Origin of the sequence: Spirillospora sp. NPDC048823, assembly GCF_043198445.1 — a bacterium.
Taxonomy (GTDB): Bacteria; Actinomycetota; Actinomycetes; order Streptosporangiales; family Streptosporangiaceae; genus Spirillospora.
The window spans coordinates 1-447292 of record NZ_JBICUT010000003.1; the positions used below are offsets into that span (position 1 = coordinate 1).

The following is a 447292-nucleotide window of genomic DNA, read 5'->3' on the forward strand; positions in this document are numbered from 1 at the left end:
CCGACACCTCGACCGTCTCACCCACCACCGCCTTGGCCGGCCACCGGCCGCACCCCACCACCGGCGCCACGTCCAGAATCGGAATGCGGCCGAGCCTCGGAATGCCGGTCGTGCTGGACGTTCCGAACTCGACGTGCATGAGCCATCCCCTACCCCTGCGAGACTTCCGAAACGTCCCATGCCCGCGATCCGGCGGCTACCGTCCGGTAGTTTCCGATAACTTTGCGCGCCGTCCCGGCGACGGTGGGTGAGTGCAGCTCATCGATCCGAATCGCGGGCGCGTGCGCCGCGGAAAACCCTGTGACCTGGCGAATCGCGGAGTTCAAGGGCGCCCCTCGGAACGGTCGGGGCCGCGCCGCTCCCCGCCCCGGCTGTCGCACCATCGGCGAACAGCGCATAGCGTGACGTTGTGTGAAGGCAATCCGACGTTTCACGGTACGCACCGTCCTTCCCGGGCCGCTCCGGCAGCTTGAGGAGCTCGTCCTCAACCTGCGCTGGTCCTGGCACCACGAGACGCTCGACCTGTTCCGCGCCGTGGACCCCGCCCTGTGGCAGGCCGTCCACCACGACCCGGTCAGGCTGCTCGGCGAGGTCGCACCGGAGCGGCTGGAGCGGCTGGCGGAGGACCGGCCCTTCCTGCGCCGCCTGCAGGACACCGCCGAGGACCTGCGCGAGTACCTGACGGCGCCGCGCTGGTACCAGTCGCGCTCGGACGCCGACACCCCCGACTGCATCGCCTACTTCTCACCCGAGTACGGGATCACCGCCGCGCTGCCGCAGTACTCCGGCGGCCTCGGCATCCTGGCCGGCGACCACCTGAAGACCGCGAGCGACCTCGGCGTCCCGATCCTCGGGGTCGGGCTGCTGTACCGGCACGGCTACTTCTCCCAGTCGCTGTCGCCGGACGGCTGGCAGCTGGAGCACTACCCGGCGATCGACCCCAACGGCCTGCCGCTGACGCTGCTCCGCGAGCGGGACGGGACGCCGGTCCGCGTCGCCATCGGGCTCCCCGCGGGGGCGGCGGGGCGCGGCCACGGGGGTGAGACACAGTCCCGGGGACTGCAGGCACAGGTGTGGATCGCGCAGGTCGGACGCGTCCCGCAGCTGCTCCTCGACTCCGACGTCGAAGAGAACGACCAGTCCGCGCGGGACGTCACCGACCGGCTGTACGGGGGCGGCGGCGATCACCGGCTGCTGCAGGAGATGCTGCTCGGCATCGGCGGCGTCCGGGCGATCCGCGCGTACTGCCGCATCACCGGGCATCCGGCGCCCGAGGTTTTCCACACCAACGAGGGGCACGCGGGCTTCCTCGGCCTGGAACGCATCCGCGAGCTGGTGTCGGAGGCCGGCCTGACGTTCGACGAGGCGCTGGAGGCGACCCGGGCGGGCACGGTGTTCACCACGCACACGCCCGTCCCGGCCGGCATCGACCGGTTCCCCCGCGAGCTGATCAGCCGGTACTTCGGCGGCGTGAACGAGACGCAGCAGGTCCCCGCCGACCGGGTCCTGGCGCTCGGCGCGGAGGACTATCCCGGCGGCGACCGCACCGTGTTCAACATGGCCGTGATGGGGATGCGGCTGGCGCAGCGCGTCAACGGCGTCAGCGAGCTGCACGGGCAGGTCAGCCGCGAGATGTTCGGCGGGCTGTGGGGCGGGTTCGACACCGCCGAGGTCCCCGTCGGGTCGATCACCAACGGCGTGCACGCGGGCACCTGGGTGGCCCGCGAGGTGCTGGAGCTGGCCGCCCGTGAGCTGCCTTCGCTGATGGAGTCCGGGCGCGGCTGGGAGGGCGTGCGCGGTGTCTCCGAGGCCGAGATCTGGCGGATGCGGAGCCTGCTGCGGCGGCGGCTCGTCCTGGACGCGCGGCGCAGGCTCCGCGAGTCGTGGCGGCAGCGCGGGGCGAGCGAGGCCGAGATCTCCTGGATCGACGACGCCCTCGACCCGGACGTCCTGACGATCGGGTTCGCGCGGCGCGTCCCGTCCTACAAGCGGCTGACGCTGATGATGAGCGACCCGGACAGGCTCCGCTCGATCCTCCTGGACCCGGACCGTCCCGTGCAGATCGTCATCGCGGGGAAGGCGCATCCGGCCGACGAGGGCGGCAAGCGGCTGATCCAGGACATCGTGCGGTTCACCGGGGAGGAGGACGTCCGGCACCGGATCGTGTTCCTGCCCGACTACGACATGGCGCTCGGGCAGCTCATGGTGCAGGGCTGCGACGTGTGGATGAACAACCCGCTGCGTCCGCTGGAGGCGTGCGGCACGTCCGGGATGAAGGCGGCGCTGAACGGCGCGCTGAACCTGTCGATCCGCGACGGCTGGTGGGACGAGTGGTACGACGGCCAGAACGGCTGGGCGGTCCCGTCCGCCGACGGCCTCGCCGCGCCCGACCGGCGCGACGAGCTGGAGGCCGCCGCGCTGTACGAGCTGATCGAGGACCACGTCTCGGTCACCTTCTACGACCGGGACTCGGCCGGGCTGCCGCGCCGCTGGCTGGAGATGGTGAAGCACACCATCGTCACCCTCGGCCCGAAGGTCCTCGCCTCCCGGATGCTGCGCGACTACGTCGAGGAGCTCTACGTCCCCGCCGCCGTGTCCGAACGCTTCATGGTCGCCGACAAGTTCGCGGGGGCGCGGACGCTGGCGGCGTGGAAGAGGCGGGTCCGGGACGCGTGGCCGCGCGTCGCCGTCGAGCACGTCGAGTCCAACGGGGAGGAGAGCCCGCAGGTCGGCGCGCGGCTGTCGGTGCGGGTCGTCGTCGACCTCGGCGGCCTCGACCCCGGCGACGTCGCCGTCGAGGCCGTCTACGGCCGGGTGGACGACTCCGACGCGCTGATCGACCCGTCCCATCTGGAACTGGACCGGAGCGGCCCGGCGGAGGACGGACGGCTCCGGTACGCCGGGGAGGTCCCGCTGGGACGCAGCGGCGCGTTCGGGTACAGCGTCCGGGTGGTGCCGAGGCATCCGCTGCTGTCGGGACGGGCGGAGATGGGCCTGGTGGCGCTGCCGCCCGCCCCGCAGGGCATGACGAACGGCGACCTGCGCTAAGCCGTCTCGCCTTCCTCGCCGGCGTCCTCCTCACCGGTGTCCTCTTCGTCTTCGTCGTCGTCGGGCGGCGGGTCGGGCTGCCGCCACCCGGCGACGAGCACCGGCATCAGCAGGTGCGTGAGGAACAGCGAGATGATCCCCGTGACGATCGCCGCCATCGGGATGAACGTGCCGCGGTCGCCGGGGACGCTGAAGACCACCGCGACGACCACGACCAGCAGCACCAGCATGACCTGGTGCGCGACCGTGTAGGCGCGGAGCCGCTCGGCCACCTGGCGCTCGTCGAGCTGCCGCTCCGACAGCGACACCGTCCCCCGGGTGGCGATGTTCAGCACGCTGATCACCGGCACCGCGATCAGCACCGCCAGGATGAGCAGGCCGATCGTCCAGTACATCGCGGTGTCGCTCGGGGCGAGGTTCCACGAGACGACCGTCCCGGCCCACACCATGGCGGTGGCCGCCGCGCCCGCTCCGACGAGCACGCGCCGGCGGCGCCGCGTCGCGTGCCAGGAGGGCAGCGGGTCCCTCTCGATGGCGTCCTTCTGGGCACGCGTCCAGGGCGTTCTCATCGGCGCGCCTCCCGTTTTGGCTTCCTCATCATGTGCTCCCCAGCCGGGGGAACGGCGTCAGCGAGAACACGACCTCGACCGGCACCTCGAAGAACCCGGCGATGCGCAGCGCGAGATGCAGGCTCGGGCTGTACTCGCCGCGTTCCAGGTACCCGATCGTCTGGTAGTGGACACCCAGCGCCGTCGCCAGCTCGCGGCGCGAGACGCCGCGCTCGGCCCTCAGCACCGCGATCCGGTTGTGGACGTTCTCCTTGTCGGCCCTGCCGTCCGACTTGCCGTCCGCCCTGCGTTCCGCCGCCACCGGCCCAGTCTCCCGCAGCCGGCGGTCAGAACGCGCCCTGGGCGGCCCGGCGCTCCTGGCGTTCGGCCAGCCGCGCGCCGGACTCGCGCCGGGTCGCCCGCAGCAGCAGCCACGGCGCGGTCAGTACCCCCGCCACGGCCCAGGCGCCGAGCACGGCGGCGGTCTCCGGCAGGCGCCAGCTCCCGCCGATCTCGGCGACCGCCATCGAGTCGGGCAGGAACACCGACCGGAGGCCGAGGCCCTGCCAGTACAGCGGGAACACCTGCGCGACCCACTGGACGCCCTCCGGCAGCCGCGTCACCGGGTACATCACGCCGGAGATGAGCATGAGCGCCATCAGCGGCAGCGACAGGATGCTCGCGGCGTTGCGCGGCCCGGGCAGCAGGGCCCCGATCGCCGCGCCGATCGGGACGACCGACAGCGTGCCGAGCGCCAGCACCCAGCCCAGGGTCAGCCAGTCGCCGGGCGAGGACGGCAGGCCGAGCCCGGCGAACGCCGCGCCCGCGACCAGCATGAGCAGCACGTGAACGGCGATCTGCAGCAGCACCGAGACCGCGCGCCCGGCCAGGTAGGCGGAGGGACCGCCGGGCACCGTCCGCAGCCGCAGCAGCGTGCCCTCCTCCCGGTCCGCCGAGATCCCCATCGGCAAATTCATCAGCGCCGCCGAGAACAAGGAGAACGCGACGAATCCGGCCGTCATCAGGACCGCCTGGGACTGCCCCGTGCCCTCCACGGGCGTGTCGCCCTGCCAGCGGACCAGCAGCACGTAGATCCCCACGGTGCCGATCAGTCCGGAGACCAGCTCTTTGCGGCTGCGCAGGAAGTGCACGTGCTCCGCCCATCCCCTGCGGATTCCGATCTTCAACGTGTGCGTGTTCATGCCGCCCCCCTGTCCTCGAAGTCCTGGGCGGAATCGGTGATCGGCCCGGTCGCGCCCGCGACCAGGTCGAGGTAGCTCTGCTCCAGCGACGGCCGCCGGACCTCCAGGCCCGGGACCGGCCCGCCGAACCGCCGGTGCAGCTCGAAGGCCAACCGGGACGGGTCGGACGTGCGCTCGGTACGCGGCGCGCCGCCCTCGACCCAGCTCACCTCCGACGCGGCCCGCACGACCGATGCCAGCCCGGACGGGGTCCCGCAGACGGTCACGGCGCCGCCCACCAGGATCGCGATGCGGTCGGCCAGCCGTTCGGCCTCGGCCAGGTCGTGCGTCGTCAGCAGCACCGTCATGCCCTCGTCCCGCGCCAGGCGTTCGACCAGCTCGTGGAACTCCCGGCGGGCCTGCGGGTCGAAGCCGCTGGTCGGCTCGTCCAGGAACAGCAGCTCGGGGCGGCCCACGATGCCGAGCGCGACGTCCAGCCTGCGGCGCTGGCCGCCCGACAGCCGCGACACCGCCTGCCCGGCCTGCCCGGTGAGCCCCATGACCTCCAGCAGGTCGTCCGGGTCGCGCGGCCGGCCGTAGAAGCCGGCGATGTGGGTGAGCAACTGCCGGACGCCCCAGCGCGGATGGTCCTGCCAGTTCTGCAGGACGATGCCGAGACGGGCCCGCCAGGCGTCGCCGCCCTTGCCGGGGTCGGTGCCGAACACCGTGACCTCCCCGGCGGAGCGGCGCCGGAATCCTTCGAGGATCTCGATCGTGGTCGTCTTGCCCGCGCCGTTCGGGCCGAGCAGCGCCACTACCTCGCCCGCCCCGACGTCGAGATCGACGCCGCGCAGCGCCTCGGCGCGGCCGTAGCGCATCCGCAGATCCCGCGTCCGGATCACCGTCTCACCCATGCGTACACCCCCTGCTACCTCCGATATGGAGACTTGGCTCACCTGCCATACCTCTACATCTATTGATAGCAGTAGTACTACATTTCATCGCAGACTCGCAAGCCGGCCGGCGCCGCGCCTGACCCCGTCCCCGCCCTGGCAGGATGGACGGGTGCCAACACCGGGTCTGCGGGACGGCGGTGTCGCGCGGGCCCTCCGGTGGCCGCCGCGCGGCCGCTACGCCGACGTGCTCATGGTCCTGGGGTGCATGCTCCTGTCGACCCTCAGCGTCCTGGCGGAGGAGAAGGACGACCGCGCCCTCATGCCCGCGGCGGGCTGGGCGATGCTGGTCATCGCGTGCTCGGCGCTGTACTTCCGCCGCCGCCACCCCGTCGCCGTGGCGGCCGTCACGCTCGTCGCGACCGGCCTCTACTACCCGCTGACCGAGCCCGACGGCCTGCTCATCGTCACGTTCGCCATCGCCCTGTACACGGCGGCGGCGGAAGGGCACCTGGTGGCGGCCTCCGTCCTGGCGGGCCTCGCGCTGGCGGCGACCGCGTACGGCAACCGCGGCGACGCCAGCCACATCGAGGACGCGGCCGGTTTCCTGCTCGTCGGGTGGTTCGTCGCGGTCATCGCGATCGGCGGCGTCGTCCGCAACCGGCGCGCCTACCTGCGGGAGGCCGAGGAACGCGCCCGCGTCGCCGAACGCGGCCGCGACCTGGAGGCGCGGCGCCGCGCCATCGAGGAGCGGCTCCGCATCGCCCGCGAACTGCACGACGTCCTCGGCCACAACATCTCGCTGATCAACGTGCAGGCCACGGCGGCGCTGCACGGCCTGCGCCGCGAGCCGGAACGCGCCGAGGACGCCCTCACCGCCATCAAGCAGGCCAGCAAGGACACCCTCCGCGAGATGCGCGCCACCCTCGGCGTCCTGCGGCAGGTCGACGAGGCCGCCCCCGTCACGCCGCCACCCGGCCTGGCCCGGCTGGACGAGCTGACCGACGGCATCGCCGCCGCCGGCCTCACCGTCCGGACGGAGATCGAGGGCGAGCCGCGCCCCCTGCCCGCCGAGACCGACCTCGCCGCGTACCGCATCGTCCAAGAGGCCCTCACCAACGTGACCCGCCACTCCAACGCGTCCGCCGCCGTGGTCCGCATCGGCTACGCCGGCGCCCACGTGACGGTCGGCGTGGAGGATGACGGAAAGCCGAGGCCGGGCACACTGTCCGAGGACGGCAGCGGCATCCGCGGAATGCGCGACCGCGCCCGATCCCTCGGCGGCACCCTGGAGGCCGGCCCCGGCCCGGACGGCGGCTTCACCGTCCACGCCCGCCTCCCGCTCTGATCCCGCCCGGCCACCGCTCGGAAACGAAACGCGGGGACCGATGACTTCTCGACGCGAACGTGGTCGACATCACCATGAAGACTGCGCAGACGCTCCAGACGCCCGATGCCGACATCGCCTACGACGTGGACGGCCCGCTGCCGACCGCAGCCGGGCGCCCGCCACTGGTCATGATCGGCCAGCCCATGGACGCCACCGGCTTCCGCACGCTGGCGTCGCACTTTCCCGACCGCACCGTGATCACCTACGACCCGCGCGGCCTCGGCCGCAGCACCCGCAAGGACGGCCGTGACGACCACGCACCCGGCCCCCAGGCCGCCGACGTGCACGCCGTCATCGAGGCGCTCGGCGCGGGCCCGGTCGAGATGTTCGCGAGCAGCGGCGGCGCGGTGACCGCGCTCGCCCTCGTGGCGGCGTACCCCGGCGACGTCACCACCCTGGTGGCGCACGAGCCCCCGCTCATTCCGGTGCTCCCCGACGCCGAGGCCGCCGAGCGCGCCCGGGCCGGTGTCCGGGACGTGTACGAGAAGAAGGGCTGGGGCGCCGGCATGGCGGCGTTCATCGCGATGACGTCGTGGCAGGGCGAGTTCACCGACGACTACTTCGCCCAGCCCGCACCGGACCCTGCCACGTTCGGGATGCCGGCCGAGGACGACGGCTCCCGCGACGACCCGCTGCTCTCCGACCGGTCCTGGGCGGTCAGCAGTCTCCGGCCCGACACCGACGCGCTCACCGCGGCGCCCACGCGGATCGTGATCGCAGTGGGCGAGGAGTCCCAGGGCACGTTCACCGCCCGCACCGCGGCGGCAACGGCCGAACTGCTCGGCCAGCGGGCGACGGTGTTCCCGAGCCACCACGGCGGCTTCCTGGGAGGCGAGTTCGGCCAGGCCGGACAGCCCGCCGCCTTCGCCCGCAAACTACGCGAAGTCCTTGACGGCGCCGCCTGACCGCCGGCCGGCTCAGCCCACCTTTCCGGCCTCAAGCCACCGACTCGGGCGAACAGCGGCCATCAGTCCGGGCGGTCGCCGGTGTCGCGCGCGCTGAGGGCGTCGCGGGCCGGGGCCAGACGAAGCGGCGGCGGATTCCGATCGGTGGGTGGGCCGGTCACCTGATGCCGTCGCCGGCCTGCCGCTCATACTGTTCCCACAGCCCAAGCGATTCCATCAGGAGATCTTCCAACTGGGCCGCCGCCGTCCAGTATGCCTGGGCCCGCCCGGCGCACACCCCCGAGTCCCAGATGTGCCCTTCCCGGGACCGGACCCGTGCCCGCGCCTCCTCCATCCGCGCCAGCGTCCGCCACACCCGCGCCTCCTCCGGCAGCGTCTCCAACGCCTGCCGTGCCTCCGGCCCCAGGGCCGCGAACAGGAACACGACCTCCGGGACGGCCCCTTCCCCGGCCGTACGCGCCCCACCAGGCCCCAGCCTCCGCAACACCGCCAGAACCACGCCCCGCCGCCCCGCCGCCCAAGCGCGCCGCCTCTTCACCGGGTCGCCTCGAACCAGACCGTGAACCGGCCGTCCGGCCCCGGCAGCGTGCCCCACCGCTCCGCCAGCCCGTTCACCACCATCAGGCCCCGACCCGACTCGCTCCAGCCTGCGCCCTGCGCCGGGATCACCGGCCGCCCACCCGAGCCTCCGTCGTCCTGGACCTCCACCCGAAGCCGTCCCGCGAGACGAGAACGGTCACCCACACCCCGCCGCCCGGCCTGCCGCTGCCGCTGTGCCGGATCGCGTTGGTGACGATCTCGCAGACCATCAGGTCGACGTCTTCCAGGTCGAACCCGTCCAGGTCCCCGGCCAATGCGCCCACCAGCGTCCGCCGCACCCGCGCCCGGACCTCCCGCACGTCCAGCACCCCGCGCGAGGTCATCCGCTCGGTGTGCACCTCGCCCCAGACGATCATCGCGCGACCCCCGCGATCTGGCGCGCCGCGACGAGCACCGAACCGACCGGCATCGTGTGGGCCGCGTCCCATAGGTAGGACCACCCGCCGCCCCGCTCCTGGACGACGAGCACCGCCATCGCCCGCCGCCGCGCCACCACCGGAACCGACAACACCGGCTCGGCTTTCGCGTCCATGTACAGCACCGAGCCGCGCCCCATCTCATGCAAGGCCCACATCAGCTGAACGAGCAGCCGGAGCCGCTCCCGCGTCACGTCCCGTCCCGCCAGGCGGCGGGGGCTTCGGTAGATTGCCCACAGGTCCGACTCCTTCCAGCCGGGCTCAGGCCCCGGGCTCGGTGATTGCAGCACCGCCCGATCTCTACGGCGTGGACGATCTCCGACAGGTGAACCGCCTGCTCGACATCGCTCGCAGGGCGAGGGAACGAGGGTGGTGGGAGTCCTACGGCCCCACTCTGCCCACCGAGACGCGGACCATGATCGGCATCGAAACCGAAGCCTCGCTGATCCAGACCTACCATCAGGCGCTCGTTCCCGGACTGCTGCAGACGCCGGACTACGCACGCGCGGTGATTCGCGCCGCACGTCCGAGCGACTCCCAAGAGATCATCGACCAGCGCGTGGAGGTACGGCTTGCTCGCCAGGCGCTCTTTGAGGAGAAGGACTCCCCGCAACTCTGGGTCGTGATCAACGAAGGAGCGGTCCGGCAGGTGGTCGGCAGTTCGGCGATCATGGCGGCCCAGTTGCGGCATCTGACCGAGGAACGGGACAGACTCAATGTGGTCGTCCAGGTCCTTCCCTTCTCTGCAGGAGAACACCCGGCCATGGTCGGCTCGTTTTCGCTCTACAGCTTACGTCGCCCCTGGTCGCCGACTCGTGACCACCGCCATCCGGGATTCCAAGGATCCGGAAGGCCTGGCACTGTCCTTTCGTCTGGACGAGTGGGCGGCTTTCGCGCTGAAGGTCAAGGCGGGGGTATACGACCTCCAGGCCCACTGATCACAACAAGGAGGTGCGGGGTGCACAGCTTGGTCGTGACTCTCACCACGTGGCGCAAGAGTTTGCGAAGTGGCCAAAACGGTAACTGCGTGGAGATCGCCCGGGTCGCCGACAGCGTGGAGTGGCGGAAGAGCAGCCACAGCAAAGTGCGGGCGGTGCCTGCGTCGAGGTCGCCGACCTAGTGACGAACATCAGGGTGCGCGACAGCAAGGCCCCGGACGCCGGTCACCTCGCGTTCAGCCCACAGGCATGGGCCACCTTCGTGGCCCAGGTACGCGCCGGACGGCACGACGGGTAGTCGGCCACCGCAATGAGAACAAAACCGACCACGCTGAACACGCAGGCGACCCCGGGCCTCGTGTTCATTACCCGTCCTCTCCGCCGTCGAGCCAGAGTTGCTGGCCATCGGGTGCCACGGTGATGCCCCAGCGGTCGGCGGCGGGTTGGCCGAGACCATCCCACCAGTGGTAGGCGGCGGCCTCCACCTCGTCCCACAGGCTCCGGCCCCCCGTGCTGGCGGATCTCGAACGCCTCGGCGTCCGGCTCGTGCGCGAGGCTGCCGGCCCATGAACCTGACCACGGGTCGATCAGCCAGACCGTGTAGGCACCCTCCTCCTGGTGGTGCTTGACGACGAGCTTGCACCGGGGAACCTTGAGCCCGACCGCCAGCGAAGCGTCGTACTCGCCGATCACCTCGTGTCATCCGAAACGCGCCGCCGCCGACGATCCTCGTCGTTCACTCCTGCCTGGGCCTCCGCTGGTGTCTTGATTCCCGGTACGCGTCCACCGCTTTGCGGGAACTGCGCCATATCCCATCGGATCCCTGAAACGCCTCCAACCGCCCGCGCTGTGCCGCCTGCCGGAGGGCAGGGAGCGAGAACTCCTCATCGACGAGCGCTGCAAGGGGAACCATTCGGGCCGGTCCTGCCACGTTCGGCACGATGAACCGGTTCAAGTTGTCATGCATCGCCCGTGCGATCAGCTCACCCAACGACCCAGGGTCACCGGCGTCCGCCCGCTGCATGGCCATCAGGTAGGCATCTCGCTGCTTCTTAAAGATGATCACGGGCGGGTATCCCAGGCGTACCAAGATCAGGTTGAGGACCAGTCGGCCGGTTCGGCCGTTGCCGTCAATGAACGGGTGCACCTGCTCGAAGGTGTTGTGCAACCGTGCGAGGAACTCCGGAAGCGGCTGGCCATCGCCGTCTTCACCGGCACCCTTGCCCAGCAGGCAGACTTGCCCGATCCACTCCTCCAAGCGAGCCGGGACGAGAGGCCAAGCCGGCGGCACCATTCCGGCGGAGAACGGCTGTATGTCGTGCTCTCGAAAGTTCCCTGGCGACTCACGCTGGGTGGCATCTGGATGCGGTGCGACGTCCCAAACGGGCGTCATGGCCATGTGATGGATCTGACGCACTTCCCCGACCGTCAGGAGCCGTCCGTCGTGCCAGTCTCCGGGTTCGAGCGCCTGCCGGTAGACCCACCGTGCGGCATCGGCATATCCACGAACCTCGTTGTACTCCTTCAAAGATTTTGCGCCGACGGCCCGGCCTTGATCCAACAGTAGTTGGACCTCGCGCAGCACCAGCGTGTTCCCTTCCAGGGCGGTCGAGTGGTGTGCCTCCAGATGCCAGATGTCATCCCAGATCGCCCGTGCCTCGCGGGGATCGGGCAGACCGCCGTATCTCTGGTTCAGCTCGGCCAGAGCCTTGTCCAGCCGCTGATACACGACTGCCCTGCTCGGTCGTCCCCGGCTCACGGGACACCTCCGCATCTCAATGGACGTCCACCGGACAGGGACGGCCTTGACAAGTTGATAACCCGCCCAAGAAGCTAATTGAACTTATCAAGTAGCTGGCCCGGCCAGCAGGTTTACGACGCATCTTGCTCTGCACTCCGCCTACCTTGCCGCGCAGGCCGTCAGCCGGATGGGTCGTTAGTGTCCTGGGTGCTGAGGGCCTCGTAGGCGGGGGTCAGCACGTCGGTGAGGGGGCGGCGGCGGATCTTGATGGGTGGGGGAGTGGCCATCTGGAGGACGAAGCCGGGTGGGACGGGGGGTGTGGACGGGCGGTCGCGGAGATGGGCCATGCCCGAGGGGGGCGTCCAGAACCCGGAGGCCGTCAGCGGCTCATCCTCCATGGCCAGGGGGTCGGGCTCGGTCTCGGTGCCGCGCCGCAGGGCCGCCAGGAGTTGGTCTTTGCCGCGTCCGTTCCACTGGAGGATGAGGAACGGGTCGTCGTCGAACGCTTCGGCCAGCAGGTACAGGACGGCCGCGGCGTGCTTGCACGGGTCGCCCCAGTCGGGGCAGTCGCACATCAGGTGGAGGTCGGACGCCGACGCCGGGAACAGCGACAAGCCCAGCTCGGCGAACACCCACTCGATCTCCGGCGGCATCTCACCGGCGAGCAGGCGGGCGCGGAACACCGCGCGGGACGCCAGCTCCTTCTCCACCGCCCGCCAGTCGCCCACGTCGATCGCGTCGATGCCGAGCGCCACCTCGTACGGGTCCGGTGCCGAACCGTGCACTTTCGCGGTCACCTCGTGCGGCGCGACCTTCAGGTCGAACACCATGCCCTTGCGCGCGTACGTGCGGCCGCGTGACAGGCGGCCCTTGTCGGCGAACGATTCGAGGAGGTCGATGAAGCGGCGCGACCACCACTGGGCGCCGATCGAACCTCGTTTGGTGCGGGCCTTGATGCCGTCGCTCATCAGTCGCTCACCGCCTCGGGGGACAGGCGCAGGACGTCGCGCAGTTCGGCGACCGACAGCTCGGTGAGCCAGTCTTCGCCGGTGCCGACGATCGACTCGGCGAGGGCCTTCTTGCGCTCGATCATCTCGTCGACGCGCTCCTCCATCGTCCCGACGCAGATGAACTTGCGGACCTGGACGTTGCGGGTCTGCCCGATGCGGAACGCGCGGTCGGTGGCCTGGTCCTCGACGGCCGGGTTCCACCAGCGGTCGACGTGCACGACGTGGTTGGCGGCGGTCAGCGTCAGTCCCGTCCCGGCCGCCTTGAGGGACAGCAGGAAGATCGCGGGCTCGTCGTCCTCCTGGAACCGCTGGACGAGGTCGTCCCGGCCCTGCTTGGACGTCCCGCCGTGCAGCCACAGCACGGGCCGCTCCAGGCGTGCGGCCAGGTAGGGCTGGAGCATGGAGCCGAACGCGGCGTACTGGGTGAAGACGAGGGCCTTCTCACCCTGTTCCAGGACTTCGGCGCAGATCTCTTCGAGGCGTTCGAGCTTGCCGGAGCGGCCGGGGAGCCGGGAGCCGTCCTTGAGCAGCTGCGCCGGATGGTTGCAGACCTGCTTCAGCTTGGCCATCGTCGCCAGGACGAGCCCGCGCCGCTTCGCCTCCTCCGCCTCGGCGATCTGCTGGAGCATGTCGTCCACGGTCGCCTGGTAGAGCGACGCCTGCTCGGTGGTGAGGTTGCAGTAGACCTTGATCTCCTGCTTCTCCGGCAGATCCGAGATGATCGACTTGTCGGTCTTGAGGCGGCGGAGGATGAACGGCTGCGTCGCCCGCTTCAACGCGATGGCCGCCTGCTCGTCGCCCTCGCGCTCGATCGGGATGGCAAAGCGCTGCCGGAACGCGCTGCGCGGCCCGAGCAGGCCCGGGTTGGCGAACTCCATGATCGACCAAAGTTCGGTGAGGTGGTTCTCCACCGGGGTGCCGGTGAGCGCGATCCGGGTCCGCGCCGGGATGCTCCGCACCGCCCTGGCCTGCCGCGTCCCGCTGTTCTTGAGCGCCTGCGCCTCGTCGCAGACGATCCGTCCCCACTCGAACTCCGTGAGCGTCTCCGCGTCCCGTGCCGCCGTCCCGTAGGTCGTCAGCACCAGATCGGCGCCCGCGACCGCCTGGGCGAGGTCGTCGCCGCGGTGCCGTCCCGTCCCATGATGGACGTAGACGCGCAGCTTGGGGGTGAACCGCGCCGCCTCCCGCTGCCAGTTCCCCACCAGCGACATCGGCAGGATCGCCAGCGTCGGGTCAGGGTGGGGGCCTTTCTCTCTTTCATGGACAAGTAGGGACAAAACGGAGATCGTTTTCCCCAATCCCATATCGTCCGCAAGTAGGGCACCTAGCCCCAAATCGTTCATGAAGGTCAGCCAGGCGAGGCCGCGTTCCTGGTAGGGCCGCAGTTCGGCGTCCAGTTCGTCGGGCGTGTGCATCGGGGTGAGGCGGCGGTCGGCCTCGCCGGAGAGGAGGTCGCCGAGGGCGCCGCCCGCGTCCACCCCGGTGAGGGGAAGGGCGTCCTCGTCGGCGTGGATGACCGCGCGGATCGCCTCTGCGGCGCTCATCCGGCCGCGGCGGGGGTGGCGGAGGAAGTCGAGGGCCGCTTCGAGCTGCCGTTCGTCCAGCTCGACCCACTGGCCGCGCAGCCGGACGAGCGGCGTCTTCAGGCGGGCCAGCTCCTCCAGCTCGGCCTCGTCGATGCTGTCGTCGCCGATGGCGAGGTCCCAGCGGAAGTCGACCATGGCCTTCATGTCGAAGCCCGAGGCCATGGCCGAACCGGACGACGCCTCGGGGTCTTCGCTGCGGGTCGTCAGCTTCATGCCGAGCTTGGCCTTGCCCGCCCACTGGGGGAGCAGGACGCCGAAGCCCGCGGCGGCCAGCATCGGGGCCGCCTGGCGGAGGAAACGGAACGCACCGGCGGTGTCGAGGATCAGCTCGCCGGGTGCCGGGCCGTCCAGGGCCGGCGCGATGTCGGGGAACAGGCGCAGCGCGCGGCCGAGGCCGGCGAGGAGCGTCTCCTCGGCGTCCGGGATCGACGTCGCCTCACCCGCCCACACCATCGCGGCGGGCACGTAGAGGCTCGGGTCGTCGGTGCCCTGGAGGGCGAACTCGACCCGCCAGGAGTCGTCGTTTTCGGGTTCCCCGGCGAGTTCCTCGTCCTCCACGTCCCACTGCTCCGCGCCCGGCTCGGCGAGGCGGAAGCAGACGCGCAGCGGGCCGGACGGGCGGCGCGCGGCGGCGGCCCACGCGTCCAGCTCGGCGATCAGGTCGGCGGGGTCGTCGCGCGGCTCGCGGGCGACCTGCGGCGACGGCCCCGTCAGCGCCGCCACCCAGCGTTCGGCCAGCGGCAGCCGGTCCGGGACCTTGCGGCGGGACACCAGCAGCGGATGCGGCACCACGCCGCGGACGGCGGTGTCGACCAGGCCGGACAGCGCCTCGCGCAGCACCGCGCCGGCGGGACGCCCGCCATCGGCGGCCCGGCACGCGGCGGGCATGGCGCGGGCCAGCGCGCGGAACCGGGCCGGGTCGTCGATCACCGGACGCCAGCGGGCCACGAGCTCGCCGTCCTCGCGCAGCAGGGCGGGCAGCACCTGGCCGCGCCCGGTGAGATGGACGGCCTCGTCGGCGATCACGCACAGGAAGCGCAGGTCGGTGCCGGGGATCACGTCGGCGCTGTGCTCGGCGGCCTGGAGCAGCGCCATCGCGGGGAACGGCTCCAGGACGAGCGCCGGGACCCGCCACGGACGCAGTTCGGGCTCGTCCCGCACCGGCTCGGGGCCCAGTTCCGCCGACGGCAGCGGATGGTCGCCGAGCGTCGGCAGCGACAGCGCCAGCTCGACGCGGAACGCGGTGCGGACGAGCGGCTCGTAGGACGTGCCGGTGAAGTCGCAGGTCGCGAAGGGGTGGACGTCCGGTGAAGGCTCGTGCGGGCCGGTGCGTTCGGCCCAGAGGCAGAGCGCACCGCCATGCCAGGTGGCGTGGGCGACGAGCATGGTCAACGAAGCTACCAGCCGCCTCCGACGTCCCGGCGTATGACAGCCGTGACTCGGGACGCCGCCCGTCACACCGGCCCGGCCCCTGGCTAGGCTCGAAACGTTCCGCCGCCGAGTTTCATGGAGGGTCGCCGTGGGCGAGTTCGTACGGGTCGAGGTCGAGGACGGGATCGCGACGATCAGGCTGGACCGTCCGAAGATGAACGCCCTGAACGCCCAGATGCAGCGGGAGCTGATCGACGCGGCCCGGGAGGTCACGCAGGACGAGGCGGTCGGCGCCGTCGTCCTGTACGGCGGGGAGAAGGTGTTCGCGGCCGGCGCGGACATCAAGGAGATGGCCCCGATGTCGTACGCGCAGATGTCGGCGGGCCACTCGCGGCTGCTGCAGGACTTCGCGAAGGCGCTCGCCGGGATCCCGAAGCCGGTCATCGCCGCGATCACCGGGTACGCCCTCGGCGGCGGCCTCGAAGTGGCGCTGACCGCCGACTTCCGGGTCGCGGGCGAGGGCGCGAAGGTGGGGCAGCCGGAGATCCAGCTCGGCATCATCCCCGGCGCGGGCGGCACGCAGCGGCTGTCGCGGCTGGTCGGCCCGTCCAAGGCCAAGGACCTGATCTTCTCCGGACGGCACGTCGCGGCCGCCGAGGCCCTCGCCCTGGGGCTCGTCGACCGGGTCGTCCCGGACGCCGACGTCTACACGGCCGCGAGGGAATGGGCGGCGAGCTTCGTCGGCGGCCCCGCGATCGCGCTGCGCGCCGCCAAGCAGGCCATCAACGCGGGCCTGGAGGTCGACCTCGACACGGGCCTGGAGATCGAGCGCACCCAGTTCGCCGCGCTGTTCGCCACCGAGGACCAGGCCGCCGGCATGAAGAGCTTCATGGAGGAAGGCCCCGGCAAGGCGAAGTTCACGGGCCGCTGACGGCCCGCTCCCGCGCGTCACGGGATGACGTCCGCGGGATGCCGGAAACTTGGGGGCTGAAACGTTACGTGTGTTTTTGGGTGTGCTGCCCGGGGTTGTGGGGATCGGCCGATAGCATCTCCCGCCATGCGACACGCGTACCGAACCGCGCTCGTGACGGGCGCGTCCAGCGGCATCGGCGAGAGCTTCGCCCGCCTCCTGGCCGGCCGCGGCACCGATCTGGTGATCGTGGCGCGCCGGGCCGAGCTGCTGGACGGGCTGGCCCGCGAGCTCGTCGAGCGGTACCGGGTCGCCGTGGAGGTGGTGGCGGCCGACCTCACCGACCCGGGGCAGCGCGCCGAGGTCGAGGGGCGGCTGCGCGCCGACCCGGTCGAGTTGCTGGTCAACAACGCCGGGTACGGCGCTTTCGGAGCGTTCGCCGAACTGCCGCTGGACGACCATCTCGCGCAGATCGAGCTCAATGTGACCGCGCTCGTGCGGCTGACCCACGCCGCCGTGCCGGGGATGGTCGAACGCGGCCGGGGCGGGGTGCTGAACGTCGCGTCGATGGCGGGCTTCGCCCCCTCGCCCGGCAGCGCGACGTACGGGGCGACCAAGGCGTACGTGGCGGCGTTCTCCGAGAGCCTGCACGCGGAGGTCGCCGGCAAGGGCGTCCACGTGACGGCGTTGTGCCCCGGGTTCACCCGCACCGACGAGCAGTCCGGCGCGCACGGCCCGTCCAACCTGCTGTGGCTGCGGCGCGACGACGTGGCGGGCGCCGGGCTGGACGCGGTGTCGGCCGGACGTGCGCTGTGCATCCCCGGGATGCAGTACAAGGCGGCGTTCCCCGCGTTGAAGCTGGTCCCGAGACCGCTGCTCAGGGCCGCCGTCAACCGCATGTGGCAGCAGGCCGCCGACACACGGTGACGCCGGCACCGGGTGAGCGTTGTCACGCTGCTTTTGCTCGGGATCTACAAAACTCGCCGCGGGTTGATTGTCACGGCGCTGACTTGACGCACCTCGTGCCGAGTGGCGACGATCGAACCTACGCTTGAGTAGGTTGTGTACGGCCTGCTGGGCGGCCCTCTGATCGCCGCGGGCGCGGCGGCACCGTCCGGCAAGACCACTCGTCCAGCGAAGGAACCACATGTCCGTGACCCCCGAAGAAAAGTTCCAGACCGGCATGCTGATCGACCTCGAGCCGGTGGTCGAGACGGAGCTCAACCGGCACCTGTCGATGGCCAAGGAATGGTTCCCGCACCAGTACGTCCCCTGGAGCGAGGGCCGCGACTTCGACGGCCCGCTGGACGGCGAGCCGTGGTCGCTGGAGCAGTCGAAGCTGAGCGTGGAGGCGCGCGAGTCGCTCATCGTCAACCTGCTCACCGAGGACAACCTGCCCGGCTACCACCGCGCCATCGCCACCGTGTACGGCCGCGAGGGCGCCTGGGGCACCTGGGTCAACCGGTGGACGGCCGAGGAGAACCGGCACGGCATCGCCCTGCGCGACTACCTCACCGTGACTCGCGCGGTCGACCCGGTCGCGCTGGAGCGCGCCCGCATGCACCACATGGAGGCCGGCTACGAGGCCGACCACGGCGACTCGTTCCTGCACGGGACGGCGTACGTGTCGTTCCAGGAGCTCGCGACCCGCGTCTCGCACCGCAACACCGGCAAGGCGTCCGGCGACCCCGTCTGCGAGCAGATGATGACCCGCATCGCCGCCGACGAGAATCTCCACATGATCTTCTACCGGAACCTGATGGGCGCCGCGATGGAGGCCGCCCCGAACGAGACGATGCGGGCGATCACCGACGTCGTGACGACGTTCCACATGCCCGGGCACAGCATCGACGGCTTCCTCCGCAAGTCCGTCGTCATCGCCAACGCCGGCATCTACGACATGCGGCTCCACCACGACGACGTGCTCATCCCGGTGCTGCGCAAGTGGAACGTGTTCGACCGCACCGACCTGTCCGGCGACGGGGAGAAGGCCCGCGAGGAGCTCGGCGAGTTCCTGGAGCAGCTCGACGCGTCCGCCACCAAGTTCGAGACCCGCCGCGAGGAGCGCCGCGCCCGCCAGGCCGCCCGCAACGGCTGACTCCCGGGAACGGGAGCCCGTTTCCTGGCGTCAAAGGAGATATGGGGACATATCGGCGACTGGGCGGGTATCGGTTGCTGGACGAGATCGGCCGGGGCAGCACCGCGGTGGTGTACCTGGCGATGGATCACCGCGGCCGGGAGGTCGCGGTGAAGGAGCTGAGCCCGGAGCTGGTGGGGGAGCCGGAGGCGGTCAGCCGGCTGGCACGGGAGATGTCGGCGCAGGCGCGGGTCCGCAGCGCGTACGTGGCGCGGCTCCTCGGCGGCCAGGTCGCGGCGGAACGGCCGCACGTGGCCATGGAGTACGTGCCCGGCTGCCCGCTGGGCGATCTGGTCGGGGCGTACGGGCCGCTGCGGCACGACCGGCTCGTCCGGTTCGCGCGGCGGCTGGCGCTCGCGCTGGGGGACGTCCACGACGCGGGCGTGCTGCATCGCGACGTCGCGCCCGGCAACGTGATCGTGATGGGCGACCGGCCGACGCTGATCGACTTCGGGATCGCGCACGAGTCCGGCGCCGAGCAGATCACCAAGCGCGGGATGGTCGTGGGGACGCCCGCCTACCTGGCGCCGGAGCTGATCGAGGGGGAGCGCGCCACCGCGGCGTCGGACGTGTTCTCGTGGGCGGCGACGGTCGCGTACGCGGCGACGGGCCGGCCGCCGTTCGGGCGGGGCTCGCTGCACGGCGTGTGCTTCCGGATCCTGCGCGGCCAGGCCGACCTCGACGGCGCCCCGGAGCGGCTGGCCGGGCTGCTGCGGGCGGCGTTCCGGCGCGACCCGTCAAGGCGCCCGCCCGCGCGCTGGTTCGCCGGGGCGCTCGCGGACGGCGGCGCGGCCGTCAAGGGCGACGGCGTGGTGGCCGCCTGATGCGCGATTGGATCTTCCCGGCCGGATCGGCGAGGGTAGGGTTTCGGAAACGATGAAGGGAGCCGTCACGTCCGGGGACCGAATCGGCCACTACAGCGTGCTTCAGACCCTCGGCGAAGGGGGTATGGGCGTCGTCTACCTCGGCGCCGACTCCGAAGGGCGCAACGTCGCCATCAAGGTGCTGCGGCCCGCGGTCGCGGGGGACGCCACCGCGCGTCGCCGGCTGGCCCGCGAGGTCGACTCGATGCGCCGGGTGCACAGCCCGCACGTCGCCGAGATCCTCGACGCCGACGTGACGGCCGAGCAGCCCTACATCGTGACCCAGTACGTGCCCGGCCAGACACTGGAAGAGATCGTCGAGGAGTCCGGGCCGATCTACGGGCCCGCTCTGCAGCGGCTCGGGGTGGGGCTGGCGTCGGCGCTGTCGGCGATCCACGGCGCCGGGATCGTGCACCGGGACATGAAGCCCGGCAACGTGATGCTCGTGGACAGCGAGCCCGTCGTGATCGACTTCGGTATCGCGCAGGGCGCGGACGCGACGCGGCTGACCGCGACCGGCATGGTGATCGGTACCCCCGGCTATCTGGCCCCGGAGATCATCGAGGGTGAGGACGCGGGCCCGCCGTCGGACGTGCACGCCTGGGCCGGCACGGTCGCCTACGCCGCGACGGGACGCCCGCCGTTCGGCTCCGGCACCTTCGAGTCGATCTTCTACAAGATCATGCAGGGCACGCCTGACCTGGGCGGCGTGCCCGACGCGATGCTGCCCGTGCTGCGGTCGGCGATGGCGCGGAACCCGGCCGAGCGTCCCACCGCGGTCAATCTGGTGCAGCTCACCCGGCGCATCCACATCGAAGCCACCATCACCGACCAGACCCGGGTCGACCAGCACTACTCGCCCGGCATGTCGCAGCCGGTGGAGGAGCCCGCGCCCGACCACTCCCGGATGTTCTCCATGCCGGTGGCCGCACCGCCGCCCCAGGACACCCCGGCGCTTCCCACCACCCCGGGCGGGAGCGCGATCCCGGCGCCGACGCCCGCCCCGGCCCCGGCGCAGCCCAGCGACTTCGTGGGGCAGCTGCCGCCGGCGGCGCCCCCGCCCGTCCCGCCGCCGGGCCCCGCGCCCTACAAGGCGGGGGAGCAGTTCCAAGGACGCGGCTACGCGCCGCCGGCCCCCTACGCCCAGGGCGGATACCCGCCGCAGTACGGGCCGCCGCCGAACCAGCCGCCGCCGAACCAGGGGGCGCTTCAGCGCGGGCCGGGGCCGGCCCAGCCCGGGCCGTACGACCAGCGGGCACAGGACGCGCAGCGGCGCGCGGACGCGGCGCGCGGACCGGAGACACGCGGGGACAAGGACCGCCGCAAGCCCTACGGCTGGTACCGGGTGCTCAGCTTCATCGTCCTGGTGGCGCTGCTCGGGTTCGCCAACATCGTGCCGCTGCTCGCGCTCTTCGTCACCATCGGCGGCGTGCTCGTCCTGCGGATGGCGGACAAGGCCGCCAAGGGCATGGAGGGACGCCAGACGCGGCGGGGCCCACGCACGGGCGACGCGGTCGCGGCGGCGTTCCGGACGCCACTGCACCTGCCGGGCGCGGTGATGTCCACGGTCCTGTGGACGTCGCTCAGCGTCATGGCGGGGATGATCCTGCTCGGCGTGCTGATCTTCGCCAAGTCCGACATGACCGCATCGAAGGCCATCGCCTACTCCGCCATGGCGGTGATCGGGCTGCTGTGCCTCGCGCCGGGCAGCGGCGCGCCGCGGCGGCAGCTGGCCCGGATCTGGGGCGCGCTGCTGCCGCGCGCCGAGGCCGCGCTCGCCGGTGCCCTCATCCTGGGCGTCTTCGCGGCGGTGCTGGTCGTGATGTCCCAGGAGGGGCCGCCCGACACCACCCCGCTGGACGGGATGAGCCAGGACCTGGAGGGCCTGCGCGCCGACGTCCGCGAACTCGTCTCCGGCATTCCCGGCATGTAGCGACCCCTTCGTCCGGATCGGCCCGGCGGGACATCCCCGGTCGGTAGGGTGGCGACCCATTATGAGCGGCGAAACGAGCCACCAAGAGCACATCGGCCCCTACCGGCTGCTGTCCCGGCTGGGCGCCGGGGACGGCGCCGTCCATCGTGCCGCCGGGCCCGACGGGCGCGACGTGGCGATCAGGCTTCTCCCGCCGGGCGCGGCGCCCGACATCGCGCGGATGCGCGAGGTGCTCTGCCCCTACGTGGTGGACGTCCTGGACGGGGACGCCGCCGCGCCCACCCCGTACGTCGTGTCCCGGTTCGTTCCGGGGCGGCCGCTCGAGGAGACGGTCGCCGAGCGGGGCCCGATGCCGGGTGACGCGCTGCGCAGGCTGGCGTTCGGGCTGGCCAAGGCCCTCGCCGCCATCCATGGGGCCGGTCTCGTGCACGGTGAACTCGGCCCCGGGACGATCCTGGTCGTGGACGACGCGCCCGTCGTCATCGACTTCGGGCTGACGGCCGGTCCCACGGCGGCGGACGACGTCCGGGCGTGGGCCGCGGCCGTGGCCTTCGCCGCCGCCGGCGCGGCCGCCCGGGCCGCACCCGGCCCGCCGCCCCTGGACGCGCTGCCCGCGGACCTGCGCCCGCTGGCGGAGGCGGCCGCGGACCTCGATGCCGGTGTACGCCCGGATGCGGCTGAGCTGGTGGAGGCGACGTCCCGGCTGGAGTTGCCGTCCGCGCCGTCCACCCGTTCCGGCCCCGCTCTTTCCGCGGCGGCCACGCCCGCGCCCGCACCCGCGGCGACGCCCGTAGCCGCGTCACCGGATGCGGCCGGGGCCCCGGAGACGGCCGGCGGGGCGCAGCGGCTGGCCGTGGCGCGGGGCTGGGCGCGGCTGCTGGCGGCGATGGTCGTGGTGATCGCGGTCGCCCTGGTGGTCATCGCGCCGGTCGCGGGGCTCGTGCTGTCGCTGGGCGCCGTGACGCTGCTGCGGGTGGCGGGAACGACGGCGGGGGGCTGGGCGTGGGCGTGCGGGCGGACGCTGCTGACCGTCCCGTACGCGGCGGCGTTCACGGTCGCCGTTCCGCTCGGGCTCGTCGCGGTGTCGGCGGTGGGCGGGGAGATCGACTCGCTCAGCGCCGCCGCGTTCGGCGCCGGGGCGGGCGCGGCGGTGCTGTGGACGGCGCCGGGCGTCAACGGCCCGCGGCGTCAGCTGGAGAGGATGTTCGTGTCGGCCGCGCGGCGGCCGCGGCACATCGCGGCGGCGGGCGCCGTTCTCGGCGTCCTGGCCCTGCTCGCGGTGGTCGGGGCCCTGACGCTGACGCCGAGCTTCTCGCCGATGTACGGGCTGCAGAGTTCGGTGGAGGGCACCATGGACCGCCTGCAGACCGCCGTCAACCGGTTCTGAGACGTGAAGTGCGTCACGCCGGGTTCGGGACGCGGTGGTCGCCGCGAATCCGGCGGCCACGTGGGTAAGGTCTCACGAACTGGGATTTGCCGATAGGCTACTCGCAAGTAACATCTGTGGTGCACGGCCCTATCAGGGACCCGGCTCCGAAGCACGTTCGGGTGTTTGGCAGGCTGTGACTTCGAAAAGCATGTCCGCGTCGACCCGCCATGGGCGGCGCCCCTCCGCCGCTCAACTCGGCGGCCAACTGAGTGCAGGGAGGTCGGCCACCGGCCATGAACATCGTCGTCCTGGTGAAGCAGGTTCCCGATACGGAGAGCCCGCGCAAGCTGAAGTCCGATGACAGCACGCTCGACCGCGCTGCGGCGGACGGTGTCATCAACGAACTCGATGAGTACGCGATCGAAGAGGCGCTGCGCATCAAGGAGGCCCACGGCGGCGAGGTGACCGTCCTGACCATGGGTCCCGACAAGGCCACCGACTCGATCCGCAAGTCCCTGGCCATGGGCGCCGACAAGGCCGTCCACCTCGTCGACGACGGTCTCGCGGGCTCCGACGCGCTGCAGACCTCGTACGCCATCCAGCAGGCCCTCGGCCGCACCGGGTTCGACCTGGTGGTGCTCGGCTCGGAGTCCACCGACGCGCGCACCGGCGTCCTCGCCGCGATGCTCGCCGAGCGGCTGGGCGCCGCGCAGGTGTCGCTCGCCAACAAGGTCGAGATCGACGGGACGTCCATCAAGGCACAGCGCCAGACCGACTACGGTTTCGACCGGGTCGAGGCGAGCCTGCCCGCGGTCGTCAGCGTCGTCGAGAAGATCAACGAGCCGCGCTACCCCTCGTTCAAGGGGATCATGGCGGCCAAGAAGAAGCCGGTCGAGACGCTCGGCCTGGGCGACGCCGGCATCGACGCGTCCCAGGTGGGCCTGGCGAACGCCGCCACCGAAGTGGTCGACTTCGCCGAGGCGCCGCCGCGCGCCAAGGGTGAGATCGTCACCGACGAGGGCGACGGCGGCGCGAAGATCGCCGAGTTCCTCGCGTCGAAGAAGTTCGTCTGACCGGGGAAGGGGATTAGCGAAAAATGGCAGAGATTCTCGTCCTCGTCGACCACGTCGACGGTGAGGTCAAGAAGGTCACGCTCGAACTGCTGACGCTGGCGAACCGGCTCGGCGAGGCCGCCGCGGTATGGGTCGGCCCGGGCTATGAGAACGCCAAGGACAAGCTCGGCGAGTACGGCGCCGGCAAGGTCTACGTGGCCGCCGACGAGGAGCTGACCTCCTACGTCGTCGCCCCGAAGGCCGCGCTGCTCGCCCAGCTCGTCGGCGCCGGGTCCCCGGCCGCGGTGCTGGTCGCCGCGACCGCCGAGGGCAAGGAGATCGCGGGCCGCCTCGCGGTCAAGACCGGCTCCGGTGTGCTCACCGACGTCGTGGACGTCACCGACGGCTTCGTCGCAGAGCACTCCATCTTCGGCGGCGGGATCATCGCGCACGCCAAGGTGAAGACCGGCACGCCGATCATCGCCGTCCGGCCGAACTCGGTCGCCCCCGAGGCGTCCCCCGCCACTCCGGCGGAGGAGCAGGTTTCGGTCACGCTGTCGGACGCCGACAAGGGCGCCAAGATCGTCGAGAAGGTCGTCCAGGAGAAGGGCGAGCGCCCGGACCTGACCGAGGCCGCGATCGTCGTGTCCGGCGGCCGCGGCGTCGGCGGCGCCGAGAACTTCTCGATCATCGAGGGCCTGGCCGACTCGCTCGGCGCGGCCGTCGGCGCGTCCCGCGCCGCGACCGACGCGGGCTGGTACCCGCACTCGTTCCAGGTCGGCCAGACCGGCAAGACCGTGTCGCCGCAGCTGTACATCGCGGTCGGCATCTCCGGTGCCATCCAGCACCGGGCCGGAATGCAGACCTCGAAGACCATCATCGCCATCAACAAGGACCCCGAGGCGCCGATCTTCGAGCTCGTCGACTACGGGATCGTGGGCGACCTCTTCCAGGTCGCGCCGCAGCTCACCGAGGAGATCACCAAGCGCAAGTGACCTCGCGCGAAAGCCCCGGCGACGACCACCGGACCCCAAGGCCGTCGCCGGGGCCTTCCGCGTTTCACGAGCGCTTCGGGGACGGGTACGGGACGGCCGCCTGCAGCGCCGGCTTGAGCATCCCGCCGATGTCGGCGTAGGGGACGACCGTGTCCTGCAGCCCGCACGCCGACTCGTATCCGAGCAACTGGCCGTAGAAGGCCACCCGTACGCCCGTCGGCGTGAGGGCCATGGTGACGTCGCCGGACCTGATGAACGCGGACGGGTTGTCGGTGCCCCTGGGAAGCACGGTTCCGGGCGCCGCGGTGCGCGGTCCGCAGTAGACGCCACCGGGCAGGTTCGCCTTGATCTTCTCGTCCACCGGCGCGAGGCCCCGCTCGGCCGAATCGCGGAACAGGTCGAGCGGCCGGTAGGACGCGCCGGTCCGCAGATCCACGGTCACGGCCTGCGGCTGGTCCCAGCCCGACCCGCGGTCACCGCGCAGCGAGACGCTGTACCAGACCGACAGCAGCCTGTCGTTGCGCAGGAGTATCGCCGGCTTCACGACATCGGTGTAGGCGCCCCTGCCGGTGCGCCCCAGGCCGGTCCGCGTCTTGTCCCAGCGCTGTTCGAGTGGTGCCCGCAGCGCCTGGTTGATCTTACGGTTGAGCGCGGCGCCGCCGCCGGTGACGCGCACGATCCGGCCCTGCGCCCGGAACGTCGCCCCGTTGCCGATGTCCCGCTGCGGCTCGCTGAGCGCGGCCAGCCGGGCCACGACCGGCTTCGGCCCGGGCGCCTCGTCCGCGACGGCCACGTAGACCGCCGCGCCGCCGCCCACGGTCACCGCCGCCGCCCCGCCCGCGACGGCGGCCGTGCCCTTCGCGCCGAGCGTCCCCAGGACGCCCTTGCCCGCCGCTCCCGCCGCCCCGGCACCCCCCGTCCCGGCGGCTCCGCCCGCGCCCGCCGCCCCGCCGGCGGCTCCCGCGGCGCCCGCAGACGCACCGCCCGCGCCGAGGCCGAGCGCGGTGAGCGGGAACAGCATCGCCAGCGCGGCGGCGGCCCCCGCGAGGGTGCGGATGCCGCGTCCCTCCCAGTCGGGCCCGTACGCGGCGGAGGCGGCCGACTCCAGTTCCGAGACGAACGCGGCGGCGCCCGGCGGACGGTCCCACGGGTTCTTGGCCAGGCCGCGCACGATCAGCGGCCGGAGCGGCTCGGGGACGTCCCCGGCCGGGATCGGCGCGGTCAGATGCCGGCCCATCAGCCCGGCCTGGTCCTCGGCGGAGTAGGGGCGGCGGCCCGTCACGCACTCGAAGAACACGCACGCCGCCGCGTACACGTCGGTCGCGGGCGACGCGGGTTCGTCCCGCCACTGCTCCGGCGCCATGTAGACGGGGGTCCCCGCCCGTCCCGTCGCGCCCGCGTCGACGGCGATTCCGAAGTCGATGAGCTTGCTCAGCCCGTCGCCGCGCACGATCACGTTCGCGGGCTTGTAGTCGCGGTGCACGATGCCGAGGCCGTGAGCGGCGGCGAGGCCCCGCAGCGACCCCTTGAGCAACGCCAGGGCCGCCTCGGGCGCCAGCGGCCCGGACTCGGCCAGGACGGCCTTGAGGGACGCGCCGTCCACGGCCTCCATGACGATGGCGGCGCCGTCCGGCGTCTCGACCAGCCCGTAAAGGCCGGCGATGTACGGGTTGCGCAGCCGGCTCAGCAGGCCGGCCTCGGCGCGGAACCGGCCGCGGAACTCCTCGTCTCCGGCCAGGGAGCCCGCGAGGTACTTGATCGCGGCGGGGCGGCCGGTGGCGTCGTGCCGCGCCAGCACCACGCGTCCCTGCGCGCCCTCACCGAGAGGCCGCAGCTCGCTGTACCCGGCAACCCGCCACTCGCCCATCCATCAGCCCCCATCGCCAGGAATGGTCCTGATGGGTTATACCGGATCGGGTGGCGGGTCGGCCGTTCAGGCCGCGATGGGTTCGGGCCGGGTGTCGTTCGGATCGTCCGCCCGCGCGGGCACCGCGGCGGTGACGGCCGGTGCGGCGGCGTCCGTGCCGGTGCGGAGCGGGACGAAACGGGCACCGGCGGCGATGAGCAGGGCCAGCACGACGACCGTGCCCACCCCCACCCGCAGGGACGTGGCCTCCGACAGGAAACCGACCACGACCGGGCCGAGGAGGAGACCTCCGTAGCCCATCGCGCCGACCTGGGCGACGGCCGCGGCGGGCCGGTCCGGGGCGGCGGTCCCGGCCAGCGAGATCGTCGTCGGGACGACCGTGCACACCACCAGCCCGGTCACGAAGAACCCGGCGATCGCGACGCCCGGTCCGGGAGCCAGCACGACGACGCTCATGCCGAGCGCGGTGCCGAGCCCGGCGCCGGTCAGCAGCCGCCGGGTGCCGACGCGCATCCGGACCCGGTCGCCGACGAGCCGGCCGAGCAGCATCGCCAGCTCGAACACGGGGTAGCCGGCCGCCGCCACCGCCTCGGTGGCGCCCATCTCGTCGTGCAGGAGCAGGCCGCTCCAGTCGGCGATCGAGCCCTCCGTCATGAACGCGATGAACGCGAGGACGCCGATCAGGTACACGGCGGGCGGGAGGCGGCGCGCCCTGCGTCCCGTCCCGGACGCGGCGCCGGCCTCCGGGCGGGCGGGGTCGGGCAGGTAGGTGCGGCCGAGCGCGAGGCCGGCGGGCATCGACAGCAGCGCGGCGGTCAGCACGGTCGTGGTGAACCCGAACCCGGCCGCGGCCGTGACGACGCCGAACACGCCGCCGCTCATCGCGCCGACGCACCAGCCGGCGTGCATGCCGCTCATGACGGGCCGGCGGTACGCCCGCTCGACGACGCTGCCCTGCGCGTTCATCGCGATGTCGGTGATCCCGAACGTCATCCCGAACAGCACGACGGCGGCGAGCAGCACGCCGTAGGAAGGGGCGAGCGCGATCGCCGCGAAGGACAGCGAGGTCAGCGGCAGCGCGGCCCGCAGGACGGCCCGGCTGCCGGCGCGGGACATCACGCCGCGCAGCGCCTGCATCGCCACGATCGCGCCGAGCCCCCAGACGAGGACGACGATGCCGATCTCGCCCTCGGTCGTCCCGAATCTGGCGGCGAGCGCGGGCATTCGCGCCACCCACACTCCGGTCAGCAGACCTGCCAGTGCGAAGGTCAGGAACGTCCCCGAACGGGCGCGCAGCAACATGGTTCACCTCTTTCTCGGCTCGGCGGGGCGCGGTGTGCGGCCCGTGGTGGCAAACGTCGTGGCGGCGGCCGTCATGTGGCGGACGCCGTGGTGGGGACGTCGTGGTGGGGACGTCATGGAACGCTCCAGACCCTCGGGCCCGGATCGCTCAGGTTGTTCGGCGGGGCGCGGGGCGCCCGGGGGTCATCGCTCCAGCAGGTCCAGGAGCCGCTGCCTCAGCGCTTCGAGCTGGTCCGCGTCGTACAGCCCGGGATCATGGCTCACCACTTCCCAGAGGCCCTCGGCCGCCAGCCGGACGACCGTCGCGGTGCCGGGGTCGGGGTCGTCCGCGGGGGCGCGGCCGTGCCAGCGCCGCATCGCCTCGTTCAGCGGCTCGGCCTGCTCCGGGTCCGCCGCGGCGGCCGTGATGGCCGACCATCGCCGGTAGGCGCGGGCCTCGCCGGTCAGGATCTCGAACGTGGCCTCGACGTAGGCCCGGGTGTAGGAGCCCGGCGCGCCGTCGTCGTAGGAGGCGATCAGGTCGTCGAACTCCTCGATGACCCGCGCCACCATCGCCCTGACGAGCACGTCCTTGGTGGGGAAGTGGTAGAGCAGCCCTCCCTTGCTGACGCCGGCGCGGTCCGCGACCGCGGTGAGCGTCAGCGCCTGGGTCCCCTGCTCGGAGAGGACGGCTTCGGCGGCGTTCAAGAGGGCTTCCTTCGTCATGATGATTTTACTGTACCGGCTGGACGGTATAGATCGTAACCGGAGGTCCGCCCCCGCCATTCCCGCAACCGCACGGGCACCGGAGGGGAACAGGGGCGGCGTGGATACTGTTGACCCCGTGGTGACCTACCTCGACCATGCAGCGACGACCCCGATGCTGCCCGAGGCCATCGAGGCGATGACGGCGGAGCTGCGCGAACTCGGGAACCCGTCCTCGCTGCACGCGGTGGGGCGGCGCTCCCGCCGGGTCGTCGAGGAGTCCCGCGAGATCATCGCCGAGGCGTTCGACGCCCGGCCGAGCGAGGTCGTGTTCACCTCCGGCGGCACCGAGGCCGACAACCTCGCCGTCAAGGGCCTGTACTGGGCACGCCGCGCCGCCGACCCCGCCCGCACCCGCGTCCTGGCCGGCGCCGTCGAGCACCACGCCGTCATGGACGCCGTGCAGTGGCTCGCCGACCACGAGGGTGCCCGCGTCGACTGGATCCCCGTGGACGAGCGCGGCCGCGTCCGCCCGGAGACGCTGCGCGAGGCGCTCGGCTCCGGTGACGATGTCGCGCTGGCGACCGTGATGTGGGCCAACAACGAGGTCGGCACCGTCCAGCCCGTCGCGGAACTCGCCGCCGCGGCCCGCGAAAAAGGCGTCCCGCTGCACACCGACGCCGTCCAGGCCGCCGCGACGCTGCCCGTGGCGTTCGGTGCGAGCGGCGCGCAGGCGCTCACCCTCACCGGCCACAAGCTCGGCGGCCCTCTCGGCGTGGGCGCGCTGCTGCTCGCCAAGCCCAAAGAGCCCGTCTTCCTCGACCCGGTCCCGCTGCTGCACGGCGGCGGCCAGGAACGCGACGTCCGGTCGGGGACGCTCGACACGCCCGCCATCGCCGGGTTCGCCGCCGCCGTCCGCGCCACCGTCGCGCACCGCGACGCCGAGGCGCGGCGCCTCACCGAACTGCGCGACCGGCTGATCGACGCCGTCCGCGCCGCCGTGCCCGACGCGATCCTCAACGGCGATCCGGACGACCGCCTCCCCGGCAACGCGCACTTCACCTTCCCCGGTTGTGAGGGCGACGCCCTGCTCATGCTGCTGGACGCGCGCGGCATCGCCTGCTCCACCGGTTCGGCGTGCTCCGCCGGCGTCTCCCAGCCCAGCCACGTCCTGCTGGCGATGGGCACCGGCGCGGAACGCGCCCGCGGCTCCCTGCGCTTCACCCTCGGCCACACCTCCACCGAGGCCGACGTGAAGGCCCTCGCCGACGCCATCGGCCCCATCGTGGAACGCGCCCGCCGCGCCGGCCTCAGCTGACCGGAGTTTGAACGTCCCTTGAACGGGGACAGCATTGCCGTTCCCAAGGAAGGCGGTGCGATGACGACGGGCGGCGCGGTGAAACAGGCGGGCCGGAGAGCCGCGGGACACCCGTGGTTCCACCACATGTCGCGCGTCGGCCTGGTCGCCCGCGGCCTCATCTACCTGCTGGTCGGCTGGCTCGCGCTCCAGATCGGGTTCGGTGGCGGCGGCCAGGAGGCCGAGCGGAAGGGCGCCCTCCAGATCGTCGCGGACAACCCCGGCGGCACCGTCGTCCTGTGGCTGATGGCGGCCGGTTTCGCCGCGCTCGCCGCCTGGCAGTTCGGAGAAGCCCTGTACGGACGCCCCGTGCCGGACGGTGACAAGCCCACCGAGCGGCTGGGGTCGGCCGCCCGCAGCCTCGTCTACGCGAGCGGCACCGCGGCGACCCTGGGGTTCCTGCTCGGACACCAGGGCACGTCGAGCGACCAGCAGTCCAAGGCCTTCACCGCGCGGGCCATGGCCGAGCCCGGCGGACGCTGGCTCATCCTGGCCGTCGCGGCGGGCTTCCTGGTGTGGGGCGCGGTGACGGTCGTCAACGCCGTCCGCCGGGAGTTCATGGAAGAACTGGACACCGGCCGGATGGGCCGGGCGGCGCGCCGCTTCGTCCAGCCCTTCGGGATCGCCGGCAACGCCGCCCGCGGCCTCATCGGCACCGGAGCCGGTGCGTTCCTCGCCTACGCCGCCATCACCTTCCAGCCGGAGAAGGCCAAGGGGCTGGACGGCACCCTCCGCGAGTTCGCCGGCACCCCCGCCGGAGCCTGGGGCCTCGTCGCCGTCGCCGCGGGCGTCGTGACCTTCGGCCTCTACTCCTTCTGCGAGGCGCGGTGGCGCAAGGTCGACGCGTCCCGTCCGGGCCTGTAGGGCGTCAGGGCCCGCAGGAAGGACGTCAGGGCACGCAGGACGTCAGGGCTGGTAGGGCGCCAGGGCCCGCCAGCCGGGGTCGTTGGTGGAGGCGACCTTGGCCTTGCCCTCCGGCCAGCCGGCGGCGAGCTGGTCGAGTTCGGAGATGACCCCGGAGTCGGGGTCGGCGTACAGGTGGAAGACGCGGAGGCCGTCACCGGTCTCGCGGACGGCGAGGACGGCGCGGTCGCCGAGCTTGGTGAGCTTCTTCTCGAAGGCGCGCAGCGCGCCCGACGACGGTTCGACGGGGAGGCGGTCGGGGTTGCTGTTGGCGTACGGGACGGTGATCGCCACGTGCAGGTCGCAGAGGGGGTAGTCCTGCCGGTGCAGCGGGAACCTGGCGCCGAGGCGGGCGGGGTGGCCGCGGGGAGTCCGGCCCTCGCCGGTCAGCCAGGCGGGCTCGGAGAACGGCTCGGCGATCTGCTCGACGACCGCGGACAGCATCGACGGCGGCAGCGAGTCGATCGGCGCCTCCGTGGCGATGGTGACCTCGCCGATCCAGCGGGCGACGTCGTCCTCGCCGAGGGCCCAGTGCAGGACGTTCAGCGCCACCTGGAGCTGCTGCTCCTCGGCGACGAACAGGAAGTCGGGGTGGTAGGCGGCGATGTGCACCCGGGCCCGGTCGGCGTCGGCGCGCATGCCGAGCCGGACGTACTCCAGATCGAACTCGTGGTCGCCGAGGATGAGATCCTGCGCGAGCATCTCCGGGTCGGGCTGGCGCGCGGGATGAAAGCTCCATCCGCCGGCCGCCGACCGGGACGGCGCGGAACGCGCCCAGCGTTCGGTCAGCCCCCGCAGCTCGGGGTCGCCGCCGCCGGACACGGTGAGGGACGGGGAGCGGTCGTCGGCGCCGCCGATCTCCCACTGGAGCCCCGCGTGGATCTTGTGGACGCGGCGGGACAGCTCCTCGATCGCCTCGGCCGACAGGCCCTCGCCGGGTGCGTCGGGCTCGGGCTGCTCGGGCCCGGCGGCCAGCGAGGCCTCGATCGTCGGGCGGGCCTGCGCCCACCACTCCCAGAACTCGCTGATCGCGGGAGGCGTCACCGGTGACGCGTCGCGCGGACGACGGAAGATTCCCATCGGGCAGATACAAGAGGAACGCCATCGGCGATCAGCGGGTGCGGCGCGTCCCCTTGCTTCTCCTCTCATGCTGTCGGTGGCGGTCGGTAGCGTCTCATGACGAAGGGCGACCGGTGCGGGAGGTGGAATGCGCAGGTCGTTCAAGTTCCTGTCGCGTCCTACCGTACGGCAGGCACGCCCCGCGGCAGGCACGAAGCCCGGCGGCCCGGCGTCGTCCGCGGAAATGACGATGGCGGACCGGGCCACGCCGCGTACCCTCGAGGGACTATGACTTTGCGCGTACTCGCCGCCATGTCCGGCGGCGTCGACTCCGCCGTGGCCGCCGCCCGCGCCGCAGAGGCCGGGCACGACGTCACCGGCGTCCACATGGCCCTGTCCAGCAACCCCCGGTCGTACCGGACGGGGGCACGCGGCTGCTGCACCCTGGAGGACTCCAGGGACGCCCGCCGCGCCGCCGATGTGATCGGCATCCCGTTCTACGTGTGGGATCTCGCCGAACGCTTCCACAAGGACGTCGTGGAGGACTTCGTCAGCGAGTACGCGGCCGGGCGCACCCCGAACCCGTGCCTGCGCTGCAACGAGAAGATCAAGTTCGCGGCGCTGCTGGACCGGGCGATGGCGCTCGGCTTCGACGCCGTCTGCACCGGCCACTACGCGCGGCTCGACGGCGGCGTCCTGCGGCGAGGCGTCGACGAGGGCAAGGACCAGTCGTACGTGCTGGCCGTGTGCACGCCCGAGCAGCTCGCGCACGCCCTGTTCCCGCTGGGCGACACGTCCAAGGCCGACATCCGGCGGGAGGCGGAGCGGCGCGGCCTCCAGGTGGCCGACAAGCCCGACAGCCACGACATCTGCTTCATCGCGGACGGCGACACGCGGGGCTTCCTGGCCGAGCGGCTCGGCTCGGCGCCCGGCCCGATCGTCGACGCCGACGGCAACGAGGTCGGCGAGCACGAGGGCGCCTACGCCTACACGATCGGGCAGCGCAAGGGCCTGCGCATCGGCACGCCGGCGCCCGACGGGCGTCCCCGCTACGTCCTGGACATCTCCCCGGTGACGAACACGGTGACGGTGGGGCCGCGCGAGTCGCTGGACGTCCACGAGATCACCGGCGAGCGTCCGGTGTGGCTGAGCGAGCCCCGCAGCGGCCCGTTCGACTGCCAGGTGCAGCTCCGCGCGCACGGTGAGGTGTACGGCTGCACGGTCGAGCAGGACGGCGGCGAACTGCGCATCCGCCTGGCCGGCCCCGCACGCGGTGTGGCACCGGGCCAGGCCGCCGTCCTGTACGACGGCGACCGCGTGCTCGCCTCCTCCACGATCTCCGACACCTCCCGCGTTCCCGCCTGACGCACAGGCCCGGGGAATCAGGCTGAGCTTGGGTGGCTTATGGTCACGTAGGCGATGCTTTGGAGGCGTGCTGTGGAGTTCGGTGTTTCGACGTTCGTGACCGATGACGGGATCGCTCCTGCGGCGCTGGGGCGGGCGCTGGAGGAGCGCGGCTTCGCGTCGCTGTTCCTGGCCGAGCACACGCACATCCCGGTGAAGCGGGAGACGCCGTGGCCGGGCGGGGCCGAGCTGCCCCGTTGGTACTACCGGACGCTCGACCCGCTCGTCGCGCTGACCGCCGCGGCGACCGCGACCGAGCGGCTGCGCGTCGGCACGGGCATCGCGCTGGTCATCCAGCGGGACCCGATCGTCCTGGCCAAGGAGGTCGCCTCGCTCGACCTGATCTCCGGCGGGCGGGCCGTGTTCGGCGTCGGCGCGGGCTGGAACCGCGAGGAGATGCGCAACCACGGCACCGATCCGAAGACCCGGGTGCGGCTGCTGCGCGAGCGGGTGCTGGCCGTCAAGGAGCTGTGGACGAAGGACGAGGCGGAGTTCCACGGCGAGTTCGTCGACTTCGACCCGGTGTTCTCCTACCCGAAGCCCGTCCAGGACCCGCATCCGCCCATCATGATCGGCGGCTCCGGCCCGACCACGTTCGACCGGGTCGTGGAGTTCGGCGACGGCTGGATGCCGATCTACGGGCGCGGCACCGACGAGCTCGCGGCGCAGATCGCCGAACTGCGTGAGCGGGCCGGACGCCGCCTCCCCGTGGTGGTGTTCGGGGTGCCGCGCAGCGCCGAGGCGGTGGCCGGGCTGGAGGCCGCCGGCGTGGACGAGGTCCTGTTCAACCTGAAGACCCTGCCCGAGGACGACACGCTCCGGTACCTGGACCGGCTCGCGGAACTCCTGTGATCAACGCGCCGATAGGGTTCCGGGTGTGACGACGAGCTATCCCTGGCAGGCCGGGACGGCGACCGGGGTCGGGTCGTATCCGGGGGGCGACCCGGCGGAGGCGCTGCGGATCGTCCTCGGTGAGCTGCCCGAGCTGCCGCATCTGCCCGAGCTGCCCGCGCGCGGTCCCGGCGCCGACATGATCGGCCGGACCGCCGGGCTGCTGGTCGAGATGCCGGTGCACGTGGAGCCGTCCGGCTGGCGGTTCTCCGACCGTCCGGGACGCGACACCCTCCGCTCCCGCGACCACCTGGCCCGCGACCTGGACGTGCTGGAGGAGGTCGCGGGCGGTCACGACGGCCCGTTCAAGATCCAGGTGTGCGGGCCGTGGACGCTGGCCGCCACGATCGAGCTGCGGCACGGCGACCGGGCGCTCAAGGACCCGGGCGCCGTCCGCGACCTGGCCGCCTCGCTCGCCGAGGGCGTCGCCGCGCACGTCGCGGACGTCCGGCGGCGCCTGCCCGCCGCGGAGATCCTGCTTCAGCTGGACGAGCCGGCCCTGCCCGGTGCGCTCGCCGGGACGGTCCCGACCGCCAGCGGGTTCTCGCGGCTGCGGGCCGTCGAGGAGCCCGTCGCCGAGGACACGCTCAGGAAGGTGATCGAAACCGCCTGCGCGGGGGACGCGGCCTACCCCGTCGTCCACTGCTGCGCCCGCAACGTCCCCTATGCCCTGCTCCGAGGGGCGGGCGCGAAGGCGATCTCGGTCGATCTGAACCTCATGCCGAAACGCGACGACGACGCGGTCGGCGAGACGATCGACGCCGGGACGGGGCTGTTCCTCGGCGCGGTGCCCGCCACCGACACCGTCCTCCCCGCCCTCCGGGCGACCGCCGGGCCGGTGCGGGACCTGTGGCGGCGCCTCGGATTCCCGCCCGCGCGACTGGCGGAGCAGGTCGTGATCACTCCGGCGTGCGGGCTGGCAGGCGCGTCCCCGCGGCACGTCCGCGCGGCCCTCCAGCGCTGCCGGGCAACGGCCCGCATGCTGTACGAGGCGGCGGACTGACCCCGGGCGCGGCGGGGCTCGTATTGTCGGACCTGATGGCGACAATGGGGGCATGACCATGAGCGACGGCGTTCCCGGCGAGGCGCGGCAGCGGCATCTGGAGCTGAGCCGGGAGATCGACGAAGCCAACTACCGCTACTACGTCCTCGACCAGCCGACCCTCACCGACGCCGGGTACGACGCGCGGATGCGGGAGCTGCACGAGCTGGAGGAGCGGCATCCGGAGCTGGTCACGCCCGATTCGCCGACGCAGCGGGTCGGTGCGCCGATCGTCACCGATTTCGCGACCGTCGAGCATCTGGAGCGGATGCAGAGCCTCGACAACGCGATGAGCGCCGACGAACTGGTGGCGTGGGACGAGCGCGTCGTCAAGGAGGCCGGCAAGATCGCCGGATACCTGTGCGAACTGAAGATCGACGGGCTGGCCATCGCGCTGACCTACGAGGACGGGCGGCTCGTGCGCGGGGTCACCCGCGGCGACGGGCGCACCGGCGAGGACGTCACCAACAACGTCCGCACCATCGCCGACATCCCGCACCGGCTGGAGGGCGAGGGCTGGCCGGAGCTGCTGGAGGTCCGCGGCGAGGTCTTCCTCCCCGTCGAGGGTTTCGAGCAGGTCAACGCCGCCCAGGTGGAGGCCGGCAAGGACCCGTTCGCCAACCCGCGCAACGCGGCGGCCGGGTCGCTGCGGCAGAAGGACCCGCGGGTCACGGCGCAGCGCCCGCTCGGCATGCTCGTCCACGGGTACGGCGCGTGGCGCGGCGGGACGCAGCCGGAGAGCCAGTCCGGGGCCTACGAGCTGATGCGCGGCTGGGGGCTGCCGGTCAGCGACCGCTACAAGGTCCTCGGCGGGATGGACGCCGTCCGCGCGTACATCGCCGAGTACGGCGAGGACCGGCACGGCACCGCGTACGAGATCGACGGGGTGGTCGTCAAGGTCGACCAGTTCTCGCTGCAGCGGCGGCTCGGGTCCACGAGCCGGGCGCCTCGCTGGGCCATCGCGTGGAAGTACCCGCCGGAGGAGGTCAACACCCGGCTCCTCGACATCAAGGTCGGCGTGGGCCGGACGGGGCGCGTCACCCCCTACGGCGTGATGGAGCCGGTCAAGGTCGCCGGGTCGACGGTCGAGCGGGCCACGCTGCACAACGCGGGCGAGGTGAAGCGCAAGGGCGTGCTGATCGGCGACACGGTCGTCCTGCGCAAGGCCGGCGACGTGATCCCCGAGATCGTCGCGCCGGTCACCGCCCTGCGGGACGGGTCGGAGCGCGAGTTCCAGATGCCCGCGCACTGCCCCGAGTGCGGCACCGAACTGGCGTACGAGAAGGAGGGCGACGCCGACATCCGGTGTCCCAACGCGCGGTACTGCCCCGGTCAGCTGCGCGAGCGGCTGTACTTCGTGGCGAGCCGCAACGCGCTCGACATCGAGGCGCTCGGCTACGTGGGGGCGACGGCGCTCACCCAGCCGCTGGAGCCGTCCGAGCCGCCGGTGAAGAACGAGGGCGACCTGTTCCACCTGACCGTCGACCGGCTCCTTCCGATCCGGAGCCTCGTGCTCGACCAGCGGACGGGCACGTCCAAGACGGATCCGAAGACCGGTGAGCCCAAGGTCGTGTCGTTCTTCGCCAACAAGGAGGGCGAGCCGAAGAAGACCGTCGAGATCCTCTTCGACGAGCTGGAGAAGGCCAAGAAGCAGCCGCTGTGGCGGGTCCTGGTGGCGCTGTCGATCCGGCATGTGGGACCGTCGGCGGCCCGCGACCTGGCCCGCGAGATGCGCTCGATGGACGCGATCGCGAACGCCTCTGAGGAGGACCTGGCGGCCGTCGACGGCGTCGGCCCGACGATCGCGGTGTCGATCAGGAAGTGGTTCGAGATCGATTGGCACCGCGAGATCGTCGAGAAGTGGCGTGCCGCGGGCGTCCGGATGGAGGACGAGGGCGCGGCGGGCCCGCGTCCGCTGGAGGGGGTCACCGTGGTGATCACCGGGTCGCTGGAGGGGTTCAGCCGCGACTCGGCGACCGAGGCGGTGCAGCGGCTCGGCGGCAAGGTGTCCGGCTCGGTGTCGAAGAAGACGGGCTTCGTGGTCGCGGGCGACAGTCCGGGGTCCAAGTACGACAAAGCCGTCAAGCTGGGCGTACCGGTCTTGCAGGAGGAAGGATTCCGCGTCCTGCTGGCCGAAGGGCCGGATGCGGCCACGAACGTGACGGTGAGCGCCGAAGAATAACCCGGTGTATTCGCGGGGCTCTCACCAGGTTTGCGTTACTCAGGGGTACACTTCAACTACCCAACGGTGAGTGGCCGGGTGCGATACGGGCATAACGCAACGTACGCGATCGGTTTCGCGAAGTTGAGCGAAGGCCGTACCCTCCCTCTCATCACGACCTACACCTGAATCTCCGGACGTAACACCCGGGGGGCGTCCCCCGAGGTCGGGGACGTCCGGTGCCGGGGGACGGCCCCCCGAACCCCCCCGAGGATGTGATGAAGGACCCGAACAACACGCGGAACACGGCACCGCGCCGTGGGTCCCCGTTGTGGATCTACTTCGTCGTCGTGATCCTGCTCGGCGTCACCGCCTGCGTCACCGCGTTCTCCGGTCTGAGCGGCGCCGACCTGGACGCGCTCGCCGGCGCGCCGGTGTTCTGGATCCTCGGCTGCTTCATCATCTTCGGTGAACTGCGGCCGATCATCACCCCCGGCTCCACCGAGAACAACGGCGCCACCACCTCCACCACGTTCGCGTTCGCCGCCCTGCTGTACGCCGGCCTCCCGATCGCCGCCGCCCTCCAGGCCATCGCCGTCATCACCTGCGGGATCTTCCGCGGCCGAAGCCCCCACCGCATCGCCTTCAACGCCGCGCAGTACACCCTCAGCCTCGCCGCCGCCCAGCTCGTCCTCGCCATGTTCGGCGACCTCGCCACCCCCACCGACCTGTGGGTCCCCGACGGAGGCGACCTGCCCGCGATAGCGCTCGCCGGCACCGTCTACTTCATCTGCAACGACACGCTCGTCGGGGCGGCCGTCGCCCTCCACGAACGGGTCTCGCTCGTCAAGGCGCTCCGCTTCGACCTCGGCTACCAGATCCTCGTCCACCTGGCGCTGCTCGGCCTCGCCCCGCTGATGGTCGTCGCGATGGACAGGTCCGCGGTGTTCGTGCCCCTCATCGTCCTGCCGTTCATCGCCGTGTACCTGAACGCCTCCGTCTCCGTCCGGCGCGAACACCAGGCCCTCCACGACGGGCTCACCGGCCTCCCCAACCGCAAACTCCTCATCGTCCGGACCGAAGAGGCCCTCACCGAAGCCCGCGGCGCCGGCAAGCGCGGTGCCCGCGCCCCCGGGATCGGCGGCAGGTCCCGCCGCCGCAGAAACGACCCGCCGAGCCACCGCGCCGGGCTGTTCCTGCTCGACCTCGACCGCTTCAAGGAGGTCAACGACACCCTCGGGCACCCCACCGGCGACCGCCTCCTCCAGCTCGTCGCGCACCGCCTCACGCACAGCGTCCGCCCCGGCGACCTCGTCGCGCGGCTCGGCGGCGACGAGTTCGCGGTGCTGCTGCCGTCCGTCCGCGACGAGGCCGCCGCCCGCGAGGTCGCCGCCCGGCTCCGCGCCGCCCTCAGCGAACCCGTCCGCCTCGACGGCATGTCCTTCGACCTTGAGGGCAGCGTCGGCATCGCCCTGTTCCCCGACCACGCGCCCGACTTCGAACTGCTCCTCCAGCGCGCCGACGTCGCCATGTACAACGCCAAGGAGGCCCGCACCGGCGTCGAGATCTACTCGCCCGCCAAGGACCGCAACTCACCGGCACGCCTCAGCATGCTCGGCGAGCTGCGCCGCGCCATCGACCGCTCCGAACTGGAGCTGTTCTACCAGCCGAAGGTCTCCCTGCGGGACGGCCAGCTCGTCGGCATGGAGGCCCTCCTGCGCTGGCGCCATCCCGACAAGGGCATCCTCGAACCCGACGCGTTCCTGTCGATCGCCGAGCAGACCTACCTCATGCGCTCCATCACCCACCACGTCGTCGACGCCGCGCTCACGCAGGCCGCCGCCTGGTGGCGCGAAGACCTCACCGTCCAGGTCGCCGTCAACGCCTCCGGACGCGACCTCCTCGACACGGGCCTCACCGAGACGATCGAGGAGGGGCTGCTCGCCCGCGGCCTGCCCGCCGCCGCGCTCCAGCTCGAGATCACCGAGCGGATCCTGATGAACGAGCCCGCCTACGCCTCCGACACCGTCAGCGCCCTCGCCGACCTCGGGATCCCGCTCAGCCTCGACGACTTCGGCACCGGCTACTCCTCCCTCGTCCGCCTCAAACGCCTCCCGGTCGAAGAGATCAAGATCGACGCCTCGTTCGTGGGGCGCCTCTCCGAGTCCACCGACGACGCCGTCATCGTCCGCTCCATCGTCGACCTCGTCCGCACCCTCGGCCTGCGCTCGGTCGCCGAAGGCGTCGAGGACCCCGCCACCGCCCAGACACTTCGCGAAATGGGCTGCGACGCCGCCCAAGGCTGGCACTTCGGCCGCCCCATGGACGCCGAAGCCGCCACCGACTGGCTCCGGAGTGCCTTCCTGGCGGTTCCTTCGACCTCCGGGCCTTGAGACTCGAAGGAGGTCGTCCCGCCGCTGCGGCACGTTCCTGCCGCGGCAGTACGGGCAGCGGCCGCGGCAGGAGATGAGGGCGCTCAGTACGGGCGGCGGTGGTCGTCCTCGTAGTAGTGCTCTTCGCGAACCGCGGGCGGGGGCCGGCGCTCGACGCTGCGGCGGGCCGAGACGATCCGGACGATGCCGATGACCAGGCCGATCAGGCCGCCGATCATCAGGATCACGCCGACCAGCCGGATGTCGATGCCGCTGAACTCATAACTGACCGCGTAGGCCAGGATCGCACCGATGATGATCAGCGCGATGCTGCCGCCGATGGTCACGGCGGTCTCCTCTCGTCGTCCCTGAGTGGACGACGAGAGCGTTCCCCTTCAGGCGAAACTAAACAATCTATGCATATTTCAGGAAGTTTCACTCTGCAGATTGGTGATCCACTGCTCCCCGTCCCGCCCCCTTCGCTACGGTTCCGCCATGAGCAACGGTTCCCGTACCGCGATCGCCATCCTGTCGATGGCGGGTGCGATCGGCCTCTTCATCCTCGCCATGGTGTCCGTCACCGCCGACAGCAACCGGCAGAACGCGATCCAGGTGGCCATCCTCGGAGGGTTCGGCGTGCTCGCGCTCGCAAACTTCGCGGGGAGCCTGCTGAGTGGGGCCGCGCCGTCCCAGCCTCTGCCGTACCGGCCGCAGCCGCTTCCCCCGGGGGCCCCGGGCTACGCGCCGTACGCGGGTCAGCCGCAGCCCGGCTACCAGCCCCAGCCGGGCCAGGCGCACCCCGGGCAGCAATAGCGGCTTGCCGTAGTGGCGATGGGGTCGGGCGGTCGGGGTGCGGCCCATAGGATGGGCGGCGAATCCCATCGATCCGCAGGAACGGTTTCTCACATGTCCGCCATCACCCGTGACGAGGTTTCGCATCTCGCCCGGCTGTCCCGGCTGGCGCTCGGCGATGACGAGCTCGACCATCTCGCCGCCCAGCTCGACCAGATCATCTCCGCGGTCGCGCGGGTGCAGGAGGTCGCCGCGGAGGACATCCCGCCCACCTCGCACGCGCTGCCGCTGACCAACGTCTACCGGGCCGACGAGGTACGCCCGTGCCTCACGCCCGAACAGGCCCTGGCCGGCGCGCCGGCCGCCGAGGAACAGCGCTTCCGCGTCCCCCGGATCCTGGACGAGGAGGCGTGATGGAGCTGGTCGGGAAGGGGGCGGCGGAGCTCGGGGAGCTGCTCGCCGCCGGTGAGGCCTCCGCGGTCGAGGTCGCCGAGGCGCACCTGGACCGCATCGCCGCCGTGGACGGTCAGGTGAAGGCGTTCCTGCACGTCGACCGTGAGGCGACGCTGGCACAGGCCCGGAAGGTGGACGAGCGGCGTGCGGCGGGGGAGGGGCTCGGCCCGCTGGCCGGTGTCCCCGTCGCGCACAAGGACGTGTTCACCACGCGGGACATGCCCACCACGGCCGGGTCCAAGATCCTTGAAGGGTGGCGGCCGCCGTACGACGCGACGGTGACGGCGCGGCTGCGTGAGGCCGGGCTGGTGATCCTCGGCAAGACGAACATGGACGAGTTCGCGATGGGCTCGTCCACGGAGAACAGCGCCTACTTCACCTCGCGCAACCCGTGGGATCTGGAGCGGATCCCCGGCGGTTCGTCGGGTGGTTCGTCCGCGGCGGTGGCCGCGTACGAGGCGCCGCTCTCGACGGGGACCGACACGGGCGGGTCGATCAGGCAGCCCGCGGCCGTCACCGGCATCGTCGGCATGAAGCCCACGTACGGGGGTTCCTCCCGGTACGGCGTGATCGCGTTCGCGTCGTCGCTGGACACGCCGGGGCCGTTCGCCCGCAACGTGCTGGACGCGGCGCTGCTGCACGAGGCGTTCAGCGGCCACGACCCGATGGACTCGACGTCGGTGTCCGAGGCCGTCCCGCCGGTCGTGGAGGCCGCACGCCGCGCCGACGTCAACGGGCTGCGCGTCGGCGTCGTCAAGGAGTTCGCGGGGGAGGGCTACCAGCCGGGCGTCTCGGCGCGCTTCAACGAGACGGTCGAGCTGCTGGAGTCGCTCGGCGCGAAGGTCGTCGAGGTCTCCTGCCCGCACTTCACCTACGCGCTGCCCGCCTACTACCTGATCGCGCCGTCGGAGTGCTCGTCCAACCTGGCCCGCTTCGACGCGATGCGGTACGGGCTCCGGGTCGGCGACGACGGCAGCCGCAGCGCCGAGGAGGTCATGGCGCTGACCCGCGCCGAGGGCTTCGGCCCGGAGGTCAAGCGGCGCATCATGCTCGGCACCTACGCGCTGTCGTCGGGTTACTACGACGCCTACTACGGCAAGGCGCAGCAGGTCCGCACGCTGATCAAGCGCGACTTCGAGGCCGCGTTCGAGCAGGTGGACGTGCTGGTGTCGCCGACCACCCCGACGACCGCGTTCCCGATCGGCGAGCGCGCCGACGACCCGGTCGCGATGTACCTGGCCGACCTGTGCACGATCCCGGCCAACCTCACCGGCAACGCTGCGATCTCGGTGCCGTGCGGGCTGGCGGACGGCCTGCCGGTCGGCCTGCAGATCATGGCCCCCGTCCTCGGCGACGACCGCGTCTACCGCGTCGGCGCCGCCGTCGAGCGGGCCCTCGAAGACCGCTGGGGCGGCCCCCTCCTGGCCCAGGCCCCGGAACTGGTGGAGGCGAAGTGACCACTGCGACGCTGATGGACTACGACGAGGCGCTCGCCAGGTTCGAGCCGGTGCTCGGCATCGAGACCCACATCGAGCTGGGCACCGCGTCCAAGATGTTCTGCGGCTGCCCGACCGGGTTCGGCGCCGAGCCGAACACGCAGGTGTGCCCGGTGTGCCTGGGGCTGCCCGGTTCGCTGCCGGTCACCAACCGCGCCGCGATCGAGGGCATCATCAAGATCGGGCTGGCGCTGAACTGCGACATCGTCGAATGGTGCCGGTTCGCCCGGAAGAACTACTTCTATCCGGACATGCCGAAGAACTTCCAGATCTCCCAGTACGACGAGCCGCTGTGCGTCGACGGGTACCTGGACGTCGAGGTCGAGGGCGAGACGTACCGGGTCGAGATCGAGCGCGTCCACATGGAGGAGGACACAGGCAAGTCGCTGCACGTCGGCGGCACGACCGGCCGGATCCACGGCGCCGAGTTCTCACTGGTCGACTACAACCGGGCCGGGATCCCGCTGGTCGAGATCGTCACCAGGCCGATCGTCGCGACCGGCGACAAGGCGCCGCTCGTGGCCCGCGCGTACGCGACGGAGCTGCGCGAGCTGGTCCGGTCGCTGGACGTGTCGGACGTGCGCATGGAGCAGGGGTCGATGCGCTGCGACGTCAACGTCTCGCTCATGCCGCGCGGTGCGGCCGAGTGGGGCACCCGCTCGGAGACCAAGAACGTCAACTCGCTGCGTTCGGTGGAGCGGGCCGTCCGGTCGGAGATCGAGCGGCAGGCGGGCGTGCTGGCCGGCGGCGGGCGCGTCGTCCAGGAGACCCGCCACTTCCACGAGGACACGGGCCGCACCACCAGCGGCCGCAGCAAGGAAGAGGCCCAGGACTACCGGTACTTCCCCGAGCCCGACCTGGTGCCGATGGCGCCGTCCCGCGAATGGGTCGAGGAGGTGCGCGCGTCGCTGCCCGAGCTTCCGGCCGCGCGGCGCCGCCGCATCCAGCGGGAGTGGAGCCTGTCCGACCTGGAGCTGCGGGACGTCGTCAACGCCGGCGCCGTCGACCTCATCGAGGCCACGATCGCGCACGGCTCCGACGCCGCGGCCGCCCGCAAGTGGTGGATGAACGAGCTGTCCCGGCGCGCCACCGAGCAGGGCGTCGAGCTGGCCGACCTGCCCATCACGCCCGAGCAGGTCGCCCGCGTCCAGGCGATGATCTCGGCGGGGGAGCTGAACGACAAGCTGGCCCGCAAGGTGTTCGAGGGCGTCGTCGCCGGCGAGGGCACCCCGGACGAGGTCGTCGCCGCCCGGGGCCTCAAGGTCGTCAGCGACGAGGGCGAGCTGTCCTCCGTGATCGACCAGGTCATCGCCGACAACGCCGACGTGGCCGACAAGATCCGCGCAGGGAAGGTCGCCGCCGCCGGCGCCCTCGTCGGCGCCGTCATGAAGGCCACCCGGGGCCAGGCCGACGCGGGCCGCGCCCGCGAACTCATCCTGGAGAAGCTCGCCGCCTCCTGACATCCGCCCGCCGTCCCGTGGCTCACCCACGGTACGGCGGCGACAGCGGCCGCCCTCACGACTCCGCGCCCCGATGGGCGGAGTCGGAGTGCCGATCCTCAGCGGAGGGGGACGTTGAGGATCCGGTCGTCGTCGGGGGCGGGGTCGCCCCGGCCGTCCTCGTTGCTGGTGGCGAGCCAGAGGGAGCCGCCGGGTGCCTGGACGACGGCGCGGAGACGGCCGTAGCCGGAGTCGAAGTGGGCCGTGGGCCGTCCCGCCTCGCCGTCGTCGAGGGGGACCTGCCAGAGGCGCTCGCCGCGCAGGGCGGCGGCCCACAGGGAGCCGTTCGCGTAGGCGAGGCCGGACGGGGACGCCTCTTCGGTCGTCCAGGTGAGGAGGGGGTCGGTGAAGCCTTCGCGGCCGCCCGTGCCCTCGACCTCGGGCCAGCCGTAGTTCTTGCCCTTCTCGATGCGGTTGATCTCGTCGAAGCGGTTCTGCCCGAACTCGGTGGCGTAGAGGCGGCCCTCGTCGTCCCAGGCGAGTCCCTGGACGTTGCGGTGGCCGTACGTCCAGACGCGGTTGCCGAACGGGTTTCCCGGGGCGGCCTTCCCGTCGGCGGTGACGCGGAGGATCTTGCCGCCGAGGGAGTCCTTGTCCTGGGACAGGCCGGTGTCGCCGGTCTCGCCGGTGGTGACGTAGAGCATCTTGTCGGGGCCGAACTCGATGCGGCCCCCGTTGTGATTGCCGCCCTTCGGGATCCCGGTGACGATGGGTTCCGTGGCGCCGAGACGGCCGTCGAAGGTGGCGCGGACGACGCGGTTGTCGGACGCGGCCGTGTAGTACAGGTAGATGGCCTTGTCGCTGGAGTAGTCCGGGGAGACCGCGACGCCCAGCAGGCCGCCCTCCCCGCCGGGCTCCACGCCGGGCACCTTGCCGACCTGCTCCCACTGACCGGACGACGTGACGCGCACCAGGTCGGCGGTGTCGCGTTCGGTCACGAGTGCGTCCCCGCCGGGAAGGAACGCCACCGCCCAGGGGACCTGCAGGCCCGTGGCCACGGCGCGTGGTTCGCCTGGGGATCCGCCGCCCGTCTCGGACGGGCCGCTAGCCGTCAGCGGCGGCGGCGTGTGCGCGCCGCCGTCCCCGTCCCCGCCGGAGGGCGAGGACGAGCAGGCCGCCAAGAGCACCGCGGCCGAGGCCAGGACGATCGTGTGCCTTCGCATGAGCGCCTCCCGTAGGTAGTACGGATCCGAGTGGCCCGCCGTTCCAGCCGGGGCGGGATCATTCCCGTCACGGGGCGATACCTGCGCCCGAACGCGGTCACTCAACGTGTTCCCGGGCATGCCACCGCATCGGGGACGATCGGCTTTCGGACGTCCCAAACCGTTCTTCGACGAGGTCGTTTGTCGCCGGGAGGACGCTCAGCCTCAATCGCTCCGTGACCTACCGAACGTACATTGAGCGACACGGTGATCCCGTAGTGCAGCGACGTCGCTGATCTCCGGCAGGCGAGCCGGCGTGTTCGCCACCGGCCCGCGCCGACCCCTGCGCGGGGCACGATTCAGGACCTTGTGACCGTTATCCGTGCGGTGAAGGTCGTGAACCCGAATTCTCCCCCTGGCGCGGTGCGGCGTCGGCAGGGACCGAACGCTCCACCGGGGCAGGAAGGGACACGGCGCGATGAGCGGCGAATACGCCAGGCGGGTTCCGCCGCGTGCGCTGCCGATCGCCATGGCCGCGGTCGCCGGGGTCCTGTACGCCATCGGCTCGCTGCTCGGCTGGGGCGGGAACGCCTTCATCGCCTGGGCCGAGGCGGGCGCCGCGGGCGCCGCCGCGATCTCCCTGCTGCTGCTGGCCCGGCGGCCGGACGGCGTGCCGGCGGACACGGCCCCGGGCGGGATCTGGCGCGCGTCCTGGCGGTGGTACGGGATCGCCGCCGCGTCCTGGTTCCTCGGCGCCCTGGGCGGCGCCCTGTCCGACGGGCGGGGCCGCAGCGCCCTGTCGCTGTCGGTACCGGATCTCTTCTATCTCTTCGCCCTGGTCGCGCTGGTGGTGGGGCTGGTCGCGCCGATCAGGCTGCCCCGCGACGCGGGGACGTGGCTGCGGTACGCGGCCGACACCTATGTCTGCGCCAGCGCGCTGTTCGTGCTCGGCTGGGTCGCGCTGTTCGGCACGCTCTACCACAGGTCGGGGGAGTCGCCGCCGGAGTTCCTGCTGGAGCTGCTGTACCCGCTGATCGACGTCGTGTTCGTCTGCGGCGCGCTGCCGTTCGTCCTCGGCGCCGCGCGCGGGCACCGCCGCCTCGCCCTGATGGGGTACGGCGCGCTGACGGCCATCGCGGTCGCCGACATCGTGACGACGTTCGTCCGGCTGGACGGCGGCGGCCCGTCCGACGACCCGTCCGACATCCTGCGCCTCGCCGGGCTGCTGCTCCTGCTGCTGGTTCCGTGGACGGGCCCCGCGGCCGAGCCGGAACCGCCCGTCGACGACATACCCGAGGACGTGGACGAGCCGGACGGGACCGGCCGGTCCGGCGAGGAGTGCGGCCGGATGATCGGGCCGGGCATCGCGCCCGCCGCGGTCGCCGCCGCGGCCGCCCTGTTCATCGCGGGTCACTCGCTCACCGGGCGCAACGGCCTCGAACCCGGCATCTCGATCGCGGCGGGCTCGGCGGCGCTGGTGCTGATCGCGCGCCTGGCGGGCCTGCTGCGGGAGAACGACGAGCTGCGCCGGGCCGTGGACACCGGCGAGGAGCACTTCCGGGCCCTGTCGGAGAGCATCAACGACGCGGTCCTCATCTGCGACCTGGACGCCACCGTCCAGTACGCCAGCGCCGGGGCCCTGCGGACGTACCACTACGAGCCCGAGGAACTGCTCGGGCGCCCGCTGCACGAGATCGTCCACCCGGAGGACCTGCCGCGTGTCCAGGGGGTGTTCCTCGAGGTCCTGGACGACGGGGCGGTCGACGAGGCGCTGCGCGTGTCGTGCCGGATCCGGGCGGCGGACGGGACGTGGCTGCCGACCGAGTCGACGATCTCGCGCTACAGCGGCTCCGACGGCGCCCCCGCGCGGCTGCTGGTCACGACGCGGGACCTCAGCGAGCAGGCGGCGCTGCAGCGGCAGGTCGCGCACCTGACGTTCCACGACGGCCTGACGGGCCTGCCCAACCGGTCCTACTTCGAGGAGCGGACCCGGGAGGTCCTGTCGCGGCAGCCGTCCGGCGGCGAGGTCGCGGTCGTGTTCGTCGACCTGGACGGTTTCACCGCGGTGAACGACTCCGACGGGCACGCGGCCGGCGACCAGGTGCTGGCGCAGGCCGCCCGGAGACTGCGCGCCAACGTCCAGTCGGACGACACGGTGGCCCGCTGGGGAGGCGACGAGTTCGCCGTCCTGGTCCAGCTTCCGCCGGACGACGGTGAGACGCGCGCCACAGTCGAGCTCGCCGGACGGCTCCTGCGGGCTCTTTCGGCGGACCCTTATCAGGTCGGCAACAAGCACATCGTGCTGACGGCGAGTGTCGGCATAGCGTTCGCCGGGGACGAGGAGCAGCCCGCGGCCCCCGCCGGCAACGGCTCCGAGGCGGGACGCCGGCTCCGCCGCACCGCCGCGGACCTGCTGCGCAACGGCGACCTGGCGATGGCCCGCGCGAAGGAGCTCGGCGGCGGGCGCGTCGAGGTGTACGCGCCGCACATGCACGCCGACGTCGTCCGGCGGCTGGAACTGGCCAGCGATCTCCAGCAGGCGCTGGCCGAGGAGGAGTTCGCGATCGAATTCCAGCCGGTGGTGGACCTCGCGACGTCCCGGGTGACCGGCGTGGAGGCGTTGCTGCGCTGGTGGCGGGGCAGCGAGGCGGTGCCGCCGGAGGAGTTCATCGGCACGGCGGAGGAGTCGGGCCTGATGGTCCCGCTCGGCGACTGGGTGCTGCGGGAGGCGTGCCGCGAGGTCGCCCGGTGGCGCGGGGACTCGTGGGACGTGGGCCTGTCGGTGAACTTCACCGCCCGGCAGATCGCCGCGCCCCGGTTCGTGGAGTCGGTCGCGGCCGCGCTGGCGGAGACCGGGCTGCCGCCGCAGGCCCTCACGCTGGAGGTGCGCGAGGAGGTCCTCGTCGAGGACGCGGGCCAGAACGTGGAACGACTGTCGGAGCTGCGCGACCTCGGGGTGCGGCTCGCGATCGACGACTTCGGCACCGGGTACGCCTCGCTCGCCTACCTCGGGCAGCTCCCGGTCGACATCATCAAGATCGATCCGTCGTTCGTGGCGGGGCTCGGGTCGGACGAGACGCTGACGCTGCTCACCCGGACGATCGTGCGGCTCGGCAGCGACCTGGGGCTGACCGTGGTGGCGGAGGGCATCGAGCGGCCCGAGCAGCTGGAGCTGCTGCGCGAGATGGGCTGCCCGCGCGGCCAGGGGTTCCTGGTGGCGCGTCCGATGGCGGCCGGGCGGGTCGAGTCGCTGGTGCGGACGAACCTGGAGGCGCACGCCCAGTCCGGGGATGTCCCGCTGCCCCTCCCGGGCTGAACCGCCCCGCCCGGGCCGCGCGGCGCGGGCACGCACCTACGACACGGCGGTCTCGACATTTGAGACAAAGCGTCCACGGATTTGACCGGGGGCCGGACATCGGCGAAAGTGGGCCTGTGCAGAGCACCATCACCATCCTCGTAGTACTTGGTCGGCGCGCAGGCTGACCAAGCCTCTCGTCCTGCGCGCCTCCCCTCGATCGCCTCACGGCGGCGGGGGTTTTTTGTTGCCCGGAGACCCTTCACCCCACTCCCCAAGGAAACGCAGATCATGACGACCGAACAGATGACGGGAGCCCAGGCGCTGGTCCGCGCCTTGGAGAACGTCGGCGTTGACACGGTGTTCGGCATCCCGGGCGGCGCGATCCTCCCGGCCTACGACCCGCTCTTCGACTCCGCGAAGCTGCGCCACATCCTCGTCCGGCACGAGCAGGGCGCCGGCCACGCGGCCCAGGGCTACGCGATGGTGACCGGCAAGGTGGGCGTGTGCATGGCCACCAGCGGGCCGGGCGCGACCAACCTCGTCACCGCGATCTCCGACGCCTACATGGACTCGGTGCCGATCGTGGCCATCACCGGCCAGGTCGCGTCCTCCCTCATCGGGACGGACGGCTTCCAGGAGGCCGACATCGCCGGCATCACGATGCCGATCACCAAGCACAACTTCCTGGTGACCAAGGCCGCCGACATCGGCCGGACGATCGCCGAGGCGTTCCACATCGCCGGCACCGGCCGTCCTGGACCGGTCCTCGTCGACATCGCCAAGGACGCCCTGCAGGCCACCGTCGACTTCGAGTGGCCCGTCGCGCTGCAGCTGCCCGGCTACCGGCCCGTCACCCGGCCGCACTCCAAGCAGGTCCGCGAGGCGGCACGGCTGATCGTCCAGGCCAAGCGCCCGGTGCTGTACGTCGGCGGCGGCGTCCTCAAGGCGAACGCGTCCGCCGAGCTGAAGGTGCTCGCCGAACTGACCGGCGCGCCCGTCGTCGCCACGCTGATGGCCAAGGGCGCGCTGCCCGACAGCCACCCGCTGCACATGGGCATGCCGGGCATGCACGGCGGCGTCGGCGCCGTCGGCGCACTGCAGCGGTCCGACCTGCTGATCACCCTCGGCGCCCGGTTCGACGACCGCGTCACCGGGAAGCTGGACGGATTCGCGCCGGACGCCAAGATCGTGCACGCCGACATCGACCCGGCGGAGATCTCCAAGAACCGGCACGCCGACGTCCCGATCGTCGGGGACGCCCGCGAGGTCATCGCCGACCTCATCGTCGCGGTGCAGAACGAGCACGAGGCGGGGCACAAGGGCGACTACACCGACTGGTGGCGGCAGCTCGACGCGTGGCGCGACACGTACCCGCTGGGCTACGACGTCCCGGACGACGGGTCGCTGTCCCCGCAGTACGTCATCGAGCGTATCGGGAAGCTCGCCGGGCCGGAGGCGTACTACGTCGCGGGCGTCGGCCAGCACCAGATGTGGACCGCGCAGTTCATCAAGTACGAGCGGCCCGGCGCGTTCCTGAACTCCGGCGGAGCCGGGACGATGGGCTACGCCGTCCCGGCGGCGATGGGCGCCAAGGTCGGCGCGCCCGACACGGCGGTCTGGGCGATCGACGGTGACGGCTGCTTCCAGATGACCAACCAGGAGCTCGCGACCTGCGCGATCGAGGGCATCCCCGTCAAGATCGCCGTGATCAACAACGGGAACCTCGGCATGGTCCGGCAGTGGCAGACCCTGTTCTACAACGAGCGGTACTCCAACACGAATCTGCACGCGGCCAAGCGCATCCCCGACTTCGTCAAGCTCGCCGAGGCGTACGGTTGTGTCGGCCTGCGCTGCGAGACGGCCGAGGACGTCGACGACGTCATCGCCAAGGCCATGGAGATCAACGACGCCCCCGTCGTGATCGACTTCATCGTGCACAAGGACGCCATGGTCTGGCCGATGGTCGCGGCCGGCACCACCAACGACGACATCAAGATCGCGCGGGACATGGCTCCCGAGTGGGAGAACGGAGACTGACCCCGATGAGCCTGCACACCCTGTCGGTGCTGGTGGAGAACAAGCCCGGCATCCTGGCCCGGGTCGCGGCGCTGTTCTCCCGGCGCGGCTTCAACATCGAATCCCTCGCGGTCGGCGTCACCGAGCACCCGGAGATCTCCCGGATGACGATCGTGGTCAACGTCGCCGACCTGCCCCTCGAACAGGTCACCAAGCAGCTCAACAAGCTGATCAACGTCCTGAAGATCGTCGAGCTGGACTCCTCGGCGTCCGTCCAGCGTGAACTCGTGCTGGTCAAGGTGCGCGCCGACGCCGAGACGCGCTCGCAGGTCCTGGAGACCGTCCAGCTGTTCCGTGCCAAGGTGGTGGACGTCGCGCCGGACGCCGTCACCATCGAGGCCACCGGGAACCGCGACAAGCTGGACGCGTTCATCAAGGTCCTGGAGCCCTTCGGCATCAAGGAACTGGTGCAGTCGGGCATGGTGGCCATCGGCCGCGGCGCCCGCTCCATCACCGACCGCTCGCTGCGGGCGATCGAGCGCAGCGCCTGACCCGCGTGCGGCACCTGAAGCACACGCCAGAGCACGTGACACAACCACATCAACGAAAGGCAATAGCACTGTGGCTGAGATGTTCTACGACGACGCCGCCGACCTGGGCGTGATCCAGGGCCGGCACGTCGCGATCATCGGTTACGGCAGCCAGGGGCATGCGCACGCGCTCTCCCTGCGCGACTCCGGCGTCGACGTGCGGGTCGGGCTCCGCGAGGGGTCGGCCAGCCGGAAGAAGGCGGAGGCCGAGGGCCTGCGCGTCGTCACCCCGGCGGAGGCGGCCGAGGAGGCCGACCTCATCATGCTGCTGGCCCCCGACCACCACCACCGGGAGATCTTCGAGAAGGACATCAAGCCCGCGCTCGTCGAAGGCGACGCGCTGTTCTTCGGGCACGGCTTCAGCATCCGCTACGACCTCGTCCAGCCGCCGGAGGGCGTGGACGTGGCGATGGTCGCGCCGAAGGGCCCGGGCCACCTGGTCCGCCGCCAGTTCGTCGCCGGCCGCGGCGTCCCGGTGATCGTGGCGGTGGAGAAGGACCCGACCGGCAACGCCTGGCCGCTGGTCCTGTCCTACGCCAAGGCGATCGGCGGCCTGCGCGCGGGCGGCATCAAGACCACGTTCACCGAGGAGACCGAGACCGACCTGTTCGGCGAGCAGACGGTGCTGTGCGGCGGCGTCTCCGAGCTGATCAAGACCGGGTTCGAGGTGCTGACCGAGGCCGGCTACCAGCCGGAGGTCGCCTACTTCGAGGTCCTGCACGAGCTGAAGCTGATCATCGACCTGATCTACGAGGGCGGCATCTCGAAGATGTACTGGTCGGTGTCCGACAACGCCGAGTACGGCGGCTACAGCCGCGGCCCGCGCGTGATCACGCCGGAGACCAAGGCCGCGATGAAGAAGATCCTCGGCGAGATCCAGTCCGGCCAGTACGCCAAGGAGCTGGTGGACGAGTTCGAGGGCGGCCAGAAGCAGTTCGGCCGGTACCGCGAGGAGCTCGCCGAGCACCCCGTGGAGAAGACGGGCGCGGAACTGCGCCCGATGATGAGCTGGCTCAACGACTAGCCGCGACCGGCCGCTCGGCCGGACTGCGGGCGTGTCGCCCTCGGGGAAACTTGAGGGCGGCACGCCCGCAGGTCAGCGTCTGAGGCGGTGGCGGAGCCTGGTGCGCCATGAGGTCTCCACCGGGTCGTCGGTCACGGTCAGCGCCAGGTGGCCGCCCCTGGTGAAGTAGACCGTGGCGTTCCTCGTGCCCGTCGAGGGCCCTTGGGCGGCGCGGCCTTGGGTTGTGCGGCCCTGGGGGGCGGTCTTCAGCCCCTCGGCGCGCACGGAGCCGAAGCGGGCCTCGCGTGTCACCCCGAGCGCCGTCGCCGCGACGTGCACGTCCCAGCGTCCCGGTTCCACGACGGCCGGGTCGGCGACGGCCTCGAACCCGCCGGGCCGGTCCGGCCGGGGCTCGGCGGGGAAACCGTGCTCCTTGCCGGACGTTCGCTCCCGCAGGATCACGTCCACGACCGTCCTGTTCGTCTCGACGCGCTGGAGCGCCGCGACGCCGCGGATCCGGATCCTCTTGCCCTGCCAGGCGACCGCGTCCAGCCGGTGGTCGACGCCGACCTCGGTGGTGATGTCGGCGTCCTGTCGGGGGACGCCGCGCAGGTAGGGGTACATGGCGTAGATCCGGCCGCCGACGACGACGGCGCCCGCCGGGGCGCCCTCGATCTCGTCGCGGATCAGCCGCTCCAGTTCCTCGCTCAGGCCGTGCTGGATGCAGAACGCCCTGAGCCGGACCGAGGCGGGCATGGCGGCGCGCGCCGCCTCGCTCAGCCCCTCCTTGCCTATGACGTGGCGGGTGCCGTCCACGAGCCGCTCGCGCTGGAGCCGGTCGAGGCTCAGATAGCGGTGGTCGTACACGCGCAGGACATCGCGCAGGACGCTGATGGTGCAGTCCGAGGTCACGTTCTCTCCTGATCGGCCGGGGACATCGGTCACGTTAAGGCTCAGAGTCGTCGCCCACAGTGAAATTCAGATGGCGTGTCTCCTCCGGCGCCTGCTCGGTGTGGCCGTCCGGCTACGGCGACCTGCCTCCCTCACGATGCGGGGCTCTGCGCGCCGGGGGCGGCTGGTAGCGTCCGGCGAGTGGCTGAGGCGGTTGCGGTCGAGGGCCCCGTCGACGAGGTCCCGGCAGGCCGCCGGGGATCGTCCGCACGCCGGCGGGCGGCGCTCGCGGCGATGGTCACGGCGAGTGCGGTGCTGTACGCGGCGTACTCGCTGATGCGGCTGCGGGCGTTCCGGACGGGCAGCTACGACCTCGTCATCTTCGACCAGGCGATCCGCTCGTACAGCCGGTTCGAGTTGCCCGTCGCCATGGTGAAGGGCGTCCACAACGGCTTCGGGCCGGACTTCTCCGTCCTCGGCGACCACTTCTCGCCGATCCTCGTCCTGCTGGCGCCGCTCTACTGGATCCACGACGGGCCGCTGACCCTGCTGATCGCGCAGGCCGTCCTGCTCGCGCTCGGCATCCTGCCGATCTGGCGGTTCACCGAGCGGCGGTTCGGCGCCGGCGCCGCGTACTGCGCCGGGGGCGCCTACGCGCTGTCGTGGCCGATCGCCGAGGCGCTCGCGTTCGACTTCCACGAGGTCGCGTTCGTGCCGCTGCTGTCGGCGCTGATGATCGAGCGGCACGACGCGGGACGGCGAGGGCAGGCGGCGGTCGCGGCGTTCGTCCTGCTGCTGGTCAAGGAGGACATGGGTCTCCTGGTCGCGGGATTCGGCCTGTTCCTGCTCACCCGCCGCGCCGAGCACGGTGACCGCCGGGCGGGGCTCGCCCACATCGTGGTCGGGCTGGTCGCGACGTGGATCTCCTCCCAGGTCGTCATCGCGGCGTTCGGCGGGGACAACGACTACTACTGGGCGTACGGGTCGCTCGGCCCCGATCTGCCGCACGCGGCCGTGCACGCGCTGACCCATCCGTGGGACGTCGTGGCCGTTCTCGGCACCCCGCCGCAGAAGGTCGCGACGATGGCGCTGCTCGTCCTGCCGCTGCTTCTGCTGCCGCTGGCGTCGCCGCTGACGCTGATCGCGCTGCCGATGCTGGCCGAACGGATGCTCAACAGCCGTTTCGCCAACTGGTGGGAACCCGACTACCACTACAACGCCTTCATCATCGCCGTGCTCGTCCTGGCGGCGGTGGACGGCGCGGCGCGGCTGCGCGGCAGGATCCGGGCGGCGGAACGGCTCCCGCCCGTCCTGCCGATGGCGGCGGTCCTGGCCGCCGTGCTCGTCTGCGTGCCGTTCTTCGCGTACCGGCATCTGGCCGATCCCGCGCTGTGGCGGCAGAACGACCGGGCCCGCGCGGCGGCCGCGGCGGCCGCGAAGATCCCCGACGGGGCGCTCGTCGAGGCGGCCAACGGCGTCGGCCCCGCACTGACGACCCGCGCCCGCGTCCTGCTGTGGGACGAGCGGTCGCGCGGCGCGCCCTGGGTCATCGCGTACGTCGGGCGGCTGGAGTTCCCGTTCCCGGACGTGGCGGGCCAGAAGCGGCGGGTGGCGGAACTGGAGGCCGAGGGGTACCGCGCGGTCTTCCGGCGAGAGGGGTACATCGTGCTGCACCGGGACGTCCCGCCCAAGGTGAAGGATAATCACGATCCTTTGGACAAGAGTCCAAAGAGACCGGCGGCCATGGCACACGTCAGAATGACGGTGAAGGTCCCGTTCGGATAAATTACCCTATCCTTTCGGCGCACTTTGACTGATACTTGAGGAAAGCCGTGACGGCCGCGGCCGGCGCGGGGGAACCTGCGCGAACGCTCATGTGACCGCCGCCGGAGTGGTGTTGGGGCGGAGTGCATGAGTGGTGTGATGCTGTTCAAGAACGACCGAAGCCCACGGGCCGGAGCGCAGGCGGAATTCATCTCCCGCGTGTCAATGCCGCCGGCAGGTAATTCCCGGATCCGCGTCGCCCGTCATGGAGCGAATTATGGCGGGGAGTCGTGACATGCCGGCGGGAGAGGACAAGGACGTCCGGCGCTGGGAGACCTGCGGACAGGCGTGGATCGGCGTCCTGCGGCACGTCTGGACCGCCGGCGAGGCCGGCATGGAGGACACCGGGCCCATCATCGAGGGCCCGCCGGTGCTGTTCGAGGTCGCCTCGCTGAGCTGGGAGGACCCGATCCTCCTCGAACACGGCGACCGGGCCCGCCTGGTGCGGCGCGCGCAGGAGCGCACGCGCCGCAACGTCCGCGGGCGGTACTGGCCGAGGCTGCACGACCTTCAGGGAAACGACCAGATCCGCTGGGTGGTGGACCTCCTGCGGGCCAGGCCGTGGACGACCAGCGCGTGGATCTCGCTGACGATCCCGGGCGAGCCGGCGGAGGGGCTGCCGTGCCTGACGGCGCTGTCGTTCCGCATCCGCGGCTACCGGCTGATCATGACGGGGATGTTCCGGTCGCAGAACGTCCACCGCGGCTACCTCACCTACATCCCGCTCCGCGAGGTGCAGGTGCAGGTCGCCGACGAGCTGGGGCTGCCGGCGGGGCCGCTGCGGGTGTTCGTGGACGTCCCGCACGTCCACGTCGCCGACGCCGAGCGGGTCGCGTCCGTCCTGGCCGCGATGCCCGAACCCAACGCGGCCTGACCGCACACGGACGGGACGGACGCGGGCAGGACGGGACGGACGCGGGCAGGGCGGGGTCCGGGCGGAGCGGGGTTACCGGTGGGTGTCCGCCTGCCGCCGATCGCGCTCGCCGGCGAGGGATACACTCGCGTGGGGGCGAGGGCACGACGAGGTGACTCGCGACTTCACCTGCACACACCACACGAACATCCACTTTCGAAGGACTGTTTCCTTGAGCAAGCCCGTCGTCCTCGTCGCAGAAGAACTCTCCCCGGCCGGGATCGCCGTGCTGGAGGCCGACTACGAGGTCCGTCACGTCGACGGCAGCGACAAAGAACAGCTGCTGCCCGCCGTCGCCGACGTCGACGCACTGATCGTGCGGAGCGCCACCAAGGTCACCGCCGAGGTGTTCCAGCACGCCAAGGCGCTGCGCGTCGTCGCCCGCGCCGGCGTCGGCCTCGACAACGTCGACGTCGAGGCCGCCACCAAGGCCGGCGTCATGGTCGTCAACGCGCCGACGTCCAACATCGTCACCGCCGCCGAGCACGCCATCGCGCTGCTGCTCGCGACCGCGCGGAACGTTCCGCAGGGCCACACCGCGCTCAAGCAGGGCGAGTGGAAGCGGTCCAAGTACACCGGCGTGGAGCTGCAGGGCAAGACCGTCGGCGTGCTCGGCCTCGGCCGCATCGGCGTGCTGGTCGCCCAGCGCCTCGCCGCCTTCGACATGAACGTGATCGCGTTCGACCCGTACGTGCAGGCCGCTCGCGCCGCCCAGCTCGGCGTGAAACTCGTCACGCTGGACGAGCTGCTGCGCGAGAGCGACTTCATCACCGTCCACCTGCCGAAGACGCCCGAGACCCTCGGCGTCATCGGCGACCGCGAGCTGCACCAGGTCAAGCCGACCGTGCGGATCGTCAACGCCGCCCGCGGCGGGATCGTGGACGAGGCCGCCCTGGAGCTCGCCCTCAAGGACGGCCGGGTCGCCGGCGCCGGCATCGACGTGTTCAGCACCGAGCCGTGCACCGAGAGCCCGCTGTTCCACCACGACAGCGTCGTGGTCACACCGCACCTCGGCGCCAGCACCCACGAGGCGCAGGAGAAGGCGGGCACGCAGGTCGCCCGCTCGGTGAAGCTGGCGCTGTCCGGCGAGTTCGTGCCGGACGCGGTGAACGTGCAGGGCGGCGCGGTCGCCGAGGACGTCAAGCCCGGCCTGCCGCTCGCCGAGAAGCTCGGCCGCATCTTCACCGCCCTCGCCGGCGGCGTCCCGGTCCGGCTGGACGTGGTGGTCCGCGGCGAGATCGCCGAGCACGACGTCAAGGTGCTGGAGCTCGCCGCGCTCAAGGGCGTGTTCGTCGACGTGATCGAGGAGACGGTGACGTTCGTCAACGCGCCGCTGCTGGCCCGCGACCGCGGCGTCGAGGTCACCCTCACCACCAGCGAGGACAGCCCGGACTGGCGCAACGTCGTGCAGGTGCGCGGCACCATGGCCGACGGCTCGGTCGTGTCGGTGTCCGGCACGCTCACCGGCCCGAAGCACGCCGAGCGGATCATCGAGATCAACGGCTACAACATGGAGCTGGTGCCGACCGAGCACATGGCGTTCTTCTCGTACGTCGACCGTCCCGGCATCGTCGGCCGGGTCGGCAAGCTCCTCGGCGACGAGGAGGTCAACATCGCCGGCATGCAGGTCGGCCGGGATGCGAAGGGCGGCAGGGCGCTGATCGCGCTGACCGTCGACTCCGCGGTCGGGCCGCAGCTCGTCGACGCCATCACCCGCGAGGTCGGCGCCGACATGGGCCGCCGCGTCGATCTGGAGAACTGAGACTCCTCCGTCCACCACGGGCGGGGGGGGGGGGGGGGCCCCGCCCCCCCCCCCCCGGGGGCGCCCCCCCCCCCCCCCGCGCCGGCACATAGTGTTTGAGGCCCCGGGGGGGGGGCAAGCCCAGGCGCCCGGGGGGGGGGCCCTCTCCTCGCCCCCCCAACCCCCCGGGGGGGCCGCGCGTCCTGGGGCGGCGGCTTTTTTTTGCTAATTTCCCCCCCCCCCCCCCCCCGGGGGGGGGGGGCGGCCCGCGCGCCGCCCCCCCGCCCGTGGTGATTCTCACACCCGTCCCCGTCTCAGCAATTGAGATTCTCCGCCACGGGTCGGGACACTCCACCTGACGCGGGGTAATCTCGCAGGTAGTCATGCGGCGTTACGTGGTAATCCTTCGCTGCCGCAGCGGGGCCTGATCATCGGCAGGCCGGCACCCGCTGCGGAGGCTCTGCCTGGCCGTGAGTCCGATTCCACGCCCGGACCGTGCGAACCACGGATTCCCGGCGGCCCCTCTGGCCACCAGTTCAGCGATCGGAGTGAACCCATGAACGACACCTGGAACAACGCGCCCGCCGACGACGACGCCCAGGAAGAGGCGGCCCGCGCCCTGCAGACCGCCTTGGACAGGAGAGCGGACTAGCCCGGCGCGCATGCGGTGACCGCGGTCAGACGGCCCGTGCACACTGGGCACCATGGCTTCTGAGGCCCACCCGGTCGAGGTTGTGAAGGTTCTTGAAGACGTCGCCCTGCTCGGGCCCTACTTCGAGATCGTCACCGGGGCGGGTGAGGTGGCCGGCGCGGCGTGGCGGCCCTTTCCCGAGCCGGATGGCCGGCTTCCCGCCATGGCGGAGGAGTACGGCGAGCGGCTGGGGACGGGTGAGCGGCGGGTGGCCGCCTCCATCCTGTTCCAGGGCCTCGCTTCGCGGTTGTGGTCGCCGGTCGTGGCGGCGGCGGGGCGCGGGATCGTGCCCGACCTGTCGGGGTTGCGGTGGCGGTGGGCGCCGGGCGAGGCCATCGCGCTGGGGCTCGGGGAGCCGCGCGGGTGGCGTGTCGAGGACGCCGTGGAGGCCGCCGACCTCGTCCATCCCATGGTCGTGGACGGGCGGCTCAGGCCGTTGAGCGAGGCGATGCCGACCTTCGTCGGCCTCGCGGACGGGTTGCTGTGGGGGAATGCGGCCTCCGCCCTCGCCGGGAGCCTGAACGTCGGGCCGCCCGGCGGCGTGCGCGCCGCCATCGTCCGGGAGCTGCTCGCGCGTGAGCCGCTGGCTGGCGCGGGCTCTTTCGGGCGGGACGGGTTCGTCCGGCACAATTGCTGCCTGTACTACCGCGTCCCAGGCGGCGGTATGTGCGGTGATTGCGGCCTCCGAGACACTCGTCCCGATATTTGAGATGAAAGCCCAAGCAGTGAGACGTTTGCAGTAGAGTGCGCGCATGGCTTCCCGCAGCATTCGTCTGGCCGTCATCCCGGGTGACGGGATCGGCCCCGAGGTGGTCGCCGAGGGACTGAAGGTCCTTGAGGCGGTCGCCCCGTCCGGAGACCTCGCGTTCGAGCGGACCTCCTACGACCTGGGCGCCGCCCGCTGGCACCGGACGGGGGAGACGCTGCCCGACACGGTGCTGGACGAGCTGCGCGAGCAGGAGGTCATCCTGCTCGGCGCCGTCGGCGACCCGGGTGTGCCGAGCGGCGTCCTGGAGCGCGGGCTGCTGCTGCGGGCGCGGTTCGAGCTGGACCACTACGTCAACCTGCGCCCGGTGAAGCTGTTCCCGGGTGTCGAGACTCCGCTGGCGGGCGTGGCGGCGGACGACATCGACATGGTCGTCGTCCGGGAGGGCACCGAAGGCCCCTACACCGGCGTCGGGGGCGTGCTGCGCAAGGGCACCCCGCACGAGGTCGCGACACAGGAGAGCGTCAACACCGCCTTCGGGGTCGAGCGGGTCATCCGGTATGCCTTCGAGGTGGCCGCGTCCCGGCCCCGCAGGAAGCTCACGCTCGTCCACAAGGACAACGTGCTCACCTTCGCGGGCGACCTCTACCAGCGCGTCCTCAAGCGGGTCGCCGAGGAGTACCCGCAGGTCACCACCGACTACTGCCATGTCGACGCGGCGACGATGTTCTTCGTGAACCAGCCGCAGCGGTTCGACGTGGTCGTCACCGACAACCTGTTCGGCGACATCATCACCGACATCGGCGCCGCGATCGCCGGCGGCATCGGGCTCGCCGCGTCCGGCAACGTCAACCCCGACCGGACCGCGCCGTCGATGTTCGAGCCGGTGCACGGCAGCGCCCCCGACATCGCCGGGCAGGGCAAGGCCGACCCGACCGCCACGATCCTGTCCGTCGCCATGCTGCTCGACCACGTCGGCGCGGGCGCCGCCGCCCGCCGCGTCGAGCAGGCCGTGTCCGACGATCTGGCCGAGCGCGCCGCCCTCGGCGCCCGGTCCACCGTCCAGATCGGCGACGCGATCGCCAAGCGAGTATCCGGCTAGGGGCACGCCTCTCTGGCCAGGACAGGGAACTCCGGGCGTGCCCTCGCGGCGCGCCCGGTTTTCCGTATGCGCCGCGTGCGAACATTCTTCCTCCGGCCGTGTCCCGAGCGCGGGAGCGTCCGGGCCTGCCGAGGAGGAAAGTGTTCGGTGGGGAGTGGGTCTAGACGAAGTACGACAATGGGGACTAAGGAAGCCGAAGCGGCGATGGGGCCGCCCCGGCGATCCGCGAGAGGACGAACCGCGATGAGCACCACCCTGGATTTCGAGATCACGCGCACCGAGCGGCCCGCGACCGCCGCCGAACGCGAGCGCGTCCTGGCCGATCCCGGCTTCGGGCGCCACTTCACCGACCACATGGTCACGATCCGCTACTCGGCGGACCGGGGCTGGCACGACGCGCGGCTCGAACCGTACGGGCCGATCCCGATGGACCCGGCCAGCCAGGTGTTCCACTACGCGCAGGAGCTCTTCGAGGGCCTCAAGGCCTACCGGCAGCCGGACGGGTCGATCGTCACCTTCCGGCCGTACATGAACGCGGCCCGGATGAACCGCTCCGCCCACCGGATGGCGATGCCGGAGATCCCCGAGCAGCTGTTCGTCGACGCGCTCGAACTGCTCGTCCGCACCGACAAGGACTGGGTCCCCGACACCGAGGGGCACAGCCTCTACCTGCGTCCCTTCATGTTCGCCACCACCCGCGCGCTCGGCGTCAACAGCCCGGCGAACGAGTTCCTGTTCATGGTCATCGCGTCCCCGTCCGGCCTGTACTACCCGCGGGGCATCAAGCCCGTCTCGGTGTGGCTGTCGCAGGACTACACCCGCGCGGCCCCCGGCGGCACCGGCGAGGCCAAGTTCGGCGGCAACTACGCGGCCTCGTTCGCCGGCCAGGCCGAGGCCGTCGCGCAGGGCTGCGACCAGGTCGTCTGGCTCGACGCCGTGGAGCACCGCTGGGTCGAGGAGGTCGGCTCGATGAACCTCATGTTCGTCTACGGCTCCGGTACGCGGGCCCGGCTCCTCACCCCGGCGCTCACCGGGACGCTCCTCGCCGGCGTCACCCGCGACTCGATGCTCAAGCTGGCACCCGACCTCGGCATCCCCACGGAAGAAGGCAAGATCAGCATCGACGAGTGGCAGTCGGGCTGCGAGTCCGGCGAGATCACCGAGGTGTTCGGCTGCGGCACCGCCGCGATCATCAGCCCGGTCGGCCGGGTCAAGGGCGCCGACCGCGAGTGGACGATCGGGAACGGCGAGCCCGGCGAGCTGTCGATGCGGCTGCGCCAAGAGCTGGTGGGCATCCAGTACGGGACCCGTCCCGACCCCTACGGCTGGGTCCACGGAATCGTCTGATCCGGGCGTTCGCGCAGCCCCGGCGCCATCCGCGCCGGGGCATTGGCGTCTCAGCATCCGAGACGGACGGTACGAGCATGCGAACCGTGTGGCAAACTGGTTGACATCATGCGCCACAGCCTCGTGATTATCGGCTGGCGCGCCGGCAGCAGCTGACGGGACGACGCCGGCGCGCAGACCTCTCACGTCCGTGAGGGGTCTTTTTTGTGCCCTGGCGCTGATGACCCATCCCTTGGGGGTTTCCAATGCAAGGCGACGCATTCCACGTCTACGACACGACCCTGCGCGACGGCTCGCAGCAGGAGGGGCTCAACCTCTCCGTGCCCGACAAGCTCGCCATCGCACGGCACCTCGATGACCTGGGCGTCGGTTTCATCGAGGGCGGCTGGCCCGGCGCCAACCCCAAGGACACCGAGTTCTTCAGGCGCGCTCGAACAGAGCTCGACCTGAGGCACGCGCAGCTCACCGCGTTCGGCGCGACCCGCCGGGCCGGTGTGAAGGCCGCCGACGACCCGCAGGTGGCCGCGCTGCGCGAATCCGGCGCGTCCGTCGTGACCCTTGTCGCCAAGAGCCACGACAGGCACGTCGAGCTGGCCCTCCGCACCACCCTGGAGGAGAACCTCGCGATGATCCGCGACACGGTCTCCCATCTGAGTGCGGAGGGCCAACGAGTCTTCCTGGACGCCGAGCACTTCTTTGACGGCTACAAGGCCAATCGCGCCTACGCGCTGGAGGCCGTCCGCACCGCAGTCGAGGCCGGCGCGGACGTCGTCGCGCTCTGCGACACCAACGGCGGCATGCTGCCGGACGAGCTCGCCGACATCGTTCACGAGGTCGTCTCCGCCGGCGTGCGGGTCGGCATCCACTGCCACGACGACTCGGGCTGCGCGGTGGCCAACTCCCTCGCCGCCGTCAAGGCCGGCGCCACCCACGTCCAGGGCTGCGCGAACGGCTACGGCGAGCGCAGCGGCAACGCCAACCTGTTCACCGTCGTCGGCAACCTCCAGCTCAAGCGGGGCATGAACCTGGTCAGCGACGCCCAGCTCGGCGAGATGACCCGCATCGCGCACGCCGTCTCCGAGGTCACCAACGTTGCGCCCGGCTCGCAGCAGCCGTACGTGGGCCTGTCGGCGTTCGCCCACAAGGCGGGCCTGCACGCCTCCGCCATCAAGGTCGACCCGGATCTGTACCAGCACATCGATCCGTCCGCCGTCGGCAACGACATGCGGATGCTGGTCTCCAGCATGGCCGGGCGCGCTTCCGTCGAGCTGAAGGGCCGCGAGCTGGGCTACGACCTGTCCGGCGAGAAGTCCAAGGCCGTCGTGGGCAAGGTCAAGGAACTGGAGAACACCGGCTACACCTTCGAGGCCGCCGACGCCTCATTCGAGCTGCTGCTGCGCGAGGAGCTGACCGGCGTCCGGCAGCGGCACTTCGAGGTCGAGTCGTGGCGGTCGATCGTGGAGCGCCGTCCCGACGGATCCATGGTCAGCGAGGCGACCGTCAAGCTGCACGCCAAGGGCGAGCGGATCATCGCGACCGGCGAGGGCAACGGCCCCGTCAACGCCCTCGACAACGCGCTGCGCGTCGCGCTCGGCCGCCTCTACCCGGAGCTGGCGCGGCTGGAACTCGTCGACTACAAGGTCCGCATCCTGGAGGGCGCCCACGGCACCGACGCCCGGACGCGGGTGCTCATCGAGTCCAGCGACGGCGAACGCGAATGGGGCACGGTCGGCGTCGAGGACAACGTCATCGCCGCGTCCTGGCAGGCGCTGGAGGAGGCCGTCACCTACTGCCTGCTCCGCGCCGGGTACGACCCGGGCTGATCGGGAATGCGCGGCGCCCGCCGGGCATTATCGAGGGCATGAGCACTGAGATCACCGACAACGCCGAGCAGAGCCGCTACGAGATCAGGCTGGACGGCGAACTCGCCGGGTTCGTCGCGTACGAGCCGGGCGACGGCACGGTCGCTCTCGTCCACACCGAGGTCGATCCGGCGTTCGGCGGCAGGGGAGTGGGCGGTTCGCTCGCGCGCGGCGTCCTGGACGACCTCCGGGCCAGGAACCTGTCCGCGGTCCCGGTGTGCCCGTTCATCCAGAAGTGGATCGAGAAGCACCCCGACTACCAGGATGTGGTGGCCGCCTGACCCGCCCTCAGACGGCCCTGAGCTGCGACTCTCCGCCTTCGAGCGTGAGCCACGCCGACAGCGACGTCTCCTTCAGCCGGACCCGGACCCGCGCGTAGCGGCCGGGGTCGACGAACCCGGGCGCGGACGTGATCACCGTGTCGAAGACGAAGTCGGAGGCGACGAACGCCAGGTCGGCGCCGGTCTCGGCGACGCGCTTCTTCACCGCGGGCGCGTCCACCATCCGCCGCGCCGTGATGATCGAGATGCCGGACACGCCTTTCGGGCCGCGCTGCACGGGCCCCACGTGCAGCGCGGCCCGCAGCAGCATGCGGGTGGCCTCGGCGGCGCGCCGGTTGTGGCGCCGCAGCGCCACGGCCAGGTGCGCGAGCATCGGGTCGATGACGGCCTCGGTCGGCGTGGTCGGCGGGACGACGATGAGGGCGCCGTCGCCGCGGTCCTCCTGGTAGAAGTCGGACAGGGCCAGGCCGGACGCGGCGAACGACTCGTCCAGCAGCCGGTACATGGCGTCCAGTACGTACCGGCGGTCGGCGTCGGTGCGCGACGGTGAGCTGAATCCGGTGATGTCGGTGATCAGCACCGTGCAGTTGCCCCCGGACCAGTCGGGCAGGACACCCGGCGCGGCCTTCTCGATCTGCCGGCGGTAGACCTGCTGTTCCAGGACGGCCCGTACGCGCGGGTTGGCGTCGAGGAACATCGCGAAGTCGCCGGCGTCGACCCGCAGGGCCTGGACGTCGCCCTCGGCGGTGACGGTGGCGGACCGGTCCTTGACCATCAGCGCCGCCCGTTCGCCGACCAGCTCGCCCGCCCCCCGGAACGCGATGATCCTCTGCTCGGGGCCGTCCTCGACCCACACCCGGGTCCATCCGGACATGATCACGATGACCTCGGCGGCGGGCCCGCCCTCACGGCACAGCACGTCCTCTTTGCGGAACATGTGCGGCCGTGCCCGCGCGAGAAGCGCTTGCCGCTCGTCCGGTGTCAGCGTGCCCCAGAACGTCGACCCCTCGTACCGGACGTCCGGCACGCGCGCGGCCGGCCCGACCTCCTGCGCCGGGATGGCCGGCGGGGGCGGAGGCCCGGACGATTCCTGGAGCGTCCCGGCCCTCATGAACTGGACGAACGCGTTCGTCATCGTCACCGCGGGAAACGACAGGAACGTCAGGCCGCCGGTGATCACGGCGCCCGGCGAGCCGTCCAGTGCGTACCCGAGCAGCACGGCGAGGAGTGTCACGGGGGTCGTCACCTTCGCGTTCAGCAGGCCGGTGCCGCCGTGCGAGGCCGCGTGCCTCCACAGCCGCGCCGCGGAACGGTCAGTGCTCACGGAGTCTTCCTTCCCCCGGGAAGGTGCGGCGAAGTTTACGCCGTTCTCCCCGGCGGTCGTCGTGTCCCCAGTTCTCCCAACCCTGAGAGTACGCAGTAGCGCATATGATGGCCATATGTTTGCTGTATAAAATCTGGCGACTGTTAGCTAACCTGATGGCAAGCGACAAGCGAACCCGATCGGCCGGAGGTTTCAGCCCACCATCCGAGGGAACCTCACACATACACCCTGGACGTGGGGGGCAGGGGTTGGCTGCCGGAAGGCTGTATCATCGCCTGACCGGCGGTGAACCCACCCCTGGCGCCTATCGGCTGGTGGGCCGGGTTCCGCGCCCCGAATTGGAGAACGCGCTCATGACGAACTCTCGAGCAGCCGCCGACACCTCGGGCGGGAGCATGGACGCCGACGATCCCGCCCCCCGCGCCGACGCGGTCCCGCAGAGCGAGCGCGTGACGATCAACCTGACCGGCAAGGCGGTGCAGGCCCTCCAGCGCCTCCAGGAGCTGACCGGCTACAACAAGACCGACTGCATCAACCGCGCGCTGATCATCGCCTCCGAGGTCGAGAGCATGTCCCGCGAACCCGGCGCCGTCTACTGGCGCGAAACCCCGGACAGCGACCTCATGCTCGTCCGCTTCGTCTGACCAGGCCCGCTGCGCTGCTGATCCGCAACCGGCCGACCAGAACGCTTTTCCGTCGGAGGAGCGGGCCGTCCGAACCGTTTCGCTTTGCCTTGCTACGGCGGCCTGGGCTGTCGGTGCCGGGGGAGACCGGGATCTGTGGGTCAGTAGCGGCGCAGCGCGTCGAACAGCCCGTCGCGCGCGTCCGGCTTGCGCGTGATCAGTGGCCGTACCGAGCCGTTCTCGACCAGATCGGCGAGTTCCGGCGGCGGCAGTAGAAGGCCTCCGCCGAGTCGGTAAGCATCACCGAGCAGGGTGCGCTCGCCTTGGCGGCCGGACACGTACGTGCCGACCCTCCAGCCGGTCCATTCGTCCCACACGAGCGCGTTCTGACCGGTGATGATGGTCGCGTCGATGGGGTCCTTGGGGTCGAGCCAGGCGTCGCGCACCTGGATACCCCGGGCTGTGAGCCGTCGCGTCACGTCCGTGATGTAGCCGCGCGAGGCATCGACTTCCGGGTCCGGGTGGCGTGCCAGGAAGGCAGGATTGGACATCTTTGGCCCCTTGTGGGGATGGTGTCGCTGAAGGATGGCGATGGGTCAGGAACCGCGTTTCCAGACCTCGTTGGGCACCTCTCCGGCGATGAAACGGATCTTGTTGGTGCCTGGCTTGTAGACGGTGACGGTGAGGCGGAACGGCTCGCCGTTCTGATCGTAGGCAGTGCGCCTGTGCTCGATCACGGCGAGACTGTCCTTGGAGAGGCCGAAGAACTTCAGTTCGTCATCCGTCGGCGGGCGCGCGTCGAACTCGTCCTCGTAGCCGGTCTGCACGTGGCCGTGGCGTTGCAGGTACGCGACGGTGCCCTCTTTGATGTCCACCGACTTCAGCAGGGCCTGCGCCTTGATCGCCAGCTCCAGCCTGAAGTACGAATGCTGGAGTGAGTTCGGCTTGTCGTCTACGAATCGCTGCTGGGACCGGCGGACGACTTGTGGTTGCGACTGGTCCGGTGAGATGCCCAGCGCCTTGATCTGCGGCTCCTTCGCGTCCTCGACCTCCACCTTCGGCACAGAGGAGTGCGCCCGGTGCCGCTGACGGTCCGCTTCCTTCATGAAGGCCCTGCCTTCGCCACCGCCGAATCCCCGTCCGGGCACGTCCTCCTCTCCCCGGTCGGTGTGGTTCAGCGTGATGACGAACGGCTGAGCCTGCTCGGTGACGAAGCTCCCTTTTTGCGGGATCGTCTCCACGCGACCGCGCTTGCGCAGCTCGTTGACGGCCTTCTTGATCGTGTTGGCGGAGACTTTCCACTGGTCCGCCAGTTCCGTCTCTGTCGGCAGCTGATCACCCGGGGCGAGGGTTCCCTCCTCGATCTGAGCGTGGAGGTCCTGTGCGATCTCTTGGTACCTCGGGATCTTGTCTGCCACGGGGGTCTCATCCTCGGCGTGCCGTCGGGTGGCCGGATGTCATGCAAGCCGGCCGTCTTCGGTGATGCGTTGTGGCGATGCGGTCCAAGCAGGGGCCAGGGGGCGCTCGAACAGGGCGCCTGACGGGGTTCTGTCGCTGGTGGTGCGGATGGCGACGTCCTTGAACCCTTGCCGGCGATAGTAGGCGTGGAGTTCGGTGTTGTCGGTCCAGACGTCGATTCTGATCAGCTCGGCCTTCTGCTGCTGCGACGCTCCCTTGCGTCCGGCCCAGTCGATCAGCTCGGCCCCCAGGCCGTCACCGGCGTAATCTCGGTGGATGACGAGGCGATGGAGGTAGACGGCCTCGGTCTCGCGTTCCTGCGCCGTCCAGAGTTCCTCGTGGCCGATCAGCCTGATGCTGACGGTGCCGATCATGTGCTCCCCGTCGAACAGGAGCCATGTCTCCCGGTTCAGCAGGGCCTCGTAGACGCGCTTGCGGCGGTCGTCCGGGCTGGGCCAAGGCCGGGCCCACTGTGTCGTGTTCTTCTCGGCCCGCAGCCATGCGGCCGCGTGATCGATGAGCCCGAGGACGTCGTCGAGTTCGTCCGGCCGGGCGATGCGGATGCGGTAGCTGGTGCGGGGGGCCCGGCTGCGTCGGCGGGCCCTGGTCTCTGTGTCCACGTGCTCCTGAACTCCGGGAAAAGCCGAGCCCCCGCCTCCTGGCCGTGATGGGAGTGCCTCGGGCTCCCAACGGTCGGGAAGGGGGGCGTGTGTTGGATAGGTGCGAGACAGCCGCCGTGGTCGGACGGCGGCGATCTATCCGCTTCCGGCGCCTTCGGCCGGCGGGGATTCGCGCGGAGTGTCCTCAGGAGGTCCCACGCCCGGCGTCCTGAGGACGTCGTCGGGGACCTGCCCGTCGTTGTAGTGCAGCCGTGTGCGGTCGGCGGGCCAGACCGTCACGGTGAGCCGGAATGCCTTGCCGTCGGGGGAGTAGGCGGTCCGGACGGTTTCGAACACGACGTCGGCGGCGGAGTCGCCCAGGCTGAAGAACCGCTTCTCGTTCTCGTCCGGGACGCGGGCCTTGATCTCGTCGTGGTAGCCGACCTCGCTGTAGCCGAGTGTCTCGCCCAGGTAGGCGACCGCGCCCTCGGGGATGTCGCGGGGGTAGAGCAGGCGGGACGCGCCGCCGGTGGCGAATTCGAGCGGGTAGAACGAGGTCTGCAGGGCCCAGGGCCGGTCGTCGAGAAAGAGCTCCTGGTGGCGGGAGATGAACTCCGAGCCCGGGTTGGTCTGCAGATAGCGGGCGATGACCTTGGTGCCCTCCTGGACCTCCACCTTGACCGCCGACGGCGTCACTTCACGGTTCGCGGGGATGAAGGCGTCGCGGTTGTACCACTCGCCGGAACCCCTGCCCGGCGCGAGACCCAACTCGACCGCGGACAGCGTGACGTGGACGATGTTCGGGCGGTGGACGACGAACGTGCCCTTGCCCTGTTCGGAGACGACGAATCCCTGCTGCCCCAGCCAGGACAGGGCGTCCCGGACGGTGTTGCGGGAGGCGCGGTAGTGGGCCTCCAGCTCCTTCTCGGGGGGCAGACGCCGCCGGCCGGACGCGCCGTCCCCGGGGGACAGGTCGCCGGACTCGATGCGGTTGAGCAGGTCAGTGGCGATATCGCGCCAGCGGAGAGGCGTCGTGCGAGCCATCGGAATCCGCTCCTTCCCGGCCTGTCCCGCCCGTGGTGCACCTCGCCGGACGAGGGACGTGCACTGAACCGGACTTCATGATCTGAACAAGTCGTTCCCGCCCAACGTGTTTGCAATCTCTAAAAAGGGTAACACCTTGAGTGAGAGACTTGTAGGTACAAGTGAATCAGCGAAGAACTCGGACAACGTTAGCAGCGGGAACTTCTGGATGTAAGAGATATCGCGAACCAGTCGGAGGAGGGTTCAATCATGACGGTCGCCCTGTGGGTCTTCGGACCCGCGACGCTGTTCCTGGTCCTTTCGCTCTACGTCGCCTTGATCGGCCGCCGCATGGGCGGCACCGATCTCCACGGCACTAGGGCTGCCTCGGTGGGCGCACCCAATCGCCTGGGGATGCTGGTCAACGTGTTCACACCCGGTCAGCCGCCCTCGGGTGGCCCCGGCGCATGATCTCTGGTCGCCGCGGGGCGGGCCGCTGACCTAAGGAGAGTTCGAGGTGGAAGACAGTCGGACAGACCCGGTGCCGGGTGCGCCGTACCCGGTGGCCGGCATCGAACGCCGGGCCGCGTGGGAGCACGCCGCGTGGAACGACGAGCGGACCGCGTGGGAGCGGGCCGGATGGGAGCAGCCCAGCGAGCGGGCCCATCCGCTGCTGGTGCTGACGCCGGTGCCCGAGGTCGGCGTCACGCGGGAGCCCTGGCCCGGAGCCGTGCACGTGGTCACCGGGATCGCGATCCTGGTCGCCGCGGCCGGTCTGGGACGCCGGGTGGGAGTGCCGGCGCCGCTGACGGCGGTCTGCTCGGCGGCGGGTTTCGCCGTGGTGGTCGTCCCCCGGCTGGTCTCCTCGGCGCCTCGTCCTCGGCCGCGGTTCCGCCCGGACGTCGCCTTCCTCGCGGCGCACTGACGGTCCCCGCGGGCGGCAGGGGCCCCCACCCGCCGGCGGCGCCGTCCGATCTCAAGAACAGCCGGGGACAAAGGGAGGGGAGGGAGGAACGGGGCGAACGGGGTTGTTTGTGCTGCCTTCAGTCGGATTTCTCCTTCCAGAAACGGGACATAACGGATCTTTTCCCTCATACTTCTAGGAGACGGAAGAGAGAGGGATGATCCAGTGACCGGCCGCATTCGCCCCCTGCCTCACCCGGACCCCTTCGTCGAAGCCACCCGCGGATACATCACCCGTGTCGGCGACGCGCTTCAGGCGCGCGGGGTGGCGCTCTCGAAGATCTGGCTCGATCCGTCCTGCCCCCGGGACGCGACCTTCGTCCTCGGGCTTGAGGCCCTCGTGTGGAACGAGTCCGATGGATTCGTCCGCGGTGAGTTCGTCTCCGGCGAACCCGGAGTCCGGACGGTCCTGCGCGACCCGGTCCGGCTCGGGGAAGGCGTGCTGCCCGACCCGCGCGCCGTCCCCGCCCTGCTGGAAAGGGCCGCCGCCGACGGGCCGCCGGCCCGGCCGCGCCCCTTCACCGCCGGGCACGACGGCTTCGAGGACGGGCTCGCTCGCTACCGGATCGGCTGAACCGGTCGTTCATCGGAACGAGTGTCTTTCCGTCGGTATCCGTGTGGCTACGCAGAAATTTCGCCGAACATGGCGAAAGCGGTGGCGGATTTCGGGTGAAGCGTCCACCATGGGTTCGGCACGGCACGCGTGAGCCTTCCGCGTGCCGTCTCTCAGTGAACCGAACCTACCGGAGTGATCGCATGCCTGTCCGACCCTGGAGCCCCGAGGACCTTGGGCGTCCGACGGACGGAACGTGGGCGGACGTGGCCTTCGGCCTGGGTGAGATGTACGAACGTGAAGGCGACCTGGAGCAGGCCGCGGACTGGTACCGGCGGGCCGCCGAGTCCGGCCGCGCCGACGCGGCGCTGCGCCTCGGCGCCGTGCTGGGGCTGATGGCGGACGCCGATTCCGCCGCAGACTCGGCCGAGGACCTGCTGGCCGAGGCCACCCGCTGGCTCAGCGGCGCCCAGGACGCCACCACCCCGGACGCCATCGAGCTCATCACCGACATGCTCAACCGGCAGCTGCGGCAGGCGGCCCGCCGCGGACTGGAGCCGGCCCCCGCCGGCTGACCGCTTTGCGGCACCCGGCGGTTCGGTGTGAACCGAATCGGCCCGCCCGTCGTCGGACTCCATGAGATCGACGAAGTGGAAGGTGACGAGTTGAGCGGCGAGGAGCCCGGGTACGTTCCCCCGGACCACAAGACGACCGCCGAGTTCCGCGTCCCGGGCAAGGCCGCGGAGCCGGAAGCCGGCGTGCCGGCGCCCGAGGCGACCCTCGTCGACGACCCCGTGGGCGGACACTTCGACTCCGGCGCGACGCTCCAGGACGTCCCGGAGGACGACCCGGACGTGACGTTCCGCGGCGTCCCGGTCGACGACCCTGAGGACGATCTGCCGCAGGACGACCCCGAAGACGATCTGGACGTGACCTTCCAGGACGTGCCGCTCCGTGAGGCGGACGTGACCTTCCAGGAGCCGCCGGCCGGCGGCCTCGGCGATGAGGCTCCCGTGACCGTCGCCGAGCCCCCGGTCACCCTTACCGACGGGTCGGCCGGCATCTCGGAGGCGCCGGTCACCGCCGCCGACGTCCCCGTTCCGCGCACGCCTTCCGCCCCGCCGGAGGCGGCCGTGTTCGAGATGCCCGCACTGGTGTACGGGCAGGCGCCCGTCCCCGAGCAGGCCACGGCGCCCGAGAACGCTCCGGCGCCGGAGCAGGCGGCGCCGCCGGAGCAGGCGGCACTGCAGGAACAGGCGGTGCCGCGGGAACAGGCGCCGGCCGCCGACCAGCACGTCCCCGCACCCGTGCCCACGCCCGATCCCGTGCCCGAGGAGGGGCCGTGGACGGAGCAGTTCGCCTCCGGGGGCGAATCGACGAACCCCGGCGGAGCGGGCCCGGCGTTCGCCTACGCGATGCCCGGGGCGCCGCCGCAGGGGACGGTGCCGCCCCCGCACGAGATGCCGCCACCGCACGAGATGCCGACGCCGGCGATGCCGGCCGCCGCCTCACCGTCCGGGGGACTGCCGCCGGTCGCGCCGGTCATGCCGTCCAGCTCGTCCGGATCGTCGCGTAAGGGGGGTCCGCTCCTGCTGATCGCGCTGGTCGCCGTGGTGGTGCTCCTCGCCGCCGCCGGCGTCGTGACGCTGCTGTTCCTCGGCGGCGACAAGCGGGGGACGGCCGCGAAGAGCCCGTCTCCGACGGCGTCCGCCCCGGCGACCGAAGGTGGAGAGCCGGCGCCGACGGCGAGTGGGGCGCCGGCGGCCCCGCCATCCGGCGGCCCGTCGGGTCAGCCGCCCACGCAGCAGCCGGGTCAGCCGCCCGCGGCGGCGCCCACCGCGCCGATCGGGCCGGTGATGCAGGGCAAGGGCATCACCTACCAGCTCGTCCAGCAGGACGAGGGGTACTTCGAAGGCCGCATGATCATAACCAACCGCACCGACAAGCCCATGAAGACGTGGCGGCTGACGTTCGGCACCCCCGGCGCGGACGTGAAGAACATCTGGGGAGCGCGGCTCGTCAAGGGCGGCGAGAAGGTCGAGCTCGAGAATCTGAAGGGCGCGCCCGCCATCCCGCCGGGAGGCACGTGGGACGTCCAGTTCGGTGCGTCGGGCATCACGACGACTCCGAAGGGCTGCAAGCTCAACGGCGTGGCGTGCGGCTTCTGAACGGCGTACTAGGCTCTCGCCCATGCGTATCGCCAGGTTCTCCACCGACGACGGCATGTCCTTCGGTGTGGTGGAGGAGAACACCGTCGCCGCCATCGCGGCTCACCCGTTCGGTGATCTGACTTTCACCGGACAGCGTTTCCCGCTCGCCGACGTCCGGCTGCTCGCGCCGATCCTGCCCAGCAAGGTCATCGCGATCGGCAAGAACTACGCCGCCCACGCGCAGGAGATGGGCGGCGAGGCCCCGGCCGAGCCGATGCTGTTCTCCAAGCCGTCCACCGCCGTGATCGGCCCCGGGGAGGCGATCACGTACCCGCAGAAGCTGTCGGAGCGGGTGGACTTCGAAGGCGAGCTCGCCGTCGTCATCGGCCGGATGTGCCGCGAGGTCCCGGCGTCCCGCGCCGCCGACGTCATCCTCGGCTACACCTGCGCCAACGACGTCACGGCCCGCGACCTGCAGGCCAAGGACGGGCAGTGGACGCGCGCCAAGGGCTTCGACACGTTCTGCCCGATCGGCCCGTGGATCGAGACCGAGGCCGACCCCGCCGACCTGGCGATCTCCACCACCGTCAACGGGGAGGTCCGGCAGGACGCCCGCACCTCCCTGCTGCTGCACGACGTCCCGGCCCTCGTCGAGTACGTCAGCCAGGTCATGACGCTGCTGCCCGGCGACGTCATCCTCACCGGCACCCCCGCCGGCGTCGGCCCGCTGGAGATCGGGGACGAGGTGACCGTCACCATCGACGGCGTCGGCAGCCTGACCAACCGGGTCATCGCCCGCGACTGAGGGGAAGCCATGGCGTTCGGCGGCTTCACCGGCGAGGCGTTCGAGTTCTACGAGGGCTTGCAGGCCGACAACAGCAAGTCGTACTGGACGGCCCACAAGGAGACGTACGAACGCCATGTGCGCGAACCGATGAGCGAGTTGTGCGCCGAACTCGAGGAGGAGTTCGGCGCGGTCAAGCTCTTTCGCCCATTCCGCGACCTCCGGTTCAGCAAAGACAAGTCGCCCTACAAAACACATCAGGGCGGCCACACGAGTGAGGGCTTCTACGTCCAGATCGACGCGGACGGCCTGATGGCGGCGGGCGGAATGTACGCTCCGACACCCGAGCAGCTCCGTCGCTACCGCGCCGCCGTCGGCTCCGACACGTCCGGCAAGGAACTCCAGGCCATCGTGGACGATCTGCGATCCGCCGGGATGGAGATCGCCGGAGAGCGGCTCAAGACCCGTCCCCGGGGCACGCCACCGGACCACCCCCGCCTGGAACTCCTGCGGCACCGTTCGCTCTACGCCCACGAAGGCTGGCCGCCCGACCCGTGGATGCTGACCACCGAGGTGGTGAGCCGGGTGCGTGCGTCATGGCGGCGCCTGCGTCCCCTCGTCGACTGGGGCCGGCGTCACATCGGGCCTCCCGCCTGACCTCCCGCGTCAATCGTTTTGGTCGAAGTCCCAAGGTCCTGTATTCTCATCGAGGCGCGAGCGACCAGCCGGAAACGGCACGGAAGCCCGTACCTCACTGGGGTATGGTGTAATCGGCAGCACGAGTGATTCTGGTTCACTTAGTCTAGGTTCGAGTCCTGGTACCCCAGCTGCGTCCACTCTCCGTGGACCACGCCCCCGTCGTCTAGTGGCCTAGGACGCCGCCCTCTCAAGGCGGTAACGGCGGTTCGAATCCGCTCGGGGGTACGCAGCCGGACTGCTCGTCGAGTTGCTCTCGCCTTTGCCTCCAGTGATGTCTTTCCTGGGGCGACCCCTGAAACCCCGATGTTCGGGGTTCGTCCTCACATGGGCCGGCGCGTACGCGCAGGAACGTTCTCTGCACCGTCGCACCTTCCAAGAACCGCACCGGATCCGGCCTGGCCCAGTGCCCGCACATGGGATCGCCAGAGGTTGGCCCCTCCGTCCCATCGGCTGCCGCGCGAGACATTTCATCTGCGACGTCCGAGAAGCTGCATTGGCTAGGCGACCGGTGCGGGCCGGCATGCGGGGCAGCGTCGGCCAGGCCGAAAACGGGTCGAGGCGGGGGGTGGCGTCCGGTAGGGTGGACCAGGTCCGAGCGGGAGATCGCTCGGGTGTCCGGCCCCCGTCGTCTAGTGGCCTAGGACGCCGCCCTCTCAAGGCGGTAACGGCGGTTCGAATCCGCTCGGGGGTACATCGGCCGCAGATCGGATGATCTGCGGTTTTTTCATGCTCTCAGGGTTTGCGGCCCACGGCGCCGAAGGCGTCGACGGGGGTGCCGGCGCCGAGCGCGGTCGACTCGGGGCGCCACAGCGGGCAGGAGACCAGGCCGGGTTCGACCAGTTCGAGGCCGTCGAAGAAGCGGCCGATCTCCTCCGGGGAACGCAGCCGGTACGGGATGGAGCCACCCTCGTTGTAGTCGTTCTGGGCCTCCTCGACCGCCTCGCCGGCGACGACGCTCGTGCCGTCGTTGAGGGAGAGGTGGCTGCCGGACGGCAGCGGGTCCAGCAGCGCCCGGACGATCGAGCGGGCCTCGTCACCGTCCGGAACATGGCCCATGATCCCGCTCAGGATGAGCCCGACGGGACGCGTGAAGTCCAGGACCTTGGCGGCGACGTCCGAGATGTGGCCCGGGTCGTGGAGGTCGGCCTCGATGTAGTCGGTGTGACCCTCCGGCGTGCTGGTCAGCAGAGCCCGCGCGTGGACGAGCACCAGCGGGTCGTTGTCGACGTATACGACGCGGACGTCCGGTGCGACGCGCTGGGCGACCTCGTGCGTGTTGTCGACCGTCGGCAGGCCCGTCCCCACGTCGAGGAACTGGCGGACGCCCGCCTCGGCGGCCAGGTACCGGACCGACCGGGTGAGGAACAGCCGGGACGCGCGGGCGACGTCGACCACGCCCGGGAACGTCTCCCGGTACCGGTCACCGGCGGCACGATCGACCGGGTAGTTGTCCTTGCCGCCGAGCCAGTAGTTCCAGATTCGCGCCGAATGCGGCACGCTCGTGTCGATTCTGTCCATCGCCGCGTCTTCACCCATGGGGACTCCCTGAAAGAGCGGGCCGGGCCATCCATCTTGGGGGACGGGAACCTCCCTGCGGAAGTGCCACGTCCCGAAGAGGCCACGGACGGGGTGTGGACGTGATCACGCGCTGAGCGCGATCCGCTCTCGCCGGACCGGTGGCCCCTCGTGGCAGTGGGCACAGGTGGTTCGCCGCCGGTAGTAGTACGCCAGGGCGGCACCGGCGAGCAGCGGCCCCCAGAGGCCGAGTGGCACGAACACCACCGTGCCCAGCAGGTCGGCGTCGCCACTGGCGGTCTCCATGGCGACGAAGACGGTGAGGAGGGCGAGCATCACCGAAGCCGTGAGCGCTGCGAAGGTCGGCACGGCGACCGGGATGGAGCGGCCGTGGAGCGCGGGAACCCATCTCGGCCACACCTCGCCCCAGGGGCGGATGAGGCCACGGGTCATGAGCGCGCCGCCCTCCGAGGCGAAGCCGAGCAGGATCCCGGTGATCCAGACACCCCACCCCGCGTCCTCGGGGAACGCGACCGGCCAGGGCGTCAACCAGGTCAGGCGGATGAGCCCGTAAGGCAGGGGCATGAGCGCGGCGGCGATCGTGAGCTTGCGTCCCCAGCGGGCGGCGGACTCCGGGAGAGTCCAGGCGGCGCCGCACCGGCCGCAGATGGCGCAGCGGCCCCTGCTCACCCGGTATGACGTCACCGCAAAGGCGGCCCAGATGAGGCAGCCCGCCACGGCGAACAGGGCCCATGTCCCAGCCCGGCCGTCACCGCCGACCAGCTCATGGCCAACAGGGTGGTCCACCGATGTGCGTTCATGGTTCCTCTCCGATCGCGGGTGCATTTCATCCTCAGAGGGGACGGGATGCGGCACATCACCCGCGAGACCGAGCGAGGTCGGCCGGGTGGGGGAGTTCGGCTGGGACCCGACGGCGCGCCAGCTGATGCCGCGCGCCGTTCTCACGCCCTGACCTGTGTTAGCGCTATCGGTTTGTCCCGTCAATGCCCGCCCGGCTGCGAATCTTCAGGACGGGTGATTCGGGTTGATTCCCTGCTCTGTCGATGATCTGACGCGTGATTCGGGTGTCGGGGTATTGACAGCTGAACGCGTTATCGCAAACATTCCTGCAAGCGTGTTCGGCACCTGGAGGCCACGATGGGCGAGTCGACGGGCCGGCGTCCGGCCGATCGGGGCCCGGCCGAGGGGCGCCGCGTCCTCATGGAGGACGTGGCCGCGCTCGCCGGCGTCTCGGCCATGACCGTCTCCCGCGTCCTCAACTCGCCCGGGAAGGTGCGCGCGTCCACCCGCGCCCGGGTGCTCGCCGCGGTCCGCGCGCTGGACTACCGGCCGAATGTGGCCGCGCGGGTTCTGGTGACGGGGCGGTCGGGCGTGCTGGGCGTCGTCAGCTTCGACACGACGCTCTACGGCCCGGCCTCCACGGTGTACGGCATCGAGCGGGCGGCGCGCGAGAACGACTACCTGATCAGCATCGTCAGCCTGAGCGCGCTGAGCCGCCGGTCGATCGGCGAGGCCGTGGACAGGCTGCGCGGTCAGGCGGTCGACGGCATCATCATCGTGGCGCCGCACGTGTCGGCGGCCGAGGGGCTGCGCGACCTTCCCCCGGACCTGCCGATCGTGGTGGTCGGCGCGGCGGAGGAACTGCCCTTCCCGCTGGCGGCGGTCGACCAGCATGTCGGGGCGGTGCGGGCCACGCGGCATCTCCTCGACATGGGGCACGAGACGGTGTGGCATCTGTCCGGTCCGGCCGACTGGGTCGACGCCGGCGGCCGGGTGGCCGGCTGGCGTGCGGCCCTGGCGGCCGGGCGGTGCCGGGAACCCGACTCCCTGGTGGGGGACTGGTCCGCCCGGTCCGGCTATGACCTGGGCAGGATGATCGCTCATGACCCGTCCGTCACCGCGGTGTTCGCCGCGAACGACGCCATGGCCCTCGGCCTGCTGCGCGCGCTGCGCGAGGCGGGCCGCCGGATCCCCCAGGACGTCAGCGTGGTCGGCTTCGACAACGTCCCCGAGTCCCCGTACTTCTCTCCGCCCCTGACCACCGTCCGGCAGAACTTCGGCGAGGTCGGGCGGCACGCGTTCACCCTGCTGATGGACCGTATCGGCCGTCCCGACGCGGGCGGCGCCCACGGCCGGCGTGTCGTCGGCCCCGAACTCATCGTCCGCGAAAGCACCGCGGCCCGCCGCGCCTGATCCCCTGTCGTCCCCTCTCGTCCCGTACCGTCCCTGTCCGGAGATGTTAGCGCTAACATCACCGCTGTCCCTCGAAGGAGAAACCCCCGATGTTGCGAAGAATCCTCGCCGCGGCCGCGAGCACGGCGCTCGCCCTGACGGCACTGACCGCCTGCGGCGACTCAGGTTCCGGTTCCGGTTCCGGCTCGATCACCCTGGGCTTCTCCCAGGTCGGCGCCGAGAGCGGCTGGCGGACGGCGAACACCAAGTCGATCAAGGAGGAGGCCAAGGCCGCCGGGATCGACCTCAAGTTCGCCGACGCCCAGCAGAAGCAGGAGAACCAGATCGCGGCGATCCGCTCCTTCATCAAGCAGAAGGTCGACGTCATCGCGTTCTCGCCCGTCGTCGTCACCGGCTGGGACGCAGTCCTCAAGGAGGCCAAGGCGGCCGGTATCCCGGTCGTGCTCACCGACCGCGCGGTCGACTCCGACGCGTCCATGTACGTGACGTTCCTCGGCTCGGACTTCGTCGAAGAGGGCAAGAAGGCCGGCCAGTGGCTGGTGGAGGAGGTCAAGGACACCAAGGAGCCGGTGAACATCGTCCAACTGGAGGGGACGGTCGGCGCGGCGCCGGCGATCGACCGCAAGAAGGGCTTCGAGGAGGTCATCAAGGCCAACCCGAACCTGAAGGTGATCGCCTCCCAGTCCGGCGAGTTCACCCGCGCCAAGGGCAAGGAGGTCATGCAGGCCCTGCTGAAGGCCCACAAGGACATCGACGTCCTGTACGCGCACAACGACGACATGGGGCTCGGCGCGATCCAGGCGATCGAGGAGGCCGGGCTCAAGCCGGGCGAGGACATCAAGATCATCACGGTGGACGCGGTCAAGGACGGGATGAAGGCCCTCGCCGAAGGCAAGATCAACTTCATCGTGGAGTGCAACCCGCTCCTCGGCGGACAGCTCATGGACATCGTCAAGAAGGTGAACGCCGACGAGCCCGTCGAGCGGCGCATCATCACCAAGGAGACGGTCTTCGACCAGGCGGCCGCCGAGAAGGCCCTCCCGACCCGGAAGTACTGACCCCCGTGGCCCCCGCCGCGTCCGCCCGTCTGCCGCGGACGCGGCGGGAGCCGTCAGGGACGAAGCCAGGAAGCCGACGAAGCCAGGAAGAGAAGGAGGGCATCGTGGCTGAGCCCGTCCTGGAGGTCACCGGAATCTCCAAGCAGTTCCCGGGGGTGCGTGCGCTCGACGACGTGGCCTTCCGGTTGTTCCCGGGCGAGATCCATGCCCTCATGGGCGAGAACGGCGCCGGGAAATCCACGCTGATCAAGGTCCTCACCGGCGTCCACCAGGCGGACGCGGGCCGCATGACACTGGACGGTGAGGAGAGGCGGGTCCACGACCCGACGCACGCCCAGCGGCTGGGCATCAGCACCGTCTACCAGGAGGTCAACCTCTGCCCCAACCTGTCGGTGGCGGAGAACATCTTCATCGGCCGCGAGCCCCGCAGGTTCGGCCGGATCGACTGGCCGCGGATCCGGGGCAGGTCCGCCGAGCTGCTGGCCCGGCTCGACCTGGACGTCGATGTGGCCGCGCCGCTCGGCACGCAGTCCCTCGCCGTCCAGCAGCTCGTCGCGATCGTGCGGGCGGTCGACCTGGACGCCAAGGTCCTGATCCTGGACGAGCCGACGTCCAGCCTCGACCGCGGCGAGGTGGAGCGGCTGTTCGCGGTGATGCGGCGGCTCCGCGGGGACGGCGTCGCGATCCTGTTCGTCTCGCACTTCCTCGACCAGATCTACGAGATCTGCGACCGGGTCACGGTCCTGCGCAACGGCGGGCTGGTCGGGGAGTACCCGATCGGCGACCTCGGCCGGTTCGACCTGGTGTCCCGGATGACCGGCCAGGAACTGCACGACCTGGAGGAACTCGAAGAGGCCGCGCCCGCCATCACGCGCGGGAAGCGGCTGCTCTCCCTGGAGCGCGCCGGGCGGACCGGCGCGATCACTCCGGTCGATCTGGAGATCCACGAGGGCGAGGTCGTCGGCCTGGCCGGGCTGCTCGGGTCGGGACGTTCCGAACTGGCGCGGCTCGTGTTCGGCGCGGAGGCCGCCGACACCGGGCACGTCCGGGTGGGGGAGGAGACCGTCGCGCTGCGGACGCCGCGCGCCGCGATCGACCGCGGCATCGCGTTCTGCCCCGAGGACCGCAAGGGCGACGGCCTGGTCATGGACCTGACCGTCGCGGAGAACATCGTCCTCGCCCTCCAGGCGGCCCGCGGCTGGACGAGGCCGCTGCCGCCGAAGCGCCGGGACGAGTTGGTCGCCGAGTACATCAGGACGCTGCGGATCCAGCCGCCGTCCCCCGGTACGCCGGTCCGCAACCTCAGCGGCGGCAACCAGCAGAAGGTGCTGCTCGCGCGCTGGCTCATCACCCGGCCCCGGCTGCTGATCCTGGACGAGCCGACCCGCGGCATCGACGTCGGCGCCAAGACCGAGATCCAGAAGCTGGTCGTGTCCCTCGCCGACGACGGCATGGGCGTGCTGTTCATCTCCGCCGAACTGGAGGAGGTCCTGCGCCTCTCGCACAAGGTGGAGGTGCTGCGGGACCGCACGCTCGTCGCCGAACTCGCCAACGACGGGTCGCTCACCCCGGAGCGCCTCCTCGAGACGATCGCGAACGGAGCGTCATGAGCGTCATGAACCGCGCGAACCTGGCGCACCTGACGAGGCACCGGCTGTTCTGGCCGGTCGCGGTTCTCGTCCTGCTGCTGCTGGTCAACGCGGCCTTCACACCGGACTTCCTCACCATCAAGGTCCGGCAGGGGCACCTGTACGGCAGCCTGATCGACATCCTGCGGTTCGGCGCCCCGCTGATCATGGTGTCGCTCGGCATGACCATGGTCATCGCCACCGGCGGCATCGACCTGTCGGTGGGCTCGGTGGTGGCGATCAGCGGAGCGATGGCCTGCTACCTGATCAGCGAGGGGCACGGGCTGACCGTCGCGCTCGCGGTGAGCCTCGCGCTGTGCCTGGCGCTCGGGCTCTGGAACGGGCTCCTGGTCACCCGGCTGACGATCCAGCCGATCATCGCGACGCTCATCCTCATGGTCGGCGGACGCGGCATCGCCCAGCTGATCACCGGCGGGCAGATCATCACGATCGACCAGGACTCGGGCTTCTCCACGATCGGCGGCGGCCATCTGCTGGGGGTGCCCGTCGCGGTGCTCATCGTGGCGGCCGCCGTGGCCGCCGCGGCCGTGCTCGCCCGCAGGACCGCGCTCGGGATGCTGCTGGAGTCGGTCGGCGGCAACGCCGAGGCGTCCCGGCTCGTCGGCATCCGCGCGTCGGGGCTGATCGTGCTCGGGTATGTGTTCTGCGGGATGTGCGCCGGGGTCGCCGGGTGGATGATCGCCTCGGACGTGTCCGCGGCCGACGGCAACAACGCCGGCCTGTGGATCGAGCTGGACGCGATCCTGGCCGTGGTGCTCGGCGGTACGGCCCTCACCGGGGGACGGTTCTCCATCGCGGGCACCGTCGTCGGCGCGCTCATCATCCAGACGCTGGACACGACGATCTACACCGCGGGGATCCCGCCGCGCACCACGCTGGTGTTCGAGGCCGTCGTCGTCACCATCGTGTGCCTGCTCCAGTCCCCGGCGTTCCGCGCCAAGGTCGCCCGCCGCCGTCCCGGCCGTCCCGTTCCACCGCCCACGGACCCGCCCCCCGCGGACAAGAAAGTGGAGATCCCCGCATGACCACCGCGTTCGCCCTGCCCGCGGTACACCGCCGGCACGTCCCGGTCCTCGTCACGCTCGGCCTGTTCGTCCTGGCGTTCGTCACCGGGGCACTGCGGTACGAGAACTTCGGCACCGCCCAGGTCTTCGCCGACCTGTTCATCGACAACGCGTTCCTGCTCGTCGTCGCCATCGGCATGACGTTCGTCATCCTGAGCGGCGGCATCGACCTGTCGGTCGGGTCGGTCGTCGCCCTGTCGGGCATGCTGTGCGCGGTCGGAACGTCGAGGCTCGGCGTGCCCGGACCGCTGGTGATCGTGGTCGTGCTGCTCGTCGGGACGGTGTTCGGCGCCGCCATGGGCTACGTCATCCACGCCTTCGAGATCCAGCCGTTCATCGCCACGCTCGCGGGGATGTTCCTGGCCCGCGGCCTGTGCTTCACCATCAGCGAGAAACAGATCTCCATCGAGAACGGCTTCTTCGACGGCGTCGCGCTCAACCGGATCACCGTGCCCGGCGACGTCCGCGTCTCCGCGGGGGCGGTCATCGCCCTGGTCGTCTTCGCGGTCGCCGTGTACGTCCTGCACTGGACGCGGACCGGCCGCAACGTCTACGCGATCGGCGGAGGAGAGCAGTCCTCGCTGCTGATGGGGCTGCCCGTCGCCCGCACGAAGATCCAGGTGTACGCCATCAGCGGGTTCTGCTCGGCCCTCGGCGGCGTCCTGTTCGCCTTCTACACCCTGTCCGGCGACGGCCTGCACGCCGTCGGCATGGAACTCGACGCCATCGCAGCCGTCGTCATCGGCGGCACCGTCCTGACCGGCGGCTCCGGGTACGTGTTCGGCACCCTGCTCGGCGTCCTGGTCCTGGCCGTCATCAAGACCATGCTGACCTTCGAGGGCACGCTCAGCTCATGGTGGACGCGCATCGCGATCAGCGTCCTCCTGTTCGCCTTCATCGCCTTGCAGCGCCTGGTCGGCACCCGCAGACGAGCCCGCTCCGCCTCCACACACGAGCCGGTGACCGCCGAACACAAGCCGGCGGTCTGAACGCGTCGTGCGGCTGCCGCCGGGACAGCCGCACGACGCGGTTTGCCGTGGCCGTCGGTCCGGTGAATGATGTCCAACGCATCGGACGAAGGCGGCCAGATGGACATCACGATCAGATACGAACCCTCTACGGATGAGGTGGCTCGGGCGCTGCGTCTGGGCCTCAAGCGGCAGCTCAGGGTGGTCTACCTGGTGGTACTACCGACGGTCCTGGTCGCGGCGGGACTGGTCTGCTTCCTGATCGGCGACGTCTTCATCGGCGTCGGCATGCTCGTCGCGGCGGCCGCGGCCCCGATCGCGGCGATCGCGGCGACCCGGGCGATTCGCCGGCTCGCCGCGCGGCAGCTCACCTACCTCTGCGTGCCCACGACGCTGCACGTCACCGATGACGGGTACGAGACCCGCACCGACCAGTACACCGTCAAGATGACGTGGTCCATGTTCAGCCGGGTCGAGACGACACCGGAGTTCTGGCTGTTCTTCATCAACAGGCAGATCGCGGCGTTCCTCCCCAAGAACGCCTTCGACGGCGAGCAGCAGGCCGAACTCGGCGGGTTCTTCGCCGCGTGGGAGAACGCGAAGGCCGCCTGAGCCCGGCCCCGGCGCCGCTGGACCGCCGGCGGGTCACTTCACGGCCGGTCACTTCACGGGCCGGTCACTTCACGAAGAGCGGCAGGGACCTGCGGGGTTCGAACCGGAACGCGGCGCCCTTGCTGATCTTCGTAACCGCGACCTCTCCGGACTCCGGAGCGGCGGTGCCCGTCAGGACGACCCGCGCCGTCCAGTCGGTGGCGGTGCCGGTCATCTCGACGTCCAGGTAGGGGTTGACCGCACGGACGATCGACCGCAGGGCATCGGGTTCGCCGGGCGTGCAGAGGGGCAGCCAGCCGCCGTCCCGGTGCGCCGGCGACGACGACACCGTGATCGACTCTCCGTCCCGGCTGAGGCCGACGTACGGTGCCGGGTTCATCAGCGGGTGCAGTTCGATGACCTGGGCCGCGTCCTGCGGGGTGTCCGACAGGCCGAGCGCCCGGTGCAGGCGCTCGGCGGCCACCCCGGCGTGCCCGATGAGCTGGCGCAGCGCGACCCGGTGGAACACCTGCTCGTCTTCTGCAGCACGCTGCCGTACGGCCAGCTGGAACGAGAGATTCAGCAGATGCTGCTGCAGGACCACCTCGTCGGCCATGCGGACCAGCGCCGAATGGGAGAAGGCCCCGAAATCGAGGTCGTCCACCAGGGGGCCGCTGTAGTCGCTCAGACCGTCCTGGGCGGGATCGATGTCATCGAGGACGAGTGAGGCGGCGTGCGAACGCTCGTTGACCGCCAGAGCCGGGATCGCCTCGACGCCGGGTGAGTCCGGGTTGATCTCCACTGTCCAGGCGCAGTGCGGGTGCTTGTCGGCCGGTTCGCGCGGCGGGCGGTGGATCGGCCGCATCTGGGCCTTCGGGTTGGTGGCCACGGCGGTGGCGTCGAACGTGGGGTCCTCGATGTCGTGGCACATGTTCTTGACCATGCCGGGGCCCATCGGCTCGACGTCCAGCAGCGCTCCGCAGTGGTCCAGGTGGAACGCCCCGTGCCACGGGTCGGTCACGCTGTAGCGGAAGTCCATGAACTGCGGCGGCGCACCGATGTCCAGCTGCATTCCCTTGAAGATCGTGGGCACGTCGTCGCCCTCGAACCGGAGGGCCCTCTGCATCCGCCGCGTGTAGATGGGACTGGCGCCGGCCCATTCCTCGATGGCGATCTGCGTCATCTGGTCCTGGCCCCATGCCTCCAGGCAGAACGGCATCCCCGCCCGGTCGATGAGGTGACCGATGAGCAACAGCTCCGGGACCAGCGTGGTGAGCTGGTCGCGGCTCAGGCGTGCGTAGCGGCTGGGCATCAGGTCCCCTCCAAAGGTGTACCGCCCGCAATATAGACAGTAGATCAGACAACTGTCCAGGTCTCCCGGAGTAGAGACGGTCGCCGGTGAACGGCTTCAAGTACGCTTGACGTCACCATGGCGGACGAGCGGTTGACGATCGGGGAGCTGGCGAGCCGTACCGGTGTCGCCACTTCCGCCCTGCGCTACTGGGAGGAGCTCGGCCTGCTGCCGGCGCCGGTCCGTGTCTCGGGCAGGCGGCGTTATGCGCCGGCGGCGGTCGGGCAGGTCGGCGTGATCCTGCTGTTGCGCGATGCCGGTTTCACGCTGCGCGATCTCAAAGCGCTCCTCGACCCCGGTTCATCGGCCGGCGGTTGGCGGGAGCTGGCCCAACGCAAGATCACCGAGCTTGATCGACGGATAGCCGAGGCCCAGGCGGCGCGGATCGCCATCACCCATTCCTTGGACTGCCCGCACGAGGACGTCTTCGACTGCCCCCACTTCGCCGGCAAGGTCGCGGCCCGCCTGGCCGGTACATCCCTCGAAGAGGCTCACCGCCACTGACCTCGACATGCCGCGCCGCAGTTCGGCCCCTGGGCGACGCGGCGCGGCCGCGCGCGGATTCATGGACCGAGCCGGACGGCCCGCGGTCTCCTCGAGAGCCCCCTCTACGCTGTCGGGGGAACCGACGATTGGAGCAATCCATGGGCAAGCATGAGAACCCCGATACCGATCATCTGGCCGAGTTCCGCTCGCTCGACACCGACGGCTCCGGCTACCTCGGCCGGGACGAGCTCATCGCCGCGTTCGCCGCGTCCGGCGACCCTCGTTCCGTCGAGGAGATCGACGCCTACATCGCCACCGCCGACAAGAACGCCGACGGCGAAATCTCCTACAGGGAGTTCCTCGCCGACTGATCACGGTGAAACGCCCAGGGCCTTGACGTGCCTGGGCTGGTGCGGTGCATGCGCTGGACGCAGCCTGCATAGCCCACGCCCATGCTCTGCCGAAGGCGGCGCCCGACCGCCCGGTGCGTGCCGTGGGCGTGGGACGGCTCATGAACGCTCTGATTCCGGCGGGGGAGCGAGGACGGGGAGCAGCATGTCCTCCAGGAGCCGGTCGAGGTCGGTCGGGGGCGGTGCGATGGTGAGCATCACGAAGACCCGCAGAATCCAGTGCGCGAGCGCGTCGGGGTCCTGGCGGCGGATGCTGCCGGCGTCCATCAGGGCCTGGTAGAGCGGGGCCAGCATCCGCGCACCCTGGTCGAGCATGGCGTTGGCGTGGGAGGTGAACGCACGGCCGACGAAGTCGGGTTCGTCCTGCAGGAGCTTGCTCAGTATCGGGTTCGACCATGCCTGGCGCACCAGCGCGGCGAGCGGCCGGAGGATCACTTCGGGGCCGTGGGCGCCGGCGAACAACTCCGGAAGCGTGTCGTAGAAGGCGTGCAGGTCTCGCGACGCCAGAAGCCAGGCGGCGTTCTCGACCGAACCGAGCTGCCGGTACACGGTGCTGCGCGACACGCCCATCTCGCGGGCGATGTCGGCCATCGAGCAACGGGACAGGCCGTACCGGGTCAGGCAGGTGGCGGCGGCTTCCAGGAACGGCCGGACCTTCTCGTCCGGTGGCGGAGGCAGACGTTCGACGAGGCCAGGTGGGGTCGGGACGCTCACGGCGGTCATTATGCCGTCACCTGGGTCTGGACGCTTGCAACATTCTTGTGTCATTGTTGCGACCCAGAAAGGGGAGGAGGTCTCGGATGACGACACCTGAAGCCTTCACCGGTCTGCCGGGTGCCCCATCGGCCGGCGACGCGCCTCTGGGGCCCGAGTCGCTGCTCTGGCGAATCGCCGGCGACCTGCGCGCCGCCGTGCCGGGCGGCGCCACCGGACTGCTGCAGCTCATGTATCCGCCGCTGGGGACGGCCGTCGCCGAGGAGTCGGGCTTCTTCGACGACCCGTTCGGCCGGATCTGGCGGTCCGTTCCGCAGATCTGGGCCACCATCTTCGAGCCGGACGGGGCGGACCGCGCGCGCCGGATCCGCGATCTGCATCTGGACATCAAGGGTGTGGACTCGGCGGGCCGCAGATTCCACGCCCTCGATCCCGAAACCTTCTGGTGGGCGCATGCCACCTTCACCTGGCACATGTTCCGTACCGCGGAGCTGTTCCTCCCGGCCGGCATGCTGGCTCCGGCCGACCATGAGCGGCTCTACCGCGAAACCGTCACCTGGTACGAACGCTACGGCGTGACGACGCGTCCGGTTCCACCCGACTACGGCTCGTTCCAGGACGCGTTCACGGCCTTCTGCGCCGAACGTCTGGAGCTGACGCCCCCCGCCGCGCGATGCATCCAGATCGCCCGCACCGAGGGCGTCGGCGCGGTGCCGTTCGTGCCGAGGTTCGTCATCCGCATGCACCGGCCGATCCTGCGGCCGTTCGGCACGCTCGTCGCGATCGGCTGCCTTCCCGAGCCGGTCAGGGACCGTCTCGGCATCGAATGGTCCGCCCGCGAGCAGCGCCGGTTCGACCGGATGGCGACGATGATCCGCGTGACGCTCCGTCCGCTGCCACGCCGCGTCAACCGGTGGACCCTGCTGACGGCGATGAGGATCATCGGAGCCAAGACGCGCCGCGAACGCTACCGCCCGCACCCGAGGGAGTGACGGTCGCCCACGAGCCGAACCACCCGGCCGGGGCCGCTTCCGCACCGACGAAGCCGGGTCACGAACCAGACCGACTACGGGCAGGGCGTCATGAGCCGTACGCTGCTGATCGCAGACCAGGGCAAGACCGCCATCCGGATAGCGCAGGCCGCCGCCGATCTGGGGTGGCATCCGTTCGCACTGCGAGAGCTCCTCGAAGAACATCCGCAGGACCCGCGCCGCGTCGAGTCGGACGAAGCCGGATCGCGAAACCGCCGGCATGCCGCCGCCGAACGAATCCTGTGGGCGGCCGCGCGGGCGGACGCCGGCCTTGTCCACCCGGGACGAGGGGCGCTCAGCCGGGACGCGGGGTTCGCCCGCCGCTGCGCCCGCCATGGGCTGACGGTGGTCGGGCCGCCCGCGGGCGTTCTGAAGATCGTCAATGATCGCGGTCTCGTCCGGTGCCTGGCCGACGCGGTGGGCGTACCGGTCGCGCCCGGGCCGCCGGGCCCCGTCTCCTGGGATGACGCCGAAGAGTTCTTGGCCGCCCTGCAGGGGCGGGCGGCCCTGATTCGTCCGGTGTCCAGCCGCGGCCCACAGGGCGGACACGTGGTCACCGGCCGCGCCGACCTGGACCGGGTCCATGCCCGGCTGGCCGGAACGGGCTCGCCTCCGGAGAGTACGGAGGTGTACATCGAGGAGTTCCTGGAACAGGCCGGCCGCGTGGAGGTTCAGATCGCGGGTGACGGACGGCAGGTCGCGCACCTGTGGGAGCGGCAGCCGCTCCCACGCCGCACGCACCGAACCGGATGGCTGGCACCGGCCGGCGGACTCGCCGCCTCCACACGCTTCCTGCTGCTCGACGCTGCACTGCGCTTAGCCGACGCGGTCGCCTACCGCGGCGTGGGCACGATGACGTTCCTGCTGACGCCCAGCAGGCGCTTCTACTTGACCGGCGTCGATCCGCGCCTGCACAGCGGCCATTTCGTCACCGAACGGCTGGCCGGACTGGATCTGTTCGCCGCACAGTTGCGGTTGGCGCGCGGGGACACGGTCGGTGACCTCGGCCTGGAGGAGAACCTGCGCGCATCGCTTCCCCTGCCCGAACAGACCGACCGCGACCGTGGCGGACAGTGTCGACCCCGCGGCCTCGGCCGCAGCCGCGGCAATCCTTCGAACTGGGGGAGGACCGGTGGCCGGGCCTTGGGCTGACGCGGCGTTTCCTGCCGGGCGCCTCATCCGGTGTCCGGCAACCGCGGATTCGAGGACCGGCGGCGGGCGACCGGGACGTGGCCCTCGGGCCCGCCTGCTTCAGCGTCCGTTCCCGAGGCCCCTCCACAGCAGGCGCATCGCTCCCTCGACGATTATCTCCCTGGGCATGTCGGGCTGGTCCTCCCACCAGTGCGCGACGCCGTCGAGGCCGCTGATGATCAGCTCGACCATCGCGTCGGCGATCGGGTCGCCCGGTGTCACGCCCATCGCACGGATGTCCTCGGCCAGCAAGGCCGTCACCGCGTGTGTGCGCGATTCGCGCATGCCCTCTCGGACGATGCGGATCTCCGGATCGTTCTCGTCGGTCCGGTCGAACAGCAGGCGCCGGGCATCCGGGCGGCTCTGGGCGAAGCTGAAATAGGCGTCGATCGTGGAGCGCATCCGATCCTCGGCGGACCCGGAGCCGGTGATGCGGGACCCCACGTGCTCGACCAGTGCCGCGTTCTCTTCCTGCATGACCGCCAGAAGCAGCACCCGCTTGGACGGAAAGTGGTCGTACATCACCGTCCGCGCCACCCCGGCGGCCGCGGCGATCTCACCCAGCGAAACACCGTGATAGCCCTTCGCGGCGAAGGCCCTCAACGCCGCCGCCATGATCAGAGCTCTCCGTGCCGGTGCCCGCAGCCGCGGCTTGGGACTGGCGTCAGCCACCCTCGCGGCTCCTTTCGTCAGCTCGGCGCAGGAACGTGCCGCTGTCGCCGGCTTCGCCGTTCCCGCGTCAAGATGCCCAGAGTACCGACACGGCCCCAGCGGTGGCGAGTCCGGTGATCTCGACGATGAAACCGGGTGACAGCGGCCCGGGCCAAGAACGACCTGGCGCGGTTGCGGCCGGATCTGTGAAGAGGGCGGCGCGCCGGACCCAGCGGCCGAGCTCGTCGATGCGAGATCGGCAAGCGGGGACTGCCTGTTGTTCGTGAAGTCCACGGTCCTGATGCCCACTGTGCTCTCGGGAGCCTGTCGGGCTGGAGGGATCAGTCGAGGAGCTCGTCGGCGGTGTCGACGACGGCGGCGCGCTGGACCCAGCGTTCGAGCTGGTCGGTGTCGGTGCAGCTCGTGATGCGCTCGCGGATGTCGTCGGGGACGTCGATGCCGCGTGCTTGCAGGAACAGGAGCACCGACTTCGCTTCGCCTCTGGCTTCCCCTTCGGCTTGGTGGGTTTTGGCGAAGTCCGACTGCCACTCGTAGTCGGCGATGTTCATCGTTCCCTCCAGGACCTTGCGGGCGGGCTCAGAGAGCTGTGTCATCAGGTAGTCATAGTACAAGCGGCCGTTGTCGCCGCCGTGTTCGTGGATTTCATCGAGGGCGGCCTTCACGCTGGTCAGGACCGCTTTGGTGTGGGGTCCGCCAGTGGCCGCGTGGGCGGGGGCGCTGAGGATGGCGAGTTCGGGAAGCCGGCGGGCTTGGGCGGGATCGGTGACGGGCGGGAGCATGCCGGGGTGGACGGTCAGGGGCTTGAGAACCCAGCCTGGGTGTCCCATGTCGATCGGGGCGCCGCAGCTGCGTGCGCCGGCCTGGTCACGGCAGAACACCAGGAGCGTCACCGGGCACTTGCGGCGGTTTCGCAGTAGCGCCAGGTAGGCGGGCCAGCTATAGAGCTTGTCCGCTTTGAAGCGGAGCTGCGATTCCACGACGACGCCGTGGGTGGGCCTCTCTGGGTCGTCCAGGAGCACCGTGGCGTCGCAGCGCAGCTCGGCGGGGTTCAGGCCCGCGTAGGACTCGGAGGTCAGCGTGGCCAGCCCTTCGTCGGGCATGTCCAGGCCGAAGACGGTCCGCATGATCGTCGGGACGAGCCGCGGTCGGTTGCGGACCATCTCCAGCGGCAGCTCGTGTTCACTCGTCGGCATGGCGAGCAAACTACCAGTAATCAATTGGTCGCGTGCTGTTAATGCCCGGCTTGGGTTGCGGGAGGCGGAGGGCGGCTTGAAAGGCGCTGCGGCCTGGGGTGCGTTCGGGCGGTGTGGTGGGAGCGGACGACGGCAGGCCGGAGTCGGGTCTCGGCTGTCTGGTGCGGGCGCGCCGGTCGCCGGTCGTCCGGTGGACGGTGATCAGCCCCCTGGCCCTCGGTCGTGAGGGGCAGAGGGCCGGGGGATCGGTCGGCGGGGCCTCGGACGTTCGCGGAGGCCGCCGCCTGGACGAGGGTCGTCGTGGATGGTCTAGCGGGTCGCGGGGGCGGCCGCTTGGACGGCCGCGCGAAGCGCCGCGCCGGTCACCAGCAGGACGGGCCCATCCGGGTCTTTGCTGTCCCGCACGGCCACAGCGTCCGGGAGCCCCGCCAGTTCGACGCAGTCACCGCCGTTGGAACCGCTTCGGCTGCTCTTGTGCCACTTGGCGTTCTTCAGGTCCATTTCTCTTGGACCACCTTTCTGATGAACTCGCGCGACATCTGTTCCGTGAGTGCCTGCGAGCGAAGGACGACAAGGGTCTTCGCCAGGACGGACAGGTCTGCGGGGTCGTCTGTCGTGATCGGGCGTACGGCCGTCTCGATATACGCGACCTCGCTTCGATCGTCCATCGTCGCGACCACGAATGCGCCCATGTTGCCATCGTGCTCGCCACTTCCCAAGACTACTTGAACCGTGACATTGGGCAACATGCTCATCTCGATGAGGTGTTCGAGTTGTTCCCTCATGGTCTCGGGAGTGCCGACCGGGTTGTGGAGCGCGTATTCGTTGATCAGGATCACGTACGTGGGCACGGATGCCTCGTCGTCCCCGGGGGCCTTGGTGAGGATGGCCTGCCGGGCGATCCTCGCGTCCGCAGCGGCCTGGTTGTTGTGCAGGATCGCGAGTGCGTAGGCGGGAGTCTGGACCAGGCCGGGGATCACGGAATGCTGCCAGGTGATCAGCATCGCTGCGTCAGCTTCCATTTCCGGCCAATCAAACCAAATCGGCACTGGTCGGCCGTCCTTGTTCAGGTCCTCCCACAGGTTGAGGAGTGAGCCACCTGCCTCCAGGTGATCGTCCACGATCTGCACGAAGGATCGTGAGGCACGCCTCTTACCGGTCTCGATACGGCTCACCTGTGCACCGCTCATCTTCGTGAGATGGGCGATGGTCTCCTGCTTGACCTCCTTGGCCTCTCGCATTCGGCGCATCTGGCGTCCGAAGGCGACGAGGGCGGGGGCTTCTCGGGGGCGTTGGCGCCTTGGGGGCATGGCTCCTACCTCTCGGGGGTAATTACCAGGCTTCGCCAGCGGCTTCCCAGTCACCACCAGTTGCGCCCGGTAAGCACACCGTAACCCGGATTCTGGCTCACTGTGTGTTGTACGACACACACAGTGAGGAGAAGCTGGTGGGCGAGGCGGTGCACGGCGAGATGACGGTCAAACGGGACCTCAAGGCCGTGGCGGAGGTGCGCAGGTTCATCCGGCTCGTGATGGGCGGCTGGGACGTGGACGACTTCGTCCCGTGCCTGATCGCGAGCGAGCTGGTCACCAACGCGATCCGGTACGCGACGACCGCCGACGACGAGGTGATCTTCCGCATCGGACGCACCGGCGACGGTGCGGTGTGGGTGGAGGTTCAGGACTCCACGTGCGGCATGCCGCGCATCGAGAGCGCGGACATCAACGGTGAGTCGGGCCGTGGCCTGTTCGTCGTGGAGCAGTTCACCCGATGCTGGGGTGCCCGGCCGCTGGCCGGCGACGTCGGCAAGGTCGTCTTCGCGGTCCTCAATCCGTGAAGAAAGGCGGAGGGACGGCCCCCCGACCGTCCCTCCGCGCCCCGGCCGAAATCCTCTCAGCCGTGACGCGCCCCATGCCCTGGCGCGGGGGTGATGTTGGTTGCTGGCTCCTTCTGGGTGAGGCGTTGGATGATGGGCTGCACCTGGTCGGCGGACAACCTGAAGGCGTGCACCTGGCCGGATTCCCGTTTCGCCTGCGCGGCGAACAATGCCCTTTCGAAGACGGCGGCGGTGCCGTCCTTGACGGCGTAGTCTGCGCCGTCCTCGCCCGACCACCAGCGAAGGGGGAGCGGCGGCTCGTTTTCTCGCTCGCGTCCTTCATCAGGCGCAGGGTTCCCGCCAGGACGTTCGGTGCGTTCTGGCCGTCCGGCCTTTCCTTTGTCAGTGATGTGCTACTTCCCTGGGCCGTTTCTGGGGTGGGGCCTTGGTGTGGTGGGCGGGCCACCAGAAGCGGGGGCCGGTGTCCAGGGCCAGGGCGGGGACGATGACGGAGCGGACGAAGAAGGTGTCGATGAGGACGCCGACGGACACCAGGACGCCGATCTGCACCATCATCGTGACCGGCATGATGCCGAGGGTGCCGAAGGTGGCGGCCAGGACCAGGCCGGCACTGGAGATGACGCCCCCGGTCACGCCCAGGCCGCGCAGGACGCCGGTGCGGTGGTCGCTGCGTCCCACTTCTTCGCGGACGCGGGAGACGAGGAACAGGTTGTAGTCCACGCCCAGCGCCACCATGAACAGGAAGCCCATCAGGGCGACCTGGGTGTCGACGGCAGGGAAGCCGAAGGCGTACCGGAACAGCAGCCAGGACGCGCCGAGGGCGGCGAAGTAGGACGCGACGACCGTGGCGATCACCAGGAGCGGGGCGACGAGGGCGCGGAGGAGTGCCATCAGGATGAGGAGGACGACGCCGAGGACGAGCGGGATCACGACGCGGCGGTCGTGGGACTGTGCGTCGGCCAGGTCGATCTCCATGGCGGTGCTCGCGCCGAAGATGGCGTCCGGGATGGTCTCGCGGAGGCCGCGGACGGTGTCCTCGGCCGCATCGCTGTCGGGTGGGTCGGTGAGGACGACGCCGAGGTTCGTGAGGCGGCCGTCGGTGGAGGGCAGGGGGTCGCCGACGCGGGCCACTCCGGGTGAGTTCTGGAGCGCGGTGGTCACGGAGGCCGTGTCCTGCTGTTCGGTGATGACCTGGAGGGGGCGTCCCTGTCCGCCGGGGTAGTGCTCGGCCAGGGCACGTTCGCCGATGACGGAACTCGGTGTGGTGGTGAGGAAGTCGGCTCGGTCCAGCCCGGTGTTGATGCCCAGGGCGGCGGTCGAGAGGGCGCCGAGGACGGCGAGGCCGCCGATCCAGATCAGGCGGGGGCGGGCGGCGATGCGGTGGCCGATGCGGTCCCAGGCGCCGCGGGCGGGCGGGCCGTCGCCGTAGCGGGGGATGCGGGGCCAGAAGATCCAGCGTCCGAAGACGACGAGGAGGGCGGGCAGCAGGGACATGACGACGACCAGGCCGCCCAGCACGCCGATGGCGCCGATCGGGCCGAGCGCGTAGTTGAAGCCCATGTCGGCGGCGAGCAGGCACAGCAGGCCGAGGGACACCGTCGCGGCGGACGCGGCGATGGGGGCGGCGGCGCGGCGGAGCGCGATCGCCATCGCGCGGTGGCGGTCGGGGTGGCGCCGCAGTTCCTCGCGGTAGCGGGCGAGGAGGAGCAGCGCGTAGTCGGTCGAGATGCCGAAGACCAGGGCGTTCAGGATGGCGGACATCCCGTCCGCCACGTAGAGGCCGGCGTGCTCGCCGAGGAGGTAGACGACGGCGCCCGCGACCTGCAGGCCGATCGCCGCGTTCACGATCGGCAGCAGCCACAGGACGGGGCTGCGGTAAGTGAGCAGCAGGACGGCCGTGACGACGAGGATCGTGATGATGAGGACCGGCTTCTCTAGGTTCTCGAAGGCGTCGCCGACGTCGAGCGCCGAGCCGGCCGGGCCCGTCAGGTGGACTTCCAGGCCGGGTGGTGCGCCCGCCCGGGAGGTCTCGCGGAGTTTCCCGGCCTTGTCGCTGAGGGTGTCGTCGTCAGTGAGAGGCACGTTCAGCATGAGCGCCTTGCCGTCGCGGGACGGCTGCGGCGGGTCGATCGTCGCGGCGGCGATGGGGGTGAGGGCGCGGCGGTCGGCCTCGGCCTTCGCGCGGTCGCCGGGTGTGATGCCCGAGGGGCGGACGTAGGCGATGATGCCGGGTGCCAGTTCGCCGCCGGGGAAACGGGACGTCAGTTCCTCCACCCGGGTCGCCTGGGCGCCGCGGGGGAGTTCGGCCGATGAGTTCGCCTCGACGACGTCCGGGAGGCGGCTCGCGGCCGGGACGGCCAGGATCGTGATCACGACCCAGGCGAGAAGGACCGCCCATTTGAGCAGGCGGGGCGATCGTTTGCGCGAGAGCAGCATGAGGTGCTCTCCTTTCCGGTGGGGGTTTCGTGTCGCGTGCGAACACACCTTTCCGGCGTGGTGATGCGGGGCTTCCACCCGTCCGGGCCGCCGAGCGGCAACTCGGCGGTCCGGGCTCTAGACCTCCGGGAACGCCAGGAACCTGGCGTGGAGGGTGCGCGCGTCCGGCGGCGGGTCGTCGTCGGAGTGTTTGAAGCGGTAGAGGAGCGCGATGTACTCCTCGAAGAAGGGCCGCACTTGCTCCGGCGTCAGCGTGATGGTGGAGAACGAGAAGAGCAGGGCGTCCGCCCATGGGCCCATCTCGTCACGTCCCTCCTGGAAGCGCGTGAGCGCGTCGAGTTCGTTCGCGAGCTCCAGGCGGGTCAGGTCCTCCACGGCCTCGCGCATCTGCGGCGACTGCTCGCTGTACGGGGGGAGCCGCCGATCGGCGGGCACCGCCCGCCACCAGCGCTCCCGGCCGCGCGCCAGCTCCGGCGCCTCCTCGACGAACCCGTGCTTGGCGAGCTGCCGCAGGTGGTAGCTCGTCGAGCCGGTGCTCTGCCCCAGCTCGCGGGCGAGGGTCGTGGACGAGACGGGACCGCGCCGCATGATCTCGGCGATCCGCCGCCGCAACGGGTGCGCGAGCAGCCGCACCTGCTGCGGATCGGTGATCGCCCTGGGCGCCGGCTGATCCTTCATGCTCACGACGCTAGAAGTTACAAAGGACCTTTGCAACGGTTCTTGGCAAAGTTCACCGTGGAGGAGGAGTAAGGGGAGGAGGGGCCAAGACCTGAGAAGGAGGAGGCGTCTAGTCCCGGCGGCTCTTTTCCGTCGTTGCCCGATTCGCCCGGACGGGCGCGGTCGTGTGGCAGGGCACGAATCGCAGGCCCCGCGGCTTTCGGAGGGCGCGTGTGTCGTTGGCGGACGAGCCCGGCCGTGGTCAACTAAAGTCACTGAGGTCGGTGGGAGGGGAACGATGCGCGATCGCATGCTCGAGGTGTCGCCGGGGGCGACGCTGGCCGAGAAGGTCGAATGGCTGATCCGGAACCTGTGGCCGGCCGATGCCGGGCCGCCGCGCAACAACGTGGAGACGGCCGCCGCCATCGCGCGCGCCACCGGCGGGGACATCTCGTCCACCACCGTGTGGAAACTGCGCACCGGACGCCAGGAGAATCCGCAGCTCAAGACCCTCACGGCGCTCGCCACGTTCTTCGGCGTGCCGATCGGGTTCTTCGGCTTCGCCAGTGAGTCCGGCCCCATCGGCGACGACCTCACGCTCAAGGCGCTGGGCAGGGACGTGGAGCACGGCGTCATCCGGCCCGAGGTGCTGCGCGCCCTCGTCGACCTGTCCCCGGAGGCCCGCTGGGTCGTCGACGAGATGATCCTCGGCGCCGCCGCCGCCGACCGGCAGCGGAACGGCGGCGCGGCGCACGAAGGACCCGGCCGGGAACGCGCCTAGTGCCGCTGTTCGGACGGCCGGACGGCCGGACGGCCCGCCGGACCGCCGACCGCCCTGGACGCGGCGCCTCGGTGGTCGCCGTCGCGGCCGCGGCCTTCTCCGTGGTGCTGGGCAGCGGCATCGCGCTCGCCGCGTCCTGACGTCCGCGCTCAGGCGGACGGCTTCCCGATGAGCGTGATCATGCTTGCTCCCCGTCCCGGGACACGGCTGGAATGTCACTCGGACATGATCGGCAGGGTGATCCAGGAGGGGCGGGCGGCGTCGTGGAAGACCGTCTGCTCGGCGCGGGTCATCGCCGGGTGCCGGTCGAACCGCGGGAAGTCGGACGAGGCGATCTGCACCCTGATCCGGTGCCCGGCCTTGAAGGTCTGGCTGGTGGCGGCCAGATCGATCTCGTGCCGGGCCCGGTCGCCGGGGGAGCGGACGATGCCGTCCAGCACGTTCATCGCGCGGCCGTCGGGCCACACGTCAACGAGCTTGGCCGTCCAGTCGGCGCCGGTCGCGGAGGTCGCCGCGTGCAGGACGGCCGTGACCGGGCCGGTGACCTCCACGTCCCGGTCGAGGACGGGCGAGGTGAAGCAGAGCACGTCGGGCCGTTCTTCGATGGCCCGCTGGTCGCGGGGGCCGACGTTGACGGGGTCGTGCAGCAGCAGCGGCCCGCCGTGGGTGGGGACGGGGTCGGCGGGGTCGTGCACGAACCGGGAGGGCGCCTCGTCCCCGGCGGGCGCGTCACGGGACAGGGAACCGTCGGAGTGCAGGTAGTAGCGGGTGTCGGCCGCGCCGGGCGGCGGCCATGATCCGGCCTCCCGCCAGACGTCGGCGCCCATCGTGAAGTACCTGACCTTCGGCCCTTCGGTGTTCCCCTTGAGGAACTCCAGCTGTGAACGCTCCAGCAGTGCGGACTGCGCGGAGGCGGCATGACCGAAATGGAGTTCGCCGACGCCCGCCATCTGCGACATGTGCGTCCACGGTCCGATGATGAGACGTCCACCGGGGATGCGGCTGTAGTTCTCCAGGGTTCCGCGCAGGAAGACGTCGAACCATCCCGCAGTGTGCAGGACGGGAACGTCGATCCGGTCGTGGCGCAGGGTCTCGGCCGCGTCCGTCCAGTAGGAGTCGCGTTCCGGGTGGTCCACCCAGTCGCGCCAGTGGGGGAACGCGTCCGCGACACCGGGCGCGTCCCGCAGCGGCACGGTGGACATGGCCGCGCCCGGATCGGCCAGTGCCCGCGTCAGCGCGCCCAGGCGGGCCCCGGCGTCCTCGCCGGCCGCCATGTCGTGCAGTGCGCCGAGGAGACCTTGGGTGGTGGCCCAGAAGAACGCCGAACCGAGCGCGAACGCACCGCCCTGATAGTTCAGCCCGTCGTAGAAGTCGTGCGGGGTCATCGCGGCGGCCACGGCCTTGAGCGCTCCGGGCCGCTCCGCCGCGAGCTGGAGCGCGCATCCGGCCAGGTAGGAGTTGCCGACCGCGACGACCTCGCCGTCCGACCAGGGCTGCGCGGTGATCCAGTCGACCGTGTCGGCGCCGTCGCGTCCCTCGTCGGCCCACGGGGCGAACTCCCCGTCGCTGGCGCCCCGGCCCCGGCAGTGCTGAAGGACGACCGCCATCCCCGCCCGCAGGTACGGCGTCACCGGCACCGAGCGGAACACCGGCTCACCGTAGGGGTTGCGGACCAGGACGGTCCGGTGCCGCCCGTCACCCGCCGGCCGGTGCACGTCCGCGCGCAGGACGGTCCCGTCGCGCATCTCGATCGGCTGGTCCAGGACGGTGACGGACGGCAGGGCGGGACGGTCGAGCTTCGTCACGTTGGCCTCGCTCTTCAGGCGGGTGCGTCCGGCGGGTGCGGCCGACGTTAGGCAGCCTCGCTCCGACAGTCAATCAACTGACGATCTTTGATGCGGGCGCGTCCTGGAAGCGGGGTGCCCGCATGTTCACCAGGCTGTCCAGTTTGTGGATCCGCTCGTCGTGCCCGATCTGGCGCAGCAGGTCGGCGACCGAGTCGTACTCCCCGTACTCGGCGGCGTACGTCGTGGGCGCGGGCGCGTGCTCCAGCTCCGGATGCCCGGCCACGTACGACATGTACTCGTGCTCGGCGTGGTCCTCGAAGTCGGCGTTGAGCCGGTAGCTCAGCTCGGGCCGCACCAGGAACAGCAGCCACGACACGTGGTAGTAGAAGAACGCCACGAGCCACGGCGCCAGCCGGTGCAGCACGAAGGACTGCTTCAGCCCGTCGCGCTGGACGAGGTCCTGGAGGATGAGCAGGTGCCACTGCTCGTTGTCCTGCTCCTCGCGGGTCTCCACGATCCGCTCGTAGACGCGCTTGGCGAGGGCGGAACGGCGGCGGTGCCGCGACAGCGAGAAGTAGCCCATCCGCTCCCACGCCTGGTAGGGGACGCGGGCGATGAACTCCAGCATCGCGAACTTCACGAGCGTGCCCTCGCGGCCGTAGACGAGGTCCATCTGCTTGAACAGCATCCGGGCCAGTAGCCCGTACTTCAGGCGCGGGCTTTCGAGGGTCTCGATCTGAGCGGCGCGCAGCTGCGTCGGGGAAAGCTTCGGCGGGCCGGCGTGGACGGGGGACTCGGGGCGGGTGAGGGTCTGCGTCGTGTTCGTCATGCCGATGATGCTGCGTGTACGGCGTGGGCCCGGGCATCGGCCGCTGAGAGACACCCGATCTACGGCGCGCCGCCCACCGCTCCCCGCTCCCGCTACCGCCCCGGGCGTAGGGGACGACCCTGAGACCGCCTAAGGGGCGTACCGCCGGCCGGTGGCGTCAATCTTCATCGCGGTCATGCCGGTGTCCGGTGTAGTGCATGCTCGCCACGCCGGCGCCCATGATGACGCCGCCGGTGATGATCACGGGCGGTCCGGTACCTCGGAAGCAGGTCTCGGTCTCCTACGGGCGGCGAAGTGTGACGGCCTGCGCGCCCGCGAGCCCGAGCGCCTCGGTGGCCGACCCCTGGTTGACCGCCAGGCCGAGCCCGCCGGACGAGTCGACCCAGAGAAGGGGATCGCCGGGGGCGACGCCGCCGAAGGTCTCCTCGAACGTGACCCGTGCGGAACCGGGGGCCGGAACGGTCCAAGCGACGTCCAGGGGCGTCCCGTACGGGACCGAGCCGAACGCGGCCGTCAGGTCCTCCGGCCCGCCGCCCAGGATCAGGCTCCCGAAACGGTCGGTGTAGAGCACCGGCACCGCCAGCTCCCCGTCGCGCACCACCGGGGACGGGACGTCCAGCGGCACCGGCTCGACCGGAGACCCGAGATCGGCGACGTCGGCGCCGCAGGACAGGTGCCCGGCGGCGGGGGAGAAGATGTCCCGCCCGTGGAACGAGGCCGACACGGCGGGCAGCCGGTACGCCGGGTTCTCCAGGGCATGCGCCCGGACGACCCCGCCGAGTTCCGCGGCGGCGGGGACCAGCAGGCCGTTGTCCGGGCCGACCAGCACGTCCCCGCGCCCCGTCTCGATCGCGACCGGGCGGCGCGGTGTGCCGACACCCGGGTCGACGATCCCCACATGGACGCCGGCCGGAAGGTACGGGAGCGCCTGGCGGAGCAGCATCGCGCCCTCACGGACGCCGAACGGGGTGATCTCGTCGCTGAGCACGAGCACGTTCGCCGCCGGCGCGATCGTGTAGACGACCCCCGCGCAGATCGCGGTGTAGGCGGCGCCGAAGTCGGTCGCCAGGCTGACGAACGGGCGGCTCTCCGGCATGCGGCGAGCCTACCGGGCGGCCCTCGTATGCTTCGGTCGTGCGCGCCGAAGCCCTCGACCCCCTCCTGCTGCGGACCTTCGTCGCCGTCGCCGACCTCGGCTCGTTCACCGCCGCCGCGGCCGCCGGGGGCTACACCCAGTCGGCGGTGTCCCGGCAGATCGCGGCGCTGGAGGACGTCTGCGGAGTGGAACTGTTCGCGCGCGGCGCCCGGGGCGTCCGCCCGACCCCGGCCGGGGAGTACCTGCTGCCGCACGCGCGCGGTCTCCTCGACCGGCTCGCCGACACCGCCCGCGCGCTCGACGGCCTGCGCCGCCTCGACACCGGGACGCTGCGGCTCGGCGCGTTCCCCACCGCGAACGCCGCTCTCGTGCCCCGCGCGCTCGCCCGGTTCCGGGCCCGCCATCCGGGCGTCCGGCCGGTGCTGCGCGAGGGGACGACCGAACGGCTGCTGCCGATGCTGGAGGCCGGCGACCTCGACATCGCCGTGGTCAGCACGCACAAGCTCCCGTCGATCCCCGCCGGGTCCGGCCGGACGGGCGAAGCCCGCCCTCCGTCGGCGGCGGGTGGGGGCGAGTGGACGATGCTGGCCGACGACGCCCTGCTCGTCGCGCTGCCGAGCGGCCACCGGCTCGCCGCCCGCCGCCGCATCGCACTCGGCGACCTCGCCGACGAACCGTGGATCGTGGCCGACGACCCCGATGCCATCGCCGCCCTGCGCGTCCGCTGCGAGGCCGCCGGGTTCGTCCCGCAGACGCCGCTGCGGGTCGCCGAGTGGATCTCCAAGCTCGGCCTGGTCGCGGAGGGGTTCGGCGTGACGCTCGTCCCCGCCCTGGCCGCGATGGCGGCGTCGCGGGACGGCGTCGTCCTGCGCGCGGTGGCGTCCGGCCGCCCGCGCCGGTCGGTCTACGCGGCGGTCGGACGCCACGCACGCAGATCCCCGCCCGTCACCGCGTTCCTGGCGGACCTCCGCGACGTGGCCGGAGAGCTAACGGGGGACGGCGGCGACGATCTCCACCTCTAGGAGGGCGTCGGGGTGGAACAGGCGGGAGACCTCGACGGTCGTGCTCGTCGGAGGGGCCCCCGTGAAGTACCGCGCGCGGACGGCCCCGTACTCCCTGCGGAGGTCGAGGTCGGTGAGGAACGACCGGATGTTGACGACGTCCGGGAAGCCCGCGCCGTGGGCGGCGAGGATCCGCTCCAGCAGCGAGAAGACCACCTCCGACTGGCGGGTCATGTCGCCCGGCGCGTCCACCTTGCCGTTCTCGTCGAGGGCGATCTGCCCCGACACGTACAGCATCGGGCCCTGGGTCACATGGGCGGTGTGGGAGTAGGCCGGGTTCGGCGGCGGGGGAACCGTCGCGGGATTGCCGAGCGTGACGCGCATGGAGGACCTCCTGGTGCGGTCTGCGGGTGTGATCACGTGGGCGTGCTCGACGCTAGGCGCCCGGCGGCCATGTCACCAGCGAAGGTTCGGCAGAGTGGCCATGCGCAGCAGGCATGGCTCGTCCTGCCGGAGTCAGTTCCGGTCGAAGCGGCGGGACGAGGCGTCCTCCTGGGCCAGCCGGTGCAGGGCCGCCAGGACCTGTTCGTACAGGACGGTCGAGACCAGCAGCGAATGGACCGTCCGGGCGCGCGACGTCCCCTCGGGGACCCTGCCGATCTCGTGGTCGGCGACCTCGGTCGCGGCCTTCACGTACGGCCGCAGGTCCTTCAGCGTGATCGGGAAGCCGAGGCGGCGCAGCGCCACGAACGTGTGTGCGAGAAGATCACGGGCGGGGGCGCGCTCGCCGACGTTCCAGCCGAGTTCGCGCACGAGGGCGTTCACGTCCTCGCGTGCGGCGCGCCAGTGCGGGTCGTGCGGCGCCGCCACGTGCGGGCCGATGGCGTACTGCGTGGTGCCGAACAGCTCGTGCAGGCTGACGCGCTCGTCCTCGATCGCCGCGATGATCTGCTGGATCGCCGAGACCGGCAGGTCGCCGACCTCCCGCAGCGCGTTGATCAGCCGCAGCCGCTCCAGGTGGCGCGCGCCGTACTCCGACCGGGTCGTGCTCACCGCCGCGCCCTTCGGGAGCAGGCCCTCCCGGATGTAGAACTTGATCGTCTGGACCGTCAGGCCACTGCGATCACTGAGCTCGGAGATCTGCACCGCCGCACCCCCTCGACCGGACGTTCAACGCTATCCGGGTGGCCCGATCAGATACCGGCACTATCCAATGTCTGTCCGAGTTGCGGTGATTTCCAGGACGCCGGCCGCCGTGCGCAGACGCTCGTCCAGCCGGATGCGGACCGTCACCGCCTCACCAGGTGCGGCCTCGGCGACGGCGAAGCCCGCCCACGCGCCCGCCTTCACCGCCTCCTCGAACGGGCGCAGGTACAGCTCGTCGAGCGCCTCGCCGCCGATGCGCGCGTCGTAGGACATCCGGGCGGTCTCGGAGTCGTTGCCCACGAAGTGCTTCACCGTCGCCGCGACCCCCGCCGACTGGACGCCCCTCACGAACGCGGCGCCGATGCGGGCGGTGAGCAGCGGGTCTTCGGAGTAGTTCTCGAAATGACGCCCGCCGAACGGCGTCCGGTGCAGGTTGATCGTGGGGGCGAGCTGGACGTGCACGCCCTTGTCGCGCGCCTGGGCGCCGTTCAGCCGCCCGATCCGCTCGGCGAGCGCGGGGTCCCAGGTCGCGGCGAGGGCGGTGGCGCTCGGGAACAGCAGGCTCGTGTCGCGCTCGTCCCATGTGGTGCCGCGGACGCCGCTCGGCCCGTCCGACATGACGATCCGCCTCAGCCCGATCTCGGGGATGGGACGCAGCGTCCAGAACCCGTCCCCGGTGAGCAGGTGGACCTTCTCCTCAAGCGTGAGCCGCCCGAGTCTCCCGCGCAGTCCGGCTTCGTCGATGGTCATCGGGCGCCTCCTCGAGGTGGGGTCAGGACGCGGTGCGGCGCATTCCCTCGGAGATCTTCTCGGCCGCCGCGGCGACCGGGGGAGCGTGCAGCCGGCCGGGGGAGCGGCTGAGGCGTTCGAGCGGACCGGACACCGACACGGCGGCGATCACCCGGCCGCCCGCGCCGCGGATCGGGGCGGACACCGAGCCGACGCCCTGCTCGCGCTCCCCGACGCTCTGCGCCCAGCCCCGGCGGCGGACGGACGCCAGCGTGGCGGCCTCGAACTTGGCGTTGCGCAGCCCCCGGTGCAGCCGGTCGGGCTCCTCCCAGGCGAGCAGGATCTGTGCGGCAGAACCCGCCGTCATCGGGAGCGCGGCGCCGACCGGGATGGTGTCGCGCAGGCCGCTGGTGCGCTCGGCGGCGGCCACGCAGACCCGGACGTCGCCCTGGCGGCGGAACAGCGAGGCGCTCTCGCCGGTGAGGTCGCGCAGGTGGGCGAGAATGGGTTGGGCGATCGCGAGGAGGCGGTCCTCGCCCGCCGCGACCGCGAGCTCGGCGAGCCTCGGCCCGAGGATGAAACGTCCCTGCGTGTCACGGTGGACGAGACGGTGGTGCTCCAGTGCGACGGCCAGGCGGTGCGCCGTGGGGCGGGCCAGCCCGGTCGTCTGGACGAGTTGCGCGAGCGAGGCCGGGCCCGCCTCCAGCGCGTTCAGAACAAGAACGGCTTTGTCAAGTACGCCGACTCCGCTAGAGTTGTCCATGTCTTGATATTGACGTCTCGGAATTTGAGATGCAAGTCAAGGTGACCGGGACCACGAGGTGACCGGGACCACGGCGCCCCTGCGATCGGCACCGGCGCCGACGATCATTACAGGTGAGGTGGGAGTGATGGGCCGAACACTGGCCGAAAAGGTCTACGACGCGCACGTCGTACGGCGCGCCGAGGGTGAGCCGGACCTGCTCTACATCGACCTGCACCTCGTCCACGAGGTCACCAGCCCGCAGGCGTTCGACGGGCTGCGGATGGCCGGCCGCCCCGTCCGGCGCCCCGACCTGACGATCGCCACCGAGGACCACAACGTCCCGACGACGGACCTGCTGAAGCCCATCGCCGACCCGGTGTCGCGCACCCAGGTCGAGACGCTGCGCAAGAACTGCTCCGACTTCGGGATCCGGCTGCATCCGATGGGCGACGACGGGCAGGGCATCGTCCACGTCATCGGCCCGCAGCTCGGCCTGACCCAGCCCGGCATGACCGTCGTGTGCGGCGACTCGCACACCTCCACGCACGGCGCGTTCGGCGCCCTCGCCTTCGGCATCGGCACCAGCGAGGTCGAACACGTCCTCGCCACCCAGACGCTGCCGCAGATCAAGCCGAAGACGATGGCCGTGACCGTCGAAGGCGCGCTGCCCGAGGGCGTCACCGCTAAGGACCTCATCCTCGCGATCATCGCGCGGATCGGCACCGGCGGCGGCCAGGGCCACATCATCGAGTACCGCGGCGAGGCCGTCCGGTCGCTGTCGATGGAAGGCCGCATGACGGTCTGCAACATGTCCATCGAGGCCGGCGCCCGCGCCGGGATGATCGCGCCCGACGCGACCACGTTCGAATACCTCAAGGGCCGTCCCCACGCCCCCTCCAACGCTGTTGCCGGGGGGTCTGGGGGGTCGTCCCCCCAGAACGGAAGCGGCGACGACTGGGACAAGGCCGTCGAGTACTGGACGTCGCTGCGCACCGACGACGACGCGGTCTTCGACAAGGAGGTCGTGATCGACGCCTCCGAGCTGACCCCGTTCGTCACCTGGGGCACCAACCCGGGCCAGGGCCTCCCGCTCGGCGACTCCGTGCCCGACCCCGCGTCCTACGACGACCCGGCCCGGCGCCAGTCCGCCGAGCGCGCCCTGGAGTACATGGGCCTGACCGCCGGGACGCCGCTGCGCGACATCGAGGTCGACACCGTCTTCGTCGGCTCCTGCACCAACGGCCGCATCGAGGACCTGCGCGCCGTCGCGGGCGTCCTCAAGGGCCGCAAGGTCGCCGGCGGCGTCCGCATGCTGGTCGTCCCCGGCTCCATGAAGGTCAAGAAGCAGGCCGAGGAGGAGGGCCTGGACGAGGTCATCTCCGCGTCCGGCGCCGAATGGCGCGAGGCCGGCTGCTCGATGTGCCTGGCGATGAACCCCGACAAGCTCACGCCCGGCGAGCGCAGCGCCTCCACGTCCAACCGCAACTTCGAGGGCCGGCAGGGCCCCGGCGGCCGCACCCACCTGGTGTCGCCCGCCGTCGCCGCCGCCACCGCCGTCACCGGCCGCCTCACCGCCCCCAATGACCTCGGCGAAGCCGCCGGGGGGCCTGGGGGGTCGTCCCCCCAGAACGACGCCGACCTGTAAGGAACCACGATGGAAGCGTTCACCACCTACACCGGCCGCGCGGTCCCGCTGCGCCGCAGCAACGTCGACACCGACCAGATCATCCCGGCCGTCTGGCTGAAGCAGGTCAGCCGCACCGGCTTCGAGAAGGGCCTGTTCTCCGGCTGGCGCGAGGACCCGGAGTTCGTCCTGAACCAGCCGCGGTACGACGGCGCGGGCATCCTGGTCGCCGGGCCCGACTTCGGCACCGGCTCGTCCCGCGAGCACGCCGTCTGGGCGCTGCAGCAGTACGGCTTCCGCGTCGTCATCGCGCCGCGCTTCGGCGACATTTTCCGCAACAACTCCACCAAGATGGGGCTGCTGCCCGTCATCCTCACCGGCGAGCAGGTCGAGGACCTCCAGGGCCGCATCGAGAAGGACCCGACCCTGGAGATCACCGTCGACCTGGAGAACCGCGAAGTCCGCTGGGACGGCCGGACCGCCTCGTTCGAGATCGACGACTACACCCGCTGGCGGCTCATGGAGGGCCTGGACGACATCGGCCTCACCCTCCGCCACGCCGACGCCATCAACGACTTCGAGTCGGACCGCACCCCCTGGCTGCCGGTGACGCTGTAGCGCGTCTCGAGGCCCGGCTCGCCGTCCGCGGACGGCGAGCCGGGCCTTTTGTGCCCCCGGGTGGACGGTCGTGGGTGGCGGCGGGGGAGAATTCCCTTGGTGCGCATACCCGTCCGACCTTTGGGGGCATGAAATTGAGCGCGGTCCCGTGGAGTGGACCCGAGTGGGACGACCCTGCGTTGACCCTGCTCGCGCGGCAGTTGCGTGACGCTCACCGGGCCGTCGCGCCGCTGCCCCCCGAGGACCGGCAGCGGCTCATCCGGCACCTGCTGGCGATCACCGATCTGGCGAAACGGGACGCCGGACTGGCCGCCCGCAGGCTGGAGACGTTCCTCGCCGATTTCCAAGAGACGCCCGACGTCGGTTAGCGTGCGCAGTGGCCGGATCCGGTCCGGTCACCCGGCGAGACAGGGGCGAGTGCGACAAAAACGCCAGCGACACGCCAACTCGTGCGTGCAGGTGATTGTGTCCATGCTGAGGGTCCCTTAGTTTCGTTCGGGCAAGGGGGGAACTAGAGGAGTAACCCATGAACAAGCGTGAGCTGGTCGACGCGATCTCTGACCGGCTGGGCAGCAAGAAGGCCGCAGCCGAGGCCGTCGACGCCATCCTGGAGGCGATCCAGACCGCGGTCGCCAAGGGCGACAAGGTCGCGATCACCGGGTTCGGTTCGTTCGAGAAGGCCGACCGGCCTGCCCGTACGGCCCGGAACCCGGCAACGGGCAAGACCATCGAGGTTCCCGCGACGTCCGTTCCGAAATTCAAGGCCGGCGCGGACTTCAAGAACCTGGTGGCCGGAAAGAAGTAGCCGCATCGCACCAGCGCCCGGGACCGTGCCAAGACGGTCCCGGGCGCTGGTGTGCGCGAGGCCTCAGGGCGACGGCAGCGGAAACGTCGACAGGGTCACCACGGTGATCCGGTCGCCGTCCATCGCGAGGTTGACCCGCTGCCCGAGCCGCAGCAGCCGCAGCCCGCCCGCCGTGAACGCCTCCCCGTCGAACGGCAGTTCCGTCCCGTCATCGAGCAGCACGCTCCCGGACCGGGTCGAAGCGTCGAAATCCTTCACCGTCCCCTGCATATCCGAACTCTAGCCTCGGCGGACGGCTCAGCCCCGCATCAACGGGGACCATCGCGATCGCGTGCGAAGCCAGGTTCGAGCTTGCGAGAACCTGATCGCGCAGCGAGCCGCTAGGCGAGTCGAAGCGATGCTAGCGATCGCAGGCGTTGGCCTCGGCATCCGGCGCCCCCAGGCGACGGATGCCGAGGGCGGCGCCAATGGACGCAGTGCGAGGGCCGGTGCCCAGGGCGAGGGCGGCGCGGAGGTCGTCGGGGGTGTCGACGTCGCGGCGGACGCTGTCGGTGCCGGGCAGGAGGAGCTCGCGGGCGCCGCGGGCGCGGTGGGCGGCGCGGGAGTCGGCGCCGAAGGCGGGCGAGAACGGGACGCCGGGGCGGGCGGTGTACAGGGTGGTGCCGATGCCGGCGGCGTCCGGGACGAACGCCTCGGGCGCCCGGCCGGCGGCGTCGAGGACGCGCGCAAGTTCAAGAGGTCGCAAAGCGGGCAAATCGGCTGACAGTGCGCCAATGCCGCTGCCGGGGGCGAGTGCGCGGCCGCGGCCCGCGCCGTGGACGAGAGCCGGGTTCAGCCCGGCGTCCGGCACGTCGGGCACCACCAGGGCGCCGAGGGCGGCCAGATCGGCGGCCGGGAGAGGATCGTCGGTGACAACGATCACAGTGCGAACCCGGTCGCAGCGCAGCGCCGCGGCGACCGTGTCGGTCGCCACCGCGAGCGCGAGCGACTCGCGATGCCGGCCCGCCGCCGCGGACATGCGGGTCTTGGCCCGCGCCAGCACCTTCACCGGTACGACGAGCGACCACTGGGAGAACTCTGCGGTAGACATGGCGACTCGACACTATGCGCACGCACCCGCGACACTTGGGCACACCCCGCGTTCGTTCGGGGATGGGACACCCCGCGTTCGCCTGGGGGACGGAGTGAGGAGGAGGCGGGCATGAGCCACGGGTATTCGCCCGGGTGGCGGAAGCTCACGATCGTCATCCTGCGCCCGCTGCTTTGCGGGCTGGTCAAGCGTGACTGGCGCGGCCGGGGCAACGTGCCGGGGGAGGGCGGCGTCATCATCGCCGCGAACCACATCTCCGAGGCCGATCCCCTCGCCCTCGCCCACTTCGTGTACGAGTCGGGCCGCTATCCCGTGTACCTGGCGAAGTCGACGCTCTTCGACGTGCGCTTCGTCCGCAACGTGCTGCGCGGCACCGGCCAGATCCCGGTGTACCGCGACAGCGCCGACGCGGCCGAGGTCCTGAAGGACGCCGAGAAGGCTCTGGTGGACGGCGAGTGCCTGATGTTCTATCCGGAGGGCAGCTGCACCCGCGACCCCGAGCTGTGGCCGATGACCGGGCAGACCGGGGTGGCGCGGATGGCGCTGAAGACGGGCGCCGAGGTCGTCCCGGTGGCGACCTGGGGGGCGCACGAGCTGATGCCGTACAAGAAGGGCGAGCAGAAGGGGCTCGCGGGGAGCCTGAAGCGGGGCCTGCACCCGCTCCCGCGCAAGACGATGAGGGTGGTCGCGGGGCCGCCCGTCGACCTGTCGGAGTACGCGGGGCTGCCGCTCACCAAGGAGACGCTGCGGGCCGCCACCGACGACATCATGGCGGCGATCAGCGGGCTGCTCGGCGAACTGCGCGGCCAGGAGCCGCCCAAGGAACGCTACGACCACCACAAGGTGCTGGAGGAGCGGCGAAGGGCGGCCGCCGAGGCGTTCAGGCCCCCGCTGCCCGAGACGGCGCGGCCGGGCACCGGCGACCCGAAGGCGGCCGGCTCGTGACATTGCGCACCGCGGTGATGGGGGCCGGGTCCTGGGGGACGACGTTCACCAAGCTGCTGAACGACGCGGGCGGCGAGGTCGTCCTGTGGGGGCGGCGCCCCGAGGTCGTCGAGGCGGTCAACGAGAGGCACGAGAACCCCGACTACCTGCCCGGCGTCACGCTGCCCGAGGGGGTCCGCGCGACCCTCGACCCGGCGGAGGCCCTGGCGGGCGCGGACTTCGTGGCGCTGGCCGTCCCGGCGCAGACCCTCCGGCAGAACCTCGGCGCCTGGGTGCCGCTCCTGCCGCCGGACGCGGTCCTCGTCAGCCTGATGAAGGGCGTCGAGATCGGCACGTCGCGGCGGATGTCGGAGGTCATCGGCGAGGTCGCGAACGTCCCCGCGGAGCGGGTCGGGGTGTTCTGCGGCCCGAACCTGGCCCGCGAGGTCGCGGGCGGGGAACCCGGTGCGGCGGTCGCGGCCTGCGCGGACGAGGGCGCCGCGCTGCGCCTCCAGGCCGCCACGATGACGCCGTACTTCCGGGTCTACACCTCCACCGACGTCGTCGGCTGCGAGCTGGGCGGCGCGGTGAAGAACATCGTCGCGCTGTGCGTGGGCATGGCCGTCGGGCTGGGGTTCGGCGCCAGCACGCAGGCGCTGCTGATGACCCGCGGCCTCGCCGAGATCGCCCGGCTGGGCGCGGCGCTGGGCGCGGACGAGCACACCTTCGCCGGGCTCGCCGGGATGGGCGACCTCGTCGGGACGTGCATGTCGCCGCTGTCGCGCAACCGGACGTTCGGCGAGAACCTCGGCCGCGGCATGACGCTGGAGCAGGTCATCGCCGTCACCAAGCAGACCGCCGAGGGCGTCAAGTCGTCGGAGGCGGTGATGGAGCTGGCCGGCAAGCACAACGTGGAGATGCCGATCACGGAGGCGGTCACCGCCGTCCTGCACCACGGCATGCCGATCAAGGAGGCGGCCATCTCGCTGATCTCCCGTTCCCCCAAGCCCGAGCGGTACGGGCTGTGACGGCCGCGCCGGCGGGATCGCCGCGCCCGGATCGCTCGTGGCCGACCCGGGCTGATCACCGATAGGGTCGGACGTCATGTCCCAGGTTTCAAAGATCCGCGTGGCCGTCGTCTTCGGCGGACGCAGCTCCGAGCACGCGATCTCCTGCGTCACCGCGGGGGCCGTGATGGCCGCGATCGACCGGGACCGGTACGACGTGGTGCCGATCGGCATCGCCCGCGACGGGCGCTGGGTGCTGGCGCCCGGAGACCTGCGGCTCTCGATCGAGGACGGCCGGCTGCCGGAGGTGACCGGGAGCGGCGGCGTCCTCGCGCTGCCGTTCGACCCCGACGGCCGCGGCCTGATGGTCGTCCGGCCGGGGCAGATCCCGGAGACGCTCGGCGACGTCGACGTGGTGCTTCCGCTGCTGCACGGCCCCTTCGGGGAGGACGGCACCATCCAGGGGCTGCTGGACCTCGCCGGCATCCGCTATGTCGGCGCTGGGGTGCTGGCCAGCGCCGTCGGCATGGACAAGGGGTTCATGAAGCTCGTCTGGCAGGCGCGCGGCCTGCCCGTCGGCCCGTACGTCCTGGTCGGCGACCGGGAGTGGCGGCGCGAACGCAAAGGCAAGATCGACGAGATCAAGGAGCTGGGCCTCGCGGACGGCACACCGGTCTTCGTCAAGCCGGCCCGGGCCGGGTCGAGCATGGGCATCACCCGCGTCACCGACGAGGCCGGCCTGGAGGCCGCGGTCGAGGCGGCCCGCGAGCACGACCCGAAGGTCATCGTGGAGGCCGCGGTCGAGGGCCGCGAGATCGAGTGCGGCGTCCTGCAGGGCATGGACGACGGCCCGGCCGAGGCGAGCCTGCCCGCCGAGGTGCTGATGGCGGGCGAGCACGACTTCTACGACTTCGAGACCAAGTACCTCGACGGGGCCACCAGCATGGCGATCCCGCCGGGGCTGCCGGCCGCGCAGATCGAGGAGGTCCGCCGCATCGCCGTGCAGGCGTTCGACGCCCTCGACTGCGAGGGCCTCGCCCGCGTCGACTTCTTCCACACGCCGGACGGCCGCTGGATCCTCAACGAGATCAACACCATGCCGGGCTTCACCCCGGCATCGGCGTTCCCGCAGATGTGGGCGGCGACCGGGCTGGACTACCCGGCGCTGGTCGACCGGCTCATCCAGACCGCCGTCAAGCGTTCCACCGACCTGCGTTGACCCTCCCGCTGCGCTGACCGCCTGCAGGACTAGCCGAACGGCAGCCAGGCGGTGTTCTTCAGCGTGGCCGCGTCGGTGGCGCGGGCGCCTCGGCCGGAGAACGTCCAGAGGGTGCCGCCGACGATGAGCGAACGGCGGATGCCGGTGCCGCGGTACCCGCCGGGATGCCGGACGGTTCCCGCCTTGGTGATGGACGAGCCGGTCACCTTGAGGGCCAAGGCCCCGTTGCCTTCGTCGCTCCGGCCGTTCACCGGGATGACGGTGAGGCCGGAATCCGGCCAGTACAGGAAGGCGTGCGGTTCGAACTCCGACTGCGACCTCGCCCCGGGGAGCTTGTAGTCGCTGATCCGGCGGGGTTCGCCGGAGACGTCGAACAGGGAGACCTGGAGGCCGTTCGTGCGCCCGGTGAGGTCGGCGTCCTGCCCGACGCCGAGGAGTTTCCCGTCCCTGGTGGGATGCAGGTAGGCGGAATAGCCGGTGATCTTGAGTTCGCCGGTGAGGCGGGGGCGGCGCGGGTCCTTCAGGTCGAGCACGTACAGCGGGTCGGTCTGCCGGAACGTCACGACGTAGCCGGTCGTGCCGATGAACCGGACGGAGTGGATCCGCTCGCCCTTGCCGAGGCCGTCGATGCGTCCGACCTGGTCGAGGCTTGAGCCGTCCTGTGCGAGGACGTACACCGAACTCTGCGACGGCTTCTCCGCACGGGCGAACCGGCCGGTGGTCGTGGCCAGGCGCAGTCTTCCGTCGTGTTCCGACATGGAGTACTGGTTCAGCAGGGAGCCCGTGACCGAACCCGACGCCGCATAGCGGGGACGTCCTGTTCCGCTGACGTCGAACTTGTACACGTCGGTGCGCACCTCGGCGGGGCGCCTCTCGCGCGGCTTCGGCATGAACGGCCTCGGGGGAGTGCCGGTCACGTACAGGCTCTTCCCGTTGCCGTAGACGGTCGTGCCACCGGCGGTGACGCCGATCGCCTGCGGGTCGCCGAGGCCCTTGGACAGATCGAACGTCAGCACGCTCACCATGCTCGAACCCGCGTACGAGGACGGCCGGCTGACCTGGTCGCAGGGCGTCCGGTACCTCTTCGCCGGGCCGCCGTCGCCGTCGTCCACCTGGAAGGCGGGGAGCCAGGCGTCGAGCGGCGCCTTGTTCACGGCACGGCGGTTGGCGTCGGTGGCCGCCTTCCCGCCGTCGCCGCCCGGGAAGCGGATGTCGGGCTCGGACTTCAACACGACCCGGACCGTCGAGCCGCTCTGCCGGGCGTCCAGGTAGTCCGCGTCGGTCGTCATGGTCCCGACGACCTTCGGGGCGCCGGAGACGTCGACGAGCGTCAGGCGCGTCGTCGGCCTCGGCGGCGCCGGTGGCCTGGGTGAGGCGGCTCCTCCGCCGGGGATCGCCCGGCGCTCGAACGGGATCATCGGTGTCTGCTCGTCCAGGACGAGGACGCGGTCGCCGCTGAGCAGCAACCGCCCGTCGCCGCGGCCGCCGGAGCCGGGCAGATCCAGGGTGTGCGTGATCTCGCGGGCCGCGGGGTCGATGACGGTGAGTTCGCCGCCGGCGAGCGTCACGATCCTGCGGCCGTCGGTCTTGACGAGGTCGGGTTCGTCCGCGGCCCGCTCATGGGCGTTCGTGGTGGAATGCCGCGGCGGCCGCCCCGGGGCCGCCTCGGCCGCCTGCGGGCCCTTCCGCAGCGCCATGCCGTCCTCTGGCAGACCCCGCAGCGCGGGCGCGTCGCTCAGCCCGAACGGGCCGACCCGGTCCGCCGTCGCCTGACGCAGCTCTTTGTGCAGGGCCGCACACCCGTCGTAGGCGACGAGCCGAACCGGCGGTGCCTGCCCCGGCCGGTCGGAGCCTCCGGAGGAACCGGAGCATCCCGCCGACCCGGCCAGGATCAGCACCGTCGCAGCCGACGTTGTGACACGACCCAGCATTGACCTTGGACGCTCGCACCGGACCCGGGGTTCCCGGTACTCGGGCCTAGTCCGACTTCTCCCTGCGCGCGCGCTTCTCGTGCTTGGCGATGAGGCCGTCGATCTGGACGCTCAGCCTGGACCCGAGCGGCCAGCCGACGTAGTGCGTCAGGAAGATGCCGATCTCGCGCAGCTCGTCCGGCGACAGCTCGCCGTTGGCCAGTGCCGCCGGGATCTGGATGTCGAGGACGTCGTTGAGCCCCTGACCGGCCAGGACGCCGATGAGGAGCATCCGCCGGTCGCGCATGCTCAGCCCGGGACGCGTCCAGATGTCGCCGAAGAGATGGTCGACGGTGATTCCGAAGAAGTCACCGGGCGCGTCCCCGATCTCCCACCCGTAGACCTGGCGCATCATTTCCAGGCCGCGCTCGCGCCGCCCGTCCGCGTTCGTGGCGGGGGGCCGGCCCCCGGCGTCCTCCGGTTCGTTTCCATCAGTCATCGGTTCCTCCCGCCGGGTCTTCCGTCAGGCCCAGGCCCGTGCCGAAGCGTTCGAGGGCGAGGCGGGCGAACGGGGTGTCCACGTCCAGCTCGCCGGCCAGTTCCAGGGCGAGGGTCAGGTCCTTCTCGCCGAGGTCCCGGGTGTGGCACAGGATGTCGTAGAGGTCGTCGTCCGGTTTCATCGGCGCGGTCGTCGGCCGCAGCATGATCGAGCCGGCGCCGCCGGTGATCGCGTCGGTGTGCCGGACGACCCGCCCCAGCTTCCGCAGCGACACCCCCGACGCCTCCGCGAGCCGCTGCGCCTCCGCCGCCGCGGTGAACGACACGAAGTGCAGCAGGTTGCGGGCCAGCTTCGTGCGCGTGCCCGCGCCGACCGGGCCCATGTGCAGGACGAGGTCGGCCCACGCGCCGAACGGCTCCCTGCAGCGCTCGAACGCCTCGTCCGTCCCGCCGACCATGACGGCGAGGCTGCCCGCGCTCGCCCCCATGAAGCCGCCGCTGACCGGCGCGTCCACGACATCGATCTCGTACCGGCGCGCCTTCTCGGCCAGGTCCTCCGCCGTCCCGGCGCGGATCGTCGAGTGGATCGCGAGGACGGTCCCGGGACGGGCGCTGGCGATGACCTCCTCGCCCACCTCCATCACCTGCGCGTCGTCCCGGACCATGATCGATACCAGCTCGGCGTGCGCGGCCACCTCGGCGACGCTCTTCGCCGCCCGCGCACCCGCCTTCACCAGCGGGGCGACGGCCTCCGCGCGGGTGTCGAAGACGATCAGGCCCCGGCCGGTGAGATGCCGCGCCATCGGCGCGCCCATCTGCCCGAGCCCGACGAACCCGGCGCTCAGCGCTTCGCTCATGCCCGGAACACCTCGCCGCCGTCGACGTTGATGATCTGCCCGGTGACCCAGGCCGCCTCGTCCGACAGCAGGAACAGGCACATCCCGACGAGGTCCTCGGGCGTGCCCATCCGCTTCAGCGCCATCTTGTCCCTGACGATCTTCTGGGACATGTTGCCCGGGACGACCGTGCGGTTGGCCTCGGTGTCGATCGGGCCGGGCGCGATGGCGTTCACCCTGATGTTCATGCTGCCCAGCTCATGCGCGAGCTGCTGGGTGAGCCCGTTGACCCCGACCTTGGCGAGCCCGTAGAAGCCGGAGTACTGCCAAGCGGCCGTCGACGACTGATTGACGATCGAGCCGCCGCCGCGTGCCTGCATGTGGGGATAGCAGGCGCGCGCGCACAGCAACGCGCCGTCCATGTTCACGGACATGAACTTCTTGTAGTAGTCCCAGTCGACGGTGAAGAGGAAGTCCAGCTTCATCGACCCGAAGATGGCGGCGTTGTTGACGAGATGGTCGATGCCGCCGAACCGCTCCACGGCCGTCGCCGCCATCGCCTCGGCCGATGCCGGGTCGGACACGTCCGTCCGCACGAACACGCCCTTGATGTCGTCGGCGACGGCCTGCCCGCGCTCGTCCACGTCGGCGACGACCACGGACGCGCCCTCGGAGGCCAGCGCCCGCGCGTAAGCCTCCCCGATGCCCTGCGCGGCCCCGGTGACCACCGCGACCCTGCCCTCGAACCTCATGTCGTGCCCTCCGCGATCGCCTTGGTCTCCAGGTACTCCTCGAACCCGGCCACGCCCATCTCGCGGCCGATCCCGGACTGCTTGTAGCCGCCGAACGGGACGTCCGCGCTGTACCAGACGCCGCCGTTCACGCTGACCGTCCCGGTGCGCAGCCGCGCCGCGACCGCCCGCGCCCGCTCGGCGTCGCCGCCGTGCACCGCGCCCGACAGCCCGTACGGCGAGTCGTTGGCGATGCGGACCGCGTCGTCGTCGCCGTCGTGCGGCATGATCACCAGCACGGGGCCGAAGATCTCCTCACGTGCCGTGCGGGAGTCGTTCGCGAGCCCGGTGATGAGGGTCGGCTCGATCCAGAAGCCCTTGTCCCGGCCCGCCGGGCGGCCACCGCCGCAGGCGAACGATCCGCCCTCCTTCACGGCCAGATCCAGGTACCCCTCGATGCGGTCGCGCTGCTTCGCCGAGATCACGGGACCGCAGATCGTCCGGTCGTCGCCGGGGTCGCCGGCGCCGAGCTTCGCCAGCGTCCGGGCCGTGATCCGCACGGCCTCGTCGTAGTCCTTGCGGGGCACGAGGATCCTGGTCGTGATCGCGCAGCCCTGCCCGGCGTGGGCGATCCCGGAGAACGCCGCGTACGAGCAGGCGGCCTTGAGGTCGGCGTCGTCCAGAACGATGAACGCCGACTTGCCGCCGAGCTCCAGGAAGACGCGCTTGAGCGTGCCGGCCGCGCTCGCCATGACGTTCCGCCCGGTCTCCGTCGACCCGGTGAACGTCACCAGGTCGACGCGCGGGTCCCGGACGAGCTGGGCGCCCAGCCCGTGGTCGGACGAGGTGACCACGTTGACGACGCCGGCGGGGATGTCGGTCTCCGCCGCGATGATCTCGCCGAGGACCGCGGCGCACCACGGCGTGTCCGGAGCCGGCTTCAGCACCACCGTGTTCCCCGCCGCCAGCGCCGGGCCCAGCTTCGCCAGGTTGATCTGGTGCGGGAAGTTCCACGGGGTGATCGCCCCGACGACGCCCGCGGCCTCCCGGCGGATCCGCCGGTTGCTGGGCATCCCCATCGGCTCGGCCCGGCCGAGGTCGCGTTCCCACTCGTAGGACTCGGCGAGCCCGGCGAACCAGCCCAGATCGTCCACGGGCGTGTCGAGCTGGCCCCCGAACGTCAGGAACCTCGGCGCGCCCACCTCCTTGATCGTCAGTTCGCGCAGCTCGTCGGAGCGCCGCTGCATCGCCTCGCGGAGCTGGCGCAGGCAGCGGACGCGGAACGCGGCGTCCGCCGCCCACGATGTCTCGTCGAACGCGCGGCGGGCGGCCCCGATCGCGCGGTCCATGTCGGCCTGGGTGCCGTCGGCGGCGGTGCCGAGCACCTCCTCGGTGGCGGGATCAATGGTCTCGAAGGCGCCGCCTCCTGCGCTCGGGGTCAGCCGCCCGTCCAGCAGAAGCAAGCGATCGGTTGTTCTGGACACGTGTCCAGACTACCGTTCAGGGCGGGGCCGGACGCAAGACCGAACCGGTGAATTCGGCCGGAGATCAGGAATCGGCGCGATTCGCCAGGAAGATCTCCAGAGTCCGGTCGGACGGCTCGCCGCCGGGCGGATCCTCGTCCGGGGACGGGACGAGATAGCCGCCGACCCACGCGCGGAGCATCAGCAGCGCACGGAGGCGGGCGTCGCCGGGGGCGAAGCCCAGCTCGTCCAGGCATCCGGTGATGTGACCGAGCAGGGCCCGGTCGGCGAGCCGGACCGCCTCGTCCGCCTCGGGGGAGTGCTGGGCCCACAACCGCATCGCCCGGTCGATCGGCGCGACCTCGCGGCCGAGCGCATGAATGCGCCGGAGCCGTTCGAGCGGATCGGGGGTGCTGCCGAGGGCGCGGGCCAGCATCTCGTCGGTGCGCTCATGCGCCCAGCGGTCCAGCAGCGCGCGCATCAGCGCGGCCCGGTCCTTGAAATGCCAGTAGAAGCTGCCCTTGGTGACGCCCAGCCGCGCGGCGAGCGCGTTGATCCCGACGCCGCGCTCGCCGGACCGCGCGAGATCCCGGTAGGCGGCCTCGATCCAGTCCCGCCGGGTGACCGTCGCGCGGCTCCCGGTGTCCTCACGGGTCGCCACGTCACACCAGGGTCATCGGATCGGGGTCCATCCCCAGCACGGTCCTGCCGTACAGGGCGTACGTCGCGTCGGCGTCGAAGACCACATGCGACGAGATCGTGTTCACGTCCCGCTGCGCGCGCTGGAACGGCGAGTCGGTGAACTGGACGCTGGCGCCGCCGAACGCGCACAGCTCGTTCACGACCGTCCGGGCGACGCCGGCCACATGCGCGGCCACCAGCCGGGACCGGGCGCGCTCGGCCATCCCGAAGCGGCCGCCCGACTCGTAGGTCTCCATCACCCGGCGCACCGCGTCCTCCAGCAGGAGCCGGGCGGCGGCGAGGTCCGCGGTGGCCTTGGCCAGCCGGATCTGGCCGCTCATCAGATCGCGCTGCTTCACGCCGGTGTACGCCATCACGCGCCCCTGCATCCGCTCGGCGTACCGGGCGAGGACGCCCTCGGCGACGCCCAGCACGGGCGCGGCCCCGGTGAGCGCGAACACCGGGACGAGCGGAATGCGGTAGATCGCCCCGTCGTGGATCCGCGACCCGGGCGCCCTGCCCTCCACGAGGTCGGCCAGCGGCGCCGACCGGTGCGCCGGGACGAACCGGTCCTTGATCTCGATGTCGTTGCTGCCGGTGCCGCGCATCCCGCTCGTGTGCCACACGTCGTGGACCTCCGCGTCCTCGCGCGGCAGCAGGAACAGCCTCGGCTCGATCGACTCGTCCACGGTGACCAGCGCCATGACCATCACGTGGTCGGCGTGCATCACCCCGCTGCCCCACGACCAGCGCCCGGTGACGCGGTGGCCGCCGTCGACGGCCTCGGCGGTCCCGTTCGGCGCCAGCGTGCACGGCACCAGCGCGTACGGGCGGTCCGCCCAGACCTCTCGCTGCGCCTCCTCCGGAAGCAGGGCGATCATCCAGTTGTGCAGCGTGTAGATGACGCTCAGCCAGCCGGTCGAGGCGTCGCCCGCCCCGATCTCGCGGCAGGCCGCGACCATCGCCTCGAACCCGAGTTCGCCGCCGCCGAATCGCTTCGGCACCAGCATCTCGAACAGGCCGGTCCCGGCCAGGTCGGCGATGCTCTCGTCGGGCAGCCGCCGCGCCTCCTCCGCCGCGCGGGCCCGCTCGTTCAGCACCGGTGCAAGCTCCCGCGCACGGCGGACGATGTCAGCTCCATACTCCATGGTACGGAGACCATACTCGTAAGTATGTGCTGACGGAAGGCCCTGGGCGATCACGATGGCCGGACTGATCAGATGGGCCGGACCGTTCAGATGTGCCGGACCGACCAGATGGCGGGACCGACCAGGTGGCCGGACCGACCAGAATGGCCGGACCGGTCAGAAATCGAGAAGCGCCGGTCACCGAGCCGTCCCTAGCCTGACCTAGCCTGATTGCCCTGCACGACAGATGGAGACACGATGAGCACGGACACGGGGAGCATGGACACGGGGAGCACGGACACCGGGACGGGCGGCCGGCCGCCTGAGCCGCACGCTGCCGACAGCCACGATCTGATCCGCGTGCACGGCGCGCGGGAGAACAACCTCAAGGACGTCAGCATCGAGATCCCGAAACGCCGGCTGACGGTGTTCACCGGAGTGTCGGGTTCGGGGAAGAGTTCGCTGGTGTTCAGCACGATCGCCGCGGAGTCGCAGCGGATGATCAATGAGACCTACAGCACGTTCGTGCAGGGGTTCATGCCGACGCTCGCGCGGCCCGACGTCGATGTCCTGGACGGTCTGACGACGGCGATCATCGTCGATCAGCAGCGGATGGGGGCCGATCCCCGCTCCACGGTCGGGACCGCCACCGACGCCAACGCGATGCTGCGGATCCTGTTCAGCCGCCTGGGGCGGCCGCATATCGGCTCGCCCAAGGCGTTCTCGTTCAACGTCGCGTCGATCAGCGGAGCGGGTGCGGTCACGTTCGACCGCGGCGGCAAGAAGACGAAGGAGCGGCGCGAGTTCAGCATCACCGGTGGCATGTGCCCGCGCTGCGAGGGCCGGGGCCAGGTCACCGACATCGACCTCACCCAGCTCTACGACGACACCAAGTCGATCTCCGAGGGCGCGTTCACCATCCCCGGCTGGAAGTCGGACAGCTTCTGGACGGTGCGGGTCTATGCCGAGTCCGGCTTCGTCGACCCGGACAAGCCGATCAGCAAGTTCACCAAGAAGGAGCTCGACGACTTCCTGTACAAGGAGCCGGTCAAGGTCAAGGTGGAGGGCGTCAACCTCACCTACGAGGGGCTGATCCCCAAGATCCAGAAGTCGATCCTGTCCAAGGACCGGGAGGCGATGCAGCCGCATATCCGGGCGTTCGTGGACCGGGCGGTGACCTTCACCGGCTGCCCCGAGTGCGGCGGCACCCGGCTCACCGAGGCGGCCCGCTCCTCGAAGATCGGCGGGGTGAGCATCGCCGACGCGTGCGCGATGCAGATCAGCGATCTGGCCGAGTGGGTGCGGGGGCTGGACGAGCCGTCGGTGGCGCCGCTGCTGACGATGCTGCTGCGCACGCTGGAGTCGTTCGTGGAGATCGGGCTGGGCTACCTGTCTCTGGAGCGGCCGGCGGGCACGCTGTCGGGCGGTGAGGCGCAGCGCGTCAAGATGATCCGCCACCTGGGGTCGTCGCTCACCGACGTCACCTACGTGTTCGACGAGCCCACCATCGGCCTGCACCCCCACGACATCCAGCGGATGAACAAGCTGCTGCTGCGGTTGCGGGACAAGGGCAACACGGTGCTGGTGGTGGAGCACAAGCCGGAGACGATCCAGATCGCCGACCACGTCGTGGACCTGGGCCCCGGCGCCGGCACCGCCGGCGGCACCGTGTGCTTCGAGGGAACCGTGGACGGGCTGCGGGACGGCGGCACCGTCACCGGCCGGCACCTGGGCGACCGCGCCGCACTCAAGGACACCGTCCGCAAGTCTTCCGGGACGCTGGAGATCCGGGGTGCGGACGCCAACAACCTGCGCGACGTCGACGTGGACGTCCCGCTGGGGGTGCTGTGCGTCGTCACCGGCGTGGCCGGGTCGGGCAAGAGCTCCCTGATCCACGGGTCGATCCCCGCGGGGGCGGGTGTCGTGTCGATCGATCAGGGCGCGATCCGCGGGTCGCGGCGCAGCAACCCGGCCACCTACACCGGGCTGCTGGACCCGATCCGCAAGGCGTTCGCCAAGGCCAACGGGGTCAAGCCGGGCCTGTTCTCGGCCAATTCCGAGGGTGCGTGCCCGGCGTGCAACGGCGCGGGGGTGATCTACACCGATCTGGCGATGATGGCCGGGGTGGCCACCACCTGCGAGGAGTGCGAGGGCAAGCGGTTCCAGGCGGCGGTGCTGGAGTACCGCTTCGGCGGCCGGGACATCAGTGAGGTCCTGGCGATGTCGGTGGCCCAGGCCGAAGAGTTCTTCGGCTCCGGGGAGGCGCGCACGCCGGCCGCGCACAAGATCCTGGACCGGCTCGCCGATGTGGGGCTGGGGTATCTGAGCCTGGGGCAGCCGCTGACGACGTTGTCGGGCGGCGAGCGGCAGCGGCTCAAGCTGGCGACGCACATGGGCGACAAGGGCGGGGTGTACGTGCTGGACGAGCCGACCACCGGGCTGCACCTGGCCGATGTCGAGCAGCTGCTCGGGCTGCTGGACCGGCTGGTGGACTCGGGCAAGTCGGTCATCGTCATCGAGCATCACCAGGCGGTGATGGCGCACGCCGACTGGATCATCGACCTGGGCCCCGGAGCCGGCCACGACGGCGGCCGGATCGTCTTCCAGGGCCCCCCGGCCGACCTGGTCGCCGCCCGCTCCACCCTCACCGGCCGGCACCTCGCGGACTACATCGCCACCTGATTCACCGCCGCCAGGGCCTGGGCCGTCTCGTTCCGCAGAGCCGTGGCCTCCTCCAGGGAGGACTGATCGAGGAGTGAGGTCCGGGCGGCGAGGAGCGGTGCCGCCGGGAGGGCCGCGATGCGCTCGGCCAGGGCGACGGCGGCGGTCAGGGCTTCGCCGGGTCCGGTGAGCGTCGTGACGATTCCCCAGTCCAGCGCCTCCCCGGCCGGCACCCGGCGGGCCGTGAGGAGGACGTCGAGGGCGCGGGACCGGCCGATGAGGCGGGGGAGGCGCACCGTGGCGCCGTCCATCGAGGGGAGGCCGCGCTCGAAGTTGAGCAGGCCGAACTCGGCGGTCTCGGACGCGACGCGGATGTCGCACCAGAGGGCCAGTTCGAAGCCGCCGCCGAAGCAGTAGCCCTCGATCGCCGCGATCACCGGCTTGGACGAGCGGGTGTGCGTCACCGCCATCGGCGGCGGGCCGCCCGCGGTGGGTGCGGGGAAGTCGCCGGCGGCCATCGCCTTCAGGTCGTTGCCCGCGCAGAACGTGCCGGCGGCCCCGGTGACGACCGCGACGCGTGCCCCGTCGTCCCGCTCGAACTCGGTGAAGGCGCCGGCGAGGGCGGCGGCGGTCGGGCCGTCGACGGCGTTGCGGCGGTCCGGGCGGTCGAGCGTGATGATCCGGACCTGGTCCCGGTCTTCGGTTCTGACGGTCATGGACGGCTCCCATCTAGATCGATCGTCATATTAGATAGATCGATCTAGTGATGCAACGGGCTAGGGTGACGGCATGACGCGGGATACTCGAACCCGGCTGCTTGAGGCCAGCGCGCAGCTCTTCCGCGAGCAGGGGTACGCGGGGACCGGGCTGAAGCAGATCACGGCGGCCGGAGGGGCGCCGTGGGGATCGCTGTACCACTTCTTCCCCGGCGGGAAGGAGCAGCTGGGCGCCGAGGCCGTCACGCATTCAGGCAACCGGTACCTGAAGCTGTTCGACCTCGTGTTCGCGGGAGCCGACGGGGATCTGGTGGATTCGGTGCGCGACTTCTTTCGGCTGAGCGCGGACGCGCTTCGCAAGTCGGACTGGGCCGACGGCTGCCCGATCGCGACGGTGGCCCTGGAGGTCGCCAGCACGAGCGAGCCGCTGCGGCACGCCTGCGCGGAGGTGTTCGCGTCCTGGGAGGCGGCCGCCGCCCGGCGGCTGGCCGGGGCCGGTATCCCGGAGGCGCGCGCCGCCGAGCTGGCGACGTACGTTCTCAGCGCCTTCGAGGGCGCGCTCGTGCTCAGCCGGACGGCGCACGACGTCCGTCCGCTCAACGTCACCGCGGACGTGGTGGCCGGGACGCTTCGCGCCGAACTGCCCTGAGATGCGGCTTCGGCGCATCACGGTCGCGCCGGTCGCGCTCGCGGTCCTGCTGTCCCTCGGCGGGCCCGGCTGATCACAATCGCGCGGTCATGGGCCGGGCGGCGTCCGGATGTGCCAGGCTTGTGGGGCCTGGCCCCGCCCTGAGGAGAACATCCCGTGTCACAGCCCGACCTGCCGGAACGCATCGGCCGGTACCGGATCGTGGATCGCCTCGGCGAGGGCGGGATGGGCACGGTGTACGCGGGGCTGGACGGCGCCGGACGCAAGGTCGCCATCAAGGTGATCAGGCGCGAGTACGCCGCCGACCGGCAGTACCGGGCGCGGTTCCAGGCCGAGGTGGCGGCGGCGCAGCGGGTCCGGCCGTTCTGCACCGCGCCGGTCCTGGACGCCGACCCCGCCGCCGAGCCGCCCTACCTGGTGACCGAGTTCGTCAACGGGCCGAGCCTCGACGCCGCCGTGGCCAAGGACGGCCCGCTCCGGGGCGCCGACCTGGAGGCCGTCGCGGTCGGCATCGCGACCGCGCTGACCGCCATCCACGACGCCGGCGTCGTCCACCGCGACCTGAAGCCCGCCAACGTGCTGCTGTCGACGTTCGGGCCGCGCGTCATCGACTTCGGCATCGCCCGCTCCCTGGACGGGACGAGGCTCACCGCGACCGGCGGCATCGTCGGGACGCCCGCGTTCATGGCGCCCGAGCAGCTGTACGGACGGGGCGCGACCGCGGCGTCCGACGTGTTCGCCTGGGGCGCGACCGTTGCGTTCGCGGCGCGCGGCGGGCCGTGCTTCGGCGGCGACTCGATTCCGGCGATCATCCACCAGATCGTCAGCGGCGAGCCGGATCTCGGCGGACTCGGCGGCTCGCTCCTCGGCGCCGTCCGCGCGGCACTCGCCAAGGACCCGGAGCGGCGTCCGTCCGCCCAGGCCCTGCTGGACGGGCTCATCTCCAGCGGCGTGCGGCCGGAGCGCGCGCAGGCGCCGTCCAGGCCACCCGCGCAGCAGACCCAGGCGCCCGCCCCGCAGCGGACCCAGGCGCCCGCCGCGCAGCACACCCCGGCCCCGGCGCTCGCCGCGGGGGAGGCGGAGGCGCTGGTCGAGCGGCAGTACCGGCAGGCGGCCCAGGCCGGAGACCCGGCCGCCATGCGCAACCTCGCGGTGCTCCTCAACGGGCAGGGCCGCACCGCCGAAGCGGAGACCTGGAACCGGTACGCCGACGCGATCGCCGCACGTCCCGCCGCGTACCGGCAGCCCACGGGCTACAACTCCTACGACAACGCCTACAGCGCCCCCACGGCGCCGCCGCACGGGTATCCGCACGCCAAGCCGCCCATGAACAGCCTCGCGATCTACGCGATCTCGATGGGCGCGGTCGGTCTGATCACCTGCGGCCTTCCGTCCATCCCGGCGATCGTCGCCGGGCATATGGCCTGGGCGCGGGTCCGCCGCTCGGGCGAACGCGGGATGGGTCTCGCCGTCACCGGGATCGCGCTCGGCTGGATCATGGTCGCGTTCTGGGCCCTGATCGCCTTCGGCGCGGCACTGCCGGAAGAGCAGTGACCGGCGCGGAAAACACGTTGTGCCGGCTCTCCGGATGATGGCACCGTAGACGACGTCAGCCCGTCCAAGACGGTGACACGAGACCTTGGGAGGAGGACCGGCCATGGCTCTGGAGCAGTATCGACCACGACTTCCCTCGGCGTCACACGCCCGCCCCGGCCGGTATCCCGTCTCCCGGTAGACCCCTCCCGGCCCCGGAGCAGCCGCGAGTGACGCCACCTCGCGAAGATCCTCGCGGCTCTACTCCAACAGGCAGAGAGGCCACTCTCAGGAAGTGGACGTTCCGGGTTCGAATCCCGGGAGCCGCACGCATGCCTCCGTAGTCCAACGGCAGAGACGGCAGCATGAGGTGCTGTGCGATGGGGGTTCGAATCCCTCCGGAGGTACGACGCGGGCCCGTCCTCGAACGGTGCCCGCGCAGGGGGCGGCGCCGACGTCCGGAGAGTCGGGCCTGGCTGTAACCCAGGTGCCTCGCGCTGAGTGGGTTCGAATCCCACCCGCCCCACCGTTGCGATCGGCTCGTTGCTGAACTAATGTCTGGACACGTGTCCGGTAATGAGCAGCTGACGACCGAGCCCACCCGCCGCCGCCTCACCGAGCGGCAGGCCGACACGGTGCGGCGGCTGACCGACGCCGCCGTGGTGGAGGTCGGCGAGACCGGCTACGAGGGGCTGACCGTCCGCAACGTGGCCAAGCGCGCCGGGGTCGCGCCCGCGACCGCCTACACCTACTTCGCGTCCAAGAACCACCTGATCACCGAGGTGTTCTGGCGCAGGCTCAGCGCGCTGCCGCCGGTGGAGGCCGACGGCACGCTGCACGAGCGCGTGGAGGAGGTGCTGCGCGAGATCGCACTGCTGGTCTCGGACGAGCCGGAACTGGCCGCGGCGTGCACCACCGCCCTGCTCGGCACCGACCCCGACGTCCGGGAACTGCGGATGCGGATCGGCGTCGCCATCCGCGAGCGCCTCCAGGCCGCGCTGCGCGACCACGACGACCCCAAGATCCTCGGCGCGCTGGAGCTGGCCTACACCGGCGCGCTCGTGTACGCGGGCATGGGCTACACGTCCTATGCCCGCATGGCCGACCGGCTCGCCGAGATGGCGGAGCTCATCCTGCCCGACCCCCCCGAGTGAGGTGACGGCCGTGGACCCTGCCGCGCAGGTCTTCTACAGCCCCTTCGACTACGCCGTCCACGAGGACCCGTACCCCTTCTACACGCGGCTCCGCGACGAGGCGCCGCTCTACCGCAACGACGAGCTCGGCTTCTGGGCGCTGTCGCGGCACGCCGACGTCTCCGCGGCGTTCCGCGACCACGCGACGTACTCCAACGCCAACGGCGTCTCGCTGGAACCGAGCGCATGGGGGCCGCAGGCGCACCGGACGATGTCGTTCCTGGCCCTCGACCCGCCGCGCCACACCCGGATGCGGGCGCTGGTGTCCAAGGGCTTCACGCCCAGGCGGGTGAAGGAGATGGAGGACGACATCCGGGCGCTGGCCCGGCGCCACCTGGAACCCGCCCTGGACAAGCGCGAGTTCGACTTCGTGTCCGACTTCGCCGGGCTGCTGCCCATGGACGTCATCTCCGAGATGATGGGCGTCCCCGAGGCCGACCGGGTCGAGGTGCGGCGGCTCGCCGACCTCGTCGTCCACCGGGAGGAGGGCCTCAACGACGTCCCGCAGGCCGGGATGGAGGCGGCGCTCACGCTCGTCGGCTACTACCAGGACATGGTCGCCGAGCGCAGGCGCAGCCCGTCGGACGACCTGACGTCGGCGCTGCTGGACGCCGAGATCGACGGGGACCGGCTGGACGACAGAGAGATCATCGCGTTCCTGTTCCTGATGGTGGTCGCCGGCAACGAGACCACGACCAAGCTGCTCGCCAACGCGCTGTACTGGGGGGCGCTGAATCCCGGGCAGGCCGCCAAGCCCCTGGGCGACCCGGCCCGGGTGGACGACTGGGTGGAGGAGACGCTCCGCTACGACACGTCCAGCCAGATGCTCGCGAGGACGGTCACCCGGGACGTCGAGCTGCACGGGCGGCGGGTCCCCGAGGGCGACCGGCTGCTCCTGCTGGTGGGGTCGGCCAACCGCGACCCGAGGGTCTTCGAGGAGGCCGACGCCTACGACCTCGATCGCGACACCTCGCAGCTCGTCAGCTTCGGCGGCGGCCGGCACTTCTGCCTGGGCGCCAACCTGGCCCGGCTGGAGGCGCGGATCGCGCTGGGCGAACTGGTGCGGCACGTCTCGTCCTACGAGGTCGACCATGCGGGTGCCGAGCGGGTGCACTCGGTGAACGTGCGCGGCTTCGCGGCCCTGCCGGTGCGGGTGGAGGTGCGGTAGAGATGCCCCGGTTCGATCCACATCCCGAGCGGCGTCCGGTCGTGGTGGCGGGCGCGTCCTCCGGGATCGGCGCGGCCACCGCGGCGGCGCTGGCGATGGCCGGGCATCCGGTCGCGCTCGGCGCGCGGCGCGCCGACAAGTGCGAGGAGCTGGCCGCCACCATCCGGGCCGGCGGGGGAGAGGCGCTCGCGCATCCCCTCGACGTCGGCGACTCCGACTCCGTCAAGGCGTTCGCGGCGGCGGCCGCCGACGCGCTCGGCCCGGTCGAGGTCGTCGTCTCCGGCGCCGGCGACCTGGCCGCCGGACGCCTCCACGAGCTCGACACCGCCGAGTTCCTCGCGCAGGTGCAGGTCCACCTCGTCGGCGCGCACCGTCTCGTGTCGCACTTCGTCCCGCAGATGGTGGCGCGGCGGCGCGGCGACATCGTGTTCATCTCCTCGGACACCGTGCCCGCTCCGCGCTCCTGGACCGGCGCCTACGTCGCGGCGAAGAACGGCGTGGAGGGCATGGCCCGCACCATGCAGATGGAGCTGGAGGGGACGGGTGTGCGGGCGTCCGTCGTCCGCCCCGGACCCACCGCGACCGGCATGGGCATGACCTGGGACGCCGACACGACCGGCGCCGTGCTGGAGGACTGGGTGAAGTGGGGCCACGCCCGCCATCCGTACTTCCTGCGCCCGTCCGACGTCGCCGCTGTCGTCGCCGCCGTCGTCGCGACCCCGCGCGGCGCCCATCTCCGCCTCGTCGAAGTACAACCCGAAGCCCCCCTGGAGGATTCATGACCGCTTTGGTGGAGCCGCGCGTGGTGTCGGGTGGGCCCGACCACCTGGAGGAGCTCCGCTCCGACCCGATCGGGCTGATGCAGCGCGTCCGGGACGAGTGCGGCGACGTCGGCGAGTTCCGGCTCGCGGGGCGGCGCGTGGTGCTGCTGTCCGGCGCCGAGGCCAACGAGTTCTTCTTCCGCGCCCCCGACGAGGAACTGGACCAGGCCGAGGCGTACCCGTTCATGACCCCGATCTTCGGGGAGGGCGTGGTGTTCGACGCCACCCCCGAACAGCGCCGCGAGGCCCTGCACAACCAGGCGCTCAAGGGCTCGTTCATGAAGGGACACGCCGCCACGATCTCCGCCGAGGTCGACCGGATGGTCGCCGGCTGGGGCGACGAGGGCGAGATCGACCTGCTCGACTTCTTCGCCGAGCTGACGATCTACACCTCGTCCGCGTGCCTGATCGGGCGCAAGTTCCGCGAGCAGCTCGACCGGCGGTTCGCCGACCTCTACCACGACCTCGAACGCGGCACCGACGCGCTCGCCTACGTCGACCCCTACGCCGACATCGAGAGCTTCCGGCGTCGCGACACCGCGCGGGCGGCGCTCGTCGCACTCGTCCAGGGGATCATGGACGGACGGCCGCCGAAGCCGCCCAAGGAGGACCGCGACCTGCTCGACGTCCTCATGTCCATCAAGGACGAGGACGGCACGCTCAAGTTCGACGCCGACCAGGTCACCGGCATGTTCATCTCCATGATGTTCGCCGGGCACCACACCACGTCCGGCACCGCCGCGTGGACGCTGATCGAGATGCTGCGCAACCCGGGCGTGCTGGACGGCGTCGTCCGCGAGCTGGACGAGCTGTACGAGGACGGCCGCGAGGTGTCGTTCCAGGCGCTGCGCGCCATCCCGTACCTGGAGTCGACGATCAAGGAGGCGCTGCGGCTGCACCCGCCGCTGATCCTGCTGCTGCGCGTCGCGCAGTCCGACCAGGAGGTGTGCGGCCACAGCATCCCGGCGGGCACGATGGTCGGCTGCAGCCTCGCCGTCTCCAACCGGATCGAGACCGACTTCCCCGACCCCGGCGCGTTCCAGCCCGAACGCTACGTCGCGCCCCGCGAGGAGGACCTCCTCAACCGGTGGACGTGGGTCCCGTTCGGCGCGGGCCGGCACCGCTGCGTCGGGGCGAACTTCGCGATGATGCAGCTCAAGGCGATCTTCTCGGTGCTGCTGCGGGACTGGGAGTTCGAACCCGCCCAGCCGCCCGAGACCTACCGCAACGACCACTCGAAGATGGTCGTCCAGCTCGCCCAGCCGTGCGCCGTCCGCTACCGCAGGAGGCGCCGGTGAGGGTCGAAGCCGACCTGGACCTGTGCCAGGGGCACGCCATGTGCGAGATGGAGGCCCCGGACGTCTTCGAGGTCCCGCCCAAAGGCAAGGTCCGGATCCTGGACGCCGAACCGCCCGAGGACATGCGCGCCGAAGTGAAGGCCGCCGTCCGCTACTGCCCCACTCAGGCCCTCAGACTGCTGGAGACGTGATGCCCTCGTTCCCCCGTGAAGAACTCGACGCGATGGTGGAGTACTGGCTGGAGGCCAACCTGCGCTGCGAGGAGGCCGGCGACTGGCGCCCCCTCGCCGACCTCTACACCGAGGACGCCACCTACGGCTGGAACATCGGCCCGAGGCAGGACTTCATGGCCGTCGGCCGCGACGAGATCCGCAATCTGGCACTGGGCTCGGAGATGGGCGGCCTGGACGGCTGGACGTACCCGTACCAGAGCATCCTGGTCGACGAGGTCAAGGGCGAGGTCGTCGGCTTCTGGAAGCAGGTCGCCGACGCCAGGCGCCCGGACGGGTCGCCGTACGAGGTGCTCGGCATCGGCGGGTCCTGGTTCCGGTATGCCGGGAACCGGCAGTGGTCGTGGCAGCGCGACTGGTTCGACCTCGGCAACGTCACGTCGGTGTTCGTCGAGATGATGAAGGCGGACGTGCTGTCGGACGGGATGAAGCGGCGCCTCGACCGGGCCGCGGCCGGCGAGCCGATCCCCGGCTACTACGCGCGGGGGGAGAGCCCCGTCCCGATCTGGTGACCGACGCTCAGATCTGCCCCTCGGGCTTCTCCGGGATCGTCGCCTTGATCGACGGGCCGAGTTCGATGAGCACGTCCCCGGCGGGGTTGTACTTCGGCGGGACGGTGACCTCGACGTAGGCCTGCCGTGCGACCGCGGTGAAGGTCACCGGCCGGTCGACGGGGTATCCGAACCAGTCGATCCCGTTGATCGTCACCAGCGCCGACGCCGGCTGCAGCGCGGCGGGCCGCGGCACGCCGCAGCGCAGTGCGATCGCGGGTGAACCCCAGGCGGCGGTCAGCGAGGACTTCGGCGAGGTGTCGCGGCGCTGCTGCCCGTGCACCTTCTCGGGAAGCCGCAGCCCCTCGCACAGGCGCTGCGTGGCCGCGTCCGGCTGCGGCGCCGGGACCTGCACGGCCCCGTCGCCGCAGGCGGCGGCCACCAGCGCCACCCCCGCGAGCAGAGCGGTGCGGAGAAGCCGTCCACTTCTGGGGGGACGCCCCGCCAGGCCCCCCGGCAACCGCCGTCCACTTCTGGGGGGACGCCCCGCCAGGCCCCCCGGCAACCGCCGTCCACTTCTGGGGGGACGACCCCCCAGGCCCCCCGGCAACCGCCGTCCACTTCTGGGGGGACGACCCCCCAGGCCCCCCGGCAACCGCCGTTTAGATGTGAACAATCGGGCACGTGAGGGTGCGGGTGATTCCGTCCACCGCCTGGATCTGCGCGACGACGAGCTTGCCCAGCTCGTCGACATTGCGCGCCTCCGCTCGGACGATCACGTCGTACGGCCCCGTGACGTCCTCGGCCAGAGTGACGCCCGAAATACCGGAGATATGACCTGCCACGTCGGCCGCTTTGCCGACTTCGGTCTGGATGAGGATGTAGGCCTGCACCATCACGTCCTCCCCGGGCGGAGAATGAGCCGTCGGAGGGTTCACCGTATCGTGTTACGCGCCGCGGCGGGCGGCCGGGGGGAGGGCGTGCCGCGATCACGCCGTCCGGATGCAGAGGACACGGGAACGGCGCGCATGGGCACCATCGGTGAAGCGGGGGAGTTCGGGCTGATCGCCCGGCTGACGCGGCGGCTGCCGCAGGGCCCGGCCGTGCTGCTCGGCCCCGGCGACGACGCGGCGGTGGTCGCCGCGCCGGACGGGCGCGTCGTGGCCACCACCGACCTTCTCGTCGAAGGCCGTCATTTCCGCCGCGACTGGTCCGGCCCGTACGACATCGGACGCAAGGCCGCCGCGCAGAACCTCGCCGACGTCGTCGCCATGGGCGCCCGCCCCACCGCGCTGCTGGTCGGGTTCGCCGCCCCGCCCGCCACCGCCGCCGGCTGGGCCGAGCGGCTCTACGACGGGCTCGCCGACGAATGCCGCGAGGCCGGCGCCGCCGTCGCCGGCGGCGACGTCGTCGGCGCCCCGGAGATCACGCTCGCCGTCACCGCGCTCGGCGACCTGGGCGGCGGCGCGCCGCTCACCCGGTCCGGGGCGCGTCCGGGCGACATCGTGGCCGTCCGGGGGCGGCTCGGCCACGCCGCCGCCGGGCTGGCGCTCCTCGGCGCCGGACGCGACGGGCCCGCCGAGCTGATCGCGGCCCACCGCCGTCCGAGGCCCCCGTACGAGGCGGGACGGGAGGCGAGGTCCCACGGCGCCACCGCCCTGCTGGACGTGAGCGACGGGCTCGTCCAGGACCTCGGGCACATCGCCGCCGCGAGCGGCGTCCGGATCGACGTCGACTCCGCGGCCGTACCCGTCCCGGAGATCCTCGGGCCGGACGGGCTGCGCCATGCCCTCACGGGTGGCGAAGACCACGCATTCGCCGGAACCTTCCCCGCGAATGCCGTTCTGCCCTCATCCTGGAGAAGGATCGGAATCGTCACCGAAGGGGCGGGGGTGCGCGTGGACGGCAGCGAGCCACAGGACGGTGGATGGGACCATTTCCGGCCGTGAACGCGGGGTTCACGGAACGCGTACGGAACCATGCGTTGACGGATCCTGTAGGCATGTTTGGTATTGGTTTGGTATACATCCTGTGATCGAAGAGGGATGGGATGGGACGACACAGCAGGGTTGAGCAACCGGACGACGACCCCGTACCGGGTACCGGTGCGTCCCGGGGGCCGTTCTACGGCGCTCCACCCGGCCGGCCCTACGACGCCTTCTCCGGACCGACCGACGACCAGGTCTACGTGTCGCCGCACGACCGCATCTCGACCGGCCCGCCGCCGGACGCGGAACGCGAGAACGGACCCCCGCCCCGCCGCCTGTTCGAACCGCTCCCGGGCGACTATCCCGGTGACTTTCCAGGTGCTCCCGGTCCCTATCCCGCGGCCGCCGAACGGCCCCCCGCGCGGCTCCCCGACCTGCCGGACCTCCGGCCCCGCCCGGCCGCGTCAGGCGGGCGGCGATGGCTCAAGTCCCTCTCGGTGCTCCCCGTCCCCCTCATGCCGATCCTCGCGCTCGTCATCGCCGTCGGGATCGTCTCCTACGCGCTGAGCACCCAGCAGATCTCCCTCAATTTCGCCGGCGGCGCACCCCAGAACACCCAGACCGACCAGCGTGACAGCCAGGTCTCCCAGCGCGGGCCGGGCGAACGCGCCAGCCGCGGCGCCGGCCGCTCCGACGGCCTCGTCATCGCGTTCCGTGTCGCGTCCAAGGCCCCCGGCGGTTTCAAGGCGACCGCCACGATCGCCAACAAGGGCCCGCGGCCCGTCGGCAAGTGGGCGCTCGCCTTCAAGATCCCGACCGCCTCGGTCACCGCCGTCAGCGGCGCCACCGTCGTCCGGACGGGCGAGGTCCCGTTCGTCCGCGGCCGCGCAGGGATCGCGCCCGGCGAGACCGTGCGGATCGTCTTCGCCGCGCGGGGCACCGCCGCCACGCCGACTTCGTGCGTCCTGAACGGCAAGCCCTGCGCCATCGTCTGAGCCGTCCCGGCGGCCGCGGCCGCCCAGTCCCTCAGACCGCCATAAAGTGGACGGCATGTCGCACACTCCGCCCGCGCCCCAGGCCCCGCCCCTCGTGCTCACCGTCGCGGGCTCCGACTCCGGAGGCGGCGCCGGCATCCAGGCGGACCTGAAGACGATGCTCGCCCTCGGCGTCCACGGGATGAGCGTCATCGCCGCCGTCACCGCGCAGAACTCCGTCGGCGTCCAGGGCTACTGGGAACTGCCGCCCGAGGCGGTGCGGGCCCAGCTCGACTCCGTCCTGTCCGACATCGGCGTCCACGCGATCAAGACGGGGATGCTCGCGTCCACGGTCCTGGTCGAGACCGTCGCCGAGGCCCTCGCCGCCACTGACGCGCCGGCCGTCGTCGACCCCGTGGGCGTCTCCAAGCACGGCGACGCGCTCCTCGCACCCGACGCCGTCCACGCCGTCCGCTCGGCGCTGCTGCCGGCCGCGACCGTCGTCACTCCCAACCTGTACGAGGTGGAGCAGCTCACCGGCGTCAAGGTCGTCGACGAGGCGGGTCTGCGCGAGGCCGCCGAGGCCGTCAAGGCGCTCGGCCCGCGATGGGTCCTGATCAAGGGCGGGCATCTGCCGGGCGAGCCCGCCGACCTGCTGTTCGACGGAGAGCACGAGCACCGCTTCACCGCGCCGCGGCACGACAACCGGCACACCCACGGCACCGGCTGCACGCTCGCGTCCGCGATCGCGTCCCACCTGGCGCTGGGCGACGACGTCCCCACGGCGGTCGGGAAGGCGAAGGAGTACGTGACGGGCGCGATCGCCGCGGGCTTCCCGCTCGGCACCGGCATCGGCCCCGTCGACCACGCCTGGCGCCATCGCGTCTGAGAAACACGAAAGCCGGCTCACCGGACCGAACCGATGAGCCGGCCGAAGCCGAGGATTTATGTCGAACCGCCGTCGAGCGGCGCCTGCGCTCGGCCGGCGCTCCGCCCCTGGACGGTGCTCAGACCGTGGGCTTGACGACCTTGCCGGCCTTGATGCAGGACGTGCAGGCGTTGATCCGCTTGGTGCTGCCGTTCACGACGGCGCGCACACGCTGGATGTTGGGGTTCCAGCGGCGCGGGGTGCGGCGGTGCGAGTGGGAGACGCGCATGCCGAAACCGGGTCCCTTGCCGCAGACGTCGCAGACGGAAGCCACGGGAAACTCCAAGTGGGTGTCGATGCTCTGAACCGGAGCGCCGTCCGATGCCGCCGGCAGCCGGCCGGGGATCACGGGTGCTCACTGATAGGCGCCTCGGACGAGGCGCACGGATCAGACTAGCCGACGCCCCGCCGGGTACGCGAATCGCCTCGCGCACCGCCGGTTTCCCCGGACGGCGCGTGCACGATACAGAAGAGGTGCGAGACGGCGAGAGGGGCGGGTCCGTGGGTGAGGTCCTCGATGGGGCGGCGGTACGGCGGTGGTGCAGGTCCGCGGCCGAGGCGCTGGGACGCACGCGCGCGGAGATCGACGCGCTCAACGTCTTCCCCGTCCCGGACGGCGACACCGGCACGAACCTGCACCTGACCGTGATCGCCGCGGCGGACGCGCTGGACGAGCTCCCCGAGACCGCGGACACCGCGCGGATCTGGCGGGCACTGGCGCAGGGCGCGCTGCTGGGCGCGCGGGGCAACTCCGGCGTGATCCTCAGCCAGGTGTTTCGCGGGCTCGCCGACGTCCTCGGCCCGCTGGAGGCACCGCCGGACGGCGCGGCGTTCGCGGGGGCCCTCGACCACGCGTCCGGCCTGGCCCGCGGTGCCGTGGAGCACCCCGTCGAGGGGACGATCCTGACCGTCCTCGCCGAAGCCGCCTCGGCCTGCACATCGGGGACGTCCGGAACCGGACTCGCCGAGGCGACGCGGACCGCGGCCGGCGGGGCCCGGAGGGCGCTCGGCCGCACGACCGCCCAGCTGGACGTGCTGGCCCGCAGCGGCGTCGTGGACGCGGGCGCCGCCGGGCTCTGCGTGGTGCTCGACGTCCTCGCCGCCGTGATCACCGAGGAGTACCCCGAGCGGTACGAGGTCCCCGCCCGCGCCGCCGGGCCGCCGGCGCCCGCCGCGGAGCGCCCGCGGCCGCACGGACCCGGCTACGAGGTCATGTACCTGCTGGACGCCCCGGACGACGCCGTCCACGCCCTCCGGGAGAAGCTGGACGGCCTCGGGGACTCCCTCGTCGTGGTGGGCGGCGACGGCCTGTGGAACGTCCACGTCCATGTGGACGACGCCGGATCCGCGATCGAGGCGGGCATGACCGCGGGACGCCCGCACCGGATCCGCGTCACCTACCTGCACGCCGGCGCCGGCGAGCATCCGCAGGCACCGCACACCGGACGCGCGGTGATCGCCGTCACCGCCGCCGGCGGGCTGGCCGCACTGTTCGAGCAGTGCGGCGCGCGCGTCGTCCGGCGCGAACCCGGCACGGTGCCGCCGCTGGCGGTGCTGGCCGACGCGATCCTCACGGCGGGCGACGAGGTGACCGTCCTGCCGAACGAGCCCGAGGTCCTCGCACTCGCCGAAGCCGCCGCAGAGCGCGCGCGGGACGGCGGCGCCCGGATCGCGGTGGTGCCGACGAAGGCGTCCGTCCAGGGGCTGGCGGCCCTGGCGGTGCACGACCCGCTGCGCCGCTTCGGCGAGGACGTCATCGAGATGACCCGCGCCGCCGGCGCCACCCGCTTCGGGCACCTGGAGGTCGCCGGGCAGGAGGCCGTGACGAGCGTCGGACTCTGCCAGCCCGGTGACGTCCTCGGCCTCATCGAGGGCGATGTCGTCACGATCGGCGCGGACGTCACCGAGGTCGCCCGGAACCTGCTCGACCGCATGCTGTCCGGTGGCGGCGAGCTCGTGACGCTGATCGCCGGCACCCACGCGCCCCCCGCGCTCGCCGAGATCCTTGAAGGGCACCTGTGCGGCGACCACCCCGACGTCGAGGTCGGCGTTTACGACGGCGGCCAGGAACGGTACCCGCTGCTCATCGGCGTTGAGTGATTCTCGTCGCCGTCATGGGCTAGAAAAGACTGCGTGGCGAATCTCGACGAGCCGTTGCGCAAGGTCCTCGGCGACAAGACGGCCAAGGCGCTGGAGAAGGGCCTCGACCTGCACACGGTCGGCGACCTCCTGCACCACTACCCGCGCCGCTACGCCCACCGCGGCGAGCTGACCCGGCTCAGCGGCCTGCAGGACGGCGAGCACGTCACAGTCATGGCGGAGGTCGAGAAGGTGCAGGGCCGCAGCCTCACCCGCAGCCCCGGCTACGTCCTGGAGATCACCGTCACGGACGGCACCGGGCTGCTGAAGCTGAGCTTCTTCGGCCGCAAAGGCTCCTACCGGCCGGAGAAGGACCTGTCGCCCGGCACCCGCGGCCTGTTCGCCGGGAAGATCAGCACCTACCGGCCCCGCAGCGGCAAGGAGGTGCGGCAGCTCACCCACCCGCAGTACAAGGTCGTCGCGGAGAAGGGCGCGGAAGAGGCCGCGCAGGAGTGGGCCGACGAGATCATCCCGATCTACCCGTCCACCAAGGCGCTGCCCATCGAGACGATCGGCACGTCCGTCGGAACCGTCCTCGACCAGCTCAGCCTCCCCGCCGACCCGATGCCCGGCGCCCTCCTGAAACGACGCCGCCTGATCGGCCTGCGCGACGCGTACGAGGGCATCCACCGCCCGCGCACCTGGGACGAACTGGGCCGCGCCCGCGCCCGCCTCAAGTGGGACGAGGCGTTCGTCGTCCAGGTGGCCCTGGCCCAGCGCCGCCTCGCCGCCGCCGCGCTCCCCGCGACGCCCCGTCCCCCCGCCTTCGGCGGCCTCCAGTCGGAGTTCGACGCCCGCCTGCCCTTCGAACTCACCAAGGGCCAGCGTGAGGTGGGCGAAGAGCTGGCGGCGGACCTGGCACTGGAACACCCCATGCACCGCCTCCTCCAGGGAGATGTCGGAGCGGGGAAGACGGTGGTCGCGCTGCGGGCGATGCTTCAGGTCGTGGACAACGGCGGGCAGGCGGCGCTGCTCGCGCCCACCGAGGTCCTCGCCCAGCAGCACTACCGGTCGATCACCGGCATGCTCGGCGACCTGGCCCAGGCGGGCCAGATCGGCGGCGCCGACAACGCCACCCGGGTCGCGTTGCTCACCGGCTCGCAAGGCGCGAAGGCGCGCAAGGCGGCACTGCTGGACGCGGCGTCCGGCGCCGCCGGAATCGTCGTCGGAACCCACGCGCTCCTGCAGGAGAGCGTCCAGTTCGCCGACCTGGGGCTCGTCGTCGTGGACGAGCAGCACCGTTTCGGCGTCGAGCAGCGCGACGCCCTGCGTGAGAAGACCGGAGGCGGCCGCCCGCACGTCCTGGTCATGACGGCGACACCGATCCCGCGCACGGTCGCGATGACCGTCTTCGGGGACCTGGAGACCTCCGTCCTCGGGCAGCTTCCGGCGGGCCGGTCGGAGATCCAGACCCACGTGGTGCCGCCGGAGAAACCCGCGTTCTTCGCCCGCACCTGGGAGCGCATCCGGGAGGAGGCGGGCAAGGGACGCCAGATCTACATCGTCTGCCCGCGCATCGGCGAGAAGGAGGGCGACGAGGGCGACGCCATGGACGCCGGCGACGAGTCCTCCCGCCGGTCCCCCATCGGGATCATGGAGGTGCTGCCCAAACTGGAGGAGCTGCTCGCCGGCGTGCGCATCGGCGTCCTGCACGGCAAGCTGCACCCTGACGAGAAGGACGCGGTGATGCGCCGCTTCACCGACCGGGACCTGGACGTCCTGCTCGCCACCACGGTCATCGAGGTCGGCGTCGACGTCCCCAACGCCACCGTCATGGTGATCATGGATGCGGACCGGTTCGGCGTCTCGCAGCTCCACCAGCTCCGCGGCCGCGTCGGCCGCGGCACGCTGCACGGCCTGTGCCTCCTCGTCACCGACGCCGAACCCGGAAGCAAGGCCCGCGAACGGCTCGACGCGGTCGCGTCCACCACCGACGGTTTCCGGCTGTCCCGCCTCGACCTGGAGCAGCGCCGCGAGGGCGACGTCCTCGGCGCCGCGCAGGCCGGCCGCACGTCCAGCCTCCGGCTGCTCACCCTCCACCGCGACGAGGACGTCATCCGCGACGCCCGCGAGGAGGCCACGGCCTTGGTCGAATCCGACCCCGACCTGTCCGCCCACCCGGGCCTGGCCACCGTCCTCACCTCCCTCCTCGACGAAGACCGCGCCGACTTCCTCGAAAAGGCCTGAACCCGGGGGCCGCCGCCCGATGACTCAGAACGCACGGCCGGTCACGGACGTCTAACGTGTCGTCAGTGGTTGGTGGCCATCCAGGCCCGGGCGGGTACGGCTTCCGTGGCGGGTTCGTGTGCGACGGAGGAGCTCCCATGACGGCCGTTGGTCCCCTGCTGCCGGACGACCCGGTGCGGCTTGGACGGTATGAGCTGGTCGGGCGGCTGGGGGAGGGCGGTCAGAGCATCGTCTACCTGGGGCGTCGCGAGGACGGCGTGGAGGCGGCGGTGAAGCTGCTGCGCGACCGGCTCAGCCGTGATCCGGAGTGGCGGGCGCGGTTCGAGCGGGAACTGGGGATGATCGGGCGGGTCGCCGGGTTCTGTACCGCGCAGGTCGTGGACGCCGACGTCTCCGGTGATCTGCCGTACGTCGTCAGCGAGTACGTGCCGGGGCCGTCGCTGAGCGGGCTCGTGAACGAGCAGGGGCCGCGGACGGGGACCGATCTCGACCGGCTGGCGATCGGCACGGTGACGGCGCTGGCGGCGATCCACCGGGCGGGGATCCTGCACCGCGACTTCAAGCCGTCCAACGTGCTGATGGGGCCGGACGGGCCGCGCGTCATCGACTTCGGCATCGCGCGGGTCATCGGCTCGTCGGCGGCCAAGGGCAGCGGTGTCCTGGGGACGCCGTCGTACATGGCGCCCGAGCAGGTCACCGACGCGGAACTGGGCACGGGTGTGGACCTGTTCACGTGGGCGGCGACGATGCTGTTCGCGGCGACCGGGCGGCATCCGTTCGGCAACGACACGATCTCCGCGGTCTTCCACCGGATCCTGCACTACGAGCCCGACATGTCGGCGCTGCCGGAGTCGCTGCGCGGGGCCGTCGCGTCCTGTCTGGCGAAGGACCCGGCGATGCGTCCGGAGGCGCAGCAGGTCCTGCTGAACCTGCTCGGCGGTGAGGCCCCGGCGGGCCCGGCGGACGAGGGGACGCTCAGCACCGGCGCCGACTTCGCGAGGGCGCCGCTCGCGCCGCCGACCGTGGGGCGGCCGGGTCATCTGGCCGGCCCGGACTCGGGCGGGACGGCCCCGGCGCCGCAGCCGCAGACGGTCCCGCCGGTGCGCCGGCGGCGGACGCTGGGCATCGTCGCCGCCGTCGCGGCGCCGCTGCTCGCGCTGGCCGCGGGCGGGGCGGCGTGGGCGCTGCTGTCGGGCGGCTCGGGGAAGGACCCCGCGAAGGCGGACACCGGTCCCGCCGCGCCGCCCGCCGCGGCGGTGGAGGCGGTCGGGCCGGCCTCGCGGGCGATCGAGACGGTGCTGACCTTCGACCACGCGTCGCTCGACGAGAACATGGCGGCGGCGCACCGGCTGTCCACGGCCCGGTACGGCGCCGACTACGACCGGCAGCTCGCGACCCGCGACTACCGCGAGGAGTTGAAGGACAAGAAGGGCTCGGTCACCGCCGACGTCGTCGACGCCGCCGTGGTGACCGCCTCGCCGGGCAAGGTGACGGTCCTGTCGTATGTGCGGCGGACGGTGCGCGCGGAGAACGCCGACCCGGGCAGGCTCCAGGACCCGATGCGGGCGACCATGGTCGAACGGGGCGGCGGCTGGCTGCTCGACAGCCTCTACTCGCTGAAGGCGGGCTCCACCCGGGCCGACACGGCGGGCGCGGCCTGGCCCGGCCCGCAGGCCCGGGGGGCGCTGGACGCCGTGTCCCGGGACCCGTCCGTGGCGTCCGGGACGCCGGTGGAGATCGGCCTGCGTCCGGCCGGGCAGCAGGACCGGCTCCTGGCACTGGTGATGCTCGGAGAGTGCGAGGGCGGCTGCACCGACCGGGATCCGGTCTCGTTCCGGAGGCTGTTGCTCCAGCGTTCGGGCGACGGCTGGAAGGTCGCGGGCTCCGAGCGTCTCTGACACGGAAAAGGCGCCCCCCTGAGGGAGACGCCCTTCCGGCGGGGTGCTCAGGACTCGCGGGCTGTCCGCCTGCGGGTCGCGGCCACCGCGGCGCCGCCCGCGGCGATGGCGGTGAGGCCGAGCGCCACCAGCGGCAGAGCGTCGGCTCCGGTGACGGGCAGCGCCTTCGGCGGCGTGAACTCGCCGGCGGCCGTGGCGCCGGGCCCCACCGCCATGCCGGACGGGAGTTCCGGCAGCAGCGGCGACGACGGCAGCGCGGGAGGTGCCGGCGACGGGCCCGGCGGCGCCGGGGTCTCCGGGGGGACCGGCGGCGTCGGGGGGATCGGGGGCGTGGGCGGGGTCGGCGGCGTCGGCGCGTCGCAGCCGGAGCCGGCGCACGCGTTGGCCGACACGTTCGCCGACAGCGGTGTGCCGCTCGCCGGGGCCACCGAGGCGCCGACGCCGGCTCCGGCGCTGACGACCCGCTTGCCGCCCGACACCTCGGCGCCGGCCTCGACCGTCACCCCGGCGCTTCCGGCGGACGACTTCGCCTCGGCCTCCACCTCGGCGCCCGCCTTGACGGTCGCGCCGGGCAGGGACGCGCTCGCGCCGGTCTTGACCCGGATGCCCGCGCCGCCGCCGGAGGTGTTGACGCCCGCGCCGAGGCCGAGGCCCGCGGAGGCGGTCTTGGTGGCCTCGTCGTATTTCAGGCCGGCGCCCAGGCGAAGGTCGAGCACGGGCTCCTTGGTGTGCTTGACGGGGGGCTGGGAGGTTTCGGCGTGTGAGACGCCGCTCATGGCGGCGATGCCCAGAACCGTCGCTCCGGCAGTCACCGCCAGTCTCCTACCGTGATGCACAGAGTTCTCCTGAGGGGATCGGTTGCACAACCTGCGAGCACGTTTACACGTCCAGTAGCGCTGTGAACAGCGTTCGCTTCATTTAGGTGTGGTTTCACAAGAGAGCACCGTGCGCGTTGTGTAGTTTTCCGGGAGCCGGCCGTGGCCGGGACCGTCGGCAGGTTCGCCGTGCATGCCGGGCCGCCGCGATACTGGGGAGATGACCAGGGTCATCGCGGGGAGCGCCGGAGGGCGGCGGCTGGCCGTCCCGGCGGGACGGGACACCAGGCCGACCAGCGACCGCGCCAGGGAGGGCCTCTTCTCCACGGTGCTGGCCCTCCTCGGCCCGCTGGACGGGCTTCGCGTCGCCGACCTGTACGCGGGGTCGGGGGCCGTCGGCCTGGAGGCGCTCTCCAGGGGTGCCGCCCACGCGCTGCTCGTCGAGTCGCATCCGCGTGCGATGAAGGTGATCCGGCAGAACGCCGAGGTCCTCGGGTTCCCGGGCGCCGTCCCGTGCCCGGACAAGGTGGAGCGGGTCGTCCGCAGACCGCCGGACGAGCCGTACGACCTGATCTTCGCGGACCCGCCGTACACGCTTGCGGACGCGTCCGTCACCGTCCTGCTGGAGAACCTGCGCGACCACGGGTGGGCCGCACCGGACGCGCTGGTCGTCGTGGAACGCGCCGCGCGAGGGCCGGCGCTGCGGTGGCCGGACGGGTACGAGGCCGAGCGGGACCGGCGCTACGGCGAGGCGACTTTCTGGTACGGGCGCGCCGCGTGGCCCTTGACATGAACGGATTCGGGTAGGGGCACGCGCATGGGACCCGGGATCGACCGCGCGCTGGCACGTACCTGGGTCGTCACCCTGGTGCTGATCATCGCGCTGATGGCGAACGTCACCTATGTGCAGGGATTCGAGGCGCAGGAGCTGCGGGACTCCGCTCTCAACGCCCGCCGGCTCGACGACCGCTTCAAGGTCGACCGCGGGCCCATCGTGGCGGACGGCGAGCGCCTCGCCTGGTCGGAGAAGATCGACGACGAGCGCTACCGGCGCCGGTACGAGGACGGCCCGGTCTTCGCGCCCGTCACCGGCTACTTCTCCGTGTTCTCCCAGACCGGCCTGGAGGAGGCCGCGAACCATTTCCTGGACGGGACCGACGACCGGCTCGCCACGTCCAACCTCATCGACAAGATCCTCGGAGAGCACGTTCCGGGCGGGACGGTCGAGGCCACCGTCGACGTCGAGGCGCAGCGCGTCGCCTACGAGGCGCTCAAGGGCGCGGGAGTGCGGCGTGCGGCGGCCGTCGTCCTCGACGCCGACACGGGCGCGATCCTGGTGATGGCCTCCACGCCGGCCTACGACCCGAACGAGGTCTCCACCCTCGACGGGGAGAAGGCGGAGGCGGCGTTCCAGCGCCTGAACGCCCAGAAGCTCAAGCCGTTGCTCAACAAGGCCACCAGGGAGCTGTTCCCGCCCGGGTCCACGTTCAAGACCGTGGTCGCCGCGGCCGCGCTGGAGGCCGGGGCGAGCAGGGACACCGGGGTCAGGGCCGGACGCAGCTACAAACCGCCGGGCGCCGGGCAGGCGATCAACAACGACGCCGGCGACATCGGCGGGGCGTGCGATCTGAAGCGGATCCCGCTCATCGAGGCGTACGCGCAGTCGTGCAACACCACGTTCGCCTACATGGGCGCGGAGGAACCCGGCAACGACGCCGTCCACGAGAAGGCCGCCGACTTCGGATTCGGTGACCGGATCGAGTACGCGGACGGCCTGCTCAGCGCCGCCTCCTCCTTCCCGCAGACCGACCAGCCGGCGCTCAGCGCGCTCGGCTCCATCGGGCAGGGCAGCACGGTCGCCACGCCGCTGCAGATGGCCATGGTCGCCGCCGCGGTCCTCAACGGCGGGGTGGTCATGCGGCCGCACCTCATCGACAGGCTGCGCGCCCCCGGCGGCCGGACGGTGGACGACATCTCGCCCGGCCGGATGTCCCGTGCCCTGACGTCCGAGCAGGCCGGGCAGATGCGGGACATGATGGAGGCCGTCGTCGAGAGGGGCACGGGCAAGTCCCTGAAGGGCACGTCCATCCTCGGCGGCAAGACGGGGACCGCCGACGTCGCCGGCGCCCCCTACAACGACCGCTGGTTCATCGGCTTCGGCCCGCGCGACGACCCGGAGTACGCGGTCGCGGTGATGACCGAGGCGCCCGGCTACGGCATCGAGTCCGGCCCGATCGCCGCCAGGATCGTCGATGCGCTGGTCCGCTGACACGTGCCGGAGCCGGACCCGGGCGAGCCCGGGTGAAAGCGGGCCGAATACGATTTGGTACGTTCGCGCCGCAGGTCAGAAACCGGGACCGAGGGGGTTCACGCCGTGCGCCGTGTCGTCTGTCCGGGATCGTTCGACCCCGTCACCAACGGGCATCTCGACATCATCAGCCGCGCCTCCCGTCTCTATGACGAGGTGGTCGTCGCCGTGCTGATCAACAAGAACAAGAAGAGCCTGTTCACCGTCGACGAACGCGCCGGCATGATCTCCGAGGTCACCAAGGAGTACGGCAACGTCAAGGTGGACACGTTCTACGGGCTCACCGTCGACTACTGCAGAGAGCAGGACATCCCGGTGATCGTCCGCGGGCTCCGGGCCGTCAGCGACTACGAGTACGAGCTGCAGATGGCCCAGATGAACCACCGGATCGCCGGAGTGGAGACGCTCTTCATGGCGACGAACCCCGAGTACGCGTTCCTTTCGTCAAGCCTGATGAAAGAGGTCGTGAAATTCGGCGGTGACATCTCCGGGCTCGTCCCCGACATCGTGCACGACCGCCTGGTCGATCGGCTCCGGCAGGACGAGTGACGGCCCCGCCCTGGTGAGGGCGCCGCGAGTTGGGGCAATGGCCGGGTCTTCGGTACCCTGTGGCATCGGCCATCACCCGCGGCCGTCATTCTCATGCCTCACGAAAGCAGGAAGCCGCTGACACGCCTCGACCCCAACGCCCCACTCGTGCTCGACACCCGAGCGTTGAGCAGGCAGCCCGGGTCGTCGCGGGAGGAGCACCTGTCCGTGCCGGCACCGGAGAATTTCGGCATCGAGATGGTGGGCGTCCCCGAAGGCGCCGCGATCGACCTGGACATCCGGCTCGAAGCGGTACTCGAAGGGGTGCTCGTCACCGGCACGGCGACGGTCCCCCTCCAGGGGGAGTGCTCCCGCTGCCTCGACCCGATCGCCTCGACCTTCGAGGCGGACTTCCAGGAACTCTTCGTCTACGACGACACCCGCTCCGGCGGGAACGCCGACGACGACGAGCTCCGCCTCGAGGGCGATCTGATCGACCTCGAACCCGTCCTGCGGGACGCGGTGGTGCTCGCGCTGCCGCTGTCCCCGCTGTGCCGGGAGGACTGCCCGGGCCTGTGCCCGGACTGCGGTGTACGGCTGGCGGACGCCGAACCCGGCCACCGCCACGACGTCGCCGACCCCCGATGGGCGGCGCTGCAGGACATGGCCGGCGACCTGGCGCCGGCTCCCCCCGGCCGGGGGGGCGGGAGCTCAGGCCCCCGTGGTTCATCCGACCGACGAGAAGGAAAGCAGGAGGGCTGACGTGGCCGTCCCCAAGCGGAAGAAGTCGCGCAGCAACACGCGGCACCGGCGTGCGCAGTGGAAGACCGCGGCGCCGAACCTGGTCGAGTGCCCGACGTGCCGCGACCACAAACTGCCCCACACCGCCTGCGCGACGTGCGGCACCTACGACCGGCGGCAGGTCATCACCCCGTCGTCCTGAGTGAACACTTCTCATCCTCGGCCGCCGGCACCCGGTGCCGGCGGCGGACCGGATGAGAGTCTCGGTCTTCTCGCATCCTGGGGGGCGGATCCGCGCGTACGGCGCGGCCCGCCCCCCGCGATGCGGCAGGACAGGCACCCGACCACCCGGCGCGTGACGTCGGCGTGGTGACCGGCGCGGACACTGCGCCCGGAGCCGTGGTGCACGCCGGGATCACCGACCGGCGCGCACCTCGTCTTCGCGGACCCTCCACGCCGAGCGTCCTCGCCGTCCCGGCCGTTCCGGCCGCGCGCCACAGACGCGACCGCGCCCTGCGCGGTGCACGGCCTGCGAGGAGGGCCCTGTGAGCGGCAAGAAAAGCGACCCCGCGCCGGATCGCGCGGAACTCAGCGGCGCGCTCGGCGTCGTCATCGACGGCGACCTGCTCGAACGCGCACTCACCCACCGTTCCTACGCCTACGAGAACGGCGGGCTGCCCACCAACGAGCGGCTGGAGTTCCTCGGCGACTCGGTGCTCGGCCTCGTCGTCACCGACACCCTGTTCCGGGGCCACCCCGACCTGCCCGAGGGGCAGCTGGCCAAGCTGCGCGCCGCCGTGGTCAACATGCGGGCCCTCGCGGGCGTCGCGCGGGGCCTCGGCGTCGGCGCCCACATCCGGCTCGGCCGCGGCGAGGAGGGCACCGGCGGCCGCGACAAGGCGTCGATACTGGCCGACACGCTGGAGGCGCTGATCGGCGCGGTCTACCTCGACCGCGGCCTGGACGAGGCGTCCGCCCTGGTGCACCGCCTCTTCGACGGGCTGATCACCCGTTCGGCGGGCCTCGGCGCCGGCCTGGACTGGAAGACCTCGCTGCAGGAGCTCACCGCGGTCGAGGAGCTCGGCGTCCCCGAGTACCACGTCGCCGAGAGCGGCCCCGACCACCAGAAGACGTTCCGTGCCACGGTACGGGTCGGCGGGACGGCCTACGGGGCCGGTGAGGGCCGCAGCAAGAAGGAGGCCGAGCAGCACGCCGCCGAGGCCGCCTGGAACGAGATCCGCCGGATCGTCGTGGAGCGTGAGGTCGCCGAGCAGGCAGATCAGACCGAGCAGGCAGACCAGGCAGATCAGGCCGAGGAGGCGCGGGAGGCCGGTCAGCGGCAGGCCGGTCAGGCGGCCCAGGCCGGTGCCTGAGCTTCCCGAGGTCGAGGTCGTCCGGCGCGGCCTGGAACGCTGGACGACCGGCCGCACCATCGAGTCCGCCGAGGTCCTGCACCCGCGGTCGGTGCGCCGCCACGAGCCCGGCCCGGCCGACTTCGCCGGACGCCTCGCCGGCCGCACCGCCCTGACACCCCGCCGCCGCGGCAAGTACCTGTGGGTGCCGCTGGGCGCGGACGGCGGCGGTGCGCCGGGGGAGGCGATGCTGGCCCACCTCGGGATGAGCGGCCAGCTGCTCGTCGGCGAGCCGGACCGGGAACGCGAAAGGCATCTGCGGGTCCGCATCGGCTTCGACGACGGCGGCCGCGACCTGCGCTTCGTCGACCAGCGCACGTTCGGGCATCTCATGGTCGCCGACCTGGTGCCCGACGTGATCGGCGGGCCGGGAGGCCCCGGGCTCGTCCCGGAGCCGATCGTGCACATCGCCGCCGATCCGCTGGAGGACGCCTTCGACGCCGAGGCGTTCTTCCGCGCCCTCCGCCGCCGCAGGACCGGGATCAAGCGGGCTCTGCTCGACCAGTCCCTGATCAGCGGCGTCGGCAACATCTACGCCGACGAGGCGCTGTGGCGGGCCAGGCTGCACTGGGCGCGGCCCACCGAGACGATGACGCGAGCGGAGGCCGCGCGCGTCCTGGAGGCCGCACAGGACGTCATGGGGGCCGCCCTGGCCGTCGGCGGGACGTCGTTCGACAGCCTGTACGTCAACGTGAACGGTGAGAGCGGTTACTTCGAACGGTCCCTGGACGCCTACGGGCGGCGCGACGAACCGTGCCGCCGCTGCGGCGCGCCGATCCGCCGCGACGAGTTCATGAACCGCTCGTCCTACACCTGCCCCGTGTGCCAGCCGCGTCCCCGCAGGGCACGGTATTAGGCGACCGGAGTCACGATCGAGATGGGGGGACGCGATGGACGGCGGTGACGAGGACATCGTCCGGCTCACGGCCTGGGTGCGCGGCCACGTCCAGGGAGTCGGTTTCCGCTGGTGGGTGCGGGCACGGGCGCTCGAGCTCGGCCTCGACGGCACCGCCGCCAACCTCGCCGACGGGCGCGTCGAGGTCGTCGCCGAAGGACCCCGCCGGAAATGCCGGCGGCTCCTGGAGCTGCTGGACGGCGACGCGCCCGCGGGCCTGCCCGGACGCCCCGGCAAGGTGACGGGCGTGACCTGCCGCTGGAGCGAGCCGCGCGGAGAGGGCTCCGGTTTCCATGAGCGCTGACCGGGTAGGGGGTTCCGGTTTATACCTGCTAAACTAGTAGAGGAAGGTTGTTACCGGCCTGTGATGTGCGTCTTGACCAGGACACCGGCCGGTGCGACTCTAGACGATACGCGCACCGACTTGATTCGATTCTCGTGCGTGATCCCTGCTGGTTACTCAGCGTGGAGGACCCTTAGTCATGGCGAAGGCTCTACTCGGCCACGTCGGCGGTCCCGACCCCCGGATGGTCGCGGAGATGCGGCGTCTTCAGCAGCGCGTACGTGATCTGGAAGCCGAGCTCGTACGGCTTCAGGCAGAGAACGACGCGCTCGCGACGGCGCCGGACGACGATGTGATGTCCCTTGCGGTCAAGGACCGTGAACCCGCGCTGACCTGATCAGCGCCTTTCTCAAGAGTGGACAGGGACGCCACGACCTGGCGTCCCTTGTTTATTGCAGCGCCCCTGGCGGTCGTGTAGCCGGCCTCCGGCCTTGGCGGCCCTTCCTTCTTCGGCGGGCACCGCGGTGCGATCGCATGGTGGCCGCGATGGCCGGTTCGGGTGCCCGGTCCTGTTCCCTTCGGGCCTGGCGGTGCGGGTGTACCCTCGGGCTGATGTACGGGGAACGGTCAGGATCCGGTCAAACCTTGGTACGCATTCTGCCTGTCCGAATCTGATGGCAGCTGTAGCGATCGGCGGAATTCGGGGCATCCGGTGGTGCATGACCGCCGTGACCCGAATCCAGTGCGGCGACCGCGCGTCCCGTGCCCGAGCCGACCTCGGCCGTTGTATAACGAACACGGCCGGCCGGCCATCGCCCAGTCACCTCAGGAGGACGGCGGACGCGTGTACCTGAAGAATTTGACGCTGCGCGGCTTCAAGTCCTTCGCGTCCTCCACCACGCTGAAGTTCGAGCCGGGCATCACCGCCGTCGTCGGGCCGAACGGGTCGGGCAAGTCCAACGTCGTCGACGCACTGGCCTGGGTCATGGGGGAGCAGGGCGCCAAGTCGCTGCGCGGCGGCAAGATGGAGGACGTCATCTTCGCCGGCACCGCCAGCCGGGCGCCGCTCGGCCGGGCCGAGGTCGTGCTGACGATCGACAACTCCGACGGCGCGCTGCCGATCGACTACACCGAGGTCACGATCAGCCGGCTGATGTTCCGGTCCGGCAGCAGCGAGTACGCGATCAACGGGGACTCGTGCCGGCTCCTCGACATCCAGGAGCTGCTGTCCGACTCCGGCATCGGCCGCGAGATGCACGTCATCATCGGGCAGGGCCAGCTCGACCGCGTCCTGCACTCGGGCCCCGAAGGGCGCCGCGCGGTGATCGAAGAGGCCGCGGGTGTCCTGAAGCACCGCAAGCGCAAGGAGAAGGCGCTCCGCAAGCTGGACGCGATGCAGGGGAACCTGACCCGCGTCCAGGACCTCACCGGTGAGCTGCGGCGGCAGCTGAAGCCGCTGGGGAGGCAGGCGGAGATCGCGCGCAAGGCCGCCGTCATCCAGGCCGACCTGCGTGACGCCCGGTTGCGGCTGCTGGCCGACGACCTGGTCACCTTGCGGACGAGGCTTGAGCAGGAGGCGGCCGACGAGGCCGCCGTCCGGGAGCGCCGCACCGAGACGGAGCGGGCGCTGGCCGAGGCGCAGGAACGCGAGGCCGTGCTGGAGGCCGAGGAGGCCGAGCAGGCGCCCAGGCTCGCGCTCGTGCAGGACACGTGGTTCCGGCTGTCGGCGCTGAAGGAGCGGTTGCGGGGCGTCGCCGATCTCGCGGCCGAGCGGCATCGCAATGCCGCCGAAGCGCGCGATGAGGAACGGCGCGGCCGCGATCCCGAGGAGATGGAGCGCGAGGCCGCCGAGGTCCGCGAGCAGGAGGACATGCTCCGGGAGGCGCTGGAGGCGGCGCAGGACGGGCTTTCCGCGGCCGTCGAGGAGCGGTCGGGAGCAGAGGAGGCCCTGGCCGCCGAGGAACGGCGGCTGCAGGCCGCCGCGCGTGCCGCGGCCGACCGGCGGGAGGAGCTGGCCCGGCTGCGGGGACGGGTCGAGGCGCTGCGCAGCAAGGCCGCGGCCGGACGCTCGGAGATCGGCCGGCTCGCCGAGGCGCGGGAGGAGGCCGGGCAGCGCGCCGAGTCCGCGCAGGCCGAGTTCGAGGCGTTCGAGGCCGAGGTCGTGGAGGACCCGGAGTTGGCCGCCGAGCACGAGGTGGCCCAGGAGGCGCTCGCCACCGCCAAGGACGCCGCCGAGGCGGCGCGGGCGGCGGTGGAGGGTCCCCGGCGGGCCCTGAAGGAGGCCCGGTCGGCCGTGGGTTCCGCGCGGTCGGCGGACCAGGCGGCGCAGAAGAAGGTCACGGCGTTGCAGGCCCGGATCGAGGCCCTCGATCTGACGCTGGCCAGCGCCGCCGACGGCGGGGAGGCCCTCCTGGCCGCGGGGGCGGACGGTTCGCTGGAAGGCGTCCTCGGGACGGTGGCGTCGCTGCTGAACGTCCGTCCCGGCTATGAGACCGCGATCGCGGCCGCGCTCGGCAACGCGGCCGAGGCCATCGCCGTCGGCTCGCTGGATACGGCCGAAGCCGCGCTGACGCTGCTGCGTTCCCGCGATGCCGGACGTGCCGGGCTGCTCGTCGGCGGGGGAGCGGCAGTGGCGGGCGGGCGGCTCCCCGGGGTCGACTATGCGGTCGACGCCGTGACGGTGCCGGATGCGGTGCGTCCTGCGGTCGAGCACCTTCTGCGTGACATCGCCGTTGTGGACGATGTCCCGTCCGCTGCCGGGCTGGTGCGCAGGGAGCCTTCTCTGCGGGCCGTCACCCGCGATGGGGAGCTTGTCGGCGCCCACTGGGCTCAGGGCGGCGCAGCGGGTGGAGGGCAGAGCCTCCTGCAGATGCGCGCGACGCTCGATGAGGCCACCGAGGACCTGGCGGCCGCCGAGACGGCGGCGGGTGTCGCGGCCGACGACCTCACGGCGTCCATGGAGCGGGAGCAGGCGGCGCAGACGGCGGTGGAAGCCGCCGAAGCGACCGCTAACGAGACCCAGTCAGGGGTCAACCGGGCGCAGGCGGAGCTTGACCGCGTCCGCGCGCGCTTGCGTGAGTTCGACGCGCAGGCCGCTCAGGAGGCCAAGCGCGCCGCCCGCCTGGAGGCCGACGTCCGCGCCGCCAGGGGCGAGGCGGAGCGGCTGACCAAGGCGCTCGACGCGGCGAACGAATCTCTGGAGCGCGACACCGAGGCGGCAGAGGAACTGGCGATGCGGCTCGCCGAGGCGGAGGAGGCCGCGGAGGTCGCCGACGAGGCCGGGCATGACACGCAGGCCCGCGACGAGCTGAACGCCCGCTGCCAGGAACTGCGCAGCGTCGAGATGGAGTCGAGGCTGACGGTCCGCACCGCCGAGGAACGCGTCCAGGCCATCGCCGGCCGCGCCGACGCGCTCGAACGCGGTGCCCGCCGCGAGCGCGAGGAACGCGCCCGCGCCGCCCAGCGCCGCGCCCGACGCGAGGAGCAGGCGAGGGTCGCCAAGGCCGTCCACCGGGGCGCCAGGACCGCCCTGGACCGCATCGAGCACTCCCTGGACGCGGCCGTACGGCGGCGGGAGGCCGCCGAACAGGCCAAGGCCGCCCGCGAGGCGGAGCTGAAGGTCGTGCGGACCCAGGTCCGCGAGCTGTCCGGGACGCTCGAACGCCTGGTCAACGTCGTGCACGGCAACGAGGTCGCCCGCGCCGAGCAGCGGCTCCGGCTGGAGCAGTACGAGCAGCGGGCCCTGGACGAGTTCGGCCTGGAGGTCGAGTCCCTGGTGTCGGAGTACGGGCCGGACCAGCTCGTCCCGCCCGATCCCGACAAGGGGGAGGACGCGCGGCCCGTCCCGTACGAACGGGCCGTCCAGGAGAAGCGCGCCAAGACCGCCGAGCGGCAGCTCAACCAGCTCGGCAAGGTGAACCCGCTCGCGCTGGAGGAGTTCTCCGCGCTGGAGGAGCGGCACGCGTTCCTCACCTCGCAGCTGGAGGACCTGAAGAAGACCCAGCGGGAGCTGCTCGGCCTCGTCAAGGAGGTGGACGACCGCGTCCAGCAGGTGTTCGGCACCGCCTACGACGACACCGCTCGCGAGTTCGAGCGGATCTTCGCGCGGCTGTTCCCCGGCGGGGAGGGCAGCCTGTCGCTCACCGAGCCGGACGACATGCTCGCCACCGGCGTCGAGGTCGCGGCCCGCCCGCCCGGCAAGAAGGTCAAGCGGCTGTCGCTGCTGTCTGGCGGCGAGCGGTCCCTGGTGGCGATCGCGTTCCTCGTCGCGGTCTTCAAGGCCCGCCCGTCGCCGTTCTACGTCCTGGACGAGGTCGAGGCCGCACTGGACGACACCAACACGCAGCGGCTGCTCACCGTCTTCGAGGAGCTGCGCGAGGCGTCCCAGCTGATCGTGATCACTCACCAGAAGCGGACGATGGAGGGAGCCGACGCCCTCTACGGCGTCAGCATGCGCGGGGACGGCGTCACCCAGGTGGTCAGCCAGCGGCTGCGCGACTGAGTTCGTGCACGAATTTTCACATGACAGAAATATCGGTCACCCTTTCATTGGAACGTTACATCGCCCAGCGTTCCGCATTTCGGACGGGTCCCGAGATGTGGTCTGTATTATTTTCGGGCTCCAATAACTACTTGGTCACGACGCATTCCTGCCGGTGACAGGGAAGTGGCGCGACCGTCGTACACCGACCGTGACGCCGTGACGACGCTGGCGGACTTGTGCGGGTCGAAGTCCATCCACTACCCATATGCACCGTTGGTTCTCCGGCTTCCCTCACCGGACAAACCCCGCCCGGTACGGAGAACCGCTCGGAAGGTGACGCCCGTGGACCCGCAGAAACTCAAAGACAATTTCGCCCTCGTCGGCACGAACGGCGTCGACGTGGCAGAATATTTCTACGCAGACCTATTCGCCCGGGAACCGCAGCTCAGGTCGATGTTCCCGGCGGCGATGGCCAAGCAGCACGAGGTCCTTCTCGCCGCGCTGTCCCAGATCGTCTCGACCGTCGACGACACCGACGCGCTCGTCCCGTTCCTGCAGGACCTCGGCCGGCGGCACCACGGTTTCGGGGTCCTCGGCGACCACTACGCCCCCGTCGGAGCCAGCCTCCTGGCGACCCTCGCCTACTTCAGCGGCCCCGAATGGAACGCGGACCTCGAACGCGACTGGACGGCCGCCTACGGGCTCGTCGCCCAGGTCATGACAGAGGCCGCGGCCGAGCCCGTCTCCTGATCCGGCCCGCATCCTGATCTGACATGGACGCCCAGCGCCTCAAGGACAGCTTCGACCACGTCGCCGGACAGGGCGACCAGGTCGCGCTGTTCTTCTACTCCGACCTCTTCGTCCGCAACCCCCACCTGCGCGACATGTTCCCGATCGGGATGAGCGGCCAGCGCGACAAGCTGCTGCGCGCCCTCGGGCACATCGTCTCCCGGGTCGATGACCTGCCCGCCCTCGTCCCGTTCCTCCAGCAGCTCGGCCGCGACCACCGCAGGTTCGGGATCGTCGCCGAGCATTACCCGCACGTCGGCGCCAGCCTCCTCGCCACCGTGCGGCACTTCTGCGGGCCGTCCTGGAGCGACGACGTCGAGGGCGACTGGAACGCCGCCTACAGCCTGGTCGCCAAGGTCATGCTGGAGGCCGCCGACGAGAACGCCCTCACAAGCCCCGCCTGGTGGAACGGCCAGGTCCTCGGTGTCGAACGGCGACGGTTCGACATCAGCGTCCTGCGCGTCCAGCCGGACCGGCCGCTGCCCTACCGGCCCGGCCAGTCGGTCGCGCTGGAGGTGCCGGCCCGGCTGCGGCACTGGCGCTACTACTCGATGGCGAACGCCCCCCGTCCCGACCACACCGTGGACTTCCACATCCGGCTCGTCGACGGCGGCCCGGTGAGCCCCGTCCTGGTGCGCGGAACCGAGACCGGTGACCGGGTCCGGATGGGCGCCCCCGTCGGCACGCTCACGCTGGACGAGGCGTCCGGGCGGGATGTCCTCCTGGTGGCGGGCAGCACCGGCCTGGCCCCGCTCAAGGCGATCCTGGAGCAGATCTCGCAGCGCGCCGCCCCTCCGCGCGTGCACCTGTTCTTCGGCGCCCGCACCAGGGACGGCCTGTACGACCTGGAAGACCTGACCAAACTGGCCGGCGAGTTCCGCTGGCTCACCGTCGTGCCCACCGTGTCGGACGAGTCCGGCGGCCACGGCTTCTCCGCCCTGCTCCAGTCAGGGCTCCAATCGGGGCTCCAGCCGGGACCCCAAGCGGGCGACGACGACGTCGAGCACGGAAATCTGTCGGACGTCGTGGCCAGGCACGGCCCCTGGGACGGCCACGACGCCTACGTGTGCGGGCCGTCCGCGATGGTCGGGCACACGGTCGAGCAGCTCACGCGGCTCGGCGTCGCCCGCGACCGCATCCGGCTGGAAACCTTCGCAGACGCACAGAGGTGAGCGCGTTGAACTCCCCGAACCTTCCCGTCGTCTCCGCGGGCACGCGGCTGACCCCGGGCGAACTGCAGTCGGTGGTCTTCGCCCGGGCCGCCCTCGGCCGCCGCGGATACGACGAGGAGCAGGTCCGCAACTTCCTGGCGTACGTCGAGCGGGAACTCGTCCAGATCTTCGGCGACAAGGCGGCCCTCGCCGACGAGGTCGACCGGCTGCGCGCCCAGGCGGCCAAGGGCACACCCGGCGTGATGGCGCCCGAGGACGCCCACTTCCAGGCCGTCCGCATCCTCTCGCAGGCCCAGCAGACCGCCGACCTGTACGTCGCGGACGCCGAGCGCTACACGCGCGAGCTGGCCCACGAGGCCAGGCTGCACCGGGAGGCGATCCTGTCCGACGCCAAGGGACGCGCCGAGCACATGCTGGAGGACGCCCACCGCAAGGCCGCCGCGGTTGCCGACGCGGCCGTCCGCAACGCCGAACAGACCGCGCCGCCGCCCGTCATCCGCCAGGAGGCCCCGCCGGCCGACGAGCGACGCGCCATGGAACGGGAGATCGCCTACCTGCGCACCTACAGCGACGTCTACCGCACCCACCTCCGCTCCTACCTGGAGGCCCTTCTGCGAAACGTTGACGAGTGGGAGAACTCCGAGCGCGCGTCACTGCCCGCCCCCGGGCCCGCACAGTGATCACGGCCTGCGTCGGAAGGGGGGTTCCAGGGGGCCGCCCCCCGGGGTAGACACCTTCTGGAAAACTGGGGGCGCTATGGAATATCTGATCGTCATCGCCGCGCTGGCCGCGGTCGCACTGATCGTCGGCGGCGTCATGCTGCTGCGGCCCCGTCGCGGGCGGCCGCGGCCGCCCGCCGAGCGGCCCACGGAACGGGCGGGAGGAGCGACCGCCGCCGACGAGGCGGAGGGCGGCGCCCCCACCATCGAGAGGGCGCCGCCGACGGAGGTACCGCCGCCGCGGCCCACGGTCGAGATCGAGAGGCCGCCGCCCGGTGCGGGCAGGCTGGTCCGGCTGCGCGCCCGCCTCGCCCGCTCCCAGAACACCTTCGGCAAGACCCTCCTCGTCCTGCTGTCGCGCGAAACGCTCGACGACGACGCCTGGGAGGAGATCGAGGACACCCTGATCACGGCCGACATGGGCGCGGCCGTGGCCCGCCAGGTCACCGACGACCTGCGGACCCGGGTCCAGGTCCTCGGCACCCGCGAGGTGGGCGAGGTCCGCGAGCTGCTCAAGCAGGAGCTCGTCAAGCAGATCGGCCCGGATCTGGACCGCTCCCTCCGGACCGAGGCGCCGGGGGACCGTCCCGCCGTGATGATGGTCGTCGGCGTCAACGGCACGGGCAAGACCACCACCTGCGGCAAGCTCGGCCGGGTCCTCGTCGGCGACGGCAAGACCGTCCTGCTCGGCGCCGCCGACACCTTCCGCGCCGCCGCCGCCGACCAGCTGGAGACGTGGGGCAACCGGGTCGGGGCGCAGGTCGTCCGCAAGGAGGAGGGCTCCGACCCCGCCAGCGTCGCGTTCGACGCCGTCAAGCAGGGCATCGACACCAAGGTCAACGTGGTGATCGTCGACACCGCCGGCCGGCTGCACACCAAGACCGGGCTGATGGACGAGCTGGGCAAGGTCAAGCGCGTCGTGGAGAAGCAGGCCACGGTCGACGAGGTGCTGCTCGTCCTGGACGCCACCACCGGGCAGAACGGCATGCAGCAGGCCCGCGTCTTCGCGGAGGTCGTCAACATCACGGGTATCGCGCTGACCAAGCTGGACGGCACCGCGAAGGGCGGCATCGTCGTCCAGGTGCAGCGGGAACTGGGCGTCCCGGTCAAGCTGGTCGGGCTGGGGGAGGGCCCGGACGATCTGGCCCCCTTCGAACCCGAGGCCTTTGTGGACGCGATCCTGGGAGACTGAAAAAAGGTCCAATGTCGCCTAAATAAGGCATGTGAGGTTTCGGAAACACCGGCGAAACACGCCGGGGTCGGTTTTCACACCGAGGAAACGTAAGAGCCCCTCAGGTGAAACGGCCGCGCCAGAGTCTCTGAGCAGTCACGTTCCCTGGCGAGGAGGGACTCTCTCAGAGATGAAGATCGATAGCGGTAACACCGCGTGGATACTGACGAGCGCGGCGCTCGTGCTGCTGATGACACCGGGGCTGGCCTTCTTCTACGGAGGCATGAGCCGGGCCAAGAGCGTGCTCAACATGATGATGATGAGCTTCGTCAGCATCGCCGTCGTCGGCATGGCGTGGGTCGTCTACGGCTGGTCCCTGGCGTTCACCTCCGGCGGCGGGCTCAGCTCGTTCATCGGCGGGTTCGGCGAATGGGGACTGGTCGGCCTGGAGACCGCCGCCACCGCCGACGACGGCACCGGCATCCCGAAGCTGGTGTTCGTGGCCTTCCAGGCGACGTTCGCCATCATCACCGTCGCGCTCATCAGCGGCGCGGTCGCGGACCGTGCCAAATTCGGGGCCTGGGTCGTGTTCACCCTGGCCTGGGTGACGCTCGTGTACTTCCCGATCGCCCACTGGGTCTGGTGGTCGGACGGCGAAGAGGGCGGCCAGGCCGGCTGGATCTTCGAACTCGGCGCACTCGACTTCGCGGGCGGCACCGTCGTCCACATCAACGCGGGAGTCGCGGCGCTCGCCCTGGTACTCGTCCTCGGCAAGCGCAGGGGCTGGCCGAAGGAGCCGATGCGCCCGCACAACCTGCCGTTCGTCCTGCTCGGCGCCGGGCTGCTGTGGTTCGGCTGGTTCGGCTTCAACGCCGGCTCGGCCGGCGCCGCCAACGAGGTCGCGGGCGTCGCGTTCATCAACACGCTCGTCGCGACCTGCGCCGCCGCGTTCGCCTGGATCGTCGTCGAAAAGCTGCGGGACGGCTCGTCCACCACGCTCGGCCTCGCGTCCGGTGTCGTCGCCGGACTCGTCGCCATCACCCCGGCCTGCGCGTTCGTCACCCCGCTCGGCGCCATCGCCGTCGGACTCGTCGCCGGCGCGGTCTGCGCCTTCGCGGTCAGCCTCAAGTACAAACTCGGCTACGACGACGCGCTCGACGTGGTCGGCGTCCACATGGTCGGCGGCATCGTCGGCGCCCTGCTGATCGGCCTCCTGGCCACCACCGCGGTCAACGACGGCGGCGCCGACGGGCTGTTCGCCGGTGGCGGGCTGTCGCTGCTCGGCAAGCAGGCGGTGGCGGTTCTGGCCACCCTCGCCTACTCGTTCGTCGTCACCTACCTGATCGCCAAGCTCATCGACCTGGTGATGGGCTTCCGCATCAGCGAGGACGACGAGGCCGCCGGAATCGACAGCACCGCGCACGCGGAGACCGCCTACGACTTCGGCACCATCCGGACGGGCGGCGGTTCCGGTGCGACCCTGGCCGCGGCGGCCGCGCCCGCCCCCGCCGCGGACGCGGAGAAGCCCGAGGACGCGGCCAAGAAGGTGGAGGCGTAGGCGATGAAGCTCATCACGGCGGTCATCAAGCCGTTCAAGCTCGACGAGGTCAAGAAGGCCCTGGAGACCTTCGGGGTCAAGGGCCTGACCGTCAGCGAGGCCAGCGGCTACGGCCGGCAGAAGGGGCACACCGAGGTCTACCGCGGCGCCGAGTACCAGGTCGACCTGGTGCCCAAGCTGCGCGTCGAGGTCCTCGTCGAGTCCGAGGACGCCGACGACATCATCGACGTGATCGTCAAGGCGGCCCGCACCGACAAGATCGGCGACGGCAAGGTGTGGGCCGTCCCGGTCGACACCGTCGTCCGGGTCCGCACCGGCGAGACCGGCCCGGAAGCCCTCTGAGGCACCCGGTGACCCTCGCCGCCCCGCCGCCCGGAGACCGCGGCCCGGGCCGTCCCGGCGCCGGCGGCTCCGGGACGGCCGGGGACGTGGCCGACGCGGCCCGTGCCGCCCTCGCGGCGGCGCGGGCCGCGCGCGCCGCGGACCTGGACCGCTGGCTGGGCTCACTCCTCGCGGACCGCCACGTCCCCGGCGACGTGGCGCTCGCCGCGGTCGGCAGCCACGCCCGCCGCGAGCTGACACCCGGCGGTGACCTCGACCTCGTCCTCCTGCACCGCGGCCGCGCGGACGTCGCCGGCGTCGCCGACCGCGTCTGGTATCCGGTCTGGGACTCGGGGCTCCGCCTCGACCACTCCGTCCGCACCGTCCACGAGGCCCGCACCGTGGCGCGCGGCGACATGAAGGCCGCACTCGGGCTCCTGTCGGCCCGCCGGATCGCGGGCGACCACACGCTCGTCGACGAACTGCGCACCGCCGTCCTCACCGACTGGCGCGCCGACGCCCCCCTCCGGCTGGCCGAACTGGCGGCGATGTGCCGCGAACGCTGGGACGACCAAGGCGAACTGGCGTTCCTCCAGGAACCCGATCTGAAGGAGGCGCGCGGCGGGCTGCGCGACGTCCACGTCATGCACGCCGTCGCCGCGGCCTGGGTGGCGTCCGCCCCCGGCGCCCGGGTCCGGGCGGCCCACGACCTCCTGCTGGACGTACGGCACGTCCTGCACGAGGTCACCGGCCGGTCCACCGACCGCCTCGTCCTGCAGGAACACGAATCCGTCGCCCGGGCCCTCGGCCTCCCGGACGCGAACGTCCTGCAGCGATCGATCGCGGAGGCCGCCCGCACGATCACCTACGCGGCCACCCACCTGTGGCGCCGCGTGGACCGCTACACCAAGGCCCGGCCCCACCCATCGTCCGGCCCGGCCCCGCGGGGGGTGGAGCGGCGCGGTGTCGAGCGGCGGCCCGTCGGGGACGGCGCCGTCGAACACGAAGGCGAGGTCGTCCTGGCGCGGAACGCCGACCTGAACGACCCCGCGCTCGTGCTCCGCGTCGCCGCGGCCGCCGCCCAGGCGGGCCTGCCGATCGCACCCGCCACGGTCGCCCGGCTCGCCGAGCGCGCCGTCCTGCCGCGGACGCCCTGGCCCGCCGCCGCCCGCGACGCCCTCGTGTCCCTGCTCGGCGCCGGGCCCGCCGCCATCGGCGTCTGGGAGGCCCTCGACCAGGCCGGGCTGATCGTCCGGCTGCTGCCCGACTGGGAGCACGTCCGCAACCGCCCGCAGCGCAACCCGGTGCACCGCTTCACCGTTGACCGCCACCTGGTGGAGGCCGCCGCGGGAGCCGCCGCCCTCACCCGCGAGGTCGCCCGGCCCGACCTCCTCCTCGTCGGTGCCCTCCTGCACGACATCGGCAAGGGCCGGCCCGGCGACCACTCCGCCACCGGCGCCGTCATCGCCCGCGACATCGGCGCCCGCCTCGGCTTCCCCGACGACGACGTCCGGGTCCTGGAGACCCTCGTCCGCCACCACCTGCTCCTGCCCGAGACCGCCACCCGCCGCGACCTCGACGACCCGGTGACCGTCCAGACCGTCACCGCCGCCGTCTCCCGGGTGCCCGGCCGCGAACGCGAGATCATCGACCTCCTCGCCGCCCTCGCCATCGCCGACGGCAACGCCACCGGACCCGCCGCCTGGGGTGCCTGGAAGGCGGGCCTGGTCGCCGAACTGGCCCGCCGCGCCGCCGCCGCGCTGTCCGGCGGAACACCGCCGCCCGCCCCCGCGCTCGGATCCGATCAACTGGCCCTGGCCCGCCACGACGGCGCCGCCGTCCGCGTCACCGGATCGCGCATCACCATCGCAGCCCCGGACCGTCCCGGCCTTCTGTGGCGCGCCGCCGGCGTCCTGGCCCTCCACCGCCTGGCGGTGAAGACGGCCCGCACCATCTCCTCCCCGGAAGGCTCCGGCGGGACGGCCGTGCTGGACTTCACGGCCGTGCCCGAGTACGGGACGCCGCCGGATCCGGCCAGCCTGGAGGCGGATCTGCGGCGCATGCTCGCGGACCGGCTCGATGTGGCCGACCGCCTCGAACGCCGCGCCCGGTCGGCGCGGGTGCGTCCGGGCGTGACGGTTCCCCCGCCCCGGGTGATGATCTTGGACGACGCGTCCCGCACCGCCACCGTCGTCGAGGTGCGCGCACACGACCGCCCGGGGCTGCTCTGGCGGATCGGGCAGGCGCTGGGCGCGAGCGGCCTGCAGGTCCGCGCGGCGCAGGTCGACACCCTCGGCGCCGAGGCCGTGGACGTCTTCTACGTGGTGGACGAACATGGCCGCCCCCTGGACGACCCCGCCGCCCTCGAGACCGCCCGCGTCGAGGTTCTGGCGGCCCTGCACTAGCTTCGCAGCCCTGCACCGACTTCACCCGCTCGTAGAACACGCACCCGTCTCCGCCGGGCCGCCCGGGAACAGGATCGTGCTCGGGGCCGGAGGAGTGATCCAGCCCGGGAACGATGCGATATGAGCGCCTTCCCGGAACGGGCTCGGCGAGAGGGGTGGGGCTCGGCCGGTGACCCGATACGCTGATAGGCGATCCCAGACGCTTTCCAAGGACGGTCCAGACACGTGTTCGAGACGCTCTCCGACCGGTTGACGACGGTCTTCTCGTCGCTGCGCAGCAAGGGCCGGCTCTCCGAGGCCGACATCGACGCCACGGCCCGCGAGATCCGGATCGCGCTACTTGAGGCCGACGTCGCGCTGCCCGTGGTCAAGGACTTCATCGCGGAGGTCAAGGAGCGGGCGCGAGGCTCGGAGGTCTCGCAGGCGCTGAACCCGGCACAGCAGGTCGTCAAGATCGTCAACGAGGAGCTCATCAACATCCTCGGTGGCGAGACCCGCCGGATCAGGCTGGCCAAGACCCCGCCCACCGTGATCATGCTCGCGGGCCTTCAGGGGGCGGGCAAGACGACCCTCGCGGGCAAACTGGCCCGGTGGCTGAAGCAGGAGGGCCACGCGCCGATGCTCGTGGCCGCCGACCTGCAGCGTCCCAACGCCGTCCAGCAGTTGGAGATCGTCGGCCAACGGGCCGGGGTGCCGGTGTTCGCGCCCGAGCCGGGCAGCGGCGTCGGCGACCCGGTGGACGTGGCGCGCCGGTCGATCGACCAGGCGCGGCAGGCCCAGCACGACGTCGTCGTCATCGACACCGCGGGACGTCTCGGCGTCGACACCGAGATGATGCAGCAGGCCATCGACATCCGGGACGCCGTCGACCCCGACGACGTGCTGTTCGTCGTCGACGCCATGGTCGGCCAGGACGCGGTCAACACCGCCCAGGCGTTCATGGACGGCGTCGGCTTCGACGGCGTCGTCCTCACCAAGCTCGACGGCGACGCCCGCGGCGGCGCGGCGCTCTCGGTCCGGCACGTCACCGGCCGGCCGATCATGTTCGCCTCGACGGGCGAGAAGCTCGAGGAGTTCAGCGTCTTCCACCCGGACCGCATGGCGGGCCGGATCCTCGACATGGGCGACATCCTCACCCTGATCGAGCAGGCCGAGCAGGCGTTCGACGCCGAGCAGGCCGAGAAGATGTCCAGCAAGTTCGCCTCGGGCGAGGACTTCACGCTCGAGGACTTCCTCGAGCAGATGATGATGATCCGCAAGCTCGGCCCGATCGGCAACCTGCTCGGCATGATGCCGGGCATGGGGCAGGTCCGCGATCAGATCAGCCAGATCGACGACAAGGACCTGGACCGCATCGCCGCGATCATCCGCTCGATGACTCCCCAGGAACGCTCCCAGCCCAAGATCATCAACGGTTCGCGGCGGGCCCGCATCGCGAGCGGTTCGGGCGTCGCCGTCGGCGAGGTCAACAGCCTGGTCACCCGGTTCTTCGACGCGCAGAAGATGATGCGCCAGATGGCCGGCGGGATGGGCATCCCCGGCATGCCCGGCGGACGGAAGAAGGCGACCAAGGCGGCGAAGGCGTCCAAGAACAAGAAGGGCAGGCAGCGCAGCGGCGACCCGCGCAAGCGTGCCGGCAAGGACCGGCAGGACGACCGGCAGCCCGCGGCCGACGGCATGCCCCAGGGGCTGCCCCCCGGTCTCGGCGGTGGTCCGGGCGGCCTTCCTCCCGGTCTCGGCGGCCAGCTCCCGCCCGGCCTGCAGATGCCCGACCTGAGCAAGCTCCAAGGCCGCAAGAAGAAGTGACCGCGCTCGTCCGGGGCTCGGGGGCCGGGTGATGGCGGCCGAGCCCGCCGGTCCCGGACACGGCATCGCGCGATTGCGCTTTTACCGCCATCGTCTGGCAGAATGATTGGCTGGAAACCCGGAATCGTGAGGCGCCCTCTCTCGTCCTGCGCGGCCGGAGTCCATCGGGCGGCCGTAGGCCGGTGTTCCCCACCTGGCACGGGCCCGCCCATCCTGTAATGAAGTCTGGAGTACACCACACCCGTGGCAGTCAAGATCAAGCTCAAGCGTCTGGGGAAGATCCGGAACCCGCAGTACCGGATCATCGTCGCCGACGCCCGCACCAAGCGTGACGGGCGCGCCATCGAGGAGATCGGGCTCTACCAGCCCAAGCAGGAGCCGTCGCTCATCAAGATCGACTCTGAGCGGGCCCAGTACTGGCTCGGCGTCGGCGCGCAGCCGACCGAGCCCGTCCGCAACCTGCTGAAGATCACCGGCGACTGGCAGAAGTTCAAGGGCGAGCCGGGTGCCGAGGGCACCCTCAAGGTCGCCGAGCCGAAGGCCGACAAGAAGGCCGCGTTCGAGGCCGCCGTCAAGGAGTCGATGGGCGACGTCGAGGCCGCGGCCCCCGCGACCAAGGGCAAGAAGAAGGCCGAGCCGAAGAAGGCCGAGCCGAAGAAGTCCGAGGCGAAGGCCGCCGAGAAGTCCGCCGACAAGTCCGAGGCGAAGGCCGCCGAGACCACCGAAGCTAAGAGCGAGGGCTGACAGTGCTCGAAGAAGCGCTCGAGCACCTGGTCCGCGGGATCGTGGACAACCCGGACGACGTCCGGGTCCGCGCCCGCCGGATCCGGGGCGGCCGGGTCCTCGAGGTGCGCGTGCACCCCGAGGACCTCGGGAAGGTCATCGGCCGCAGCGGTCGCACCGCCAAGGCCCTGCGCACGGTGATCAGCGCCCTTTCCGGTGGTCGCTATGTGCGCGTTGACCTGCTCGACGTCAACGAGGTCCGCTGAGTGGCGTTCCGATGAGCGAACCGCTCGTGGTGGGACGGATCGGACGGCCGCACGGCGTCCGCGGTGAGGTCGCCGTCGATGTCCGTACGGACGAACCGGAATCCCGGTTCGCCGAGGGCACGCAGATCGTCACCGACCCGCCGGCCACCGGCCCCCTCACCATCGAGCGTGTCCGCTGGCATTCGGGACGCCTGCTCGTGCGCTTCGCCGGGATCGGCGACCGCGGTGCCGCGGAGGAACTGCGCGGCACCTGGCTCGTCGTCGACCCCGGTGACATCCCCCCGTCCGCCGACCCGGACGACTTCCACGACCAGGAACTGATCGGCCTCACCGTCGTCACCGCGGACGGCACCGACGTCGGCGAGGTCGCCGACGTCCTGCACCACGGCCAGGACCTCCTGGTCGTGCGCGGCGACGCCGGCGAGAAACTGGTCCCGTTCGTGGCGGCGCTCGTCCCCGAGGTGGACGTCCCCGGGGGGCGGCTCGTGATCGACCCGCCCCCCGGACTGCTCGACCCATCATGAGACTCGACATCGTCACGATCTTTCCCGAGTACTTCGCCGCCCTGGACATCTCGCTCATCGGCAAGGCCCGCCGGGGCGGCCTGCTGGACGTGCACGTCCACGACCTGCGCGACTGGACCCACGACCGGCACCGCACCGTCGACGACACCCCGTACGGCGGCGGCCCCGGCATGGTCATGAAACCTGAGCCCTGGGGCGAAGCCCTCGACACCATCGCCCCGCCCGCACCGGGCCCGCACGCCTCCGGCGCCGGACCGGTGTCCTCACCACCGCGGCCCTCGGGCGAACCCCCGACACCCCCACCACCGCCCGACCCGCTGCCGCGGCTGATCATTCCGACGCCGAGCGGGCGGCCGTTCACCCAGGCCGACGCGGCCCGTTACGCCGCCGAACCCTGGCTGCTCTTCGCCTGCGGCCGCTACGAAGGCATCGACACCCGGGTCGCGGCGGAAGCCCGCACCCGGATGCCCGTGGACGAGGTCAGCCTCGGCGACTTCGTGCTCGCCGGCGGAGAGGTCGCCGTCCTGGTCATGGTCGAGGCGATCGGGCGTCTCCTGCCCGGAGTGCTCGGCAACGCCGACTCGGTCGCCGACGACTCCTTCGCGCCGGGCGCCATGGAGTCGCTGCTGGAGGGCCCCGTCTACACGAAACCACCCGTCTGGCGTGAGCGTCCCGTCCCGGACGTCCTCCTGTCCGGACACCACGGCGCGATCGCCCGCTGGCGGCGCGACGAGGCGCTCCGCCGCACCGCGCGGCACCGGCCCGAACTGCTCGCCCGACTCGCACCGGAGGACCTCGACACGCGGGATCGCGCCGTGCTGCGCGAGGCCGGTTTTCCGGTTGACGGCGAAGGTATGGCAGACTGAAGCGTTCGTGCGTCCAGTTCGCACGGCACCCCACGACCACTTTCCGCGGCGCGACGCCCCCACCGAAGACCCACTGGGGCCTCTCGACGCCCGCGTTCGACCATGAGGAACCGCAGCGATGCACACCCTGATCCAGGAGATCGAGAAGGCCGCGATGCGCGCCGACGTGCCGGACTTCCGTCCGGGCGACACGCTGAAGGTGCATGTGCGTGTCACCGAGGGCAACCGGAGCCGAATCCAGGTCTTCCAGGGCGTGGTGATCCGGCGGCAGGGCGGCGGCGCCCGTGAGACCTTCACCGTCCGCAAGGTCAGCTACAGCGTCGGCGTCGAGCGGACGTTCCCGATCAACAGCCCCTCCATCGACAAGATCGAGGTCGTCACCCGCGGCGACGTCCGCCGCGCCAAGCTCTACTACCTGCGCAACCTGCGCGGCAAGGCCGCGCGGATCAAGGAGAAGCGCGACCACTGAGCCCCTCTTCCTCCGCCGCCGAGACCGCGATCCGTGTGCCCGCCGAGGATGAGAAGGACTCGTTGAGCGGATGAACCACGACGCCCCGGGAACCCGTAACGGTGACCGGGGCGTCGGGCGTTCCGGAGGGAGCCGGCCGGCCCGGCCGCCGGCGACACGCCCACTGGAGGCGTCCCGTGGGCCCCGCGCCGCTAGGCTTTCGCTCTGATGACTGACGAGGACGATCGGAGAGACGTGCGATCCGAAGCCGAGGGCGCGGTGCCCGAAGAGAAGGAGCCCGTGGACTCGGCCGAGGAGACGGGCGAAGACTCCGAGGACGACGGCGAAAAGAAGAAGAAGCAGGGTTCGTTCTGGAAAGAACTCCCCGTCCTCATCGTGGTCGCCGTCGTACTGGCCCTCGTCATCAAGGCATTCGCGGTTCAGGCGTTCTACATTCCGTCCGGTTCCATGGAGAACACCCTCCAGGTCGGTGACCGCGTCCTCGTCAACAAGATCGTTTACCATACCCGGGACATCGCGCGCGGCGACGTCATCGTCTTCAACGGCCTCGACTCCTGGGACCCGGAGGTCCAGGTCGAGGAGCCCGGCAACCCGGTGTCCAAGGTGCTACGCGCCATCGGCACCGCCTTCGGCGTCGCGCCGAACGAGAAGGACTACATCAAGCGCGTCATCGGCATCCCCGGCGACCGCGTCAAATGCTGCGACGCCAAGGGCCGGGTCACCGTCAACGGCGTTCCTCTGGACGAGAGTTCCTACCTCTACACCGACCCGATCACGCACGAGCGGAACAAACCGTCCAACGACCCGTTCGACGTCACCGTGAAGCCGGGCCAGCTGTGGGTCATGGGCGACCATCGCGAACTCTCCTACGACTCCCGCTCCCACCGGAGCGACCCCGGCGGCGGCACCATCCCGGTCGACCGGGTCATCGGCCGCGCCTTCGTCATCGTCTGGCCTCTGGACCGCATCGGCACCCTTCCGATCCCCGATACCTTCGAACAAGGCGGCCTGCAGAAAACCGCTTCCGCTGCCCTGCCCGTCACCCCCTACGCGCTGGGTGTCATGTGCACCCTGCCCCTAGCCCTCTTCATGCGCCACCGCCGCCTGCAGACCTGACCCGCACTAACCCGGCCACCCGCATCGGCTTCACGGGTCCTCCGGAAGTCGGGGACATGTCGGAACGGGGCGTTCGGGGCGCGGCGGGAGGTTGCGGGGACGTACGCTGCGGGCATGAAGGGTCGTCCGCTTCGCTTCACGCCGCGCCGCGACGCGGGGATGCACGCGTATGAGCGTGTCCTGGATCATGCCGGGTTCAGCCCCGTCGCCGGCGTCGATGAGGCGGGGCGGGGCGCGTGCGCGGGGCCGCTGGTCGTCGCGGCGGTGATCCTTCAGGGGGGTCGGCGCAGGATCGACGGCCTCACCGACTCCAAGCTGCTCACTCCCGCGCGCCGCGAGGAGCTGTACGCGGAGATCACCGAGCGCGCGTACGCGTGGAGCGCCGTGGTCATCCCCTGCCACGACATCGACCGGATCGGCCTTCACCACTGCAACGTCACCGGAATGCGGCGGGCTCTGGCCGCCCTGGACAAGCGGCCCGCGTACGTGCTCAGCGACGGGTTCCCCGTGCCGGGCCTGGATGTTCCCGGGCTTGCGATGATCAAGGGGGATCAGGTCGCGGCCTGCGTGGCGGCGGCCTCGATCATCGCGAAGGTCACCCGGGACCGGATCATGGTGGCTCTCCATGAGCGGTATCCGGACTACGGGTTCGACCTCCACAAGGGGTATGTGACCCGTGCGCACGGCAGGGCGCTCGCCGCGCACGGACCTTGTCCGGAGCATCGTTTCTCCTACGTCAACGTCGGGCGTGCCTTGCGTAACAATGGAGAAGTGGACGTGGAGTTGGAGGAGACCGAAGGGGAGGTCCCCGGCGAGGACCGCACGGAAGGGGCACGGGCGTGAGCGCGGAGGATCTCGAGAAGTACGAGACCGAGATGGAGTTGCAGCTCTATCGCGAGTACCGCGACGTCCTCGGGCTCTTCGGTTATGTCGTCGAGACCGAGCGGAGGTTCTATCTCACCAACTCGGTCGACCTCCAGGTGCGCAGCGCCGACAACGGCGAGATCTTCTTCGAGGTCACGATGCAGGACGCCTGGGTCTGGGACATGTACCGTCCTGCCCGCTTCGTCAAGAACGTGCGTGTCGTCACGTTCAAGGACGTCAACGTCGAAGAACTCGCCAAGAGCGACTTCGAGCTTCCCTCGGATCAGTGATGGGGCGGCGCCCGCTTCGACTGTCGTGAGTGCTTCATTCCGTGTACCCGGACGGCTTCTCGCGGGGGGCCTTCGCGGACTTGGTGAGGCGCCAGCCGGCGGGCGCGCGTTCGACGAAGCCGGCGGCGGCCAGCAGCCCCAGCTTGGCGTTGACCGCCGTCAGGTCGACGCCCGCCTTCACGGCGAGCTGGGCGGGGCCGGTCGCCCCGCGGGAGGGGAACGCCTCCAGCACGGACCGGGTGACCGGTTCGAGACGGTCGCGAGGCAGCACGGGTGTGTGCGGGGGCGGGGCGAGGTCGGCGCCGATGCGCCCCACGGCCTCGATGATCTCCTCGGTGCGGGTGATGAGGGTGGTGCCCTCCTCGCGGAGCAGCCGGTGGCTGCCGACCGATGACCGGCTGGTGATGGGGCCGGGCACGGCCATGACGACGCGGCCGAGCCTGGCCGCCCAGCCGGCGGTGTTGAGGGCGCCGCTGCGGGCCTCCGCCTCGACGATGAGCGTCCCCCGGGACAGGGCGGCGATGACACGGTTGCGGACGAGGAACCGGAGGCGGTGCGGGTGGGTGCCCGGTGGGGACTCGCTGACCAGGAGGGAACGGTGGGCCATCTCGGCGAAGAGGCCCTCATTGGACGCCGGGTAGGGGACGTCGACGCCGTTGGCGAGGACCGCGACGGTGGATCCGTCCGCGGCCAGGGCGCCGCGGTGGGCGGCCGCGTCGATCCCGAGGGCGCCGCCGGAGAGCACCGTCCAGCCTTCGTCGGCCAGGTCCGAGGCGAAGCCGGCGGCGGCGCGCAGGCCGTACGGGGACGCGGCGCGGGAACCGACGATGGCGACCGAACGCAGGCATCCGTAGCGCAGGTCCCCGGGGCCGCGCAGCCACAGGGCGTAGGGGCGTCCGCCGCCGAGGTCGTCCAGGGTCGTCGGCCATTCGGGGTCTCCCGGGCAGATGAGGCGCCCGTTGAACCGGGCGCAGACGGCCATGTCCTGATCGGGCTCCGCGGCGATCAGCCGGATCCGCCAGTGGCCGAGCCGCCGGATCTCCTTGGCGTCGGCGGACAGGCCGCCGGGGAGCCCGCCGGTGCGGATCGATTCGAGCGCCCGCTCCGGGCCGGAGTGGTCGATGATCCGGTTGAGGAAGGTGTCGCCCGGCTCCGCCACGGCGGTGAGGGTGGCGCGGGCGGTTCGCTCATCGCTCATTGGCGCCCCGCCGACCACAGGGTGAGCGCGCCGCCGACGTCGTCCGGGCCGGGTTCGTCGTGGCCGGACAGGTCGGCGATCGTCCAGGCGACCCGCAGGATGCGGTCGAGGCCGCGCGCGCTGAGCGTTCCTCTCTGCAGGGCTTCGTCGGCGCCGTCCATCGCCTCCGAAGGGGGCGTGAAGCGGCGCCGCAGCTCCGGCCCGGGGATCTCGGAGTTGGAGCGCCACGGGGTGCCGGCCAGGCGCCTGAGCGTCCGTTCCCTGGCGAGCAGGACGCGTTCGGCCACGACCTTGCTGGATTCGGCGAACTCCAGGTCGTAGCGGAGTTCGGCACGGCTCGCCGGCGCCAGTTCGAGTTTGAGGTCGATGCGGTCGAGCAGCGGCCCGGACAGGCGGGAGGCGTATCTGCGGCGGATGCCGGGCGCGCAGGAGCAGTCGACCTGCTTGGCCGCGGCGCACGGGCACGGGTTCGCCGCCAGGACGAGCGTGAACCGCGCCGGGAAGCGGGCCATGCCCTCGATCCGGTTGATCCGCACCTCGCCCTCTTCGAGAGGCTGGCGGAGGGCGTCGAGCGTTCCCGCGAAGAACTCCGGGGCCTCGTCCAGGAAGAGGATCCCCCGGTGGGCGAGGGACACGGCGCCCGGCTGCAGGGCGCGGCCCGAGCCGCCGCCGACCATCGAGGCGCGTGACGCGGTGTGGTGCGGCGCGTAGAACGGAGGCTGGGTGATCAGTGGCTGGCCGGGCCGGAGGCTCCCCGAGAGGGAGTGGATCGCGGTGACCTCCAGCGCGATGTCGGGCTCCAGGGGCGGCATCAGCGTCGGCAGCCGTTCCGCCAGCATCGTCTTGCCGCAGCCCGGCGGGCCGGCGAAGAAGAGATGGTGCCCTCCCGCGGCGCTGATCTCCAGCGCCCTGCGCGCTTCGGCCTGCCCCCGGACGTCGGCCAGGTCGAGATCGGGCGGGATGTTCAGCCGCCGTAGGGCGAACCCGTCCGTGGGAGGGGGAGGGTCGCGATCCTCGTCCTCCTCCAGGGGAGGAGGCTCGTCGCGCAGGATGCACAGAAGGCCCCGCAGCGTGCTCGCCGACACCACTTTCATGCCCGGGACGAGTTCCGCCTCGGCGGCGTTCGCGCGCGGGACGACGACCGTGTGGCAGCCTTGATTGGCCGCCGCCAGGACGGCGGGCAGGATGCCCTGGATGGGACGCAGGCGGCCGTCGAGGCCGAGCTCGCCGATCAGCACGAGGCCGGCGCACGCCCGGGCGGGGACGGCCTCCGCGGCCGCGAGCAGGGCGACCGCGATACTGAGATCGAAGGTAGATCCCTTCTTCGGCATGCTCGCCGGGCACAGCGACACAGTGACGTGCCTGTTGGGCCAGTCCTCGCCGGAGTTGAAGATCGCGGCGCGGACCCGGTCGCGGGCCTCGCTGAGCGCCGTGTCCGGGAGGCCGACCAGGTGCAGGCCCGGGACACCGCTGGTGATGGCGGCCTCCACGTCCACCAACAAGCCGTCCACCCCGACGAGGGACACCGAGCGGGTCTTCGCGAGGGTCATCTAGCACACCTCCCTCAGGTGATCGATCGAGAAGCCGTCGCCGTCGGTGACGAGGCCGAGGACGTCCACCCGCACGGGCGCGCCGGTGACGCCGTGGGCGGCGGCCCATCGCCAGGCCAGCCGCCTCAGCCGGGCCGCCTTGTCCTTGGTGATCGCTTCGAGGGGGTCGCCGAAGCGGGCCGAGCCGCGGGTCTTCACCTCGCAGACGACGTGGCCGCGTCCGTCATGGGCGACGATGTCGAGTTCGCCCTCGCGGCACCGCCAGTTGCGCTCGATGATCGTCCAGCCGAGTTCGAGCAGGTAGCCGGCGGCGGCGTCCTCACCGCGCCGGCCGAGAGTGATGTGGGCGTTCATGGGCCTCACCTCCGGAGTCCGACGGTGCCGGAGCGTCACGATCCGTATCTGGAGAACGACCTCCTGTGGATAACTTCGGCGAACATCTGCGGCGATTCGCTCGAAACGGTCTGCGGTGCTTGCTTCGGCCTGCAGGCTGGCGGAGCGTGACGCTGTGACCAATGCGCTTCAGGACGCCGTCTCCGACTTCGAGCGGCATCTGCGCGCCGAGCGCGGCGTTTCGCCGCATACGCTGCGGGGCTATCTCGGTGATCTGAGCGACCTGACCAGGTACGCCGCCGACGTCGGCGTGACGGAACCCGCAGGCTTGGACGTGCCGCTGCTGCGTGCCTGGCTCGCCCGCCAGCACGCTCTCGGACGATCCCGCGCCACCCTGGCCCGCCGGACGGCCGCCGCACGCGCATTCACCCGGTATCTGCACCGGCGTGGCCTGCTCCAGGACGATCCAGGCCTACTGCTCGGCACCCCCAAACGCCACCGTGACCTGCCTGGCGTGCTCACCCAGGACGATGCCGCACGTCTGCTCGACACCGTGGACGCCCAGGGCCCCGTGGGGCTCCGCGATCTGGCCGTCCTGGAGACGCTTTATGGGACCGGCGTCCGGGTCAGCGAACTCTGCGGCCTCGACATCGACGACCTGGACACCGGCCGCGGGACGGTACGCGTCCTCGGCAAAGGCGGACGGGAACGCACCGTCCCCATGGGCGAACCCGCCGTCCGCTCCGTCCAGGACTGGTTGCGGGCGGGACGGCCCGCACTGGTGACCGCGGACAGCGGCCCCGCCCTCTTCCTGGGGGTTCGCGGGGCGCGCCTCCACCCGACCAGTGCGCGCCGCATCGTCCACGAACGGATCTCCCAGGTCGGCGAAATGCCCGACCTGAGCCCGCACGGGCTGCGCCACACTGCGGCCACCCATCTGCTTGAAGGCGGAGCCGACCTGCGGAGCGTCCAGGAGATCCTCGGCCATGCCTCCCTGCAGACAACGCAGATCTACACCCACGTCTCTGCGGAGCGGCTCAAACAGGTCCACCGGCAGGCACATCCTCGCGGCGCACTGGCCGGCGAGGCCGGAACCTGAGCGCTCGCCCGGCACACGACCGCCCGCAACAGCCTCCTCGCACCGTGCCGAGCCGCCGCCCGACCCACATCGCCTTGGTGTGGGCGGGGGACGGGGTCACGGGGTGCGACGCAGGCGGCGTTCACGGGACAGGTCGACGACGCCGGGGGGCGGACGGCGCCGGCCGCGCAGACGGTAGCGGGCGCGGGTGCGGCGCCATGCGAAGGCCACCGCGAAGGCCAGGACCATGCCGGTCAGTCCGCCGCCGGTCGCGGTGGTGGCGTCGCGCAGGGTCATCCTCGGCTCGGGCGCAGGTGCGGGAGTGCGGTGGGTCGCCGACGGTGAGGGGCTCGACCAGAGGGGGAGCAGGCGGACCTGGCGCTGGACGAGACCGAGCGGGTCCAGGTAGAGGGAGCCGCGGCGCAGCCCCCAGTGCAGGCACGACGCCGGGCAATGGACCGGGCCGCCCTCCAGGACGCCGATCCGGGTGCCGGACACGACCCGGCGGCCCGCGCGGACACTGGGACGGACAGGCATGTAGGTTGTGCGCAGCGCTCCGTGATCGATCGCGATGACGCCGCGTCCCGCCAGCCGGTCGGCATAGGAGACGCGCCCTGGGGCGGCGGCGTAGACCGGCTGCCCCGGATGGGCCGCGAGGTCCACGCCACGGTGGCCCGGACCCCACGCGGACGCCGGCGGAGAGAAGGCCCGGACGACCGTGGGGACGGGTGGTCCCAAAGGCCACCGCCAGGCGTCCAGGCCCGGCGCCCCGGTGGCGATCACGCAGGTGAGGAGCATCGTCAGCAGCGTCATGAACCGAACCCTGCCGGTCCGGCGCCCGGTTCGCGGCCGAGCCCGCGAACTGTGGATAACTCCCGCGACCGTTGATTCCCGGACGCCTCCGCGCCCTGATAATCTGTAAGGGTGCCCGAGAGGACACCGGCCAGGCCAGGCCGTCCTTGATCCGTCCCCAGGGCGGAGAGATGAGAAGCCGCTCCCGGTGAGCGGAGGAGTCACAGACTCGGGAACGGGTCACAGCCGCCTGGGGTTCCCCGGCGGCTGATTTCACGCGTCCGCATGCCACCGCAGACATGGTGGGGCGCCGTCCCTCGGTCCGTCGCAACGGCGACGGTGGGACGACACCCGGGCGTAGGCAGATAACCAAATGCGGCCCAGCAGGGCCAGAGAAGGAGAGCACGGGCAATGGCACCCGTCGTAACCATGAGGCAGCTCCTTGAGAGCGGCGTCCACTTCGGCCACCAGACACGCAGGTGGAACCCGAAGATGAAGCGCTTCATCCTCACCGAGCGCAACGGCATCTACATCATCGACCTGCAGCAGTCGCTGTCCTACATCGACCGCGCGTTCGAGTTCGTCAAGGCCACGGTCGCCCACGGTGGGACGATCCTGTTCGTCGGCACGAAGAAGCAGGCCCAGGAGTCCATCGCCGAGCAGGCCACCCGGGTCGGCATGCCCTACGTCAACCAGCGCTGGCTGGGCGGCATGCTCACCAACTTCTCCACCGTCCACAAGCGGCTCACCCGGCTCAAGGAGCTGGAGGAGATCAACTACGACGACGTGGCCGGCTCCGGCATGACCAAGAAGGAGCTTCTCGGGCTGCGGCGCGAGAAGGACAAGCTGGAGCGCACCCTCGGCGGTATCCGCGACATGGCGAAGGTTCCGAGCGCCATCTGGATCGTGGACACCAAGAAGGAGCACATCGCGGTCAACGAGGCCAAGAAGCTCGGCATCCCGGTCGTGGCGATCCTCGACACGAACTGCGACCCGGACGAGGTCGACTACCCGGTCCCGGGCAACGACGACGCCATCCGCAGCGTCAGCCTGCTGACCCGCGTCGTCGCCGACTCCGTCGCCGACGGCCTGATCGCCCGTGCGGGCGCCGCCCCCGGTGGCGACGAGAAGCCGGCCGAGGGCGCCGCGGCCGCCGGCGCAGCCGAGCCGCTGGCCGAGTGGGAGCGCAACCTGCTGGAGAACAAGCCGGCTGAGGATGCTGCGGAAGCTCCGGCGGAGGCTCCCGCGGAGGCCGCGGCAGAGGCCCCGGCGGAGCCTGCGGCGGAGGCCGCCGCAGAGGCTCCCGCCGAGCCCGCCGCGAGCTCCGAGGCGCCGGCGCAGGAGGCCCCGAAGCCCGCCGAGGCCGAGCAGGCTTGATCCCGTGGTCCGGCGGCCCCCGCCCGGGCGCCGCCGGACCGTCGCGGGTCCAACGACCAACGACGAGAGAAGCGAAGAGAGCGATGGCTAACTTCACCGCCGCTGACGTCAAGCGGCTGCGCGACCTGACCGGCTCCGGCATGATGGCCGTGAAGAACGCCCTCACCGAGGCGGACGGCGACTTCGAGAAGGCCACTGAGCTGCTGCGCCTCAAGGGCGCCAAGGACGTCGGCAAGCGCGCCGAGCGCACCGCCGCCAACGGACTGGTCGCCGAGCACTTTGCGAGCTCCGGTGACGGGGCGCTCCTCGAACTCAACTGCGAGACCGACTTCGTCGCCAAGAACGAGCAGTTCATCGAGCTGGCGAATCGCCTGGTCGAGTTCGCCGCGGGCAGCGGCGCCGCCGACGCCGCGGCCCTGCTGGCCGTCGAGATCGAGTCCGGCAAGACCGTCCAGGCGCTGATCGAGGAGAACAGCGCCACGATCGGCGAGAAGGTCGAGCTGCGCCGCTTCGCCCACTTCCAGGGCGCGTACGTGGCGAGCTACCTGCACAAGTCCGACCCGTCCCTGCCGCCGACCACCGGCGTGCTGGTCGAGCTGGACGCCGAGAACGCCGAGGTCGCCAAGGACGTCGCCCAGCAGATCGCGGCGATGGCCCCCAAGTACCTCACCCGCGACGAGATCCCCGCCGAGGTGGTCGAGAAGGAGCGGGCGCTCGCCGAGCAGCTCACCCGCGACGAGGGCAAGCCCGAGCAGGCCATCCCCAAGATCGTCGAGGGCCGTGTGAACGCCTACTTCCGCGACTTCGTGCTGCCGGAGCAGGCGTTCGTGAAGGACAGCAAGAAGACCATCGCGAAGGTCCTCGACGAGGCCGGCGTGAAGGTCGTGCGCTTCGCCCGGTTCAAGGTCGGGCAGGCGTAGGGGCACTCTGGAGACGGGTACCCGACAGATACCGCGAAGCAACGAGGAGGCCGCCGACGTGCCGGACAAGACGACCACAAGCGCGACGGCGGCCTCGTCGTCCGATCGGGGCGTCGCCGAACAGGGCGCGTCCGACCGGAACGGGTCCGGCGGCACCTCGTCCGGTCCGCGTGAGACCGGTGGGCGCGAGACCGGCCGGCAGGCATCCGTCCAGCATGCGCCGCGCGCGGGCTGGAAACGGGTGCTGCTGAAGCTCTCGGGGGAGGCCTTCGCCGGACGAGACCCGCTCGGCATCGATCCCGAGGTCGTCCAGCATGTGGCGGAGGCCATCGCCGAGGCCGTACGTGACGGTGTGCAGGTGGCGGTCGTCTGCGGCGGAGGCAACATGTTCCGCGGTGCCGTCATGGCCGAGCGCGGCATGGACCGCGGCCGTGCCGACTACATGGGGATGATCGGCACCGTCATCAATTGCCTGGCCCTGCAGGACTTCCTGGAGAAACTGGGCCTCGACACCCGCGTGCAGACCGCCATCACCATGAGCCAGGTGGCCGAGCCGTACATTCCGCGGCGTGCCATCCGGCACTTGGAGAAGGGCCGCGTCGTCATCTTCGGGGCAGGCCTCGGACAGCCGTTCTTCTCCACCGACACCACCGCCGCCCAGCGCGCGCTGGAGATCGGTGCAGAGGCCGTCCTGAAGGCCACTCAGGTGGACGGTGTCTACGATGCAGATCCAAGAAAGAATCCAGACGCGGTCAAGTTCGACCGTTTGGATTACGGTGAAGTTCTACAGCGGGGTCTGAAGGTCATGGACGCCACGGCCATCAGTCTCTGCATGGACAACGTGCTCCCCATCGTGGTCTTCGACCTCATGGGGCAAGGCAACATCGTCCGGGCCGTCCGGGGTGAGAAGATCGGCACGCTGGTCAGCCCGGCGGAGGGCTGACCACAGCCCTCGAACCGCAATGCGTGACGCGGCACGGAACGCAATGTGGAACGGTAGGACCAGGGCCGACCAGATGACATGGGAGTCACAGTGATCGACGAGACCCTCCTCGAAGCCGAGGAGAAGATGGAGAAGGCGGTCGCGGTCGCCAAGGAGGACTTCCAGGCCATCCGCACCGGCCGAATCACCCCTGTGATGTTCAACAAGATCACCGTCGAGTACTACGGGACGCCGACCCCGATCAACCAGCTCGCGTCGTTCACGCTGCCGGAGCCGCGGATGGTCATCGTCCAGGTCTTCGACAAGTCGTCCATGCAGGCGGTGGAGAAGGCGATCCGCGACAGCGACCTGGGCGTGAACCCCACCAACGACGGCAACGTCATCCGGGTGGTCTTCCCCGAGCTGTCGGAGGAGCGCCGGCGGGAGTACGTCAAGGTCGCGGGCGGCAAGGCCGAGGACAGCAAGATCGCGATCCGCAACGTCCGCCGGCGTGCCAAGGACACGCTCGACAAGCTCGCCAAGGACGGCGACGCCGGCGAGGACGAGGTCCACCGTGCCGAGAAGGAGCTCGACGACGTCACGCACCGCTACGTGGCGCAGATCGACGAACTGCTCGAGCACAAGAAGGCCGAACTGCTCGAAGTCTGATGAAAAACGATGACGCCGGGGAGCCCTCGGGTTCCCCGGACGAGCCGGCGGCCGAAGGCAAGCGCGAGAGCAAGACGGGCCGCAACCTCCCGCTCGCCATCGTCGTGGGCGCCGCTCTCGGCGCACTGACGCTGCTCTCTCTCTACACGGTCAAGGAGATCTTCCTTGCCGTGATGATCGTGTTCCTCTTCCTCGGGATACGTGAGCTGACCGACGCATTCAAGAGCCGCGACATCGGCGCCCCGTTCATCCCCGTCGCGACGGGCATGGTCGGCACACCGGTCGTGTCCTACGTGTGGGGGCCCACCGCCACGGTCGCGGCGGTCTCCCTCACGGTCCTCGCGTTGCTGATGACGCGGATGATGGAGGGCGCCGACGGGTACGTGCGGGACGTCGCCGCCGGGGCGCTCCTGACCGGCTATCTGGTGCTGATGGGCGGGATCGTCGCGCTTCTCATGCGTCCGGACGACGGCGACCACCGCACCGTCATCTTCGTCGCCATCACCGTCGCCAGCGACATCGGCGGCTACTTCGCGGGGTCGTTCCTCGGCAAGCACAAGATGGCGCCCACGATCAGCCCGAAGAAGACCTGGGAGGGCGTCACCGGCTCGGCGGTCATGTGCATGATCGTCGGCGGCTGGCTGGTGTGGTGGCTCCTGGAAGGCGGACAGGTCTGGCAGGGGGTGCTGGTCGGCCTCGCCGCCGTGGTCACCGCGACCGCGGGCGATCTCGTCGAGTCGATGGTCAAGCGGGACCTCGGGATCAAGGACATGGGAACGCTCCTCCCCGGGCACGGCGGAGTGATGGACCGCCTGGACTCCCTGGTCGCGACGGCCCCCGTCGTCTGGCTTCTCCTGGAACTGTTCGTTCCGAGCTAGGAGATCACCCAGGAACGGTCCTGCTGGGCGAGACGCCGGATGAGCGCGTCCGAACCTTCGTTCTTGGCGTAGCGGTGCTCTTCTCCGGTGATGGGGACCAGCCACAGCCACCGGACGGGTTCGTCGTTGACGGTCAGGCCGGTCAGCCCGGGGGCCGCAGGGCCCGCCATGCGGCTCGGATCGTCCAGAAGGAGCACGCCCTCCCACTTCACCTCGTCGTTGCCGAGAGGGAACGTGCGGGCCTCGTGGTACCACTTGACGACGTCTCCGGGGGCGAACCACGTCACGGAGCGCCACGGGTACTGGGCCAGCCAGGGGAAGATGCTGCCCGCGCGCTGGCTGGGCAGAGTGCTCGCAACGGCCAGTTCGATCCGTCCGTATGGGGCGACGTCGTCCTCGTACAGTTCGACGGTGGGCATCCGTTGGCGGCACATTCCGATCGTGCTCAGCACGGTGAACTCGCGGTCGCCGCGTGCAGGACGTTCGGACACACCCACGGTCGGGGCCACGCTCGTACGTCCGCTGCCCAGGTGCCGGCCGACATCGTGCCAGTAGTGGCCACCGGGCCCGAGCCGCTGCAGCAGGTGACCGAGCACCGACTGCTGGAACTCCGCCCAGGAGCCGTCGGCGCGGCACAACTTCCAGTGCTCGCGCGCCCGGTCGATGCGAGGCCCGAAGTCCTCGATCTCCTCGTCCAGGGGGAAGGCGAACGGGCTCTGCCGCGTGGCGTCGCGGGCGTAGCCGGGAATGCCGCGTCCCATGTCGGACCAGCCGGGGATCACGAAAAGCGGGTCACCGGCCTCAAGGACGGCCACGCCGTCGCCCTCCTCGAACCAGACGACCTCCAGGCTCTCGGCGTCCAGGGCCTGCCGTCCGGCCGGGTGGCGGACATGGGATTCGGGCAGGAGCGGGGCACGGCCCGCGTCCAGGCGTGACTGGTCCAGTTCCGGTGGGGCCTTGCGGTGGTTCCCGACCCAGGCCGCCCCGACCACCGAGTCTCGCGCGTCCTTCAGGTAGGCGGCCGTGACGTCACCGTCGGTCTCGATGGTGAGCCGCCGACTGCCGTACGGGCTGGCCGCGGCGTGGACGACCGTGGCCGCGGATCCCCGGGACGAGGCGGAACCCCTACGCAAAACCGACATGATCGAGACCTTAGTCGCAGACAAGGTCATGTGCAGGAATGTCGTAGTACGGGTAAAGATGCGTAGCCCTGGACGGACGAGGCACGGGCCGGTGTTTGCGACACTGGAGGGACCATGTCTACGACCCAGCCCGCCGCCACCGGCTCCGCGCCCGAGAAGACGCCGGCGAAGCTCGTCTTCGCCGCCCCGAGGCGCGGCAAGCCGCCGAGGCACCTCGCCGACCTCACCTCCGCGGAACGCCGTGCGGCGGTCGCCGAGCTGGGGGAGAAGCCGTTCCGCGCCGACCAGCTGTCGCGGCACTACTTCGCCCGTCTGGTCGACGACCCGGCGAAGATGACGGACTTGCCCGCCGCCGTCCGCGAGCGTCTCGTGTCCGAGCTGCTGCCGCCGCTGCTGACCCCGGTGCGTGAGATGGACTGCGACGGCGGCACGACGCTGAAGACCGTCTGGAAGGCGTTCGACGGCGTGCTCTTCGAATCGGTCCTGATGCGCTACCCGGACCGCGCCACGATGTGCGTCTCGTCCCAGGCCGGATGCGGCATGAACTGCCCGTTCTGCGCGACCGGCCAGGCAGGGCTCACCCGCAACCTTTCCACGGCCGAGATAGTCGAGCAGGTCGCCGCCGGCGCGCGCGCACTGGCCCGCGGCCGCATCCCAGGCGGTCCCGGCCGTGTCTCCAACATCGTCTTCATGGGGATGGGGGAGCCGCTGGCCAACTACAAGGCCGTCATCGGCGCAGTGCGCCGCATCACCGATCCGGCACCTGCCGGCCTGGGCATCTCCCAGCGCTCGGTGACCGTTTCCACGGTCGGGCTGGTGCCGGCGATCGAGAAGCTCGCCGCCGAGGACATGTCCGTGCGGCTGGCGGTGTCCCTGCACGCACCCGACGACGAGCTCCGCGACGACCTCGTACCCGTCAACAACCGCTGGAAGGTCGCCGAGGTCCTGGACGCCGCCTGGGCCTACGCAGGCCGCAGCGGCCGCCGCGTGTCGGTCGAGTACGCCCTCATCAAGGACGTCAACGACCAGGCGTGGCGGGCCGATCTTCTCGGCAGGCTCTTGCGCGGGAATCTCGTACACGTCAATCTGATCCCGTTGAACCCAACGCCGGGTTCCAAGTGGACCGCTTCGCGGCCCGAGGACGAGCGCGAGTTCGTCCGGCGCCTCGAGGCCCACGGGATCCCGGTCACGGTGCGCGACACTCGGGGCAGGGAGATCGACGGGGCCTGCGGCCAGTTGGCCGCGGCGACCAACGACTGAGCGCGCCGCGGGCGTGTCCCCTGGCGCCCCCGCGGCCGCGAGGATGCGGGCTGAGGAGCACGGTGCCGGTGAAGACGGGTGCGCGGCTGCCGGTGGTCTTGCGAGGCTACGACCGTGACCAGGTGGACGCGCTGCTGCGAAGGATCTCGCAGGCGCTGAACGGCGGACCGCGGATGTCCGCGGACGAAGTGCGGGAGACCCGCTTCGACGTCGTCCTGCGCGGCTACGAGCCCCGCGCCGTCGACGAACTCGTGCGCGAGTGCATCCGGGAACTGCAGGCCTTGGCGCCGATCGGCGAGCGTCCCGGCCGTCCCCGCGCGCAACCGGCCTGGTTGATCAACTGGATCCAGAACGCCCGCTTCCCGGGTGCGGGCCTGCGGTCCGGCTACGACGTCCGGGACGTGGACGCGTTCCTGGACCGCATCGTCGCCGGCCTGCGCGGCATAGCGCCCCCGGTGACCGCCCGCGACGTGCGGGAGAGCGCGTTCCGCGTCGTCCGGCTCGGGCCCGGCTACGACGAGCAGGAGGTCGACCGCTTCCTGCTGCAGCTCGCGAGCGCCCTCGAACGCCGCTGACGAAGTTATCCACAATTCCGCCGGACGCGGCGGGCCGCCATCCCGCCGCGTAACGCTACGTGCATGGAACATTTCGCGGCGGCCCACCGCCGGCTCCGGTCCCTCTTCGCCGCCTTCCTGGCCCCCGAGATCATCGCCGCCCTGCTGCCCCTGACCAGGCCGGCGCTGAGGCTCGGTCCCGAGGGCGACGTGCCCGTCCACCTCGGCGGCACCCCGATGCTGCCGCCCGGCAACCCCTGGCCGCAGTGGGACGGCCGCCCCCTCGACTTCCTCGGTGCGATCGACTTCGCCGCCCTCGTCCGCTTCGGCGAGATCGCCGGCGTCCCCCCGTCCGGCCAGGCCGCGTTCTATTACGCCAGCGAAACCCCCCGCCCCTGGGGCGACGCGGCCGCGCAGCGGGACGGCTGGCGCGTCTTCACCGGCGAGCTCCAGGGAGCCGCCCCGCCACCGGGCGCCTTGACGTATCCCCAGACGCGCCTGTTCGCCACCCCGTTCCTCTCCCTGCCCTCACCCCAGGAGCCCGCCGTGCGCCGCCTGGAGGACGTCTACACGGGCGTCGTGTCCGTCTACGAGCAGCTGCACGCCGCCTGGTCGCAGCACAGTTGGCCCGACGACATGCCCGCCCACCAGCTGGGCGGCTGGCCGTCGCTCGTTCAGCGCCCGATCGGCCCCGACTGCCTGTACGCCTCGACGGGCCGCCCCCTGGACTCCCTCACGCCCCCGCCACTGTCCCCGGATGAGCAGAGCGCCGTGGAGGAGTGGCGCCTCCTGCTCCAGCTCGACTCCGACCACCGTCTCGGCTGGTACTGGGGGGATCCCGGCCGCGTCTACTTCTGCGCCCGCCCGAACGACCCTCTGGAACGAACGTGGCTGACCCTGCAAGCCAGCTGAGGACGGTATGCGCTCTGCCCGAACCCCGCGACCACCGCGCGGGGGGGGCGGGCGTGATGCTTCGCAGAGACGGGGTTCAGGGGCGGTGGCGGGCGGCTGCGATGTAGGCGGCGCCGGCGATCGCGGACCAGAGTGCCAAGTGGAGGGCGATGGCGGGGAAGTCCGAGGTGAACTCGCTGGGGCCGCCATGCGCTGCGCGGAGCCACTCGATCATCGGGACGGAGAGCCAGGCGAACCGTCCGATACCGAGGAGCAACAGGGCCGTGACAGCACCCAGAAGCGTCAGCAGGGAGACAACGGGATCGCGGATCAGCGCCCGGCTCGTCCACGCGCCCACCAGTGTGGCCGGGACGGCGACGAGGAGGTTGAGCGCACAACCCACCCAGATCGCCTGCCCTGGCGAACCCACCTGAAGCGCCTGCAGGAGAGGAACCGCCAATGCGACGACGCCCAGGCACATGTTCACGCCGTAGGCCGCGAGCAGCCCCGCCCACGTGGGCCTGGAAGGGCGGCGTGCGGCGGTGGCGGTCAGCGCCCGCTGTTCGTCCGGCTGCTTGTCGAGGAGGGCGCGCGCCGCCCAGGCCCAGATGGGGAACATGAACGCCGCCACGTCCCCGAGCGTCCCGACGGCGAGGCCGGCGGCGTCCGGGCCGCCCGGTCCCTGGATGAGGACCAGCACCACGGCCAGTGCCACGACGATCAAGGGCTGCAGGACGCGCAGCGAACGGACGTAACCCGCGACCTGGAACCGGACGAGCGCGATCACCGCTCGGGCCTCCGCACCCGGTAGCCGTCCGCGCGCAGCTTGCTCTCCAAGGTCTCGGCCTCCTCCTCGGGGACCTCGACCTCCAGCAGGGTCCATGAGGTGCCCGTCGAGGTAAGGCCGGTCACCGTTCCGTCGGCCACGTGCAACCGGTCGACGCCGGGGAGGCCTTCGATGCTGCGCTGGTGGTCGCTGACGACCACGGTGGTGCCTCCGGCCGCGAGTTCGGAGATCAACGCGGGCAGCGCGTCCCTGGTCGCCGCGTCCAGCCCGGCGAACGGTTCGTCCAGGACGAGGAGATCCGGGGACCCCATGAGGGCCTGCGTGAGGCCGACCTTCTGCGCGCTGCCCTTCGAAAGGTCAGGAAGCCGCACATCGAGGAGGTGGTCGCACCCGAGCCGCCGCACCCATGCGCCGACGGCGTCCCCGGGGACGCGGCGTATGGCGGCCATGTGGCCGAGGTAGGTGCGGACGGTGAACGGCTGGTCCACCGGGAAGCGCTCGGGCGCGTATCCCACCCGGCCCGGCCTGTCTTCGACGACGCCCCTGCCCGGCCTGCGCAGGCCGGCGATAACGCGGAGCAGAGTGGACTTCCCTGCGCCGTTGCGCCCGGTCACCTCGGTGACGCCGCCGGGAGGAAGTGACAACGTGACGTCCCTGAGCACCCAGGGGCTTCTCCGGCGATAACGAAAGGCCACACCTTCCAACCGCATGAGACCCGCAGGGTAGTGCCCCGCACGTAAGAACCCCGTTAACCACCGGGCCTCGCCCGCCGCCCGACGACTGCCCGCCGCCCGACGACTCGCCCGCCGCCCGACGACTCGCCCGCCGCCCGACGACCCGTGCCCCTGGGGGCGGGGGAGAATGGTTGGTATGGGTGGTGCTGCGGGTTGTGTGTTCTGTGAGATCACTGAGGGGAAGAGGTCGGCGCATGTGGTGATGGACGCGCCGGACGCCCTGGCGTTTCTGGATACGCGGCCCCTGTTCAAGGGGCACACGCTGCTGATACCGCGCATGCACCTCGAGACGCTCACCGATCTGCCCGCCGATTCGCTCGGCGCGTTCTTCGAGCATGCGCAGCGGCTCGCGGCCGCGATGGAGTCGGTGCTCGGTGCCGCCGGGTCGTTCGTGGCGATGAACAACCGGATCAGTCAGAGCGTCCCGCACCTGCATGTCCATGTCGTCCCGCGCAACCGCAAGGACGGGCTCCGCGGATTCTTCTGGCCGCGTCAGAAGTACGACTCGGATGCCGAGGCCGCCGAGTATGCCGCGCGTCTGTCCGGCGCCGCCGCCGGCCGAGAATGATCGCACGCCGGAGCGCGGGGTGTGAGCGGCGCCTTGTGCGGGCGGGTCAGGTCAGGGCCAGTAACAGGGCCACGTAGGGGTCGGCCGGGTCCGGGTCGGCGGGGGCGGGGGCCGCGGCATCCAGGGCGGCGGCGTGTTCGTACAGGTCGCGTTCGGCCCGGTCCAGGGCAGTGGACAGGACGTAGTCGGTGACCGTCCACCCGATGAGCTCGGCGGCCTTGCGGATCACGAGGATCTGTTCCGCGGACATCCGGAGGGCGATGTGCTCGTCGGCATGGGTGGCGGGAAGGTCCTGGCGAACCGACTCAGACATGGCCGGTCTCCTTCCTTGCGGCATCTAAAAGTACGCCGGGAGATGTTGTCAGAACATCCCCTCTGAGAAGGAGAATCGCCGGGCGTCGTCAGCGGGCGCCGGCTCCGCACCCCGGACCGCCTGGGTTTCGGCCTCCGCCCCCGATCAGTGGCCGGTACGGCTAGTCGGGGGACTCGTCGATGGTGCCGAAGATGACCGACGAGACCTCCAGGTAGAGCTGCTCCGGGTACGGCATGAAAGGGACGCTGCGGATCGGCTGCTTCTGGCCCGCGGACTCCGTGAGGAACTCGCCGTACCCGAGCATCCGCCCGGCCATGGAGCGGTTGAGCGTGATGTCGGTGACCTTGGACAGCGGCATCATCGCGACGCTGCGGTTGAGCACCCCCTTGATCAGCATCACCCGGTGCTCGGTGACCAGGAAGAACTCCAGCGACCAGGCGATGATCTTCCACAGCAGGTAGCCGATAGTGAGCAGCCAGAGCCACCAGATCCACATCAGGCCGACGACCGCGCCGACGGCGCCGCACACGACGAGCCCGGCGACGACGACCGCGACCGGCGGGATGAGGACCGCCGGGTGGCGGCGGACGGCGATGACGCGTCCCTCGTGGGACATCAGGTACTTGTCGACGGTGCGCGACGAGTTGTCGTGTTGCACCATCATGTCCTGCAGATTCACGGCGGCGTCCTCGTCATGATCCGGTTGGTTCAAAGGTAGCCGACGTGGTCCCGCCGCCGCAGGGGCCGCGCGGTAAGGGGTTCGGGGCCTTGTCGAAGGGGGATCGGCGGCTGATGATGATCGGCATGGACGGCGTCAGGGACCCCGCGGCGGGGCCGTACGGCCAGGGGGACGCGGGCGGGGCGCGAGGGCCGCGGGGCGAGTTCGCGGCGGACGTGACGGGGCGTCCCATCTGGCGGCTGCTGCTGCGGGGCCTCGGCGTGTACCTGCCCGGCTGGGAGATGCCGCCGGGCGCGCTGCGGGTCCGGGACGGCGCGGCTGACGGGTTCGGGCCGCCCGCGTACCTGAACGGCGACGCCGGGTTCGGCGTGCAGGTCCCCGACCGGCGCAGAGGGCTGGAGCCCGACCGGGAGATCTACGTCCGCGGCCGGGAGAACCCGAGCTTCGGCATCGTCGTCGCGGGGCCCGCGGCGGCGATCGGCAGCCGCGTCGTGGACGCCGGGGTGCTGATGCGGTTCGCGCGGCGGCTGACGTTCGAGGAACTCTTCGACACCGGCGACGCCGACTCCGTCCCGTACGCGGTTCGCGGGGCGCGGGCGGTGGAGAACGCGGTGTTCCTCGACCGCGCGGCCGGGATCGGGCTCTGTGCGGAGGTCGACCCGGTGACGCGCGACCTCACCTGCCCGCTGTACGTGCGGCTCGGCGGCCCGGCGGAGCGGACCGTGCGGGTCTACGGGGCGCCACGCCTTACGGGGCGGCCCAGCCGGTGAGGTCCCACAGCTGATGGGACGGCAGGCGCCGCAGCCGGACGGTCGCGGCGGCCGGATCCCAGAACACCTCGTCGCTCTCCAGTTCCAGTGACTGGGCGGCGGTCAGCACGGCGCACAGCAGCTCTTCACGCGTCCGGACGGCCATGAGCGGGCCGATCTGCGCGACGGCGCCCGAACACTCCGACAGCGTCCGCAGCAGGGCTTTGAGGGCCGCCTCGTCCTCGGGTGGACGGGCGGGTTCGACGCCCGGCGGGACGCCCGGTTCGACCCGCGCCAGCCCGCGCCTGGACCCGCCGCCCGGCGCGCCGTCCGGCGGGCCGTTGCGCAGCCCGTTGCGCGGCAGGTCCGCGCCGGTCGAGATGAGCAGCGCGCTGAACGACCCCGCGAGGTCCTCGGCGGCCTGGCCGCCGAGGAAGTACCGGCGGCGTTCGGGGGAGCCGGGCGCGGGGCCGTCGGCCCCCTCGGCCGTGCGGAAGCGGACGCTCAGCCGGCTCGCCCGCACGCACCGCTCGTACATCTCGCCGAGGATGTCGTCGAGCTGGTCGTCGCGCGTCCAGAGCCGCCCGGTGGCGGTGACGGCATCGCCGTGGGCGCGGGGACGGCCGGTGAGCGCCGCCGTGACGGTGTCGTCCAGCTCGCCCTCGGTGAACTGCAGCAGCTCGGCGACGACGTCCTCGACGTCCTCCAGCGTCCGGGTGAGGGTGCGCTGCAGCGCCAGGATCTCCTCGCCGCCGCGTTCCAGGTCGGCCAGCCGGCCGAGGGCGGTGTCGACCTTGCCCTCCACCTCGCCGCTGCCCGTCCGGGTGACGGCGCGGACCGACGTCTCCACTTCGCCGAGTTTGCGGCGCAGCGCGGCGAGCGTGATCCGCTGCTGTTCCAGGTCGCGCAGCCGGCCGGACTGGGTTCGCAGGAAGTCGTCGGCCTGGTGGACGAGGCCCGCCAGTTCCTCCACCTGCCCGGTGTTCTGCCGGAGCCGGGTGTCGAGCGCGGGCAGCACGTCCTGCTTGACCCGCGACAGTTCGGCCGTGAGCTGCTCGCCCACCGTGACCAGGACGTTGTTCTGCTTGGTGACCTGCTCGTTCAGCTCGTCGATCCGGCGGGAGAAGGCGTTCGACTGATCCCGGCTCTGCTTGCCCGCGTACAGTTCGAGCGCCCCCACCACGACGCACATCACCACCAGGATGACCGTCGTCATTGCACTCCTCGGGCGTGACGGTGATTACCGGACCGGGTTTTGATCGCGACCATAACTTACGATCACGCGGGCCGACCGGAACTTACGTAACCGACTGATCTCAGTGACCGGCCGGTCTCACGGCCCTTCTCGCGCCATTCCGTGAGCAATTCCGTGCCGTCGGTGACGGCCGGTTCAGATGCAGCCTTCGAATTGCGGGACGGTGGTGGTGAGTTCAAGCCCGGTGGGGCCGAACCATCTGTTCAGCTGCAGCCGGACCGTGTCGTCCTGGTACATCTTCGTGATCGCCTCGTTCACGGCTTCGCAGCCGTCCACGTCGTCCTTGTCGAGGCCGACGCCGTACCGCTCGTCCGAGAACGGCTCGTTCACGAGTTTCATGTAGTCGCCCGTCTTGGCCGCCATGGACGCGAGGCCGGCGAGGATCAGGTCGTCGGTGGACACGGCGTCGAGTTCGCCCGCGACCAGTTTGTTCAGGCAGTCGGTGTACCCCTTGGCCTGGACGGGCACGGCGGGGACGCTCTGCTCGGTGCGCACGCGGTGGAACGACTGCGACCCCGCGACCGTGCAGAGCCGCTTTCCGCCGAGATCGTGCAGGTTACGGATCGAGGCGGGGTTCGCCTTGCGGACGAGGATGTCCTGGTGGGCGACGTAGTACGGCCCTGCGAACCCCACCTCGGTCTTGCGTTCGGGCGTGATCGAGTAGCTGCCGATGACGAGGTCGACCTCACCGGACAGGATCGCCTCCTCGCGCTTCTCCGAAGACACCGCCGAGAACGACACCTTCTTGGCGGGGAACCCCAGATTCCTGGCGAGCTCCTTGGCGATCGTGACGTCGAAGCCGTCGAAGCCGTCGTAGGAGCCGTAGCGCCTGGACTCGGTTCCGGGGATCTGGCGGCCCAGGCCCGGCTGGTCCGTCTGGACGCCGATGGTGAGGAACTCCTCGCCGACGAGGGAGCCCGCGGCAGCGTCCGCCGTGCCGCAGGCCGCCGCGGCGGCGACCGACGCCGCGGCCAGCACCGCCGCCGTGGCCCGCTTCACCGAGCCAGTGGGACGTGCGGCCGGTCTCGTCACCTCGACCACCGGTACTCCGCGAGCCGGGGGCGCACTCCGATCAGCACGAGCAGGGCGATGATGACCCCGGCGGCCGGGAGGACGGCGTACCAGCCGCTCGTCCCGTCGTCGCCGTCCTTCACGGCCTCGTCGAACGCCTTCTGGTGGATGCCGATCAGTTCCTGCAGGGACCGGTCGTACTCGGCGAAGTCCGCCGCGGCCGTACTGCGCGCGGCCACGGCCTGGGCGTCCTGCCCGTTGTGGACGAGGTCTCTCATCCGGCGGTCGTTCGCCTGCACCTTCTGGTAGTCGCGCAGCACCTTGTTCAGGCCGGCCACCAGTTCGGCCCGCTGCTCTCCCGCTTCCGTGGGCCTGTTGGCCTCGGTGCCGAGGAAACCGAGGAACGGCGCACGTCCGGGCTCCCAGGACAGCTTGTTCTGCACGGCCTGGTTGTACTGGGTCAGATTGCCGGCCTTCAGGTACAGGACGGTCTGGGACTTGCTCAGATAGATCTGCTCGTAGGCGTCGGCCCGTTCCGGGTCGAGGAGGAAGCGGGTCTCGTCGGCGCTGGCGCTGTTGCTGATGGCGCGTGCCCGCGCGAGCGCCAGGATCGAGTCGAAGCCGTCCTCCTTGGCCTCGCGGAGATGGTCCGCCTGGCCGGACAGCATGGTGGCGCCGGTCACGACCAGGACGAGCGAGCCGAGCGTGGCCAGCGCCAGCGGAATGTTCAGGAACCGGCGGAAACGCCTGGCCAGGTACAGCTGGAAGCCGGCCAGGGTGGTGAGGAGCGCCAGCCCGATGACGATGATCCAGGTGCGCCCGGACAGGACCGCCGACCGCTTGTCCTCGTACGTGTGCCGGACGAGGGTGCCGTTGTCGAGCGTGAGGTTGTACGCCTTGGGCAGCAGGTCCAGTTTCATCAGGTCGGTCGCCTGCCGGTAGAGGTCGATGACCTCCTTCGACGGCGCGCCGGACGCGCGGTCGGACTGCCGGTCCAGCAGCAGGGCCTGCCCGGCGAGACGTTCGTAGCGGCCCAGCGCGTCGAGCACGTCGCGGGCCGTGTTCTCCTCTGTCCTCTCGTCGGCGAGCTTGGCCGCCTTGAGCAGCGCGTCGCCCGCCTTCAGCCGGTTGTCGTTGTAGCGGGCCAGCGCCTTCTCGCGGCCGTCGCCCGCCGCGCCGCCGATCAGCAGCGCGTTGGCGAGCTGGGAGTCCATGTCGGTGAGCTGGAAGTAGAGGTCGCCGGTCGCGACGACCTGCGGGCCCGCGTCGTGCCCGATCACCCGCACGCCCTCGCGCGCGTTCGCGATCGCCGCCCAGGTGACGGCCAGCAGCGCCACCAGCAGGACGACCGTCAGCACCGTCAGCGTCCGGACGTGGGCCGCGACCGTGCGGGGGAGCATCCGGGCGGTACGGGACGGCGGCGCGTCGGGGGCCCGCCCGAGCGGCCCCGGCGGACGCCGCCGGTCGGGCGGGCCCGGCTGCGGGGCGGGGACGGGCGGCCGCCCCGTCGGGGGAGCCGGCTGAACGGGCGTCATGTCGCCTCGCCTCTGGTGAGGGTGATGGTGGTCCAGGCCCCCACGTGGATGCGGTCGCCGTCGGAGAGCGGGACCTCCACGTTGTAGGGGATGGGTTCGCTGGACCCGTTCATGCAGGTCCGGTTGGTGGAGCCTGGGTCGACCAGTGTCCAGGTGCCGTCCGGCTTGGCCAGCAGGACCGCGTGGACGTGGGAGACGCCGGGGTCCTCGGGCGGCTCGCGAAGGTCGATCTCGGGCGGGGACGGCTGGGAGGAGCCGTGCCGCCCGATGCGGATCTGCCGTCCGACGAGTGGAATGCTCCTCGGGGGCGCGTACGGCGGGAACGTGAGCGACGCCGAGTCGGGGCCCTCCTCGGCGAGGACCCTGTCGTAGTAGTCGCGGTCGGCCGTCACGACCGCCGTCCAGACCGCCCCGGGGACGGGAGGTGCGGGGACGGGAGGTGCGGGCACCGGAGGCGCGGGCACGGGTGGTGCCGGCACGGGTGGTGCCGGCACGGGTGGTGCCGGTACCGGCGGGGCCGGGACGGGAGGTGCGGGCAGCGGAGGACCGGGTGCCCGCGCGGGCCCGGCCGGCTGGGACGGGTTCGCCGGCGCCGTCTTCGGCGTGGGCTTGCCGCCGCCCGTGGCGAAGTCGTAACCGCACGCCTCACAGAAACGGTCGGTACCGGGCGTCCCGCAGTCCGGGCAGGCCGTCGCTCCGCCGCCGCCTCGACCGGACGGACCACCGGGTGGGCCACCGGGCGGGGCAGGCGGGACATGCGGCGCCGGCGGGGCGGACGAGGCGCCGGAGCCGGGCGAGGCGGCGCCGACGGGCTCGCCGCAGACGTCGCAGTAGTCCGGCGACTGCGAGGTGTGTCCGTTGGGACAGTTCGCCATGGTCAGTGCTTGCCCGGGCGTGGGGTGGTCAGGGTCTCGTCCTTACGTGTGCGGACGGTCTTGCTGGAGCGGGTGTCGAGCTCCATCTCGTCGGCCTTGTCGATGTCGCGCTTCAGCCGGACGGTGCCGGTCGCGGGATCGACGACGTCCACGACCTTGCGCAGCATCGCGGTGATCGCGTCGTTGCCGGCCTCGCCGGCCAGCACCACCGCCCGGCCGAGCCGCGCGGTCGCGGTGTCGAGGTCGCCGTCCTTGCGGGCCTGCAGTCCCTCCTGGATGACGGAGGCGAGCTCGGCCTGCCCGGTGTAGTGCGCCACCCGCGGGTTGATCCTGGTGGACTGCACCTCGTCGTCCGTCCACTGGGCGAGGACGTTCCCGCTCGCCAGGACCTGCGCCTCCTCGCCGGCCGCCCCCGGCACGACCAGCTTGACCCACGCGGCGCGCAGCTCCTTGCCGATCTCGCCGGGCGGGATCTCCACGCAGATGTGGTAGTCGCGGCTCTCGGCGCCCCACGCGCCGAGCGGGTAGTCGCCGGCCTGCGGGGCCGACTCGACGCGCCTGCCGGTCAGGTCCTCGACCGACGGCATGACCTGCTTGACGAACCGCAGGCTCGCCGTCTGCGGCGTCCACACCCGGAGCGCGACGTCGGCGACGGCCTTGCCCATCGCCGCCTCCGTCATCGCCTGGAAGTCGGCGACGAGGCCCGCCGGGTCGGCGACGATGTCGACGCTCCCGAGCAGCGCGGACGCGACCTTGCGCAGCTCGGCGACCTCCCAGTCGGTGCCGACGCCGCGGCAGTCGCACACGAACCGGCCGGCGCAGCGGAACAGGACCGCGTCGAGCTCCTCGGGCGTCTCATGCTGGTTCTTGCCGTCGGTCAGCAGGATCGCGTGCCGGATGCCGCCCTGGTCGTCGTCGAAGAGCTCGTCGGCCAGCCGCAGCCACGACCCGATCGCGGTGCCGCCGGACGCCCTCAGGCCGTTCAGCGCCCGCTTGGCCTGCTCCCTGGTCTGCGCGTCGGCGGCGACGAGGCCGTTGTGCCGCGGGTAGACCATCGAGGCGATGTTGGAACCGGCGATGACCGCGAACTCCACGCCGTCGCGGAGGGTGTCGACCGCGACCTGTGCCGCCGCGACCGCCGCCCGCAGCTTGGTGTCGGGGTAGGACATCGAGCCCGAGGTGTCGATGATGATGACCTCGGACGCCTTCGCGGTGGACGCGGCCGCCGCGACGCCGCCCTCGGCGGTCGCCTCCACGGACACGATGGCGTGCACCTCGCGGCCGCCCTCGGGCAGGAACTTGTTCTGGTCGATCTTGACGGTGAACTGTGGCTGCTCGCTCATCGGGGCTGCTCCGTGCTCTCCGGGGTGCTCTCATGGATGCGGCTCTGCGGGGAGGTGGGGGACGGCAGCGGGATCACCGCGACCGTGATGTTGTCGCGGCCGCCCGCGTCCAGGGCGTGGCGGACCAGCGCCCGCGCGACGCCGAGCGGGTCGGCCGCCGGGTCGTGCCCCGGATCCGGTGCGGGACCGCCCGTCCCGTTCACGGCGCCGGGACCGGCGGCCAGCAGCGCCGCGATGTCGCGGGCCGCCGGGAAGTAGTTCCACAGGCCGTCGCTGCAGACCAGGAGCGTGCCGGGGCCCGCCGGGCGGAACGTCGCCACGTGCGGGCTGACCTGTCCGGCGTCGGCGCCCAGCCACGCCGTGATGACGTGCGCGTTGGGGTGCTGCTCCGCCTCCGCCTCGGTCAGCGAGCCCTGGGCGACCATGAACGCGGCCCACGAGTCGTCCTCGGTGAGCCTGCGGGACGGGCCGAGCTCCGCCATGTCGCCGGTGCTCACCTCCGCGGCGTCCGCGCCCGACTCGTCCGGGGCCGGCTCCTGCGCGCCGTCTTCGCCGTCCCCGCCGGGGTCGCCCGGGTCGACCGCGCCGTCCGCGGACAGCCAGTAGACGCGGCTGTCGCCGATCCAGCCGACGGTGACCACCGGGCCGCGCGTCACCGCCGACACGTACGTGCACGACGGCGCGTCGGACGGCGACGTGGCCAGCGCGGCGACCGCCGCAGCCGCGCTGAGCGCCGCGCCGCGGGTGGCGTCCTCGGGATCCTCGCCGGAGTCGAGGAGCGCCACCAGTTCGGCCGCGCCGGTGTCGGCGGCAGCGCGGGAGGCGTCCTCGGGACGCTGCGAGGAGCCGACGCCGTCGGCCACCACGGCCGCGACCCCGGCGGAGTGGGCGGCGATGGCGAGCGCGTCCTCGTTGCGGGGGTAGCGCCGGCCGCGGTCGCTCGCACCCGCCGCGATCACCGGCCGGGACCCGTTCCCGGCTCCCGCCGCCGGAAGCTCGATCTCGACATGGTCGCGTTCCGCGGGCTGGCGCAGCCCGCAGGTCTCGCAGTAGCCGTCCGCGTCGATCGCCGTACCGCCGCAGCCCGGGCACGGCCGCGCGGCCGCCCGGCGGTCCGCGGACGGCGAGGACGAGATCTGCCTGATCGTGGCGTCCGGGCGTCCGTCCGCCGGGCCCGTGCCGGCCGGTTCGGCGGGCGCCGCGTCGGCGAGCCTGTGGCCGCACTCCTCGCAGAAGATCTCTCCCGGATACACCATCGCGCCGCAGGCCGGGCACGACGGCTCCGCCGCCTTGGCCGCGGCCCGGTCCGCCTCGTTCTGATCGTCTGTCACAGCAGCGTCCTCGGGCGTACGGCGTTGGCGAAGTCGACGAACCGGCGGCATTCGTCGCGGTCCCGGGTGCGCCGGGCCAGCTCCCGGTACGTCTGCTCCAGCAGCCGGCGCAGCGGCGTCTCGGCGAGCGGGGAGCCGAACAGGGAGCCGCCCTGTGCCCCGCCCGCCGTGCCGGGGCCGCCGTGCCGGAGCCAGTCGAGCGCGGCTCCCAGGACCTCGGCGGCGAGCCGGTCGCGGCGTTCGGCGTCCAGGTCGAGCGCGGTGAGACGGCCGCCCGCGGCGACCAGCTCGGCCGCCGTCAGCTCCGGAGCGGGACGGCCCCGCACCGCCGTCGCGACCGCCGCCACCTGCGCGGGCACGTACCGGATGGAGATCTTCGGCACCGAGTCGAGCGCGGCGACCGCCGCGCGCCGGTCGCCCGCCGCCAGATGGACGCGGGCGAGACCGAACGCCGCGTTGATGTGGCTCCGGTCGGTCCGCCACACCATCTCGTACAGGCGGACCGCCTCGCCCGGCGCCTTCGCTTCGCGGCAGTAGGCGAGGGCCAGCTTGGGCGCCGCCTCGCCGGGCAGCAGCCCGTACAGCCGGTCGAAATGCGGCTCGGCCGCGTCCACATGTCCGTGGGACAGGAGCGCGACCGCGCGGTACCAGTCGATCCGCCAATCCCCGGGGCGGTCGGCGGCGACCTCGTCCAGCAGCTCGGCCGCCTCGCCGGGGCGGCCGAGCTCGATCTGGACGCGGGCGAGCGCCAGCTTGACCTCGGGGGTGCGGGACGGGGCGTTCGCCGCGGCCTCGGCGGCCTGCTCGGGCTCCAGCGCCGACAGCCCCGAGACGAACGCGGCGGCGGGGTCGGCGCCGTCGACCAGCGGCACCGGCAGCGCCGCCGCGGCCACGGCCGGCGGGACGGGCGGCAGCGCGGACTTGCCCGACTCGCCGCCCGCCATCCGCGTCGCGAACCGCTCCGGCCCGAACAGCCCGGACGGGGCCGGAGGCGGCGCACCGCCCTGCGCGGCCAGGACCTCCCGCAGCACACCGGTGAGCTGCTCGGCCATCTCCGCCGCGTCCTGGAACCGCTCCGCCGGATCCCTGTGCGTCGCTCGGCGCAGGAAACGGTCGAACGACTCGAACCGCTGGAGCAGCGGGACCTCCGAGCGAGGCGGAAGCGAGTCGACGAACGTCCTGGTGTAGCCACGGAACGGGAAGCTCAGCACGGCCAGCGCCCGGCCGACCGTGTAGAGGTCGGACGAGATGGACGGACCGTCGGCGGCGATCTCCGGGGCCTGGTAGCCGACCGTGCCGTAGATGGCGCCGTCCGGGTCGTCCAGCCGCCGCACGCCGCCGAGGTCGATCAGCCGGAGCTCCTCCGCGGACTGGATCACGTTGTCCGGCTTGAAGTCGCAGTAGACGAGGCCCTGGGCGTGCAGGTACTCGAACGCCCGCAGCACCTCCAGCCCGTACGCGATGGCCTGCGGAAGGGGGAGGTGCTTCTCGCCGGGCGCCTGCGGCTGCTGGAGCAGGATGTCCTTGAGGGACTGCCCGCCCACGTACTCCATGACGATATAGCCGTCGCCGTCGTGCTGGACGAAGTTGTAGATCTTGACGATGTTGGGGTGCTCGACCTCGGCGAGGTAGGCGCGCTCGGCCGCCGCGGCGGCCATCGCGTCGGCGTCGCCGCTGTCCAGCAGGCCCTTGAGCACGACCCACCGGTCGCTGACGTTCTTGTCCTTGGCCAGGTAGATCCAGCCGAGGCCGCCGTGGGCGAGGCAACCCAGCACCCCGTACTGCCCGCCGACGAGGTCGCCCGGGTTGAGCTTCGGGGTGAAGGAGAACCGGGTGCCGCACTTGGCGCAGAACCCCTCCGTGCGCCCCGGCTGGTCGCCGCGTCCCCGGCCGACCTGCTCGCCGCAGCTGCTGCAGAAACGCTTGCCCTCCGCGACCTGCGGGTCGCGCATAACCGCGGCGGACGGGTCGCGGTACGGGACGCGCGGCACCTCGACGAGCCCGGCACCGAGCATCCCGCGGCGTCCGGACGAGCGCGCCGACCCGGTGCGGGTGCTGCCCGTCCGCGTGCCGCCCGTGGCGGAACCGCCCGCCGTGCCCGTGCCGTCGGCCCGTGCCGTCAGGGTCGTGTGGGCGGGCGGCGAGCCGCACACGTCGCAGTAGCCGTCCATGATCGTTCCGGTGCAGCCGGGCTGGCGGCACCCGTCGTCGGGCAGGGCGACCGGAGGACGGGGGGCGGGCACGCCCGGGGCGCTCGCCGGTGGATTGCCGCAGACGTCGCAGTACCCGTCCGAGACGGTCCCGGTGCACCCGGGCTGCGTGCACCCGTTCGGCGGGGAAGGCGGGGGAGGGGCGGACGGCGGGCTGGTGGAGGCGGCCACGCCGCATAGGACGCAGTAACCGCCGTCGACGGTTCCGCCGCAGCCCGGCTCGGTGCACTGGCTCATCGGTTCGTTCCCTTCGCCCGTGCGTTGATGGCCTGCTGGTATTCCGACAGCGTCACGGTCGCCTTCCGGAGATCGCAGGGGGAGGTCCACAGCATCGCGCGGGCCCGGTCGTAGATCCGGGCCAGCTCGGCGTCCTCGGCATGACCGAGCCTCGCGGCCTTCACCCGGTAGGCGTCCAGCCGGCCGCGCAGCTCCTCGCGCCGCTCCAGCAGGCCCCGGATCACGCCGGCGGTCTCACGGGCCCGCTCCAGCGCGCCGTTCGCCGCCTTCTCCAGATCGGCGACCCGCGCCGCCAGATCGGTCCAGCCGCCGCGCGGCGCGGCGCCCTGTCCCGGGCGGCCGACGGCGGCGAGCCGGTCGGCGAGGGAGGCGGACATGTCGGGCAGGTCCGGCAGCACCGGTGAGGCGATCTTGGCGAGCACCTCGTCCCGGACGCGGCGGGTCTCCGCCTCCGTCCGCCGCAGCAGGTCCAGGACGCCGGCGACACCGCGGAGCCGGTCGGCGAACCCGTCGCGCACCCGCTCCGCCTCCTCCAGGCGGCGGCGCACCTCGGCCAGGCCGGTGCGGATCGTGTCCAGCCGCCCGGTGTCGGCGCGGTCGCCGCGCGCCAGCGCCATCGGGTCGCCGCGCACGAGGGCGGCGACGGCGTCGAGGTCGGCGCGGAGCCGGTCGAGCTCGGGCTCCGCCTCGCCGAGCGAGTCCAGCAGCACCTCCGCCGCCCGGCGTTCGGCCTCCACCTCGGCGAGCCGCGACAGCAGGACCGACCAGACCGTGTCGAGCGCCGCGACCGCCTGCGCGACCTCCTCGTACAGCGGGGTCATCCGCTCGACCGCGGCCCGCAGGGTCAGCTTCTCCCCGGACGGGACGGACAGCAGCGTCCGCCGTTCGAGCGGCACCTCCGTGACGGGCAGCTCGACCGACGGCCCGGCGAGCAGCCGGGTGAGTTCGGTGAGCTGCGCCTGCCCCGGCTTGGGATGCCGGGCGCGGAGGTCCTCGGCGGCGCCGAGCGCACGCCCGTAGAGGTCGAACAGGCCCCACAGCGACGCCATGCCCGCACGCACCTCTGACTGCACGCGCCGCGTCCCGCCGTCCAGTGCGGCCCCCTCCAGCAACTGGTAGCCGTGGTGGGCCTCCAGTTCGAGCAGTGCCGTGCTGATGCGCTCCTTCTCGTCCCGGAGCCGGGCCAGCGTGCGGTCCACCTCGTCGCGGCTCATCGGGGGGCGGCCCATGCGCGCGTCACTCAAAGCCGGTCCGCCGATGGCCCATGTCCGCCCCGATTCCCCCAAGTTAGGCACGTTTCGGTGTCCAAGTTTTCACCATGCGCGGTCGCGTTCTCAACCATGTGGCCGATCATCGCCTCCCGCGCTCCCGTACTGCGTCACGCGACCCGATCCGGCCGCGCCGGAACACTGCAAAATGTCAGTGTTCGAACGTATGATCGAACCATGGCGAACGTTGCGACGCACCCCCAGACCGCGCCCACCGCGCCCACCCCGCTCACCGCGGCGGAGATCGCCGCCCTCGCGCTCTCCCTCGCGCACCTCGGCGCCGGCCCGCAGGCCGCGACCGCGCGCCGGGCCCTGCACGCCCTCCTCGACGCCGCGCCCGCCGACGACGTGGTCACCACCACGCTCGGCACCCTCACCACGCCCCTGGACGCCTCCACCTCCGACCGCGCCCGCGTGATCGCCGCCGCCATCACCGAGCACCGCGTCGTCCGGCTCTGCTACGGCGACGCCGGCGCCAACGTCACGATCCGCGAGGTCGAGCCCGTCACCTGCCTCGTCCACCGCGACCACTGGTACCTCGTCGGCTGGTGCCGCATGCGGCGCGGCGTCCGCGCCTTCCGCTTCGACCGGATCCTCGCCGTCGAGTCCACCGGCCTCCTCGCCCGCCCCCGCCGCGCCGACCGCTACCTGCCTTTTCAAGGCGGTTCCCTCGGCGTCAGGCGCTAGAGCGCCTTCCTTCGGCGGGAACCGCGGTGCGATCGCTGCATCGCTCCGGCTCGCCTTGCGGCTCGCTGCGCGATCAGGTTTCTCGCAGGCTCGGAACCTGCCTTCGGACGCGATCGCGACGGTCTTGATCGTCGCGTGGTGCGGCGGTGGCTGAGGGCGGCGCGCTGTTTGTTCGCAGCGCGCCGCCCTCCTGCGGGCACGGCGCCGACGCGTAGCATTGCGCCCGTGAGTGTGCAGGACGTCCTTGACCATCTGCAGCGGCTTGGCATGTCCGGGTATGAGGCCAAGGCGTATGTGGCGCTGGTCGGGGCGGGGCGGCCGGTCAACGGGTACGAGGTCGCCAAGCGCTCCGGGGTGCCGCGCAGCACCGTGTACGAGACGCTCGGCAAGCTCGTGGCGCGCGGGGCGGCGTACGAGGTGCGCGGGTCGTCCGATGCCAACGAGTACCTTCCGCTGCCGCCGGAGTCCCTGCTGGACCGGATGCGGCGCGAGTTCGACGGGTCGGTGTCCGCGCTGCGGTCGGCGCTGCCGGCGGTCGCCGCCGCGCCCCAGGGACACCTGATCCACAACCTCAAGGACGCCGACGCGATGCTCGACCGGGCGGGCGACGTGGTGGCGGGTACGCGCCGGGACCTGTTCGTGTCGATCTGGCCGGAGGAGATGCGGGTGCTGCGCGGCCCGCTGCTGGCGGCCGCCGCCCGGGACGTCGAGGTGTCGGTCGTGTCGTTCGGGAAGGAACCGTTCGACGGGCCCGGGAACGTCCATGAGCACCGCTACTCGGCGCCCGAGGCCGTTCTGGAAGATCTCGGGTACCGGCTCATCGTGGTCGTCGGCGACCGGCGCGAGGCCGTCGTGGGCGGCTTCGGGGACGGCGTGGCGTGGGGCATCTACACCGCCGACCCGGCCGTCGCCCTGATGGCCGCCGAGTACGTCCGGCAGGACATCGTCCTGCAGATCCTCGCCGACCGGGTCGGCGCCGCCGAGCTGGACCGCCTGTTCGCCACGGATCCGGGCCTGCTCCGGCTGCTCGGAAGGCGCTGACTACACGGCCACGGTGCGGTCGGCGGCGGCCGTGACGACGGCCGTGAGGTCGCGGGTCCGGGCGTGGACGGCCCGCTGGACCTGCGCGCCGTTGCCGCGTTCCAGCAGGTCCTGGAGCATCGAGGTGACGGACTTCAGGTCGCCGGACCGGTCGAGGGCGGGAGCCAGGTGGTCGAGCAGCGCGTCGACGACCTCGCGGGCGGGCGCGGCGCGCCGGGTGGACGGGTGGACGAGGTCGCCGTGCAGCCCCGACCGCCCGGCCCGCCACATCGCCAGCCGCATCAGGTCGGCCCGCACCGGGTCCGGCGGCTCGCCGCGGTGCCAGGCGGCGGCGGCGGTGTCGACCAGGGCCCGGACGAGCGCGGCCATCAGCACGGCGTCGCCGGCGTACAGGCACACGTCCGGCACGCGGATCTCCACGGTCGGGTAGTGCCGCGACAGCCGGGCATCGAAGTAGATCATGCCCTCGTCGACCAGGGCGCCGGTCGCGAGCAGCGCGTCCACCGTCGCCCGGTACGCCTGCGCCGAGCCGAACAGCTCGGTCGGGCCGCTGGACGGCCAGCGTCCCCACACCTGGTGCCGCCAGCTGTCGTAGCCGGTGTCGGCGCCCTGCCAGAACGGGGAGTTCGCGCTGAGGGCCAGCAGCGGCGGCAGCCACGGCCGGATCCGGTCAAGGACGGCGACGCCCTCGTCGGGGGACTCGATGCCGACGTGCACGTGGCAGCCGCAGGTGAGCTGCTCTTCGGCGGAGCACCCGTAGACGTCGGCCATCCGGAGGTAGCGGTCCGACGGGGTCAATGACGGGCGGACGACGACCGGGGACGTCGCGAGCGCCGCCACCGCGACGCCGACACCGGCCGCCGACTGGGCCGCCGCCAGCCGCGCGGACCTGATGTGGTCGGACAGCTCGCCCAGCGAGGTGCACACTGGGGTGGCCGTTTCCAGCTGCTCGCGCTGCAGTTCGGCCTCCAGCGGCTTCGACCGCCGCCCGCCGGTGAGGAACAGCTCGTCGTGCCGCTGCGCGTACCGGATGACGGAACCGGAGATCGACTGGGGCGCGCCCGTCCGGGGATCGACGAGGAGCAGCTCCTCCTCGACCCCGAACGTGCGCGGGTCCATACGAACGGTCACTCGGTGTTCCTGCCCGTCAGCGCGCCGATGTACAACCCTGGACGGCATCCGTCCCGGCCGGGTCGCCGGCTACGGGGCACCAGGTCGCGGGCGCCTCGCGCCGGAGATCACCGGGCGCCTTCGCCCAGCCACGTGGCCAGCAGCGCCCCGGTCTCCTCCTGCCGGTCGGTGTAGAGCATGTGCCCGGCGTCGATCTCGGTGATGACGAGGCCCGGCCCGAGCGCCGAGCGGCAGTCGACGACGAACTCCGGCCGCACCAGGTCGGCCCGCGTCGCGATGACCAGGTGCGTGGGCATGTCGGGGGGCGGGGTCAGGTGCGGGCGGGCCATCTCCGAGTACGCGGTCACGACGGCGGCCGGCTCGTACCGCCAGCGCAGCCGGCCGTCCGGGTCGTGTTCGAGGTGGTCGGCGACCTCGTCGTCCACGGCCTCGCCGGGAGCCTCGGGCCACCGCGCCGCGCGGGCGGCGCGGGCCTCGGCGACGTCGGCGAACGACACCGGCGTCATGTGGCCGCGTGCCTCCCTGGCCGCCTCCGCGGGGTCCAGCCCGATCCCCGGGTCCAGCAGGACCAGGCGCCGTACCCGCCGCGGCGCCGTCCGCGCCAGATGCAGCGCGATCATCCCGCCGTAGGAGTGCCCGACGAGGTCGGCCCGCTCGATGCCCTCCGCGTCCAGGACGGCGAGGACGTCCGCGACGTGCCGCTCGACCGTCCACGGCGGCTCGTGCGGTGATCGTCCGTGCCCGCGCAGATCGGGGGCCAGGACCAGCCGGTCCGGCAGGTACCGCTCGGCGGTCCGCCGCCAGCGCGCCCCGTGCCCGGTGACTCCGTGCAGCACGACGACCGGGGAACCCGCCGGATCCCCGTACCGATGAACATGCAACGCAGCGTCGGTCATGGAGTGAAGCGTATGCGCGGAGGGCCCGTCCTGGACGGCCTTCACCGGCCAATCCGGATCAGGGGCGTTCCCAGCGGACGGAGCTGAGGGCCAGCAGGGCGACGTGGAGGGAGACGCAGGAATCCACGTCGTCGAGGTCGGCGTCCAGGACGCGTTCGATGCGGCGCAGGCGCTCGTAGAAGGCGGGACGGGACAGGTGCGCCTGCTGGGCGGCGACGGCCTTGTTCCGCCCGGATTCGAGGTACAGCTCCAGGATGCGGGTGAGGTCGCCGCCGCGCTCGGCGTCGTACTCCAGGAGGGGCCCGAGTTCGCGTTCCACGAACGTCTGGACGCGGACGTCGTCGCGGAGGAGATGCAGCAGGCCGCGCAGGCGCAGTTCGGGGAGCCGGTAGAAGAGGCGGGCGCCGGAGCCGCGCGCGGCGACGTCGGCGACCTGCTCGGCCTCCAGGAAGGACCGGCGGACGTCGCGGATCGTCTCGACGATGGAGCCGGCCGCCATCACGGTCTCGCCGGACCGCCTGCGGATGCGGGTGGCGACGTCGGTGAGCGCCGTCTCCGCGTCGGTGCGGGCGGGCAGGGAGGCCAGGACGCCGACGCGGGCGTGCGGGCCGCCCTCGTCCAGGACGCCGACGAGGGCCGCGAGCCGGGCGTCCTTGCAGGCGGCGGCGGCCGTCTCGGCGAGGGCGGACAGTTCCCCGGCCGGAGGGGCGGGCGTGCCGGGGCCGCGGTGCCGGAGCACCACGCCGAGCAGCCGCCGGCCGGACAGCGGGACCCCGAGCGCGCGGGCGCGGGCGGCGGCCTCCTGCGGGTCGGAGTAGGCGTGCGCGAGGATGCGGGCGATGATCGTCCCGTGCGCCTGGCGTTCGACGCTCTCGGCGTGCCGGTCGAGGAGGCGGCCGAGGGCGAGGGTGGTGGCGGCCCGCTCGATCAGGACGGTCTCGCGGGGCGACGGCGGTGCGCCGAGGTCGATGATGAGGCGGCCCCAGTCCTCGCCGCGCGCCCCGACCATGGTCACCAGCCAGCCGGACGCCGCGTCGTAGCCGGTGCGGCGGCCGGGCCGGACGGCGCGGGAGCGGGTCTCCCACGCCGACAGCAGCTCGGACGGGTCGGCGCCGCCCGCGTCGGCGGCGAGGACCTGGTGGGCGAGGTTCTCCAGCACCACCGGGTGCCCGCCGAGCGCGGCGACCTGCCGGACGACCTCGTCGGTGGAGGCGCCCTCGACCGACAGCTGGGTGAAGATCTCGTGGAGCTGCTCGGAGGCGCGCAGCTCCGCGAACTGGTCCTGGACGATCCGGGCGTGCACGGACTCGGTGATGTCCACGAACGCGGGCTCGTGGGCGAGGACGATCACCGGGAGGCGGTGGTCCTCGGCGGCGGCGATCAGCGCGGGCGGCAGCACGGTGGCGTAGCGGCGGCCCAGCTCGATCATGAGGCCGCTCACCCCGACGTCGGCGAGTTCGCCGATGTAGGCGCGCAGCCGCTCGGGCTCGTCCGGCAGCGCGATCCCGGTGGTGAGGACGAGTTCGCCGCCGTGCAGCAGATGCGCGATGTCGGTGACCTCGGCGACGTGCACCCAGCGGACCCGGTTGCCGATGCGGTCGCCGCCCGCGACGACGCGCGGCTGTCCGCGGCGGACCGCCTCGAGCTGGAGCACGTCCTCGACAGTGGGCAGCATCGACGACGAGGATATCCCTACAGGGTGTCAAGGACGAGGCATCCGCCATTACAGGATGTCAGCCCGTCGGCAGAGCGTTAAGCGCGGGCGCAGGGTCCTGACACTCTGCGGGTGGCCCCGGCGGCCTGCGGGAACGAGACTTGAGGCATGTCGGACCATGCGAATCTGCTCCGGCGCCACAAGGCGGTCCTGCCGTCGTGGATGGCGCTCAACTACACCGAACCCATCGAGATCGTCGGCGGCAAGGGCAGCCGCGTGACCGACGCCGAGGGGAACGGCTACCTCGACTTCTTCACCGGCATCCTCACGAACATGCTCGGTTACGACGTCCCCGAAGTGCGGGAGGCGGTGGAGCGGCAGCTCGCCACCGGCGTCGTGCACACCTCCACCGCGTACCTGCTGCGCGGCCAGGTCGAGCTGGCCGAGAAGATCGCCCGCCTGTCGGGCATCCCGGACGCGAAGGTGTTCTTCGCCAACTCCGGGACGGAGGCCAACGAGACGGCGCTGCTGCTGGCCGCGTACGCGCGGCGCAGCGACCAGGTCCTGGCGATGCGGCAGAGCTACCACGGCCGGTCGTTCGGGACGACGGGCGTCACCGGCAACCGGGCTTGGACGAACGTGTCCTACTCGCCGCTGAACGTGCATTTCCTGCACGGCGCCGACCGGCACCTCCCGCAGTTCGCCGGAATGCCGGACGAGGCGTACATCGACGCGTGCGTGCAGGATCTGCGGCACGTCCTCGCGACCGCGACCGGCGGGGACGTCGCCGCGCTCATCGCCGAGCCGGTCCAGGGCGTCGGCGGGTTCACGATGCCGCCGGACGGCCTGTTCGCCGCGTACAAGACCGTCCTGGACGAGTCCGGGATCCTGTTCGTCTCCGACGAGGTCCAGACGGGCTGGGGGCGGACGGGCCAGAGCTTCTGGGGCATCCAGAACCACGGCGTGACCCCGGACATGATGACGTTCGCCAAGGGCCTCGGGAACGGGTTCACCATCGGCGGCGTCGTCGCGCGGGGCGAGCTGATGGACTCCCTGCACGCCCTCGGCGTCTCCACGTTCGGCGGCAACCCGGTCTCGACGGCCGCCGCGAACGCGACCCTCGACTACGTCCTGGACCACGATCTGCAGGCCAACGCGGCGAAACAGGGCGCCACGATCGTGGGCGGGCTGCGGTCGGCGGCCGGCCGGTTCCCCTTCGTCAAGGAGGTGCGCGGCAAGGGCCTGATGTTCGCGATCGAGCTGGCCGACCCGGTGACCGGAGAGGCGAGCCCGCCGATCGCCGCGGCGGTGATGGAGGCGGCCCGCGAGCGCGGGCTGCTGATCGGCAAGGGCGGCCTGTACGGCAACGTGCTGCGCATGGCGCCGCCGATGAACCTGACCGACGCCGAGGCCGCCGAGGGCCTCGCGATCCTGATCGCATCCCTGGACGCGGTGACCGGGGAGGCCGTCTCATGACCGAGAGCAAGCACGTCACGCACTGGATCGGCGGGAAGCCGCACGCGGGGCGGGCCGAGCGGCGCGGCGACGTCTACGAGCCCGCGTCGGGACGCCTCGCCGGGACCGTGGACTTCGCCGCGCGACCCGAGGTCGACGCGGCGGTCGCCGCCGCCAAGGCCGCGTTCCCCGGCTGGCGGGACGCCTCGCTCTCGCAGCGGACGGCGGTGCTGTTCAGGTTCCGCGAGCTGGTGAGCGGGCACCGGGACGAGCTGGCCCGGCTGATCTCGTCCGAGCACGGCAAGGTGGTCTCGGACGCGGCGGGCGAGGTGGCCCGCGGCCTGGAGGTCGTGGAGTTCGCCTGCGGCATCCCGCACCTGCTCAAGGGCGGGTTCTCGGAGAACGTCTCGACCCGCGTGGACGCCTACTCGATACTGCAGCCGCTCGGCGTGGCCGCCGGGATCACCCCGTTCAACTTCCCGGCGATGGTGCCGATGTGGATGTTCCCCGTGGCGATCGCGTGCGGGAACACGTTCGTCCTCAAGCCGTCGGAGAAGGACCCGTCGGCGTCGGTCCGGATCGCGGAGCTGTGGGCCGAGGCGGGGCTGCCGGACGGGGTGTTCAACGTGCTCCACGGGGACGAGGCCGCGGTGGACGGGCTGCTGCACCATCCGGACGTCAAGGCGGTCAGCTTCGTCGGCTCCACCCCGATCGCCCGCCGCATCTACGCGACGGCGGCGGCGAACGGCAAGCGGGTGCAGGCGCTCGGCGGAGCGAAGAACCACATGCTCGTGCTGCCGGACGCCGATCTCGATCTCGCCGCGGACGCCGCCGTGTCGGCCGGGTTCGGCTCGGCGGGGGAGCGGTGCATGGCGATCTCCGTGGTCGTCGCCGTCGACCCGGCCGGGGACGAGCTGATGGCCGGGATCCGCGAACGGGTGGCGAAGCTGAGGGTCGGGCCGGGCGACGACCCCGAGTCGGACATGGGGCCGCTCGTCACGCGGGCGCACCGCGACAAGGTCGCGTCCTACCTGGACGGCGGGGTCGCGCAGGGCGCCACCCTCGCCGTCGACGGCCGCGCCCCGGACGTCCTCGGCGGCGCGGGGGACGGGTTCTGGCTCGGTCCCACCGTCCTCGACCACGTCACCCCGGAGATGGACGCCTACAAGGACGAGATCTTCGGGCCGGTGCTGTCGGTCGTGCGGGCCGGCTCCTACGAGGAGGCCATGGAGCTGATCTCGGGCAACCCGTACGGCAACGGCACCGCGATCTTCACCAACGACGGCGGGGCCGCGCGCCGCTTCCAGAACGAGGTGGAGGTCGGGATGGTCGGCGTCAACGTGCCGATCCCGGTTCCGATGGCTTACTACTCCTTCGGCGGCTGGAAGGACTCACTGTTCGGTGACAGCCACGCTCACGGGATGGAGGGCGTCCACTTCTACACGCGGACGAAGGCCGTCACCGCCCGATGGCCGGACCCGAGTCACGGCGGGGTGAACCTGGGCTTCCCGACCAGCGGCTGAACCGGTCCCTTCCTGCGGATCGGCCCGGCGTGCGGCCGGTCCCCCTGACCGGCCGCACGCTCGTCGGCACGTTCGTCCGGCGAAAACGGCGAATCGCTCAAAAAGTGGCAAAAGTCATCAAAGTGAGCGCGCCGGGATCGCATGGCGTGAGAACCGTTCGCCCAGCGTGAGAACGCGCAGGCAGGAACCGTACGGGATTTTCCCACGACCGTCGCTTTTCGTCGTCAATTTTCGTCCGGCGGCGGAGGACGAATAATGCCAACACCCATTGACGGGCTCTGTGGCGGGCGACACAATCTGACTGTCTGCATTAAATGAGGCGAAATTAAAAGTCAGAGTCCGCAGTCAGAAACATGAGGTCCGGAGCCGCCCGGGTCCGGTGGGGCCGATGTGCAGGAGCGCCGCGCTATGACCGCAGCCGACCACGCAGCAGAGGTGGACGCGCTCGCAAGGCGATTTCCGGGCTGGACCATTTGGTTCGGCCCGTTCACCGGCCACTGGTGGGCACTGCCGCCGAAGGACCGCGACGTCGGCGACTTCCTGGAAGCCGACACCCCGCAACGGCTCATCGCACGGATCGAGGTGGTCAAGCACGCCGCAACGAGCCGCCCCCTGATCGACCACGATCTTCCGCAGAATCCCCGCGACACCCGGCCTGACGTGCGACGTCCCTCGAATCTCCTCCGTCTCGAGGGCGTCACACCGTCGCCGTTCGGCCGGGTACCGGCGATCGCGTGGCCAGGCAGCACTGCAAGGTGATCCGCTGTTCCCCAACCTCGCCACGCCCGCCGGTGCCGCCGCGGCCCCGGGACGGACGGCAGCCCGCGCCATATCCCTCTCCAGCAACCTCCGTGTATGGCGCGGACGTCGGCACCCACCGTCCTCCGGGGTCGTGGCGGTTTCTCGATTAACAACCCGTCCGAAAACGCCGATAGGGCAATCGGCCACGGAAACTCGGACGGGAATCGCCGGTCAATGGACACACCGGCCTTACCTTTGAGAAACACAACGGGAAACACCGGAGTCGTGATCTTCGGTAATCGCCCGCGCTTCGCCGCGAGTCGGAGGAGAAGTCGAAGAAAACCGGCGATCGGCTCGTCCGCGCTCGCCGGGACGCGCCGGAATGGCGGCCGGGCGCGGAGCGGACCGCCGTCCGGGACGGGTACGGGTCCGCCTCCCCGCGGCGGAGACGCTACGCTCGCCGACGGGCCCGTTCACGAGGGGGAGGGCCCCGGGCACGGATCGGGAGCGACATGCGGCTGAAGGCCACGGCGCGGGTCAGGGTGTGGTCGGCCCTGGCGGCGGCCACCGCGCTCGCCGCCGCGGGCCTCGCCGCCTGCAGCGGCGGAGACGACGAGCCGGTCGGTGTCGCCAAGGTGGCGAGCACGCTCGGGCCGGGCGAGGGGATGCTCAACCTCGTCACCCTCCCCGGATCGATCGAGAGCGGCACCAGCGACCCGCGGGTCGACTGGGTCACCCCGTTCCAGGAGCGCACCGGCTGCAAGATCGGGCTGAAGGTCGTCAAGACGGCCGAGGAGATGGCCGACCTGATGCGCGACGAGGACCGCCGCTACGACGGCGTCGCGGCGCCGCCCGAGGTCGCCGGGCGGCTGATCACCGAGAACCAGGTCGCCCCCGTCAACACCGACCTCGTCGACGGCTACAAGAAGCTGGAGCCGAAGCTGCGCGGCCTGCTCAAGCGGGACGGCAAGCAGTACGGCATCCCGTACGTGTGGGGCTCGAACCTGATCATGTACGACACCGGGGCCGTCCCGCCGCCGGCGAGCTGGGCCGCGCTGTTCGATCCCGGGCGGGCCCGCCGGTACTCCGGGAAGCTGGTCATGCGTGACAGCCCGCTGGCCATCGCCGAGGCCGCGCTCTACCTCAAGGGCGACAAGCCCGAGCTGGAGATCGACGACCCGTACTCGCTGACCCCCGAGCAGCTCGAAGCCGCCGGGCGCGTGCTGGCCGAGCAGCGCCCGCACGTCGGGGACTACTGGGAGCGGCCCGCCGACGCCGTCAGCGCGTTCGCGGGCGGGCGGGCCGTGCTGGGGCAGGCGTGGCCCTACCACGTGGACGTCCTGAACCGCGCCTCCCGGCCCGTCCGCGGCGTCGTCCCGTCCGAGGGCGTGACCGGCTGGACGGACGCGTGGATGATCGGCGCACGCGCGGAGCACCCCAACTGCATGTACCAGTGGCTGCAGTGGACCGCCTCGCCGGACGTCCAGCAGCAGGTGGCGGAGTGGACCGGGGTGGCGCCCGCCAACCCGCAGGCGTGCTCCGGCGACCGCCTCAAGCCCGGCTTCTGCGCCGCCTTCCATGTCGGCGACCGCGACTACCTCGACCGGATCACCTTCGCGCACGCGCCGGCGAAGGAATGTGAAGGCGAGTCCGACAAGAACGACTGCACGGACTACGCCCAGTGGAAGAAGACGTGGATCGAGGCCACGAAGCTGTAGCGCGCTGAGGCCGGGCCGGCGTGCACCGGCCCCCCTGATCGCCCTTGATCGGATCGCCTCGATCGCCCTTGCGGGACCGCTGGAAGGGCGCTATGCCGCGACTCAACGGTCCCCGGGCGTCAGGAGGAGTCTCTCCGGCGCGCCCGGCCGCCCCCAGCCGGGCGCGCCTGTCGGGTGGTCCCGGACTTCCCCCCGAATGCCCGGGTCACCCTTCTCCTTGGAGAGACCTCCATGACGACGGCGTCCAGCGCCGCCGTCCGCTCGGGCGGCCGCTCCCCGGCCGGCCGTCCGGCATCCGTGACAGGCTCCCGGGATCCCCGCCGTGCGCGGGGTACCGGCGAGGCGGGTGCGCAGTCATCGCACGCGAACACCCCGGTCGAATCCGGCAGGCGGCCGACGCGTACGCGCGGCCGGGGCCACTTCTTGCGGCAGACGACGCAGGCGTCCCCCAGGCGCTGGGCTGTGCTCAGCCCGCCCGGGTCCACGGTCGGCTCGCCTGTCTGGCCCATGTCCCTCCCCCCGACGGGAGTCGACGTCACGTGCCTCCTTTATAGGCGGGAAAGTGTGTGGTCACCGCTACCGAAAGTGAAAAGGGCGGCAAAGCCTTACGTGTCGCCCGTCCGCCCGAGGTCGTCTGGGCTATGCCGCCGCGCCCCCCTCGTCCTCCGCCTTCCCGCACCGGGTTCCGCCGAGTCGCGGCCGGAACGGGACCGGAGCGCGGGCATGCCCGACAATGGAGCGGTGATGTCTCCTTCAAGCCCCGGCGCGCGCGCCCGCGAGCTCGTCGTGCTCGGCTCCACCGGTTCGATCGGCACCCAGGCGCTGGACGTGGTCCGCCGCAACCCCGGCAGGTTCCGGGTGACCGGCCTGGCGGCCGGCGGCGGACGCGTCGATCTGCTGGCCGAGCAGGCGCTGGAGTTCCGGCCCGAGGTCGTCGCCGTCGCCAGGGCGTCCGTCGCGCAGGACCTGCAGCTGGCCTTCTACGCCGAGGCCAAGCGGCACGGCTACGCCTCCGGCGACTTCTCCATCCCCAAGATCGTCGCGGGCCCGGACGCCGTCGCCGAGGTCGCGGCATGGCCGTGCGACGTCGTACTGAACGGGGTGACCGGCGCGCTCGGCCTCGCCTCCACGCTGGCCGCGCTGGACGCCGGACGGACGCTCGCGCTGGCCAACAAGGAGTCGCTCATCATCGGCGGTCCCCTCGTCAAGGAGCGGGCCAGGCCGGGGCAGATCGTCCCGGTCGACTCCGAGCATTCGGCGCTCGCCCAGTGCCTGCGCGGCGGACGCGCCGAGGAGGTCCGGCGGCTGGTGCTGACCGCGAGCGGCGGCCCGTTCCGCGGCCGCGGCCGCGGCGAGCTGACCGGCGTCACGCCCGAGCAGGCGCTGAACCACCCGACTTGGGACATGGGCCCCGTCGTCACGATCAACTCCGCGACCCTGGTCAACAAGGGGCTGGAGGTCATCGAGGCGCACCTGCTGTTCGACGTGCCGATGGACCGGATCGAGGTCATGGTGCACCCGCAGTCGGTGATCCACTCGATGGTCGAGTTCACCGACGGCTCCACGCTGGCGCAGGCGAGCCCGCCCGACATGCGGCTGCCGATCGCGCTCGGCATCGACTGGCCGGACCGCGTCCCGGACGCCGCTCCCGGCGTCGACTGGACCAGGGCGCACACCTGGGAACTGTTCCCGCTCGACGACGAGGCGTTCCCCGCGGTCGCGCTGGCGCGGCGCGCCGGTGAGCTGGGCGGGACGTTCCCGGCCGTTTACAACGCCGCGAACGAGGAATGTGTGGACGCGTTCCGCGCCGGACGTCTGCCGTTCCTCGGGATAGTCGACACGATCGCGCGGGTAGTGGACGAGCACGGCGAGCAGGGTCCGGGCACGGCCGGGGAAACGACGCTGGACGGCGTCCTCGCGGCGGACGGCTGGGCACGGACCAGGACCAGGGAACTGACCGCGACCGACTGACCCCCGGGGTCCGCCCCCGGACGAACCCCAAGGGGACCGGGATGGCCTTCTTCCTCGGCGCGGGGGCGTTCGTCGTCGCGCTGCTGGCGTCGGTGATGCTTCACGAGGCCGGGCATCTGCTCACCGCCAAGCGGTTCGGGATGAAGGCGACGCAGTACTTCGTGGGTTTCGGTCCGACCCTGTGGTCGACGCGCCGGGGCGAGACCGAGTACGGCGTCAAGGCGATCCCGCTGGGCGGCTTCGTCAAGATCGTGGGATACACGCCGCTGGAGGAGATCGACGAGGCGGACCGTCCCCGCGCGTTCTACCGGCAGCCCGCGCCGCGCCGCGCGGTCGTCATCGGGGCGGGCATCGCCGCCAACTTCCTGTTCGCGTTCCTGCTGCTCATGGTGATGGCCATGACGATCGGCGTGCGCGAACCCGGCACCGTGACCAGCACGGTCGACGAGGTCACGCCCTGCGTGCCCGCGGGGGGACGGGCCGGCTGCGGCGAGGGCCGGCCGCCGTCGCCCGCCGAGCAGGCGGGGCTGCGCGCCGGGGACCGCGTCATCGCGTTCGGCGGCACGCCCGTCGCCGACTGGGAGGAACTCACCCGGGCGATCGACCGGGCCGAACCCGGGCAGACGGTGCGGCTCGTGGTGCGGCGGCCCGGCGTGCAGGAGCCGCTGACGCTGCCGGTCACGCTCGCGAACGTGGACGGGGAACCGTTCGTCGGCATGTCCGCGAAGGTCGTCGGCGCCGGGTACGAGCGGACGGGACCGCTGAACGCGGCGGTGTTCGCCGCCGGCGGCATCGGACGGACCCTCGCCGCGGTCGGCGAGGTCGCGGTGGACGTGCCGTCGGCGATCCCGAGGCTGTTCTCGCCCGAGCGCGAGAGCACGCCCGGCGGGCAGGTCGGCAGCGTGGTGGGCGCGACCGACGTGTCCGGCCAGATCTTCGCCTCCGACACCACCGCCCGGGATAAGATCGCCTTGTTCCTGTCGCTGGTCGTGTCGCTGAACATCTTCCTCGGGGCGCTCAACGTCCTGCCTCTGCTGCCGCTGGACGGGGGGCACCTCGCGGTGGTCGGCTACGAGCGGGCCCGCGCGGGTCTCAACCGGATCCGCGGCCGTCCGGATCCGGGCACCGTCGACATGACGAAGCTCCTGCCCTTGACGTACCTCGTCGTGCTGTTGCTGGTGGGGTTCGGCGTGCTGCTGATCCTGGCCGACCTGTTCAATCCGCTCCAGCTACCGGAGTGACCGGAAATGTTGGCGGACGGTGTCCGGAGGGTCACATCGCCGAGTGCCGGGGCGCCGTCATCTCAGCGGCCTGGGGCGCTTAGGCTTTGTACCGGGGCCGGCAAGCAAGGGGAGAGGGATGAGCGTTTCACTGGGAATTCCGAGCGTCCGCGGCGAGGGTGACGGTCAGGAGGCGCGGGGTCCCATCGCGGCACGCCGCACGTCCCGGCAGATCATGGTCGGGAGCGTGCCGGTGGGCGGCGACGCCCCCGTGTCCGTGCAGTCCATGACCACGACTCTCACCGCCGATGTGAACTCCACGCTGCAGCAGATCGCGGAGCTGGCCACGTCGGGCTGCCAGATTGTGCGGGTGGCGGTGCCGTCGCAGGACGACGCCGACGCGCTGCCGGCGATCGCGAGCAAGTCGCCGATCCCGGTCATCGCCGACATCCACTTCCAGCCGAAGTACGTGTTCGCGGCGATCGACGCGGGCTGCGCGGCCGTCCGGGTCAACCCCGGCAACATCAAGAAGTTCGACGACCGGATCGGCGAGATCGCCAAGGCGGCCTCGGCCGCGGGCGTGCCGATCCGCATCGGGGTGAACGCCGGCTCGCTGGACAAGCGGCTGCTGGAGAAGTACGGCAAGGCCACCCCCGAGGCGCTGGTGGAGTCGGCGCTGTGGGAGTGCTCGCTGTTCGAGGAGCACGACTTCCGCGACATCAAGATCTCGGTCAAGCACAACGACCCGGTCGTGATGATCGAGGCGTACCGGCAGCTGGCCGCCGCCTGCGACTACCCGCTGCATCTCGGCGTCACCGAGGCCGGCCCGGCGTTCCAGGGGACGATCAAGTCGGCGGTGGCGTTCGGCGCCCTGCTCGCCGAGGGGATCGGCGACACGATCAGGGTGTCGCTCTCGGCGCCTCCGGTCGAGGAGGTCAAGGTCGGCACGGCGATCCTGGAGTCGCTGGGGCTGCGCGAGCGCGGCCTGGAGATCGTCTCCTGCCCGTCGTGCGGGCGGGCGCAGGTGGACGTGTACACGCTCGCCGAGCAGGTCACCGCCGGGCTGAAGGACTTCCCCGTCCCGCTGCGGGTCGCCGTGATGGGCTGCGTGGTGAACGGCCCCGGCGAGGCCCGCGAGGCCGACCTCGGCGTCGCGTCCGGCAACGGCAAGGGCCAGATCTTCGTCAAGGGACAGGTCGTCAAGACCGTCCCCGAGGCGCAGATCGTGGAGACCCTGATCGAGGAGGCCATGCGCATCGCCGACGAGATGGGCATCGAGATCGGCGAGGACGGCTCGGTGACCGGCCCCGGCGCGGACGTCGTCGTGGGCTGATGCGGTAACGAACGCGGCCGGGGCGCGGCCCGGCCGGGTGGGGCCGCGGCGGCGGAACGTTCCGGCTGATCACGAAGTTCCGTTGATCTTGTCACGATTGCGCATCCACTCGTGATGGGCCCTGTCCGGGCTCGGCCGAGCAACGCCACAATCTTCACTCATTTACCCGTATGTCTGACTCAAGCGAGTCGGCACGTTAGGGGGATTTGTGAAGAAAATCGTTGTCGTGGCCTCGGTGGCCGTGCTCGGTCTCACCGGAGTGGGCGCCACAAGCGCACAGGCCGCGAGCCCTTCGGCCGGACCGGCCGGAGCCTTCAACCCCGCCCCGCTGAACTGGCACACCTGCCCCGCGGACTTCGTCAAGACGGTGCACGACTACTACGACGCCCTGTACCCGGTCTCCGAGATCGTGCAGTGCGCCGAGATGTCGGTGCCGCTCGACCACGCCGAGCCGCACGGAAAGAAGATCACCCTCCAGCTCACCAAGACGCCGCACACGGGCGACGGTGAGGCCAAGGGCGACATCGTCGTCAACCCGGGCGGTCCGGGCGGCGGCGGCGCGCTCTTCGGGCCGCGCGTGTTCGCGCAGAACTCCCCGGAGATGCGCAAGGCGTACAACGTCATCGGGTTCGACCCGCGCGGCGTCGGGATGAGCGTCCCGGCGATGAGCTGCGACCGGAACTACACCAACGCCCCGCGTCCCGACTACGGCCACGGCGAACGGCGGGCCGTCGCCACCTGGCTGAAGCTCGCGAAGGGCTACGCGGAGGACTGCGAGAAGGCCGACGAGATCGGGCTGCTGGACCACGTCAAGACCATCGACTCCGTGCACGACATGGAGTCGATCCGGAAGGCGCTGGGCAACGACAAGCTCGACTACTACGGCGCCTCGTACGGCACCTACCTCGGCTCGGCCTACGCCACCGTCTACCCGGACCGCGTCGACAAGATGGCGCTGGACGGCAACGTCGGCCCGTCCGGCGTCTGGTACGACCTCAACCTCTCGCAGGACATCGCGTTCGACGAGAACGTCGAGTACTACTTCGGCTGGATCGCCGAGTACGACTCCGTGTACGACCTGGGCGACAGGCAGCGCCGGGTGCGCGACTTCGTCTACGACCTGCGCCGCGAGCTGGCGAAGAAGCCGCTCTACTACACCGACCCCGACAGCGGGCAGACGCTCGCCGTCGGACCGGACGAGCTGACCGACACGCTCCTGAACGCCGGCTACCGTCGCAGCCAGGCCGTCTGGCACACCTACGCCGCCGGGCTCGCCGCCTACAAGGCCGGTGACACCGCCACGTTCGCGGGGACGTTCGGCGCGCCGACCACCGGCGGCTCCGACGACAACGGCTACGCGATGTACCTCGCCACCGAGTGCTCCGACGTCCAGTGGCCGCAGAGTTGGCGCAAGTGGTACCGCGACAACTCCCGGATCGACCGCAGGCACCCGTTCATGACCTGGAGCAACGCCTGGTTCAACGCGCCGTGCCTGTTCTGGCCCGCCAAGGCCGGCAAGCCGGTGAACATCGGCCACACCCGGAACCTGCCGGACAACATCCTGCTGTTCCAGTCGACCCACGACGCGGCCACCCCGTACAAGGGTGCGCTGGACATGCAGCGCCGGCTCCGGGGCTCGCGCATGATCGTCCAGGACGGTGACCGCACGCACTGCATCGTCCACCGCGGGTCCGCGGAGGTGGACGCTTACTTCGACGCCTACTTCCTGCGCGGAGAGCGTCCGGAGAAGCGGACCGTGCACGTCCCGCAGCTCGGTGACCCGGTCCCGCCGTCGCAGTCGTCCGCGAGGACGCTGACCGGCACGGTCTCGCCGAAGGCCGCACGGCTGAAGGCCGACGTCATCCGCTGACGGGCGCCGCCGCCTTGCACGAGGGCCCTGGGGAGCGATCCCCGGGGCCTTCCGCATGTCCCGGGCGCTGGAGGCGGAGCGAACGTCGCGCAACATCACGAAGTTCCGTTGATCTTGTCACGATTCCGCAACCAGTCACCGTGGGATCTGCCGTCATAAGCGGCCAAAACGCAACAATCTCCACGCAATTCCTCATCCGCTATGTATCGGCGTCGCTCCCCCTCCGGTCCCACCCGGGGCGTCCGGAGCCGCCGATCTGAGGGGGTTCAGTGAGAAGGATCGTTCTCGTCGCGGCCGCGGCGGTCGTGACGGCCGGCGGCACCGGCGCCGTCGTACCCGCGAACGCGGACGCCGGCCCGTCCGGCGCCGCCGCTATCGCGGCCCAGGGCATCGACTGGGGTGAATGCGAGGTCAGCGGCCCGGGCGACCCGATGAACAACGCCCAGTGCGCGCAGGTGGAGGTGCCCCTCGACTACAGCGACCCCGGCGGCCGCAAGATCTCCATCGCGGTGTCGCGCTTCAGGCACACCGACGAGGAGAACTACCAGGGCGTCCTGTTCGTGAACCCGGGCGGGCCAGGCGGCTCCGGCCTGGCGTACGCCCCCGCCCTCGCCCGCTGGATCGGCGGCACCGGCCACGCGGACGTCGCCGCCAAGTACGACATCATCGGCTTCGACCCCCGCGGGGTCGGCTCCAGCAAGCCCGCGATCACCTGCGACCCGCACATCAACGACCCGGTCCGCCCCGCCTACGTGCCGGACTCCCGGAAGGAGGAGCTGGCCTGGATCGCCAAGTCGAAGAAGTACGCGCAGGACTGCCAGGAGAAGTTCGGCTGGATGCTGCCGCACATGCGCACCACCGACGCCGCGCGTGACGTCGACGTGATCCGCGCCGCCCTCGGCCAGGAGAAGATCAGCTGGTACGGCTTCTCCTACGGCACCTACTTCGGCGCCACCTACGCCACGCTCTTCCCCAAGCGTGTGAAGCGGATGGTGATGGACGGCATCGTCAACCCGAGGAACGTCTGGTACAAGGGGCAGCTCGAACAGGACAAGGCGTTCGAGCGCAACATCCGGGCCTGGTTCGCCTGGGTCGCCGAGTACGACTCGGTCTACCACCTCGGCACGTCCGAGAAGGCCGTCCGCGCCAAGTACTACGAGGTCCTCGACGCGTCGGAGAAGTCGCCGATCGGCGGCAGGATCGGCCCGGCCGAGCTGACCGACACCATCCTGAGCGCCGGGTACAACACCGGTTACTACATCCCGTTCGCGCAGGCACTGTCGGCCTGGGTCAACGACGAGGACCCGTCCGGCCTCCTCGGCTGGCTCAACCCCGGCGGCGAGGACAACGGCTTCGCGGTCTACCTCGCCGTCCAGGCGGCGGACGCGCGGTGGCCCCGCAACTGGGCCAAGTGGCACCACGACGCGGCGAAGCTCCACCGGCAGGGCTACACGTTCGAGACGTGGGGCAACGTCTGGTTCAACGCGCCGATCGCCTTCTGGCCCTTCAACGGAGGGCCCGCGCTCAGGCTGAAGGGCAGCGAGAGCCTGCCCGGCATGCTGCTCGTCCAGTCCACGAAGGACGCGGCGACGCCCGTCGAGGGCGGCCTGGAGATGCACAAGATCTTCCGGTCCTCGCGCCTGGTGTTCGAGGTCGGCGGAAAGACACACTCCAACACGCTCAACGGCAACGCGTGCCTGGACGACAAGGTCGCGGCGTACCTCGACACCGGTGCGCTGCCGGAGAGCCGCCGCGGCCCGGACGCCTACTGCAAGGCGGTCCCGGCGCTGAACGACCCGGACCCGACGGCCGTGCGGCTGAAGGCGGCCGGTTCCGGCGCGGGCAAGGACCTCCCGGTCGGACGCCCGTAGCACGCTGAACCGTGGCGTGCCCGTCCAGCTCCGCACCTCGGGGCGGGCGGGCACGCCACGCGTCGCTTCGCGGCGCCGTTAGGGCAGGACGGGTCCGCATTCGGGCGGGAATCGCGCGATCCGGGGTGCGCGGGTTCACGGCCTCCCTCCGGTAGAAATCCTCCGTGCTGAACGACACTGGAAAGAGGGCCGCCGCAGGGACGGCCGCCGCCGCGGTCACCCTCGCGACGGCCGGAGCCGCCGTGCTGGCGGCGCCCGCCGCCGCGGCGGGACGTCCCGGATCCGAGCCCGCCCCGAGGCCCGCCGGTCTCGCCTGGAAGCCCTGCCCTGACCAGGACCCGGTGGCGGGCACCCGCCTCCGGGGCCTTCAGTGCGCGTCCATCCGGGTCCCGCTCGACCACTCCCGCCCGGACGGCAGGCAGGTCACGCTCGCACTGTCCCGTGCCCGGCACACCGCGCCCGAGTCGCAGGGCGTGGTGCTGCTGAACCGGGGCGGGCCCGGCGCGCACGGACGCGACCTCCCCGGCGTCTTCAAGGACGCGCTGCCCGAGAAGGTCGCCGCGTCCTACGACTGGATCGGTTTCGACCCGCGTGGCGTCGGCGCAAGCGAACCCGCGCTGATCTGCGACCCGAGCTACCAGAACCCAGGCCGCGCACGCCCGGACACCATTCCCTCGAACGCCGGGCAAGAGCGTGCCTGGAAGGCCAAGGCCAAGGCGTACGCCGACGACTGCGCCGAGAAGTACCGTGCGATCCTTCCGCACATGGGCACGGCCGACTGGGCCCGCGACATGGACGAGATCCGCAAGGCCCTCGGCCAGAAGAAGCTCAGCTACTTCGGCTACTCGTACGGCAGCTACCTCGGCGCGGTGTACGCGACGATGTTCCCCGGGCGGGTGCGGCGGATGGTGCTCGACAGCGTCGTCCGCCCGAGCGGCGTCTGGTACGAGAACAACCTCGACCAGAACGTCGCGTTCGAGAAGCGCATCCGCGTGTACTTCGCGTGGATCGCCCGCCACCACGAGAGCTACGGGCTCGGGACGACCGAGCGGGAGGTCGCCGGCTCCTACGCCAAGGCGCGGGCCGCGCTCAAGGCCGAGCCCATCGACGGGAAGATCGGCCCGGCCGAACTGGACGACGTCTTCCTCGCCGACGGCTACGCGAGCCAGAGCTGGGCCGCGCACGCGAAGGCGCTGTCCGCCTACGTCGCCCGGCACGACCCCGGCCCGCTGCGCAAGGCGTGGCGGCCGCCCGGGCGGCCCGAGCAGAACAACTACGCCGTCTACACCGCCGTGCAGTGCCGGGACGCGGCCTGGCCGCGCGACTGGGGCCGCTGGCACGCCGACAGCGAGCGCCTCTACCGGCAGGGCTACCGCTTCGAGACCTGGGGCAACACCTGGTACAACGCCCCTTGCGCGTTCTGGGCGGTGCCCGGCGGGCCGCGTCCCGAGGTGAAGGGCACGTCCGCGCTCCCGCCGATCCTCCTCGTCCAGGCCACCGAGGACGCCGCCACCCCCTACGCGGGCGCGCTGGAGACGCACCGCAGGTTCCCCACGTCCCGGCTGCTCGTGCAGGCCGGCGGCGGTGATCACGGCGTCTCGCTGTCCGGGGACAAGTGCGTCGACGCCGCCGTGGCCGCCTACCTCGGCGGCGGCGAACTGCCGGCGCGCCGGCCGGGCCCGGACGCGAGCTGCAAGGCCGGATCCGCGCCCGAGCCCGCCGCGGCCGGGGGGCCCGCCGGCCCGGAGCGCGCGACCCGGCACCGCTGAAACCGCCCCGGACCCGGCGAATCACCGAGCCCGCGGAGGTGGGGGGACCCTGGACGACATAGGCTTGTCCATGTGGTGCAGTCAATGGTGAGGGCCGAACGGGGGCCGTTCCCGTCCCGGGACCGGTAACCGTGCGCATGCTCGGCTCGATGCCGGTGCGCGTGCTGGACGACCGGCACCGGGCGGAGGCCCTCGCGATCCTGGACGCCGATCCGGTGTCCAACGTGTTCGTCAGTTCCCGCGTGCACGCCGCGGGGCTCGACCCGCGCCGTCTCGGTGCCCAGATGTGGGGCTATCTGCGCGACGGCCGGCTCACCTCGCTGTGCTACTCCGGCGCCAACCTCATCCCGGTCGCGGCGGATGCGGAGGCCGTCCGCGCGTTCGCCGAACGGGCCAGGGCCCAGGGGCGGCGCTGCTCGTCCATCGTCGGGCCCGTCGGCGCCGTCGGCGAACTGTGGGAGATCCTCGCGCCGTACTGGGGGCCGCCCCGGGCCGTCCGCCCGGAACAGCCGGTGATGGCCACCTCCGCCGTCCCGGACGTGCCCGCCGACCCCGGTGTGCGGCGGGTCCGGATGGAGGAATTCGACATCGTGTACCCCGCCTGTGTGGCGATGTTCACCGAGGAGGTCGGGGTCTCACCCAACAGCGGCGACGGGGGAGTGCTCTACCGTGCCCGCGTCGCCGAGTTGATCCGCGACGGCCGCGCGTTCGCCCGCATCGAGGACGGCCGCGTCATGTTCAAGGCCGAGATCGGCGCCGTGACCCCGCGTGCCTGCCAGGTGCAGGGCGTGTGGGTGCCGCCCGATCTGCGGGGTGAGGGCCGGTCGGTGGCCGGGATGTCCGCGGTGGTGCGGGAGGCGGTGCACGGCATCGCGCCGACGGTGTCGCTGTACGTCAACGACTACAACACGCGGGCGCGCGCCGCGTACCGGCGTGTCGGTTTCACCGAGCGCGGATCCTTCATGTCGATCCTGTTCTGAGGCCGTCCATCGGTTACGCGCGGCTTGTCCATGCGCGACTGGTACTTCCCGATACATGAATTGATCTTCCCGGACGGGTACCATCCGGCCGTGGAGTTCGCCGGGGCACTACGGCAGGCCATCCAGGCCAGCGGGCTGACCCTGGAACGGATCCGGCACCGCCTCGGCCGGCGCGGCCTGACCGTCAGCGTGGCGACCCTCAGCTACTGGCAGCGCGGACGCAGCCGCCCGCGCTCGCGGAGCGTGGTCGTCGCGCTGGAGGAGGTCCTCCGGGTGCCGCCGGGGACCCTCACCGAACTGCTGGACGACTCCGCGCCCACGGCGCCCGCCGTCCGCGGCGGCCTGGGGGCCGGCCCGTCCGGCGCCGACGGACGCGGCCGCCCGGTGCGGGAGCTGTGGCCCGACCCGGACCGCTATGCGGGCCTCGTCGGGCAGCTCGACCGGTCCGGGGACCACCGGCTCGAACGGCTCAGCATCCACGACGTCTACCGGCTGGACGAGGCGCGCCGCTCCTGGACTCTGTCGGTCCGCACCGTCCTGCGTGCGGCGGGCGACGACATCGATCGGGTCGTGTGCGTCCACCAGACAGGCGGCGTCCAGGCCGGCGGCGTCCGGCAGCCCGGCAACGGCGGCACCGTTCCGCCGGACGCCGTCTCCGGAATCGTCGCCGACGTCCCGGACGGCGACGGCAAGGCCGATCTCGCGCGGGTGCGGTACTGCCGACCCGGGCGGATCCGCGCCGAGGGCGGGCTGATGGCCTTCGAGCTCGTCTTCGACCGCGTCCTGTCGGCGGGCGACACCGCGGTCGTCGAGTACGAGCTCGGACCCGTCGGGAAACCCCTGTACGACAGCTACGACCGGCGCTTCTCCCACCCCGTCCACGACTATGTCGCGATCATCCAGTTCGCGGGCGACCGGCTCCCCGCGCGCTGCTACGGCTACACCGCCGAGAGCTCCCTGGCGCCGCGGCAGCGCCTCGGTGAGCTGTGGATCGGCACGTCCGGGAGCGCGAACATCGCGGTCGGGGCCGTGCGGCGCGGCATCGTCGGCATCGAGTGGGAGTGGCACTGACGGGGGCGGCCGGGGCGGCACCGCCGCCGGGTCCTGTGGTTGTGGGAATTTGCCGGTTGGAATCGGGCCCCCGGGGCCTTACAGTGAGCGCTGAAGTCGCAAGCGCAGTAGTCAAGGCCGTCATGCGGGGGCCGGCCGGAGCAGATCCGGAGGCCAGCGGTGCAGAGTGTCGCAGAAGACGATCTCCTACAGGTGCTGCAGTACGGTCCCTTCAACGTCGCCCTGCACGCGGCCATCCAGGCCCGCGGCCTCAGCCTCGATTCGCTGCGGCGCCGCCTGGAGGAGCAGGGCATCGCCGTCAGCCTGTCCACGCTGAGCTACTGGCAGCGCGGCCGGACACGGCCCGAACGCGCCGATTCGATGCGCGCCGTCCGCGGCCTCGAGGTCATCCTCGAACTGCCGCGCCATTCGCTGCTGACGCTGCTGAAGCCGACCACCGAACGCTCCGCGGGGCCGTGGCTGCCGGTGGAGGAGCTGTGCCCCGAGCCGGGCGTCCGCGACCTGCTCGACGAGATCGGCGACCGCGGTGAGCGGCAGCTCACCGGCCTCAGCCTGCACGACCAGCACACCATCGGGCGGCGCCGGGAACTGCGGGAGGTCCGGTCCCGGGCGGTGTTCCAGGCGCAGCAGCGCGGCGTCGACCGCTGGATCGCCGTCTACCACCATCCGCAGGGCGTCCTGCCGTCGTCGCGCACCGCGCGCGGCTGCCGGTTCGGGCGCGTCCGGATGGACGAGGCGAGCGGCCTCATCGCCGCCGAGCTGCTGTTCGACCGCGCGCTCGGCCGCGGCGAGACGTACCTGCTGGAGTACGGCTTCGGGTTCGACGAGACGGGCCCGCCGGTGACCGAGGAGGGACGCGGGTTCCGGACCCCGCAGCACGAGTTCCTCATCGAGGTCCGGTTCCACCCGGCCACCCTGCCCGCCCGCTGCTACCGGACCTGGCGGCCCGACGGCCACACCGCCCTCAAGGACTCCGCCGACCTGCGGATGTCCAGCTACCACAGCGTCCACTTCATCGAGTTCGGCATGGCCGCCGGCTACCACGGCATCCGCTGGGAGTGGGATTAGCGGACCAGGAGCTCCAGGAGCCGGTCGAGTTCGGCGGCGGGGTCGCCGGTGAGGCCGGCGTGCACCGGGCCGGACTGGACGATCGTGCTGCGCGGCGCGGTCAGCCACCGGAACCGCGTGCCCGGGGTCTCCCGCGCCGCCTGCCCGGCGCGCTCGCCGCCGCAGCAGACGGCGTCCACGCCCTTGAGCGCCGCCCGCACGCCCTCCAGGTCGAGTGACGGGTCCAGGGCCAGGAGGCGCCGCTCGTCCAGATGCGTGCGGCATCCGAGGTAGTCGAGCGCCCGGCAGTACACCACCACGCCCACGTTCATGACCTCGCCCCTCTCGACGCGGGGGACGACGCGCAGCGCCGCGTACTCGAACACCGCGGGCTCCGCCGCCGTCCTGATGTTCGTCATGGGGCGCCGCCGAGCCAGTCGGGACGGTTCGCGCCGCGCTTGGACGCCGTGTCGGGCCGGCGGCCGCCGACGGAGGTGTCGGGCAGCCATTCCCGCGGCTTGCCGGCGCGCGGCAGCAGGATGTCGACGTAGGCGTCCCGCAGGGCCTGCGGGCCGTCGAACCCGGGCTCGCCCTCCAGCCAGCGGTCGGGCACGAGGCCGGCCACCTCGCGCAGCAGGTCCTCGGTGATCTTCGGGGCGAGTTCCGCCTCGGCGTCGTCCAGCATCGTGGCGTACGGCGTCAGCACATGGTCGTCCACGTCGTACGGCCCGGAGAACAGCCTCGCCGCGTTCGTCCACGCGTGGTGGAAGATGAGGCTCGCGCCGTGGTCGATGAGCCACAGGTCGCCGTGCCAGACCAGCATGTTCGGGTTGCGCCAGCTCCGGTCGACGTTGCCGATGAACGCGTCGAACCACAGCACGCGGGACGCGAACCCCGGGTCGGGGCTCCAGCCCAGCGGGTCGAACCCGAGCGACCCGGGCAGGAAGTCGACGCCGAGGTTCGAGCCGGGGCTGGCCTTCAGCAGGTCCTGCACGTCGGGGTCGGGCTCGTGCCGTCCGATGGCAGGGTCGAGGTCGATGAGCACCTGCTCGGGGACCCGGAAGCCGAGGCGGCGCCCGAGCTCACCCGCGATCACCTCGGCGATCAGCGCTTTGCGTCCCTGCCCGGCGCCATGGAACTTCATGACATAGGTTCCGAGATCGTCGGCCTCGACGATGCCCGGCAGCGACCCGCCCTCACGCAGCGGCGTCACGTATCGGATGGCTGTCACATGTGGCAACACGTCGCAACGCTACCGGGTGCGGGTACACCCGGGATAATCAATGTGCCGAGCGGAGCTCGTCGTTCGAATGGTGGCGGGTGGGGGCTGGAGGATGGTGCCATGGGTGTTGAGCTGCTCGACCTGTCGGTGCCGATCGTCACGGGCATGCCCGTCTACCCGGGCGATCCGGAGGTGGAGGCCGTCCCCGCGCTGACGGTCGCCGAAGCCGGTGTGAACGTCCTCCGCCTGCACATGGGCTCGCAGTCGGGTACGCACGTGGACGCGCCGTTCCACATCGACGACGCCCTGCCGCGCCTCGACGAGCTTCCCCTGACCCGGTTCACCGGCCCGGCCGTCGTCATGGACGCCCGCGGCCTGCCGCCCCGGACGTCCATCGGCCCGGATCTCCTGCCGGCCGGTCTCGGGCCCGGCGTCGTCCTGCTCGTCGCCACCGGCTGGTCCCGGCACTGGGGGACCGGCACCTATCCGGCCCATCCGTACATCGCTCCCGGGACCGCGGAGGCGGTCGTCGCCGCCGGCGTCCGGACGGTGGCCATCGACGCCCTCAGCGTCGACCGCACCCCGCCTCCGGGCTCGGACGAGTTCTCCCTCGCGGTCCACCGTGTCCTCTGCGAGGCCGGTGCGGTGATCGCGGAGAACCTCACCGGGCTCGTCCGCGTCGTCGAGGCGCAGCGGGCGGGCTGCGCGATCGACGTGTCGCTCTTCCCCATCGCGCTGTCCGGCGCGGACGGCGCCCCCGTCCGCGCCGTCGCCCGCGTGGACGACCGGGCCGTCCTCGTATGAGCGGCACGGGCATGCGGCTGGGCATCACGATGTTCGCGACCGACCTGACGATGGAACCGCACGAGCTGGCGAGGGAGGCCGAGGACCGCGGATTCTCGTCCCTTTACGTCCCCGAGCACACCCACATACCGGTGTCGCGCGAGACGGCGCCCCCGACGGGTGACGCGGCGCTTCCCGCCGAGTACGCGCGCACGCTCGACCCGCTCGTCTCCCTGGCCGCGGCCGCCGCGGTGACCGAGCGGATCACGCTCGGGACCGGCATCCTGCTGCCCGCGCAGCGCGACCCGATCGTCACCGCCAAGGCCGTCGCGACGCTGGACCGGCTCGCGCGGGGACGGTTCGCGCTCGGCATCGGCTACGGCTGGAACGCGGAGGAGGGCGCCGCCCACGGCGTGCCCTGGAAACGGAGGCGCGCGATGGTCCGCGAGCACGTCCTGGCCATGCGGGCCCTGTGGACGGAGGAGCAGGCGTCCTTCAACGGCGAGTTCGTCGGTTTCGACGCGAGCTGGTCGTGGCCCAAGCCGTCCGGGCGGGTGCCCGTGCTGCTCGGCGGCGCGCCCGGTCCCACGCTGTTCGCGCACATCGCCGAGTACGGCGACGGGTGGCTGCCGATCGGCGGCGCGGGCATCCGCGAGGCGCAGCCCGGGCTGCGGCGCGCCTGCGAGGAGGCGGGACGGCCCATGGTGCCCATCGTGCCGTTCGGGACGCTGCCCACCCCCGGGAAACTCGCCTTCTACGCCTCACTCGGCATCGAGGAGGTCGTGCTGCGCGTGCCCGCAGGCGGCCGCGACGCCGTCCTGCCGCTCCTGGACGAGTACGAGCGCTCCTACCTGTGAGTCACTTGATCATCCGGAAGCAGAAGAAGGTCGGGAAACGGTAGTACTGCCCCTTGCCCGACTTCACCGCGCCCAGGATGAGGAACACCCACCCGCCGATCAGGAGCTCCAGATACGGGACGATGAGCCCGATGAGGAAGACCGGCGTGTCGAAGATGATGGCCGGCGGAACGCAGACGGCCAGCACCGCGAGGAAATGGATCAGCAGGGTGAGCGAGTTGTTCATCGACTGCGCCGCGTGGAACCGGGTGAACGGCGAGGTGTTCTTCTTCACGAGGTAGATGATCAGCGCGGGCAGGAAGCCGATCAGGAGGTTCCCGACGTAGGCGAAGACGGCCCAGGTGGTCTCCTCGCCCGGGTGATTCTGCGGCCCGTATCCCCAGCGCGGATCGTAGGGGCCTCCGGGAGGCGGACCATAGGGCGGCTGGCCGTAAGGCGGCTCACCGTAAGGCGGCTGACCGTAGGGACCCTGACCATAGGGACCCTGACCATAGGCGCCTTGCCCGTAGGGACCCTGACCATGGGGGCCTTGCCCGTAGGGGCCGGAGTACGGCGGCGGCTGATCGTGCGGCGGTGGTGGGGGCTGGTCCGTCAATGGCCTTTCCTTCGGTCTGCTAAAGGTTCTGCAGGAATCTATCCGACTGCCGGCCGCCGCCGCAGGTGCGCTACCGTCACCGGCCATGAAGGGTGACAGGGCTCCCGGCGACGCGGACGGCGACGACAGAAGACCGCGGAACCCGTATCCCCTGCCGGGGCAGAAGTGGGTCCCGCCCGGCGACGACCCGCCGTCCGCTCCGCCTCCGGCGCCCCCGATCCCCGGCGTCCCGCCGTCCAAGGGCGGCCCGCCCGCGTTTCCGGTCGGCGGCCGCTCGGTGCGGTCGGGGCAGCGTCAGCTCTGGCTGGTCTTCCTCGGCCCGTTCGTCGTCGCGATGCTCGTCATCTCCACCTGGGCGGGATTCCAGGTCTCCAGCCTCGGCCAGGACACCGGCGAGGACCCGGGCGTGTCGGCCCTCCCGTCCGACTCGCCGGAGCCGGAACCCGTCAGCACCGTCCCCCCGAAGGTGAAGGGCTGGAAGGCCGTCAGCAGCGCCAAGTACGGGATGACCTATGACGTCCCGTCCTCATGGCGCATCCTGCCCTCGACGACCCTCATCGGGTGGGAAGGGGTCAGGGAGGGCGAGCGGTCGATGATGAGCTCCGCCGCGGTGTTCCGCGAGGACTCGTGCAAGGACGGCGAGGACGAGTACACCCGCGCGCACACGGGCTTCAACCAGTACATCGAGGGCGGGCTCACCGAGGTCGCCGAGCACGCCGCGAACAAGTGGGCGACGAACGCCTACACCGTCGAGGGCGACCCGGCGCCGTCGATCACCGTGAGCGCGCCGAAGACCGTGAAGGCCGGCCGGGAGAAGGCCGTGCACGTCCGCGCCGACATCGTCGTCCGGAGCACCGGGCGGTGCGATGCGCCGACGGCGGTCGTGCACACGGTCGCCGTCCCGGGCGTCGGGCCCGGGAAGACGACGGTCTTCGTCCTGATGTCCGACCAGGGGATCCCGGACGCGGCGCCGAAGGCGGAGATCAAGAAGATCCTCGGCAGTCTCCGGCACGGCTGACGCGGGGGCGGACGGCGGCGGACGGCGGCGGCGCGGACCCTGCCGTCCGCCCCGCGCGGGCCCGCATCCTAGAATCGCGTTCGAGTTTGCACACGGGAGGGCCGCATGAGCGCGATGCCGATGGAACGGCAGGAACTGGGGGACGACGAGGTGACGGCGCGGGCCGCCCTCGCCGCCCGGGTTCGTGAGCTGGCCGAGGCGGCCGTGCTCACCGGAGCCGGCGCAGCGGAGGCCGCCGCGGTGGCCGACGAGATCGAGGCGCTGACCGCCCGGCTCGCGGTGGGGCGCAGGGGCGCGCCGCCGTACGTCACGTCCAGCGAAGGCATCATGGAGCGGCACACGGCCAACCCCGTCAACGGGACCCTCAACCCCTTCGCGCCACCGGTCGACCTGAAGGTCACCCCGGACGGCACCGTCCGCGCCGAGTTCACCCTCAGCCCCCTGTACGAGGGGCCGCCGTCGTACGTGCACGGCGGCGTCTCCGCGATGGTGCTCGACCAGGCACTCGGCATGGCCGCGGCCGCCTCCGGAACGCCCGGCATGACCGCGACGCTGGAGCTGCGCTACCGGCGCCCCACCCCGCTCGGCGTCCCGCTCGTCGTCGAGGCGCGGTTCAGCCGTGTGGAGGGACGGAAGGTCCACGCGTCCGGGAGCATCACGGGACCGGACGGCCGCGTCACGGTGGAGGCCACCGCGATGTTCATCATGCCCACGCGCTTCGTCACGTCGCAGCACTGACCTCGGCCCGGCCGCGTAACACCCGCCGGCGGCGGGGCCGCGGCGCGCGTCAGTACTCGTAGACCTTGACCGCCGGGTCGGTGTCGTGCCAGGTGGCGATGACCGACGAGGTGTGCTTGTCGTTGAGGAAGTCGACGCGGAGCCATCCGTCGGCCTGCGTCACGCGCGTCTCGTAGCCCGGGTTGGGCGTCGCCGACACCAGCCGCACGCGGTGCTTCTCGACGGACATGGCGGCGCGTCCGCCGCGCGTGGCGTAGCTGCGGACGTTGTCGGGCGGCTTCGGGGCGGGGTCGTCCTCCTCGTGGCCGCCCGGCGGCGCCTTCGGGGACTTGGACGGCTTCGGCACCCTGTCCTCGGCGGCCGGCTGGCCGGGCCGCGAGGTCGGCGGGCCGATGGTCGTCGGGACCGGCGGGCTGGAGTGGATGATCGGGCCCGCGATCGGCGGCGGCGCCGACCTCTCCGACACCGCGCCGCGGACGACGCCGCGTACTCCCAGCCAGGAGAGCGCCACCGCGAGCGCGGTCACCCCGGCCCACGGGGCAACATACGACATCGCGCGACGCATGGGCACATGGTGGCATACGGTTCCGCCATGGCGAGTGTTCTGGTGGTCGAGGATGATGCGAATGTCCGGACCGCCTTGATCAGGGAACTGAGTGCCCGGTCACATGTGGTACGTAGCGTCGGGACCGCGATGGACGCGCTGCGCGAGGTCACACAGGCGCCTCCCGACGTCGTCGTCCTCGACCTCGGGCTGCCCGACCTCGACGGCGCCGAGGTGCTGAAGATGCTCCGCGGCATCTCCGACGTCCCCGTCATCATCGCGACGGCACGCGACGACGAGCCCGAGATCGTCCGGCTGCTGAACGCCGGCGCCGACGACTACCTCATCAAACCGTTCTCCATCGAACACCTCAGCGCCAGGCTGGCGGCGGTGCTGCGCAGGTCCGCGCGGTCCGGGCCGACCGCCGAGCTCAGCGTCGGCGGCCTGCACATCGACCTGGACCGGCGGGAGGCCCTGCTGGACGGCGAGAACCTCGAACTGACCCGCCGCGAATTCGACCTGCTGGCGTACCTGGCCGCCCGCCCCGGACGGGTCGTGGCGCGGCGCGAACTGCTCGCCGAGGTGTGGCGGCAGGCCTACGGCGACGACCAGACCATCGACGTCCATCTGTCCTGGCTCCGCCGGAAGCTCGGCGAGACCGCCGCCGCCCCCCGCTACCTGCACACGGTGCGCGGTGTCGGGGTCCGGCTGGCCGAGCCCGATCCGCGGTCATGAGGAAGACGCTCGTCCTGGTGTCCCTCGCGGTCACCTCGATGGTCGCGCTGGCGTTCCTGATCCCGCTCGCGCTGACCGTCCGGGAGATCGCCCGGGACCGCGCCCTCACCACCGCCGAACGGCAGGCCAGCGCCCTCGGCCCCGTCCTCGTCGTCACCGAGGACCCCGCCGCCCTCGAACGCGCCGTCGCCAGCACGCAGGCCGGCGCCGCGGGCCGGATGACCGTGCACATGCCCGACGGCGGGCTGGTCCCGAGGAACGGGCACGGCGAGTTCAGCGCCCGCCCCGAGCAGCTCACCGAGGCCGGGCGGCGCGGACGCGCCTACACCGCCCGCGTGAACGGCGGATACGCGCTGCTGCAGCCGGTGTCGCTGGACGCGGGCCGCACCGCCGTCGTCGAGGTCTTCCTGCCCGACGAGGACCTGTCGCGCGGCGTGTGGCAGGCGTGGCTCGTCATGACGACCGTCGCCGCCGCGCTCGTCGCCGGGTCCGTCGCCGTCGCCGACCGGCTCGGCAACCGCATGATCCGCTCCACCCGCCGGCTCGCCGAGGCCGCCGGCGCGTTCGGCGAGGGGCAGATGTCGATCCGCATCGAGCCGGACGGCCCGCCCGAGCTGATCGAGGCCGGGCTGGCGTTCAACGCGATGGCCGACCACGTCGTCCAGCTCCTGTCCGCCGAGCGGGAGATGGCCGCCGACCTGTCGCACCGGCTGCGCACGCCGCTCGCCGCGCTCCGCCTCAACGCCGAGGCCCTCGGGGACGGGCCCGTCGCCGACCAGACCCGCGAGGCCGTCGACCGCATCGAGCGCGAGGTCGACCAGATCATCCGCACCGTCCGGCGGCCCACCGGCCGGGGCAGCTGCGACGCCGGCAAGGTGCTGCGCGACCGGGTCTCGTTCTGGTCCGTCCTCGCCGAGGACGAGGGGCGCTCCTGCGAGCTGATCGGCGCCGACGGGCCCGCGCCCCTGCCGCTGCCCGGAACCGAACTCGCCGCCGCCGTCGACGCGCTGCTCGGCAACATCTTCCGGCACACGTCCGAGGGCACCGGCTTCGCCGTCACCCTCCACCAGGGCCAGGGCGTCACCGGCATCCTCGTCGCCGACGGGGGCCCCGGCATCGCCGACCCGGACGCCGCGCTGGAGCGGGGCAGCAGCAGCGGCGGATCCACCGGCCTCGGCCTCGACATCGCCCGCCGCGCCGCCGAGTCCACGGGCGGCTACCTGCGCATCCACCGCAGCGTCCTCGGCGGCGCCCAGGTGCAGATGTGGTTCCGGACCAAGTGGCTGCCGCCCGCCCGGCGCTCCCGCCGCCTCGTCCGCCGCCGCCACTCCCGCACCTAGCGGCCGCGCCACTCCCGCGGCTTCGCCGCGGCCCGCCCGGCCCGCCGCAGTCGCGTCTCCGGCTTCTTCGCGCCGATGGCATAGCCGGAACTTAAATCCGCCTTAACGGCGGAGAAGACGTCCCGGCGCGCTCCTAGCCTGACGGGCATGAAGAGCCCCCGCTCCCCGTACGAGCCCCGCCGCTCCCAGTACGTGGCCGCCGGCCTCATCGGCGTCGTCGGCCTCGTCGTCGCCGCCCTCATCGCCGTCTTCGCCATCCGCGCGAGCGGCAACGTCCCGACGGCGCCCAGCTCGTACATCATCGGCGTCCGGGGCGCGTGAGGCGGCGGAGGGCGGCGTCGTGACCGCCTCGTCGACCCGGACGATTCCGGCCGGATGAACGGCGGGACCGGTGCCCATCACGTCGATGGACACCGGTCCCTGGCCCAGGCGTCAGCAGTCGAAGTACTTCACGTACCACTTGCCGTTGCCGTGACCGATCTTGTAGTCGGCGATCCAGCGGTGAGGCTTCATCCTCACCCACAGATATCCGTCCCGGCGCTCAATGGTGTCCCAGTCGGTCCTGACCCGGGTCCCGTACTCCAGGGCGGTTACCTTGTGGTACCCGAGGCCCGGCCCCGTCCGGACGTTCAGTCCGTTCTCGGGGAGGACCTTCCCGTGGCACCAGCGGCTGCGCGCCCGGTCCTGGCCGAGCCGCTCCATCGCCTCGGCGGCGCCCTTGGGCCCCACCATGATCGCGCCCGGCCCGCGCCCCTCCTCCTGCGGAGCTTGGACGTTCTCCGGGTTCGGCGGCGGCTGTTCGGCGGCGGCCAACGCACCCCCGCTCAGCGTGCCTCCCGCGAGGACGGCGGCGGCCAGGCCGGCGCCGAGCTTTACCCCTACATGCATCTGCTTCCTCCAGGTCGGTCCGACGTGCATCCTCTGACTACCCAGAGTCAGATAATGTTGACGCAACGTAACGAAGACTCTTTTTGGTCTTCCGGACACCCGGCCCCGGCTTGGGCCACTGGGACACCACCCGTCTACCGACCAAGCCTTGCGCCCCTCCCCGAACGCCCCTGACCGCCCCCGAATAAGGCTTGCTCAGCGGTTCCCTAAGTGAGGCTTAAAGGCGTTCTCTTGGGGGGCGGGGCGGCTTAGCGTTACGGGTGTCAGATCGAAGAGACGGCGGAGGTGCACAGGCGGAGAGCAGAGCGAACGTCGGCTGAGGTTCCGACTGAGGTTCCTGATTGAGACAGGTTTCTGGCCCGCACGGCCCCGTAACCCCGCTCTGGGGCCGTGCGGGCCAGAAGCCTTTTCAGGACCGGGGGAGGGCGCCCAGGAGAAGGAGGCGGAAGGCTTCGGCGGTGCCGGTGGCGGCGGTGTCGCCGGTGGCGAGGCGGCGGACGGCCAGGCCGTAGAGCATGGCGACGATCGCGGGGGCGTGGCCTTCGGCGTCGGGGATGCCGAGGGCGGTGAGGATGGCGGTGGCCAGGCGGTCGTAGGCCTCCACGGAACGCGCCGAGGTCTCGCGGAGGGCGGGGTCGCGGGCGGCGTGCAGGTGGAGTTCCAGGTTCGCTATCTGCTCGGGGCCGTACGCGAAGCCGACGACGGCCTTTTCGACCTCGTCCGCCGCGTCCACGGGGGCCATTCCGGATTCGGTGAGAGTGGTCACGTAGGCGGTTATGCGGGCTATCTCGTCGTCCACGAATGTGTGCAGCGCCTCGCGGAGCAGGTCCTCCTGGCTGGGGAAATGGTAGGTGAGGGAGCCGAGGGAGACGCCGGCCGCGCGGGCGACGGCCCGGTTGGTCACGGCGCCGATGCCCTGCTCGCCGATGAGGCGCAGGGTGGCTCGGAGGATCTGGTCGCGGGCGCTCATTGATGGACAGTCTTCCCTGAAATCGGCGCGGTCTGTATCGTTCGTTCGAACGAACGATACCTGGGGAGGCGGCGTGGTGCTGGGGCTGGCCGGGCAGGCGGAAGCACTGGCGAGGGGCGAGGTGTCCTCGAGCGAACTGGTCGGAGAGAGTCTGGAGAGCATCAGGCGGCACGAGTCGCTCGGGGCGTTCCGGGTGGTGCGGGACGAGGCGGCGAGGCAGGAGGCCCTGGACGCCGACAAGCGTCTCCGGGACGGGGAGCGGCTGCCGCTGCTCGGGGTGCCCGTCGCGATCAAGGACGACACGGATCTGGCGGGCGAGACCACGCCGTTCGCCGTGGAAGGCGATCACCGGCCCGCGGCGCGGGACGGGGAGGTCGTGCGCAAGCTGCGGGCCGCCGGTGCCGTCATCGTGGGGAAGACCACGACCTGTGAGGTGGGGCTGTGGCCCTTCAGCGAGTCGCCCGGGTTCGGGGTCGCCCGGAACCCGTGGAATCCCGCCTACACGCCGGGCGGGTCGTCGGGTGGTTCGGCGGCGGCCGTGGCGGCGGGGATGGTCGCCGGGGCGGTGGGGTCCGACGGGGCCGGGTCGATCCGCATCCCGGCGGCGTGGACGGGACTGGTCGGCATCAAGCCGCAGCGGGGCCGCGTTTCCGGGTATCCGCACACCGATCCGTTCAACGGGATCACCGTGTGGGGGCCGCTCGCCCGGAGCGTCCATGATGCCGCCCTCCTGCTCGATGTGCTGAGCGGAAGCCACCCCGAGGACGTGTACCAGATCGATCCGCCGGTGACGCCGTTCGCGGAGTTCGCGAAGAGGGAGCCGAGGAGGCTGCGCATCGCCGTCTCCTTCAGGACGGCGTTCGGGGTCAGCGGGAAACTCGACCCGGAGATCCGCGGGGCCGTCGAGCGGCTCGCGAGGCGGCTGACGGATCTGGGGCACAAGGTCTTTCCCGCCGATCCCGACTACGGGCTCGTGGGGCTCGGGCTCATCCCGCGGGGGACGGCGGGGGTGGCCGACATGCTCGACGCCATGCCGAACCCGCGGCCGGAGCACCGGACGGAGGTCGAGGCGCGGATCGGGCGGCTGGCCGGGAAGCGGCTCCTTCCGCTGGCCAAGAGGATGGACCCCTACCTGCGCAGGAAGGTCGGGCGGATCTTCCAGGCGGCGGATGTGGTGCTCACCCCGACCACCGCTCAGCCGCCGCTGAAGGTGGGCGCCTTCGATGGGGTCGGCTATCAGAAGACGCAGTCCGGTGTGGCCGCGGTGTGCCCCTACGCCTGGACGTGGAATGTGCTGGGGTGGCCCGGCGTGAACGTGCCCGCGGGGTTCACGAAGGCAGGGCTCCCGGTCGGGGCGCAGCTTCTCGGGCACGACTCCGACGAGGCGACGCTCATCTCGCTCGCCGCCCAGCTGGAGGCGGTCGAGGGGTGGGTCGAAAGGCGTCCCTGACAGCGCGGCGGGCCGCCGGTGCGGCGGGCTGAGCCCGTACCGGCGGCCCGCCGTGTTCGGCGATCCGCGTCAGTAGCCCGCGCCGGTGAGCATGCCGCCGTCGACCAGGACCTCGCTGCCCGTGCAGTAGGACGAGTCGTCCGAGGCCAGGTAGACGACCAGGCCGGACACCTCCTTGGACTTGCCCATGCGGCCGAGGGGGAGGGCCTTCAGGAACGCGTCGGCGCTGTCGGCGGTGGCGGAGACGACGTCGTCCTGGAGGGAGAGGGGCGTCAGGACGCCGCCGGGGTGGATCGAGTTCACCCGGATGCCGTACTTGCCGAGTTCCCGGGCGGCCGCCTTGGTGAGGCCGCGGATGCCGAACTTGCTGGCGCTGTAGGCGGCCAGCCCGGACGCGCCGATGAAGCCCTCGGTGGACGACACGTTGACGATGGAGCCGCCGCCCGCCTCGCGCATCGCGGCGGTCACGGACTTCACGCCGAGCCACTGGCCGATCAGGTTCACGTCCAGGATCTGGCGGAACTCGTCGACGGACATCTCCTCGATGGTCTTGTGCCTGATGATGCCGGCGTTGTTGACCAGGATGTGCAGTGCGCCGAAGGCCGACGTCGCGGTCTCCACCGCGTTGTGCCAGTCGTCCTCCTTCGACACGTCCATCCGGACGAACCGGGCGTCGTCTCCGAGGTCGGCGGCCAGTTTCGCGCCCTCGTCCTCCAGGACGTCGCCGAACACGACCCTGGCGCCCTCGTCCAGGAACCGGCGGACGTGGGATTTGCCCATGCCGCGCGCACCGCCGGTGATCAGCGCCACCTTGCCGTCAAGCTGCCCCATCAACGCTCCTCGTCGCCGGTGACCATCGCCAGCAAACCTAGCGAACGCTTGGTTGATGGAACAAGGTGGGGCTACCTCGTGCGCAGGCCGTCGAAGAGCAGCGCGAGCATCCGGTCGGCGTACGCGCCGGGATCGGAGGTGCGCTCCGACGCGACGCCGATCGCATTGGTGATCCGCAGCAGGTCGCGCGGGTCGATCTCGGCGCGGATCGCGCCCGCCCGCTGGGCTCTGCCCAGCAGCCGCCCCAGGGCGTCGCAGATCGAGGCGGCCGCGGCGCCCAGCCCGGTGCCGGCCCACTCCGCCGACATGGCCTGGATGATCACGGTTGAGGTACCGCGCGGCGTCGCCGCGCCCGCCAGGTAGGTGCGCAGCCAGCGGCCCAGCGCCGCCTCCGCGTCGAGCGCCTCGGTCGCCGCGTCCTGCGCCGGCTCGGCCAGCAGCTCGTCGGCGTGGGCGAGCAGCCCGTCGATCCGGTCGTGCAGGACGGCGTGCAGCAGGGCGTCGCGGGTGGGGAAATGGCGGTACAGCGTCCCGGAGCCGACGCCCGCCCGCTTGGCGATGTCGTCGAGCGACGCGCCCGTGCCGTGTTCCATGAAGGCGGCGCGGGCCGTCGCGATCAGTCGCTCGTAGTTGCGGCGGGCGTCGGCCCGCATCGGCCGGGTGTCCATGGGCACCGTCCAGCGGTGTCGCGGGTGACCTGGGGTGTCTCCGTCTGCTTCGTGACGAGACTGCCATCTTCGCGGGGGACGCGCTACCCGGCGAGGGCGTCGCGCGACAGCCGGTCAGCCCGGCGCGTGGTCTCCGGCAGGCGGTATTCGGGTGTGAGGGCGAGGACGTTCCGGCACGCCGTATCAAGGTCGATGCGATGGCCGACGGACACGAACACCGGTTTCACGCCGTCGCGCGTCCGCAGCACCCGCCCCACGGTCTCGCCGCCGTCGACCAGAGGGCTCGCGTCGCCGCGCCGCCGCCCCGGCTCCTCGTGGGCGCCGACGAACGCGGTCTTGCCGACGCCGATCGCCGGCAGGCCCGTCAGGACGCCCAGGTGGCAGGCCAGCCCGAACCGGCGCGGGTGCGCGACGCCGAAGCCGTCGCAGACGAGCAGGTCCGGGACGGTCTGCAGATCGCGCAGCGCGTTCAGCAGCGTGGGCAGCTCCCGGAACGCGAACAGGCCGGGGACATAGGGGAACGCGGCCGTGCCGACGGCGACCGACTCTTCGAGCACCTCCAGGCTCGTCCCGTCCAGGACGACCACGGCGGCGGCCAGGCGTGTCCCGGCGCCGCCGCCGTCCCCCGCGTACGAGACGTCCAGCCCCGCGACCGTGCGGGGCCGCGCCGGGCCGGGAACGTCCAGTTCGAGCAGCGGACGCAGCCGGTCCTGGATCGCCTCGGCCTCCTCGGGACCGGACGGCCAGGCATGCAGCTCGCGCACTTCCATGACCGTATTGTCCGCGATCGGCGCACCCGCTCAGGACACGGACGCGTACACGGCCTCCGTCAGCCGGTAGGCGCGCAGGTCCCCGGACACCATGTCGCCCATCAGGTTCGGCAGGTAGGCGAGCGCGAGCCCGGCCTCGGCGTCGCCGAGCCCGATCGAGCCGCCCGCGCCGGTGTGCCCGAACGCGGACTCCCGTCCGGCCGCCGGGGTGAAGAACGACTGCGCGGGACGCATGAAGCCGAGGCCGAACGCGCTGTCGATGAGCAGCGTCCGGTCCGGGCCGGCGACCCTCGGGCGGATCGCGTCCCGCAGCGTCTCCGGGCGCAGGATCCGGCCCGCGACGAGGTCGCGGTAGAACGCGGCGAACGCGGGCGCGGTGGCGAGCATCCCGGCGGACGGCCAGCCGGCGCGCAGCACGACCGGGTTGTTGTAGCCGCCCTTGCCCGGGTGCGGGTTGTTGAGCGAGCGGTTCATGGTGCTCTGGGGGTCGGTGTACGCAGCCGCCAGCCGGGTCAGGAGGTCGTTGTCCGCCTTCTTGGGGGAGCCGGCCCCGCCCCGCCGGGCCTCGCCTTGTTGAGCGCCGTCCTGCCGGCCGCCGCCCTGCCCGGGGCGCGCCGCCGTCATCTTCGCGGCACGCTCGATCGCCTCGTCGGGGGCGCCGATCCACAGGTCCAGGTCGCGGGCGAACTCGTCTGCGGCGAACGCGCCGACCGTCCTGCCCGAGTGGCGCCGGACGATCTCGCCGGCCAGCCAGCCGTAGGTCAGCGCGTGGTAGCCGTGCGCCTCACCGGGCGTCCACTCCGGCTTCTGCGCGGCCAGCTCGCCCGCGAGGGCCGCGGGGTCCGCCGCCTCCTCCGCAGGCACGGGACGGGCGAACGCGGGCAGGCCGGCCTGGTGCGTCAGCAGATGCGCGGCCGTCGTGCCCTCCTTGCCCTCGGCGCCGAACTCCGGCCACCAGTCCGTCACCGGGCCGTCCACCTCGTAGGCGCCGCGCTCGGCGAGCAGCAGCGCCGCGGCGGCCGTCACCGCCTTGGTGCAGGAGAACCCGAAGCAGGGGGTGTCGGCCAGCCACTCCCGCCCGCTGCGGCGGTCGGCGACACCGCCCCACAGGTCCACGACCTTGCGGCCGCCCGCGTAGACGGCGACGGCTGCGCCGAGTTCGCGGCCCGCGGCGAAGTTCTCCTCGAACACCTCGCGGACGCCGGCGAACGCCGGATCGCAGTGACCCTGCACAGTGCTCATGCGTCGACCCTTCAACGGAGACCTCTATAGAATCACGTTCTAGGACTCCGCGTGGGGCGGCGGCCTCACGCGTTGCGGTCGCGTGCGAAGGCGGTACCGAGCTCGGAACCGCGAGCCGTCGGCGCCGCGGCGAGCGACGCCCGTCCGAACTCCAGGGTCACGAGGGCGGCGGCCAGCCACACGACGTCGAACCAGGAGCGGAAGACGACGTTGCGCGGCTTGTAGGACGGCCTGAACTTCCGGTCGAAGAGGTAGAGCGACTCGGCCGCGATCCACCGGTCGAGCAGATGCACGGCGCGGTGGCCGGCCTGTTCCAGCGGGGTGCGCTCAGCGGCGTCCAGCAGCCGGCGGAACGCGGCGAAGTTCAGGGAGACGACGCCGTGGCCGCGGCGCGACGCGTACTCGATCATTTCGACGATGAGCCGCTCGTGGACGCCGTTCGGGCCGCCGGGGACGCGGCGCATCGCGTCCAGGCTCACGCCCTCGCCGGCGGTGACGTACCTCTGGAAGGCGATGGGTTCCTTGTCCCCGTCGTAGGCGACCGCGACGATCGCTCCGGGATGGTGGCCGGTGAGCAGCTCGTCCAGGTTCATCGCGAAGCCGCGCTCGGCCGCGCCGCCGAGCGAGCGGGACGCGACGTCCAGCAACCGCTCGCGCAGGCCGGGGGTGAGGTCGCGCTCCGGGACGATCTGCGACGTGACGCCCGCGTTGACGGTGCGCTGGACCGCCTGCCGGACGTTGCGCATCCGGCGTCCGGACAGGGTGAACTCCTCGGGGCGGACGATGACCTCGTCGCCGTAGCCGATCGAGCGGAGGCGCCCCCAGACGGGGAGGAGGCCGTCGCTCGCGCCGAGGACGGCGGGCCGCCAGCCGGCCGTCCGGCACCGCGCGAGGAACGACCTGACCGCGCAGGCGTGCGAGGCGGGGTCGCCGACCGGGTCGCCGCCCGCCACCGCGATCCCGAACAGCACCCGGTAGCCGATCGCGGCCCGCCCGTCCGCGCTGAACACGTACGCCTTGTCGCGGCGCAGGGCGAACGGCGCCAGGGTGTCCGAGCCGGGGTGGGCGACCAGGTCGGCGACGCGCAGGCGGTCCGCCTCGCCGCCGGATGGGGGAGCGGGGGCGGGCGCGAGAAGCGTGATGACCATGACGAGGAGCCCGGCCGCGCCCGCCAGGCCGAGGGTGCCCGGCAGCCAGGACGCGCCGTCGATGGGCGTGCCGGTGGCGCCGAGCCCGCCCGCGACCTGGCCGACCGACCGGACGGACACGCCGCCGAACAGCAGCGAGCAGCCGACGGACGCGACGGCGAGGAGCGCGCCGGTCTTCGCCGCCGCGCGGACCCGTTCGGGGTGGGGGCGGACGGGGAACCGGTCGCGCGCCTGCCACAGCCCGCCCAGGGCGGCGGCGAGCAGCGGCGCCCGCCACGGCACGCCCGCGAGGGCGAGGACGCCGTCATCGGCGACCGCACCGTCCTCGGCGAGCGAGGCGAGCAGGCCGAGCAGGACCAGGACGACAAGGGCGTACCAGGCGGCGCGGCGGCGCAGCAGGACACCGCGAGCGACCAGCGCGAGGGCGAGTCCGAGGGCCACGGCGTGGACGGGGGCGACCGGGCCGCCCGTCACGAGACCGGCCGGCCGGCCGAGCCACTTCGGGGAGTCCGTCAGTGCCGGTGCCGCGATCAGCCCGGCGACGAGCATCGTGGCGAGCGCGAGCGGCCACACCGGCCGGTCCGGCCCACCGGGCGCCACCGCGCGGGGACGTGGGAGGTCGTCTCCCCAGGGTGAATCCGTCTTCGCCCGGGGGGCCGGGGGGTCGTCTCCCCAGGGTGAATCGCCTGCTCGCACGAAGGACACCTCCGCTGGCCCGCACCACCAAGATCCTTTGAACGGCCATACCCGGCCCGGCCGTTTCGAAGCCGGGAGGCGCCACCGGCCGTGCCGCCTCGGCCACGGTTAGTCTCGTGGAGATGAAGAGGCTGCTGATCGTTCACCACACGCCGTCGCCGTCCGTCCAGGCGATGTTCGAAGCGGTGCGGGCCGGGGCGTCCACCGATGAGGTCGAGGGTGTGGAGGTCGTGTCCCGCCCGGCGCTGACGGCGTCCCCCGTGGACGTGCTGGAGGCGGACGGCTGCCTCTTGGGTTCGCCGGTCAACCTCGGCTATCTCTCCGGGGCGGTCAAGCACTTCTTCGACCAGATCTACTACCCGTGCCTGGAGGAGACGGTCCGCCGCCCGTACGGGGCGTTCCTGCACGGCAACAACGACGCGACCGGTGCGCTGCGCGCTCTTGAGTCCATTACCACGGGATTGAAGTGGAAGGCCGTCCAGCCGCCGGTGGTCGTGATCGGGGAGCCGGGCAAGGCGGATCTGGAGGCGTGCTGGGAGCTCGGCGCGATCACGGCGGCCGAACTCGGCGGCGTCTGAGCGGGGGAGCGTCCGATCCGGTGGCGCCGCCGATAGCGTGCCGACATGAGTGGTTTCCGGCACGTGGTGCTGTTCAGGTGGGCCGAGGGGACGACGACCGGCCAGCAGGACGAGGTCGCGGAGAAGCTGGGCGAGCTGCCCGGCGTCATCGAGGAGATCCGGGGGTTCAGCCTCGGCGTCGACGCGGGCGTCAACCCCGGTGCCCACGACTTCGCCGTCGTCGCGGACTTCGCCTCGCGCGACGGCTATCTGGCCTACCGCGACCACCCGTCCCACCGCGCGGTGGTCGAGCAGTACATCACGCCGATCATGGCGGAGCGCGCGTCCGTCCAGTACGAGACGTAGGCGGGGTGTGACGGGGAGACACAAACCGAGCAAGCGCTTGTGCGTAGAACGGGTTTCGGGTTAGTTTCCCAAGACGCCCTCCGGGGACGGATCGCGCCCCGTTCCCGGCGGGCGGCATCGTGGGCGGCGCGTGAGCGGCGCCGGGCGGAAGACCGGAACGGTCCCAGGTGTGCGGCGTGAACGTCAGCCGCGGCTCCGGACGCTCATGATCTCGTCGCGGAGCTGCTGCGGGGACGGCGCCTCCAGCAGTCGCGGACCGTGGCGCAGCGGCACCATGGCCCACCAGGACCCGGTGGCCTCGCCGTACCAGACGCGCACCCCAGGGAACTGCTCCTGCAGGCCGCGCGCCGTGGCGGCGCGCATGGCCGCGGGCGTGGGCTCGCCGCGACCGGCGGCGCCCCGTTGAGCCGTCATGTCGCCCTCCCCCCGTAGATCTCGTCAGTAACAGCGTCCCCACGGGCCAAAGCGTCACCCCTACTCGGCAAATAGTGACTAAGCACACTATGGCGGTAAGGGGACGTGCACAGTGGGATACCGCGCCGGATGTGCTCCAATAGATGTATTCGGCGGGCCGAATCCCGGCGTCCGCCGGACGACCGCGCTCCCCGGCCACGGGCGCACGACTCAGGGCCCGTCCGGACGCAGCCCGTCCCGCACCGCCGCGAAGGCGCGCGCCGGTCGGCGGCTAGTGGAGGTTGATGCCGTCGAACATCACTTTGAGGTAGTGCTCGGCGAGGCCCTGGGCGTCCAGCTTGCCGCCCGGCTTGAACCAGCGCACGGCGACCCAGATCGTGTCGCGGACCATCCGGTAGGTGAGCTTCGGGTCGACGTCGTCGCGGAACAGCCCGTCCTTCTGACCCGCGCTCAGGGTGTCCACCCACATCTTCTCGACCTCGTCCTCGGACTTGGTCAGGTAGGAGAAGCGGTCCATCCCCTTGAGGTAGTTCCAGTCGTTCTGCATCACGGTGATCGCGGCCCGGTGCGGCTCCAGGGAGCCGAACGCGGCGCGGACGAGGCCCGCGATGGTGTCGCGCGGATTCCCGCGCTCGTCGAGCACCGCCTGGTACGCCGACATGATCTCGTTGAAGAAGCTGGCGAGAATCTCGTCGACGATCGACTCCTTGGAGTCGAAGTGGTGGTAAAGACTGCCGGAAAGAATGCCGGCCTCATCGGCGATGTTGCGGACGGTGGTGGCCTGGAAGCCCTTCTCGGCGAACAGCTCCGCGGCCAGCTTGACCAGGTGCTCGCGCCGCTGCGACGCCAGGGCTGCGGAGCCTTTGCCCCGGCGGCGGGCACCGCCCTCGCCGCCGGCGCGAGTCCTGGGTCGTCCGGAATTGGCGCTCGTGGTCGTCACCCTCTCATTATGCCGTGTCGCCCAACCGCTTGCTCGTTCGACCGCCCCAAGAGTACGTCGCGCACCAAGCGCTTGCTACGGGTAGCGGGCCCGTATCCGCATAGGCTCGGCACATGCCCGATGTGATCGTTTTCGACCTGTACGGAGTCATCGCCCGCACCCAGGCCCCCGAGGCGGTCCGGCGGATCGAGGAGATCGCCGGCGTCGCCGGGCCCTCGTTCTGGGACGCCTACTGGTCCTGCCGGCCCGCCTACGACGCCGGCCAGGAGAGCCCCGCCTACTGGGCGGACGTCGCCGGCCTCCTCGGCACGGCGTTCCCCGACGTCCCCGCGCTCGTCGAGGCCGACCTGGACAGCTGGACGGAGGTGGACGACACCATGGTCGACCTCGTCCACGAACTCGCCGACGAGGGACGCACGCTCGGGCTCCTGTCCAACATCATCAGCGACCTCGTGCCCCGGTTCGAGGCCCGCCACGGCACCTGGCTCGCCCGGTTCGACGCGCTCACCTACTCCTGCCGCATCGGCGTCGCCAAGCCCGACCCGCGCGCCTATGAGATCTGTGCCGAGCGCCTCGGCGTCAAGCCCGCCGACGTCCTCTTCTTCGACGACAGCGAACGCAACGTCCTCGCCGCCCGCGAAACCGGCATGCGCGCCGAACTCTTCGCCTCCCGCGACCAGGTCCGCACCCTCGCCGGCTGAACCCGGCGTTCGGGTCGATCGCCGCGCCGCCCCGCAAGGTCATGTCGTGGCCGAACGTGGAGTCGTCGGCCCCGTCGGTGTTGACCTTCCAGCGCGTCTAGGACGGCGGGGGGAGTTCGCCGCCGGCCTCCGCCGCCTTCGCCAGCCGCTCGCGCAGGGTCCGCAGGAGCTCGTCGCCCTGCCCGGTCAGCCGCTCGATCGCGGGCAGAGCCAGGTCGTCGCGGACGGTGTCGGCGATCAGCTCGTCGTACTCGTGCGCCTTCTCCGCGATGGCCTCCAGGTGACGCTGGGCGCGCAGCACCTCGTCCGCCGATCTGGCCCGTTCCGCGTAGCGTTCGAGCGCCTCCACGCGGCGCGTCACGGCCTCGACGGAGATGTCGAGCTTGTCGCGCAGCGGACGCAGCGCCGCCTCGACCTCGGGAAGCGCGGTGCCGTCCGCCGGATCCGCGTGCTCGGGCGTTCGAGCGGAGCTCGTCGATTGGATGGTGGTGGGTGGGGGCTGGAATTTGGGCGTTCGAGCGGAGCTCGTCGATTGGATGGTGGTGGGTGGGGGCTGGAGGAAGGTGCGCAGCCTCGACTGCTTCGCCAGGACCTGCGCGATCTCCCACTCCTGCCGCGGCAGCGTGACCGCGTTGTCGACCGCGTCCAGCAGGCCCTCCCGGTTGACCTCGGAGTCGCGGACGGCGTCGACCGCCGCCTGGACGCGCGCCAGCATCGCGCGGCCGTCGTCGTCGAGGTCCTGGGGGGTGAGGTAGCGGTCGCGGCGGCGTTCGAGCTCGCGGGCGCGCCGCAGGTCCAGCGAGACCGACGGGGTGCCGAGCGCGACCAGGACCGCGAGCATGCCGAGGCCGACCAGCCACAGCGAGCCGAGCAGCGGGGAGCCGAGCAGGCCGAGGCCGAGGACCGTCAGGGGCGCCAGCCACAGCAGCGGCCGGCGGCGCGCGACGATCGTGTCGAGTTCGGCGCGCAGCGAGGGGTCGGCGACCGGCCGCGGCTCGGCGGGCGAGCCGTCCCCGGGGGCGCGGGGCGGCGCGATCCGCCGCCAGGAGGTGGACACGTGCGTCTCGAACGCGAAGTCGGTCTGCGCGATCTCGATCTCGGTGGGGCCGGCGGGCAGCGGCCAGGAGCCCACGGGGTCGCCGCCGCCGGGCCCGGTGAAGCGCACCCACCAGCCGCCCTTGCCGTCGTCGCATCGGTAACGGCCCGGGGCTACGTCGATGCCGACGAAAAACGTTCCGATTCCCGGTATGGAATCGCTCCACGCGCCACTGGTCACCGGTGACCTCCGACCCGACTCCTCCGCCGTGCCCCCTCGCCCCGTGCGGCGAGGACCGTCCAGCCCGTAACAGGAATGACGTCCGGGAGACGACAAGAGTTGCAGTACCCACATCCGTTGCCGGAAAGCCGGAACGGGTTTGGAATACTCCATGCGTGCGACCTGACCATGACCCCCTCGACGATCCGCCATGGGCGATGCAGCTGGTGGTACGCGCCGAGAAGGCCGATCCGCCCAATCACGGCGCGGTCTGCGAGGCGGCGGCCACCGCGGTCGCCGTGCTGCTCACGGACCCGCGGGCGGCCGAGCCCGGCGGCGAGTGGCGGGATGCCGTCCGCGAGTGGGAGGCGCGCCGCATCCGGAAGGTGACACGGCGGGCGCGGGGCGTCCGCTGGCCGGCCGCGGAGGCGCTCGACGGCGTCACCGTCGAGCACGCGGGCGCTCAGGTGCGGGCGTTCCCGCCCGGCCCCGTGGCGGACGTCCCGCCGGAGCTGGCCAGGCTCCAGGTCGCCGGACTGGACCTGGCGGACGAGGAGGAGCCGGGGCCGCCGCCCGAACCGCCGTACGCCGCGATCGCCCTCAACCCGGACGTGACGATCACGACCGGCAAGGCCGCCGCCCAGTGCGGGCACGCCGCGCAACTCCTGCTGCGGCAGGGCCGCGGCGGGGACGTGGCGGCGTGGGTCGCGGGCGGCGCCCGCGTCCACCTGGTCAGGGACGTGCCGTGGCGCCGCTGCGTGAAGCAGGCGACGGTCGCGGTCCGCGACGGCGGCTTCACCGAGATCCCGCCGGGCACGATGACGGCCGTCGCCTGGCTCGTCCGCCGTTGATCTGCGGCGTGTCGCCCTCATGGCGGCCGGCGGTGTCAGGGTGACACGCCGCAGATCGAACGAATCGGTCAGGGGAGGGTGACGGCGACCGGGGTGATCCCGGCCTTCTCGATGAGGGCCGGCAGCCGCCGCGCGAACGGGTGGTGGTCCGCGGGCAGGCCGCGCGGGTTGTCGACCACGTAGTGGACGACGCCGCCGCTGCGGCTCTCGGCCCACCTCGCGCCGACCGACCGCAGGACCGACGCCGCCTCGGCCGCGTCGCCCGCCTGCACCGAGACGCGGATCGGCGACTCGTGCGACGGCAGCGCCGCCGCCCGCTCCGCCGCCTCTGCGGTGGCGCCCGCCCGCGGTGCCGCCTCCTTCTCCGGGTCCGGGCCGAGGATCGCGTTGTAGAGCAGCTTGGCCGTCCCGTCCGTCAGCGCACGGAAGTTGGGTTCGGCCGCGAACAGCACGGACCGTCCCTCGCCGACGGGCTGGTCCACGACCGCGGCGGTGCCGCCCAGCTCGGCCGCGCCGCGCTCGAAGCCGGAGACGAACCAGTCGGGTGAATCCGCGTCCGGGTACGCCGCGGCGACGCCGCTGGACGCCTTCATGACCAGGTCGTAGGCCGTGAAGTTCCAGACCGTCCCGCCGACCTCCTCGGCGAGCGGGCCGTCCTCGTCCACCTTGACGCGGAACAGCGAGCCGGGAATGTCGGACGTCGGTTCCGACAGCGTCGCGGTCGTCAGGCCGAGCCGCGCCGCGAGCTGCGTGCCGCCCTGCCAGCCGATGTAGCGGCCGCCGCCGCGCGTCCACTCCTGGAGCGCGGTCCGCCCGGCGTCGCCGAGCGCGTCGTAGGCGGACGACACCGGGCCGTCCGGCGTCACCAGGACCTCGACGCCCGCCAGCTCGCCCGCCGCCACGTCCGCCGGGGTCAGCAGCGTGAACGGCAGCTTCCAGTCGCGGTCGAAGCGGTGCCGCAGCCAGCCGGCCGACTCCCGCGCCGACGACGACGTTGCCGAGAGCTGGAGGATGCCGATCTTCGGCGCTTCGCCCTCATGTCCGGGGCGCGGCGCGGGCAGCGTCCGCACCGGGACGGCCCGCTGGCGCAGGACGGCGCCCGACGACCCGCCGGTCACGTTCGCCAGCAGCGGCAGGCTCCACGCCGTCACGTCGTAGAAGTACGGGAACGGCGTGTAGGAGTCCTCGTTCAGCATGGCCTGGATCCAGTGCTTCCGGCCTTGAGCCATCGAGACCCAGTACGTGCCCGCGGGGAGCGTCGTCCCGGCCTCGGAACGTCCGTACGGCTTGAAGTCCGGGACGGTCAGCGGCCGGACGAGCTTCTCTACGCGCACGCCCATCCGCTGGAGCCTCCGCACGACGGTGCGGACCTCCTCGCGCTTGGCCGGGTCGTCCGCCCGCAGGAAGTAGTGCCGCACCTTGCGGTCCGGCACCTGCCGGACGACCTCGTTCGGCGGGTTGTAGATCTGGTTGGGCTCCAGCTCGCCCGCCTTGCCCTGGTCGTGGGCGTCCACGGTCATCTGGCGCCACTCGGTGAGGACGCGGTGCCGGTTGCGCGCCGCCGCCGACAGCGTCACCCACTGGGTGAGGTACTGCTCCGTCACCTTCTCCGGGTACGGGCTGTCGTTGCCCTTCTCGAACGTCATCCCGGCGGCGTGGAACCCGCTCGTCGGGACCGAGTCCCCGTACCCCTGGTAGAAGAGGTCGTAGACGTCGCGGTTGAAGTAGTCGATGCCCCGCCGCGTGAACTCGGCGGCCATCGACGCGCCGTACAGGCCGTTGATCCAGCCGATCGCCTGCTCGGGCGTCTCGTGGTAGATCGGGTCGGCGTTGGGCGGGAAGAAGTACGACGTCCCGCCCATCTCGTGCGCGTCGATGTAGAGCGCCGGCGGGTACTCGTTCAGCATCGCCAGCTTGCCGTCGGTCTCCGGCTGGGTGCGCGCGAACCAGTCGCGGTTCATGTCGAAGCCGTAGGCGTTCTGGCGGGTCCCGGCCTCGCGGCCGTCCGGGTTCTGCATCGGCAGGACGACCACGAGCGCGTTGTCGAGGATCGCCCTGGCGGCGCAGTCCTCGCGGTCGCCGAGGCCGCGCAGCACCTTGAGCGCCGCGTCCGTGCCGCTCGGCTCGTTGCCGTGGACGTTGCCGCTGACCCACAGGATCGGCACGCCGCGCTTGGTGATCCACTCGGCCAGCGCATCGGGTGTGCGCGGGTCGCGCAGCAGGCCGGCCTCCCGCCGCACCTTGGCGAGCCCCGCCTTGGACATCAGCGCGGGACGTCCCGCGATCGCGTACTTCAGCGGACGCCCCTGCGCGGAGGTGGCGAGCGTCCCGGACACGACGCGCTCGCTCTTCGCGGCGACCGTCTCCAGGTACTCGTCGGACTCGGCGGCGCTGACCGGCCGCTCGCCGAGCTCGAAGCCGAGGACCTGCTCAGGGGAGGGGACCTTGCCCTGGTAGACCGGTTCGGTCCGCGTTGGGTCGCAGCCGGCCGCGGGCGCGGCGGGGGGCTGCGCGGCGGCCGGCGCGGCGAGCGACGCGGGCAACACGAGGGACGCGGCCAACGCCAGTGGCCACACCAGTTTTCGGGCTCTCATGAGCCACAACGTGACACCGGGCGGGGGACCCACCAAGGGCAACATCTGCCAAGATCAGTGCGGACCTCCGGGGCGCGGCCGCGGACCGGTCAGGGCCGCGGCCCGGTTGATCGCCTGGAGGGCGAACTCCTGGGTCCGGGTGAGGCGCGGCCCGCCGCCGGACGAGCCGTCCCCGTCGTCCTTCGGCGCGCCGGCGAGCTGGGCCTTCGCGCTCAGCCCATAGGACAGGAACAGCAGGATGACGAACGCCGCCATGTAGAGCAGGTGCTCGATCAGCCCGCCCCACCTGGCCGTGAAGACGTCCAGGACGGCGAACATGGCGAATCCGGCCATCCAGCCGGCCAGCGGCGGCACGAACAGCATGTCCCGGCGGAGCGCCACCCCCACGGCGGCGGAGAGTACGAGCGCCAGCTCGATCACCTTGACCGCGATCAGGACGGCCGCCGTGGGTGCGGACCCGAAGTAGCCCTCGATCTCGTCCTGCCGGTCGCCCCACAGCAGCACGGCGCTGGCCAGGCCCGTCACGCCGTAGGCGATGAGGAACACGCCGACCGCGTAGTGGAACCGGTGCCACGTCGCCACGCCCGATGCCGGCCGGGTGCCCGCCCCGCTCCCGGGCCCGCCGCCCGGACCCTGGCCGGTTCCCGGTCCGCCGGGTGGCTCCACACCGGTGACCGGCGTGGCCCCCTGGTCCGCGCCCGCACCAACCGTCATCGTCGCCCCCATACTCCGGCTCGTGTGCTATGCGCAAGATATCCCGGATAGGGTGCCGTGGACCTCCGAAACGCGGGCCGCCTGCCACCGCCGTACCGGTCGCGGCCCCTCGGCCGTGAACCGCCGCCACCCGGCTGACCGGCTCGACGTGCATGTGCTTGCACACGGGCGGGTGAAGCGGGAGGCTGAGTTCTCGTCGGGCCGCGCGGAGTCCGTGAGGAACTGAGGATGACGCCTGACGAAACGGGAACCGCCGCGCCTTCGAGGACGCGGATCGAATATCTGGAAGAACTCGGCGACGAGCTGGTCAAACGCGGCTTCCGGGTGCGTCTCACCCTGCCCCGCGGCCAGTCTCCGAGCCTGCACGTGCTGAATCCGGACGCGTCCGCCCTCACGGAGAACATCCTGGCGGAGCAGGGCGCGGACGGCTGGTGGTACTGGTGGTCGTGGGCGGAGCGGATCGCCGCCGCCGACGACGTCACCACCGCGGCCGACCGGGTCGCGCTGGTCCTCGCCGCCGGCTGAAGAGGCCGGGGTGGTCGCGTCATGCCGCCCCGGCGCGCCTCCGGGCCCCGCCCTCGCATGATCGCAGAACCTTGCCCGCGCGGCTGACCGCCGGGTCGAGGTGAATGTTGAGCCGCCGAACATACTGCGCCGTGCCCACCGGCACGGCGCCGCCCGCCGCGTCTCCTGCCCACGGCCATGCCGTTCGCCGCCTTCCCCTTGTTGATCTCGCGTTATGTGATTGTTACGCCCCACAACAAATTGCCGCGCGAGAGGTCTGGCGCGACGGAGATGAGCGACATAAGTTGCGGGGCACAACATTCACGCCGGTGGACGTGTGATCTCGCTCACCGGCTTGGCGACCCCCCGGCCGCGCCAATGGCGGCCCACCCCAGAAAGGACCCGGGCAATGCGCAAGGGGATCCTCAGCCTGATGGCCGTCATGACGGCCGGGGCGCTCAGTCTCACCGCATGCGGGGACGACGGCTCCGAGAAGTCCGGTGGTTCCGGCGACGTCAAGGGCAAGGTCGGCGTGATCCTGCCCGACACGGCCTCGTCGGACCGCTGGGAGAGCTTCGACCGGCCCTACCTCCAGCAGGCGTTCAAGGCCGCCGGCGTCGAGAGCGACATCCAGAACGCGGAAGGCTCGGCCCAGCGGTTCCAGACGATCGCCGACCAGATGCTCACCAGCGGCGTCACGGTCCTGCTGGTGACCGGCCTCGACTCCAGCTCCGCGGCCGCCGTGCAGCGCAAGGCGCAGGCGCAGGGCGTCAAGACCATCGACTACGACCGGCTCACGCTCGGCGGCGTCGCCGACTACTACGTGTCGTTCGACAACGTGAAGGTCGGCGAGGAGATGGGCAAGGGGCTGCAGAAGTGCCTCGGTGACGAGAAGGCCAACATCGTCTACCTGAACGGCGCGCCGACCGACAACAACGCGACCCTGTTCTCGCAGGGGTCGCACAACATCCTCGACAAGAACGCCAACTACACGAAGGTCGCCGAGCAGGCGGTGCCGGAGTGGAGCGCCGAGAAGGGCGCCACGATCTTCGAGCAGATGTGGACCGAGCAGCAGGGCAAGATCGACGGCGTGCTCGCCGCCAACGACAACCTCGGCAACGCGGTCGTCTCGATCCTCAAGAAGAACAAGCAGGCCGGCAAGGTCCCCGTCACCGGTCAGGACGCGACCGTGCAGGGCCTGCAGAACATCCTCGACGGCACGCAGTGCATGACGGTCTACAAGCCGGTCAAGAAGGAGGCCGAGGCCGCCGCCAAGCTCGCCGTGTCCCTGATCAAGGGTGAGAAGGGCGAGACCAACGGCACCACGAACGACCCCGAGGGCAAGCGCGACGTGCCGTCGGTGCTGCTGACCCCGATCGGCGTCGACGAAGAGAACATGAAGCAGGTCGTGGACGACGGGTTCGTCAAGGTCGAGGACCTCTGCAAGGGGGCCTACGCCGCCAAGTGCAAGGACGCGGGCATCCAGTAGCAGCCCCCCGCTGACCTCGTGGCGGGCCCCGAACCGCTGAGGCGTCCCGGGTACCCGGAAACCCGGGACGCCCGGGGGCCCGCCACGGGCACGACCTGAACCCTGGAAGGAAACACGTGGCAGACAACGGAGACCCCGTCCTCCGCCTGACCGGGCTCAACAAGAGCTTCGGTGCCGTCCATGTGCTGCACAACGTGGACTTCACGGTGCGGCTGGGCGAAGTGATGGCTCTCGTCGGCGACAACGGCGCCGGGAAGTCCACCCTGATCAAGTGCATCGCCGGCATCCACCCCATCGACTCGGGGCAGATCGAGTTCGACGGCCGCCCGGTGACCATCGACGGGCCGCGCGCCGCATCCGAACTCGGCATCGAGGTCGTCTACCAGGACCTCGCCCTGGCCGACAACCTCGACATCGTGCAGAACATGTTCCTCGGCCGCGAGCGGCGCAAGGGCATCGTCCTGGACGAGCCGTCGATGGAGGAGGCCGCGCGGGAGACGCTCGCCCGGCTGTCGGTCCGCACCGTCAAGTCCGTCCGCCAGCAGGTCTCGAGCCTGTCCGGCGGGCAGCGGCAGACCGTCGCGATCGCCAAGGCCGCGCTGTGGGAGTCCAAGGTCGTGATCCTGGACGAGCCCACCGCCGCGCTGGGCGTCGCGCAGACCCGCCAGGTGCTCGACCTCGTCCGGCGGCTCGCCGACACCGGGCACGCCGTCGTGCTCATCTCGCACAACATGAACGACGTGTTCGAGGTGGCCGACCGCATCACCGCGCTCTACCTCGGCCGGGTCGCGGCGGACGTCGCCCGCACCGAGGTCAACCACGGCCAGGTCGTGGAGCTCATCACCGCCGGCCGTTCCGGTGATCTCGGCCTCGCGCCGCAGACCGCCGCCGAGAGCATCTGAAGGGGGACCAGGTGTCCACCGACATCCCCGAAGGCAAGGAGGCCGCCGTGAAGCTGGCGGACTCGGATTTCGCGACCGACCGTCGTGAGCACGACATGAAGTCCGCGATGCTGGACTACTGGAACAAGCTCAAGGCCGGTGAACTCGGGGCGCTTCCCGCCATCCTGGGCCTGGCCTCGCTGTTCGCGCTGTTCACCATCCTGAAGCCCGACACGTTCCTCAGCACGGGCAACATCGCGAACCTGTCCACGCAGGCGCTGCCCATCACCATCCTCGCGATGGGCCTGGTGTTCGTGCTGCTGGTGGGCGAGATCGACCTGTCCGCGGGTGTGGCGAGCGGCCTCAGCGCGGCCGTGATGGCCAAGCTCCTCGTCGAGGCAGGGCAGCCCTGGTACGTCGCGGTGATCAGCGCCGTGGCGGCCGGCATCATCATCGGCGCCGCGATCGGCTGGCTGGTCGCGATACTGCGGATCCCCTCGTTCGTCGTCTCGCTGGCGTTCTTCCTCGGGCTGCAGGGCATCACGCTGTGGCTGATCGGCGAGGGCGGCACCGTGCCCGTCCGCGACGACGTCATCGTGGCGCTGGCCACCCGGAACATGCCGATCTGGCTCGGCTGGGCGCTCGCCGCCGCCTGCTCGGCCGGCTACGCCGCCACGCAGCTGCTGCGCTGGCGCCGCCAGCACGCCCGCAACCTGCACTCCAAGCCGATCGAGTTCGTGATCGCGCAGTCCGCCATCGTCGCGGCGGTGCTGCTGGGCGCCACCTATGTGCTCAGCCTGGACCGCGCGGCCAGCCCGCTGATCAAGCTGGCCGGCATCCCGTGGGGCGTGCCGCTGGTCGGCACCCTGCTGATCGCATGCACGTTCATCCTCGGCCGCACCTCCTTCGGCCGGCACATCTACGCGGTCGGCGGCAACGCCGAGGCCGCCCGCCGGGCCGGTATCAACGTCGTCCGCATCCGGATCTCCGTCTTCATGATCGGCTCCGGGCTGGCCGCGATCAGCGGCATCGTGGCCGCGTCCCGGCTCAACTCGGTCGCCACCGACGCGGGCGCCGGGAACACGCTGCTGTACGCGGTCGGCGCCGCCGTCATCGGCGGGACGAGCCTGTTCGGCGGACGCGGCAAGGCCCGCGACGCGGTGTTCGGCGGGCTCGTGATCGCCACCATCGAGAACGGGCTCGGCCTGCTCGGCACCAAGGCGTACCTCCAGTTCCTCATCACCGGGGTGGTGCTGCTGCTCGCCGCCAGCATGGACGCGCTGGCCAGACGCCGGCGATCCAACGCCGGGCGGTGACCCCGTGGGAGCGGTGATCCCGTGAACACGGCCGGGGACGCCTGGGAGCCGGTGGCCCGCGCCATCGGCTCCCCGGCCCTGCCCGACGGTCCGCGCGGGCCGTCCGGCGGTTTCGGGGCGAAGAACGCTGCTGATACTCTCGCTGACCACGACCGCCTGCCGCGCGGCGGTGCGGCACGGTGGGAGCCCCTCGGCATGTCAGTGACGCCAGCGCTGGATCTGCGCGGTATCGAAAAGAGCTTCGGTTCCGTGAAGGTCCTCCACGACGTAGCGTTCTCCGCCTACCCCGGCGAGGTCACCGCGCTCGTCGGCGACAACGGCGCCGGCAAGACGACCCTGGTCAAGTGCATCGGCGGCATCCACCCGTTCGACGCGGGGGAGTACCGCTTCGAGGGCCGGCCGGTGCGGATCGGCAACCCCCGCGAGGCCACCCGCCTCGGGATCGAGATCGTCCACCAGGACCTCGCGCTCTGCGAGAACCTCGACATCGTCCAGAACCTCTTCCTCGGCCGGGAACGGCGCCGCGGCCTCACCCTCGACGAGACCGCGATGGAGGAGATGGCGCGCACGACGCTGTCCGGGCTCGCCGTCCGCACGATGGGCTCGGTCCGGCGGCGGGTCGCGACGCTGTCGGGCGGGCAGCGGCAGACCGTCGCGATCGCCCGCGCCGTCCTTTGGGACAGCAAGGTCGTGATCCTGGACGAGCCCGCCGCCGCGCTCGGCATCGCGCAGACCCAGCAGGTGCTGGAGGTCGTCCGCCGGCTCGCCGACAAGGGCCTGGCCGTCGTGCTGATCTCGCACAACATGAACGACGTCTTCGCCGTCTCCGACCGGATCGCCGCCCTGTACCTCGGCCGGACGGTCGCGCAGGTCAGGACCGCCGACATCACCCACCGGCAGGTCGTCGAGCTGATCACCTCGGGCGTCAGCGGAGACCTGGGGCTGCGCCGATGATGAAGGGCGGCCCGTCACAAGAGGACATCCGGCGCCACAACCTCGGGACACTCCTGCGCTTCGTGCACCTGCGCGGCCCGGCGTCCCGCGCCACGCTCGCCGAGTCCCTCGGCCTCAACCGCAGCACGATCATGGCGCTGACCGCCGACCTCACCGGCGCCGGCCTGGTCCGCGAGGAACTGCCGCGCGGCCCCGGGCGCCGCGCCGGACGCCCGTCCCTCGTCGTCCGGCCCGAGTCCACCCGGGTGTACGTGCTGGCGTTCGACGTCGGCGTCGACCGGCTCGTCGTCGCGCGCGTCGGGCTCGGCGGCGTCATCCTGGACCGCCGCGAAGGCGTGCGGAACCGCGACTCCGACTCCGCCGAGCTGCTCAGCGTGCTGGCCGCGGGGGCGCGCTCCCTCGTCCGCAAGGCCGAACGCGACGCCGTGTGCGTCGGCGCCGCACTCGGCTTCCCCGGCACCGTCCGCCGCGCCGACGACACCATCATGTTCGGCCCCAACCTCGACGTCGGCGAACTGCGGCTCGGCGACGCCCTGTCACGCCGCCTCGGCCTCGGCATCCCCGTCTCGGTCTGCAACGACGCCAACCTCGGCGCCCTCGCCGAGCACGAACGGGGCGCCGGGGTCGGCCGCGACAACCTCATCTACCTGCACGGCGATGTCGGCGTCGGCGGCGGCATCATCGCGCACGGCCGGCTGCTCGGCGGCGACGAGGGCTTCGGCGGCGAGATCGGCCACATGATCGTCAACCCGGGCGGGCGGCGCTGCGCCTGCGGGTCGAAGGGCTGCCTGGAGGCCGAGGTCGGGGAGCGGACGCTGCTCGCCCACGCCGGCCGCGAGGAGGTCCCCGGCCAGGCGGGCCGCGACGCGGTCCGCGACGTCGTCGCCGCCGCCGACGCCGGCGACATCGCCGCGCGGGAGGCGCTGCACCGGGTCGGCACCTGGCTCGGCCTCGGCGTCGCCAACCTCGTCAACGTCTTCAACCCCGGCCTGGTCATCTTCGGCGGAACCCTCCGCGACATCTACCTCGGCGCCGCGGCGCAGATCCGCAGCGTCCTCGCGACCGGCGCCCTCGCCGCCCCCCGCGAGAAGGTCAAGCTCCGCACCGCCGCCCTCGGCGACGACGCGACCCTCGTCGGCGCCGCCGAGTTCGCGTTCGCCGAGGTCCTCGCCGACCCGGTGCAGGTCCTGACCCGCCTGCGAGCCCCCGAGGACACCCCCGTCTAGCCGCCGCGGGCGCCCACGGCTACGGGCGGCGCGCCTCGGCGGCCGGTCCGGGCAGCGGGACGGCGGTGTACGGCGTGGCGAGGGCGAGCGCCGTCATGCCGTCCAGGACCAGGCGTCCGGCCCCGGTGAGGCGTGCCCTGACGTGGGCGGGGACACGGGGGCCTTCGTGCAGGGAGGCCCACGCGACCCAGCCGGCGGTGACCACGGCCCAGTAGGACACGAGCCTGTAGAGGCCCACGGCCGCGGCGGCGGGCGACAGCGTCGCACCGAAGGCGACCAGCGAGGCGGCCATGCTGCTCTCGATCGCGCCGAGACCGCCGGGCAGCAGCGGCAGGAGGCTGCCCGCCGCCTGCGCGGCGAAGTAGGCGATGGCGGCGCTGTTCGGGCTGACACCGATGCCGACCGCGTGCGCCGCCGACAGCAGCGCCAGGATGTCGAACACCCAGTTCATCAGGGCGAGCGTGGCGAGGGCGGCCCAGTCGCGGCGGGTCGGGCGGAGGATCTCCGGGATCTCGGCCAGCCGCCGGGCGTGCGGGGCGACCTTGGGGTGGGCCAGGGCGGCGCGGTGGGCGCGGCGCAGCGGTGCCGTGGCCAGGGCGCGCATCCGCGGCCGGCGCAGGGCGGGGACGAGCAGGGCCGCCAGGACCAGCGGCACGGCCAGCGCGATCAGCACCGGCCCCCGGGCGCGCGGATCGGCCAGCAGCGCCAGAAGGCCCACCAGGGAGTAGGCCGTCGTCGTGATCACGCCGCCCGCCAGGATCACCGCCGTGGCCAGGCGCGGCGACGCGCCGCCGCGGCGGAACTGCCGGAACGTGTAGACGACGCTCACCGCGGGCCCGGCCGGCAGCGTCGTGGACAGCGCGTTGCCCGCGTAGGTGATCGCGAACGCGCGGCGCTGCGACATCCGCAGGCCGCCGACGCGCAGCAGCCGGCGCTGCAGCCGGGCGAACGCGCCCATCGAACCTGCCACGGCGAGGACGACGGCGGTCAGCCAGCCGGGGTCGGCGTGCTTGGCCGACGACCAGACGGCCCCGAGGTCGGGAAGCGCGTCACGGTAGAGCGGAAACGCCGCGAGGGCCGCCAGGACCAGGGCCACCTGGGCGAGCGGACCCGCCCGGCGCCGCCACCATGGACGCGGCGCCGCGGCCGGGCTCGCATGGCCGGTCGAATCGTCGCCGCCCGGCTCGAACGGCAGGGACGGGGCGGCGGCGAGGGAGCGCCGCGGTGCCGTGACTGGCTCGTCCATGTCCCGGTCACCTCGCAAGCTCGCCCGCTTTGCGCAAACCTATGGCCCGGCTATGACATTCCCCGCGGCATGAGAACGAACCGCCAAGCGACCCGCGCCCCACCCGTCACAAGGCCCCGCGCGGCACCCGCTCCCGGGTCCGGTGCGGGCGCCGCTGTGACTTCAGGGCCTGCGGGTGGGATTCACCGCATCGGACTCGGCGGGCGTGTCCGGGCGGGGCCGCTCCTCGTCGTCCTCCCCGGCGGTCTGCCGCTCGTGCTCGGTGATGCCCAGCCCGTCCCGGCTCTGGGCCGGCTCCTCGATCGTCAGGTCCTCGGGCGGGTCGTTCACGTACTCCTCGGTCAGGGCGATCTCCTCGTCCTGATCGTTGTCTCCCATGTCGTCGATGTCCTCGCGGAAGTCGCGGGCCTCACCGGGCTTGCGTGCCCTCATGCCTCCTCCACGGTCCGGCTCGGTTTCGCTGATCGGACCGGTATCCCCGCTGACCGGCGGCCTACTCCCGGTCGCGGACGGCGGCCTACTCCCGGTCGCGGACCGCGGCTACTCCCGGTCGCGGACCGCGACGAGCCCGCCGATCACGCCCACGTACGCGGTCCCGTCCGGGCCGATGGTGATGGGAGCCCAGTTGTTGTCGAACCACTTGCCGGTGCCCGTCAGCACCTTGTAGACGGTGCGTCCCGTGTGGACGTCCACCGCCGTCAGGTACCAGGCGTCGACGAAGTCGTCACGCGGTTCCTTCGTGTAGAGGTAGAGCAGCCCGGCGGGGACGGAGACCTTGGGGACGGTGGACGGCGACCGCTCCCTGTTCGTCCAGACGGTCTCGCAGCCGTTCCCGCCCGGCTTCACGTCCACGCGGCTCACCCCGCCCACCGTCGACCCTCCGGGCGGCAGTGCGAAGAAGTTGCGGTAGCCGTAGTTGTTCTCGACGAACAGGCTGTCGCCGTACCCGACGAGCGTGTTGTCCGTCGCGCTCGCGCCGCTGCCGAACACCGGGATCCGGCATACCAGCCGCCCGTCGTCCCGGCGGCGGACGACGATGTGCATGCGGTCGTCGGCGTTGTCGGTGATGGCCACGTGACCGTCACCGAAGAACGTGGGAGTCGTCCCCGAACCCTGGTCGATCTGGCCGGGCTTGCGTCCGCTGCCCCGGTCGTACGGCTGACGCCAGATGACCTCGGGCGTGCCGTTCTCGTCCGCCCGCATCTGGTAGAGCGCGTGGTCGGACACGATCGAAACACCGTCTTCCGCCGTCGCGAACGAGTTCTGGATGCCCTCGCCCGGGAGCCGCGTCGTCCGGACGGCGCCGGAATCGGGTTCGACGGTGCCGATCCGCCCGTTCCGCGTGATCCACCAGATGAGACCGTCCCAGTCGGGCCCGACAGCGGTGATGGGGTCGCATTCGCCCTTCGGCCACGGATTCGTCCACGTGGCGCAGTCGTGCGGGAGGTACCCGCTCAAATCCCAGTCGTCGGTCACCTTGAAGCGCCACCTGCCGTCCGGGCCCTTCTCGTGCGCGAACCGCCGCAGGTGGAACGCCGAGTCCGCGAGGACGGCGCGGTCCTGCGGGTCCAGGTAGTAGTACGCGCCGCCGGAGGTGTCGGTGAACACCTTGTCCAGGCTCAGCGAGAACACCGCCTCCACCGTGGACGGCCGCGGCGGCAGGTCGTACGTGGCGAGGTCCTTCAGCGTCTCCGGATCGATGAGCCGCAGCACGAAGTTCTGCCCCCGCGTGCACTGGGCCACGATCAGGCCCGTGCTGCGGGCGAACGTCACCGTCGAGCACAACCCGGGCAGGCCGCCGCCCTTCGCCTCGTTGAGCACCTCGGGGTCGCGCCCCAGCGGCCCCGTGAACGGGTACGTGTCGGACGCGTAACTGTCGGCGTGCATGGACGAGAGCCCCACCGGCCCCTGGTGCGGATTGGCCGGAACGGGCCGTCCTTCCAGCGGTTCCGGTGTGGCGGGCCCGCCGATGTAGGCCGGGACGAGGCCCCGGCCGGGACCGTCCGGAATCGTGTCCGCCGCCGCCGGGACGGCGGCGCCCGCCATGCCCGCGGACAGGGCGACGGAGAAGAGGGCGGCGAGCAGGGGTCTGCGCATGAGGGCTCCTAGACGGGCGTAGGTGGCCCCGGTCGCGCCCTCCGGGACGATCCACCGCGTAAAGAGGTGATCGTTCCCGGCGTCCGTATGGTTACGATCCGGGCATGGGCGTACAAGCTGTGATCTTCGACTGGGGCGGCACGCTGACCCCGTGGCACGACCTCGAACTGGCCGACATGTGGCGCGCGATCTGCTCCGCCCACCTTCCCCCGGACGACGTCGAGAAGGCCGCCGCCGCGCTCGCCGACGCGGAACTGGAACTCTGGCGCCGCGGCACCGACGAGCACCGCAGTGCCACGCTTGCCGAGGCGTTCGAGCTGGCCGGCGTCGAGCCCACCGAGGCGCTCCTCGACACCCACTTCGAGACGTGGACGCCGCACACCCACACCGATCCCGCCGTTCCCGGCCTGTTCCACGCCCTCCGCGGCCACGGCATCAAGGTCGGCGTCCTGTCCAACACCATCTGGACGCGCGAGTGGCACGAACGCGTCTTCGCCCGCGACGACGTCCTCGGCCTGCTCGACGGCGCCGTCTACTCCAGCGAGATCCCCTGGACCAAGCCGCACGCCAACGCGTTCCGCGCCGCCATGGACGCCGTCGGCGCCACCGACCCCGCCTCCTGCGTCTTCGTCGGCGACCGCCCCTACGACGACATCCACGGCGCCAAATCCGCAGGGCTCCGCGCCGTCCAGATCTGGCACCAGACCACCCACGCCTTCGACCGCCCCGGCCTCACCCCGCCCGACGCCCTGATCCACGACCTCGGAGAACTGCTCCCGCACGTGGAACGCTGGATCTAACCGGCTGGATCTAACCGGGGGGCCTCTGCGCCGTGATCAGGTCTCTTGAGATGGCCTGGTCCACACGGTGGCGGAACCCCTGGTGGGCGCCGGAGTCGTGGACCTGGAGGCCGTTGGACGCGAGGATGTCCGCCAAATCCTCGCGGCGTCCCACGAAGGTGTTCCAGGAGATGCCGATGGCGCCGCCGGGGCGGAGGAGGCGGGCCCATTCGGGGACGGCCCCCGCCAGCAGTTCGACCGGGCTGCGGGACAGTTGCGGCTTGCCCTTGCGGCCCGGCTGCCCGCCCTGGGGGCGGCTGCCGTGCTGGACGCCGTACGGGGCGTCGGTCACGATCAGGTCGAAGGAGGCGGGGCGGAAGAACCGGCCCGCTTCCAGGGAATCGGCGTTGACGACAGTGATCTCCATCGTCTCGCCGCCCTTGTAGAGCTCCTTGGAGGCGCCCAGCGTCACGTGGAGGCGGCGTCCGAGCACGGCCTTCTCGCGGCGGACGGTGGTGATCTCGGCCCGGTGCTTGACGCGGTTGTTCTTCAGCCAGGTCTTGATGAAGGCGGCGTAGGCGTCGAAGTCCTTGCCGTCGATGTCGATTCCGGCCGCGTCCAGCCCGTACATCATGGCCTGGTTGAGGGTGGTGCCGCGGCCGCACATGGGGTCGAGGACGCGGGGGCGGCCGGTGACCAGGTCCATGGGGGAGTCGGTCGCCATCGCGGTGACGTTCAGCAGGAGCTTGGTGAAGTACTCGTTGGTCTTGCCGGAGTACTTCTGGATGGTGAGCAGGTCACTGCCGAACAGGTCGAGGGGCTGGAGCACGACCGGCCGGAGGAGTTCGCCCTCGATCTGGAACAGCGCGTAGAGCGACGACAGGTTCGACAGAAGCCGGATGTCCTGTTCCGTCAGGTCGTCGGCGGAGAACGTGACGTAGGGGACGCCGCCGATCGCCGTCTCCCGGATGTCGCGGACGCGCCCGTCGAGGGCCCGTTCGCTGAACACCGCCAGTTCCGCCTTCACCAGCTCGGCGGCGGCCTGTGCATAGACCCGGTTGTGCGAGGGGGAGACGAGAAGGCCGTACGCGGTCATTTGCGCGACCCTAACAGCCGCGGCCCTGGCAAACGCGGCCCGAACAGCGGAGCCCGCCGGGATCGGCCGTCCCGGCGGGCTCCAGGCCGTACGTTCCCGGTCAGGCCGCCCGGGCGGACCGTGTTCCGCCGCCGGGGTTGTCCGAGGCGGCGGGCAGGGCCCGCTGGGCGGCGGGGAGCTCCGGAGCGGCCGGGGCCTCCGGCGCCGGCAGGTCGGGAAGGTGCCGGGCGGCGGCGGTCAGCAGGTCCTGGACGCTGCTTCTGAGGCTGGCGAGGTCGGCCCGCGCCACATCGGCCTGGGCCTGCGCCCTGCGCGCCTGCCTGCGCGCCGCGTCGCGCTCCGCGGCGAGCCGGGTCAGCTGTTCGTGGTAGGCGGCCCGGAGCTCGTCGAGAGCGCCTCCCTGCGGAGTGGTGGTCATGGACTCCTCCCCCGAGTAATCCCGTCTAATAACGACTAACACGATCAATCGGGCGCTTCGTTCCCCGCGTGCGGAAGATCACTCACCCGGTTCGGGACGGGGCGACAGCGCCGAAGGAGGCAGCCCGGGGAACGCGTCCGACGGCGGCCCGGCGCCGGCCTTGGAGCGCCAGGCGGCCGACCGCGCCGCGGCCCGCTGCGCGCTGTCGGCGGCGAAGGCGCGCAGGTCGGGGGAGGAGACGCCGGCCAGGCCGACGTACGCCGGGACCAGATCGTCCTCCAGGGCGGCCGCGAGCCGGGCGGCGCCGCGCGCCGAGGTGACCTTGACGGGCAGCTCGTAGACGGCGGCGGCGGCGACCGGCTCGCCGGTCAGGATCGAGATCAGCTCGGCGCGCTGGGCACGATGGGCATCCCACACGGACTTCGCGGTCTGCCGGAGCGACCCGCGCAGCTGGGCGCCGAGGACCCCGTACCCGTACACGGCCGCGTGCTCGGCCGCCAGCGCCGTCCGGACCGCCTCGGCGCCGGACTTCGACCGGACGGCCGGAGCCTTGCCCGAGACGCTCATGGAGTGGCCGGCCTCGCAGGCGCCGATGCTGGCCAGCAGCTGGGCCAGCCCCGGATCCGCCTTGGCCGCGTCGTCCCTGCGCGCCTTCGCCGCCCGGTCCTCCGCCGCGCGCAGGGCCGCGAGAGCCTCGCTCCCGGCCGGGACCGGGGTGGCGCTCGGGGGAGGGATGGCGCCGCCCTCGCCGGCCCGGTCGCCCGAGCCGGGCACGTAGTGGCGCTTCAGGACGGCGAGATGCTCGCGATGATGGGCGAGGACGGGGTCGAGGCGCCCGGCCAGTGAGGCGTTCGCGGCCCGCGCCGCCTCGTAGGAGGCGATCAGGTTCTGCTCGGACGCGATCGCGCCGACCAGCGTCGGCACGTCCTTGTGCGGGACGGTCTCGGCGGCACAGCCCGCCGCCCACGGCAGGACGAGCGCGGAGCCGGCCAGCACGGCGCCCCGGCCCAGCAGCGCGCGGCGCGACACGGCGTCCGGCAGGCGCGGGACGGCCTCTGGCAAGGGAGTCTCCTCACCCGATGGTGTGGTGGCGGTGGCCCGCTGTGGTCCCGGTCCCCGGACATGTCCATCAGGCCAGCTCAAGCATTCCATATCCGCCGCGCCGGTGAGCCGTCCGAAAGACCGTTGCGGTCCCCGGCTGTCGATAGTCTTGAGGTGTCAACGGACGAGCGGCGACGCCGCGACCGCAGGCGGAACAACAGAGGGAGGGGCCCATGAGCGTCGAGTCCCACGGCGGCCGCGCTCAAGGGAGGCGCGATCAGAACAGGCGCCCCCAGGGCCGGAGCGACCAGGGCGGGCGCGATCACGCCTCGGCGCGCCCGGGGCGTGACGCCGCCATGGCCGAGCTGAGCCGGCTGCTCACGCCGGCGGTGAACGAGGCGGGCTTCGACCTGGAGGAGGTCGACGTGCGGCCCGCGGGCCGCCGCCGCCTCGTCAGGATCGTGGTGGACGGTGACGGCGGGGTCGGCCTCGACGACATCACCCGGCTGAGCGAGACGGCCTCCGGGCTGCTCGACGGGTCCGACGTCATGGGGGCCTCGCCATACGTGCTGGAGGTGACCTCACCCGGCGTCGACCGTCCCCTCACCGAGCCGCGGCACTGGCGCCGTGCCGTCGGCCGGCTGGTCGTCGCCCCGTTGACGGAGGGAGGCCAGATCGAGGGCCGCGTGGTGGCGGCCGATGACGAGGCCGTCGAGATCGACGTCGTCCAGAAGCGCCGGAGCAAGGGAGCCGGGCCCAAGGGCGGCGGCAAGTCCGCTGGGCCGAAAACCGCCGGGTCGAAGGGCGCCGGGTCGAAGGCCGCCGGGCCGGAGACGGTGCGGCGCCGGTTCGGCCTCGGCGAGCTGGGGCGCGGCCGTGTGCAGGTGGAGTTCAAACCCGCCGCGCCGGCCGAGGGAACGCGTTCTCCGGCTGAGCCGGACTAGAGGGGGGAACCTCGTGGACATCGACATGACCGCCCTTCGGGGCCTGGAGAGCGAGAAGGACATCTCGCTGGAGGTGGCCGTCAAGGCCATCGAGGACGCCTTGCTGATCGCCTACCACCGGACGGAGGGCGCGGCCCCCAAGGCGCGCGTCGAGCTGGACCGGCAGAGCGGGCACGTCACGGTCTGGGCCGCCGAGACCGACGAGGAGGGCAACGCACTCAGGGAGTATGACGACACCCCGACCGGTTTCGGGCGCATCGCGGCGACCACCGCCAAGCAGGTCATCCTGCAGCGCCTGCGGGACGCCGAGGACGAGCTCACCTTCGGCGAGTACGCCGGACGTGAGGGCGACATCGTCAGCGGCATCATCCAGCAGGGCAAGGACCCGCGGAACGTGCTGGTCGACCTCGGCAAGATCGAGGCCGTCCTGCCGCCGCAGGAGCAGGTGCCCGGTGAGCACTACGACCACGGTGAGCGGCTGCGCGCCTACGTGGTGCAGGTCCGCAAGGGCCACCGCGGGCCGTCGATCCAGCTGTCGCGGACGCATCCGAACCTCGTCCGCAAGCTGTTCGCGCTGGAGGTCCCGGAGATCGCCGACGGGACGGTGGAGATCGCGGCGATCGCCCGCGAGGCCGGCCACCGCACCAAGATCGCGGTGCGCTCGCGCAAGGCCGGGGTGAACGCCAAGGGCGCGTGCATCGGCCCGCTCGGCAGCCGGGTCCGCAACGTGATGGCCGAGCTGCACGGCGAGAAGATCGATATCGTGGACTGGTCCGAGGATCCCGCGGAGTTCGTCGGGAATGCCCTGTCGCCCGCGCGGGTTTCCTCTGTCGAGGTGGTCGACGCGGACGCCCGGGTCGCCCGGGTGATCGTGCCCGACTACCAGCTGTCGCTCGCGATCGGCAAGGAAGGCCAGAACGCCCGGCTCGCCGCGCGGCTGACCGGCTGGCGGATCGACATCCGGTCCGACACCGAGCCGGAGCAGACGGCCGCGAAGGCCGCCGAGACGGGCGAAACGGGATCTTCTTCCCCGGAGGCGCATGCGACCGGCCCCGCCGACGCGTCGGCGCGGTAGACTCATGAAACGTGGCCGGGCGGCTCCTATGCGCATGTGTGTGGGCTGCCGGGTTCGCACGGCCAAGTCCGACTTGCTGCGCCTGGTGGTGGTCGAGGGCGTCATCGTCCCCGACCCCCGTGGGCGGCTGCCGGGACGGGGTGCGCATCTGCACCCCGATCCGGCGTGCCTCGAGCTCGCAGAACGGCGTCGGGCGTTCCCGAGGGCGTTCCGCGTCCCGGGGCCGCTCGACGCCGGTGCGCTGCGAGCGAGGCTTGCGGCCCGCGCCGCGCGGCAGCAGGATGGCCAACTGGTAAGCGACGTCTAGTCGGAAGCAGGTCGAGATTGCTATGAGCGCTCGATGAGCACGCCGCGATGAGTACGGCAAGTTAGCGACGGTCCGGAGGCCGCACCCCCGGACCGAGTAGGGAGTGCAGTGGCCAAGGTCCGGGTTTATGAACTCGCCAAGGAGTTCGGTGTAGAGAGCAAGGTCGTCATGGCCAAGCTCCAGGAAATGGGCGAGTTCGTACGGTCGGCGTCCTCCACGATTGAGGCGCCGGTCGTTCGTAGGCTGACAGAAGCCTTCTCCAATTCTTCTTCCCCCAAGCAGGGGGACAAGCGCGCGGCGCCGAAGCGATCTTCGGCTCCGCGCCCCGCCGCGCCACGCCCGGGTCCGCCCGGCGGCGGCGCAGCCGATTCCCAGGGTGGACGCCCGCAGGCCCCGAGGCCCGCGGCGCCGCGCCCGTCCACGCCCAAGCCCAGCCCGGCCGCGCCGGGCGGCCAGGGCGGGCCGGGCGGCGCCCCGAAGCCGGGCCCGCGCACGCCGGTCCCGCCGGCGCCGGGCACCCCGGTGGACGCGCCCGCGGCGCAGGGCCCGAGCGCCCCGCCCGCGGCCGGTCCCGCCGGTCCCGGCGGTGTCGCCGAAGGTACCGGCAGCCGCGCGCCGGGCGGCCCGAAGCCGGGTCCCCGCGCGCCCAAGCCGGGCCCGCGTCCCGCCCCCCGCCAGGGCGGCGGAGGCGGCGGCCGTGGCCCCGGCGGCCCGCGTCCGGGCAACAACCCGTTCAGCTCGACCAACACCGGCATGGGCCAGTCGCCCAAGCCGGGCCCGCGTCCCGGCCCGCGTCCGGGTGCCGAGCGTCCCGACCGCGGTGACCGTCCCGGCGGCGACCGCGCCGGCGGGCCGCGTCCCGGCGGCGGCCGTCCCGGTCCCGGCCCCGGTCCCGGCGGCCCCCGTCCGAGCCCCGGCGGCAGCATGCCGCCCCGGCCGGGCGGTCCGCGTCCGAGCCCGATGAACATGCCGTCCTCGCGGCCCGCGGCGCCTGGGCGCGGCGGTCCCGGTGGCGGCGGCGGTGGCCGTGGTCCCGGCGGCGGCGGGCGTGGTCCCGGTGGCGGCGGCCGCGGTCCGGGCGGCGGCGGCCGTCCCGGTGGCGGCGGCGGCTTCGGCGGCCCCCGCGCGGGTGCCGGCGGACGGCCGGGCGGCGGCTTCGGTCCCCGTCCCGGTGGCGGCGGCCGCGGCCGCGGCGGCACGCAGGGCGCGTTCGGCCGGCCCGGCGGACGTCCCGCGCGCGGCCGCAAGTCGAAGCGGGCGCGTCGTCAAGAGTTCGAGAACATGCAGGCGCCCGCCGTCGGCGGTGTCTCGGCTCCGCGCGGCCACGGCAAGACCATCCGGCTGCCGCAGGGCGCGTCCCTGACCGACTTCGCCGAGAAGATCGGCGCCAACCCGGCGTCGCTCGTGGCGATCATGATGCACCTCGGCAAGATGGTCACCGCGACCCAGTCCGTCGACCCCGACGACCTGCAGGCGCTCGGGCTGGAGCTGGACTTCGACGTCCAGGTCGTCAGCCCCGAGGACGAGGACCGCGAGCTCCTCGAGTCGTTCGACATCGAGTACGGCGAGGACGAGGGCGGCGAGGAGTACCTCCAGTCCCGTCCGCCGGTGGTCACCGTCATGGGCCACGTCGACCACGGCAAGACCAAGCTGCTGGACGCCGTCCGGCACGCCAACGTGCAGGCGGGCGAGGCCGGCGGCATCACCCAGCACATCGGCGCCTACCAGGTCGAGACCGTGGTCGACGGCGAGGACCGCAAGATCACCTTCATCGACACCCCGGGTCACGAGGCGTTCAGCGCCATGCGGGCCCGCGGTGCCGACACCACCGACCTGGTGGTGCTGGTGGTCGCCGCGGACGACGGCGTCAAGCCGCAGACCACGGAGGCGATCGACCACGCCACCGCGGCCGGGGTCCCGATCGTCGTCGCGGTCAACAAGATCGACGTCGAGGGCGCTGACCCGAACCGCGTCCGGGCCCAGCTGACCGAGTACGGCCTCGTGGCCGAGGAGTTCGGCGGCTCGACCCAGTTCGTGGACGTGTCGGCCAAGCAGCGCGACAACATCGACGGGCTGCTGGAGGCGATCGTCCTGACCGCCGACGCCGAGCTCGACCTGAAGGCCAACCCCGAGATGCCCGCCCAGGGCTCGGCCATCGAGGCCCACCTGGACAAGGGCCGGGGCGCCGTGGCGACCGTGCTGGTGCAGCGCGGCACGCTGCGGGTCGGCGACTCGATCGTCTGCGGTGTGGCCAACGGCCGCGTCCGGGCGATGCTCGACGAGAACGGGAACAACGTCGAGGAGGCGGGCCCGTCCCGTCCGGTGATGGTGCTCGGCCTCGCGGCCGTGCCCGGCGCGGGCGACAACTTCCTGGTCGTCGACGACGACCGGGTCGCCCGGCAGATCGCCGACAAGCGGGTGGCGCGCAAGCGCAACGCCGAACTGCTCAAGAGCCGCAAGAGCAGCTCCCTCGAAGAGCTGTTCAAGGACCTCGAGCGCGGAGAGCGCGACGAGCTGCTGCTCATCCTCAAGGGTGACGTGTCCGGTTCGGTCGAGGCGCTGGAGGACTCGCTGCTCAAGATCGACGTGGGCGACGAGGTCAACCTGCGGATCATCCGCCGCGGCGTCGGCGCGATCACGCAGAACGACGTCAACCTCTCGGTGGCGTCCGAGGGTGCGGTCATCATCGGCTTCAACGTGCGGCCCGAGCGCAACGCGCAGGAACTGGCCGACCGCGAAGGCGTGGACATCCGGTACTACTCGGTCATCTACCAGGCGATCGACGAGATCGAGGCGGCCCTCAAGGGCATGCTCAAGCCGGAGTTCGAGGAGGCCCAGCTCGGCACCGCGGAGATCCGCGAGATCTTCAAGGTGCCGCGGATCGGCAGCGTCGCCGGCTCGATGGTCACCTCGGGGATCATCCAGCGCAACGCCAAGGCCCGCATCGTCCGCGACGGCGTCGTGGTCGCCGACAACCTCACGGTGTCGTCGCTGCGCCGCTTCAAGGACGACGCGACCGAGGTCCGCGAGGGCTTCGAGTGCGGTATCGGCGTCGGGTACAACGACATCAAGCTCGGCGACGTCATCGAGTGCTTCGAGATGCGGGAGAAGCCCCGCATCTGAGGCACGTGCTCGAGCGGCGTGCACGTCCGCGCGGTCCCGGTTCCGCCGGGGCCGCGCGGACGGCCGGCTCGACGCCGTCCGGGCTCGCCCGGGCCGCCGAGCCGGCGATGTGATCGTTTAATCAGGTGACATGACGCCAGGCGGATCTTCTAGCCTGGCGTCTGTCATGTCCGGCCCCGTCCGCGACGCCCGGTCCGTCCGGCCGTGCGCGGCGGTCGCGGACCGGGAACACGGCGGGTGACCACCGTCGTTTCATCTTCTGAGGATCCCGAGGTGATCGACCAGGTGTACGTGGGTGCGCTGAAGCTGGACCTGCTGCTGGGGGACGTCCGCTCGCTGAAACAGAAGCGGTCGATCCTGCGGCCCATCATCGCCGAGGTGCAGAAGCACTTCCCGGCGGTGGCCGTCGCCGAGACCGGCGACAACGACCTGCATCGCAGGGCGGAGATCGGGGTGGCGGTGGTGTCGGGCACCGCGGCCAACTGCACCCAGGTGCTCGACCGGTGCGAACGGCTGGTTGCCGGGCGCCCGGAGATCGAGCTGCTGTCCGCGCGGCAGCGGCTTTTCCATGATGAGGACTGAGGGCGCGGTCTTCCCCGCACAATGAGAAGTGCGGGGTCAGTCCTCACGTAGACCATAGAAAGGGAGTGCGATCATGGTGGACGCAGCTCGGGCGCGTAAGCTCGCCGACCGCATCCAGCAGATCGTGGCCGAGATGCTGGAGAGGCGGATCAAGGATCCGCGGCTCGGCTTCGTGACCGTGACGGACACCCGCATCACCAACGATCTGCGCGACGCGACCGTCTACTACACGGTGTACGGGTCGGACGGCGAGCGCGCCGAGACGGCCGCCGCGCTGGAGAGCGCCAAGGGCGTCATCAGGTCGGAGGTGGGCAAGCAGACCGGTGTCCGGCACACGCCCAGCATCACCTTCGTCATGGACTCCCTGATGGAGAACGTCGCGCACATCGACGACCTGCTCGCCAAGGCCCGCGCCAGGGACGCCGAGGTCGCGAGGGCGGCCCAGGGCGCGTCCCCGGCGGGTGACGCCAACCCCTACCGCGAGGCCGAGGCCGAGGCCGGCGACGACGACGTCGCTGGCGAGGACGTGGACGGCGCGGACTTCGGCGGGCACGACGCCGCGGGGGACGGTGAGGACGGCCGTTCCGGACGCCCGTCATCGTGAGCGGGCCGGAGAGGCGTGCGGAGGCGCCCGGCGCCGGGCGGCCGGAGGAGTGCCTGCTGCATGACGTGGACGGGCATTCCGCGAGCGGCCACGACATCGTGCCGCGCGGCGGGGGTGCCGTGCGCGGCGGTGGACCGGCCGCCCCCGCCCCGCCGGACGGCTCGGCGGGCGGGCTGGAGTGGGACCGGGCGGTCGAGCTGATCCAGGAGGCCGGGGAGGTCTGCCTCGCCTGCCACATCGCCCCGGACGGAGACGCGCTCGGCTCCATGCTGGCGCTGGCGCAGGCACTGCGCACACTCGGCAAGCGCTGCCTGGCGTCGTTCGGTGAGCCGTTCACGGTGCCGGAGATCCTGCGGTTCCTGCCGGGCCAGGAGATGCTGGTCGAGCCCGCCCGGATGCCCGCGGCCCCCGACCTGATGATCTCGCTGGACGCGGCCGGGCAGGCGCGGCTCGGCTCCCTCGCCGAACCCGCCGGACGGGCCGGTGCGCTGATCGTGGTCGACCACCACGCGTCCAACACCGGGTTCGGCGGGGTGCGGCTGGTCGACCCGGACGCCGCCGCCACGGCGGTGCTGGTCGAGGAGCTGATCCGCAGGCTCGGCGTCGAACTGGACCGCGACATCGCCCAGGGCCTGTACGCGGGTCTCGCCAGCGACACCGGCTCGTTCAAGTACCCGTGCACGACCGCCGAGGTCCATGACCTGGCGGGACGGCTGCTGACGGCGGGCGTCCGGCCGGAGGCGGTGAGCCGGGAGCTGTGGGACCGGGCGCCGTTCGGGTACCTGCAGGTCCTCGCGGGCGCGCTGGCGCGGGCCCGGCTGGAACGCGACGCCGCCGGCGGCCGCGGCCTGGTCTGGACGACGATCGCGCGCTCGGACCGCGATGCCCGCGACGTCCACTACGACCAGCTCGAAGGCGTCATCGACCAGCTCAGGCGCACCGACGAGGCCGAGGTCGCGGTCGTGTGCAAGGAGAACGACGGCGGCGAGTGGTACGTCTCCACCCGCTCGAAGGGCTCGGTCGACGTCGGCCGTGCCTGCGTCGAGCTCGGCGGGGGCGGGCACCGCACCGCCGCCGCGTTCACCATGGGCGGGGAGCCCGCCTGCATCATCGACCGGTTGCGCGCCGCGCTGCGCGTCCCCGGCGAACACGACGACTGATCTTTCGGAGCGAGCGTGGACAACTCGGACAACTCGGGGCTCGTCATCGTGGACAAGCCGGCCGGCTGGACGTCGCACGACGTGGTCGGCCGGATGCGGCGGCTGGCGGGGACACGGCGCGTCGGGCACGCGGGCACGCTGGACCCGATGGCGACCGGCGTCCTGGTCCTCGGGGTCGGCAAGGCCACCCGCCTGCTCGGGCATCTGGCGCTGACCGAGAAGGGCTACGACGCCACGATCCGGCTGGGCGAGTCGACCAACACCGACGACGCCGAGGGCGAGATCACCGCGTCGGCGTCCGCCGCGGGGGTCGCCGACGAGGCGCTGCGCGCGGGGATCGCGGCGCTGACCGGGCCGATCCGGCAGGTTCCGCCGCAGGTGAGCGCGATCAAGGTGAACGGGGAGCGGGCGTACAAGATGGCCCGCAAGGGCGAGGAGGTCGCACTCGCCGACCGCCCGGTGACCGTGCACGCCTTCACCGTCAGCGGCGTCCGGCGGCACGGTGAGGTGATCGATGTGGACGCGTCGATCTCCTGCTCGTCCGGTACCTACATCCGTGCGCTGGCGCGGGATCTCGGCGCGTCCCTCGGCTGCGGGGGCCATCTGACGGCGCTGCGCCGCACCCGTGTCGGGCCTTACGATCTCGCCATGGCGCGGACACTGGACCGGCTCGCCGAGAAGCTGGAGATCCTGCCGATGGGCGAGGCCGTCGCGGCCGTGTTCCCGCGGCGGGACGTGTCGGACGACGACGCCCGCAAGGTCGCGCATGGCGGGCGCCTCCCGGCGGCGGGATTGGGGCCGGGCCCGGTGGGCGTTTTCGGGCCCGACGGGTCGCTGCTGGCGCTGGTCGAGGAGAAAGGGCAGGTCGCCAAGCCCATCGCCGTTTTCGTGTCCTGACTTCCGATGGCCTGGACTGGACACGACGGGCGTCCGTGGCGAGCATCACCAGTTGTAGGCGGTGCGGCCGAACCTACGGACGCGTAACCTACGTAGCCGTAGGTTCCTTGGGTAGGAGGTGTCCGTGACCACTGTGAACGATCATCCCCCGGTGTCGTCCCCCACCCGTCCGCGGCTGCGCGGCTGGCTGCACGTCGGCGCGTTCCCCGCGGTGCTGGTCGCCGGGCTCGTGCTCGTCGCGCTCGGCCCGACCGTGCAGGCGCGGCTCGCGTCGGCGGTATACGTGGCGACATCGGCGATGCTGTTCGGGATCTCGGGGACCTACCACCGGCAGACCTCGCACCGGCTGATCGAGATCCTCCGCCGCTTCGACCACGCCAACATCTATCTGATCATCGCCGGGACGTACACGCCGTTCGCCGTGCTCGCGCTTGACGGCGGCGTGCGCGTCGCCGTCCTGGTCACCGTGTGGACGGGTGCCCTCGCCGGCGTCCTCTTCCGCACCATGTGGATCGGCGCGCCACGCGCGCTCTACGTGACCCTCTACATCGTTCTCGGCTGGGTGGCGGTGTTCTTCCTGCCGCAGTTCCTGTCCGGTGCCGGCCTGGCCGCCTGCCTCATGGTCGCGGTCGGCGGAATCTGCTACAGCGCCGGGGGAGTGGTGTACGGACTGCGCCGCCCCAACCCCTCCCCGCGCTGGTTCGGCTTCCACGAGGTCTTCCACGCCTGTACCCTCGCCGCCTACATCCTGCAGTACATCGCGGTGTCGTTCGTCGTCTACCAGTCCGGCTGACGGGTGCGGTGCCGGTCAACCCCCCTGGGTGCGACGCCCCCCGCACCCGCATGGCACTCTTAGGACGACAGCAACCGGGCAGGCACGTCCTACGCAGGGAGAGAATGGTGCGGCGCTGGAATGGCCTCGACGAGGTTCCCGCAGACTGGGGCCGTTCAGTGATCACGATCGGTGTCTTCGACGGTGTGCACCGCGGCCACCAGCGGATCGTCGGCGCCGCGGCCCAGGAGGCCCGCCGCCGCGGCCTGCGCTCGGTCGTCATCACCTTCGACCCGCACCCGGACGAGGTCGTCCGGCCCGGCACCCATCCGCCGCTGCTCGCCGGCACCAAGCGCCGCATCGAGCTGCTGGAGGGCCTCGGGACCGACGCGGTCGTGGTCGTGCCGTTCACGCTGGAGCTGTCGAAGGTGGCGCCGGACGAGTTCGTCCAGTCCGTCCTGGTGGACCGGCTCCACGCGGCCCACGTCATCGTCGGCGAGGACTTCCGGTTCGGGCACAAGGCCAAGGGCGACGTCGCGCTGCTGCGCGAGCTCGGCGAGAAGTACGACTTCACCGCCGAGGGCGTGCCGCTGGTGGCCGACGGCGGGACGATCTCGTCCACCCACATCCGCGGGCGGCTCGACGCGGGCGAGGTCGACGCGGCGGCGCGGGCGCTCGGCCGGCCGCACCGCGTCGAGGGCATCGTCGTGCGCGGTCACCAGCGAGGCCGCGCGCTCGGCTTCCCCACCGCGAATCTGGAGACGCTGCCGCACACCGCGATCCCCGCCGACGGCGTCTACGGCGGCCGGCTGGTCTGCGACTCCGAGCGCTACCCGGGCTTCAGCTGGCCGGCCGCGATCTCCATCGGCACCAACCCGACGTTCGAGGGCGCGGGGGAGCGGACGGTCGAGGCCTACGCGCTGGACCGTGACGATCTGGAACTCTACGGCGAGCACATGGCCGTCGACTTCACCGCCCGCGTCCGTGACACGCTGAAGTTCGACTCCGTCGAGGCCCTGGTCGACCGGATGCACCGGGACGTGGACAAGATCCGCGAGATCACGTCCTAGCCCAGGGAAACCTCAGCCGTCACGCGGGCGCGCCACCTGACCGGTGGGGCGAAGCCGAAGGCGAGCCCCACCGGGAAGATCGCGAAGCGCTTCGCGCCCGCACGAGACCGGTCAGGGTGCGAGCCGCCAGGCGAGCACCCTGGGCCGGGCTTGCAGCCAACATGGTACGGTGAATAGTCGCCGGGAAGGGCCCCGGCGCGGCTGGCTGCACCCTCATGCGGCCCGCCAATCTCTAGAGCACGCACCATGCGGACCCGTGCGCCCTCCGGGCCCCGGATCTGCGGGTGTCGATTCCATCGAAGGAGCCACGTGTCGCTCGACACCGCCACGAAGAACCAGATCATCGCCGAGTACGCGACCACTGAGGGTGACACCGGATCCCCGGAGGTCCAGGTCGCGCTGCTGACGCGCCGCATCAACGATCTGACGGAGCACCTCAAGGAGCACAAGCACGACCACCACAGCCGCCGCGGCCTCCTGCTGCTGGTCGGCCGTCGTCGCCGGCTCCTGAAGTACCTGAGCAACAAGGACATCAACCGCTACCGGCAGCTGATCGAGCGACTCGGCCTGCGCCGCTAGGACGGTGAGGGAGTGGCCCGCCGGGCCACTCCCTTCGTTTATGACCGGCGGGCCCGCCACGGGCCGCCGGCCATGCCGGGGCCCGGCCGGACGGGCCGGCCGCCGGCACCAGGCCGCCCCGGCCCCGAGGCCGCGGGCGGGCCACAACTGCAGACAAGCCTCGCGGACACCGCTGGTGCGGGCCGGTCCTCGGTAGTGGCTTCCGGATCCGTTCCGCCGCATCGGCGAGATCTCGATCCGGGTGCTTCGATCGAAGACCGGCAGCGTGCAAGACCACGGGAAACGGCCGCGAGGACCGACATTGGAACCCTGAGGAGGTTTCCCGTGACAGAAGCCGTGCGCATCGATGGTGCGCAGAGCACCGAGGCCGTGATCGACAACGGCACGTTCGGTACCCGCACCATCCGCTTCGAGACGGGCCGGCTGGCCCGCCAGGCCGGCGGCTCGGCCGTCGCCTACCTCGACGACGACACGATGGTGCTGTCGGCGACGACCGCGTCCAAGAAGCCCAAGGAGAACCTGGACTTCTTCCCGCTGACCGTCGACGTCGAGGAGCGGATGTACGCGGCCGGGCGCATCCCCGGCTCGTTCTTCCGCCGGGAGGGGCGTCCGTCCGAGGACGCGATCCTGACCTGCCGGCTGATCGACCGGCCGCTGCGCCCGTCGTTCACCAAGGGCCTGCGCAACGAGATCCAGGTCGTCGAGACGATCATGGCCCTGCACCCCGACCACCTGTACGACGTGGTGGCGATCAACGCCGCCTCGCTGTCCACGCAGCTGGCCGGCCTGCCGTTCTCCGGCCCGATCGGCGGCGTCCGCGTGGCGCTGATCGAGGGACAGTGGGTCGGCTTCCCGACCCACCCCGAGCTGGAGCGCGCCACCTTCGACATGGTGGTCGCCGGGCGGGTCCTCGAGGACGGCGACGTCGCGATCATGATGGTCGAGGCGGAGTCCACCCGCGACACCCTGAAGCTCGTCGGTGAGGGCGCGACCGCGCCGACCGAGGAGACCGTCGCGGAGGGCCTGGAGGCGGCCAAGCCGTTCATCAAGGTCCTGTGCAAGGCGCAGAGCGACCTCGCCGCCGTCGCCGCCAAGGAGACGGCCGAGTACCCGATCTTCCTGGACTACCAGGACGACGTGCTCGCCGCCGTCACCGACGCCGTCAGCGGCGACCTGGCGCAGGCGCTGACGATCGCCGGCAAGCAGGAGCGCGAGACCCGGCTGGACGAGATCAAGGCCGCCGCCGCGGACAAGCTGGCCGAGACGTTCGAGGGACGCGAGAAGGAGATCTCGGCCGCGTACCGCGCCGTCACCAAGAAGCTGATCCGCGAGCGGGTCGTCCGCGACGGGCTCCGCATCGACGGCCGCGGGCTGAAGGACATCCGCCAGCTGACCGCCGAGGCGCACGTCGTCCCGCGCGTGCACGGCTCGGCGCTGTTCGAGCGCGGCGAGACCCAGATCCTCGGCGTGACGACGCTGAACATGCTCCGCATGGAGCAGATGATCGACACGCTGAACCCCGAGCGCACCAAGCGCTACATGCACAACTACAACTTCCCGCCGTACTCCACCGGTGAGACCGGCCGGGTCGGCTCGCCCAAGCGCCGCGAGATCGGGCACGGCGCGCTCGCCGAGCGCGCCATCCTCCCGGTGCTGCCGACCCGCGAGGAGTTCCCGTACGCGATCCGGCAGGTGTCGGAGGCAGTCGGGTCCAACGGGTCCACCTCGATGGGCTCGGTCTGCGCGTCCACCATGTCGCTGCTGGACGCGGGCGTCCCGCTCAAGCAGATGGTGGCGGGCATCGCGATGGGCCTGATCAACGAGGGCGACGAGTACGTCACCCTCACCGACATCCTCGGCGCCGAGGACGCGTTCGGCGACATGGACTTCAAGGTCGCCGGCACCCGTGACCTCATCACCGCGCTGCAGCTGGACACCAAGCTCGACGGCATCCCCGCCTCGGTGCTGGCGGCCGCGCTGAAGCAGGCCAAGGGCGCCCGGCTGGCGATCCTGGACGTGATGCAGGAGGCCATCGAGGCGCCCGCCGAGATGAGCCCGAACGCGCCGCGGATCATCACCATCAAGGTCCCGGTCGACAAGATCGGCGAGGTCATCGGCCCCAAGGGCAAGATGATCAACTCGATCCAGGACGACACCGGCGCCGACATCACCATCGAGGACGACGGCACCATCTACGTCGGCGCCACCGACGGCCCGTCCGCCGAGGCCGCGCGGCAGGCGATCAACTCGATCGCCAACCCGCACATGCCGGAGGTCGGCGAGCGGTTCCTCGGCACCGTCGTCAAGACGACCACGTTCGGCGCGTTCGTGTCGCTGCTGCCCGGCAAGGACGGCCTGCTGCACGTCTCGCAGATCCGCAAGCTGCACGGCGGCGCGCGGATCGAGAACGTCGAGGACGTGATGGGCGTCGGCGAGAAGATCCAGGTGGAGGTCACCGAGATCGACCAGCGCGGCAAGCTGTCGCTGGTGCCGGTCGAGGTGGTCGAGCGCGAGGCCGACAACAGCGGTCCGGGCGACGGCGGCGCCGCGCCGGACGCGTCCGCCGAGTCCTCGGACGGCGACGACGGTGAGCGCCGGGAGCGGCGCGACGACGGTGAGCGCCGCCCGCGCCGCCGCCGCACCCGCCGCGGCGACGACTCCGGTCAGCGCAACTCCTGACCTCGGCTATGACCGGCCGGCCCGCCCGCGGAGGGCGGGCCGGCCGGCCGCTCTCCAACCACGGAATGTGAGCGACACGTGACCCTGCCGGCGAGGGCGCAGGAGCCCGGCACCACCACCACGATCCACACCGAGGGCGCCGGAGCGGTACGCCGCACCGTCCTGCCCGGGGGGCTGCGCATCATCACGGAGGCGCTGCCGACCGTGCGGTCCGCCGCGTTCGGCATCTGGTCGGCGGTCGGCTCCCGCGACGAGGCGCGCGCCGACGCCGGCGCGAGCCACTACCTGGAGCACGTGCTGTTCAAGGGCACGCGGCGGCGGTCGGCGCTGGAGATCTCCGCGGCGGTCGACGCGGTCGGCGGCGACCTCAACGCGTTCACCGCCAAGGAGTACACCTGCTACTACGCGCGGGTCCTGGACTCCGACCTCCCCCTCGCCGTCGACGTGGTGTCCGACATGGTCGCGGCGTCGGTGAACCGCCCCGAGGACGTCGAGGCCGAGCGCGGCGTGATCCTCGAAGAGATCCACATGCGCGACGACGACCCCGGCGACCTGATCCACGACGAGTTCGCCACCGCGCTGTACGGCGACACCCCGCTCGGACGTCCCATCCTCGGCACCGAGGACTCGATCAACACGCTGTCCCGGGACCGGATCCACGGCTACTACCGGGAGCACTACGTCCCGTCCAACCTGGTGGTTTCGGTGGCGGGCAACATCGACCACGACGAGGTCGTCCGGCTGGTGTCCCGCGCGTTCGAGGGGTATCTGACCGGCGACGCCGCGCCCGCCGCGCCGCGCCTGGACGGTGCGCCCGCGCCCATGGACCCGCGCAGCGTCGTGATCGACAAGGACACCGAGCAGGCCCACATCATCCTCGGCGGCGCCGGCGTGTCCCGTACCGACGACCGCCGATTCGCGCTCGGCGTGCTGAACGCGGCGCTCGGCGGCGGCATGTCGTCCCGGCTGTTCCAGGAGATCCGCGAGAAGCGCGGCCTGGCGTACTCGGTGTACAGCTACACCGCCCAGTACGCCGACTCGGGCATCTTCGGCGTCTACGCGGGCTGCCAGCCCGCCAAGGCCGAGGAGGTCCTGTCGATCTGCCGCGACGAGGTCGGCAAGGCCGCGGCCGAGTGCCTCACCGAAGAGGAGCTGGAGCGCGGCAAGGGGCAGCTGCGCGGCGCGATGGTCCTCGGCCTGGAGGACACAGGTTCCCGCATGAGCCGCATCGGCAAGAGCGAGCTGGTCTACGAGTCGCTGCTGGCGGTGGACGAGGTACTGGCCCGCATCGAGGCCGTCACGCTGGACGACGTCCGCGAGGTCGCCCGCGAAGTCCTCGCCGGCCCGCAGGCGCTCACCGTGATCGGCCCGGTGGGGGACCGCGACTTCACCGCCTGAGCCGTTCCGCCGCCCGAATCGTTACGCCGCATCGATCGCCAAACCGCCGCACTTCAGGTAGACCTTCGCAGGTGAAGATCCTTATCAGGCTTGTCATCTGCGCGATCGCCCTGTGGGTGGCCGAGGCCGTCCTGGACGGCATCGAGCTGACCGCCGGCGGCACGGCTGAGCGGGTGCTGACGCTACTCGCGGTCGCGGCCATCTTCGGCGTCGTCAACGCCGTCCTCAAGCCGCTCATCAAGGTACTGGGCTGCGCGTTCTACGTCCTGACCCTCGGCCTGTTCGCGCTGGTGGTGAACGCGGGCCTGCTCATGCTGACGAGCTGGGTGGCGGGGGAACTGGACCTGCCGTTCCACGTCGACTGGTTCTGGCCGGCGTTCTGGGGCGCGATCATCGTCGGCGTCGTCAGCTGGCTGCTCAACCTGTTCGTCTCGGACGACGACTGAGACCCGGTCTTGTCGAGCGGACTGAGGTCCGTTAATCTCCGGAGAAGTAACCGGACTCTAGTCCGCATGCTTCTCCGAGAGGACCCCCATGTCACGCCTGCTGCACATCTCCGCGTCCCCCCGAGGCGCCGCCTCCGAGTCACTGGCGATCGCGGAAACGTTCGCGGACGCCTACCGCGAGACCTACGGCGACGTCATCGACCACTACGACCTCTGGGACGGCACCCTCCCCGCGTTCGGCCCGGCGGGAGCCGGCGCGAAGATGACGGTGTTCGCGGGCGACGACCCGGCGGGGGAGCAGGCCGCCGCCTGGGAGGCCGCGCGGGCCGTCTTCGAGCGCTTCGACTCCTACGACCGCTACCTGTTCAGCGTCCCCATGTGGAATGCCGGCGTCCCCTACATCCTCAAGCAGTTCATCGACGTGGTCTCCCAGCCCGGGTGGGTCTTCTCCTTCGACCCGGACGGCGGCTACACCGGCCTCCTGCGCGGCAAGAAGGCCGCCGTCGTCTACACCAGCGCCGTCTACGGCGAGGGCCGCCCGCCCGCGTTCGGTACCGACCACCAGGCGCCTTTCCTGGACGGCTGGCTCCGCTGGGCCGGGGTCACCGACCTCAGCACCGTCACGTTCCGCCCCAACCTCGCCACCGCCGACGCGGAGACGGACCGCCGGACCGCGCACGCCGACGCACGCGAGCTGGGCAAGCGCTTCTGACGATAGGCTCGGGCGGGACGCCAACCGGGAGGAACACGTGATCAAGGTCGGGGTGCTGGGGTCGCGGGGCCGCATGGGCGCCGAGGTGTGCCGCGCGGTGCAGGGGGCCGGCGACACGGAACTCGTCGCCGCCGTCGACCAGGGCGACGCGCTCGACGCGCTGGCCGCCGCCGAGGTCGTCGTCGACTTCACCCACCCCGGCGTCGTCATGGACAACCTCAAATGGTGCGTCGAGCACGGCCTGCACGCCGTCGTCGGCACCACCGGCTTCGACCCGTCCCGCCTCGACACCGTGCGTTCCTGGCTGACCGACGACTCGGCCGGGAACGTCGTCATCGCCCCGAACTTCGGCATCGGCGCCGTCCTGATGATGCACTTCGCGCAGAAGGCCGCCCCGTTCTTCGAGTCCGTAGAGATCGTCGAGACCCACCACCCGAACAAGGCCGACGCCCCGTCCGGCACCGCCTACCGCACCGCCGAGCTGGTGTCCGCCGCCCGCGCCGAGGCCGGCGTCACCGGATCCCCGGACGCCACGACCTCCGAGGTCGACGGCGCCCGCGGCGCCGACGTGGACGGCGTCCGCGTGCACGCCGTCCGTCTCTCCGGCGCCATCGCCCACCAGGAGGTCGTCCTCGGCGGCCACGGCGAGATCTTCACGATCCGGCACGACTCGATGGACCGCGAGTCGTTCATGCCGGGCGTCCTGCTCGCCGTCCGCAAGGTCCCGGAACTCGACCGCCTCACGCTCGGCATCGAGACCCTCCTCGGCCTCTGATGGACTTCGCCGGCGACCCCTGGGACTACCTCGCCGCCTCCGAGGCGATCGACATCGAGCACCCGCTCGTCCAGTCGATCGCCGCGGAACTGCGCACCGGCGACGACATCGCCTACGCCCACGCGGCCTTCGATCACGTCCGCGACGAGGTCGCCCACTCCATGGACGCCGGTGACACCCGCGTCCCCTGGCGCGCCTCCGACGTCCTCGATCAGCGCACCGGCCTCTGCTACGCCAAGTCGCACGCCTACGTCGCCCTCCTGCGCGCGGGCGGCGTCCAGGCGGGCCTGTGCTACCAGCAGTCGTCCGGCATTCTGCACGGCCTCACCGCCGCGTTGGTCGACGACCGCTGGGTCTACCTCGACCCCCGAGGCAACAAGCCGGGCGTGGACGTCCGGTTCTCCCCCTCGGAGGACCGCCTCGCCTACCCCGGCGACCCGATCCACCCCACCGTCTACGCGGCCCCGCCCGAAGCCGTCCTGGAGGGCCTCAAGGCCATGCCGCGCCCCTCAGCGCTGCCCGCCACCCTCGAATGACCCTCCGCCCCGCACCACGCGCCCACCACGACCGTGTCGTCGTCGTTGGCGACTGGTGGGGCCGCGAAGTCCACCGTTCCCCGGGGATCAGCCGAGGAGGGTGAGGTCCAGGGCGGCGAGGCGGGCCGGGTCGGCGAGGATGTCGATTTCGGCGACTCTGCCGTCCACGATCGTGAAGGACAGGACGGACCTCGGACGGCCGTCGGCGACGCTGACGATCCCGGCGGTGCCGTTGACCAGCGCCGGGTACGTCTCGCCCGCCGTCTGGCGGAACATGAGCGCCTGCCCCGCCACCGCCGCCGCGCCGTGGATCTCCCTCCAGCCGTCCGCGCCCTGGTCGGCGCGCAGGACCACGTCGGGGGCGAGGACGGCGACGAGTGCCTCGAAGTCGCCGTCCTGCGCGGCGGCCCTGAACGCGTCGACGACCTCGCGCTGGCGTGCCGGGTCGCGTTCGGGGTCCGGCGCCGTTCCGCGCACCCGGCGGCGGGCGCGGCTGGCCAGTTGCCGTGCGGCCGCCGGGGACCGTCCCACGATCGGGGCGATGTCGTCGAACGGCACCCCGAACGTGTCGTGCAGCACGAACGCGAGCCGCTCGGCGGGGGTGAGGGACTGCAGGACCACCAGGAGGGCCAGCCCGACCGAGTCGGCCATCAGCGCCTCGTACTCCGGATCGGCGCCGCCGGCGGGACCGATGATCGGGTCCGGGAGGCGTTCCTCCAGGGGGTCCTCGCGGCGTGAGGTGCGCGAGCGCAGCATGTCCAGGCAGACCCGGCCGACGACCGTGGTCAGCCAGCCGCCCAGGTTCTCGATGTCGCCGGCGTCCGAGCGGCTGAGCCGCAGCCATGCCTCCTGGACGGCGTCATCGGCCTCGGCGAGCGAGCCGAGCATCCGGTAGGCTACCGCCTTCAGGTGGGTGCGGTGCCCCTCGAACCGCTCGGCCAGAAAGTCGCGCTCGTCCATCGTGTCCCCTCGGTCAGGTAGGTCATACCACTGACGGATCGGACTCCCGGGATGTGACGGGGCTTGTGCGCGCATGCGGGCGGGCTTAGCGTTCGGCGGATGGATGCCAAGCTCGCGCGGGACATGTGGAAGGCCATCGAACCGCTGCACGCGGTGACGTACTTCGCGGAGGAGTGCCGGACGGCCAACAAGGAGGCCGGGCTCAAGGGCTACTGGATGGGGTACTTCGGCAGCCGGGGCGCGCCGCTCGGAGCCGCGTCGGCCGGGACGATCGAGGCGACGTTCTTCGGGTTCCATCCGGCGCGGGTGCGGCGGGCCGTCCCGGACGCGTGGGATTTCGCTTCGCCGGAGACCATCCTGCGCGTAAGGAGTGAGGCCGCGGCGCGGGCCATGCGCAGGGCCTTCCCCGGGATCGAGGACGTGGCGGTGACCGCGGGGCCGCGGTTGCGGCAGGTCGTGCTGGCGGCGGACGCGGCGGGGCGTCCGCTGTTCGCGGCCAACCGGGACCTGCCCGTCCCCGAGGACCCCGTGGAGGCGCTCTGGCAGGCGACCACCGCGCTGCGGGAACACCGCGGGGACGGACACGTCGCCCTGCTCACCGGGGAAGGACTGAACGGGCTGGAGGCGAACGTCCTGGCGTCGGCCGTCGGGACCGTCCAGGCGGAGTGGCTGCGGGAGAGCCGCGGCTGGTCGCAGGAGGAGTGGGACGTGGCGGCCGGTGCGCTCACCGAGCGGGGGCTCTTGGAGCGAGGAGAGGCCACCGAGGAGGGACGTGCCTTCAGGGCGCGCATCGAACGGCGCACCGACGAACTCGCCGCGCCCCCGTACCGCGTCCTGGAGGAACCCGAGGCGATCTACGAGTCGCTCGTGCCCGCAGCGAAGGCGCTGGCGGACGAGATGCCGTTCCCCAACCCGATCGGCCTTCCCCGCGTCGGGTGATGCCCGCCCCAGCGGTGCGGGCGGGGTGACGAAGCCGCGGCCACGCGCCCTCGACGGCGTCATCGGGTGTCGGCGAGCGGCCGATCATTCCGGCGGACCGCTCGCCTTCACGCGGGTGCAGGTGCGCCTAGACCCCCTGCCAGGGCTCCCAGTCGCCGGTGGGGATCTCCAGGCCGAACGGCTCGGGCAGCTTGACCGGCTCCCCGAAGTCCCAGGTCACGGCCTCCCGGTACTCGCCGGTGGCGGTGTCCGGATCGGTGAACAGCGTCGTCCGCGCCGCCTGGGGATCACGATCGACCAGCAGGTAATGGGGGATCCCCACACGGGCGTAGCCGTTCCACTTGGTCGATCTGAACCGCTTTTTCCCGGGCAGCCGATCATCTGACACGGTGCTGGGCGAGGTCACCTCTAGCACGAGCTGGAGGTGCTCCGGGAGGGCCTTCTTGAGCTGCGCCCGGCGTGTCCGGGCGGCGACCTCCTTGTCGAGGATGCACAGATCCGGTATGTAGCCGTCGTGGATCTCGCTGAGGTTGACGTCCTGGGTCGCGATGCAGCGCCACCGGAACGACGCATCCCCGATGCGCGCCGCGGCGACGGCATCGGAGATGTCCTGGACGATGAAGTTGTGAGCCATGTCCGGCCCTGGTGACACGATGATCTCCCCACCGACGATCTCGACTCGGGTGCCGTCGTGGGGGAGATCCAGTACGTCGGCGAGCTCGTCCCGCGTCCAGAGGTTGTAGGGGGTGTCGGGGAGCTCGCGGTGGTGATGAACAGTGGCAAGTGTGCTCACTTTTGGTGATTCCTCCATCACGCTCGGCTCCCGTCACCATAGAGGACCGTGAGTAGTCAGCGTACCCGGATTCAGTGACCCCGTTGGGGAGTGGCGAAACCGTGCTTGTGGAACAGCTTCTGCGCGGCCGGGGTGACCAGCCACGACACGAACGCGTTCGCGGCCTCCTCGTGGTCGCCGTCCCGGACGGCCGCGGCGGGGAAGGCCGCGGTGACGTTCAGGTCCGCCGGGATCGGGACGCTGCTTGCGGCGACCCCCGCCGAACGCAGGTCGGTGATGTAGACGATCCCCGCGTCCGCCTCGCCGGCGCGCACCAGGTCCAGGACGGCCCGCGCGCTGATCACCTCGGAGTTCCAGTGGACGGTCAGGCCCGCCTTGGCGAGGACCTGGCGGGTGTAGCGGCCGACCGGGACGGTCCCGCCGCCGACCACCACCCGCAGCCCCGGCCGCGCCAGGTCGTGCAGCCCGCGGATGCGGTGGGGATTGCCGGGGCCGACGGCGATCGTGAGCGAGTTGTGCGCGACGGTCCGGCGGCGTTCCGCCAGGTCATCGCCGGCTTCGTCCAAGCTCGCCCGGTCCGCCGTCACCAGGACGTCGCCGGGGTCGTGGCCGGACAGCCGGTCGGCCATCTCGGGCGTGGCGCCGAACTCGAACCGCAGCCTGACGCCGGGGTGCGTCTGGGTGTAGGCCGTCCCCATCTCGCCGAACACCTCCTTCAGCGACGAGGTCGCCAGGACGGTGAGCGTGATCGGCTCGGGCGAGCCGCCGCAGCCCGCACCGAGGCCGGGCAGGACGAGTGCGGCGAGGAGCGCGGACGCGCGGAGCCGCCGCCGACGGGGGGAATCGGGCATATGGCCTCATCCTAGGGTCGGGGTGCTTTCGCTCCCGTGATTCGACCTGGCGTGTCAGTGGGCCGCACTAGTGTTTGCGGCAACTGGAGATCACGTCCCGGAGGCCCGACGATGTCCCTCGACCTGATGGAAATGCTGCCCGGTGACTGGCGGGAGCGGCTCGACCCGCTGCTCGACCCGCCGGCCACCGCCGCGCTGGGCGCGTTCGTCGCGGGGGAGTACGAGACGCAGACCGTCTACCCGCCGCGCGAGGACCTGTTCAGCGCGTTCCGGCACTGCCCGTTCGGTGGCGCCCGCGTCCTGATCCTCGGGCAGGACCCCTACCACGGCCCGGGCCAGGCGCACGGGCTCAGCTTCAGCGTGCGCGACGGGGTGCGGCTGCCGCCGTCGCTGCGCAACATCTACAAGGAACTGGCCACCGACCTCGACGTTCCGGTCACGGCGTCCGGCGACCTCACCCGGTGGGCCGACCAGGGCGTCCTGCTGCTGAACGCGGTGCTGACCGTCCGCGGCGGCGAGGCGGGCTCGCACGGCGGCAAGGGCTGGGAGGACTTCACCGACGCCGCGATCCGCGCGCTCAACGACAAGACCGACCGCGTGGTGTTCGTGCTGTGGGGCGCCTACGCCCGCAAGAAGGCACGTCTCATCACGGGGGCGCAGCACACCGTGATCGAGTCCGCGCACCCGAGCCCGCTCAGCGCGAAGAAGTTCTTCGGGACGCGCCCGTTCAGCGCCGTGAACAAGGCCCTCGTCGATGCGGGCCTCCCCGAGATCGACTGGGGACCGGAGGCCCGCGCGAACTGAGAGCGAAAGGCCCGGCGCCGGGCCCGTCGGTGTGGTTCCCCCGTGCGGGGGAGGCGTGGCGGGGTTTTCGTCCTGCGGCGGGAAGCGGTGCGCGGGCGGCGCCCGGCATCGTCGGGTCCATGACCGTTACAGCTCAGCCGTTCACGGGGCGGACGCGGATCGCGCGCGGTGGTCCCGGCCGTCTCCGACTGGTCGTCTGCGCGGCGACCATCGCCGCGTGCGTCCCCTACCTGACCATCAAGATCGCGTGGCTGTCCGGCAGCACGGTCGGGTGGAACGACACGGACGCGGCCAAGGAGTCCGCGCTCTACGTGGGCAACGCGATCACGATGGGCATGGACGCGATGGCCGTCGCCGTCGCGCTGGCGTTCACGTTCCGCTGGGGCATGCGCATCCCGGCGTGGCTGGTGCTGATGCCGATCTGGGTCGCCGCCGGGCTCCTCGCGCCGATCGTCCTCGCCGTGCCGCTGGGCAGCGTCCTCCAGGTGCTCTTCTCCTCGGAGCCGTTGAGCGCGTCCGGCGGCGCGCTCCAGGGCTGGGTGTACGGGGTCGTCTACACGGGCTTCACGGTGCAGGGTCTCGGACTGCTCGCCGCCTTCGTCCTGTACGCGCGGCACCGGTGGGCCGATGTCTTCACCGTCCGTACCAGGGACGTCCCCAAGGGCGCGACCCATCGGGTGCAGGCGCTCCTAGCCCGTGCGGCGGGTGTTCTCGCCGTTCTTTTCGCCGTCGTCCACCTCTTCTGGGCGTTCGGTGGGACGGCGGGTCTCACCGCCGAACAGGTCGATCACCGGAACGTTGTCCAGCACCTGGTCGACGGGACGGCGGCCCTGCTGGCGCTCGCCGGCGCGACGGCCCTCCTGGTGATCGTCCAGCGGGCCGGCCGTCCGGGGCGGTTCGTGGTCCCGCTGGCGGCGGCGTGGGTCGGGGCCGCCGCCACGTTCGCCTGGTCCCTGTACGGGCTCCTGGTGACGCTGAGCCACCCGGGGTTCCTGGACGGGGAGTCCACGGCGGCGCTCGACCTGACGGCGCTCTGCGGCGTGCTCGCGGGCGTCCTCATGGGCGTGACCGGCGCCTTCCTGCTCGCCGAGAGGGACGCTCAGAGCGCCAGGCCGATCGCCAGCAGCACCCCGTAGGCGATCTGGAGGCGGCCGGTCTCGCCCAGCACCGGGATCAGGTCGGGGCCGGTCGCGCCGTCCAGCACCTTCCGCGTGGGCGGCAGCGACAGCGGCGCCGCGAGCAGTGCGATCAGCACCCACGGGTGCGGGGCGGCCAGCGCCAGGACGAACATGAACGGCAGCGCGGTGCACGCCGCGTACAGGATCCGGGTCCAGGGGCCGCCGAGCAGCACGGCAAGGGTTCGTTTGCCCGCCTCGCGGTCGGTGGGGATGTCGCGCAGGTTGTTGGCGACGAGCAGCCCGCAGGCCAGCAGCCCGATCGGTACCGCCGCCGCCCACGCCTCCCACGGCAGCCCTTCGACCTGCACGTACACCGTGCCGACGACGGCGACGAGGCCGAAGAAGACGAAGACGGACACCTCGCCGAGCGCCCGGTAGCCGTACGGCGTCTTGCCGCCCGTGTAGAACCAGGCCGCGAGGATCGCCACCGCGCCGACCAGCAGCAGCCACCAGGTCGTCACGGCGGCGAGGACCAGCCCGGCCACGGCTGCGGCGAGGAAGCTGCCGAGTGCGGCGGCGAGCACCTGCCCGGGCGGCGCGGCCCTGGAACCGACGAGGCGGAGCGGGCCGACGCGGTCCTCGTCGGTGCCGCGGACGCCGTCGCTGTAGTCGTTGGAGTAGTTCACCCCGATCTGCAGGACGAGGGCGACGAACGCGGCCAGCGCGGCGCGCCACCAGACGGCGTGGCCCTCACCCGCGGCGACGCCGGTGCCGACGACGACGGGAACGAGGGACGCGGGCAGGGTGCGGGGCCGGGATCCGGCGACCCATTGGGAGAGCGTGGCCACAGTCACCGCTTGTTTCGTTGGACGACAGGGGGGCTAGTGCTTCGATTCTTCCCCATGGTCACCGCCGGGGCGGAGGCGCATCGACATCGCGAGTCCGAGCGCGAGGATCACCGCGGTGGTGAGCGAGGCGTGCCTGGTGGCGACGGCGAGGCTCTCGTCCGCGGCGCGGGCCGTGTCGGCCGTCCGGGGATCGGCGTGCAGGTCGCGACCGAACGTACCGGCGCTCTCCCGCAGTTCGCGGGCGACGGCGGCCTGCTTGTCGGGCGGGAGCGAGGAGCCCGACAGCCGGTCGGTCATCGTGTGCCCGAGGCTGGTCGCGAACACCGTCCCGATGGCGGCGATGCCGAGCGCCGCGCCGATCTGCCGGGCCGTGGACTGAGTCCCGGACGCCTGCCCCGACTGCTCCGGCGGGACGTCCGCCAGCGACACGTTCGTCAACTGCGCCGAGGTCAGGCCGAGGCCCACCCCGTACAGCAGCATCCACGGCGCGAGCCCGAGCCCGCCGGTGGTCGCCGACACCGTGAGGCCCAGCGCGACGACCGCGGCGACCTCCAGGACCATGCCGATCTGCACGACCCGGTGCGCGCCGCGCCGGTTCGCGAGCCTGCCCGCGTATCCGCCGGCCAGGAACGCGCCGGCGGCGAGGGGGAGGATCGCCAGGCTGATCTGCAGCGGGCTCGTGCCGTGCACGCCCAGCAGGAACAGCGGCAGGACGAACAGCAGCCCCAGTTCGCCGACGTTGATCAGGGCCGACGCCAGGTTCCCGCGGCGGAAGTTCGGGATCCGGAACAGATCCAGGTCGAGCATCACCGCGCGCCCGGCGGCCGCCCGGGACCGCTCCACGACGATCAGCGCCGCGATCAGCACGGCGGCGAGGGCGAGGACGACGGGGACCGGCGACGGCCCGGACTCCGGCCAGTCGAACCCGGCCATCGTGAACGGGCGTGTAGGGGTCCACCAGCCGTACGTCTGACCCTCGATGATCCCGCACACCAGTGCGCCGAGACCGAGCGCGGACAGCAGCCCGCCGGGCCAGTCGATCTCGCGCCGAACGCTCCCGGACCGGAACAGGAAGGCCAAGCGCGGCCTGTCCTTGGAGAGGGCGGCCGGGTGGGGGCTGCGGGACCGTGTCTCGGGCATGAGTGCGAGTGCGGCGGCGGCCAGGGCGATGCCGAGCGGCAGGTTGACGCCGAACGCCCAGCGCCAGTCGCCCGCGGTGGCCAGCGCCCCGCCCGCCAGCGGCCCGAGAGCGGCCATGCCGCTGATCACCGACCCCCAGATCCCGAACGCGACGGCGCGCTCCCGCCCGGTGAAGACGGCGTTCACCGTCGACAGCGCGGCCGGCAGGATCATCGAGGCGCCGACGCCCTGCAGGGCACGCGCGCCGATCAGCGCCGAGCCGTCGCCCGCCAGCGCGGCGGCGACGCTCGCCGCCGTGAACACCGCCATGCCGGCAACGAACATCCGGCGCCGCCCGAACAGGTCGCCCGCCCGGCCGAACGGGATCAGCAGCGCGGCGAACACCAGCGCGTACACCGAGGTGACCCACTCGGCGTCCGTGGTCGTCAGGCCCAGATCGGTGATGATCAGGGGCAGCAGCACGCCCACGATCGTGGCGTCCACGACGATCAGGGAGACGCCCAGGCTCATGACGACCATGCCCAGCCGGCGGCGGCGGCCGGCGGCGGGCGCCGCCGCGGAGGCGCGCGGCGGCGTCAGAGAGGTGGATTCGGGCACGACTTCAAAGATATGGCCGCGACCCCCGTGCCCTTCACCGACCCCGGGCGAACGCCCTAGTCGATGCTGATGTCGGTGTGCAGCCGGATCTGCCGGACGGGCTCGCCCATGTCGAGGGTGCGGGCCGTCCCGTCGGGGGCCCATCCGGCGGAGGCGAGGAACGTCCGGGTGACCTCGTCGTCCTCGAAGGCCCAGGTGATCAGGGTGCCGAACCCGTCCTCGCGGAGGAGGTCGGCGGTGGCGGCGAGCAGCCTGCTGCCGTGCCCGGCGCGGGCGTGCATCGGGTCGACCAGCAGCGTGATCAGTTCGGCCGAGCCGCCGGAGTCCAGGTCGGGGTCCTCGGCGGGGCCGTGCGCGGCGAATCCGACGACGAGGTCGGACGCGACCGCGACGAGCAGCCGGTGCCGGGGGCTCGGCGGCGCCGCCGCGGCCTCCGCCCACCGGTCGCGCCACGCCTCCGCGGCGTCCGGCCCGGTCACCCGTTCGAGGACGCCCGCCGGCAGCAGGTCGCGGTAGCCCTGCCGCCACGCCCGCACCTGGATGTCGGCGACGGCGGCGGCGTCCGCCCGCCGTGCGGGCCGCACTCCGACATCGGCCATTGCGTCGCACGTCCTCTCGTCCGGAATCACCGCCCACCCTAGCGAGCGGTGCGGATCACGCCGTCGGCGGACGGCGGCGCGCCCGGTAGGCGCGGGTCTTGGTGCGGTTTCCGCAGGTGCTCATGGAGCACCAGGCGCGGGACCGGTTCTTGGACGTGTCCAGGAACGCCCAGCGGCAGGTGTCCTCCTGGCAGACCTTGAGCCGTGGCCAGGTCCCGGCGGCGACGGAGCCGGTGATCGCGGCGGCGATGCGGGCGAGGCCGGCGGCGGCCGTCGCGGGCGGGTCGAGAGGGACGAGCGCGGGACGCGGTCCGGTGAACGTGAGCCGCAGGGGCAGTGCGGCGAGGGCGTCGTCCAGGTCGTCGGGGAGTTCGGCGCCGCGGGGGCCGTGGTTGGCGGCCATGGCCTCGCGGAGCCCTTCGCGCAGCGCGACCGCGGTGGCCAGGTCGGCGCCGGTGGCCTCGGTGTCCGCGGGGACGAGCCGGCGGCCGGCCAGCCACGCGGTGAGCCGGGCGGGCGTCGGGATCTCGTCCACGGCGGGCTCGACGTCGTAGGTGTTGACGAAGTCCCTCAGCAGCAGCGCGGGGTCCTCGTGAGCGTCGGTCATCACCCCTCCTGGCTGTCCGGTGAGCAGTCTACCAAGATGCAACACCGGCATTCGGTTTTGACTGGTTGCACTTCTTCGACACCAGCGTTACGGTTTAGATGGTGTCAACGAACGGGAGGGCGACATGAAGGAGCTGCCGTACCTGGCGGCGCTGGCCGTGCGGCACGAATGGGCCGGGCATGAGTACGCGCGGCTGCACGCCGACATCGTCGAGGCGCGGCTCATCGCCCGCGCGCGGTCCATCGAGCGCGCCGCCCGATGGCGGGCGTCGCTCCGTGACCGGCTCGGCGGACTGCGCCCGCCGCGCCGCCGCCGGCCCGCGCCCTACTGCGCGCGCGCCGCCGCACGCTCGGCGAACGCCGTCCGGATGGCGGGTGGTGTGCGATGACCGGCGTCAGCCCGAAGGTGAGCCACATCGTCATCGACTGCACCGACCTGGACGCCATGGCGGCGTTCTGGGGAGGGCTGCTCGGCATGAGGACGACGGACGCGACCGACGACTGGATCGACCTGGAGCCGATCGGCGGAACCGGGCCCGTCCTGTCGTTCCAGCTGGTCCCGGAAGGGAAGACGATCAAGAACCGGATTCATCTGGACCTCGACGTCCCCGACATCCGGCCCGCCGGCGAGCGCGCGGCGAGCCTCGGCGCGACCCCGGCCACCGGCCCGATGGGCAATCCCGCGTCCCCCTTCCGGGTCTGGCGCGACCCGGAGGGCAACGAGTTCTGCTTCTGCACGCAGCCGTGACGGGCGCCGCCTCATGAACGGAGCACGGCGGTGAGGCGGCGGACGCCCTCCGCCAGCTCCCGCTCCGAGGCCGCCGTCCCGTAGCTGATCCGCAGGTACGGGGCGGGGGGCTCGGCGGGGAAGAAGGGCCGCCCCGCGCTGACCAGGACCCCCGCGCGCAGGGCGGCCTCGGCCAGCTCCGTGTCGTCCACGCCGTCCGGCAGCCGCGCCCACAGGTGAAGACCGCCGGCCGGATGGTTCACGCGCAACTCCGGCAGGTCCCGGGCGAACGCGGTGCGGACCGCGTCCCGGCGCGACCGCAGCGCCGCGCGGACGGCCCGCAGGTGCCGCGCCCAGCCGGGGGAGCTGACCAGCTCCAGCAGCGTCTCCTGCATGGGCCTGGCCGGGAAGAACTCCTCGACGAGCTGCGTCGCGCGGATCCGCTCGGCGACCGGGCCGCGGGCGATGACCGCCGCGATCCGCAGGCTGGGTGCGGTGGCCTTGGTCAGGGACGCGATGTGCACGACGCGGCCCTCGGCGTCCTGCGCGATCAGCGGCGGCGGGGGCGCGGCGATGCCGAGGTGCCGCGCGAAGTCGTCCTCGATCACGAACGCGCCCGCCGCGCGCGCCACGTCCAGGACCTTCGCGCGCCGCTCCGCGCTCAGCACGGCGCCGGTCGGGTTGTGGAAGGACGGCTGGCAGTAGAACGCCCGCGCCCCGCTCATCGCGAACGCCTCGGCGAGCAGGCCGGGGCGGACGCCGTCCGCGTCCACCGGGACCGGGACCGGGTGCAGCCCGCTCGCCCGGGCGACGGCGAGGACGCCGAGGTAGGTCGGCGACTCGACCAGCACGGGCGCGCCCGGCCGCAGCATCGCCCGCAGCACGGTCGTCATCGACTGCTGCCCGCCGCTGGTGATCAGCACGTCGGCGGGGGTGACGGCGCCGCCGACCGTCCGGGCGAACCAGGCGCGCAGCCCGGTCATCCCGCCGAGCGGCGGCATCTCCCAGGCGTCCGGGCGCCGGGCCGCCCGCGCCGCCGCCGTGGCGAGCGCGCGGACCGGCTGGAGCGCGGGGTGCAGGTAGCCGCCGCTGAGCGCCACCACGCCGTCCGGGGCCGGGGTGAGCAGCCCCGCCACGCCGGCCGGGTCCACCGACCGGTCGCCCAGCGCCACGGCCTGCCAGCCGAGGTCGGCCGGTTCGCCGCCGGCCGGGGGGCGCTCGGCGGCGAACGCGCCGCTGCCGGGCCGGGTCACCACCAGGCCCTCGGCGGCGAGCAGCCCCAGCGCACGCGACACCGTCACCGGGCTGACCCTGTGCCGCTCGACGAGCGCCCGGCTCGACGGCAGCCGCTCGCCCGGGTTCAGCCGGCGGACGTCGGCGCGCAGCGCGTCGGCGAGCACCGCCACACTGCTATCGTCTTTCATGAGGACCAAAGATAGCGCTACTGTCTCCCGGCCGATAGCGGGCACCGTCTTCGGGCGGGGTCTCGGGCTCGCCTCGCTCGGCGTCCTGATCTTCTCCCTCACCCTCCCCAGCACGGTTCTCGCGCTGGACGGACTCGACCCCTACCTCGTCGGCGTCGGCCGTGCGGCCGCCGCCGCCGTCCTCGCCGCCCTCGCACTGCTATCGGTGCGAGCCCGCCCACCGCGGCGCGGCCAGTGGGCGGGCCTCGCGGCCGTCGCCGCCGGCGTCATCTTCGGGTTCCCGGTGCTCAGCACGCTCGCGCTCGACCACGGCGCCTCGTCCTCGCACTCGGCCGTCGTGGTCGGGCTGCTGCCCGCCACCACCGCCGTGTTCGGCGTCCTGCGGGCGGGGGAGCGGCCGTCCCGCGCGTTCTGGTTCGCCGGCGCGGCCGGGGCGGCCTGCGTCACCGGCTTCGCCCTGATCCGCGGCGCCGGCCACGTCACGGCCGCCGACCTGCTGCTGTTCGGCGCCCTGGTCGCCGCCGCGGCCGGCTACGCCGAGGGCGGGCGGCTGGCCCGCGACATGCCCGGCTGGCGCGTCATCTCCTGGGCGCTCGTGCTGGCCGCGCCCATCACCGTCCCTGCGACCGCGTGGCTGCTGGCCACGACCGATCCCGCCTGGACCGGACGCGCCGCGCTCGGTTTCGGGTACGTCGCCGCGTTCTCCGCCTACCTCGGCTTCTTCGCCTGGTACGAGGGCCTCGCGCGGGCGGGAATCGCCCGCGCCAGCCAGGTCCAGCTGGCCCAGCCGGTGATGACCCTGCTGTGGTCGGGGCTCTTGCTCGCCGAGCGGATCGACGCGACGACCGCGCTGGCCGCGGTGGCGGTCCTGGTCTGCGTGGCCCTGACCCAGCGCACCCGCGTGAACCGACGTTCGCCTGCGGTGCGCCGCCCTTGTGAGAGCGCTGTAAAGCGCGACACGCCGCAGGTCAACGAATCGGCTAGTCCTTGACGATGTGGGCGAGGAGGGTGATCACCCCTACGCCCACGCCTATGGGGATGGCGACCCTGGGGGCGGCGGCGGTGAGGACGGCCGCGCCGATCGCCACGAGAATGATCACGAGGGCCCGCGTGCTGATCAGCGGCCGCGGTTCGCCTTGCTCGGGTGGTACTCGCATGCCGGTTCGACCTCCATCCGGATGGACGGTAAGGACCGGGCGGTTCCCCATCGCGGCATGGGCCGACACCACTGAACCGCTCGTCACCATAGGGTTCCCCCGATGTCAACGCCCGCCGCGCGCGGCGCGCGATCACGACCCGATCATGATCGTTTCATGGGCGGGCCGTGGTCGGTGCAGGGCGGACCCGGGCGCATTGCGGCCGATCCGCCCGTTCGATCCGGGATCATTGCCGGATGGTCAGAATCGGGCGGGTCGGTGGTGCGCTGGGCAGGGCGCTGCGGTGGGCGGGGTGGGCGGCGGCCCTCATGCTCGGCCTCGCCGCCCTCGTGTTCGCCGGGGCCTGGGTGTGGTGGCAGCAGGATCCCGAGGCGCGCGGCACCGAGGCCAACGCGCTGTGGGCGCGGCACCAGTGGGTGGGGGAGCCGCACACCGACGCGGAGTACCGCGCGCTCGGCGCATTGCTGAAGCAGAACCGCATCACCGACGTGTTCTTCCACACGGGCCCGTTCGAGTCGGACGGGACGGTCCCCGCCGCCAAGTACCGCCATGCCCCGCAGCTCATCGAGGCCATGCGCGAATACGCGCCCGGAGTCCGAGCCCAGGCGTACCTGGGGCAGATAAGGGTGGTGGAAGGCGAGGGCGTCATCGACCTGGACGATCCGGCCGTGCGCGAACAGGTCCTGAAGACCGACGCGGCATTCCTCGATCTCGGATTCGACGGCATCCATTACGACTTCGAGCCCATCTATCCCGACGACGACGCATTCATGACGCTGATGGACCGCACCCGCGAGCTGACCCGGTCGAGGGGACGGCTGCTGTCGGTGGCGCTGGAGCAGCCGACGCTCTTGGACGCCGCCCAGCCGGTGTACAAGGCGCTCATTCCGCGCAAGGGCCCGATCCACTACCCGCCTCGTCCGACCGCGGACTTCCTGCGCGCCGTCGCCGACCGCGCCGACCAGGTCGCGATCATGACCTATGACGTGTCGCTGCCGACCGAGGCCCTGGCCGGGTGGCACTTCGCCCGGCACACCCGCACGACGCTGGAGCTCATCGGCGACCGCACGACCGTCTTCATGGGCGTGCCCACGTACCGTCCGCTGATGGACTGGGCGGAGGACCTGCCGGTCGCGCTGCGCGGCGTCCGGCGGGGGATCGATGACCTGAAGCGGCCACCGACGCGTCCGTACGGCGTCGGGGTGTATGCGGGCTGGACCACTCAGCCCGGCGATTGGGCACGTTATCGCGCTATTTGGCTGCCCGCGGCGACGGCGGGTCCCGGCGGCTGAGAAACCCGGCCGGCGACGTTCGGAAAGGGTCGGGTAACCGTACGGCCGCGGGGGTACTGCTCGGTGCGGAAGTCAGGATTCGACCAGCGGACGGCAAAGAAAGGGGCGAGGCGATGGGCCCTCAGCAGACCGCGTGGCGTGACGCCGACCGGCTCAGCGAGCTGTCGGCCGAGTTCACCGGCTGGCGGCTCGGACGAGGCGGATCAGGCCATTGGTGGGCCGTCCGCGGCAACGATCTCGTGCGCACTCCCGACGTCGAGGAACTGCGCGTCCGGCTACACGAGATGACCGCTGGGTCACGTTATCCAACCGAGTCCGGGAAGTGGCCGGACTGACCCCGTAACGCGGCATTTGCGTGCCACGATGTGGATGTGGGAGCCGCCGCCACGCGTACCCCCGAGCGTGTGGCGGCGGCTTCTTCCACGCCGTTTCCGTCCCGCTTTCGCACCCGGACTCCCGCTCGGCGCCGATGCCCGCCCGATGCCCGTCCCAGGTCACCTTGGACCTGCGGGTCCACCTGCCGCGCCCGGAACGGTACCGTTCGATGCATGGCACCCAGCACATCACCTGACGCTCCGTTCGGACGGATGTTGACCGCCTTGGTCACTCCGTTCCTGCCGGACGGCGGCGTCGACTACGACGGCGCCGCGCGCCTCGCGACCCACCTGGTCGACGAGCGGCGCCACGACGGCCTGGTCGTCAACGGGACGACGGGCGAGTCGCCGACGACGAGCGACGACGAGAAGCGCAGGCTTCTGCACGCGGTCATCGATGCGGTCGGCGACCGCGCCGTGATCGTCGCCGGTGCCGGAACCAACCACACGGAGCACACCCTCCAGCTCGCGCGGCAGGCCGAGGCCGCCGGCGCGCACGCTCTGCTCGTGGTGACGCCGTACTACAACAAGCCCCCGCAGGAAGGCCTCGTCCGCCATTTCACGGCCGTGGCCGACGCGACGGGGCTGCCGTGCATGCTCTACGACATCCCCGGGCGCGCGGGGGTGCCGATCGAGAACGACACGCTGGTGAAGCTCGCCGAGCACCCGCGGATCGTCGCCGTCAAGGACGCCAAGGGCGACCTGTTCGGCGCGTCCAGGGTGATGGCCCAGACCGATCTCGTCTGGTACTCCGGCGACGACAACCTCAACCTGCCCTGGCTTTCGGTCGGCGCGGCGGGGTTCGTCAGCGTGGTCGGACATGTCGTGGGCGCCGAACTCCATGAGATGATCGACGCTTACCGCGCCGGTGACCCCGGGCGGGCGCTGGAGATCCACCGGCGGCTGCTGCCCGTGGTCACCGCCATCATGACCCGTACGCAGGGCGCCATCGCCGTCAAGGCAGCGCTGAACCTGCTCGGCCTCCCCGGAGGCGGCCCGCTGCGCGCGCCGCTCGTGGAGGCTTCGCCGGAGTTCGCGGCGCGACTGCGTGAAGACCTCACGATAGGGGGAGTCAAAGTGCCGGAGGTAGCCATCCCGGAGGTCGCCCGGTGAGTCATCCTCACCCGGAGCTCTCGGACCCGCCCGCGCCGCCCGAGGGCGGTCTGCGCATCGTCGCGCTCGGCGGGCTCGGGGAGATCGGCCGCAACATGACCGTGTTCGAACACGGCGGCCGGTTGCTCGTCGTCGACTGCGGCGTGCTGTTCCCCGAGACCGAGCAGCCCGGAATCGATCTGATCCTGCCCGATTTCGAATACATCAGGGAGCGCCTGGACGACATCGAGGCCGTCATCCTCACGCACGGCCACGAGGACCACCTCGGCGCCGTCCCGTACCTGCTGCGCGAGCGCCGCGACATCCCGATCATCGGCTCGAGGCTGACGCTGGCGCTGCTGGAGGCCAAGCTCACCGAGCACCGCATCAAACCGGTCACCGACGTGGTCGTGGAGGGCGAGCGGCGCACCCTCGGGCCGTTCGACTGCGAGTTCCTCGCCGTCAACCACTCGATCCCGGACGCGCTCGCCGTCGCCATCCGCACCTCCGCCGGTCTCGTCCTGCACACCGGCGACTTCAAGATGGACCAGCTGCCGCTGGACGGCCGGCTCACCGACCTGCCCGGGTTCGCCCGGCTCGGCGGCGAAGGCATCGACCTGCTGATGTCGGACTCGACCAACGCCGAGGTCCCCGGCTTCGTCACCAGCGAGCGCAACATCGGCCCGGTCGTCGACGAGGTGTTCCGCACCGCGCAGGAACGGCTCATCGTCGCCTGCTTCGCCTCGCACATCCACCGCGTCCAGCAGGTGCTCGACGCCGCCGTCGCCAACGGCCGCAAGGTCTGCTTCGTCGGGCGGTCGATGGTCCGCAACATGGGCGTCGCCCGCGAACTCGGGTACCTCAGCGTCCCCGAGGGCATCATGGTCGACCAGAAGGAGCTGGACGACATCCCCGGCGACCGGCTGGTGCTGGTGTGCACGGGCTCGCAGGGCGAGCCGATGTCGGCGCTGTCGCGGATGGCCAACCGCGACCACTCGATCCGCATCACCGACCGCGACACCGTGATGCTGGCGTCCTCGCTGATCCCGGGCAACGAGAACGCGGTCAACCGCGTCATCAACGGCCTCACCCGGTGGGGCGCCCGCATCGTGCACAAGGGCAACGCGCTCGTGCACGTGTCCGGGCACGCGTCGGCGGGCGAACTGCTGTACGTGCTCAACGTGACCAGGCCGGCCAACTTCATGCCGATCCACGGCGAGTGGCGGCACCTGCGTGCGCACGCCAAGCTCGCCGCGCTCACCGGGGTGTCCGACGATGGCATCGTCATCGCCGAGGACGGCGTCGTCGTCGACCTCGTGGACGGGCGCGCCCGCATCGTCGGCGCCGTCCCCGCCGGATACGTGTACGTGGACGGCCTGTCGGTCGGCGAGGTCACCGAGACGTCGCTGAAGGACCGGCGCATCCTCGGCGAGGAGGGCTTCGTCTCCATCGTCGTCGGCATCGACTCGACGTCCGGCAAGCTCGTCGCGGGCCCCGAGGTGCACGCCCGCGGCGCAGGCATCGTCAACGAGGACTTCGACGAGATCATCGCGCGGATCGAGGCCGTGCTGACGGACGCCGCCGGCGACGGGGTGAACGACCTGCACCAGCTGGGCCAGGTCATCCGCCGCACGGTCGGCAAGTGGGTGAGCGACAACTACCGGCGCCGCCCGATGATCGTCCCGGTCGTCGTCGAGGTGTGACACGGCCGTGCCGGCCGCGGGGCCACGTGTCCCGCGGCCGGCGCACGGCCGGAACGCCCGCTCCCGGAACGCCCGCTCCCGGAACGTCCGGTTCCAACACGCCCGTCCGTCATCCCGGGAACCCCCGGGGTCCTTGGTTACTCTCATAACCATGGCCACACGTGCGTCCGGGGGCGCGAAAAGCTCCTCGCGTGCGGGGGGCAGTGCGGCTCGCAAGCCCGCAAGGTCGGCCCCCCGGAAGCGACCGAGCGGCGGTACCGGAAGAGGCGGGAACCGCGGCTCGGGCCGCGGTCGTCCCCCGCAGAAGCCCGATCCGATCTCCCAGGCGGTCCTCGGGTTCTTCAGGCTCCTGTTCAAGCTGTACCTGCTCGCCGCCGTCGCGGTGGGCTCGGTCTTCCGCGCCTACGGGCACGGCGCCCGCAACCTCGACGCCGAGCACCGCCGCGACGGGCTCGGGCTGGCGCTGCTCGGCTCGTCCATCGTGCTGGCCTCGGTCACCTGGTTCCGTCCCGACGGCGTCGTCACGATCGCGCTGGAGAAGGTCGTGCGCGGCGGCCTGGGCGTCATCGCGATGGCGCTGCCCGTCCTGCTGGCCCTGCTGGCGTGGCGGACGCTGCGCCACCCCGAGCACCACGAGGACACCGGCCGCATCGTCATCGGCATGACCGCGCTCGGCGTCGGCGTGCTCGGCATCCTGCACATCGCGGCCGGTGTCCCGTCGCCCGCGAAGGACATGGACGGGGTGCGCGAGTCGGGCGGCGTGATCGGCTGGCTGGTGTCGGCCCCGCTGGACGCGGCCCTCAGCGGGTGGGTGGCCGTACCGCTGCTGCTGCTCCTGTCCGGCTTCGGGTTGCTGGTCGTCACCGCGACCCCCATCAACCGGGTCCCCGAACGCGTCGCGGACCTGTGGGCGGTGGCGACGCTGCAGGGGCGTCCGCAACGCGCCTCCGCCGCCGGCGAGGGTGAAGGCGACGGCGAGGCCGAGGCGCCGAAGAAGCGCCGCCGCAAGAAGAAGACCGGCGACGGGGAGCCGGACGAACTGGAGGTCGGCGAGCACTCCAGGCCCTACGACACGCCGCTGCTGGAGGACGACCCGAAGAAGGCCGACCGCCCGCGGCGCGACCTCGCCGACGAGCTGTTCGAGCCGGACCCGTTCCGGGCGGACGTCCCGCCGCCCGCGCCTCCGGCCGACGACGAGCCGCCGGCGGACGTGCACGTGGCGGGCGGCGACGCGCCGCAGTCGCAGGTCCCCGACCCGACGCCGGCGCCGCGCCGGTCCGAGCAGCTGCCGCTGTCGTCGTCCGGCGAGATCTACATGCTGCCCGACCCGTCGGCGCTGCGGCCGGGCAGCGTGCTCAAGCCGCGGACGAAGGCCAACGACACGGTGGTGAACGCGCTGACGGGGGTGTTGGAGCAGTTCGACATCGATGCGCAGGTGACCGGGTTCACGCGGGGTCCGACGATCACGCGGTACGAGATCGAGCTGGGTCCGGCGGTGAAGGTGGAGAAGGTCACCGCGCTGACCAAGAACATCGCGCTGTCGGTCAAGAGCGCGGATGTGCGGATCATCTCTCCGATTCCCGGGAAGTCGGCGATCGGGGTGGAGATCCCCAACACCGACAAGGACATCGTCAGCCTCGGTGATGTGCTGCGTTCCCCGGCCGCGACCAATGAGCACCATCCGATGATCGTCGGGCTCGGCAAGGACGTCGAGGGCCGCACGGTGGTGGCGAACCTGGCGAAGATGCCGCACATCCTGATCGCGGGGGCGACCGGTGCGGGTAAGTCGACGTGCATCAACGGGTTGATCACTTCGATTCTGATGCGCGCCACGCCGGACGAGGTGCGGATGATCCTGGTCGATCCCAAGCGGGTCGAGCTGACGATGTACCAGGGCATCCCGCATCTGATCACGCCTATCATCACCAGTCCGAAGAAGGCGGCCGAGGCGCTCGACTGGGTCGTGGGGGAGATGGACCGCCGCTACGACGATCTGGCGGCGTCGGGTTACCGGCACATCGATGACTTCAACAAGGCGGTGAAGGCGGGCAAGCTCAAGCCGCCGCCCGGCAGCGAGCGGGTGTACACGCCGTACCCGTACATGCTGGTCATCGTGGATGAGCTGGCCGACCTGATGATGGTCGCGCCACGCGACGTGGAGGACTCGGTCGTGCGCATCACCCAGCTGGCCCGTGCCGCCGGGATCCATCTGGTGCTGGCGACGCAGCGGCCGTCGGTGGACGTCGTCACCGGCCTGATCAAGGCGAACGTGCCGTCCCGGCTGGCGTTCGCGACGTCCTCGCTGTCCGACAGCCGCGTCATCCTCGACCAGCCGGGCGCGGAGAAGCTCGTCGGGCAGGGCGACGCGCTGTTCCTGCCGATGGGCGCGAGCAAGCCGATGCGCCTCCAGAACGCCTACGTGGCGGAGAAGGAGATCAGCGGGATCGTCGACCACTGCAAGGCGCAGATGGAGGCGAACTACCGGGAGGACGTCGCCGCGGCGGGCGCGCCGAAGAAGGAGATCGACGAGGAGATCGGCGACGACATGGACCTGCTCGTCCAGGCCATCGAGCTGGTCGTGTCCACCCAGTTCGGGTCGACGTCGATGCTGCAGCGCAAGCTCCGGGTCGGGTTCGCCAAGGCGGGACGCCTGATGGACCTGATGGAGAGCCGCGACATCGTCGGGCCGAGCGAGGGCTCCAAGGCGCGCGACGTGCTGGCCAAGCCGGACGATCTCCCCGGGGTGCTCGCGGAACTGCGCGGCGGCGGGTGAGCCCGGAACGGGTGCGCCTGCCGGGGCATGGCGGAATGATGCGAAATCTTGCCCTGTTTCGAACGTGTCGGCTGTCGCCCAGCGGGCATGGCCGTTCCTAGACTGATGTCGCAAGAGATCGGCGACGAGTGCCCTCAGGAGGCCCGGCGTGAGCATCGGCGAGACCTTGGCTCAGGAACGTCAGCGGGCGGGTCTCTCGGTGACACAGGTGAGTCTTCAGACGCGGATCCGGGAGACCGTGATCCGCGGCATCGAGGCCGACGACTTCTCCTACTGCGGCGGCAACTTCTACGCCCGCGGGCACATCCGCAGCATCTCCCGGGTCATCGGCATCGATCCGGAGCCGCTCGTCGCGGAGTTCGACTCGGCGCACGGCGGCGCGCCGCAGCCCGTCTCGGCCGTGTCGGCGTTCGAGCCGGAGCAGCCCGTCGCGTTCCGTGAGCGCAGGGCGCCGAACTGGAGCGCCGCGATGGCGCTCGCCCTCGCCGTCGTGGTGATCTACGGCGTCTTCCAGGTGGTCGGCAGCGGCGGCGGCGGGGAGCGGCGCACCGCGCAGCAGGTCGCCGGGACGCCCGCGCCCTCGACGCCGGCGCCCGCCACGTCCGCGCCGCCGAAGCAGAGCGACCCGGTCGCGGCGTCGCCGCGCACCAAGGTGGAGGTCCGGGTCGAGGCCGAGCGTACGACGTGGCTGAACGCCCGTGACGAGAAGGGCAGAACGCTGTTCAGCGGCATGCTCCGCAAGGGCGACACGGAGGACTGGACGGCCAAGAAGGAGATCCGGCTGGTGATCGGGGTGGGCGGCAGCGTCAGCCTGACCGTCAACGGCAAGGACCTCGGCTCCCCGGGCGAGGGCGACGGCGTGCAGCGGCTGAGTTTCGACCGCGGCGACCCGGGATCCGCCTGACCGGAGACCCGTCCCGCAGCGACACGGCCCGAACCGAGGCCGCTGGTCGGATCGGGCGGGTGCGCCCATTACCGTAGGGTCATGTCGACTCGCCGCAAGGTCTCACTCATCACGCTCGGCTGCGCCCGCAACGAGGTCGATTCCGAGGAGCTCGCCGCGCGCATGGAGGACGCGGGCTGGGATCTGGCCGACGGCGCGGACGGCGCCGACGTGGTGGTCGTCAACACCTGCGGGTTCATCGAGGCGGCGAAGAAGGACTCGATCGACACGCTGCTGGCCGCGCACGACTCGGGGGCCAAGGTGGTCGCGGCGGGCTGCATGGCCGAGCGGTACGGCAAGGAACTGGCCGAGGCCCTGCCGGAGGCCGACGCGGTGATCGGCTTCGACGACTACGCCGGTATCGGCGAGCGGCTCGACGACGTGCTGGCGGGACGCAGGCATGACGCGCACACACCGCGTGACCGGCGGACCCTTCTGCCGATCAGCCCGGTGGAGCGTTCGTCCTCGCACGCGGCGATCCCCGGGCACGGGGCACCGGACGAGCTACCGGACGGTGTGGCGCCGGCGTCCGGGCCGCGGGTGCTGCGGCGGCGGCTCGGCGGCGGGCCGGTGGCGCCGCTGAAGCTGGCGTCCGGCTGCGACCGGCGCTGCACGTTCTGCGCGATTCCCGCGTTCCGCGGCGCGTACGTGTCGCGGCCGCCCGCGGAGGTGCTGGAGGAGGCCCGCTGGCTCGCCGGGCACGGCGTCCGCGAACTGGTGCTGGTCAGCGAGAACTCCACGTCGTACGGCAAGGACCTCGGCGACCTCCGGGCGCTGGAGAGGCTCCTCCCGGACCTCGCCGCGGTGGACGGCATCGAACGCGTCCGGGTCAGCTACCTGCAGCCCGCCGAGACGCGGCCGGGGCTCATCGAGGCGATCTGCGGCACGCCCGGCGTCGCCCCGTACTTCGACATGTCGTTCCAGCACGCGAGCGGTCCGGTGCTGCGTTCGATGCGGCGGTTCGGCGACCGGGAGCGGTTTCTGGGGCTGCTCGACCAGATCCGCGGCCTCGCCCCGGAGGCGGGGGTGCGCTCGAACTTCATCGTCGGGTTCCCCGGCGAGTCCGAGGACGACTTCGAGGAGCTGGCGGAGTTCCTGTCGGCGGCGCGGCTGGACGCGATCGGCGTGTTCGGCTACTCCGACGAGGACGGCACCGAGGCCGCGGACCTGGACGGCAAACTCGACCCGGTGGAGGTCGCCCGCCGGGTGGAGGAACTGTCGACCCTCGCCGAGGAACTGACGGCGCAGCGCGCCGAGGACCGCATCGGCTCGGAGGTGCACGTGCTGCTGGAGGACAAGACCGAGGACGGCGACATCGAGGGCCGCGCCGCGCACCAGGCGCCGGAGGTGGACGGGACGGTCGTGGTCCGCGGCGGGGGCCTGGCCCTCGGTGAGGTCGTCGCGGCCCGCGTCACCGGCAGCGACGGCGTGGACCTGATCGCGGACGTGGCATGATCGCCGGCACCCCGGATCCGGTCGCGGGCTCGCACGACCCGCCGCCGGCCGGTGTCTGGAACATCGCCAACGCGCTGACGCTCGTCCGGATCGCGCTGGTCCCCGTGTTCGTGTGGCTGCTGTTCCTGGACGGCACCGGCTGGCGCCTGGCCGCGTTCGGCGTCTTCGCCGTCGCGTCCATCACCGACAAGATCGACGGTGACATCGCGCGGGCGCGGGGCATCGTCACCGACTTCGGCAAGATCGCGGACCCGATCGCCGACAAGGCGCTCACCGGGGCGGCGCTGGTCAGCCTGTCGATCATGGGGGAGCTGTGGTGGTGGGTGACCGCCGCCATCATGATCCGCGAGGTCGGCATCACGGTGATGCGGTTCGTGCTGATCCGCCGGAGCGTGATACCGGCGAGCAAGGGCGGCAAGCTCAAGACGATGCTGCAGGTCATCGCCATCGGCTTCTACATCCTGCCCGGCCCGCTGGACTACCTGCGCTGGATCACGATGGGCGCGGCCCTGGTCGTCACGGTCGTCACCGGCGTGGACTACGTCGTCCAGGCGTGGAAGATGCGCCGCGCGTCCGAGGCGTCCTGAGGGGGCCGCTCACAGCCCGAGAAGCTCCGGCGTCTCGGCGAGCGCCCGCCACCGGCGTGCAGGCATGCCCACCGGGCGTGGTCGCCGTACTATCCGGCCGGCCATTCGTGCGACCTCTAGGTGACCGCCACCTCGTCGTCCACGCGGAGGACGCCCGGCGTGCGGGGGATGCCGAGGCGGCCGAACATGATCTCGCGGACGCCGTTGAACCGCTCGGTGCGATATCCGGCGAGGGCGCGCAGGGGCGCCGGGGCTCGGCGGGCGGTGTCCTGGTCGGTGTTGATGATCACGCAGCGGCCGCACGGCTTGACGAACTCGATTTCGGCGCCGCCGCGCAGCCGGGTGACGGCGTCCTCCCCGTAAGGCCCGAGGCCCCGCAGGACGATGTTGGGGCGGAACCGGGTCATCGGGAGACCGGCGCCCATCCGCCGGTTCAGGTCGTCCAGCGACTCGGCGGACAGCACCGAGATCGGGTAACCGTCGGCGAACGCCAGCGTCCCCCCGCCGAGGACCGAGGGACGCGTCCCGGTGAAACGGACCAGGCGGCAGGTGAGCCCGAGGGCGTCGGAGAACCAGCCGGCCGCCTCGTCGCCCTGGTCGATGCCCCGGCAGGGACGCCGGTGCACGGTCACGTCGCGCGCGGGGCCGTCCACCGCCTCCCAGACCAGCGGCGTGCCGGCGAGCGGCGTGTGGACGGTGACCTTCACGCCGTCGTAGGAGGGACGGAGCAGGGCGAGCTCCGGGACCTCCCGCTGCGACAGGTGCCGTCCGTCCGGGCGGACGAGCATGAACTCCCGGTCGTGGCGCAGCCCGTTCGGCGTCACCTCGGCCTCGGCGAGCGCGACACCGCCCGCGCTCTTGATCGGGAAGACGTTCAGCTCTGCGACAACGGCGTTCATGCGACGGACGCTACGGACCCGCCGCGCGGCTGACCAGGGAAACCGGCGATACTTGACGCCGATTCGTCAGTTTGCAGCCGAGAACGGTCATCACCGCACAGGATTCACGAATCCGAGCGCGGGAGCGGTCACGGCGACGGCAGGGCCGGTACGGCCGTTCGGGGGGCCGGCGTTCCTGCGCCCGGCGGCGGTGCCACGGCGGCCGGCGGGCGGGGCCGACGTGCCAGGAGGTGGGCTGCGGGACCACGCCCACCCCGGTCGTGGTCCCGCAGCCCCGTTCGCGGGCGCCGCGCTCGGCAATTATCCCCCGCGAATGCGCGGACCGGCGAATCGGGCGAATGAGTTTTGACTCACAACGTGACCTGCACTTCCGTGAATTGGTGGACCGGGCGTCGGTAACGCCTGGTGACGATGCGCGCCCGGGTGGCGTTCCAAGGCGCGCGCAGTGGCGGGGGACGGCCCCATCACAGGACACAAAGTGCGGCCGTCGCCTCCCGGGCGAGTGAACGGGGAATACCCGGCGAAGTCGGTTTGGACCGGTTCGATCGGGCGACATAGCGTCCGTCCTCATTCGGACGTTTTTCCCGTCAACCGGCGGGCGTCCGGGTCCGTCGCCGGGCGCGGGGCGCCGGGACGCCGCCGGTAGATTCGGAGGGCCGAACCCGGGCCGTGCTCCCCGGGGGGCATGCGGTGCGAACAGCCGGGATGGGGACGCGATGCGGGTCGAACTGCTCACCGTCGGGGACGAACTGCTCCTCGGCGACACGGTCAACGGGAACGCGGCATGGCTGGGGCGCAGGCTCGCCGACCACGGTGTCGACGTCACCCGCAGCGTCGTCGTGGGCGACGACCTCGACGTGATCATCGAGGCGGTGCGGTCCGCGCTCGGCCGGGCCGGCGCGGTCATCACCACCGGCGGCCTCGGCCCCACCTCCGACGACCTCACGAGGGACGCGCTCGCCAAGGCGGCGGGCGTCGCGCTCGTCCGGGACCCGGCGCTCGAACGGCGGCTGCGCGAGCGGGTCGCCAGGGCGGGCCGCGAACTGCAGCCCATGGCGCTGCGCATGGCGGACGTCCCCGAGGGCGCGCGGACGCTCGTCAACTCAGCGGGCTCGGCGCCCGGCCTGCGCGTCGAGCTGCCGGGCGGGATGGTCTACGCCCTGCCCGGCGTCCCGTTCGAGATGCGCACGATCATGGACGAGGTCGTGCTGCCGGAACTGACCGGGCTCGCCGGGCTGCCCGCCGTCGCGCGCCGCACCCTGCGCACCGCCCGCATCTGGGAGTCGGTCGTCGCCACCCGGCTCGCCGAGGTCGAGGCGATGGACGGGGTCAGGCTCGCCTACCTGCCCGACCCGGCCGAGGTGAAGATCCGGATCACCGTGGCCGGACCGGACGCCGCGGGGCGGCTGGAGGGCGTCGAGGCGCACGTGCGGAGTCTGCTGGGCCCGGCCGTGTACGGCGTCGAGGAGGACACGCTCGACCGTGTCGTCCACCGGCTGCTCGCCGGGCGTTCGGAGACCGTCGCGACGGCGGAGTCGCTGACCGGCGGGCTCATCGGCGCGGAGCTCACCGCCATGCCGGGATCGTCCGCCACGTTCGCGGGCGGCATGGTGACGTACGCGACCGACGTGAAGCGGCAGGTGCTGGGCGTCCCGGCGGAGCTGCTGGCCGAGCACGGGGCCGTCCACCCGGACGTGGCCGCCGCGATGGCCGCCGGCGTGCGGGACGCGCTCGGTGCGACGTACGGGCTCGCCGTGACGGGTGTGGCCGGTCCCGACTCCCAGGACGGCCGGCCGGTGGGAACGGTCTATATCGGTGTGGCCGGACCCGGAAATATGCGCACTGTGGTCAGTCCGAAACTCCCCGTACCGGGGGCCGGGCCGGAGATCCGTGCGGTGATCCGGCGGATGACCGTCGTGCACGCCCTTGACCTGCTGAGACGTCTTTTGCTGGGGCTTGACGTCGAGGGCGGGAGCGAGGAGGCTCGGGCAGATCGGGAAGATCGAGGCTGATTACAGCGTTACGTTCCCAGCGAACACGAAATCAACGGTCTGCCATGCTCACCGTCAAGCCGGGTACGGTGGAACCGGCAGATGGTCCGAACTGAGGGAGGGAGCGAGACGATGGTCCTGCTTCGCCAGCTGCTCGGTGACGTACTGCGGCAGCTGCGGCTGCGCCAGGGACGCACCCTCCGTGAGGTGTCCGCGGCGGCGCGGGTGTCACTCGGCTATTTGTCCGAGGTCGAACGGGGGCAGAAAGAGGCGTCTTCGGAGCTGCTGTCCTCGATCTGCAAAGCCCTGGGCGTTCCGCTGTCGCACGTCCTCAGGGAAGTAGCGGATCAGCTGGCCCTCGCCGAGCTGCAGCACGAGCCCGTCATGGCGGGTGCACCCGAGCACGAGCGCATTTCCACCGAGAGCATTCCGGAGACTCCGGAAGAGATCACCGGCGAACTCCGCGCCGACATGGTCGCGGCCTGAACCGTTCTTGGTGTGTTCATGCCCGAGCGGGGCCGCGGGTGTGCGCGGCCTCACGCATGAACGCGGCATTTGCGGGGAGGCTCCCGGGTTGTAACGGACAACCGTAACGACGCGGAAGGAGCCCGGACATGGCGGCGGTCAAGAGCCCGCTTTCGGATTCGGCCCTGAAGGTCGCGGGGGACGCCCTCCAGGGTTCCCTCATCGACCTCATCGATCTTTCTCTGGTCGCCAAGCAGGCGCACTGGAACCTTCACGGACGCAACTTCAAGGTCGTCCACGAGCACCTGGACGAGGTCGTCGCCCTCGCGCGCAGCGGGCAGGACGACGTCGCCGAGCGTGCCGTGGCGGTCGGCTACAACCCCGACGGCCGTGTCCGCACGGTGGCCGACCGGACCACGATCCCGCAGCTGGAGGCCGGTTACCTCGACGACGACAAGGTCGTCGCCGCGGTCACCGACATCCTGGCGCAGATCATCGCGCGGTTCCGCGAGCGCATCGCGGCGACCGACGAGCCGGATCAGGTCACGCAGGACCTGCTCATCGGCATCACCGCCGAGCTGGAGAAACAGCACTGGATGTTCCAGGCGCAGCGTTAACCGCGGCGCCCTCGGCGTCGCGCCCCGGAAGGCCCTCCTTCGGCGGGCACTGCGTGCGATCGCCGCATCGCTCCGGCTCGCCTTGCGGCTCGCTGCGCGCCCGCGACCGTTGAGGTCGTCGGGCGGTTGCGGCGGTTGGCTGGTGTCCTGCCCGGAATGCTGTGATCATGGGGTATGGACGTTCTGCCGAAGGGGGCCTTGCCGTTCGGCGCCGCTCTGCTCGCCCTGGCCGCCTGCGGCTCCGGCGGCCTCGGTGCGGGACGGCCGTGCACGGCGATCGGCTCGCCGGCCGGCCTGAGCGTTTCCGTCAAGGCCCCCGACGCCTCGCGCGTGACGTCCGCGTCCGTGCGCGTGTGCTGGGACGGGACCTGCCGGGAGCCCCGGATCGAACTCCGGCCGTCCTCGACGACCGTCCCGATGGGCTGCGACGGCGACGAGCCCGACGGCACCTGCGGAGCCTCCGCGTCGCCCGACGGAGGCAGCACGGGGTTCGCCCGGGTGGAGGGCCTGCCGAAGAGTCCCGTCCAGGTCACGCTCACGCTCCGCGACGCCCGGGACCGGACGCTCGTCGACCGCCGCGTCGACGTCACCCCGAAGGCGACGTTCCCGAACGGCGAGCACTGCGGTGAGGGCGGCCCCCAAGCCGCGCTGACCGTCGCGGGCGGCACGGTGACCGTCCGCTGATCACGAATCGGCGGCGGGCTGGCAGCGGGGGCACCAGAACGTGACGCGCTCGCCGGCCTGGGACCGCTGGCCGGCGCGCTCGATCCGGGTCCCGCAACGCCGGCAGGGACGCCCGGCCCGTCCGTACACCCAGTGCTCGCGGCCGCGCCCCAGGTCGCCCGTGGTGATGTGGCCGTGCCGTTCCTTGTTGGCGTCCAGGAGCCGGTGAGCGAGTTCCACCAGGGCCCGCAGGCCGGCGACGTCCCGGACCGGGGTCCACGGGCTGACGCCCCTCAGGAAGAGGATCTCGGCCTTGTAGACGTTGCCGATCCCGGCGAGACGCGTCTGGTCGAGCAGAGCCTCGCCGATCGCCCGTTCAGGCCGCTCGCCCAGCCGCTCGGCGGCCTCGGCGGCCATTCCGGCGTCCCACGACGCGTCGAGCAGATCCGGTCCGAGATGACCGACGGCCTTGTCCTCCTCCGCGGTGCGCAGCAGCTCGACGAGGCCGAGGGAGTAGCCGACCGCCTGGCACTGCGCGTTCGCCAGCACGAGCCGCACCCGGTGGTCGCGCGGGGCCGGCCCGGCGCGGCGGATCTGCCAGCGCCCCTCCATCAGCAGGTGCGTGTGGACGGTCAGCCCGCCTTCGACGCGGATGAGGAGATGCTTGCCCCGCGACACCGCGTCCAGGACCGTCCGCCCCCGGAGATCGGCGGTCGCGAGCCGGGGGACGCGGAAGTCCGAGCGCGTCACCGTCCGCCCGGCGAGCGCCTCGCGCAGGCGCCGGGCCGTCAGCCACACGACATCGCCCTCGGGCATGGCTCAGATCAGGGAGGGGCTTTCCCAGGCCGACGGGTCCTCGGTCAGCTTGCGGACGGGCTCGGGCAGCTCCCCGGCGGCGATGTGCGCGAGCTTGACCTTCTCCAGGATGGCGCGCTCGCTGGCGCGCAGCGCGATCCACACCTCCTGCAGGGAACGCGCGGGCCCCTCGTAGCCGACGTGTTCGGGACGCTCGCCCCGGACGCCGAGCAGCGGACCGTCGATGGCGCGGATGATGTCGGCGAGGGAGATCTGATCGGCCGGCCGCGCCAGCCAGTAGCCGCCCTCGGGCCCGCGCTGGCTCCGGATGATGCCGGACCGGCGCAGCTGGCCGAGGATGTTCTCAAGGAATTTGGGTGGTATGCCCTGCGCCTCGGCGAGTTGGACCGCGGTCACCGGGTGGCTCCCGGCGACCGCCAGCTCGGCGGAGGCGCGCAACGCGTAGTCGACCCGGGCGGACAATCGCATGCGAGCATTATCCCTTGCCGATAGGACCGGTCGGGTTTCCGGGGAACGCGGCGTGCCTGCCGGGACCGGGCTCCTTGCCCGGCGGCACGCCGCGAGCTCGTGCTAGCAGAGCCCCAGGAGTTCGGCGGCGGCCTGGGCGTTGGCGGCGGCGGCGCCGTAGGTGGCCAGGTAGACGGCCGATCCGGGGCGCCACACGGGCAGGCCCATCTCCACGACGACGGTGTCGGGGCGGGCCGTCAGCAGAGCGGTGGTGAGGGCCCGCTGGCCCGCGTGCCGGTGCGCGTCTCGGAGGACGATGACCAGGCCGCGGCCCGCTGCGCGCTTCAGGACGCGGTCCGCCGTTCCGTCCGCTCCGTCGGCCTGGACGGCGTCGGGTGCCCAGGGGCCGAGGCCCCACGGGGTCGGCCCGACCGCGATGTTCCCGGTCGCCTCCGTCTCGACGATCAGCGGCGCTCCGTCCCAGCCGGGCAGCGAGCCCGACACGCGGACGGCGCGGCGGGCGGCCTCCAGCCCGGCGGCCCGGTCGACGACGGCGGGGGAGTACCCGGCGAGCCACTCCTTGAGGCGGGCGGTCCGTTCGGCGGCGTCCCGCAGCCGGTCCGGCGACAGCCGGCCGGTGCGCACGGCCGCGCCGATGGCGGCCAGGGTCGCCCGGACGGTCTCGGCGTGCTCGTTGGGGCCGAGGCACAGCAGGTCGGCGCCCGCGATGAGCGCCCGCACGGACGCCTCGGGGATGCCGATCGCGCCGCTCGCGCCCTCCATGTCGAGGGCGTCGGTGACGATCACGCCCTGGTAGCCGAGCCGTTCCCGCAGCAGCCCGGTGATCGCGTCGGGGGACAGTGTGGCGGGTGTCCCGCGGGTGATCGAGGGCAGGTTCAGATGCCCGGTCATCACCGCGCGGGTGCCGGCCTCGATCGCCGCCCGGAACGGCACCAGCTCGCGGCGTTCCAGCAGGTCCAGGTCGGCGTCGACGAGCGGGACGGACAGGTGGGAGTCGTCCACGGTCGCGCCGTGGCCGGGGAAGTGCTTCGCGCAGGCCGCGACGCCCGCCTCCTGCGTGCCGGCGACGGACGCGGCCGCGTGCCGGGCGACCAGGGCCGGGTCCGAGCCGAAGGAGCGGGTGCCGATCACCGGGTTGTCGTCGGCGGTGTTCACGTCGACCGACGGCGCGAAGTTGAAGTTGACGCCGACCCCGGCGAGCTCCGCGCCCATCGACCGGTAGATCCGCCGGGTCAGCTCGGGGTCGTCCACGGCGCCGAGCGCGGCGTTGCCCGGGTAGGGGCTGCCGGCCCGGTGGCCGCCGAGGCGGGTGACGTCGCCGCCCTCCTCGTCGATCGTCACGAACGGGTCGCCCGCCTTGCGCAGCCGCGCGGTGAGCGCGGCGAGGGACTCCGGGCTCGGCACGTTGCCGATGAGGGCGAACAGCGTGACGCCGGCGAGGCCGGCCTCCAGCTCGTCCAGCAGCCAGCGCGGGGCGGTCGCACCCGGGAACGACGGGAGCAGCGTGCCGCGTGCCAGGCGGGCGATCTCCGCCGTGGTCGCGATGTCGTCGGCCGTCACCCCTTCACCGCCCCGGCGGTGAGGCCGGACACCATGCGGCGCTGGACGAGCAGGAAGAAGGCGATGACGGGAATGGTGAGCAGCGTGGACGCTGCCATGATGGGCCCCCAGGCGTTGCCGCTGCGGCCGAAGAAGAACTGCAGCATGATCGGCAGGGTGTACTTGTCCTGGTCTTCCAGGAACGTGTAGGCGAAGATGAACTCGTTCCATGCGGTGATGAAGGAGAAGATGCTGGTCGCGACCAGTCCGGGCGCGACGAGCGGGAGCATGACCGTGAAGAACGTCCGGATCGGCCCGGCCCCGTCGATGGCGGCGGCCTCCTCCAGTTCGCGCGGCACCGCGGCGACGAACCCGCGCAGCATCCAGATCGCGAACGGCACGGCGAACCCGATGTAGACGAGCGTGAGGCCGAACAGGCTGTTGAGCAGGTCGAGCGTCTTCAGGTCCAGGAACAGCGGGATGACCAGCGCCTCCAGCGGCACCATCTGCACCACCAGCAGCATGATCAGGAAGGTGGTGCGGAACCGGAAGCGGAACCGCGCCACGGCGGTCGCGGCCAGCAGCGCGAGCAGCCCCGACGCCACGACCGTCGCGATGGCCAGGAACGCGCTGTTGCGGAAGTACTCCCAGAAGGAGACCTCGGCGATGCCGCCGTTCAGCACCAGGTCGAAGTGGTCCAGCGTCGGGTGGACGGGCAGCGGCTTCGGCGTGGTGCTGAAGATCTCGGTGTTGGGCTTGAACGCGGTCGAGATCATCCAGAAGACGGGGAAGACCGCGAGGAGGAAGACGAGCAGCCCGGTCCCGTTCAGCAGGGCCTTGCGAGCGGTGCGTTTCATTGTGGGGGGACGACCCCCCACACCCCCCGGTCGCTTCGCGAATGCGGGTCTCACTTCGTCTCCCCCTGACGGACCATGACCCGCACGTACAGGGCGGTGACGACGAGCAGGATCATCGTGAGCACCAGCGCGACCGCCGAGCCCATGCCGAGCTTCGGATTCAGCGAGCCGAACGCCTCGGAGTAGCCGTACAGCGACAGGTTGAACGCGTCGCGGTTGGCCATTCCGGCCATGATGAACAGCTGCGTGAAGACCTTGAAGTCCCAGATGATCGACATGACGATCAGCACGAGGAAGATCGGCTTGAGCATCGGGTAGGTGATGCTCCAGAACGTCCGCCACGGGCCGGACCCGTCCACCCGGGCCGCCTCGTACAACTCGCCCGGGACGCTCTTCAGCCCGGCCAGGACCGACACGGCCACGAACGGGCACGCCTGCCAGACGACGCACACGGTGAGGACGGTGTAGGTGGACAGCGGCCTGGCGAACCAGTTGTAGTCGGTCCAGCCGCTTCCGACGAGGGCGTCGGGCAGCAGGTCCAGGGTCCAGTTGACCAGGCCGCCGGTCGAGCCGAACAGCCAGGTGAAGATGATCGCGGCGGTGACGGGCGGGGTCGCCCAGGCGATCATCACGCCGCCGGCGACGAAGGCCGACATCCGCTTGCCGAGCCTGTTGAGCAGCAGCCCCACCAGCGTCCCGATGACCAGGGTCAGCGTCACCGCGACGACGGCGAACAGCACGGTCTGCCTGAGGGTCTGCCAGAAGAACGGGTCGCTGAAGATCTTTTCGAAGTTCCCGGTCCCCACCGACTCGGCCGGCTCGCCGCGCAGCTGGCGGTTGCCGACCTTCTGGAACGACATGATCCCGATCTGGATCATCGGCCAGAACATCAGGACGGCGATCACGACCACGGTGGGCGCGATGAGCAGGTAGGGCCCGAGGCGGGGCCTGCGGCGGGGGCGCGCCCGGCCGGAGGGTCTCCGGCCGGGCGTCCCGCGCACCGCGGGAGCGGTGTCGAGCATGGACGTTCCGATCAGCTGATGTGGCGAGGTGGGCGGGCTACGGGTTGAGCAGGGTATTGGCCTGCTCGTTCGCCTTCTTCATCTCACCGGCGGCGGGCTCGCCCTGCATGATCGACTTGACCGCGTTCGGCAGCACCTTCTTGGCCTGCTCGAACTCGCCCCAGCCGGCGGTGAGCGGCGGGAACTTGGTGTTGGCGGCGATGTCGGTGAAGACCGCCAGCTTCGGGTCGGAGAACTTCACGTCCGAGCGCATGGACGAGAAGCCGCTGTAGTCGGCCCACGCCTTGGCGTTCTTGGCGTTGTTCAGGGTCGTGATGTAGTCGAAGGCCGCGGCCTTGGCCTCGCTGTCGGCCCAGACGCCGAGGTCGGAGCCGCCCGCCATGACGGGGGCGTTGCCGCCGTCCTTGGCCGGGATCGGGAAGACGCCCCACTTGTCCGCGTTCTTGTCGGAGATCTTCTTCATCTCCTTGAGCGCCCAGCTGCCGTCGAAGTACATGCCGAGCTTGCCGAGCGCGAAGTCGCGCTGCGGGCCCTCCAGCTCGTTCTTGCCGATGTACTTCTCGGGGGCGACCTTCTCCTTGGAGACGAGACCGGCGTAGTAGTTCACGGCCTCGACGGCCTGCGGCTGGTCGAGCGTGCCCTTCCACTTGCCGCCGTCCTGGACGGCCACGGAGCCGCCGCCGCCCCAGATGAAGCTGAGCAGCGCGTTGGTCTGGTCGCTCGGCACGCCGATGCCGGGGACGTCCTTGGCGTCCTGGATCTTCTTCGCCGCGGCGGTCAGCTCGGCCCAGTTCTTCGGCTGCTGGATGTTCAGCTCCTGGAACCAGTCGGTGCGGTACCAGACGCCCCGCACGCCGCCGTACCACGGCACCGCGTAGGTCTTGCCGTCCGCCTGGTCGTTGCCGAGCGCCGTCTTGTTGAGCGTCTTGCCGTCGGCCCAGCCGTTGAACTCGCCGGTGATGTCGGCCAGGTTGCCCTGCTCGATGTGGGACTGGACGTCGGTGTTGCCGATCTCGGTCACGTCGGGGCCCTCGCCGCCGGCGGCCGCCTTCTGGAACGTGGTGGCGACCTGCGGCCACGGCACGTACTTGATCTGGACGTCGGTGTTCGGGTGCTCGGCCTTGAAGTCGGCCTCGACGGCGTCGAGGAACTTGGTCTGCTCCGGGGTTCCTTCGCCCATCATCCAGACCTTGAGCTGCGCCGGGTCCTTGCCCGTACCGGCATCGCCGCCGTCCTCGCCGCCGCAGCCCGCGGCGGCCAGGGCGATCGCGGCCGCCGCGGCCGCAACCTTGATGTACTTCATTGGGGATCCTTTCCGGCTTCGCCTCGCGCGGCCTTGTGGCCTGCGGTGCGAGTGGACACGGCCCGGACCCTTTAGGGTCCCAGCCATGCCCCTCTCGCGTTCGCATCGCACGCGGGCGCCCTGCTCGCCAGTCGGCGCTCTGCGAGCGCCCCCAGCCCGGGGTATGGACCGGTCGGCGCCTGGGCGTAAACTAACAAGAAACTTTCCTAAACAAAACTGCTCGTTAGCGGATTGAGACATCGAGGGGTATCAGCATGGCCGCCAACCGTCCGGGAACGCCGAGGCTGCTGCGCGAGCTCAACGACCGCGCGGCGCTGGACCTGCTCGTCGACCAGGGCCCGCTGACCCGCGCGCAGATCGGCGAGCACACCGGGCTGTCCAAGGTCACCGCCTCCCAGTTGCTGTCCAGGCTTGAGGACCGGGGGCTCGTCGCCGTCGTCGGATCGCAGGCCGGGGGACGCGGGCCGAACGCCGCCCTGTACGCCGTCGTCCCGTCCAGCGCCTATGTCGCGGGCCTCGAAGTGGGGCCGGACGGCGTCACCGCCGGCGTCGCCGACATCACCGGCCACATCGCCGCCCAGGTCACCGTGGACCCGAACGGCGCCGACGAGCCGGTGAAGATGGTGCACAGCGCCGTCGCCAAGGCCTGCCGCTCGGCGAAGGTCGCGCTGTCGAAGCTGAGCGCCTTCGTCATCGGCACCCCCGGCGTGGTCGACCCGAAATCCGGCGACGTGCAGTTCTCCTTCGACCTCCCGGCCTGGCACGAGGGCGTCCTCGCCGCGCTGAAGACCGACCTGCGCCGCCCCGTCACGATCGAGAACGACGTCAACCTCGCCGCCATCGCCGAACGGGCCTACGGCGCCGCGCACACCGCCGACGACTTCGCCCTCATGTGGCTCGACCGAGGCATGGGCCTGTCGGTCATGCTGGGCGGCCGGCTGCACCGCGGCCGCTCCGGCGGCGCCGGCGAGATCGGGTACCTGCCGGTCCCCGGCGCGCCGCTGCCCCTCGGCGCGGCCCGGCGCGGCCCCGCCGACGAGGGCGTGACCGAGTCGACGACCTGGGGGATCCCGACGCTCGCCGGCGGCTACGGCGCCCTGGTCGGCGCGGACGGCGTCCGCGCCCTCGCCCACGAGCACGGCATCGCCGAGCCGACCGCGGTGGACTGCGTCCGCGCGGCCGCCGCCGACGAGGCCCGCGGCGGCGCCTTCCTGGACGCTCTCGCCGGCCGCATCTCCTACGGTGTGACCTCGGTCAACATCGTCCTGGACCCCGGGCTCGTCGTGCTGTCGGGAAGCCTCGGCCGGGCGGGCGGGCGTCCCCTCGCCACCCGCATCCAAGAGATCGTCGGGCGGATCAGCCCGACCCGTCCCGCCGTCGCGGTGACCGAGGTGGAGGGCAACCCCGTCCTGCGCGGCGCCCTGTACGCGGCGCTCGAACAGGCCCGCGACGACGTCTTCTCGGCCGCGGGCGCGTCCTGAACGGCGGCGCGTCCCGGACGGCGGCGCGGCTGAACGGCATGAGCGCCCCCGCCGATCCGGCGGGGGCGCTCACTGGAGCGTTCCTTGTCCCGTTCCAGCGGTCTCCTACTTGGCCGCAGCCGTGGCGACGACCTGCTCCTGATGGCGCCGCGGGTCGTTGAGCGCGCGGTCGATGACCGTCCGGCTGATGATCTGCCGCTTGCGCCGGAGCGCGGCGGCCTTGCGTGCCGTAGGCGTCATGGTGAACCCCGTTCCGCGATGGCGTTTTCCCCTCGCCACCGCAACCCCGTAATGCGTCCATGCTCTCGCGCGCGAGCGGCCGGGGGATCCCCCCGAGGAATGAAATCGAGCTCAGACCAAGTGCGGAGAACACCCCGGGACGACGTGGGGCTCCGCCCTGGGATCATGATGGGGAACGCACTCCAGTACGGCCCCGTTGGGGAAACCGTGAGCGATGAACGGAGGCTGCGCCATGGCGCTGCGTGACCGGCTGCGGCGGCTCGTCCAGAAGCCGGGCAGCGTCGACCTCGCGCCCTTCCGCGTCCTGGTGGACGAGGCGGGCGAGCGCGAGTCCCGCGTCCGGAAGCTGTCCGACGAGGAGCTGACCGCCGCCGCTTCCGGCCTCCGCGAGAAGGAGGACCTGGCCGGGCTGTGCGCCCTCGGCCGGGAGGCCGCCCGCCGGACCCTGGGGGAGCGGCCGTTCGACGTGCAGCTCATCGGCACGCTCGCCCTGCTGTCCGGGCACGTCGCGGAGATGGCCACCGGCGAGGGGAAGACCCTGTCGGGAGCACTCGCCGCCGCCGGTTACGCGCTGCGCGGCCGGCGGGTCCACGTGATGTCGGTCAACGACTACCTCGCGCGCCGCGACGCCGAGTGGATGGGCCCGCTGTACGAGCGGCTGGGCGTCACGGTCGGCTGGGTCGGGCAGTCGTCCACGCCTGACGAGCGGCGCGAGGCCTACCGCGCCGACGTGACGTACGCGCCGGTCAGCGAGGTCGGCTTCGACCTGCTGCGGGACCGGCTCGTCACCGGCGCCGGCGACGCCGTGCAGCCCGAGCCGGCCGTCGCGCTGGTCGACGAGGCCGACTCGGTGCTGGTCGACGAGGCGATGGTGCCGCTCGTCCTCGCGGGCGCCGCCGACCTCGACGCCGCCGACCCCCGGTACGCCGACCTCGTCCGCCGGCTCCGGCCCGGCCTGCACTACTCCACCGACGAGGAGGCCCGCAACGTCCAGCTCACCACGGCGGGCGCCCACGAGGTCGAACGCGTCCTGGGCCTCGACCTCTACGCGCCCGGGCAGCTGCGCACCCTCACCGCCGTGAACGTGGCCCTGCACGCCGAGGTCCTCCTGCACCGCGACGTGGACTACATCGTCCGCGACGGTGCGGTGAAGCTGATCAGCGAGTCGCGGGGCCGGGTCGCGCTGCTGCAGCGCTGGCCGGACGGGCTGCAGGCCGCGGTCGAGGCGAAGGAGGCCCTGGAGGCGTCCCCGAGCGGCGAGATCCTCGACTCGATCACCGTCCAGGAGCTGATCGGGCGCTACCCCGTCCGGTGCGGAATGACCGGCACGGCGATGGCCGTCGCGGCGCAGCTCACCGAGTTCTACTCGCTGCAGATCGCGGTCGTCCCGCCGAACACGCCGTGTGTCCGCGACGACGAGCCCGACCGCCTCTACGCGACCGCCGCCGACAAGGAGGTCGCGATCGTCGAGGAGATCGCCGCCGCGCACGCCGCCGGGCGCCCGGTGCTGATCGGCACCGGCGACGTCGCCGAGTCCGAGCGGCTCGCGCGCCGCCTGTCCCGCGCCGGCCTCGACCGGGTCGTCCTCAACGCCAAGAACGACGCCGAGGAGGCCGCGATCATCGCGGAGGCCGGGGCGTACGGCGCGATCACCGTCTCCACCCAGATGGCCGGCCGCGGCACCGACATCCGGCTCGGCGGCAGCCCCGCGCCGGGCGCCCCCGGCGACCCGTCCGCGCCCGGTACCGCCTCCGCCGAGGCCGCGGGCGGCGACCACGACCGCGTCGCGGACGCGGGCGGCCTCCTGGTCATCGGGACCGGCCGCTACCACAGCAGCCGCCTGGACGACCAGCTCCGCGGCCGCGCCGGGCGCCAGGGCGACCCCGGCGGCTCGGTGTTCTTCACCAGCCTCCAGGACGAGCTCGTCACCCGCTACGCGCCCGACGAGAAGTCGAAGGCGCCCTCCGACGACGACGGGCTCATCACCGACAAAGGCGCCCACTGGATCGTCGGGCACGCCCAGCGCGTCGCCGAGGGCGTCGACCTGGAACTGCACCGCAACACGTGGCGCTACAACCATCTGATCGGCCTGCAGCGCCGCGAGCTCCTCGCCGAGCGTGACGCCGTCCTGCACGGCGACGCCGCCGACCGGGCCATGGCCGCGGACGCCTCCGGACGGCATGCCGAACTCACCAAGATCGCGGGTGCGGACGCGGTGGCCGCCGCCGCGCGCCAGATCGTCCTGTACCAGCTCGACCGCTGCTGGGCCGAGCACCTCGCCTACCTCGCCGATCTGCGCGAAGGCATTCACCTGCGGTCCCTCGGCCGCGGCCTCGACCCGCTGGTCGAGTTCAACCGGGAGGCCGTCCCGGCGGGCAAGCGCCTCCTCGCCGACGCCAGGAAGCGCTCGATCGCCGCGTTCGAGGCGCTCACCGCGTCCGAGGACGGCATCGACCTCGACTCCGCCGGCCTCAAGCGTCCCTCGGCGACGTGGACGTACCTCGTCCACGACAACCCGTTCGGCTCCCTGGACGAGCGCGCCCTGCGCGGCCTGATCAACATGTTCAAGGGCCGCCGCCGCTGAACCACGTTCGCGTACGGGGTGCCGCCCTTATGGCGGCCCTCTGAAGGGCGCCATGCCGCAGGTCAACGAGGGGCGGGGAGGATCGTGTCGGCGATGGCGCGGGCCTTCGCGGCGGCGTCGCGGACGCCGCCGACGCTGAACGCGACCACCGCGCCCTCGTGGACGATGAGGAGCTGATCGGCCAGGACGCCGCTCGCGCCCCCGGTCAGGTCAGCGTAGAGGTTCCTCACCCATGCCTTCTGCTCGGCGGCGACCGCCCGCGCCGGCCTCAGGCGCCCCGGTCGAATGCACTCGCGCATGAACCCGGCGGCGTCTCGCTTCGCTCGCGGCGGACGTGCGCCGGGGCGCGCGGGTCAGGCGCGCAGGCGGACCGGCGCTCCCGCAGGCGGACTGGTCACGCCCGCAGGCGCAGGCCGCGGGGCGTCGGGTGGAAGCCCGCCGACTCCAGTGCCGCGGCCAGCGGGGAACCGGCGATCGCCGCACCGTCGGCGCGTTCGACGGTCAGCTTCCCGAGGGCGCCCTCCCGGACGGCGAGGGCGAGCGCGTCCACGGCCGGTTGCAGGACCTCGGGGTCGTCGTCCCAGGTCAGCAGAGTCCGGCCGCCGCGTTCGACGTAGAGGACGAGGCGGCCCTCGGTCAGCACCACCAGCGCCCCCGCCTTGCGGCCCGGCTTGTGGCCGCTTGCGACATCGTCGTCGCGGCCAGGCCAGGGCAGGGCCGCGCCGTACGGGTTGGCGGGATCGGCCGCCGCCAGCACGAGGGCGCGGTCGGCGGATGTGCGGGGCGTCTCCCAGAGCGCGGATAGGTCGTCCGGTGCGGGTGCCGCCGCCGGGCGCAGCGCGCGGAGCCGGTCGACGGCGCCCGGCAGCGCGAACTGGGCGGCCCCCAGGCCCTCGACGAAATAGCCGCGCCGGCACCGGCCCGTCTCCTCGAACGCGCGCAGAACCGGGTAGACGGCGGCGAACCCGCCAGGTGTCCGTTCGGCCGCGACCGCGCCGCGAATGACGATGCCGTACCGCTCCAGCAGTACCTCGGCGAGCGCGTGCGAACGCAGGGTCGCGGTGGCCTCCCGTCCGGGGAGCGGCCACCAGCGTCCGCCGACCGTGGGAGGGCCGGTGCGGGACGGCAGCACGGGACGGCCGCGGCGCGTCGTCCGGGAACGGTGCGTGGGACGGCCGGACCCGAGCGCGGCCCGCAGCGGAGCCATCGTGTCGTTGGTGAGATGCCCGGCCCAGACGAGATCCCAGACGGCGGTGACGAGATCGGCGTCGTCGGCGGTGACGTGCCGGTTCACCCGGTCGGACAGCGTCCGGAAGAACAGCGCGCCGCCGTCGCCGAGGGCGTCCAGGACGGCCTGGTGCGCCGGCGTGAGCGTGATCTCCGCGGGCTCCGGCATCAGGAGCGGCGCGGTGTCGGCCAGATAGAGCGCCACCCAGCCGTCTCCGCCCGGCAGCCCGCCATGGCCCGTCCACACGACCTCGCCCGCGGACGTCAGCTCGTCCAGCATGGCCGGGGAGTAGCCGGGCACCCGCGACGGCAGGATCAGCGACTCCAGCGCCGACGCGGGCACCGCCGCTCCCTGGAGCTGCTCGACCGCCTGGACGAGCGCGTCGACGCCCCGCAACCGGGACCCGCCCGAGATGCCGTGCCAGACGGGCAGGAAACGCCCGAGCGATTCCGGCGGGGACGGCTCGACCTCGGCGCGGAGCCGGGCGAGGGACCGGCGGCGCAGCGTCCGCAGCACGCCCGTGTCGCACCATTCGCTCGTCAGCGGGCCGGAGACGGACCCGACGGGCAGGAACTCGCCCTCGGCGACCCGTCCCGCGCCCGCGAGCCGCCGCAGCGTCTCGACGACGACCGCGACGCCCAGCCCGAAGCGGGCGGCCGGGTCGCCCGCCCGGAACGGCCCGTGCGTGCGCGCGTACCGGGAGATCAGGTCGCCGAGCGGGTCGCCGACCGGTTCGAGGAACGCCTCGGGGAGGCCCACGGGCAGCGGCGCGCCGAGGGCGTCGCGGAGGCGTCCCGCGTCCTCGACGGCGGCCCAGCGTTCCTCGCCCGCGACCCTGACGCGGATCGCCCGCCGTGTCGCCTCCAGCTCCGCCAGCCACCGCGACGCCTGGACGAGCAGGTCGCCGCCGGCGGCGGGCTTCGCGTCGTCATCCGATGCGGGTTCGGTGTCCGCACCTGCGGGGAGGGTGCGTTCCGCCGCCTCCGCCGTGGTGAGGGGGCCGAGAGTGCGGAGCAGGTCGGCGACGCCCTCCAGGTCGCGGGCGCGGCGGTCGGCGGCCAGGCGCTGGAGTTCGCGCTCGGTGTCGGCGACGGCCTCCGGATCGAGGAGTTCGCGGAGATCGGCCTGCCCGAGCAGTTCCGAGAGGAGCGCCGAGTCGAGGGCGAGCGCCTGGGCGCGGCGTTCGGCGAGGGGCGAATCGCCCTCGTACATGAACGCGCCGACGTAGTGGAAGAGCAGCGAGCGGGCGTAGGGGGACGGCTCGGGCGTCTCGACCTCGACCATGCGGACCTTGCGTCCCGACAGGTCGCGCATCAGCTGCACCAGGCCCGGAACGTCGAACACGTCCTGCAGGCACTCCCGCATCGTCTCCAGCACGATCGGGAACGACGGGTACTTGCTCGCGACGGCCAGCAGCTGCGCGGCGCGCTGGCGCTGCTGCCACAGCGGCATCCGCTTGCCGGGACGGCGGCGGGGCAGCAGCAGCGAACGCGCGGCGCACTCGCGGAACCGTGCGGCGAACAGCGCCGAGCCGCCGAGCTCGTCCACGACGATGCGTTCGATGTCGTCTGCGTCGAAGACGGCCAGGTCGAGGCTGGGCGGCTCGTCCATGTCGGGGATGCGGATGACGATGCCGTCGTCGGCGTGCATGGCCTGCGCGTCGATGCCGTACCGTTCGCGCAGGCGGCCCGCCATGGCCAGTGCCCACGGCGCGTGCACACGCGCGCCGAGCGGCGAGTGGACGACCATCCGCCAGTCGCCGAGTTCGTCGCGGAACCGCTCGACGACCATCGTGCGGTCGTCGGGGATGTGCCCGGTCGCCTCCCGCTGCTCGCTCACGTACGACACGAGGTTGGCGGACGCCCACTCGTCCAGCCCGGCGGCGGAGACGCGCTCGCGGGCGTCGTCGCCGGGGAGTTCGGCCAGCTCGCGGGTGAACGCGCCGAGCGCGCGGCCCAGCTCGGCGGGACGCCCGAGCGTGTCGCCGTGCCAGAACGGCAGCTTGCCGGGCTGGCCGGGAGCGGGCGAGACCAGGACGCGGTCCGGGGTGATGTCCTCGATGCGCCACGAGCTGGCCCCGAGGACGAACACGTCGCCGACGCGCGACTCGTACACCATCTCCTCGTCGAGTTCCCCGACGCGGGACGCCTTCTCGCCGACGAGGAAGACGCCGAAGAGGCCGCGGTCGGGGATCGTCCCGCCGCTGGTCACCGCGAGGCGCTGCGCCCCGGGGCGGTCGCGCAGGACTCCGGTGACCCGGTCCCAGACCAGGCGTGGACGCAGTTCGCCGAACTCGTCGCCGGGGTAGCGCCCGGCGAGCATGTCCAGCGTCGCTTCGAGTGCGGAGCGGGGGAGGGCGGCGTAGGGGGCGGCGCCTTTGACGAGCGACTCCAGGTCGTCGACGGTCCATTCGTCCATGGAGACCATCGCGACGATCTGCTGGGCGAGGACGTCCAGAGGGTTGCGCGGATAGCGCATCTCCTCGATCTCGCCGCCGCGCATGCGTTCGGCCACCACGGCCGTCTGCACCAGGTCGCCCCGGTACTTGGGGAAGATCACGCCCTTGGACACGGCGCCGACCTGGTGGCCGGCGCGCCCGACGCGCTGGAGCCCGTTGGCCACCGACGGCGGCGACTCCACCTGCACGACCAGATCGACGGCGCCCATGTCGATGCCCAGTTCCAGGCTGGACGTCGCCACGACGGCCGGGAGGCGGCCCTCCTTCAGAGCGTTCTCGATGCCCGCCCGTTCTTCCTTGGAGACCGAACCGTGGTGCGCACGGGCGATCTCCAGGGGCGCCCCTCTGGCCGCGCCCGCCTGGGCCATCGTGGCCGCTGGGGAGTGGTCCTCGGGCAGGGGATCGCCGGTCGCGCGTTCGTAGGCGAGTTCGTTCAGCCTTCCGCAGAGCCGTTCGGCCAGCCGCCGCGAGTTGGCGAACACGAGCGTCGAACGATGCGCCTGGATGAGGTCGAGCAGCCGGTCCTCCACATGGGGCCAGATGCTGCGCTGGCGTGGATCGGCCGCCCCGGAGTCGTCGACGAACCGGCCCACCTCGCCCATGTCCTCCACGGGGACGACGATGTCGAGATCGAAGACCTTGTCGGAAAGCGGCTGGACGACTGCCGCGGGCCTCGTCCCGCCCAGGAACGCCGCCACCTCGTCCGCGGGACGGACGGTCGCCGACAGGCCGACCCGCTGGGCGGGCCGTTCGAGGAGGGCGTCGAGGCGTTCCAGTGACAGCGCCAGATGTGCGCCGCGCTTGGTGCCCGCCACCGCGTGCACCTCGTCCACGATGACGGTCTCGACCCCGCGCAGGGACTCGCGTGCCCGGGAGGTGAGGATCAGGAACAGCGACTCCGGCGTCGTGATCAGGATGTCCGGCGGCTTGACGGCCAGCCTCCGGCGCTCGTCGGCCGGGGTGTCGCCCGACCGCATCCCGACGCGGATGGCGGGCTCGGGCAGGCCGAGCCGGCGCGCCGCGTGGCGGATGCCGGTCAGCGGGGCGCGCAGGTTGCGCTCGACGTCCACGGCGAGGGCCTTCAGCGGCGAGATGTACAGCACCCGGCAGCGCCGCAGGGCATCCTCGGGCACGGGGTCGCCGGCGAGCCGGTCGAGTGACCACAGGAACGCCGCCAGGGTCTTGCCGGAGCCGGTCGGCGCCACGACGAGCGTGCTGTCGCCGCTCGAAATCGACTCCCACGCCCCGGCCTGGGCCGGGGTGGGCGCGGCGAACGCGCCGGTGAACCAGGCACGGGTCGCCGGAGAGAATCGTTCGAGCACGTCACCGCCCATGGCGCCATAGTGCCTCGCGGGTCCGACAGAACGCGGCGGAGTGGCGCGCGTCACATTGTAAGCAAGCACTTGTACGGGCAAGGTCTACGGGTAGGACATCCGCCGCCAAGGGGGTCTCGATGCCCTACCTTCTTCTCGCCCTCGGGATCCTGTTCGCGCTTGCCGCGGCGAACGCGCACGTTCCCCCGCGCAACGCCGTCCTGCTCGCCCCGGGCTTCTTCTGCGCGTGGCTGACGATCGAGATGGCACCGCATGTGCTCGTCACCTGGGCCGCGGCGACCGCGCTGGTGGCGGTGTCCGGCGGACTGGGCGGCTGGGCAGGCTGGGCCGGGCTCGTCCTGGCGATCCTCGCCATGGCGGGCGTCGCGGCCACCCTCGTCGCGGCACGCCGTACGGTCGTCACCCTGCGCGACAGCGGTGCGCCCCTCGACCTCGACCCGGAAGGCGCGCCCCGCTATCCGCTGGCGCACCTGATCGTCCCTCAGCTGTGCCTGATCCCGCGCAGGGGCGTCCAGGTCGAACGCAACATCGTCTTCCATGAGGGCGGGGCTCTTCCCGGCGAGGACGGGCTGCGCCTCAAGCTGGACGTCTTCCGCTCCGCCGGTGAGCGCTCCGGCGGCGAACCGAGCCCCGGGCTCATGCAGATCCACGGCGGCGCATGGGTGATCGGGGACAAGCGTGAGCAGGGCCTGCCGCTTCTCAACCACATGGCTCTCCAGGGCTGGGTGGGCTTCAACGTCAACTACCGGCTCAGCCCCCGCGCCACCTGGCCCGAGCATCTGATCGACCTGAAGCGCTTCGTGGCCTGGTACAAGGAGCACGCCGCCGAGTACGGCGCCGACCCCGATTTCCTCTGCGTAACGGGTGGCTCGGCCGGTGGGCACCTCACGGCGATGGTCGCGTTGACCGCGAACGTGCCGGAGTTCCAGCCGGGTTTCGAGGACGCCGACACCACCGTGCAGGGCGCCGTGCCCTTCTACGGCGTCTACAACTTCTTCGAAGCGGGACCGTGGCCGCGTCCGATGGGCGACACCCGCCTCCTTGAGAAAATGGTCATCAAGAAGCCTTTCGCGGAGAACCGGGAGGCGTACGCCAAGGCGTCCCCCGTCACCTACATCAACAAGGACGCGCCGCCCTTCTTCGTCATCCACGGAAGCCGCGACTCGCTCATCCCCGCGGCGGAGGCACGCCGGTTCGTCGAACGGCTCCGGGACGTCTCCGACGCCCCCGTCATCTACGCGGAGATGAAGGGCGCCCAGCACGCGTTCGACGTCTTCCCCTCCTACCGGACGGCCCGCGTCATCGAAGGCGTCGAGCGGTACCTGACCGGGTTGCACCGGCAGTACCTCCAGGGCTCCGCCCCGGCCGTCCCCGCCGAGGTCATGGGGGACGGCACCGTCGGATAGCGTGGACGGGTGCGGCTCACAGTCTTCTGGGATCGGATGAACCAGCAGTTCGGCGAAAGCTACGCCCAGAGCGTGGCCAAGGACTACGTCTTGGCCGAACTCAGCGGCCGCACCATCGAGCAGGCCTTCGCCGACGGCGAACCCGCCAAGAAGGTCTGGAAGGCCGTCGTCGCCACCTTCGACGTCCCGTCGAGGCTTCAGTAGGTCATCCGCCGGATCTCGGCGTGCGTCCGCCACCGAACTCGATCCGGCCGGCCCGTCAGTCCGGAACGGGCAGATGCGCGTAGAGGTCCATCGCGTCCACGGACGACGGAAGATCGCTGACCTGGCCGTCGCCGACCTCCACCACGCGCCACGCGCCGTCCGTGCGGCGCGCCAGATCGGTCGTGATGAACCTGCAGCCCAACGCGCGCACCGCCGGAGCCACCGCGTCCAGATCGGGATCGGGATCCACACCCGGGCTGTCAGGGTGCGGCCCCACCAGCGCCGGCTCGCCGTCCACCCACCACACGCGCGCCTCGCCGTCGCCGTCGTACTGCTCGAACTCGCGCACGACGAGACCGCCCGCCAGATGGTCGTCGCGCAGCGCGACCATCTTCGAGGCGACGTCATGAAGCCGCGAGAGGTTCTTCACGTCGGGGACGAAGCACGCCTCCTCCCACTCGTGCTTGCACGACTTCACATAGTCCTTCACCACGCCCGGCCCGCCGCGCAGCGGCCGGACCAGCTCCCCCAGCTCGCTGAGGTCACCGGGATCCTGTCCCGCGCCCAGGGGCCGCCACACACTGTGCGGAGTCAACCCGGCGAACGTGTCGTGCCAGCCCGGCAGTTCATGCGCGCGCCTGTAGTCGTCCGGATGCGTGAGCAGCACCGTGCCCCGCCCCTTCAGGACGGCGGAGACCGCGGCGTACTCGTCCCCGGTGAGCATCCAGCCGCGATACCAGACCGGACCCAGATCGGAGGGCACCGCCCGGACCGCGTCGTCCACGTCGCCGCGCTGCAACGCGTCATGGTCGATCAAGGCGATCTCGCCGTAGTGGTCCCGCACCGCCGCGGCCTCACGGAAGAAGTGCGGGTCAACGCGCCGAGGGTGGAGCGGATCGACGCAGAAGAGAACGGTCAGCGTCATGATTGGAACCCTCCGTGGACGGCGCCAGCGTACGGGGTCGAGACCATGGCGCGCACGGAGATTCCCACCCGAATCACCGAACCGGACGATGATCGAACTAATGTTCGGTACGCTTGTGCGGGACACGGCGTCGTCCACAATCGCGCCCGGGTCTCGCAAAGTGTCGGAGGCCCGCCGTAACGTCGCCCTCGACATCGCAGGCAGCGGCCGAGAGCCGACAGTCACGACGAGAAGGACATCTCACATGGCAGCGAACGACCGGGAGAAGGCTCTCGACACCGCACTCGCCCAGATCGAGCGGCAGTTCGGCAAGGGGTCGGTCATGCGGATGGGCGAGGAGGCCCGCGCGCCCGTCGAGGTGATCCCCACCGGCGCGATCTCCCTCGACATCGCGCTCGGCATCGGCGGCCTGCCCCGCGGCCGCGTCGTCGAGGTGTACGGCCCCGAGGGCTCCGGCAAGACCTCCATCGCGCTGCACGCGGTGGCCAGCGTCCAGAAGAAGGGCGGCATCGCCGCGTTCGTCGACGCCGAGCACGCCCTCGACCCCGAGTACGCCGGCAAGCTCGGCGTCGACATCGACGCCCTGCTGGTCTCCCAGCCCGACACCGGCGAGCAGGCGCTGGAGATCACCGACATGCTGATCCGCTCCGGCGCGATCGACATCGTCGTCATCGACTCCGTCGCCGCGCTCGTCCCGCGCGCCGAGATCGAGGGCGAGATGGGCGACAGCCACGTCGGCCTCCAGGCCCGCCTCATGTCCCAGGCGCTGCGCAAGCTCACCGGCGCGATCAACCAGACCAAGACCACGGTCATCTTCATCAACCAGCTCCGCGAGAAGGTCGGCGTCATGTTCGGCTCGCCGGAGACCACCACCGGCGGGAAGGCGCTGAAGTTCTACGCCTCCGTCCGCCTGGACGTCCGCCGCATCGAGACCCTCAAGGACGGCACCGAGGCCGTCGGCAACCGCGTCCGCGTCAAGGTCGTCAAGAACAAGATGGCCCCGCCGTTCCGCGTCGCCGACTTCGACCTCCTCTACGGCCTGGGCATCAGCCGCGAGGGCGGCCTGATCGACCTCGGCGTGGAGCACGGCTTCGTCCGCAAGTCCGGTGCCTGGTACACCTGCGAGGGCGACCAGCTCGGCCAGGGCAAGGAGAACGCCCGCAACTTCCTCAAGGCCAACCCCGACATGGCCGACGGCATCGAGAAGAAGATCAAGGAGAAGCTCGGCATCGGCCCGAAGGTCGACCAGGAGGCCGAGCCCGCCGCCGCCCCGGACGCCGCGCCCGCCCCCCTGGAGGCGGCCCCCAAGCCCCCCGGGAGGAAGGCGGCCAAGGCCAAGGCGGGTGAATCCTGACGGAGAATCCCCAGATAAGGGTGACTCTTGACGGAGACTGAGCGATGATCTCGTATGCAGGGCGGCGGCGCCCTACCCCGCACCGCATGATCGGTGCGCGGACCTTCCCCGATGGCGCCGCCGCTCCCACGGCCGATGCCGCCGGCTGAGCGCGGCGACGGCCCTCTCCGAGAACCCGGAGATGCGGACACGCGGGGCGGGCGAGGATCGAATCCCGAGGGGGCCGCACGCGAGGTCTGCCTGCGCATGCTGGCCGCGTCACCACGGACCCGGGCACAGCTCGCGGACGCCCTGCGGCGCAAGAACATCCCCGATGACGTGGCCGAACGGGTCCTCGGCCGTTTCACCGACGTGGGCCTCATCGACGACGAGGCGTTCGCGCAGGCATGGGTCCAGTCCCGCCACGCCGGCCGCGGCCTCGCCAAACGCGCCCTCGCCCAGGAACTCCGCCGCCGCGGCGTCGCGAACGAGACCGTCAACGACGCCGTCGAGTCGCTGGACCCCGCCCAGGAAGAGGAAACCGCGCGCGCCCTCGTCGCCCGCAGACTCCCGTCCACCAGAGGCGCCGACCCCGCAAAACGCATGCGCCGCCTCGTGGGCATGCTCGCCCGCAAGGGCTACCCGCCCGGCCTCGCCTACCGAGTGGTCAAGGAGGCCCTGGCCGAAGAAGGCACCGACCCGGGAGACCTTCCCGAAACCCCCGCCCCCATCGACTGACGCCCGCCCGGCGCCAAGGCACTGCAATGAACCCTTCAAGTGAACACTCCTTGCTCATTACCTCCGCGCCGCTTACCGTTACGGCAGTGAGGAGTTACTCCGCGTCTCGCGGATTGCCATACGACCGAGCACGTTCCAGCAGCTGAGAGGCATACAGGACACGTTCGTCGACCGGATTCGGGCGAGTGGTCGGGTGCGCGCGGTGCGCTGCCCGGCGATGTTGTGCATCCGGCCGTCCGATGGGCGCGAGTAAATCCTCGCTAGGCAGGGTCCCGATTCCAGGCGGGCCCGCGGCGAGGAAGGATCTACCTCATGGAGAGCGTCCTGCTGGGTGCAGCGCTGCTGGTGACCCTGGTCGCTCTCGTCATCGTCGTCGTGTGGCGTCCAGGCACGCCCGGCAAGGCGGCGGCGGAGATCTCCCGGGCGCGAGGTGAGGCCGACGAGATCCGGTCGAAGGCGAAACGGGACGCCGGGGAGGTCCTGGAGACGGCCGAGCGGGAGGCGCAGCGGATCGCGGCTGCGGCGCGTGTGGAGGTCGAGGACGAGGGCCGGGCGCTCCGCGACGAGCTGCGGACCGTGCGGGAGGATCTGGAGCGCCGGGAGGCGCGCCTCGCGGAACGGGAGCAGCGGCTGGACGGTGAGCTGCGGCGACTGGCGGAGTGGCAGGGGCGGCTCGCCGAGACAGAGAAGGCTCTCGACGCCCGCAAGGAGGAGCTCGACGGCGTCGCCGAGGAGCGCCGGAAGGTGCTGGAGCAGGCGGCCGCGCTCACGGCGGAGCAGGCCAAGGGCGAGCTGGTCGCGGCGATCGAGAACCAGGCCAAGCGGGAGGCCATTCCGATCACGCGGGAGATCGAGAACGCGGCGCGGGCGGAGGGCGACAAGCGGGCCCGCAAGATCGTGACGCTGGCGATCCAGCGGGTCGCGAGCGAGCAGACGGCGGAGTCGGTCGTGTCGGTGCTGCATCTGCCGAGCGACGAGATGAAGGGCCGCATCATCGGGCGTGAGGGCCGCAACATCCGGGCGTTCGAGACGACGACGGGCGTCAACCTGATCATCGACGACACGCCGGAGGCGGTGCTGCTGAGCTGCTTCGACCCGGTGCGCCGGGAGGTGGGGCGGCTGACGCTGGAGAAGCTGGTCCTGGACGGGCGGATCCACCCGCAGCGGATCGAGGAGATCTACGAGCGCAGCAAGAGCGACGTGGAGCAGCTGTGCGTCCGGGCCGGTGAGGACGCCCTGGTGGACGTCGGTATCGCCGACATGCATCCGGAGCTCATCGCGCTGCTCGGGCAGTTGCGGTACCGCACGTCGTACGGGCAGAACGTGCTGAAGCATCTGATCGAGTCGGCGCACATCGCCGGGATCATGGCGAGTGAACTGCGGCTGCCGGTGGAGGTCGCGAAGCGGTGCACGCTGCTGCACGACATCGGCAAGGCGCTGACCCACGAGGTGGAAGGCAGCCATGCCCTGATCGGCGCGGAGATCGCACGCCGGTACGGCGAGCACGACGATGTCGTGCACGCGATCGAGGCGCATCACAACGAGGTCGAGGTCCGGACGGTCGAGGCGGTGCTGACGCAGGCGGCCGACGCCGTCAGCGGCAGCCGGCCGGGGGCGCGCCGGGAGTCGCTGGAGGCGTACGTCAAGCGGCTGGAGCGGCTTGAGGAGATCGCCCGCGACAAGCACGAGGGTGTGGAGAAGGTCTTCGCGATGCAGGCCGGGCGGGAGATCCGGGTGATGGTCAAGCCCGACTCCGTCGACGACATCCAGGCGCAGGTCATCGCACGGGACATCGCCAAGCAGGTCGAGGACGAGCTGACGTATCCGGGGCAGATCCGCGTCACCGTCGTCAGGGAGTCGCGGGCGATCGAGTTCGCCCGCTGAGCGGCCCGTCCGCCGGCGCGGACGGACGGGCGGGTCCTCAGCCGACCGTGAGGTTGATGGGTTCGACGCCGCGGGGCTCGAAGCCGAGCGTCTGGCCGTAGAACGCCAGCTCGGCCTCCAGGCAGCGGATGACGGTGTCGGCCCGCCGGAAGCCGTGCGACTCGCCCTCGAACGTGAGGTAGGCGTGCGGAATCTTCTTTCCGGCGAGCGCCAGCGCGAAGCGCTCGGACTGGTCGGGCGGCACGACCGGGTCGTTCAGGCCCTGCAGCAGCAGGACGGGGCACGCGGTCTTGTCGGCGCTGCCGAGCGGGGAGCGCTCCTCGTAGGCGCGTTCGAATCCGGGCAGGGGGCCGATCAGCCCGAACAGGTAGTGGGATTCGAAGTCGTGGGTGGCTTCGGCGAAACTCTGCAGGTCGCTGATCCCGTAGTAGGACGTCGCGGCCTTGAACACGTCGGTCCGGGTGATCGCGGCGAGCGTCGTCCAGCCGCCCGCGGAGCCGCCGCGGATCGCGAGCCGGGCCGGGTCGGCGATCCCGCCGTCGACGAGGGCCTGCGCGGCGGCGACGGCGTCCTCGACGTCCACGACGCCCCACTGGCGGCGCAGCCGTTCACGGTAGGCACGGCCGTGGCCGGTCGATCCGCCGTAGTTGACGTCGATGACGCCGATGCCGCGGCTGGTGAAGAACGCCCGTTCCAGGTCGAGGACCGTGGAGGCGCGCCCGGTCGGTCCGCCGTGCACGAACACGACGTACGGCGGGAGTTCGCCCTCCGGCCCGGCGGCCTCGGGGTTGGCGGGCGGGAAGACGTAGGTGTGGACGGGACGTCCGAACGGCCCTTCCAGGCGTTCGGCGCGCGGCTTCGACAGGAAGGCGACGTCGGGAAGTTCGGCCAGTTCGCGGCGCAGCCCCTCGACGCGGCCGGTGACGGTGTCGACCCGCACGACCGATGTCGGCAGGTCGGGGCCGCCGGCGATGCCGACGATCGTCGTGCCGTCCGTGGACAGCTGCGGCTGCCAGTGCCCGTAGGGGACCTCCAGGTCGACGAGGTCGAGCGTCTCGGGGTCGTAGACGCCGAGGCGCATGTCGCCCTCGCCGTGCAGGACGGCGAGGCGCCCGTCGCCGAGCAGCGCGTACGGCATGCCGCCGAGCTGCCACAGCGGACCGGCGAACTCCTCCTCGGCCGGGTACAGCGCCTGCGGCGACTCGCCGTGCAGCCCGACCTGGTAGATGTTCCACCAGCCCGGCCAGTCGGAGACGACGTACAGGGATTCGTCGTCGCGCCACACCGGTGCCAGCGCCGACTCGGTGAGCCCGCCCTTGACGGTGCGGGGCGCGACGGTGACGCCCTCCTCGATCACCGCCACGCGGATCTCGGTGCCGTCCCAGGGCATGCGGGGGTGGTTCCACTGGACCCACGCCAGGTGCCCGCCGCCGGGGGACGGGGCAGGGGAGGCGTAGAAGTCGGCGCCGGTGACGAGTTCGCGGATCGCGCCGGCGTCGTCGGCGGCGCTGCCGTCGAGGGGGACGGCGACGATGGCGCGCCTGATGCCGGCGGCGGCCGGGTCGTCCGCCGCGGGCGCGGGGGCCTGCGCGTCGCCGGTGGCCTCGGGTTCGGGCTGGGGCGCGGCGATGTGGCCCTCGCACACACACCAGATCTCGGTCCCGTCGGGGGACAGGACGTAGTCGGCGTAGCGCAGCCCGGCGGGGACGGCCGGCTCGGGGGTCAGCGGGTACGGCTTCGGGTCGCCCTCGTCGAGCCGGTGGAGCCGCTGGTCGTCGTAGTTGGAGAAGACGATCGACCGGCCGGCGGTGGTGCGGACCGGCAGGTAGGACCGCCCGCCGTACTCGTGGACGCGGGTGCGGGCGTCCCACGGCGCCTGCAGCAGTTCCGTGCGGTGACCGCCCTGGAGATGGATGACCGTGGTCCGCCCGCCCTCCTCGGGCCGCGTCTCCTGCCACCACACGTCGTTGCCCGCGACGGTGGGGAAGCTGAGGCGCAGCCGGGCGCGGGCGACGTCGGCCGCGGAGATGGGGGAGGGCCATGAGCCAAAGGGAAGGGTCGCACGAGCGGTCATACCAGGAATCGTCCCGCATACGGGGACGTGTTGGGGTCATGACTGGCCGTTTGAACTCGGAAAGATACAAGCGGCCACCAGGCAACTCGCGGGTAACACCGGTGATCAGCGGCCCGCGCCCCCCGAACCGGACCCGGGGCCCGTACGTCGCGGAGGGCGCCGCCGGAACCGGCGGCGCCCTCCGCGTGCGGGCGGGGCGGACTCAGGCCGCTCCGGCCTCGCCGGTGGCCCGGCTTGACATTCCCGGGGCCGGGGGAGGCCCGCCGGTGCCCATGGTCTTGCCCGTGGTCCTGCGGCTGCGGCGGCTGCGCTTCTCCAGCCAGGTCGCGACCCGGCTCAGCGACATGTTGATCGCGATGTAGATGATCGCGACCACGATCCCCGCCTGGAGGACGTTGTTGTGGTAGTTGGCGGGGACCTGCTTGAAGCCCGCCTGCAGGAACTCTCCGTAGGCGATGATGAACCCGAGCGCGGTGTCCTTGAGCAGGACGACGATCTGGCTGACGATCGCCGGCATCATCACGGTGACGGCCTGCGGCAGCAGGACGAGCCGCATGACGCCGTTCTTGCGCAGCCCGATGGAGTAGGCGGCCTCCGACTGCCCCTTCGGGATCGACAGGACGCCCGCCCGCACGATCTCGGCGAGCACCGAGCCGTTGTACATCACCAGGCCGAACACGACCGCGGCGTAGGCGGGCACGGTGACCACGCCGGCGTTGCTCTCCACCCCGAAGATGAAGAAGAAGTAGTCCACCGACATCCGCTGGAGCTGGCCGAACGGGGACTCGGCGATCTCCGGGCTGATCTTGTTGGGAACGAAGAACGCCAGGAAGATCAAGATCAGCAGGGGGATGCCGCGGAAGAACTCGACGACGGCCCCGGCGGGGACCCGGATCCACCAGTGGTTCGACAGCCTGGCGAGGCCGAACACGGCGCCGAACAGCAGGGCCAGGACGGTCGCCATCGCGGCGGCCTTCAGCGTGTTCAGCAGGCCGGGCAGGAGCAGGTGCCGCCAGACCGTCCACTCCGTGAACGGGGTCCACAGCTTCGCCTGGAACTGGTCCTTGTCGTAGAGCCTCCAGATCAGCCCGGCCAGGATCGCCAGGAGCACGACCGAGACGATGACGGTCAGCAGCCTGTTGCGCGTCTGCGCCCGCGGCCCGGGGATGTCGAAGAGTACGCTCGCTTCCTTGCTCACCGCGCCACCGCCATTCGCTTGGCCAGCCAGCCGAAGAAGTATCCGGTCGGCAGCGTGAGGATCAGGAAGCCGATGGCCACGCCGAGGAACAGCGGGATCACCCCGTCCGAGAACGTCGGCTTGTCGACGATCGTCTTGGTCACCAGCGCGACCTCGCCGTAGCTCGCCGCCGCGGCCACCGTCGTGTTCTTGATCATCGCGATGAGGACGCTGCCCATCGGCGCGATGATCGAGCGGAACGCCTGCGGCAGGATGATGATCCGGAGCGACTGGTTGAACGTCAGCCCGATCGAACGGGCCGCCTCGGCCTGCCCCAGCGGGATGGTGTTGATCCCCGAACGCAGGGTCTCGCAGACGAACGCGCCCGTGTAGGCGGACAGTCCGACGACCGCCCACCAGTAGTAGCTCGTCGAGTAGTTGCTGGAGAACTTCAGGGCGAGGATGTCATTGAGTCCCAGGCTGCACATCAGCAGGACCAGCGTGAGCGGCGTGTTGCGCACGATGTTGACGTAGCCCGTGCCGAAGGCGCGCATGACGGGGACGGGGGCGACGCGGAAGCTCGCCATGAGCGTGCCGATGATCAGGGAGAGCACCGCGGCGGCGCCCGCGAGGCGCAGGGTCGCCCAGAATCCTTCGAGGAGTTCCCCGAAGTTGTCGAAGAACGGGCTGAAGTCAAACATTGCTCAACAGTTCCATGGCGTTCCAGCGGTGTCGGGCCATGCCGGTGCGCCCCCGGAAGGACACGTCCTCGCGGGGACGCACAGGCATGACGGGTCGGGCCGGCCTGTGATCAGGCGCAGCCCTCCATCTGCGGGACGGTCTTGACGAGCTTCAGCCCGGTGCCGGCGAAGTGCTTGTCCAGCAGCTGGCCCGCGGTGCCGTCGGAGTACATCTGGTTGATGGCCTTGTTGACGGCCTCACAGGTCTCGGTGTCGCCCTTCTTGATGCCGACGCCGTACTTCTCGTCGGTGAAGGGGTCGTTGATGACCTTGAAGGAGCCCTTCTGCTGGTTGGCGAACCCGGCGAGGATCAGGTCGTCGGTGCTGACCGCGTCCAGCGCGCCCGACTTCAGCTTGCTCACGCACTCGGAGTAGCTCTGGGCGTCCACCAGCTTGACGCCGGAGATGTCGAGCTTGCCGTCCGGCGGCGGCTCGGTGATGCGGCGGAAGGAGTTGGACCCGGCCGCCTTGCACAGCCGCTTGCCCTTGAGGTCCTTGGTCACCTTGATGTCGTTGTTGTCGGCGTTGACCATCGTGTCCTGGTGGGCAACGTAGTACGGGCCGCCGTACGTCACCTGCTGCTTGCGCGCCTCGGTGATGGAGTAGGTGGCGACCACGAGGTCGACCTGCCCGCCGCCGATGAACGACTCGCGGTTGGCGGAGGTCGTCTCCTTGAACGTGATGCCGCTCTCCGGGACGCCGAGCTGCTTGGCGATGTACTTGGCGACGTCGACGTCGAAGCCGTCGAAGGTGCCGTCGGGCTTCTTCAGGCCCAGTGCGGGCTGGTCGAACTTGATGCCGATGGTCAGCTTCTTGTCGGCCTTGGCCTTCTCGACGACCGTCTTGGCCTCGGTCTTCTCCGTGTCGCTGCCACAGGCGGAAAGCGCCAGTGACAACGCCATCCCCGCCCCGATGAGGGCGCCGAAACGACGTACTCGCATTTCTCGTCCTACCTCTGCTCTCTGCCGGAGCCCCGCGGCTTGGTGGACCATTCTCATCCTCTGCGGACCGAACGGTTCAAGTTCTTGCTGACAAAACCGGAGGCGAGTGATTCAGTGCGTGAGGATCTTGGAAAGGAAGTCCTTCGCGCGGGCGGTGCGCGCGTTGGTGAAGAACTCGTCGGGCGTGTTCTCCTCCACGATCTGGCCGTCCGCCATGAACACGACCTTCTGCGCCGCCCTGCGCGCGAAGCCCATCTCGTGGGTGACGACGATCATCGTCATACCCTCGCGGGCCAGTCCCGTCATGACGTCGAGGACCTCGTTGACCATCTCCGGGTCCAGCGCCGAGGTCGGCTCGTCGAAGAGCATCACCTTGGGCTTCATCGCGAGGGAGCGCGCGATCGCGGCCCGCTGCTGCTGGCCGCCGGACAGCTGGGCGGGGTACTTGGACGCCTGATCGCCGATGCCGACCCGGTCCAGCAGCTCCATCGCGTGCTTCTCGGCTTCCTGTTTGCCCTGCTTGCGAACCTTGACCGGTCCGAGCGTGACGTTCTCCAGGATCGTCATGTGGGCGAACAGGTTGAACGACTGGAACACCATGCCGACGTCGGCGCGGAGCTTCGCCAGGTCCTTGCCCTCCTTGGGCAGTTCCTTGCCGTCCACGAGGATCGTTCCGTCGTCGATGGGCTCCAGCCGGTTGATCGACCGGCACAGGGTCGACTTCCCGCCGCCGGACGGGCCGATGACGACGACCACCTCGCCGGAGTCGACGGTGAGGTTGATGTCCCTGAGAACGTGCAGCTCGCCGAAGTGCTTGTTGACGTGCTCGACCACGACGAGGGGCCGCCCGCCCTCGGGGGCCCGCTCCGGGCCGGGATCTTCCGGCCCGTCCTTGGTGAGGTCGGGCCCGCCTTCGCTGTCCGTCATGCGCTCGGACTTTACGTCATCGGTGACTCCGCTGAAGTTGCCGCGCGGTACCGATACGATCACGAATCCCCATGTCGGGCGGGGTCCGCCGTGGCGGAGAGTGATCATCGCGGCTCGTGTGCGTGGCGGGCCGTCCGTTCGGCGATGTCGCGCCGGGCCCGTACCCTTGGTAACCGTCATGAATGCGCCTATGAATACGGCTGCCCGTACGTACGAGATCCGCACTTACGGGTGCCAGATGAACGTTCACGACTCCGAGCGGCTGTCCGGGCTCCTGGAGGCGGCCGGCTATGTCCGCGCCGGGGATGCCGAACCCGACGTGGTGGTCTTCAACACCTGCGCGGTCCGGGAGAACGCCGACAACCGGCTCTACGGCAACCTCGGCCATCTGCGGCCGGTCAAGGACGGCCATCCCGGCATGCAGATCGCCGTCGGCGGCTGCCTCGCGCAGAAGGACCGCGACACCATCGTCAAGCGCGCCCCCTGGGTGGACGTGGTGTTCGGCACCCACAACATCGGGTCGCTGCCCGCGCTGCTGGAGCGTGCGCGCGTCCAGAGCGAGGCGCAGGTCGAGATCGAAGAGTCGCTCGTGACCTTCCCCTCGACGCTGCCGACGCGCCGCGAGTCGCCGTACGCCGCGTGGGTCTCGATCTCCGTCGGCTGCAACAACACGTGCACGTTCTGCATCGTCCCGTCGCTGCGCGGCAAGGAGAGGGACCGCCGCCCGGGGGAGATCCTCGCGGAGATCGAGGCGCTCGTCGCGGAGGGCGCCCTGGAGGTCACTCTCCTCGGCCAGAACGTCAACGCCTACGGCTCCGGGTTCGGCGCCCTCGCCGCCGCGCCCGACGAGGTCCGCGCGATGACGGCGGGCGGGCAGTCCGCGTTCGCGGGGCTGCTGCGGGCGTGCGGGGACGTCGAGGGGTTGGAGCGGGTCCGGTTCACCTCGCCGCACCCCAAGGACTTCACCGACGACGTCATCGCCGCCATGGCCGAGACGCCGAACGTGACGCCGTCGCTGCACATGCCGCTGCAGGCCGGGTCGGACGCGGTGCTCCGCGCGATGCGCCGCTCCTACCGGCAGGAGCGCTACCTCGGCATCATCGAGAAGGTCCGGGCCGCGATCCCGGACGCGGCGATCACCACCGACATCATCGTGGGCTTCCCCGGCGAGACCGAGGCCGACTTCGAGGAGACCCTGCACGTGGTGCGGGAGGCCCGGTTCTCGTCGGCGTTCACGTTCCAGTACTCCAAGCGTCCGGGCACCCCGGCGGCGACCATGGACGGGCAGGTGCCGAAGGACGTCGTCCAGGAGCGGTACGAGCGGCTGGTCGCCCTTCAGGAGGAGATCTCCTGGGAGGAGAACAAGAAGCAGCTCGGCCGCACCCTGGAGGTCCTCGTGGCCGAGGGGGAGGGCCGCAAGGACGAGGCGACCCGCCGGCTGTCGGGCCGCGCGCGCGACAACCGCCTGGTCCACTTCGGAGTGCCGGAGGAGCCGGTCCGTCCGGGCGACATGGTCACGGTCGAGGTCAGCTACGCCGCGCCGCACCACCTGGTCGCCGACAAGCCGGTACAGGGTGTCCGGCGGACGCGCGCGGGCGACGCGTGGGAAGCCCGCCAGGGCCGGGAGGCGGGCCGGAGGGGCGTCTCGCTCGGAATGCCGTCGATCGGGCGCCCGGCCCAGGCCGACGCGCCCGCGCCCGGCTGCTCCACCGCCTCCTGAACTCCGTCATGATCGGGTTCGTCCATGTGAGGGGCCCGGCGGCAGGGAGGCAGTGTGCTCGTATCGGCGGCGGTGTGCCCGCATCCGCCCATCCTCGTGCCCGCGATGGCGGGGGAGGCGGCGCCGGAACTCGACGCGCTGCGCACCGCGTGCGATGAGGCGGTCCGCCTCCTGACCGGCCTCCCGGCGGGTCCTGGAGGTCGTCCCACGGGGGCGCCGGGTCGGCCGGGGGATGCGCTGGTCGTCGTGGGCGGTGCCGGGGCGACCCGCTCCTACGGGCCGGGCGCCTACGCGACACTCCGGCCGTACGGCCTCGACTGGACGATCCCCGACGAGCCCGAGGACGGCGCGGAGGCGCTGCCGCTCTCCCTCACCATCGGGCGGTGGCTCCTCCGGCGGCATGACGCCGATCTCGACGCCGGCTACGAGGCGGTCGCCTTCGACGCCTCACCGGAGGAATGCCTCTCACTCGGGCGGCGCCTGGCCGAGTCCGCCGACCGGGTCGCGCTCCTGGTGATGGGCGACGGGTCGGCATGCCGTTCGGAGAAGGCTCCCGGGTACCTCGACGGGCGCGCGCGCCCCTTCGACGAGGCCGTGGCGCGTGCGCTCGCCGGCGCCGACGCCGCCGCCCTGGCAGCGCTGGATCCGGGGCGGGCCGTGGAACTCCAGGCGGCCGGGCGTGCGGCGTGGCAGGTGCTCGCCGGCGCCGCCACGGCCGGCGGGGAGGGCGGCCTGACGGCCGCTCTCCTCGCAGACGAGGCACCGTACGGAGTCGGCTACTTCGTCTCGGCCTGGTCGCGGACGGGTTATGGCTGCTGACCGCCGCCCTGGCCGCCGCCCTGTTCGCCGCTCTGGCCGCTCTGGCCGCCTTCGCGGTCGATGTAGTCGCCGGCCTTCTGCTGGGCCTTGTCGACCTTGTCGGCGTGCTTGCCGCCGGTGCGCTGGTCGAACATGTCCCCCGCCCGATCGACGCCCTGGCGGGCCTTGTCGGGGTTCTGCCCGAGCATCTGCTTGACCTTGTCGACGATGGACACTGAAAATCCCCCCGGATCCCTCGTCTCGTCGGTGGTGCCGCGCGTTCGCGCACAACACCCGTACATCCCGCCTATACCCGTTCTCTTGCCACAATCGATCCTGTGACCTCAGCGAATGGACCCGATGTGATCGCGGTCGTCGGCGCGACCGCCGCCGGCAAGTCCGATCTCGCCGTCGAACTGGCCCTCCGGCTGGACGGGGAGGCGGTCAACGCCGACTCGATGCAGCTGTACCGCGGCATGGACATCGGCACGGCGAAGCTCACCGCGGACGAGATGCGCGGCGTCCCCCACCACCTGCTGGACGTCTGGGACGTGACCGAGACTGCGAGCGTCGCCGAGTACCAGCGGCTCAGCGCCGACGCGATCGCGCGGATCCGGGGACGGCACCGGGTGCCGGTCCTGGTCGGCGGCTCCGGCCTGTACGTGCGGGCGGCGCTCGACCACCTGGAGTTCCCCGGGACGGACCCGGCCGTCCGGGCACGGCTGGAGGAGGAGCTGGCGCACGCCGGTCCGGGCCCGCTGCACGATCGGCTGCGCGGTCTCGACCCGGCCGCGGCGGAGGCGATCCTGCCGAGCAACGGCCGCCGGATCGTCCGGGCGCTGGAGGTCATCGAGATCACCGGCCGGCCCTTCACCGCGACCCTGCCCGAGCACCGCTACCGCTACGGCTCGGTCGTGCAGGTGGGGCTGAGCGTCCCCCGCGGCGAGCTGGACGACCGCATCGCCCTGCGGGTGGCGCGGATGTGGGACGCGGGGCTGGTCGGCGAGGTCCGCGAGCTGGAGAGGCGGGGTCTGCGGGACGGCCTGACCGCCGGGCGCGCCCTCGGCTACGCGCAGGTCCTCCGGTTCCTGTCGGGGGAGTTGACGCAGGAGCAGGCCATGGAGGACACCGTCCGGACGACCCGGCGGTTCGCCCGCCGGCAGGAGTCGTGGTTCCGCCGGGATCCCCGCGTCCGATGGCTTCCCTACGACGCCCCGGACCTGGCCGGCCGCGCTCTCGCCCTGGTCGGCTGAGGCGTCCGGAGACGCAATATGATCGGGGGATGCGGTTTGTCAAGGGGCACGGTACCGAGAACGATTTCGTGATCCTGCCCGACCCGGACGGCGTCCTGGACCTCACCCCGGAGGCCGTGGCCCGGTTGTGCGACCGGCGGGCCGGGATCGGGGCCGACGGCGTCCTGCGGGCCGTCCGGACGAAGGCCGCGGGAGCCGGGGCGGACGCGGAGGGCGGCGCGGGCGCCGAGTGGTTCATGGACTACCGCAACGCCGACGGCGGCATCGCCGAGATGTGCGGCAACGGGATGCGCGTCTTCGCCCGCTACCTCGTCGACGCCGGCCTCGCCGCCCCCGGGGAGTGGGACGTGGCGACCCGCGCGGGGCTGCGGCGCGTGACGCTCGGCACGTCCGGCGACGTGTGCGTCGACATGGGCCCGGCCGACGTCCTCGGCTCAGGTGAGGCGTCCATGGCGGGCGCCCTGTTCCAGGGCGAACGCGTCTCCGTGGGCAACCCGCACCTGGCGTGCCGGGTGGACGGGCCGGTCGCGGCGCTGGACCTGTCACGGGCACCCGCATTCGATCCCGGCGTCTTCCCCGACGGGGTGAACGTCGAGTTCTTCCGCGCGGTCGGGGAGCGGCACCTGGAGATGCGGGTGTACGAGCGGGGCTCCGGCGAGACCCGCTCGTGCGGTACCGGCACGGTGGCGGTCGCCGCGGCGGCGGCCCTGGGCGCCTCCGGCCCGTCCGAGTGGACGGTGGACGTCCCCGGCGGGCGGGTGACCGTGGCCCTCGACGCGGAGACCAGCCGCCTGACGGGTCCGGCGGTGCTGGTCGCCGAGGGCGAGACCCGTCCCGGCCTGATCTAGCGGAGACCCGGTCCAACCAGGGTCGGAGCCGCGTTCCGGCTCGTCCCGGCTCGAACGGGACAGGTGTCCCTCACCAACGGGACCATCAGCCGCATAACTTCGTTCATGCACACCCTCTGGTGAATGGCCCGTATGGATCGGGATGGGAGCCCCGTTCCGTACGGAGCCTGAGGGCCGGTGGCGACCTTCTTGGCGGGGGGCGGTCACCGGCCCTCCCACCCGGGTGAGGGCCGAAGGGGCCGGACGGCCTGGCCCGGCCCGGATGATGCGGGCGGGCGTCAGGAACGGACGCCGTTGACGGGGAGCCTGGCGCGGACGAGCGTCCCCCCTTTGGGCCCGGGGCTCACGGTGCAGGAGCCGCCCAGCTCGGCCGCACGTTCCCGCATGGAGGACATGCCGATGCCGGATCGCACCTGTGAGGGCAGGCCGACGCCGTCGTCGTCGACGGTGACGTGCAGGTCGCCGTTCAGGTGCAGCCGGACGAGCGCGGACCCGGCCTTGGCGTGCCGGTGCACGTTGGTGAGCGCCTCCTGCACGATCCGGTACGCGGCGACCTCGGCGGCCGCCGGCAGACCTTTGAGATCGCCCTCCACCTGGACGTCCACTCTGGGACCGTCGCCCGTGGCGACGACCCCGCCGAGCGCCTGGATCGCGCCCTCCAGCCCCAGATCGTCCAGCGCGGGCGGCCGGAGCCCGTACACGAGCTCCCGGATGTCGCCGATGGTGCTCCCCATCGTCGCGCGGAGCTCCTCCAGCAGCGCGTCCACCGCATGGGGGTCGGTCTTCAGCGTGATGCGCGCGGCGTCGACCGTCATCGCGAGGCTCGCCAGCGTCGGGCCGAGCCCGTCGTGCAGGTCGCGCCGCAGCCGCCGGCGCTCCTCCTCCCGGGTGCGCAGGATGTGCTCCCGGGACCGCTGGACGTCCGCGGCGAGCCGTACCGCGTTGGACAGTTCGGCGAGGTTGCGGGCCAGGATGCCCGAGAGCCGCGCGTCCGGCGACCGGGTGACGCCGAACAGCAGCCGGCCCACCGGCTCCCCGTGCCAGACCAGCGGGATGAGCTGCGGCCGGTCGCCGAGCACACCGTCCTCGGCCGAGATCGTCCGGCCGTCGCGGTCCAGGACCTCGATCACGACGCCGGTGGCGTGCAGGGCGGACCGCGCCACCTCGGCGGCCACGGCGAGCGCCGCGGCCGGGTCGGCGGCGGTCTGCAGCCGGCGGTTGAGGCGGTCGGCGATCCGGTACGGGTCGCGCTCGCCGTGGATGAACCCGTCCACCGTGCGCTGCAGCCGCCGCCGGACGGGCTCGAACACCGCGCCCGCGACGATCGCCCCGGCCAGCCCGGAGAGGGTTCCCTGGCCGTGGGCGAGCAGGCTCGCCGCGCCGACCAGCGCGAAGTACACGCCGGTGATGACGGCGACGAGCCCCGCGTACACCAGCGTCCGGCTGACCACGAGATCGATGTCGTAGAGCCGGTAGCGGGTGATCGCGATGGCGATGCAGACGGGGACGGCGACGATGGTGACGTTGCGCAACGGATCCCCGATCATGCTGTTCTCGCCGACGTAGATGACCGCCTGGGCGACGATGCCGGGATAGACGACCCAGGCGATCTGCCGCCGGACGTCCGGGGGCGACCGGACGAACCGCACGGCCACCGAGAGCAGCCCGGCGGCCAGGGTGCCGAGGATGGCCACGGTGATGGCCACCGGGATCCCGCCGAACGGATACGTCGACACCCCGTTGTGCCAGCGGCGCACGTCGGGGTCGATCGTCAGGTGGACGCAGACGATCACCGGGATGAGGCAGGCCAGCACGAGCACCGGCCGGAACCAGCGCGACACGAGCCGCCCGTCCGGGAAGATCAGCGGCAGGACGAGCGTAAGGGCGTAGGTGTCAATGGCCCACAGCCAGATGCTGAGCCAGGTGAGGAAGGCGGTCCCGGTCCAGTGGCGGAGCTCGAACCACGGGGCCATGTTGAGCGAGAGGACGTAAACGGCGGCGCTGAAGCCGGATCCGAGCATGAGCCAGCCGACCGTCAGCCTCGGCCGGTGCCGCAGCAGGACGGCGGCCACGGGCGTCCAGGCGATCGCGACGAGGATCTCCGGATGCCACCAGACCATCCGCAGGTCAGAGGGCAGCCGGGTACCGATCACGAACGATGCGGCGACGAGCAGGACGGCGCCGAGCGCCACCGGGACAGCGACGCGTGCCGCCCCGGGGTCCTGTTCTGCCGTCTCGACCATGCCCACCCCAGACCAAAAGTAATGGAATGTTAAAGCGTCTTGCCCCTGTCCTGCAGACGTCAGGGCGTCCGCCTCAGGACACCGGGACCCCCTTCCGAGGACACTGACCCCGTCGCGGCGCGGTGGCGCGTGCCGTGATGGTAACCGCGGAAACCGGCGGATAGAACCGTAGGCGCAGGTCACGGTCGCCCGGTGGGAGCCACCGGGCGATGTCTCCGCGCCGCCTGCCGGTGCCCGGCAACGCGGTGCGGGCGGCGGCTCTGAGCCCTTCACAGGGGCGGGTTCGGATCGCCGCCGGTGCCGGAACGGCCGGAATGGGCCGCGGACGCGGCGACGCACAGCCGGATGGAGGCCGCGTCAGGTCGGCAGAGTCAACATGCTTTCGCGAGTGAGCGCCCGCACTCCGCGCCGCAGTTCTTCCGGGGAGAAGTCCCCGAGGACGAGCCGCTGCACGAGAAAACCGGGCACGACGGCGAACAGCGTCTTGCCGACGGCCACGACGTCGGTGTCGGCGGGAAGGAACCCGGCCTCGACCAGCCGGCGCATGTAGGACGTCCACGTCTCCCGGAGACCGGTGACGTTGGCGGCGGCGTAGGTGGCGATCTCCGGGTCGTGCAGGGCGAGGGCCCACGCCTCCGGCGCGAGCCGGAGCGGGCCGTCATCGCCGGACAGGTCGACGACCTTGGCCGCGAGCTGCTCGATCACCTCGTCCAGCGGCAGGAGGGGGTCGCCGCGCGAGAGTTCGTCGAAGAACGCCTGCATGTCGCCGACGACCGTCGAGATGTTGGCCTCGATGATCTCGTTCTTGCTTTTGAAGTAGCGGTAGACGGCGCCGGCCGAGAGCCCGGCCTCGGCGAAGATGTCCTGCATGGACGTCGCGTGGACGCCCTTGCGGATGAAGCAGGCGCGGGCCGCGTCCACGATCTGACGGCGCCGCCGCTCGAGATGCTCTTCGCTGACCCTCGGCATGGCCCCAAGATAAAACGAACGTTCGTTTCTTGACAAGTTCGGTCCCCGGCTGTGACGCTGCAAAAGAGAACGGACATTCGCTTTATTTGGGAGGCCGAGCATGCGATCGTCCCTCGCCCGGCGCACCGCCGGCGTCGTCGCGGCCGCCGCGCTGCTGCAACTCGTCATGATCATCGCCTTCGCCTGGCCCGCCGCGCGGGTGGCGCCGCGCGACGTCCCGATCGTCGTGACCGGCCCTCAGGCCGCCACCGTCGCGGAACGGCTGGACCGGGAACGGCCGGGGGCGTTCGACGTCCTGACCAGGCCGGACGAGGCCGGTGCGCGGGCGGCGATCGCCGACCGGAAGGCGTACGGCGCCATCGTCGCGACGCCGTCCGGCCCCAAGGTGCTCACCGCCTCGGCGGCCTCGCCGGTCATCGCCCAGCAACTCGGCGCGCTGGCCCAGAGGCCCGCCCCGGAGGGGACTGTGCCCGTCTCGCCCGTCCCGCCCGTCCAGGACGTCGTCGCCGCCGACTCCGACGACCCGCGCGGGGCCGGATTCGGCGCCCTCGCGCTACCGCTGGTCATGTCCGGGCTCGCCGCCTCCGTGCTGCTGGCGTTCGCGATCCCCGCGGCCGCGTGGCGCGCCGCCGGTGTGGTGCTGTTCGCCGGGCTCGGAGGCCTCGGCGTGGCGGGGATCGCGCAGGGCTGGCTGTCGCTGCTGCCCGGCCCGTACCTCGCGCTCGCCGGGGCCATGGCCCTGGCGATCCTCGCCGTGACCGGCACCCTCGTCGGCCTCGCCACGGCCCTCGGGCGCGCCGGGCTCGGCATCGGCTCGCTCACGCTGCTGCTCCTCGGCAATCCGCTGTCGGCCGCCGCCTCCGGGCCGGAGATGCTGCCCCAGCCGTGGGGCGATCTCGGCCAGATGCTCCCGCCGGGCGCGGCGGTGTCGCTGCTGCGGTCGACGGCCTTCTTCGACGGCGCGGGCGCCGCGGGACCGCTGGCCGTCCTGGTCGCCTGGGCCGCCGCCGGGTTCGCGCTCCTGGCCGTCGGCGGGCTGCGGGGACGTACCGGTGAGGAGGCCGCGCGCGGCCGCGAACCCGCCCTCGCCTGACATCGAACGCCTTCTCCGGGCTTTTCCCAACGCTGTACGTAATCGGCCAGTAGCATTCTGTGCTTCTGCCGGACGGCCCGGAGGGGGGACATGGGGGCGTTCCTGCTGCGCCGGGCGGCGCGCCACCTGGTGCTGGCCGTCCTGGCCACGAGCCTCGCCTACCTGCTCGCCGCGGTCGCGCTCGATCCGCGCGCCGGCTACGAGGGCCGGGCGCCCCGGCCGCCCGAGGCGGTCATCGACGCCCGGCTCAGCGCCCTCAACCTCAACGACCGGACGCCGCTGGCCGACCGGTACCGCACGTGGGCCGCGGGCGTCCTGCGCGGCGACCTCGGCCGTACATGGGACGGGGAGCCGGTCGGCGCCGAGTTATGGCGGCGGCTCGGTGTGAGCCTGCGGCTGGTGCTCCCGGGGGCCGTCCTCGGGTGCGTGCTCGGCGTCCTCCTCGGCGCTCACGCGGCCGTGCGGCGCGGGCGGGCGGCCGACCGGCTCATCACCCTCGGATCATGCCTGCTGCTGGCCGTCCCCGTGTTCGTGCTGGCGGTGCTGCTGCAGCTCGCCGCGACCAAGGCCAACCAGGTCATGGGCGTGCGGGTCTTCGTGTGGGTCGGTGAGTCCACGCCCGGCGCGTCCTCCGGGCCGGCCGGCCGGGCGCGGCACCTGGTGCTGCCGACGGCCACGATCGCGCTCGCGCAACTCGCCGTCTACTGCCGGTACCAGCGCGGCATGATGCTGGACGTCCTGCACGCCGACTTCGTGCGCACCGCGCGCGCCAAGGGGCTGCGGCGGCGGAGCGCCCTGCTGCGGCACGGGCTGCGCATCGCGCTGATACCGATGACGACCTACATCGCCTATGCGTCCGGATCCCTGGTTCTCGGCGGCGTGTTCGCGGAGAAGGTCTTCGGCCGGCACGGGCTGGGGGAGTGGCTGGTCGACTCCGTCTCGCGCGGGGACGTCAACGCGGTCGCGGCGATCGAGTGCGTCGCCGTGTGCGGGGTCCTGCTCGCCGGGCTGGTCTCGGACGTGCTGCACGGCGTCCTCGACCCGCGCGTCAGGGACGCGACGTGACCGCCCGGCGCGGGGCGCGGAGCCGGCGGGCCACCGCGGGGCTGGCTCTGCTCGGGCTGGTGATCTCGCTGGTGTTCGCCGGGCCGCTCGTCTCGCCCTGGGGCTGGGACGTTACGGACTTCACGGCCTTCGATCAGGGGCCGTCCGCGCGGCACTGGCTCGGCACGACGCAGAGCGGCCGCGACGTCTTCGCCCTCACCCTGCGGGGCGCGCGGATGTCGCTGCTCATCGGCGTGTTCGCCGCCGTGATCTCGACCGGGCTCGCCGCCGTCGTCGGCACCGCGGCCGGCTACGCGGGCGGCCGGGCCGACCGGATCCTGATGCGCGGCGCCGACCTGCTGCTGGTCCTTCCTCCCCTCCTGATCGTCGTGGTGCCGGCGCCGCGGATCTCCGGGGGCGTGCCGGTGCTCGCGGCACTGCTGGCCGCGTTCATGTGGATGTTCACGGCCCGGATGGTGCGGGCCATGACGGTCTCGCTGCGCGAGCGTGAGTACGTGCTGGCCGCCCGGTTCCTCGGGGTGGGCGCGCCACGCGTGATCGTCCGGCACGTCCTGCCCCAGCTCGCGTCACTGCTGGCCGTCGACGTGAGCCTGAACGTCGGCGTCGCGATCATCGCGGAGAGCGGCCTGTCCTACCTCGGTCTCGGTGTGCGGCCGCCGGACGTGTCGCTCGGCACGCTGATCGCCGACGGCCATGGCGCCGCGGCCGCCCGTCCATGGCCGTTCGGCTTCGCCGCCGGGCTGCTCGTTCTCGTCGTCGTCGCGGTGAACCTCCTGGGTGACGGGCTGCGCGACGTCCTCGATCCTGTCCGGGACGGGAGTTGACCGTGCTGCGGGTCACGGATCTGACGGTTCGTTACACACCCGATGTGCATGCCGTCCGGGGTGCGGGGTTCACGGTCGGGGCGGGCGAGGTGCTCGGGATCGTCGGTGAATCGGGCTCCGGCAAGACCGCGCTCGCACTCGCCGTGATGGGGCTTCTGCCCGAGAGCGCCCGTGTCGCGGGCTCGGTGCGGTTGCGCGGTGAGGAGTTGCTCGGGCGGTCGGACACCGAACTGTCGCGGGTGCGCGGCAAGGAACTGTCCATGGTGTTCCAGGATCCGCTGTCCGCGCTTACGCCCGTCCACACGGTGGGTGACCAGATCGCGGAGACGGTCCGGATCCACTCTGGAGCTTCGCGCGCGGTGGCGCGTGCACGGGCCGTCGAACTGCTCGATCTGGTCGGGATTCCAGGGGCGGCGCGGCGCGTCCGTGCCTACCCGCATGAGTTCTCAGGCGGTATGCGGCAGCGCGTGATGATCGCCATGGCGATCGCCAACGCCCCGGCCGCGATCGTCGCGGACGAGCCGACGACCGCCCTGGACGTGACCGTTCAGGCGCAGGTGCTGGACGTCCTGCGGGTCGCCAAGGAGGCCACCGGCGCCGCGATCGTCCTCATCACTCACGACCTCGGGGTCGTCGCCGGATTCGCCGACCGCGTCATGGTGATGCGCGCCGGGCGAGCCGTGGAGTCCGGGCCGGTGGAGCAGGTCTACCGGCGCCCGGCGACGCCGTACACGAGCAGGCTGCTGCGGTCGATTCCTCGTATCGGTGAGCGGCCGGTGCCTCCGTCCCGGCCGGATCGTCCCGTCGTGCTCGAAGTCGACGGTCTCGTCCGGCACCACCCGCTGTACAAGGGGACGCTGCTGCGGCGCCGGGCCGGGACGGTGCGCGCGGTGGACGGCATCGGGTTCGACGTCCGGGAGGGCGAGACTCTGGCGCTGGTCGGGGAGTCGGGGTGCGGCAAGACCACGGCCCTGATGGAGATACTCCGGCTGTCGCGTCCGCAGGGCGGGCGCGTCGCCGTCTTCGGACAGGACACGGCGGCCCTGCGCGCCGCCGACCGGAAGGCGCTGCGGCGCGATGTCCAGGTGGTGTTCCAGAACCCGTTCTCGTCTCTGAACCCGCGGATGCGTGTGGAGAACATCCTCGCCGAACCGCTGACCACGCACGGTGTACCCGCGATGCGGGCGAGGAGCCGGGCCAGGGAACTGATGGAGCTGGTGGGTCTGGAGCCCGATCACGCCAGGCGCTACCCCCATGGTCTCTCCGGTGGGCAGAGGCAATGTGTCGGCATCGCCAGAGCGCTGGCCTTGGAACCACGGCTGCTGCTCCTGGACGAACCTGTCGCGGCCCTGGACGTGTCCGTTCAGGCCGACGTCATGGCGCTTCTGGAGCGTCTGCGCAAGCGGCTCGGTATGGCGTACCTGCTCGTCGCCCACGACCTGGCCGTCGTCCATGGCCTGGCCGATCGCGTCGCCGTCATGTACTCGGGGCGCATCGTCGAGATCGGGCCGGTGGCCGGCGTGTACGGCGCGTCCACCCATCCGTACACGCGCACGCTGCTGGACGCCGTCCCGCCGGCGGATCCGCACCTGGAACGGCGTCGCCGCCGCGCCCTCCTGCGGGGAGACCCACCCGACCCCGCTTCTTCACCGGGCGGGTGCCGTTTCCGGTCCCGTTGCCCGCGCTACGCCACGCTCACCGCCGTCGAGGGAGCCCTGTGCAAGGAACACGATCCCGAATCTCGTCCCGTGCGATCTGGGGGAGGCGTCGACCACTTCGTGGCGTGTCACCATCCCCTCGCCGAAGTCGGGGACGGGCGGTGAAACGGACGTTCGGCGCCGTCCTCCTCGGCGCCGCGACGCTGAGCGGCTGCGGCGGCCCCGGGCCGGAGGGCTCCACTTCCCACGCGTCCGGGCGGCTGCCCGCGTCCGACGTCAACCCGACCCCGCGCGAACGTGTCGCGGACGGCGGGACGCTGCGCTGGCCGCTGCCGGAGTCCCCGTCCCAGTGGAACTTCCACCACGTCACGGGCACCACGGGGGCGGTCGAGCGCGTCATCCGCGGCGTCCTGCCCTACCTGATGCGGGCCGATGAGAAGGCCGTCCCGCGACCCGTCCCCGAATACCTGCGGTCGGCATCGCTGAAGCGCACCGGGCAGGGCCAGACCATCACGTACCGCCTCAACCCACGGGCCAGGTGGTCGGACGGCCGCCCCATCGGCTACGCCGATTTCGTGGCGCAGGCACGCGCGCTCTCAGGACGCGACCCGCGATACGAGGTCTCCGCCGTCACCGGTTACCGCCGCATCAAGCGCATCGAACGAGGCCCCGGCGAACACGTGGTCGAGGTGACCTTCGACGGGACGTACGCGGACTGGCGAAGCCTGTTCAGCCCGCTCTACCCCGCCACCGTGTACTCCGACCCACGCGCGTTCAACACGGGTTGGACGAACCGCCTGCCCGTCACGGCCGGCCCGTTCAAAGTCCGGGAGATCGACCGGACCGCCAAGACGGTGACGATGGTCCGCGACCCCGCCTGGTGGGGTCCGCGCGCGAAACTCGACCGCATCCTCTACCGCGCGATGGACCCCAGCGCGACGCCCGGCGCGTTCGCCAACCGCGAGATCGACCTCATGGACATCGGCCTCGACGCGGGCGCTCTGCGGCGCGTCCAAGGAGTGAGCGGCGCCACCGTCCGCCGGGCGGGCGGCCCCGACTGGCGGCATTTCACGCTGAACGCCGCCTCACCGGTCCTGTCCGACGTGCGGGTGCGGCGGGCCGTCATGCTCGGCATCGACCGGCGCGCCATCGCCCGGTCCGACCTGTCCGGCCTCGGGGTGCCGGTGCGGACGCTCGGCAACCACTTCTACGTCAACACCCAGGACGGCTACCGGGACAACTCCGGGGAGTTCGGCGTGTACGACCCGGAACGCGCCAGGCGGCTCCTGGACGAGGCGGGCTGGAAGCCCCGCGGGAAGTACCGCGCCCGGGACGGACGCACGCTGGCGCTGCGTTTCGTCGTCCCGGCCGGCGTTCCGATCAGCAAGCGTGAAGGGGAACTGACGCGGGCGCTGCTCGAACGCGTCGGCGTCCGTGTGGACATCGAACCGGTTCCCGCCGACGACGCGTTCGGCCAGTACGTCACCCCCGGGAACTTCGACATCGTCCCGTTCTCCTGGCTGGGCACGTCCTTCCCGGTGTCGCCGATGAGATCGGTGTTCGCGCAACCGCACGGCGACCGGATCCAGCAGAACTACTCCCGTATCGGCAGCGAGGCCATCGACGCCTCGATGGAGCGCGCCATCGCGGAGGTCGACCAGGCGAGAATTCACGTCCTTGTGAACAGGGCCGACCGGCTCATCTGGCGCCAGGCGTCGGTCTTGCCGCTGTACCAGCGTCCCCAGCTCGTCGCCACGCGCGGGGACCTGGCCAATCTGGGCGCCTGCGGCTTCTTCCAGCCCGCCTACCAGGACATCGGGTTCACGAAGCCGTCTCAGCCCCGGTCGTAGAGGGTCAGGGGAACACGAGCCGGATGCCCTTGAGGTCGCTGGTGTACCGGGCGTTCCACACGAACAGCCGCAGGTCGCCGGCGGAGATCTCTTCGTTGACCGGGAGGTCGGAGGCGATCCGCACCACGTAGGAGGCACCCGCCGGGATCATCATGCTGCCGTTCTCGTCGGTGGGCGGCTTCGCCCCGTCGACCCGGGCGGTGATCTCGGAGTGATTGGGGAGCGTGCACATCTCGTCGGGGATGCCCGCCTGCGGCATGCACCGCTCCTGCGCGGACGCCGGAACCTGCGCCTTCGGCATGAACAGGTCGGCTGGATAGTCCAGCAGCACGGGCCGCCGCTGGCTGTTGGTGAGGACGTAGTCCGCGTAGGCGTACGTCGTCCCCGACGGCGGGGGCTCGGTGGCGCCGAGGGGCTGCGGGGTCGTTCCGGCCTTCACGGCGGCGAGGCTGTAGCCGTATCCCTCCGGGGTGGTGAACCCGATCGGGGGTCCGGTCTTCGGGGCGGGCACCGACGGACCCTCCGGCGCGACGCTTCCCTGACCTGCCAATGTCGGCCGAGCGGCCTCTCCGCCCGGGTCGTCGCCCGGCCGGATGATCACGATCGCCGCGGCCACCGCGGCGATGCCGAGGGCGCCGGTGAGGGCCCCGGCGAGCCCGAGCCTCCCCGCGTTGCGCTTCTTCCTCCGGTGGTTCATGCGGTACGGCTGGTAGTTGTTGGACATGGTCTGCGTGCTCCCTTGGGCCACTCCAAGATCGGTAAGCGCGTCCTGTCTCAAGGAGCCAGACACGATACAGGACGCCCGGATTCGGCGGCGTTCCTGGTCACGGGGCTACGAATCGGCTGCGATGAGGGCGTCGCGACCCAATCCCCGTAGGGAGGCGTCCAGCACCTGCGCGGTGTGCGCGACCGCGATGCCGGCGCCGCGCCGGTGCAGCGCGGTGGCGATCTGCATGGAGCAGCCGGGGTTGGCCGCGACGAGTAGTTCGGCTTCCGTGGCGTCCACGTTCACCGCCTTTCGGTCGCCGAGTTCTCCGGCGGCCTCCGGCTGGAACAGGTTATAGGTCCCGGCGGATCCGCAGCAGATGTCGGGTTCGGCGATCTCCCGGACGGTCAGCTCCGGAATCGCGGCCAGCAACGCCCGGGGCTGGCTGCGGATGCCCTGCGCATGGGCCAGATGGCACGCGTCGTGGTAGGCGACCGTGACCGGTAGTGGCCTCCGCTTCGCGCGGGGCCCGAGTTCCACGAGGTACTCCGCGAGGTCGCGGGTCTTGGCCGACAGCGCCTCCGCCCGCCGCGCCCAGGCGGGATCGCCGGCCAGCAGCGCCCGGTACTCCTTCATCGCGGACCCGCAGCCCGCGGAGTTCACCACGATGACGTCGACGGACTCGAACGTCTCGACCGTCCGGCGGGCGAACGCGCGGGCCTCCTCCTCGCGGCCGGAGTGCAGGGACAGCGCCCCGCAGCAGCCCTGATCCCGGGGGATGACCACGTCGCAGCCTTCGAGGGCCAGGACACGGGCGGTGGCCGCGTTGACGCCGGGGAAGAACTCGCTCTGCACGCAGCCGGTCAGCATCCCGACCGTGGCGCGGTGTTCACCGCGCGCGGCGACGCGTTCCGGCAGCCTCGGCGCCCTGCCCAGAGGCGGCGCGAGCCGTTCCATGGCGGCCACCGACGGCGAGATGCGTTCCAGTACGCCGCTACGCCGGACGAGCCGTTCCAGACCCGACTTCTGGTACGCGCGCAGTGGGCCGCGCAGAGCACGGAGTCTCCGCTTGTACGGGAACAGATTGAAGACCATCTCCCGTATGGCCCGCTCCTTGAGCGAACGTGGGTGCTCGCGTTCGACGTCGGCCCGGGTCATCTCGATGAGCCGGTCGTACTGCACGCCGGACGGGCAGGACGTCACGCACGCCATGCATCCCAGGCAGGCGTCGAAATGCTGGACCATCGCGCCGCTGAGCGGCTCTCCGTCCGCGTGCTGCTGCATGAGGTGGATGCGGCCTCTGGGCGAGTCCATCTCCTCGCCCCACAGCACGTACGTCGGGCACGTCGGCAGGCAGAAACCGCAGTGCACGCAGTCGCTGAGCAGGTTCGGCAGGTCGTCTTCGGCGCTCATCAGATACCTCCAACGAAACGGCCGGGGGACAGCCGGTGATCCGGGTCGAACTGGTCCTTCACGCGCCGCATCAGCGTGAGGGCCGGGACCGGGCCCCACACGTCGACGCCGGCGCGCACCTCTTCCGGCGCGTAGCGGACGACGGCGCCGCCGCGGTGCCGGGCCAGCACGTCCCGCAGGCGGCCCAGGACGTCGGCGACGTCGTCCGGCGACGATCCGGCGGGGAGCCCCACATGGCCGTGCCCGTCGCCGCTCCACGTGACGGCGGCGTCCGGGCCGGGCACGGCGAGGACGTCGCGGAGGGCGGACGGCGAGGCGGTGATGTCGATGAGGGTGGTGCCGTCCGGGTACCGTGCCCAGCCGTCCGGTGCGGTCTCTGAGATTTCGGCGTTCTCGCCGAGGAGATCCGCGGTCTGCCGAGCGCGCGCGGCGACGCCCTCCTGGACGCCCTCTAGGGCGACCACAACCGTCCCTGGGCTGATGTACTCGACGGCGCTGGGCGCCGCAGGGGAGTGCAGAACGGTCTGGACGGCGTCGTGCGCATCCTCAGGCCCGTTCACGGCGCACGTCACATAGGCGGTCGCCGCAGGGACGGGATGCAGGCGGAACGTGGCGTCCACGATGAGGCCGAGGGTTCCGTACGAGCCGCAGAAGAGCCGCCCCAGGTCGTACCCGGCGACGTTCTTGACGACCTTGCCGCCGGAACGCGCGACCTGACCGTCCGCCCGGACGATCGTGAGCCCGATGACCAGGTTGCGGGGCGTCCCGTACAGCGAGCGGAGCGGGCCGGCCGCGCCGGTGGCGATCGTCCCGCCGACGGTGGAACCCGGCAGGGGGAGGTCGAGGGCGAGCCTCTGGCCGCGTTCCGCGAGTCGCTCGCCGAGCCGCTCCATCGGCAGGCCCGCCTCCACCTTCGCGACCAGGTCTCCCGCGGCGTGCTCTACGAGGCCGTCCAGCCGGTGGGTGTCGACGAGCAGATCGCACCGCTCCGGGGGCGTTCCCCAGTCCAGGCGGGTCTCGGCGCCGCGCGGGACGACGGCCAGTCCCTTCTCGGCGGCGACGCGCATGACGTCGGCGGCCTCGGCCAGGTTCTCCGGCGCGGCGACGAGAGCGGGCTCGACACCGAGCACGCCCTCCGCCGGCTCACCGGGCCGTACATCGCCGCAGACCTTCGCCAAGGCGTCCAGGGGCCGCATCAGAAGAGGTCCGCCTTTCCTTCGTACGGGTGGGGGCCCTTGCGCACGCCCGGCACCTCGCCGCACAGGCGCGGCGTGGGGAACACCTTGCCCGGGTTGCACAGCCCCGCGGGATCGAATCCGCAGCGGACCATCTGCATGGTGTCCAGATCGGTTTCGGTGAACATGCGCGGCATGTAGCGGGACTTGTCCACGCCGACGCCGTGCTCACCCGTGATGGAGCCGCCGTGCTCGATGCACAGGTCGAGGATCGCGCCCGACACCGCCTCGGCGCGTTCCTCCGCGCCCTCATCCGCGTCGTCGAACAGCACCAGCGGATGCAGGTTGCCGTCGCCCGCGTGGAAAACGTTCGCGACCCGCACCCCCGACTCGGCCGACAGCGCGTCGATGCTCGCCAGGACCCGCGGCAGCGCCGTCCGCGGGATGACTCCGTCCTGGACGAGGTAGGCGGGGCTGATCCGGCCGACCGCGGCGAACGCGGACTTGCGTCCCTTCCAGATCAGCGCCCTCTCCTCGTCGTCGGCGGCGATGCGGATCTCGAACGCGCCCGCGTCCCGGCACAGCCGCTCGACGTCGGCGAACTGCGCCGCGACCTCCGGCTGCGGGCCGTCCAGCTCCACGATCAGCACCGCACCGGCGCCCGGCGGATACTCGCAGCGCACCGCGGCCTCCGCCGCCTCGATCGACAGCGCGTCCATCATCTCGATCGCCGCCGGGACGACGCCAGCGCCGATGATCGCCGACACCGCGGCGCCGCCGGCCTCGATCGAGTCGAACGCCGCCAGCAGCGTCTGCACGGTCTCCGGAACCCGGGTGAGCCGCACCGTGATCTTGGTGGTGATGCCGAGCGTGCCCTCCGCCCCGACGAACACGCCCAGCAGGTCGTAGCCCGGCGCGTCCGCCGACAGCTCGACCAGCTCGCCGTCGGGCGTGACGACCTCGCAGGCCAGGACGTGGTGCGCGGTGAACCCGTACTTCAGGCAGTGCGCGCCGCCGGAGTTCTCCGCCACGTTCCCGCCGACCGAGCAGATCTGCTGGCTGGACGGGTCGGGCGCGAAGTAGTACCCGTACGGGCGGACGGCGCGCGTCACGTCCAGGTTGATCACGCCGGGCTCCACCACGGCCCGCTGCCCCGGAATGTCGATCTCCAGGATCCGGCGCATCCGGGACGTGACGATCAGGACGCCGTCCGTGCGGGGCAGCGCCCCGCCCGACAGGCCCGTCCCCGACCCGCGCGCCACGTACGGCACCCCGGCCGCCGCGCATTCCCGCACGATGGCGGCGACCTGCTCGGCGGTGCCGGGCAGCACGACGACACCGGGCGTCGCGCGGTGGTTGGTCAGCCCGTCGCATTCGTACGTGCGCAGCCGCACCGGGTCGGTGACGACCCGATCGGCCCCGACGAGCGCTTCCAGCCGCAGACCGAGCGCTGTGAGTAGTGGTTCCATCCCCTCCACCATCCTCCCGGCCGCGGACCCACCGCAATATCGGGGCCGGACGACCCGCGGCCGCCCGGCCCGTGCTCCGGCACCCGGGTTCTACGGGAACTGCTGGTAGGCGGGGGTGGTGAGGAACTCGGAGTACTCGTCGGCGAGGGTGACCTCCTTGAAGAGGGTCACGGCCTGGTCGTAGCGGGGTTCGTTGTAGGCGTCGCCCAGTTCGGCCTTGATCTTGCCGAGTTCCTCGTCCAGGAGCCGCTCGACGAGTTCCTTGGTGACCTTCGGGCCGTCCTTGAGCTCGACGCCGTTGTAGATCCACTGCCACACCTGGGAGCGGGAGATCTCGGCGGTCGCGGCGTCCTCCATCAGGTTGTGGATCGCGACCGCGCCGGCGCCGTCCAGCCAGGTGGCGAGGTAGCGCAGCGCCACGTCGATGTTGTTGCGCAGGCCGGTCTCGGTGATGTCGCCGGGGGTGGCCTTGATGTTGAGCAGGTCGGCGGCCGAGACCTCGACGTCCTCGCGGAGCCGGTCGCGCTGGTTCGGCTTGTCGCCGAGGACGCCGTCGAAGACCTCCCGGCAGATCGGGACGAGGTCGGGGTGGGCGACCCAGGAGCCGTCGAAGCCGTCGCCGGACTCGCGGGTCTTGTCGGCCCGGACCTTCTCCAGGGCGACCTTGTTGACCTCCTCGTCGCGGCGGGACGGGATGAACGCCGCCATGCCGCCGATCGCGTGTGCGCCGCGCTTGTGGCACGTCCGGACGAGCAGTTCGGTGTAGGCCCGCATGAAGGGTGCGGTCATCGTGATCGCGTTCCGCTCGGGGAGGACGAAGTCGGCGCCCCGGTCCCGGAACTTCTTGATCACCGAGAAGAGGTAGTCCCAGCGGCCGGCGTTCAGGCCGGCGGAGTGGTCGCGCAGCTCGTAGAGGATCTCCTCCATCTCGAACGCGGCCGGGATCGTCTCGATCAGCACGGTCGCGCGGATGGTGCCGCGGGGGACGTCCAGGCGGTCCTGGGCGAGGTTGAACGCGTCGTTCCAGAGCCGCGCCTCAAGGTGGCTCTCCATCTTCGGCAGGTAGAAGTAGGGGCCCTTGCCCTTGTCGAGCTGCCGGCGGGCCGAGTGGAAGAAGTACAGCCCGAAGTCGAACAGGGAGCCGGACATGGGCTCGCCGTCGACGAGGAGGTGCTTCTCCTCCATGTGCCAGCCGCGCGGCCGGACGACGATGGTCGCCAGTTCCCCGTCGGCCTTGAGGGCGTAGGACTTGCCGCTCTTGGCGTCGGTGAAGTCGATGGTGCGGTCCAGGGCGTCGCGCAGGTTGAGCTGCCCCTCGATCATGTTGTCCCACAGGGGGGTGTTGGCGTCCTCGAAGTCGGCCAGCCACACCTTGGCGCCCGAGTTGAGCGCGTTGATGGTCATCTTCCGGTCCGTCGGGCCGGTGATCTCGACGCGGCGGTCCTCCAGGCCGGGCGCGGGGTCTGCGACCCGCCAGGAGTCGTCTCCGCGGACGCCGGCGGTCTCGGGCAGGAAGTCCAGCGTGCCGCCCGCGGAGAGCTTGCGCTGGCGCTCGGCCCGCGCCTCCAGCAGCTCCTTGCGCCGGGCGCCGAACTCGCGCTGCAGGGCGGCGAGCAGGCCGAGCGCCTCGGGGGTCAGGATCTCCTCGTACCGCTCGCCGAGGGGTCCGGTGACCTCGATGCCTTCCAGTCCAGCCATCAGCCTGCCCTTTCGTATAGCGAAATTTCACTTCTGTTATGTGGAGAACGGTACTCGGCGGTGCCGAGCCCGGTCAAAGCGGGTCCGCTGCCTCCACATCTCCCCGCGCGCGCGTGCGTGAACCCACGCCGATAAGCACGTGACCACCGTGGACGGTGCGTGAGACGATCGCGGGAAGATACGGCCGCGACGCGGCGTTCTACTGAGGACATATGACTGAACCTTTCTCTTCAGACCAGACCCGGAATGCGGACGAGTTCGAGAGCCGGGAAGCCGGCGAGTTCGAGCCCATGACGGGCGAACTCGACCTTGAGGACCGGCGGGCGCTGCGGCGCGTCGCGGGCCTGTCCACTGAGCTGACCGACGTCACCGAGGTCGAGTACCGCGCCCTCCGGCTGGAGCGGGTCGTCCTCGTGGGCGTCTGGACCGAGGGAACGGCCGAGATGGCCGAGAACTCCCTGCACGAGCTGGCGCTCCTCGCCGAGACGGCCGGCTCGGAGGTCCTCGAGGGCCTCGTCCAGCGCCGCTCCCGTCCCGACCCGGCCACCTACATCGGCTCCGGCAAGGCCGCGGAGCTGCGCGACATCGTGATCTCCACCGGCGCCGACACCGTCATCTGCGACGGCGAGCTGGCCCCGAGCCAGCTGCGGCACCTGGAGGAGACCGTCCAGGTCAAGGTGATCGACCGGACCGCGCTGATCCTGGACATCTTCGCCCAGCACGCCAAGAGCCGCGAAGGCAAGGCGCAGGTCGAGCTCGCGCAGCTCAACTACCTGCTGCCGCGGCTGCGGGGCTGGGGCGGGAACCTGTCCCGGCAGGTCGGCGGCCGCGCCGCCGGCGGCATCGGCATCGGCGGACGCGGACCGGGCGAGACCAAGATCGAGCTGGACCGGCGGCGGATCCGCACCCGGATGGCCAAGCTGCGCCGGCAGATCGAGGGCATGTCCAAGGCCCGCGACACCAAGCGCGGCGAACGCCGCCGCCACGCGGTGCCCGCCGTCGCCATCGCCGGCTACACCAACGCGGGCAAGTCGTCCCTGCTCAACCGGCTCACCGGCGCCGGGGTACTGGTGGAGAACGCGCTGTTCGCCACCCTCGACCCCACCGTCCGGCGCGCCGAGACGCCCGGCGGCCGCGCCTACACCCTGGCCGACACCGTCGGGTTCGTCCGGCACCTGCCGCACCAGCTCATCGAGGCGTTCCGCTCGACGCTGGAGGAGGTCACCGACGCCGGGCTGATCCTGCACGTCGTGGACGGCTCCGACGCCGACCCCGAGGCGCAGATCGACGCCGTCCGCGAGGTGCTGCGCGAGATCGACGCCGACGAGATCCCCGAGATCATCGTCATCAACAAGGCCGACGCCGCCGACGACCTCGCGATCGCCCGCCTCCAGCGCCGGGAACCGCACAGCGTCGTCGTGTCCGCCCGCACCGGGTTCGGTATCGAGGACCTTCGCGCGGCCGTCGAGGCCGACCTGCCCGGGCTGGAGAGCGAACTGCACGCCCTGGTGCCCTACGAGCGCGGCGACCTCGTCGCGCAGGTGCACGAGCGCGGTGAAATCCTCAAGCAGGACCATCTGGCCGAGGGCACCATGCTCCACGCCAGGGTCCCGGCCGACCTCGCCGGGGAGCTTTCCCGGTACGAGGCCGTGACCCCGAGCGTCTGACGATCCCGCCGGGTCCAGCCGCCCGGCGGGGTTTCGGCTCGGTTCAGGACGGAGTTCGGACGCGTCTGGAAGCCGTCTCCGGGCCCGTCCTCATTCCCGAACGGTGACAGCTTGCCCAATCGGCTTGACGGTGCGGTTGAATTCCGTACGGTCGTAGAGCCAGGGGCGAGGTGATGGCTGTCGATGCGCTGCGATCAGAGGTTGTCGGGCGGGCCTTCAGTGCACTACCGTGACGAAACCGATATCTCCGGTCTCGTGCCAGTGGTGGTCGCCCGATCACCCGACCCACCGACGGTGAGTCGCCGGCACCCAGTCGGCGTTTCGGATCGAGAGCAGGTGGCCCACTCCATGAAAGATCCAAGCGCCGGAACGAGAACTGGTGGCCCGCCTCGGCTCCACGGCAGGGCCTCGCACCGGAGCGAGAGCGGCCGGCCCGCAGTAACGCCCCACGGCGCCCGGAACCGCGCTGACGCGCGCATGGCCCCGTCCGGGCCGGTGACGCCATGACCGTACGGCTGTTGACGAACATCGGCAGGCTCTGGACGGGCACCGACGTCTGCAGCAACGCCGCGGTGCTCATCCACGACGACCGGATCGTCTGGGCCGGGCCCGCCTCCGACCTCCCGCAGAGCGTCCCCGGCATCATCGACGACATCGTCGACGTCGACCACGTGGAGAACCTGGGCGGCGGCCTGGTCACACCGGGGCTCATCGACGCCCACTCCCACCCCGTCTACGCGGGCAACCGGTGGGCCGAGCTCGCGATGCGCACCAGCGGCTCGTCCCACTCCGCCATCACCGCCGCGGGCGGCGGCGTCAACTCCACCGTGACCGTCACCCGGGGCACCGACCCCTGGACGCTCTGCAACGGCGTCCGTGAACGGCTCCGCCAGTGGATCCTCGCCGGGACGACCACCGTCGAGGCCAAGACCGGATACCACCTCACCCGAGACGGTGAACTCGCCGACATCCGGATGCTGCGTTCGCTCGAAGGCGAACCGTCCATGCCGCGCATCCACGCCACGTTCCTGGCCGCGCACATCCTGCCGCCGGAGTTCTTCGGCCGCCGCCGCGACTACATCGAGGCCGTCCGGCTGTGGGCCGGCGACGCCGCCGTGGCCGGTGCCGACTCGATCGACGTCTACTGCGACGAGGGCCACTTCACCGCCGAAGAGGCACGCGCCCTCCTGCTCACCGGAAAGCGGGCCGGGCTGAAGGCCCGCATGCACGCCTGCGCCAACGAGCGCATCGGCGCGGCCCAGGTCGCCGCCGAGGTCGGCTGCGCCTCCGCCGACCTGCTCACCCAGGCCAACGACGACGACATCAAGGCGCTCGCGCACGCCGGCGTCACCGCCACCGTCTGCCCCGGCAGCGCCCTCAACAGCAGCCGCGCCCCCGCCCCCGTCCGGCAGATGCTCGAACGCGGCGTCACCGTCGCCCTCGGCACCGACCACAACCCCGGCCAGTGCGGCATCACGTCCATGCCCCTCGTCATCGGGCTGTCCGTGGCCATGTTCGGCCTCAGCGTCACCGAGGCCCTGCGCGCCGCGACCCTCGGCGGCGCGGCCGCCCTCCGCGTCGGCGACCGCGGCTCCCTCGCCCCCGGCATGCTCGCCGACATCGTCCTGTGGGACGCCGACCACGAGGGCGCGTTCGCTTGGGCGTTCGGCCTCCGCGCGCTGCGCATCTGGCGCGGCGGAGTCCCCGTCCAGCCCTGACGCACCGGCCCGGCGGCGGGTAGTGTCCGTGCCATGGGCAGCGCGGTCGCGGTCGTCACCGATTCAACCGCCTCCCTTCCGGCGGGGCTCGCCGAACGGCATGGGCTGACCATCGTCCCCCTGCAGATCGCCGTCGGCGGCACCACGCGGGACGAGGGCGACATCAGCACCGCCGAGGCCGCCCAGGCGCTGAAGGAATGGCACCCCATCACCACGTCCCGCCCGGCCCCCGAGCGTTTCGCCGAAACCTACCGGGCCGCCGCGGACTCCGGCGCCCGCGAGATCGTCTCCGTCCACCTCTCGGCCGCCATGTCCGGGACGGTGGACGCAGCCCGGCTCGCCGCCGCCGCCGCGCCGGTGCCGGTACGGGTCATCGACAGCGGAACCCTCGGGATGGGCCTGGGGTTCGCCGCCCTCTCCGCCGCGGCCACCGCGATGTCCGGCGGAAGCGCCGACCAGGTCGCGGACGCCGCCACCCGCCGCGCCGCGCTCACCCGGTCCCTCGTCTGCGTCGACACCCTCGAACACCTGCGCCGGGGCGGCCGCATCGGCGCCGCGGCCAACCTTCTCGGCTCCGCGCTGATGGTGAAGCCCCTCCTGGACATCCGGGACGGGCGGATCGCGCCGCTGGAGAAGGTCCGCACGTCGTCCCGCGCACTGGCCCGGCTGGAGGAACTCGCCGTCGCCGAGGCCGGAGACCGCCGCGTCGACCTGGGTGTCCAGCACCTGGCCGCCACGGCCCGCGCCGAGTCCCTAGCCGCCCGTCTCCGCGAACGCATCCCGCACGCCGTGGACGTCTACGTCGGCGAGGTAGGCCCCGTCATCGGCGCCCACGTCGGCCCCGGCATGCTGGGCGTCGTCGTGGCCCCCCACCTGTGATCGCACACGAGGGCCCCATTCGGTCCGGGTGAGCGGCGGCCGCCGGCTCGCCACCACCCGGGATCACATCGCCTCCCGATGACGATCACCGGCCGCCGCGCACGTGTCTCGGCGGCCGCCGTGATCCGCTGACCCGGAAGTTATCCACAGTCGGCGAAGCGCTCACGGCCGGATACGCGGCCCGCCTAGCGTCGGTCGGCATGAAGCCCGACCCCCAGGACCGCCTGCAGGCGCTGATGGGCCGCCTGCGACCTCCCGATACGCCGCCGGCCGCTCGCTTACGCGCCACACCCGAACGCTCGAACGTCCGAATCCTCGTCCTGGTCGGCGTGGTCGCCGCCCTGGTCGCCGCCGGCTACCTGTGGCTGTCCCGGCCGCGTCCGCATGAGCCCGCGGCCCCCGCCGCGGACGCCACACTCACCGGCCCGCGGCCCGCCATGTCCGCGAGCCCGGTGACGGCCTCACCCTCGGTGGTGGTACACGTCCTCGGCAAGGTCGAGCATCCCGGCGTGATCACCCTGCCGTCCGGTTCCCGCGTCGCCGAGGCGATCAAGGCGGCGGGCGGGGTCCGCGAAGGCGCGAAGACCGGCCCCCTCAACCTCGCCCGCAAGGTGGTGGACGGCGAGCAGATCCCGGTGGGCGTCCCGCGTCCCACACCGGCGCCCGGAGCCCCGCCCCAGCCCGGCGCGTCCGGTGCGTCCGCCGCACCCGGCGGCCCGCTGAACCTCAACACCGCCACCCCCGACCAGCTGGACGATCTCCCCGGTGTCGGGCCCGTCCTCGCCGGACGCATCGTCGACTACCGCACCCGGCAGGGCGGCTTCCGCTCGATCGAGCAGCTCCGGGACGTCAGCGGCATCGGCGCCCGCCGCTATGCCGACCTGAAGCCCCTGGTATGCGTATGACCCACGACCTGCGCCTGCTGGCTCCGGCCCTCGCCACCTGGATCACCGCCGCCGCGACCATCGGCCTCCCTCCGGCCGTCTCCTGCACCGTGGCCGCCGCCACCGCCCTGACAGCCCTTTACCTCCTGGCCCCCCGCCGCCCATCGCGCTCCCCGGGACCTCGCCCGCGCCGTGGCGCCGCGAGCGGCACCGCCGGCCGTCCACGGGGTCCCGCGACCCGGGCGGAGGCGTCGCGGCGGAGGTTGGCCGGGGTCGTCCTCGTGTGCGCCGCCGCGTCGGCGGCCGGCGTGGCGCTGCGCGCCACGGCCGTCGGCACCGGGCCGGTGCGGGACCTCGCCGGCCAGGGGCGTTCCGCGACGGCGGAGGCGGTCGTCACCGGCGACCCCCGGGCGAAACCGGGCAGCGGGCGACAGGTGATCATTCTCAGGGCCCGGGTGGAGGAGGTCCCGCGGGCCGAGGTCCGCGTCCCGGTGCTGCTGATCGCGAGTGATCCCCGCTGGCTCGGCCTGGTGCCCAGTCAGCGGGTGCGCCTTCACGGCAGGTTCGTGACGCCAAAGGGCGCCGGCCTGCTCGCCGCGGTCGTGATCGTGCGCGGTCCGCCCGCCGTGCTCGGGCCTCCGTCCACGATCCAGCGCGCAGCCGAGCACGTGCGGGCGCGGCTGCGGGCCGCGGTGGCGCGCCTCCCGCCCGACCAGCGCGGCGTCCTGCCCGCCATGGTCGTCGGCGACACCTCCCGCCTCGACCCGGCGCTCGCGGAGGACTTCCGCGCCGCCGGGCTCACCCACCTGCTGGTCGTGTCCGGCGCGAACCTCGCGATCGTCATCGGCGCCGTCCTCGGACTCTGCCGCCTGCTCGGCCTCGGACGGCGGCGCGCCCCACCCGTCGCCGTCATCGCGGTGCTCGCGTTCGTCGTGGTCGCCCGCCCGGAGCCGAGCGTCCTGCGGGCGACCGTCATGGGTCTCATCGGCCTGCTCGCGCTGGTCACCGGACGTCAGCGCCAGGGCCTGCCGGCCCTCGCGGCCGCCGTCCTCCTCCTCGTCCTGATCGATCCCGGACTCGCGCGCTCGTACGGGTTCGCGCTGTCGGTCCTGGCGACCGCCGGGCTGCTCGTCCTGGCGCCGCCGTGGCGGGAGCGGCTCGCCCGCCGGCTGCCCGGCCCCCTCGCCGACGCCGTCGCCGTCGCGGCGGCCGCCCAGGTCGCGGTCGCTCCCGTCCTGGTCATGCTCTCCGGCGAGATAGGCGTCGTCGCGGTGTTCGCGAACCTGCTGGCCGCTCCCGCCGTCGCCCCCGCCACCCTCCTGGGCGCGCTCGGCGCCGTGGTCGCGCTCCTTTCACCGCCGCTGGCCCAGGTGATCGTCTGGCCCGGCGGACTGGCCGTCGGCTGGATCGTCCGCGTCGCCCGCACCGCCGCCGCGCTGCCCTATGCCACGGTCCCGTGGACGAGCGGCGGCCGGGGCGCGATGGCGCTCCTCCTGGCCGCGGGGATCGCCGTCCTGATCCTGCGCAGCCGCCGCCTGCGCCTGCTCATGGCCGCCGCCTTGGCCGGAATCCTGATCGCCGTCGTCGCCATGCGCGTCACGGCCCCGGGCTGGCCGCCGCCCGGCTGGCAGATGGTCGCCTGCGACGTGGGCCAAGGCGACGCACTCGTGCTGTCCACCGGCCCCGGCCGGGCGGTCGTCGTCGACACCGGCCCCGACCCGGCACTGATCGACCGATGCCTGCGACGCCTGCACGTCGAGGACGTCCCGCTGCTCGTCCTGACCCACCCGCACGCCGACCACATCAACGGCACGTCCGGCGTCCGGAACGGCCGCCGCGTCCGCCAGGTCCTGACGACGTCCCGCACGTCCGGCCGTGAGGCACGCCTCGCCCCCGGCCTTCCCACCCGGCCCGCCGAGGCGGGCCGGCAGTGGCGGATCGGCGACCTGGCACTCTCGGTCCTCGCCCCGCGAGCCGCCGGCCCCGCCCTCTCACCCGGGGACGACGGCACCACGATCAACAATGCGAGCGTCGTCCTCGTCGCCAGCAGGCCCGGCTTCAGCGCCCTGCTGGCAGGCGACATCGAAGAGGAGGCACAACGTGCCCTGACAGGGACCGTCCCCCGCGTCCAGGTGCTCAAGGTTCCGCACCACGGTGCCCGCGGCCAGGACGCGGGATTCCTGGCCGCCGCCCACGCCTCCGTCTCCCTGATCTCGGTCGGCGAGGACAACGACTACGGCCACCCGTCTCCGGCGACCCTCAGACTCCTGCAACGCCTGGGCACCCAGATCCACCGCACCGACCAGACAGGAGACATAGCCATCATCCGCACCGCGACCGGTATAGCGGCCGTCCCCCGCCACTGACCGCCCACCGCGACGGGGCGTTCGCCGGTGGCATGCGCCGGCCGGCGGGAGCGGCGGTCCGATCGAGGTTCGCGGTGCCGGGCCGATCGTCCCTCGGGCGAGGCGGGCCGGGGCCGGGCATGACATGCTTCTGGGGTGTCGGTTGAGCCCATCATCCTGGTCGTCGGTGACGAAGAGCTGCTCGTGGATCGGGCGGTCGGTGAGGTCGTCGCCTCCGTGCGGGCGAGCGACCCGGAGGCCGAGGTGATCGACCTCGGACCGGGCGGGCTGGAGCCCGGGCGGATCGCCGAGCTGACGTCGCCGTCGCTGTTCGGGGGCGGGAAGGTGCTCGTGCTGCGGGCGGCGCAGGATCTCGGGAAGGACCTGACGGCCGAGGTGCTCGCCTACGCCAGGACGCCCGCGGACGAAGTGGTGCTCATCGCCGTCCACCACGGCGGGGCCAAGGGGAAGGCGCTGGTGGACGGGCTGGCCAAGCTCAAGGCGCGCAAGATCTCGTGCCCGAAGGTCACCAAGGTGGGGGAGCGGGTCGACTTCGTCCGGGCCGAGATACGCCGGGCCGGCGGGAAGATCTCGCCGGACGGGGCCCGGGGTCTGGTCGACGCGGTCGGGAACGACCTGCGTGAGCTGGCGGCGGCCTGCAGCCAGCTCGTCGCCGACACCGGAGGCAAGGTCGACGATGCCGCGGTGGCGCGGTACTACCGGGGCCGCGCCGAGGTGAGCGGGTTCACCGTGGCGGACAAGGCCGTCGAGGGGCAGCTCGCCGAGGCGCTGGAGCAGCTCAGGTGGGCCCTCGCGACGGGCGTGCCGCCCGTGCTGATCGTCAGCGCGCTCGCCCAGGGCGTCCGGGGGCTGGCGAAGGTCGGCGGCGCGCCCCGGGGTGCGCGCGGTGCGGCCCTGGCGAAGGAACTCGGCATGGCGCCGTGGAAGATCGAGCGGGTGCAGAGGCAGCTGCGCGCCTGGTCGGGGGACGGAGTCGCGCGGGCCATCGCGGCGGTCGCCGAGGCCGACGAACAGGTCAAGGGCGGCGCCGCCGACCCCGCGTACGCACTCGAGAAGACCGTCGCCGAGATCGTCGCCGCCCGCGGCTGACCGGCCGGCCGCCCGCGGCTGGCCGCCGCCCGATCGGGTGGACCGAGTCAGTGCTCTTCGGCTTTGGCCTTCAGGCCGTCGGCCTCCATGGTCACGTAGCGGCGGACCAGGCGGCCCGTGAGGAGCGAGAAGACGGGGGCCAAGGGGCCTTTCTGGTCGAGGGTCAGGCGGACGGTCACCGTGCCGTCGGGCTGGGGGACGATCTCGTGGGCGGCGACGGTGGTGACGCCGGGGGAGCGGGACTCCCAGGTGAAGGTCTTGTTCTCCTCGAACCCGGTGACCGTCCAGATGGCGGCGGGGAGTCTGGGCTGGTGGACGCGGGCCCGGCCGGAGAGTGTGAGGGGTTCGTCGAGGAGTTCGACGCGGTCGATGGAGGCCGTCATGCCGGGCCAGCGTTCGACGTCCTTCAGGAGGCTCCAGACGGTTTCGGGTGTGGCGTCGATGTCGACGGCGGTTTCGAAGTGCATGGTTCTCTCCTCAGCGCGGCGCGGACCGCGGACAGCAGGCCGGTGACGAGGGGGTCATCGGCGCGGGCGGGGAGGTGGAGGGCGTAGTAGGGGACGGCGGGCAGGTCGATGATCTCGCGTGTGACCAGCCCGGGCGGTGGAACGACACAGCCGTTCACGACCGCGAGGCCCACGCGGAGCGACACGAAGTGCAGGAGCAGCGGCCAGCCTTCGGCCTCGACCGCGAGTGACCACGGGACATCGGCGGCGCGCAGGGCGCGTTCGAGGGTGATGCGGTGGGGGCCCGTGGGCGGGGGGACGACCAGGGCGGCGCCCGCGAGGTCGGCGAGGGTGAGGTTCGCCTTGCCGGCCAGGGGGTGGTCGTCCGGCATGACCAGGACCTGCGGGTAGGTGGCGACGAGGACGGCCTCCACGTCGGTGGGCAGGACGTCCAGGACCGCGACGCCGAGGTCGGCGCGGCCGGTGCGGACGGCGGTGAGGGTGCGGGCCCGGTCGCCGTTGATCAGCCGCATCCCGGGGTCGACGACGTCGCCGAGCAGGTAGAGGTAGGCGCCCTCGCCGGCGGCGAGGGCCGGGACGCGGGCGGGTGCGGTGCCGTGGACGTCGGCGAGGAACGCGGTCACGCGGGCGTCGAGGTCGCGGGCGAAGCGGGCGACCCGCTCGCCGGCGGGGGTGAGCGTGAGGCTGCGCCCGTGTCTGGTGTAGAGGGGGTGGCCGAGGGTTTCGGTGAGTTTGCGCACCTTGACGTGGAGGGCGGGCTGGGAGATGTGGAGGTCTTCGGCGGCCCGGGTGAAGTTGAGGTGGTCGGCGAAGACGGCGAACGAGGCGAGCGCGTCCGTGGAGAGGCGGCTCAGATTCATAATCAGTGACTATAACTGGATGGGCTATTAATAGTTCTGCTTTAAGTGCTGGGGTTCGAAGGTTGGTGCATGAACATCGAACCTCGGCTCGGCGTCGATTTCGGCCGGGTCATACACGGGGGGCCGCTGGCCCCCGGCGGCTCCGACACCGTGTTCCTCGGCGGGAGTTTCGAGGAAGCACTCGCCTCACCCGCGAACGAGGGCGTGTACGAGGTGCTGCCGGGCCTGATCGAAGAATTCGGCGGACAGGCCTGGATCATCTCCAAGTGCGGCGACCGGGTGCGCAAGCGCACGCTGGCGTGGCTCGACCACCACGACTTCTACGCGCGGACGGGCCTGCCCAGGGAGAACGTCCGGTTCTGCCGGAAGCGGGCGGAGAAGGCGGGGCACTGCGCCGGCCTCGGGATCACTCACATGATCGATGACCGGCTGGACGTGCACCGGGCCATCCGGGAGATCGTCCCCTACCGGTATCTGTTCGGGCCGCAGGAGGGGCCCGAGTGGGTGCGGCACATCCCGGACTGGGCCGCGGCCGAGGTCATTCGCGCAGATATTCCGGCGGGACGAGGCCGACCAGCCACACGCCGTTCGCGCTGACGCGGAAATCGTGCCCGTCGGCGGCCATCCGCCCGGCCTGGACGACCAGGACGACGGGTTCGCCGCGGCGGGTACCGACGCGCCGGGCCGTCTCACGGTCGGGGGACAGGTGGACGGCGTGCCGCCCCATGGGCAGGAGTCCGTCGCGCAGGATCGATTCCACGGAGCGTTTCACGGTGCCGTGGTAGAGCAGGTCCGGCGGGGACGCCGGAGGCAGGTCCAGGTCGACCTGGACCGAGTGTCCCTGGGCGGCCCGGATCCGGTTCCCGTCGAGGACGTAGCGCTTCTTGTCGTTGACCGCGACGACGTGTTCGAGTTCGGCGCGGGTCAGCGGGAAACCGTGGCGGGCGGCGGCGGCCAGCAGTTCGGTGACGTCGGCCCAGCCTCCGGGATCGAGGGTGAGGCCGATCCGCTCCGGGCGGTGCCGCAGATGCCTGGCGAGATACTTGGAGATCTTCACCGCGCGCCGCTCGTCCATGGACATGCGTCGGGGCCGGCGCGCCATGGCCGGCCCCGGTGCGTGCGGGCGTTACTTCGCCTGCAGCGCGGCGGCGCGCTTGGCGATCGCCGACTTGCGGTTGGCGGCCTGGTTCTTGTGGATGACGCCCTTGCTGACGGCCTTGTCCAGCTTGCGCGCGGCGTGCTGCTGCGCGGCGACGGCGACCTCGAGGTCGCCGGCGTCGGCGGCCTCGCGGAACTTGCGGATCGCCGTCTTCAGCTCGGACTTGACGGCCTTGTTGCGCAGCCGGGCCTTCTCGTTCTGCTTGTTGCGCTTGATCTGGGACTTGATGTTAGCCACGTCGGTAGTGCCTCAGCTTGGTCGCGATCCTCGCCTGCGCGGGTCGGCAGGCTCTGACGAAAGGTCTGAACGGGGGCGGACGGTACCCCCCGGGGCACGACGCTACGCCACACGCAGTCGCACAGCCTACCAATCACCGGGGCCCGCCCCAAACCGGGCCGTGCACTGAGCATCGCGGAGGACATGGGACCATGGGAGGCACACATGTCCTTGCCCATCAGCTGAGTTTTTGTGAACGGACCCCGGTGGCAGCGCCTGATCCTGACAAGACCGACCCCGCGATCATCCGCAACTTCTGCATCATCGCGCACATCGACCATGGCAAGTCGACTCTCGCGGACAGGATGCTGCAGCTGACCGGCGTGGTCGAGGGGCGCCAGATGCGCGCGCAGTACCTCGACCGCATGGACATCGAGCGCGAGCGCGGCATCACGATCAAGAGCCAGGCCGTCCGGCTGCCCTGGACGTCCGGCGGCGTCGACCACGTGCTCAACCTGATCGACACCCCGGGGCACGTCGACTTCTCCTACGAGGTGTCGCGGTCGCTCGCGGCGTGCGAGGGCGCGGTCCTGCTGGTGGACGCCGCGCAGGGCATCGAGGCGCAGACGCTGGCCAACCTGTATCTGGCGCTCGAGGCGGACCTGCACCTGATCCCGGTCCTCAACAAGATCGACCTGCCGGCGGCGCAGCCGGACAAGTACGCCGAGGAACTGGCCGGGATCATCGGCTGCGAGCCGTCGGACGTGCTGCGCGTGTCGGGCAAGACCGGCGAGGGCGTCCGCGAACTGCTCGACAAGATCGTCGACGAGGTGCCGGCGCCGGTCGGCGACCCCGACGGCCCGGCCCGCGCGCTGATCTTCGACTCGGTGTACGACACCTACCGCGGTGTGGTGACCTACATCCGGATCATCGACGGGCGGCTGTCGCGGCGCGAGAAGAGCCTGATGATGTCGACCGGGGCCGCGCACGAGACCCTGGAGGTCGGCGTGATCGCGCCGGAGCCGAAGCCGGTGCAGGGCCTCGGCGTCGGCGAGGTCGGCTACCTGATCACCGGGGTGAAGGACGTCCGGCAGGCGCGCGTGGGCGACACCGTGACCGGTGCGTCGCGGCAGGCGCCCGAGGCGCTCGGCGGCTACCGGGACCCGAAGCCGATGGTGTTCTCCGGCCTGTACCCGCTGGACGGCGACCAGTATCCGGAGCTCCGCGACGCGCTCGACAAGCTGCGGCTGAACGACGCCGCGCTGGTCTACGAGCCGGAGACGTCGGCGGCGCTCGGGTTCGGGTTCCGCTGCGGGTTCCTGGGGCTGCTGCACATGGAGATCGTCCGGGAGCGGCTGGAGCGCGAGTTCGGCCTGTCGCTGATCTCGACCGCGCCGAACGTCGTGTACCGCGTGATCATGGAGGACGGGACTGAGCACACCGTCACCAACCCCAGCGAGTTCCCCGAGGGCAAGATCGGCACGGTGTACGAGCCGGTGGTGCGGGCGACGCTGCTGTCCCCGTCCGAGCACATCGGCGCGATCATGGAGTTGTGCCAGGGCCGCCGCGGGGTGCTGCTCGGCATGGACTACCTGTCGGAGGACCGCGTCGAGATCCGCTACACGCTGCCGCTCGCCGAGATCATCTTCGACTTCTTCGACCAGTTGAAGTCGCGGACCCGCGGGTACGCCTCGCTGGACTACGAGCCCAGCGGTGAGCAGGAGTCCGACCTGGTGAAGGTCGACATCCTGCTGCAGGGCGAGTCGGTGGACGCGTTCAGCCAGATCGTCCACAAGGACAAGTCGCGCGAGTACGGGCTGATGATGACGTCCAAGCTCAAGGAGCTCATCCCGCGGCAGCAGTACGAGGTGCCCATCCAGGCGGCGGTCGGCGCCCGGATCATCGCCCGTGAGAACATCCGCGCCATCCGCAAGGACGTCCTCGCCAAGTGCTACGGCGGCGACATCTCCCGCAAGCGGAAGCTGCTGGAGAGGCAGAAGGAGGGCAAGAAGCGGATGAAGACCATCGGGCGGGTGGACGTCCCGCAGGAGGCCTTCGTCGCCGCCCTGTCCACCGGCGGCGGCGAGCCCGCGGACAAGGGCCGCAAGTAGCCCCGCTTCAGGCTTGTGAGCAGCCCGGCTTCATGCCGGGCCACTCGGCACGGGCCCTATTTCTTCAGGAGGGGCCAGGCGACCACGGGCGGCACCCGCCGGAACTCGCCGCGGTTGGCGGCCCTTCCCGCGTAGACGAGGAAGAACATCACGGCGGCCGTGAAACCCATCGGCAGCCAGATGAGCAGGTCGACGGCCAGTGACAGCAGCCCGCCGACGATCCACACGGCGATGGCCGCGAGACCCATGTTGAGGCCCTGCGCGGCGTGCCGGCGGACGAACGGCGAGCGCGCCTTGCCGACGTAGACGATGGCCGGTGCGATGGCGCCGATGAGGAACTGGCCCACGTACGCCATCAGCGACCACGTCCTCTCGTCGTCGGAGACGGGGCCGAAGTGACCGGGCATCTGGGCGGTGCCCCCGCCCTGCGGAGGCTGCTGCTGCCAGGCCTGACCGGCCTGCGGAGGCGGTGGCTGCTGCTGGGGCTGCTGCTGCCAGACGTTTCCGGGCTGCTGCCACGGGGCCTGCTGCTGCGGCTGCCCCTGGCCGGGCGACGGGGGAGGCCCGTAGGCCATGGCGGAAGTCCTCTCCTAAGTTCGCTCTGCGCGTTCGCTATGCGACCTATTGGCGAAGTGTATGACTCTTAGGACGCGCCAGGAGTTCGCGCGGGTTCCCGCTTTCCCCCGGCCCGTGGCCGTTTCGCGCCACCGGGCCGGAGTCAGGCGAGTCCGGGACGCCAGAGGACGGCCGACGGCTTCTCCGGGGTGAGGGTCACCGACCCGCGCCACTCGATGGACGACGGCCGCGGGAGATACGACTCGTCCAGGAAGAAGCCCCGGTTGATCGACGTGACCGTGGCCGGTGCGCTGTTGTCGCCGAACCCCGTCGGACGGCGGAGCGCCTCGATGACCGCGATGTCGGACACCGTCGTCCCCTCCGGCAGTTCGACGGTGGTGGCGACGGCGCCGTCCCGGTCGACCGACCAGGTGGGCTGATCGTGGTCGGAGCGGTAGAGCGCCGACGGATCCGACTTGAGCCGGACGCCGAGCGCCACACCCGGCACCGAACCCCACGCGGTCGCCGCCCCGGTCGACTTGGCGAACTCGGCGAACAGGTACGCGCGCTGGTCGCCGACCTCCCGCGTCGCCGGATCGGACGGGTTCTCGATCTTCCCCTCGCGCACCATCTCCTGGGCGGCGACACGGTACGTCCACGGCTCGCGGTCCATGACGGCCTCGCGGGCGCGCCCCTCCGGACGGGTTCTGGAGGCGTCGAGCAGGAAGCGCAGCGGCGGGTCAGGCGAGACGACGTCGCACATGTTGTTGTTCTGCGTGCACGTCTGCAGCACCGGATGATCGCCCTCGAAGCGACCGGTGAACTGGAACGTCAGATGCAGCGGCGCCTGGTAGACCGCGGTGCCGTCCACGCGCCGCCCGGACGCGTCCACCTCGACCCGGTACACCCACTCGATGTCGGTCGTGCGGCCCCAGCGGGCCATCAGCGCGGGCGTGTCGGTGCCGCCGTCCTCGTTGCTCCACACCATCGAGTACTCGATGACCCGGTGCCCGGGAGTGCCGGCGGGCCGCGTCTCATGCCAGGCGGTCAGCGGGGTGTCGGTGGTGGCGTTCTGGTACGGGTCGCCGAACGGCCATCCGGTCCGCCCGACGACGATCGGCGCGTGGCGCAGGACCGCCGCGTCCTTGGCGGGCGTCCGGACGCGGGTGCCCCCGAGGGTCACGCGGCGGGCGGCCGGGGCGCTGCCCTCGGCGAACCGCAGCGTCACCTCATGCGCACCTTCCCGGACGTGCCCGAGACCGAAGCTCCGGGCCACCGGTTCGGACGACGGGACGACGGCGTCGGTCACATGGCGTCCGTCCACCGCGATCGACACGACGGCGGACTCGGCGCCCTCGCGGGCCCAGGAGACACCCGGCGCGGACGCGGCGAAGGAGATCACGGCCTCCCCGTCCCGGTCCGCGGTGAACGTCACCGACCGGGCGGGACCACCGCGCTCGACCGTGATCGTGCCCGGCTGTGCGGCGGCGGCGGGGGAGACGGCGGCGGTGAGGGGAGCGCCGGCGAGGGCGGCGCCGGTCAAGGCGAGCACGGCATGACGCGCACGGCTTCTCATGATCGGCGAATCTAGACCGGGCGGGTCGCGATCCGGTGACGCCCCGGTCGCCCGTGGATGTCGGGTTCGTTTGCGTCAGGCCCGCGTCCGCAGGGGCCTCCCCAGCGGCGCGAGCGCCGCCGGGGGCCGCAGGGACACGCCGGTGAACCGCTCCGCGGCGGTCCCAGGCGCATCGGGCTCGTAGAGAGTGAGACCCGACGCGGCCAGCCGGGCCGTCCGGCCGCGCCGCACGACCTCGTGCCCGAGCTCGCCCAGCAGCGCGACCACGTCCTCGGCGGGCTCGTCGAACAGGTCGACGCCGTCGAACCGCAGACGCATCTCCGGGTTGCCGCTCCAGCCGGACGGCCGCGTCGCGCAGATCTCCGCGAGCCGCTCCACGCCGTCCTCGTCCCGGCCGGTGGACAGCGCCAGCATCCCGCGCCCGACCCGTACGCTGCGATGTCCCGCCCACCCGCACAGGAACGACGACTTCGGCGGACGGGTGCCGCAGCGCTCGGCGACCGCGGCGAGGGTCGTCCAGGCGTCCGGGGCCTGTGTGGAGAACAGCAGGCTCGCGTCCGGCAGCAGCGCACCGCGCCCCGGCTCCAGCGTGATCATGAAGGGTGCCACCTGGCCGGGGAAGCGCGCCGGATCCGCCTCCCGCAGCGTGACGAGCCCCTCCCAGGTGACGGGCTCGTCCACCGCGAACCAGGTGATGACCGTCTCGACGCCCAGAGCACGGAAGGTCGCGTCGGTCAGCCGCTCCGCGACCACCTCCCGCAGCCCCTCGGCCGTCTCCGAGAGCCTCCGCCGCCACCACGCCGGCTCCGGCCCGGACCCCGTGCCCGTCTGCCAGCGCGTGCCCGCCCCGGCGAACTCCGAACGCCGCTCAGTCCCGGATGCGTCGGCGACCACGTAGTGCCACCCGTCCGGTTCACCGCAAAGCACCACCCGCGCAGGTGCTGCTTTCATTGCATCGCCCTCCTCCTTCGGGCCTGGCGGCCCTCCACCGTCGGGCAATGCGTGCGATCGCCAGCATCGCTCCGAACTCGCCTGGCGGCTCGCTGCGCGATCAGATTCTCGCATGCCCGAAACCGCCTTCGGACGTGATCGCGAGACCCGGGGCCGCCGTGCGGCGGGGCGGTCGCCCGTGTCGTCGCGGCCGGTGACCGGCGCCGCCGCACCGGGCGGCTCCCGTGGCCGCGGTCGTGCGACACGGCGGGGGTTGCTTTGCCTGGGCGCAGATGTCTGTACGGTCGGACGGGTACCGTGCCGATCAACCGACCTGACGACCTCCCGGAGGTAGCGTGACCCACCCCGAGCAGGTTCTGCGTTCCCCGAAGGAGCGGGAGACGGTGAACGGCGCCGTCCGCGCGCTGCGGTCCGCCGCCCCGTCGGGCTGGGAGCGGCTCGATTTCGAGTTCCGCGCGACGGTCGGCATCGACAGCGCCTCGTTCGAGGTCGAGGGGCCGGACGGCGAGCGCCGCCAGGCGATGCCCCCGGGGCAGGCCGTGGGGAAGATGGACGAGCTCCGCCGCGTCATGTACCGGCGCGGCAAGGGCGCCTGGTTCACCGCGCGGCTGCAGATCGAACGTTCGGGCCATTTCAGCGCCGAGTTCGACTACGACGGCGAACCCGACTTCAACCCGCCCCTCACCTCGTCCGCCTACGCCCTGGACCTGGACCGGTTTCCCCGCAGCGAGGAGCACATCCCCGACTGGCTCCGTGACAGGCTCCGCGAGGACTCGGCGGACTGAGCAGGGGGTTGGGCCGGGCAGACTGGGAGGGTGCCTTCCACACTGCCCGATGGTGATCCCGTGCCCGCCGACGGGGCGTTGCCCGGTGGTGCCCTGGAGGGGTTGGGGACGCGGCCGTTCGCGTTCTATGTGCACGTGCCGTTCTGCGTGACGCGGTGCGGTTACTGCGACTTCAACACGTACACGGCGACGGAGCTCGGGCCGGGCGCCGGCCGCGATTCCTACGCCGACACCGCCATCGGTGAGGTTCGCATGGCCCGGCGGGTGCTGGGCGACGTGGATCTGCCCGTTGAGACGGTGTTCGTGGGCGGTGGTACACCGACCTTGCTGCCGGCGGACGATCTGGGGCGCGTCCTGGAAGTGATCGACGCCGAGTTCGGGCTTGCGCCGGGCGCGGAGGTCACCACGGAGGCGAATCCCGAATCCGTGGACGAGGCGTATGTGGCCCGGCTGCGGGACGTCGGGTTCACCCGGATCTCCTACGGCATGCAGAGCGCGCGCGAGCACGTGCTGGCCGTTCTGGAACGCAGCCATACGCCGGGGCGCGTCCCGCAGGTCGTGGAGTGGACGCGTAAGGCGGGGTTCGAGCACGTCAATCTCGACCTCATCTACGGGACGCCGGGGGAGACCCACGACGACTGGAGAGCCTCGCTGGAGGCGGCCCTGGCCGCGGAACCCGACCACGTGTCGGCGTACGCGCTCATCGTCGAGGAGGGCACACGGCTGGCGGCGCAGGTGAGGCGGGGAGAGCTGACCGCGCCCGACGACGACGCCATGGCCGACCGCTACCTGATCGCCGACGAGATGCTGGGCGCGCACGGCCTGCACTGGTACGAGATCTCCAACTGGGCCGCCGACCCCGGCGCCGCCTGCCGGCACAACATGCTCTATTGGACGGGCGCGGACTGGTGGGGCGTCGGACCCGGCGCGCACAGCCACGTCGGCGGAACCCGGTGGTGGAACGTCAAGCATCCCGCCGCGTACGCCGCACGTCTCGCGGAGGGGACCACCCCGGCGCACGCCAGGGAGGTCCTGGGCGGGGACGACCGGCGCATCGAGCGGATCATGCTCGAACTGCGGCTCGCCCAGGGCTGCCCCGCCGGGCTGCTGGACGGCGGGGCCGTCCGGCGGGCCATCGGCGACGGGCTGGTCGAAGCCGCGCCGTACGAGGAGGGCCGCGTGGTGCTCACCCTGCGCGGACGCCTTCTGGCGGACGCGGTCGTCCGCGATCTGACCTGATTCAGGGGGCCGTGACGAAGTCGATGAGTTCCTCGACGCGGCCCAGCAGGGCGGGTTCCAGGTCCGTGTAGCTGCTGACCGAGCCCAGGATCCGCTTCCAGGCCGCGCCCGTGTCGTCACCCCAGCCGAGTTCGGCGACGACGCCGTCCTTCCAGGGGATGCCGCGGGGGATGCGCGGCCAGGCCCGGATGCCGACGGACGCGGGCTTGACCGCCTCCCAGATGTCGATGAACGGATGTCCGGTGACCAGGACGTGCGGGGAGGAGATCCGGGCGGCGATCCGGGATTCCTTGGAGCCCTCCACGAGATGGTCGACGAGGACCCCGAGGCGGCGCTCCTCGTCCGGGCCGAACTCCTCGACGATGGCGGGCAGGTCGTCCACGCCTTCGAGGTACTCCACGACGACGCCCTCGACCCGCAGGTCGTGCCCCCAGATCTTCTCGACCAGCTCGGCGTCGTGGACGCCCTCCACGTAGATGCGGCTCTCCTGCGCCACCTGGGCCCGCAGGCCCCCGACGGCGATCGAGCCGGACGCGGAACGCGCGGGCCCCCTGGGCGCGGCCTCGGGCCGCACGAGCGTCACGGGTTCGCCGTCGATGAGGAAGCCCGACTTCTCCAGCGGGAACACGCGCCGCTTGCCGAACCGGTCTTCGAGGGTGACGCCGAACTTGTCGCAGCCGACGACGGCGCCGCAGAAGCCGCTGCCGGGGTCCTCGGCGACCAGGCCGGGCTCCGCCGGGACCTCGGGGATCCGGCCCTTGAGGGGCCTGCGCCAGTCGCCTGCCAGCACGTCGTTTCCATATTTCTTACTCCGCACGGGTCCGCACATTAACCCGGTCGGACGCCCGCGCGCCGTCGTCCCTCGTCCCTCGGCGTGGCGGCGCCGTCCGATACGGGTAGGATCGCGCAGCCGTACGGGGGGTGTGCTCGGGCACTCCAGAGCGCCCCCGCGGGTCGTACACTTGGCACTCGGGAGTTATGAGTGCCAGCAACGCGGGGGCGGACGATCGGGGGCCCATGGACGGGGACGAAGGAGGTGACACGGTGCTGGACGACCGGAAACTCGCGGTCCTGCGCGCCATAGTCGAGGACTATGTCTCCACCAATGAGCCGGTGGGGTCCAAGGCGCTCGTGGACCGGCACAACCTCGGCGTGTCCTCCGCCACCATCCGCAACGACATGGCGGTGCTGGAGGAGCAGGGGTACATCGCCCAGCCGCACACCAGCGCCGGGCGCGTCCCCACCGACAAGGGCTACCGGCTGTTCGTCGACCGGCTGTCCACGATCAAGCCGCTGTCGGTCGCCGAGCGCCGCGCGATCGAGACGTTCCTGTCCGGCGCCTACGACCTCGACGACGTCGTCGGCCGGACGGTGCGGCTGCTCGCGCAGCTCACCCGGCAGGTCGCCGTCGTGCAGTACCCGTCGCTGACCCGCTCGTCGGTGCGGCACGTCGAACTGGTGCCCGTCGCCGAGGGCCGGCTGCTGCTCGTCCTGATCACGAACACCGGGCGGGTGGAGCAGCGGGTCATCGAGACCAGCGGCACCGTCTCCGAGGAATCGATCGGGCACCTGCGGGCGTTGCTCAACACGTGCCTGGACGGGCTCGGCCTCGGCGACGTCCCGACCGCGGTGGCGGACCTGCCCGAGAAGGTGGTCCAGGCGGACCGGCCGCTCGCGGCGGCGGTGCTGTCGGTGCTCCTGGAGACGCTCGTCGAAAAGCATGAAGAGAAGATCGTCTTCGCCGGTGCGGCCAACCTCGCCGCCGTGGACTTCTCGCCCAGCCTGCGGGAGGTTCTCGTCGCGCTCGAGGAGCAGGTCATCCTGATGCGGCTGCTCGGCGAGACCGGCGATTCCTCTACAGTTACGGTGCGGATCGGCACCGAGAACCCCGACCTGGGGCTCCGATCGACTTCGGTCGTCGCCGCCGACTACGGCGTGGGCGACCTCACACTGGCCCGGCTGGGTGTGCTCGGGCCTACACGCATGGATTACCCCAGCACGATGGGAGCGGTACGGGCAGTGGCACGCTACGTGGGACAGATCCTGGCGGGGTCGTAAGTGGCCAACGACTACTACGCGACCCTGGGCGTCCGGCGGGACGCCAGCGCCGACGAGGTCAAGAAGGCCTACCGCCGGCTCGCACGGGAACTCCACCCGGACGTCAACCCGGATCCGGAGACCCAGGACAGGTTCAAAGAGATCACCCAGGCGTACGAGGTGCTCTCCGACCCGAAGAAGCGCGAGATGTACGACCTCGGCGCGGACCCGTTCGCGTCCGCGTCCGCGGGCGGCGCCGGGGGATTCGGCGGCGCCGGGTTCCCGTTCAGCGACATCATGGACGCCTTCTTCGGCACGGCGGCCTCCCGGGGCCCGAGGTCGCGGGCGCGGCGCGGCCGCAACGCGACGCTGCGGGTGGAGCTCGACCTGAGCGAGACGGCGTTCGGCACGACCCGCGAGCTGTCCATCGACACCGCGGTCGCCTGCACGGCCTGCGAGGGGTCGGGCTGCGCGCCCGGCACCCACCCGGACACGTGTGAGACGTGCCACGGGCGCGGCGAGGTGCAGCAGGTGCAGCGCTCGTTCCTCGGCCAGGTCATGACGGCCCGGCCGTGCCCGGCGTGCGGCGGGTTCGGCTCGGTGATCCGCAACCCGTGCACGGAGTGCTCGGGCGACGGACGGGTCCGCACCCGGCGAACCGTCAAGGTCAAGATCCCGGCCGGTGTGGAGAACGGCATCCACATCCAGCTCGCCGGCGAGGGCGAGGTCGGTCCCGGCGGCGGCCCGCCCGGCGACCTGTTCCTGGAGATCGTGGAGAAGCCGCACCCGATCTTCGAGCGGGAGGGCGACGACCTGCACTGCACGGTCGAGATCCCGATGACGGCGGCTGCGCTCGGCACCAGCGTCACCATCGAGACCCTGGACGCCGCCGAGAGCGTCGACATCAAGCCCGGCACGCAGTCGGGGCAGGTCATCACGCTCTACAACCGGGGTGTGCGGCACCTGAACGAGAGCGGCCGCGGCGACCTGATGATCCACGTGAACGTGGAGACGCCGAACCGGCTCGACGAGGAGCAGGAGGAGCTGCTGCGGCAGCTCGCGGTGCTGCGCGGCGAGGAGCGTCCGCCCGGCAAGTTCGCGCCGGGGCAGCGCGGCATGTTCTCGCGGCTCAAGGACGTCTTCAACCAGCACTGAAGAGCAGTGGCGGCGGCCTACGACGAGGGCCGCCGCGGCGATCCGGAGCATGGCGGGTCAGGGGAGCACAGATGAGCGAAGCCCCTCACGGAGTGCGCGCGTGAGCCCGCCGGTCTTTCTTGCCGGGACGGACGCGCTGGAGCGGGGCAGCGTCGTCCTGGACGGCCCCGAGGGGCGGCACGCCGCCGCCGTGCGGCGGCTGCGGCCCGGTGAGCGCGTCGACCTGACCGACGGCGAAGGGCTGCTGGCCGAATGCGTCGTCACCGCCGCGGACCGCGCGTCCCTCATGCTGGACGTGCTGGCCCGGCACCGGCAGCCGCCGCCGTCGCCCCGCATCGTGGCCGTCCAGGCGCTTCCGAAGGGCGACCGGGGCGAACTGGCGGTCGAGACGATGACCGAGGCCGGGGTCGACGAGATCGTCCCGTGGTCGGCGGCCCGCTGCGTCACGCAGTGGCGCCCCGAACGCCGGGAGAAGGCCCTCGGACGCTGGCGCGGCGCCGCCCGCGAGGCGGGCAAGCAGGCCAGGCGCAGCCGGCTGCCCGAGGTCGCCGGGCTCGCGTCCACCGGTGACGTCGCCGCGCGGATCGCCGCGGCGTCCCTGGCCGTCGTCCTGCACGAGGACGCCGGTGCGCGGCTCAGCGCCGTGGAACCGCCCGCGGAGGGCGAGATCGTCCTGGTGGTGGGGCCCGAAGGCGGCATCACCGAGGAGGAACTGGAGCGGTTCGCCGCGGCCGGCGGGCGCCCGGTCCGCCTCGGCCCGACCGTGCTGCGCACGTCGACGGCCGGAGTCGCGGCCGCCGCCGTGCTGCTGGCGGCCACCGGCCGCTGGTAGGACGACCCGCGGGGTCAGGGGGCGCCGGCCGCTGCCCCGGCGCCCTGATCGGTGCTCTTGGCCGGTTCGCTCGTCGACGGCGACGTCGGCGCGTCGGAGGGCTTGTCCGGTTCGGGCGAGGTGGACGTCGGCGGCGACGGCGTCGTGGTCGGCTGCTGCGACGGGGTCGAGTCCGGGCACGGCGTGACCGAGGGGGTGGCGGCGGGCTCCGCACCGGGCGACGCGGTGACCGTCGGGGGGGTGGGCGGCCGGGGGATGCTGCAGGCCGACAGCCCCGGCGAGGCGGCCGACGTGGGGGTCTGCGAGGAGCTCGGGGCGTCGGTCGCGGTGCCGCCCGGCGACGCCGGGCCGGGGAACTGCGGGTTGCCCTGGGCGCCGGCGTGGTCGCCGGAGGTGTTGTTCTTCCCCTCGCCGGAGGGCCCGTTGCTGCCGACCGACTGCTGGATGAGGTCGATGGTCTGCGGCGCGGTCACGCCGAGCCCGGCGACCGCCACGGCGGCGGCCACGGCGAGGACGGGACGCGCCCAGTTGACGGTGAACCGGTCGAACCCGAAGCGCGCGGGGGCGAATCGTCCGAGACCGAACCGCCGGCCGGAGCCGTCGGCTATGCGGGCCCGGATGCGTTCCAGGCCGTCGCCTGCGGGGTTGACCGAGTCCGCCTCCGCGTTCAGGGCACGGCGGAGGATCTCCCCGTGCTCGTCGTGGGGGTCGGTGGTCATGAGAACTGCTCCAGGACGTTGCGTAGCGAGGTCATTCCGCGCGCCGTGTGGCTCTTCACGGCCCCGCGGGAGATGCCCATCGCGTTGGCGATCTCCGCTTCGGACAGATCGGCGTAGTAACGGAGGACGAGTGCCTCCCGCTGGCGTGCGGGAAGCCGGGACAGCGCGTCGATGACCGCCGAGCGTTCCAGTTCTCCGATGGCCCCGGCCTCCGCGCTCGGCGCGTCGGGCAGGCCCTTCGGGGCGTACTTCTCGACGACGGCGCGGTGCCGGAGCACCGATCGCGACCGGTTGACCACCGACTGGCGCAGGTACGACAGGGCCTTGTCCGGGTCGCGCAGCCGGCGCCACCCGCCGTGCATCGCGACGAACGCGTCCTGGACGACCTCTTCGGCCGTTCCCGCGTCCCGGACGAGCATGGCGGCGAGTCTTACCAGCGAGCGGTAGTTGGCGCTGTAGAGCGCGGTCACCGCCTGGTCGGCATCCCAGGCGACGGCCACCGCCCCCGCCGTGCCCCTGGCCACGAGGGTCTCGGTCACGTCAGTTGGACGCGTGCCCTCGTCGTTCGGTTTACGAAAGGGCATGTCCTGGTTTGCCTCGGTCACCTATCCGCCGCCTTTGCCGTCCCCCGGCCGCTCATTCGTACGGTCGTCTTCGGAACGACGTGGATCGGGCGTGCCCGGCCCGGTCCGGGCGCGTCGCAATGCCTTGCGAACCGGGGGGTACGCCCTGAGCTGACAACCCTAACCAGTAGGCGGTCGGAATGCCGACCGGAATGGAAGGTCGATCGGCGAAAACCCTATCGAGCACCGGACGCGGCAGGCCATGCACGCATCTGGTCCCGATAGGATTCCGGGGCGGTCGCGGGCCGCCGCCGAGGGGAGAGGGATGACCGACTGCCTGTTCTGCAAGATCGTTTCCGGGGACGTGCCGGCCAAGATCGTCCGGGAGTCGGCGGGTGCGGTGGCGTTCCGCGACATCAACCCTCAGGCGCCCACGCATGTGCTGGTGATCCCGAGGGCGCACCACCCGACCGTCGGCGAACTCGCCGCCGCGGACGCCGGGCTGCTCGCCGAACTGGTGCGCGAGGCCCACCAGGTCGCGGTGGACGAGGGCATCGCCGAGGCCGGCTACCGGGTCGTGTTCAACACCGGCGCGCAGGCCGGGCAGACCGTGTTCCACGTGCACGCGCACGTGCTCGGCGGCCGTGGCCTCAACTGGCCGCCCGGCTGACCGTTCCCCCGGGCCGCACCGGGCGCCCGGCACCCCCGGCGAAAACCATCCGCGTCCTGCCGGGGGCGGCCAGTACGATGGAACCCGTACATCTGGACACCCGGAGCAGACAGAAGGCAGGTCGGAGAGGCCGCAAGGCCGGCTGATGGTCGAATCAACTCACACGGGGTCGACTCGCACGGGGCGCGACGACCGGACGGGCTCGCACTCCCAGATCAAGATCGTGGTGCCGGACGACCATTCGATGGTGAGCCTGCTGGGCTCCCGGGACGAGCTGCTCCACGCGATAGAGCAGGCGTTCGGCGACGGCATCGACATCCACGTCCGCGGCAACGAGATCACCGTGACGGGCCAGGAGGGCGAGACCGGCCTGGTCTCCCGGCTCTTCACCGAGATGCTCGAGCTGCTGAAGGGCGGCACGCAGCTCACCCCCGACGCCGTCGAGCGCAGCCTGGCGATGCTGCGCGGCGAGAGCGACGCGCGCCCCGCCGAGGTCCTGACGCTGGACGTGCTGTCCAGCCGGGGCCGGACGATCCGCCCCAAGACGCTGAACCAGCGGCGCTACGTCGACGCGATCGACAGGCACACGATCGTGTTCGGCATCGGCCCCGCCGGCACCGGCAAGACGTACCTGGCGATGGCGAAGGCCGTCCGCGCGCTGCAGGACAAGAAGGTCAACCGGATCATCCTGACGCGCCCCGCCGTGGAGGCGGGGGAGCGGCTCGGGTTCCTGCCCGGCACGCTCTACGAGAAGATCGACCCGTACCTGCGGCCGCTGTACGACGCGCTGCACGACATGGTCGACCCCGACTCGATCCCCCGCCTGATGGCGGCGGGCACCATCGAGGTGGCCCCCCTGGCGTACATGAGGGGCCGCACCCTGAACGACTCGTTCATCATTCTGGACGAGGCGCAGAACACCTCGCCCGAGCAGATGAAGATGTTCCTCACCCGGCTCGGGTTCGGGTCGAAGGTCGTGGTGACCGGGGACGTCACCCAGGTCGACCTGCCGTCCGGGCACCTGAGCGGGCTGCGCGTCGTCCAGGACATCCTCGACGGCGTCGAGGACATCCACTTCTGCCGCCTCGACAGCCGCGACGTCGTCCGGCACAAGCTGGTCACCGACATCGTCGACGCCTACAACCGGCACGCCGAGAAGCAGGTTCCGGAGTTCCAGCCGGGCGCGGCGGGCCGCGGCGGGTCCCGCAAGCGGGGGCGGCAGTGAGCATCGAGGTGCTGAACGAGTCGGGCGTCCCCGTCGACGAGCGGGCCATCGCCGGTCTGTCCCGGCACGTCCTCGACGGCATGCGCGTGCACCCGCTGGCGGAACTGTCGGTCCTGCTGGTCGATGAGGCCGCGATGGCCGAGTTGCACGAGAAGTGGATGGACGAGCCGGGCCCGACGGACGTGCTGTCGTTCCCCATGGACGAGCTGCGCCCCGGCCACATGTCGGGCGGCGCCGACGAGGACGGCGAGACCGATCCCGGCCTGCTCGGCGACGTCGTGCTGTGCCCCGCGGTGGCCGAGCGGCAGGCGCGGGAGGCCGGGCACGGCACCGGGGACGAGCTGGAGCTGCTGTGCGCGCACGGCATCCTGCACCTTCTCGGCTACGACCACGCCGAGCCGGAGGAGCACCGGGAGATGTTCGGCCTGCAGGCCGAGCTCCTGACCTCCTGGCGGGAGAAACGCGGCGGCTGAGGTGAACACCGCGCAGGCCTGGCTGTCCGCCCTGGCGGCGGGCCTGGTCTTCATGGCGGGCCTGCTGGCCAGTACCGAGGCGGCGCTCGCGCGGGTGTCGCGCGTCACCGTCGAGGAGCTGGTCCGCGACGGGCGGCGCGGCTCGCGGCGGCTGGCCGAGGTGGTCGCCGACCCGGCCCGCTACGTCAACATGGTGCTGCTGCTCCGCATCGCCTGCGAGCTGGTCGCGACCGTGATCGTCGCGGACCTGTGCATCTCCTGGCTGGACGAGACGTGGCGCGCCTACGTCACCGCCGCCGCCATCATGATCGTGATCAGCTATGTGGTGATCGGCGTCGGGCCCCGCACGCTCGGCATCCAGCACGCCGACCGGATCGCGCTGGCCGGCGCCGCGGTGATCCATCCGGTGACGCGGGTGTTCGGGCCGCTGCCGCGGCTACTGATCGCGCTCGGCAACGCCCTCACGCCCGGCAAGGGGTTCCGGGAGGGCCCGTTCGCGTCCGAGGCGGAGCTGCGCGACCTGGTCGACCTGGCCGAGCAGCGCAGCCTGATCGAGCCGGTCGAGCGGGAGATGATCCATTCGGTGTTCGAGCTGGGCGACACCCTCGTCCGCGAGGTGATGGTGCCGCGCACCGACATCGTGTTCATCGAGCGCGGCAAGACGCTGCGGCAGGCGATGACGCTTGCGCTGCGCAGCGGCTTCTCCCGCATTCCGGTCGTCGGCGAGAACGAGGACGACGTCGTCGGCATCGCCTACCTCAAGGACGTCGCCCGCCGCAGCCAGGAGCACCGCGAGGGCGAGTCCGTCGAGACGGTCGACTCGGTCATGCGTTCCGCCACCTACGTGCCCGACAGCAAGCCGATCGACGAACTGCTGCGCGAGATGCAGGCCCGGCGGATCCACCTCGCGGTCGTCATCGACGAGTACGGCGGCACCGCGGGCCTGGTCACCATCGAGGACATCCTGGAGGAGATCGTCGGGGAGATCACCGACGAGTACGACCGGGAGACCCCGCCGGTCACCTGGCTCCCGGACGGCGCCGCCCGCGTCACCGCCCGCCTCCCCGTCGAGGACCTCGCCGAGCTGTTCGACGTGGAGATGGACGTCGAGGAGGTCGAGACCGTCGGCGGCCTCCTCGCCCACGCCCTGGGCCGCGTCCCCATCGAGGGCTCCACCGCGGAGGTCGGCTCCGGCCCCGCCGACGGCCACGAGGGCGGCCCCGTCCTGTCCCTCAAGGCCGAGACCATCGCCGGCCGCCGCAACCGCGTGGGGACCGTCCTGGTGAGGCGCCTGGGCGTGACCGCGACGGACGCGGCTGATGCCGAGGGTTCCGACCGGACCCGCTGATCAGAGGGTCGTCCGGAGGGTGCCGTCGGGGGCGGCGACCAGGATGGGGGCTTTGGGGCCGAGGTCCCGGACGGCGGTGACGCCGGGCGGGGCGGGGGTGTCGGCGGTGACGACGGCGGCGGCCTCCAGGTCTTCGGCGCCACTGGAGACGGCCGTCGCCACGGCGACCTGGAGGGCGGAGAGTTTCAGGGACGGCAGGTCCACGCTCGTGGCGGAGTAGGTGCGGCCCGTCTCGTCGCGGACGGCGGCGCCCTCGGCGGCGTTCGTGCGGGCCCTGGCCGACCTTGCCAGGGTGATGATCTTCGCGTCCTCGGCGTTCAGCTCGCTCACGTCCCCCAGCGTACGGGCTTCGTGAGCGGGACTTGCGGCCGCATGGGCCTCCCCGCAAGTCACCGCCAAGTGGGCGGCAAGGGGTGCGGGTGATGCTCGGAACGCCGGACAACGCCGTTCTGGGGGAGATGTGATGTCCCGTTCGCTCTATCGCCTGGGCAGGGCCGCGGCCTTGCGGCCGTGGCGATTCATCGTCGTGTGGGTGGTGCTCGTCGCGGCGGTGGCCGGTCTGGCGGGTGTCGCGGGGGGTGCCCTGCACGACGACTACACGCTTGACGGGACGGGGTCGCAGGAGGCGACCGACCTGCTGGAGGAGCGCTTCCCCGCGCTGTCGGGGGCGGACGCCAGGGTCGTGGTCCACGCGGAGTCCGGGACGGTCGACCGGGCGGCGCTGGCGGAGGCGGCGGGGGAGCTGCGCGAGCTGCCGCACGTCAGCGTGGTCGAGCCGCCGCGGCCGAGCCCGGACGGGGCGACGGCGCTGATGACCGTCCGGTACTCGGTGCCGGTGACGGATCTGGAGCCGAAGCCGACCCTCGACCTGCTGCGGTCGGCGACGGACAACCTGGACGCGGCGGGCTACCAGGTGGAGTTCGGCGGCCAGGTGCCGGAGAACGTGACGGCGCCGGGCGGTGTCGCCGAGGCGATCGGGGTCGGGGCCGCGCTGGTGATCCTGCTGCTGGCGTTCGGGTCGGTGGTGGCGGCGGGGCTGCCGCTGGTGGTGGCGCTCGCCGGGCTCGGCGCCGGGGTGTCGGGGATCACGCTGCTGGCGGCGTTCACCGAGGTGGCGACCACGGCGCCGACGCTGGCCACGATGGTCGGGCTGGGCGTCGGCATCGACTACGCCCTGTTCATCCTGACCCGGCACCGGGAGGGCATGGCCGCGGGGCTCGGCGTCCCCGAGTCGGTGGGGCGCGCCGTCGCGACCGCCGGCCAGTCGGTGATCTTCGCGGGTTCCACGGTGCTGCTGGCGCTGTGCGGGCTGGTGCTGACGCGGATCCCCGTCTTCATGACGATGGGCTTCACCACGGGGCTCGTCGTGGCGGCGACGGTGCTGAGCGCCGTCACGCTTCTTCCGGCGGTGCTGGGGCTCGCCGGGCGCAGGGTGCTGCGCCGCCGCGACCGGGCCGCCGGCGCGAAGATCACGGTGGAGTCGCCGCGGGTCCGGCGGTGGGCCGAGCACGTCGGGCGGCACCCGTGGCCGTGGCTGCTGGCCGCGTCCGTGCTGATGCTCGCGCTGGCCGCGCCCGCGCTCGGCATGCGCACGTGGCCGAGCGACGCCAGCAGCCAGCCGACGTCCAACACCGTCCGGCAGGCCTACGACCTGGTCGCCGAGGGGTACGGGGACGGCGCCAACGGGCCGCTGGTCGTGGCGGTCGACCTGACGAAGGTGGACCCGGGCGCCCTGCCCGGCCTGCGGGACTCGCTCGCCGGGACCGCCGGAGTCACGGCCGTCGCCGAGCCCGTGCCGTCCCCCCGCCGGGACGCCGCGGTGATCATGGTCACGCCGGAGTACGGGCCGCAGGACGCGCGGGTGACGGGGCTCGTCGACCGGATCCGCGCGGACGTGCTCCCGCCGGGCGCGGAGGTCACCGGGCTGACCGCGGCGTACGTGGACCTGTCCCGGATGCTGTCCGACCGGCTCTGGCCCGTGATCGGCGCGGTCGTCGCCACCTCGTTCATCCTGCTGATGATCATGTTCAGGTCGCTGCTGGCGCCGTTGAAGGCCGCGGTGATGAACCTGCTGTCGATCGGCGCCGCCTACGGGGTGCTCACGGCCGTGTTCCAGTGGGGCTGGGGCGCTGAAGCGCTCGGGCTTCCGCACAGCGTCCCGGTGTCGAGCTTCATCCTGCTGCTGATGTTCGCGGTGCTGTTCGGCGTGTCGATGGACTACGAGGTCTTCCTGCTGTCGCGCATCAGGGAGGAGTGGCTGCTGCACGGCGACGCGCGCGGCTCGGTGACCGCCGGCCTCGCCGCGACCGGGCGGGTCATCTCCAGCGCCGCGCTGATCATGGTGGCGGTGTTCCTCGGGTTCGCCGCCGACCCCGGCCTGGTGATCAAGCAGATGGGGGTGGGGCTCGCGGTCGCCGTGGCGCTGGACGCGACGATCGTCCGGCTGGTGCTGGTGCCCGCCACGATGTCGCTGCTCGGACGGGCGAACTGGTGGCTGCCGCGGCCCCTCGCCCGCGTCCTTCCGGAGATCGGCGCGCACGGCGGGGCCGGGCCCGTGTCGGCGGACAGGCGGGAACCCGAACTCGGCCGGGTGTGACGCCGGGGGAGTGAACACGGCGGTCCGGCATGTCCCGGTTAGGCTGATCGGGACATGTCGCCTGTCGTACGCGTTCTCGGGGCCTTCGGCGCCGAGGTGGCGGGGGAGCCCGCGGACCTCGGCGGTCCACGGCAGCGCTCCGTCCTCGCCCGGCTCGTCGCCGCGCGGGGCGCGATGGTGACCGCCGACCGGCTCGTCGACGACCTGTGGGCGGGGACGGCCCCGCTCCGCGCCGCCGCCGGCCTCCAGTCGTTCGTGTCGCATCTGCGCCGCGCCCTCGAACCGGGCCGTCCGCCGCGCACGCCCGCGCGGGTCCTGGTGACCGAGCCTCCGGGATACGCGCTCCGGCTGCCGGACGGGAGCGTCGACGCGTGGCGGTTCGACGCGCTGATCGACGAGGCCGCCGGGCTGCTGGACACCGACCCGCTGCGGGCCCGCCGCCGCGCGGAGGCGGCGCTCGCGGAGTGGCGCGGGCCCGCCTACGCCGAGTTCGCGGACCTGCCGTGGGCCGCGGCCGAGGCGGCCCGCCTGGACGAGCGCCGCCGCCTCGCCGTCGAACGCCGCGCCGAGGCGATGCTGAAGGGCGGGGCCCGGCTGCCGGCGTCCGCCGCCGAGGCCGTCCCCGACCTGGAGGCCCACGCCGCCGCGAACCCGCTGCGCGAGGAGGCGTGGCGGCTTCTGGCCCTGGCCCTCTACCGCGCCGGGCGCCAGGGCGACGCGCTCGCCGCGCTCCGCCGCGCCCGCGAGACCCTGACCGAGGAACTCGGCGTCGACCCCGGCCCGGCCCTGCGGCGCCTCGAAACCGACATCCTGGCCCAGTCGCCCGACCTGGGGGAGGCGGCCCGCCGCGGCGGACGCCCCGTCCTGCGGCCGGCGCCCGAGCCCGCGCGGGAGCAGCCCGCCTTCGTCGGACGCGTCCGGGAACTCGCCCGGCTGGACGCCGCCGCCGCGGACGCCGCCAGAGGCCGGGGCGGCCTCGTCCTCGTCGGCGGCGACGCGGGCATGGGCAAGACGGCCCTCGCCGAACGGTTCGAGGACGGCCTCGCCGAGCGCGGCTGGACGTGCGCGTGGGGGCGGGCGCCGGAGACGGGGGGAGCGCCCGCGGCCTGGCCCTGGGCCGAACTGCTGCGCGGGCTGGCCGCCGCCGCGCCGCCCGCCGCCGAACTCGCCGGCCGCCTCGGGCCGCTGCTGGACGACGCCGTCACCGGCCCCGGCGACGCCGACGTCAGCACGGGGCGGTTCCGGCTCCACCTGGCCGTCGGGGACTACCTCGCCGGCGTCGCGGACACGGGGCCGCTCCTGCTCGTCCTGGACGATCTGCACTGGGCGGACGAGGAGACCCTCGCCCTGCTCGTCCGGCTCGCCGGACGGCTGCGGGACCGCCCCGTCCTGCTGGTGGCCACGTTCCGGCAGACGGAGGTCCGCGAGGGGCTCGCGGCCGCGCTGGCCGCGCTCGCCCGCTACGAGCCGGCGCGGATCGAACTCGGCGGGCTGTCGGCGGCCGAGGTCGCGGCCCTGGTCCGCGGCACCTGCGCCACCGGCCTCGGCGACGCGGAGCTGTCCGCCATCGCCGAGCGGACCGGCGGCAACCCGTTCTTCACCCGGGAGACGGCCCGGCTCCTGGACGCCGAGGGCCTTCCCGCCGCGACGCGGCAGGTGCCCGCCGGGGTCGGGGACGTGCTGCGCCGCCGCATCGCCCGGCTGCCGGAGCCGGTCCAGACCGTCCTGCGCGACGCGGCCGTCATCGGCCGCGACGCCGACCTGGGCGTCCTGTCCGATCTGACCGGGGACGAGGACACGGTGATCGACGCCGTCGAGGCCGGTCTCGGCAGCGGCCTGGTCACCGAGCCCGCGCCCGGCCGGATGCGGTTCGCGCACGCCCTCGTCCGCGACACCCTCTACGACGGGATCTCCCGGGCCCGCCGTACCCGGCTGCACGGCCGCGTCGCCGCCGCGCTCGAACGGCACACCCCCGACGAGGTCGCCGCGATCGCCCACCACCACCTCGAATCCGGTACGGACCCGGCCAAGGCCGTCCGGTACGCGCGGCTGGCCGCGGAGGCCGCCGAGGCGCGCTTCGCCCACGACCTGGCCGCCGGCCTGTGGGTCCGCGTCGTCGACATGCTGCGGGCGCGGGGCGCGGACGCGACCCGCGACCGGCTGGAGGCGGAGGTCGCCGCGATCCGCGTGACGGCGCTCGCCGGTCACGTCGTCGACGCGCGGGACCGGCGGCTGGCCGCCATCGCCGACGCCCGCGCGTTCGGCGACGTCCGGCTCCTCGCCCGGATCATCGCGAGCTTCGACGTCCCCACGCTGTGGACGAGCCGCGAGTACGGGACCCTCGACGCCGCCGTGGTCGAGGCCACCGAGGAGGCGCTCGCGCGGCTGCCCGGGGACGAGCCGGAACTGCGCGTCCGGCTGCTGACGACCCTGGCGATCGAACTGGAGGGCGAGCAGCACGACCGCGGGGTCACCGCGTCCGGCGAGGCGATCCGCACGGCCCGTGCCCTGGGCGTCCCCGAGCTGATCGCCGCCGCGCTGAACGGCGCCTACATCAACAGCTACCGGACCGCGGACGGCCTCGCCCGGCGGCGCCGGTTCGCCGCCGAACTCCTCGATCTCGCGACCCGGAACGACCTCGGGACCTACCTCGTCCTCGCGCACCTGCAACTGCAGCAGGCCGCCATCGCCGGGCTCGACCTCCCCGCCGCGCACCGGCACCTGAAGGAGGGGCGGCGGCTCGCCGACCAGTACGGGCTACCGCTGCTCGCACAGATAGGCGACTGGTACGCCGGGCTGACGCGCGCCTTCACGGCCCGGGAGGAGGAGGCGGAACTCGCGTACGAGCGGCTCGGTGACGCCGTCGGCCGGACCAGGATCTGGTCGAGCGAGCTCGGCATGGCCTTCCTCGGCGTCTTCTGCCTGCGGCTCGTCCAGGGGAGGGCCGGGGAGATGGTGGACGGCTCCGCCTGGCTGCACCGCCAGTGGGGCCATGTCCCGGCCACCGCCGACATGCACGCCCTGGCGCTGATCTCCGCCGGCCGCGCCGCGGAGGCCGAGCGGGTCGTCGCCGGGGCCGGTCCCGTCCGCCTCGACTACTTCTTCGACCTCACCATGCCGGTGCGGGCGCTGCGCGCGATCGCGCTCGGTGACCGCGAGCTGGCCGCGGAGGTCTACGCGAAGCTGCTGCCCTACGCCGGTCAGTTCAGCGGCGGCGCCACCGCCGTCGGCACGGTCGGGCCCATCGCGCAGGTCCTCGGCGACCTCGCGTTGTTCCTGGACCGGCCCGAGGCAGCCGCCGGCCACTACCGCGACGCGGCCGGGGTCGCCGGACGCCTCGGCTCCGCCGTGTGGGCCGAGAGGGCCGACGCCGCGCGGACCCGTCTCGGCACCCCCGCCGCGTGACCCTGGACGTCCGGGTCCCGCGGGTGCGCGACAATCGAGGGGTGACAGTGTTGGGCAGTGAGGTGCGCGAGGGGTATCGGTCGGGATTCGCCTGTTTCATCGGGCGGCCCAACGTCGGCAAGTCGACCCTGATGAACGCCCTGGTCGGGACCAAGGTGGCGATCACCAGCAGCCGCCCGCAGACGACGCGGCGGGCCATCCGCGGAATCGTGCACCGGCCGGACGCGCAGCTCGTCATCGTCGACACGCCCGGCCTGCACAAGCCCCGGACGCTGCTCGGGGAACGGCTCGACAGCCTGGCCCGGTCCACGCTCACCGAGGTGGACGCGATCGGGTTCTGCGTGCCCGCCGACCAGCCCGTCGGGCCCGGCGACAAGTACATCGCCCGGGAGCTCACGGCCGTGAAGAAGACCCCGGTCGTCGCGATCGTGACCAAGACCGACCTCGCCCCGCCCGAGCGGGTCGCCGAGCAGCTCCTCGCGGTCGGTCGGCTGGGCGAGTTCGCCGACATCGTGCCGTGCTCCGCCGAGACGGGCTTCCAGGTCGGCCTGGTCGGCGACCTGCTGATCTCCCACCTGCCGGGCGGCACGCCGCTCTATCCGGAGGGCGACCTCACCGACGAGCCCGAACAGCTCCTCGTCGGCGAGCTGATCCGCGAGGCGGCGCTGGAAGGCGTCCGCGACGAGCTGCCTCACTCGATCGCCGTGGTGGTGGACGAGATCAGCCCGCGTGAGGGCCGCGGCGACCTCGTCGACATCTACGCGCACCTGTTCGTCGAGCGCTCCAGCCAGAAGGGCATCATCATCGGGCACAAGGGGTCTCGGCTCCGCGAGGTGGGCGCGGCGGCGCGGCGGCAGATCGAGGCGCTGCTCGGCACCCGGGTCTTCCTCGACCTGCGCGTCAGCGTCCTCAAGGACTGGCAGCGCGACCCCAAGCAGCTCCGCCGGCTCGGGTTCTACGACTGATCCTTCCCGGGGTCGTCCCCGGCCGGCGCCTCCCGGTCCGCCTGCGCCTCCCGGTCCCTGCGGCCCCACGCCCGGTCTTCCTCGGGCCAGGCGGCGGGCGCGTCTGCCGGGTACTGCCGGTCGGTGTACTGCCACTGGCCGGCGTACTGCTGGTCCGCGTACTGCTGGTCCGCGTACCGGGGCTGCTGCTGATTTCCATCCGGCCGGTGCCGGGGCCTGGACACCCGTTCGGCGATGGGCCGGGCCAGGCTGAAACCGACCACCAGCAGGGACGTGACGACGGCCAGGTACCACCCGTAGCGGACGGTGATCTGGTAGCCGAAGTCCAGGCCGGTCCGGGGAAGGTTGTCGCTGACGTCGCCCAGCCGCAGGACGAAGATCCCGCAGACGAGCAGGGCGAGCATGCCGGGGATGGCGGCGAGCGCGCCGATCCGCGCGTCCCGTCCGATCAGGTCCCAGAAGGCCAGCGCGATCGCGGCCACGGCCAGCACCGGGACGGCGACGACCATGGTGTCGGCGTCGATGCCCGCCAGGTCTCCGAGGTCGCGGCCGATCGGCCGCCCGAACAGCTCGATGACGATCTGCGCGTGCGCCCACGGCAGGAACGCCGCCACCAGCAGCACGGCCGCCGCGGTGATCGTGGCGAGGATCCAGGCGGTGCCGTACCGCGGCCCGGCCGTCGCGCCGGGAGCGGGTTTCCAGGCGCCGTCTCGGGGCGGCGGATAGCCGTCGACGGGCGGCAGAAAGGACGGGCGCGACCGCTCACGGCCCGCCTCGGAACCCAGGTCACCGGTCATGGACCCAGCGTAAATGCAGGAACGGCATTGCCCGTACGGCCACGTCGGGGCACATGGATCGGTAGTTTGGAATGAAGTCCGTTATGGGAGGAGAGCCGCGGTGTTGCTCGTTTTCGGCCTGACGGCGGTGTTCCGTACCGTCGGCGAGGGGACGTTCCACTGCCCGCAGTGCGGGGGTGACCGTGCCTTCCGCAGGCGTGCCGGGCGTCGCTGGTTCTCGATGTTCTTCGTTCCGCTGGTGCCGCTGTGGCGGCTCGGGCACGCCCTGGAGTGCCGGACGTGCCGCGGCCGCTTCCCGGTCTCGGCGCTGCGGACGCCGACCGCCGAGCAGATGGCCGAGGCGCTCGCCACGGGCATGCGCGCCGCGGCGGCCCTGGTGCTGCGCGCCGGCGACCCCGCCGACCCGGCGGCCCGCGCACGCGCCATCTCGACGGTCGCCGGCTACGGCGAGCCCGAGTTCGACGGGACGGCCGTGAACGCCGACCTCGCGCTGCGCCGCACGTTCCTGGAACAGGAGATCGTCCGGGCCGGGGCCCATCTCGCGGTGGAGGCCAAGGAGTGGTTCCTCGCGCAGGCCGTCCGGATCGGGCTGGCGGACGGCCCGCTCGGTGACGGGGAGCGGCAGGAACTGCACGGCATCGCGGACCTGCTCGGCATGTCCCCCGCCTACGCGCTGGGCGTGATCGTGACCACCGAGGGGGCTTCCCGCTGACATGGGACCCGCCGCCGCGGGCCTCGCCGCCGACGGGCTGCGCGTCACGACCGTCGACATCAGCGAGTTCGAGGCGCTCGACGGCTGCGTGACCTGCCTGTCCGTGCTCGTCGCCCGACCGGCGCCGGGAATTTCACCGGCGTGCGGCGTCGTTCTCGTGAGACGGAAGAGGTCCCCGTTGTCCCAGTATCCGGACGTCGGTTTCCGTAACACGGATGGCATCTGTTAACTTGGCGAACGTGTTGCGTGAGCTGCTCCTCCTTAGCGGCCGCAGCGGGGGCCTGTAACCAGGCCGGCTCCCTCGCTGCGGGACTGCGTCGTGCATGTCGGCCGCGAGGTTCGAGCAGAAGGTTCTCATTCGGATGTATCCGCAACAGCAGTCCTCCGGTATGCCCGTCCAGCGCTACCGTCCCTTCGCCCCGATCAAGCTCACCGACCGGACCTGGCCGGACGCGGTCATCGCCGAGGCGCCGCGCTGGTGCGCGGTCGACCTGCGGGACGGCAACCAGGCCCTGATCGACCCGATGGACGCCGACCGCAAGCTGCGGATGTTCGAGCTGCTGGTACGGATGGGCTACAAGGAGATCGAGGTCGGGTTCCCGGCGGCCAGCCAGACCGACTTCGACTTCGTCCGGCAGATCATCGAAGAGGACCGGGTCCCCGATGACGTCGTGATCCAGGTGCTGACGCAGGCCCGCCCCGAGCTGATCGAGCGGACCTTCGAGTCGGTGCGCGGCGCGAAGCGGGCGATCGTCCACCTGTACAACTCCACCAGCACGCTGCAGCGCCGCGTCGTGTTCGAGCAGGACCGCGACGGCATCACCGCGATCGCCGTCGAGGGCGCCAAGCTGTGCGCCAAGCTCGCCGAGAACATGGGCGACACCGAGATCTTCTTCCAGTACTCGCCCGAGTCGTTCACCGGCACCGAACTGGAGTACGCCGTCGAGGTCTGCAACGCCGTCAACGACGTGTGGAAGCCCACCCCCGACAAGAAGGTCATCGTCAACCTGCCGGCGACGGTCGAGATGGCCACGCCGAACGTGTACGCCGACCAGATCGAGTGGATGAACCGGAACCTGGCCCACCGGGATTCGGTGATCCTGTCGCTGCACCCGCACAACGACCGCGGGACCGCCGTCGCCGCCGCCGAGCTGGGCTACATGGCGGGCGCCGACCGCATCGAGGGCTGCCTGTTCGGCAACGGCGAGCGCACCGGCAACGTCTGCCTGGTCACGCTGGGCCTGAACCTGTTCACCCAGGGCGTCGACCCGCAGATCGACTTCTCCGACATCGACGAGATCCGCCGGACGGTCGAGTACTGCAACCAGCTGCCCGTCCACGAGCGGCACCCCTACGGCGGCGACCTGGTCTACACCGCGTTCTCCGGTTCCCACCAGGACGCCATCAACAAGGGCTTCGACCACCTGGGCCGGGACGCCGAGGCCGCCGGGGTACCGGTCGCCGGGTACCGCTGGGAGGTCCCGTACCTGCCGATCGACCCGCACGACGTCGGCCGCACCTACGAGGCCGTGATCCGGGTCAACAGCCAGTCCGGCAAGGGCGGCGTCTCCTACATCATGAAGACCGAGCACTCCCTGGAGCTGCCGCGCCGGCTGCAGATCGAGTTCTCCCGCGTCGTCCAGGAGCACACCGACAGCGAGGGCGGCGAGGTCACCGCCGAGCGCATGTGGGAGATCTTCCAGAGCGAGTTCCTCACGGGCGGCCCGCGCGCCGGGCTGCTGGCGCACCGCACGACCTCGCGGGTGGACGAGAAGGACGCGATCAGCTGCGACATCCGCGTCGACGGCGAGATCCGCGAGATCGAGGGCGTCGGCAACGGCCCCGTCTCGGCCTTCGAGGACGCTCTCGCCACGGTCGGCATCGACGTCCGCGTCCTGGACTACGCCGAGCACGCGATGAGCGCGGGCGGCGACGCGCGCGCCGCCGCCTACGTCGAATGCGATGTGAACGGCACGTCCGTCTGGGGCGTGGGCATCGACGGCAACATCGTCACCGCGTCCCTCAAGGCGATCCTGTCCGCGGTGAACCGGGTGGCCCGCACGCAGGGAAGGTAGGCGTTCGCGTCAGGGACCGGGGTTCGCGGGCGGCGGAAGGCGCCGACGGCCCCGGGACCGCCAATCGGCCCCACCATGACGACCGCCGGCCCCGCCGGATGGATCAGGCGCGGCCCAGGACGTGGTGGACCAGTTCGCGGAGGGCGCCGTGGAGCTGGGCCTCACCGACGGTGGTCCGGTCGCCGTCGATGTCGATTTCGTACAGGAACTGATCGGGGATTCGGCCCGGCGGCGGGACCGTGTTCAGGTCGACGCGGCCGACGAGCCTTGTCAGCATGGGATCGCTGGCGCTGTCGGACTCGGCGCGCCGTTCGATCCCCGCGAATCCTCCGCTGCGGACGACTTTCACTCTCACTTCGCTATCCGTTCGCCTCCATGAGGACATCTTCTCCCGCCCAAGCCCGGCCCACGGGGAATCTCATGCCACAACGCTGCCAGCTCCGGGTGGTTCGAGCCACAACTTTCGGCAGGACACTACGGCCGAATCCGGTCACGCTATGTAATTGTTATCCAGCGTAGTGCTATCGTCCGGGAGACTTGCGAAGATCATGGGGAGATGCCCGGCCGCGGCACCGAGGCATCGGGTGGTGTGCGTCAGAATGAACGGGTGACCCTCTACCGCGACGAAGGCATCGTCCTGCGCACCCAGAAGCTGGGCGAGGCCGACCGCATCGTGACGGTGCTGACCCGGCGCACCGGCCGGATCCGCGCCGCGGCGAAGGGGGTCCGCAAGACCAGGTCCCGGTTCGGGGCGCGGCTGGAGCCGTTCACGCACGTGGACCTCCAGCTGTACGAGCGGCGCTCCCTCGACCTGATCACGCAGGCCGAGACGCTGCGCCCGTACGGGGAGGCGCTGGTCACCGACTATCCCCGCTACACGGCGGGGACGGCGATGCTGGAGACCGCGGAGAAGCTCACGGCCGAGGAGGGCGAGCCCGCGCTCCGGCAGTTCCTGCTCCTGGTCGGCGGTCTGCGCACGCTCGCCGAACGCGGCCATGACCCGCGGCTCGTCCTGGACGCCTACCTGCTGCGCTCGCTGTCGGTCGCCGGATGGGCCCCCGCGCTCGACGAGTGCTGCCGCTGCGGAACCCGCGGCGGGCTGCGCGGGTTCGCGATCGCGGCGGGCGGCGCGGTCTGCGCGAACTGCCGCCGGCCGGGCGCCGCGACCCCCGCCCCGCCGACGTTCGCGCTGATGCTGGCGCTGCTGCGCGGCGACTGGGAGACCGCCGACGGCAGCGAGCAGCGCCACCGGATGGAGACCAGCGGCCTGGTGGCCGCCTACCTCCAGTGGCATCTGGAACACGGAATCCGGTCCCTGCGCCATGTCGAACGCGACACGGGGTCCACCGAAGACGCCGCAGGCACCCGGACCACCGGGGACGACACCACCAGGGAGAGAGTGTGAGCAGGGCCGTATCGCCGCCGGATCCGCATCGGGACGGCGCCACGCCGCCCCCGATCCCCGCGGACCTGGTGCCACGGCACGTCGCCATCGTCATGGACGGCAACGGCCGCTGGGCCAAGGAGCGCGGGCTGCCGCGCACCGAAGGACACAAGCGCGGCGAGGACTCGCTCTTCGACGTCATCATGGGGGCGATCGAACTCGGCGTCCCGTACCTGTCGGCGTACGCGTTCTCCACCGAGAACTGGAAGCGCTCGCCGGACGAGGTGCGCTTCCTCATGGGCTTCAACCGGGACGTGATCCGGCGCCGCCGCGACCAGCTCCACTCGATGGGCGTGCGGGTCCGGTGGGCGGGCCGGCGGCCGCGGCTGTGGCGCAGCGTCATCAGGGAGCTGGAGACGGCCGAGGAGATGACGCGCGACAACGACGTCCTCACCCTGCAGTTCTGCGTGAACTACGGCGGCCGCGCCGAGATCGTGGACGCGGCGGCGGCGATCGCGCGGGACGTCCGCGACGGCAGGCTCAACCCCGACAAGATCACCGAGAAGGTCTTCGCCCGGTACCTGGACGAGCCCGGCATCCCGGACGTGGACCTGTTCCTGCGCTCGTCGGGGGAGCAGCGCACGTCCAACTTCCTGCTCTGGCAGTCGGCGTACGCGGAGATGGTCTTCCTCGACACGCTCTGGCCCGACTTCGACCGCCGCCACCTGTGGCACGCGTGCGAACTCTACGCATCCCGCGACCGCCGGTACGGCGGCGCCGTCCCGAACAAGGTGGAACCCGCCGCCGCGACCGGCTGAGCCGCCCTCGGATCAGGCCAGGGCCGCGTCCAGGGTGATGGTGGTGCCGGTGAGCGCCTGGCTGACGGGGCAGCCGGTCTTGGCGTCCTGGGCGGCCTTCTCGAAGTCGGCCGGGGACAGGCCGGGCACGTCGGCCCGGACGGTCAGGTGGATGCCGGTGATGCCCTCACCGGGCTGGAACGTGACCTCGGCCTTGGTGTCCACCTTCGCCGGCGGCGTCCCCGCGCCGGCGAGGGCGTGCGAGAGTGCCATCGAATAGCAGGTGGAGTGGGCGGCGGCGATGAGCTCCTCCGGGCTCGTCCTTCCGCCCGGCTCCTCGGATCGCGACGCCCAGGTCACGTCGTAGGTGCCGAGCTTCGAGGAGTCCAGCGAGACGGTCCCCTGGCCGCTGGTGAGCGGCCCTTCCCAATGCGCGTTCGCGGTACGTGTCGTAGCCATGTTCCGATCCTCCCACGGCCGTGCCCGGCCAGGTGATGTAGGGGAAGCCCCGCGTCCGCGTGTCAGATCGGCCGCGGGCGCGGGGCTTCCCGTCCCCGGAACAGGGGCTCCGGCCCTCGGGGGCGGTGGCCCCCTGAGGGGATGGCTAGTTGACGTTCACGGCGGACCAGGCGGCGGCCACCGTGGCGTACTGGGTGCTGCCCGCGCCATAGAGGTCCGTGGCCGCGTTCAGGGTCGCGGTGCGTGCGCCCTGGTAGTCGGTCGAGGACGTCATGTAGGTGGTCAGCGCCCGGTACCAGATCTTGGTGGCGGCGTCCCGGCCGATGCCGGTGATCGTGGAGCCGTTCGACGTCGGGCTGTCGTAGGAGACGCCGTTGATCGTCTTCGCGCCGCTGCCCTCGGCCAGCAGGTAGAAGAAGTGGTTGCCGACGCCGGAGGAGTAGTGCACGTCGAGGTTCTTGGTGTCGGACGACCAGGCGTCGGCGGAGTCGCCGTCCCTGCTGGGCCGGTCCATGAAGCGCAGGGCGGGGCTGCCGAAGCCGGGCAGGACGATCTTCTCGCCGACCAGGTAGTCGCCCACGTCGGCGGAGTTGTTCGCGTAGAACTCGACGGCGGCGGCCATGATGTCGGACGTCGCCTCGTTGAGCCCGCCGGACTCGCCGCTGTAGGTGAGGTTCGCGGTGGAGGTGGTCACGCCGTGGCTCATCTCGTGCGCGGCCACGTCGAGGGACGTGAGCGGCCCGAGGTTGACGCCGTCACCGTCGCCGTACGTCATGCAGAAGCACGAGGGGTCCCAGAACGCGTTGGCGTAGCCGTCGCCGTAGTGGACGCGGTTGAACGATCCCTTGCCGTCGTCGGCGATGCCGTTGCGGCCGAAGACGTTCTCGTAGAAGTCCCACGTCATGGCGGTGCCGAACTGGGCGTCGACGGCGACGGTGGCGCGGTCGGCGGTGGTGCCGCTGCCCCAGTGGTTGTCGGCGTCGGTGAACAGCGTCGCCGGGGCGCGGTAGAAGCACCAGATGAGGAAGCAGAGGTCGGTCTGGTTCTCGGCGTCCCCGGTGTAGGTGTTGCCGCGCGTCGGGTCCTTCAGCTGGAAGGTGCCGCCGGACGCCGTCGTCTCCAGCGGGACGGTCCCGGTGTAGAGGGACTTGCCGTCGCCCGCCGCGGTGTGGATCGTCTCCTCGCGCAGCAGGACCTTGCCGGTGGCGGCGTCCACGGACGTGAGGATGCGGCTGGGCGTCCCGTCCGCCTTCTTGCCGACGGTCTGGACGCGCCACGCGAGGCGGGGCCTGTGGTCGGCGGTGCGGGCCTCGACGACGAGTTCGGGCGAGCCCTCGGCCTTGCGCTTCTTGGTGACGGCACGCTTCTCGGCGGTCTTGGCGGGTACCTCCGGGCGAGAGTCGGACGGCGCTTCGGCGAGCGTGCCGCTGCTGCCGCGCCACGCGCCTGACGCGCTCTGGTGGACGACGATGTCGCCGCCGAGGACCGGGAGGTCGTCGAAGGTGCGGATCATCCGGGTGTGGGAGGTGCCGTCGCGGTCCATCGTGACCCGGACGACCTTGAACGCCTGCCCGTCCCCGCCGCTCCGTTCGGCGCCGCGGGCGGTGAGCGCGCCGAGCGCACGCTCCGCGGCCTGGCGCGGGTCGGGTGGGGACGGCGCCTGTCGCGCGGACGCGGGCACGGCGGTGCCGGCGGTCGCGAGCAGGGTCGCCGAGGCCAGGAGCACGATCCGTCGGCTGGTGAACGACCGTCTTGTCATGAACGCCCTCTCGTGCGGGCGCCACGCACCCCCGGGGCCCGTGGTCGGGCCTGCCGTGGCGACGGAGACATTTATGACATAGGGCTACTCGGAAGTAGATATGGCAATTTGCCAAGGATTGCCTACAGAGCGTGTGAACTCCACGCCTTGTTTCCGCTCGATGTCGCGTAAGGCGGCGTCAGCGCTTCTTCGCGGTGCACGCGGCGCAGGTGCCGAACACCTCGACGGTGTGCGTGATGTCGGCGAAACCGTGCTCGGCGGCGATGGCGTCCGCCCACCGCTCGACGGCCGGGCCCTCGACCTCCACCGTCCGGCCGCAGTCGCGGCAGACGAGGTGATGGTGGTGCTCCTCGGTCCGGCAGGCGCGGTAGACGGCCTCGCCCTCGTCGGTGCGCAGCACGTCGACCTCGCCGGCGTCGCTCAGCGCCTGCAGCGCCCGGTACACCGTGGTGAGGCCGATCCTGGAGCCGTCCGCACGCAGGTCGGCGTAGATGTCCTGGGCGCTGCGGAAGCCCTCGCAGCCGGCCAGCACCTGCCGTACCGCGTCCCGGCGGGCCGTCGTCATCCCCGTAGCACCTCCGCCTCGGCGTCCACCCGCGTCTCGGCGCCGGACCCGGCCGTGGCGGGGACGGTGTCCCCGGCCGCGGCGGACCGCGCACGCCTGCGACGCACCACCGAGCCCCCGGCGACCGCGGCCATGAACAGCGCCAGGGCCAGCAGCACGATCGAGGGGCCCGGGGGCAGATCGTACTGGAAGGAGCCCGCCAGGCCCGACACGGCCGACAGTACACCGGCCGCCATCGCCACCAGCATCGTCCCCCGAAATCCCCGGGTGAGCTGCTGCGCCGCCGCCACCGGGACGATCATCAGCGCGCTGACCAGCAGCAGCCCGATCGCGCGCATCGAGATCACGACGGTGACCGCGGCGGTCGCGGCGATCAGCACGCTGAGGAACCGGACGGGCAGCCCCGCCGCGCGAGCCACGTCCTCGTCCTGGCACAGCAGGAACAGCTCGCGGCCGAACAGCGCGACGATGCCGAGCACGACGGCGGCCAGGCCCGCGATCATGTACAGGTCGGTGACGGTCACGCTGGTGATCGAGCCGAACAGGTACGCGTGCAGGCTCGTGCCGCCGCCGCCGTTCGCGCTGGTGAGGATCACGCCGCCGGCGAGCCCGCCGTAGAACAGCAGCGCGAGCGCGACGTCGGCGCCGCTGCGGCTGCGGGCGCGCAGGACCTCGATCGCCACCGCGCCGAGCACCGACACCACCAGCGCGCCGAGGACGGGGGAGGTGCTCGTGAGCAGGCCCAGCCCGATGCCGGTCAGCGCGATGTGCCCGATGCCGTCGCCGAGCAGCGACAGCTTGCGCTGGACGAGGAACGTTCCCACGGCCGGGGCGGCCAGCCCGATGAGCACCGCCATGACCAGGGCGATGCGCATGAAGTCGTACTGCAGCATCTCGCTCACGCGGGCCTTCCCATCGCGGTGCTCTCCACCGTGGTCTCGCGGACGATGCGGCCCTGCCCCAGCTCGATCGTCCGGGTGATGAGCGGTTCCAGCGGGCCGGGCTCGTGTGTCACCAGGACCACGGTGCGCCCGGCCCCGGCCAGCTCGTGCAGCGCCGACGCGAGCGCGGCCTGGCTGCGCGCGTCCACGCCCGCGGTGGGCTCGTCCATCACGAACACGTCCGGCTCGCCGGCGAGGGCGCGGGCGATCAGCACCCGCTGCTGTTCCCCGCCCGACAGCAGGTGCGCCGAGTCGCGCGCGTGGCCGGTGAGGTCCACCGTCTTCAGGGCGCGGTCCACGGCGGCGCGGTCGGCGGCCCGGTCGTTGAACAGGGCGGGCCGCCACCGGGACGTCCGGGCGACCCGGCCGGACGCCACGACCTCCCGGACGGTCGCCGGCACCCCGCCGCCCATCGGCAGCCGCTGCGGGACGTATCCGATCCGCTTCCAGGCGCGGAACCGCGCGGGCGGCTCACCGTAGATCTCGGTCCGGCCGGCCGACAGCGGGACGAGCCCGAGCAGCGCCTTGGCCAGCGTGGACTTCCCCGCGCCGTTCGGCCCGAGGACGGCGAGCACGTCGCCGGCCCCGACCCGCAGATCGATGCCGGCGAGGACGTCGCGGCCGTCCCGCCGGACGTGCGCGCCGCTCATCGTGAACGGCTCCGTGAACGGCTCCGTGAACGGCTCGGCGAACGGGTCAGCGGGCGGCGGGACGTTCGGCCGGTCCTTCATGTGCACTCCAGGGCGGGACGCAGCGTCCGCAGGTTCCGCTGCATGATCGTCAGGTAGTCGTCGGGGGAGCCGTCCTCGATGCCCTCGATCGGGTCCAGCACGGCGGTCCGCACGCCCGCCTCCCGTGCCAGGGACTCGGCGACCTTCGGGCTGACCAGCGTCTCGGTGAAGACCGTGGTCGCGCCGGTGGAGGAGACCCGCCGCGTCAGGTCGGCCATCCGCCGGGGGGAGGGCTCGGCGGCCGGGTCGACCCCGGCGACGGCGATCTGCCGCAGGCCGTAGCGGTCGGCCAGGTAGCCGAACGCGGCGTGCGCGGTGATGATCTCCCGCCGCTCGCAGGTCCGCAGGCCGTCCCGGAACGCGCGGTCGAGCGCGGCCAGCTCGGCGGCGGCGGAGCGGGCGCGCTCCCGGTGGCCGGACGCGCGGGCGGGGTCCGCGGCGGCGAGCCGGTCGCCGAGGGCGGTCGCGACCGTGGCCATGCGGCTCGGGTCGAGCCAGATGTGCGGATCGTGGTCCGCCTCCTCGTGCCGGATGCCGTCGTGCGCCTCTTCGTCGTGGGTCTCGTCCGGCGGCGGCAGCGTCCGCACCACGCTCGCCGCGTCGAGGGACCTGTCCCCGGCGTGGCGCCGGACGGCCTCGTCGACGGCCGGCTGGACGCCTCCGATGTGGACGGCGAAGTCGCCGTCCACGACGTTCGCGACCTGCCGGGCGGTCAGCTCCAGGTCGTGCGGCTCGGCCCCGGGCTCGGTGAGCGTCCGCACGAAGACGTCGTCTCCGCCGACCTTCCCGGCCAGCCAGGCCACCGGGTAGAACGACGCGATGACCACGGTCTTGCCGGGTGGGGCGTCGGCGCCGGCGTCGGCGCAGCCCGTCAGCGCGGCGGCGAGCCCGGCGAGGGCCAGCGCCGCCACGGGGATGGCGCGGGGCCGGCGACGCGGGCGGGTGAGGTCACCGAAGCGGGGCACATCGTGATTATGGACGAAGATGAAAACGGTTGTCAAAACCGGTCAAGTGCGCGTCCCACCGCGAATCCCACCAGGACCACCAGCGCGACGACCCGCAGAATTCTTCCCGAACCGTCCAGCGCGGGCCAGTTCAGGTAGGCGAACCAGGCCAGCGCCGCCGCCAGCACCAGCAGCCCGGCGGCCGCCACCCAGCCGCTTCCGGCCATGCCGACCACCAGCAGCAGGAACACCACGACGAGAAGCGTCCACCGCGGAAGCCGGTGCAGGAAGACCACCGGCGCCGCGCTCCACCGCTCGACCGCCGCGCGCATCCCGCCCCCGGTGCCCTGCGCTCCCGCCCGCTCACCTCGCGAATTCACGAGCCCCAAGGTAACCGAACCCGCTTCGCCGCAGGGAGGGCCGGGCGCACCACGCCGGATTCGCTGCGAGGATTGACCGATGATCGCGATAACCCGGTACCGGGTCCCGGCCGAGGACTCCGGCGGCTTCGCCGAGAGCATGACCGCGGTGCTGACGGCGCTGTCGGCGAGCCCCGGCTTCCGCTCCGGCCGGCTCGCCAGGACCGTCGACGACCCCGGGCTGTGGGCCCTGGTCACCGAATGGGACGGCGCCGGGCACTACCGCCGCGCGCTCGGCGTGTACGAGGTGCGGCTGCTGTTCATGCCCCTGGCCGCCCTGGCCGTGGACGAACCCGGCGCCTACGAGGTCGTCAGCTCCGCCTGATTCCGCGGGTCAAGGATGCGGCAAGAAGCGTCCCGCCCGGTTTCACGTCCCCGGTCAAGGTCATCTTTGCCGCGTCACGATCATGCCGTGGCCCTCCGGGGAGACGCCCGCCCGGGGGATCCTGTGTCCTTCCGGGGGAGAAGATGCGCCATGTCGTCCTGTTCGGCACCGCCCTGTGCGGGGTGGCGGCCGCGCCCGTCCTCGCCGTCCTCGGGACGGCCGCCGCGCGGCCCGCGCCCGGCGAGACCTCCGCGCCGGCCCGCCGCGCCGCGCCGGCCGGGGACGCGGCGCCGGCCGGCCCCCGCGTCGTCGAGTACCGGGGGCTGCGCATCACCGTCCCGGCCGGCTGGGAGGTCCACCGCCTCGACCGGGACCCGGCCCGCTGCGTCCGCTACGACCGGCGCGCCGTCTACCTCGGCCGCCCGGGACCGCAGCCCGACTGCCCGGCCCGCATCGTCGGCCGCACCGAGGCCGTCCACGTCCGGCCCGCCGGCGGCGGCCGGACGTCGCGGACGGCCGTGCGCGGCGACGAGCTCGCCACCCTCAGAATCACGCCGACCGTCGACCACGAGATGAGCCTCGCGCTCCCCGAGGCCGGGGTCACGATCACCGGCGTGTACGGGACGGACCCGGCGCGCCTCCAGCGGATGCTGCGCGCCGCCCGGGTCACCGGGGACTGGTCCGCCGGGCCGAGCACGCCCGAGCCGTCCAGGACCGGCATCAGGCGCGAGGCCCCCGGCCCGCCCGTGGCGAGCGAGCCCGCCGCAGAGGACGAGAAGTGGGTGCGGGGCAAGGGATTCGACACGTGCACGGCCCCGTCCCTCGCGACCATGAAGGCGTGGCGGCCCTCGTTCAAGGTCACCAACATCTACATCGGCGGCGCGGCCCGCGGCTGCGCGCAGCCCAACCTCACCCGGGCGTGGGTGCGCGAGGTCCGCGAGATGGGCTACCGCATCACGCCCACCTACGTCGGCCTGCAGGCCCCCTGCGGCAGCCGCCCGCAGCGCTTCACCGCCGAGAACGCCGCGAAACAGGGCCGGAAGGCGGCGGTGGACGCCGCCCGCAAGGCCAAGGCGCTCGGCATCCCCGAGGGCGCGCCGATCTACTTCGACATGGAGGCCTACGACACCGGGAAACGCCGCTGCCGGGACGCCGTCCTGCGGTTCGTGGACAACTGGGTCCGCAGGCTGAAGCGGGCCGGGTACACGCCCTGCCTCTACAGCAGCGTCACGTCCGGCATCCGGGACGTGGGCCGCGCCACCGGGATCAGCAAGCCCGCCGCCATCTGGTTCGCCCACTGGGACGGCAAGGCCGAGGTGTACGGCGACCGCTTCATCCCGGACCACTGGTGGCGCCCGCACCGCCGCATCAAGCAGTACCGGGGCGACCACAGGGAACGGCACGGCGGCGTCACCCTCAACATCGACAGCAACATCGTCGACGGCCGTGTCCACTAGCATTCACCTACCAGCCGCTACGGTGCCCTAAGCTGGGAACGCTCGCAGGCGCAGGCGAAGACCGCGCCGCAGGGCACCATCACCGGGGATCACACTCGCCGCCGCCCGCCGCCGTCGCGGGACCGGGGCGCACTCACTGTCCCGCCGACCGCCAGCCGGATGGAGAATCTTTCATGGCACGCCGTTCCGATGTGCTGGACACGATCGTCAACCTCGCCAAACGGCGGGGCCTGGTCTACCCGTCGAGCGAGATCTACGGCGGGCTCCGCGCGTCCTGGGACTACGGGCCGCTCGGCGTCGAGCTGAAGAACAACGTCAAGCGCCAGTGGTGGAAGTCCATGGTGCAGGGCCGTGACGACGTCGTGGGCATCGACTCGTGCGTCATCCTGGCGCGCGAGGTCTGGGAGGCCAGCGGCCACGTCCAGGCGTTCGTCGACCCGCTCACCGAGTGCCAGTCCTGCCACAAGCGCTTCCGGGCCGACCACCTGGAGGAGGCCTACGAGGAGAAGCACGGCCGCCCGCCGGCGAACGGCCTGGCCGACCTCGGCTGCCCGAACTGCGGGGTCAAGGGGTCGTTCACCGAGCCGAAGATGTTCAACGGCCTCCTCAAGACCTACCTCGGCCCCGTCGAGGACGAGTCGGGCCTGGCCTACCTGCGTCCCGAGACGGCGCAGGGCATCTTCATCAACTACCTGAACGTCCAGCAGTCCGCGCGCCGCAAGGTGCCGTTCGGCATCGGGCAGATCGGCAAGTCGTTCCGCAACGAGATCACGCCCGGCAACTTCATCTTCCGGACCCGCGAGTTCGAGCAGATGGAGATGGAGTTCTTCGTCAAGCCCGGCAGCGACGAGGACTGGCACCAGTACTGGATCGACGAGCGCCTGCAGTGGTACGTCGACCTCGGCATCCGCAAGGACAACCTGCGGCTGTACGAGCACCCGCAGGAGAAGCTGTCGCACTACTCCAAGCGCACCGTCGACGTCGAGTACAAGTTCGACTTCGTCGGCAGCGAGTGGGGCGAGCTGGAGGGCGTCGCCAACCGCACCGACTACGACCTGACGACGCACTCCAAGGCGTCCGGCGCCGACCTGTCGTTCTTCGACCAGGAGTCCGGTGAGCGCTACGTCCCGTACGTGATCGAGCCGGCGGCGGGCGTCGACCGCTGCACGCTGACGTTCATGATGGACGCCTACGCCGAGGACGAGGCGCCCAACGCCAAGGGCAAGCTGGAGAAGCGCACGGTCATGCGGCTCGACCGCCGGCTCGCGCCGGTCAAGGTCGCGGTGCTGCCGCTGTCGCGCAACGCCGACCTGTCGCCGAAGGCCCGCGACCTCGCCGCGCGGCTGCGCCGCAACTGGAACGTCGACTTCGACGACGCGGGGGCCATCGGGCGCCGCTACCGCCGCCAGGACGAGATCGGCACGCCGTTCTGCGTCACGGTCGACTTCGACACCCTGGAGGACGATGCGGTGACCATCCGGGAGCGCGACTCGATGAGCCAGGAGCGCATCGGGCTGGGCCAGGTCGAGGCGTTCCTCGCCGCGCAGCTCGTCGGCTGCTGAGCGGCTGCTGAGCGGCCGGCGCGCGGACGCCGCCGGGAGAACCGCCGCGGGCCGCCCCCGCTGTCGCAGGGGCGGCCCGCGTCCTTCTGTGGGAGCGCGTCTTCGGGAGCGTGTCCGGGAGCGTCAGCTTCCGGTGACGTACAGGGACTGGTCGAAGGTGCCGGACCCGGCGCTGGTCTCACCCTGCAGCGCGTAGGTCGCGGTGATCTGGGCGGTGGACGGGCACAGCCAGTTGCTGCCGGACTGCTTGTTCACGGTGGCGTTCTCCACGCCGACCTGGGCTTCGCCGTTGTCGGTGACCGGCCGGGAGGCGTTGTCGCCGTTGAACGCGTCGGCGGTGAGGTTGCCGCCGAAGTTGCAGGTGATCCCGCCGAACAGGTCCACGACCGCGCGGACGCTGAAGTTGGCGATGGTGATCGTGGCGTCACGGCCATTGGTGTGCGACGCGTCGTAGGTGACGTTGCCGCCGGTCCAGGGCAGCTGCATCGCGGTGATGCTCACACCGGCGGTGCCGGTGCATTCGCTGAAGCCGGCGCTGTCGATGGCGAGGCCGGTGCCGTCGGAGTTGATCGAGCCGGTCATGGTCGACTCGCTACAGGAGCCGCTGCCGATCGACGCGGAGACGGAGGCTTCGCCGAGCAGCGACGCCTGGACGTTGCCGGAGTAGGGGCTGGCGGTCGCCGAGCCCGCGCGGATGGTGGTGGTTGCGGCGGAGGCGGGGGCGGCTGTCACGGTGAGGGCGGTCAGCGCCGCCGTGCCGAGGACAACGACCTGTCTGATACGTGCCACCGGAAACTCCTCTGTCCGGTTCGGGGTGGGCGTACGCGAAAGTAATTCGCTTTTCACCCCCCGACAATGGGTGGAGGCCGAATCCGGCCTGGCCGGATTGGGACACGCACTGGTGTCTGCAGGTACGGGCGCCGCGACGGGTGGGGCGACGGCATTGTCACGCCGGGTCGCCTTGACGGAGCGCCGCCTCCGTGTTTCGCCGACGAAGCGCGAACCGCTCTCCCGTAATCTGAACCTGCGTTAGTTTGACTGGACCGCCCGCGCCGCCGCCCCGGCATCGCGGGCGGAACGACGACCCACGGACCGAGGGAGGAGCGGAATGCGCGAGCTGCATCGTCCGTCCCTCCCCGTCGCCCGCCTGCTCGTCGTCGCACTGGGTTTCCTCGGGTTCATGGCCGGGCCCGCCGGGTCCGGTACGCAAGGCGGGGCGGCCGCGACCGGGGCCGTCACCGGCGTCCGGACCTGGGTGGCCGAGCACACCTCCACCCGGAACCGGACGTCCGCCAAGCCGCGGCCCGGCGTCCAAGCGCAGACCGTGACCACCGTGGCGGCCCGGCAGGCCATCGCGTCGGCGGTGCCGGACACCCATCCCGCCCCCGCCACGTTCCCCGCGCCCGGCATCGACGTCCGGCCGCCGTCCGCGCGCGTCGTGCGGCTCCCCGCCGCCGCCCTCACCACGCCGGGCGTCGTGCTGAAAGGCGTGCCGCGCGGACGCGCACCGCCCGCGCCCACACGGATCTGAGTCTTTCGTCCGCGGTTCCGCACCCGGCGGTGCGGAACCGAATCCCCGTGTGGAGGTCTCCCTTTGAACCGCGCCAACATGGTGCGGGCGGTACTGGCTCTCGCCATACTCGCCACATCCTTCTACTTCGCCTTTACCGAACCCGCCCGCCTCGGCCTCGACCTGCGCGGCGGCACCCAGATCGTTCTCGAGACGCAGAACTCGCCGACGGTGAAGGCCGACCGGGAGTCCACCGACCGGGCCCTGGAAGTGCTGCGCCGCCGCATCGACGCCCTCGGCGTCGCGGAGTCGTCGATCACCCGGTCCGGCGACCGGCGGATCATCGTCGAACTGCCCGACGTCCAGGACCCGACCCGGGCGACCGAGGCGATCGGCAAGACCGCGCAGCTCACCGCGCACCCCGTGCTCGCCAACACCGGCAAGCCCGACGAGAAGAAGGGCCAGAAGGTCATCCCGGACGAGAGCGGGCAGCCGATCCTCATCGGCCCCCCGGCGCTCACCGGCGAGGGCATCGGCGAGGCGAGCGCCTCCTACGATCCGCAGAACCTCGGCGGCTGGGCCGTCAACGTCGACTTCAAGGGCAGCGGCGGGTCGACCTGGGAGAAGCTGACCGCCAAGGCCGCCTGCGCGACCGGCGACGAGCGCCGGGTCGCGATCGTCCTGGACGGCAAGGTGATCTCCTCGCCGCAGGTCACCCAGAGCGTCGCCTGCGGCATCGGGATCACCGGCGGATCGACCCAGATCACCGGTGACTTCAGTCCCGAGGAGGCCAAGGACCTCGCGGCCCTCATCGAGGGCGGCGCGCTCCCGGTGCCCGTGAAGATCATCGAGCAGCGGGTGGTCGGCCCGACGCTGGGCGACGAGGCGATCGACGCCAGCGCCAAGGCCGCGGTCATCGGCATCATCCTGACCGGGCTGTTCATCATCGCGGTCTACCGCCTCGTCGGCCTGCTCGCCACCGTCGCGCTGGCCGGGTACGCGCTGATCTCCTACGGCGCCCTCGTCGCGATCGGGGCGACGCTGACCTTGCCCGGCCTGGCCGGGTTCGTCCTGGCCATCGGCATGGCGATCGACGCGAACGTGCTCGCCTTCGAACGCGCGAGAGAGGAGGTCGCGGAGCATCCGGGACGACGGGCGCGAACGGCGCTGGCGACCGGGTTCAACAAGGCCTGGTCGGCGATCGCCGACACCGCCGTCACCACGCTGCTCGCCGGTGCGCTCCTGTTCTTCCTCGCCTCCGGCCCGGTGAAGGGCTTCGGTGTCACCCTCACCATCGGTGTGATCGGCTCCCTCATCTCCGCGATGCTGGTGAGCCGCGTCCTCACCGACGCCGCCGCCGCGCGGTTCCCCAAGCTCACCAAGGGCAGGGCGGGCGGTCTCAGCGGCGCCGGGCGCATCAGGCGCTGGCTGGAGGAGAGCGGCCCCGACCTGATGAAGCGCAGGACGCTCTGGCTCGGCATCTCCGGCCTCGCCATCGTCGCCGCCGCGACCGGGATCGTCGTCCAGGGCCTCAACTTCGGAGTGGAGTTCACCGGCGGGCGCATCGTGGAGTACTCCACGAGCCGCCCCATCGACATCGACGTGGCCCGCTCCGCCGTCTCCGACGCCGGATTCCCGCGCGCCATCGTGCAGACCTCGGGGGAGGACGACATCTCCGTCCGGACCTCCGACCTCACCAACCAGGACGTGAAGAACATCCAGGAGGCCCTGGCGGAGAAGGGCGGCGAGGCCACCAAGGAACGCGACGAGCTGATCGGGCCCAGCCTCGGCGACGAACTGCGGAAGAACGCGCTGATCGCCCTCGGTCTCGCCCTGCTCGCGCAGCTCGCCTACCTGACGATCAGGTTCCGCTGGACGTTCGCCGCCGGCGCGGTGGTCGCGATGTTCCACGACATCATGATCGTCACCGGTGTCTTCGCCTGGCTCGGCAAACCGATCGACGGCGTCTTCCTCGCCGCGCTGCTCACGATCATCGGATACTCGGTGAACGACTCGGTCGTCGTGTTCGACCGCATCCGGGAACTGTGGGGCGCCAACCCCAAGGGCCGGTTCGCCGACATCGCGAACCGGGGCACCCTGCAGACCGTCCCGCGGACGATCAACACCGGTATGGGCGCGCTGTTCATCCTGGGGGCGCTGGCCTTCCTCGGCGGTGACTCGCTGACGGACTTCGCCATCGCGCTGCTGATCGGCATCGTCGTCGGGACGTACTCCAGCGTGTTCACCGCGACGCCTGTGGCGATCGTCCTGGAGCGCTTCGCGAAGGCGCCGCCGCCGCAGCCCAAGGACAAGCCCAAGAAGCCGGTCCACCGCACGTCCGACAGCTCGGGCGCCGTCGTCTAGCCGTCCGCCCGTGCCGCCGGTGCCCATCGCGGGCACCGGCGGCACGGCGGCGGCGGGCTCAGCGCGGTACCACCGACCGCTTCAGGAGCCCCCCGTTCGCGCCTGTGACCATGCAGATGATCTGCGTGTTGCCGTACTCCCAGTTCAGACGGTTCGGCCACACGAACCCCGCTTCGACCGGAACCTGCGGTGGATGCTTCCTGAAGAGCTTCTCCGCACGCTTCTCGCACCCGCGGGTCGCCCCTTTCTCGAGCGCCTCCTCCCCGGGGTAGGGGGGAGGAGCACCGGGAAAGTAGTTCTCCTCCGTGGGTATCTGGAAGATGGCGTAGATCTGGATCTCGTGCGGTTCGGTGCAGGAGCCGGCTGTCATGACAATGGCGTCCGTCGCCCAGTCCTTGAGGCAGTCGCCCACCGCGAGTTCCCGGTAGGTCTTGAGGTCGGTGTCCACCGTCGCGACGAGCGGTGACGTGAGCGTTCCGGGGCCGATGTAGTGCGCGGTGCACGTCGCCTTGCGGTCGCCGTTCTCCCAGCTCAGCTCGTCGGGCAACAGGTTGTGGTAGCGCAGATCCCGGAAATGGCGGCTTTTCTGTAGGTAGAGGGTCTGCTGATTGCACAACCGCGTCACAGCTATCTCGACCGCATCGTCGCCCGGGTACGGCTCCTCCGGGAGTGTCGAAGTCGCGATGACCTCGCTGTCATGGGGCTGGGTGCACGGCACCGCGGTGACGAAGCCGGTGCCGTCGCCGATGAAGCAGTCACCGGACCGCAGGGTCGATGCCAGTACCTTGCCGCTCTTGGTGACGCGGCCCTCGTCGTCGCGGTCCACTGAGAACACGGAGGTCACGGTCAGGGCCGCGACGACCACGGCGGCGACGACCCAGACCACCGATGCCGCGAGCCCGCCGATGGCCAGGCCCTTGCCCTTTTCGCCGCGGCGGCCGGTCTGCACGAGTGCGGCGATGGCGAAGCCGACCGCGAGCAGGATCAGGCCGAGGAGCCCGGTGACGAGCGCCACGATGGCGAGCCGGTTCGTCCGGGCGGGGGCGGGCGGAGGCGGTGGCCCCTGGACGCCGGGAGGCGCGCCCCACACCGGTGTTCCCGCGGGCGCGGGTTCGGCGGCGGGCGGTACGTGCTCGTCCGGTGGCGGCGAGCCGGGCGCCGTGTCGTCCGGCACCGTCGTGTCGTCCGGTGCGGGCGCGTCGGGTGGGGCCCATTGGGTGGCCGGTTCTGGGTCGTCCGGGACATCGTCAGAGGGTGGTGGCGTGGTCACGGCCGAACAGTAGGCCGGGAATTCTCGGCAATCGAGGCATTTCCGGCGGATGTCGCAGACTTGTGACCAGGGGGTCGCCGTGGCCGGGGCTGCGGCCCGGCCACGGCGAAGGGTCAGGCCAGGGGCGGCTGGGGTTCGTTGTTCTCCGCCCTGATCACCTGCATGACCGCGTTGATCAGCGCGAGGTGCGTGAACGCCTGCGGGAAGTTGCCGAGGTGGCGCCCGGTGTGCGGGTCGATCTCCTCCGAGTACAGCTGCAGCGGGCTGGCATAGGACAGCAGCTTCTCGCACAGGGCCCGCGCCCGTTCCAGCTCACCGATCATCACCAGCGTGCTGACCAGCCAGAACGAGCAGATCGTGAAGGTGCCCTCCTCCGACTCGAACCCGTCGTCGGTCTCCGCGGCCCGGTAGCGCAGGACGAGGTCGTCCTCCGACAGCTCGTCGGCGATGGCGAGGACGGTCTCGCGGACGCGCTTGTCGTCGGCGGGCAGGAAGCCGAGCATCGGGATCAGCAGCGCCGAGGCGTCCAGTGCCGTCGCGCCGTAATGCGCGGTGAAGACGCCGCGCTCGTCCAGCGCGTTCGCCATCACGTCGGCGTGGATCTCGTCGGCGGCGGCCTGCCAGCGCCGGGCCCGGTCCTGATCGCCGCGGACGCGGGCGAGGCGGGCGCCGCGGTCGGCCGCGACCCAGCAGAAGATCTTGGACGAGGTGAAGTGCTGCGGCTCGCCGCGGACCTCCCACATGCCGCAGTCGGGGGTCCGCCAGGTGGCGAGGGCGTCCTCCACCTGCTTGATGATGATCTTCCAGAGCCGGTCGTCGAGCCGGTCGCGTTTGCGCACGAACAGGTAGATGGAGCCGATGATCGCGCCCCACACGTCGTGCTGCGCCTGCATGTACGCCTCGTTGCCGATGCGGACGGGGCGGGCGTTGTCGTAGCCCGTGAGGTGGTCCAGCGTGGACTCGGGCAGCTCCTCCCGCCCGTCCAGCCCGTACATGATCTGCAGCTTGCCCTCGGCGGCCTCGGCGACATCGGTGATGAAGTAGAAGAAGTCGTTGGCCTCCCAGTCGTAGCCGAGGGTGTAGAACGCCCACAGCGCCATCGTGGAGTCGCGGATCCAGGTGTAGCGGTAGTCCCAGTTCCGGTCGCCGCCCGGCGTCTCCGGCAGCGACGTCGTCGCCGCGGCCGCCACCGCGCCGGAGGGCGCGAACGTCAGGCCCTTGAGGGTGAGGGCGCTGCGCTGCAGATGGCTGCGCCACGGGTGGTCGGGGAAGCGGCCCCGGTCCAGCCAGTGCTGCCAGTGGTGGACCGTCCAGACGAGCCGCTCGTTCGCCTCCTCATAGGACGCGGGCGCCGCGTGCTCGCTCCACGACAGCGCGACGAACCGGGACTCGCCCTGCTTCAGCAGCGTCCGGGACGTCGCGAGCGACCCCTCGAACCCGACGTTCATGTCGGTGCTGAGCCGCAGCCCGACGCCGTTGCCGCGCGCGACGGCCTCGTGGTACCCGGCGCCGGTGTGCTCCCAGCGGGCGGGCGTCTGGCCGTAGTCGAACACCGGCATGCAGTCGAGGCGGACCTGGACCTGGCCGTTCACGCACCGCACCATCCGCAGCAGGACATGGTCGGCGTCGTAGTCCGTCGGGGCCCTGCGGTGCGTGTGGGACCGTTCCGTCTCGTGGTGCCACGGCCCCATCAGAAGCGCGTCCGTCACCACCAGCCAGCCCCCGTGCACCCACCAGGTGGTCTCCATCACCATGGTGCCGGGGATGTACCGCTGCGCGGCGGGCACCTCGACGCCCGCCGGGCCGACCCGGAAGTACCCGGCGTCGCGGTCCAGGATCGACCCGAACACGCTGGGCGAGTCCATCCTGGGCAGGCACATCCACTCGATGTTGCCGCTCGGCGCGACCAGCGCGGTCGTCTCGCAGTCGGACAGGAACCCGAAATCGGCGATGGGGGCGAACGGATCACCCGCCCGGCCGCCGGCGACTCTCGGCCTCATAACCTCACCTCCTTGATCCATCATTCACTCTCCTTGCGATGGGTACGTCGGGGTACCCATTGGAATAGACCACTATCCGGCCGCTGACCTGGGATAACGCTCATCGCGCGACCGGGCGCCGAGCAAGGCCGGACGGCGCGGGTACAGTCCCGGCAAACAGGGCAGCGGACCCGCCGCCGCCTGCGGGAACGCGATGCCGCGTCCCGCCGCGGCGGGTCCGGACCTGCCACTGGGTGGAACCGGAGCGAGAAGGAGCTCCCCGTGCCGAAGTTCGTGTACGACTTCACTGAGGGAAACAAGGACCTCAAGGATCTGCTGGGCGGCAAGGGCGCCAACCTGGCCGAGATGACCAACCTCGGACTGCCCGTCCCTCCCGGGTTCACGATCACCGCGGAGGCCTGCCGGTACTACCTCGAGCACGGGAACCTGCCCGAGGGGCTGGCGGACGAGGTGAACGCGCACCTGGCCGCCCTCGAGTCCGCGATGGGCAAGAAGCTCGGCCAGAGCGACGACCCGCTCCTGGTCAGCGTGCGTTCCGGCGCCAAGTTCAGCATGCCGGGCATGATGGAGACCGTCCTCAACGTCGGGCTGAACGACGAGTCGGTGCACGGTCTGGCCGCGCAGGCGGGGGACGAGCGGTTCGCCTGGGACTCCTACCGCCGGCTGATCCAGATGTTCGGCAAGACCGTCCTGGACATCGACGGCGACCTGTTCGAGGAGGCCGTCGAGGACGTCAAGCGCGCCCGGGGCAGCGATGACGACGTCGACCTGACCGCCGAGGACTTCAAAGAGCTGGTCGGCCGGTTCAAGGGGATCGTCCGGGAGCGGGCGGGGAGGGATTTCCCGACCGACCCGCGCGAGCAGATGGACCTGGCCGTCAAGGCGGTGTTCGACTCCTGGAACGCGCCCCGCGCGATCCTGTACCGCCGCCAGGAGCGCATCCCCGTCGACCTCGGCACCGCCGTCAACATCTGCTCGATGGTGTTCGGCAACATGGGCATGGACTCCGGGACGGGCGTCGCCTTCACCCGCGACCCCGCGTCCGGGCAGCAGGGCATCTACGGTGACTACCTGCAGAACGCGCAGGGCGAGGACGTCGTCGCCGGCATCCGCAACACCGTCCCGCTGACGGACCTGGAGCGGATCGACAAGGCGTCCTACGACCGGCTTCTCGAGATCATGGAGACGCTGGAGAACCACTACCGCGACATGTGCGACATCGAGTTCACGATCGAGCGCGGGAAGCTGTGGATGCTGCAGACCCGGGTCGGCAAGCGGACCGCGGCCGCGGCGTTCCGCATCGCCTGCCAGCTCCTCGACCAGGATCTCATCGACGTGGACGAGGCCGCCCGCCGCGTCACCGGCGACCAGCTCGCCCAGCTCATGTTCCCCCGCTTCGCCAGCAGGGTCGAGGGCGTCCGGAAGCTGACGAAGGGCATGAACGCATCCCCGGGTGCGGCCGTCGGCAAGGCGGTGTTCACCTCCGAGCGCGCGGTGGAGCTGGCGGGGAGGGGCGAGGACGTGATCCTCGTCCGCCGCGAGACCAACCCTGACGACCTCGCCGGCATGGTCGCGGCCAGGGGCGTCCTGACGTCCCGCGGCGGCAAGACCTCGCACGCCGCCGTCGTCGCCCGCGGCATGGGCAAGACCTGCGTCTGCGGCGCCGAGGAGCTGGACGTCGACGTCAAGAACGGGCACTTCACCGCACCCGGCGACGTGACGGTCGGCGAGGGCGACGTCATCTCGATCGACGGGACGTCCGGGGACGTGTACCTCGGCGAGGTACCCGTCGAGGACTCGCCCGTCGTCCGGTACTTCGAGGGCGAGCTGTCCATCGAGGAGGGCGGCGACCTCGTCAAGGCCGTCGACCGCGTCATGCGGCACGCCGACTCGCGGGCCGCGCTGAGGGTCCGCGCGAACGCCGACAACGCCGAGGACTCCGCGCGGGCCCGCCGGTTCGGCGCCGCCGGCATCGGGCTGTGCCGCACCGAGCACATGTTCCTCGGCGACCGGCGGCAGCTCATCGAGAAGCTCGTCCTCGCCGGGGACGACGTGGAGCGGCAGGCCGCGCTGGACGCCCTGGAGCCGCTGCAGAGGAGCGACTTCGAAGGCATCTTCGAGGCCATGGACGGACTGCCGGTCACGATCCGGCTGATCGACCCGCCGCTGCACGAATTCCTCCCCGACATCACCGAGCTGTCGGTCAGGGTCGCTCTCGCGGGCGACGACGCGGACGCCAAGGACCGGAGACTGCTCGAAGCAGTCAACCGACTGCACGAGCAGAACCCTATGCTGGGCCTGCGCGGCGTGCGGCTCGGTTTGGCGATTCCGGGACTGTTCGGCATGCAGGTCCGCGCGATCGCCGAGGCCGCGGCGGCGCGGCGCCGTGCGGGCGGTGACCCGCGTCCCGAGATCATGATCCCGCTCGTCGGTGCCGTGCAGGAGCTGGAGGCCGTCCGCGACGAGGCCCGCGCCATCCTGGACGGTGTGAGGGAGGCCACCGGGGTCGACGTCCCGGCGCTGATCGGCACCATGATCGAGCTGCCGCGGGCCGCGCTGACCGCGGGCCAGATCGCCGAGGCCGCCGAGTTCTTCTCCTTCGGAACCAACGACCTCACCCAGACGACCTGGGGTTTCTCCCGCGACGACGTCGAGGCCGCGTTCTTCGGCCGCTACCTGGAACTCGGGATCTTCGGGGTGTCGCCGTTCGAGACCCTCGACCGCGACGGGGTGGGGCGGCTCGTCCGCATCGCCGCCGAGGAGGGCCGCAAAGCGCGCCCTGGCATCAAGCTCGGCATCTGCGGCGAGCACGGCGGCGACCCTGACTCGGTGCACTTCTGCCACGAGGTCGGACTCGACTACGTGTCCTGCTCGCCGTTCCGCATCCCCATCGCCCGGCTGGAGGCCGGCCGTGCCGCGATCGCGGCGGCGGGCGGCCCGTCCGGGGGCGGCGACAGCCGCTGACACCCGTCCCTGCGGCCGGTCCCCGCACGCCCTTCCGTGCGCGGGGACCGGCCGCCCGGACGGAGCCGGGACGGCGGGCACGCCGCCGGCGCGAACTCGGGCGCTCCGCGAGCCATCTGACTAACGTGGTCGAACCGATGACGTTGGAAGAGGAATTGCCGAAGTCCCAGACCGAGGACCACGGGCCGGACGAGCCGGACGAGCCCGGGGAGCGGCCGCGCCGCAGGCGCAGGAGGCCGCTCTGGTTCACGATCCCGATGAGCGTCGTCCTCGGGCTGCTCGCGATCGCCGTGCTGACGCCCCTCACCGTCGGGACGCGAATCTGGTACCAGGCCCGCCAGGACGAGCGGCCCCGCTCCGACGCGATCATCGTCCTCGGCGCCGCGCAGTACAACGGGGTGCCGTCCCCGACGCTGAAATGGCGGCTCCAGCACGCCCTCGACCTCTACCGCGACGGTGTCGCGCCCGCCATCGTCACCGTCGGCGGCAAGGCCCCCGGCGACAACTACACCGAGGCCGGCTCCGGCCGCACCTGGCTGATCGAGGAGGGCGGGGTGCCCGCCGGCAAGGTCTTCGCGGTGCCCGTCGGGCGGGACACGCTGGAGAGCATGCGGGCCGTCGGCCGGGAGTTCGACCGGCACCGCTGGTCGTCCGCCGTGATCGTCACCGATCCGTGGCACGGGCTGCGGTCGAAGAAGATGGCCGAGGACAACGGCATCGAGGCGGCCGCCTCCCCGACCCGCAGCGGCCCCAGCGTCCAGACCCGCGAGACCCAGCTCGACTACATCGTCCGGGAGACCGGCGCGTACCTGTCGTACGTGCTGCTGGGCAAGAGCGTGCGGCCGCCGAGCGAGACCGTCAAGCGCATCCACATCGACCCGTCCGGGACGCCGCCGCCCTCATCCACGGCGCCGGCGCCGGCGCCGTCGTCCGGTCCGCCGCCGAGCCGCTGACACTCCGGGGCCTCCCAAAGGTCAACGGAACGTCATCGTGCCCGCATACCCTGGATAGGGACATGACGAGCAACCCCATTCACGGCGACTCCGGCCCCTACTCGGCGCGCGACAGGAAACGCTGGGCACCCGAGCCCGCCAAGCGGCGCGACCGGACGGCGTTCGAACGCGACCGCGCCCGCGTCCTGCACAGTGCCGCCCTGCGGCGGCTGGCCGCCAAGACGCAGGTCGCCTCGCCGGGCGCGGACGCCGGCTCCGACACCGTGCAGAGCCTGCGCACCCGGCTGACCCACTCGCTCGAATGCGCCCAGGTCGGCCGTGAGCTGGGCAAGTCCCTCGGCTGCGACCCCGACCTGGTGGAGGCGGCGTGCCTGTCCCACGACATCGGGCACCCGCCGTTCGGGCACAACGGCGAGTCCGCGCTCGACGTCGTCGCGCGCGACTGCGGCGGCTTCGAGGGCAACGCGCAGAGCCTGCGCATCCTGACCCGGCTGGAGCCGAAGTCGTTCGCGGTGGACGGCCCGCCCCTGCACGGCCGCAGCGTCGGCCTCAACCTGACCCGTGCCGCGCTTGACGGTGTGATGAAATATCCGTGGAGCAAGGACTCCTCCCGGGCTCGGGGTCCCCGCGCAAGCGGGGTTGGCCCGTTCGGCGTGTACGACGACGACACGGATGTCGCGAACTGGGTCCGGGAGGGGGCTCCAGAGGGCCGTCCGTGCTTCGAGGCGCAGGTCATGGACTGGAGCGACGACGTCGCCTACTCCGTCCACGACCTGGAGGACGCGCTGGTCGCCGGGCACATCGACTTCGCCCGGCTCGCCGACCCCGCCGAGCGCCGCCTCGTCGCCGCCACCGCGATCAAGCTGTACTGCCCCGACGCCGACCTGCCCGAGCTGGAGGAGCGCTTCGCCGTGCTGCTCGCCGAGCCGTACTGGCCCGACCGCTACGACGGGACGCCGCGGAGCCTGGCCGCCCTCAAGAACCTGACCAGCACGCTGATCGGGCGGTTCTGCGTGGCCGCCGAGACCGCCACCCGCGACGCCTACGGGGACCGCCCGCTGACCCGGTACGCGGCGGAGCTGATCGTCCCGCGCGCGCAGCGGCTGGAGAACGCCCTGCTCAAGGGGATCACCGCGCACTACGTGTGGATCAGCCACGAGGAGATCAGGGCCCGGCAGCGGACACTGATCACCGAGCTGGCCGAGATGATGCTCGCCGGCGCGCCCGGAACCCTCGAACCCGGCTTCCGCGCCGCGTTCGAGGACGCCGGCGACGACGCGGGCCGGCTCCGCGCCGTCATCGACCAGGTCGCCTCGCTGACCGACGTGTCCGCGATGGCGCGGCACCGCGTGCTGGCCGACGGTTCCTGATCGCCGCCCGCGGGCTCCGCGAGCCGGTCTCCGAGCGGAATATGCATCGACGCGCGCATCGATGGCCCTTGTCTCGTTACAGACGCCGCTGTAGGGATAGCTACAGGTCGACTACAGGAGGTTGTCATGCCCGAGGAGACGTTCGTCATCGTCGGTGCCGGCCTGGCGGGTGCCAAGGCGGCGGAGACGCTCCGCGACGAGGGCTTCGCGGGCAGAGTGCTGCTCTTCGGGGACGAGATCGAGCGGCCGTACGAGCGGCCTCCGCTGTCCAAGGGGTTCCTGCTGGACAAGGAACCGCGTGAGAAGGCACACGTCCACGAGGCGGACTGGTACGACAAGCACGACGTGGAACTGCGGCTGGGCGCCTCCGTCGCCTCGATCGACCGGGACGCGCACCAGGTGCGCCTGTCCACGAAGGAGCCGATCGGGTACACCAGGCTGCTGCTGGCGACCGGCGCGTCCCCGAGGCGGCTGGACGTGCCGGGCTCCAAGCTACAGGGCATCCACTACCTGCGGACCATGGCGGACTCGGCGGCGCTGAAGCAGGCCCTCGCGCACGGCGGCCGCCGGGTCGTGGTGGCCGGGGCGGGCTGGATCGGGCTGGAGACGGCCGCCGCCGCCCGCTCCCACGGCAACGACGTGACGATCATCGATCCGGAGCCGACGCCGCTGCACGCCGCCATGGGCCCCGAACTGGGCGGGATGTTCGGCGACCTGCACCGCGCGCACGGCGTCGACCTCCGGCTCGACCAGGGCGTCGCCGGGTTCTGGGGCGCCGGGCAGGTGTCGGCGGTCGTCACCTCCGGCGGCGCCGAGATCCCGGCGGACGTCGTGATCGTCGGCATCGGGGTCCGGCCCGACACCCGGCTCGCCGAGGAGGCCGGGCTGGAGGTCTCCGACGGGATCCTCGTCGACCAGTCGCTGCGCACCTCGGACCCCGACGTCTTCGCGGCCGGGGACGTCGCCAACGCCTACAACCCGCTGCTCGGCCGCCGCCTCCGGGTGGAGCACTGGGCGAACGCGCTGAACTCCGGGCCCGCCGCGGCCCGCGCCATGCTCGGGCAGGACGTCGTCTACGACCGCATCCCGTACTTCTTCAGCGACCAGTACGACCTCGGCATGGAGATGTCCGGTACCGCGTCGCCGGGGGAGTACGACGAGGTCGTGTACCGCGGGGACGTCGCGTCCCGGGAGTTCATCGCGTTCTGGCTGTCCGGCGGCCGGGTCGTCGCCGGTATGAACGTCAACGTGTGGGACGTCACCGGGGACGTCCAGGCGCTGATCCGCTCCGGGGCCCCGGTGGACGCCGCGCGCCTGGCCGATCCCGGTGTGCCGCTCGCCGAGGTGGCCTGAGCCCGCGATGCGGCGGCCGGCGGCCGCCCCGGGCGGGGTCTGGCGTGCGGGTCTGCCACGTACAGTCTGGTGAGTGGTCACGGACAAGATCGCGACGCTGGGCCGGGCGCGGATCGCCGTCACGGTGGCGTTCGCCGCGCACGGCCTGCTGTCCGCCGCCTGGGTCGTCCGCATCCCGCAGATCAAGGAGCATCTCGGGCTGAGCGAGGGTTCGATGGGTGTCGCCCTGCTGGGCGCGCCCATCGGCGTCGTGGCCGCGGTGCGGTTCGCGGGACGGATCGTCGCGCGGTGGGGCAGCCGGGCGACGACGATCGCCGCCGGGGTCGCGGGCGCGGTGTCGCTGATCCCGCTGGGGCTCGCCTGGAACCTCGGCGCGCTGATCTTCGCCCTGCTGCTGCTCGGCGCCTCGCTGGGCCTGATGGACGTGGCGATGAACGCCCAGGGGGTCGCCGTCGAGCGGGCCTACGGGCGGCCGCTGATGTCGGGCCTGCACGGCTCGTACAGCATCGGGGCGCTGCTGGCCGCGCTGGCCGGCTCCGGTGCGGCGTACGCCGGTGTTCCCGTCCCGCTGCATCTGGCGGCCGCTGCCACGGTGCTGACCGCGCTGCTGGCGATCGGCTGCCGCGACCTGCTGGACCGCTCGGCCGACGCCCTCCCCGGACTCGCGGAGCATGTCGAGCCCGCCGAGCGTGCCCCCGCCCCCGTCGCCGGATCGTCGTCCCGCTGGCTGCTGGTCATGCTCGGGGTCATCGGGCTGTGCTCGTTCGTCGGCGAGGGCGCCATGGCCGACTGGAGCGCGATCTACCTGCGGGAGAACCTCGGCACCGGTCCCGGCTTCGCCGGCCTCGGCTACGCCGGATGCGCGGTCGCGATGACCGCCGGACGGCTCGCCGGTGACCGGGTCGTCGCGCGGTTCGGTCCCGTCCCGGTGCTGCGGGCCGGGTCGCTGCTCGCCGCGCTGGGGCTCGGGTCCGGGCTCGCCGCGGGGCACCCGGTGGCCGCCGTGGCCGGCTTCACGCTGTTCGGCCTGGGCGTCGCCGTCGTGGCGCCCGTGACGTTCAGCGCCGCCGGGAACATTCCCGGCGTCCCCGCCGCGACCGGGATCTCGCGGGTCACGGGGGTCGGCTACCTCGGGCTGCTCGGCGGCCCGCCCGTCATCGGATTCGCCGCGCAGGGCGTGGGGCTCGCGTGGGCGCTGGCCGTCCCGGTCGGGCTGGTCGGGCTGATCGTCCTGCTGGCCCCGGCGACCTCCTGCGCCGCCGTCCCGGCGGAGCGCTGAGCCGCGGCGGTGTTGATCTTTTGGTGGGGTTGTGCGGTTCGCATATGTCCTACTCAGGTAAGGTCTGGGCGAGTGAGCACCATGCAGCGGTCAAGACCCGTCAAAACGGTCGAGACCGCCCAGGCGTACCGAAATTTCCTCAGTGAGCTGCTCAGTTTCGGCTTCGTGGGAGTCGTCGGCACGCTGATCATGATCCTCGGCGCCAACCTGATGCGCGCCCTGCTCGGCGGCAGCCCCGTCACGAGCGTCGTCGTGCCGACCGTGGTGTCCACACTGGCCTCGTACCTGCTCAACCGGTTCTGGGTGTTCCGCCACCGGGACAGCGACGGCTCCGGCCGCGAGGTCGCGATCTTCTTCGCGCTGAACGGCGTCGGGCTGCTCATCCAGGTGCTGTGCACCGGCTTCACCTACTACACCCTCGGGCTCCACGGCGGAGTCGCCTACAACGGCGGGCTGCTGGCGGGCGTCGCGTTCGGCGCCGCGTTCCGCTACTGGTCGTACAAGAAGTGGGTCTTCACCCCGGTGGCCGCCTGATCACGTGATCGCGCCGGGGCGCTCGGCGGATCGACGGAAGAGCCGAGATCGCCGAGTTCTCCCGGGCCGACTCAGCGTCCGGCCGGGACGGTCTTCCCCGTCTGCGTCAGCGCCTCGCCGAGGACGCCCGCCAGGTCCTGGCCGGTGCCCTGGGAGAAGATCGCGTGGTCGATGCCGCGCTCCGCCAGGCTCCCGATGGTGTCCACGGCCTCGTCCACCGACGGCGTGCCCTCGAAGTAGCCCAGCGAGGTCTTCTCGATCTCGGCGTAGTCGCGTCCCTCGCGCTCGCAGTGCCCGCGCAGCACGTCCAGCTTGCGCGGCAGCTCCGGGCCGTCGAAGAGGTTGCACGCGTCGGCGTACCTGGCGACGAACCGCAGTGTCTTCTGCTCGCCTCCACCGCCGATCAGGATCGGCGGATGCGGCGAGTTCAGCGCGGGCGGCGAGTTCAGCGGCCGCTCCAGCGTGAAGTGCCCGCCTTCGAACGCCGACTCGTCGCCGTTCCACATCCGGTGGGCGATCTGCAGCGTCTCCTCCAGCCGCTCGAACCGCTCCGCCGTGGGCGGGAACGGGACGCCGAGGCCCCGCGACTCCTCCTCGTACCAGGCCGCGCCGATGCCCAGCCAGGCGCGGCCGCCCGACAGCACGTCCAGCGTGGTCACGGTCTTGACCAGGAGGCCGGGATGCCGGTACGTCACGCCGGTGACCATCGTCCCGAGCGTGATGCGCTCGGTCAGCGCGGCGGCGTAGGCGAGCGCGGAGTAGCTCTCCAGCATCGGTTCCTCCGGGGCGCCCACCATCCCGATCTGGAAGAAGTGGTCCATCACCCACAGCGAATGCAGCCCCGCCTGGTCCGCCTCCCGGGCGATACGGCCGTAGACCGGGCCGATCTGCCCGGGGCCGCCGGGGAAGGTGAAGCTGGGGACCTGAAGTCCAACGCGCATGGCAGATCCTTCTCGTTCCTCGATGCCGGGTTCACCTCGTGGTCTTCCCACTGTGCGGCCTGGAGTGCGCTCCGGGTCAAACGCGGTGCCGGGCGGCGGGCGTTGACCTGGAGTGCCCTCCAGGTGAAATCCTGGAGGGCGTGAGCGCCTACTCTCCCGCCGAGACCGCCGAGAAGAGCGGCTTCAGCATCGACACGCTGCGGTACTACGAGAAGATCGGGCTCCTCCCCGGCATCGCGCGGAACGCGTCCGGACGGCGCGTGTTCAGCGACGGCGACCTCCAGTGGCTCGGCATGCTGCGGTGCCTGCGCGAGACCGGCATGCCGATCGCCGAGATGCTCCGGTACACGGAGCTGGCCCGCGGCGGCGACGGGACGGCGCAGGAGCGGCTCGAACTGCTGCAGGACCACGACCGCCGGGTGGAGGAGCAGATCACCAGGCTGCGCGAGCAGCAGGAGCACATCCAGTGGAAGATCCGCCTCTACAGCGGCGAGGTCCGCGCGAGCCTGCCCGCCTGACGGCTCAGCGCCAGGACGGGGACCGGCCCAGGAGGGTCAGCAGGCGGTCCCCGGGGGCCGCGTCCGCGGCGGCCCGCCGTTTCGGGGCGAACGACTCGCCGGGGCCCCGGCCGTCGCCGGGGATGATGGCGGCGACCTTGAGGGACGCGTCGACGAGGTCCTCGCCGGGCTCCCACGGGACATCGATGGTCGCGGCGACGTCCCACGCGTGGACGACCAGGTCGACGAAATGGAAGCTGATCGCCAGGGCGGCCGGGAAGGCGCCGCCGGAGTTCGCCGTGTCCGGCCCACCGGTCCGGGGCCTGGTCCTCGGCTACGGCGCCGTCACGGCGCCCGAGATCGGCGAGGGGTTCCGCCGGTTCCGCCGGTTCGTCGGTGCCCGATGACCGCGCCCGCCGGGGGGCCGGGTCCGGCCCTACCGGTTGACGGGCGTGACGCGGTGCCCGTCGGCGCCGAAGAACAGGACGCGGTCGAGGTCGACCCTCAGCGCGACGTGGTCGCCGCGGTTCGGGCGGTTGCCGGGCGCGATGCGGAACACCAGGTCGGAGCGGCGGTGGTGGCCGGCGTGCTCCTCGACCGGCTCCTCGGGGGCCGGCCTGCCGAGCATGTCTCGCAGCCGGTCGCGCAGCCCGGGCTGCCCGGGCCGGGTCTCGGGCCGCGGCGGCCGTCCCACCTCGGTCGCGTCGATGCAGGGGATGCCCGCCTCGGCGTAGGCGAGCCACTCGTGCCCATGGAACTCCAGGGCGCGGACCTGGCCGGACAGGACGGTCCCATGCGGTGCCGGCGCGCCCGGCGCGATCGGCATCAGCGTGTCCGGGCGGATCCCGACGATCACGGTCTGGCCGTGGTGGCTGATCAGCGACGACGCCCGGGGATCGTTCCACGGGACGCTCAGCCGCTGCGGGCCGAAGTCGAGCAGCAGTCCTTCGCCCTCGACGGCCCACAGGGTGGCGTGCAGCAGGTTGATCGGCGGCGAGCTGAGGAACGCGGCCACGAACACCGTCGCCGGGTCCTCGTAGATCTGCTCGGGGTTGCCGACGTCCTCCAGCACGCCGTCCCGCAGTACCGCCATCCGGTCGGCCATCGTCATGGCCTCGACCTGGTCGTGCGTGACGTAGACGGTGGTGGTGCCGGTGGAGCGCACCAGCGCGGCGATCTCGACGCGCAGTTCGGTGCGCAGCCCGGCGTCCAGGCTCGACAGCGGCTCGTCCATCAGGAACAGCGACGGCTCCCGGATCAGCGCCCGCCCGATCGCGGCCCGCTGCCGCTGGCCGCCGGACAGCGTGCCCGGCATCCGGTCGATCATGCTGTTGATGCCGAGCGCGCGCGCCAGCTCGACCACCTTTGCGCTGGCTTCGGCGCGGTCGTCGCCCGACACCTCAAGGGGGAACATCATGTTGCCCTTGACCGTGCGGTGCGGGTAGAGCGCGCCCTCCTGGAAGACCATCGCCACGTTCCGCTCGCGCGGCGGCAGTTCGTTGGCGACCGATCCGTTCAGCCACAGGTCGCCGCCGGTGATCTCCTCCAGCCCGGCGATCATGCGCAGGATGGTGGACTTGCCGCACCCGGAGGGTCCGAGGAGGACGAACAGCTCGCCGTCGTTGATGCGCAAACGGACATTTCGGACGGCGACCTGTCCGCTCGGGTACACCTTGTCGACGCCGTCAAGCACAACATCCGTCATCCGGTCCACCTGGGTGTGAGCAAAATCTCGATCTGTCATCACATCGCTTGTTGATGCAGGTTGTCCAGAGTGAATCCGCTCTTACCGACCGCCGATCCGGCCGAGTCCGGCCATGGAACGCCGAATTTCGGTCACCCCAGGAGGATCCAGGCTCTGCGCGGCTCCGGAACCGCGGACCATGTCCAGGCCGGTTCGGGTGCGGCGCGCCGGATGTCGGGGTCCCGCCGTAGACTCCTTCGTCGTGGCAGGCCGGATACGCAATGAGGACATCGCACTCGTGCGGGAGCGCTCGTCCATCGCCGACGTGATCGGCGAGTACCTGCAGCTTCGCAGTGCGGGCGGCGGCAACCTCAAGGGCCTGTGCCCGTTCCACGACGAGAAGTCGCCGTCGTTCAACGTGACGCCCTCGCGCGGGCTGTACTTCTGCTTCGGCTGCGAGGCGGGCGGCGACGTCATCAAGTTCGTCCAGGAGATGGAGCACCTGCCGTTCTCCGAGGCGGTGGAGCGGCTCGCCGCCCAGGCCGGCCTCCAGTTGCGCTACGAGGAGGGCGGCGGACGCGGCCCCCGGCAGGACGGCGGCCTGCGCGCCCGGCTGATCGAGGCGCACAGGGCGGCCGCCGAGTACTACACCGATCGGCTGGCCTCCCCCGAAGGTGCGATCGGCCGCACGTTCCTGTCCGAACGCGGCTTCGAGGCCGCGGACGCCGCCCGCTTCGGCGTGGGGTTCGCGCCCCGCGAATGGGAGGGCCTGGTCAGGCACCTGCGCGGACGCGGCTTCGCCGACCGCGACATCATCGCCGGCGGGCTCGCCAAGGAGGGGCGGCGCGGCCCGATGGACCGGTTCCGCGGACGGCTGATGTGGCCGATCCGCGACCTGGGCGGCGACGTCATCGGGTTCGGCGCCCGCAGGCTCTACGAGGACGACGACGGCCCCAAGTACCTGAACACCCCCGAGTCGCCGCTCTTCCACAAGGGGTCGGTGCTGTACGGGGCCGACCTGGCGAAGAAGGAGATCGCGCGGCGGCGGCAGGCCGTGGTGGTCGAGGGCTACACCGACGTGATGGCCTGCCACCTGGCGGGCGTCCCGACGGCGATCGCGACGTCCGGGACCGCGTTCGGCGACGACCACATCAAGGTGCTGCGCCGGCTGCTGATGGACCAGGACGAGTTCCGCGGCGAGGTGATCTTCACCTTCGACGGCGACGCGGCCGGGCGGAAGGCGGCGCTGCGCGCGTTCGACGACGAGCAGAAATTCGTCTCGCAGACGTTCGTGGCCATCCAGCCGGACGGGCTCGACCCGTGCGACCTGCGGATCCGGCACGGCGACGCGGCGGTGCGCGACCTGGTCGCCTCCCGGCTGCCGCTGTTCGAGTTCGCGGTGCGCAGCGCGATCGAGCAGCACGACCTCGACACCGTCGAGGGGCGGCTGAGCGCGCTGGACGCCGCGGCCCCGGTCGTCGCCGCCATCAAGGACCGGTCGCGCCGGCACATGTACGCGGTCAACCTCGACCGCTGGCTCGGCATCATGGACGAGCAGTTCGTGCTGCGCCGCGTCCGCGAACTGGCGGCCCGCAAGCACGGCCGCTCCCAGGCCGGCAATGGCCGTGCCGGCAACGGCCGCGCCGAGAACGGCCGGGACGGACGGGACGGACGGGCGGTTCCCGACCGGCCCGCGTTCGACCCGAACGATCCCGAGGTGCAGCGCGAGCGGGAACTGCTGAAACTGGCCGTCCAGCGCCCGGCGGTGGTCGGCCCGGTGTTCGACGAGGTCCCGGCCGAGGCGTTCATCGCGCCGCCGCACGCCGCGGTGCGCGCCGTCATCGCGGAGGCGGGCGGTGTGGCGGCCGCGGGCGGTGTCGCCGAATGGGTCGCCGGCCTTCTGGAGCTGGCACCGAACGACCAGGTCAGGGACCTGATCACGAAACTCGGCGTGGAGCCGACACGGTCCGCCCAGGAATCGGACGACCGTTATGCGATCGAACTGCTCGCCCGAATACAGGAACGCCAGCTCACCCGCATGATCGCCGACGCGAAATCTAAACTCGGGCGGCTGAATCCGGTCGAGGCCCCCGAGGAGTACCGCCGGCTCTTCGGCGATCTTGTCGCACTTGAGCAGCAGAGACGGGTGTTGCGGGAGCGAGGGCTTGGATCACAGTAAGTCAAGAGACCGCAAAATGGGTCCTGTGATCTAGGCCCCGTTTGACGCAGACTGTCTCCGTGGGCCCTTCGGTGCTGCCAAGCGAGGCGCCATCGGTTGATCAGGTGGCGGACCTCGTCGCACGTGGCAGAGAACGCGGCGGTGTGACCGTCGAGGACGTCGCTGCCGCGCTCGATCGCTCGGACTTGCCGGACGACTCCCTGGAAAGGGTCGTCCGGATGCTCGCAGAGCAGGGGGTGGAGGTCCTCGAGTCTCAACAGGAGACCGAGGACGTCACGCGAGCGGATGAGGGTGACCTCGGCAAGCGGGCGCCGACGAGCGACCTGGTTCGGATCTACCTGAGAGAGATCGGTCGCGTACCGCTTCTCACGGCAGAAGATGAAGTAGAACTCGCGAAATCGATCGAGGCGGGATTGTTCGCCGAGGAGAAGATGGCGCGTACCGCCGTCCTCGCCCGCGGTGAACTTCTCGATCTCGAACTGCTCTCCCGCGAGGGTACGCGGGCGAAGCAACGCCTGATCGAGGCCAACCTGCGCCTGGTGGTCTCGATCGCGAAACGCTACGTGGGCCGGGGAATGCTCTTCCTCGACCTGATTCAGGAGGGAAATCTCGGACTGATCCGTGCGGTCGAGAAATTCGACTACACCAAGGGGTTCAAGTTCTCGACCTACGCCACCTGGTGGATCCGGCAGGCGATCACCCGGGCGATCGCCGACCAGGCCAGGACCATCCGGATCCCGGTGCACATGGTCGAGACGATCAACAAGCTGGTCCGGGTGCAGCGGCAGATGCACCAGGACTTCGGCCGTGAACCCACCCCCGAGGAGATCGGACTGGAGATGGGCCTGTCGCCCGTCCGGGTCATCGAGATCCAGCGGATCGCGCAGGAACCGGTCTCGCTGCAGTCGCCGATCGGCGAGGAGGACTCCGATCTCGGCGACTTCATCGAGGACGCGGACGCCGTCGTGCCGATCGAGGCCGCGGCGTTCATCCTTCTGCAGGACCAGCTGGAGGACATCCTGGGCACGCTGTCGGAACGGGAGCAGCGCATCATCCAGTTGCGCTTCGGCCTGACCGACGGCCATCCGCGCACCCTGGAGGAGGTCGGCCGGGAGTTCGGCGTGACGAGGGAGCGGATCCGCCAGATCGAGTCGAAGACCCTGGCGAAACTCCGCCACCCGTCCCGCGCCCAGATGCTCAGGGAGTATCTCGAGTGAACGCCGGCCCTTGACGGGGCCGCTTCTGAGAGAGGCGAGCACGCCGCATCGCGACGCCCTCCCGGCCGCGCCGCCGGGAGGGCGGTCGCATGCCGGTGGGCACAGCCGCAATGAGCCCGGCTTCTGTAAGACTGCGCCTTCTGTCGGCATTGCGGCGCATTTCGTCCGGGACCTGATCTACCGTGGTGGTCATGCTGATCGTGACGACTGATGGCGTGGCGGGGTACGAGATCAGGAGCGTGCTCGGGGAGGTCCTCGGGACGGCCGTCCAGGCAGACCAGACCGGTGCGCCGCATCCCGGGCACGGCGGGAGCAGCGCCACGTTCCGGGTGACGGGGGAGCAGCCGTCGGCCGGCCTCGCCGCCGCCCGCCGCGAGGCGGTGGACCGGCTGCGCGAGGAGGCGCGCCACAAGGGCGCGAACACGGTGGTCGGCATGCGTTTCGACACCGCCGCGGTCGGCGGCGGCGTCGAGGTCTGCGCGTACGGCACCGCCGTCTGGGCCGAGCCCGCGCAGCAGCACCGCGACCAGGCGCCCCAGCACCAGCCGCACCCCCAGCAGGGCCAGATGCCGCCCTACGGCGACCCGCAGGCGGGCGGCCCCCCGATGGTCGCCCGCAACCTCACGATGGGCCTCCAGGACCGCCCGCGTTCCTGATCGCGGTCCCCTTGGCGGTGGGGTGGACGGACCGCCCGCGGAACCTTACTGCTGTGCCCGTTCGGTGCGGATCCGGGTGACGACGTCGCCGGCGGCGGTCTTGATGGATTCGAGTTCTTGCAGGTAGGCCCAGTAGTCCGGATGGGCGCCGGTGAGGCGGTCCGGCGCGTTCTCCAGGCGCTCGACGAGCGAGTCGAGCACCCGGACGTGCTCGGGCGCCGGCCCGCCCGGCTGGGCCATGGCGAGCCGCTGCGCGTCCCGCACGGCGAACTGGACGCTCTCCACCGGCGCCGCCGGGTCGGCGGCGACGGCCTTCAGCTCCTCGACCCGGCCGGTGACCTGGCCGGCGCGCCGGTCGGCGGCGTTCAGCTCGGTCCGGGCGGCGGTGAGCGCCTGCTGCGCCTGCTTCCACTCGGCGCGGGCCGTGTGCGCGGACGCCTCGTTCAGCCGCTCGCGGGCCCGGGTCGCGGCGGCCTCGATCGACTCCGGCGCGCCCTTCAGGTCCTGCCAGCACGCCTGCGAGTAGCCGCGCAGCAGGACCCGCATCGCCTCCTTGACCGGCCCCACGCGGTTCGCGACGACGTCCACCCGGGTCCGGACGGAGGCGAGCGAGTTGCGGACCTTCTGCGCCATCTGCGGCAGTTCGGCGGCGGCCTCCCGCGCCCGCTCGGCGATCTCGCGGACCTCGTCGGCCTTGCGCATCGCCCCGTCCAGGCCGAACCCGCCGAGGCCCTGGGAACCGAGCTGGGCCAGGATCCGCTTGGCCCGCGCCAGCTCCGCCTCCGGGTCGGAGGCGTCCATCCCGGCCTCCCCGGCGGCGGCCACGGCGGCGTCGGCGGCGATGACGGCGTCGCGTGCGGCGGTCAGCCGGGGCGGTAGCTGGTCGAGGGCGGCCTCGAGCCGGGACATCTTCTGGGAGAGCCGCTCGGCGAACCCGTTCAGGTTCCGGGTGAGCTGCTGCAGCCGCTCGGTGGACGCGACGAACGCGCGCCGCGCCGCGTCGTACTCGGCCGGTGACCGGTCCTGGTCAACGAGGTCGTGCGCGTCCAGGACGGAGATGTACGCGTGGGCGGCTGCGTCGGCGGCCTCGGCCAGCCCGGTGAACTCCCGCCGGACCGGCTCGGCGGCCCCGGCGTCCAGATCCTCGAACACGGTCACGCGGCCGTCGATGAACTTCTGCGCCTGGTCCATGTCGTAGAAGGCGGTCGCCGCCGCCTCCTTGGCCTCGATGGCACCGGCCGCCGCCTGCGCCCCCCTGCCCCGGCGCCGCTGGTCGCCCGCTCCCCGCAACGCAGCCTCCCTTCGTCCCTGCCCAGTCTGGCGCAGATGGGCCGGGTTTCGCGCGGTGGGCACGGGTCTCGTGCAATGCGTCCGCCGAGGATGGAACGGATAGGCTCGCTGCAGCGTCGATAAGTCTGGGCGCCGCGTCGGCGTCCGCCATGCCATGTGATCTTGGAGGCCTTCCGTGGGTGTCAGTCTCAGCAAGGGTGGCAACGTCTCGCTCACCAAGCAGGCGCCGGGGCTGACCGCGGTGACGGTCGGTCTTGGCTGGGATCTGCGCACCACCACGGGCACCGACTTCGACCTGGACGCCTCCGCCATGGTCCTGGACGCCTCCGGCAAGATCATCACCGATCAGCACTTCGTGTTCTTCAACAACCTCCGCACGCCGGACGGCGCGGTCGCGCACAGCGGCGACAACACCACCGGCGCCGGCGAGGGCGACGACGAGCAGCTCCAGGTCAACTTCGGCGCGATGCCGGCCACCGCCGAGCGGGTGGCCTTCGCCGTGTCGATCTACGACGCCGACAGCCGCAGCCAGAACTTCGGGCAGGTCCGCAACGCCTACATCCGCGTGCTGAACCAGGGCGACGGCTCGGAGATGGCCCGCTACGACCTGTCCGAGGACGCGTCCATGGAGACCGCGATGGTCTTCGGTGAGCTGTACCGTTCCGGAGCGGAGTGGAAATTCCGGGCGGTCGGCCAGGGTTATGCCTCAGGTCTGGCCGGCATCGCCATGGACTTCGGCGTCAACCTCTGACGGCCCACGCGGAACGCGGTCACCGCGGGCCCGGTCACCTCGGGCACGTGTCTCAGTAAGATCCTCAGCCAGGGATCAGCTTCACAGGGAAGGGAGTGGCCCGGACATGGGAGTATCACTCGCCAAGGGCGGCAACGTCTCACTGACGAAGGCCGCGCCCAACCTCACCGCCGTCACCGTCGGGCTCGGCTGGGACGTCCGCGCCACGACGGGCGCCGACTTCGACCTGGACGCGTCCGCGCTGATGCTCGCCGCCACGGGCAAGGTCATGTCCGACCATCACTTCGTGTTCTTCAACAACCTGAAGAGCCCGGAGGGCTCGGTCGAGCACACCGGCGACAACCTGACCGGTGAGGGAGAGGGCGACGACGAATCCATCAACGTCGACCTCAACGGGGTGCCGGCCGAATGCGACCGGATCGTGTTCCCCGTCTCGATCTACGACGCCGACAACCGGCATCAGAGCTTCGGCCAGGTCCGCAACGCCTTCATCCGGATCGTCAACCGGACCGACGGCAACGAGCTGGCGCGCTTCGACCTCACCGAGGACGCCTCCACGGAGACGGCCATGGTGTTCGGGGAGCTCTACCGGCACAACGGCGAATGGAAGTTCAGGGCGGTCGGCCAGGGGTATGCCTCGGGTCTGGCCGGCATTGCGATGGACTTCGGCGTGAACGTCGGCTGACGACCGGCCCCCGCATCCCGGCCGCCACGTCCGGCCGCCCTCTCTAGCAGAAATACGCGCATGATTCTTCGCACCTTCGGCTGGTCCTTCGGCGTCACGGCCGTCGGCCTGCTCCTCGCCCTGCTCTACGGCGGGCCGACCGGGCTGGCCCTGGTCGCCGTGCTGGCCGTTCTCGAGATCTCGCTGTCGTTCGACAACGCCGTGGTCAACGCCAAGGTGCTCGACCGCATGAGTCCCTTCTGGCAGAAGATCTTCCTGACGATCGGCATCGCGATCGCGGTGTTCGGCATGCGGCTGGTCTTCCCGCTGCTGATCGTGGGGCTCACCGCTCAGCTGGGCCCCATCGAGGCGTTCGACCTGGCGCTCAACGACTCGGATCGCTACCACGATCTGATGAACGACGCCTACCCGACGATCGCGGCGTTCGGCGGCATGTTCCTGATGATGCTGTTCCTGAACTTCGTGTTCGAGGAGCGCGCCGACAAGTGGCTGCCGTGGCTGGAGCGGCCGCTCGCCCGCATCGGCAAGCTGGACCAGCTGGCCGTGGTGGTCGCGGGCGGCGCCCTGTCGTTCGTGGCGTGGCTGGCCGCCGAGGACCCCGGCACCGTCATGATCGCCGGCGTGCTCGGCATGGTGACCTACATCCTGGTCAACGGGCTCGGCGAGCTGTTCTCCGAGGCGAGTGAGCCCGGCGAGGACGACGAGGCCGAGGAGGCCGGCGCCGACGGGTCGAAGGCGACCGCGCGGGAGGCCCTGCAGGAGGCGGCGCGGGACACCGAGCGGGGACGCGGCGGACCGAGCAACCTGGCACTGGCCACCGGCAAGGCCGGGTTCTTCCTCTTCCTGTACCTGGAGGTGCTGGACGCGTCGTTCAGCTTCGACGGCGTCATCGGCGCGTTCGCGATCAGCACCGACCCGATCGTCATCGCGCTGGGCCTCGGCATCGGCGCCATGTACATCCGGTCGCTGACGGTGTTCCTGGTCCGCAAGGGAACGCTGCACGAGTACGTGTACCTGGAGCACGGCGCGCACTGGGCGATCGGGGCACTGGCGGTCTGCATGCTGATCAGCATCGGCCACCACGTCCCCGAGTGGATCACCGGCGGGCTCGGCGCCGGCCTGATCATCGCCGCGTTCGCCAGCTCCATCCTCCGCAACCGGGGCGAGGACGGGGACCGGCCGGAGGAACCGTCGGGGGAGGGCGGCAAGCAGCTCCACTCCAGCAAGGTCTGAACCCCCACCCGCGACAGCATCGATCATCGAAGGAGACGAACGATGTCCATCTCGCTGCAGAAGGGCCAGAAGGTCTCGTTGGCCAAACCCGGTGGGGGAACGCTCTCCCGGGTCAAAATGGGCCTCGGCTGGGACGCCGTCGTCAAGAAGGGCCTGTTCGGCAAGGGCAAGACCCAGAACATCGACCTGGACGCGTCCTGCCTGCTGTTCGACGGGAGCGGGAACCTCGCCGACCAGGTGTGGTTCCGGCAGCTGCGCAGCAAGGACGGCTCCGTCCTGCACACCGGCGACAACCTGACCGGCGAGGGCGAGGGCGACGACGAGGTCATCAACGTCGACCTGCAGGGCGTCCCGTCCAACGTCACCCAGCTGGTGTTCACGGTGAACTCCTTCACCGGCCAGGACTTCACGCAGATCGCGAACGCGTTCTGCCGGCTGGTGGACGAGAGCACCGGGCAGGAGATCGCACGCTACGACCTGAGCGGCGCCGGGCAGCACAACGCGCAGATCATGGCGAAGGTGTCGCGGGACGGCGACGGCTGGACGATGACGGCGATCGGCGCGACCGCGACGGGCCGCACGTTCCAGCATCTGCTGCCGGCAGTGTCGGCGCACCTGTGACGCGGGACTCCGGCCCGACGACCCGGTGCCCGATCTCATGACACGGCGCGTCTGACGGGGCGTCCATGCGGCATTTCGACCACATCGACGCCGCGCGTCGCAAGCTCCTGTTCCACCGGCAGCCGCGGCCGTTCGACCGGCACGATGATCCGGGGGTGCTGGCCGTGGCGCTGGGGGCGACGCTGTACAGCCCGTCCACCCGGCCCGCCATCGCCGACGACGTCGAGGCCGCGGCGCGCCGCGGCGTGATGAGCATGGTCCTGTGCCTGGAGGACGCGATCGGCGACGACGAGGTCGCGGCCGGCGAGTCGAACCTGGTGGCGCAGCTGCGCACGCTCCACGAGCGCGGCGTGGACGTGCCGCTGCTGTTCGTCCGGGTCCGCGACGCCGGGCAGATCGGCGACCTGGTCGGCCGGCTCGGTGACGCCGCCGGACTGGTCACCGGGTTCGTGCTGCCGAAGTTCACGGCGGCGTCGGGTGGAGCGTTCCTCGACGCGCTGGAGGACGCGGCCGCCCGGACCGGGCTGCGGCTGCTGGCGATGCCGGTGATCGAGAGCCCGGAGGCGGTGTACGCCGAGTCCCGGACGGACATGCTGCACGATGTGGCGCGGTTGCTCGCCAAGCACCGGCCGCGGATCCTGGCCGTCCGGATCGGGGCGACGGACATGTCCGCGGCGTACGGGCTGCGCCGCCCGCCGGACCTGACGATCTACGACATCCGGCCCGTCGCGGGTGTGATCTGCGACGTGGTCAACATCCTCGGCCGGGCCGACGGCACCGGCTATGTCGTGACCGGGCCGGTGTGGGAGTACTTCTCGGCGGGGGAGCGGATGTTCAAGCCGCAGCTGCGGCAGTCGCCGTTCGAGGCGCAGCGGGCGGCGCCGCTCCGGCAGCGCCTGATCACGTCCGATCTGGACGGGCTGATCCGCGAGGTGCACCTGGACAAGGCGAACGGCCTCATCGGCAAGACGGTGATACATCCGAGCCATGTGGCGGCGGTGCACGCCCTGTCGGTGGTGACGCACGAGGAGTACTGCGACGCGGCCGACATTCTCGGTGTCTCCGGGGGAGGGGCGATGGCCAGCGCGTACGCCAACAAGATGAACGAGGCCAAGCCGCACCGCGCGTGGGCCCAGCGGTTGATGCTGCGCGCCCGGGTGTTCGGGGTGGCGGCGGAGGACGTCACGTTCGTCGAACTGCTGGAAGCGGCGGGCAGCCGGTGACGGCCGTCCCGCCCGCCCGGCCCGGTTCGTGGGTGGCGTCGCGGCTCGGGGTGCGCCTCACGGACGGCCCGCGTCCGGTGGGCGTCGGGCTCGCCGATCTCGTCGGGCTGGCCGTGCGGCGCAATCCGCGCCGTGCGCACCTGCTGGTCTCGGCGGTGCTGGGCAAGCACGTCCCGACCGACCCGCGGCTCGTGTACGGGTCGGGGCTTCTGCTGGGGGAGCTCGTGCGCGCGCGCCTGCGCGGTGAAGAGCCTTCCCAGCCCGGGTCTCTTCTCGCTGACGCCTTGCGTGGCGTGGCGGGGAGTGCGGCGGGGCTGCGTGACCGTCTGCGCGCGCCGCAGATTCCCGTGGACGCCATCGTCCTCGGCTACGCCGAGACGGCGACCGCTTTGGGGCATTCGGTGGCGGACGCTCTGGGCGGCGCCTACTACCTGCACTCCACACGCCGTCCCGTCGCGGGCTTCGGCATGTACGGAGGGTTCGAGGAGGAGCACAGCCACGCCACGAGCCACCTGCTGCTGCCCGCCGACCCCGCCGCACTCGACCGCGACGTGCCGATGGTCCTGGTGGACGATGAACTCTCCACCGGCCGGACGGTGCTGAACACCATCGCGGCCCTGCACGCCGTCCGCCCCAGGGACCACTACGTCCTCGCCGCGCTGGTCGACTTGCGCGGCCCCGCCGACCGGGCCCGGATGGACGATCTCGGCGCCCGGCTGGGGGCCCGCATCGACGCCGTGGCCCTCGCCGGAGGCCACGTCGACCTTCCCGGAGACATCCTGGAGACGGGGGAGGCGCTCGTCGCCGCCCTTACCGCCCGTGCCGCGCCCGCGGACCAGGCGGCGGCCGGGTTCACGGTGTCCCGGCTCGCCCTGGAGTGGCCCGCCGGGCTGCCGGACGGAGGACGCCACGGATTCCTGCCCGAGCACCGCACGCGGCTGGAGAAGGATTTGGCGCGGATGGCCGACGCCGTGGCGGCCGGGCTCGGGGACGGGGCGTCCCGCGTCCTCGTCCTGGGGTTCGAGGAGCTGATGTACGCGCCGCTGCGGCTCGCCGAGGCGCTCGCCGACGCGCTGCCGGGCGTGGACGTCCGGTACTCGACGACGACCCGTTCACCGGTGCTCGCCGTCGACGACCCCGGCTACGCGATCAGGACCCGCGTGGCCTTCCCGGCGCACGACGACCCCGCGGACGGGCCGGGGGAGCGGTACGCCTACAACGTCTCCCCGGCGTCGGACGGGAACGGCTTCGACAGGATCGTGTTCACGGTGGACGACATCGGTGACACCCCGGCGCTCTCCGGCGGGCTCCTGGAGCGCCTGCGCGCCCTCGCGCCGGTCCTGGTCGCGGCCATCCCCGCCAGGAGGGGCGAATGAAACCGCTGCGCGGGCCGTCCTTCGGCAGCTATCCGGCCGAGGACGTCACCTGGCTGCTCAAGGACCTCTCGCGGGTGCGGCTCGAAGCGCCCGTCGAGGAGCGTGAGGCGGCCATCCAGGCGGGCCGCGCCCACTACGCCGAGTCGCTGCCGGTCGAATACCAGCCGGGCCCCGAGTACCGGCGGCTGTTCCACCGGGCGCTGGAGGCGTCCGCCGAGCGGATCGCGTACGCGACCGGGCTGGTCACCGAGATGATCCTCGCCGAACGCGGCCCGGAGGCCGTCCTGGTGTCGCTGGCCCGCGCCGGGACGCCCGTCGGGATCCTGATGCGCCGCTGGGCGCGGTTCGCGCACGGCCTGGACCTGCCGCACTACGCGGTCAGCATCGTCCGGGCCCGCGGCATCGACACCGTGGCCCTGCGGTACCTCGCCGAGTACCACGACCCGGCGTCGGTGATGTTTGTCGACGGCTGGACGGGCAAGGGCGCGATCACGCGGGAGCTGACCGCCGCGCTGGCCCCGCACCCGTTCCCCGCGGACCTCGCGGTGCTCGCCGACCCGGGACGGTGCACATCGCTGTTCGGGACGCGCGACGACTTCCTGATCCCGTCCGCCTGCCTCAACTCGACCGTTTCCGGGCTGGTGAGCCGGACCGTCCTGAACGCCGACCTGATCGGCCCCGGAGACTTCCACGGCGCGAAGTTCTACGCCGGCCTCGCCGGCGACGACGTGTCCGCCGTGTTCCTCGACACCGTGTGCGCCCGGTTCGGGGACGTCGCCGAGCGGGTCGCGAAGGACCTGCCGGACCTGCGCGCCGCCGACCGCACACCCGACTGGTCCGGGTGGGAGGCCGTCCGCCGCTGCGCCGCCGCCGACGGCATCGACGACCTGAACCTCGTCAAACCGGGGATCGGGGAGACCACCCGGGTGCTGCTGCGCCGCGTCCCGTGGAAGGTTCTCGTGCGAGCCGACGCCGGTGCCGAGGTGTCGCACATCAGGCTGCTCGCGGGCGAGCGCGGGGTGCCCGTCATCGACGTCGAACCTGACCGGTTCCCCTACGCCTGCATGGGATTCATCCACCCCCGGTTCGGCGAGGGAGCCGTCCAGTGACCGTCCTGGTGTGCTCCGACCTCGACCGCACGCTCATCTACTCCGCCGCCGCGTTCGCCTTGGACGGCCCCGACGAGACGATGCCGCGCCTGCTGTGCGTGGAGTTCTACCAGGGCGCGCCGCTCTCCTACATGACCGAGGCGTCCGCGCGCATGCTGGAGGCCCTCTCGACGGCCGCGGCGTTCGTCCCCACGACGACGCGCACACCGGAGCAGTACGGGCGCATCAACCTGCTGGAGAAGCCCGCCGAGTACGCCATCACCGCGAACGGCGGGCACCTCCTCGTGGACGGCGCGGACGACCCGGAATGGGCGGCGTCCGTCCGGGCACGCGTCGCCGACGGGTGCGCGCCGCTCGCGGAGATCCGGGAACACCTCGTCCGGACCAGCGGCGACTTCGTCCTCAAACGGCGCGACGCGTCAGGCCTGTTCGCCTACACGGTCGTCGACCGGGCCGCGCTGCCGTCCGGGTGGGTGGACGACCTCACCGGATGGTGCGCCGAACGCGGCTGGCGGACGTCCCTGCAAGGCCGCAAGGTGTACTGCCTGCCCGCGTGCCTGACGAAGGCCGCCGCCGCGGCGGAGGTCGCCCGCAGAACGGGCGCGTCCACGATGCTGGCCGCCGGCGACTCGCTCCTGGACATCGAACTCCTCGAAGCCGCCGAACGGTCCATCCGCCCCGCGCACGGCGAACTGCACGACACCGGCTGGACGTCGCCGGCCACCACGGTCACCGCCGCACGCGGAATCCTCGCCGGGCAGGAGATCGCGGACTGGCTACTGGAACAAGCGACCGCCCCATAGACCCGGGCTCTGCGAGAGGACACGCGCGAAAAATCACGGCGCCGCCCCGGAGAGCGTTGACAAGCGACGCGCCGCAGGGGGTCGCAGCGGCCGCGTTCAGCGGTCACAATCACCGTGAACCCCTCTCCGAGGAGGAGACACCCTGAACGCATGAGCTCCCGTCTGACCGGTGACGAGACCGCGCTGTGGAAGGCCGCGGCCAGGGTTCTCGATGCGAACTGGACCGGGACGGCCACCGCGGCGTCGCCCGGCCTCTACCCGCACCAGTGGAGCTGGGACTCGGCGTTCATCAGCATGGGCCTCGCCCGCCACCGCCACGACCGCGCCGAAGCCGAACTGCTCTCCCTGTTCCGCGGCCAATGGGCCGACGGGATGCTCCCGCACATCGTGTTCAACACCACCCTCGCCCGGCACGCGTACTTCCCCGGCCCCGAACTGTGGCGCAGCGAACACCAGCCGGACGCGCCCCACGGCGTGCACACCTCCGGCCTCACCCAGCCGCCGCTGCACGCCCTCACGGCCCTCCGCCTCCACGAATGCGCCCCCGACGCGGACACCAGCCGCGCCTTCCTCACCCGGCTGCACCCCATGCTGGCCGCCCAGCACCGCTACCTCCGCCGCGCCCGCGACCTCGACGCCGGCGGCCTGATCGCCATCTGCCACCCATGGGAGTCGGGCCTCGACAACAGCCCCGCCTGGGACCGCCCCCTCGGCGCCCTCCGGCTCCCGCCCACCGCGTACGCGCCCGCACAACGCACCCACACCCTGCCGACCGGCGAAGACTACGAACGCTACGTCTGGCTCGCCGCCCTCATGCGCGAGGCCGGCTACCGGCCCGGCTACCTCCGCGAAGCGCACCCGTTCGCCGTCGAGGACCCCCTCGTCAACGCCATCTACCTGGCCTCGACCCACGCCCTCGCCGAAATCTCCGACATCGTCGGCGCCGACCCCGTCCCGCACCGCGAACACGCGCAACGCGTCCACCAGGCCATGCTCGACCGGCTCTGGGATCCGGAAACCGGCTGCTTCCGCGCCCGCGACCTACGCGACGACCGCCTCCTGCCCGTCGTCACCGTCGGCGCCTTCGGCCCCCTCCTCGACCCCGAACTGCCCGCCCCGATCGTCCGCAACCTCGTCGACCTGCTCCTGTCGGCGCGGTTCGCCGGCGCCGCCGGATACCCCATCCCCACCTGCGACATCCAGGCACCCGCGTTCGACCGCGGCGGCTACTGGCGCGGCCCCACCTGGATCAGCACGAACTGGCTCATCTGGTACGGCGCACTCGGACACGGCATCCCCGTCGTCGCCGACCTGCTCTACGGCTCCACCATGCGGCTCGTCCGCCAATCCGGATTCCGCGAATTCTTCGACCCGTTCGACGGCACCGGACGCGGCAGCCACGACTACGCCTGGTCCGCCGCACTCGTCCTCGACCTGCTCGGGGCCCGCCGCGCGCCCCAGGCCGCCTGATCGGCCGCGCCGCCCCATCGCCTACGGTGGGGCCATGCGCCTACGCCGTGGTTCCCTGCCGCCCGCGGTTCGCGACGCCCTCGCGCTCGAACGAGGCGAACGCGTCCTCGCCGCCGCCCCCACCCGCGGCGGCTCACACGTGACCGCCACCACGGCCGCGCTGCACGTCCCGGCACCCGAAGGCGGATACACCCGCATCCCCTGGGAACGCGTCGACCACGCCACCTGGAAGGACGGGTGGCTCCACGTCGAAGAGACCTCCGCCGGCGCCGAACACCACGTCGGGCTCACCGACCCCGGCTCCGTCCCCGAAACCGTCAGGGAACGCGTCACCGCCACCATCGCCGTCACCCACCAGGCCGTCCTGCCCGGCGGCGGAAAAGTCCGCATCGCCGGCCGACGCCCCACCACGGGCGGCGACGTGCGCTGGACCTTCGTCTTCGAGGCGGGACTCGACCCCGCCGACCCGGGCCTGCGGGCCCAGGCCGAACAGGTCCTCGAAGAACTGCGCCGCCAGACGGGCCTCTAATTCGGGTAAACCTGCGGAGGCTGCTCCTCCGCGGCCTTGTGGCGACCCGGCACCTGCTGCGGCACCCGCTCCTTCAGATGCCCCGCCTTGCCGGCGAACTCCTCGCCCTTCGCCCGCAGCCTCCCCGCGGTCTCCTGGACGTTCGGATTCTCCGACACCTGCTGCGACATCCTCTTGATCTGCTCGTACCGCTCACGCCCGGCCTTCGTCCCCAAGACGTAGCCGATCGCGGCCCCTGCCATGAACATCACGCGAGTCTTCATGCCCAACTCCTGCCGACGGCGGATTCGTGACAACCCCCATACCCGCCAGCGCCGACCCAACCCATAACCGTGCGCGAGCAACCCCCGACATGCGCTAACCTAGGGGCGCCGACAGGGGCCGAGGCCCCGCCGGACCAACGATCCCGCGTAGCTCAATTGGCAGAGCAGCCGGCTGTTAACCGGCAGGTTACTGGTTCGAGTCCAGTCGCGGGAGCGCCTCTATTCTTGAGTAATCGCAGGTCAGGCCCCGCACGGTTGCACCGGAGCGGGGCCTTCCCCGTCTCTGCCTGACCAACTGCTTGACCAAGAGCGTCTTCTAGGGACCCGTGGACGAGCATGTCGCGATCGCGAAGGCACCGGTGGAGGTGTTGCTGGCGACCACCTCGCCGTCCACGCTGATACGGCAGGTGACCGAGCCGCGCTCGCCCTGGTTCTGGACCTCGACCTGGAGAACGTCAAGGGCGCCGACCTCCCGGGAGTCTGCCTTCCGCCACGGCAGTGACCGGCCGTTGTCCTGCGCGATGTCCTGGCCGAACGAATAGGTGATGTTCGCCTGGGCGGCGCCACCAGAACCGTCCGCCTCCAGCACCACGCGTGCCTGCTTCTCTTCCGTCGCGTTGTTGGCGAGCGCCACCAGGAAGATGAGGACGAGCACCCCGGTCAGGATGCCGATGTAGCCAAGAACCAGCCCCGCGATCGCCATGCCCTTTCCGCTCTGGCCGGTCTTCTTGATCTGTGACAGCGACACGTGGCCCAGAACGACCGCCATGATGCTGCCGATCCAGCCCAGCCAAGTGATGCCAAGGATCAACGAAACGATGGCCAGGCTGTTGGTGCTCCCTGGCCGTGGTTGCCCTCCGGGCGCTCCAGGTGGTGGTGCCCCGCCGGGCGACTCAGGTGGTGGTGCCTTGCCTCCGAACCCGCCGCCCATCCCGGACATGACGACCTCCCAGTTCAGCCCTGCAAGGCAGTTACCCTCGGCAACTGCCACTTACGCTCCGGATTGCCGAGGTGGCCGCCCAACGTCTCTCAGACTCATATGCGACGCGCCATCCGTACGGCCTCGGAGATCGCCCGGGCGACACTGATCGTTTACCTGCTGGAGTGGCCCTCGGCCGGGTGCGGGACCAGGGTGATCGCCTCTATGTGCCTCCCTCCTCATATGTGTTCTGTTCCGACGGTGGAGCCTTTAGGAAGGCGCCTCGGGGAAGATGCGGTCCATCTGGGTGGCGCCGCTCTCCAGGACGGGACGCAGCTGGTGCCGGTAGACCGTCTCTGTGACGCGGGTGCTGCTGTGGCCGACCAGCCGTGCGATGTCCTCGATCGGCATCTCGTTGTCCGATAGCAGGGACACGAAGGTGTGCCGCAGCTCCCGGGTCGTCCACTCCGAGCCCTCCAGGCCGGCGCGGTCCGCCACCTTCCGGAAGGCCCGGAGCACGTCCATCGGCCCCTGCATGCGCCCATCCGGTTTGGGAAACACGAGACGGTCTGGAGAGGGCGGGAAGACGCCCCCCGCGTCCAGGAGGGCGCCCGTCTGCGCGCTGTAGAGTTCGTGGAGGGCTGAGACGCACCTGGCCGGGAGCTTGAGGCTGCGCCGCGATCTCTCGGTCTTGGTGTCCTCGCCGTGGCGGTCCGCCCGCCATACGTACACGGCGAACTCCTTGTGGTTCCATCCGGCCTGGTCGACCGGCACCCACACCTGGCGTTCGGCGTCGTAGGCGACGACGTGCGACCAGCGGAGCGCCCGCATCTCCTCCGTCCGGGCCCCGGTGAGCATGGACACGGACACGTAGGCGTGCATGTCCGGCCGGCCGTCCGCCGCAGCCGCATCCAAGAACGCAACGGCCTGGTCGAACGTCAGGGATTTCGAGGGACGCCCTGGCTGTCCTTTCGGGACCTCGCACAGCAGCACGACGTTCCGCCGGACCCGTTCCCGCGCCTGCGCGCGGGCGACGGCTCGCTTGAGGATCGAGACCAGCTCACGGAGCGTCTTCGTGCTGAGGATCTTGGCCTTGCTCGCCAGCCATCGGTCCACGTCGTCGGCGGACAGCTCCCGGAGCTTGCGCGCCCCGAGGTCGGGAATGATGTGGTTCCTGGCCAGGCCTTCCCATGTGGTCACCGTTTTAGGTGCCCGTCCGGCCAGCCCGAACTCCAGCCAGTCCTCGACGGCTTGCCGGACGGTGTACCTGGTGTCCTCGCTCGGCAGACCGTCGTCGCGGTCACGCAGCTTCGCGTGCAGCTTCTTCAGCGCCCTGGTCTTGCTCCGATCGCTGGCCGAGCGGACGATCCGCTTCCCCGCCGGGGTGTACCCGACGGTGATCTCAGCGATCCACCGCTGGCGCCCCTCACTCCACCGGAGCCCACCGTCCCCACGCGGCCGCGGAGGCTGCTTGCCCTTCTCCCCGGGCAACCCCTCCTCGGGATCTGGCGCATCGGTCGTGGTCCCGGCCATCAGATGACCTCGCTGTCCGCTTCGCGCTCCAGGAGCTGGACGTACTCGGTGATGGCGGAGGCGGGGATGAGGCGGGTGCGGCCTCGGGTGACGGAGCGGAGCCGGCCGCTGCGGATCTCTTCGTAGATGGCGCTGCGGCTGAGGGACAGGATCACCTTCGCCTCCATGACCCGGTAAAGAGCCTTCTGCTGCGGCTGCGAGGTGGCGATGTCGACGTCCATGATGGGTGTGCCTTCCTGTGGAGGGTGGCGGCCCCGGCATGGGTGTGCTTGGCGGTTCACCAACCGGGGCCGTCCACGTCTTCGGGGGTCAGTGCGGGGTGCTGGTGTGGCGGGCCTGGGGAACAGGCAGCGGCCGGGCGAGGCCGTTCGTCAGGGCGCGGTTGGACGATGCGGTCGGCGATGTATCCGCCGGGGCCGTCTGGAGCATGTGTGAACGACGAACAGCCACCCGATGTGGGGGCGGCCGTTGCGCTGTGTGGGAGGGGCTGAAACATCTCCGCAACGCCGCATCTCCGCACTTGTAGGCCTGACCTGCGGTGATGCGTGCGGAGATGGTCGGAGTGGGGCTCGGTCCATCTCCGCAGTTAGGGGTCATCTCCGCACTGGTTGCGGAGATGCGGAGATGACTTTTGGGTGACCGGCTGTATCTCCGCACGCATCACCGCAGGTCAGGGGCGGGTTTGCGGCGTTGCGGAGATGCGGAGATGTTTCAGCGCTTTCCGAGTCGGTTCACGCATGGCGCTCTCCCTCGCCCTGCTCTGTGTCGTGGTGTTCGACCCAGAACACGTTTCGGTCGCCGCGGTGGTTCTTGGCCGCTCGGATGACGTAATCACCGCGCCACCGGCCGATCTGTCCGGTGAGCAGGCGACCGAGGCCGAGCACGTTGGGCAGGCGGCCGGCGGGGGTGGTGATGAACTGGCCTTCCCACCGGTCGTGTTCGTCGAAGCCGATGTGGTCGGGTTCGACGGAGTTGCGGAGTTCGGCGGCGGTCATGCGCTGGTCGCCGTGCAGGTTGTGCCAGCAGGCCATGAACGCGTGCCAGCGGGTTTCGTCCTCGTCGATGCCGCGGACGTCGGCGGCGTTGGCCAGGAAGCCGTCGATGCCGTGGTGGGCCAGGAACCCGCCGAGGGCTTGCGCCCACGGGGTGAACTGCCGCATTGAGACGGTGTCGGCGCGCGGCGCCCCGTTGCGGGTCCAGTCCAGGACCATGACCAGCAGGTGCCACAGCACGGTGAGCTGGTTGGCCGGGACGGTGATCCACTGGTCCAGGTGCGGGATTCCGAACCGGGATTGGTCGCGTTGCTCGGGGCGGGGCATGTTGGGGTCCAGGTGCACCCGGACGGTTCGGGAGGCCATGTCTCCGCCGACTTGGAGGTTGTTGCCGGTGGCCATCCATAGCCGGTCGTTGACGGTGGCGATGTTGCGGGACGCCCCGAGCTGGCGGTCGGACCAGACGCCGACGGTGACCAGCAGTGCGAGGGTGGCGGAGTCGATGACGGTGCCTTCGGCGAGGTTGTCCCACACGACCACGCCGACCTGTTCGGCCAGGACGGCGGTGATGGATTTGCGGAGTTCCTCTTCGGTGTAGGCCCAGGGGATGACGCGCTGGCCGTAGAGCATGCCGGGTCCGCCGGTCAGGATGGACTTGCCGGAGGCGGGCATGGTCGCGTCGATCAGTGCGAAGGGGGTCAGTGAGCGGGTGAAGTGCCGCAGGATCGGGGTGACCAGCAGCGCGAGGTAGTTGGCGCGGTCGGCCGGGGAGGACCATGGGAAGTCGGACAGGAACCGGTTGAGGATGAAGTCGCGGGCGGCGGCCACCTGTTCGGCGGTGGGCTCGTCCGGGACGGGCGGTAGCGCGACTTTTGAGGCCAGGTACAGGCCGGTGGCGGGGTCGTAGCCGGGGTTTTGGAGCAAGGTGCCGTCTCGGCGGAGCACCGGGGCGCCGATGACGCCGCGGAGCGGGGCCAGGTCGGGCCAGGTCTTGCCGGCCAGCACGGAGGACAGGATGTCGCGGGGCGGGGTGACCTCCTCTTCGTAGGTTTCGGTGCCGTTGCTGGTTTTGCGGGACCGGAGCCGGTAGACGTAGGCGTGTTCGGCCAGCAGCCCGGCCAGGGTGGCCGGGGTGATCGGGCTGGCGGTGACCGGCAGCGGTGAGTCTTCGTCGGCGGCCGGGGAGGTCTGCCCGCCGGAGATGGTTTCCATGTGCACCAGGGACCCGGCGGAGACGTAGGTGTCGGGCAGCGTCCCGCGCGCGAGTTCGGCCTTCAGGACGCGGATGGTTTCTGGGCCTGAGCCGACTTGCATGCTTGGGCGGTCGGGCATGGGTGCACCCTGGTGGGTCATGCGGGCACGCTCCTGGGGCGTTGGGTGCCGGCGCGGAACCCGGACCGGATGGTCCGGCGGGCGGGCATGGGGGCCAGCCCGGCGCGTTCGGCGGCAGCGGTCAGCAGTTGCTCGGTGTCGTCAGAGTCGAGGGCGCCCCCGGCCACGAGTTGGCCGAGGGCGACGGCGGCGCCGTACAGGGTGGCGTTGCGGCGGCCCTCGGGCGCGTCGGCGACCGCGGTCAGGCTGGCCGTGACCGCCTTGTGCAGGTATGCGCCACGGCGCCCGGGAGCCAGCCGCACGGTGACGGGGCGTTGCGGTGGCAGCGGCGCCGGACGCAACCGTTCGGCCAGCCACCCCGGCAAGGGTGCGGGGGTCGGGGTGTGGATCGGGGTATAGGTGCCGGTGCCGTCGGCCAGGTCAACGAAGGATCCGGGGCCGACGACGTATCCGCCGTCGCCGCGGGTGTCGACCTTCCAGCCCAGCCCGTTCCCCCGGTCATCGGAGGTGTTTCCGAGCCGGACGCCCTCGGGGGCAGTGAAGTACAGGTGGAACCCGCCGCGCCGGGTCCGGACCTGGAAGGTCTCCAGCGGCATCGCCTCGCCCGCCTGTTCGCACACCAGCGCGAACACGTCGGACCCGTCGTTGACGCCGGGCACCGCCCACCGGGGCGGCGGGTGCTCGCCGGGCTTGGGCAGGTCCAGGTCGATCACCAGCAGGCGGGACGGTCCACAGGCGATCCCGATGTTGTAGGGGCGCCGCGCCCACATCTCGCGGATCACCTCGGGGTCGGCGGTGGCGGCCTTCGTCCACCGCATCCCGTGGGGTGGCTCCTTGTCGCCGGGGGCGACCGGGAACACGTGCCAGCCGCGCGCTGCGCACGCCAGCGCGTAGCGGGCCAGCACCTTGGCGCTGGGCTGTGATGCTGCAGGGCTGGTCATGGTCATGCCGCCTTCCCGGCATCGTTGCTGTCGCCGTCGAGGGCGTCGAAGAGTTCGCCTTGCTCACCGTGGGCGGCCCGCTCGGCCAGCCGGTCTCGCACACGGTCCAGCAGGCGGGAGCGCCAGGCGGTGGCCCAGGGCAGGCAGTTGGCGCAGTTCTTGTGCGTGTGGCCGGGCCAGGCGGGTTCGTGCTTGGCGGCCTGGCTCCAGGCCATCGAGTCAGCGGAGGCAATCTGGTGCCCGTACAGGCCCAAGCCCAGGGTCTTGACGCCGAACGCGTGCAGCCTGAGGCCGCGGCGGGCGAACACGGTCACGATGTCGCGGATCTCGGTGGTGGACTGGCGGCGGCAGACCGACCCCAGACCCACCACCGGCAGGGCGGACAGGTCCACCCCGGCATCGGCGTACAGGTCCGCGCACCTCGCGTACTCGGCCAGAGTCCAGCCTTGAAGAACCGGGATCCAGGGCAGATCGGGCGCCAGCCGCCGCAACTCCAGGTAGCTGGCCACCGTGCGGCGCTGATGCTCGGCCACCGACAGGCCAGTGCCGACGAAGTACAGCCGCCCCCGCCACCCGCCTGCGATCACCTCGGGTTCACACATCCAGTCTTGCGGCGCGGCGAAGTCCAACCGGCCGATGTGATCGCGGTAGCGGCGCACCGCCGCGGCGTACTCGTGCGGACTGATCGGGAAGCGGCCGTAGTCCTTGAGGTAGGTGAAACCGCCCGAGTCCAGCGCCCACCGCTCACACGTCGCGGGACGCAGCCCCACCTTGCGCGCGAGCTGGCGGTACGAGACGAACAGCGGGAACGTGGCGTTCCACAGCCAGTGCGGTTGGTGCGCGCCGAGGTAGAACAGCGGCGTACCCTCGGTAGCCAGCGCGGTCATGCGGCATCACTCCCTGCGGTCGGGTAGGTGTCGTGTTCGCCGTCGGGGGCGACGCGTCGGAATCGGCCGGGCTCGACGGCTCGTCTGACGGGCGGCTCGTGCAGCACTTCCCTTTCGTGGAGTGTCGGCAGGGGAGCAGGTCAAGGCGCGGCCTCCAGTTCCTGACCGGTGATGGCCTCTACCAGGGCGGACACCAGAACCTCCGCGACGGGCGGGGTGACGGCGTTGCCGTACTGGCGGACGCGTTGGCGCTTGTTGCCCAGGACGATGTAGTCCGGGGCGAATGCCATGGCGGCGCCGATCTCGTGCGGCTCCAACATGCGGAACAGGACGTCGTCCAGGTCGACCTCGGCCGCGCCCTCGGCGAGGGCGTACCGGTCGCGGGTCGGCAGGGTGCCGATCGGTTCCCCGGCCGGCCGGGCGGCGCCGTTGCCGTAGTAGGGGATCAGCAGGTGTTCGGAGGTGATGAGGGACTGCGTGCCGTTCGCGGTCTGGGTGCGAAGCGGCTCGGACACGGGCGTGCACATCTGGCCGGCGTCGCCCCGAGGGGTGTTGTTCCGCATCACCATCGCGGCCGGGGCGACGAGTCCGTGGTGGTTGCCGGACGCAGTGACCGTGGTGAGCGGGTCATGGATCGGGCGCGCGTTCTCCTTGTCGCCACCGCCGCGCAGCGGCACCAGGAAGGGCTCGACGGGCGTTGTCATCGGGAGCGCTGCGCCCGTCTCGTTGCGGGCGGTCTGGGTGCGAAGCGGCACCGAAGCGGGCGCGGCATTCTTCCCGGGCCGACCCTCAACCGGGACCATGAGCGGCGGTACTGCCACGCCGTCGTTCTCCCGCGTCGTGCGGGCAGGCATGGGCTCCAGCACGGTCGTGGCTTCCTTGCGCCACGTGCCACCCGCAGGGGTGAGCAGGGGCGTCCAGTACCTGGCGATCCCGGCCTGGATGCGGGCCAACGTTGCTGCGGCGAGCGGCTCGTCCCGGTCCCCGATCCGCCTGCCCTTGAGTCGAGAGTCGATCGCGTGAATTGCGGGAAGGACGCCCGGCTCGACGACCTGGTTGCGGCAGGTGGTGCGGGGGCAGCGGTAGAGGTACTGGGAGCGGTAGCGGCCCATGATGGCGTCGGGCTTCTTGAACACCTGCATCGCCGCCACGACCTGATCGCAGGTCGAGCAGTACGCCTTCGGGGACAGCCACTTGCGCAGGTCGGGGCGACGGCCGAACGCCTTGTGGATGTACATGATGAACGCGCGGTCGCGGGACTGCGGGGCGCGGCGGGTCTTCCTCGGGTTGGCGTGCATGGAGTTGTAGGCGATGACGTACACGTCGTAGGGGCCGATCGCCTCGACCTCGCGGCGCCACCGGCCGAACTGGTCCCACTTGAGGAGCTGGATGACGTTCTCGACCACGCCGCCGAGGACGGGGCGGCCCTTGTCAGCCCAGTGCCGCAGGTAGCGGGGGATCTCCTCCATGAGTGCGCGGGCGCGGGCGACGTTCTCCTCGGGCCCATCGGGGCCGAAGAGGACTTGCTGGTTGGTGCGGTCGAAGTCGCGCTTCACCCCGCGGGCGTCGGTCCACGGCGGGCACGCCGGCGAGGCCCAGAAGATGTGCGCGTAGGGGAAGCGGGTGATGTCCGCCTCGACGACGTTGCCCTTGTAGTGCTCGACGTCGGGGAAGTTCGCGGCGTGTGAGGCGATTGCGGTGTCGTCGTGGTTGGCGACGAAGATGGGGCGGACACCGGGCACGACCGCGGCGCCCTGGGTGGAGCCACCGGCACCGGAGAACTCGTCGTACAGCGTCAGCTCATCACCGGGCATCCAGCGGGTGAACATGGCCATCAGGCACCTCCGGCCATCGAAGCGGGTTCGGATATGCGGCCGGGCGCGGTCGCGGGGGCCAGGCGGCGGAGGCGACGCGGGAACGGGATCACCTGGAGGGACCCGTCCGGACGGCGCACTAGGACATTGCGGGGCCCGCCACCGGTCCCCACCGGGTCAGGACGGTCACGACCTCGGGCGGGTCCTTGCGGCCCGAGGCCCGGTCGCCGGGGTCGAGGTAGCGGCGGCCGATCATGCCCGTCATGCGTCATCACGCCCGGCGGGCATGGCGTTGTGCGTGCGGCCGTCCAGGACGCGTCCGGCACGTTTCTTGCCGACACGCCACAGCGCCACGGCGCCGGGCAGGTCAGCGGAGTCCCAAGGAGGGGTCCGGCCGCTCTCGGCCTGGCCGTTCTCGGCGATGAAGATCTCCGGCTGGCGGGGCGTTTCGGGCGCGTGCCAGGTGTGGGCGCCGTGCTGCTTGTGGAAGTAGGCGACGCCGGCGGCGGCGCATTGGTCGCGCAGGGTGCGGAACCAGTCGGGGTGGGCGGGACGGGCGCCGGGCCCGGACTCGCCGCCGCTGATGACCCAGTCGATACCGGGCCGGGCGGGGTGGCAGTCGCAGCGGCACCGGCCCCACAGGTGCCGGTCGTGCCAGTTCCAGCGGGCCGCCAGGGTCGCAGCGGTCGCAGGCCGGGACTTGCGGGCGTTTGAGCCAGGGCAGCAGGTCCACCGGCCCCAGCAGCGGCTCGGCGGACACGAACCGCACCGCGGCGGGCGTGTCCAGCAGCACCGGCACGCGGATACCGGCCCACTTCTGGGTCTCGACACTGGTCCCGACCCACACGTTCGGCAGGGCCACCACTCACGCGCCGCACGCTGGGCGCTGACGCCGTAGTCGGTGAGCGCCAGCTTCAGCACCAGGTCGCGGAACGCCGGGCGCCGCAACAGGTCGGCCATGCGGGCGTGCCGTTTGGTCAGCACCTGGAAGGTGTGCCGCTCGGCGGCCAGCATCACCGCGAACACCCGCGCGATGAACACCGAGTCCACCTCGGCGTGGAACAGGTCGGACATGGAGTTGACGAACACCCGCCGCGGCGCCCGCCACGTGAGCGGCTGCTCCAGCCGTCCGGGCCGCATCGTCAGGTCGAACCCGCGCTCGAAGTGGTGGCCGGGTACCCCGCGCCAGCGTTCGGCGAATGTCTCGGCGTAGCACCGGTCGCACCCGGGTGAGACCTTCGTGCAGCCGGTCACCGGGTTCCAGGTGGCGTCGGTCCACTCGATCGCACTGTGCTCGCTCATGCCGGGTCCTTCGGCTGGACGATGTCGCCGTCAGGGGTCAGGACGAACTCGTGAGCGTTCTCGCACGTCCACAGGTCGCCGGGGGTGTCGGGGGCGTGCGCGGCCCAGCAGGTGTCCTTGGTGAGGCAGTACGGGCAGTCCGGGCCGCTCTCGACGGGCCAGCGAGTGACGGGGATGTGCCAGTCGTGGCGGCAGCCGTGGCAGTGCCAGACGTTCACTTCGGCGCCGCCGGCGTAGGTGGCGGGGCCGATCCACGCCACGTCGGCGGGGCGCTGGCACAGGGGGCAGTCGGGCGGGGTGACCATCGGCCATTGCTCGACGGGCGGAAAGTCGTGCGGGTTGGACATGACGGCGCCTTCCTGGAGCCGGGGTGAGGTAGGGAGCCCCGCACCGGGCTGCCCGGCGGGGGTTTGAGGGGCTGGTGGGACGTGGCGGGCATAAGAAGACCCGGACCGGCCTATGGCTGGTCCGGGTTCTGGCGCTGGTCAAGCCGGTTGGCTGGTCATCTGTCCGGGGCGGTGGCGCGGTTGCGGAGGTCGGCGAGGTGGACGCGCACGCCTTCGTAGAGGGTTGCGGCCTGGTGGTAGGCGGTCAGGGCGCGCCGGACCCGGTTGCTGTCGGTGGCCTTGTGCTCGGCGTCGGTCAGCACGAATTCGATCGGTGCGGCGTTGGGGCGGCCGGTGGCGCTGCGTAGTGCAGCGGCGGCCTGGCGGAGCGCGGCGACGGCGCACCACTGGTCGACCTTCGCGGCCTTCCACTCCTGCTCCAGGGCGGCCATGGTCGCCGGATCCACCAGGCCGTGCAGGGCGTGGTCGTCGGGAATTAGCGGTTCGTCGAGGTCGAAGCGCATGCGGCTCATCGGCGGGGGGCCCGTCCGGCCAGTGGCACTCCAACAGCGCCTCCTCATGCTCGGCGCAATGCCCGAACGACGCGCCCGGCTTCGATTTCGCGCCGCACAGGTGATCGGTCTGCCCGAAGTACTGCACCCCGATGTCCCAGGAGCACAGGCCCCGGTCGAAGTAGTCCTTCTCCTCATCGGTCCACCGGTCGGGGTCGGTGGACGGTGTGACGATGCGGTTTCTCAGGTCAGGCAAGGCTTTCTCCGTGGTTCGGGTCAGGGCGTAGATGCGGGTCACCATGGGCGGGGCAGCCCTGCCTTCTGGCACAGGTCGAGGACGAAACCACGAACGCCGTCCTTGGGGAGTTCGACACTCGCCTGTATGAGCGGTCGCCGCTCCCCGGGCAGGTGGGAGGTGAATACGATCCGGGTGAAGTCCCCGGGCATCGGCTCGATGGTGATGACGGTCTGAGCGCGCATCAGCGGGTCTCCTCGGGCAGTAAGAGGCCCCGGGGACCGGTTGCACGGTTTCCGGGGCGCGGGTTCAAGGCAGAGGCTGGGTGGTGATGGCCGGGTCATCGGAGTCTGCGGATGGTCCACCGCTGGTCTTTGCGGGATGCCAGGGATGAGATCTTGACGACGTCGCCGGTTTGGGGTGCGTGCACCATGCGGCCGTCTCCGACGTAGATGCCGATGTGGGTGACGCCTTGGCCGTGGTCGAAGCCGATCAGGTCGCCGGGCCGCATCGAGTCCCGGGTGACGGGCTTGCCGCGTTTGACTTGGTTGTGGGCGACGCGCGGCATGGTGATGCGGCCCTTTGATGCCTGGTAGACGGCGTATTGGACGAGTCCGGAGCAGTCGAACCCGTTGGTTTCGCGGCCGTCGTATCCGCCGGGTGAGCAGCAGATCCCGCGGCTTTTGCCGCTGGCGCCGCCGCCGCCCCACGAGTAGGGGACGCCGCGTTGCGCTTTGGCCTCGGCGACGATGCGCCGGCCGAGACCGGCACCGGCCCCGGCGGCGGCCTGGGGGCGGGCGTGGTCGGTGTCGTCGCCTTTGGCGTCTTCGCGGGCGATGGTGCTGATGTGGTAGGCCAGCACGCTGACCACGGCGATGCGGACGAACCGGCCTGCGGCATTGGCCATCGGGGTACCTCCTGAGCAGATCGGGGGGCGTGTTTCGCGCAGGGCGCGGCCCGGGGCGCGGGTGTGGCCCGTCGCCCCGGGTCGGGTGTCGCCCCGGGTTAGGGGATCTCGTAGTGGTCTGCGGGCTTGACGACGTAGCCGAACCGGGTGAGTTGGCTGAGCAGTTCTTCGGCCTGGTGTTCGGGCAGCCCGGTGCGGGCCCGGATCTGGGCGGTGGTCGCCGGTGCCGCTCTGATCACCTGCAGGACCTGCTCTTGGGTCGTGGTCAGCGGATCGGTCGCGGTCCGCGGGCCCAACCCGTCGGTGCCCGGAGGGTGCAGGTCGGTGTGTGGCGGAGCGGCCGGGTACTCCGATTGGGCCTGCTGGACGACCTGGGTGATCTGGTCACTGGTGATGAGCGCGCCTTGCAGGCGGATGTGCTGGGTGGCGCCGGCCGGTGCCAGCAGCGCGTCCCCGGCGCCCAGCAGTTTCTCGGCGCCCTGCTGGTCGAGGATGACGCGGCTGTCGGCCAGGGAGGAGACCGCGAACGCCAGCCGGGACGGCACGTTGGCCTTGATCAGTCCGGTGACCACGTCCACGCTGGGCCGCTGGGTGGCCAGCACCAGGTGGATTCCGGCGGCGCGGGCGAGCTGGGTGATCCGCACGACCGAGTCCTCCACATCGCGGGGCGCGACCATCATCAGGTCGGCGAGTTCGTCCACGATCACCAGCAGGTAGGGGTAGGGCGAGTACACCCGGTCCGACCCGGGCGGCGCGGTCACCCTGCCCGCCTTGACCGCCTGGTTGAAGTCGTCGATGTGCCGGTATCCGGACGCGGCCAGGTCGTCGTAGCGGCGGTCCATCTCCCCGACCACCCATTCGAGCGCCTCGGCGGCCTTCTTCGGATTGGTGATGATCGGCGTGATCAGGTGCGGGATGCCCTGGTACATCGTCAGCTCGACCCGCTTGGGATCGATGAGGATCATCCGCACTTCGTCCGGGGCGGCGCGGACCAGGATCGAGGCGATGATGGTGTTCAGCGCGGTGGACTTGCCTGCGCCAGTGGCGCCCGCGATCAGGATGTGCGGCATCGCGGCCAGGTTCACCACTACCGGGCGGCCCTCGACGTCCTGGCCGAGCCCGACGGTCATCGGATGGTGCCGGGCGGCGGCGGCCGGTGAGCGCAGCACATCGGCCAGGTGCACGGGTCGCCGGTGGGGGGTGGGTACCTCCAGGCCGACCACGCCCGGCTGTCCGGGCATGGGCGCGATGAGCCGCACGCGGTCGCGCCCGAGCGCGACGCCGAGGTTCTCCACCAGGGCGCGGACCTTGGAGATCTTGATGCCATCGCCCAGCGCGAGACTGTAGCGGATCACCTGCGGGCCCGCCGTCGCCCCCGCCACCGCGGCGCGCACGCCATGCCGACGCAGTTCGTCGACGATCACCTGGGGTGCGTCATCGTCGGCTCCGCCGTCTGCGGAGTCGACCGCAGCGTCGTCTGCGGGGCTGGCCGCAGAGGAATCTGCGGGGGTGGGCAGGGCCGTATCGAGGTCGACGGGGGTACTCGCCTGCCGGACGGGGGGCACGGCCTGATCCTGAGCCGGTTCGGGGGCCGGTTGGGCCGCCTGTTGCTGGTCGTCGGCGTGGTGGGCGGCAGGCGGTGGGGATGGGTCGGGGTATCCGGGACGGCAGTGCTGCCACCAGCGGGCGGCCAGCGTGATCTCTGCGGCGATCAGCACCGCGACCAGGACAGGGCCCAGGCCGGTGGTGGCGGCGGCCGTCAGCCATCCGGCCGCCGCGGCGGCGGTGATGGCCACGCGTGGGATCCACGGACGCCATCGGGTCGACCTCATCCGCCACATCGCCGCCCCTGCCACGGCGGCGGTCAGGCACGCGGTCCCCAGCGCGGTGCTGGCGGCCGACACATGCGCCGGCAGGTTCGCCACGGTGATGCCCGTCGCCAGCACCGCGGCGGTGAGGTAGTGCGGCAGCATCTGGGGGCGCAGCCGCCACTCCACGGTGGTGTGCAGGTCCCGCCCGAGCCGCTGGAGTTGTTCGTTCACTGAGGGGTCCCTCCTTTCGGGTGCTGGTCGGCCGGGCGGTCAGCGCAGCCGGTCGGCCACAGCCAGGACGTGGTCGACGTAGCGCTGCGAGTGGTTGTAGTGCCACAGGGCCTTGCGCAGGTCGGTGGCGGCGCTGTGCGCGCACAGGTAGGCGGCGGCGGCCGGGATCGCGTCGGCGGGGTCGTGGACGTCCTTGCGTCCGTCGCCGTCGCCGTCGCGGCCGTAGGAACGCCAGGTGGCGGGCATGAACTGCATCGGCCCCAGCGCGCCCGCCGAGCTGGGGCCGGTGTTGGTTCCGTGCCGCGATTCGACGTATCCGATCGCGGCCAGCACCTGCCAGTCCACGCACGAGTCTTCGGCGGTCCGCTTGTACAGGGCGCGGTAGGCCGCCGGGACACCGGTGCCGGCGTCACCGCTGGCGCCGTCCGGCTCGTCCTCGCCGTCCGAGCCGGGGTCGCCTTTGCCGGGTTTGCCGCCCCCGCCGTCTCCTTCACCGGCACCGGCGGCGTCGGTGAAGGAGACGGCGGCGGTGGCCAGTTCGCCCAGCATCGGGACCTCACGGAACACGCCGGGGTTGATGCAGGCCACGGCGAGCGTGCCCGCTACCGCGGCGGCGGCTGTGACCCTGCTCATCGGCCCTGCTCACCGCTGTCCGTGCCGTCCGGCTCGTCGCCCTTGCCGGACTTGGCGGGCTTGTCGTCGGAGGGCTCGGCGTCGCGGTCCTGCACGTCCGCCTTGGCCTGGTCCACGACCATCCGGACGGTCTTACCGGCCTGGTCGGTGATCTGGTCGGCGACCACCGGCGCGACCCAGACCAGCAGCGCCAGCAGCGGCACCGGCGCCAGCCACAGAAACGGCCGATCGACCTTGCCGTCCATCAGGTCGCGGGCCATCACCAACCCCTTGACCAGCAGCACCGCCAGCACGATGACGCCGACCACCGCAGGGGCCGCCTCATCGACACCGGCGACCAGCTCGTAGCCCGCCCTGACCAGCGGAACCAGGCCGAGCCCGGCCGTCAGCAACGCCACGATGGTGACGAACGAGGCGACCTGCCCGCCCGCCCGCTGCAAGTGCGCCTTCGCCTGGGCGCCGCGCCCACCGCCCCCCATCCCGCCGGGGTCCTGGCCGGGGGTGCGGAACCGCTTGAGGCCCTTGGCCAGGGCCAGCCCGGGAATGGTCAGGAACACCAGGTTGAGCACGATGCCCGGCAGGTCCACCCCGCCGAGCCCGGCCACCAGATCGGCAACAGCATCCATTGATCAACTCCTTTCTCTTGGGTGCTTCACAGCAGGTGGAGGAAGACGG

At 71.8% G+C, this 447292-nt stretch carries 427 protein-coding genes, 7 tRNA genes and 2 pseudogenes (1 of these 436 cut by a window edge); 262 read left to right on the forward strand and 174 right to left on the reverse strand.

The genetic code is table 11. The features are described from left to right. A partial coding sequence (locus ACGFK0_RS07425) for a maltotransferase domain-containing protein (protein ID WP_392902826.1) occupies positions 1-139 on the reverse strand: 139 nt, incomplete at its 3' end. Between the two features lie 272 nt (positions 140-411). Between ACGFK0_RS07425 and glgP the strand changes: the two genes are divergently transcribed. Beyond that, positions 412-3048 (forward strand): alpha-glucan family phosphorylase, encoded by a 2637-nt coding sequence (gene glgP, locus ACGFK0_RS07430; RefSeq protein ID WP_392901477.1) that lies wholly within the window; start codon positions 412-414, stop codon positions 3046-3048. Here the strand turns inward: glgP and ACGFK0_RS07435 are convergent. From ACGFK0_RS07435 to ACGFK0_RS07450, 4 genes are read right to left on the reverse strand one after another with little or no spacing between them, the layout of a single operon-like run. Then, positions 3045-3617, reverse strand: a complete 573-nt coding sequence (locus ACGFK0_RS07435; RefSeq protein ID WP_392901479.1) for a hypothetical protein — start codon at positions 3615-3617, stop codon at positions 3045-3047. The two genes, glgP and ACGFK0_RS07435, sit on opposite strands and share 4 nt — an antisense overlap. Positions 3618-3645: 28 nt before the next feature. Beyond that, positions 3646-3918 (reverse strand): helix-turn-helix transcriptional regulator, encoded by a 273-nt coding sequence (locus ACGFK0_RS07440; RefSeq protein ID WP_392901481.1) that lies wholly within the window; start codon positions 3916-3918, stop codon positions 3646-3648. A gap of 25 nt (positions 3919-3943) precedes the next feature. Beyond that, positions 3944-4798, reverse strand: coding sequence for an ABC transporter permease (locus tag ACGFK0_RS07445; protein WP_392901483.1), 855 nt, complete (start codon positions 4796-4798; stop codon positions 3944-3946). After that, positions 4795-5691, reverse strand: coding sequence for an ABC transporter ATP-binding protein (locus tag ACGFK0_RS07450; RefSeq protein WP_392901485.1), 897 nt, complete (start codon positions 5689-5691; stop codon positions 4795-4797). The genes ACGFK0_RS07445 and ACGFK0_RS07450 overlap by 4 nt, the downstream gene beginning before the upstream one ends. A gap of 151 nt (positions 5692-5842) precedes the next feature. Here ACGFK0_RS07450 and ACGFK0_RS07455 point away from each other — a divergent pair, with 151 nt between their 5' ends. Together ACGFK0_RS07455 and ACGFK0_RS07460 are read left to right on the forward strand one after the other, a co-directional pair. Beyond that, positions 5843-7018, forward strand: a complete 1176-nt coding sequence (locus tag ACGFK0_RS07455) for a sensor histidine kinase (RefSeq protein ID WP_392901487.1) — start codon at positions 5843-5845, stop codon at positions 7016-7018. 74 nt (positions 7019-7092) lie between these two features. Then, positions 7093-7965, forward strand: a complete 873-nt coding sequence (locus tag ACGFK0_RS07460; RefSeq protein ID WP_392901489.1) for an alpha/beta fold hydrolase — start codon at positions 7093-7095, stop codon at positions 7963-7965. A 157-nt stretch (positions 7966-8122) separates the two neighbouring features. On the opposite strand, the gene ACGFK0_RS07465 is transcribed toward ACGFK0_RS07460, so the two are convergent. The 4 genes from ACGFK0_RS07465 to ACGFK0_RS07480 are packed head-to-tail and all read right to left on the reverse strand — an operon-like array spanning position 8123 to position 9271. Beyond that, entirely contained in the window at positions 8123-8452 is a 330-nt protein-coding gene (locus ACGFK0_RS07465) for a hypothetical protein (RefSeq protein ID WP_392901491.1), read from the reverse strand. Positions 8453-8499: 47 nt separating this feature from the next. After that, the gene (locus tag ACGFK0_RS07470; protein ID WP_392901493.1) at positions 8500-8634 is read right to left on the reverse strand and encodes a hypothetical protein; all 135 of its coding nucleotides are present in this window, start codon (positions 8632-8634) and stop codon (positions 8500-8502) included. After that, positions 8631-8921, reverse strand: a complete 291-nt coding sequence (locus tag ACGFK0_RS07475; RefSeq protein ID WP_392901495.1) for a hypothetical protein — start codon at positions 8919-8921, stop codon at positions 8631-8633. Before ACGFK0_RS07475 ends, ACGFK0_RS07470 begins: the two co-directional genes overlap by 4 nt. Further along, positions 8918-9271 (reverse strand): hypothetical protein, encoded by a 354-nt coding sequence (locus ACGFK0_RS07480; protein ID WP_392901497.1) that lies wholly within the window; start codon positions 9269-9271, stop codon positions 8918-8920. Before ACGFK0_RS07480 ends, ACGFK0_RS07475 begins: the two co-directional genes overlap by 4 nt. Positions 9272-9396: 125 nt before the next feature. Between ACGFK0_RS07480 and ACGFK0_RS07485 the strand changes: the two are divergent. The 4 genes and pseudogenes from ACGFK0_RS07485 to ACGFK0_RS07500 all read left to right on the forward strand — a co-directional run. After that, positions 9397-9768 (forward strand): annotated as a pseudogene (locus ACGFK0_RS07485) (DUF5753 domain-containing protein); the annotation flags it as partial. Beyond that, positions 9698-9919, forward strand: coding sequence for a DUF397 domain-containing protein (locus ACGFK0_RS07490; protein WP_392902829.1), 222 nt, complete (start codon positions 9698-9700; stop codon positions 9917-9919). The pseudogene ACGFK0_RS07485 and the gene ACGFK0_RS07490, both read left to right, overlap by 71 nt. A 35-nt stretch (positions 9920-9954) precedes the next feature. Next, positions 9955-10101, forward strand: coding sequence for a DUF397 domain-containing protein (locus ACGFK0_RS07495; protein ID WP_392902832.1), 147 nt, complete (start codon positions 9955-9957; stop codon positions 10099-10101). Positions 10102-10115: 14 nt separating this feature from the next. Beyond that, positions 10116-10217 (forward strand): DUF397 domain-containing protein, encoded by a 102-nt coding sequence (locus tag ACGFK0_RS07500; protein ID WP_392901499.1) that lies wholly within the window; start codon positions 10116-10118, stop codon positions 10215-10217. A gap of 438 nt (positions 10218-10655) precedes the next feature. Here the strand turns inward: ACGFK0_RS07500 and ACGFK0_RS07505 are convergent, their stop codons facing one another. The 3 genes from ACGFK0_RS07505 to ACGFK0_RS07515 all read right to left on the reverse strand — a co-directional run bounded on the left by ACGFK0_RS07505 (position 10656) and on the right by ACGFK0_RS07515 (position 15642). Further along, positions 10656-11648: a Fic family protein gene (locus ACGFK0_RS07505; RefSeq protein WP_392901501.1), complete on the reverse strand. Its 993-nt coding sequence runs from the start codon at positions 11646-11648 to the stop codon at positions 10656-10658. A gap of 191 nt (positions 11649-11839) precedes the next feature. Next, positions 11840-12628: an SWIM zinc finger family protein gene (locus tag ACGFK0_RS07510; RefSeq protein ID WP_392901502.1), complete on the reverse strand. Its 789-nt coding sequence runs from the start codon at positions 12626-12628 to the stop codon at positions 11840-11842. After that, the gene (locus ACGFK0_RS07515) at positions 12628-15642 is read right to left on the reverse strand and encodes a DEAD/DEAH box helicase (protein ID WP_392901504.1); all 3015 of its coding nucleotides are present in this window, start codon (positions 15640-15642) and stop codon (positions 12628-12630) included. The genes ACGFK0_RS07510 and ACGFK0_RS07515 overlap by 1 nt, the downstream gene beginning before the upstream one ends. 133 nt (positions 15643-15775) lie before the next feature. On the opposite strand from ACGFK0_RS07515, the gene ACGFK0_RS07520 reads away from it, so the two are divergent. The 8 genes from ACGFK0_RS07520 (at position 15776) to ACGFK0_RS07555 (ending at position 24886) form a co-directional block, all read left to right on the forward strand. Then, positions 15776-16558 (forward strand): enoyl-CoA hydratase/isomerase family protein, encoded by a 783-nt coding sequence (locus tag ACGFK0_RS07520; protein WP_392901506.1) that lies wholly within the window; start codon positions 15776-15778, stop codon positions 16556-16558. 126 nt (positions 16559-16684) lie between these two features. Beyond that, entirely contained in the window at positions 16685-17464 is a 780-nt protein-coding gene (locus ACGFK0_RS07525; RefSeq protein ID WP_392901508.1) for an SDR family NAD(P)-dependent oxidoreductase, read from the forward strand. A gap of 220 nt (positions 17465-17684) precedes the next feature. After that, entirely contained in the window at positions 17685-18635 is a 951-nt protein-coding gene (locus ACGFK0_RS07530; protein WP_392901510.1) for an acyl-ACP desaturase, read from the forward strand. Positions 18636-18676: 41 nt separating this feature from the next. Continuing rightward, positions 18677-19498 (forward strand): serine/threonine-protein kinase, encoded by an 822-nt coding sequence (locus ACGFK0_RS07535; RefSeq protein WP_392901512.1) that lies wholly within the window; start codon positions 18677-18679, stop codon positions 19496-19498. Between the two features lie 52 nt (positions 19499-19550). Further along, positions 19551-21470, forward strand: coding sequence for a serine/threonine-protein kinase (locus ACGFK0_RS07540; protein WP_392901514.1), 1920 nt, complete (start codon positions 19551-19553; stop codon positions 21468-21470). A 61-nt stretch (positions 21471-21531) separates the two neighbouring features. After that, a complete protein-coding gene (locus tag ACGFK0_RS07545; protein ID WP_392901516.1) occupies positions 21532-22857 on the forward strand; it encodes a hypothetical protein in 1326 nt (441 codons plus the stop codon). 275 nt (positions 22858-23132) lie between these two features. Further along, the gene (locus tag ACGFK0_RS07550) at positions 23133-23912 is read left to right on the forward strand and encodes an electron transfer flavoprotein subunit beta/FixA family protein (protein ID WP_392901518.1); all 780 of its coding nucleotides are present in this window, start codon (positions 23133-23135) and stop codon (positions 23910-23912) included. Between the two features lie 23 nt (positions 23913-23935). Next, positions 23936-24886 (forward strand): electron transfer flavoprotein subunit alpha/FixB family protein, encoded by a 951-nt coding sequence (locus ACGFK0_RS07555; protein WP_392901520.1) that lies wholly within the window; start codon positions 23936-23938, stop codon positions 24884-24886. Between the two features lie 64 nt (positions 24887-24950). Here the strand turns inward: ACGFK0_RS07555 and ACGFK0_RS07560 are convergent, their stop codons facing one another. From ACGFK0_RS07560 to ACGFK0_RS07570, 3 genes are all read right to left on the reverse strand, one after another. After that, complete coding sequence (locus ACGFK0_RS07560) at positions 24951-26753, reverse strand: serine/threonine-protein kinase (protein ID WP_392901522.1); 1803 nt, start codon at positions 26751-26753, stop codon at positions 24951-24953. 66 nt (positions 26754-26819) lie between these two features. Further along, positions 26820-28055 (reverse strand): MFS transporter, encoded by a 1236-nt coding sequence (locus ACGFK0_RS07565; RefSeq protein ID WP_392901524.1) that lies wholly within the window; start codon positions 28053-28055, stop codon positions 26820-26822. Positions 28056-28238: 183 nt separating this feature from the next. Further along, complete coding sequence (locus tag ACGFK0_RS07570; protein ID WP_392901526.1) at positions 28239-28760, reverse strand: TetR/AcrR family transcriptional regulator; 522 nt, start codon at positions 28758-28760, stop codon at positions 28239-28241. Between the two features lie 121 nt (positions 28761-28881). Between ACGFK0_RS07570 and ACGFK0_RS07575 the strand changes: the two genes are divergently transcribed. Further along, positions 28882-30057 carry a cysteine desulfurase family protein gene (locus tag ACGFK0_RS07575; protein ID WP_392902835.1) on the forward strand — a complete coding sequence of 392 codons (1176 nt, stop codon included), beginning with the start codon at positions 28882-28884 and terminating at the stop codon, positions 30055-30057. 60 nt (positions 30058-30117) lie between these two features. Beyond that, positions 30118-30960 (forward strand): DUF1206 domain-containing protein, encoded by an 843-nt coding sequence (locus ACGFK0_RS07580; protein ID WP_392901528.1) that lies wholly within the window; start codon positions 30118-30120, stop codon positions 30958-30960. 42 nt (positions 30961-31002) lie between these two features. Here ACGFK0_RS07580 and ACGFK0_RS07585 read toward each other — a convergent pair whose 3' ends face one another. Next, on the reverse strand, positions 31003-32079 hold the full coding sequence (locus tag ACGFK0_RS07585; RefSeq protein WP_392901530.1) for a DUF695 domain-containing protein: 1077 nt from the start codon (positions 32077-32079) through the stop codon (positions 31003-31005). Between the two features lie 267 nt (positions 32080-32346). On the opposite strand from ACGFK0_RS07585, the gene mnmA reads away from it, so the two are divergent. The 5 genes from mnmA to ACGFK0_RS07610 all read left to right on the forward strand — a co-directional run bounded on the left by mnmA (position 32347) and on the right by ACGFK0_RS07610 (position 39949). Then, positions 32347-33423, forward strand: coding sequence for a tRNA 2-thiouridine(34) synthase MnmA (gene mnmA / locus ACGFK0_RS07590; RefSeq protein ID WP_392901532.1), 1077 nt, complete (start codon positions 32347-32349; stop codon positions 33421-33423). Between the two features lie 72 nt (positions 33424-33495). Next, entirely contained in the window at positions 33496-34314 is an 819-nt protein-coding gene (locus tag ACGFK0_RS07595) for an LLM class F420-dependent oxidoreductase (protein WP_392901534.1), read from the forward strand. 25 nt (positions 34315-34339) lie between these two features. Continuing rightward, positions 34340-35356 carry a methionine synthase gene (locus tag ACGFK0_RS07600; RefSeq protein WP_392901536.1) on the forward strand — a complete coding sequence of 339 codons (1017 nt, stop codon included), beginning with the start codon at positions 34340-34342 and terminating at the stop codon, positions 35354-35356. 52 nt (positions 35357-35408) lie between these two features. Next, positions 35409-37577 carry an NAD-dependent DNA ligase LigA gene (gene ligA, locus ACGFK0_RS07605; RefSeq protein ID WP_392901538.1) on the forward strand — a complete coding sequence of 723 codons (2169 nt, stop codon included), beginning with the start codon at positions 35409-35411 and terminating at the stop codon, positions 37575-37577. 257 nt (positions 37578-37834) lie between these two features. Next, positions 37835-39949 (forward strand): putative bifunctional diguanylate cyclase/phosphodiesterase, encoded by a 2115-nt coding sequence (locus ACGFK0_RS07610; protein ID WP_392901540.1) that lies wholly within the window; start codon positions 37835-37837, stop codon positions 39947-39949. Between the two features lie 83 nt (positions 39950-40032). Here ACGFK0_RS07610 and ACGFK0_RS07615 read toward each other — a convergent pair whose 3' ends face one another. Continuing rightward, positions 40033-40275: a DUF6458 family protein gene (locus ACGFK0_RS07615; protein WP_392901542.1), complete on the reverse strand. Its 243-nt coding sequence runs from the start codon at positions 40273-40275 to the stop codon at positions 40033-40035. A gap of 148 nt (positions 40276-40423) precedes the next feature. On the opposite strand from ACGFK0_RS07615, the gene ACGFK0_RS07620 reads away from it, so the two are divergent. From ACGFK0_RS07620 to gatB, 4 genes are all read left to right on the forward strand, one after another. Then, positions 40424-40741, forward strand: a complete 318-nt coding sequence (locus ACGFK0_RS07620; protein ID WP_392901544.1) for a hypothetical protein — start codon at positions 40424-40426, stop codon at positions 40739-40741. A gap of 93 nt (positions 40742-40834) precedes the next feature. After that, positions 40835-41134, forward strand: a complete 300-nt coding sequence (gatC, locus tag ACGFK0_RS07625) for an Asp-tRNA(Asn)/Glu-tRNA(Gln) amidotransferase subunit GatC (protein ID WP_392901546.1) — start codon at positions 40835-40837, stop codon at positions 41132-41134. Beyond that, positions 41134-42630 (forward strand): Asp-tRNA(Asn)/Glu-tRNA(Gln) amidotransferase subunit GatA, encoded by a 1497-nt coding sequence (gene gatA, locus ACGFK0_RS07630; RefSeq protein WP_392901548.1) that lies wholly within the window; start codon positions 41134-41136, stop codon positions 42628-42630. Before gatC ends, gatA begins: the two co-directional genes overlap by 1 nt. After that, entirely contained in the window at positions 42627-44129 is a 1503-nt protein-coding gene (gene gatB, locus ACGFK0_RS07635) for an Asp-tRNA(Asn)/Glu-tRNA(Gln) amidotransferase subunit GatB (protein ID WP_392901550.1), read from the forward strand. Before gatA ends, gatB begins: the two co-directional genes overlap by 4 nt. 98 nt (positions 44130-44227) lie before the next feature. Here gatB and ACGFK0_RS07640 read toward each other — a convergent pair whose 3' ends face one another. Next, entirely contained in the window at positions 44228-45331 is a 1104-nt protein-coding gene (locus ACGFK0_RS07640) for a PQQ-dependent sugar dehydrogenase (RefSeq protein ID WP_392901552.1), read from the reverse strand. A gap of 457 nt (positions 45332-45788) precedes the next feature. On the opposite strand from ACGFK0_RS07640, the gene ACGFK0_RS07645 reads away from it, so the two are divergent. The 4 genes from ACGFK0_RS07645 (at position 45789) to ilvC (ending at position 52238) form a co-directional block, all read left to right on the forward strand. Beyond that, complete coding sequence (locus tag ACGFK0_RS07645; RefSeq protein WP_392901554.1) at positions 45789-48626, forward strand: putative bifunctional diguanylate cyclase/phosphodiesterase; 2838 nt, start codon at positions 45789-45791, stop codon at positions 48624-48626. A gap of 147 nt (positions 48627-48773) precedes the next feature. After that, positions 48774-50645, forward strand: a complete 1872-nt coding sequence (locus ACGFK0_RS07650; RefSeq protein WP_392901556.1) for an acetolactate synthase large subunit — start codon at positions 48774-48776, stop codon at positions 50643-50645. 5 nt (positions 50646-50650) lie between these two features. After that, on the forward strand, positions 50651-51175 hold the full coding sequence (ilvN, locus tag ACGFK0_RS07655) for an acetolactate synthase small subunit (RefSeq protein ID WP_358463753.1): 525 nt from the start codon (positions 50651-50653) through the stop codon (positions 51173-51175). Positions 51176-51254: 79 nt separating this feature from the next. Continuing rightward, positions 51255-52238, forward strand: coding sequence for a ketol-acid reductoisomerase (gene ilvC, locus ACGFK0_RS07660; protein ID WP_392901559.1), 984 nt, complete (start codon positions 51255-51257; stop codon positions 52236-52238). A 72-nt stretch (positions 52239-52310) separates the two neighbouring features. Here the strand turns inward: ilvC and ACGFK0_RS07665 are convergent, their stop codons facing one another. After that, complete coding sequence (locus ACGFK0_RS07665) at positions 52311-53129, reverse strand: hypothetical protein (protein WP_392901561.1); 819 nt, start codon at positions 53127-53129, stop codon at positions 52311-52313. A gap of 180 nt (positions 53130-53309) precedes the next feature. Between ACGFK0_RS07665 and ACGFK0_RS07670 the strand changes: the two genes are divergently transcribed. The 8 genes from ACGFK0_RS07670 to ACGFK0_RS07705 all read left to right on the forward strand — a co-directional run bounded on the left by ACGFK0_RS07670 (position 53310) and on the right by ACGFK0_RS07705 (position 63575). Beyond that, on the forward strand, positions 53310-54893 hold the full coding sequence (locus ACGFK0_RS07670; RefSeq protein ID WP_392901563.1) for a DUF2079 domain-containing protein: 1584 nt from the start codon (positions 53310-53312) through the stop codon (positions 54891-54893). A 274-nt stretch (positions 54894-55167) separates the two neighbouring features. Beyond that, positions 55168-55806: a hypothetical protein gene (locus ACGFK0_RS07675; RefSeq protein ID WP_392901565.1), complete on the forward strand. Its 639-nt coding sequence runs from the start codon at positions 55168-55170 to the stop codon at positions 55804-55806. 211 nt (positions 55807-56017) lie between these two features. Further along, complete coding sequence (serA, locus tag ACGFK0_RS07680; protein WP_392901567.1) at positions 56018-57607, forward strand: phosphoglycerate dehydrogenase; 1590 nt, start codon at positions 56018-56020, stop codon at positions 57605-57607. A gap of 683 nt (positions 57608-58290) precedes the next feature. Further along, positions 58291-58986: a (2Fe-2S)-binding protein gene (locus tag ACGFK0_RS07685; RefSeq protein ID WP_392901569.1), complete on the forward strand. Its 696-nt coding sequence runs from the start codon at positions 58291-58293 to the stop codon at positions 58984-58986. Positions 58987-59029: 43 nt separating this feature from the next. Beyond that, entirely contained in the window at positions 59030-60085 is a 1056-nt protein-coding gene (locus tag ACGFK0_RS07690; RefSeq protein WP_392901571.1) for a 3-isopropylmalate dehydrogenase, read from the forward strand. A 243-nt stretch (positions 60086-60328) separates the two neighbouring features. Continuing rightward, positions 60329-61432, forward strand: coding sequence for a branched-chain amino acid aminotransferase (locus ACGFK0_RS07695; RefSeq protein WP_392901573.1), 1104 nt, complete (start codon positions 60329-60331; stop codon positions 61430-61432). A gap of 245 nt (positions 61433-61677) precedes the next feature. Further along, on the forward strand, positions 61678-63255 hold the full coding sequence (gene cimA / locus ACGFK0_RS07700) for a citramalate synthase (protein ID WP_392901575.1): 1578 nt from the start codon (positions 61678-61680) through the stop codon (positions 63253-63255). A gap of 38 nt (positions 63256-63293) precedes the next feature. Then, entirely contained in the window at positions 63294-63575 is a 282-nt protein-coding gene (locus ACGFK0_RS07705; RefSeq protein WP_392901578.1) for a GNAT family N-acetyltransferase, read from the forward strand. A gap of 7 nt (positions 63576-63582) precedes the next feature. On the opposite strand, the gene ACGFK0_RS07710 is transcribed toward ACGFK0_RS07705, so the two are convergent. Beyond that, positions 63583-64899: a cyclic nucleotide-binding domain-containing protein gene (locus ACGFK0_RS07710; RefSeq protein ID WP_392901580.1), complete on the reverse strand. Its 1317-nt coding sequence runs from the start codon at positions 64897-64899 to the stop codon at positions 63583-63585. A 353-nt stretch (positions 64900-65252) separates the two neighbouring features. On the opposite strand from ACGFK0_RS07710, the gene ACGFK0_RS07715 reads away from it, so the two are divergent. After that, entirely contained in the window at positions 65253-65543 is a 291-nt protein-coding gene (locus ACGFK0_RS07715; RefSeq protein ID WP_392901582.1) for a hypothetical protein, read from the forward strand. Between the two features lie 140 nt (positions 65544-65683). Here ACGFK0_RS07715 and ACGFK0_RS07720 read toward each other — a convergent pair whose 3' ends face one another. The 4 genes from ACGFK0_RS07720 to ACGFK0_RS07735 all read right to left on the reverse strand — a co-directional run bounded on the left by ACGFK0_RS07720 (position 65684) and on the right by ACGFK0_RS07735 (position 68623). After that, positions 65684-66073, reverse strand: a complete 390-nt coding sequence (locus ACGFK0_RS07720) for a DUF6292 family protein (protein WP_392901584.1) — start codon at positions 66071-66073, stop codon at positions 65684-65686. Positions 66074-66118: 45 nt separating this feature from the next. Next, positions 66119-66940, reverse strand: a complete 822-nt coding sequence (locus ACGFK0_RS07725) for a GntR family transcriptional regulator (protein ID WP_392901586.1) — start codon at positions 66938-66940, stop codon at positions 66119-66121. A 39-nt stretch (positions 66941-66979) separates the two neighbouring features. Beyond that, a complete protein-coding gene (locus ACGFK0_RS07730; RefSeq protein WP_392901587.1) occupies positions 66980-67600 on the reverse strand; it encodes a GNAT family N-acetyltransferase in 621 nt (206 codons plus the stop codon). A 135-nt stretch (positions 67601-67735) separates the two neighbouring features. Beyond that, positions 67736-68623, reverse strand: coding sequence for a GntR family transcriptional regulator (locus ACGFK0_RS07735; RefSeq protein WP_392901589.1), 888 nt, complete (start codon positions 68621-68623; stop codon positions 67736-67738). Positions 68624-68872: 249 nt separating this feature from the next. On the opposite strand from ACGFK0_RS07735, the gene ACGFK0_RS07740 reads away from it, so the two are divergent. The 10 genes from ACGFK0_RS07740 (at position 68873) to ACGFK0_RS07785 (ending at position 74442) form a co-directional block, all read left to right on the forward strand. Beyond that, the gene (locus tag ACGFK0_RS07740; protein WP_392901591.1) at positions 68873-69073 is read left to right on the forward strand and encodes a hypothetical protein; all 201 of its coding nucleotides are present in this window, start codon (positions 68873-68875) and stop codon (positions 69071-69073) included. A gap of 46 nt (positions 69074-69119) precedes the next feature. Next, complete coding sequence (locus ACGFK0_RS07745; RefSeq protein WP_392901593.1) at positions 69120-69527, forward strand: hypothetical protein; 408 nt, start codon at positions 69120-69122, stop codon at positions 69525-69527. A gap of 204 nt (positions 69528-69731) precedes the next feature. Then, complete coding sequence (locus tag ACGFK0_RS07750) at positions 69732-70139, forward strand: DUF6292 family protein (protein WP_392901595.1); 408 nt, start codon at positions 69732-69734, stop codon at positions 70137-70139. Positions 70140-70321: 182 nt separating this feature from the next. Further along, positions 70322-70693 (forward strand): hypothetical protein, encoded by a 372-nt coding sequence (locus ACGFK0_RS07755; RefSeq protein ID WP_392901597.1) that lies wholly within the window; start codon positions 70322-70324, stop codon positions 70691-70693. Positions 70694-70768: 75 nt separating this feature from the next. Then, on the forward strand, positions 70769-72286 hold the full coding sequence (locus ACGFK0_RS07760; protein ID WP_392901599.1) for a cellulose binding domain-containing protein: 1518 nt from the start codon (positions 70769-70771) through the stop codon (positions 72284-72286). 22 nt (positions 72287-72308) lie between these two features. Further along, positions 72309-73073 carry a fumarylacetoacetate hydrolase family protein gene (locus ACGFK0_RS07765; protein WP_392901601.1) on the forward strand — a complete coding sequence of 255 codons (765 nt, stop codon included), beginning with the start codon at positions 72309-72311 and terminating at the stop codon, positions 73071-73073. Positions 73074-73082: 9 nt separating this feature from the next. Then, the gene (locus ACGFK0_RS07770) at positions 73083-73709 is read left to right on the forward strand and encodes a DUF2461 domain-containing protein (RefSeq protein WP_392901603.1); all 627 of its coding nucleotides are present in this window, start codon (positions 73083-73085) and stop codon (positions 73707-73709) included. Positions 73710-73807: 98 nt separating this feature from the next. After that, a tRNA-Gln gene (locus ACGFK0_RS07775) sits at positions 73808-73879 on the forward strand. A gap of 24 nt (positions 73880-73903) precedes the next feature. After that, positions 73904-73976 (forward strand) — tRNA-Glu (locus ACGFK0_RS07780). A gap of 393 nt (positions 73977-74369) precedes the next feature. Then, a tRNA-Glu gene (locus ACGFK0_RS07785) sits at positions 74370-74442 on the forward strand. A gap of 41 nt (positions 74443-74483) precedes the next feature. Here the strand turns inward: ACGFK0_RS07785 and ACGFK0_RS07790 are convergent. Both ACGFK0_RS07790 and ACGFK0_RS07795 read right to left on the reverse strand, forming a co-directional pair. After that, a complete protein-coding gene (locus ACGFK0_RS07790; RefSeq protein WP_392901605.1) occupies positions 74484-75269 on the reverse strand; it encodes an SAM-dependent methyltransferase in 786 nt (261 codons plus the stop codon). 123 nt (positions 75270-75392) lie between these two features. Further along, positions 75393-76073: a hypothetical protein gene (locus ACGFK0_RS07795; RefSeq protein ID WP_392901607.1), complete on the reverse strand. Its 681-nt coding sequence runs from the start codon at positions 76071-76073 to the stop codon at positions 75393-75395. A 351-nt stretch (positions 76074-76424) separates the two neighbouring features. On the opposite strand from ACGFK0_RS07795, the gene ACGFK0_RS07800 reads away from it, so the two are divergent. From ACGFK0_RS07800 to ACGFK0_RS07825, 6 genes are all read left to right on the forward strand, one after another. After that, on the forward strand, positions 76425-77480 hold the full coding sequence (locus tag ACGFK0_RS07800) for a LacI family DNA-binding transcriptional regulator (protein WP_392901609.1): 1056 nt from the start codon (positions 76425-76427) through the stop codon (positions 77478-77480). Positions 77481-77569: 89 nt separating this feature from the next. After that, on the forward strand, positions 77570-78538 hold the full coding sequence (locus ACGFK0_RS07805; RefSeq protein WP_392901611.1) for an ABC transporter substrate-binding protein: 969 nt from the start codon (positions 77570-77572) through the stop codon (positions 78536-78538). Positions 78539-78642: 104 nt separating this feature from the next. Further along, positions 78643-80148, forward strand: coding sequence for a sugar ABC transporter ATP-binding protein (locus ACGFK0_RS07810; protein WP_392901613.1), 1506 nt, complete (start codon positions 78643-78645; stop codon positions 80146-80148). Next, positions 80145-81212: an ABC transporter permease gene (locus ACGFK0_RS07815; RefSeq protein WP_392901616.1), complete on the forward strand. Its 1068-nt coding sequence runs from the start codon at positions 80145-80147 to the stop codon at positions 81210-81212. The genes ACGFK0_RS07810 and ACGFK0_RS07815 overlap by 4 nt, the downstream gene beginning before the upstream one ends. Further along, positions 81209-82240 (forward strand): galactofuranose ABC transporter, permease protein YjfF, encoded by a 1032-nt coding sequence (yjfF, locus tag ACGFK0_RS07820; protein ID WP_392901618.1) that lies wholly within the window; start codon positions 81209-81211, stop codon positions 82238-82240. The genes ACGFK0_RS07815 and yjfF overlap by 4 nt, the downstream gene beginning before the upstream one ends. 99 nt (positions 82241-82339) lie before the next feature. After that, positions 82340-82831 carry a YcxB family protein gene (locus ACGFK0_RS07825; protein ID WP_392901620.1) on the forward strand — a complete coding sequence of 164 codons (492 nt, stop codon included), beginning with the start codon at positions 82340-82342 and terminating at the stop codon, positions 82829-82831. Positions 82832-82895: 64 nt separating this feature from the next. On the opposite strand, the gene ACGFK0_RS07830 is transcribed toward ACGFK0_RS07825, so the two are convergent. Further along, complete coding sequence (locus ACGFK0_RS07830) at positions 82896-84122, reverse strand: hypothetical protein (RefSeq protein WP_392901622.1); 1227 nt, start codon at positions 84120-84122, stop codon at positions 82896-82898. Between the two features lie 117 nt (positions 84123-84239). Between ACGFK0_RS07830 and ACGFK0_RS07835 the strand changes: the two genes are divergently transcribed. Then, positions 84240-84665: a MerR family transcriptional regulator gene (locus ACGFK0_RS07835; protein ID WP_392901624.1), complete on the forward strand. Its 426-nt coding sequence runs from the start codon at positions 84240-84242 to the stop codon at positions 84663-84665. A gap of 140 nt (positions 84666-84805) precedes the next feature. Beyond that, a complete protein-coding gene (locus tag ACGFK0_RS07840) occupies positions 84806-85018 on the forward strand; it encodes an EF-hand domain-containing protein (RefSeq protein ID WP_392901627.1) in 213 nt (70 codons plus the stop codon). A gap of 138 nt (positions 85019-85156) precedes the next feature. On the opposite strand, the gene ACGFK0_RS07845 is transcribed toward ACGFK0_RS07840, so the two are convergent. Beyond that, the gene (locus ACGFK0_RS07845) at positions 85157-85771 is read right to left on the reverse strand and encodes a TetR/AcrR family transcriptional regulator (RefSeq protein ID WP_392901629.1); all 615 of its coding nucleotides are present in this window, start codon (positions 85769-85771) and stop codon (positions 85157-85159) included. Positions 85772-85857: 86 nt separating this feature from the next. Between ACGFK0_RS07845 and ACGFK0_RS07850 the strand changes: the two genes are divergently transcribed. Both ACGFK0_RS07850 and ACGFK0_RS07855 read left to right on the forward strand, forming a co-directional pair. Then, positions 85858-86763, forward strand: a complete 906-nt coding sequence (locus tag ACGFK0_RS07850; protein ID WP_392901631.1) for an oxygenase MpaB family protein — start codon at positions 85858-85860, stop codon at positions 86761-86763. 90 nt (positions 86764-86853) lie between these two features. Continuing rightward, complete coding sequence (locus ACGFK0_RS07855; protein ID WP_392901633.1) at positions 86854-87954, forward strand: biotin carboxylase N-terminal domain-containing protein; 1101 nt, start codon at positions 86854-86856, stop codon at positions 87952-87954. A gap of 99 nt (positions 87955-88053) precedes the next feature. Here the strand turns inward: ACGFK0_RS07855 and ACGFK0_RS07860 are convergent, their stop codons facing one another. From ACGFK0_RS07860 to ACGFK0_RS07875, 4 genes are all read right to left on the reverse strand, one after another. Then, the gene (locus ACGFK0_RS07860; protein WP_392901635.1) at positions 88054-88665 is read right to left on the reverse strand and encodes a TetR/AcrR family transcriptional regulator; all 612 of its coding nucleotides are present in this window, start codon (positions 88663-88665) and stop codon (positions 88054-88056) included. Between the two features lie 320 nt (positions 88666-88985). Next, positions 88986-89858, reverse strand: coding sequence for a hypothetical protein (locus ACGFK0_RS07865; RefSeq protein WP_392901637.1), 873 nt, complete (start codon positions 89856-89858; stop codon positions 88986-88988). A 309-nt stretch (positions 89859-90167) separates the two neighbouring features. After that, positions 90168-90359: a DUF397 domain-containing protein gene (locus ACGFK0_RS07870; protein WP_392901639.1), complete on the reverse strand. Its 192-nt coding sequence runs from the start codon at positions 90357-90359 to the stop codon at positions 90168-90170. After that, positions 90350-91168, reverse strand: a complete 819-nt coding sequence (locus ACGFK0_RS07875; RefSeq protein WP_392901641.1) for a helix-turn-helix domain-containing protein — start codon at positions 91166-91168, stop codon at positions 90350-90352. The genes ACGFK0_RS07870 and ACGFK0_RS07875 overlap by 10 nt, the downstream gene beginning before the upstream one ends. A gap of 104 nt (positions 91169-91272) precedes the next feature. Here ACGFK0_RS07875 and ACGFK0_RS07880 point away from each other — a divergent pair, with 104 nt between their 5' ends. After that, positions 91273-91695 (forward strand): ATP-binding protein, encoded by a 423-nt coding sequence (locus ACGFK0_RS07880; protein ID WP_392901643.1) that lies wholly within the window; start codon positions 91273-91275, stop codon positions 91693-91695. A gap of 381 nt (positions 91696-92076) precedes the next feature. Here ACGFK0_RS07880 and ACGFK0_RS07885 read toward each other — a convergent pair whose 3' ends face one another. Beyond that, positions 92077-94131, reverse strand: a complete 2055-nt coding sequence (locus tag ACGFK0_RS07885; RefSeq protein WP_392901646.1) for an MMPL family transporter — start codon at positions 94129-94131, stop codon at positions 92077-92079. Between the two features lie 117 nt (positions 94132-94248). Then, positions 94249-94809: an ArsR/SmtB family transcription factor gene (locus ACGFK0_RS07890; protein ID WP_392901648.1), complete on the reverse strand. Its 561-nt coding sequence runs from the start codon at positions 94807-94809 to the stop codon at positions 94249-94251. A 277-nt stretch (positions 94810-95086) separates the two neighbouring features. On the opposite strand from ACGFK0_RS07890, the gene ACGFK0_RS07895 reads away from it, so the two are divergent. Both ACGFK0_RS07895 and ACGFK0_RS07900 read left to right on the forward strand, forming a co-directional pair. After that, a complete protein-coding gene (locus tag ACGFK0_RS07895; protein WP_392901650.1) occupies positions 95087-95569 on the forward strand; it encodes a helix-turn-helix domain-containing protein in 483 nt (160 codons plus the stop codon). After that, positions 95569-95709, forward strand: coding sequence for a hypothetical protein (locus ACGFK0_RS07900; RefSeq protein ID WP_392901652.1), 141 nt, complete (start codon positions 95569-95571; stop codon positions 95707-95709). The genes ACGFK0_RS07895 and ACGFK0_RS07900 overlap by 1 nt, the downstream gene beginning before the upstream one ends. Positions 95710-95784: 75 nt before the next feature. Here ACGFK0_RS07900 and ACGFK0_RS07905 read toward each other — a convergent pair whose 3' ends face one another. The 3 genes from ACGFK0_RS07905 to ACGFK0_RS07915 all read right to left on the reverse strand — a co-directional run bounded on the left by ACGFK0_RS07905 (position 95785) and on the right by ACGFK0_RS07915 (position 99281). Then, the gene (locus ACGFK0_RS07905; protein WP_392901654.1) at positions 95785-97374 is read right to left on the reverse strand and encodes a CocE/NonD family hydrolase; all 1590 of its coding nucleotides are present in this window, start codon (positions 97372-97374) and stop codon (positions 95785-95787) included. A gap of 73 nt (positions 97375-97447) precedes the next feature. After that, on the reverse strand, positions 97448-98185 hold the full coding sequence (locus tag ACGFK0_RS07910) for an alternative oxidase (protein WP_392901656.1): 738 nt from the start codon (positions 98183-98185) through the stop codon (positions 97448-97450). 280 nt (positions 98186-98465) lie between these two features. Next, entirely contained in the window at positions 98466-99281 is an 816-nt protein-coding gene (locus ACGFK0_RS07915) for an S-adenosyl-l-methionine hydroxide adenosyltransferase family protein (protein WP_392901658.1), read from the reverse strand. A 38-nt stretch (positions 99282-99319) separates the two neighbouring features. On the opposite strand from ACGFK0_RS07915, the gene ACGFK0_RS07920 reads away from it, so the two are divergent. Further along, positions 99320-100303 carry a LysR family transcriptional regulator gene (locus tag ACGFK0_RS07920; RefSeq protein WP_392901660.1) on the forward strand — a complete coding sequence of 328 codons (984 nt, stop codon included), beginning with the start codon at positions 99320-99322 and terminating at the stop codon, positions 100301-100303. On the opposite strand, the gene ACGFK0_RS07925 is transcribed toward ACGFK0_RS07920, so the two are convergent. The 4 genes from ACGFK0_RS07925 to ACGFK0_RS07940 all read right to left on the reverse strand — a co-directional run bounded on the left by ACGFK0_RS07925 (position 100268) and on the right by ACGFK0_RS07940 (position 102920). Then, positions 100268-100666 (reverse strand): RidA family protein, encoded by a 399-nt coding sequence (locus ACGFK0_RS07925; RefSeq protein ID WP_392901662.1) that lies wholly within the window; start codon positions 100664-100666, stop codon positions 100268-100270. The two genes, ACGFK0_RS07920 and ACGFK0_RS07925, sit on opposite strands and share 36 nt — an antisense overlap. A gap of 132 nt (positions 100667-100798) precedes the next feature. Beyond that, on the reverse strand, positions 100799-101428 hold the full coding sequence (locus ACGFK0_RS07930) for a MerR family transcriptional regulator (RefSeq protein ID WP_392901664.1): 630 nt from the start codon (positions 101426-101428) through the stop codon (positions 100799-100801). Positions 101429-101488: 60 nt separating this feature from the next. Continuing rightward, on the reverse strand, positions 101489-102178 hold the full coding sequence (locus ACGFK0_RS07935; RefSeq protein WP_392901666.1) for a glycoside hydrolase family 3 N-terminal domain-containing protein: 690 nt from the start codon (positions 102176-102178) through the stop codon (positions 101489-101491). 22 nt (positions 102179-102200) lie between these two features. Further along, a complete protein-coding gene (locus ACGFK0_RS07940) occupies positions 102201-102920 on the reverse strand; it encodes an IclR family transcriptional regulator (RefSeq protein ID WP_358463973.1) in 720 nt (239 codons plus the stop codon). Between the two features lie 127 nt (positions 102921-103047). On the opposite strand from ACGFK0_RS07940, the gene leuC reads away from it, so the two are divergent. The 4 genes from leuC (at position 103048) to ACGFK0_RS07960 (ending at position 105949) form a co-directional block, all read left to right on the forward strand. Beyond that, positions 103048-104547 (forward strand): 3-isopropylmalate dehydratase large subunit, encoded by a 1500-nt coding sequence (gene leuC, locus ACGFK0_RS07945; RefSeq protein ID WP_392901669.1) that lies wholly within the window; start codon positions 103048-103050, stop codon positions 104545-104547. Positions 104548-104556: 9 nt separating this feature from the next. After that, positions 104557-105144 carry a 3-isopropylmalate dehydratase small subunit gene (gene leuD, locus ACGFK0_RS07950; protein ID WP_392901671.1) on the forward strand — a complete coding sequence of 196 codons (588 nt, stop codon included), beginning with the start codon at positions 104557-104559 and terminating at the stop codon, positions 105142-105144. 128 nt (positions 105145-105272) lie between these two features. After that, a complete protein-coding gene (locus ACGFK0_RS07955; protein WP_392901673.1) occupies positions 105273-105512 on the forward strand; it encodes a hypothetical protein in 240 nt (79 codons plus the stop codon). A 158-nt stretch (positions 105513-105670) separates the two neighbouring features. Continuing rightward, a complete protein-coding gene (locus tag ACGFK0_RS07960; RefSeq protein WP_026403810.1) occupies positions 105671-105949 on the forward strand; it encodes an HU family DNA-binding protein in 279 nt (92 codons plus the stop codon). Positions 105950-106012: 63 nt separating this feature from the next. Here the strand turns inward: ACGFK0_RS07960 and ACGFK0_RS07965 are convergent, their stop codons facing one another. Then, entirely contained in the window at positions 106013-106219 is a 207-nt protein-coding gene (locus tag ACGFK0_RS07965) for a cold-shock protein (protein WP_392901675.1), read from the reverse strand. A 130-nt stretch (positions 106220-106349) separates the two neighbouring features. Beyond that, positions 106350-107039, reverse strand: coding sequence for a 2-phospho-L-lactate guanylyltransferase (cofC, locus tag ACGFK0_RS07970; RefSeq protein WP_392901677.1), 690 nt, complete (start codon positions 107037-107039; stop codon positions 106350-106352). Positions 107040-107150: 111 nt separating this feature from the next. Between cofC and ACGFK0_RS07975 the strand changes: the two genes are divergently transcribed. The 3 genes from ACGFK0_RS07975 (at position 107151) to ACGFK0_RS07985 (ending at position 110189) form a co-directional block, all read left to right on the forward strand. Beyond that, on the forward strand, positions 107151-107984 hold the full coding sequence (locus tag ACGFK0_RS07975; protein ID WP_392901679.1) for a lysophospholipid acyltransferase family protein: 834 nt from the start codon (positions 107151-107153) through the stop codon (positions 107982-107984). Between the two features lie 17 nt (positions 107985-108001). Continuing rightward, a complete protein-coding gene (locus tag ACGFK0_RS07980) occupies positions 108002-108991 on the forward strand; it encodes an NAD(P)H-dependent glycerol-3-phosphate dehydrogenase (RefSeq protein ID WP_392902837.1) in 990 nt (329 codons plus the stop codon). 76 nt (positions 108992-109067) lie between these two features. Continuing rightward, positions 109068-110189, forward strand: a complete 1122-nt coding sequence (locus tag ACGFK0_RS07985) for a D-alanine--D-alanine ligase family protein (protein ID WP_392901681.1) — start codon at positions 109068-109070, stop codon at positions 110187-110189. Positions 110190-110218: 29 nt separating this feature from the next. Here the strand turns inward: ACGFK0_RS07985 and ACGFK0_RS07990 are convergent, their stop codons facing one another. The 7 genes from ACGFK0_RS07990 to ACGFK0_RS08020 form a co-directional block, all read right to left on the reverse strand. After that, a complete protein-coding gene (locus ACGFK0_RS07990; RefSeq protein ID WP_392901683.1) occupies positions 110219-112087 on the reverse strand; it encodes a beta-propeller domain-containing protein in 1869 nt (622 codons plus the stop codon). Between the two features lie 79 nt (positions 112088-112166). Then, complete coding sequence (locus ACGFK0_RS07995; RefSeq protein WP_392901685.1) at positions 112167-112598, reverse strand: carboxymuconolactone decarboxylase family protein; 432 nt, start codon at positions 112596-112598, stop codon at positions 112167-112169. Beyond that, positions 112591-113454 carry an NAD(P)-dependent oxidoreductase gene (locus ACGFK0_RS08000; protein ID WP_392901687.1) on the reverse strand — a complete coding sequence of 288 codons (864 nt, stop codon included), beginning with the start codon at positions 113452-113454 and terminating at the stop codon, positions 112591-112593. The genes ACGFK0_RS07995 and ACGFK0_RS08000 overlap by 8 nt, the downstream gene beginning before the upstream one ends. Continuing rightward, positions 113451-114185 (reverse strand): SDR family oxidoreductase, encoded by a 735-nt coding sequence (locus ACGFK0_RS08005; protein ID WP_392901689.1) that lies wholly within the window; start codon positions 114183-114185, stop codon positions 113451-113453. The genes ACGFK0_RS08000 and ACGFK0_RS08005 overlap by 4 nt, the downstream gene beginning before the upstream one ends. After that, entirely contained in the window at positions 114182-115648 is a 1467-nt protein-coding gene (locus ACGFK0_RS08010) for an aldehyde dehydrogenase (protein ID WP_392901691.1), read from the reverse strand. Before ACGFK0_RS08010 ends, ACGFK0_RS08005 begins: the two co-directional genes overlap by 4 nt. A 64-nt stretch (positions 115649-115712) precedes the next feature. Beyond that, entirely contained in the window at positions 115713-116288 is a 576-nt protein-coding gene (locus ACGFK0_RS08015; protein ID WP_392901693.1) for a TetR/AcrR family transcriptional regulator, read from the reverse strand. Between the two features lies 1 nt (position 116289). After that, a complete protein-coding gene (locus ACGFK0_RS08020; protein WP_392901695.1) occupies positions 116290-117456 on the reverse strand; it encodes an acyl-CoA dehydrogenase family protein in 1167 nt (388 codons plus the stop codon). Between the two features lie 258 nt (positions 117457-117714). On the opposite strand from ACGFK0_RS08020, the gene ACGFK0_RS08025 reads away from it, so the two are divergent. Further along, positions 117715-120117, forward strand: coding sequence for an ATP-binding cassette domain-containing protein (locus tag ACGFK0_RS08025; RefSeq protein WP_392902839.1), 2403 nt, complete (start codon positions 117715-117717; stop codon positions 120115-120117). Here ACGFK0_RS08025 and ACGFK0_RS08030 read toward each other — a convergent pair. Beyond that, a complete protein-coding gene (locus ACGFK0_RS08030) occupies positions 120102-120812 on the reverse strand; it encodes an enoyl-CoA hydratase-related protein (RefSeq protein ID WP_392901697.1) in 711 nt (236 codons plus the stop codon). The genes ACGFK0_RS08025 and ACGFK0_RS08030 overlap by 16 nt on opposite strands. Before the next feature lie 73 nt (positions 120813-120885). Here ACGFK0_RS08030 and ACGFK0_RS08035 point away from each other — a divergent pair, with 73 nt between their 5' ends. From ACGFK0_RS08035 to ACGFK0_RS08085, 11 genes are all read left to right on the forward strand, one after another. Continuing rightward, entirely contained in the window at positions 120886-121461 is a 576-nt protein-coding gene (locus ACGFK0_RS08035; protein ID WP_392901699.1) for a TetR/AcrR family transcriptional regulator, read from the forward strand. Positions 121462-121617: 156 nt separating this feature from the next. Then, positions 121618-123015 (forward strand): protein kinase, encoded by a 1398-nt coding sequence (locus ACGFK0_RS08040; protein WP_392901701.1) that lies wholly within the window; start codon positions 121618-121620, stop codon positions 123013-123015. Between the two features lie 234 nt (positions 123016-123249). Next, positions 123250-123323, forward strand: a tRNA-Leu gene (locus ACGFK0_RS08045). Between the two features lie 5 nt (positions 123324-123328). Further along, a tRNA-Leu gene (locus tag ACGFK0_RS08050) sits at positions 123329-123401 on the forward strand. 35 nt (positions 123402-123436) lie between these two features. Further along, a tRNA-Tyr gene (locus ACGFK0_RS08055) sits at positions 123437-123520 on the forward strand. A gap of 40 nt (positions 123521-123560) precedes the next feature. Beyond that, positions 123561-124148 carry a TetR/AcrR family transcriptional regulator gene (locus ACGFK0_RS08060; RefSeq protein ID WP_392901703.1) on the forward strand — a complete coding sequence of 196 codons (588 nt, stop codon included), beginning with the start codon at positions 123561-123563 and terminating at the stop codon, positions 124146-124148. 10 nt (positions 124149-124158) lie between these two features. Next, the gene (locus tag ACGFK0_RS08065; RefSeq protein ID WP_392901705.1) at positions 124159-125355 is read left to right on the forward strand and encodes a cytochrome P450; all 1197 of its coding nucleotides are present in this window, start codon (positions 124159-124161) and stop codon (positions 125353-125355) included. A gap of 2 nt (positions 125356-125357) precedes the next feature. Continuing rightward, complete coding sequence (locus tag ACGFK0_RS08070; protein WP_392901707.1) at positions 125358-126137, forward strand: SDR family oxidoreductase; 780 nt, start codon at positions 125358-125360, stop codon at positions 126135-126137. Beyond that, positions 126134-127474, forward strand: coding sequence for a cytochrome P450 (locus ACGFK0_RS08075; protein WP_392901709.1), 1341 nt, complete (start codon positions 126134-126136; stop codon positions 127472-127474). Before ACGFK0_RS08070 ends, ACGFK0_RS08075 begins: the two co-directional genes overlap by 4 nt. Continuing rightward, positions 127471-127665 (forward strand): ferredoxin, encoded by a 195-nt coding sequence (locus ACGFK0_RS08080; RefSeq protein WP_392901711.1) that lies wholly within the window; start codon positions 127471-127473, stop codon positions 127663-127665. The genes ACGFK0_RS08075 and ACGFK0_RS08080 overlap by 4 nt, the downstream gene beginning before the upstream one ends. Beyond that, a complete protein-coding gene (locus ACGFK0_RS08085) occupies positions 127665-128216 on the forward strand; it encodes a nuclear transport factor 2 family protein (RefSeq protein WP_392901713.1) in 552 nt (183 codons plus the stop codon). Before ACGFK0_RS08080 ends, ACGFK0_RS08085 begins: the two co-directional genes overlap by 1 nt. A 7-nt stretch (positions 128217-128223) precedes the next feature. On the opposite strand, the gene ACGFK0_RS08090 is transcribed toward ACGFK0_RS08085, so the two are convergent. Both ACGFK0_RS08090 and ACGFK0_RS08095 read right to left on the reverse strand, forming a co-directional pair. After that, positions 128224-128949: a DUF3515 domain-containing protein gene (locus ACGFK0_RS08090; RefSeq protein ID WP_392901715.1), complete on the reverse strand. Its 726-nt coding sequence runs from the start codon at positions 128947-128949 to the stop codon at positions 128224-128226. Next, positions 128858-129091: an Lrp/AsnC ligand binding domain-containing protein gene (locus ACGFK0_RS08095; protein ID WP_358451064.1), complete on the reverse strand. Its 234-nt coding sequence runs from the start codon at positions 129089-129091 to the stop codon at positions 128858-128860. The genes ACGFK0_RS08090 and ACGFK0_RS08095 overlap by 92 nt, the downstream gene beginning before the upstream one ends. Positions 129092-129223: 132 nt before the next feature. On the opposite strand from ACGFK0_RS08095, the gene ACGFK0_RS08100 reads away from it, so the two are divergent. The 3 genes from ACGFK0_RS08100 (at position 129224) to thiD (ending at position 131986) form a co-directional block, all read left to right on the forward strand. Beyond that, complete coding sequence (locus ACGFK0_RS08100) at positions 129224-130144, forward strand: thiamine-phosphate kinase (RefSeq protein WP_392901718.1); 921 nt, start codon at positions 129224-129226, stop codon at positions 130142-130144. A gap of 101 nt (positions 130145-130245) precedes the next feature. Continuing rightward, positions 130246-131118 carry a cellulose binding domain-containing protein gene (locus ACGFK0_RS08105; RefSeq protein WP_392901720.1) on the forward strand — a complete coding sequence of 291 codons (873 nt, stop codon included), beginning with the start codon at positions 130246-130248 and terminating at the stop codon, positions 131116-131118. A 55-nt stretch (positions 131119-131173) separates the two neighbouring features. Next, the gene (thiD, locus tag ACGFK0_RS08110) at positions 131174-131986 is read left to right on the forward strand and encodes a bifunctional hydroxymethylpyrimidine kinase/phosphomethylpyrimidine kinase (RefSeq protein WP_392901722.1); all 813 of its coding nucleotides are present in this window, start codon (positions 131174-131176) and stop codon (positions 131984-131986) included. 118 nt (positions 131987-132104) lie between these two features. On the opposite strand, the gene rpmB is transcribed toward thiD, so the two are convergent. Beyond that, positions 132105-132299, reverse strand: coding sequence for a 50S ribosomal protein L28 (gene rpmB, locus ACGFK0_RS08115; protein WP_030164391.1), 195 nt, complete (start codon positions 132297-132299; stop codon positions 132105-132107). A gap of 227 nt (positions 132300-132526) precedes the next feature. Between rpmB and ACGFK0_RS08120 the strand changes: the two genes are divergently transcribed. From ACGFK0_RS08120 to ACGFK0_RS08130, 3 genes are all read left to right on the forward strand, one after another. Beyond that, complete coding sequence (locus tag ACGFK0_RS08120) at positions 132527-134125, forward strand: DAK2 domain-containing protein (protein ID WP_392901725.1); 1599 nt, start codon at positions 132527-132529, stop codon at positions 134123-134125. A gap of 33 nt (positions 134126-134158) precedes the next feature. Next, positions 134159-136351: an ATP-dependent DNA helicase RecG gene (recG, locus tag ACGFK0_RS08125; protein WP_392901727.1), complete on the forward strand. Its 2193-nt coding sequence runs from the start codon at positions 134159-134161 to the stop codon at positions 136349-136351. A 137-nt stretch (positions 136352-136488) separates the two neighbouring features. Beyond that, positions 136489-138249 (forward strand): serine/threonine protein kinase, encoded by a 1761-nt coding sequence (locus ACGFK0_RS08130; RefSeq protein ID WP_392901729.1) that lies wholly within the window; start codon positions 136489-136491, stop codon positions 138247-138249. Between the two features lie 47 nt (positions 138250-138296). On the opposite strand, the gene ACGFK0_RS08135 is transcribed toward ACGFK0_RS08130, so the two are convergent. After that, positions 138297-139061, reverse strand: coding sequence for a hypothetical protein (locus ACGFK0_RS08135; RefSeq protein ID WP_392901731.1), 765 nt, complete (start codon positions 139059-139061; stop codon positions 138297-138299). 223 nt (positions 139062-139284) lie between these two features. Here ACGFK0_RS08135 and rsmD point away from each other — a divergent pair, with 223 nt between their 5' ends. From rsmD to ACGFK0_RS08265, 26 genes are all read left to right on the forward strand, one after another. Further along, positions 139285-139857 (forward strand): 16S rRNA (guanine(966)-N(2))-methyltransferase RsmD, encoded by a 573-nt coding sequence (gene rsmD, locus ACGFK0_RS08140; RefSeq protein WP_392901733.1) that lies wholly within the window; start codon positions 139285-139287, stop codon positions 139855-139857. Positions 139858-139881: 24 nt separating this feature from the next. Further along, positions 139882-141333, forward strand: a complete 1452-nt coding sequence (locus ACGFK0_RS08145) for a penicillin-binding transpeptidase domain-containing protein (RefSeq protein ID WP_392901735.1) — start codon at positions 139882-139884, stop codon at positions 141331-141333. 105 nt (positions 141334-141438) lie between these two features. Next, positions 141439-141921 (forward strand): pantetheine-phosphate adenylyltransferase, encoded by a 483-nt coding sequence (gene coaD / locus ACGFK0_RS08150; RefSeq protein WP_392901737.1) that lies wholly within the window; start codon positions 141439-141441, stop codon positions 141919-141921. Between the two features lie 93 nt (positions 141922-142014). After that, positions 142015-142662, forward strand: coding sequence for a YceD family protein (locus tag ACGFK0_RS08155; protein WP_392901739.1), 648 nt, complete (start codon positions 142015-142017; stop codon positions 142660-142662). 1 nt (position 142663) lies between these two features. Then, positions 142664-142843, forward strand: coding sequence for a 50S ribosomal protein L32 (gene rpmF / locus ACGFK0_RS08160; RefSeq protein WP_358451043.1), 180 nt, complete (start codon positions 142664-142666; stop codon positions 142841-142843). A 343-nt stretch (positions 142844-143186) separates the two neighbouring features. Next, positions 143187-144014: a ribonuclease III gene (gene rnc / locus ACGFK0_RS08165; protein WP_392901742.1), complete on the forward strand. Its 828-nt coding sequence runs from the start codon at positions 143187-143189 to the stop codon at positions 144012-144014. After that, the gene (mutM, locus tag ACGFK0_RS08170) at positions 144007-144909 is read left to right on the forward strand and encodes a bifunctional DNA-formamidopyrimidine glycosylase/DNA-(apurinic or apyrimidinic site) lyase (protein WP_392901744.1); all 903 of its coding nucleotides are present in this window, start codon (positions 144007-144009) and stop codon (positions 144907-144909) included. The genes rnc and mutM overlap by 8 nt, the downstream gene beginning before the upstream one ends. Positions 144910-144943: 34 nt before the next feature. Continuing rightward, positions 144944-145252, forward strand: a complete 309-nt coding sequence (locus ACGFK0_RS08175) for an acylphosphatase (protein WP_392901746.1) — start codon at positions 144944-144946, stop codon at positions 145250-145252. 178 nt (positions 145253-145430) lie between these two features. Beyond that, positions 145431-145628: a hypothetical protein gene (locus ACGFK0_RS08180; RefSeq protein WP_083946295.1), complete on the forward strand. Its 198-nt coding sequence runs from the start codon at positions 145431-145433 to the stop codon at positions 145626-145628. A gap of 447 nt (positions 145629-146075) precedes the next feature. After that, positions 146076-149732, forward strand: a complete 3657-nt coding sequence (smc, locus tag ACGFK0_RS08185; RefSeq protein ID WP_392901749.1) for a chromosome segregation protein SMC — start codon at positions 146076-146078, stop codon at positions 149730-149732. A gap of 324 nt (positions 149733-150056) precedes the next feature. After that, positions 150057-150464: a globin domain-containing protein gene (locus tag ACGFK0_RS08190; protein ID WP_392901751.1), complete on the forward strand. Its 408-nt coding sequence runs from the start codon at positions 150057-150059 to the stop codon at positions 150462-150464. A 23-nt stretch (positions 150465-150487) separates the two neighbouring features. After that, positions 150488-151675 carry a globin domain-containing protein gene (locus ACGFK0_RS08195; protein ID WP_392901753.1) on the forward strand — a complete coding sequence of 396 codons (1188 nt, stop codon included), beginning with the start codon at positions 150488-150490 and terminating at the stop codon, positions 151673-151675. Positions 151676-151680: 5 nt separating this feature from the next. Next, positions 151681-152355: a DivIVA domain-containing protein gene (locus tag ACGFK0_RS08200; protein ID WP_392901755.1), complete on the forward strand. Its 675-nt coding sequence runs from the start codon at positions 151681-151683 to the stop codon at positions 152353-152355. A 76-nt stretch (positions 152356-152431) separates the two neighbouring features. Further along, on the forward strand, positions 152432-153586 hold the full coding sequence (gene ftsY, locus ACGFK0_RS08205) for a signal recognition particle-docking protein FtsY (protein ID WP_392901758.1): 1155 nt from the start codon (positions 152432-152434) through the stop codon (positions 153584-153586). A gap of 169 nt (positions 153587-153755) precedes the next feature. Further along, positions 153756-155123, forward strand: a complete 1368-nt coding sequence (locus tag ACGFK0_RS08210; RefSeq protein WP_392901760.1) for an ammonium transporter — start codon at positions 153756-153758, stop codon at positions 155121-155123. 3 nt (positions 155124-155126) lie between these two features. Beyond that, positions 155127-155465, forward strand: coding sequence for a P-II family nitrogen regulator (locus tag ACGFK0_RS08215; protein ID WP_132158442.1), 339 nt, complete (start codon positions 155127-155129; stop codon positions 155463-155465). 8 nt (positions 155466-155473) lie between these two features. Further along, a complete protein-coding gene (locus tag ACGFK0_RS08220) occupies positions 155474-157849 on the forward strand; it encodes a [protein-PII] uridylyltransferase (RefSeq protein ID WP_392901763.1) in 2376 nt (791 codons plus the stop codon). A gap of 225 nt (positions 157850-158074) precedes the next feature. Beyond that, positions 158075-159655, forward strand: a complete 1581-nt coding sequence (gene ffh / locus ACGFK0_RS08225; protein WP_392901765.1) for a signal recognition particle protein — start codon at positions 158075-158077, stop codon at positions 159653-159655. 243 nt (positions 159656-159898) lie between these two features. Next, entirely contained in the window at positions 159899-160399 is a 501-nt protein-coding gene (rpsP, locus tag ACGFK0_RS08230) for a 30S ribosomal protein S16 (protein WP_392901767.1), read from the forward strand. 2 nt (positions 160400-160401) lie between these two features. After that, entirely contained in the window at positions 160402-160644 is a 243-nt protein-coding gene (locus tag ACGFK0_RS08235) for an RNA-binding protein (protein WP_392901769.1), read from the forward strand. An 11-nt stretch (positions 160645-160655) separates the two neighbouring features. Continuing rightward, positions 160656-161168 carry a ribosome maturation factor RimM gene (gene rimM, locus ACGFK0_RS08240; protein ID WP_392901771.1) on the forward strand — a complete coding sequence of 171 codons (513 nt, stop codon included), beginning with the start codon at positions 160656-160658 and terminating at the stop codon, positions 161166-161168. Further along, positions 161165-162034 (forward strand): tRNA (guanosine(37)-N1)-methyltransferase TrmD, encoded by an 870-nt coding sequence (gene trmD, locus ACGFK0_RS08245; RefSeq protein ID WP_392901773.1) that lies wholly within the window; start codon positions 161165-161167, stop codon positions 162032-162034. Before rimM ends, trmD begins: the two co-directional genes overlap by 4 nt. 118 nt (positions 162035-162152) lie before the next feature. Further along, a complete protein-coding gene (gene rplS, locus ACGFK0_RS08250; RefSeq protein WP_089312872.1) occupies positions 162153-162503 on the forward strand; it encodes a 50S ribosomal protein L19 in 351 nt (116 codons plus the stop codon). Between the two features lie 234 nt (positions 162504-162737). Then, positions 162738-163619 carry a signal peptidase I gene (lepB, locus tag ACGFK0_RS08255; protein ID WP_392901776.1) on the forward strand — a complete coding sequence of 294 codons (882 nt, stop codon included), beginning with the start codon at positions 162738-162740 and terminating at the stop codon, positions 163617-163619. A gap of 114 nt (positions 163620-163733) precedes the next feature. Then, positions 163734-164462 (forward strand): ribonuclease HII, encoded by a 729-nt coding sequence (locus ACGFK0_RS08260; RefSeq protein ID WP_392901778.1) that lies wholly within the window; start codon positions 163734-163736, stop codon positions 164460-164462. Further along, on the forward strand, positions 164459-164773 hold the full coding sequence (locus ACGFK0_RS08265; protein ID WP_392901780.1) for a DUF2469 domain-containing protein: 315 nt from the start codon (positions 164459-164461) through the stop codon (positions 164771-164773). Before ACGFK0_RS08260 ends, ACGFK0_RS08265 begins: the two co-directional genes overlap by 4 nt. 34 nt (positions 164774-164807) lie before the next feature. On the opposite strand, the gene dprA is transcribed toward ACGFK0_RS08265, so the two are convergent. Genes dprA through ACGFK0_RS08280 form a run of 3 tightly spaced genes read right to left on the reverse strand, consistent with a single transcriptional unit; the run spans position 164808 to position 167875 of the window. Further along, on the reverse strand, positions 164808-165971 hold the full coding sequence (dprA, locus tag ACGFK0_RS08270) for a DNA-processing protein DprA (protein WP_392901782.1): 1164 nt from the start codon (positions 165969-165971) through the stop codon (positions 164808-164810). Beyond that, positions 165968-167521: a YifB family Mg chelatase-like AAA ATPase gene (locus ACGFK0_RS08275; protein ID WP_392901784.1), complete on the reverse strand. Its 1554-nt coding sequence runs from the start codon at positions 167519-167521 to the stop codon at positions 165968-165970. The genes dprA and ACGFK0_RS08275 overlap by 4 nt, the downstream gene beginning before the upstream one ends. Next, on the reverse strand, positions 167522-167875 hold the full coding sequence (locus ACGFK0_RS08280) for a YraN family protein (protein WP_392901786.1): 354 nt from the start codon (positions 167873-167875) through the stop codon (positions 167522-167524). Positions 167876-168029: 154 nt separating this feature from the next. Here ACGFK0_RS08280 and ACGFK0_RS08285 point away from each other — a divergent pair, with 154 nt between their 5' ends. Then, positions 168030-168953: a tyrosine recombinase XerC gene (locus ACGFK0_RS08285; RefSeq protein WP_392901788.1), complete on the forward strand. Its 924-nt coding sequence runs from the start codon at positions 168030-168032 to the stop codon at positions 168951-168953. A 96-nt stretch (positions 168954-169049) separates the two neighbouring features. Here ACGFK0_RS08285 and ACGFK0_RS08290 read toward each other — a convergent pair whose 3' ends face one another. Beyond that, positions 169050-169745: a murein hydrolase activator EnvC family protein gene (locus ACGFK0_RS08290; protein WP_392901790.1), complete on the reverse strand. Its 696-nt coding sequence runs from the start codon at positions 169743-169745 to the stop codon at positions 169050-169052. A 390-nt stretch (positions 169746-170135) separates the two neighbouring features. Here ACGFK0_RS08290 and rpsB point away from each other — a divergent pair, with 390 nt between their 5' ends. From rpsB to ACGFK0_RS08315, 5 genes are all read left to right on the forward strand, one after another. Then, complete coding sequence (gene rpsB, locus ACGFK0_RS08295; protein WP_392901792.1) at positions 170136-171101, forward strand: 30S ribosomal protein S2; 966 nt, start codon at positions 170136-170138, stop codon at positions 171099-171101. 83 nt (positions 171102-171184) lie between these two features. Continuing rightward, complete coding sequence (gene tsf / locus ACGFK0_RS08300; RefSeq protein WP_392901794.1) at positions 171185-172021, forward strand: translation elongation factor Ts; 837 nt, start codon at positions 171185-171187, stop codon at positions 172019-172021. 241 nt (positions 172022-172262) lie between these two features. Continuing rightward, positions 172263-172964, forward strand: a complete 702-nt coding sequence (gene pyrH / locus ACGFK0_RS08305; protein ID WP_392902841.1) for a UMP kinase — start codon at positions 172263-172265, stop codon at positions 172962-172964. A 90-nt stretch (positions 172965-173054) separates the two neighbouring features. Beyond that, a complete protein-coding gene (gene frr, locus ACGFK0_RS08310; RefSeq protein WP_392902844.1) occupies positions 173055-173612 on the forward strand; it encodes a ribosome recycling factor in 558 nt (185 codons plus the stop codon). After that, positions 173612-174490 carry a phosphatidate cytidylyltransferase gene (locus ACGFK0_RS08315; protein ID WP_392901796.1) on the forward strand — a complete coding sequence of 293 codons (879 nt, stop codon included), beginning with the start codon at positions 173612-173614 and terminating at the stop codon, positions 174488-174490. The genes frr and ACGFK0_RS08315 overlap by 1 nt, the downstream gene beginning before the upstream one ends. Here ACGFK0_RS08315 and ACGFK0_RS08320 read toward each other — a convergent pair. Beyond that, complete coding sequence (locus ACGFK0_RS08320; protein WP_392901798.1) at positions 174487-175632, reverse strand: suppressor of fused domain protein; 1146 nt, start codon at positions 175630-175632, stop codon at positions 174487-174489. The two genes, ACGFK0_RS08315 and ACGFK0_RS08320, sit on opposite strands and share 4 nt — an antisense overlap. 114 nt (positions 175633-175746) lie before the next feature. On the opposite strand from ACGFK0_RS08320, the gene rlmN reads away from it, so the two are divergent. The 3 genes from rlmN to ACGFK0_RS08335 all read left to right on the forward strand — a co-directional run bounded on the left by rlmN (position 175747) and on the right by ACGFK0_RS08335 (position 178358). Continuing rightward, positions 175747-176892 carry a 23S rRNA (adenine(2503)-C(2))-methyltransferase RlmN gene (gene rlmN / locus ACGFK0_RS08325; RefSeq protein WP_392901800.1) on the forward strand — a complete coding sequence of 382 codons (1146 nt, stop codon included), beginning with the start codon at positions 175747-175749 and terminating at the stop codon, positions 176890-176892. A 68-nt stretch (positions 176893-176960) separates the two neighbouring features. Continuing rightward, positions 176961-177467, forward strand: a complete 507-nt coding sequence (locus ACGFK0_RS08330) for a DivIVA domain-containing protein (RefSeq protein ID WP_392901802.1) — start codon at positions 176961-176963, stop codon at positions 177465-177467. Between the two features lie 63 nt (positions 177468-177530). Then, on the forward strand, positions 177531-178358 hold the full coding sequence (locus ACGFK0_RS08335; RefSeq protein WP_392901804.1) for a DUF1963 domain-containing protein: 828 nt from the start codon (positions 177531-177533) through the stop codon (positions 178356-178358). Positions 178359-178434: 76 nt separating this feature from the next. On the opposite strand, the gene ACGFK0_RS08340 is transcribed toward ACGFK0_RS08335, so the two are convergent. After that, complete coding sequence (locus ACGFK0_RS08340) at positions 178435-179124, reverse strand: hypothetical protein (protein WP_392901805.1); 690 nt, start codon at positions 179122-179124, stop codon at positions 178435-178437. After that, complete coding sequence (locus tag ACGFK0_RS08345; RefSeq protein WP_392901807.1) at positions 179121-179786, reverse strand: ATP-binding cassette domain-containing protein; 666 nt, start codon at positions 179784-179786, stop codon at positions 179121-179123. The genes ACGFK0_RS08340 and ACGFK0_RS08345 overlap by 4 nt, the downstream gene beginning before the upstream one ends. Before the next feature lie 208 nt (positions 179787-179994). Here ACGFK0_RS08345 and ACGFK0_RS08350 point away from each other — a divergent pair, with 208 nt between their 5' ends. Next, positions 179995-180426 carry an HIT family protein gene (locus ACGFK0_RS08350; protein WP_392901809.1) on the forward strand — a complete coding sequence of 144 codons (432 nt, stop codon included), beginning with the start codon at positions 179995-179997 and terminating at the stop codon, positions 180424-180426. 46 nt (positions 180427-180472) lie between these two features. Here the strand turns inward: ACGFK0_RS08350 and ACGFK0_RS08355 are convergent, their stop codons facing one another. Further along, positions 180473-180739 (reverse strand): DUF1778 domain-containing protein, encoded by a 267-nt coding sequence (locus ACGFK0_RS08355; RefSeq protein WP_392901811.1) that lies wholly within the window; start codon positions 180737-180739, stop codon positions 180473-180475. Between the two features lie 160 nt (positions 180740-180899). Next, a complete protein-coding gene (locus ACGFK0_RS08360) occupies positions 180900-181418 on the reverse strand; it encodes a PH domain-containing protein (RefSeq protein WP_392901813.1) in 519 nt (172 codons plus the stop codon). A gap of 89 nt (positions 181419-181507) precedes the next feature. Here ACGFK0_RS08360 and ACGFK0_RS08365 point away from each other — a divergent pair, with 89 nt between their 5' ends. Further along, positions 181508-182188 carry a hypothetical protein gene (locus ACGFK0_RS08365; RefSeq protein ID WP_392901815.1) on the forward strand — a complete coding sequence of 227 codons (681 nt, stop codon included), beginning with the start codon at positions 181508-181510 and terminating at the stop codon, positions 182186-182188. Here ACGFK0_RS08365 and ACGFK0_RS08370 read toward each other — a convergent pair. The 8 genes from ACGFK0_RS08370 to ACGFK0_RS08405 all read right to left on the reverse strand — a co-directional run bounded on the left by ACGFK0_RS08370 (position 182166) and on the right by ACGFK0_RS08405 (position 193178). After that, positions 182166-183383, reverse strand: coding sequence for a hypothetical protein (locus ACGFK0_RS08370; protein WP_392901816.1), 1218 nt, complete (start codon positions 183381-183383; stop codon positions 182166-182168). The two genes, ACGFK0_RS08365 and ACGFK0_RS08370, sit on opposite strands and share 23 nt — an antisense overlap. 174 nt (positions 183384-183557) lie before the next feature. After that, on the reverse strand, positions 183558-184421 hold the full coding sequence (locus tag ACGFK0_RS08375; protein WP_392901818.1) for a glutamate ABC transporter substrate-binding protein: 864 nt from the start codon (positions 184419-184421) through the stop codon (positions 183558-183560). A gap of 29 nt (positions 184422-184450) precedes the next feature. Then, entirely contained in the window at positions 184451-185968 is a 1518-nt protein-coding gene (locus ACGFK0_RS08380) for a hypothetical protein (RefSeq protein ID WP_392901820.1), read from the reverse strand. Continuing rightward, a complete protein-coding gene (locus tag ACGFK0_RS08385; protein WP_392901822.1) occupies positions 185965-186360 on the reverse strand; it encodes an FHA domain-containing protein in 396 nt (131 codons plus the stop codon). Before ACGFK0_RS08385 ends, ACGFK0_RS08380 begins: the two co-directional genes overlap by 4 nt. Before the next feature lie 485 nt (positions 186361-186845). Further along, positions 186846-188186, reverse strand: coding sequence for a VWA domain-containing protein (locus tag ACGFK0_RS08390; RefSeq protein ID WP_392901824.1), 1341 nt, complete (start codon positions 188184-188186; stop codon positions 186846-186848). After that, entirely contained in the window at positions 188183-189517 is a 1335-nt protein-coding gene (locus tag ACGFK0_RS08395) for a protein phosphatase 2C domain-containing protein (protein ID WP_392901826.1), read from the reverse strand. The genes ACGFK0_RS08390 and ACGFK0_RS08395 overlap by 4 nt, the downstream gene beginning before the upstream one ends. Beyond that, complete coding sequence (locus ACGFK0_RS08400; protein WP_392901828.1) at positions 189514-191964, reverse strand: tetratricopeptide repeat protein; 2451 nt, start codon at positions 191962-191964, stop codon at positions 189514-189516. Before ACGFK0_RS08400 ends, ACGFK0_RS08395 begins: the two co-directional genes overlap by 4 nt. Beyond that, positions 191961-193178 carry a hypothetical protein gene (locus ACGFK0_RS08405; protein ID WP_392901830.1) on the reverse strand — a complete coding sequence of 406 codons (1218 nt, stop codon included), beginning with the start codon at positions 193176-193178 and terminating at the stop codon, positions 191961-191963. The genes ACGFK0_RS08400 and ACGFK0_RS08405 overlap by 4 nt, the downstream gene beginning before the upstream one ends. Positions 193179-193409: 231 nt before the next feature. Between ACGFK0_RS08405 and ACGFK0_RS08410 the strand changes: the two genes are divergently transcribed. Both ACGFK0_RS08410 and ACGFK0_RS08415 read left to right on the forward strand, forming a co-directional pair. Continuing rightward, complete coding sequence (locus ACGFK0_RS08410) at positions 193410-193919, forward strand: helix-turn-helix transcriptional regulator (protein WP_392901832.1); 510 nt, start codon at positions 193410-193412, stop codon at positions 193917-193919. 225 nt (positions 193920-194144) lie between these two features. Continuing rightward, on the forward strand, positions 194145-194960 hold the full coding sequence (locus ACGFK0_RS08415) for a TrmB family transcriptional regulator (RefSeq protein ID WP_392901834.1): 816 nt from the start codon (positions 194145-194147) through the stop codon (positions 194958-194960). Here the strand turns inward: ACGFK0_RS08415 and ACGFK0_RS08420 are convergent, their stop codons facing one another. The 3 genes from ACGFK0_RS08420 to ACGFK0_RS08430 all read right to left on the reverse strand — a co-directional run bounded on the left by ACGFK0_RS08420 (position 194961) and on the right by ACGFK0_RS08430 (position 198662). After that, positions 194961-196091 (reverse strand): glutamate--cysteine ligase, encoded by a 1131-nt coding sequence (locus tag ACGFK0_RS08420; RefSeq protein WP_392901836.1) that lies wholly within the window; start codon positions 196089-196091, stop codon positions 194961-194963. Positions 196092-196198: 107 nt separating this feature from the next. Then, positions 196199-196987 carry an alpha/beta fold hydrolase gene (locus ACGFK0_RS08425; RefSeq protein ID WP_392901838.1) on the reverse strand — a complete coding sequence of 263 codons (789 nt, stop codon included), beginning with the start codon at positions 196985-196987 and terminating at the stop codon, positions 196199-196201. 58 nt (positions 196988-197045) lie between these two features. Continuing rightward, complete coding sequence (locus ACGFK0_RS08430) at positions 197046-198662, reverse strand: PucR family transcriptional regulator (protein WP_392901840.1); 1617 nt, start codon at positions 198660-198662, stop codon at positions 197046-197048. Between the two features lie 147 nt (positions 198663-198809). On the opposite strand from ACGFK0_RS08430, the gene ACGFK0_RS08435 reads away from it, so the two are divergent. The 13 genes from ACGFK0_RS08435 (at position 198810) to ACGFK0_RS08495 (ending at position 217231) form a co-directional block, all read left to right on the forward strand. After that, the gene (locus ACGFK0_RS08435; RefSeq protein WP_392901842.1) at positions 198810-200117 is read left to right on the forward strand and encodes an aspartate aminotransferase family protein; all 1308 of its coding nucleotides are present in this window, start codon (positions 198810-198812) and stop codon (positions 200115-200117) included. After that, positions 200114-201619, forward strand: a complete 1506-nt coding sequence (locus ACGFK0_RS08440) for a CoA-acylating methylmalonate-semialdehyde dehydrogenase (RefSeq protein WP_392901843.1) — start codon at positions 200114-200116, stop codon at positions 201617-201619. The genes ACGFK0_RS08435 and ACGFK0_RS08440 overlap by 4 nt, the downstream gene beginning before the upstream one ends. Positions 201620-202027: 408 nt before the next feature. Further along, positions 202028-202378, forward strand: coding sequence for a hypothetical protein (locus ACGFK0_RS08445; protein WP_392901845.1), 351 nt, complete (start codon positions 202028-202030; stop codon positions 202376-202378). 494 nt (positions 202379-202872) lie between these two features. Beyond that, complete coding sequence (locus ACGFK0_RS08450) at positions 202873-204078, forward strand: ABC transporter substrate-binding protein (protein ID WP_392901847.1); 1206 nt, start codon at positions 202873-202875, stop codon at positions 204076-204078. A 744-nt stretch (positions 204079-204822) separates the two neighbouring features. After that, positions 204823-206049, forward strand: a complete 1227-nt coding sequence (gene dxr, locus ACGFK0_RS08455; RefSeq protein WP_392901849.1) for a 1-deoxy-D-xylulose-5-phosphate reductoisomerase — start codon at positions 204823-204825, stop codon at positions 206047-206049. 41 nt (positions 206050-206090) lie between these two features. Further along, positions 206091-207290 carry a M50 family metallopeptidase gene (locus ACGFK0_RS08460; protein ID WP_392901851.1) on the forward strand — a complete coding sequence of 400 codons (1200 nt, stop codon included), beginning with the start codon at positions 206091-206093 and terminating at the stop codon, positions 207288-207290. Between the two features lie 118 nt (positions 207291-207408). Continuing rightward, complete coding sequence (gene ispG, locus ACGFK0_RS08465; protein WP_392901853.1) at positions 207409-208602, forward strand: flavodoxin-dependent (E)-4-hydroxy-3-methylbut-2-enyl-diphosphate synthase; 1194 nt, start codon at positions 207409-207411, stop codon at positions 208600-208602. A gap of 208 nt (positions 208603-208810) precedes the next feature. After that, a complete protein-coding gene (locus ACGFK0_RS08470) occupies positions 208811-210472 on the forward strand; it encodes an alpha/beta hydrolase (RefSeq protein ID WP_392901855.1) in 1662 nt (553 codons plus the stop codon). A gap of 269 nt (positions 210473-210741) precedes the next feature. Further along, the gene (locus tag ACGFK0_RS08475) at positions 210742-212343 is read left to right on the forward strand and encodes an alpha/beta hydrolase (protein ID WP_392901857.1); all 1602 of its coding nucleotides are present in this window, start codon (positions 210742-210744) and stop codon (positions 212341-212343) included. A 164-nt stretch (positions 212344-212507) separates the two neighbouring features. Next, entirely contained in the window at positions 212508-214112 is a 1605-nt protein-coding gene (locus ACGFK0_RS08480; RefSeq protein ID WP_392901859.1) for an alpha/beta hydrolase, read from the forward strand. Between the two features lie 137 nt (positions 214113-214249). Beyond that, complete coding sequence (locus tag ACGFK0_RS08485; RefSeq protein ID WP_392902847.1) at positions 214250-215092, forward strand: GNAT family N-acetyltransferase; 843 nt, start codon at positions 214250-214252, stop codon at positions 215090-215092. 90 nt (positions 215093-215182) lie between these two features. Further along, a complete protein-coding gene (locus ACGFK0_RS08490; RefSeq protein ID WP_392901861.1) occupies positions 215183-216163 on the forward strand; it encodes a hypothetical protein in 981 nt (326 codons plus the stop codon). A 159-nt stretch (positions 216164-216322) separates the two neighbouring features. Further along, positions 216323-217231 carry a hypothetical protein gene (locus ACGFK0_RS08495; protein ID WP_392901863.1) on the forward strand — a complete coding sequence of 303 codons (909 nt, stop codon included), beginning with the start codon at positions 216323-216325 and terminating at the stop codon, positions 217229-217231. On the opposite strand, the gene ACGFK0_RS08500 is transcribed toward ACGFK0_RS08495, so the two are convergent. Further along, positions 217228-217629 (reverse strand): DUF3037 domain-containing protein, encoded by a 402-nt coding sequence (locus tag ACGFK0_RS08500; protein ID WP_392901865.1) that lies wholly within the window; start codon positions 217627-217629, stop codon positions 217228-217230. The genes ACGFK0_RS08495 and ACGFK0_RS08500 overlap by 4 nt on opposite strands. Beyond that, on the reverse strand, positions 217626-218453 hold the full coding sequence (locus ACGFK0_RS08505) for a HipA family kinase (protein ID WP_392901867.1): 828 nt from the start codon (positions 218451-218453) through the stop codon (positions 217626-217628). Before ACGFK0_RS08505 ends, ACGFK0_RS08500 begins: the two co-directional genes overlap by 4 nt. Positions 218454-218552: 99 nt before the next feature. Between ACGFK0_RS08505 and ACGFK0_RS08510 the strand changes: the two genes are divergently transcribed. Both ACGFK0_RS08510 and ACGFK0_RS08515 read left to right on the forward strand, forming a co-directional pair. Next, positions 218553-219236: a cyclase family protein gene (locus tag ACGFK0_RS08510; protein WP_392901869.1), complete on the forward strand. Its 684-nt coding sequence runs from the start codon at positions 218553-218555 to the stop codon at positions 219234-219236. Then, entirely contained in the window at positions 219233-220072 is an 840-nt protein-coding gene (locus tag ACGFK0_RS08515; RefSeq protein ID WP_392901871.1) for an LLM class F420-dependent oxidoreductase, read from the forward strand. Before ACGFK0_RS08510 ends, ACGFK0_RS08515 begins: the two co-directional genes overlap by 4 nt. A 1-nt stretch (position 220073) precedes the next feature. Here ACGFK0_RS08515 and ACGFK0_RS08520 read toward each other — a convergent pair whose 3' ends face one another. Continuing rightward, a complete protein-coding gene (locus ACGFK0_RS08520) occupies positions 220074-220667 on the reverse strand; it encodes a DUF4870 domain-containing protein (RefSeq protein ID WP_392901874.1) in 594 nt (197 codons plus the stop codon). Positions 220668-220752: 85 nt separating this feature from the next. On the opposite strand from ACGFK0_RS08520, the gene ACGFK0_RS08525 reads away from it, so the two are divergent. Then, complete coding sequence (locus ACGFK0_RS08525) at positions 220753-221685, forward strand: hypothetical protein (RefSeq protein ID WP_392901876.1); 933 nt, start codon at positions 220753-220755, stop codon at positions 221683-221685. 105 nt (positions 221686-221790) lie between these two features. Beyond that, on the forward strand, positions 221791-222423 hold the full coding sequence (locus ACGFK0_RS08530) for a PaaI family thioesterase (RefSeq protein ID WP_392901878.1): 633 nt from the start codon (positions 221791-221793) through the stop codon (positions 222421-222423). A gap of 49 nt (positions 222424-222472) precedes the next feature. Here the strand turns inward: ACGFK0_RS08530 and ACGFK0_RS08535 are convergent, their stop codons facing one another. Then, positions 222473-222976 carry a hypothetical protein gene (locus tag ACGFK0_RS08535; RefSeq protein ID WP_392901880.1) on the reverse strand — a complete coding sequence of 168 codons (504 nt, stop codon included), beginning with the start codon at positions 222974-222976 and terminating at the stop codon, positions 222473-222475. Between the two features lie 39 nt (positions 222977-223015). Between ACGFK0_RS08535 and ACGFK0_RS08540 the strand changes: the two genes are divergently transcribed. From ACGFK0_RS08540 to ACGFK0_RS08550, 3 genes are all read left to right on the forward strand, one after another. Next, positions 223016-223702, forward strand: a complete 687-nt coding sequence (locus tag ACGFK0_RS08540) for a response regulator transcription factor (protein WP_392901882.1) — start codon at positions 223016-223018, stop codon at positions 223700-223702. Next, on the forward strand, positions 223699-225042 hold the full coding sequence (locus ACGFK0_RS08545) for a sensor histidine kinase (protein WP_392901884.1): 1344 nt from the start codon (positions 223699-223701) through the stop codon (positions 225040-225042). The genes ACGFK0_RS08540 and ACGFK0_RS08545 overlap by 4 nt, the downstream gene beginning before the upstream one ends. Positions 225043-225189: 147 nt before the next feature. Further along, on the forward strand, positions 225190-225363 hold the full coding sequence (locus ACGFK0_RS08550) for a hypothetical protein (protein WP_392901886.1): 174 nt from the start codon (positions 225190-225192) through the stop codon (positions 225361-225363). Positions 225364-225474: 111 nt separating this feature from the next. Here the strand turns inward: ACGFK0_RS08550 and ACGFK0_RS08555 are convergent, their stop codons facing one another. After that, the gene (locus ACGFK0_RS08555; RefSeq protein ID WP_392901888.1) at positions 225475-225930 is read right to left on the reverse strand and encodes an SH3 domain-containing protein; all 456 of its coding nucleotides are present in this window, start codon (positions 225928-225930) and stop codon (positions 225475-225477) included. Between the two features lie 409 nt (positions 225931-226339). Next, complete coding sequence (locus ACGFK0_RS08560; protein ID WP_392901890.1) at positions 226340-226900, reverse strand: TetR/AcrR family transcriptional regulator; 561 nt, start codon at positions 226898-226900, stop codon at positions 226340-226342. A gap of 73 nt (positions 226901-226973) precedes the next feature. Here ACGFK0_RS08560 and ACGFK0_RS08565 point away from each other — a divergent pair, with 73 nt between their 5' ends. Next, positions 226974-228350, forward strand: coding sequence for an amidase (locus ACGFK0_RS08565; RefSeq protein WP_392901892.1), 1377 nt, complete (start codon positions 226974-226976; stop codon positions 228348-228350). Positions 228351-228419: 69 nt separating this feature from the next. Here the strand turns inward: ACGFK0_RS08565 and ACGFK0_RS08570 are convergent, their stop codons facing one another. The 5 genes from ACGFK0_RS08570 to ACGFK0_RS08590 form a co-directional block, all read right to left on the reverse strand. Continuing rightward, the gene (locus ACGFK0_RS08570; protein WP_392901895.1) at positions 228420-229181 is read right to left on the reverse strand and encodes a glucose 1-dehydrogenase; all 762 of its coding nucleotides are present in this window, start codon (positions 229179-229181) and stop codon (positions 228420-228422) included. 71 nt (positions 229182-229252) lie between these two features. Continuing rightward, entirely contained in the window at positions 229253-229849 is a 597-nt protein-coding gene (locus ACGFK0_RS08575) for a TetR/AcrR family transcriptional regulator (RefSeq protein WP_392901897.1), read from the reverse strand. Positions 229850-229932: 83 nt separating this feature from the next. After that, a complete protein-coding gene (gene nfi, locus ACGFK0_RS08580) occupies positions 229933-230619 on the reverse strand; it encodes a deoxyribonuclease V (RefSeq protein ID WP_392901899.1) in 687 nt (228 codons plus the stop codon). Positions 230620-230649: 30 nt separating this feature from the next. Then, positions 230650-231861 carry a serine hydrolase domain-containing protein gene (locus ACGFK0_RS08585; RefSeq protein ID WP_392901900.1) on the reverse strand — a complete coding sequence of 404 codons (1212 nt, stop codon included), beginning with the start codon at positions 231859-231861 and terminating at the stop codon, positions 230650-230652. A gap of 65 nt (positions 231862-231926) precedes the next feature. Then, on the reverse strand, positions 231927-233582 hold the full coding sequence (locus ACGFK0_RS08590) for a bifunctional lysylphosphatidylglycerol flippase/synthetase MprF (protein WP_392901902.1): 1656 nt from the start codon (positions 233580-233582) through the stop codon (positions 231927-231929). Between the two features lie 245 nt (positions 233583-233827). Between ACGFK0_RS08590 and ACGFK0_RS08595 the strand changes: the two genes are divergently transcribed. Together ACGFK0_RS08595 and ACGFK0_RS08600 are read left to right on the forward strand one after the other, a co-directional pair. Then, positions 233828-234283, forward strand: a complete 456-nt coding sequence (locus ACGFK0_RS08595; protein ID WP_392901904.1) for a flavodoxin family protein — start codon at positions 233828-233830, stop codon at positions 234281-234283. A gap of 45 nt (positions 234284-234328) precedes the next feature. Then, on the forward strand, positions 234329-234628 hold the full coding sequence (locus tag ACGFK0_RS08600) for a Dabb family protein (RefSeq protein WP_392901906.1): 300 nt from the start codon (positions 234329-234331) through the stop codon (positions 234626-234628). Positions 234629-234811: 183 nt separating this feature from the next. Here the strand turns inward: ACGFK0_RS08600 and ACGFK0_RS08605 are convergent, their stop codons facing one another. Together ACGFK0_RS08605 and ACGFK0_RS08610 are read right to left on the reverse strand one after the other, a co-directional pair. Then, on the reverse strand, positions 234812-235042 hold the full coding sequence (locus ACGFK0_RS08605) for a hypothetical protein (protein WP_392901908.1): 231 nt from the start codon (positions 235040-235042) through the stop codon (positions 234812-234814). A 271-nt stretch (positions 235043-235313) separates the two neighbouring features. Next, the gene (locus tag ACGFK0_RS08610) at positions 235314-235982 is read right to left on the reverse strand and encodes a TetR/AcrR family transcriptional regulator (protein WP_392901909.1); all 669 of its coding nucleotides are present in this window, start codon (positions 235980-235982) and stop codon (positions 235314-235316) included. A 113-nt stretch (positions 235983-236095) separates the two neighbouring features. On the opposite strand from ACGFK0_RS08610, the gene ACGFK0_RS08615 reads away from it, so the two are divergent. Beyond that, positions 236096-236683, forward strand: coding sequence for an HAD family hydrolase (locus ACGFK0_RS08615; RefSeq protein ID WP_392901911.1), 588 nt, complete (start codon positions 236096-236098; stop codon positions 236681-236683). A 97-nt stretch (positions 236684-236780) separates the two neighbouring features. Here the strand turns inward: ACGFK0_RS08615 and ACGFK0_RS08620 are convergent, their stop codons facing one another. After that, positions 236781-237959, reverse strand: a complete 1179-nt coding sequence (locus tag ACGFK0_RS08620; protein ID WP_392901913.1) for a hypothetical protein — start codon at positions 237957-237959, stop codon at positions 236781-236783. 155 nt (positions 237960-238114) lie between these two features. On the opposite strand from ACGFK0_RS08620, the gene ACGFK0_RS08625 reads away from it, so the two are divergent. Next, a complete protein-coding gene (locus ACGFK0_RS08625; RefSeq protein WP_392901915.1) occupies positions 238115-238789 on the forward strand; it encodes a hypothetical protein in 675 nt (224 codons plus the stop codon). 68 nt (positions 238790-238857) lie between these two features. Here the strand turns inward: ACGFK0_RS08625 and ACGFK0_RS08630 are convergent, their stop codons facing one another. Both ACGFK0_RS08630 and ACGFK0_RS08635 read right to left on the reverse strand, forming a co-directional pair. Then, positions 238858-241383: a M14 family zinc carboxypeptidase gene (locus tag ACGFK0_RS08630; RefSeq protein WP_392901917.1), complete on the reverse strand. Its 2526-nt coding sequence runs from the start codon at positions 241381-241383 to the stop codon at positions 238858-238860. Positions 241384-241437: 54 nt separating this feature from the next. Then, the gene (locus ACGFK0_RS08635) at positions 241438-242097 is read right to left on the reverse strand and encodes a hypothetical protein (RefSeq protein WP_392901919.1); all 660 of its coding nucleotides are present in this window, start codon (positions 242095-242097) and stop codon (positions 241438-241440) included. Positions 242098-242325: 228 nt separating this feature from the next. Between ACGFK0_RS08635 and ACGFK0_RS08640 the strand changes: the two genes are divergently transcribed. The 6 genes from ACGFK0_RS08640 (at position 242326) to ACGFK0_RS08665 (ending at position 248467) form a co-directional block, all read left to right on the forward strand. Next, entirely contained in the window at positions 242326-242622 is a 297-nt protein-coding gene (locus tag ACGFK0_RS08640; RefSeq protein WP_392901921.1) for a hypothetical protein, read from the forward strand. A gap of 388 nt (positions 242623-243010) precedes the next feature. Beyond that, positions 243011-244090, forward strand: a complete 1080-nt coding sequence (locus ACGFK0_RS08645) for a sugar ABC transporter substrate-binding protein (RefSeq protein ID WP_392901923.1) — start codon at positions 243011-243013, stop codon at positions 244088-244090. Between the two features lie 116 nt (positions 244091-244206). Further along, a complete protein-coding gene (locus tag ACGFK0_RS08650) occupies positions 244207-244992 on the forward strand; it encodes an ATP-binding cassette domain-containing protein (RefSeq protein WP_392901925.1) in 786 nt (261 codons plus the stop codon). Positions 244993-245003: 11 nt separating this feature from the next. Continuing rightward, on the forward strand, positions 245004-246287 hold the full coding sequence (locus ACGFK0_RS08655) for a sugar ABC transporter permease (RefSeq protein ID WP_392901927.1): 1284 nt from the start codon (positions 245004-245006) through the stop codon (positions 246285-246287). Between the two features lie 195 nt (positions 246288-246482). Continuing rightward, a complete protein-coding gene (locus ACGFK0_RS08660; RefSeq protein WP_392901929.1) occupies positions 246483-247241 on the forward strand; it encodes an ATP-binding cassette domain-containing protein in 759 nt (252 codons plus the stop codon). Further along, entirely contained in the window at positions 247241-248467 is a 1227-nt protein-coding gene (locus ACGFK0_RS08665) for an ROK family protein (protein WP_392902850.1), read from the forward strand. The genes ACGFK0_RS08660 and ACGFK0_RS08665 overlap by 1 nt, the downstream gene beginning before the upstream one ends. Before the next feature lie 19 nt (positions 248468-248486). On the opposite strand, the gene ACGFK0_RS08670 is transcribed toward ACGFK0_RS08665, so the two are convergent. From ACGFK0_RS08670 to ACGFK0_RS08680, 3 genes are all read right to left on the reverse strand, one after another. Next, entirely contained in the window at positions 248487-249713 is a 1227-nt protein-coding gene (locus tag ACGFK0_RS08670; RefSeq protein WP_392901931.1) for a YbhN family protein, read from the reverse strand. Positions 249714-249875: 162 nt separating this feature from the next. After that, on the reverse strand, positions 249876-250145 hold the full coding sequence (locus ACGFK0_RS08675) for a hypothetical protein (RefSeq protein WP_392901933.1): 270 nt from the start codon (positions 250143-250145) through the stop codon (positions 249876-249878). 108 nt (positions 250146-250253) lie between these two features. Next, entirely contained in the window at positions 250254-251810 is a 1557-nt protein-coding gene (locus ACGFK0_RS08680; RefSeq protein ID WP_392901935.1) for a hypothetical protein, read from the reverse strand. A gap of 104 nt (positions 251811-251914) precedes the next feature. Here ACGFK0_RS08680 and ACGFK0_RS08685 point away from each other — a divergent pair, with 104 nt between their 5' ends. Then, entirely contained in the window at positions 251915-252610 is a 696-nt protein-coding gene (locus tag ACGFK0_RS08685; protein ID WP_392901937.1) for an HAD family hydrolase, read from the forward strand. A gap of 10 nt (positions 252611-252620) precedes the next feature. On the opposite strand, the gene ACGFK0_RS08690 is transcribed toward ACGFK0_RS08685, so the two are convergent. The 3 genes from ACGFK0_RS08690 to ACGFK0_RS08700 form a co-directional block, all read right to left on the reverse strand. After that, complete coding sequence (locus ACGFK0_RS08690; RefSeq protein WP_392901939.1) at positions 252621-253685, reverse strand: TRM11 family SAM-dependent methyltransferase; 1065 nt, start codon at positions 253683-253685, stop codon at positions 252621-252623. A gap of 100 nt (positions 253686-253785) precedes the next feature. Next, on the reverse strand, positions 253786-254103 hold the full coding sequence (locus ACGFK0_RS08695; RefSeq protein ID WP_392901941.1) for a hypothetical protein: 318 nt from the start codon (positions 254101-254103) through the stop codon (positions 253786-253788). A gap of 78 nt (positions 254104-254181) precedes the next feature. Then, positions 254182-255165, reverse strand: coding sequence for a ferritin-like domain-containing protein (locus ACGFK0_RS08700; protein ID WP_392901943.1), 984 nt, complete (start codon positions 255163-255165; stop codon positions 254182-254184). Positions 255166-255500: 335 nt separating this feature from the next. On the opposite strand from ACGFK0_RS08700, the gene rimP reads away from it, so the two are divergent. The 17 genes from rimP (at position 255501) to ACGFK0_RS08785 (ending at position 272803) form a co-directional block, all read left to right on the forward strand. Continuing rightward, positions 255501-256088: a ribosome maturation factor RimP gene (rimP, locus tag ACGFK0_RS08705; protein WP_392902853.1), complete on the forward strand. Its 588-nt coding sequence runs from the start codon at positions 255501-255503 to the stop codon at positions 256086-256088. A gap of 25 nt (positions 256089-256113) precedes the next feature. Then, the gene (gene nusA / locus ACGFK0_RS08710) at positions 256114-257163 is read left to right on the forward strand and encodes a transcription termination factor NusA (protein ID WP_392902854.1); all 1050 of its coding nucleotides are present in this window, start codon (positions 256114-256116) and stop codon (positions 257161-257163) included. 34 nt (positions 257164-257197) lie between these two features. Then, positions 257198-257470, forward strand: a complete 273-nt coding sequence (locus ACGFK0_RS08715) for a YlxR family protein (RefSeq protein WP_392901945.1) — start codon at positions 257198-257200, stop codon at positions 257468-257470. A 108-nt stretch (positions 257471-257578) separates the two neighbouring features. Continuing rightward, positions 257579-260593 (forward strand): translation initiation factor IF-2, encoded by a 3015-nt coding sequence (infB, locus tag ACGFK0_RS08720; protein ID WP_392901947.1) that lies wholly within the window; start codon positions 257579-257581, stop codon positions 260591-260593. Positions 260594-260866: 273 nt separating this feature from the next. Next, positions 260867-261175 carry a DUF503 domain-containing protein gene (locus ACGFK0_RS08725; RefSeq protein ID WP_358450811.1) on the forward strand — a complete coding sequence of 103 codons (309 nt, stop codon included), beginning with the start codon at positions 260867-260869 and terminating at the stop codon, positions 261173-261175. Between the two features lie 73 nt (positions 261176-261248). After that, positions 261249-261779 carry a 30S ribosome-binding factor RbfA gene (gene rbfA, locus ACGFK0_RS08730; protein WP_392901950.1) on the forward strand — a complete coding sequence of 177 codons (531 nt, stop codon included), beginning with the start codon at positions 261249-261251 and terminating at the stop codon, positions 261777-261779. Further along, complete coding sequence (locus ACGFK0_RS08735) at positions 261776-262939, forward strand: bifunctional oligoribonuclease/PAP phosphatase NrnA (RefSeq protein ID WP_392901952.1); 1164 nt, start codon at positions 261776-261778, stop codon at positions 262937-262939. The genes rbfA and ACGFK0_RS08735 overlap by 4 nt, the downstream gene beginning before the upstream one ends. A gap of 15 nt (positions 262940-262954) precedes the next feature. Next, positions 262955-263836: a tRNA pseudouridine(55) synthase TruB gene (gene truB / locus ACGFK0_RS08740; RefSeq protein ID WP_392901954.1), complete on the forward strand. Its 882-nt coding sequence runs from the start codon at positions 262955-262957 to the stop codon at positions 263834-263836. A 124-nt stretch (positions 263837-263960) separates the two neighbouring features. After that, the gene (locus tag ACGFK0_RS08745) at positions 263961-264629 is read left to right on the forward strand and encodes a hemolysin III family protein (RefSeq protein WP_392901956.1); all 669 of its coding nucleotides are present in this window, start codon (positions 263961-263963) and stop codon (positions 264627-264629) included. A 107-nt stretch (positions 264630-264736) separates the two neighbouring features. After that, positions 264737-265678 (forward strand): bifunctional riboflavin kinase/FAD synthetase, encoded by a 942-nt coding sequence (locus ACGFK0_RS08750; RefSeq protein WP_392901958.1) that lies wholly within the window; start codon positions 264737-264739, stop codon positions 265676-265678. Between the two features lie 309 nt (positions 265679-265987). Beyond that, positions 265988-266257 carry a 30S ribosomal protein S15 gene (gene rpsO / locus ACGFK0_RS08755; RefSeq protein ID WP_021599383.1) on the forward strand — a complete coding sequence of 90 codons (270 nt, stop codon included), beginning with the start codon at positions 265988-265990 and terminating at the stop codon, positions 266255-266257. A 342-nt stretch (positions 266258-266599) separates the two neighbouring features. Then, the gene (locus ACGFK0_RS08760; RefSeq protein ID WP_392902857.1) at positions 266600-268936 is read left to right on the forward strand and encodes a polyribonucleotide nucleotidyltransferase; all 2337 of its coding nucleotides are present in this window, start codon (positions 266600-266602) and stop codon (positions 268934-268936) included. A gap of 78 nt (positions 268937-269014) precedes the next feature. Next, positions 269015-270334, forward strand: coding sequence for a M16 family metallopeptidase (locus ACGFK0_RS08765; protein ID WP_392901961.1), 1320 nt, complete (start codon positions 269015-269017; stop codon positions 270332-270334). A 71-nt stretch (positions 270335-270405) separates the two neighbouring features. Then, positions 270406-270780, forward strand: a complete 375-nt coding sequence (locus ACGFK0_RS08770; RefSeq protein WP_392901963.1) for a phage holin family protein — start codon at positions 270406-270408, stop codon at positions 270778-270780. An 88-nt stretch (positions 270781-270868) separates the two neighbouring features. Continuing rightward, a complete protein-coding gene (locus tag ACGFK0_RS08775) occupies positions 270869-271492 on the forward strand; it encodes an FMN-dependent NADH-azoreductase (protein WP_392901964.1) in 624 nt (207 codons plus the stop codon). A gap of 37 nt (positions 271493-271529) precedes the next feature. After that, positions 271530-272267: a 4-hydroxy-tetrahydrodipicolinate reductase gene (gene dapB, locus ACGFK0_RS08780; protein WP_392901966.1), complete on the forward strand. Its 738-nt coding sequence runs from the start codon at positions 271530-271532 to the stop codon at positions 272265-272267. Next, positions 272267-272803 carry a transglutaminase family protein gene (locus tag ACGFK0_RS08785; protein ID WP_392901968.1) on the forward strand — a complete coding sequence of 179 codons (537 nt, stop codon included), beginning with the start codon at positions 272267-272269 and terminating at the stop codon, positions 272801-272803. The genes dapB and ACGFK0_RS08785 overlap by 1 nt, the downstream gene beginning before the upstream one ends. A gap of 87 nt (positions 272804-272890) precedes the next feature. On the opposite strand, the gene ACGFK0_RS08790 is transcribed toward ACGFK0_RS08785, so the two are convergent. Further along, the gene (locus ACGFK0_RS08790; RefSeq protein ID WP_392901970.1) at positions 272891-273763 is read right to left on the reverse strand and encodes a sigma-70 family RNA polymerase sigma factor; all 873 of its coding nucleotides are present in this window, start codon (positions 273761-273763) and stop codon (positions 272891-272893) included. A 99-nt stretch (positions 273764-273862) separates the two neighbouring features. On the opposite strand from ACGFK0_RS08790, the gene ACGFK0_RS08795 reads away from it, so the two are divergent. Then, entirely contained in the window at positions 273863-274702 is an 840-nt protein-coding gene (locus ACGFK0_RS08795) for a hypothetical protein (protein ID WP_392901972.1), read from the forward strand. A gap of 127 nt (positions 274703-274829) precedes the next feature. Here ACGFK0_RS08795 and ACGFK0_RS08800 read toward each other — a convergent pair whose 3' ends face one another. Further along, the gene (locus tag ACGFK0_RS08800; protein WP_392901974.1) at positions 274830-275495 is read right to left on the reverse strand and encodes a Uma2 family endonuclease; all 666 of its coding nucleotides are present in this window, start codon (positions 275493-275495) and stop codon (positions 274830-274832) included. Positions 275496-275566: 71 nt separating this feature from the next. Then, positions 275567-276346: a molybdate ABC transporter substrate-binding protein gene (gene modA / locus ACGFK0_RS08805; RefSeq protein WP_392901975.1), complete on the reverse strand. Its 780-nt coding sequence runs from the start codon at positions 276344-276346 to the stop codon at positions 275567-275569. Between the two features lie 111 nt (positions 276347-276457). Between modA and ACGFK0_RS08810 the strand changes: the two genes are divergently transcribed. Both ACGFK0_RS08810 and ACGFK0_RS08815 read left to right on the forward strand, forming a co-directional pair. Next, complete coding sequence (locus tag ACGFK0_RS08810; protein ID WP_392901977.1) at positions 276458-277150, forward strand: uracil-DNA glycosylase; 693 nt, start codon at positions 276458-276460, stop codon at positions 277148-277150. 119 nt (positions 277151-277269) lie between these two features. Then, complete coding sequence (locus tag ACGFK0_RS08815) at positions 277270-278286, forward strand: hypothetical protein (protein ID WP_392901979.1); 1017 nt, start codon at positions 277270-277272, stop codon at positions 278284-278286. Here the strand turns inward: ACGFK0_RS08815 and ACGFK0_RS08820 are convergent. From ACGFK0_RS08820 to ACGFK0_RS08835, 4 genes are read right to left on the reverse strand one after another with little or no spacing between them, the layout of a single operon-like run. Next, positions 278250-279116 carry a 1,4-dihydroxy-2-naphthoate polyprenyltransferase gene (locus tag ACGFK0_RS08820; RefSeq protein ID WP_392902860.1) on the reverse strand — a complete coding sequence of 289 codons (867 nt, stop codon included), beginning with the start codon at positions 279114-279116 and terminating at the stop codon, positions 278250-278252. The two genes, ACGFK0_RS08815 and ACGFK0_RS08820, sit on opposite strands and share 37 nt — an antisense overlap. A gap of 33 nt (positions 279117-279149) precedes the next feature. Next, a complete protein-coding gene (locus ACGFK0_RS08825; protein WP_392901981.1) occupies positions 279150-280853 on the reverse strand; it encodes an MFS transporter in 1704 nt (567 codons plus the stop codon). A gap of 56 nt (positions 280854-280909) precedes the next feature. Continuing rightward, positions 280910-281452 (reverse strand): GNAT family N-acetyltransferase, encoded by a 543-nt coding sequence (locus tag ACGFK0_RS08830; RefSeq protein ID WP_392901984.1) that lies wholly within the window; start codon positions 281450-281452, stop codon positions 280910-280912. 55 nt (positions 281453-281507) lie between these two features. Further along, positions 281508-282059: a CGNR zinc finger domain-containing protein gene (locus ACGFK0_RS08835; protein ID WP_392901986.1), complete on the reverse strand. Its 552-nt coding sequence runs from the start codon at positions 282057-282059 to the stop codon at positions 281508-281510. A gap of 124 nt (positions 282060-282183) precedes the next feature. Between ACGFK0_RS08835 and ACGFK0_RS08840 the strand changes: the two genes are divergently transcribed. Both ACGFK0_RS08840 and ACGFK0_RS08845 read left to right on the forward strand, forming a co-directional pair. Continuing rightward, a complete protein-coding gene (locus ACGFK0_RS08840) occupies positions 282184-282447 on the forward strand; it encodes a hypothetical protein (protein WP_392901988.1) in 264 nt (87 codons plus the stop codon). Beyond that, entirely contained in the window at positions 282444-282806 is a 363-nt protein-coding gene (locus ACGFK0_RS08845; protein ID WP_392901990.1) for a VOC family protein, read from the forward strand. Before ACGFK0_RS08840 ends, ACGFK0_RS08845 begins: the two co-directional genes overlap by 4 nt. Before the next feature lie 11 nt (positions 282807-282817). Here ACGFK0_RS08845 and ACGFK0_RS08850 read toward each other — a convergent pair whose 3' ends face one another. Beyond that, complete coding sequence (locus tag ACGFK0_RS08850; protein ID WP_392901992.1) at positions 282818-284209, reverse strand: PLP-dependent aminotransferase family protein; 1392 nt, start codon at positions 284207-284209, stop codon at positions 282818-282820. On the opposite strand from ACGFK0_RS08850, the gene ACGFK0_RS08855 reads away from it, so the two are divergent. Continuing rightward, the gene (locus ACGFK0_RS08855) at positions 284208-285200 is read left to right on the forward strand and encodes a DMT family transporter (protein WP_392901994.1); all 993 of its coding nucleotides are present in this window, start codon (positions 284208-284210) and stop codon (positions 285198-285200) included. The genes ACGFK0_RS08850 and ACGFK0_RS08855 overlap by 2 nt on opposite strands. Here ACGFK0_RS08855 and ACGFK0_RS08860 read toward each other — a convergent pair. Further along, on the reverse strand, positions 285190-285366 hold the full coding sequence (locus tag ACGFK0_RS08860; RefSeq protein ID WP_392901996.1) for a hypothetical protein: 177 nt from the start codon (positions 285364-285366) through the stop codon (positions 285190-285192). The genes ACGFK0_RS08855 and ACGFK0_RS08860 overlap by 11 nt on opposite strands. A gap of 236 nt (positions 285367-285602) precedes the next feature. On the opposite strand from ACGFK0_RS08860, the gene ACGFK0_RS08865 reads away from it, so the two are divergent. The 8 genes from ACGFK0_RS08865 to ACGFK0_RS08900 all read left to right on the forward strand — a co-directional run bounded on the left by ACGFK0_RS08865 (position 285603) and on the right by ACGFK0_RS08900 (position 295585). After that, entirely contained in the window at positions 285603-286658 is a 1056-nt protein-coding gene (locus ACGFK0_RS08865; protein ID WP_392901998.1) for a hypothetical protein, read from the forward strand. Positions 286659-286771: 113 nt separating this feature from the next. Next, positions 286772-286993, forward strand: a complete 222-nt coding sequence (locus ACGFK0_RS08870) for a hypothetical protein (RefSeq protein ID WP_392902000.1) — start codon at positions 286772-286774, stop codon at positions 286991-286993. A 252-nt stretch (positions 286994-287245) separates the two neighbouring features. Continuing rightward, a complete protein-coding gene (gene dapA / locus ACGFK0_RS08875) occupies positions 287246-288145 on the forward strand; it encodes a 4-hydroxy-tetrahydrodipicolinate synthase (protein ID WP_392902002.1) in 900 nt (299 codons plus the stop codon). Then, a complete protein-coding gene (locus ACGFK0_RS08880; protein ID WP_392902005.1) occupies positions 288142-289827 on the forward strand; it encodes a ribonuclease J in 1686 nt (561 codons plus the stop codon). Before dapA ends, ACGFK0_RS08880 begins: the two co-directional genes overlap by 4 nt. Before the next feature lie 151 nt (positions 289828-289978). After that, complete coding sequence (locus ACGFK0_RS08885; RefSeq protein ID WP_392902007.1) at positions 289979-292600, forward strand: DNA translocase FtsK; 2622 nt, start codon at positions 289979-289981, stop codon at positions 292598-292600. Positions 292601-292748: 148 nt separating this feature from the next. Next, a complete protein-coding gene (locus ACGFK0_RS08890; protein WP_392902009.1) occupies positions 292749-293504 on the forward strand; it encodes a helix-turn-helix domain-containing protein in 756 nt (251 codons plus the stop codon). An 81-nt stretch (positions 293505-293585) separates the two neighbouring features. Beyond that, entirely contained in the window at positions 293586-294998 is a 1413-nt protein-coding gene (gene rimO, locus ACGFK0_RS08895; protein ID WP_392902011.1) for a 30S ribosomal protein S12 methylthiotransferase RimO, read from the forward strand. Beyond that, the gene (locus ACGFK0_RS08900; protein WP_392902013.1) at positions 294995-295585 is read left to right on the forward strand and encodes a CDP-alcohol phosphatidyltransferase family protein; all 591 of its coding nucleotides are present in this window, start codon (positions 294995-294997) and stop codon (positions 295583-295585) included. Before rimO ends, ACGFK0_RS08900 begins: the two co-directional genes overlap by 4 nt. A 116-nt stretch (positions 295586-295701) precedes the next feature. Here ACGFK0_RS08900 and ACGFK0_RS08905 read toward each other — a convergent pair whose 3' ends face one another. Continuing rightward, the gene (locus ACGFK0_RS08905; RefSeq protein ID WP_392902015.1) at positions 295702-296484 is read right to left on the reverse strand and encodes an MOSC domain-containing protein; all 783 of its coding nucleotides are present in this window, start codon (positions 296482-296484) and stop codon (positions 295702-295704) included. A gap of 716 nt (positions 296485-297200) precedes the next feature. Between ACGFK0_RS08905 and ACGFK0_RS08910 the strand changes: the two genes are divergently transcribed. The 4 genes from ACGFK0_RS08910 to ACGFK0_RS08925 all read left to right on the forward strand — a co-directional run bounded on the left by ACGFK0_RS08910 (position 297201) and on the right by ACGFK0_RS08925 (position 300241). Further along, positions 297201-298496 carry a CinA family nicotinamide mononucleotide deamidase-related protein gene (locus ACGFK0_RS08910; protein WP_392902017.1) on the forward strand — a complete coding sequence of 432 codons (1296 nt, stop codon included), beginning with the start codon at positions 297201-297203 and terminating at the stop codon, positions 298494-298496. 111 nt (positions 298497-298607) lie between these two features. Further along, on the forward strand, positions 298608-298961 hold the full coding sequence (locus ACGFK0_RS08915) for a helix-turn-helix transcriptional regulator (RefSeq protein WP_358450696.1): 354 nt from the start codon (positions 298608-298610) through the stop codon (positions 298959-298961). 128 nt (positions 298962-299089) lie between these two features. Next, positions 299090-299557: a Dps family protein gene (locus tag ACGFK0_RS08920; RefSeq protein WP_392902019.1), complete on the forward strand. Its 468-nt coding sequence runs from the start codon at positions 299090-299092 to the stop codon at positions 299555-299557. Positions 299558-299731: 174 nt separating this feature from the next. Further along, a complete protein-coding gene (locus ACGFK0_RS08925) occupies positions 299732-300241 on the forward strand; it encodes a hypothetical protein (protein ID WP_392902021.1) in 510 nt (169 codons plus the stop codon). Here ACGFK0_RS08925 and ACGFK0_RS08930 read toward each other — a convergent pair whose 3' ends face one another. The 6 genes from ACGFK0_RS08930 to ACGFK0_RS08955 form a co-directional block, all read right to left on the reverse strand. Then, positions 300242-301036: a DNA-formamidopyrimidine glycosylase family protein gene (locus tag ACGFK0_RS08930; RefSeq protein ID WP_392902023.1), complete on the reverse strand. Its 795-nt coding sequence runs from the start codon at positions 301034-301036 to the stop codon at positions 300242-300244. A 3-nt stretch (positions 301037-301039) separates the two neighbouring features. Next, positions 301040-301504 carry an RrF2 family transcriptional regulator gene (locus tag ACGFK0_RS08935; protein WP_392902025.1) on the reverse strand — a complete coding sequence of 155 codons (465 nt, stop codon included), beginning with the start codon at positions 301502-301504 and terminating at the stop codon, positions 301040-301042. 102 nt (positions 301505-301606) lie between these two features. Further along, complete coding sequence (locus ACGFK0_RS08940; protein ID WP_392902028.1) at positions 301607-303064, reverse strand: glycoside hydrolase family 3 protein; 1458 nt, start codon at positions 303062-303064, stop codon at positions 301607-301609. Continuing rightward, a complete protein-coding gene (locus ACGFK0_RS08945) occupies positions 303061-303900 on the reverse strand; it encodes a carbohydrate ABC transporter permease (RefSeq protein WP_392902030.1) in 840 nt (279 codons plus the stop codon). Before ACGFK0_RS08945 ends, ACGFK0_RS08940 begins: the two co-directional genes overlap by 4 nt. A gap of 50 nt (positions 303901-303950) precedes the next feature. Further along, positions 303951-304922 (reverse strand): carbohydrate ABC transporter permease, encoded by a 972-nt coding sequence (locus tag ACGFK0_RS08950; protein ID WP_392902032.1) that lies wholly within the window; start codon positions 304920-304922, stop codon positions 303951-303953. A gap of 37 nt (positions 304923-304959) precedes the next feature. Then, on the reverse strand, positions 304960-306225 hold the full coding sequence (locus ACGFK0_RS08955; protein WP_392902034.1) for an extracellular solute-binding protein: 1266 nt from the start codon (positions 306223-306225) through the stop codon (positions 304960-304962). Positions 306226-306479: 254 nt separating this feature from the next. Between ACGFK0_RS08955 and ACGFK0_RS08960 the strand changes: the two genes are divergently transcribed. Next, a complete protein-coding gene (locus ACGFK0_RS08960; RefSeq protein ID WP_392902036.1) occupies positions 306480-307706 on the forward strand; it encodes an ROK family protein in 1227 nt (408 codons plus the stop codon). A gap of 105 nt (positions 307707-307811) precedes the next feature. Here ACGFK0_RS08960 and ACGFK0_RS08965 read toward each other — a convergent pair whose 3' ends face one another. Beyond that, positions 307812-307946, reverse strand: a complete 135-nt coding sequence (locus ACGFK0_RS08965) for a hypothetical protein (RefSeq protein WP_392902038.1) — start codon at positions 307944-307946, stop codon at positions 307812-307814. Between the two features lie 232 nt (positions 307947-308178). On the opposite strand from ACGFK0_RS08965, the gene secA2 reads away from it, so the two are divergent. Continuing rightward, positions 308179-310530: an accessory Sec system translocase SecA2 gene (secA2, locus tag ACGFK0_RS08970; protein WP_392902040.1), complete on the forward strand. Its 2352-nt coding sequence runs from the start codon at positions 308179-308181 to the stop codon at positions 310528-310530. Positions 310531-310592: 62 nt separating this feature from the next. Here the strand turns inward: secA2 and ACGFK0_RS08975 are convergent, their stop codons facing one another. Next, on the reverse strand, positions 310593-310760 hold the full coding sequence (locus tag ACGFK0_RS08975; protein ID WP_392902043.1) for a hypothetical protein: 168 nt from the start codon (positions 310758-310760) through the stop codon (positions 310593-310595). A gap of 164 nt (positions 310761-310924) precedes the next feature. Further along, positions 310925-315550: an ATP-dependent helicase gene (locus tag ACGFK0_RS08980; RefSeq protein ID WP_392902045.1), complete on the reverse strand. Its 4626-nt coding sequence runs from the start codon at positions 315548-315550 to the stop codon at positions 310925-310927. Between the two features lie 119 nt (positions 315551-315669). Between ACGFK0_RS08980 and ACGFK0_RS08985 the strand changes: the two genes are divergently transcribed. Then, positions 315670-316956, forward strand: coding sequence for an alpha/beta hydrolase fold domain-containing protein (locus ACGFK0_RS08985; RefSeq protein ID WP_392902048.1), 1287 nt, complete (start codon positions 315670-315672; stop codon positions 316954-316956). A gap of 9 nt (positions 316957-316965) precedes the next feature. Beyond that, entirely contained in the window at positions 316966-317160 is a 195-nt protein-coding gene (locus ACGFK0_RS08990) for a DUF3046 domain-containing protein (RefSeq protein ID WP_392902050.1), read from the forward strand. A gap of 55 nt (positions 317161-317215) precedes the next feature. Here ACGFK0_RS08990 and ACGFK0_RS08995 read toward each other — a convergent pair whose 3' ends face one another. Next, positions 317216-318085, reverse strand: a complete 870-nt coding sequence (locus tag ACGFK0_RS08995) for an ATP-grasp domain-containing protein (RefSeq protein WP_392902052.1) — start codon at positions 318083-318085, stop codon at positions 317216-317218. A 244-nt stretch (positions 318086-318329) separates the two neighbouring features. Here ACGFK0_RS08995 and recA point away from each other — a divergent pair, with 244 nt between their 5' ends. The 3 genes from recA (at position 318330) to rny (ending at position 322040) form a co-directional block, all read left to right on the forward strand. Further along, complete coding sequence (gene recA / locus ACGFK0_RS09000) at positions 318330-319439, forward strand: recombinase RecA (protein ID WP_392902055.1); 1110 nt, start codon at positions 318330-318332, stop codon at positions 319437-319439. Between the two features lie 135 nt (positions 319440-319574). Continuing rightward, positions 319575-320156, forward strand: coding sequence for a regulatory protein RecX (locus ACGFK0_RS09005; RefSeq protein WP_392902057.1), 582 nt, complete (start codon positions 319575-319577; stop codon positions 320154-320156). A 312-nt stretch (positions 320157-320468) separates the two neighbouring features. Further along, entirely contained in the window at positions 320469-322040 is a 1572-nt protein-coding gene (gene rny, locus ACGFK0_RS09010; protein ID WP_392902060.1) for a ribonuclease Y, read from the forward strand. 37 nt (positions 322041-322077) lie between these two features. On the opposite strand, the gene ACGFK0_RS09015 is transcribed toward rny, so the two are convergent. The 5 genes from ACGFK0_RS09015 to ACGFK0_RS09035 all read right to left on the reverse strand — a co-directional run bounded on the left by ACGFK0_RS09015 (position 322078) and on the right by ACGFK0_RS09035 (position 327806). Next, complete coding sequence (locus ACGFK0_RS09015) at positions 322078-324114, reverse strand: prolyl oligopeptidase family serine peptidase (RefSeq protein ID WP_392902062.1); 2037 nt, start codon at positions 324112-324114, stop codon at positions 322078-322080. A gap of 202 nt (positions 324115-324316) precedes the next feature. After that, positions 324317-325312 (reverse strand): amino acid ABC transporter permease, encoded by a 996-nt coding sequence (locus ACGFK0_RS09020; protein ID WP_392902064.1) that lies wholly within the window; start codon positions 325310-325312, stop codon positions 324317-324319. After that, a complete protein-coding gene (locus tag ACGFK0_RS09025) occupies positions 325309-325992 on the reverse strand; it encodes an amino acid ABC transporter permease (protein ID WP_392902067.1) in 684 nt (227 codons plus the stop codon). The genes ACGFK0_RS09020 and ACGFK0_RS09025 overlap by 4 nt, the downstream gene beginning before the upstream one ends. Positions 325993-326102: 110 nt before the next feature. Beyond that, positions 326103-326972, reverse strand: a complete 870-nt coding sequence (locus tag ACGFK0_RS09030) for a glutamate ABC transporter substrate-binding protein (protein ID WP_392902069.1) — start codon at positions 326970-326972, stop codon at positions 326103-326105. 111 nt (positions 326973-327083) lie between these two features. After that, positions 327084-327806 carry an amino acid ABC transporter ATP-binding protein gene (locus ACGFK0_RS09035; protein WP_392902863.1) on the reverse strand — a complete coding sequence of 241 codons (723 nt, stop codon included), beginning with the start codon at positions 327804-327806 and terminating at the stop codon, positions 327084-327086. A gap of 271 nt (positions 327807-328077) precedes the next feature. On the opposite strand from ACGFK0_RS09035, the gene miaB reads away from it, so the two are divergent. Further along, complete coding sequence (gene miaB / locus ACGFK0_RS09040) at positions 328078-329619, forward strand: tRNA (N6-isopentenyl adenosine(37)-C2)-methylthiotransferase MiaB (protein WP_392902071.1); 1542 nt, start codon at positions 328078-328080, stop codon at positions 329617-329619. A 54-nt stretch (positions 329620-329673) separates the two neighbouring features. After that, on the forward strand, positions 329674-330438 hold the full coding sequence (locus ACGFK0_RS09045) for a hypothetical protein (RefSeq protein WP_392902073.1): 765 nt from the start codon (positions 329674-329676) through the stop codon (positions 330436-330438). Here the strand turns inward: ACGFK0_RS09045 and ACGFK0_RS09050 are convergent. After that, on the reverse strand, positions 330426-330653 hold the full coding sequence (locus ACGFK0_RS09050) for an antitoxin (protein ID WP_392902075.1): 228 nt from the start codon (positions 330651-330653) through the stop codon (positions 330426-330428). The genes ACGFK0_RS09045 and ACGFK0_RS09050 overlap by 13 nt on opposite strands. Positions 330654-330779: 126 nt before the next feature. On the opposite strand from ACGFK0_RS09050, the gene miaA reads away from it, so the two are divergent. Both miaA and dapF read left to right on the forward strand, forming a co-directional pair. Beyond that, entirely contained in the window at positions 330780-331670 is an 891-nt protein-coding gene (gene miaA, locus ACGFK0_RS09055) for a tRNA (adenosine(37)-N6)-dimethylallyltransferase MiaA (RefSeq protein WP_392902866.1), read from the forward strand. A 29-nt stretch (positions 331671-331699) separates the two neighbouring features. Continuing rightward, the gene (dapF, locus tag ACGFK0_RS09060) at positions 331700-332518 is read left to right on the forward strand and encodes a diaminopimelate epimerase (RefSeq protein WP_392902077.1); all 819 of its coding nucleotides are present in this window, start codon (positions 331700-331702) and stop codon (positions 332516-332518) included. A 278-nt stretch (positions 332519-332796) separates the two neighbouring features. Here dapF and ACGFK0_RS09065 read toward each other — a convergent pair whose 3' ends face one another. Next, complete coding sequence (locus ACGFK0_RS09065; protein ID WP_392902079.1) at positions 332797-334761, reverse strand: histidine kinase; 1965 nt, start codon at positions 334759-334761, stop codon at positions 332797-332799. Positions 334762-335118: 357 nt separating this feature from the next. Beyond that, on the reverse strand, positions 335119-335730 hold the full coding sequence (locus ACGFK0_RS09070) for a TetR/AcrR family transcriptional regulator (RefSeq protein ID WP_392902081.1): 612 nt from the start codon (positions 335728-335730) through the stop codon (positions 335119-335121). A gap of 100 nt (positions 335731-335830) precedes the next feature. On the opposite strand from ACGFK0_RS09070, the gene ACGFK0_RS09075 reads away from it, so the two are divergent. The 5 genes from ACGFK0_RS09075 to ACGFK0_RS09095 all read left to right on the forward strand — a co-directional run bounded on the left by ACGFK0_RS09075 (position 335831) and on the right by ACGFK0_RS09095 (position 342220). Next, the gene (locus ACGFK0_RS09075) at positions 335831-336823 is read left to right on the forward strand and encodes a hypothetical protein (protein WP_392902083.1); all 993 of its coding nucleotides are present in this window, start codon (positions 335831-335833) and stop codon (positions 336821-336823) included. Between the two features lie 90 nt (positions 336824-336913). Further along, entirely contained in the window at positions 336914-337888 is a 975-nt protein-coding gene (locus ACGFK0_RS09080) for an ABC transporter permease (protein WP_392902085.1), read from the forward strand. Next, the gene (locus ACGFK0_RS09085; protein ID WP_392902087.1) at positions 337885-338712 is read left to right on the forward strand and encodes an ABC transporter permease; all 828 of its coding nucleotides are present in this window, start codon (positions 337885-337887) and stop codon (positions 338710-338712) included. The genes ACGFK0_RS09080 and ACGFK0_RS09085 overlap by 4 nt, the downstream gene beginning before the upstream one ends. Next, complete coding sequence (locus tag ACGFK0_RS09090) at positions 338709-340535, forward strand: dipeptide ABC transporter ATP-binding protein (protein WP_392902089.1); 1827 nt, start codon at positions 338709-338711, stop codon at positions 340533-340535. Before ACGFK0_RS09085 ends, ACGFK0_RS09090 begins: the two co-directional genes overlap by 4 nt. Then, complete coding sequence (locus tag ACGFK0_RS09095) at positions 340532-342220, forward strand: ABC transporter family substrate-binding protein (protein ID WP_392902091.1); 1689 nt, start codon at positions 340532-340534, stop codon at positions 342218-342220. The genes ACGFK0_RS09090 and ACGFK0_RS09095 overlap by 4 nt, the downstream gene beginning before the upstream one ends. Positions 342221-342224: 4 nt before the next feature. On the opposite strand, the gene ACGFK0_RS09100 is transcribed toward ACGFK0_RS09095, so the two are convergent. The 5 genes from ACGFK0_RS09100 to aceB form a co-directional block, all read right to left on the reverse strand. Then, positions 342225-342944, reverse strand: coding sequence for a hypothetical protein (locus tag ACGFK0_RS09100; RefSeq protein ID WP_392902093.1), 720 nt, complete (start codon positions 342942-342944; stop codon positions 342225-342227). A 108-nt stretch (positions 342945-343052) separates the two neighbouring features. Then, positions 343053-344339: a (Fe-S)-binding protein gene (locus ACGFK0_RS09105; protein WP_392902095.1), complete on the reverse strand. Its 1287-nt coding sequence runs from the start codon at positions 344337-344339 to the stop codon at positions 343053-343055. Continuing rightward, positions 344339-345535, reverse strand: coding sequence for an FAD-binding oxidoreductase (locus tag ACGFK0_RS09110; protein WP_392902097.1), 1197 nt, complete (start codon positions 345533-345535; stop codon positions 344339-344341). Before ACGFK0_RS09110 ends, ACGFK0_RS09105 begins: the two co-directional genes overlap by 1 nt. Further along, on the reverse strand, positions 345535-346983 hold the full coding sequence (locus ACGFK0_RS09115; RefSeq protein ID WP_392902099.1) for an FAD-linked oxidase C-terminal domain-containing protein: 1449 nt from the start codon (positions 346981-346983) through the stop codon (positions 345535-345537). The genes ACGFK0_RS09110 and ACGFK0_RS09115 overlap by 1 nt, the downstream gene beginning before the upstream one ends. A 90-nt stretch (positions 346984-347073) precedes the next feature. After that, complete coding sequence (gene aceB, locus ACGFK0_RS09120) at positions 347074-348681, reverse strand: malate synthase A (RefSeq protein ID WP_392902101.1); 1608 nt, start codon at positions 348679-348681, stop codon at positions 347074-347076. Positions 348682-348893: 212 nt separating this feature from the next. Here aceB and hflX point away from each other — a divergent pair, with 212 nt between their 5' ends. The 6 genes from hflX (at position 348894) to holA (ending at position 357284) form a co-directional block, all read left to right on the forward strand. Next, a complete protein-coding gene (gene hflX / locus ACGFK0_RS09125; protein WP_392902103.1) occupies positions 348894-350348 on the forward strand; it encodes a GTPase HflX in 1455 nt (484 codons plus the stop codon). A 503-nt stretch (positions 350349-350851) separates the two neighbouring features. Further along, positions 350852-352066: an imidazolonepropionase gene (gene hutI, locus ACGFK0_RS09130; RefSeq protein WP_392902105.1), complete on the forward strand. Its 1215-nt coding sequence runs from the start codon at positions 350852-350854 to the stop codon at positions 352064-352066. Between the two features lie 33 nt (positions 352067-352099). After that, positions 352100-352945: a DegV family protein gene (locus ACGFK0_RS09135; protein WP_392902107.1), complete on the forward strand. Its 846-nt coding sequence runs from the start codon at positions 352100-352102 to the stop codon at positions 352943-352945. Between the two features lie 200 nt (positions 352946-353145). Beyond that, complete coding sequence (locus ACGFK0_RS09140) at positions 353146-353850, forward strand: helix-hairpin-helix domain-containing protein (RefSeq protein WP_392902109.1); 705 nt, start codon at positions 353146-353148, stop codon at positions 353848-353850. Next, positions 353847-356195 carry a DNA internalization-related competence protein ComEC/Rec2 gene (locus ACGFK0_RS09145; protein WP_392902111.1) on the forward strand — a complete coding sequence of 783 codons (2349 nt, stop codon included), beginning with the start codon at positions 353847-353849 and terminating at the stop codon, positions 356193-356195. Before ACGFK0_RS09140 ends, ACGFK0_RS09145 begins: the two co-directional genes overlap by 4 nt. A 135-nt stretch (positions 356196-356330) precedes the next feature. Further along, complete coding sequence (gene holA, locus ACGFK0_RS09150) at positions 356331-357284, forward strand: DNA polymerase III subunit delta (protein WP_392902113.1); 954 nt, start codon at positions 356331-356333, stop codon at positions 357282-357284. A gap of 47 nt (positions 357285-357331) precedes the next feature. Here holA and ACGFK0_RS09155 read toward each other — a convergent pair whose 3' ends face one another. Then, positions 357332-357751 carry an SRPBCC family protein gene (locus ACGFK0_RS09155; protein ID WP_392902115.1) on the reverse strand — a complete coding sequence of 140 codons (420 nt, stop codon included), beginning with the start codon at positions 357749-357751 and terminating at the stop codon, positions 357332-357334. Next, positions 357691-358611 carry a LysR family transcriptional regulator gene (locus tag ACGFK0_RS09160; protein ID WP_392902117.1) on the reverse strand — a complete coding sequence of 307 codons (921 nt, stop codon included), beginning with the start codon at positions 358609-358611 and terminating at the stop codon, positions 357691-357693. Before ACGFK0_RS09160 ends, ACGFK0_RS09155 begins: the two co-directional genes overlap by 61 nt. A 69-nt stretch (positions 358612-358680) precedes the next feature. Between ACGFK0_RS09160 and ACGFK0_RS09165 the strand changes: the two genes are divergently transcribed. Beyond that, the gene (locus tag ACGFK0_RS09165; protein WP_392902119.1) at positions 358681-359208 is read left to right on the forward strand and encodes a hypothetical protein; all 528 of its coding nucleotides are present in this window, start codon (positions 358681-358683) and stop codon (positions 359206-359208) included. Here ACGFK0_RS09165 and ACGFK0_RS09170 read toward each other — a convergent pair. Together ACGFK0_RS09170 and rpsT are read right to left on the reverse strand one after the other, a co-directional pair. Continuing rightward, positions 359150-359686 carry an RNA 2'-phosphotransferase gene (locus tag ACGFK0_RS09170; RefSeq protein WP_392902868.1) on the reverse strand — a complete coding sequence of 179 codons (537 nt, stop codon included), beginning with the start codon at positions 359684-359686 and terminating at the stop codon, positions 359150-359152. The genes ACGFK0_RS09165 and ACGFK0_RS09170 overlap by 59 nt on opposite strands. Positions 359687-359737: 51 nt before the next feature. Then, positions 359738-360007: a 30S ribosomal protein S20 gene (gene rpsT / locus ACGFK0_RS09175; protein WP_392902121.1), complete on the reverse strand. Its 270-nt coding sequence runs from the start codon at positions 360005-360007 to the stop codon at positions 359738-359740. A gap of 245 nt (positions 360008-360252) precedes the next feature. Here rpsT and lepA point away from each other — a divergent pair, with 245 nt between their 5' ends. Beyond that, positions 360253-362097 (forward strand): translation elongation factor 4, encoded by a 1845-nt coding sequence (gene lepA / locus ACGFK0_RS09180; protein ID WP_392902123.1) that lies wholly within the window; start codon positions 360253-360255, stop codon positions 362095-362097. Between the two features lie 56 nt (positions 362098-362153). On the opposite strand, the gene ACGFK0_RS09185 is transcribed toward lepA, so the two are convergent. The 3 genes from ACGFK0_RS09185 to ACGFK0_RS09195 all read right to left on the reverse strand — a co-directional run bounded on the left by ACGFK0_RS09185 (position 362154) and on the right by ACGFK0_RS09195 (position 365179). Then, positions 362154-362672, reverse strand: coding sequence for a DUF4870 domain-containing protein (locus ACGFK0_RS09185; RefSeq protein WP_392902125.1), 519 nt, complete (start codon positions 362670-362672; stop codon positions 362154-362156). Between the two features lie 143 nt (positions 362673-362815). After that, complete coding sequence (locus tag ACGFK0_RS09190) at positions 362816-364228, reverse strand: hypothetical protein (protein ID WP_392902127.1); 1413 nt, start codon at positions 364226-364228, stop codon at positions 362816-362818. Positions 364229-364303: 75 nt separating this feature from the next. Continuing rightward, positions 364304-365179, reverse strand: a complete 876-nt coding sequence (locus ACGFK0_RS09195) for a hypothetical protein (protein ID WP_392902129.1) — start codon at positions 365177-365179, stop codon at positions 364304-364306. A 335-nt stretch (positions 365180-365514) separates the two neighbouring features. On the opposite strand from ACGFK0_RS09195, the gene ACGFK0_RS09200 reads away from it, so the two are divergent. Then, on the forward strand, positions 365515-365964 hold the full coding sequence (locus tag ACGFK0_RS09200; RefSeq protein ID WP_392902130.1) for a hypothetical protein: 450 nt from the start codon (positions 365515-365517) through the stop codon (positions 365962-365964). A 30-nt stretch (positions 365965-365994) separates the two neighbouring features. After that, complete coding sequence (gene hemW, locus ACGFK0_RS09205) at positions 365995-367203, forward strand: radical SAM family heme chaperone HemW (RefSeq protein ID WP_392902132.1); 1209 nt, start codon at positions 365995-365997, stop codon at positions 367201-367203. 1 nt (position 367204) lies between these two features. On the opposite strand, the gene ACGFK0_RS09210 is transcribed toward hemW, so the two are convergent. Further along, positions 367205-368020, reverse strand: coding sequence for a DUF3097 domain-containing protein (locus ACGFK0_RS09210; protein ID WP_392902134.1), 816 nt, complete (start codon positions 368018-368020; stop codon positions 367205-367207). A gap of 227 nt (positions 368021-368247) precedes the next feature. On the opposite strand from ACGFK0_RS09210, the gene hrcA reads away from it, so the two are divergent. The 3 genes from hrcA to ACGFK0_RS09225 all read left to right on the forward strand — a co-directional run bounded on the left by hrcA (position 368248) and on the right by ACGFK0_RS09225 (position 371227). Beyond that, positions 368248-369261, forward strand: coding sequence for a heat-inducible transcriptional repressor HrcA (gene hrcA / locus ACGFK0_RS09215; RefSeq protein WP_392902871.1), 1014 nt, complete (start codon positions 368248-368250; stop codon positions 369259-369261). Beyond that, a complete protein-coding gene (gene dnaJ / locus ACGFK0_RS09220; RefSeq protein ID WP_392902136.1) occupies positions 369262-370395 on the forward strand; it encodes a molecular chaperone DnaJ in 1134 nt (377 codons plus the stop codon). Positions 370396-370495: 100 nt separating this feature from the next. Next, entirely contained in the window at positions 370496-371227 is a 732-nt protein-coding gene (locus ACGFK0_RS09225; protein ID WP_392902138.1) for a 16S rRNA (uracil(1498)-N(3))-methyltransferase, read from the forward strand. Between the two features lie 14 nt (positions 371228-371241). Here ACGFK0_RS09225 and ACGFK0_RS09230 read toward each other — a convergent pair whose 3' ends face one another. Both ACGFK0_RS09230 and ACGFK0_RS09235 read right to left on the reverse strand, forming a co-directional pair. Next, the gene (locus tag ACGFK0_RS09230; protein WP_392902140.1) at positions 371242-371946 is read right to left on the reverse strand and encodes a hypothetical protein; all 705 of its coding nucleotides are present in this window, start codon (positions 371944-371946) and stop codon (positions 371242-371244) included. After that, positions 371943-372530, reverse strand: coding sequence for a SigE family RNA polymerase sigma factor (locus ACGFK0_RS09235; RefSeq protein WP_392902874.1), 588 nt, complete (start codon positions 372528-372530; stop codon positions 371943-371945). The genes ACGFK0_RS09230 and ACGFK0_RS09235 overlap by 4 nt, the downstream gene beginning before the upstream one ends. A gap of 304 nt (positions 372531-372834) precedes the next feature. On the opposite strand from ACGFK0_RS09235, the gene ACGFK0_RS09240 reads away from it, so the two are divergent. The 4 genes from ACGFK0_RS09240 to ACGFK0_RS09255 all read left to right on the forward strand — a co-directional run bounded on the left by ACGFK0_RS09240 (position 372835) and on the right by ACGFK0_RS09255 (position 376225). Continuing rightward, on the forward strand, positions 372835-373179 hold the full coding sequence (locus tag ACGFK0_RS09240; RefSeq protein WP_392902142.1) for a histidine triad nucleotide-binding protein: 345 nt from the start codon (positions 372835-372837) through the stop codon (positions 373177-373179). Positions 373180-373324: 145 nt separating this feature from the next. Continuing rightward, positions 373325-374404 carry a PhoH family protein gene (locus ACGFK0_RS09245; protein WP_392902144.1) on the forward strand — a complete coding sequence of 360 codons (1080 nt, stop codon included), beginning with the start codon at positions 373325-373327 and terminating at the stop codon, positions 374402-374404. After that, positions 374401-374877: an rRNA maturation RNase YbeY gene (ybeY, locus tag ACGFK0_RS09250; protein ID WP_392902146.1), complete on the forward strand. Its 477-nt coding sequence runs from the start codon at positions 374401-374403 to the stop codon at positions 374875-374877. Before ACGFK0_RS09245 ends, ybeY begins: the two co-directional genes overlap by 4 nt. Before the next feature lies 1 nt (position 374878). Next, positions 374879-376225, forward strand: coding sequence for a hemolysin family protein (locus ACGFK0_RS09255; RefSeq protein ID WP_392902148.1), 1347 nt, complete (start codon positions 374879-374881; stop codon positions 376223-376225). On the opposite strand, the gene ACGFK0_RS09260 is transcribed toward ACGFK0_RS09255, so the two are convergent. Next, positions 376226-376555 carry a cytidine deaminase gene (locus ACGFK0_RS09260; RefSeq protein ID WP_392902150.1) on the reverse strand — a complete coding sequence of 110 codons (330 nt, stop codon included), beginning with the start codon at positions 376553-376555 and terminating at the stop codon, positions 376226-376228. A 133-nt stretch (positions 376556-376688) separates the two neighbouring features. Here ACGFK0_RS09260 and ACGFK0_RS09265 point away from each other — a divergent pair, with 133 nt between their 5' ends. The 3 genes from ACGFK0_RS09265 to era are packed head-to-tail and all read left to right on the forward strand — an operon-like array spanning position 376689 to position 383191. Then, positions 376689-378821, forward strand: a complete 2133-nt coding sequence (locus tag ACGFK0_RS09265; RefSeq protein ID WP_392902153.1) for an MMPL family transporter — start codon at positions 376689-376691, stop codon at positions 378819-378821. Between the two features lie 54 nt (positions 378822-378875). Continuing rightward, positions 378876-382226, forward strand: coding sequence for a BTAD domain-containing putative transcriptional regulator (locus ACGFK0_RS09270; protein ID WP_392902155.1), 3351 nt, complete (start codon positions 378876-378878; stop codon positions 382224-382226). Positions 382227-382267: 41 nt separating this feature from the next. Further along, on the forward strand, positions 382268-383191 hold the full coding sequence (era, locus tag ACGFK0_RS09275) for a GTPase Era (protein WP_392902157.1): 924 nt from the start codon (positions 382268-382270) through the stop codon (positions 383189-383191). Here era and ACGFK0_RS09280 read toward each other — a convergent pair. After that, positions 383182-383988, reverse strand: a complete 807-nt coding sequence (locus tag ACGFK0_RS09280) for a hypothetical protein (RefSeq protein ID WP_392902159.1) — start codon at positions 383986-383988, stop codon at positions 383182-383184. The two genes, era and ACGFK0_RS09280, sit on opposite strands and share 10 nt — an antisense overlap. 100 nt (positions 383989-384088) lie before the next feature. On the opposite strand from ACGFK0_RS09280, the gene ACGFK0_RS09285 reads away from it, so the two are divergent. From ACGFK0_RS09285 to leuA, 3 genes and pseudogenes are all read left to right on the forward strand, one after another. After that, positions 384089-384700, forward strand: a complete 612-nt coding sequence (locus ACGFK0_RS09285) for a hypothetical protein (RefSeq protein WP_392902161.1) — start codon at positions 384089-384091, stop codon at positions 384698-384700. Between the two features lie 22 nt (positions 384701-384722). Then, positions 384723-384812: pseudogene (locus ACGFK0_RS09290) on the forward strand (N(G),N(G)-dimethylarginine dimethylaminohydrolase); the annotation flags it as partial. A gap of 250 nt (positions 384813-385062) precedes the next feature. Further along, complete coding sequence (leuA, locus tag ACGFK0_RS09295; RefSeq protein WP_392902163.1) at positions 385063-386775, forward strand: 2-isopropylmalate synthase; 1713 nt, start codon at positions 385063-385065, stop codon at positions 386773-386775. 103 nt (positions 386776-386878) lie between these two features. Here the strand turns inward: leuA and ACGFK0_RS09300 are convergent, their stop codons facing one another. Next, the gene (locus ACGFK0_RS09300; protein ID WP_392902165.1) at positions 386879-387130 is read right to left on the reverse strand and encodes a protealysin inhibitor emfourin; all 252 of its coding nucleotides are present in this window, start codon (positions 387128-387130) and stop codon (positions 386879-386881) included. A 252-nt stretch (positions 387131-387382) separates the two neighbouring features. Between ACGFK0_RS09300 and recO the strand changes: the two genes are divergently transcribed. Then, on the forward strand, positions 387383-388180 hold the full coding sequence (gene recO / locus ACGFK0_RS09305) for a DNA repair protein RecO (RefSeq protein WP_392902167.1): 798 nt from the start codon (positions 387383-387385) through the stop codon (positions 388178-388180). Continuing rightward, positions 388177-388977: an isoprenyl transferase gene (locus tag ACGFK0_RS09310; protein WP_392902169.1), complete on the forward strand. Its 801-nt coding sequence runs from the start codon at positions 388177-388179 to the stop codon at positions 388975-388977. The genes recO and ACGFK0_RS09310 overlap by 4 nt, the downstream gene beginning before the upstream one ends. Positions 388978-388989: 12 nt before the next feature. On the opposite strand, the gene ACGFK0_RS09315 is transcribed toward ACGFK0_RS09310, so the two are convergent. From ACGFK0_RS09315 to ACGFK0_RS09345, 7 genes are all read right to left on the reverse strand, one after another. Next, positions 388990-389415, reverse strand: a complete 426-nt coding sequence (locus tag ACGFK0_RS09315) for an OsmC family protein (protein ID WP_392902171.1) — start codon at positions 389413-389415, stop codon at positions 388990-388992. Positions 389416-389560: 145 nt separating this feature from the next. Next, complete coding sequence (locus tag ACGFK0_RS09320) at positions 389561-391174, reverse strand: M4 family metallopeptidase (RefSeq protein ID WP_392902173.1); 1614 nt, start codon at positions 391172-391174, stop codon at positions 389561-389563. A 178-nt stretch (positions 391175-391352) separates the two neighbouring features. Then, a complete protein-coding gene (locus ACGFK0_RS09325) occupies positions 391353-391739 on the reverse strand; it encodes a Fur family transcriptional regulator (RefSeq protein ID WP_392902175.1) in 387 nt (128 codons plus the stop codon). Further along, positions 391736-392641, reverse strand: a complete 906-nt coding sequence (locus ACGFK0_RS09330; protein WP_392902177.1) for a metal ABC transporter permease — start codon at positions 392639-392641, stop codon at positions 391736-391738. Before ACGFK0_RS09330 ends, ACGFK0_RS09325 begins: the two co-directional genes overlap by 4 nt. Then, positions 392638-393330, reverse strand: coding sequence for a metal ABC transporter ATP-binding protein (locus tag ACGFK0_RS09335; protein WP_392902877.1), 693 nt, complete (start codon positions 393328-393330; stop codon positions 392638-392640). Before ACGFK0_RS09335 ends, ACGFK0_RS09330 begins: the two co-directional genes overlap by 4 nt. Before the next feature lie 77 nt (positions 393331-393407). After that, complete coding sequence (locus ACGFK0_RS09340; RefSeq protein ID WP_392902179.1) at positions 393408-394376, reverse strand: metal ABC transporter substrate-binding protein; 969 nt, start codon at positions 394374-394376, stop codon at positions 393408-393410. Positions 394377-394408: 32 nt separating this feature from the next. After that, a complete protein-coding gene (locus ACGFK0_RS09345) occupies positions 394409-394735 on the reverse strand; it encodes a DUF6703 family protein (RefSeq protein WP_392902181.1) in 327 nt (108 codons plus the stop codon). Positions 394736-394814: 79 nt separating this feature from the next. Here ACGFK0_RS09345 and ACGFK0_RS09350 point away from each other — a divergent pair, with 79 nt between their 5' ends. The 3 genes from ACGFK0_RS09350 to ACGFK0_RS09360 all read left to right on the forward strand — a co-directional run bounded on the left by ACGFK0_RS09350 (position 394815) and on the right by ACGFK0_RS09360 (position 398118). Further along, positions 394815-395099, forward strand: a complete 285-nt coding sequence (locus tag ACGFK0_RS09350) for an antibiotic biosynthesis monooxygenase family protein (protein ID WP_392902183.1) — start codon at positions 394815-394817, stop codon at positions 395097-395099. A 143-nt stretch (positions 395100-395242) separates the two neighbouring features. Continuing rightward, positions 395243-396556, forward strand: coding sequence for a DUF1906 domain-containing protein (locus tag ACGFK0_RS09355; protein WP_392902185.1), 1314 nt, complete (start codon positions 395243-395245; stop codon positions 396554-396556). Between the two features lie 173 nt (positions 396557-396729). Continuing rightward, positions 396730-398118 carry a glycine--tRNA ligase gene (locus ACGFK0_RS09360; RefSeq protein WP_392902186.1) on the forward strand — a complete coding sequence of 463 codons (1389 nt, stop codon included), beginning with the start codon at positions 396730-396732 and terminating at the stop codon, positions 398116-398118. Between the two features lie 123 nt (positions 398119-398241). Here the strand turns inward: ACGFK0_RS09360 and ACGFK0_RS09365 are convergent, their stop codons facing one another. Continuing rightward, positions 398242-398907 (reverse strand): hypothetical protein, encoded by a 666-nt coding sequence (locus ACGFK0_RS09365; protein WP_392902188.1) that lies wholly within the window; start codon positions 398905-398907, stop codon positions 398242-398244. 319 nt (positions 398908-399226) lie between these two features. Here ACGFK0_RS09365 and ACGFK0_RS09370 point away from each other — a divergent pair, with 319 nt between their 5' ends. Together ACGFK0_RS09370 and secD are read left to right on the forward strand one after the other, a co-directional pair. After that, on the forward strand, positions 399227-399649 hold the full coding sequence (locus tag ACGFK0_RS09370; protein WP_392902190.1) for a hypothetical protein: 423 nt from the start codon (positions 399227-399229) through the stop codon (positions 399647-399649). A gap of 63 nt (positions 399650-399712) precedes the next feature. Beyond that, positions 399713-401992: a protein translocase subunit SecD gene (gene secD, locus ACGFK0_RS09375; RefSeq protein WP_392902192.1), complete on the forward strand. Its 2280-nt coding sequence runs from the start codon at positions 399713-399715 to the stop codon at positions 401990-401992. Positions 401993-402050: 58 nt separating this feature from the next. Here the strand turns inward: secD and ACGFK0_RS09380 are convergent, their stop codons facing one another. Both ACGFK0_RS09380 and ACGFK0_RS09385 read right to left on the reverse strand, forming a co-directional pair. After that, positions 402051-403262 carry a septum formation family protein gene (locus ACGFK0_RS09380; protein ID WP_392902194.1) on the reverse strand — a complete coding sequence of 404 codons (1212 nt, stop codon included), beginning with the start codon at positions 403260-403262 and terminating at the stop codon, positions 402051-402053. A 113-nt stretch (positions 403263-403375) separates the two neighbouring features. Then, the gene (locus ACGFK0_RS09385; protein WP_392902196.1) at positions 403376-405262 is read right to left on the reverse strand and encodes a glycoside hydrolase family 15 protein; all 1887 of its coding nucleotides are present in this window, start codon (positions 405260-405262) and stop codon (positions 403376-403378) included. A 261-nt stretch (positions 405263-405523) separates the two neighbouring features. Here ACGFK0_RS09385 and ppdK point away from each other — a divergent pair, with 261 nt between their 5' ends. The 6 genes from ppdK to ACGFK0_RS09415 all read left to right on the forward strand — a co-directional run bounded on the left by ppdK (position 405524) and on the right by ACGFK0_RS09415 (position 413715). Then, positions 405524-408226 (forward strand): pyruvate, phosphate dikinase, encoded by a 2703-nt coding sequence (gene ppdK, locus ACGFK0_RS09390; protein ID WP_392902198.1) that lies wholly within the window; start codon positions 405524-405526, stop codon positions 408224-408226. Positions 408227-408363: 137 nt separating this feature from the next. Then, the gene (locus ACGFK0_RS09395; protein ID WP_392902200.1) at positions 408364-409179 is read left to right on the forward strand and encodes a YdcF family protein; all 816 of its coding nucleotides are present in this window, start codon (positions 408364-408366) and stop codon (positions 409177-409179) included. 62 nt (positions 409180-409241) lie between these two features. Then, positions 409242-410549 (forward strand): deoxyguanosinetriphosphate triphosphohydrolase, encoded by a 1308-nt coding sequence (locus ACGFK0_RS09400; RefSeq protein ID WP_392902202.1) that lies wholly within the window; start codon positions 409242-409244, stop codon positions 410547-410549. Between the two features lie 126 nt (positions 410550-410675). Further along, on the forward strand, positions 410676-411902 hold the full coding sequence (locus ACGFK0_RS09405; protein ID WP_392902204.1) for an NAD(P)/FAD-dependent oxidoreductase: 1227 nt from the start codon (positions 410676-410678) through the stop codon (positions 411900-411902). A 73-nt stretch (positions 411903-411975) separates the two neighbouring features. After that, a complete protein-coding gene (locus tag ACGFK0_RS09410; protein ID WP_392902206.1) occupies positions 411976-413181 on the forward strand; it encodes an MFS transporter in 1206 nt (401 codons plus the stop codon). An 81-nt stretch (positions 413182-413262) separates the two neighbouring features. Continuing rightward, a complete protein-coding gene (locus tag ACGFK0_RS09415; protein ID WP_392902880.1) occupies positions 413263-413715 on the forward strand; it encodes a GtrA family protein in 453 nt (150 codons plus the stop codon). Positions 413716-413786: 71 nt separating this feature from the next. Here the strand turns inward: ACGFK0_RS09415 and ACGFK0_RS09420 are convergent, their stop codons facing one another. Continuing rightward, complete coding sequence (locus ACGFK0_RS09420) at positions 413787-414656, reverse strand: LLM class F420-dependent oxidoreductase (protein WP_392902208.1); 870 nt, start codon at positions 414654-414656, stop codon at positions 413787-413789. Between the two features lie 140 nt (positions 414657-414796). Here ACGFK0_RS09420 and ACGFK0_RS09425 point away from each other — a divergent pair, with 140 nt between their 5' ends. Continuing rightward, entirely contained in the window at positions 414797-415174 is a 378-nt protein-coding gene (locus tag ACGFK0_RS09425) for a MerR family transcriptional regulator (RefSeq protein WP_392902210.1), read from the forward strand. A gap of 185 nt (positions 415175-415359) precedes the next feature. Beyond that, entirely contained in the window at positions 415360-415560 is a 201-nt protein-coding gene (locus tag ACGFK0_RS09430) for a hypothetical protein (RefSeq protein WP_392902212.1), read from the forward strand. A 29-nt stretch (positions 415561-415589) separates the two neighbouring features. Here the strand turns inward: ACGFK0_RS09430 and ACGFK0_RS09435 are convergent, their stop codons facing one another. Beyond that, positions 415590-416858, reverse strand: a complete 1269-nt coding sequence (locus ACGFK0_RS09435; protein WP_392902214.1) for an ABC transporter ATP-binding protein — start codon at positions 416856-416858, stop codon at positions 415590-415592. A gap of 241 nt (positions 416859-417099) precedes the next feature. Here ACGFK0_RS09435 and dnaG point away from each other — a divergent pair, with 241 nt between their 5' ends. From dnaG to ACGFK0_RS09450, 3 genes are all read left to right on the forward strand, one after another. Then, on the forward strand, positions 417100-419016 hold the full coding sequence (dnaG, locus tag ACGFK0_RS09440; RefSeq protein WP_392902216.1) for a DNA primase: 1917 nt from the start codon (positions 417100-417102) through the stop codon (positions 419014-419016). Positions 419017-419087: 71 nt separating this feature from the next. Next, positions 419088-420233, forward strand: coding sequence for an RNA polymerase sigma factor RpoD (rpoD, locus tag ACGFK0_RS09445; protein WP_392902883.1), 1146 nt, complete (start codon positions 419088-419090; stop codon positions 420231-420233). 191 nt (positions 420234-420424) lie between these two features. After that, positions 420425-420889, forward strand: a complete 465-nt coding sequence (locus tag ACGFK0_RS09450) for a YbjQ family protein (RefSeq protein ID WP_392902218.1) — start codon at positions 420425-420427, stop codon at positions 420887-420889. A gap of 45 nt (positions 420890-420934) precedes the next feature. Here ACGFK0_RS09450 and ACGFK0_RS09455 read toward each other — a convergent pair whose 3' ends face one another. After that, a complete protein-coding gene (locus tag ACGFK0_RS09455) occupies positions 420935-422179 on the reverse strand; it encodes a molecular chaperone DnaJ (RefSeq protein WP_392902220.1) in 1245 nt (414 codons plus the stop codon). 175 nt (positions 422180-422354) lie between these two features. On the opposite strand from ACGFK0_RS09455, the gene ACGFK0_RS09460 reads away from it, so the two are divergent. The 10 genes from ACGFK0_RS09460 (at position 422355) to ACGFK0_RS09505 (ending at position 431979) form a co-directional block, all read left to right on the forward strand. Continuing rightward, positions 422355-422930, forward strand: coding sequence for a TerD family protein (locus ACGFK0_RS09460; protein WP_392902222.1), 576 nt, complete (start codon positions 422355-422357; stop codon positions 422928-422930). A 106-nt stretch (positions 422931-423036) separates the two neighbouring features. Continuing rightward, positions 423037-423615: a TerD family protein gene (locus ACGFK0_RS09465; protein WP_392902224.1), complete on the forward strand. Its 579-nt coding sequence runs from the start codon at positions 423037-423039 to the stop codon at positions 423613-423615. Between the two features lie 60 nt (positions 423616-423675). Next, positions 423676-424848: a DUF475 domain-containing protein gene (locus ACGFK0_RS09470; protein ID WP_392902226.1), complete on the forward strand. Its 1173-nt coding sequence runs from the start codon at positions 423676-423678 to the stop codon at positions 424846-424848. A gap of 42 nt (positions 424849-424890) precedes the next feature. Then, entirely contained in the window at positions 424891-425469 is a 579-nt protein-coding gene (locus ACGFK0_RS09475) for a TerD family protein (RefSeq protein ID WP_392902228.1), read from the forward strand. A 65-nt stretch (positions 425470-425534) separates the two neighbouring features. Beyond that, positions 425535-426692: an HpcH/HpaI aldolase/citrate lyase family protein gene (locus ACGFK0_RS09480; protein WP_392902231.1), complete on the forward strand. Its 1158-nt coding sequence runs from the start codon at positions 425535-425537 to the stop codon at positions 426690-426692. Further along, complete coding sequence (locus tag ACGFK0_RS09485) at positions 426689-428068, forward strand: phosphoribosyltransferase family protein (RefSeq protein WP_392902233.1); 1380 nt, start codon at positions 426689-426691, stop codon at positions 428066-428068. The genes ACGFK0_RS09480 and ACGFK0_RS09485 overlap by 4 nt, the downstream gene beginning before the upstream one ends. Continuing rightward, positions 428065-429177 carry a cysteine protease StiP family protein gene (locus ACGFK0_RS09490; protein WP_392902235.1) on the forward strand — a complete coding sequence of 371 codons (1113 nt, stop codon included), beginning with the start codon at positions 428065-428067 and terminating at the stop codon, positions 429175-429177. Before ACGFK0_RS09485 ends, ACGFK0_RS09490 begins: the two co-directional genes overlap by 4 nt. Then, positions 429174-429980 carry an HAD family hydrolase gene (locus ACGFK0_RS09495; RefSeq protein ID WP_392902237.1) on the forward strand — a complete coding sequence of 269 codons (807 nt, stop codon included), beginning with the start codon at positions 429174-429176 and terminating at the stop codon, positions 429978-429980. Before ACGFK0_RS09490 ends, ACGFK0_RS09495 begins: the two co-directional genes overlap by 4 nt. Before the next feature lie 150 nt (positions 429981-430130). Then, positions 430131-431450 carry an amylo-alpha-1,6-glucosidase gene (locus tag ACGFK0_RS09500; protein ID WP_392902239.1) on the forward strand — a complete coding sequence of 440 codons (1320 nt, stop codon included), beginning with the start codon at positions 430131-430133 and terminating at the stop codon, positions 431448-431450. A gap of 34 nt (positions 431451-431484) precedes the next feature. Continuing rightward, positions 431485-431979, forward strand: a complete 495-nt coding sequence (locus ACGFK0_RS09505; RefSeq protein ID WP_392902241.1) for a hypothetical protein — start codon at positions 431485-431487, stop codon at positions 431977-431979. Here ACGFK0_RS09505 and ACGFK0_RS09510 read toward each other — a convergent pair. Beyond that, positions 431976-432242 carry a YtxH domain-containing protein gene (locus tag ACGFK0_RS09510; protein ID WP_392902243.1) on the reverse strand — a complete coding sequence of 89 codons (267 nt, stop codon included), beginning with the start codon at positions 432240-432242 and terminating at the stop codon, positions 431976-431978. The two genes, ACGFK0_RS09505 and ACGFK0_RS09510, sit on opposite strands and share 4 nt — an antisense overlap. Before the next feature lie 141 nt (positions 432243-432383). On the opposite strand from ACGFK0_RS09510, the gene ACGFK0_RS09515 reads away from it, so the two are divergent. After that, positions 432384-432456: transfer RNA gene (locus ACGFK0_RS09515), tRNA-Asn, on the forward strand. A gap of 102 nt (positions 432457-432558) precedes the next feature. Here ACGFK0_RS09515 and ACGFK0_RS09520 read toward each other — a convergent pair. From ACGFK0_RS09520 to ACGFK0_RS09600, 17 genes are all read right to left on the reverse strand, one after another. Then, positions 432559-433233 carry an MmpS family transport accessory protein gene (locus ACGFK0_RS09520; protein WP_392902245.1) on the reverse strand — a complete coding sequence of 225 codons (675 nt, stop codon included), beginning with the start codon at positions 433231-433233 and terminating at the stop codon, positions 432559-432561. Between the two features lie 198 nt (positions 433234-433431). Then, complete coding sequence (locus ACGFK0_RS09525) at positions 433432-434694, reverse strand: tyrosine-type recombinase/integrase (RefSeq protein WP_392902247.1); 1263 nt, start codon at positions 434692-434694, stop codon at positions 433432-433434. Beyond that, positions 434694-434915, reverse strand: a complete 222-nt coding sequence (locus ACGFK0_RS09530) for a helix-turn-helix domain-containing protein (RefSeq protein WP_392902249.1) — start codon at positions 434913-434915, stop codon at positions 434694-434696. The genes ACGFK0_RS09525 and ACGFK0_RS09530 overlap by 1 nt, the downstream gene beginning before the upstream one ends. Positions 434916-435425: 510 nt before the next feature. Next, the gene (locus ACGFK0_RS09535; RefSeq protein ID WP_392902251.1) at positions 435426-437000 is read right to left on the reverse strand and encodes a hypothetical protein; all 1575 of its coding nucleotides are present in this window, start codon (positions 436998-437000) and stop codon (positions 435426-435428) included. A gap of 35 nt (positions 437001-437035) precedes the next feature. Then, the gene (locus ACGFK0_RS09540) at positions 437036-437965 is read right to left on the reverse strand and encodes a bifunctional DNA primase/polymerase (RefSeq protein WP_392902253.1); all 930 of its coding nucleotides are present in this window, start codon (positions 437963-437965) and stop codon (positions 437036-437038) included. Further along, positions 437962-438846 (reverse strand): hypothetical protein, encoded by an 885-nt coding sequence (locus ACGFK0_RS09545; RefSeq protein ID WP_392902255.1) that lies wholly within the window; start codon positions 438844-438846, stop codon positions 437962-437964. Before ACGFK0_RS09545 ends, ACGFK0_RS09540 begins: the two co-directional genes overlap by 4 nt. A 140-nt stretch (positions 438847-438986) precedes the next feature. Then, the gene (locus ACGFK0_RS09550) at positions 438987-440681 is read right to left on the reverse strand and encodes a DNA methyltransferase (RefSeq protein WP_392902257.1); all 1695 of its coding nucleotides are present in this window, start codon (positions 440679-440681) and stop codon (positions 438987-438989) included. 118 nt (positions 440682-440799) lie between these two features. Further along, the gene (locus tag ACGFK0_RS09555) at positions 440800-440925 is read right to left on the reverse strand and encodes a hypothetical protein (RefSeq protein ID WP_392902259.1); all 126 of its coding nucleotides are present in this window, start codon (positions 440923-440925) and stop codon (positions 440800-440802) included. Continuing rightward, on the reverse strand, positions 440922-441962 hold the full coding sequence (locus tag ACGFK0_RS09560; RefSeq protein ID WP_392902264.1) for a DUF5131 family protein: 1041 nt from the start codon (positions 441960-441962) through the stop codon (positions 440922-440924). Before ACGFK0_RS09560 ends, ACGFK0_RS09555 begins: the two co-directional genes overlap by 4 nt. Beyond that, complete coding sequence (locus tag ACGFK0_RS09565; RefSeq protein ID WP_392902266.1) at positions 441959-442309, reverse strand: hypothetical protein; 351 nt, start codon at positions 442307-442309, stop codon at positions 441959-441961. The genes ACGFK0_RS09560 and ACGFK0_RS09565 overlap by 4 nt, the downstream gene beginning before the upstream one ends. A 155-nt stretch (positions 442310-442464) precedes the next feature. Next, on the reverse strand, positions 442465-442821 hold the full coding sequence (locus tag ACGFK0_RS09570) for a hypothetical protein (protein ID WP_392902268.1): 357 nt from the start codon (positions 442819-442821) through the stop codon (positions 442465-442467). A 273-nt stretch (positions 442822-443094) separates the two neighbouring features. Then, positions 443095-443280, reverse strand: a complete 186-nt coding sequence (locus tag ACGFK0_RS09575; protein WP_392902270.1) for a hypothetical protein — start codon at positions 443278-443280, stop codon at positions 443095-443097. Positions 443281-443375: 95 nt separating this feature from the next. Beyond that, on the reverse strand, positions 443376-443942 hold the full coding sequence (locus ACGFK0_RS09580) for a C40 family peptidase (protein ID WP_392902272.1): 567 nt from the start codon (positions 443940-443942) through the stop codon (positions 443376-443378). A 98-nt stretch (positions 443943-444040) separates the two neighbouring features. Beyond that, entirely contained in the window at positions 444041-445984 is a 1944-nt protein-coding gene (locus ACGFK0_RS09585) for a DNA translocase FtsK (RefSeq protein ID WP_392902274.1), read from the reverse strand. A gap of 39 nt (positions 445985-446023) precedes the next feature. Further along, positions 446024-446617: a lytic murein transglycosylase gene (locus ACGFK0_RS09590; protein ID WP_392902276.1), complete on the reverse strand. Its 594-nt coding sequence runs from the start codon at positions 446615-446617 to the stop codon at positions 446024-446026. Beyond that, positions 446614-447243, reverse strand: coding sequence for a hypothetical protein (locus ACGFK0_RS09595; RefSeq protein ID WP_392902278.1), 630 nt, complete (start codon positions 447241-447243; stop codon positions 446614-446616). Before ACGFK0_RS09595 ends, ACGFK0_RS09590 begins: the two co-directional genes overlap by 4 nt. Positions 447244-447269: 26 nt before the next feature. Continuing rightward, a protein-coding gene (locus tag ACGFK0_RS09600; protein WP_392902280.1) for a hypothetical protein crosses the window boundary here: on the reverse strand, positions 447270-447292 show its end. The gene runs 472 nt beyond the window's last position; only the last 23 of its 495 coding nucleotides appear in the window; its start codon lies beyond the right edge, outside the window; it ends in the stop codon at positions 447270-447272.

What these genes read in the sequence shown, in the direction of transcription:
- ACGFK0_RS09535 (WP_392902251.1), bottom strand. Translation starts at nt 437,000, where the DNA reads ATGCAAGTCGGCTCAGGCCCAGAAACCATCCGCGTCCTGAAGGCCGAA.
- dxr (WP_392901849.1), top strand. Translation starts at nt 204,823, where the DNA reads ATGTCTCCTTCAAGCCCCGGCGCGCGCGCCCGCGAGCTCGTCGTGCTC.
- ACGFK0_RS08540 (WP_392901882.1), top strand. Translation starts at nt 223,016, where the DNA reads ATGGCGAGTGTTCTGGTGGTCGAGGATGATGCGAATGTCCGGACCGCC.
- ACGFK0_RS09030 (WP_392902069.1), bottom strand. Translation starts at nt 326,972, where the DNA reads ATGCGAGTACGTCGTTTCGGCGCCCTCATCGGGGCGGGGATGGCGTTG.
- ACGFK0_RS08105 (WP_392901720.1), top strand. Translation starts at nt 130,246, where the DNA reads ATGGGACGACACAGCAGGGTTGAGCAACCGGACGACGACCCCGTACCG.
- ACGFK0_RS09400 (WP_392902202.1), top strand. Translation starts at nt 409,242, where the DNA reads ATGACGAGCAACCCCATTCACGGCGACTCCGGCCCCTACTCGGCGCGC.
- ACGFK0_RS09165 (WP_392902119.1), top strand. Translation starts at nt 358,681, where the DNA reads ATGAACATCGAACCTCGGCTCGGCGTCGATTTCGGCCGGGTCATACAC.
- ACGFK0_RS09575 (WP_392902270.1), bottom strand. Translation starts at nt 443,280, where the DNA reads ATGCGCGCTCAGACCGTCATCACCATCGAGCCGATGCCCGGGGACTTC.
- ACGFK0_RS08320 (WP_392901798.1), bottom strand. Translation starts at nt 175,632, where the DNA reads ATGTCGGTTTTGCGTAGGGGTTCCGCCTCGTCCCGGGGATCCGCGGCC.
- gatA (WP_392901548.1), top strand. Translation starts at nt 41,134, where the DNA reads ATGGAGCTGGTCGGGAAGGGGGCGGCGGAGCTCGGGGAGCTGCTCGCC.
- ACGFK0_RS08810 (WP_392901977.1), top strand. Translation starts at nt 276,458, where the DNA reads ATGTCCCTCGACCTGATGGAAATGCTGCCCGGTGACTGGCGGGAGCGG.
- ACGFK0_RS09565 (WP_392902266.1), bottom strand. Translation starts at nt 442,309, where the DNA reads ATGTCCAACCCGCACGACTTTCCGCCCGTCGAGCAATGGCCGATGGTC.
- ACGFK0_RS09005 (WP_392902057.1), top strand. Translation starts at nt 319,575, where the DNA reads ATGCCGCCGGCTGAGCGCGGCGACGGCCCTCTCCGAGAACCCGGAGAT.
- ACGFK0_RS08390 (WP_392901824.1), bottom strand. Translation starts at nt 188,186, where the DNA reads ATGAGCGAGCAGCCACAGTTCACCGTCAAGATCGACCAGAACAAGTTC.
- ACGFK0_RS08215 (WP_132158442.1), top strand. Translation starts at nt 155,127, where the DNA reads ATGAAGCTCATCACGGCGGTCATCAAGCCGTTCAAGCTCGACGAGGTC.
- ACGFK0_RS08400 (WP_392901828.1), bottom strand. Translation starts at nt 191,964, where the DNA reads ATGAGCCAGTGCACCGAGCCGGGCTGCGGCGGAACCGTCGACGGCGGT.
- ACGFK0_RS08870 (WP_392902000.1), top strand. Translation starts at nt 286,772, where the DNA reads ATGGGCCCTCAGCAGACCGCGTGGCGTGACGCCGACCGGCTCAGCGAG.
- ACGFK0_RS07585 (WP_392901530.1), bottom strand. Translation starts at nt 32,079, where the DNA reads ATGGGAATCTTCCGTCGTCCGCGCGACGCGTCACCGGTGACGCCTCCC.
- ACGFK0_RS09065 (WP_392902079.1), bottom strand. Translation starts at nt 334,761, where the DNA reads ATGGTCGAGACGGCAGAACAGGACCCCGGGGCGGCACGCGTCGCTGTC.
- ACGFK0_RS08500 (WP_392901865.1), bottom strand. Translation starts at nt 217,629, where the DNA reads ATGACGAACATCAGGACGGCGGCGGAGCCCGCGGTGTTCGAGTACGCG.
- ACGFK0_RS09385 (WP_392902196.1), bottom strand. Translation starts at nt 405,262, where the DNA reads ATGAGGCCGAGAGTCGCCGGCGGCCGGGCGGGTGATCCGTTCGCCCCC.
- ACGFK0_RS09550 (WP_392902257.1), bottom strand. Translation starts at nt 440,681, where the DNA reads ATGGCCATGTTCACCCGCTGGATGCCCGGTGATGAGCTGACGCTGTAC.
- rimP (WP_392902853.1), top strand. Translation starts at nt 255,501, where the DNA reads ATGGCCGAGCTGAGCCGGCTGCTCACGCCGGCGGTGAACGAGGCGGGC.
- ACGFK0_RS07620 (WP_392901544.1), top strand. Translation starts at nt 40,424, where the DNA reads ATGAGCAACGGTTCCCGTACCGCGATCGCCATCCTGTCGATGGCGGGT.
- ACGFK0_RS08860 (WP_392901996.1), bottom strand. Translation starts at nt 285,366, where the DNA reads ATGCGAGTACCACCCGAGCAAGGCGAACCGCGGCCGCTGATCAGCACG.
- ACGFK0_RS08955 (WP_392902034.1), bottom strand. Translation starts at nt 306,225, where the DNA reads ATGAAGTACATCAAGGTTGCGGCCGCGGCGGCCGCGATCGCCCTGGCC.
- ACGFK0_RS08030 (WP_392901697.1), bottom strand. Translation starts at nt 120,812, where the DNA reads ATGACCGTCAGAACCGAAGACCGGGACCAGGTCCGGATCATCACGCTC.
- ACGFK0_RS08290 (WP_392901790.1), bottom strand. Translation starts at nt 169,745, where the DNA reads ATGACGCTGCTGACGATGCTCCTCACCTGCGTGATCGCCACCGGGGCG.
- ACGFK0_RS09500 (WP_392902239.1), top strand. Translation starts at nt 430,131, where the DNA reads ATGAGCTCCCGTCTGACCGGTGACGAGACCGCGCTGTGGAAGGCCGCG.
- ACGFK0_RS09100 (WP_392902093.1), bottom strand. Translation starts at nt 342,944, where the DNA reads ATGTCCAACAACTACCAGCCGTACCGCATGAACCACCGGAGGAAGAAG.
- nusA (WP_392902854.1), top strand. Translation starts at nt 256,114, where the DNA reads ATGACCGCCCTTCGGGGCCTGGAGAGCGAGAAGGACATCTCGCTGGAG.
- ACGFK0_RS09510 (WP_392902243.1), bottom strand. Translation starts at nt 432,242, where the DNA reads ATGAAGACTCGCGTGATGTTCATGGCAGGGGCCGCGATCGGCTACGTC.
- ACGFK0_RS08835 (WP_392901986.1), bottom strand. Translation starts at nt 282,059, where the DNA reads ATGACCGACGCTCACGAGGACCCCGCGCTGCTGCTGAGGGACTTCGTC.
- rplS (WP_089312872.1), top strand. Translation starts at nt 162,153, where the DNA reads ATGCACACCCTGATCCAGGAGATCGAGAAGGCCGCGATGCGCGCCGAC.
- ACGFK0_RS08660 (WP_392901929.1), top strand. Translation starts at nt 246,483, where the DNA reads ATGTCAGTGACGCCAGCGCTGGATCTGCGCGGTATCGAAAAGAGCTTC.
- ACGFK0_RS08450 (WP_392901847.1), top strand. Translation starts at nt 202,873, where the DNA reads ATGCGGCTGAAGGCCACGGCGCGGGTCAGGGTGTGGTCGGCCCTGGCG.
- ACGFK0_RS09155 (WP_392902115.1), bottom strand. Translation starts at nt 357,751, where the DNA reads ATGCACTTCGAAACCGCCGTCGACATCGACGCCACACCCGAAACCGTC.
- ACGFK0_RS09505 (WP_392902241.1), top strand. Translation starts at nt 431,485, where the DNA reads ATGCGCCTACGCCGTGGTTCCCTGCCGCCCGCGGTTCGCGACGCCCTC.
- ACGFK0_RS09110 (WP_392902097.1), bottom strand. Translation starts at nt 345,535, where the DNA reads ATGCGGCCCCTGGACGCCTTGGCGAAGGTCTGCGGCGATGTACGGCCC.
- ACGFK0_RS09070 (WP_392902081.1), bottom strand. Translation starts at nt 335,730, where the DNA reads ATGCCGAGGGTCAGCGAAGAGCATCTCGAGCGGCGGCGCCGTCAGATC.
- ACGFK0_RS07535 (WP_392901512.1), top strand. Translation starts at nt 18,677, where the DNA reads ATGGGGACATATCGGCGACTGGGCGGGTATCGGTTGCTGGACGAGATC.
- ACGFK0_RS09145 (WP_392902111.1), top strand. Translation starts at nt 353,847, where the DNA reads ATGACCCACGACCTGCGCCTGCTGGCTCCGGCCCTCGCCACCTGGATC.
- ACGFK0_RS08925 (WP_392902021.1), top strand. Translation starts at nt 299,732, where the DNA reads ATGGACGTTCTGCCGAAGGGGGCCTTGCCGTTCGGCGCCGCTCTGCTC.
- tsf (WP_392901794.1), top strand. Translation starts at nt 171,185, where the DNA reads ATGGCTAACTTCACCGCCGCTGACGTCAAGCGGCTGCGCGACCTGACC.
- ACGFK0_RS08845 (WP_392901990.1), top strand. Translation starts at nt 282,444, where the DNA reads ATGACCGGCGTCAGCCCGAAGGTGAGCCACATCGTCATCGACTGCACC.
- ACGFK0_RS08350 (WP_392901809.1), top strand. Translation starts at nt 179,995, where the DNA reads ATGGGTGGTGCTGCGGGTTGTGTGTTCTGTGAGATCACTGAGGGGAAG.
- ACGFK0_RS09595 (WP_392902278.1), bottom strand. Translation starts at nt 447,243, where the DNA reads ATGGATGCTGTTGCCGATCTGGTGGCCGGGCTCGGCGGGGTGGACCTG.
- leuD (WP_392901671.1), top strand. Translation starts at nt 104,557, where the DNA reads ATGGAAGCGTTCACCACCTACACCGGCCGCGCGGTCCCGCTGCGCCGC.
- ACGFK0_RS09355 (WP_392902185.1), top strand. Translation starts at nt 395,243, where the DNA reads ATGCGCCATGTCGTCCTGTTCGGCACCGCCCTGTGCGGGGTGGCGGCC.
- ACGFK0_RS08155 (WP_392901739.1), top strand. Translation starts at nt 142,015, where the DNA reads ATGCCTCACGAAAGCAGGAAGCCGCTGACACGCCTCGACCCCAACGCC.
- ACGFK0_RS08665 (WP_392902850.1), top strand. Translation starts at nt 247,241, where the DNA reads ATGAAGGGCGGCCCGTCACAAGAGGACATCCGGCGCCACAACCTCGGG.
- ACGFK0_RS09530 (WP_392902249.1), bottom strand. Translation starts at nt 434,915, where the DNA reads ATGGACGTCGACATCGCCACCTCGCAGCCGCAGCAGAAGGCTCTTTAC.
- ACGFK0_RS08430 (WP_392901840.1), bottom strand. Translation starts at nt 198,662, where the DNA reads ATGCTGCCCACTGTCGAGGACGTGCTCCAGCTCGAGGCGGTCCGCCGC.
- ACGFK0_RS08355 (WP_392901811.1), bottom strand. Translation starts at nt 180,739, where the DNA reads ATGTCTGAGTCGGTTCGCCAGGACCTTCCCGCCACCCATGCCGACGAG.
- ACGFK0_RS09395 (WP_392902200.1), top strand. Translation starts at nt 408,364, where the DNA reads ATGACGTTGGAAGAGGAATTGCCGAAGTCCCAGACCGAGGACCACGGG.
- ACGFK0_RS08550 (WP_392901886.1), top strand. Translation starts at nt 225,190, where the DNA reads ATGAAGAGCCCCCGCTCCCCGTACGAGCCCCGCCGCTCCCAGTACGTG.
- ACGFK0_RS09430 (WP_392902212.1), top strand. Translation starts at nt 415,360, where the DNA reads ATGGTCGCGGCGACGTCCCACGCGTGGACGACCAGGTCGACGAAATGG.
- ACGFK0_RS09435 (WP_392902214.1), bottom strand. Translation starts at nt 416,858, where the DNA reads ATGACGGATGTTGTGCTTGACGGCGTCGACAAGGTGTACCCGAGCGGA.
- thiD (WP_392901722.1), top strand. Translation starts at nt 131,174, where the DNA reads ATGTCGCACACTCCGCCCGCGCCCCAGGCCCCGCCCCTCGTGCTCACC.
- ACGFK0_RS07985 (WP_392901681.1), top strand. Translation starts at nt 109,068, where the DNA reads ATGTCCCAGGTTTCAAAGATCCGCGTGGCCGTCGTCTTCGGCGGACGC.
- ACGFK0_RS07865 (WP_392901637.1), bottom strand. Translation starts at nt 89,858, where the DNA reads ATGCCGACGAGTGAACACGAGCTGCCGCTGGAGATGGTCCGCAACCGA.
- ACGFK0_RS08670 (WP_392901931.1), bottom strand. Translation starts at nt 249,713, where the DNA reads ATGGACGAGCCAGTCACGGCACCGCGGCGCTCCCTCGCCGCCGCCCCG.
- ACGFK0_RS07690 (WP_392901571.1), top strand. Translation starts at nt 59,030, where the DNA reads ATGGCTTCCCGCAGCATTCGTCTGGCCGTCATCCCGGGTGACGGGATC.
- ACGFK0_RS09195 (WP_392902129.1), bottom strand. Translation starts at nt 365,179, where the DNA reads ATGAAAGCAGCACCTGCGCGGGTGGTGCTTTGCGGTGAACCGGACGGG.
- ACGFK0_RS08965 (WP_392902038.1), bottom strand. Translation starts at nt 307,946, where the DNA reads ATGACGCCTACGGCACGCAAGGCCGCCGCGCTCCGGCGCAAGCGGCAG.
- ACGFK0_RS09545 (WP_392902255.1), bottom strand. Translation starts at nt 438,846, where the DNA reads ATGACCGCGCTGGCTACCGAGGGTACGCCGCTGTTCTACCTCGGCGCG.
- hutI (WP_392902105.1), top strand. Translation starts at nt 350,852, where the DNA reads ATGACCGTACGGCTGTTGACGAACATCGGCAGGCTCTGGACGGGCACC.
- rny (WP_392902060.1), top strand. Translation starts at nt 320,469, where the DNA reads ATGGAGAGCGTCCTGCTGGGTGCAGCGCTGCTGGTGACCCTGGTCGCT.
- ACGFK0_RS07980 (WP_392902837.1), top strand. Translation starts at nt 108,002, where the DNA reads ATGGGGGCCGGGTCCTGGGGGACGACGTTCACCAAGCTGCTGAACGAC.
- ACGFK0_RS08790 (WP_392901970.1), bottom strand. Translation starts at nt 273,763, where the DNA reads ATGGACGAGCGCGACTTTCTGGCCGAGCGGTTCGAGGGGCACCGCACC.
- ACGFK0_RS08100 (WP_392901718.1), top strand. Translation starts at nt 129,224, where the DNA reads ATGGGCACCATCGGTGAAGCGGGGGAGTTCGGGCTGATCGCCCGGCTG.
- ACGFK0_RS08950 (WP_392902032.1), bottom strand. Translation starts at nt 304,922, where the DNA reads ATGCTCGACACCGCTCCCGCGGTGCGCGGGACGCCCGGCCGGAGACCC.
- ACGFK0_RS07840 (WP_392901627.1), top strand. Translation starts at nt 84,806, where the DNA reads ATGGGCAAGCATGAGAACCCCGATACCGATCATCTGGCCGAGTTCCGC.
- ACGFK0_RS07450 (WP_392901485.1), bottom strand. Translation starts at nt 5,691, where the DNA reads ATGGGTGAGACGGTGATCCGGACGCGGGATCTGCGGATGCGCTACGGC.
- ACGFK0_RS09115 (WP_392902099.1), bottom strand. Translation starts at nt 346,983, where the DNA reads ATGGAACCACTACTCACAGCGCTCGGTCTGCGGCTGGAAGCGCTCGTC.
- ACGFK0_RS08585 (WP_392901900.1), bottom strand. Translation starts at nt 231,861, where the DNA reads ATGAGCACTGTGCAGGGTCACTGCGATCCGGCGTTCGCCGGCGTCCGC.
- ACGFK0_RS08515 (WP_392901871.1), top strand. Translation starts at nt 219,233, where the DNA reads ATGAGCGGCACGGGCATGCGGCTGGGCATCACGATGTTCGCGACCGAC.
- ACGFK0_RS07715 (WP_392901582.1), top strand. Translation starts at nt 65,253, where the DNA reads ATGACGAACTCTCGAGCAGCCGCCGACACCTCGGGCGGGAGCATGGAC.
- ACGFK0_RS08690 (WP_392901939.1), bottom strand. Translation starts at nt 253,685, where the DNA reads ATGACCGCGTACGGCCTTCTCGTCTCCCCCTCGCACAACCGGGTCTAT.
- ACGFK0_RS09360 (WP_392902186.1), top strand. Translation starts at nt 396,730, where the DNA reads ATGGCACGCCGTTCCGATGTGCTGGACACGATCGTCAACCTCGCCAAA.
- aceB (WP_392902101.1), bottom strand. Translation starts at nt 348,681, where the DNA reads ATGGCTGGACTGGAAGGCATCGAGGTCACCGGACCCCTCGGCGAGCGG.
- ACGFK0_RS09235 (WP_392902874.1), bottom strand. Translation starts at nt 372,530, where the DNA reads ATGCCCTTTCGTAAACCGAACGACGAGGGCACGCGTCCAACTGACGTG.
- ACGFK0_RS09325 (WP_392902175.1), bottom strand. Translation starts at nt 391,739, where the DNA reads ATGACGACGGCCCGCCGGGACGCGGTACGGCAGGTGCTGGCCGGCTGC.
- ACGFK0_RS09580 (WP_392902272.1), bottom strand. Translation starts at nt 443,942, where the DNA reads ATGGCCAATGCCGCAGGCCGGTTCGTCCGCATCGCCGTGGTCAGCGTG.
- ACGFK0_RS09015 (WP_392902062.1), bottom strand. Translation starts at nt 324,114, where the DNA reads ATGACCGCTCGTGCGACCCTTCCCTTTGGCTCATGGCCCTCCCCCATC.
- ACGFK0_RS07685 (WP_392901569.1), top strand. Translation starts at nt 58,291, where the DNA reads ATGGCTTCTGAGGCCCACCCGGTCGAGGTTGTGAAGGTTCTTGAAGAC.
- ilvN (WP_358463753.1), top strand. Translation starts at nt 50,651, where the DNA reads ATGAGCCTGCACACCCTGTCGGTGCTGGTGGAGAACAAGCCCGGCATC.
- ACGFK0_RS08615 (WP_392901911.1), top strand. Translation starts at nt 236,096, where the DNA reads ATGCCCGATGTGATCGTTTTCGACCTGTACGGAGTCATCGCCCGCACC.
- rimO (WP_392902011.1), top strand. Translation starts at nt 293,586, where the DNA reads ATGTCGACTCGCCGCAAGGTCTCACTCATCACGCTCGGCTGCGCCCGC.
- ACGFK0_RS08280 (WP_392901786.1), bottom strand. Translation starts at nt 167,875, where the DNA reads ATGAACGCCCACATCACTCTCGGCCGGCGCGGTGAGGACGCCGCCGCC.
- ACGFK0_RS07895 (WP_392901650.1), top strand. Translation starts at nt 95,087, where the DNA reads ATGCGCGATCGCATGCTCGAGGTGTCGCCGGGGGCGACGCTGGCCGAG.
- ACGFK0_RS08855 (WP_392901994.1), top strand. Translation starts at nt 284,208, where the DNA reads ATGAGGACCAAAGATAGCGCTACTGTCTCCCGGCCGATAGCGGGCACC.
- ACGFK0_RS08410 (WP_392901832.1), top strand. Translation starts at nt 193,410, where the DNA reads ATGGCGAACGTTGCGACGCACCCCCAGACCGCGCCCACCGCGCCCACC.
- ACGFK0_RS07850 (WP_392901631.1), top strand. Translation starts at nt 85,858, where the DNA reads ATGACGACACCTGAAGCCTTCACCGGTCTGCCGGGTGCCCCATCGGCC.
- ACGFK0_RS08785 (WP_392901968.1), top strand. Translation starts at nt 272,267, where the DNA reads ATGGACTTCGCCGGCGACCCCTGGGACTACCTCGCCGCCTCCGAGGCG.
- ACGFK0_RS07965 (WP_392901675.1), bottom strand. Translation starts at nt 106,219, where the DNA reads ATGCAGGGGACGGTGAAGGATTTCGACGCTTCGACCCGGTCCGGGAGC.
- ACGFK0_RS08680 (WP_392901935.1), bottom strand. Translation starts at nt 251,810, where the DNA reads ATGCGCAGACCCCTGCTCGCCGCCCTCTTCTCCGTCGCCCTGTCCGCG.
- ACGFK0_RS07515 (WP_392901504.1), bottom strand. Translation starts at nt 15,642, where the DNA reads ATGCTCGTCGCCCACGCCACCTGGCATGGCGGTGCGCTCTGCCTCTGG.
- ACGFK0_RS08915 (WP_358450696.1), top strand. Translation starts at nt 298,608, where the DNA reads ATGGTCCTGCTTCGCCAGCTGCTCGGTGACGTACTGCGGCAGCTGCGG.
- leuA (WP_392902163.1), top strand. Translation starts at nt 385,063, where the DNA reads ATGTATCCGCAACAGCAGTCCTCCGGTATGCCCGTCCAGCGCTACCGT.
- ACGFK0_RS07610 (WP_392901540.1), top strand. Translation starts at nt 37,835, where the DNA reads ATGAAGGACCCGAACAACACGCGGAACACGGCACCGCGCCGTGGGTCC.
- ACGFK0_RS08695 (WP_392901941.1), bottom strand. Translation starts at nt 254,103, where the DNA reads ATGACCACCACTCCGCAGGGAGGCGCTCTCGACGAGCTCCGGGCCGCC.
- ACGFK0_RS08130 (WP_392901729.1), top strand. Translation starts at nt 136,489, where the DNA reads ATGACGGCCGTTGGTCCCCTGCTGCCGGACGACCCGGTGCGGCTTGGA.
- ACGFK0_RS08640 (WP_392901921.1), top strand. Translation starts at nt 242,326, where the DNA reads ATGACGCCTGACGAAACGGGAACCGCCGCGCCTTCGAGGACGCGGATC.
- ACGFK0_RS08175 (WP_392901746.1), top strand. Translation starts at nt 144,944, where the DNA reads ATGGACGGCGGTGACGAGGACATCGTCCGGCTCACGGCCTGGGTGCGC.
- ACGFK0_RS07925 (WP_392901662.1), bottom strand. Translation starts at nt 100,666, where the DNA reads ATGCGCGTCACGCTCGGCAATCCCGCGACGGTTCCCCCGCCGCCGAAC.
- ACGFK0_RS08435 (WP_392901842.1), top strand. Translation starts at nt 198,810, where the DNA reads ATGTCGGACCATGCGAATCTGCTCCGGCGCCACAAGGCGGTCCTGCCG.
- rsmD (WP_392901733.1), top strand. Translation starts at nt 139,285, where the DNA reads ATGACCAGGGTCATCGCGGGGAGCGCCGGAGGGCGGCGGCTGGCCGTC.
- ACGFK0_RS08335 (WP_392901804.1), top strand. Translation starts at nt 177,531, where the DNA reads ATGGAACATTTCGCGGCGGCCCACCGCCGGCTCCGGTCCCTCTTCGCC.
- ACGFK0_RS07740 (WP_392901591.1), top strand. Translation starts at nt 68,873, where the DNA reads ATGACGGTCGCCCTGTGGGTCTTCGGACCCGCGACGCTGTTCCTGGTC.
- ACGFK0_RS09270 (WP_392902155.1), top strand. Translation starts at nt 378,876, where the DNA reads ATGTCGCCTGTCGTACGCGTTCTCGGGGCCTTCGGCGCCGAGGTGGCG.
- yjfF (WP_392901618.1), top strand. Translation starts at nt 81,209, where the DNA reads ATGACCACCGCGTTCGCCCTGCCCGCGGTACACCGCCGGCACGTCCCG.
- ACGFK0_RS09190 (WP_392902127.1), bottom strand. Translation starts at nt 364,228, where the DNA reads ATGAGAAGCCGTGCGCGTCATGCCGTGCTCGCCTTGACCGGCGCCGCC.
- ACGFK0_RS08900 (WP_392902013.1), top strand. Translation starts at nt 294,995, where the DNA reads ATGATCGCCGGCACCCCGGATCCGGTCGCGGGCTCGCACGACCCGCCG.
- ACGFK0_RS08260 (WP_392901778.1), top strand. Translation starts at nt 163,734, where the DNA reads ATGAAGGGTCGTCCGCTTCGCTTCACGCCGCGCCGCGACGCGGGGATG.
- ACGFK0_RS09480 (WP_392902231.1), top strand. Translation starts at nt 425,535, where the DNA reads ATGCGGCATTTCGACCACATCGACGCCGCGCGTCGCAAGCTCCTGTTC.
- ACGFK0_RS08180 (WP_083946295.1), top strand. Translation starts at nt 145,431, where the DNA reads ATGGCGAAGGCTCTACTCGGCCACGTCGGCGGTCCCGACCCCCGGATG.
- ACGFK0_RS08985 (WP_392902048.1), top strand. Translation starts at nt 315,670, where the DNA reads ATGCCCTACCTTCTTCTCGCCCTCGGGATCCTGTTCGCGCTTGCCGCG.
- leuC (WP_392901669.1), top strand. Translation starts at nt 103,048, where the DNA reads ATGGGCCGAACACTGGCCGAAAAGGTCTACGACGCGCACGTCGTACGG.
- ACGFK0_RS08715 (WP_392901945.1), top strand. Translation starts at nt 257,198, where the DNA reads ATGTGTGTGGGCTGCCGGGTTCGCACGGCCAAGTCCGACTTGCTGCGC.
- ACGFK0_RS08675 (WP_392901933.1), bottom strand. Translation starts at nt 250,145, where the DNA reads ATGAGGGCACGCAAGCCCGGTGAGGCCCGCGACTTCCGCGAGGACATC.
- ACGFK0_RS08075 (WP_392901709.1), top strand. Translation starts at nt 126,134, where the DNA reads ATGACCGCTTTGGTGGAGCCGCGCGTGGTGTCGGGTGGGCCCGACCAC.
- ACGFK0_RS08210 (WP_392901760.1), top strand. Translation starts at nt 153,756, where the DNA reads ATGAAGATCGATAGCGGTAACACCGCGTGGATACTGACGAGCGCGGCG.
- ACGFK0_RS09025 (WP_392902067.1), bottom strand. Translation starts at nt 325,992, where the DNA reads ATGTTTGACTTCAGCCCGTTCTTCGACAACTTCGGGGAACTCCTCGAA.
- ACGFK0_RS09075 (WP_392902083.1), top strand. Translation starts at nt 335,831, where the DNA reads ATGCGATCGTCCCTCGCCCGGCGCACCGCCGGCGTCGTCGCGGCCGCC.
- ACGFK0_RS09465 (WP_392902224.1), top strand. Translation starts at nt 423,037, where the DNA reads ATGGGAGTATCACTCGCCAAGGGCGGCAACGTCTCACTGACGAAGGCC.
- ACGFK0_RS08020 (WP_392901695.1), bottom strand. Translation starts at nt 117,456, where the DNA reads ATGGAGTATGGAGCTGACATCGTCCGCCGTGCGCGGGAGCTTGCACCG.
- ACGFK0_RS08000 (WP_392901687.1), bottom strand. Translation starts at nt 113,454, where the DNA reads ATGAGCGAAGCGCTGAGCGCCGGGTTCGTCGGGCTCGGGCAGATGGGC.
- cofC (WP_392901677.1), bottom strand. Translation starts at nt 107,039, where the DNA reads ATGTCTACCGCAGAGTTCTCCCAGTGGTCGCTCGTCGTACCGGTGAAG.
- trmD (WP_392901773.1), top strand. Translation starts at nt 161,165, where the DNA reads ATGAGACTCGACATCGTCACGATCTTTCCCGAGTACTTCGCCGCCCTG.
- ACGFK0_RS07445 (WP_392901483.1), bottom strand. Translation starts at nt 4,798, where the DNA reads ATGAACACGCACACGTTGAAGATCGGAATCCGCAGGGGATGGGCGGAG.
- ACGFK0_RS07825 (WP_392901620.1), top strand. Translation starts at nt 82,340, where the DNA reads ATGGACATCACGATCAGATACGAACCCTCTACGGATGAGGTGGCTCGG.
- ACGFK0_RS09280 (WP_392902159.1), bottom strand. Translation starts at nt 383,988, where the DNA reads ATGACCGGTGACCTGGGTTCCGAGGCGGGCCGTGAGCGGTCGCGCCCG.
- ACGFK0_RS08525 (WP_392901876.1), top strand. Translation starts at nt 220,753, where the DNA reads ATGAAGGGTGACAGGGCTCCCGGCGACGCGGACGGCGACGACAGAAGA.
- ACGFK0_RS07765 (WP_392901601.1), top strand. Translation starts at nt 72,309, where the DNA reads ATGCGTATCGCCAGGTTCTCCACCGACGACGGCATGTCCTTCGGTGTG.
- miaB (WP_392902071.1), top strand. Translation starts at nt 328,078, where the DNA reads ATGAATGCGCCTATGAATACGGCTGCCCGTACGTACGAGATCCGCACT.
- ACGFK0_RS08370 (WP_392901816.1), bottom strand. Translation starts at nt 183,383, where the DNA reads ATGACGACGGTCATCCTGGTGGTGATGTGCGTCGTGGTGGGGGCGCTC.
- ACGFK0_RS08595 (WP_392901904.1), top strand. Translation starts at nt 233,828, where the DNA reads ATGAAGAGGCTGCTGATCGTTCACCACACGCCGTCGCCGTCCGTCCAG.
- ACGFK0_RS09405 (WP_392902204.1), top strand. Translation starts at nt 410,676, where the DNA reads ATGCCCGAGGAGACGTTCGTCATCGTCGGTGCCGGCCTGGCGGGTGCC.
- ACGFK0_RS08885 (WP_392902007.1), top strand. Translation starts at nt 289,979, where the DNA reads ATGGCCACACGTGCGTCCGGGGGCGCGAAAAGCTCCTCGCGTGCGGGG.
- ACGFK0_RS09415 (WP_392902880.1), top strand. Translation starts at nt 413,263, where the DNA reads ATGCAGCGGTCAAGACCCGTCAAAACGGTCGAGACCGCCCAGGCGTAC.
- ACGFK0_RS07705 (WP_392901578.1), top strand. Translation starts at nt 63,294, where the DNA reads ATGAGCACTGAGATCACCGACAACGCCGAGCAGAGCCGCTACGAGATC.
- ACGFK0_RS08995 (WP_392902052.1), bottom strand. Translation starts at nt 318,085, where the DNA reads ATGACGCTGACCGTTCTCTTCTGCGTCGATCCGCTCCACCCTCGGCGC.
- ACGFK0_RS08545 (WP_392901884.1), top strand. Translation starts at nt 223,699, where the DNA reads ATGAGGAAGACGCTCGTCCTGGTGTCCCTCGCGGTCACCTCGATGGTC.
- ACGFK0_RS07475 (WP_392901495.1), bottom strand. Translation starts at nt 8,921, where the DNA reads ATGATCGTCTGGGGCGAGGTGCACACCGAGCGGATGACCTCGCGCGGG.
- gatC (WP_392901546.1), top strand. Translation starts at nt 40,835, where the DNA reads ATGTCCGCCATCACCCGTGACGAGGTTTCGCATCTCGCCCGGCTGTCC.
- ACGFK0_RS08935 (WP_392902025.1), bottom strand. Translation starts at nt 301,504, where the DNA reads ATGCGATTGTCCGCCCGGGTCGACTACGCGTTGCGCGCCTCCGCCGAG.
- ACGFK0_RS07995 (WP_392901685.1), bottom strand. Translation starts at nt 112,598, where the DNA reads ATGACTGATGGAAACGAACCGGAGGACGCCGGGGGCCGGCCCCCCGCC.
- ACGFK0_RS07875 (WP_392901641.1), bottom strand. Translation starts at nt 91,168, where the DNA reads ATGCCCCCAAGGCGCCAACGCCCCCGAGAAGCCCCCGCCCTCGTCGCC.
- ligA (WP_392901538.1), top strand. Translation starts at nt 35,409, where the DNA reads ATGACCATGAGCGACGGCGTTCCCGGCGAGGCGCGGCAGCGGCATCTG.
- ACGFK0_RS09230 (WP_392902140.1), bottom strand. Translation starts at nt 371,946, where the DNA reads ATGACCACCGACCCCCACGACGAGCACGGGGAGATCCTCCGCCGTGCC.
- ACGFK0_RS09335 (WP_392902877.1), bottom strand. Translation starts at nt 393,330, where the DNA reads ATGAGCGGCGCGCACGTCCGGCGGGACGGCCGCGACGTCCTCGCCGGC.
- ACGFK0_RS07555 (WP_392901520.1), top strand. Translation starts at nt 23,936, where the DNA reads ATGGCAGAGATTCTCGTCCTCGTCGACCACGTCGACGGTGAGGTCAAG.
- ACGFK0_RS08840 (WP_392901988.1), top strand. Translation starts at nt 282,184, where the DNA reads ATGAAGGAGCTGCCGTACCTGGCGGCGCTGGCCGTGCGGCACGAATGG.
- ACGFK0_RS09315 (WP_392902171.1), bottom strand. Translation starts at nt 389,415, where the DNA reads ATGGCTACGACACGTACCGCGAACGCGCATTGGGAAGGGCCGCTCACC.
- ACGFK0_RS07645 (WP_392901554.1), top strand. Translation starts at nt 45,789, where the DNA reads ATGAGCGGCGAATACGCCAGGCGGGTTCCGCCGCGTGCGCTGCCGATC.
- ACGFK0_RS08775 (WP_392901964.1), top strand. Translation starts at nt 270,869, where the DNA reads ATGTCACGCCTGCTGCACATCTCCGCGTCCCCCCGAGGCGCCGCCTCC.
- ACGFK0_RS07835 (WP_392901624.1), top strand. Translation starts at nt 84,240, where the DNA reads ATGGCGGACGAGCGGTTGACGATCGGGGAGCTGGCGAGCCGTACCGGT.
- mnmA (WP_392901532.1), top strand. Translation starts at nt 32,347, where the DNA reads ATGACTTTGCGCGTACTCGCCGCCATGTCCGGCGGCGTCGACTCCGCC.
- ACGFK0_RS09240 (WP_392902142.1), top strand. Translation starts at nt 372,835, where the DNA reads ATGACCGACTGCCTGTTCTGCAAGATCGTTTCCGGGGACGTGCCGGCC.
- ACGFK0_RS07540 (WP_392901514.1), top strand. Translation starts at nt 19,551, where the DNA reads ATGAAGGGAGCCGTCACGTCCGGGGACCGAATCGGCCACTACAGCGTG.
- ACGFK0_RS08195 (WP_392901753.1), top strand. Translation starts at nt 150,488, where the DNA reads ATGGACGCCCAGCGCCTCAAGGACAGCTTCGACCACGTCGCCGGACAG.
- cimA (WP_392901575.1), top strand. Translation starts at nt 61,678, where the DNA reads ATGCAAGGCGACGCATTCCACGTCTACGACACGACCCTGCGCGACGGC.
- ACGFK0_RS08275 (WP_392901784.1), bottom strand. Translation starts at nt 167,521, where the DNA reads ATGACCCTCGCGAAGACCCGCTCGGTGTCCCTCGTCGGGGTGGACGGC.
- ACGFK0_RS07570 (WP_392901526.1), bottom strand. Translation starts at nt 28,760, where the DNA reads ATGACGAAGGAAGCCCTCTTGAACGCCGCCGAAGCCGTCCTCTCCGAG.
- dapF (WP_392902077.1), top strand. Translation starts at nt 331,700, where the DNA reads ATGCGGTTTGTCAAGGGGCACGGTACCGAGAACGATTTCGTGATCCTG.
- ACGFK0_RS08025 (WP_392902839.1), top strand. Translation starts at nt 117,715, where the DNA reads ATGGACACGGGGAGCACGGACACCGGGACGGGCGGCCGGCCGCCTGAG.
- ACGFK0_RS08315 (WP_392901796.1), top strand. Translation starts at nt 173,612, where the DNA reads ATGAAAAACGATGACGCCGGGGAGCCCTCGGGTTCCCCGGACGAGCCG.
- ACGFK0_RS08815 (WP_392901979.1), top strand. Translation starts at nt 277,270, where the DNA reads ATGACCGTTACAGCTCAGCCGTTCACGGGGCGGACGCGGATCGCGCGC.
- ftsY (WP_392901758.1), top strand. Translation starts at nt 152,432, where the DNA reads ATGGAATATCTGATCGTCATCGCCGCGCTGGCCGCGGTCGCACTGATC.
- ACGFK0_RS07580 (WP_392901528.1), top strand. Translation starts at nt 30,118, where the DNA reads ATGACGACGGGCGGCGCGGTGAAACAGGCGGGCCGGAGAGCCGCGGGA.
- ACGFK0_RS09490 (WP_392902235.1), top strand. Translation starts at nt 428,065, where the DNA reads ATGAAACCGCTGCGCGGGCCGTCCTTCGGCAGCTATCCGGCCGAGGAC.
- ACGFK0_RS09320 (WP_392902173.1), bottom strand. Translation starts at nt 391,174, where the DNA reads ATGACAAGACGGTCGTTCACCAGCCGACGGATCGTGCTCCTGGCCTCG.
- ACGFK0_RS07545 (WP_392901516.1), top strand. Translation starts at nt 21,532, where the DNA reads ATGAGCGGCGAAACGAGCCACCAAGAGCACATCGGCCCCTACCGGCTG.
- ACGFK0_RS08095 (WP_358451064.1), bottom strand. Translation starts at nt 129,091, where the DNA reads ATGGTGCAGGCCTACATCCTCATCCAGACCGAAGTCGGCAAAGCGGCC.
- ACGFK0_RS07525 (WP_392901508.1), top strand. Translation starts at nt 16,685, where the DNA reads ATGCGACACGCGTACCGAACCGCGCTCGTGACGGGCGCGTCCAGCGGC.
- ACGFK0_RS07800 (WP_392901609.1), top strand. Translation starts at nt 76,425, where the DNA reads ATGGGCGAGTCGACGGGCCGGCGTCCGGCCGATCGGGGCCCGGCCGAG.
- ACGFK0_RS09105 (WP_392902095.1), bottom strand. Translation starts at nt 344,339, where the DNA reads ATGAGCGCCGAAGACGACCTGCCGAACCTGCTCAGCGACTGCGTGCAC.
- ACGFK0_RS07955 (WP_392901673.1), top strand. Translation starts at nt 105,273, where the DNA reads ATGAAATTGAGCGCGGTCCCGTGGAGTGGACCCGAGTGGGACGACCCT.
- ACGFK0_RS08070 (WP_392901707.1), top strand. Translation starts at nt 125,358, where the DNA reads ATGCCCCGGTTCGATCCACATCCCGAGCGGCGTCCGGTCGTGGTGGCG.
- ACGFK0_RS08980 (WP_392902045.1), bottom strand. Translation starts at nt 315,550, where the DNA reads ATGGGCGGTGACGTGCTCGAACGATTCTCTCCGGCGACCCGTGCCTGG.
- ACGFK0_RS09570 (WP_392902268.1), bottom strand. Translation starts at nt 442,821, where the DNA reads ATGAGCCGCATGCGCTTCGACCTCGACGAACCGCTAATTCCCGACGAC.
- ispG (WP_392901853.1), top strand. Translation starts at nt 207,409, where the DNA reads ATGAGCGTTTCACTGGGAATTCCGAGCGTCCGCGGCGAGGGTGACGGT.
- ACGFK0_RS07720 (WP_392901584.1), bottom strand. Translation starts at nt 66,073, where the DNA reads ATGTCCAATCCTGCCTTCCTGGCACGCCACCCGGACCCGGAAGTCGAT.
- ACGFK0_RS09470 (WP_392902226.1), top strand. Translation starts at nt 423,676, where the DNA reads ATGATTCTTCGCACCTTCGGCTGGTCCTTCGGCGTCACGGCCGTCGGC.
- ACGFK0_RS08405 (WP_392901830.1), bottom strand. Translation starts at nt 193,178, where the DNA reads ATGAGCCGCGACGAGGTGGACCGCACGCTGGCCCGGCTCCGGGACGAG.
- ACGFK0_RS08005 (WP_392901689.1), bottom strand. Translation starts at nt 114,185, where the DNA reads ATGAGGTTCGAGGGCAGGGTCGCGGTGGTCACCGGGGCCGCGCAGGGC.
- ACGFK0_RS08530 (WP_392901878.1), top strand. Translation starts at nt 221,791, where the DNA reads ATGAGCGCGATGCCGATGGAACGGCAGGAACTGGGGGACGACGAGGTG.
- ACGFK0_RS08685 (WP_392901937.1), top strand. Translation starts at nt 251,915, where the DNA reads ATGGGCGTACAAGCTGTGATCTTCGACTGGGGCGGCACGCTGACCCCG.
- ACGFK0_RS07790 (WP_392901605.1), bottom strand. Translation starts at nt 75,269, where the DNA reads ATGGACAGAATCGACACGAGCGTGCCGCATTCGGCGCGAATCTGGAAC.
- ACGFK0_RS09140 (WP_392902109.1), top strand. Translation starts at nt 353,146, where the DNA reads ATGAAGCCCGACCCCCAGGACCGCCTGCAGGCGCTGATGGGCCGCCTG.
- ACGFK0_RS07695 (WP_392901573.1), top strand. Translation starts at nt 60,329, where the DNA reads ATGAGCACCACCCTGGATTTCGAGATCACGCGCACCGAGCGGCCCGCG.
- dprA (WP_392901782.1), bottom strand. Translation starts at nt 165,971, where the DNA reads ATGAGCGATGAGCGAACCGCCCGCGCCACCCTCACCGCCGTGGCGGAG.
- ACGFK0_RS07550 (WP_392901518.1), top strand. Translation starts at nt 23,133, where the DNA reads ATGAACATCGTCGTCCTGGTGAAGCAGGTTCCCGATACGGAGAGCCCG.
- recA (WP_392902055.1), top strand. Translation starts at nt 318,330, where the DNA reads ATGGCAGCGAACGACCGGGAGAAGGCTCTCGACACCGCACTCGCCCAG.
- ACGFK0_RS09540 (WP_392902253.1), bottom strand. Translation starts at nt 437,965, where the DNA reads ATGACCATGACCAGCCCTGCAGCATCACAGCCCAGCGCCAAGGTGCTG.
- ACGFK0_RS08645 (WP_392901923.1), top strand. Translation starts at nt 243,011, where the DNA reads ATGCGCAAGGGGATCCTCAGCCTGATGGCCGTCATGACGGCCGGGGCG.
- ACGFK0_RS07940 (WP_358463973.1), bottom strand. Translation starts at nt 102,920, where the DNA reads ATGGACAACTCTAGCGGAGTCGGCGTACTTGACAAAGCCGTTCTTGTT.
- ACGFK0_RS07435 (WP_392901479.1), bottom strand. Translation starts at nt 3,617, where the DNA reads ATGAGAACGCCCTGGACGCGTGCCCAGAAGGACGCCATCGAGAGGGAC.
- ACGFK0_RS07830 (WP_392901622.1), bottom strand. Translation starts at nt 84,122, where the DNA reads ATGCCCAGCCGCTACGCACGCCTGAGCCGCGACCAGCTCACCACGCTG.
- ACGFK0_RS09080 (WP_392902085.1), top strand. Translation starts at nt 336,914, where the DNA reads ATGGGGGCGTTCCTGCTGCGCCGGGCGGCGCGCCACCTGGTGCTGGCC.
- secA2 (WP_392902040.1), top strand. Translation starts at nt 308,179, where the DNA reads ATGGCGCTGCGTGACCGGCTGCGGCGGCTCGTCCAGAAGCCGGGCAGC.
- ACGFK0_RS08380 (WP_392901820.1), bottom strand. Translation starts at nt 185,968, where the DNA reads ATGACGCCCGTTCAGCCGGCTCCCCCGACGGGGCGGCCGCCCGTCCCC.
- ACGFK0_RS09185 (WP_392902125.1), bottom strand. Translation starts at nt 362,672, where the DNA reads ATGGCCTACGGGCCTCCCCCGTCGCCCGGCCAGGGGCAGCCGCAGCAG.
- ACGFK0_RS08635 (WP_392901919.1), bottom strand. Translation starts at nt 242,097, where the DNA reads ATGACGGTTGGTGCGGGCGCGGACCAGGGGGCCACGCCGGTCACCGGT.
- modA (WP_392901975.1), bottom strand. Translation starts at nt 276,346, where the DNA reads ATGCCCGATTCCCCCCGTCGGCGGCGGCTCCGCGCGTCCGCGCTCCTC.
- ACGFK0_RS08560 (WP_392901890.1), bottom strand. Translation starts at nt 226,900, where the DNA reads ATGAGCGCCCGCGACCAGATCCTCCGAGCCACCCTGCGCCTCATCGGC.
- rbfA (WP_392901950.1), top strand. Translation starts at nt 261,249, where the DNA reads ATGGTGGACGCAGCTCGGGCGCGTAAGCTCGCCGACCGCATCCAGCAG.
- ACGFK0_RS08510 (WP_392901869.1), top strand. Translation starts at nt 218,553, where the DNA reads ATGGGTGTTGAGCTGCTCGACCTGTCGGTGCCGATCGTCACGGGCATG.
- ACGFK0_RS07815 (WP_392901616.1), top strand. Translation starts at nt 80,145, where the DNA reads ATGAGCGTCATGAACCGCGCGAACCTGGCGCACCTGACGAGGCACCGG.
- ACGFK0_RS08865 (WP_392901998.1), top strand. Translation starts at nt 285,603, where the DNA reads ATGGTCAGAATCGGGCGGGTCGGTGGTGCGCTGGGCAGGGCGCTGCGG.
- ACGFK0_RS08930 (WP_392902023.1), bottom strand. Translation starts at nt 301,036, where the DNA reads ATGCCCGAGGGCGATGTCGTGTGGCTGACGGCCCGGCGCCTGCGCGAG.
- ACGFK0_RS08605 (WP_392901908.1), bottom strand. Translation starts at nt 235,042, where the DNA reads ATGACGGCTCAACGGGGCGCCGCCGGTCGCGGCGAGCCCACGCCCGCG.
- ACGFK0_RS07915 (WP_392901658.1), bottom strand. Translation starts at nt 99,281, where the DNA reads ATGCCGGAGAGCCGCCCGTTCGTCAGCCTGGCGACCGACTTCGGCGCC.
- rlmN (WP_392901800.1), top strand. Translation starts at nt 175,747, where the DNA reads ATGTCTACGACCCAGCCCGCCGCCACCGGCTCCGCGCCCGAGAAGACG.
- ACGFK0_RS09475 (WP_392902228.1), top strand. Translation starts at nt 424,891, where the DNA reads ATGTCCATCTCGCTGCAGAAGGGCCAGAAGGTCTCGTTGGCCAAACCC.
- ACGFK0_RS08145 (WP_392901735.1), top strand. Translation starts at nt 139,882, where the DNA reads ATGGGACCCGGGATCGACCGCGCGCTGGCACGTACCTGGGTCGTCACC.
- ilvC (WP_392901559.1), top strand. Translation starts at nt 51,255, where the DNA reads ATGTTCTACGACGACGCCGCCGACCTGGGCGTGATCCAGGGCCGGCAC.
- ACGFK0_RS07675 (WP_392901565.1), top strand. Translation starts at nt 55,168, where the DNA reads ATGCCGGCGGGAGAGGACAAGGACGTCCGGCGCTGGGAGACCTGCGGA.
- ACGFK0_RS08920 (WP_392902019.1), top strand. Translation starts at nt 299,090, where the DNA reads ATGGCGGCGGTCAAGAGCCCGCTTTCGGATTCGGCCCTGAAGGTCGCG.
- ACGFK0_RS08085 (WP_392901713.1), top strand. Translation starts at nt 127,665, where the DNA reads ATGCCCTCGTTCCCCCGTGAAGAACTCGACGCGATGGTGGAGTACTGG.
- ACGFK0_RS09560 (WP_392902264.1), bottom strand. Translation starts at nt 441,962, where the DNA reads ATGAGCGAGCACAGTGCGATCGAGTGGACCGACGCCACCTGGAACCCG.
- ACGFK0_RS09350 (WP_392902183.1), top strand. Translation starts at nt 394,815, where the DNA reads ATGATCGCGATAACCCGGTACCGGGTCCCGGCCGAGGACTCCGGCGGC.
- ACGFK0_RS08905 (WP_392902015.1), bottom strand. Translation starts at nt 296,484, where the DNA reads ATGAACGCCGTTGTCGCAGAGCTGAACGTCTTCCCGATCAAGAGCGCG.
- ACGFK0_RS09370 (WP_392902190.1), top strand. Translation starts at nt 399,227, where the DNA reads ATGCGCGAGCTGCATCGTCCGTCCCTCCCCGTCGCCCGCCTGCTCGTC.
- ACGFK0_RS07855 (WP_392901633.1), top strand. Translation starts at nt 86,854, where the DNA reads ATGAGCCGTACGCTGCTGATCGCAGACCAGGGCAAGACCGCCATCCGG.
- ACGFK0_RS08555 (WP_392901888.1), bottom strand. Translation starts at nt 225,930, where the DNA reads ATGCATGTAGGGGTAAAGCTCGGCGCCGGCCTGGCCGCCGCCGTCCTC.
- ACGFK0_RS07565 (WP_392901524.1), bottom strand. Translation starts at nt 28,055, where the DNA reads ATGTTGCTGCGCGCCCGTTCGGGGACGTTCCTGACCTTCGCACTGGCA.
- ACGFK0_RS08485 (WP_392902847.1), top strand. Translation starts at nt 214,250, where the DNA reads ATGCTCGGCTCGATGCCGGTGCGCGTGCTGGACGACCGGCACCGGGCG.
- ACGFK0_RS07890 (WP_392901648.1), bottom strand. Translation starts at nt 94,809, where the DNA reads ATGAAGGATCAGCCGGCGCCCAGGGCGATCACCGATCCGCAGCAGGTG.
- ACGFK0_RS07960 (WP_026403810.1), top strand. Translation starts at nt 105,671, where the DNA reads ATGAACAAGCGTGAGCTGGTCGACGCGATCTCTGACCGGCTGGGCAGC.
- ACGFK0_RS07805 (WP_392901611.1), top strand. Translation starts at nt 77,570, where the DNA reads ATGTTGCGAAGAATCCTCGCCGCGGCCGCGAGCACGGCGCTCGCCCTG.
- ACGFK0_RS07460 (WP_392901489.1), top strand. Translation starts at nt 7,093, where the DNA reads ATGAAGACTGCGCAGACGCTCCAGACGCCCGATGCCGACATCGCCTAC.
- ACGFK0_RS07530 (WP_392901510.1), top strand. Translation starts at nt 17,685, where the DNA reads ATGTCCGTGACCCCCGAAGAAAAGTTCCAGACCGGCATGCTGATCGAC.
- ACGFK0_RS09590 (WP_392902276.1), bottom strand. Translation starts at nt 446,617, where the DNA reads ATGAGCAGGGTCACAGCCGCCGCCGCGGTAGCGGGCACGCTCGCCGTG.
- ACGFK0_RS09525 (WP_392902247.1), bottom strand. Translation starts at nt 434,694, where the DNA reads ATGGCCGGGACCACGACCGATGCGCCAGATCCCGAGGAGGGGTTGCCC.
- ACGFK0_RS08445 (WP_392901845.1), top strand. Translation starts at nt 202,028, where the DNA reads ATGACCGCAGCCGACCACGCAGCAGAGGTGGACGCGCTCGCAAGGCGA.
- dapA (WP_392902002.1), top strand. Translation starts at nt 287,246, where the DNA reads ATGTTGACCGCCTTGGTCACTCCGTTCCTGCCGGACGGCGGCGTCGAC.
- ACGFK0_RS08910 (WP_392902017.1), top strand. Translation starts at nt 297,201, where the DNA reads ATGCGGGTCGAACTGCTCACCGTCGGGGACGAACTGCTCCTCGGCGAC.
- ACGFK0_RS09135 (WP_392902107.1), top strand. Translation starts at nt 352,100, where the DNA reads ATGGGCAGCGCGGTCGCGGTCGTCACCGATTCAACCGCCTCCCTTCCG.
- ACGFK0_RS09450 (WP_392902218.1), top strand. Translation starts at nt 420,425, where the DNA reads ATGCTGATCGTGACGACTGATGGCGTGGCGGGGTACGAGATCAGGAGC.
- ACGFK0_RS07560 (WP_392901522.1), bottom strand. Translation starts at nt 26,753, where the DNA reads ATGGGCGAGTGGCGGGTTGCCGGGTACAGCGAGCTGCGGCCTCTCGGT.
- ACGFK0_RS08850 (WP_392901992.1), bottom strand. Translation starts at nt 284,209, where the DNA reads ATGAAAGACGATAGCAGTGTGGCGGTGCTCGCCGACGCGCTGCGCGCC.
- ACGFK0_RS08535 (WP_392901880.1), bottom strand. Translation starts at nt 222,976, where the DNA reads ATGTCGTATGTTGCCCCGTGGGCCGGGGTGACCGCGCTCGCGGTGGCG.
- ACGFK0_RS09245 (WP_392902144.1), top strand. Translation starts at nt 373,325, where the DNA reads ATGGTCGAATCAACTCACACGGGGTCGACTCGCACGGGGCGCGACGAC.
- ACGFK0_RS08440 (WP_392901843.1), top strand. Translation starts at nt 200,114, where the DNA reads ATGACCGAGAGCAAGCACGTCACGCACTGGATCGGCGGGAAGCCGCAC.
- ACGFK0_RS07885 (WP_392901646.1), bottom strand. Translation starts at nt 94,131, where the DNA reads ATGCTGCTCTCGCGCAAACGATCGCCCCGCCTGCTCAAATGGGCGGTC.
- ACGFK0_RS08630 (WP_392901917.1), bottom strand. Translation starts at nt 241,383, where the DNA reads ATGAGAGCCCGAAAACTGGTGTGGCCACTGGCGTTGGCCGCGTCCCTC.
- ACGFK0_RS09170 (WP_392902868.1), bottom strand. Translation starts at nt 359,686, where the DNA reads ATGGACGAGCGGCGCGCGGTGAAGATCTCCAAGTATCTCGCCAGGCAT.
- ACGFK0_RS09420 (WP_392902208.1), bottom strand. Translation starts at nt 414,656, where the DNA reads ATGCGCGTTGGACTTCAGGTCCCCAGCTTCACCTTCCCCGGCGGCCCC.
- ACGFK0_RS07870 (WP_392901639.1), bottom strand. Translation starts at nt 90,359, where the DNA reads ATGGACCTGAAGAACGCCAAGTGGCACAAGAGCAGCCGAAGCGGTTCC.
- ACGFK0_RS08460 (WP_392901851.1), top strand. Translation starts at nt 206,091, where the DNA reads ATGGCCTTCTTCCTCGGCGCGGGGGCGTTCGTCGTCGCGCTGCTGGCG.
- ACGFK0_RS08035 (WP_392901699.1), top strand. Translation starts at nt 120,886, where the DNA reads ATGACGCGGGATACTCGAACCCGGCTGCTTGAGGCCAGCGCGCAGCTC.
- ACGFK0_RS07935 (WP_392901666.1), bottom strand. Translation starts at nt 102,178, where the DNA reads ATGACCATCGACGAAGCCGGACTGCGCGGGAGACTCGGGCGGCTCACG.
- ACGFK0_RS09555 (WP_392902259.1), bottom strand. Translation starts at nt 440,925, where the DNA reads ATGACGGGCATGATCGGCCGCCGCTACCTCGACCCCGGCGACCGGGCC.
- ACGFK0_RS08945 (WP_392902030.1), bottom strand. Translation starts at nt 303,900, where the DNA reads ATGAAACGCACCGCTCGCAAGGCCCTGCTGAACGGGACCGGGCTGCTC.
- ACGFK0_RS07755 (WP_392901597.1), top strand. Translation starts at nt 70,322, where the DNA reads ATGCCTGTCCGACCCTGGAGCCCCGAGGACCTTGGGCGTCCGACGGAC.
- rimM (WP_392901771.1), top strand. Translation starts at nt 160,656, where the DNA reads ATGAGCGAACCGCTCGTGGTGGGACGGATCGGACGGCCGCACGGCGTC.
- ACGFK0_RS09265 (WP_392902153.1), top strand. Translation starts at nt 376,689, where the DNA reads ATGTCCCGTTCGCTCTATCGCCTGGGCAGGGCCGCGGCCTTGCGGCCG.
- ACGFK0_RS07510 (WP_392901502.1), bottom strand. Translation starts at nt 12,628, where the DNA reads ATGAGCGACGGCATCAAGGCCCGCACCAAACGAGGTTCGATCGGCGCC.
- ACGFK0_RS07490 (WP_392902829.1), top strand. Translation starts at nt 9,698, where the DNA reads ATGTGGTCGTCCAGGTCCTTCCCTTCTCTGCAGGAGAACACCCGGCCA.
- ACGFK0_RS07770 (WP_392901603.1), top strand. Translation starts at nt 73,083, where the DNA reads ATGGCGTTCGGCGGCTTCACCGGCGAGGCGTTCGAGTTCTACGAGGGC.
- rpsB (WP_392901792.1), top strand. Translation starts at nt 170,136, where the DNA reads ATGGCACCCGTCGTAACCATGAGGCAGCTCCTTGAGAGCGGCGTCCAC.
- hflX (WP_392902103.1), top strand. Translation starts at nt 348,894, where the DNA reads ATGACTGAACCTTTCTCTTCAGACCAGACCCGGAATGCGGACGAGTTC.
- ACGFK0_RS08795 (WP_392901972.1), top strand. Translation starts at nt 273,863, where the DNA reads ATGGATGCCAAGCTCGCGCGGGACATGTGGAAGGCCATCGAACCGCTG.
- ACGFK0_RS09160 (WP_392902117.1), bottom strand. Translation starts at nt 358,611, where the DNA reads ATGAATCTGAGCCGCCTCTCCACGGACGCGCTCGCCTCGTTCGCCGTC.
- ACGFK0_RS08425 (WP_392901838.1), bottom strand. Translation starts at nt 196,987, where the DNA reads ATGACCGACGCTGCGTTGCATGTTCATCGGTACGGGGATCCGGCGGGT.
- ACGFK0_RS08575 (WP_392901897.1), bottom strand. Translation starts at nt 229,849, where the DNA reads ATGGACACCCGGCCGATGCGGGCCGACGCCCGCCGCAACTACGAGCGA.
- nfi (WP_392901899.1), bottom strand. Translation starts at nt 230,619, where the DNA reads ATGGAAGTGCGCGAGCTGCATGCCTGGCCGTCCGGTCCCGAGGAGGCC.
- ACGFK0_RS07975 (WP_392901679.1), top strand. Translation starts at nt 107,151, where the DNA reads ATGAGCCACGGGTATTCGCCCGGGTGGCGGAAGCTCACGATCGTCATC.
- ACGFK0_RS08600 (WP_392901906.1), top strand. Translation starts at nt 234,329, where the DNA reads ATGAGTGGTTTCCGGCACGTGGTGCTGTTCAGGTGGGCCGAGGGGACG.
- ACGFK0_RS07910 (WP_392901656.1), bottom strand. Translation starts at nt 98,185, where the DNA reads ATGACGAACACGACGCAGACCCTCACCCGCCCCGAGTCCCCCGTCCAC.
- ACGFK0_RS08090 (WP_392901715.1), bottom strand. Translation starts at nt 128,949, where the DNA reads ATGTCGACGAGCTGGGCAAGCTCGTCGTCGCGCAGATCCAGGCGGTGG.
- ACGFK0_RS08830 (WP_392901984.1), bottom strand. Translation starts at nt 281,452, where the DNA reads ATGGCCGATGTCGGAGTGCGGCCCGCACGGCGGGCGGACGCCGCCGCC.
- ACGFK0_RS07735 (WP_392901589.1), bottom strand. Translation starts at nt 68,623, where the DNA reads ATGGCTCGCACGACGCCTCTCCGCTGGCGCGATATCGCCACTGACCTG.
- ACGFK0_RS08960 (WP_392902036.1), top strand. Translation starts at nt 306,480, where the DNA reads ATGGCCGCCAACCGTCCGGGAACGCCGAGGCTGCTGCGCGAGCTCAAC.
- ACGFK0_RS08570 (WP_392901895.1), bottom strand. Translation starts at nt 229,181, where the DNA reads ATGGGGCAGCTTGACGGCAAGGTGGCGCTGATCACCGGCGGTGCGCGC.
- ACGFK0_RS07640 (WP_392901552.1), bottom strand. Translation starts at nt 45,331, where the DNA reads ATGCGAAGGCACACGATCGTCCTGGCCTCGGCCGCGGTGCTCTTGGCG.